The following is a 461,373-nucleotide window of genomic DNA, read 5'->3' on the forward strand; positions in this document are numbered from 1 at the left end:
GGCCAGGCGACCGGTCTCAGTTCCCGCGTCCTAGCTGTCTTGGGGCAGTGAGTTGTCTTGGGGCGGTGAGGCCGTCTCTCATCGCGTGCGTGGTGGGCGGGGTTCGGGACGTCCAGAAGTCGGCGGGGCCCAGGGCGCAGGCCCGGTAGTCGGTGAAGTGCAGGCGTAGCCAGGAGCGGCGCCGGGTCTCGCCCCAGGAGGCGAACTGGCGGGCGGCGCGCGCGTCGGGGACGGCGGGCGGGTCGTCGCCGAGGAGCCACGCGTCGACCAGCGCGCGGTAGCGGTTCGGCGGGGTCGTGCAGGTGGCGTCCTTGAGGCTCTCGCTGATCTGGCGCATGGCGCGTGCCGCGTACCCGGGGGAGAGTTGTTCGTCGAGGTGGACGGCGGCGACGCCGTCCATGACCGTGAGTGGGGCCCAGGCCGGGCGTTGCTCGACCGTGGTGAACGCGGCGGGCGTCCCGTCGAGGCGGGCGGCGAGCGGGGTGGCGGCCGCGATCAGCCGGGGCAGCGCGTCCCGCAGCGCGGGGTGGACGCACACGGTCAGCGGCCAGTCGCGGCACACGGGCTCGGCCGACACCGGGGTCACCGCGCCGCCGCCGGAGCGGTGCAGGCCGAGCGTGGCGGTGACGGTCGCGGCGAGGGCCACGACGATCGGCAGGACGAACAGGAACCGGCGCGTCACCCACATCACATAGCCGAGGATCAGCGCGGTGGTCAGCCCGGCCGCCCAGGTGAGCTGGTCGGCGAGCACCTCGGGACGCAGCGTGGTGAACAGCGCGACGCGGTCGAACGCCGCCGGGGGGAGCAGGCTCCACCACGACACGCCCGGGACGCGCGCCGCCGCCCACAGCGACGTCGCGGCGAACACCAGGGCCGCGGTGGCGCGGTGTGGCGCGGCGCGGCCCGTCAGGTAGCCCGCGACGACGTGCAGGACGAGCGCGCCCGCGCCCGAGAGCACCCCCAGCGGGTGCAGGTGCCCGGCCTCCGCCTCGACGAGGGTGATCGCGACGACCAGGACCGTCACCGCGACGTAGGAGACCAGCGCGGCGGCCGACAGCAGCAGCAGGTCGAACAGGACACCGGTCGCGGGCGAGCGGGCCGTGAGGTCGCGCAGGTAGTCGAGCGGACGTTCCCGGACCGCCGTCCAAGCGGCCAGCGCCGCGGCGACGGGCCCGAGGAAGCGGACCGCGTTGAGCAGCGCGACGACGGCGTTGTCCCAGTACGCGACCGGGCACAGCGACAGCGCGGCGGCGGCCGTCCCGACCACCGTGAGGACCGGCACCGCGACCAGCAGTGCCGTGCGGCGGGCGTCCAGCCGGAGCACCCGCCCCAGGTCAGACACCGGGGGCGCTCCGCGCGGGCGGCCGCCCGGACCGCGGGCGCGGCAGCTGCGGCAGGGGCAGCCGTGGCAGCGTGATCTGGGGCAGCGTCAGCCGCGCCGGACGGCGGTGACCCGCCCGCCCGGCCCGCGCCGTCAGCGCCCCCTGCGGAGCCAGGGCGGTCTCGCCGCGGCGGTCGGCGGCGGAGCGCCCGCGCCGGGCCGCCGCGGAAAGCGTGGGCTGTTCGGTCATCCTGCCGCGGGCCAGCGTGAAGAGGCGGTCGCACCAGCCGCTGAGCGTCTCGGTGGCGTCGGCGGTGACGACCACCGTCGGGGCGAGAGAGCGCAGGACCGGGATCAGCTCGGCCATGGCCGCGGTGAGCGCGTGCCGCCCGGGGCCGTCGACGCCCGTCGGCCAGGGCTCGGCGGCGGCGCACAGGTCGCCGAACGGGTCGTCGAGCAGGAGCACCCGGGGCTCGTGGACGCAGGCGGCGGCGAGCCCGGCGCGCAGCCGGACGTCGGGCGGCAGCAATGCCAGTTCGGTCCCGGCGGCCTCGCCGAGTTCGAGCCGCCGCACCATGGAATGCGCGGCGGACACGCTCGTTCGCTTGTAGTAGGCCGCGTACTCGACGAACTCGCGGGCCGTCATGTGCTCCGCCCGCGAGAAGCGCGCGGGCAGGTATCCGATGACGGCGCGCGCGGTGCGCAGGCCCGTGGCGGTCGTTATGTCATGTCCGAGAACGTGCAGCGCACCGGCATTAGGCCTGCGCAAGGTCGCGAACGTGGCCAGCAGAGTGGATTTACCGACACCAGGTGGACCGGCCAAGCCGACCACGCCTTCGGGAATGCCGAAGGTCACCGGGCGCAGGAGCCACCGCCCCCCGCGGCGGACACCCATTCCTCGGGCCACGATCACGGAATGATCCGCGATCACAAGTCTTCCCCCCGTTGCTCGTCATGCGGTCGCGGCGGCCGGTCGGCGCGTCCACGCTGACCGGGTGCGCCGGTGGCCTCGTCCCCCAACATTGCCACGCGGCGCCCTTCGGACCGGGCTTCCGCCATTCGGCGTGCCCGGCGCGCCGGACGCTTTTGCCGTGCCGCGATGCATCGACACTGTGACTATAACCGGGCTTGGTGATGGGTGTCAGCAATCTTTTCGCCTTTACAGCGGCGCGCCTCGATTTTTTGCCTGCCCGCCCGAAAAGCCGGAGTTCCGGCGAATTCGGGCAGATAGTGAAATGTCCTTTGAGGCGGCGTATGCCAGGCCTGATGTCGGACGTCCGGTCCGCTGGGAGCGTACGGGCGCACGGCCACCGCCGGTCATGGGGCAGGATGGACCCATGCCTTCTCGGGACTTTTCGTTGCACGGGGCCATAGACCTGGGGGCGCGCCAGGCGGCCGCCAGGAAGCAGCAGGAGCGCCGGGCCCAGGGCGGCGCCGCGCCCGCGAGCGCGGGCGGCGGCCAGAGCGCGGGCGGCGGCCAGTACGTCGTGGACGTGACCGACGAGACCTTCAACACCGAGGTCGTGGAACGGTCGCAGGCCGTGCCCGTCCTCGTCGACTTCTGGGCCGAGTGGTGCGGGCCGTGCAAGCAGCTCTCCCCGATCCTGGAGAAGCTCGCCACCGAGGCGGCCGGCGCGTGGATCCTCGCCAAGGTCGACATCGACGCGAACCCGCAGCTCGGCGCGTACATGCAGCAGATGGGCGTGCGCGGCATCCCGTTCGTGGCGGCCGTCGTCGCCGGGCAACTGCTGCCGTTCCTGAACGGCGCCGCGCCCGAGGCGCAGGTGCGCCAGGCCATCGACCAGCTCTTCGAGGCGCTGCGCAAGGAGGGCATCCTGCCGGAGGCCCCCGAGGGCGAGCAGCCCGCGGTGGACGCCGCCGACGAGCCCGTCCTCGACCCCGCCCGCCAGCGCGTCGAGGACGCCCTCCAGGCCGGTGATTTGGAGGTCGCCAAGACCGCACTCGACGAGGTTCTCGCGACCGACCCGCGCGACCCGATCGCCACGCAGCAGCGCGCGACGGTCGTGCTGGCCCTGCGGGTCCGTTCGCTCGACCCCGAGCGCGTCCTGCGCGAGGCCGCGGAGAAGCCGGGCGACGTCCAGGCGCAGATCGTCGCGGCCGACGTGGAGGTCATGTCCGGGCAGGCCGAGCAGGCGTTCGAGCGGCTGGTGGCGGCGGTGCGGGTCGGCGCGGGCGACGACCGCGACGCGGCGCGCAAGCACCTGTTGTCGCTGTTCGACGTGCTGGCGCCGGACGACCCGCTCATCGCCAAGGCCCGCCGCGCCCTCCAGTCGGCCCTGTTCTGACGGGTCGCCCGCGGGCCGGACGAGCCGGGGCGATCGGGACACCCGACGGTGATGGTGAGCGTATGCTCGAAAGGCAATGACCGCGCCCGTACGGCTTCTGTGAAGCACTTCTACGGGGCCGATCCCGCCGGCGCGGCACGGGCGTTCTGAGTCGCCGGCAGGTGCCGCGCGGCCGCCCCATCGGGAGCAGAGGGAGCAGTTGTCGTGGCGAGCGTGCCAAGCGTTTCGTACTCCATCACCGTCCGGCTGGAGGTCCCGGCTGGCGGCCGTGCCGTCAGCCAGATCACCCACGTCGTGGAGAACGCGGGCGGCATCGTCACGGCCCTCGACGTGAACACGGCCGGGCACGAGACGCTGCGCATCGACGTGACGATCGCGACCCGCGACACCCAGCACGCCGAGTCGATCGCGGCGGCGCTGGAGGGCATCGACGCCGTCAAGATCCACAAGGTCAGCGACCGGACGTTCCTGATGCACCTCGGCGGCAAGATCGAGATGCAGTCCAAGGTGCCGCTGCGCAACCGCGACGAGCTGTCCATGGCCTACACGCCCGGCGTCGCCCGCGTGTCCCTGGCCATCGCCCGCAACCCCGAGGACGTCCGCCGCCTGACGATCAAGCGCAACAGCGTCGCGGTCGTGACGGACGGGTCGGCGGTGCTCGGCCTCGGCAACATCGGCCCGGAGGCGGCGCTGCCCGTCATGGAGGGCAAGGCGGCGCTGTTCAAGCGGTTCGCCGGGATCGACGCCTGGCCGATCTGCCTCGACACGCAGGACACCGACGAGATCGTCCGGACGGTCCAGATCATCGCGCCCGCGTTCGGCGGCATCAATCTGGAGGACATCTCCGCGCCGCGCTGCTTCGAGGTCGAGGCGCGGCTGCGCGAGCTGCTCGACATCCCCGTCTTCCATGACGACCAGCACGGCACCGCGATCTGCGTGCTGGCCGCGCTGACGAACGCGCTGCGCGTCGTCGGCAAGGACATCGGCGCCGTGCGCATCGCGATGGCGGGCGCGGGCGCGGCGGGCAGCGCGATCCTGAAGCTGCTGATCCACGCGGGCGCCCGCGACCTGGTCGTCTGCGACTACCGGGGCGCCGTCCACTCCGGGCGCGACGACCTGGACGACTCGCTGCGCTGGATCGCCGAGCACACCAACCGCGACGGTTATGCGGGCGACCTGCGCGGCGCCGTGAAGGACGCCGACGTGTTCGTCGGCGTGTCCGCCCCCGGCATCCTGACCGGCGACGACATCGCCACGATGAACGACGACGCGATCGTGTTCGCGCTCGCCAACCCCGAGCCCGAGGTGGCGCCGGACGAGGCCCGCGAGCACGCCGCCGTCGTCGCCACCGGCCGCAGCGACTACCCCAACCAGATCAACAACGTGCTGGCGTTCCCGGGCGTGTTCCGCGGCCTGCTGGACGCGCAGGCCGACGGCGTCACGCTGGAGATGCTCGCCGCGGCCGCCAAGGCCCTGTCCGAGGTCGTCACGCCGGACGAGCTGGGCCCGAACTACATCGTCCCGAGCGTCTTCCACCCGGAGGTCAGCACCCGCGTGGCCGGTGCCGTCCGCGAGGCCGCGGGCGGCCGCCCCCGCACCGAGGCGTAACCCCGGCACGCGGGCTGGCGGCTCAGGAGTTCTTCTTCGGGAAGACCTGGTCGCGGCGGCGGGGCCAGACCCCGCCGTACCAGAAGATGATCGCGCCGGTGAGGATGACGCCGACGCCGGTCGCGGCCCGCGCCCACACGGTCGCGTCGGGCCCGGTGTGCGGGAGTTTGTCCGGCTTCTTCGTCGGGGTCGGCGCTGCGGCGGCCTTGTCGCAGTTCGCCTTGACGGTCCTGGTCCCAATGCGCTTGTTCGCCCAGTTGACCGTGATGCGGGTGCGGCGGTCCTCGCGGACGCGGACGGCGACCGTGCGCGTCGAGTCCGGCCGGATCTGGCCGGGAATCGCGGCGGTGTCGTCGTTCTTCTCTATCCCGAAGTCCTCGGTCTTGTTGCCGGTGTTGCGCACCGTGACCTTCACCGTCGACGCCGGGCACGACACCGACCCGATGGTGGCCGTCACCGGCCCCGACCCGCGGGGGGACGCCGTCCCCGAGCCGCTCGCGGACGGGCTCGGCGAGGTGGTGGCCGAGGCCCTGGGCTCGGAGTCCGATGACACCGCCCTCATCAGGGCCGGAATCGCGATCAGTGCCCCGATCACGAAGAACACGGCGGCGATGACGACCCTGGGCAACTGCATCGCTGTCCTCCCCGGCCCGCCGGCGGACGCCGACGGGTGGCCGATGATCCTAGATCATTCTTAACCCTGATCTTCGTGCTGCCGATATCCCCATCGATAGGAATGCGTAACAGGCTAACGAGATGGGAGACGTGCCGCCGGAGGTCTGGGCAACGCATGATGGTACGCATGGAAGACGGCATCAGGGTGGGGCTCCTGCTCGTGGCGACGCCACAGCTGGAGGATCCGAACTTCAGGCGGAGCGTCGTCCTGCTGGTCGAGCACGAGATGGACGGCGGCACGCTGGGCGTCGTCCTCAACCGGCCGACCGAGGTTCCGGTCGACCGCGTGCTGCCGCCGTGGGCGGAGCTCGTCACCGGTCCGGCCGTGGTGTTCCAGGGCGGTCCGGTCGCGCTGGAGAACGCGCTCGCCCTGGCCCGCCTGCCCGGCGAGGAGGAGCCCCTCGGGTGGCGCGCGCTGGACGGCGGCACCGAGGTCGCCCGGGTGGGTCTCGTCGATCTGGAGGCGCCGCCCGGGCTGCTGGCGGCCGAGCTGTTGCAGTTGCGGGTGTTCGCCGGGTACGCGGGCTGGTCGCCGGGGCAGCTGCGCTCGGAGATCGAGGACGGCTCGTGGTACCTGGTGCCCGCCGAGGCGGGCGACGTGTTCGCCGCCGACCCCGATGGACTCTGGCGGCAGGTGCTGCGCCGACAGGGCGGTGACCTGGCCTTCGTCTCCACGTTCCCGGACGACCCGACGCTGAACTAAGGTGAACGACGTGAGTACCAAGATCCTGCCCGACGGCGACACTCAGACAGATGTCCGGCCGGACCTCTCGCATGGTGACGGCGATCATGAGCGGTTCGCGCACTACGTCAAGAAGGCGAAGATCACCGAGAGCGCGGTGAGCGGCACGCCCGTGATCGCGCTGTGCGGCAAGGTCTGGGTGCCGAACCGGGACCCGAAGAAGTTCCCGGTGTGCCCGGAGTGCAAGGAGATCTACGAGTCGATGAAGTCGGGCGGCCAGGGAGACGAGTGATCGGCCGCCATAATGGCGGCCGATGACGCGCGTTCGTACGCGCGTGCGTGAACGTGGGTGAAGGGTCCCGCGATCAGGGGGCTGACCGCGGGGCCTTGGTGTTGACACTTTTACGGGGGACGAATGCGGCGGATCGCCGGGGTTTCGCTATGCGCACTGTTGGTCACGGTCGGTGCCGTCTCGGGTGCGGCGGGTGATCGGCCACGGGTCAGGACCGCCTCGGCGGCGGCCCGCGACGACGACTGCCCGCCGGACCGTCAGGGGGGCCACAAGGGCGGCGGGCTGGCCGGGGAGAGGGGCGGGCTGGCCCGGGAGACACGCCCGCGCGACCGGGCCGACCTGGGTCACGACCAGGCCGTCGCCCTGCTCACCGACCTGAGCCGGACGCTCCGCGACCGGTTCGGCACGTCGGACGAGGGGCGGCTCGACGCGACGCTCCGCCGGGCGAAACGCGTCACCGTGCCGGTGCGGTTCCACGTCGTCCACAGCGGACGCAAGGGCAAGCTGTCCAAGGCGGCCGTCCGGCGGCAGATCTCCACGCTGAACGCCGCGTACAGCGGGAAGCGGGGCGGCGCCGACACTCGCATCAGGTTCCGCCTGGCGTCCTACGACCACACGAACAAGGCGTCGTGGTTCCGTAACCCGCACAAGTACGAGAGCCCGATGAAGAAGCGGCTGCGCAAGGGCGGGCGGGGCACGCTCAACATCTTCACCGCCGAGGTCGGCACCGACGTGCTGGGGTTCTCCACGTTCCCGCAGCGCTACCGGAGCAACCCGCGGATGGACGGCGTCGTCGTCGACTACCGGAGCCTGCCGGGCGGGCCGCTGACGTCGTTCGACCGCGGGTACACGGCCGTCCACGAGACCGGGCACTGGCTCGGCCTGCTGCACACCTTCGAGGGCGGCTGCGTGCCGCCCGGCGACGGGGTGTCCGACACGCCGTACGAGTCGGACCCGGCGCAGGGGTGCCCCGAGTACCGCGACACGTGCCTCCAGTCGGGCGACGATCCGGTGCACAACTTCATGGACTACGCCCACGACGCCTGCATGACGGAGTTCACCGCAGGTCAGGGCCGTAGGATCCGCGCCGCCTGGGCCGCCTACCGGTCCCGCTGACACTGTGGATCTCGGCACATGACGGCGAGGAGGGCACGATCTGTCGGTGGGGCTCGGTAACCTTCGAGAACCGTGAGCACCTTCGCCGCATCGAGCATGCCTCCCGCCTTCCCCGAGCGGGCCGCCTGGGGGACGGCGTCGTCCCTGCGCGCCTGGCAGCAGCAGGCGTTGGAGGCCTACTTCGGGGTGGATGGGACGGCGCCGGGCCCCCGCGACTTCCTCACCGTCGCGACGCCCGGCGCCGGGAAGACGACGTTCGCGCTCCGGCTCGCCCGCGAGCTGCTGGAGCGCCGCGCCGTCTCCGCGCTCACGATCGTGTGCCCCACCGAGCACCTCAAGCGGCAGTGGGCCGAGTCCGCCGCCCGGGTCGGCATCAGGATCAACCCGGAGTACCAGAACGGCGACGGCCCCGTCGGCAAGGACTTCCACGGCATCGCGGTCACCTACGCGACGGTCGCGGCGCGGCCCGCGCTGCACCGCAACCGCACCGAGTCCCGCAAGTCCCTGGTGATCTTCGACGAGGTGCACCACACGGGCGACGGCCTGTCGTGGGGCGACGCCGTCCGGGAGGCGTTCGAGCCCGCGACACGCCGTCTCGGGCTGTCCGGCACGCCGTTCCGCACCGACATCAACCCGATCCCGTTCGTCCAGTACGACGAGGGCCCGGACGGCGTGCGCCGCAGCCGCGCCGACTACACCTACGGCTACGGCCCGGCCCTCGCCGACGGGGTCGTCCGTCCGGTGATCTTCCTCGCGTACGCGGGGGAGATGCGCTGGCGGACCAGGGCGGGCGACGAGATCACCGCGACGCTGGGCGAGCCGCTCACCCAGGACCAGACCGCCCAGGCGTGGCGCGCCGCGCTCGACCCGAAGGGCGACTGGATCAAGCAGGTCCTCGCGGCCGCCGACCGCCGCCTCACCGAGCTGCGCCGCGCCATCCCGGACGCGGGCGGCCTGGTGATCGCCACCGACCACGAGACGGCCCGCGCCTACGCGGGGATGCTGCGCGAGGTCACCGGGCAGAGCGCCACGATCGTGCTGTCGGACGACCCGTCCGCGTCCAAGAAGATCAAGCAGTTCACCGACTCGGGCGACCGCTGGATGGTCGCGGTCCGGATGGTGTCCGAGGGCGTCGACATCCCGCGGCTCTGCGTCGGGGTGTACGCGACGTCCACCAGCACGCCGCTGTTCTTCGCGCAGGCCATCGGTCGTTTCGTCCGTGCCCGCCGCCGTGGCGAGACGGCCTCGGTCTTCCTCCCGTCGGTCCCGACGCTGATGGGCCACGCGGCCGACATGGAAGAGGAGCGCGACCACGTTCTCGACCGTCCCGTCCGCGAAGACGGCCTCGACGACGACCTCCTGGCCGAGGCCAACCGTCAGAAGGACACTCCCGACGCGGTCGGCGAAGAACTGCCCTTCGAAACGGTCGAGGCGTCCGCGACGTTCGATCGCGTCTTGTACGACGGTGGCGAGTTCGGCATGCACGCCGAGCCCGGTTCGGCCGAAGAAGAGGAATATCTTGGCATTCCTGGCCTACTCGAACCAGACCAGGTGTCGGCGCTGCTCCGCAAGCGGCAGGCCGCCCAACTGGCCACCGAACGCAAGAAGAAGACCGGCGATCCGCGCGACGACCGCACCACCGCCGAAGACCTGGCCACCCTGCGCCGGGAGCTGAACGGCCTGGTCGGCGCGTGGAACCACCGCACCGGCCAACCGCACGGCGTCATCCACAGCGAGCTGCGCCGCTCCTGCGGCGGCCCGCCCATCGCGCAGGCGAGCGCCGACGACATTCGCAAGCGCATCGACAAGATTCGTGACTGGGCCGCCAAACGTCGGCACTGAAGTTCGGCACTTGACGTTGGTGGCGTCGTACGCGCCGTGTATTACCGTGCCTGGGAGCGGTGACCGGAAAGGGTCACCGATCGTTCTGGAACTTGTGTCTGGGCGCGGTTCAGGACGATCAACAACCCCGCGCGCCTGTTCTGGAGGTACGGGTGTACCTGGCAGGGTTCGAGGAGATCCTTGACGCGGTGCTCGGACGGCTCGGCCGGTTCGTCGACACGCGCGACCGGGGGGACCTGCTCGCGCCGGCGGGGGCCCGGGACGCGGCGGCGCTCGTCGTCGCCGCGCGGCAGCTGGCGCCGGAGCGGGCGGCGGACCCGCCGCGCGAACCGTGGCTGCGGGCGGTGGCCGCGGCGGGGCTCCTGTATCACGCACGCCATCTGGCCGGCGGCGGCGCGGAGGACGAGAGCGAGGCCGCGGGCCTGCTGGAGTCGGTCGAGCAACGCGGCGGCGATCCGGCCGAGAAGCTGACCGAGAGGCTGGCCGCGCTGCACGGCGCCGCGGCCGGTTCCCCCGTGCCCGTCCGGGCCGACGATCTCGACGAGCTGAACAAGCGGGCCGTCACGACCCCGGCGGGCACGCCGCTGGCGCAGGTCGACCACAGCGCGGCGCGGCTGCGGCGGGCGATGGCGGCGGCGGGCCCGGACGTCGACCTGCGCGGGTACGAGGGCAGCCTGGTCCGGTTGATGGAGCACCGCTACGGCCGCACCGCGCACGAGGCCGACCTGCGCGAGGCGACGGAGCTGTCGGAGTCGCTCGTGGCGCGCACTCCGGACGACCAGCCCGCCTACGCCGACCGGATCCTCCAGCTCGCCCATCTGCGGCAGCTGGCGTTCGCCGAAACCGGTGACGCCGCCGCGCTCGACGCGGCCGTGGACCGGCTGCGCGACGCGGTGCGGCACACCCCGGGCGGCCACGACGACCACGGCGTCCGGCTGGCCGACCTCGGGCGCGCGCTCAAGCTGCGCTACCAGACCACGCGACCCGAGCCGGAGGAGATCGCCGAGGCGGTGGCGACGCTGGAACGGGCGGTCGGCGCCGCGCTCGACGGCGATCCGCTGCCCACCCGGGCCGCCCGCCTCGGTGAACTCTCCGACGCCCTGGCGCTGCACTACCGCGAGACCGGCGACCTGGACCATCTCGAGGCCGCGATCCGGCGGGCGCACGAGGCGTGGCGGCTGGTCCCCGGCGACCACAACATCCCCGAGCGCCTCCAGGACCTGGGCGTCGTGCACATGCTGCGGTACCGGGCCAAGGGGCACCGTTCGGACCGGCGGGCGGCGATCAAGGCGGCGCGCGCCCTCCGCCGCGCCGTCCCCCGCGACCACCCGCTCTACGAGACGGCCGAGATGCTGCTCAAGGAGCTGTCACCCGGGAGCACCCGTCCCTGACGGGTCGCCAGCTTGGAGGTCGAAGGCGGCGAGGATGCGGGTGACCGTCTCCTCCGGCGTGTTCGTGGTGGACAAGGTCAGCACGTCGTCGTCGGGCGTGGGGCGTTCGAGGTCGGCGAACTGGCTGTCGAGGAGCTCGACGCTGAAGAAGTGGCCGAGCCGGTCGCGCATCCGGGCGGCGATGAGGTCGCGGTCGCCGTCCAGCATGACCATCCGCACGCCGGGCCGGCAGCCTCCCAGCACCTCGCGGTAGACGCGCTTGAGCGCGGAGCACGACACGACGCCGGGACGGCCGGTCGCGACCCGGTCGTCGATCCACGCGGTGATCGCGGTGAGCCAGGGGAGGCGGTCGGCGTCGTCCAGCGGACGTCCCGCGCGCATCTTCGCGATGTTGGCCTCGGAGTGGAACCGGTCGGCCTCGGCGTAGTCCCAGCCGAGCCGTTCGGCGAGCAGGGCTCCGATGGTGGTCTTGCCGCTGCCGGCCACACCGGCGACGACGATGACCGTGGGGGGAGTCGTCATGGTCAGGCGCTCACCACCGGCGCGCCGGACAGGACGACCTCCGCCCGCGCGAGTTCCTCCAGGGCCCGGTCGACGGTCGGCTTGCCGACCCCGGCGGTGAGGTCGAGCAGCACGGTGGTGCGCAGCCCGGCGGCGGCCGCGTCGACGGCGGTGGCGCGGACGCAGTGGTCGGTGGCGATGCCCACGATGTCGACGGCGTCCACTCCCCGGGCGGCGAGCCAGTCGCCGAGGGGCACCTCGTCGTCGGAGACGCCCTCGAACCCGCTGTAGGCGGCCGCCTCGCGGCCCTTGCCGAACACTGCCTCGATCGGCGCGAGCGCCAGGTTGGGGTGGAAGTCGGCGCCCGGTGTCCCGATCACGCAGTGCGGCGGCCAGGTGTCGACGAAGTCGGGCTCGGCGGAGAAGTGCTCGCCCGGGTCGAGATGGAAGTCGCGGGTCGCCACGATGTGCGCGTACTCGGCCCGGTGCTCGGCGACGTGCGCGGAGATGGCGGTGGCGACGTCCGCCCCGCCCCCGACCGCGAGCGCGCCGCCCTCGCAGAAGTCGTTCTGCACATCAACGATGATCAGAGCCTTCTTGCCCATGAACGCTCCCTGTACCCGGTTGCTCCGACCGTACCCCAGGGGGCGGGCGGTCAGCCGTCGACGAACTCGGTGGGCAGCGCGGGCTGCCCCTTGGACAGCTGGAGCGCGGTCGGCGGCAGCTCCGCGACGCAGCGCGCGTGCCGTTCCCTGGTGGCGGCGAGCGGCTCGCGTCCGACGATCTCACCGTCCCGCACCAGCGGCACGAGCAGCACACGGTCGCGGCGCCCCGGGGCCGCCTCCCCGACGGAGATGGACTCGGCGTAGGCGGTGCCGTGGCCGTCGACGCGGCGGACGGCGGTCTTGCGTCCGCCCCGGCTCGGCTTGCCGGTGGAGCGTTTCGCGACCGGGCGCATGGGCGCGTCGGCGGTGGGGCCGTCCGACCGCGCGACGAGCTTGTAGACCAGGGACGCGGTCGGCGCGCCTGACCCGGTGACGAGGGCGGTACCGACGCCGTATCCGTCCACGGGCGCGGCGGTCAGGGCGGCGATGCCGAACTCGTCCAGATCGCCGGTCACCACGATGCGGGTGTCGTGCGCGCCGAGAGAGTCGAGCTGGCCCCGGACGCGGCGCGCCATGACACCGAGGTCGCCGCTGTCGATCCGGACGGCTCCGAGCGACGGCCCGGCCAGCTCGACCGCCGTGCGGACCGCCCGCTCCACGTCGTAGGTGTCGACCAGAAGCGTGGTGCTCTCACCGAGCGCGGCGAGCTGGGACGCGAAGGCGTGCCGTTCGCTGTCGTGCAGAAGCGTGAACGAATGCGCACTCGTCCCAGCGGTGGGCACCCCGTAGACACGACCCGCCTCAAGATTGGACGTGGTCGCGAACCCCGAGATGTAGGCGGCCCGCGCGGACGCGACGGCGGCCCGTTCATGCGCCCGCCGCGACCCCATCTCGATGAGCGGACGGTCCTGCGCCGCCTGCACCATCCGGGACGCCGCCGAGGCGATCGCGCAGTCGTGGTTCAGGATCGACAACGCGAGCGTCTCCAACAGGACGGCCTCCGCGAACGTCCCCTCCACCACCAGGATCGGCGATTCCGGGAAATAGCAGTCGCCCTCGGAATAACCCCAGACATCTCCGGTGAAGCGATACTTCTCCAGCCATTGCGCGGTGGGCTCGTCCACGATGCCGTTCGACGTCAGGAACTCCAGCTGGTCCGGCTCGAACCGGAACCGTTCGATGGCGTCGAGGAGCCGTCCCGTCCCGGCGACGACGCCGTAACGGCGGCCCGCGGGCAGGCTCCGCGCGAACACCTCGAACACCGCGCGGCGGTCGGCCGTACCGCTGCGCAGGGCCGCCTGGAGCATGGTCAGCTCGTACCGGTCGGTCAGCAGCGCAGTACCGTCACCAAGGTCCACAGGTGGAACCCTACGGCCCGGGTGGGCACCATGGTCGTGCAGGCCATCGCGTCCGGGGGAGCGGCGCATACCATCGGGGGCGGTGGGCCACCGGAGAGAGGAGGCGACGCGGAATGAGCGCCATGCCCGCGCCCGTCGAGCTGGAGCGGCCGGACGCCGAGGAGGACGTGAGCGCCGACCGGCCGTGGCTGGCCATCGTCTGGAACGACCCGATCAACCTGATGTCCTACGTCACCTACGTGTTCCAGGCCGTGTTCGGCTACGGCAAGCCGAAGGCCGAGAAGCTGATGCTGGACGTGCACCACAAGGGACGGGCCGTGGTGGCCAACGGCACCCGCGAGGAGATGGAACGTGACGTGGAGATCCTTCATTCCTACGGCCTGTGGGCCACGGTGAAGAGGGACGACTGAGTGAGCCGTGTGACGAAGAACCAGCAGGGCGTCCGGATCAGGCTGGAGGCCGAGGAGATCGCGCTCCTGCGCGTCCTGATGGAGCAGCTGCTCGGCCTGCTCGGCGACGCCCCCGGCAAGGACGACGAGCTGGCGTCCCTGGGCATCGCCGAGAACGCGACGATGCCGGACGACCCCGTCCTCGCCCGCCTGTTCCCCGACGCCTACCGCGACGACGGCGAGGCCGCCGAGGAGTTCCGCCGCTACACCGAGATGGGCCTGCGCGGCGGCAAGCGCGAGGCCGCCGAGACCGTCCTGGCCTCGCTGGGTTCGGACGTCGTCCTGGACGACAAGCAGGCGCAGGCGTGGCTGCGGGCGCTCAACGACGTCCGGCTGGCGCTCGGCACCCGCCTGGACATCACCGAGGAGTGGTACGAGGAGGCGGAGAAGATGAGCGCGGCCGACCCCCGCGCCCCCATGTTCGCCGCCTACGACTGGCTCACGGCCCTCCAGGAGAGCCTGGTCCGCGTCCTCTGGTGATCGGGACCGCCGGGTAGCCTTCGGGACATGCTGACGATCGAACGCGCCCTTGTCGAGAAGATCATCGCGCACGCGCGCGCCGACCACCCGGACGAGGCGTGCGGGATCGTTGCCGGACCCGTCGGATCGGACCGCCCCACCCGCTTCATCGCGATGACCAACGCCGAACGGTCCCCGACGTACCACAACTTCGACTCTCAGGAGCTGCTGCGGGTCGACCGGGAGATGGACGACAACGACGAGGAACAGATCGTCCACTACCACTCCCACACCGCCACCGAGGCGTACCCGTCCCGCACCGACCTCGACTACCTGCGCAACCCCCTGGCAGACCCGCGCATCCACCGCGTCCTGGTCTCCACCCGAGACCCAGAGGAAACAGAATTCCGCTCCTACCTCCTGGTCAACGGCGAAATAGTCGAGGAAGAAGTCAAGATCGTCGATTCGTACTAGCCCAGGGGAGCGACCCCCTGGAACCCCCGTCAGCGACGCAGGCGATCCTCACGACGTGTTGCGGTTTTTGGGCCTGTCGCGGTTCGTTTGTGTCGCTGCGGTCGCCTGCGTCGGCGGGTCGTGCGTCCTCCGGCGCTGGGGCGCCTCCGGACGCCCGACCCGTGGCGGTGGGCCGGACGCACAATCCCTGGCGGTGGGCCAGCACAGTAGACTGCCTTGCATGGGGACGAGCGGGTACAAGGCGGGCGTGTGGCGTCGTGTGTGCGCCTGTGCCGTGCCGCCCGTGCAGAGCTTCCTGTTCGGCCACTCGCGCGCCGAAGTCGTCTACGACTGTCGCTGACGCGCCGACCCAGCCTGGAATTCCCCAGCCCGGAATTCCCCCGCGCCCCGCCCGGTTGTGACGCTGGGGGCGGGAAGCCCCGTTCGAACTAAGGAGATCATCGCGATGGCGATCGAGGTCCGGATCCCCACGATCCTGCGCAACCTCACCGACGGCGCCAAGGCCGTCGAGGGCAAGGGTGGCACGCTCGACGAGCTGTTCGCCGACCTGGACACCCGGCACGCGGGCCTGCGGGACCGGCTGGTGGACGACAAGGGCCTACGCAAGTTCGTCAACGTGTACCTCAACGACGAGGACGTTCGCTTCCTCGGCGGCCTGGAGACGGAGGTCGCCGACGGCGACAACGTCACGATCCTGCCCGCCGTGGCCGGCGGCTGACGCGGGACCGCGAGCACGGACATGCGCTTCGACTCGCTGCTTGACTCCCTCGGCCGCACGCCGCTGGTGGGTCTGCCCCGGCTGTCCCCGTCCGCCGACGTGCGGTTGTGGGCGAAGCTTGAGGACCGTAACCCGACGGGGTCCGTGAAGGACCGCCCCGCCTTCCACATGATCGAGAAGGCCGAGAAGGAGGGGCTGCTGACGCCGGGCCGCACCATCCTGGAACCGACGTCCGGCAACACCGGAATCTCCCTCGCCATGGTCGCGAAGCTGCGCGGCTACTCGATGATCTGCGTGATGCCCGAGAACACGTCCGCCGAGCGTCGCCAACTGCTGGAGATGTGGGGCGCGCGGATCATCTCCTCGCCCGCGGCGGGCGGCTCGAACGAGGCCGTCCGGGTGGCGAAGGGCCTGGCGGCCGAGAACCCCGACTGGGTGATGCTGTACCAGTACGGCAACGAGGCCAACGCGCTCGCGCACTACGAGACGACCGGCCCGGAGATCCTGGAGGATCTGCCCACGGTCACGCATTTCGTCGCGGGTCTCGGCACCACGGGCACGCTGATGGGCGTCGGCCGGTTCCTGCGCGAGCGGGTGCCGGACGTGAAGATCGTCGCGGCGGAGCCCCGGTACGGCGACCTCGTGTACGGGCTGCGCAACATCGACGAGGGCTTCATCCCCGAGCTGTACGACGACTCGGTGCTGACCACCCGGTTCTCCGTCACGTCGGGGGACGCGCTGCGCCGCACCCGCGAACTGCTGGAGCAGGAGGGGATCTTCGCGGGCATCTCCACCGGCGGCGCGCTGCACGCGGCGATCGGCATGGCGACCAAGGCCGTCAAGGCAGGTGAGCGCGCCGACATCGCGTTCGTGGTCGCGGACGGCGGCTGGAAGTACCTGTCCACCGGCGCGTACGGCGGCACCCTGGAGGAGGCCGAGGCCCGACTCGAAGGGCAGCTCTGGGCCTGATCACCGGTGCGGGCGGCCCGGCCGGGCGTCGACCGTCGAGTCGACCTGGCACATGCGCGCCGCCCCCGCGCCCGGCCCGCTCGCGTCCGGCCCGGTCGCGCGTGTGCCCGAGCGGCCATGTGATGTCCAACGCATGAAGGCCCCGGGCGGGGTCCCGTCGCCTAGCCTTGAACACCATGCCGCACCATCCCGGAGGGCCGGCCTCCCACACGCCCCCGCCGGGACATTACCCCCGGCTGACCAGTGTCATCTCGTATGTCCGCCGAGACCGGGTCACACTGGTGTCAGGTGCCGACGAGACCGTCCGGGGCGCGCGGGCCGGGCCCGGCGCGGACCGCTTGGGCAAGGCTCTGACCTGATTCCTCGGGGGACACGAAGGAGGAGTGAGCGTGCGGGTCACGGTGATCGGCTGCTCCGGAAGTTTCCCGGGGCCGGACAGCCCCGCGTCCAGCTACCTGATCGAGGCGGACGGCTACGCGCTGGTCCTCGACCTCGGCAGCGGCGCGCTCGGCCCGTTGCAGCGGTTCCGTTCGCTGTACGAGATCGACGCCGTCTGCATCTCGCACCTGCACGCCGACCACTGCCTTGACCTGTGCGGATACTGGGTGGCCCGCACATACCGTCCGGGCGGCCCGGCGCCGCGCATCCCGGTGCACGGCCCCACCGGCATCGCCGCGCACATGGCCAGGGCGTACGATCTCGACCCCGAACCCGGCATGTCCGAGGCGTTCGACTTCACGCCTCTGCGCCAGGGTCCGTACGAGATCGGCCCGTTCCGCGTGACGACCGCGCTGATGTCGCATCCGGTGGAGGCGTACGCCTTCCGCGTCGAACACAACGGCAGGACGGTCGTCTACTCCGGCGACACCGGGCCGTCCGAGACGCTGGTCGACCTGGCCAGGGACGCGGACCTGTTCCTCTGCGAGGCGTCCTTCCTCGATCGCCCGGGGCTCCCCGCCGAGCTGCACCTCACCGCCCGCGAGGCGGGCGAACACGCCGCCCGCGCCGGGGCCGGACGGCTCGTCCTCACCCATCTGGTGCCATGGAACGACACCGACGTCTCGCTCAAGGAAGCGAAGGCCAGCGACTACGACGGCCCCATCGACCTCGCCCGGGTCGGCGCCCAGTACACCTTGTGAACCCGTAGGGTATTGCGCATGGCTCGCCCCGACGATCGTGCACATGACCAGCTTCGCCCCGTCCGCATCCAGCGCGGATGGCTCGACCACGCGGAAGGGTCGGTGCTGGTCGAGTTCGGCGCGACCCGGGTGCTGTGCGCCGCGTCCGTGCAGGAGTCGGTGCCCCGCTGGCGGCGCGACTCCGGCCTCGGCTGGGTCACCGCCGAGTACGCGATGCTGCCCCGCGCCACCAACACCCGCAACGACCGCGAGTCCGTGCGGGGCCGGATCGGCGGCCGCACGCACGAGATCTCCCGGCTGATCGGACGGTCCGTCCGCGCCTGCGTCGACTTCAAGGCGCTCGGCGAGAACACCGTCCAGCTCGACTGCGACGTCCTCCAGGCCGACGGCGGCACCCGCACCGCCGCGATCACCGGCGCGTACGTGGCCCTCGCCGACGCCGTCACCTGGATGCGCGGACGCAAACTGCTGCGCGGCGACCCGCTCATCACGTCCGTGTCGGCGGTCAGCGTCGGCGTCGTCGACGGCGAACCGCGTCTCGACCTCTGCTACGAGGAGGACGGCGCCGCCAACACCGACATGAACGTCGTGTGCACCGGCGACGGCCGCTTCGCCGAGGTGCAGGGCACCGCCGAGCGCGCCCCGTTCGACCGCGCCGAGCTGGACGCCCTTCTCGACCTCGCCGCCGCGGGCTGCGCCGAACTGACCCGGCTCCAGAACGAGGCCCTCGCCCGATGACCCGGATCGTGCTGGCGACCCACAACCAGGGCAAGGTCAGGGAGCTGCGGAGCATCCTCGGCGACCTCGACGTCGCGGGCCTGGACGAGTTCCCCGGCGCGCCCGACGTGCCGGAGACGGAGCTGACCTTCGAGGGCAATGCGCTGCTGAAGGCCCGCGCGATCTCCGCGTTCACCGGGCTGCCCGCCGTCGCCGACGACTCCGGCCTGTGCGTGGACGCCCTGAACGGCATGCCGGGCGTCCTGTCCGCCCGCTGGTCGGGCACCCTCGGCACCGGCGACCGCGACGCCGCGAACCTCCGCCTCGTCCTCGACCAGGTCGCCGACGTCCCCGCCGACCATCGCGGCGCCGCCTTCGTCTGCGCGGCCGTGCTGGTCGTCCCGGGCGGCGTCGAACACTGCGTCGAGGGCCGCCTGCGCGGCTCCCTCATCCACGCCCCCCGGGGCACCGGCGGCTTCGGCTACGACCCGGTCTTCGTCCCAGACGGCGAAACCCGCACCACAGCCGAACTGACCCCCGACGAGAAGAACGCCATCAGCCACCGAGGCAAGGCCTTCCGCGCCCTCTCAGCCCTCATCCCCGCCGCCCTCTCCTAACCGGCCCGCAGCGGTCGAGGTACGCGGGAACAGCAACCACCTCCGCGACCACGCAGGGCCTCAACCGCCGCGATCGCGTCCGAAGGCTGGTTCGAGCCTGCGAGAACCAGATCGCGAAGCGAGCCGCTAGGCGAGTCGAGAGCGATGCAGCGATCGCACCGCAGTTCACGACGATGGGAGGGCGCCCAGCGCCCGAAGGAGGAGTGCACTGCAAAACTACAGGTGCACGGCTAGGCGGACTCTCGTACCGTCCCAGGTGGCTCTCAGGTCCATGAGGTCGACCAGGAGGCGGACGGTCCAGAGGCCGAAGCCGCGTTGGAGGGCCGAGTCGGGGGGGATGAACCCCGTCAGCGGGCTTGGGCCGGGGCGCCAGCAGCCGCTGTCGCCGATCTCGCAGACGAGGCTGTCGCCGTCCGGCCAGAGCCAGAGGCCGACGGGCGGGGTGCCGTGTTGGAGCGCGTTCGCCGCGACCTCGTTGGCCGCGGTGACGAGGTTCTGGGTCTTTTGCCTGGTGATGCCGTGCTTGGCGGCGCGTTGGTCGATGAACGTCCGCATGGTGTGCAGGTCGTCGCCGTCGATGGGCAGGTATTCGGCGGTGCCGGGACGGTCGGCGCGCAGGCCGCGGTCGCAGCCCGTCCCGAAGGTGACCGGGTCGATGTACTCGCCGCTCGGGTCGGTGTGTCCGGACGCGAGCAAAAGAGGATGGGTGCGGCGTGCCTCGTCGACGATGCGGTCAGGCAGGGTCGCGGTGTCGTAGGGACACAGGGCGCGGGCGCCGGAGCTTTCGAACACCACGTTGATGAGGGACTCGTAGCGGATCCATTCGAGGGTCTGCCGGTCGTCCCATCCGTCCCAGACGGGTTCGGCGAGGGCGCAGAGGCGGCGCGGCTGGCTCTGTTTCACGACGGCCTGGTAGTCGCGCAGGGTGTGGACGGGGTGCTGGTAGAACTCCGCCGAGTCGTAGAAGACGATCGGCGGGCTGGTGCCGAGCACGTCCCGCAGGGCGGTCAGGTTCGGTTGGCGGACCACGGCGATCACGGCCTGGTCCCGGTCGAGCCCCGAGGTGAGGAACGGGACGGTGACCGACAGGAATTCGTCGACGTCGCGGTACAGGAACGCCCGGTGCTCCAGCCCCATCAGCCGATGCCCTCCGTGCCGGGGAGCCGTCCGGCGGTGCCGCGGGCGAGACCGGGCAGCCGGTGCCAGCCGACCATCTCGATGACGTGCTCGACGTGCGGGGTCAGGTGGTCCAGCACCAGCGGCTCGCCGCCGGGCAGCCCGGTGGCGTGCTCGGCGAGCAGGTGCAGCCCGCCGAGGTCGATGAACGCGAGCCGCGAGTAGTCGAGGTGGATGCGGCCGCGGCCCTTGTTCACCTGGTAGAGCTGTTCGGCGAACACGGCGTGGCGGGCGGCGTCCAGCTCTCCCTCGACGCGCAGGCCGTCGGGTTCGAATGTGCGCACGATCTTCAGGATCCCGTCGTCGAATTCAGGGTTCGCTTCCACGAGTACCTCGTGTGTGTTGCGAAGGGCGATGAGCTCGTCGCGCGAGCACGCGCGACGGTCGATCTGGCAGATGGCCATCGCCATCGTGCTCGGCGAGACCGTGTCACCCACCCGGTGTTCGCATCCCAGCATCTGGCCGAGGTCGGACAGCCTCGGCTCGTTCACCAGCCAGCTGTAGTCGGTGGTGATGCGGACCGCGCGAAACCCCTGCCCGAACGCCTCGCCGACCTCGCGGCCGAGGACGTCCAGCATCATGGCCGGTTCGAAGCGGCCGCGCCGGTCTAGGCAGGCGTCCTGCCGGGAGATCACCCGCAGCCTCCTGGCCCTGAGATGGGCGTCCGCGTCGATGGTGCTGACGATTCCGGGCAGCCGGTCGGGCGGGGCGTCGGTGACGTACACGACCTTCTCGTTGGTCTGGAGCCCTTCCCGGACGAAGGTTCCGATGACCCGGTCGCGTTCCCTCGGGCCGGTGTAGGCCAGCCAGGCATGGTCGCCGGGTCGGACGGCGCTCACGGGGCGCCTGGCGAACCAGGATGTCTCCATGACCTGCCCCTCGGGGTCGGTGACTCGTTCAGGGTACGCCGCATCCGGAACTTTGGAAGCCCAACGCATGCGCTTCCTCACCCTCCGTTCGCATCGCTGGTAGGCGGGCGTGGCAGCGCGAGCCGCAGCCGGACGACGCTGCCCGTGTCGCCCCTCCTGATCTGCACGGTCGTACACAGCAGCCGCACGGCCCACAGGCCGAACCGTCCATCGGACGCGGCGCCCGCGGGACGCGGCGGGATCAGCCCGTAGCCGGTGCCCGGAGCCCACCGGCCCGCGTCGGTGACCTCGCAGACGAAGGCGGGTTCGCCGTCGAGGTCGTCGGTCCACATGCGCAGGACGATCGGCGGCTCGCCGTGCCGCAGCGCGTTGGTGACGATCTCGGTGACGGCGACGAGCAGCCGCTTGACGTCCTCCGCGGGCAGCGGCGTCCGCCGGGCGTAGTCACCGACGTAGGCGCGCAGCCAGTACAGGTCCGGCTGGTCGATCGTGAACGTGTCGGCGTCGCGCGGCGGGTCGGCCAGCGGTTCGCGGTCGCACCGTTCGCAGAAGGCCCACGGGTCGACGAACCCGGGGTTGGGCACGGAGCGGGCGCCGCGCACCGTCTCCGGGTGCGTCCGGCGGGCGGCGGCGACGACACCGGCGGGCAGCGCGGCCGCGTACGGGCACATGATCGCGGCACCGGTATTGCGGAACGCGACGTTCACCACGGCCTCCGCCCGCTGCCAGTCGGCGACCTCCAGCGGCGACCGCGACGCCCACACCGGGTCGCCGAGGAGCCGGAGCCTGCGCCCCCGGCAGGCGGCGTCGTCGGCGTCGCTGAGGCAGTCGGCCAGGGTCCGCGACGGATGCGCGTACCAGGCCGCCGCGTCGGCGAACTCGACGTGCGCGGCGGCGGGGCCGAGCGCGTCCCGCAGCAGGGCCTCGCGCTCCGCCTCGCACACGGCGAGGACGCGTTCGCCCGCGTCGACGCCGTCGAGAAGGAACGGGAGGGCACCGTCCAGGAACTGCCGCAGGCCGTCGTAGGGCAGCACACGGTGCGTGAAGGATCCGCTCGCGGCGGTCCCCGCCGGGCTCGTGATCATCATGTCACCGACTGTGCTGGCGGACGGACCCATCAAGACTAGGCTTCCCGCGCCGCCCTGCCGAGGCCGTTCGACACTATTATTCTGAGATTCCCAGCCGATGCGTCCACAATTCCAGCGCCGGCACGTCCCTAATCCGGGAAATCCGTTGCGGGGCCCGATGAGCCAGCCGCTAAGCTGAGCGCGTCGGCGGCACTGGCGGGCGTGGCGAAATCAGGTATACGCGGCAGGTTTAGGTCCTGTTGGTGGCGACACCGTGGGGGTTCGAATCCCCCCGCCCGCACCACGTGACGGTTAGACGCCGAGGTCGCGGCGGAGGCGCTCCACGTGGCCGGTGGCCTTCACGTTGTAGTACGCCTTCTCGACCTTGCCGTCCGCGTCGATGATGAAGGTGGAGCGGATGACGCCGACGACGACCTTCCCGTACAGCTTCTTCTCCCCGTAGGCGCCGTAGGCCTTCAGCACCTCGGCGTCCGGGTCGGACAGGAGCGGGAACGTCAGCCCCTCCTTCTCCCGGAACTTGGCGAGCTTGGCCGGTTTGTCGGGGGAGATGCCGACGACGGCGATCCCGGCGGCCTCCAACTCGCCGAGGCCGCCCTGGAAGTCGACGGCCTCCTTCGTGCAGCCGGGGGTCAGGGCCGCCGGGTAGAAGTAGAGGATCGCGCGCTTCCCGCGCAGCGAGCCCAACGACACCGGGTTGGCGTCGGCGTCGGGGAGCTCGAAATCGGGGGCGACGTCGCCCGGCTGTAGCCGCTCGGACACCCTGACCCGCCTTTCGCTTGGATGATGCGTCCAACGGTACCGGCTGGGGTATGGCGGGCGTTCGCCGGGAGAACCTGCCAGACTGTTCGGATCAGGTTCGCCTGCCTGGCGCGACACCGCCCGACACGATAAGGACACGGCATGGCTGACAGGTCCCGCAGCCCGGACGAGTTGGAGCGGGAGATCGAACTCCGTCGCGAGCGGCTCGCACGCACCGTCGACGAGTTCGCCACGCGGGTCAGTCCGAAACACGTCGCGCAGCGGGGTGCCGAGCGGCTGCGGGAAGAAGCCGGTCAGGTCGCGCGGGTCGTCGGCGCCGCGGTGCGTCCGGCCCATGACGATGACGACGAGGACGGCGGCGGGATCGACAAGCGCCTGGTGCTGGTGGGCGTCGGGGCCGCCGTCACCGTGACCGCCCTGATCCTCTGGGGCCGCAGGCGCAGACGTCGCTGAGCCTCGACCTTGCAGGCGCCGGTCCGCGTTTCGCGACCGGCGCCTTCGCGTGTCCGGCGCAGAACCTCGGCGACGCCCCGCTGTCCCTCACGTGTTGGAGTACGGGACGGCGTGCCCGTTCAGCCGAGCGGTGCGTCCAGGTCGGGCGACGTCGCGGTGAAACGGGCCTCGACGGTGGCGCGGACGACCTGTGTCTCGGGCTCAAGATCAATCGGTTCGGGTTCCTCGGCTCCGCCCGGGGCGCCCCCGTAGGCGGCGGCCAGCGTGACGGGACCGCGGATGTTCTGGTCACGTCCGAGACCCTCGTCCGACAATTCGACCAGCCCGGTCAGCTGGGCCCCAAGCGCCTCGGCGTAACTGCGGGCCCGCCCGACGGCTTCGTGCGCGGCCTGTCGCGCGGCCCGCCGGTACACGTCGCTGTCACGCCGCAGTTCCCAGTCGGGCCCGTTGACGTAGGTTCGCTCCAGGTCGCCGAGTCGGGCGACCAGCTCACCGAGCACACCGAAGTCGACGACCGTGACCTTGATCCACACGGTGCCCCGGTAGGCGCGGACGTCCCCCTCGCGCCGCTTGTACTTCAGCAACGGGGTGATCGACAGCCCGCCCGTCTCCACCTTCTCCACGGCCTCGCCGTACGACCTGACCAGCTCAAGGCACCGCTGGTTCCGCTCGGTGAGCCGATCGAGCGCCTTCCGCCGATCGCCCTCCTGCGACTGCACATGAACTGACAACCGCGCGATTTCCGGCTCGGCCTCCACAACGGCCTCACCACGGACACAGATGAACGGCCCATCAGTCATATTGACAACCTAACCCCAGCCGGAACCCCCACCCAACAGCTGTCGCAACCGGGGGGCGTCCCTCTTCACAGGAAGCACTGGGCTTCGCCTCGGTAGGTGGGGACGGTCTGGGTTATGTGGGTGTTTTCGATCAGGTGGAGTTCGTCGAAGCGTTCGCAGAGTTCTCCGGCCTTGGTGTGGCGGAACCAGACTCGGTCGCCGATGGCCAGGTGGTCGGCGGTGTGGCCCAGGAGGGGGGTCTGGACTTCGCCCGCGCCCTCGTTCGGGTCGTAGGTCAGGCCGGTCGGGAGGTAGGGGCGGGGGAGGCGGTCGGCGCCCGGGGGGCCGGAGGCGTGGTACCCGCCGCCCAGGCAGGTCGCGACGCCGGGACGGGGGCGCCTCACGACGGGAAGCGCGAACAGGGCGGCGGGACGGCCGGAGAAGTTGGAGTACTGGTCGAACGAGTGCGGCTGGTAGAGGCCCGAACCCGCGGCTATCTCGGTGATCGCGCGTTCGGCGGCGGTGCTCTCGACGCTGCCGGTGCCGCCGCCGTTGACGAACTCCAGGTCGGTCAGGTCGCGGACGGCCCGGACGATCGCCGCCCGGCGGCGGGCCAGTTCGGAGCGGGAACGGCGTTGCATGGTGCGGATGGCGCGGCTGCGGGCGGGACGTCCGGGCGGCACGTCTCCCACACCGGCGATCTGGGATTCGTAGGCCATGAGCCCCACGAGGCTGAGGGATCGGTGGGTGAGGACCCGCGCGGCGAACGCGGCGACCTCGGCGGGCGTGTGGAGGGGGGAGCGGAGCGCGCCGATCCGGAGGCGGCCGCCGATGGCGCGGTACGAGGCGTCCACGTCGACGCAGACGCGGATCGGCTGGACGGGCGCGCTCTCCTCGATCAGGGCGACGTGGTCGGGCGCGTCGATCATGAGGGTGATGGCGCGGGCGGCGGCGGGGTCGTGGGCCAGGGCGGCGAGGGCCGACTGGTCGGTGGTGGGATAGGCGACGAGGATGTCGTCGCTGACGTTCCGGTGTGCGAGCCAGAGCGCCTCGGGGAGCGTGAACGCCATGATTCCGGCGAAGCCGTCCATGGCGACGACCTCTTCCAGGAGGGCGCGGCAGCGTACCGACTTGCTCGCGACCCGGATCGGTTTCCCGTTGGCGCGGCGGACGAGGTTGGCGGCGTTGGCGCGGAAGGCCGCCAGGTCCACGACGGCGAACGGCGGTTCGATCCCGGCCGTCGCGATGTCGTAGCGCTCCCGGAGGTTCATCCCCGCATGCTACAGCTGAATATGAAATGTTCTCATATATAGCCGTTGGTCGATGCGCGTAAGCTCGTTCTGAGCTGGTGGTTCCCGTCACGAGAGTGAGACCGTGAACGAGTATGTGCTGACCCTGTCGTGTCCCGACCGGCCGGGCATCGTCGCCGCCGTCTCGGGGCTGCTGGCCGAGCGCGGATGCAACATCGTGGAAAGCCAGCAGTTCGGCGACGGTGACTCCGGCACGTTCTTCATGCGGGTGCAGTTCGCGGGCGACGGCGACCCGGACGAGCTGCGCGGCGCCTTCGCATCACTCGCGCCGGAGCTCGGGCTAGAGTGGCGGCTGCACGCGCTGGCCGAGCGGCCGCGCGTTCTGATCATGGTCTCGAAGAGCGGGCACTGCCTGAACGACCTGCTCTACCGGACGCGGTCCGGGCTGCTCGACCTCGACATCGTCGCGGTCGCGTCCAACCATCCGGACCTGCGGCCGCTCACCCAGTCCTACGGGATCGACTACCACCATCTGCCGGTCGGGTCGGGGGGCAAGGCCGCGCAGGAGGCCGAGATCCTGACGCTGGTCCAGCACTACCGGGCCGAGCTGGTCGTCCTCGCGCGGTACATGCAGATCCTGTCGGACGACTTCTGCGCCAAGCTGCCCGGCGCGATCATCAACATCCACCACTCGTTCCTGCCGAGCTTCAAGGGCGCTCGCCCCTACCACCAGGCGCACGCGCGCGGCGTGAAGCTGATCGGCGCCACCGCGCACTACGTCACCGCCGACCTGGACGAGGGGCCGATCATCGAGCAGGAGGTCGCGCGCGTCGACCACACCCACAGCCCGGAGGAACTGGTGGCCGTGGGACGCGACGTCGAATGCCTCGCCCTGGCCCGCGCCGTCCGATGGCACACCGAGCACCGCGTCCTGCTCAACGGAGACCGCACCGTCGTCTTCCGCTGACCAGCACCGTCGTTTCCCGCTGACCAGCGGAGACTTCATTCCGCCGACCGGCGCGGTCGTCTCTCGCTGACCGGCATGGCGTGTTTCACTCCGCGTGATGATCACTCACTATGAGTGATGACATTGGATCTCACGGGGGTCGAACATGGCCGAAGCGCTGGTCAAGGACCTGATCGAGGATGTGGACACCGAGCGGCGGGTGCGGCGGCTCGCCGTTCGGGAGCTGCGGCCACGCCGCGTGGTCGCCGGGTTCGTCGCCGCGCTGCTGGTGACCGTGACGGGCGCGGTCGCCGCGATCGAACTGCTGGGCGCGGCGCTCGGGTCCGGCGTCCACCCGGTGCCGGGCGTCGACGCGGCGGCGGACGCCCTGCGCCCCTACGCCTGGCACGATCCGGCCATCCTGGTCGGTGCGGTCGCGGTCGCGCTTCTCGGGGTTCTGTTCCTCTTGGCGGCGCTGCCGGGGCGCCCTCGTGGAGTCGCGCTGGCCGGGTCCGATCCGCGGCTGGCGGGTGCCATTGGACGGGCCCCGCTCCGGCGCGCGCTCGTGGACGCGGCGCTCGACGTCCCCGGCATCGAGCGCGCGCGGGTTCGGCGGCTGTTCCGCCGGGGTCTCGTCGTCCAGGCGACAACGCACTACCGCAATCCGGCGAATCTGGCCGAGCTGATCCAGCGCGCGGTCGACGAGCGTCTCGACCGCATCGGGCCGATGCGCCGACCGGACGTCGACGTCCGGCTCGGCTGGCGGGAGGACTGACATGAGGATCGCGATCGCGGTCACCGGGGCGGTCCTGCTGCTGTGCGGGTGCGCGGCGCTGGCGGCCGGGTTCGGTGCGGCCGAGACGTTCGGCGTCCTGTCGTCCGGGCCGGTGCTCGTCCCGGCGCTCGGACGGTTCGCGGACGAGAACGGGTGGTTCCTCCCCACCGCCGCGGCCGTCGCGGAGACCGTGGCGCTTTCCGGACAACTGTGGCTGGTATTGCAGTGCCGTTCGCTCGTCCACCGGCGGTGGCCGGACCTGGACGCGCGGACCCGCGATCTCGCCCGCTCCGCCGCCGACGACCTGAACCGCGACGCCCGGGAACTCACCGGCGTCCAGGACCTGCGCGCACGCCTCACCGGGACGGCCGCCAGGCCCCGGCTGCGGCTGCGGATCACCTGCGCGGACGACGTTCCCCTCGGTGACCTGTACAAAGAGCTGGGCGAAGGCCCCGTCGAACGGTACCGGCGGACCATCGGCATGGTGGATCTGCCGGTCGTGATCCGATTTCGGCCCGCGTCCACCCGTCCGGGGAAACGAGGCTGCCCACAACCGGACACCGCCTGACCGGGCAGGGAGGCCTACAAAAGGGGCCGGACCGGCCCTTGCCGGAGGCGCGGGGGATACCTCCGGCAAGGGGGCCGGTCCGGTCCGAGGGGCCGTACGGCGTCAGGAGCGGGGTGGACGCTGACGCCGCACGGCGGGCTCCGCGATCAGGGCGGCGAGCCCGTTCCGACCGCCTTGAGCTGCTGCGCGACCATGCTGATCTCCCTTTTCGGATCGGCGCCCGGCCGCGCACCGCGCGGGGCGACGCGGTGCGAAGCGGCCGGGACGGCAAGGTGCGGCGCCCGTCCGGGTGCCCGCGCTTGGCGGGCCCAGATCCCGGACGGGCGCCCGCGCCTTGGCAGACACCCATGCGCCGGGTGGAGCGGGCGCATGCACACGGCGGGCGTCTGCACTGGGGGATAAAGTCGCGCGGGTCGGATACAGGGGCGGATGGATCTGGTCTGTGCACCGTGACTATGCGCGGTCCTGCGGTGAACGGTCACGCTTGTGTACATTTCGTTCACGGCGTGGAGCAGACGATAAGGTGCGATTGTGCGGCTTCCCGCATGGATGAAGCCGGGCCGCTGGAGCCTGGCGCGGCAGCTGCTGGTGTTGCAGACCGCGATCGTCGGCCTGCTCGTCGCGGCCGGCGCGACGCTGGCGTACCTGGACGCCGAGCGGGCGGCCGACGACGCCGCGACCCAGACGGTCACGGCCGTCGCGGCGACGATCGCGCACTCCCAGAACGTCCGGGCCGCGCTCGCGACCCCCGACCCGAGCATCCTGTTGCAGCCGTACGCCGAGCGCGTCCGCCGCGACGCCGCCGTCGACTTCATCACGATCATGAGCCCGGCGGGGATCCGCTACACGCACCCGAACCCGGAGCGGATCGGCGGCCATTTCGTCGGCAACACCGCGCCCGCCGTCGCCGGGCGGTCGTTCACCGAGACCTACACCGGCACGCTCGGGCCGTCCGTGCGCACCGTCACTCCCGTCCTGGACGACGACGGCCGCGTCGTGGCGCTCGTCGCGGTCGGCATCACCGTCCGCGTGATCTCCGGGGAGCTGCGGGAACGGCTGCTGTATCTGCTCGCCGTCGCCGCGTCCGTCCTGGTGGCCGGGGTCGGCGGCAGCTACCTGGTGTCCGCGCGGCTCCGCCGTCAGACGCGCGGCGTGGCGCCCGGCGAGCTGCGCGAGATGTTCGAGTACTACCAGGCGATCCTGCACTCCGTCCGCGAGGGGCTCCTCCTCATCGACAAGTCGGGACGGGTCGTCCTGTGCAACGACGCCGCCCGCGACCTGCTCGGCGTGCCCGAGGGGTCGCGCGGACGGAAGATCACCGACCTCGGGCTCCCCGGCGAACTGGCCGCCACCCTCGTCTCCCGGGAACCGAGATCGGACGAGATCCACGTCGGCGACACCCGCGTGCTCGTCGTCAACACCTCGCCCGTCCGGTCGCGGGACCGGGCGATGGGCAACGTCGTCACCCTGCGCGACCACACCGAGCTGCTGGCGCTGACCGGCGAACTCGACACCGTCCGCGGTTTCGCCGAGTCGCTGCGCGCCCAGGCCCACGAGGCCGCGAACCGGCTGCACACGGTCGTGTCGCTGGTGGAGCTGGGCCGGCCCGACCAGGCCGTCGAGTTCGCCACCGCCGAGCTGGAGACGGCGCAGCGGCTCACCGACCATGTCGTCGGGTCGGCGACGGAACCGGTCCTGGCCGCCCTGCTGCTCGGCAAGTCGGCGGAGGCGGGGGAGCGCGGGGTCGACCTCGTCGTCACCGAGGACACCGCGATCGAGGGCATCGTGGAGCCCCGCGACCTCGTCACCATTCTCGGCAACCTCATCGACAACGCCGTCGACGCCGCACTCTCCGGCGCCGCCGCCCGTCCGCCCCGCGTGGTCGTCAGCGCCCGCACCGACGGGGGCGAGTTCGTCCTCCAGGTCGCCGACAGCGGGCCCGGCGTCGACCCGGCCTCCGTGCCCGACATGTTCCGCCGCGGCTGGACGACCAAGACGTCGGGCGGCCCCGTCGGCCACGGACTCGGCCTCGCGCTCGTCGGGCAGGCCGTCCGGCGGCACCGCGGGGACGTCCACGTCGGCCATGACGGCGGCGCCATCTTCACCGTCCGACTCCCCCTGGATGCCCGATGATCAAAGTGCTCGTGGTCGAGGACGACCTGGTCGCCGCCGAGGCGCACCGCTCCTATGTCGAACGTGTCGCGGGGTTCACCGTCGCGGGCGTCGTCCACTCCGGCGCGGACGCCCTGCGCTTCTGTGAGCGGACGCCCGTCGACGTCGTCCTGCTCGACTTCTTCCTGCCCGACACCCACGGCCTCAAGGTGTGCCGGGCGCTGCGCGCCGCGGGCAGCGATGTGGACGTCATCGCCGTGACCTCCGCCCGCGACCTCGCTGTGATCCGCTCGGCGGTGTCGGTCGGGGTCGTCCAGTACCTGCTGAAGCCGTTCACGTTCGCGTCCCTGCGGGACAAGCTCATCGGGTACGCCCGCTTCCGGGAACAGGCCGTCGGCACCGGCGAGGTCAGCGGCCAGGCCGACGTGGACGGCATGCTCGCGACCCTCCGCACCCCCGACCACCGCTCGCTGCCGAAGGGCATGAGCCAGGAGACCCTCCAGGCCGTCACCGAGGTGCTGGCGGGCGCCCTGGACGGCCTGTCCGCCGCCGCGGCCGCCGACCTCACCGGCGTGTCCCGCGTCACCGCCCGCCGCTACCTCGAATACCTCGCGGAGAACGGCCTGGCGCGCCGTCGACCCCACTATGGCCAGGTCGGACGTCCTGAGGTGCGCTTCTACCCCGGCTAGACGGGGTACGCAAGGTACGACGGTGTAACGATATCGGGGGGAGTCGTGGTGAACGAGAAGCCGGAGAAGAAGGCCGACACGACCGGGAAGGAACGCGAGAAGCGTCCACCCGCCGAACCGGCCAAGCCCCAGAAGAAGAAGCCCGGCGACGCCGCCCGCAAGATGCGCGAGATGTTCAAGGGCTAGCGACGGGCCGTCGCTCCCAACCCTTACGAGCACTTTGGGGTCTATTGGCGGTCTTCGCCGACTATGGGGGCTATCGTCCGAAGTGAACCTGACGTCGAGGGCCATGAGGAGGCACGCTTGTCCGACCCTGCATTTTCGGGCGGCTCCGCCGAGGGGCGCTCCGACGTACGGAGGGAACAGACGGACCAGAGCATGGGCCCCTCCCGCTGAGCGGCCCGACGACCCGGGGCCACGGCACCAAGCCGCGGCCCCGGGTTCTGCTCACGCCTTGCCCAGCAACATGATCACTGGCAGCCCGAGCACCAGGACATAGGCGATGATCCAGCCGTAGATCATGATCAACGGATCGAGCAGGTTCCAGCGGTGACGCCGCGTGGCATGCAGACGGGGTGGCTTGGCGTCGGTTTTGACGCCGTTCCCAAACCCCGTACTGCCCGGCCTGTACGTCAGTTCCGTCGTTTCCGGTGACATGACGGTCCCGGACTGCCCGGCGGGGACGGGCCGGACGATCTCCCGCCCTTGAACCGCACGCATGGTGTAAGCCGGTTCGCGGAGGACGTACAGGGTCGTCCCCCATTCCGCCGCGACAGATTCCCCGTTCAGCGTGACGCTGGGCAGATACTCCTCGCGCTCCCGTCGACCGTTCTTGGCCCCGAACGGCCACACGTAGTGCACGACCAACTGGTGGGCGCCAGCTTCGCTTCGCAGGGGCCGCAGTGTGGGCCCGAACCATCCGGACTTGGAATCCATCGACGGCCCCCTATCCGACCAGAGCATTCATGGTGAAAAGAATGACGGCGGCCGCCAGCAGGACAAGACCGAGCCGGACGTTCCAGTTCCTCCGGCTGGCCTTCGGCGGAGGCACCGGACAAGAAATGACCAACGGCACGGCTGCGCCTGGTCGCACCCAAACCTGGACGATCCGCGTCCGCCCCCGCACGGCCTCGACGGAGAACGCCGCCGTTGCGCCACATCCCACCTGGATCGCCCTGACCCCGGGCTTGACCGGGACGTACCAACGCCCCCATCCGACGTCCAAGGGGCGGCCGTCCACCTGACACGACGGGGTCGGGGCCTCCTCCTCGGGAGGGCAGGTTTCCAGCATGAACCGAACGTCCAATGCCGACTCCCCGGGAACAGGAGCTGCTTCGTCCGACCCCTCGAGCCGTACCGGCATCAACATCGGCATCGCCAACCGGGTTGAGCGGTCTCGGGAACCCGCCGGGGCCCAGCTTGTTCCGGATGTCCTCCGGATCGCCTCCGCCGCCCGTGACACCCTGCCACGCCGGACCTGCCAGCTTGAGTGGGACGCTGGCGCCCAGACCGTAACCGAACTCTTTCAGCGCGGTGAGCGCGCGCTTGTTCTCCGCGGCGTGCCTGGCCAGGCGGCGCAGCAACGTGGAGAGGCGGATCAGCACGTTTCGAACCTTCTGGATCATCGCGGAGGCACGCTGAAAGGTGGCCGTGGCCCGGATGCCGGTCGCTCTCGCCGCACCGGCGGTGCTCGCACCGCCGGTGACCGGGGCGGCCGCCATGGCCGGGACCCAGATGGCGATCAGCGCCGCGGTATCTCCAGCACCTTCTTTGACAGCTCTTCGAGCTTCTGGCCGACGACCTCCCACTGGTTGCTCGCGTCGTCGATCTTCTCTGGATGGCCGGTGACATACGCCAGCGCATCCTCCAACGGCTGGATGACATCGATCAGGAACGTGAGGCCCCAACTCGCCAAGAAGGTCATCGGGGAGGCGTCCATCCTCAACGGCGCGAAGCCCGCCAGCCCCAGCGCCGAACCGAGAGCGTCGCCGGTGAACGAGGCCAGGTCGGCGAAATCCTTCTCCTCGAAGGCCTTCTGCACTCCCTTGCCAAGGGAGCTGATGACCGGCATGTCCTCAAGGGCGTCGAACCTGATCGGACCAGCCTCACTCAGAGACGGTGGACGTTCCGGCGTTATGGCCTTTCCCTTCGGGGCGTCGGCGAGGAGCTTCTCGACACTCTTGATTTTGTTGAGGATCTCGCGCGGATGCTCTTCCGGGTCTTCGAGTTCGATGTCGGGTAGGTGTGCGTTGACCATGTCCATCACGTCCACGCCCGACGGCGCGAGCGGTTGAACCAGATCGGCCATTTGCTGGTTGACCTGGACGGTGGCTGTCCGGATCATGGTGATGAGCGTGCTCGCGAGCCGTTCTGGCCCAAGCCGTAGTGCCTGCTGCTGGAACTCGATGTCCTGCACCGCTCCGCCGGGGCCCACTGTCACGGTTATGCTCCGGTCCTGCGACGTGGCCGAAACGCTCAGGTGCTCGATCTCCTCGCGGACACCTTTGTATTTCGCCATTCGATCGGTCAGTTCCTGGGCTACCGTTCGAAACGGTTCCCGATCGGCAGATTTTTGGACGTCGTCGCTCAAGATACTCCCTGTTTGTGCTGGAAGCGACAGATCTTCGGGTTCGCCTTGGCGTCTTCCGAATCGAGGGCCACCGGTTGGTGCGGTGTGTTCGCACCGGACGGGCGATGGCGGGGAACCGTGACTCGGGGGTCGGACTGAAGTCCGAGTGGGAGTCATTTCATCACGAAATGCATTTTCGCGCAAGCGTCCGTAAATACTCAGAGTCATGGATGCATTTGTCCAGATAGATGTCAGATCGGACGCCTCTGTTCGTCGAATCGGGTGCCACAAAAGGGGTCTGCGCCCTTGTCCTGAAGCTGCTCGATTCACTGTCGGTCGGTGGGTGGCGTGACGGGCGACACAGGGGTGGTGAGTTGTGTTTTCCAACTTACTGCTCGGATACTGAGGTGGTGAGTTGGAAAATCCAACGGAGATTGTCGTGCGGGATGCGGTGATCGTGGAGGCGGTGCGGACGCCGCTGGGGAAGGGGAAGGCGAGCGGGGTCGAGTCGATGTCCCGGGTGCCGATGGGGTCGAACGTGCTTCCCGGCAGCGACCCTTTCGGGACGATGTTCGCCGAGAGATACCCCGAAGGGATGGTCGGCCAGGGCATCAGTGCTGAGCTCATCGTCGCACGCGTGGGAACTGGCGCGTGAGGAGCTCGACGCCTACGCCTGTGAGTCGCATCGCCGCGCTGTCGAGGCCTGGCAGAACGGCGACTTCGCCCGTGAGGTCGCTTGGCCGGGGCAATGGGACGAAACCGTCCGGCCTGTCGTCCCTCAGGGTGGATCGTCGCCGGAGGGCCGTGCTGCCTCCCGGAGTGAAGCGTCTGCGGTGGGGCGGGAGTCGGCCGCGGTGGTGGGGGACGATCCGCTGCTGATGCTCACCGCGATCATTCCTGCGACCCGGAAGGTTCTGGAGCGGGGCGGGCTCGTTTTGGGTGATATTGACCTGTTCGAGGTGAACGAGGCGTTCGCTCCGGTCGTGTTGGCCTGGCGGCGTGAGATCGGCGCCGACCTGGCGCGGTCAATGTTCGCGGTGGCGCGATCGCGATCGGCCATCCGCTCGGGGCCAGCGGTGCGCGGCTCATGACGACGCTGCTGCACGCTCTCGAAGATCGGGGTGGACGCTTCGGCCTCCAGACCATGTGCGAGGCGGGAGGCCTGGCCAACGCGACCGTGATCGAGAGGCTGTGACGGGGGCTAGGCTGCCCGGTATGCCGAAGGACCCCGTCCCGCGCGAGTGTTCCATCGCCGACACCCTGGACCTCGTCGGCGAGCGCTGGAGCCTGCTCGTGGTCCGCGAGCTCAGCTACGGCGTGCGGCGCTTCGACCAGATCGTCCGGAACACGGGCGCGCCCCGCGACATCCTCACGTCCCGGCTCCGCAAGCTGGAGGCGCACGGCATCATCCGCCGGGAGCGCTACAACGACCATCCGGCCCGCTACGAGTACCACCTGACACCGGCGGGCGTGGAACTGTGCGACGTCCTTCTCGTGCTGATGCGGTGGGGCGACCGCCACCTGCATCCGGACGACCCGCCCGTCTACTGGCAGCACTCCTGCGGCCACACGATCAGCCCGATGGTCATCTGCCGCCACTGCGGCAACGAGGCCCGCCTCGGCGCCCACTCGCCCACCGGCCGCGGCGCCCAACCCTCCTGAACCACCCGCCGACTAACGTCCGGCGGCCAGCTGACCGCCAATTCGTGTGATTGGCTCATCCATGACCGCATGGCGAAGTCCTGATCGCGTGAACCGCGACCGGCGGTCCGGCCGATTCCTAATCTCTCGACCGAGGGACGACCTGGAGCGCGGCCGCGATCTCTTTGATCTCGATTTTCGAACAAGATGTGGCAATACGGATCACGAGGTTGAACGCTTCATCATCCGTGAGCCCCGGCTGCTTTCCGCGAAGGGCCAGCATGACTCTTGTGGCCGTCCACCCGGTGCGTTTGTTGCCATCGACGAAAGCGTGATTACAGATTATCGAATGGAGCAGAGCCGAGGCCTTTTCCTCCAACGTGCCGTACGCCTCGACACCGAAGGCGACAGTCCCAGGACGCATCGCCGACGAGTTGACAAGCCCGGCGTCCCGAACGGCGGCGGTGCCGCCCAAAACGGCGGCGTTGATCTCGATGAGGTCGTCCGCCGAGAGGTAGTGGATCACGCGTCGGCCAGCCGGCTGAGTAGACCGGCGTCCTCCGCCATGACCTGGGTCGTGATGGCCCGGACTTGTGCGCGGTGCCGCTGTGCCCGAGCCCAGTTGTCGACCGCCTGGACGATGGCGGCGTTGATGGACAGGTGTTCGGCCTCTGCCGCGTCGACCAGCAGGCTGTCGACCTCGTCTGGGATGCGGACGCTACGGGTAGTCATACCAAAATGGTAGCAGGTGCGGAGCGTCAGCATTCGATGACGTTGACGGCCAGGCCGCCTCGGCTTGTCTCCTTGTATTTGTCGAGCATGTCGCGGCCGGTGTCGCGCATGGTTCTGATGGCCTTGTCGAGGGAGACGAAGTGGCGGCCGTCGCCGCGTAGGGAGATGCGGGCGGCGCTGATGGCCTTGATGGCGCCGACGGCGTTGCGTTCGATGCAGGGGACCTGGACGAGGCCGCCGACCGGGTCGCAGGTGAGGCCGAGGTTGTGCTCGATGCCGATCTCGGCGGCGTTCTCGACCTGTTCGGGGGTGCCGCCGAGGACCTCGGCGAGTCCGGCGGCGGCCATCGAGCAGGCGGAGCCGACCTCGCCCTGGCAGCCGACCTCGGCGCCGGAGATGGAGGCGTTCTGCTTGAACAGGACGCCGATCGCGGCGGCGGTCAGCAGGAACCGGACGACGCCCTCGTCGTCGCAGCCGGGGACGAACCGGTCGTAGTAGTGCAGGACGGCGGGCACGATCCCCGCGGCGCCGTTGGTGGGGGCGGTGACGATGCGGCCCCCGGCGGCGTTCTCCTCGTTGACGGCGAGGGCGAAGAGGGTGACCCAGTCCATGGCGTGGAGCGGGTCGGACGCCTTCTCAGTAGAGAGTTGGCGGTGGAGTTGCGGGGCGCGGCGGCGGACCTTGAGGCCGCCGGGCAGGAGGCCCTCGCGGGTGCAGCCTCGGGTGACGCAGGCGCGCATCACGTCCCAGAGGGTGAGGAGCCCTTCGCGGATTTCCTCGGCGGAGCGGCCGAACGCCTTTTCGTTCTCCAGCATGAGGGCGGGGATGGAAAGGCCCGTTTCGCGGCAGTGGTCGAGGAGTTCGGCGGCCGTTTCGAACGGGTGAGGCAGGACGGTGTCGTCGGGTTTGATGCGGTCGGCGCCGGTGGCGTTCTCGTCCAGGACGAAACCGCCGCCGACGGAGTAGTAGACCTTGCTGCGCAGTTCGCCGCCGGAGGCGGTGAAGGCGGTGAAGCGCATTCCGTTGGGGTGGCCGGGAAGCGATTTCTTGCGTTCGAAGATGAGGTGTTCGTTGACCACGAAAGGGATGTCGTGGTCGTTGAACAGGTGGAGCGTTCCGCGGTCGCGGATCGTTTCCAGGCGTTCGTCGACGTGGTCGACGTCGACGAGTTCGGGTTTGTCGCCTTCGAGGCCGAGGATGACGGCCTTGTCGCTGCCGTGGCCCTTCCCGGTGAGGCCGAGGGAGCCGTAGAGGACGACCTGGACGTTCGCCGTCTTCTCCAGCAGCCCGTCGCGGTGCAGGCCGCGCGCGAAGCGGTGCGCGGCGGCCATCGGGCCACCGGTGTGGGACGACGAGGGCCCGATGCCGATTTTGAAAAGGTCGAAAACACTGATGGCCATGCGCGACCTCGCTGTAGCGATGCGCCCCCTCCGGCGTGGAGGGGGCGCGGTGACATCACAGGTCCGGATAGAGGGGATGCTTGTCCGCCAGGGCCTTCGCGCGGGCCGCCAGGGCGTCCCGGTCGTAGGACGGCTGGAGGGCCAGCGCGATGATGTCGGCGACCTCGGTGAAGTCGGCCGCGGTGAAGCCGCGGGTCGCGAGGGCGGGGGTGCCGATCCGCAGCCCGGACGTCACCATCGGCGGACGCGGGTCGTTGGGCACCGCGTTGCGGTTGACGGTGATGCCGATGTCGTGCAGGCGGTCCTCGGCGTCCCGTCCGGTGAGCTCGGAGTCGACGAGGTCGACGAGGACGAGGTGCACGTCCGTCCCGCCGGTCAGGACCTTCACCCCGGCCTTGGCGGAGTCGTCGGCGAGGAGGCGGGCGGCCAGGATCCGGGCGCCCTCCACGGTGCGGGCCTGCCGGTCGCGGAACTCGTCCGACCCGGCGATCTTGAGCGCGACCGCCTTGGCGGCGATGACGTGTTCCAGCGGTCCGCCCTGCATGCCGGGGAACACCGCGGAGTTGATCTTCTTGCCGTACTCCTCGCGGGCGAGGATCAGGCCGCCGCGCGGGCCGCCGAGCGTCTTGTGCGTGGTGGTCGTGACGATGTCGGCGTGCGGGACGGGCGACGGGTGCAGCCCCGCCGCGACCAGGCCCGCGAAGTGCGCCATGTCGACCATGAGCAGTGCCCCGACGGAGTCGGCGATCGTCCGGAACGCCGGGAAGTCGAGCTGGCGCGGGTACGCCGACCAGCCCGCCACGATCATCTTAGGCCGGTGCTCGGCGGCGAGCGCGGCGACCTCCGCCATGTCGACGAGGCCGTCCTCGGCGCGGACGTGGTAGGGCACCACGTTCAGCGTCTTGCCCGAGTAGTTCAGCCGCATCCCGTGGGTGAGGTGCCCGCCGTGCGCGAGGTCGAGGCCGAGGATCGTGTCGCCGTGCTGGAGCAGCGCGAAGTACACCGCCGTGTTGGCCTGCGCGCCACTGTGCGGCTGGACGTTCGCGTGTTCCGCGCCGAACAGCGCCTTGGCCCGGTCGATCGCGAGCTGCTCGGTGACGTCGACGTACTCGCAGCCGCCGTAGTAGCGCCTGCCGGGGTAGCCCTCGGCGTACTTGTTGGTCAGGACGGAGCCCTGCGCCTCAAGGACCGACGTCGGCGCGAAGTTCTCCGACGCGATCATTTCGAGGGTGGACTGCTGGCGCCGCAGTTCGGCGGCGACGGCCTCGGCGACCTCCGGGTCGGTCGCGGCGAGCGGGTCGTGCAGGCTCACCGGTCAGGCCTCCTCGATCAGCTTCTCGTAGGCGGCGGAGTCGAGCAGGTCGCCCGGCTCGTCCGAGATGCGGATCTTGAAGATCCAGCCCTCGCCGTACGGGTCGTCGTTGATGACCTTGGGCTCGTCCACCACCGCGCCGTTGATCGCGGTGACCTCGCCGCTGACGGGGGAGAAGATGTCGCTGACCGACTTGGTCGACTCGATCTCGCCGCAGGGGTCGCCCGCCTCGACGGTGTCGCCCTCCGACGGTTGCAGTTCGAGGTAGACGATCTCCCCGAGCGCGTCGGCGGCGTGCGCGGTGATGCCGATGGTGACGATGCCGTCCTCCGGTAGGGAGCCGGTGGGGCCGAGCCCGGACACCCACTCGTGTTCTTCGCTGTAGCGCAGTTGCTCCGGAACGCTCACGATCACTTCTCTCTCTTCATTGCGGGGAATGGTCGCTACACCCCCGGACACTTCTTCAGGGACGCTTGTAGAACGGCAGGGCGACCACGTCCACCGGCTCGGTCCGGCCGCGGACGTCCACGGCGAGGTTCGTCTCGTCGGTGCCGCTGTCCAGGTACGCCATGGCGATCGGCCTGCCCAGTGTGGGGGACGGGGCGCCGCTCGTCACGATCCCGCACGGCGTGCCGCCGGACGTGACGACCCGGTATCCCTTGCGCGGCGCGCGACGCCCCCGGGCCACCAGTCCCACGAGCTTACGGCCCGGTGGGGTCCGTTCCACCGCCGCCAGCGCCGACTTTCCAATGAAATCGCCGGGCTTGTCCAGCTTCACGACGCGGCCGAGGCCCGCCTCGAACGGCGTGGTGTCGGCGGTCAGCTCGTTGCCGTACAGGGGCATGCCCGCTTCGAGGCGGAGCGTGTCGCGTGCGGAGAGACCGGCGGGCACGACGCCGTCCACGCCTTCGAGTGCCTTCCACAGCGTGACGGCGTCGGACGCGTCCACGAACAGCTCGAAACCGTCCTCGCCGGTGTAGCCGGTGCGGGCGATGAGGGCGTCGACGTCCGCGACACGCCCGGAGAGGCTCGCGTAGTACTTGAGGTCGGCCAGCGGCGCGTCGGTGAACTCTTCGAGGATTCCCTGTGAACGCGGGCCCTGGAGGGCGATCAGCGCGTACGAGTCGGAGCGGTCGTCCAGGACGGCGTCGAAGCCCACGACCCGCTGCTCCAGCGCGTTCCGGACGACGGCGACGTTCGCCGCGTTCGCGACGATCATCCAGGTGGTGTCGGCCAGCCGGTAGACGATCAGGTCGTCGAGGACGCCGCCGTCCGGCCCGCAGACCATCGTGTAGCGGGCCTTGCCGACGGCCATCGGCGACAGCTTCCCGACCAGCGCGAAGTCGAGCGCGTCGCCCGCGCCGGGCCCCGTCAGGAAGATCTCTCCCATGTGCGACAGGTCGAACAGCCCGGCCCCGGTCCGGACGGCGTCGTGCTCGGCGGTCTCGCTCGCGTACCGCAGCGGCATCAGGTACCCGGCGAAGTCCACCAGGTTCGCGCCGAGGTCGATGTGGACGTCGTGCAGCGGCGTCTTCTTCGCGTTCTTCGCCATCGGATCGGCGGACATGGGTTCGGCTCCTTCGTCACGGGCGCACGTGGCCTATCGTTCCACGCGCGCGCCGGGCGTCTCGGTGCCTCCCCCTCTGTCATCGGCGCCTGAGAGCTTCACCCACCTGGTGGGCTTTCACCTTCGGCGGGGGATGGTCGGATCCCCGCTTTCCAGAGGTCGCCTCGCCCGCGCGGTCCGTTGGCCTGAGAGGTTCCGGGGAGGATTTGCTCCTTCGGCGTCCCACACCGGCTGCGAGGGACTCTCCCGCACGGGTTGTATCGGCGCCGTCAGCCTAGTGCAAAGTCATCAAGATCGGTTGAACCGGCACCCTCGCGCAACCACCCCAGCTCCCTCCGCAACCACGCGAGGCCCCAACCACTGCGATCGCGTCCGAAGGCTGGTTCGAGCCTGCGAGAACCAGATCGCGAAGCGAGCCGCTAGGCGAGTCGAGAGCGATGCAGCGATCGCATCGCGTTTCTCGACGATGGAGGCCCGCCAGGGCCGAAGGAGGAGAGAAATGCAATAAACACAGTACTCTGAGGTGATTGTTGGAGATCACCCCTCGGCCGCGCGGGGTGCACGACCGGAGGGGCAAGCCGGATGGCCTACCTGGCTGGAGCGTTCATCCTGTTCTTCGGCCTGCTGGTGTCCATCGCGCTGCACGAGCTCGGGCACTTCTCGTTCGCCAAGCTGTTCAAGGTGCGGACGACCCAGTTCATGGTCGGGTTCGGCCCGACGATGAAGTCGTGGCGGCGGGGCGAGACCGAGTACGGCGTCAAGTGGGTGCCGCTCGGCGGGTACATCCGCATGATCGGGATGCTGCCGCCGCGCAAGGGCGACGCCCCGAACCAGGTCCGGCAGGTCAGCACCGGGCCGTGGCAGGGCCTCATCGAGTCCGCGCGCGGCGCGGCGCTGGAGGAGGTCAGGCCCGGCGACGAGGATCGCGTCTTCTACGCCAAGAAGTGGTGGCAGAAGATGCTGATCATGATCGGCGGGCCCGCGATGAACCTGCTCCTCGCGGTGCTGTTCTTCGGCATCCTGCTGATGGGGCTCGGGACCGCCCAGGCGCAGCCGGTGATCGACCGGGTCGCCGAGTGCATCGTCCCGGCGAGCCAGTCGTCCGGGCTCACGGACTGCCCGGCCAAGGCGCCGCCGACTCCCGCCCAGCAGGTCGGGCTCAAGGCGGGCGACCGCATCACGACGTTCGACGGCCACAGGATCGACGACTATGACGACCTGCGGGTGCTGATCCGGGACGCGGGCGGCAAGACCGTCCCGATGACCGTCCGGCGCGGCGACCAGGACGTGAGGCTGAACGTCCCGATCACCCGCAACAAGATGCGCGACCTGGACGACGAGGACAAGATCGTCAACGTCGGCTTCCTCGGCATCACGCCCACCAGCGAGCTGGAGCGGCAGGGGCCGGGCGCCGTCGCGAGCACGATGGGCGACCTGACGACCCGCACGGCGGGCGCGCTGGTGCGGATGCCGCAGAAGATGGTCGGCGTGTGGAACGCCGCCTTCGGCGGCGACGAGCGTGACCCGAACGGCCCGATCGGCGTCGTCGGCGTCAGCCGCATCGGCGGCGAGGTCGCCGCCGACAAGGACTACAGCGGGACGGAGAAGGTCTCCTACTTCGTCATGCTGCTCGGGTCGCTGAACCTCGCGGTCGGGCTGTTCAACCTCGTCCCGCTGCTGCCCCTGGACGGCGGTCACATCGCCGGGGCCCTGCTGGAGGCGATCAAGAAGGCGTTCGCCCGGATCTTCCGCCGACCCGACCCCGGCTACGTGGACGTCGCCAAGGCCCTGCCGGTGACGTACGTGATGGCGGCCGTCCTCATCGTCATGGGCGGCCTGCTGATCTACGCCGACCTGTTCAACCCGGTGCGCGTCACCGGTTAGCCGGGCCCCGGGTCAGCCGGGGCCAGGGGTTGCCGGGGCCGGGGTCAGTCGAGCGCGGGGGTTAGTCGAGCGCGGGCAGTTCGCCGGTTTTCAGGAAGCCGGTCAGCGCGGCCAGGTAGGGCCCGATGTCGAGGCCCTGCGCGGCCAGCCAGGCGTCCGACCCGTAGGTGCCGGTGTAGCGTTCGCCGCCGTCGCAGATCAGCGTGACGACGCTGCCGCGCTCACCGTGCGCCCGCATCTGCGCGATCAGCTCCGCCGCGCCCCACATGTTCGTGCCGGTCGAGCCGCCGACGCTGCGGCCGCTGACCTCGCTCGTCCAGCGCATCGCCGCGATGGACGCCGCGTCCGGCACCTGGATCATCCGGTCGATGACCGTGGGCAGGAACGACGGCTCGACGCGCGGACGGCCGATGCCCTCGATCCGCGAACCGGCCGCCGTCCGCTCCGGGTCGCCGTCGGCGAACGAGCCGTGGAACGCCGAGCCCTCCGGGTCGACGACCGCGAGCCGCGTCTGGAACCGCCGGTACCGGGCGTAGCGGCCGATCGTCGCGGACGTCCCGCCGGTGCCCGCGCCGACCACGATCCAGGACGGCTCGGGGAACCGCTCCAGCCGCAACTGTTCGAAGATCGCCTCGGCGATGTTGTTGTTGCCGCGCCAGTCGGTGGCCCGTTCGGCGAACGTGAACTGGTCCATGAAGTGCCCGCCGCAGTCGGCCGCGAGCCGCCGCGACTCGGCGTAGATCGAGGACGGGTCGTCCACCAGATGGCAGCGGCCGCCGTAGAACTCGATGAGCTGGATCTTCTCCGGGCTAGTGGACGCGGGCATCACCGCGACGAACGGCAGCCCGAGCAGCCGCGCGAAGTACGCCTCCGACACCGCCGTCGACCCGCTGGACGCCTCGATGATCGTCGTGTCCTGCCGGATCCAGCCGTTCGCCAGCCCGTACAGGAACAGCGACCGCGCCAGCCGGTGCTTCAACGACCCCGTCGGGTGGACGGACTCGTCCTTCAGATACAGGTCGATGCCCCATTCCGGCGGCAGCGGGAAGACGTGCAGGTGCGTGTCGGCGCTGCGGTTGGCGTCGGCGTCGACCCGCCGGATGGCCTCGGCGATCCAGGCGCGGTAGCCGGGATCGCAGCGGTCCACGGTACGGCTCACGGCGGCCCTCCCCCCGATCGGTACTGATCACCCGCATCCCACGATATCCGTGCATGTCACCAGGCATGATGGAGGCAGCGGGGGGCAGATGATCGAGATGTTCGACGAACGCATCGTGGAGGCCGGGCGGTTGCCGCTGTTCGGCTTCTTCGTCGCGTTCATCGTCACGTTCGTGTTGACGCGGGTGAGCGTGCGGCTGATCCGCGCCGACGTGCGCTGGTTCCGGAACGTGACGTCCGGTGACGTGCACATTCACCATGTGGTGTTCGGCGTTGTGCTGATGCTGTCGGGCGGGGTCGCGAGCCTCGCCGTGCCGGACGGGCATGTCCGTCTCGACCTGCTCGCGGCCATGGTGTTCGGGATGGGGTCCGCGCTCGTGCTGGACGAGTTCGCGCTGATCCTGCACCTCAGCGACGTGTACTGGACGGAGAAGGGCCGCGCGTCCGTCGACGCCGTGTTCGTCGCCATCGCCGTGACGGGGCTGCTGCTGCTCGGCGTCCGCCCGTTCGGCTACGAGGGCACCGGGCTCGACCCCGGCGACGGCGGTCTCAGCGGCGTCTACGCCGGGTTCCTCATCGTCAACCTGCTCTTCGCCGTGCTCACGCTGCTCAAGGGCAAGATCTGGACCGGGCTGATCGGCCTGTTCGTCCCCGCGCTGCTGATCGTCGGCGTCATCCGGGTGGCGCGGCCCGCCTCGCCGTGGTCGCGCTGGCGCTATGACGAGGGGTCGCGCCGGTACCACCGGGCCGTCCGCCGCGAGAAGCAGCTCCGGCGTCCGCTCATCCGGGGCAAGATCTGGGTGCAGGAGTTCATCGCGGGCCGCCACGACCTCATCCCGCCGGAACTGTTGCAGCGCCGCGCGGAGGCCGCCGAACGCGCCCGCCGTCGCCTGCGCGGGAACCGGGCAACAGCCCGCGCGGAACGCCGCGCGACGGCCCGCGCGGAACGAAAGGCGGCCGCCCGCGCGGCCCGCGCCGCGCGCACCGACCGCGTCGGACGCGCCTCCCGGGGCGGCCGGAAGACCAGCGCTTGGGCGGACCGCCGAGCCGAGGCCCGCGAACGCCGCGGCGCCCTCTCCCGCGGCGGCGACGGAGGCGCCTCCCGCGTTCGCACACGCGCCGCGTCAAGACGACGAGCCCGCGACGCCCCGCCCAAAGAGGAACCACCCCCCGGCCCCTCACCCACAAGACCCGGCGACCGCGTCCGCTGACCAACGCCAACCCAGGACGTACACGACGGCGCCGCCGGGCGCGACGGCCCGCACGGTGCCGCCAAGCGTTCCGCCGGGGGCCGCTGATTAGGGTTCGTCTAGGACGGGGGCTGCGGCGCGGACGGTTTCGATGGTGTCGGCTTCGGAGGCCGCCTTGTCGGGGCGGTAGCGCAGGACGCGGGCGAATCGTAGGGCGATGCCGCCCGGGTAGCGGGGGCTGTGCTGGACGCCGTCGAACGCGATCTCGACGACCAGTTCGGGGCGGACGTGGACCGTCCAGTCGTCCTCGCGTACGGCCAGCTCGCGCAGGCGTCGCGTCTGCCAGGCCAGCAGTTCGTCGGTGAGGCCCTTGAACGTCTTGCCGAGCATCACGAAGCCGCCGGTGGCCGGGTCGCGGGCGCCGAGGTGCAGGTTGGACAGCAGGCCCTTTCGCCGCCCGTGGCCCCATTCGACGGCGAGGACGACCAGGTCGAGCGTGTGCCGGGGCTTGACCTTGATCCAGCCCGCGCCGCGCCGTCCGGCCGTGTAGGGCGTGTCCAGGGACTTGACCACCACGCCCTCGTGGCCGCGTGCGACGGCCTCGTCGAAGACCTCCTTGGCCCGCGCCGGGTCGCCGGTGACGACGCGCGGCATTCGTAGCCCTTCTGGCACGACGCGTCCAAGCGCGGCGTTCCGTTCAGCCCCTGGCGCGTCGAGCAGATCTGTCCCGTCGAGATGGAGTACGTCGAAGAGGAAGACGGCCAACGGCACGGTGTTCTTGGCGGTGCGGGTCGCGGTGCGCGCCGCCGTGACCTGGAAGGGGTGGGGGCGCCCGTCCGGGCGTAGTGCGATCAGCTCGCCGTCGAACACGGCGTCGCGGACGGGCAGTTCCCGCACCGCCGCCACGACCTCCGGCAGCCGGGAGGTGATCTCGTCCAGCGTGCGGGTGAACACCCGCACCTCGCCGCCGGTCACATGGATCTGCGCGCGGATGCCGTCGAGCTTCCACTCCACGGCCGCGTCGGCTTTGAGCTTGGCGAACGCCTCGTCGATGGACGGCGCGCTCGCCGCGAGCATCGGCTTGATCGGGCGTCCGACCTCCAGCGTGAACCGGCGCAGCCCCTCGACGCCCTCGCCCAGCGCCGCCGTGGCGACGGGGCCGAGCGCGCCGCGCAGCATCACGGCCCGCCGCACCTGCGCGGACGGCACCTCGGCCGCCGCCGCGACCGCCTCGGCCATCACCCCGTCCAGCGCGCCCTGTCGCAGCTCGCCCGCCAGCAGCCTGATCAGGAAGTCCTGCTCGGGACGGGTGGCGCGGCCGAGCAGCCCCGTGACCAGTTCGCGCCGCCGCGCGACCGACCCCGCCCCGGACACGCCGCCGATCTCGGTGAACGCCGCGTCGACCTCCGCGACGGTCAGCGACGGCTCGGCGGCGGGCGGCGGGACGTCGCGCAGCGCGGCGTACCCCACGCCGATCTGACGCTGCGGCAACTCGCCGGACAGGTAGGCGACCACGATCGCCGCCTCGCCGGGCCCGGCCGCGCGCAGGCACTCGGCGAGCGCCGCGACCTTGGCCTTCCGGCCCGAGGTGGCGGCCACCGCGGCCGACGTTCGGGTGATGTCCGCTATCAGCACTCCTTCATTCTGACCACGGGGACCGACAATCAACACCGGTCGGGGGCCTGGTCAGGTGCCGTCGGCCTCGTTACCGTGACGGGGGCGGACGGCTCGGCGACGGGGGAGTGAGGAGCGGGGCGTGGGACGTGGACGTCCGGTCGAACCGTTCCACCGGCCGTACTCGCCACCGGAGCCGCCCGCTCCGGCACGGCGTCCCAAGCGGTTCGTGCCGCTCGCGGTCGTCGCCGTCCTCGCCGTCGCCGGGGCCGCGCTCTACCTGCTGGTGCCCGGACGGGACGACCAGGACGCCGCCGTAAGGTCCGTTCCGGGGGGTGCGGGGGGTCGTCCCCCCACAAGTGATCGCTCAGCCCCGGCCAGGGCACGGATCGTCGAAACGCTTCCACCACCATGCGGGATGGTGTCGCAGGCCACCGTCGACCGCGTCGTGCCCAAGGCGACGCGACGCGAGAACGCGAACTCGACGCTCTCCACATGTACGTACGCCTCGGCAGGGTCGTATCCGTGGCTGCGCGTGGAAGCGCACCTGTACGCGCCCGCCGACACCCCGACACCGGTAGAGGACGCCGAGAGCTACTACAACGCGCAATGGGCGCAGGCCGGTGACGCCCCGTTCGTCCGGACGGTCACCCTGGAGCGGCAGCGGGGCATCGGCGACGAGGCGTACGGCTGGTCCCGCGCCGACAAGGGGAGCCCGACCGTGGTCGGGCAGCTCACCGCCCGGGTCAGGAACGCGGTCTTCACGGTCAGCTACAGCGAGCGGGCGCCCGGCGACAGGGGCGCGCAGGACGGCCGGGCGCGGGCGTGTCTCGGCACCGTCACGGCCGTCGCCCGGGAAGTGCTGACCGCGCTAACTCATTTCTGACCTGAATCGGCCGATCATGGCATATTCCCTGTCAACAGCTTCTAAGGTGTTCGGGTAAAGGGGAGGGAGTGCGCCGATCATGCTCCCGGGACCATGCCAGGTGATCGGCGCGCTGGTGAAACCCGGGGAGGAGGAGGTCGACGACGTGACCGTGCAATCGGTAGGAGTGTCCTGGGTGCGATAGTCCCAGGTCAGCAACCTGTACTCGTCGACGGGCCGCGGAGTGGACCACGCTCCGCGGCCCTTTTGTCTTACCACTCATGTGCCAATGCACCGGAAATCGCAGTTGCATTTTCTGGCTCAGTATTTGGGGTCAAACAAGAAGTCAGGTTCAGCGGATGGAGATTTTGGCCAGCATCCGCATGGACGCGGGCGACACCCTGGACATCGCGTGCAGGAGATGGCCCTCGAAGTTGACGGGCACCACCGGCTTGTTCTTCACGATGGCGTGCACGATCCGCTCGGCGACCTTCTCCGGCGGGTAGTTGCGCGCCCGCAGCGCCCTGTGGCCGCGCTCGCGGAGCCGCTCCCTAGCCTGCTCGTCGCCGTCGACGTACGTCCCGTTCCTGACAATGTCGGTGCTGACGAAACCGGGGCAGACGGCCGTGACCCCGATCCGCGAACTGGCCAGCTCGGCGCGCAGGCACTCGCTCAGCATCAGGACGGCCGCCTTCGTCGTGCAGTACGCGGGCAGCGAGCGGGTCGGCGCGTACGCGGCGGCCGACGCGATGTTGACGATGTGCCCGCCGAAGTTCGGCTTGTCGGGCTTGTTCGGCAGGGCGTGGACGCGGTCGTGCATCTGCTTGCCGAACAGGCGGCAGCCGTGCACGACCCCCCACAGGTTGACGCCGACGATGTTGTCCCAGTCGTCGGGGCCGGTGTCGAGGAACGAGCCGGTGACCGCGATCCCGGCGTTGTTGACGACGATGTCGGGGGCCCGGCGGTCCCGTTTCACGTCGGCGGCGAAGGTCTCCATGGCGGCGGGGTCCGACACGTCCACCTGGTAGGCGACGCCCCCGGCGCCGACCGTCTTGGCGCGGGCGGCGGTGCGCTCGGCGGCGGGCAGGTCGATGTCAGCGGCGATGACGGTCGCGCCGTGCCCGGCGAGCGCGAGCGCGGTGGCCCGCCCGATCCCGGAACCCGCTCCGGTGACGACGGCGAGTGCTCCGTCGAAGTGCGCGAGGGGCATGCGGAACCTCCGAGGCGTCCGGACGGGCGACGAAGCAGAACAACCGGTTCCAACCGTACTCAGGGCGTCCCGGCACCGCCGCTCGGGCCGCTCGTCCGAACGCCGCTCCGGCCGCCGTCCTCCCGCCGCAGGTAGGGGCTCAGCCCGCTCCAGCAGAAGTCGGTCATGTACCGGGCCGCGTCCTCGGCCGAGACCTCGGGACGCTGGGTCTTCCAGTGCGCCAGACGCTCGCTGCCGCCCACGATGATCTGCGTGAAGGCGTCGATGACCTCGGCGGGCGCGCCGGGCGCGAACGCCGCCAGCGCGCCGGAGATCAAGGCGCCCTGCTGCGCGCGCGTCGCCTCCACGGCCTCGGCGGCGGCCGGGGACGCGGCCGCGGGCTCGCGCAGCAGCATCGCGAACGGCCTGCTGTGCGCGGCGACGAACGTGAAGTAGGCGACCATCCCGCGCCACAGGACGTCCTCGGGGTCGGAGGCCCCGGCCATGGCCGTCCGCGTGGCGTCGAGCAACTCGGCCTTGGACCGGCGCACGCACGCGACGAGCAGCCCGTCCTTCGACCCGAAGTACTCGTAGAGCATCGGCTTTGACACGCCGCAGCGCTCGGCGATCTCGTCCATGGAGGCGTCCCGGTAGCCGCGCTCGCCGAACACCTCCTCGGCCACGTCCAGCATCTGCCGTTCGCGGTCGGCGCGGGACATCCGCCTCCGCCGGGACGAGGGCCGGGGTGTGGTGGCACTCACAGCGGCTCCCCCCTATTGGACCTACCGTCAGTAACCTACTTCAGGTAACTTACCCGGAGTAGGTTACGCGAGAGGGGCAGGACATGAGCGAGCGCGGCCCGGCGATCGTCATCATCGGCTCCGGCTTCGCCGGCCTGGGCATGGCGATCCGGCTCAGGCAGGCGGGCTTCCACGACTTCGTGATCCTGGAGAAGAGCGGCTCCCTCGGCGGGACGTGGTACGACAACACCTATCCCGGTTGCGCCTGCGACGTGCCCTCCCACATGTACTCCTTCTCCTTCGAGCTCAACCCCGGCTGGACGCGGATGTTCGCGCCGCAGCCCGAGATCCGCGCCTACATGGAGCGCACCGCCGACAAGTACCGCGTCCGGGAGCACATCCGTTTCGGCGCGGCCGTCGACTCCATGGACTACGACGACGCGGCCGAGCGCTGGAACGTCACCCTCGCGGACGGGACGGTCCTCACGCCGAAGGCGATCGTGTCGGGCATCGGCGCGCTGCACGTCCCGTCCTTCCCGGACCTGCCGGGGCTTCAGAAATTCCGTGGCACCGCGTTCCACTCCGCCGAGTGGGACCACTCCTACGACCTCACCGGGAAGCGCGTCGCCGTCATCGGGACGGGCGCGTCCGCGATCCAGTTCGTCCCGAAGGTCGCGAAGCAGGCGGCCGAGCTGGTGGTGTTCCAGCGGACGCCGCCGTGGGTCCAGCCGAAACCCGACGCGCCCATCTCCGCACGGCTCCGCAGGACGTTCGCGATGGTGCCGGGCGCCGCGCGCGCGTTCCGCGCCGGGCTCTACTGGGCGCTGGAGGCCCGCGCGGTCGGCTTCACCATCGACCCGCGCCTGTCCGGCCCGCAGGAACGGGTGGCCCTTCGCCACATCGAACGGCAGATCGACGACCCCGAACTGCGCGCCAAGGTCACGCCCGACTACACCATCGGCTGCAAGCGGATCCTGCTGTCGAGCGACTACTATCCGGCGCTCGCGCGTCCGAACGTGGAGTTGGAGACGTCCGGCATCGCCGAGGTCCGGGAGCACTCCATCGTCACCGAGGACGGCCGCGAACACGAGGTCGACTGCGTGATCTTCGGCACCGGCTTCAAGGTCACGGGCGCCCTCACCGACCTGCGCGTCACCGGCCGGAACGGCGTGAAACTCCAGGAGGTCTGGGCGAACGGCATCGAGGCCCACCGGGGCACGACCATTCCCGGAATGCCGAACTTCTTCATGCTGCTCGGCCCGAACACCGGCCTCGGCCACACCTCCGTCGTCTTCATGATCGAGGTGCAGATCCGGCACGTGCTGAGCTGCCTGCGGCTGATGAGCGAACGCGGCGCGGGCATGATCGAGCCGAAGCCGGAGGCGTCCCGCCGCTACAACGACCGGCTGCAACGGCGCCTGCGCCGCTCCGTGTGGAACGAGGGCTGCGACAGCTGGTACCTGGACGACCAGGGCGTCAACCGCACGATCTGGCCGGGCCACACGTTCGAGTTCTGGGCGGCGTCCCGCAGGGCCAAGCCGAAGGAGTTCACCTTCACCCCGTGACGGGGCCGGGCCAGGCCGAAGGAGTTCACCTTCACCCGGTGACGCGCCTGCTGGGACGGCGCCGCGACGGCTATTTGTCGGGCGGCGCGAAGATGGGCCGGAACCCGGCGATGAGCTGGCGGATCACCGGACGCTGCTCGGCCGGGGTGCGCCCGCGCAGCCCGTGCACGGGATCGAGGCCGTCGTAGTACGGGGCGAGCGCGAGGAACGGCAGCAGGGTCATCAACCAGGTCACCAGGACCTCGATGTCGGCGTCCGCGCGGATCTCCCCCCGCTCCTGCCAGCCCTCCAGCAACGGATTGATGACCTGGATGTAGTGCTGGTTCGCGGTGTCGCGGACGACCGACCGGACGCTGTTGTCGAGCTCGAAGTTCGTCGCGGCGGTGACGCCGCGCTCCAGCGGATGCTCGGCCATGTACTCGGTCCAGTCGCAGACGGCGTCGACCAGCCACTCGTCGAAGGGCTGGTCGAAGTCGATCCGCTCCATGCGGCGCTGCATTTCCTCGCGGATGCGGCGGGACGTCTCGTCGCAGACGTAGGCGAAGAACTCCAGCTTGTCGCCGAAGTACTGGAAGAGGGAGCCCTTGGCGATGCCCGCCTCGCGGGCGATGGTGTTCAGGCTGCCCGTCGAATAGCCGTTCTCCCCGAACTCGCGCATCGCGACCTCAAGGACCCGCTCGCGCTTGGCGACGTTGAGCCGGAACCAGGTCGAAGTCGGCATGGATCCCTTCGACTTTCCGTCAGGAATGAGTAACCCGTACGTCAGGATAACGGTCTGTGTCATCCACTGTGACCAAAAACATCGTGCGTGACATCGTGCGTGTTCACCACGACCCCGCCGACCTCGGACGGGCCGCCCACCGTCTCGGTTGAATAACGGGCGACCAGGTTTCGGTCATTCCGCTGATCGCTCCGATGCCATGTCGGTCGGGGGTCGGCCGATCGGGGGCCGGGTCGACCGGGTCGTGTCGGTCAGTCTCGCATCCGGACACAGGTCATGATCAAGCGGAACGGCGAAAATGGAGCAAAGAAGGCAGAAAGGGCACAGTGCTCATGCGGGCGGGCGCCGTTCAGCCAGCGAGCCGGATCAGGATCCGGCACACCTCTTCGATGATCTCCGTCGCCTCCGGCTCGCTCTCGGCCGTGGCGATCTCCCGTCCGGCCTCACCGATCATGGACGTGAGGACGAGGCTCAGCACCTGCTCGGGACGCCCGGCGGGCTCGTCGGCGGACGGCCCGCGCAGCAGCCTGGTGTTCTGCGCGATCCAGTGCCGTCCCCGGCTGCGACGCATCAGCGCCGACCCCGACGGACCCTCCCCGCCGAGGAACAGCCGGGCGGCGACCCGGCGCTCCCAGCACACCCGCAGGTAGGCGCGGGCACCGGCGATGAACAGCGCGATCGGGTCGCTCTCGCCGCCCTTGCGCGCGTCGGACACGGCCCGCGCGGCGGTCGCCTCCTGCTCGGCGCTGAGGTCCTCCCACAGCGCCACGTACAGCCCGGCCTTGCCGCCGTAGTGGTGGTACAGGCTGCCGACGCTGATCCCGGACCGCTCCACGATCTCGGCGATGCCCGCGTCGGCGTAGCCGCGGTCGGCGAAGACGTCCAGCGCCGCCGCCAGCAGCGTCCGCCGTGTGGCGTCGGCCCGCGCCCACTGGCGACCGCCGCCGTTCCCGTCCGGCGTGCCGCCCGGCTGCTGCGCCCTGCTCGTCCGCATGCCCCAATGGTGCCAGGCAGCGGCCTGCCTTTCGGACGGGTCAAACCAGCTGGCTCAGTACAGGTCGGGCTCAGTACAGGTCGGGTCAGTACCAGTGGTGCGACGACCACCAGGACCACGCGCCGCACGGGTCGTGGTAGCGGGCCTTGATGTAACCGAGGCCCCAGGCGATCTGGGTGGGAGAGCTGGTGCGCCAGTCAGACCCGGAACTCGCCATCTTCGAACCGGGCAGTGCCTGCGGAATGCCGTACGCGCCGCTGCCGGGGTTCTCGGCGCGCTCGTTCCAGCCGCTCTCGTGGTTCCACAGCGTGAGCAGGGAATCCCAGCAGTTGCCCCAGCCCTTCATGGCGTTCATCTTCTTGCCGTACGCCTTGTTCTGCTTGGAGCTGGGGTTCATCTTGGCGAGGCGTTCCTTCTCCTGCCGCCGCTTCAGCTCCGCCCGTGCCGCCGCCTCCTTCTTGGCCTTCCGCTTCAGCTCCTCCATCTCGCGCTTGTGCTTCTCGTAGGCCCGCTTCTTGGCGGTGGCGATCGCGTCCGCGACGACGGGGTCCATGTCGGACGCGGCCGTCAACCGCGTGAGCATGTCGTTGGTCGACAGGTCGCCCTCGGCGGCCTTCGGCGGCTTGGTGTCGTCCCCGCCCGCGAACCGGCCGATGTCCACCAGCGTGACCGCCGCGACGATCCCCACGATCGCGACGATCGTGATCGTCACGTTGCTGGTCAGCACCCGCCGCAGCCGCCGCTTCTTCGGCGGCGGGACGTCCAGCGCGTCCGTCTCGTACGGGTCGTGCGGCGCGTGGACGCGGGCGTCGGGCGCCTGCCGGGGCGGGGGCACCTGCGCGCCGCCGTCCGAACGCCGCCGTCCCCGTTGTTTCGGCTCGGAACGGCCGCGTCGCGGGGTGGGGTTGGGACGTCTGCGCGTGCCGTGACTCTGTGGCATAGGAGAAGATTGCCTTATCGCCCGGGGTCCTGTCGTCCATGAGTCGTCCAGAAGTCGATACGCGGAACGACCGGCGACCGGTTCACGTGTCGCGGAACGGCTCGTCCGGACGATCCGGAAGCCGCGTGGGCTCCCGCGCGTTGTAACGGAAACGGGGTCGCTGGACGAAGGCGGGGCATCATGTCGACCGTGACGGAGCAGGACGAACGCCGGACCGGCCAGGTCGCACCGGACGAGCTGGTCCACGAGTTCGGCGCGCTGCTGACCGCCGCGACGGTGTTGGAGCGCATCGTGGGCCGGGAGCTGGAACGCCGCTGCGGCATCCGGCACGCGGTTTTCGAGGTGCTGCTGAAACTGGCGAGCGCGGGCGACCGGCCGCTCGCGATGGGCGATCTGGCCGGGGAGCTGATCCTGACCAGCGGCGGCATGACCCGGATCGTGGACCGGATGGAGGACGCCGCCCTCGTCCGCCGCGAACCGGCCCCCGGCGACCGCCGCCGCCAACTGGTGGAGCTGACCCCGAAGGGGCGCGCGAAGCTCGACGAGGCGCTGCGCGTCCACGCCGAGACCCTCCGCGAGCACTTCGCGGCGCCGTTGACCGGCGACCAGCGCCGCGTTCTGGTGGACGCCCTCCACACCCTCGGCGCGCAGGCTCGCAAGGAGCTTGGCGACCTGCACTGACGGGAACCAGGGTTGTCCCTCCGCACTCTTGATGGTTAGGTAAGCCTTAGTTAGGCAACCCTAACCTGATACGTCTCGGGAGGCATGGTGCGGCGAGCGGAGACCACGACGGCGGTGGAGGGCCCCACGGCGGGGGAGCGGGCGCGGACCCTCGCCTACGGCATCGCGGACGGCGTCCTCGTCGCGCCCGGCGTCCCCTACGCGCCCGTCCCGGCGCACGCGACCGACCGGGACGGCAGGCCGCTGCTGCTCGTCCAGACCGAGTCGCCCGTCGCCGCCGCGCTCCGCAACACCCGGGCCGGGGAGGAACGGGCCGACATGCCCGCCACGCTGCGGGTCTCCGACGTCGCGCCCGTCGCGCTCGCCGACCGGGTGCGCGGCCGGGCCTGGCTGCACGGCCGCCTCACCGAGATCCCGGACGGTGAACTGCGCGCCGCCGCGCTGCGCCTCTCCTACGCGCATCCCCGTCCCGAACTGCTCGACCTCGGCGCCGAACGGGACGGCCGCCGCGACTGGACGATCCTCGCCCTCACGGTCGCGCAGGTCGAGATCGACGACGCCTGGGGGAGCGCCGTCCTCGAACCCGCCGAGTACGCGGCCGGGGTGCCCGACCCGTTCGTCGCCGTCGAGTCCGGCATCCTCACGCACCTGGACTCCTGCCACCGCGACGAACTGCCCCGGCTGCTGCCCGACTCCGCACTGCTCGACTCAGCACCGCCCGACTCCGCGCTGCCCGACTCCGCGCTGCCCGACTCGGCACCGCCCGGCGGCCCCGTCCGGCCGCTGGCGCTCGACCGGTACGGGCTGTGGGTGCGCTGCGCACCGCGACCGGGGACGCACGCACCGTTCGACGTGCGCCTGCCGTTCGCCCGGCCTGTCAGTGATCTCCACGGTCTACGGTGCGTCTACCGGCGCCTGTTCGCCCGGGCCACCCCGTAGCGCACCCGTAGTACGTGTTTCCACGGACCCCTTCGCGCGCACGGATTTGCCGGTGGTCTCCCGGATAGTGCGGGGCCCTCCCGCCGCGACATGATCGGATCTCCGGCCGAGGGACGCGAAACCGTCACTCGTCCGGGACGACCCGATCGCCGGCTCGCCCTCGCGGGGTGGGTGAGCCGGCGGTGGGGACCGTGCCGGGCCTCAGGGCGCCACGCGCCTCCGGCCGGGCCGGTGGTCCGGCGCCGCGGACGACGGGGGCGTGGTCCGGGCCACTGGTGCCAATTGGCCGTTTCCGCCACACCGGCTTCCGCAGCAGGCTGGGAGCATGCGCGATCCACAGAGCCACGATCCACAGAGCCACGATCCACAGAGCCACGACCCACAGACCCGTGATCCCCAGAGCGGTGAGCCACAGACCCGGGATCCTCGGACCCGCGATCCCCAGACGGCGGCCGTCCACCCGCCCGTGATCACGCCGGTCGGCAGCCGACCACTGGGCATGCCGCTCTACCAGGGCCATCTGTTCTCCTTCGAGAGCGCCGACGATCTCGCCGCCGCCTTCCACGGCCCGGACGAGGCGTTCTTCTACGCCCGCATGGGCAACCCGACCGTCCGGTCGCTCGAACGGGCGGTCACCGACGTCGAGGGCGGCGCGGGGGCGCTCGCCACCGCGTCCGGGATGGGGGCCGTCAACGCCGTCCTGATGGGCCTGCTGCGCTCCGGCGACCACGTCATCGCGCAGACGGCCCTCTACGGCGGCACGTACGCGCTGTTCCAGGACCTCGCCGACCGGTGGGGCGTCGACGTCACCTACATCGCGGCCGACGACCCCGCCGAGGTGCGGGACGCGCTGCGTCCCACCACCCGTCTCCTCTACCTGGAGACGATCGCCAACCCCACCACGCACGTCACGGATCTGCCCGCGTTCACCGAGGCCGTTCGTGGGACGGGCGTGCTAACCGTTGTGGACAACACGTTCGCCCCGCTCTTGTGCCGACCGATCGAGCACGGTGCCGACATCGTCGTCCACTCGACGACGAAGTACCTGAGCGGACACGGAGATGTCATCGGGGGCATCGCCGTCTTCGCCGACCGGGACGTGCACCACCGCGTGTGGAGCCACGCCGTCGAACTGGGCTCGGTCGCCGACCCGTTCGCGGCGTGGATGACCCTGCGCGGCCTCGCCACGATGCCGCTGCGCGTCGAGCGGCAGAGCGCGTCCGCCCTGGACGTCGCCCGCCGCCTCGCCGCGCATCCGGCCGCCGACCGCGTCCACTATCCGGGGCTGGACGACCATCCCCAGTGCGCGGTGGCACGCCGCCTGCTCCCGGACGGGAGCGGCGGCGTCCTGGCGTTCGAGCCGACCGGCGGACGGGACGCGGGCCGCGTCTTCTCCGAGGCCGTCCGGCTCATCTCGCTCGGCCCGTCGCTCGGCGACATCGCCTCGCTGGTGATGCACCCGGCCAGCACGTCCCACCGGCAGATGGACGCCGCGTCCCTCGCCGCCGCCGGGATCGGCGAGGGAACCGTGCGACTGTCGATCGGCCTGGAACATCCGGACGACCTGTGGGCCGACATCGAGCAGGCCCTCGCCAAATCGGCCTGATCGACCAATCGACCGATCGGCCTAGAGGTAGAAACCGGTCGCCGCGGCGGGCGCGTCCACCCCGCCCGGGCGCGTCTCGCCCCTGCGGAGCGCGGCCAGCTCGGCGAGGGTCGCGCCGTCCGCGCCGATCTCGCCGGGCGTCGTGTCCGCGTCGTCCAGCCAGGACACGGCCTCCGCGCGGGTCAGCCGCCCCACCTCGATCTGCGCGAGGCACCGGCCGGGACGGACCACCGCCGGGTGCAGCATGGCGAGATCCTCGTTGGTGGTGATGGCCACCAGGACGTCCCGTCCCTGCCCGAGCATTCCGTCGGTGAGGTTCAGCAGCCGCGACAGGCCCTGGCCCGTCGACTGCTTGGCCTCGCCGCGGATCAGCTCGTCGCAGTCCTCCAGGATGAGCAGCCGCCAGCGGCCGGTCTCGTCGTCGTCGTCACCGACCGCGACCTCCATCAGATAGCTCGGCGTGCCGAACAACGCCTCCGGGTCGAGGACGCAGTCGGACTGGCACCAGCCCTTCCACGCCCGCGCGAGCGCGCGCAGCGCCGTGGTCTTGCCGGTGCCGGGCGGACCGTGCAGGAGCAGCAGCCGTCCCGACACCTCCTCGCGGGTGAGGCCCATGACCGCGTCGAGCGCCTCGGCGACCGGCGCGGTGTAGTTGCCCCGGATCTCCTCCCACGTGTCGGCGGCGATGGCCCGCTCGTTGCGGGAGGGGCCGTGCGTCGCCAGATGCCAGAACCCCATCGCGACGCTCGTGTCGTCGGTCTGCGGGGGATCGGTCGCGTCCAGCACGGCCGCTTCGAGGACGGACTCCGCCAGCTCCTCGCTCACCGCCGACACCGCGACATGCGCGATGCCCGTCTTCCATCGATTCGCGAGCAACGTCCAGCCGTCGCCCTCGGCCAGTACCGAATCCCTGTGCTTCTCGGCCGCCACCCGCACGACCCGCGCGTCGCCGGGACGCAGCGGCGCGTCCGGCTTGACGTGCTCGAGCCGGGTCGAACGCGACCAGGGCTGCTCACCGGACGCGAACGGGCGGAGCGACAGCACGTCCATCACATCGGCGTGCGAGTTCCTGTCACTGAGATTGAAGAGCACGGGCAGCGTCGACTCGGGCCCAGGATCCGTGGCGTTCTTCGTGGACTCAACGAGACGCAGTACCTCCTCTGACGTGGTCATACCAAAATGATCACGCCGGGTGGCACATGGCGTCCAGTGAATTAGCCGTCAGGATTCGTCCTCGCGCGCCGCCTTACGCGCCTCGGCCTCCGCCAGGTCGAGCTTCTCGGCCTCCTCCGGCGTCGGCGCCGTCCCACCGAGGTACGCGGGCTGCCACCAGGCCTCGCCCGCCTTCGGCGTGACCGGGTACTCGCGCTGCGCCTTCTCCAGCATCGCCTGCATCTGGGCGTGCAGATCCCGGGTGATCTGGTCGTAGTCGTCGCCGCGCTTCGGATGCAGCGGCTCGCCGATGAGGATCGTGACCGGTACGTTGCGCTGGAGCAACCGCCGTTTGCGGCCCTTCGTCCACATCCGCTGCGGCCCCCACAACGCCACCGGGACCAGCGGCACCTTCCCGCCCACCGCCATCCGCACCGCGCCGTTCTTGAACTCCTTCACCGTGAACGACCGGCTGATCGTCGCCTCCGCGAACACCCCGACGATCTCACCCGCCTTCAACGCCCGCAGCGACGCCGCGTAGGACGAGGCGCCCGCGTCCCGGTCCACCGGGATGTGGTGCATCCCACGCATCAGCGGCCCGCCGATCCGGCTGTCGAAGATCTCCTTCTTCGCCATGAACCGCACCAGCCGCTTCGCCGGGTGCGCCGCGACCCCCGCGAAGATGAAGTCGAGATAGCTGACGTGGTTGCTGACCAGCACCGCCCCACCCGTGCGCGGGATCCGGTCGGCCCCCTCCAGACGGACCTTGATGTTCAGGGCCTTGAACACACATTGAGCCGTCTTGATCACCGGCGGGTACACGTATTCGGGCATGTGAGCACGGTACTTGAGCCGTCCTTGATCAGCGAGTGCGGGCGGGGGACGGCGATGGCTCCCACAACGGACCGGAACTCTGAGAGGGTGGGGTTGTGGCGTGAGCCGCTGAGGGTTCAAGATCCCCCTGAAGGGTGAAAGGGGATGAGCAACTTATGGAACCGTTGGACGCGGCGGCGGACGTGCACGCGCTCATCCGCGACGTGCTGCCCGCCCTGGCGCCCAGCGCCTGGTTCGACTCCGGCACCTCCGAGGTCGTGCTGCCCGTCGGCCGGTCGGAGGCCCGCGCCTCCAGTTGGACGGTGTTGGAGCGCTGCGCCCGCGAGCCGCGCTCGGCTTGGCCGCGGGTCGTGGACGAATGGGTCCGCGAGGTCGGCGACCGCGCGTTCCTCGCCGTCGGCGAGATGGAGCTGTTCGGCGACGTGCGCGAACTGCTGCGTCTGCGCATCGTCCCGAAACTCGCGCCCCGCGACCGGGAGGGCCTGGTCGTCGTCCCCGCCGGAGACCACTTCGACGCGATGGTGATGATCGAGCACCCCCGCTACGGCGGCCCCCTCACCAAGGCCCGCGCGGGCCTGCTCGGCCTCCACAAGCTCGGCTACGTGATGACGAACACCCACGACCGCGAGCTGGCGGACGTCGCCGTCCGCGACCAGCCGCTGCTCCCCGGTCGCAACGTCCGCGTGGTCACCAAACCGGGCAGCCGCTACGTGTCCGCGCTGCTCAGCGAGGTCGACCAGTTCCTGCCGTGGCCGAACAAGCACGGCGCGCTGGTCGGCGTCCCCTGCCACAGCACGCTGCTGCTCTACCCGATCACGTCGTCGGCCGTCCGCGAGGTGCTCCCCGTCTTCGCCGACGTCGTCCGCGAGATGCACGCCGACGCCGACGACCCCTGCGCCCCCGGCGTTTACTGGAGCCACGGCGAACGCCGCCTGACCCCTCTCCCCGCCACCTCGAACGTCACAGGCGAGTTCGCGACGCTCCTGCACGTGCTCGATGGCAGCGATTTGCGTTGAGGCCCTGGGGCCCTCAGCTCACACTTTGACTGGGCCGAGCTTCGGCGGTGCTTTTAGGGGAGCTTCCAGTCGACGGGCTGGGCGCCCTGTTGTTCCAGGAACTGGTTGGCGCGGGAGAACGGGCGGGAGCCGAAGAAGCCGCGGTCGGCGGACATCGGGCTCGGGTGCGCCGACTCGATGGCCGGGACGTCGCCCAGCAGCGGCTTGAGGTTGCGGGCGTCGCGGCCCCACAGGATCGCGACGAGCGGGCGGCCACGGGTGGCGAGGGCGCGGATGGCCTGCTCGGTGACCTCTTCCCAGCCCTTGTCGCGGTGCGAGCCCGGCTTGCCCGGCATGACGGTCAGTGACCTGTTGAGCAGGCAGACGCCCTGTTCCGTCCACGGGGTGAGGTCGCCGTTGGACGGTTCGGGGTGGCCGAGGTCGCTGGAGTACTCGCGGAAGATGTTGATCAGGCTGCCGGGCAGCGGCCGGACGTTCGGGGCGACGGAGAAGCTGAGGCCGACCGGGTGGCCGGGCGTCGGGTACGGGTCCTGCCCCATGATGAGGACCCGGACGTCGTCGAACGGCTGCGTGAAGGCCCGCAGGATGTTGTTTCCGGCGGGGAGGTAGCGGCGTCCGGCGGCGACCTCGGCGCGCAGCCAGTCTCCGGCGGCGGCGATCGTCCCGGCGACCGGTTCCAGCGCGGTCGCCCACCCGGCGTCGACGATCTCCGTGAGTGGTCGTCCCGTCATGGGGCACAACCCTACTTGGGTGATCATGGGACCGTCCGGAGAACGCGGTCTTGTGAAGCTTTCTGACCACATGGGGTCTGGAAGAAGGCAAAACTTTCTTCAGGCCGCACGGATATGGCAGATGAAATGCGTGAAACGTCCTGTTAAGTCCGGGTTACTTCCTGGCGGATCGCGTTGACCAGCGCTCTCGGGGCGGCATATCACCTAAAGACAGGGCACGCAGGACGAGCAAACGGACGAGGGCATGAGTCAGCTGACCACCGTGGACGCCACCTTCCTCAACGCCGAGACCGACACGACCCACGCCCACATCGCCGGGCTGGGCATCGTCGACGCGACCTCCAGTCCCGGCGGCCGCCTCTCCGTACCGGCCGTCGCGGGACTCGTCCGCGCCCGCGCGCACCTGGCGGCCCGGCCGCTGCGGCGTCGCCTCGTCCAGGTCCCGCTCAACCTGGACCACCCCTACTGGGAGGACGACCCGGACTTCGACCCCGAGCGGCACATCTTCGAGATCGGCCTGCCCGCCCCCGGCACGGACCGCCAGCTCGCCGACGTCGTCGCGATGCTCCACGAACAGCCCTTGGACCGTTCCCGTCCGCTCTGGGAGATGTTCATCATCCAGGGCCTGGCGGGCGGGCTGACCGCCGTCTACGCGAAGGTCCACCACGCCGCCGTGGACGGCGTCCTGGCGGCCGAGGCCCTCGCCGCCCTCCTGGACCTCTCACCGGAACCCCGTGACCTCCCCGCCGACGAGACCGAACCGTCGCGCGCCCCCGGCACGGCCGAGATGCTCCGCACCGGCCTGCTGAAGACGGCACTGCACCCCGTGCGCACCGCGATGTCCATCGCACGCACCGCCCCATACCTGGACGAGATCCCCGGTGTGTCGTCGATCCCCGGCGCCCGACTGATGTCGTCGATCACGCAGAACGCCCTGCGCCGCCGCGAACTGCCGAAGGCGCCCCGCATGAACGCCCCGCCGACCCCGTTCAACGAGCCCATCGGCCGCCGCCGCGCCGTCGCCTGCGGCGAACTGCCGCTGAGCGAGATCAAGCAGATCAGACGGGCACTCGGCGGCAGCATCAACGACATCGTCATGGCCCTGTGCGCGACGGCCCTGCGCAAGTGGCTGGAGAAGCGCGGCGACCTTCCCGAAGGCCCGCTGGTCACGGCCGTCCCGGTGTCCCTCCGTCGTGGCGCCGCCCGCTCGGACACGGGCAACCAGGTCACGATCATGGCGACGCCGTTGGCCACGCACATCCCCGACCCGGCCGACCGCTACGTCGCCGTCCGGCGCGACATGGACACCGCCAAGCGACGGTTCACCGGCTCCTCGGGAAGCTGGGTGCGAGACATCAGCGCCCTGCTCCCGGCCCCCCTCGCGGGCGCCGCCACCCGCCTGGCCCTCCAGGCCGCGCCCACGATGTCGCTGCGTCCCATCAACCTGATCATCTCGAACGTCCCGGGCCCGCAGTTCCCGCTCTACCTGTGCGGCGCCCGCGTCCTCGACTACTACCCGCTGTCCGTGATCACCGACGTGACGGGCGGCCTCAACATCACCGTCTTCTCCTACGACGGCAGGCTGAACATCGGCCTGGTGGCCTGCCGCGACCTGATCCCGGACCCGTCCGAACTCATCGACCACCTGGTCGACGCCCTGGACGAGATGAAGGACCTCACCCGGGACTGATCCCCAGCCTTCGCCGGTGGCGCCACGCCAGCCTCAAAGCAGCGGCCCCCGCGGGCTGCATGGGCTCGGGCACCGTCCCGTCGAACCGCCTCACGGACACGACCCCTTCCTCGTTCACCGCGACGAGCCCGCCGAAGACCTCCCGAAACGCCTCGTCCTCGATCACGGCAACGGTGAGAAGATCGACCGCGAGCGAAAGCGGATCCACCCCGACCCCCAGAAAACGCACCCTCATGAGGCCCCGGTCGCGAAGGCTCGTCAACGTCCGGTGAAAGCCCCACTCCTCCTGGACGAACCCGGGCCCATAACTCTCCTCTGCCCCGAGCAACTCCTCCGCGTACTCACGCACCATGCACTGCCACACATCAGGGGCCTCATCGCCCAACGGCTGAAAGCAACCCACCGGCATCACCTGGTGAAGCCCGCCAGCGTGCGCGACCTTCGCCGGATCCCGCCAGTGCAGCACGTAACGGCCGGACGTAGTCACGGTCAACGTCGTGACCGCCGGAATGACCGTCCGCCGCCCCAGGTCGCAGGGGTCACCGATCCGCCTCCGCAACGGCAGCCCGTCCACCCCGGCCGCCAACTCATGCGCCACCGCCTCCACCACGTCCACACCCTCGAAGAACGACGCCGCCCCGAACCGAAGCACCGGCGGCCCGACATCGAGCAGGCGATAACAAGGCCGATCCTCAAACACTTTCGGCGGCGAAAGCGCGGCCATGGCCTCGGAGTATGAGCGATACTCACCCGGCAACCCCCCCACCGGCGCCCTGACCGCCGCCGCCACGGCCCGCTCATCCCACTCAAGCCGAACGTCCTCCAACGGAACCGGCGCGTCAGGAATCCACCCCTCCCGACACAACAACGCCGTCCCCGCGACCCGCGCGACCCCTGGATAGAGCCGACTCGCCCGTTCGCCCAACACCCCGCGCGCCGCGTTCAACGCGGCCCGCTCGCCCCGCCACCGCTCCTCGTCCACCAACCCGGACACCTCCAAAGGTCTTCGGTCGTATCGCCTGCTGAGGGACGACCCGCGCCCGAAGTGTTCGGGATGGCCCGAAGGGAATGAGCATAATGTCCAGTCCAGGGGGATGAGGATGACCGGGCAGGTGGACGACCGAGTCGGCGCGACCCATGGCCGTCTCGTGGAGGCGATGAACTCCGGGGTTCTCGCCACCGACGAGGCCGGCCGGATCACGGCGTGGAATCCACGCGCGCAACAACTGCTCGGCTACGCCCGCGACGAGGTGCTCGGGAGACCGATGCACCCGCTTCTGCACCGGGCCGCCGACGGGCACGTCCCACCGGAACGGGACTGCCGCCTCCTGCGAGTGCTGAGCACCGGCGTCCCCGATCACGGGGAGGACCAGCGGTTCGCCCATCGCGACGGGCGGATGGTGACGTGCTCCTGGTCGTGCGCGCCGATCTACACGGGTGACCGGCCCGGGGTCGAACCGGAGACGGGTGTGGCGGACGGGCTGGTGGTCGTCTTCCAGGACGCCGCCGACCAGATCGCGGTCGAGCGCGAGCGGCGCGACCGGATGGCCCAGGTGCAGCGGGCCAACTCCCGGCTGACACTGGTCGCGGAGATCACGACGGTGCTGTCGTCCACGCTGAACGAGGAGGAACTGCTCCGCAGGCTGGTCCGGCTCGTGGTGCCCGCGCTGGGGGACTGGGCCGAGGTCGACCTGCTGATTCCCGACGGCCGCGTCGAGCGGGTGGCCGCGACGCACCACGAACTCTCCCCCGCCGACATCGCCATGCTCGAGGGGCCGCTTCCACCCCTCCCGCGAACACCGCGCGGGCCGCTGGCCCAGGTCCTGCGCGGCGGCGGCACGGTCGTCGTCAGCGGCGAGGCCGACGTGCGCTCCGACGAACCGCTGGGCGCCGCCCAGCACGAACTCTTCCAGGCCATGGACGCCCAGAACGCGATCATCGCCCCGCTGGCGGCCCGGGGTGAGACCTACGGCGCGTTGACGCTGGGCTACTCCCGTCCCGGACAGGTCTACGGGCCGGGCGACAGGCTCGTCGTGGAGGACGTCGCGCGCCGCACCGGTCTGGTCCTGGCCAACGCCCGCCTGTACGCCGAGCAGCGCAACACGGCCGAAGCGATGCAGCGTCACCTGCTCACGCCGCTGCCGCAGCCGGGCGATCTGCGGTTGGAGGCCCGGTATGTGCCCGCGACCCAGGTCAGCTGGGTCGGCGGCGACTGGTACGACGCCTTCACGCTGTCCGACGGCGCCACCGGACTGGTCATCGGCGACATCGTGGGCCACGACCTGCGCGCGGCCGCCCGCATGGCCCAGGTCCGGAACATGCTCAGAGCCCTGGCCTGGGACATGACCGAGCCGCCGAGCGGTGTGCTGGCGCGCCTGGACGGCGTCATGGCCGCCGTCAGCGACGCCGAACTCGCCACCGCCGTGTTCGGCCGCGTCGAAGAAGACCCGGGCGGGCGATGGCGTCTGCGCTGGTGCAACGCCGGTCATCCCCCGCCCCTGCTGATCACCCGCGACGGCGGCACGCGTTTCCTGGACGAGCACGGGATGTTGCTCGGCGACCCCGACCTCACCGGAACCCGTCCCGACGGCACCCATGTCCTCCCGCCGTCCTCGACCCTCCTGCTCTACACCGACGGCCTCGTCGAGACCCGCGACTCCGACCTGTCCGACCGTCTCACCAGCCTCCGCCGCCACGGCTCCCACCTGGCCCAACTCCCGTTGCCCGACCTGTGCGACAAGCTCCTGGAGCGGGTGGAGCCGAGCGGTGAGGACGACGTCGCGCTGCTGGCCGTCCGCATCCCCGGCTGCCCTACTCCACGGTGTGCGCCGGGGGACGCTGAGCCGAGGCCACCTCGGCCGGAAGCGGAGCCGGGGTGAGCGGCTCGCGCACTGGGGTGTGCACGGTGAGGCGCGGTCATGCCCGGTGGTGCGCGGCGGGGACGGCGGCACCGTCGAGCCCGGGGGTGGCGACCCGCGCGTACACTGCGGGCACCCGGCAACGGCGGCACCTCGCCCGCGGTCGACCCACCACGCCCGGCAACGGCGACGCTGACCCCGTCCGGTGGGACGGCCTGGACTTCCACCGGTCAACGATCGGAGACCGCATGCCCGCCCGAAGCCATGCCGGAGGGGACGCTTCATTTCCCCGCCGTCCCCATGCCCTGACAGTCATCAGTTGAACGGCGGCGGAACGCCGACCGGCCCGACGCTCGGAGTCACGGCGCGATCGGGCAAGGAGAACGAGCGCAGGCAACCGATTCACCCGCTGCACCTCGACCGGCTCGGCCCCGCGCTTCGCTCGCGCGTCTATCTCGAACGCGGATACGGCGAACGGTTCGGTGTCCCGGACGAGCACCTGGCGCCGCGCGTCGCCGGGCTCCTGTCCCGCGACGAGCTCATCGCCCGCTGCGACGTCATCCTGATCCTCAAACCACAACCCGATGACCTCAAGCAGATGCGGGCCGGTCAGACCCTGTGGGGGTGGCCGCACTGCGTCCAGGATTCGGAGATCACCCAGCTCGCCATTGACAGGCGGCTGACGCTCATCGCGTTCGAGGCGATGAACCACTGGACGTCCGACGGCGGGTTCGCCCTGCACGTCTTCCACAAGAACAACGAACTCGCCGGGTACTGCTCGGTCCTGCACGCCTTCGCGCTGACCGGGGCCACCGGGGCCTATGGACGGCGGCGGCGTGCCGCCGTCATCAGCTTCGGCGCGACCGGGCGCGGCGCGGTCACGGCTCTGAACGCGCACGGCGTCCATGATGTCCACGTCCTGACGCAGCGGGGGGTGAGCGCGGTCGGCTCGCCGATCCACTCGGCCCGGATCGTCCACTTCGATCGCGACCCGGACGACCCGGCCCTCACCCGAGTCCTCACCGCCGACGGCCTGGTCCCGGCCGCCGCGTTCCTCGCAGGGCACGACATCATCGTCAACTGCGTCCTCCAGGACCCCGGCGCCCCCCTGATGTTCGCCACCAACGGCGACCTGCCGCTGTTCCCCTCGGGCGCCCTTGTCATCGACGTGTCCTGCGACGCGGGGATGGGTTTCGAGTGGGCCCGTCCGACCTCGTTCGACGACCCCATGTACACGGTCGGCGGCAATGTCCGCCACTACGGCGTGGACCACAGCCCGTCCTATTTCTGGGACTCCGCGACCTGGGAGATCAGCGAGGCGCTGTTGCCCCATCTGGATGTGGTCCTCGCCGACCCCGCCGCCCCGCGGACCGACACGATCATTGAACGTGCCGTGGAGATCCGCGACGGCGTCGTCCAGAACCCCGACATCCTGTCCTTCCAGCACCGCTCACCCACCTACCCGCACTCCCGGCTCTGACGGCCGCGACCCTCGGATCACGAGTCCACCCCCCCCGCATGCGCGGAAATGGTCGCGTGCTGGGGCGGTGGGCTGCTCTTGACAAACCGCTTTGCTGTTTCTGCAATTGGTGCATGGAGACCACTGAGGACGTTCTGGCGGGGGTCGGACCCAGGCTCAGAAGGTTGCGGCAGGAGCGGAACGTAACGTTGGCCGCGCTGGGGGAGATCACCGGGATCTCGGTCAGTACCTTGTCGCGGCTTGAGGCGGGGAAGCGGCGGCCGAGTCTGGAGCTGCTCTTGCCGATCGCGCAGGCGCATCGGGTTCCGTTGGACGAGCTTGTGGGGGCGCCGGACGTCGGTGATCCGCGGATCAGGCCCCGGCCGCAGCGTATGGGGGACATGACCGTGTTGCCGTTGACTCGGCGGCCCGGTGGGGTTCAGGCGTTCAAGATGATCGTGCCGGAGCGCAGGTGGACGCCCGACCCCCAGACACACGAGGGGTACGACTGGCTGTACGTCCTGAATGGGCGACTACGTCTCTATCTGGCCGGACGTGAGCTGATCCTGGAGGCGGGGGAGGCCGCTGAGTTCGACACACGGTTGCCGCACTGGTTCGCGGGCATGGGCGGCTCGGTGGAGCTGCTCAGCCTGTTCGGGCCGCAGGGGGAGCGGATGCACCTGCGGGCCAGGCCCAAGCGGAAGGACTAGGCGTCTGGACGTCCGCCGAACTGCCACATCGTACGGCCGAGAATGTTCTGCGTATTGGTCCATGAAGGACCAGTGGTCTTCGGTCAATTCCAGGCGCAAGTCCCACGTGCCCGGCAGATCGCGGCAGTAGAAGAAGTACTCCATGTCGCCCCCTCCGGTCCGTCTTAGCGGAGCTCCAACGTACAGCACTTGGGGCCGCCGCCCGCCTTGCGCAATTCGGATAGGTCCACGGGGACGGGGTTGTATCCGTGGTGTTGGAACGCAGATATCAGGTCGGACGCTTCGGCATTGACAATGACGTTGCGGCCATCGCAGACGGCGTTGAGACCGAGGACTGCGGCGTCCCGTTCGGCCGCCAGGATCGCGTTCGGGAACAGCTGCGCTAGCACCGCGCGGCTCCCGGGCGAGAACGCGGCTGGGTAGTACGCCACGTTCTCGCCGTCGAGAGTGCACAACGCTGTGTCCAGGTGGTAGAAGCGCGGGTCGACGAGGCGGAGTGTCACGACGGGACGTCCGAGGAACTCCTGGGCCTCTTGGTGGGCGGCGATCTCCGTCCGGAACCCTGTCCCGGCCAGAATCATGTTGTCGAGTGCGAGGAAGTCGCCCTCGCCCTCGTTGGTGTGTTCCGCGTCCAGTACCTCCGCGTAGCCGTTCCTTCGCAGCCATTCGGTGTATGTCGGACCCTCGGCTTGACGTTCCGGATAGGTGAACCGTGCGCCATACGCTCGTCCGCCAACGGTGAGAGCGCCATTTGCGGCGAAAACCATGTCCGGCAGCCCTTCGACGGGGTCGATGAGACTCACCTCGTGCCCGAGCGTCAGATACGTCGCGCGCAGTTCCTCCCACTGCGCCACGGCCTTCCCGGCATCTGCTCCGGCCGCCGGGTCCATCCATGGGTTGATCGCGTAGGTGACGGCGAAGTATTCGGGACGGCACATCAAATACCGGCGTTGTTGCGCCGTCCGTTCGCCAAGGCCCTGCTCTGATACCGGCAGAACGCTCATCGCATCTCCAGGAGGCTGGTTCGACAGATCGAAAGCCTATGGAGTCGGCGCCCGTGATCCAATGCGCCAATCTTGCGTTGAGCTGGCTCTTCGTTGCGTCTCCAGGCTCTGCTCGCCTACTTCGTTGCGCAGGGCGCGACCCGGTGGTCAGTGACGGCGGCGGATGCGCCTGAACCGTGGCGTCAACGGCAGTGGTTCGGGTGCCTCCAGGATCTGCGTCCACCAGACGGTCTTGCCGCCGTTCGGGCCGGGCCGCCAGCCCCAACGATCTGAGCATCCAGCGACCACAGCCATGCCACGGTGATTCTCGTCGGTGTCAGACGCGGCGATATGTACGGGGAAGCCGGGTTCTGGGTCTGTCACGTCCACTCGGAGGCGTCCGTCCATCAGGCAGACTCGGAGCCACATGGTGCCGCCGCGCCGGAGTTTTGGGCGGACATGCTGGATCGCGTTCGTGACGACCTCGGACGCCAGCAGGACGGCGAAGTAGATGTCGCCCTCTTGGACACCCCATGTGGTGAGGGTCTTTCGTACGGCTTCGCGGGCAGCCCGAGCCGTCTGTACTTCCAGTGGCCACTCGAACGTCCGTGCCTTCTGACTCCTGCTGGTGCGCCTCGGCAGGATGATCGTGCGCATGGGGCTGACCTCTGATCTTCTGGGATGTGAGACGTGAAAATCTCCGCTCCTAACTCAGTGAAATCGCACACACACGCACCGCGAAAGTCGACAATGGGGGGTCCGCCAAGGGACCACCGGTCCACCCCCGGTCGAAGGGCACCCGTCCCATGACTGACCAGCACCGCCCTCAATGGGCCATCCGTATCGAGGCCGAACGGCACGCTCGTGGATGGGGCACGTTCAAGGCCGCGCGTCGGCTCTATGCCGCAGTTGGCATAGATGATCCCGATTTGAGCCAGATCAAGAACCTCTCTCGGCAGATCAACCGCCACGAGAAGGGCCTGGTCTACCCGGCCGACTGGGGCTCCGCCTACGCCACTGCTTTCGGAATGGAGGAAAACGCCCTCTTCGGGGAGGAATCGACCGATCTATCGGCGGGTACCGTACATCACGGCTCTGATCCCGATGATGGGGGTGAGGACGTGAAGCGCCGTGCCGCACTCCAACTCCTTGCCGCCCTCGGCGCCGGGACGGTGATCCCTCCGGGAGCCTTGGAAGAGATCCTCTCCGGCATCGAGCACGCTACGGGAGAGAACGTCGATGTGGATGAGTGGGAGCGCGCTGTCCACGAATATGGTCAGCAAGTCGTCGTCCAACCAACAGGGGCCCTCGTCGGGGATCTGACTGCTGACATCATCGCGGTTGGGCGGCAGCTCGACCGAAAGTGCGCGCCTTACGAGCAGGCCAGGCTCCTGCGGGTCAGCGCGGGACTCTCCGGCCTGCTGGCGATCGAGCTGGGTGACGCTGGCGAGGATCGAGCCGCACGGGTCGCCTGGAGCACCGCTCGTCGCGCCGCCGATGCGTCGGGTGACCGTGGCCTTCGGGTGTGGACGCGGGGGAGAGCGGCACAGGACGCGTTCTGGTCTGGACGTCCTCCGGAAATCGTGGCCGAGCTGGCGGACCAGGCCATCGCCATTGCCAATGGCGCGTCGTCCCCTGGGCTGGCCCGGGCTCACGCGGCGCATGCGTATATGGCGGCGGATCAGCGGGACAACGTTAGGGCTCTCGCTTCCGTGACTCAGGTCAAAGAAGCGGTCGAGCGGCTGCCAGAGCCCACCAGCTCGCAGACCGTCCTCGATTTTCAGGAAAGCCAGATGCGTTGGGCGGAGTCCTACGTGCTGACGCGCATCGGAGACCCCCAGGCCGTTGCCACGGTTGACCGGGCGATCGCTGCTTACCCGTCGAGTTCGGTTGTGCCGATCAAGGGGTTGTCCCTGATGAGGGCCGAAGCTCTGGTACGGACCCGTGAGATCGACTCCGGGCTACAGCAAGCAATTGCGACTATTCAAGACCGGCCTGACTTCGTGGCCAAGGGAAGCGACACGCTGGCGAGGCGTGTGCTCGCGGCGTTGCCGGAGAAGGCGCGGGGGCTGCCGGGGGCGCGGGAGTTGCGGGTGTTGACGTCCGCTATCTGAGACGGCTCGGAGGAGCGGGGCTGTCGGCGGCGGTCGTCGAGTGCGTGTGCTGGGGTGGTGTGTCGCTGGTCTTGCCGGGGTGCCTGGGGGCGGCGCGGTTCGGGGGGTGTGTCCGGGTGGGTGGCGAGAAGTCGCCACCTGGTCGTGCTGGTCGTGGGGGAGTTGATTTCTTAATTCGCCATTGCGTGTTCTCTCTTGAGCCTTGTACGGTGCTCATGGATCCCTTCGGGTGAACTGCCCAGGCCGCACAATCAAGTCGTGCGGCCTGGGCAGTTTTCTATGCTGATAGAAATTCACATTGAACATCTAAACGTTCCACTCCGTAGATAGGGATGGTTCGCTGAACTATCCTTCCCTTGGTTGTGGCGCCTGATGATGAGGTCAATCAAGTTCCACATACAACATAATCATATAGGGCCTGCATTTGGTAGGCCGCGCGGACGGAATTCACGTTCGCACCGCCGGGAAATTGTCCCGGTGCCCCCCGCCAAAATCCCTTATAAATGCCCTGTCCGGCCATACGTGTGGTCGGCGGGCGCACCTAGGCCTGGGCCAGCCCTGGGGCCCAGAGAATGGAGGATCGTCATGCGCAAAATGCTCAAGGCGGCGCTGGTCGCGAGCGCCGTTGCCCTCGCGATGGGAGGTGTGACCGCCGCGAACGCCGCCGGGCCCGCCCCGTCGGGTGGCGGTACGCAGCCGATTATCGGTGGTCACAACGCCACGGAGACGTACTCGTGGATGGTGGCGCTGAGCAACGGCTGCGGTGGCAGCCTGGTCTCGCCGCAGTGGATCATCACGGCCAACCACTGCGGGGCGGCGTCGTCCGGACGGGCCGGCTCGAACAACAAGAGTTCGGGCGGCGAGACCGTCCAGATCGACCGGCGGATCACCCGGTCGGGCACCGACCTCACGATGATGCACCTGTCGCGTCCCGCACAGGGCGCGCCGGTGAAGATGGCGCAGTCCAACCCGGCGGCGAACACGCCGGTGCGGCTGCTCGGCTTCGGCTGCATGAGCTGGCCCAGCTGTCAGACCGCCAGCTACCTGCAGGAGATCGACCTGACCATCCTGCCCAGCAGCAGCTGCGCGGCCGGTGGCGGCACCTCGAACGACGTCTGCGTGTCGGGTGACCGCGGGCACTCCGCCTGCCACGGCGACTCCGGTGGCCCGGCGGTCGTCGGCTCCCGCGGCGACTGGACGCTCGTCGGCGAGACCCACGGTCCCGGCGACAACGGCGGCGAATGCGCCACCAGCACGCTCTACACGGGGATCGCTCCGTATCTGACCTGGATCAACCAGCAGATCGGCAGCTGACCCCGTCCCCCACCCCCCACAGGAGTGTGTACATGTTCAGAAAGATCACGGCGGCGCTGGCCGTCGCTCTCGGGCTCGCCTTCCTGGTGCCCGTCAGTTCGGCTTCGGCCGCGGCTCCCCCCATCGCGGTCCGCACGATCTACTACGACCCGAGTGGTGCGCAGGAGTTCGTGGACGCCGTCAACGAGGGCGCCGAGGCGTGGAACAAGGCCGTCCCGGAGATCTCCCTCAAGGTCGCGAGCGGTGGCCAGGCCACCATCAAGATCTACGCCGACGACGGCTGGCCGCGCACCATCTCCTACGGCTTCGGCCAGGGCACGATCTACATGGGTCGCGAGGCCGTCCAGGACGGTTTCTACCCGCCGAGGATCGCGGCGCACGAGCTCGGGCACGCCCTCGGACTGCCCGACAACCGCAACGGGCGTTGTGACTACCTGATGTCCGGTCACAGCTCGCCGACGTCCTGCCAGGTGACCGCCCCGCACGCGACGGAGGCGGCGCAGGTCAGGCGGAACGCGGGCGGCTTCGTCAACCTGGCGGTCGCCAGGAAGACCGAGTACGCGAAGTGCTTCACGTTCTGATCGCATGACCGCGCCCCATCGCGGACGCACCGGTGTCACGGTGCCCGCGGTGGGGCGCGGCCCTTTTCCGGCTAGGCCGCCTGCGGTTCGGTGGAGCGGGCGGCGCGGCGGTCGGCCAGTTCGTCGGGGGACGCCGGGGCGTTCGGGAGGAGCGGCCCGGCGAGTGCCGTCGTGACGAGGGCCATCACCACCATCATGGTGAACATCTGGCCGTCCAGGACGCCGAGGCTGACGCCGACATTGAGGATGATCAGCTCTGTCAGGCCGCGCGTGTTCATCAGCAGGCCGAGGGTGCCGACCTCGCGCCATGGCAGTCCGGTCAGCTTTCCGGGGATCGCCGCGCCTATCAGCTTGCCCGCGCAGGCGACGAGGAGAATCGCGAGCAGTTCGACGATGCCGCGTCCGGAGATGGAGCTGATGTCGACGTTCAGGCCCGTCACGATGAAGAAGACCGGAAGCAGCACCATGCTGATTCCGTCGAACGGACGTTTGATTCCCTCGGCGAGGGCGTCGAACGGTTCGCGCGGCATGACGAAGCCGAACGCGAAGGCGCCGAAAATGGAGTGGATGCCGATCCAGGTGGTGCCGTAGGACGACAGGAAGAGCCCCGCGACGATGATGATGACGTACAGGGGCGGCACCCGGTCGGTGACCATTCGGCGGGTCAGGTGGGCGAGGAGCGGACGGACGATCAGTGCCATCAACGCCACGTAGATCGCCGACAGGATGCCGATCTGCGCCATGTCTCCGGACGCGCCGCCGGCGGTGACGATCGCGGCGGTGAGCGCCAGCAGGCACCATGCCATGACGTCGTCGATCGCCGCGCTGGCGAGGGCGAGGGCACCGACGCGCGTGCCCATCATGCGGTGCTCGGTGAGCATTCGGGCCAGCACCGGGAACGCCGTGATGGACATCGCCGCGCCAATGAAGAGCGCGAACGCGGTGAACGAGGTGTGCTCGCCCTTCACCGTGTCGTGGTGGGAATAGAGCATGGTGGCGAGGGCGATGCCCAGGCCGAAGGCGAGGGCGATGGAGCCGAGCGAGACGGCGCCCGCGGCGCCGCGACGGCCCTTCAGCAGCCGCTTGTCGAATTCCCAGCCGATGCCGAACATGAAGACGAGCAGACCGACCTGCGCGATCGCCGTCAGGTAGGGGCGTGCCTCGGTGGGGAAGACGCGGCCGGTGAGGTCGCCGGGCAGGAGCCCGAGAAGGCTCGGGCCGAGCGCGATACCGGCGATGATCTCGCCGATGACCGGTGGTTGTCGGAGACGGCGGATCAGTCGGCTGAGGACGGCGCCGACAAGCAGGACGATGGCGATGTCGGCCATCACTATCGCGATCAGCAGATCAGAATGCTGGGCGAGACTCTTCATCGGGGCTCCACAATGAACCTGCCGGGGATAGAGTCGATATTCGATCAGATGGAAAAGATCGAATATCGGGCTTATCTTTACACGGCTGGGCGGCGGTGAGCCACGGCCTCGGAAGTATGACCGGTGAACTGTTGGCTTTTCGGGCGTCCGTGCGATCCAATTTCATGCGTCCCTGGAGTGGGCGCGTCCCTCACCAGCGGTAGAGTCTTTGTCCGGGGTTCATGTGCCCGGGAGTCGGGTGGGCCGGTTTCGGCCAGTACATGTTTCTGCTCTGGGACGAATGCGGGTCGGCGTGCTATTGCTCTGATCGTTCCGGTGATTAGTGGTGTGCTTTGGGGTGTGTGGGAGTTTTCGCTCCGGAATTGACGATTGTCGCCGAGAATTCCGTCCAGCCGGTTACCGGACGAGGGCGGCCAGCTGAAGCCGGAGGGCCAGGCGGGTTCGGGGGGACGTCAGATCAACCGTGGTCACCTCGGCCATCCTGCGAAGGCGGTGGCGGAGGGTGTTGGGGTGGACGTCCAGTGCCTGCGCGGTTCCCTTGGTGTCGCCGTAGTGGTCGAGCCACGCGGCGAGGGTTGGAAGGAACGCCGTGCCGTGTTCCATGTCGTGGGATTGGAGGGCAGGGATGGGCCCGCCGGGGAGGTTGGTGCCGATGGCCTTTCGGGCGCGTTCGACGATGACGGCGTCCCATGCGTCGTCCAGGAGGATGAACCCGGGGGCAAGGCGGCCGGACGCCATGAGCCCGGCCAGTTCGGCGGCCTCGGAGCGGGAGCGCGGCAGGTCGGCGGAGGTGCGCGCGACGCCGCCCGCCACCGCGTGCAGGGCCGGATTGTGGATGCGGACGCGGGTCAGGACGTCGTCCAGCCAGGGCATCGAACCGGCGTCGCCGTGCGAGCCGTGCGAGCCTTGCGGGCCGTGTGTGCCTTGCGGGCCGTGTGTGCCGTGCGAGCCGCGCGGGCGGGACGGCGGGTCGGTGACGACGGCGAACAGCGTGTCGTCCAGGTCGGTGATGAGCGGGCGGTGCCAGCCGAAGCGGTGGGTGATCGCCTCCCACAGGTCGAGGCGGCGGCGGACGTCGCCGGTCTCGCCGCCCAACGCCACGACGCGCCACGGCGGCTGGGCCGGGACGGGCGGCGTCCCGTCCCGGAGCGCGGCGCGGAGCTGGTCGGCCGACGCGCGCCGGGCCACGCCCGTCTCAGCGCGCAGGCGCAGGAGGTGCAGGGCGACGACGGTCGCGAGGTCGGTGAGGCGTTCGACGCGGTCCGGGGGGATGGGCGTCCGGGCGACCACCCAGATCGAGCCGAGCCATTCGCCGCCCGCGCGGACGGGGATGACCAGGCGGGGCAACATGCCGTCCGGGCCCCCGGGCACGAGGACGGGATCGCTCGACCGCGCCAGCCTCCGGAACACGCCACAGGCCCGCAGATGGGCGATGACCTGCGGCGGGACGCGTCGGCCGACGATGGTGGAGACGCGGGCCGGGTCGGTGCTGTCCTGGAGTCCTGAGTAGGCGAGGACGCGGGAGCGCGCGTCCTCCAGCGTGACCGGCGCGTCGGCGATCTCGGCGGCGGCGTCGGCGAGGGCGAACAGGTCGTCGCCGGACTCGCCGGGCGGCGCGTGGGCGCGGTCGATGGCGGCGCGCACCAGCCAGATCACGTGCGTCCATGACGTCTCGCGCTGGAGTTCGACGAGCGCGGGGGCGAGCCGGTCGGCGGCCTCGGCGACCTCGGGGGCGATCGGCGCCTTCAGGACGACCCCCGTCGCGCCCGCCGCGTCGGCCCGTTCGAGGAGCGCCACCGCCTCGGCCGGGTCGGTCACCCCGGCGCCCAGCACGATCTCGCCCGGCCGTCCCGCCGCCTCGCCGGGTTCGGCCAGGACGACGTCGTACACCTGCGTGTCGCGTCCCGCCGCGACCAGCCGGAACAGCCCGGGGCCAAGGGACTCGACGAAGTCCGTCACCGCGATCATTGTGCGTTTCACACTATGTGATCCGGTCGGATTGGCCGAAATGAACATCGGCGGTTGATCGAACAGGGCTCACCATCGTAGTGACATCGTTGACGAGGAGGAGTGTCATGGCTTCCAGCACCGGTCCGCGTCGCGTCGCCGTGGTTGGCGCGGGCATGGTGGGGCTGTCCACCGCGTGGTTCCTACAGGAGCGGGGCGCCGACGTCACCGTGATCGACAAGAAGGACGTCGCGGCGGGCGCGTCCTGGGGCAACGCCGGGTGGCTCACGCCCGGGCTCGCGACGCCGCTGCCGGAACCCGCCGTCCTGTCCTACGGCGTGCGGGCGGTGCTGAGCCCGTCGTCGCCCGTGTACGTCCCGCCGACCGCCAGCCTGCGGCTCCTCCGGTTCCTCACCGGGTTCGCGCGCAACAGCACGGCGGCGCGGTGGCGGCGGTCGATGGAGTCGCTGGTGCCCATCAACGGGCGGGCACTGCCGAGCTTCGACGCGCTGGTCGACGGCGGCGTGAAGGCGGTGACCAGGGACGCCGGGTCGTTCCTCGCCGCGTACCGGACGGCCGAGGAGCGCCGCTTCCTGCTGGACGAGGTCGAGCACATCCGCGCCGCCGGGCAGGACCTGGAGTTCGAGGTCCTCGATGGGGACGAGGCGCGGCGGCTGGAGCCCGCGCTGTCCGACGAGATCGGCGCGGCGATCCTGCTGCGCGGGCAGCGGTTCATCAACCCGGGACGGTTCGTGCACGCGCTGGCCGACTCCGTCCTGGACCGCGGCGGCAAGATCCGCACGGGCGCGGCCGTCACCGACCTGCGCGACGGGCCGGGCGGCGTCACCGTGCGCGTCGCCGGGAGCGGGGCCGAGACCTTCGACACGGTCGTGATCGCGAGCGGCGTGTGGCTCGGCGGACTGGCCCGCCGGTTCGGCGTCCGCGCCCTCGTCCAGGCGGGACGCGGGTACAGCTTCAGCGTGCCGATGGAGCGCGTCCCGGACGCGCCGGTGTACTTCCCCGCGCAGAAGGTGGCCTGCACGCCGCTCGGGGACCGGCTCCGCGTCGCCGGGATGATGGAGTTCCGCGACCCGGAGGCGCCGCTCGACCCGCGCCGGATCAACGCGATCGTGGAGGCCGCCCGCCCGCTGCTGCGCGGCGCCGACCTCGACGCCCGCCAGGACGAGTGGGTCGGCTCGCGTCCCTGCACCCGCGACGGCCTGCCGCTGATCGGCGCGACACGCTCCCCGAACGTGTTCGTCGGCGGTGGTCACGGCATGTGGGGCATCACCCTCGGTCCCGCCACCGGCGACCTCCTCGCCGAAATGATCACGACCGGTCGCCGTCCCGCGGAGCTTGTTCCGTTCAACCCGCTACGCCGGTGACCTGGGGGTTCTGAGGGGTTCTGGTTGTTTTGTCCGGGCGGGGGTCTGGGCGCGCTACGGTCACGTGGTGATCTCGTAGACATCCCTGTGCGGGAGGCTCCCCATGACCAGCGAGACGCGGACGGCCGTCGTGCCGCTGACCCGTGCGCAGAAGGTGCTGGCCGGGGTCGGCGGGCTGTTCTTCGCCGGGCTCGCCGGACTCGGCGGGTACGGGTCGTTCGCCTCCGTCCGGGACGTGGCCGAGCCGTGGTTCGGGGGCCAGGCGTGGATCGTCCCCGCCGGGGTGGACCTCGGCATCCTGGCGCTGGTGTCCGTGGCGTTGCTGCTGGAGTGGCTCGCCATGCCGATGCCCGCGTTGCGCTGGATGGCGATGGCATTCACGGGCGCGACGGTGTGGCTGAACGTGTCGGCCGCGCATGGCGACTCGACCGGCATGGTGATGCACGCGGCGATGCCGGTGTTGTTCGTGACGTTCATCGAGGCCGTCCGGCACGCGATCAGGCGACGGGCCGGGATCGCGGCCGGGACCGTCCGGGAGGGTATTCCGGTCACGCGGTGGTTGCTCGCGCCGTTCTCCACGTTCCGGTTGTGGCGGCGCATGGTGTTGTGGCAGATCACGTCCTACCCGGACGCGCTCGTCGCGGAGCAGCGGCGCCGCCATGCGTTGGCGTTGTTGGACCACCACTACGGTCGCAAATGGAAGTCGCGGGCCCCGGCGGACGTGGTGTGGATGCTGCGCGACGGCGTCATGCTCGACCAGGCCCTTGCCCGCGTCACCGAACTCACGGCGCCGCCGCCTGAGCCCCCTGCCCCAGCCCCGACTCCGGAGCCTGAGCCTGAGCCGTCGAAGAAGGCTTCGCCCAAGAAGGCGCCGCGTCGGCAGCCTGTGCCGCGCAGTGTCGCCACCGACAACGAGGCGCGCGCGCTGACCATCCTGGACGCCGAACCCGATATCACTGGTGCCGAGTTGGGTCGGCGCTTGGACATCAGTGCCCGCCAGGGTCAGCGGTTGTTGAGCCGCTTGGCCCGTCCAGCACCGGCTTCGACGACACAGGCGTCCTGACCGGTCACCTTTCTTTCGTCCGTCCCGTCAATGCGGTGACGGAAGGAATGCAACGTGACCAAGCACGACATGACCCTGATGTACGCGATGCACGACGCGCTCAGAAGGGAACTGGAACACCTCGCGAAACTCGCCGCCCGCAAGGACGGCGACCCGCGTCAGATCCTGGCGGACGCACCGGGCTGGGAGCTGTTCAAGAAGGCGCTGCACGCCCACCACACCGCCGAGGACGACGCGCTGTGGCCGGTCATGCGCGAGACCCTCGCCGGACGTCCCGACGACCTGGCCCTCCTGGACGCGATGGAGGCCGAGCACGCCCGGATCGACCCGGTCATCGAAGCGATGGACACGGGCGTCGAGCCGCTCGGTGACCTGGTCGGCACGCTGACGTCCGGCCTCACCGTCCATCTGAAGCACGAGGAGGACGACGCGATCCCCCTCATGCACGAGGTCGTGACGCCCGAGCAGATGGCGGCGTTCGGACAGGCCCACGCCGCGCAGGTCGGCCCCGACGGGCCGCGCATCATCCCGTGGCTGCTGGAGGGCGCCGACGCCGCGACCACGGCGACGACGCTGGCCGTCCTGCCCGAGCCCGTGCGCGCCCTGTACGAGGCCGAATGGCGTCCCGCCTACGCGGCGCTCAACCGGTGGAACACCGCGTGACACGCTGACGGCCGTTGCCGACGGCCCCGGGGCGCCGGATCCGGCGCCCCGGGCCTGGCCGGTCAGAGATTGATCATGTGACCGGCGAGGCCGTGCACGGCCTCCTTCATCGCCTCGCCCAGCGACGGGTGCGCGTGGACGTTGCGGGCGACCTCGTGGGCGGTCAGGTCCCACTGCTGGGCCAGCGTCAGCTCCGGCAGCAGCTCGGTGACCTCCGGGCCGATCATGTGGGCGCCGAGGATCTCGCCGTACTTCGCGTCGCTGATCATCTTGACGAAGCCCTCGCCCTCGCCGAGCCCGAGCGCCTTGCCGTTCGCGCTGAACGGGAACTTGGCGACCTTGACGTCGAAGCCCTTCTCCTTGGCCTGCGCCTCCGTCCAGCCGAACGAGGCGATCTGCGGCTGGCAGTAGGTGGCGCGGGGGATCATCACGTAGTCGAGTTCCATCGTCTCGGCGTCCGCGATGGTCTCGGCGGCGACGATGCCCATCGCCTCGGCGGCGTGCGCGAGCATCAGCTTGGCGGTCACGTCGCCGATCGCGTAGATGTGCGGGACGGACGTGCGGCAGCGGCCGTCCACGTCGATCGCGCCGCGCTCGGTGAGGGCGACACCGGTCTTGTCCAGCCCGTAGCCCTCCACGTTCGGCTGGAACCCGATCGCCTGGAGTACCTTGTCGGCCTCCAGCACCTGCTGCGCGCCGTCCTTGCCCGTGACCGTGACCTTCACCTGGTCGCCGGAGTCGTCGATGGCGTCCACGCGGGTGGACGTCAGCACGTCGATGCCGAGCTTGCGGTACCGCTTGGCCAGCTCCTTCGACACGTCGGCGTCCTCGTTCGGGACCATCCGGTCGAGGAACTCGACGATCGTCACCTTCACGCCGTAGTTGTGCAGCACGTACGCGAACTCGACGCCGATGGCGCCCGCGCCCGCGATGACGATGCTGCCGGGCAGCTCCGAGCTGAGGATCTGCTCCTCGTAGGTGACGACCCGCTCCGACAGCGACGTGCCGGGCAGCAGCTTGGTGTGCGCCCCGGCCGCGATGATGCAGTTGGCGAACGTCACGGTCTCGGTGGACCCGTCCGCCTTCGCGACCTGGAGGGTGTTCGGGTCGGTGAACGTGCCGCGCCCGTCATAGGACGTGATCTTGTTCTTCTTCATCAGGAACTGGACGCCCTTGACGAGCTTGTCCGACACCTGGCGGCTGCGTTGGAAGGCGACGTCGTAGTCGAAGGTGACCGTGCCCTCGACCTTGATCCCGAACTTCTCCTGCTCCTGGGTGAAGATGTGCGCCAGCTCGGCGTTGCGCAACAGGGCCTTCGACGGGATGCAACCGACGTTGAGACAGACCCCGCCCCAGTATCGCTCCTCGATGATCGCCGTCTTCAGGCCGAGCTGCGCCGCCCGGATCGCGGCGACATATCCACCCGGGCCCGAGCCCAGGACCACGACGTCAAAGTTTTCGCTCATATCCATGGACGATATTCGCCGGGACACCGTGCTCGCATCCCGGCACCGACGCGACCCCCGTCACTCGCCCGACCGCGCGTCTGGTGGTTCGTCCGGTCGCTTGTGCGGTCGCCCGTCCGGTCGTCCGTCTGGTCGCGCGTCGGGTGGGGTGTGCGGTCGTGCGTCCGGCGCCGGTAAAGGGGACGGTGTCCGTCGCGAGGCGGGGTCCGGGGGCTGTTAGGGTTTCGATCGGCCACCCGCCGGTCAGGGATCGCGGGGGCCCGCACGATCATGTTGGGGCGGCGCCGTGAGCGGCGCGAGCCCGTACCGTCCCGGCCGCCGGAGCCCCGCCATACCGGTGGCACCCGGGGGCGTCCCGAACGAACGGCGATGGAACGTCGTGCCACCGCCCGGTCGTTGTCCTCGTTCCCAGCCGAGTGGAGGAGAAGACGAGTGCGAATTCCCAAGCGCGTCAACGCCGTCCTGGACTGGATGGAGCTGCACCATCTCGCGCTTGGAGTGGTCGTCGCGCTGGCCGTGGTCGCGCTGACCGCGACGCTGGCGCCACGGTCGGTCGGCATCCCGGTCGCCGCCTTCATCCTGGGGCTGGCCGCCGGTGGTTTCACCGTGCATGTCCGAATGAGCCGCCGTGTCGCCCGCGCCCGGGCCGACGTCGACAACCTGCTGCGTGAGAACGGCGCGCTGCGGCACCGCAACACCGTCCTCACCAGCGGCGTCATCACCCGGGAGGCGCAGGAGACGCAGGCGCTGATGTCCATTCCCGAGGACGACCTGCCCCAGGACGACGTGGACATCGCGGGGCGCGGAGACACGCGGGCCAACGCCACCATCGACGACCTGCTGGACGGCGGCGACCCGCAGAGCACCGACGAACTCCCCGACGACCTCACCGGCGAACCGGACACCGCCGAGAACGACGTAGAGAAGGCCGCCGAGCAGGACGCCGCGAAGGACGTCGAGGCGGACGATCCGCAGCGCACCACCGTCCTCCCCACTCTGCCGGACGACACCGACATCGCGGCGAAGAAGGAAGCCAGGCGCAGGGGGCCCCGCCCGCGCCGCCGTTAACTTCGCTGATCTTCGGGCAGATGTTGCCCGTGGAAACGCCAGTGAACGCGGGAGCGCAGGACGACCGGGGCGACGAGAACGACCAGGGCGGAAGCGATCTGTCGGCCGTCCACAAGGCGGTCGTCGCCTCCGCGATCGGCAACTGCGTCGAATGGTTCGACTTCGGCGTGTTCAGCGCCGGGATCATGACGTCGATCATCGGCACGGTGTTCTTCCCCGACGAGGCGTCCGGCAGCGCGTCGCTCCGCTCGTTCGCGCTGATCGCGGCGGCGTTCCTGGCCCGCCCGTTCGGCGGCATGTTCTTCGGCCCGATGGGCGACAAGCTGGGCCGCAAACGGGTGCTGGCCACCACGATCATCCTGATGTCCAGCTCGACGTTCGTGATCGGCATCCTGCCCGGCTACGGCGCGATCGGGGTGGCCGCGCCGCTGCTGCTGCTCCTCGTCCGGCTGGTGCAGGGCTTCTCGACGGGCGGCGAGTACGGCGGCGCCGCCACGATGATCGCCGAGTACGCGCCGACGCACCGGCGCGGGTTCTTCGGCAGCTTCCTGGAACTCGGCACGCTCACCGGCTACATCCTCGGCGCGGGACTCGTCCTGCTGATGGACCTGGCGCTGAGCGAGGGCGCGATGCACGGCTGGGGCTGGCGCATCCCGTTCCTGCTCGCGCTGCCGCTCGGCCTCGTCGGCCTGTACGTCCGGACGCGCATCGAGGACACCCCGACGTTCCAGGCGATGGAGGAGGCGGGCAAGAAGGCCCAGTCTCCGCTGAAGGAAACCCTGGAGCACTACTGGCGCGTGATCCTGATGCTGATCGGCATCGTGTTCCTGCTGAACGTCGCGGACTACACGCTGCTGACGTTCATGCCGTCCTACCTCGTCGACTTCCTCGACATGAACGACACGACGGCGCAGCTCATCACCATCGGCGTGGAGGCGGTGATGATCACGGTGATCGTGCCGCTCGGCGCGCTGTCGGACCGGATCGGCCGCAAACCGCTGCTGATGACCGCCGCGATCGGGTACATCGTGCTGTCCTGGCCCGCGTTCGCGCTCATGCAGACCGACAATCCGGTCGGCGTCGCGCTCGGGTACGCGATCGTCGGCGGGCTGCTGGTGCTGATCCTGGCGGTGATCGCGGCGACGTTCCCGGCGATGTTCCCGACGAAGGTCCGGTACGGGGCGTTCGCGATCGGCTACAACATCTCCACGTCGCTGTTCGGCGGGACGGCGGCGGTGCTCGTCGGCTCGCTGATCGACGTGACCGGCTCCAACTACATCCCCGCCTACTATCTGATGCTCGCCGGGCTGGTCGCGCTGCTGCCGATCATCAAGACCCCGGAGACGGCCGGGGTGCCCATCGAGCAGGCCGGGCACGAGTACGTCCCAGAACCGGCCGGCTCCGCCGCGAGACCCTAGTCCGCCGGTCCACCCTCGTGGGCGAAGCGCCGCCGGGCCCAACCCACCAGCGCGCCCGCGACAACGAGTGCGGTACCGGTCTCGATCGCCAGCGCGGTCCAAACCATGGCCACTGGAAGCCTCCCCTCAGATTCCGCCGGGCCGTCCTTCTCGAACCGACCCGATGCCTTCCTTAGTGCCAACGCAAGGGGAAGGTCGATTTTTCCTTACCCGTCCCGATAAGCCGGGTGATTCGCCCCACGTTGTCCTTCGGGGGGCGACCCCCCGAGCCCCCCGGCTGCGCGGCACGGGTCTCCTCACTCCGCCAGCGCTCCGTTGCGGGGACGCGGCGCGCCGGGTATCCCCGCTCCGCTCGCAGAGCTCGCTCCACGTGAAAGCCCGCACCCCTGTGGCCCGGGTTCAGGCCCGGGGTGCCGCCGGGGCTCTTACGGGCTGGTGCGACTTGTGTGGCTGTGTGGCAAAGAAGAGATGGAGGCGGCGCCGATGTGATCGATCAATTACCGTCTGTAGCCTCACGCTTGGCCGGGCCCGGTCGTAAACCTGACAGACCCGCGACGAATCGGTGGTGTGGACGTGACGGAACAGCAGGACCAGCAGCAGCATGAGCAGCCGCAGTTGAGCCTCGGTACCTCGGCGGCACGGAACCTGGCGACCACGACCAAGTCCGTGCCGCAGATGCAGGGCATCACGTCGCGGTGGCTGCTGAAGTTGCTGCCCTGGGTACAGGCGTCCGGAGGCGCGTACCGGGTCAACCGGCGTCTCACCTACACCCTCGGCGACGGGCGCGTCACGTTCGTGACCACCGGCGCCGACATCCGCGTCATCCCGCGCGAGCTGGGCGAACTGCCGCCGCTGCGCGGTTACGAGGACGACCTCACGCTCGACGCCATCGCGGGCCGCTTCACCCAGCAGGAGTACGAACCCGGGGACGTCATCGTCGAACGGGGGCGTCCCGTCGACCGGGTCATCCTCGTCGCGCACGGCAAGCTCAGCCGGATCGGCGCGGGCGAGTACGGCGCCGACTCCGTCCACGGCACCCTCGCCAACGGCGACTTCACCGGCGAGCAGGCACTGCTCGGCACGGCGGAGGGCGACGAGCCCGTCCAGTGGGAGTTCACGCTCAGGGCCCTGACGGCCTGCACGATCCTCAGCATGAGCGAGACCGACTTCCAGGAGACGCTCGGTCAGTCGTCGTCGCTCCAGGCGCATCTCGACGAGTACCGGGCCGGTCCGACCCTCTCGCACAACGAGCACGGCGAGGCGGCGATCGACCTGGCGTCCGGGCACCACGGCGAGCCCCTGCTGCCCGGCACGTTCGTCGACTACGAACTCGCGCCGCGCGAGTACGAGCTGAGCGTCGCGCAGACCGTCCTGCGCGTCCACACCCGCGTCGCCGATCTCTACAACGAGCCGATGGACCAGATCGAGCAGCAGCTCCGGCTGACCGTCGAGGCGCTGCGCGAGCGCCAGGAGCACGAGATCGTCAACAACCGCGACTTCGGGCTCCTGCACAACACCGACCTGTCGCAGCGCATCCACACCCGGTCCGGGCCGCCCACCCCCGACGACATGGACGAACTGCTCACCGTCGTCTGGAAGGACCCGGCGTTCTTCATCGCCCACCCGAAGGCGATCGCCGCGTTCGGACGCGAGTGCAGCGCGCGCGGCGTCTACCCCGACAGCGTCGACGTCGGCGGGCACAAGATCCCCGGCTGGCGCGGCGTGCCGATCTTCCCGTGCAACAAGATCCCCGTCAGCCGCACCAAGACCAGCTCGATCCTGCTGATGCGGACCGGCGAGGAGGCGCAGGGCGTCGTCGGCCTGCACCAGATCGGGCTGCCGGACGAGTACCAGCCCGGCCTGTCCGTCCGGTACATGGGCGTCGACGACAAGGCGCTCATCTCGTACCTGGTCAGCGCCTACTACTCGGCCGCCGTGCTCGTGCCCGACGCGCTCGGCATGCTGGAGTCCGTCGAGATCGCCCACGGCGGTGCCACCTCGTGACCGAGACGCAGCCCGCCCCGGCCGGATCCGCCGACGAGCCACGGTTCTCGCTCGGCACCCGCGCCGCCCGAAATCTCGCCACGACGACCAAGTCCGTCCCGCAGATGGCGGGCATCACCCCACGGTGGCTGCTGCGGCGGCTGCCCTGGGAGCGCGCCGACGCCGGTACGTACCGCGTGAACCGCAGGCTCACCTACCAGCTGGGCGACGGGTTCGTCTCGTTCCTCAACGACGGCGCCGCCATCCGGGTGGTCCCGCCGGAGCTGGCCGAGTTGCCCGCGCTGCGCGGGTTCACCGACGCCACGCTGCTGGACGTGGTCGCCGGACGGTTCGTCCAACACGAGTACGAACCCGGCGACACGATCGCCGAGTCGGGCGGCCCCGCCAACGCCGTCCATCTGATCGCGCACGGCAAGGTCGAGGTGACCGCGCCGGGGGAGTACGGCGCCGCCGCCCGGGTCGACATCCTCGCCGACGGCCGGTTCTTCGGCGACCGCGCCCTCCTCGGCGACGGTGCGGCGTGGGAGCAGACGTTCCGCGCGCTGACGCCCACGACCGTCCTGACCCTGTCGCCGGAGGCGATCGAGGAGCTGACCGACGCACACGACGGGCTGCGCGCCCACCTCGCGCAGTACCGGGACGCGCCCGTCCCGCCGCAGACGCGGCACGGCGAGGCGGCGATCGACCTGTACGCCGGGCATGACGGCGAACCGATACTGCCCGGCACGTTCGTCGACTATGAGGCGTCGCCGCGCGAGTACGAGCTGAGCGTCACCCAGACGCTGTTGCGCGTCCACAGCCGCGTCGCCGACCTCTACAACGACCCGATGAACCAGATCGAGCAGCAGCTCAGGCTCACCATCGAGGAGATCAGGGAACGCCAGGAGCACGAGCTGATCAACAACCGTGACTTCGGCCTGCTGCACAACGCCGACCTGCGGCAACGCATCCAGACGCGCGGTGGCCCGCCCACCCCCGCCGACATGGACGAGCTGCTGGCCCGCCGCCGCAAGACACGGTTCTTCCTGGCCCACCCGAAGACGATCGCCGCGTTCGGCCGCGAATGCACCCGCGTCGGCATCTACCCGGGGACCGTCGAGGTGGACGGCCACCACGCGCAGGCGTGGCGCGGCGTCCCGATCCACCCCTGCGACAAGATCCCGATCACCCCGACCGGGACCAGCTCGATCCTCGCGCTGCGCACCGGGCTCGACGACCAGGGTGTCATCGGTCTGCGCCGCACCGGGATACCGAACGAGGCCCAGCCGGGCCTGTCGGTCCGGTTCACCGGCATCGACGACAGGGCGATCATGTCGTACCTGGTGAGCGCCTACTACTCGGCGGCCGTGCTGGTCCCCGACGCGCTCGGCGTGCTGGAGAACGTGGAGATCGCCCGCTAACGGAGCCGGAGGAGAGGGGGGCGCCATGCCCGTGTGGGGAGACGACCTGGGGGTCCTGCGCTGCGACCATCACCCGCCGCCGGACGATCCCGAGCCGGGCGCCTCCCCACCGGGCGGGCGTGAACCGGGCGGCGCCCGGTCGGCCGCCGAGATCCTCGCCTGGAGCCGCGGCCTCCTCGACCCCGCCCTGCGGGACGCGGTCGAGACCCTGCCCGGCACCATGCGCGGCATCGCCGCGTTCCACTTCGGCTGGCTCGACGAGCATGGGCGGCCCGCTTCCGGCGCGTCCGGCAAGGCGATCCGTCCCGCGCTCGCGCTGCTGGCGGCACGGGCGGTGGGCGGCACGGCCGAGTCCGCGCTGCCCGCCGCCGTCGCCGCCGAACTCGCGCACAACTTCTCGCTGCTGCACGACGACGTCATGGACGGCGACCTCACCCGCAGGCACCGCCCGACCGCCTGGACCGTCTACGGGACCAGCGCCGCGGTGCTGGCCGGGGACGCGCTGCTCGCCGCCGCGTTCGAGGTGCTCGCGGGGGAGGCGCCCGGCGGCGCGTCCCCGGCCCTTCCGGGTGCCGTCCGGGCCCTGGCCCGCGCCGTCATCGAACTGGTGGAGGGCCAGAGCGCCGACCTGGCCTTCGAGGAACGGGGCGACGTAACGCTCGACGAATGCGTCGCCATGGCGAACCGCAAGACCGGCGCCCTCCTCGGCGCGTCCTGCGCCCTCGGCGCCGCCTACGGCGGCGGCACCCCCGACCAGACCGCCCACCTACGCGCCTTCGGCGAGCGCCTGGGCTTGGCCTTCCAACTGGTGGACGACCTCCTGGGCATCTGGGGCGACCCGGCCGCCACCGGCAAGGCCGTCCACGCAGACCTCCATACCCGAAAGAAGTCCCTACCGGTCGTGGCCGCCTTAACCTCCGACACCCCCGCCGGAGCCGAACTAGCACACCTCTACCTCCGCGACGAGCCCCTGACCCCCGCCGACGCCGCCCACGCCGCCACCCTCATCGACGCCGCGGGCGCCCGCACCTGGGCCGCCGCCCACGCCAACACCCTCCTCACCACCGCCCTCGAAGACCTGACCGCCGCCGCGCCAACACCCGTCCCCGCCACCGAACTCAAAACCCTCGCCCACCTAGTAGCAACCCGCAACCACTAACCCCACCCCGGCCCGTCGTTCGTCTTCTTGGGCGGGGTGCGGGGGTGGCAGTTGGTCGATTGTTTGTTCGAGTAGAGTGCTCTGACATGCGGGTTTGTGGTCGTGATCACGTGCCGTTTCTTTGTCCGGAAGGGCATCGGACCTACCAATGCCTTGAGTGTTGGGACGAGCGCGTCACGACGAAGTGCTACCTGCCGCATCATGTCCGCGACGGCGACGGGTCAGAAGGGTCGAGACGGCCACCGCGATGATCAGGGCGGCGCCGTTGAAGACGGCGGGCACCCATTCCGCCGCGCCCGCGAGGGTCAGGCCGCTGACCGAGACGGCGACGAAGAGGGTGCCGACGACCGCGCCGAGCACGTTGTAGCGTCCCGGGTCGATCGCCGTGGCGCCGAGGAAGACGGCGGCGAGCGCCGGGAACAGGAGGTCGACGCCGCTGTTGACGAGCCCGCCGCCGTTGCGGGCGGTGAGGATCACACCCGCGACCCCTGCGAGGCCGCCCGAGATCGTGAGCGCGGCGAAGGTCAGCGCCGTGACCGGGATGCCGACGAGCCGTGCGGCGGACGCGTTGCTCCCGACCGCGTGGAGCCGCCGTCCGAAGGTGGTGTGGGCCAGCGCGAACCAGCAGACGGCGGTCAGCACGGCCACCAGCCAGATCACGCGGGGGAGTCCAAGCCAGGTGAGGGACCCGAAGTCGCGCAGTGGGCGCGGGATGCCGCGAACGAGGTCGACCCCGTGCGTGTACCACTGCACCAGGCCCGGCAGCAGCGTGGCCATCCCGATCGTGACGATGAAGGCGTTGAGCCGCAGCACCGCGACGAGCACGGCGTTGACGAGGCCGACGAGTATCCCCGCGCCGACGCCGCAGACCACGGCGAGCGCCAGGGGAAGGTCGTGGTTCGACATCATCGCGGCGCAGACGATGGACGACACGAGTGACGTCGCCGCGACGGAGAAGTCGAACTGGCCGCACGCGAGCGGGAAGACGGCGGCGACGGCGAGCACCGAGACCACGGCGATGCTCCCGAGCACCGACTGGACGTTCGCGCCGGTGGTGAACGCCGCCGAACTCGCGGGCAGGACGCTGAAGAACGCGACCACCCCGCCGAGCAGCAGGACGAGCCCGTACCGCTCCGCGAGGGCCCCCATCCGCACGCCCGGCGCGGCGGCGACCCTCGACGTCGCCGGTTCACGCACGCTGGTCTCGCTCATGATGCCCCGCCTTTCCGGGAGACCCCGCCGAGCCCCCTGGAGGGGACACTCCAAGTTCCTTGCTCCGCTGCGGTCATGACGCCTTGCCTTTCTGGGGCGCGTCCCACAGTCCCCTGGAGAGGAGACGCCAAGGTCCTCGCTTTGCTGCGGTCATGACGCCCTGCCCTTCTGGGAGGCGTCCCCCAAGCCGTCGGAGGGGAGGGCCACGGTCCTTGCTTTGTTGCGGTCATGACGGCTCCTGGTCCGCGTAGGAGCGGGTGACGATGTCCGTGGCGGAGATCTCGGGGCCGGTGAGTTCCGCGGTGATTTGTCCGGCCCGCAGGACCAGGACCCGGTCGCACAGGTGGGCCAGTTCTTCGACGTCGGACGAGGCGACGAGTACGGATGTGCCGCCCGCTGCGACCGTGCGGACGCGTTCGTAGAGGTCGGCGCGGGTCATGACGTCTACGCCCTGGGTTGGTTCGTCCAGGAGGAGGAGTCGGGGGGCGCGCTGGAGCCAGCGGGCGACGACGGCCTTCTGCTGGTTGCCTCCGGACAGGCGGGTCACCGGTTGGTCGGGGCCCGTGGTTTTGATCCGCAGGTCGTCGATGACGTCGGTGGCGACGGCCCGTTCGCGGGCGCGGGAGAGCCGTGCCCAGCGCACGTGGCGCGGGAGGGTGGCGATGGTGATGTTCCGCGTCACGGACTCGTCGGGGAACAGGGCGTCGGCGAGGCGGTTCTCGGGGACGAGGGCGACCCCCTGGCGCATGGCCGTCCTGATCGACGTCACGGATGTGCCGTCGATTGTCAGCGTCCCGGATCTTGGGCGGACGGCACCGAAGATCGTCCGCAGGAGCGTGGAACGGCCGGATCCGAGCAGGCCCGCCAAGCCGACGATCTCCCCGGCGCGGATCGTCAGGTCGATGCCGTCGACGCGGCCTGCCGACAGCTTCCGGGTTTCGAGCACCGGCGGAGAATCTTCTGCCGCGCGGGTGCGGCTCCGTTCGCCGTAGAGGGTGCCGAGGGATCGACCGGCCATGAGTTCGGCTAGGCCCAGTCCGTCCAGTTCCCGGGTGTCGCGGGTGGCGGCGACGACGCCGTCGCGCAGGACGGTGACCGAGTGGGCCAGCGACAGTACCTCGTCGAGTCGGTGGCTGACGTAGAGGATCGTCTGGCCCTGCTGGGCGCGTCTGGAGAGGCCGTCGAGCAGGACGTCCACCTCGTGGTGGGGGAGGCTCGCGGTCGGTTCGTCGAGGACGAGCACCTGGTCGGGGTCGTCGTCGGCCAGGGCGCGGGCGATCGCGACCATCGTGCGGTCGGCGGGACGCAGCGCCCGGACGGTCGCACGCGGGTCGACGTCCACCTCGAAGCGGGACAGGAGCGCCGCGGTTGTGGCGTGCAACTCTCGCCACGCGATACGGCCGCCGATCTTCGGGAAGCCTCGGGTGAACGCCATGTTCTCGGCGACGGTCATGTCGGGAAGCAGGCCCAAGTCCTGGTGCACGAATCGCAACCCGGCGTCCCGGGCGTGGGCCGGGGTGAACCCGAGCAGTGCGGTCTCGGCGCGGTCGGGACGGCTCAGCGTGCCGCCGTCGGCGCGTTCGATCCCGGCCAGGACCTTGATCAGCGTCGACTTGCCTGAGCCGTTGCCTCCGGCGAGCGCGTGCACGCGGCCCCGGACGAGGTCGAAGGACACGCCGCGCAGGACGGGCGCCGTCCCGTACGACTTGGTCACGTCCGACAAAGTGAGCGACGAGGCGTGGTCGGTCACCGCCCCCACGCCCGCAGGTAGGCGGTGCGGAAGTCGACCGGCGCCCGGTAGGGGCCCGCCTTCGGCAGGTTCACGCCGGTGTCGACGATCTGGAAGCCCATGCCGGACGGCGCGGCCCGTTCCCCGGCGAACGCCCGGATGAGGGTGTCGATCGCCGCCCAGCCGTACCAGTCGATCGGCTGTCCGATCGCCGCGCTCTGGCCCTGTTCCTGCCGGATGAGGCCGAGGTTCGGCGGCAGCCCCTCGCCGCCGATCAGCTTCACGTCGGCGCGGCGGGGCGAACCGGCGACGGCCTGGCCCGCGCCCGCGAGGACGAGCGAGTCCAGCGGGACGGCGACCCAGTTCGCGTCCGGGTTCTTGAGCAGCGCCGATTCGATGATCTGCCGGGTGTCGCCGAACGTCCGGTGCGTCACCTCAACGGTCTTGACCTTGCAACCCGCGCAGGTCTTCATGCCGCGCTGGAAGCCCTCGTGCAGGGCGGCGCCGATGTTGGTGCCGGTGAAGTTCAGCTCGATCACGGTCGCCCTGCCGCCGGAGCGCGCCTTGACCCATTCGGCGCGGGCCTCGCCGATCGCCTGCTGGTAGGCCTCGTTGGTGCGGTACTTCTCGGACGGGACGACCGACTCGGTGAACAGCTTCTCGCCCGTGGCGCTCTCGCCGGTGTCGCAGTCGAAGCCCCAGAAGTCGACCGTCGTGATCTTCGCGGCGCGGGCCTCGCGCAGCGGTTCCTTGACGGCCGCGCAGTCGATCGCCTCGGTGACGATCGCGTCCACCCGGGCCGCGACGCCCTGACGCACGCAGCCGGAGAAGGCGCCACCCGCGTTGAGCTTGCCGTCGCAGACCTGCGCGGTCCAGCCGACCGCCTCGGCGGCCTTCTTCGCGGCGTCCGCCCCGGTCTGGCAGCCGATGGCGCTCTGCCCGCAGGACACGATCCAGACCTTCTTGCCGCCCGCGACCGCCGGGGCCTTCGCCGGAGGACGCCCGTAGGTGTCGGTGCCGGTCAGCGCCCCCAACGCCGCCGTCGTGGTGCTGCTCGTGGCGTCGCCGGACGACGATTCCCCGGACGATCCGCAGGCGGCGAGCGCGAGGGCGAGCGCGCCGATCGCGGCGGCCCCTCGGATGCGGTGTATGCCTGCCACTGTCGTACCTCCTGGATCTTGCCCGCGCCGTGCGCGGGCTCGTCGGCCCAGGCAGTCCGGGAGCGGCCCGGTCGGGTTCAAGGACCGGGCGGTCGGCCGTGGGGTGTCCGCTGTTCGTACAGCGGCGAGTTGTTCGCAGTGCGGTTGAAGGTAAGTGGCGCCCAGCGCGAGTGTCAAGGGTGACCAGGGATAACCCCCTGCTGTTCCGCAGTGCGATGGTGTCGTACAGTTGTGCGGCAGACGGTTGTGATCGGCGCGTGCCGCGTCCGGGAGAGGTGTGTATGTCGCGCGACAAGACCGGCCCCGACTTCGTGGAGGCGCTGGCCCGCGGGCTCGACGTGATCAAGGCGTTCGGGCCGCTCCAGCGTCCGCTGTCGCTGACGGAGGTCGCGGGCGAGACGGGGCTGGCCCGCGCGACGGCGCGCAGGATCCTGCTGACGCTTGAGCAGCTCGGGTACGTCCGGTCCACCCCGGCGGGTTTCCTGCTCGCGCCGCGCGTCCTGGAGCTGGGCGTGGCCTACACGCTCTCGGCCGGTCTGTGGGAGATCGCCCAGCCGCACCTGCGGGAGCTGGTCACCGCCACCGACCAGGCCGCGTCGGTCGCGCAGCTCGACGGGGCGGACGTCCTCTACGTGGCGCGCGTCGCGGTCCCGAAGGTCGTCGCGACGGTCATCAACGTCGGGACGCGGTTCCCCGCCCGCAGCACCGCGCTCGGGAAGACGCTGCTGTCGGCGCTCGGGCCGGACGACCTCGCCGCCGCCCTCGCGACGCCGTCCGGGTCGTCGACCTCGGCGTTCCGGGAGCGGCCGATCGGGAACCTCGACGACGAGCTGCGCGAGATCCGGTCCCGGGGGTGGGCCGCGACCAACGAGGAGATGTCGCCGGGCGTGCGGTCGATCGCCGCGCCGATCCGGGACGGCGACGGCGAGGTGATCGCCGCCGTGAACGTGAGCGCACTCGTCGCCGAGGTCCCCCGCGACCGCATGATCGAGGAGTTCCTGCCGCTGCTGCTGGTCGCGGCGAGCGAGATCGGACGCGACTACGCCCTCGTCCGGAACGCGCCCCAGGAGGTCGTCCGGGCGCGCTCGGCGGCACGGTAGCGGCGGTTCGTCCTCGCGCTAGTACGGCACTGTCGCGCTAGTACGGCAGGACGCGGCCGGACGGTGTACGGAGGTCCAGGTCCGCGTGCCTGGCGCGGCGGTTGGACAGTCGTCTCCGGGTTCTGATGCGGCTTCGGGCCTTCATGGGTGCCTCCGGATGGCGGTGGCCGGGTGACACCAGAGAGTTCCCCAAAATTTCGTAAAATCACCTTTTGTAACAGGGTGCTTCTGCCGGAAACGCGGAGTGTTCGTCGCATGGGGAACACGTTCGGTCACGATGGGCTGTGATCAGGGCCTTGTGGAACGTTTACACATACGAAACGTGATGATTCGGAAACTCTCGACACACGACGGCGTGCGGTTCTAGGCTCTCCTGGGTTTCCCGCGCCGCCCGCCGCGACCGTCGTCCGTCCGAGCGAAAGTTCAGCCGAAGTGCCAAATCGAGGCCGCCCCATGGACTCAACCGCCGGCCGTCGGCGGACGTCCAAGGCCGCGCGACTGCGCTCCATCCGCTTCAAGGTCGTCCTCATGGTCACCGTGTCGGTGGTCTCGCTCGGTGGGCTGTGGGCGTTCGCCGCGAGCATCGCGCTCGGGGAGGGACTCACCCTCCGGCACGTCGAGACCCTGCGCGACCACTACGGCGACCCGTCGGGCGAACTCGGCGGCGCCCTGCAAGCGGAAAGGCGGCTGACACTGGTCTATCTCGGCGGCCACGCCGCCGCCGACCGGACGGCCTTGGAATCGGGCCGGGCGGCCACCGACCGGCAGGCCGACCTGTTCCGCCGCCTCGCCGCCGACAAGGGAGCCCGCGACGCGGCGCCCGCCGACACCCTCCGCCTCGCCGACCAGATCCTCGGCGAGCTGGACGGCCTGGCCGCCGAACGCCGCGCCGTCGACACCGGCAAGACCGACCGCGACCGCGCGTTCGCCGCCTACACCGCCCTGCTCACGGACGTGGGATCGCTCCAAAGCTCGCTCGCCACCCTGGACAACTCCGAGGTCGCCAAGGACGCCCGCAACGCGGCCGCCCTCACCCGCGCCAGGGAGGCGCTCGCGCAGGAGGACGCCCTGATCGCCGGGATCATCGCCGCCCGCCGGATCACGCCCGCCGAACACGCCAGGTACATCCAGCTCGTCGGGACGCAGCGGGCCCTCTACGGGTTCGCGGCGGCCGAGCTGCGCGCCGCCGACCGGGCCCGCTACCAGCGGGTCGTCTCGACGCCCGACCACGACCGGCTGCGCGTGCTGGAGGACCGGTTCGTCGCGTCCCCCCGGCTGATCGTCCCGCCCGGTCGTCGCGGCCCCGCCACCAGCGTGCTGTGGAAGAACATCTCCGACGCGAACCTGACCGCCCTGCACGGCCTGGAACGGACCATCGCGGACGGCGCGAAGAAGCGCGCCGAGCCCATCTCCGACCGCATTATCACCCGGATCGTGCTGGCGGGCGCGATCGGGCTCGCAGCCGTCGCCCTGTCGCTCGTGCTGGCCGTCTGGGTCGCTCGCAGCGTGATCCGGGAACTGGCCCGGCTGCGGCGGGAGGCGCTCGACCTGGCCGAGGTCAGGCTGCCCGGCGTGATCCGGCGGCTGCGGCGCGGCGACGAGGTCGACGTCGCCGCCGAGGCACCGCCGCTCGCGTTCGGCAGCCGCGAGATCGACGAGGTAGGCGAGGCGTTCAACGCGGCCCGGCGGACGGCGATCCAGAGCGCCGTCGAGGAGGCCGCGCTGCGCCGCAACGTCAGCGACGTCTTCGTCAACCTCGCCCGCCGCAGCCAGACGCTCCTGCACCGCCAGTTGAAGTTGCTGGACGCGATGGAGCGCCGCATCGAGGCCCCGGGCGACCTGGAGGACCTGTTCCGCGTCGACCACCTCGCGACCCGGATGCGCCGCCACGCCGAGGGCCTGATCATCCTGTCCGGGCAGGCGCCGGGCCGCGGCTGGCGCAGCCCCGTCGCGATCGTGGACGTCGCCCGCGCCGCCGCGTCCGAGGTCGAGGACTACACGCGCGTCGACGTCGCGCCGATGAGCCGCGCCGCGATCGTCGGGCCCGCCGTCGCCGACGTCATCCACCTGCTCGCCGAGCTGATCGAGAACGCCACCGCGTTCTCGCCGCCGCACACCGCCGTCCAGGTGCAGGGCCAGTCCGTCTCGCACGGCTTCACGCTGGAGGTCGAGGACCGCGGGCTCAGCATGGACGAGCAGAGCCTCGCCACCGCCAACGAGCGGCTCGCTACCGCCGCCGGGTTCGACCTGTCCGACAGCGGCAGGCTCGGCCTGTTCGTCGTCGGACGGCTCGCGCGCCGCCACGGCATCAGGGTCACGCTGCGGACGTCGCCGTACGGGGGGATGACCGCGATCGTCCTGCTGCCCGACAGCCTCGTCGTCCCGGACGACTCCCCGGCCCCGCCGGTCCCGGTCGGCGCGGTCGTGGACGAGCCCGCCACGCGACCCGGGCTCGACCAGCACGGGTCCGTCCTGCAACTCCCGCCGGTGCGGCAGGCGCCGCCGGACGACGACCCGGCCGCCAGAACCGGCCCCCTCCCGGTGTTCGAGGAACCAGCACAGGGCCCCGTGCCGATGCAGCGACAACCGCTGCCGTCGGCGTGGGGCCAACCGCCGTCCGCCGAACCCGAACCCGCCGAACCCGCCCCTGAGTCAGCGCCCGAGGTGCCCGCCAAGCCGGGCATTCCGAGGTCGCCGCGCGACGTCCGGCCGCGTCCAGCCAGCGCGGGCACCACCGGACGGCCGCCGCTGCCGAAGCGCGTCCGGCAGGAGAACATGGCCGCCCAGTTGCGCGAGGTACCCCTCTCGGCACCCGTGCCCGAACCCGATCCGGAAACCGAACCCGAGCCGCATCCCCGTCGGACGCCCGAGGAGCAGCGGGACATGATGTCGTCCATCCAGCAGGGCACCCGCCGCGGCCGCGCCGAAATCCTGGGCGACGAGGATATGTGACGGACCATGACCGGTCCCGGTGCCGAATGGCTCGATGAGGAGGCAGGGCCGCTCGTCCGGTCCTATGCGATCACGCGGGGACGGGCGCGGCCCGCGACCGGTGAACCGTTCGACATGATCACGATCATCTCGACGGCGGCGCGGCCCCGGTCGGGGTCGCCCGGTCTCGGTCCCGAGCATCTGGACATTCTGGAGATGTGCCTGCGGCCGCAGCCCGTCGCCGAGGTCGCCGCGCGGCTGGGGTTGCCGCTGGTGGTCGTCCGGGTTCTGCTGGGTGATCTGTTGCACCATCGGCTGATCACGGCCGTCCGGCCGCGGCCGGAGAGCGCGCTGTCCAAGGAGCACCTGTTGAGGGAGGTGCTCAATGGCCTCCAGGCGCTCTGACCGGACGGCTCCCGTGGCGATGAAGATCCTCGTCGCCGGGGGGTTCGGGGTCGGGAAGACGACGCTGGTCGGGGCCGTCAGCGAGATCCGGCCGCTCCAGACCGAGGAGCTGCTCACCGCCCGGAGCGTCGGCGTCGACGACACCACGGGCGTCGAGCAGAAGACCACCACGACGGTCGCCATGGATTTCGGCCGCATCACCATTCGCGACGGGCTCGTCCTGTACCTGTTCGGAACGCCTGGGCAGGACCGGTTCTGGTTCATGTGGGACGAGCTGTCGCACGGCGCGCTCGGCGCCGTCGTGCTGGTCGACACGCGACGGATCGCCGACTGTTTTCCCGCCATCGACTACTTCGAGAACCGCCGCCTGCCGTTCGTGATCGGGGTGAACCGTTTCGACGGCGGCGACGCCTACACAGCCCAGGAGATCCGGGACGCGCTCACCCTCGGCGACCATGTGCCGGTCGAGTTCTGCGATGTGCGCGACCGCGCGTCCGGCAGGCAGGTCCTGACCACGTTGGTGCGGCACCGGCTGGCCGTGCACCGGGCGGAACGGAACTCGTCCGGCCCGTAGGCGCCCGGTAGGCTCGCGGGGGAGATGCACCGGACACGTGCGCGACTGTCGGACGGCCGTGAGATCGTCTACTACGACGAGACGCCGGGCCGGGCTCCCGTCGCCGATCCGCGTGGGCTCCCGCCGGTCGAGCCGCGCTGCGAGATCCGCCGCGACCCGCTGACCGGCGACCCTGTCACGATCACCGCGCACCGCAACGCCCGGACGTTCCTGCCGCCCGCCGACCGGTGTCCGTTGTGTCCTGGCGGGCCTGATTCGGAGATTCCTGACGCGTCGTATGACGTCGCGGTGTTCGAGAACCGGTTTCCGTCGTTTCATGGGGTGGGGCGCTGCGAGGTCGTGTGTTTCACCGACGACCATTCCGCGTCCATGGCGGTGCTTTCCGTTTCCCGCGTCCGGACGGTCATCGACGCCTGGGCCGACCGGACCGCGGAGCTGACCGCGATTCCGGGTGTCGAGCAGGTCTTCGTGTTCGAGAATCGGGGCGTTGAGATCGGTGTGACCCTGCATCATCCGCATGGGCAGATTTATGGGTATCCGTTCGTCACGCCCCGCACGGAACGGATGCTTGCGCGGGCCGGGGCCCATCCTGGGTTGTTCGGGGAGGTGTTGGCGGCCGAACGTGCCGGAAGCCGCGTCGTCCTGTCCGGTGCGCATTGGACGGCGTATGTGCCCGCCGCCGCGCGCTGGCCTGTTGAGGTGCATCTGATGCCGCACCGGCATGTCCCCGACCTTGCCGCGCTCGATCCTGATGAACGCGATGAGCTGGCCGTCTTCTACGGCGACCTGCTGCGCCGCTGCGACGCGCTCTACGACACGCCGCTCCCTTACGTGGCCGGATGGCATCAGGCGCCCGCCGGTGCGGGACGCGATCTGCTGCGCCTCCATCTGGAGCTGTTCTCCGTCCGGCGCGCCCCCGGCAAGATCAAGTATCTGGCCGGGTCGGAGTCGGGGATGGCCGCGTGGCTCAACGACGTCCCGCCGGAGGAGACGGCCGCGCGTCTCCGTGACGCCTTGATCTGATTACCGCTGGGTAGCGGTTTCGCCACTCCGTGGGAACGATCTCAGTCCGGTGCCCTAGCCTCCGAGCCATGCCGGAAAGCGTGCAGGCGTCCCCGCTGGCGGACGGGTCGTTCGACGGCGTCGCCGCCACCGCCGAGGGCCCGCCGCTGGCCTTCGCGTCCCGGACGTCCCATGGCGTGAACACAGGTCAGGCGTGGGACCTGACGACCCGTACCGTCCTCGGCCCGCCGATCCCCGACTTTCCCGCCGAACGCGCCGAGTGGACGTTCGGCGTCCCCGCCGGTTCGCCGATCGTGGCGTGGACGCACCGCGACCGCGTCCATGTGCACGACCTCGGCACCGGTCATGAGCTGGTCTTGGACGGTCAGCCCGATCTGCTCGGCCTCGCCGTCCACTCCGGCCGCGCCGCCGTCGTCGCTGTTTTCGGCCCGGCGCGCGATGCCGAGTTCGTCGTGTGGGACGCCGCGACCGGTGACCGGCTGGCCGAGTTCGTCCTCTGGCTCGGACACCGCACGGCCATCGACCGGTCGCTGTTGCATGCCGTCCCGGCTAGCGGCCCCTTCGTCGCTCTGACCGGCGGCGCGGACGCCGTCGTCCTGGACGTGGAGCGCGGCGGAGACATCCCCATCACGACGCCGGACGGCCTCATCATCCTCCAACCGGACGGGAATGACCTGCACGTCCTCGGCACGGATGCCGTCCTCACCGCCCCCGGCCCCTGCGGACCGGCGACGGCCGCGCGCACCGGCCGCCTCCTGGTCGCCGCCGTGCTCCGCGACGACCCGTCCACCGTGCTGGCCTGGGCGTCCACGGCGCGGGCCCCGTCCCACCTCCTCAAGGTCACCGCGCCGGTCAACGACCTCGCCCTCGCCCCGGACGGGACGCTCCTGACCGCCACCGACGAGGGGCTGTTCACGTCTCGGCTGCCTTGACGAAACAGCTGGAAAGCGCTTTCCGTAGTAGTGTGGTAGCGCGGTGCGGTCATCGGTTCCGCGGGGGGAGCCGCCGTGCCGGTGACGGAGGGCGCATGGCTGAACCGGCGCACCCGGCTGTTCCGGGGGGTGTGGGGGGTCGTCCCCCCACAAGGAACCGGTCCGGCGGCCGGGCGTACGTCACCTTGCAGGACGTGGCGCGGGAGGCAGGCGTCTCGCTCGCCACCGCGTCCCGCGTCCTCAACGGGACGTCGCAGGTCAGAGCCGATCTCCGCGAACGGGTGCACGCCGCCGCCGCCCACCTCAGCTACACGCCGAACGCGCACGCGCAGGCGCTCGCCAGCTCGTCCAGCACCTCCGTCGGGGTGGTCTGCCACGACGTCAGCGACCCGTACTTCGCCGCCATCGCCCGCGGCGTGATGCGCACCGCCGCCGAACACGGCGTGCTCGTGATGCTGGCCAGCACGTTTCACGACCCGTCCCGCGAGGTCGAGTACGTCGCGATGCTGCGCGCCCAGCGGGCCCGCGCCATCCTGCTCATCGGCTCCGGCTTCGAGGACCGTGGCTGGGAGCGGTCGATGTCCGCCGAGTTGGACCCCTACCAGCGCACCGGCGGGCGCGTCGCCGTCCTCAGCAGGCATCGCGGTCTGCGGGTCGACGCCGTCCTGCCGCGCAACCGGGAGGGCGCCGCCGCCCTCGCCCGCGCCCTGGTCGACCTCGGACACCGCGATTTCGGGGTACTGGTCGGCCCGCGCGCCCTCACCACCGTCTCCGACCGGCTCGGCGGCTTCACGGAGGCGCTCGCCGAAACGGGCGTCCGGATCCCGCCGCGCCACATCGTCGAGGCGCCCTTCACCCGCGACGGCGGCTACGCGGCCGCGACCGAACTACTCCGCCGCGACCGCCGCCCGACCTGCGTGTTCGCGGTCACCGACATGATGGCGATCGGCGCGCTGGCCGCGTTCCGCGACCACGCGGTATCGGTGCCGGGCGACATCTCCATCGCCGGTTTCGACGACGTTCCGGTCGTGCGCGACCTGACCCCGTCCCTCACCACCGTCGCGCTCCCGCTGGACGCGATGGGCGAACGCCTGATGGGCCTGGCCCTCCGTGAACCGTCCACCCGCCGCAGCCGCGTCGAACGGATCTCCGGCGAGGTCGTCATGCGGGCCAGCACCGCCCCGCCCTCGGCATAGAAAACCCGCCCGGAGTTCCGGACGGGTCCCGATCTATCGGCCGAGGCCGTCAACGCGCGGCACCCTCACGCGCCTCAGCGTCCGCGGACCGCTCCGAGTCCGTGTCCGCCGGTCGCCGCTCGGGCCACACGACGATCTTGGTGCGACGAGGGTTCGCCAAGGGGTTGCTCATTGTTACCGATGTCCTCCTGTTCGGACCGGAAAGGGAAATGTTCTCGATGCCCGCCCGGTTCCGCAAAATGGTCTAGACCGCGTGCCCTCCCCGGCCCGCGACACAACTCCCAACATCATGACCGACGCCCCCATTCCCGATCAAACCGCTCGCCGTCCGTCCCCCTTCCTGGCACAGTCGTCCTCATGGACGTCGCCGAACTGCTCAGCCTCCAGAACTCGGGCACCCGCCTGAAGTTCCTGTTCTTCTGGGGCCACCAGAACCCGGGCCTCGGCTACCTGAGCCAGTGGTGGCCGTCCCCCTTCACCGTGGACGGCACCGTCTACGCCACCGCCGAGCACTACATGATGGCCGAGAAAGCCCGTCTCTTCGCCGACGAGAAAACGGCCGCCGCCGTGATCGAGGCCACACATCCCCGCCGCGCGAAAGACCTCGGACGCCGCGTCCGAGACTTCGACGAGCAGACCTGGCGGGACAACCGCGTGGCCATTGTCACCAAAGGCAACGAGAACAAATTCGGTCAGAACAAGGAACTCCTCGACTACCTCCTGGGCACCCGCGACCGAATCCTCGTCGAGGCGAGCCCCCTGGACCGCATCTGGGGCATCGGCCTGACCGCCGACGACCCGAGCGCCGAACAGGTGGCGTCCTGGAAGGGTGAGAACCTCCTCGGCTTCGCCCTGATGGCAGCCCGCACCACCCTCACCCCCTGACTCTGCTCGGCGCGAAACTGTCCGAGTGGCAGCGTGGACGGTGATGGCGGGTGTATCCCGCCCTCCGGCTCAACGGCAGGACCCCACCGAGCCCGACACCGAAGGCAGGGTTGTCCCGCCCTTGCCTGGACCTATCTCACCCCTGCCTGGGCTTTCGCCGGTGCCTTGATTCGCGGTAGGCGTCCACGGCTTTGCGGGAACTGCGCCATGTCCCATCGGGGCCCTGGAACGCCTCCAGTCGTCCGCGTTGTGCCGCCTGCCGGAGAGCGGGAAGCGAGAACTCCTCACCGACGAGCGCCGCAAGGGGAACCATGCGGGCCAGCCCTGCCACGTTGGGCACGATGAACCGGTTCAGATTGTCGTACATCGCTCGGGCGATCAGCTCACCCAACGCCCCAGGGTCACCGGCGTCGGCTCGCTGCATCGCTGTCAGGTAAGCGTCCCGCTGCCTCTTGAGGATGATCACGGGCGGGTACCCCAGCCGCACCAAGATCAGGTTCAGGACCAGTCGGCCGACTCGGCCGTTCCCGTCAATGAACGGATGCACTTGCTCGAAGGAGTTGTGCAACCGTGCCAGGCGCTCCGGAAGAGGCGGGCTGTCTTCACTCGTCCCGGCACCTTCGCCGAGCAGGCAGACTTGCCCGATCCAGTCATCCAGGCGAGCCGGGACAAGCGTCCAGACCGGCGGCGCCATCCCGGCGGAGAACGGTTGTATGTCGTGCTCGCGGAAGTTTCCCGGTGACTCACGCTCGTTGGCATCTGGATGCGGCGCAACGTCCCAGACGGGCGTCATGGCCATGTGATGGATCTGGCGCACTTCTCCGACCGTCAGGAGCCGTCCGTCGTGCCAGTCTCCGGGTTCGAGCGCCTGCTGGTACACCCACCGTGCGGCATCGGCATATCCACGGACCTCGTTGTACTCTTTCAGCGACTTCGCGCCAACTGCTCGACCTTGATCCAGGAGTAGCTCCACCTCCCGCAACACCAGCGTGTTCCCTTCCAGCGCGGTCGAGTTGTGAGCCTCCAGATGCCAGATGTCATCCCAGATCGCCATGGCCTCGCGTGGATCCGGCAAACCGCCGAACCGTTGGCGCAACTCCGCCAAAGCCTTGTCAAGCCGCTGGTACACGACCGCCCTGCTCGGCCTTCCCCTGCCCATGTCGAACCCCCGCACCTCCAGGGCCGACCATGCGACAGGGCGGTCCCAACAAGTTGATAACCCATCCGCGAAGCTAATTGAACTTATCAAGTATCGGCCTCGACGTGAGCGGAAAAGGCGATCACGACACCCCCGGCGAACGCCCGAGGCGTCGGTCCCGCCTGGGCCAGAGCCAGACGACATCCAGGCTCGCCTGGTGCGATGCCGCGCGGCCCGGCGCCGCCCAACAGACCATCAGCGTTGACCGTGGACCGAGCACCTCGACTACCTCCTCAACACCGGCGACCGAATCCTTGTCGAGACGAGCCCTTGGACCGCATCTGGGGCATCGGCCTGACCGCCGACGACCCGAGCGCCGAACAGGTGGCGTCCTGGAAGGGCGAGAACCTCCTCGGCTTCGCCCTGATGGCAGCCCGCACCAATCTCACTTCCTGACGGGGATGGCATCCAGTTGGCGGACGATGTGTTCGGCGGTCTCCTGGAGGTCGATGAGGGGACGGCGCAGGTAGCGGTCGGGGCCGTCCTGCCAGCAGAAGTGTTGCGGATGGACCCACACGTTGAGGCCCGGCAACACCAGCACGGACACTCCGTGCACGTCGCTGGTCCGCATACCGGGGAAGCCACGCCGCGTGATGCAGAGCAGAAGGCATTGCGCGGCCGTGGCGGGGTGCACTCTGAGTTCACGGCCCGGCCGAACGCGGGGGATCGGGAGCGCGAACCAGACCGCCTTGCCCGAGACGGCGGGTTCGGCGACCCGTGAGCGGGTCAGGTCACAGCCCCATCCGGCGGTGAACTCGCCGACAAGCCCGAGACCCTTGCCGTGATCGTCGAGCAGATCGCCGTTGGACGGCTGCGGCAGCGCCTTCCGCGCGCCGTCGAAGACGGAGACGACGAGTTGCGGCGCCGGGACGGTCCGCGCCCAGACCCACAGTTCCGGCGGCGGCCCGCCGTGCTGGAGCGCGTTCGTCGCGATCTCGGACACGGCCAGTTTCCCGTCCTCGATCACGTCCCGGCCCAGCCCGAGCCCGTCCATCGTCTGGTGCAGAAGCCGCCGCGCCAACGCCGGTCCACGCTCGTCCTCCGGCAACCGCCACGCACACGCCCCACCGGGCGTCAGCCTCTGCGGGCAGGGACCCCCCAACGAAACCACCTCCATCGCCAGGGCCACACCGAAAGCGACATTTCAGTCACTCTCCGTACGTGGCCGGGATCATATGGTGCTTCCTTGAGATGTGACCCGCAACCGTTTCAAAGAAAATATTAAAGATCATCATTGGGAGATCCTTCAAACGGCTTGAGAGATGACTACGGAGCGGGCATGCTCGATCACATGACAGCAAGGCCGCCTACGATCCGTGAACGCCGTCTCGCTGGCGAGTTGCGGAGACTTCGAGAGAGCACGACACCGTTAAACCTGGAGGAGGCCGCTGAGCGGCTTGGTTGGAGCAAGACCAAGCTGTCCAGGATCGAAAATGCGCTTCGAAGGGTCACCGCTGCTGAGGTTCAGCAGATTCTCACCCTCTATGGGGTGTCCGGACCGCGTTTCGATGCCCTCGTTGACTTCTCCCGGACGACGAGGCAGCGCGGTTGGTGGGACATCTACGAGAACAGTCTGCCGACGGACTACGCCACCTACATGGGCCTGGAAGCTGAAGCCGAGTGGCTGAACTCCTACACGATGGGCCTCGTGCACGGTCTGATGCAGACCGATGACTACACACATCACGTGGCTAAGTCGATCTTGATGCGGTTCTCGCCGACATCGGAGGTGGAACGCCGCGTCACGGCTCGCATGGCGCGACAGAAGGCCTGGGCAGAGCGCGAAGACCCAACCCGACTCTGGACCATTCTGGACGAGACGGCGCTCCATCGCGTCATCGGCGGTCCGGGGGTGATGCGTGACCAGTACCGACGCATCATCGAGTTGACCGAGCAGCCGAACGTGATGTTCCAGATCATGCCCGTCGCGGCCGGGGGCCATCCCGGTGTCGTGGGCAGCTTCGCCGTCTTGGGCTTTCGTGAGCGCTTCACGCCGAACGTCGTGTACGTGGAGAACATGACGAGCGCCCTCTACATCGAGGATGAGAAGGAGGTGCACACGTACTCGCTGGCCTTCGAACAGATGGCGGCCATGGCACTGAGCCCCGAGGAATCAGTGGCTATGCTCGAACGGCTGGTACGACAATGAGCACATGGAGGGACAAATTGTCCAGCCACCCAGTCGATCGGGCCGTCTTCCGCAAGAGCAGCTACAGCGAGGGGGCCAATGGTTGCGTTGAGACCTGCGTCCGAGACTCGCATCACCTGATCCGGGACTCCAAGAACCCCGGAAGGGGTTCCCTGACCCTAGAGCGGGACGTGTGGGCCGCTGTGGTGTCGCAGATCAAGCAAGGCGCGTACGACCTCTGATCCAGACTCGCGTCCACGGGTTCAGCGCACACGCCGCACCTCGGGTTGAGGTGCGGCGTGTGTTGTTGTGTTAGCGGGACGGGTTGGGGCCGACGAACAGGAGGACCTGGTTCTTGGCCCAGGGGACGGCGTCGTGGACGTACCAGGCGGACGGGACCTGGTCGGGGCGCAGGGCCTTGGACTCGTCGCCCGCCTCGTAGCGGTACTCGGGGACGGTGACGTTCCGCTTCCTCAAGCCTGCCAGCACTTCACCCACGCGGTGGTTCAGAAAGGTCATGCCGTGCATGGCCTCGCCCCGCGCGGTGACCGGCGCGGTGCTGATGTACAGCTCGTTCGGACGCGCCGCGCGTCCGAAGACGATGTCGGCGGTGCCCTTGTAGCCGATGCGGATGCGCACGCCGACGGGGCACACGTCGCCCCCGCCGCCGGTCTCGCATTCGCCCTTGGCGGTGATGGTGGTGATGTCGTGGTCGCCGGTGTTCTCGCTGGTGCTCTCCATCACCACGGTGCCGACGATGGACGGGGAGACCGGCACCAGCGACAGGTTGACCTTCAGGCCGTGGGCGGCGAACTCGGCGCGGTATCGCTTCGGGTCGGCCAGGGGGTCGCGGACGCGGACGTCGATGTGGTCGCCCTTGGACGTGAACGTCAGCGCCGCCGCCAGCGCGACGTGGGGTTTCGCCGGTTCGTCCCGCGCGACCATGACCGCGACGGCCGTGGTCGCCGTGGCGGCGGTCGCCAGCGGAAGGCCGATGGTGATGAGGGCCCGGCGCCGCCTGCGCGGCGCGGTGGGCTCGACGGCGGTGATGCGGTCGGCCAGTTCCCTGGCCGTTTCGTCCGGCAGCAGGAGGGCGGCCCGTTCGTCGGTGACGGGAGCGAGCCTGTTCACCAGGGTGTCGATGTCGTGGTTCACGCGCGTTCTCCGTTCGGGACGGTGGCGGGCAGGGGAGCGGCGTCCGTGCGTTCCAGGGCACGGGCGAAGCGGCGGCGGGCGCGGTGCAGGCGGATGCGCACCGCGTTGCGGGAGCAGCCGAGGACGGTGGCGATCTCGCCGTGGTCCAGCCCCTCCCAGCCGACCAGGGAAAGCAGCTCCCGGTCGGTTTCCGGCAGGCTCCGGAACGCGGCCGCGACGTGGGAGAACTCCCTCTCGGGAGAGGACACGTCGACGAAGTCGGTGTGCAGCTTGGAGCCGAGGTCGGCGGCCAGCGCGGACCGGCGGCGTTCGCCGCGATGGTGGTTCGCCAGGACGCGCCGGGCCACCCCGTACAACCACAGCCGGGCCTGCTCGCCGGGCGGGACGTCGTCCAGCCGCCGCCAGGCCGTCAGGAACGTCTCCGCCAGAACGTCGGCGGCATCGTGCGTGTCGGTCGTGCGGCGCAGCGCGTACCCGAGAATGCGGGCACGGTTGGCCGCGTACATCTCCTCGAAGCGGCGCCGCCTGTCATCGAGGGGGTCCTCTGAAGGTGATGGCAACCTCACTCCTCACATCGCGTGGACCGGACGCACGACACATGTCCGCACACCGGCCAGCATTTCGACGAGGAGTGGACGAGGTGTGTTCAGCGGTGGGTGAGGCGGAAGGCGGAGGTGCCTGGGCCGGTGGGGGTGGGGATTCGGGGTGGGCGTTCGTTGTAGCGGTCGGTTTCGCGGTGCCACTTGAGGATTCCGGACATCCAGTCGCGGAGTTCGGCGATGTAGGCGGACAGGGCGGTGCGGGCGGCGGCGTCCAAGGAGAGTTGGTCGGCGAGGGTGGGGAGTTCGTGGGCGGCGAGGTGCTCGAACTGGTGGCGGCGGGACGTGATGAGGTCGTTGACGATGGGCAGTGCCTCGTCGCGGTCGCAGTTGAAGAAGTGCTGGACAGCGAGGACGCCGTTGTTGAGTTCGCCCTCGTACTCGATTTCTTTCTGGTAGGAGAAGCAGTCGTTGATGAGGCAGCCGACGTCCATCACGGAGGCGTCGATCTCGCGGAGGGTGCGGGTCTCGAAGACGTGGGCGGGGATCTCGTGTGCGTGCCGGATGCGGGCGAGGCTCATCGTCATCTCGGAGCCGAAGGTGTGGCGGCGCATCTCGATGTAGTCGACGGGGTCGGGGACGCGCGACTGGAGGTGGTTCTGCAATTCCCAGACCCAGCTTGCGACCATGTGCTCGACGGTGGCGCGGAATTCGCGGCGGCCCCGGTCGTCCATGGGGGCGGCGGTGCGCGGCCACAGGTCGGCCAGGGCGGTTTCGAAGGGGTTCTCCGGCGGGACGGGTGGGGCGCCGCAGTCGAGTGGCATGAACGCGGGGGCGCGGGTGTTGAAGCGTTTCGCTCCGGCCAGGTCGCGGTCGCGGTTGAAGATGGCGGGGAAGTAGTCGTCGCCGTAGGTTCCGCAGGCCAGCCATTGGGTGGCGAGGTCGAGCGCCTCCGGGGTGGCGTCCGGAGCTAAGGACGCGGCGCAGATCTCCAGTGCCATGCCGGTGACCCTCTCCGGCGTCCAGACCGGGACGGGGAGACGCGGTTGCGGGTCGAACATGCCCATGTCGCGGCACCATTCGAGGGTGGCGCGTCCTGACTGGGCGCGGTGCGGGTTGACGCGGGGCGGGTACGGGATGTCGAAGTCCGGGAGCGGGGTCGGGCCGACTCTCTGGAACGGGAAGTGCGGGACGCTGAGCCGGGCCGAGCGGAGTAGGGCGGGGATGCGGGCGGCCGACATTCCCAGCGACTTCTTGTTCATGTAGCGGCTGGATTGCGTGTGCCATTCGTGGCCGCCGGACTGCCAGTCCTGGAGGGCTTTTACGTAGAGAGACACGTTCGCTCGTTCGACCGGATCGAGGGCGTGGTCCTCGAAGAGTTGCGGGAGTTCGGTGAGGGCGGTGTTCTCGAACTGGCGGAGCCGGGAGGTGAGGAGGTCGTTGACGATGTCGGCGGCCGCTTGGGGGGCGACGTTGAGGAAACGCTCCATCACCAGGACGGAGTTGTTGATCTCTCCTTCGGACTCGGTCTCGCGCTGGTAGGAGAAGATGTCGTTTCGCAGGTGGACGGCGTCCGAGAAGGTGTCCTTGAGGACGCGCAGCGGACGGGTTCCCACGACGCGGCTGGGGAGTTCGGCGCCCGCCGCGTGTTCGGCGAGGTCGGCCGACCATGGGGCGCCGCCGACCTTGCGGCGCATCTCGATGTACTCGACCGGGTTCGGGACGCGGCCCGTGCTGATGTTGGCCAGTTCCCACAACGATTCGCGGAGCAGGTTCAGCGTGCTCTCGGAGAAACGGCGCCGCCAGGCGTGGGAGCGCGCGGGGATGGTCCGCGCCCACAGGTCGGCTAGGCCGCGTTCGACGGCGTTGGTTGGTTCTGGTGGGTCGAGCGTCATGAACTGGGGGAGCCGGTCCAGGTAGGTTTGCGCGCCTGGCTGATCCTGAGGCTTCTTGAAGACCTCCAGAAAGTGGTCGTCGAAGTAGAAGACCCAGACGTACCAGTCGGTGATGAGGTCGAGTTCCTGGCCGTCGCAGTCGGGATGGGTGTAGGCGCACAGAAGTGCGTAGTCCATGGCCGCGAGGGCGGCTTCGTCCCAGATGTCGGGAGTGCCCGGGTCGCGGTGGTCGTCCAGCATCCGCATCTCGCGGGCCCACGCCATCGTGTGCGCCCGTGCCCGCTCCAGGCGGGGGTTCAGCCGTGCCGGGTACGGGACGTAGAAGTCGGGCAGCTCGAACGGTTGCATTGACCGGCCTCTCTGTCGCTGGGGAGTCCGGTCGGGAACCTACAGCATTTGTCTTGTAACAGATGGTGACATATTGGTCGCCTGATTTCTTCGTAGTCTTACGGGTAATGCATGGTCATGACGGAGTCGATTGAGCCCGCGGAGGACGACGACTCGCTGGAGCAGAATCTCCTGCTCGCCCGGCGGGTGGTCGACGCCGCTCAAGAGGAGATGGCGGACAAGGCGAGGCGTCGTATACCGGCGCTGCGCCTCGGAGCACTGGCCGGGACGTTCGGCGTGATGGCGGCGGCCGCCACGTATCGGATGAACGTACTCCTGCTGGAACGGAAGCTGCCGCCCGAGTTGGCGTCGCTGGTCGTGGCGGCCGTGTACGGGAGCGGCGCGGGTGCGGCGGCGATCGCCGCGTCCCACAAGTGGAAGGGCCTGCCGAGCCCGTTGCCCAGCGAGACGGTGCGCCAGGTCGTGGAGACGCTCTCCGACCGGGACCACGCCGACGCCGCCTAGTGCATGGCGGACGTCAGCGGGAACGGTGGCGTCCGCATCGGCGACCTGACTGATGTGCGGGCCGCGCGGCCGGAGCTGGTCGCCGGGGTGGCGGCCGCCAGGAGGCGCCGGGACGGTGCGCCCGGGGCGTCCGGGCCCCTGGTGATCATCGTGGCGGACCAGCCCGCGCGGGGCGCGGTCGGGGTCGGCGACGACCTGACCGCGATGGCCGATCGGCGCGAGTTCCTTGAGCGGCTGTGCGTCGCGCTTGACCGACCTGGCGTGAGCGGTGTGATCGGTGCGCCCGATGTCATCGAGGATCTGACGTTGCTCGGCGTCCTGGACGGGCGGCTCGCGATCGGGTCGATGAACCGGGGCGGGCTCGCCGGGACGGCGTTCGAGACCGACGACCGGTTCACCGCCTATGACGCGGATGCGATCGCCGCGTCCCGGTTGGACGGCGGGAAGGTGCTGCTGCGGGTCGATGATGCTGATCCGGCGTCTGCACGGGCCCTGGAGGCGTGCGCGGGTGCTGTTTCGGCGCTGGCGCGGCACCGGCTGATGGCGGTGGTGGAGCCGTTCGTGGCGCAGCGTGTGGACGGACGTCTCCGGAACATGCTGACAGTGGAGGCGATGATCCGGGCGGTGTCGATCGCGAGCGGGCTGGGCGTCACGTCGGCGTACACATGGCTGGTGGTGCCGGTCGTGCCGGGGATGGAACGGGTGGTGACGGCCACGACGCTGCCCCTTCTGCTTTTCGGCGGCGACTCGGGCGACGACCCGCGCGAGGCCCTGGACGGGTGGCGGCGCGCCATTCGGATGCCGGGGGTGAAGGGGATCGTCGCCGGGCGGACGTTTCTGTACCCGCCGGACGGTGACGTGCGGGCCGCCGTGGACGCGGCCGTCGAAGTACTGTGATCTCCTGCTGTTCCGGGGCAGGATCGAATTCATGGACAGTGAGATCACCCCGGTACATGCCGATATCACCCTCGTGGTGAATGGGCGTGAGCACCGGCTTAGCGTTGATACCCGTTCCTCCATCCTGGACGTGCTGCGCGAGACCCTCGGGTTGACCGGTTCGAAGAAGGGCTGCGACCACGGGCAATGCGGCGCGTGCACCATCCTGATCGGCGGGCGTCGTGCGAACGCGTGCCTCGCCTTGGCCGTCGCCCATGACGGAGCCGACATCGTCACCGTTGAAGGGCTCGCGGACGGTGGGCGGCTCAGCCCGATCCAGGAGGCGTTCATCGAGCAGGACGCCTTCCAGTGCGGGTACTGCACGCCCGGTCAGCTGTGTTCCGCGACGGCGATGCTGGACGAGGTCGACCAGGGCTGGCCCAGCGCGGTGACCGACGACCTTGGTTCCGAACCCGTTCTGAACGACGACGAAATACGCGAACGGATGAGCGGCAACCTGTGCCGATGCGGCGCGTACGTCGGGATCGTCGCCGCCGTCCGGCAGGCCGCGCAGGCGGAGCGCAGGGAGGCGGCTGAGGCATGAGGCCGTTCACCTATGAGCGCGCCACCAGTGTTGAGGACGCCCTGGCGCGCCACGACGGCGAAACGTACTACCTGGGCGGCGGAACCAACCTGGTGGATCTGATGCGGCTTGGAGTGGAAACGCCGTCCAGGCTGGTGGACGTCGCGCACCTTCCGCACGACCGGATCCAACTGACCCCTGACGGAAGCCTCGTCATCGGCGCGGCGGTGAGCAACAGTGCGCTCGCCGCAGACCGGACCGTCCGCGAAAGCCACCCCGTCTTGGCACAGGCCGTCCTGACCGGGGCGTCCGGGCAGATACGCAACCTGGCGACTGTCGGCGGCAACCTGCTGCAACGGACGCGCTGTTCGTACTTCCAGGACGCCGACAAGCCGTGCAACAAGAGAAACCCTGGCAGCGGGTGTCCGGCCAGGGAAGGTGAGCATCACAACCTGGCGATCCTGGGCCATTCGGAGGCGTGTGTGGCGACGCACCCGTCCGACATGGCGGTGGCCCTGGTGGCGTTGAACGCCTCGGTGCGCGTGCAAGGCCGTGCCGGGGAGAAGGCCATTCCGATGGAGGAATTCCACCGGCTGCCTGGGGACGAGCCTGAACGCGACACCGTCCTCGAACCGGGCGACCTGGTCACGGCGATCGAGGTTCCGCCGCTCGGTATGCCGTCCAAGTACCGCAAGGTCAGGGAACGCGCGTCGTTCGCTTTCGCGCTGGTGTCGATCGCGGCGGCGCTGGAGGTGGACGGCGGCGTCGTCCGGGACGTCCGGCTGGCGCTCGGCGGTGTGGCGCACAAGCCGTGGCGGGCGCGGCGGGCCGAGGAGGCGCTGCTCGGGTCGGCCGCGACGCGGGAGTCGTTCGCGATCGCCGCGGAGGCCGAGCTGGCGGGCGCCGAGCCGCTGCGCGACAACGCCTACAAGGTGCCGCTCGCGCGCAACCTGATCATTCAGACGCTGGCGGAGCTGGGGGAGGCGACGGCATGACCGAACGGCTGGAAGCGCGCGAGAAGGTCACCGGGACGGCGCGGTACGCGTTCGAGTACCCCGTCGAGAACGTCGCGTACGCGGCCGCCGTCCAGGCGAGCGTTGGACGCGGTGAGATCGTCGCCGTGGACACCGAAGCGGCGATGGCGCTGCCCGGGGTGCTCGCCGTCCTGTCCCATGAGAACGCGCCGGAGCTGAACGACCACGCGGACGGCGAACTGGCCCTGTTCCAGTCGCCGAAGGTGTCCTACCGTGGCCAGTTCGTCGCGGCCGTGGTCGGGGAGACGCTCGAAACAGCCAGGGAGGCGGCGCGGCGGGTTCGGGTCGAGTACGCGGCAGAACCGCCGGACGTGCGGTTGCGCACCGACCATCCCGGCCTCTACAAGCCGGACGTGGTGAACCCCGTCTACCCCAGCGACACCGAGCAGGGCGAGCCCGAAGAAGGGTTCGACGGGTCAGCCGTGCGCGTGGACGTCACCTACAGGACGCCCGCCGAACACAACAACGCGATGGAGCCGCACACCACGCTCGCCCAATGGAACGACGACGGCGGCCTCACGCTCTACGACTCGACGCAGGGCGCGTCGGGCGTCCGGCGGATCGTCGCCGAGCTGTTCGGGCTGGACGGGGCGCAGGTCCGGGTCGTGGCGCCGCACGTCGGCGGCGGGTTCGGGTCCAAGGGCACCGCCAGGCCGAGCGTCGTGCTGGCGGCGATGGCCGCGCGCGTCGTGGGACGTCCCGTCAAGTTCGCGGTGCCGCGCCAGCAGATGTTCGCGACGACCGGCTACCGGACGCCGACGATCCAGCGGATGCGGCTCGGCGCGGACGACGACGGGCACCTGACCGCGATCCTGCACGACGTTTTCGAGCAGACGTCCACCGTCAAGGAGTTCGCCGAGCAGACCGCGACGCCGACCCGCGTCATGTACCGGGCGCCGAACCGGCGCACGTCGCATCGGCTGGTCCGCCTGGACGTCCCCACGCCGTCGTGGATGCGAGCCCCGGGTGAGACGCCCGGAATGTACGCGCTCGAATCGGTGATGGACGAGGTCGCCGTCGCGTCCGGTATCGACCCGGTCGAGCTGCGAATCCGCAACGACACCGACCGGGAGCCCGAGAGCGGTCTGCCGTTCAGCTCCCGCAACCTGGTGGCGTGCCTCCAGGAGGGCGCGGCGCGTTTCGGCTGGGCCGACCGCGACCCGGCGCCCGGGGCCCGCAGGGAGGGACGCAAGCTGATCGGCATGGGCGTCGCCGCGTCCACCTATCCCGCGTACATGCAGCCGAACCGGGCGTCGGCCCGCGCCGAGCCGGACGGGACGTTCACCGTCCGGATCGCCGCCGCCGACATCGGCACCGGCGCCCGCACCGCCCTCGCCCTGATCGCCGCCGAGACGCTGAAGGCCGACCTGCACGCCGTGACGGTCGAGCTGGGCGACAGCTCGCTGCCCAGGGCGTCCACGGCGGGCGGCTCGTCGGGGACGGCGAGCTGGGGGACGGCTGTCGTACGTGCGTGCGAGGCTTTGCGTGCCAAGCTCAACAGCGGTTCCGGGGGGCGTGGGGGGTCGTCCCCCCACATGGAGGATGGCGGTTCCGGGGGGCGTGGGGGGTCGTCCCCCCACATGGAGGATGGCGGTTCCCCGGGGCATGGGGGGTCGTCCGCCCACACGGAGAACGGCGCCGTCCCGCCGGAGGGGATCGAGGCGTCGGCCGACACCACCGAGGAGGTCAAGGGGCGCGACAAGTACGCCCGGCACGCGTTCGGGGCGCAGTTCGCCGAGGTGGAGGTGGACGTCGACACCGGCGAGGTCCGCGTCCGCCGGTTGCTCGGCGTGTTCGCCGCCGGACGGATCATCAACCCGAGGACGGCGCGGTCCCAGTTCATCGGCGGCATGACGATGGGCCTCGGCATGGCGCTGATGGAGGAGAGCGTGATGGACGAGGAGTTCGGCGACTTCCTCAACCGCGACCTCGCGCAGTACCACGTCCCGGCGTGCGCCGACGTCCGCGACATCGACGCGATCTGGGTGGAGGAGTCCGACCCGCACCTGAACCCGATGGGGTCCAAGGGCATCGGCGAGATCGGCATCGTGGGCACCGCCGCGGCCATCGGCAACGCCGTGCACCACGCGACGGGCGTCCGGGTCCGGACCCTGCCGATCACCCCGGGGAGGTTGCTCCCCCACCTGTGACGCCCCACCGGTGGCGGACCTGAAAAGTCGGGGTCGTGTTTTCGGCTCGGCGGGGGTCAGAAGGCGCCGACAGATGAGAACCTTGCATGGACGGGACCGCGCACGGCAGCGGCGCCCCGGTCCAGGGCGAGGAGCGGATGACGGTCTGGCGTACCACCGGCGACGGGGACGGACTCGGTTCGGGCGAGCGGGTCCCGGTCCGCTACGACGTCGTCGAGCACGACACGGCGTTGCTGCGCATCGCCGCCGTCGCGGCGGCGCCGCGGCTGTCGATGAGCGGCGAGATCGACGTGTCGAACGCGCGGGACGTGGCGCGGGTGCTCGGCGTCGTCCGCGACCGCGCGCCCGGCGACGTCCATGTCGACATGGCCGCCGTCGAGTTCATCGACGTCGCGGGGCTCCGCGCGTTCAGCCGGGCCGCGTCCGACCTGCACGAGGGCGGGCGGCTGCTCGTCCTGCACGCGGTGTCCGCGCACATCGAGAAGCTGTTCGAGCTGATCGGATGGAGCACGGTCCCCGGCCTGGGGATCCACTGCCGTCCACGCGGCTGAGCCCCGAGCGCGTCACGTGTGCTGAGCCCCGGGCGGGTCCGGTGAGCTGAGTCCCGAGTGCGTTTCGAGTGCTGAGACCCGGGCGGGTCAGGTGAGCTGAGAACCGGGTGCGCCAGGTGAGCTGAGAATCGGTCGCGTCAGGTGATGAGCTTGAAGGCCAGGACGACGGCCAGCGCGGCGAGGGGGAGCGTGGCGGCGAGCACGATCCGGCGCGCGGGCTCCCGTACCGGCGCCTGGACGACCACGGTGCCCGCGGCCTTGTCGTGCAGGCAGCAGCGGGTCCGCTGGTCCTTCCAGTAGGCGTGGACGTCGCTCCACGGGCCGAGGCCGGAGCTGCGGTTCCGTCCGCCCCAGGTGGGCGACCAGCGGTTGAACGCCTGTTTCCAGCCGGGGAACCGCAGGCCGTCGTAGCCGACGACGCGGATGCCCGCGATGCGCTGCCCGACCGTGCAACCCCACAGGACCAGGCGGACGATGCGCAGCAGCGCCCAGGCCCAGACCATCGCGATCATGCACGTCACGATCATGGTGGACAGCAGGGCGTCCGGCATCCGGGCCGAGTCCACGTTGAGGACCATGGCCATGACCAGGAGATACGGCGCCGTCATCGCCAGCCAGACGGTCACCCAGTCGAGCAGCCGCGCGGCGACCCGCTGCCGTCCGCTGGCGAGGATCACGACGGGGCGGCCGTCGCCCGGTGGCGGCTCGGGCGCGGCGCCCGGATGAACGAACACGGGCGGGGAACTCACGGACGTTAATGAAAGCACCACGCTCGTCCCCGCGCACGGCAAACGACGCGACTGGCGCCCGAAATGTCGAACTGTATCCGTTCTGATCCTGTTTGACCCCTCTGCCCCCGGTTAGGAGGCGATTGAAGCTCTCCGATTCCAGAGGGGGGATCTCATGGCAAGGCGTAGAGAGCGCGCGGAGCCGCCGGTGTACGGCGAGCGGACCGCGGCGACGCCGGCCGAGGGCGCGGTGCACGCGGCCCCGACCAGAGGCGCCGACGTCCCTGGTGAGCACGCGCTTTGGGAAGACCGGACGCGCATTCACCTGCAACCCGTCGCGGCACCGTCCATTCTCGGGCTGTTCGGGTTCGCGGGCGCGACCATGATGGTCGGTGCCTGGCAGGCGGGCTGGTACGGCAACGCGCTGACACCGTTGGCGCTGTGGCCGTTCGCCCTGACGTTCGGCGGTCTCGCCCAGTTCCTGGCGGGCATGTGGGCCTACCGGGCGCGCGATGGCCTCGCCACCGCGGTCCACGGCATGTGGGGCGCGTTCTGGCTCGCATGGGGCCTGCTGTTCCTGTTGATCAGCACGGGCGCCTACCCGGCGGCACTGGCCCCGATCCGCGGCAACGTCAACGAGGGTTTCGCGTTCTGGTGGGTCGCCCTGGCGGTGATCACCGGGCTGTGCGCGCTCGCCGCGCTCGGGTCGAACCTCGTCGTGGCGCTGCTGCTGATGTGCCTCGCCGCGGGCGCGGGCTTCACCTCCGCCGGCTTCTGGGCCCCGTCCACCTGGGCACTGGACGTCGGTGGCTGGCTCCTCGTCGCCTCCGCGGTACTGGCGCTGTACGCGGCCGCCGCGATGATGATGGAGAACACCATGGGGCGGACGATCCTGCCGCTCTTCAGGACCCGCGCCAAGGGCAACATGCCGGGACGCCGCGGGGTGCGGCCGCTGGAGTACCGGTTCGGCGAACCGGGCGTGAAGATAGGTCAGTGATCTCCGGCGTTTCGCCTTGACATTCCCGTTGCCTTATCCTGGACCGATCCAGAACGTACCGGTCTCGGAGGGGGACGGGAATGTCATCGGCGGTCCGGCGGACATGGCGACGCCTCGTCCAGTCCTACAACCAGCAGTGCGCGCGTGACGACGCCGCCGCGCACGGCTACAGCGTCCCCACCGGAGTCTGGGCCTGCGTGCGCTGCAACGAGCCCCACCTCGAACTCGCCACGCTCCAGCACCACCTCCGCACCGAGCACTTCTGAGCCCGTCCCGGCCGAGCCCGTCTCGGCGAGCACACCCCGGCCGAGCCCGTCTCGACGGAGAGTCTTTCGCGCGCTGGCTAGCCCCAGCCCCAGCGGTCGCCGATGCCCCACGGGTCGGGGGCGATGGGCGCGTCGGGTTCGCCGACGCCGAAGCGGCTGCGGAAGAAGACCATGGGATGCCGCCACACGCCATCTCGCGTGTCGTGCCGTTCGACGCCCACGACCCGTCCGATCACCACATCGTGATCTCCCGCGTGGTGCACGTCGTGGACGACGGCGTGGACGGCGAGCAGGACGTCCGGCAGCGTGGGCGTCCCCCACGGTGACGTCTTCCATTCCAGGCCGTCGAACTTCTCGCCCCTGGTCGACCCGAACCGTTCGCACAGGTCCCGCTGCTCCTCGGCCAGGACGTTCACGGCGAACCGTCCCGCCGCCCTGATCCGGGGCCAGGATCGGCCACGGCGGTCGGCGCAGAACAGGATCAGCGGCGGTTCCAGGGACACCGACGCGAACGACTGGCACGCGAAGCCCACGGGCTCCCCGCCGTCCAGTGCCGTGACCACGGTGACGCCGGTGGCGAACTCCGCCATGGCCTTGCGGAACTCGACCGGATCCGGGGCCTCGCGGGGGCTCGCGCCGGACTCGTCGGTGAGCGCTGGCTCGGTTGGCATCTGTTCACCTCGGGGGCTGATGGCGGGACGCACTCCCTTTCTAACAAGTGAACCCGGAGCGTCCTTCCGCCAGGGGTGCTTGGAGCCTTCCGGTGAGCGGAAACCGCAGGGCCCGCCCTGGGCGCCGGACGGCGGGCGCTGGGGCGCGGCGACCCGTCCCCGCACCGGGCTGACTGGGGCCGCCAGCACGAGGGCGACGGCGCGTTGAGGGCCGCGTCGCCCTTCACGCACGTGAGTCGCGGGTCAGGCGCCGATGACCGGTTCTAGGTAGCCGCGCAGTGCCCGCTTGAGCTCGGCGCGGAACGTCTCGCGTTCGTCCCCCTTGGCGGCGAGCACGAGTGGCAGCAGCGCCTTGAACATGCGGACGCTGACCTCGGCGGTGCGGGCGCACCGGTCGGCCGGAAGACCGGGCGCCCGCGCGGCGATGATGGCCTCCACCCGGCCGAGCACCGCCGCGTGCAGCGGACGTGTCGCGGCCGTCATCGCCTCCGGCATGTCGGCGCGGGCGAACAGGGCCTTGAAGCCCGGGTTGGCGAGGTTGAAGACGATCAGCGGGTCGATGATCCGGTCGAGCAGCTCGTCCAGGGAAAGCCCCGTCACCTCGGGATCGAGGGCCAGCTCATGGGCGGTGCCGAGGCCCTCGACATAGCGGGCCGCCAGCGCCGCCGCTCATGCGACGTCTCGGGCTGTTCGCTGTCCGGCGACGACGGTGGGTGCTCGGCACGGGTCTGCTCGTCCTGGTCGTCGTGGGCCTGCTCGGCTCGGGCGCCATGAGCGCCCTCACGCTGGCCCGCTTCGAATCGCCCGGCTCGGAGTCGGTGAGCGCGGACAGCGCGTTGGAGCACCGGCTCAAGGCGGGCAACCTGAACATGCTCCTGCTGGTGACGGCCGCCAAGGGCACCGTCGACGAGCCCGCGACCACCGCCGCCGGACAGGCGCTCACCCGCGAACTGGCCGCGCAGCCCGGGGTCGGCCAGGTCTCGTCCTACTGGACGCGCGGGAAGTCGCCGACCCTGCGCAGCGAGGACTCCCGCTCCGCGCTGGTGGTCGCGCACGTCGCCGGTGACGCCACGCAGGCCCGCGAACGTCTCGGCGACCTGTCTCCTCGCTTCACGCGCGACGCCAACGGGTTGAAGGTGCGGGTCGGCGGCCAGGAAGAGGTGTTCCGGCAGGTCGGCGAGCAGGCGCGCAAGGACTTCGGGCGCGCCGAAATCCTCATGCTTCCGATCGTGTTCGTGCTGCTGGTGTTCGCGTTCCGCGGGTTCCTGGCGGCCTTACTTCCCCTGGGCGTCGGCATCTTCGCGATGCTCGGCACCTTGGCCGCGCTGCGCGGCGTCACCGCGTTGACCGATGTCTCCACGTTCGCGGCCAACCTGACGTTGGTCATGGGGCTCGGCCTTGGGATCGACTACAGCTTGTTCATCGTCTCCCGTTTCCGGGAGGAGTTGGGGCGGGGGGCTAATCCGGACGATGCGGCGGTCAAGGCTGCTGAACACGCTGGGCGGACTGTTCTGTTCAGCGGGCTTACGGTCGCGGTTTCCTTGCTTGGGTTGTTGGCGTTCCCGTTCCCGTTTTTGCGGTCGTTCGCTTATGCGGGCTTCTTCGTCGTTCTGTTCGGCGTGATCGGCGCTGTGCTGCTCCTGCCTGCCGCGCTCGCCGGACTGGGCCCCCGCCTCGCCCGAGGCCGCCTTGCCACCCGGCGCCGCGACCCCGACCAGGGCGTATGGCACGGCGTCGCGCTTCGGGTGATGCGTCGTCCCGTCGTGATCGGGGGAGCGGTGGTCGTGCTGCTCCTGGTGCTCGGCTCGCCGCTGCTCGGGCTGAAGGCCGGTTTCCCGGACGACCGGGTTCTGCCCGACTCGGCGTCCAGCCGCCAGGTGCAGGAGCGCATCCGGAGTGGCTTCGCCGCTGAGGAGACCGACGCGCTTCGGATCGTCGTGCCGGACGGCACCGTCCCCGCCGAGGTCGAGCGCTATGCGGGCGCGCTGGCGCGGGTGCCGGGAGTGGCCCAGGTTGACGCGCCGTCCGGTTCCTTCGTGGACGGCCGCCGCGCTGCGGCCCCTGACGCCGCGCGCTTCTCGGCTGGGGCTTGGCTGTCGGTCGTGCCCGACCAGGACGTTCTGGAGAGCGACCCGTTCGGCCTGGTCGGTGACGTGCGCGGCGTCCCCGCCCCCGACGGGACGATGGTCGGCGGCTACCCGGCCGACCTCGCCGACTTCCGCACCGCGCTGATCGACCGGCTGCCCCTGGTCGTCGCGCTGATCCTCGTGGTGAGCTGCCTGCTGATCTTCCTGATGACGGGGAGTGTGCTGGTACCGCTGAAGGCGGCGGTTCTGAACGTTCTGAGTCTGTCGATGATGTTCGGGGCGCTCGTCTGGATCTTCCAGGACGGGCACCTCTCCGGCCCGCTCGGGTTCACCGCGACTGGAAGTCTTGAGCCCAGCATCCCGATCCTGATGTTCTGCGTCGCGTTCGGGCTGTCCATGGACTACGAGATCTTCATGGTGTCCCGGATCAAGGAGGAGTACGACCGGACCGGCGACAACGCCCTTTCCGTCGCCACCGGCCTCCAGCGCAGCGCCCCCTTGATCACCACGGCGGCCGCCATTCTCGCGGTGTCGTTCGCCTCGTACGCGCTGTCCGGGGTGGTGTTCCTCAAGATGCTCGGCATCGGCATGGCGCTGGCCGTTCTGGTGGACGCGACCCTGATCCGGGCGTTGCTCGTCCCGGCGTCCATGCGGCTCGCCGGGCGCGCGAACTGGTGGGCGCCCCGTCCTCTGCGTCGCTTCCAGGAACGACTGGCGCTCACCGAGTCCGCGCCCCCGGCGGAGCGAGAACGCGCGCAGGTCTAGGACTCGGACCCCACCGCGAGGACGACCTTGCCCCGCCCATGGCCGGTCGCCACCTCGCGGTGGGCGTCCGCGGCCCGCTCCAACGGGAACACCCCGCGCACGTGGATCTTCAGCCGCCCTTCGTCGAACAGCCGCGCCGCCTCGACGAGCCGGTCCGGCGACCGCTTGTGGGGCGTGATCCGCACTCCCAGCTCCGCCGCCCGCGCGTGCTCCACCATCGTGATGATTCGCGTCTTGTCCTTGACCAGCTTGATGGACACTTCCAAGGCCTCGCCGCCCGCACCGTCCAGGGCGGCGTCGACACCGTTCGGGGCGGCGTTCAAAATGCGTTCTTCGAGCCCGTCTCCGTAGACGACGGGGATGGCGCCGATCGACCGCAGATAGTCCTGGTTGGCCTCACTCGCCGTCCCGACGACGGTGGCCCCGGCGGCGCGGGCGAGCTGCACGGCGACCGTCCCGACCGCACCCGCCGCCGCGTGGACGAGGAAGGTGTCGCCCTTTCCGACCCTCATTTCCTCCAGCGCGATATGCGGAGTCTGGACGGCGGCCGGAAAACCACCCGCGACCTCCCACGGCATGCTCGCGGGCTTGGACGCGAGCATCGTCGCCGGAACGACAACGAACTCGGCATAGGCATTGAGGACGCAGTTGCCAATCACCTCGTCGCCCACCCCCACGCTGGTGACACCGCCACCGACCCGCTCCACCACGCCCGCGAACTCGTTACCCGGCACGCGGGGAAAGCTCTTCTGCACACCTGGGGGCATCCACCCGTCCCGAACGGCCAGATCGAACGGCTGCACTCCCGCCGTCCGAACCCGGACGAGCACGTCCCCGTCCCCAACCTCCGGCACAGGAACGTCCAGAACCCGGAGAACCTCAGGCCCCCCAACCTCAGTGAACCCCGCAACCCGCATGATCACCCCTCCAACTCCTAGTGGACAAAAAGGACGCTAAGACCTCAACCAAACCTGAGGTCAAATTCTCACTGGGGGGCGCCACCCAAACCCCCGGCCGCGCGGCACGGGTCTCCTCGTTTGTGGTGCGGGCCGGGGCGGGAGTGGGCTCGTCGATAAAGTCATTCCTCATGAGCAACGAGGTTCTGGCGGCTGTGCGCGGGTTGTTGCCGGGGATTGCTGAGCGGGCCCGGGGGGTGGACGAGAGCGGACGCATCCCCGTCGAGACGATCCGGGAGCTGACCGCTGCGGGCGTGTTTCGGATGCTTCAGCCCGCGCGGTACGGGGGTGCCGAGGGCGATCCCGTTACGTTCTACGAGACGATCCGGGCGATCTCCGGGGTCTGCGGTTCGACCGGGTGGGTCGCGGCTGTTTTTGGTGTTCATTCGTGGCATCTGGGGCTGTTCGCGGACGAAGTACATGGCGAGGTGTGGGGGACGGGGCCCGACACGTTGGTGGCGTCGTCCTATGCGCCGATCGGGCGGCTGACCCCCGTTGATGGGGGCTACGAGGTTTCAGGACGGTGGTCGTTCTCGTCTGGTTGTGCGTTCGCGTCTTGGGCGTTGCTGGGTGCGTTGGTCGTCGGGGCGGAGGGACGTCCCGTCGACTTCATGACGGTGTTGGTGCCTCGGGACGACTACGAGATCCGCCAGGTATGGGACTCGATGGGCCTGCGCGGTACCGCCAGCGACGACATCGTGGTCGAGCGGGCGTTCGTCCCGGCCCACCGCGCCCTGCGCAACTCCGAGCAGACGCAGCTGCGCACCCCCGGCCGCGAAGTCAACACAGGGCCGCTCTACCGGATTCCGTTCGGGACCGTGTTCACCAGCACGGTCGGCGCCAGCGTCATCGGTATGGCGGCGGGCTGCTACGACCTGTACCTCGCACGGATGCGCGACCGAACCCGGGTGAGCCTCGGCGGCGGACGCTTCGTGGACGACCCGTTCGCACAAGTCGCCGTCGCACGCGCGTCGTCCGAAATAGACGCGGCAATCCTGCAAACCGACCGAAACGTTCGAGAGGTCTACGAATACGCCGCCCGCGACGAGGAAATCCCGATGGAACTCCGGCTGCGCGTCCGCCGCGACCAGGTGCGTGGCACCGAACGGGCGATGCAGGCGATCGACCTGCTCTTCAAGACCGCTGGCGGCAACTCCCTACACCGTGGCAACGTCATCGAGCGGGCATGGCGGGACGCGCACGCGGGCAGCGTCCACGTCGCCAACGATGTCGAGTACGCCCTGTCCATGTACGGCCGTGGCGTCTTCGGCCTCAAGGTCGAGGACAACCTCGTCTAGGACGTTCGCGTTAGCAGGTCGGGTCAGGGATATGGCCGTTGCGAAGAGCCTGAGCAAAGGCCAACGACGTCTCGAACGAGGCGCCGACGCTGCCCCGATGATCTGCGCCGTCGTAGGTCCGATAGGTGACGTTCGGGTAGCGCTTGCACAAGTCACTAACGATGTTCTTGGTCGCCGCAGGGGTGACTGAGGTGTCGGCGGTGCCCTGCGCAACAAGCGTCGGGACCTTAAGCGTCAGTCCAAGCGCTTCCTGCGCATCGTAATAGCGCTCGAACTGAGCGAGGTCAGCACCCGCCCGGAACACGTTGTTCAGGGGAAGTTTCGCACTCAGCTCCTGAAGCTGGGCAAGGCAGGCGTTCGTCCGCCCGGCCTTCGCAATGGCTGCGGCCTCATCGGTCAAGATGTCCTCGGGGACGATGGACGGGTCGGCGGCGTAGGCCCCGTTGACCAGGACGAACAGGAACGGCAACGCCACCTCAGCGCCCGGGTACTGATTCTTGATGTAGAGAACGGTCTGACTCATGTTCGAGCCAGGCGCGATGGCCACAGCACCCCTCAACCGGACGTCCCGTGGCCACTGCCCAGCCGCCGCATACAGCGCGGCCTGCCCACCCTGACTGTGCCCCGCGACGAACCAGTCGCGCCCAATACGGCGATCGACCCCGCGAGCGGCTCGCACGATATCAAGCACGGTGTTCGCCTCGCTGGCGCCATTCATATACGGGTGCCCGCCGCGAGTGCCAAGACCCTCGTAATCCGTCTGCACGACGGCGTAGCCGTTGGCCACCCACTTGTTCAGATACGACTCAGTGATCGACAGATAGTCGTGCGCGGGCCCGTTCGCGGTGTCGGCGGACGGCGCGCACGCGTCGGCGGTCCCGGTCGTGCCGTGCGCCCAGCTCAGCACCGGCCACCCGCCACGCGGTGGCCTGCGGTCCCGGCACGTCCGCCATCGCAGGAGAAAGCGCTCCATCAGACCGCCACCTTCGCCCAGACCCATTTGCCGAACGGCTCGGTCCTGGTAACTCCGCACTCGACAGACAGGGCTTGGACGATCGGAAGTCCGAGCCCACCCGTCCCGCCATCGTCCAGGGCCCGCGCGTCGGGGACGACGTCGTCCAAGGTCATCTCCACGAGCGGCCGGATCACCGGCATAACGTCCGACGGGTCCCAGACGCCCACCACGACGGCCCCGCACTCCCGAACGAGCCGCACTCGGATCTCCCGGTCCGGCACGCTGCGCACCGCATTCGTGATCAATTCGCTGGCGACCAGATAAACGTCGTCCGCGTTCCGCGCCATCCCCCATTCCCTGAGCCGGAACTCCATGAGAGAGCGCATCATCCCCGGCGCAGTGGGCGCCGCCAGAAGCGACATATCCAGTTCGCCCGAATTAAGCGCATTGATCCCCACGATTCTCTCCTTTCTTGTCGCGTTTCCAGGGCCAGAGTGGCTTCGTCGTGTCACGCTGTGGGGTATTCGTTGACACGGTGTACACAGGAGATCGCGCAATGGCTCCCCTGCCAGGCCTCGACCCGAACACCTCGCTGTGGGCATGGCTGGCCTATGACCTGCGCTTCTACCGTGAAGCGCGAGGGCTGACGCAAACCGAGGTCGGAAAGATCGTCGGGGTTACGAAACAACAGGTCCACAACTGCGAAAGTGGCATCCGAAAGCCAAGCAAGAGCCAGGCCGAAATTCTGGACGCGGTCTGGGCCACCGGCGGCCACTTCTCGCGGCTGCGCAAGTACGCCGAGGAAGGACACGATCCGAACTGGTTCAGGGCGTTTGTCCTCTATGAGGCGCGAGCGCGCGTGATCAAGACCTACACCTCATGCGTCATCCACGGCCTGCTGCAAACCCCCGAGTACGCCAGAGCCCTGCTCGCCGCTGGCTACGTGGACGACGTTGACGCAGCTCTGACGGCGCGCATGTCGCGTCAGGAGATCCTTGCAAGGGAGCAACCCCCGCAGGTCTGGGCCCTCATCAACGAGAGCGCACTGGACCAGCCGGTCGGAGGTTCCAAGGTGATGCACCACCAACTGGCTCACCTGCTGGATATGAGCCACCAGCCCAATGTCGTGATGCGTGCAGTCCCGCGCCGGATTGGAGCCCATATGGGACTGGACGGCTCCTTCACGGTCATTTCCACCAAGAACGAGAGCGTCGCCTACCTGGAGGCGTTCGGCGGCGGCAGGCTGGCACAGGAGCCCACAGAGGTCGCCGAGTTTGCGGTACGGTTCGACCGAATCGGGGCAGATGCACTGTCTCGGAGCGACAGCAGGGCGCTCATTAAGCGGATCATGGAGGAAATGACATGAGCCTGGTATGGCGCAAGTCGAGCCGGAGCAACACTCAGGGCAACGAGTGCGTCGAGGTCGCCGATATGGGCGAAAGCGTCGGCCTGCGAGACAGCAAGAGTCCTGAGTCCGGCCACCTTGCCCTCACTCCAGAAGCCTTCGCTACTCTCCTCGCGCACGTGAAGCGTGACGAACTGCGCCCCTGACCCGCCGTCCTCCCGCATCGAGCCCCGGCTGTGGCCGGGGCTCTTTCGCGTTCAGGAGTCGATCGGGGATTCGGGTGTGTCGAGCCAGATCTGCTGTCCTTCGGCGGTGATGGTGATCCCGTAGCGAGTGCAGGTGGGCTTACCTGCGGCGATCCATTGTCGTTCGGTGTCGTGGATTACCGATTGCGGCAGCCGTTGGCTGCGGAGCGGCATGAATGATGATGGGCCGATGAACTCGCCGGTCGCGGTGCCATCGTGGTGGACGGTCAGTCGGCACAGCGGCCAGTCGGGGTGGAAGGTGGGTGCCCAGGGCACCACGATCAGGCCGCCCGGCCTGGTCTGGCGAATCCACTCATAGGGGATCTGGCGGGCTGCGGCGGTCACGATCACGCGGTCGTAGGGGGCGTTGGGCGAATGCCCGGAGGTTCCATCGGCGACCACGAGTTGTACCTGGTAGCCGCCCTTGGCGAGGGCGGCGCGGGCATGCGCGGCGATCGTGGGGTCGACTTCCACTGACGTGACGTTCCCGGGTCCGGCAAGGGTGGACAGCACGGCGGCGTTGTATCCGGTGCCGGTGCCGATCTCCAGAACGCGCATACCGGGATGGACGTCGAGCGCGTTGATCATGTCGGCCATGATCTCGGGGGAGCTGCCGGACGAGGTGGGCCACGTCCCCTTGTCGGTGGCACCGTCGTCCACCTGGGTGATCACGGCCTCGTCGTACGCGTCGACGATGCGTTGCCACTCATGCGGGTGATCCTGGCGGGTAATCGGGACCGCCCAGCCGTCCTCCCGCCGAATCCATATCGTGTCCGGGACGAATGCCTCCCGGGGGACGGCGCGGCAAACATCGTCCGGGGTCACCCCTGTTCCCCAGTGCCGTTGCACCCCGTGCAGTTGACCTTCTGTTACTTGTCCCTACCGTTCGTCCCGCTGACGAACTGTAACGCGAACGTCGTTGTCTGTGATCGGCCGTCGAACATGGAGCGCTCGATGAGTGCGGGTCACTCACCAAGGTTGGCGGCGTGTCCTGCCGCGCGGCTTGCGATCCCGGCCACGCCATCCGCCGTGCTCCCCAGGCTGACAGGTCGGGTGCGGGTTGCTGCCTTGTCTACGAGCTATGTAGAGTACGACCATCGTACGGCGGCAGCTGGAACACGGGCCGAGGGAGAACGGGCCGTGGTGGTGCACGTGAGCAGCCGGGGCAGGGGGTGCGTGATGTGCGCTGGTGACGGCCAGGGGCAGCGGCGGGGGGTGTTCATTCCCGCCGAGGCGCTGGTGTTGGTGGTGATCGTGGTGGTCGGGGTGATGACGGCCACCCTGGCGGCGCTGTTCCCGGCGGTCGGGCTGCCGGTGGGGGTGGGCGCTGCGGTGATCGGGCTGCTGTACGGGATCTACCACAACACCTGGCATCGCAACGTCTCGCCGCTGGACCAAGGCCCGTCACCCGTCGTCTCGCCGGGTGACGCGCCCCGACCGGGGTTGATCAACGAGGGAGGTGAGAACCGTGGCTAAGGGCCCGCGCATGACGCTGCAAACGCAGATGGTGCTACGCCAAGCGCTGCTGGAACCGGGGCGCGAGTGGTACGGGCTGGAGATGGTGCAGGCCACCGGGCTGCCGTCGGGGACGATTTATCCGATCATCACCCGCTTGGAGCAGTGCGGCTGGATCGCCTCCCGCTGGGAGGACCCGTCCGAGCACGAGGCCGCAGGACGACCGCGCCGCCGCTACTACCAGCTCACCCAGGACGGCACCGAGGCCGCCCGCCTCGCACTGGCCAAGGCACACCAGAGCCGCACCGCCGCGCCCATCCCATGGGGCAGCCTGCACCCCCGAACCCCAGGAGCCACCTCATGACTCCCGCAGAAGAACGAAGCGTGCGGCAGGCATTGACCGCTTTCGCCAACGCTGTTATTCCAGCGGCAATGGCAGCCCACGCGGCGGCGAGCGTGTGCGGCGGGGCGAATGCGGCGAATGCGGCGCGCGCGGCGGTGAGCCTGGCAGTGCGCGTGAAGGGTGTGGCGAGCCCAGCAGTGGACGTAGCGAACGCAGTGGCGGACGCAGTACAGGCGGCGGACGCGGCGGCAGAAGCGGCGGACGCGGCGGCGAACGTGACGGAAGCGACGGCGAACGTGGCAGAGGCGACGTATGCGGCGACGCGCGCGGCGCGCGCGATGGTGGCCGCAGCGCGCGCGGCGGCAGGTGCGGCGGCTGCGATGGCCAGGGCAGTGCGCGCACTATACGAGGTAGTGCGCGCATCCTGCGAGGCGAGCCATGTGCACAGAGTGAGGCTGGTGGAGAGGCTGTTTGGGGCCCGGCGGACGGTGGTGGCGGCGTTGGGGTTCTGCGAGCGGATCTTCGCCCAAATGCAGCCGGCACCGGCTGCTGCCGATGGGGTTGGAGGCCGCGAGCTTCGGAGGCTGGGGCGGGTGCCTCGGCGGTTGGTGGCGGTGGCGGCGGCGACGCTTCCGGCTGGCGATCGGGTGCGGTTCGGGGAGGAGTGGACGGGGATGTTGGCCGAGTTGCCCACCCGTCGGGAGCGGGCGCGGCAGCTGTGCTCCCTGCTGCGGGGAGCCCCGAGGCAGTGTTGGGTGCTACGTCGTCCCGAGCCCGGCCAACGCCGCATCTGACCGCGTCGTTCGGGCTACGTGGGGCGGGGTTGGCCGTAGACGTGGACTGTGTGGCCTCTGTATTCGGTGTCGTGTAGGTGGTGGTGGCCTATGCGTTCCGCTACGGCTATGGAGCGGGTGTTGCGGGGGAGGATTAGGGAGATGACCTCGTCTGCCGCCAGGTCGGTGAAGCAGTAGTTGAGGGCGGCGCGGGCTGCTTCGGAGGCGTAGCCCTTTCCCCAGTGGTGGCGGGAGAGGCACCAGCCGAGGCCCAGGCCGGGGAAGCCGTGTGGTCGCCAGGGGCCCGCGCGTCCTACGAAGCTGCCTGTTGTTTTCTCGATCAGTGCCCAGTGGGAGTAGCCGCGGATCTCTCGGTGGCCTATGAAGGTGGCGAGGCTGCGCCAGGCGTCTATCTCGTTGGTGATCGCGCCGTCTGCCAGGCCGGAGGTCACGTCCGGGTCGGACATCATTGCGGCGTAGTCGTCGAAGTCATCGCCGGTCAGGGGGCGCAGGACGAGTCGTTCTGTTTCCATCACCGTCATGGTTACGAGTGTGCCGCCGGGTGGGGTTGTGGTGTTGGGTCGTGGGGCGCTCTCGCCGGTGGGGAGGTGAGGGGAGGTGAATGGGACAATGGGGGTGTGACTGAGCGAAAGCCTGCCGGGCTCAGCTTTGAGTCTTGGATTGACGGGCAGATCCACGAGGCGGAGGCGCGGGGCGAGTTCGATGACTTGCCGGGCTCGGGTAAGCCGCTGCCTGATGCTTACAAGCCGTTGGACGAGAACTGGTGGATCAAGCAGAAGCTGGCCAGTGAGGGTCTGACCGCGATGGTCCATCCGACGCTGGCGCTGAGGAAAGAGATCGAGGACGCTCTGGACGCGGTGGCCGGGCTTCCGTCCGCGCGGAGTGTGCGTCAGCTGTTGGAGCCGATCAACGAGAAGATCGTCGCCAATCTGCGGGTGCCGCCGCCGGGCCCTCCGCTTGGGTACCGGCCGATTGACGTGGATGATGCCGTGGCGGCTTGGCGGAGGGCCCATGAGAGGCACGACGAGCGGCCGTCGGTGGTGCCTGGTGGGCGGAGGCGTTGGTGGCGGCGTCGCGGATGACCTAGCTACTGATGGGGACGGGTGTCCAGGTTGCGCCTGCGTCGTGGGTGGTTAGCAGGGTGCCTTCTCCCGTCCATCCGGCGGCTGGGGCGTGGATGAGGAAGCCGTCTTGGTTTGTGGTGAACAGCAGGTTGTTCCAGCCGCTTCCGCCGTCTGCTTCGTCTAGGACGGTGTTCCAGGTTGCGTTGGCGGTGTTTCGGTAGAGCCAGCTTCCGGATGAGACGGAGGCGACGGCGAGGGTGCTGCCTGACGGGGTGGCGGCGAGGGTTGATTGGATGCCCAGGCGGGGTGTGATCCCGGCGTCCGTGGTTGTTTTGGCTGTGTCAGTGGAGCGGAAGACGTGTTTGGTGGCCTTTGAGAAACCGGCGTCGCCTACGCAGAGGAGGGCTACCCGTTTGTGTGGCATCGGGGCGATGTCCACCAGGGCCTCTGCGCCTTGTTTGTCGCAGGGGGACGGGCGGGTCGACCAGCGGCGTCCGTTCGTGCTCGCGAAGAGCGTGTCGGGGTCTCCCGCTGTTCCAGGGACGAGGATGTAGCCGGTGCGGTTGTGTAGGGCGATGACTACGCCTTCGGCGGGTTTGGTGGGGAGGTTCACCGGGACGCGGTGCCATTTGCCGTGGTTCACGTTGGCGCGCCATACGGAGTTGGGCTTCTCGCACTCGTAGGGTGGGACGCCCACCGCGCATGGGGAGACTGCGGCGTAGACGACTCCCGCGTCGGTGGCCAGGGAGATCACGCGCTGGCCGTCGCCGGGTAGGGACGCCTTTCGCCAGCTGTGGCCGCCGTTGGACGTGGAGTAGAAGTCCGGGCCGAAAGCCCAGCCGTGGTGGGCGTCGGCGAAGCGGATTTCCGTGATTCCCGCTTCTCCGGGTGGGGCTAGGGGCGCGGGCGGCGCGGCGACGGCTGACCAGGTGCCGCCGCCGTCGTGGCTGGTTACGACCGTGGTGCACTCGCCTGTTGAGCAGGGGGCGGTGCCGAGTACCCAACCGTGGGTGGGTGAGGTCCAGGTGGTGGACTGCGCGCGGAAGCCGGAGGGCACCGGGTCTGCTCGTCCTGATCCCTGTATGCCGGTTGCGGCGGACGCGGCCGTGCTGGTCAGGCCGAAAAGAGCCAGTGCTGTGGCGCCGGTGACAGCGCGGCGTGTCCAATTGTGTGAAGCGCGCATGGTTACCCTCCCGTATTTGAGTGTCCAAAATGTGGGGTTGCCCGCGCCGGAAGGACGAAACGCGCGAGCCGTGGCACATTCCGGACACGTGCGTATCTATTCGGTCCAGGGTTGTCGGAGGACTGGTGAAACAGCTCCGGCTCTAGCACGATGTTTCCATGGCGTTCCCCGAGGGGCAGAAACCGGACGAATCGGTCGGTCAAGGCGGTAACGGTGAGTTCGAGTTCGTCGAGGTGGCGGACGTTGATGACGACGTGTTCGACCGTCTCTACCGTGACGTGCTCCAGCAGGCGTTTCCGCCGAGCGAGTTGGGCAATCTGGAAACACTCAAGGCCGAGTACCGTCCGCCACCGCCCGGGAACGCCGGAACCGTCGCGCTGGACGGAGGCGAACCCGTCGGAGCGGCGCTGGGAGAGTATTCGACCGTCAGCGGCGTGATGCTTCTGAGCTATCTGGCCGTCCGTGGGGACATGCGCGGCCGGGGCCTCGGCACCAAACTGCTCGGGCGGGCGCTGCCACTGTGGCGAAAGACGTTCGGGCCCGTCGCGACCCTGGCCGAAGTCGAGGATCCGCGTTGTCACCGGGCGGGCCCTCATGGCGATCCGGTCGCCCGGCTGCGGCTGTACGACCGGATTGGCGCCAGAATGCTGCCGCTGGCCTATCTTCAGCCTGCCCTGAACGTCGGGCTTCCCCGGGTGCGCGGCATGCTGCTGATCTGTCTCGACCCCGAACTCGACGCGGTGCCGCGAGGTGCGCTGCTGGCTTTCCTGGACGAGTACGTGATCTTCTGCGAGGGCGAGAAGGCCCTGCGAAACGAGCCGGAGTTTCGGGCCCAGCGCGACCGGATCCTGGCGCTGCCGGAGGACGTTCCGTTGTGGTCGCTGTCGCGTGTGGCGGAGGTTCCGCGCACCGAATTCGAGACCGTGCTGCCCCATTCCGAGGGCTGACGAACACGGTGGCCCATATCGGCCTTTGCTCCATTTTACGGAGAGTCGACTGCGTCTGATCTTGTTTTGTGGTCGATGATGAATGGCATGACACGTCGTGCGTTGACAGGGGTCGGGGCCGTCGTCGCGGTGATGGCGCTCGTGGGATTGGGCGCCTACTTCGCGGCGGTCGGCCTTGATGACGCGGACAAGCTCGCCAGCGTGCTCGGGGTGTTCGTCGCCTTGGCCGGTCTGGCGGTCGCCGTGTACGGGCTGGTCACCTCCTCCTCCGGCTCCACCGGCGGGAACACGACCAACGTCCGGATGACGGGCACGGCGAAAGGTCACGGGCGGGTGTTCATGGCGGGCGGGGATCAGACCAACAACGAATAGGCGTCTGCCCGCCGACTCTGTAGCTCCCACGGGGGTCGACCCATGCCCGAAAGGTGTCGAGGAGAGGCGGTGCTAACAGCGTGCGGTGGTCCATTACCCATATTCTCAGGCGCCGGGGGCGAGGCGGAAAGCGTCGGCCGGTGGGCGCCGCCGAAACCAACGAGAGCAGGGTCCGGCTGACAGCCCGGACGTCGGGGCACAGCCAGGCGTTCCTGGCCGGTCGTGACCAGACGATCTATTACTACGAGGCCGGAGCGACCCGGTGGAGCTTCGCGCTCAGGGAACTCTCCGCCGACGACCGGGTTCCGGATTTCGTCGGCCGTCGTGAGGAAACCGACCAGTTACTGCGCCTGCTCGATCCTGGTGGCCTGCGGGCGGGTGCTGGGCCTATAGAACTGTCGGCCGGGCCGTTCGGGATCGGCCGGAGCGCGTTGGCTCTCCATGTGGCGGGGGAGGCGGTCAGGCGCGGGTGGTATCGGGCGCTGTATGTCGGGTTACCGGCGCCGGATGGTGCGTCTAACCGGATCCAGGTGGAGGACATTCTCCCGCTGCTGCTGGAGACCGTTCACTCGACTGAACGCCCGGCTAACGACGTCCGGGCCGGTTATCACCGGGCGATGGGCGAGTTGGCCGCTCGGGGGGAGCGGGTCCTGCTCCTCGTGGACGACGCCACCGATGCCGACCTTGATTTGCTGGAGGCGTTGGTGACGGGCGGGCCTCATCGACTGCTCGTCACGTCTCGCAGCCGGTTGGGACGGCTCCGGGATGTTTCCACTGTTTCCATAGGGGCGCTGACCGACGATGACGCGGTCGAGTTCCTGCACCGTCTGCTGGCCCGGGATGGCAGGGGCGGCGCTTCCCGTGACGAGTTGCTGCGGCTGGCGTGGCTGTGTGAAGGACGGCCCGAGGCGTTGCGCCGGGCCGCCGCCTATCTGGGCGACAAGCCGGAATCGTCCGTCGACGGGCTGGTTCAGGTGATGGCGGAGGAGTACGACGCCCTCCGGGACGGCTCGTCGGGTGCCGACCCGTCGGTGCGGGCGATCGTCGAGCTCGTCGGGTCCGGTTGGGGGCTGCCGCCGGAGGACGAGAGCGTGGCGGAGGGATGGCGGCTGGCGGGACGGCGCGCGATGCTCGGCTGGGTCAGGGCCGACCAGCGGGCCGGACGCGCCGCCGGGTGGGACATCGTCGCCCGACCCGGCAGCGGCAGGAGCACGTTGTTGCAGGTCATGGGCGAGATGCTCGCCGGTGCCGGGGTGAGTCTGGTGTTCATCTCCGCGAACTGGGGTGCCGAGGCCTACGATCGTCGCCGCTCCTCCTCGGACGATCCCCTGGTCGTCGAACTGGCGCGCGTCGAGTTCTGTTGCGAGACCGTCCAGCGGATCGCCGACGACCTGGACGACGACCAGCCCCAGAAGGCCGTGCTGATCGACCAGGTCCGGGGCACCAGGCGCGAGGTCGAGAAACTCTTGGGGGAGCGTCCCTCGTCCCAACCGGATCTCGACATCAAGGACGCCCTGCTCCCCATGGGCGAGACCCCGCTGCTCCTGGACCCGCGGCTGAGCCTCTGGTACGCGGAGCGGGTTCGGCGGACGTTGCGCGACACCGCCGTCCGAGTCGCCGACGCCCTCGGGGAGTTGACAGCCGCCGCCCATGGCGACCGGCGCCTCACCGTCCTCGTCGACAACGTCCACCAGATCACCGATCCCGTCTGCCGCGAGTGGCTGGTGGAGATCCTGTCTCGGCGGACGCACAGCCTCGTCATCACGACCCGGCGGCCGGGGCCGGAGCCGGGCTGGCCCGGAGCGACGACCCACCAGCTGCGGAACCTCACGGCGGCGGAGGTCGCCGAGTGTTTCCGAGCGCATCTCGGCGACGACGTGATCAGCGCCGAACTGTGCGCGCGGGTCGCGGCCCGCACGGAGGGCAGCCCCCAGGCCGTCGCGCTGATCTGCACCGCCCTCGCCGGACGGGGCGACCAGTCGCTGGACGGCGTCCTCGCCGAGCTGAACGCGGCGGCGATCGGCGCACCGATCATCCAGCGGGTCTGCCTGGTCGCCCGGAAACTCACGGCGGACAAATGCCAGGACCTGGTGGGAAAGACAGAGGCGGCGCTCCCGTTCTTCGACTATCTGACCGTGATGAACAATATCGACGGTCCGCTGCTCACCGCCGTCCTCGCGAAATACGACGTGGACGAGGAGAAGGCCGCCGAGTTGATGAGCTGGTTGGAGGACGAGCGGCAGCGCAGCTTCATCGGCGGATATGACGACGACGAGCAGGAGGGTCTCCGGATCCACGAGGCGATCCGCGACCAGCGGCGCCGCGAGATCCCCGCCGAGCGCCTCCGCGCCATCCATCTGCATCTGCAAGCCGTGTACCGGGCGAAAGTCGAGGAGTTCGACCCGGATATCAGCGAGGAAGACCTGCACACCGCGTACGGAGCCTGGCCACGATACGAACTCCCCGGATATCGGCGGCTGTTGCGCGAATGGGTCTACCACGCCGTTCGCGGCCAGGGGCAGGCGCTGGACCGGGAGACGACCCTCGGCATCACAAGAGTCTTTCTCGAAGCGTTCTGGTGGTGGGGATGTTATGTCCGCTTCCCACTCTGTGACGAACTGCTGCGCGTTCTCGACGAGGTCGTCGGCGACCGCACGGACGCCGACAAGGAACGGCTCACCGTCCTCGTCCGCTTCTACCTGAACTACACGCGAGGCTGGCGGCAGGACGAGGCCGATCCGGAGCGCTGGGACGAGGTCGCCGGGGCCATCCGCGACATCCGGCGCCGCGCTGGCCTGGACAAACGAGCCCCCCGACCCCAGGACGAGGGCGCCACGGTGCTCGACGTCCTCACCCTCGTCTTCAGGGCGCACGCGCACCGGTTCCGGCGACCGGGCGGCGATCCCGTCGCGGCGGACGGCTGCTACGCGCGGGCCCAGGAATCGGTGCGGCGGCACGTCGCCGTGGTCGAAGACTCTCCTCACGCCTGGTACGAGGCATGGGTGGTGTACGAGCGCGCCGACCTGAGGAGCGAGTTCGGCGACATCGAACGCGCCACCGAATTCCTTACCGAGCTGGACGGAATCGCGGAGAATGACCCGGACATGGACCTGATCGACCGGGACCTCATGTGCCGGGTCGCCCGTCTGCACGGCGACGTCCTGTACGCCAGGGGCGACTACGGCGAGGCCATCGACCTTTATGCGCGGGCCGTCATGCTCGCCTACACCTACCACATCTGGCAGGAAACAGACCAACAGTCAGCGAACCACTACAGCCGCGAACTGCACAGGGAGAACGCGACCCGAGCCTCCGCCGCGCTCACCCGCATCCGTGACCTGGACCCACGGCAATGGGAAAAGGGAATGCGGCGAGCGTGGGAGTTCTTCGCACCCTACCGGCGAGCGGCCGGAATCAACGAGGACGAGCCGTCCATCGACACGCTCTTCCCGCCGCCGCCATCCGACACCGACCTCGAACAGCTCCACAACCCGTACATCGAACGAGTCAGCAAGGTCACCGAAGAGCTACGCGACGCGCTGACAGATTGGCGAAGTTTCCAGGGACACCAAGCGTGACCGCGCACCCGCGTTCAGTGTTCCCCGTGAGGGTCGATGAGTTCGGCCGTGGACGCCTGTGCGTTCGCGGTGATCAGGTTGCTTTGCCTCGGGCGATGTAGAGGTGCATGTCGGTGAAGTCGAGAGTGATGTTGTAGGGCTTGTGGAAGCAGTGGAAGAAGGCGGTCGGAATGTCGAATCCGAAGGGGGCGAGCGTGGCGTTGGGGTTCGTCTCGCAGTAGACCTCCCTGGCGACGGCGTCGCCTAGCCGGATCTCCTTCGGATAGCAGGGGTAGGTGACGGCTGGATGGCTTTGCGCGAATGTGCCGATCGGGCGGTCATAGTCAGTGCGGATCCGCAACCGCTCGGCCGTTTCCCCGACCATGACCGCGGCGCTTTCGCCGCCCTTTCCGCCGAGGTTCACACCCACCACCCGTGAGCCGGAACCGGCGATGCTGCCCCTGCTGTGCACATATTGCTCACGGGCCAGCCACAACGGCAGGGGCTTGGCACCCATCCGCGCGGCGGCGGCGCGTGCCGACCTGGAAGTCTCGGGGGAGCGGCGGCGCAGGATCAGCGAGCGGCCCGCATAGTCGAAGGTGGTCAGCAGGTGGTAGAAGACCCACGTGCCGATCATGCCGTCGCTGTCGGTGTCGACATCCTCGCCCGACTCCGTCGACGACCAGCCCACGGGGACGTTGCGCAGTTCGATGTCGCCCAGTTTGAACGAGTCCAACACCCCGTAGTACGCCCAGATCGCGCCGCCCTCGTACTCGATCTTCTGGCTGGCGACGGGACTCAGCCCGGCCTCCTTGGCGACCGATGCGCGCATGCCCAGATTCGGTGCGCCGGTGTAGAACGTGAAGCGCTTCGGCGGCCCGCCGTTGACCGAGGCCTCCACCAGCGGCATCGGATCCATCTGCTGGAACGGCAGCCGCGCGATGTCGCCACGGACCTGATACCCCTCACCCTGGACCGCCGCGAACCATTTGGCGTAGGCCTCCTCGCCGATCGCCCGCCAGTGCGGCGCGGACAGAGAGAACTTGTCCTGCCGGAGGTAGCAGTCAGCCAGGAAGTAGTTGGTGTCCTTGTCGTCGGGAGCCAGGTGGAGGGCCATCCTGAGGTACTTTTCGGCGTCGGGAAACTTGTTGGCCAGTAGCGCGACATAGCCACGCCGCTGGGCGGCATGCAGGTTCGTGGGGTCCTTCCGCAGGATCTCCTCGTAAGCGCGGCCGGCCTGCTCGAACCTCCCCGCCTTGAACAGCGCGTCCGCGTCACCGCCCTCGGCTCGCGCCCTGGGCGCCCTGCCCAGCAACGGCGTGCTCACGACGGCCCCCGCCATCACCGTGGCACCCCGCAACAGCGAACGCCGATCCCATCCTCCGGCGTCGACCATGATCTTCTCCCCCTCGCGCTAACGCTCCACCCGCGACTGTCCAGCCAGGCGTCAGGCTCCCGGCCCGGACCGGCGCGGCCCACGCCCCCACCGAAGACCGACGAGCGTTGCGGTGGCGTATGCGATTTCCCATACGCCCGCGATACATCCACCCCCGGCAGGCGCGGGATGTCACGTTTCGGACGTGCCGTGAGTCCTATAGATAGGAGGACGAAACAGACCTGTCGGAGGGGATCATGGCTACGTCGATGCTGGTCACCGGGGGTACCGGGACGATCGGGAGTCAGGTCGTTCCGCTGCTGCGGGACGCGGGTCGTGAGGTTCGGGTGCTCAGCCGTCGTCAGCACGAGCCGGGCGGCGGTGTCGAGTACGCGGTCGGTGACGTGCTCAAGGACGAGGGACTTGACGCCGCGCTGGACGGGATCGAGACCCTCGTGCACCTGGCGGGAGGCGTCCGGGGTGACGATGTGGCGACCCGGAACCTGGTGCGGGCCGCGTCGCGCGGGGGTGTGCGGCATCTGGTGCTGATCTCGGTGACCGGGGCGGACAGGATGCCGCAGCGTTTCCTTCGGACCCAGCTCAAGGCGGAACAGGCCGTCGCGGCCTCGGGAGTGCCGTGGACGACGCTGCGCGCCGCCCAGTTCCACGACTTCGCCCTGAAGCTGATCCGGATGATGGCGAAGCCGCCGATCGTCCCGGTCGGGAAGGATCTTCGTCTTCAGCCGGTCGACCCCCGGGACGTCGCGGAGCGACTGGTGGAGCTGGCGCTCGGTGAACCCGCCGGGCTGGTCCCCGACATGGCCGGGCCCAAGGTGTACGTGTTGCCGGAGCTTGTGCGGGGGTACCTGGAGGCGTCCGGTAAGCGCCGTGTCCTTCTGCCTTTCCGGGTGCCGGGGAAGGCTGGTCGTGCCTACCGCGACGGCGACAACCTGCCGCGTGAGGGTGCCGTCCTGGGTACGCGGACCTGGGAGGAGTTCCTGGCCGAGAAGTTCCCCCGCAAGGAGACCGCCGCCCACACCGCATAACGTTTATGCCCAAACGATTGCGGCCACGGGCTGCCCCTTTCTTGTGGGCCGCATTAATTGACGCCGGTTCGGTGGCCCCCACTCCGACCAGGCGTTTACAGGGGCGGCGGGCGGGATGGAACGGTGCGTGTGAATCTCGTGGCCGATTTTCGAGGCTCGATGATCTACGTACTGACGCGTCGTCCGAGGAGCGTTGAAATTTCGTTGATTGACTCCCTCTAAAGGTCCAGTTAGCATCCGTGGCGATGATCGGCTGATGCCAATTAATGATGCCTTGAGAATCAGTTTTCACGAAGAGGGATTCTTATGTTCAAGGGGATCGCAGTTTCCGGTGCGGCGCTCGCTCTGGCCGCGGGATCCGTCACTCCCGCCGCCGCGGCAGCTCTCGACGGGCCCTCGGGGGTCAAGATCGAGGTCGCGTCGTCCAATGGCTCCGGATGCCCGAAGGGCACGGCCAAGGCGAACCTGTCGTCGGACGCCGAGGCGTTCTCGGTCTCGTACAGCGACTACACGGCCCAGGTGGGCGGCTCGGCGAAGCCGGCGGACGCCCGCAAGAACTGCCGGATCAGCCTTCAGGTGCTCGTTCCCGCCGACTACACCTACGCGATCTCGTCGGTGGACTATCGGACCCACGTCAGTCTCCAGGCCGGTGCGAAGGGCTCCGAGAGGGCCGAGTACTACTTCCAGGGCGACACGGAGACCGGCCACGGGACGCACGACATGACCGGCCCCGTCGAGGACAACTGGCAGTTCAGCGACGTGGTGCCGAAGGACCAGCTCAAGTGGAAGCCGTGCGGTCAGGAACGGAACTTCAACATCAACTCGGAACTGCGGGTCGACAAGGGAACGTCGGACGCGGCCAAGGTCAGCCTCATCTCCATGAGCCCCGGGATCGGCTCCCCGATCGTCTACCACCTCGCCTGGCAGAAGTGCTGACCGGCTACGGGACGAGCCAGTGACCGTCACGCATCAGGTCGCGGCCGGGGAGCTCGTCGGCCTCGCGCCACGCCTGGATCCGGTCCGGGCGGACGCGGTAGTAGCTGTACGGGGTCGCGAGGTCGCGCGGCTCGAACTCGGCGCGGGCCGCGAAGGTGTCGCCCAGGTCGGACGGGATGTCGGACGCCGCGATGATCTCCACGACCGTGCCCTCCACCAGCACGACGTCGCGGGTGGGGCCGATGCCGACACGGACCCTGCCGCTGTCTCGCAGGTTCCGGCCGGTGGGGCTGCCGGTCGGGGTCGCGACCAGGATGTCGCGGCCGTCCCAGTAGAACGACAGCGGCACCATGTGGGGTGCTCCGCCGCCCGTGCCCGCCGTGGCGAACCAGGCGTCGACGTCGCGGTCCAGCCGGTCGAGCGTGTCCTGCTTGCGTTCGTGCGGTGGACGGGGCGGCGCGGTCATGGAACGTTCTCCTTCGCGGAAACGATAGTGGACCATGGTGTCACGACGGCCGGAACACCCGCATTATGGCGATCCCGAGCGAGCCCGCGCGATCCGTTCTTTCTAACAATTGTTAGGTAGGCGCGCCGCCCCTTCCGAGTGACCGGATCCTGACCGTTCGTGGGGGCCGTCCGGCGGTGGCGCGGTACCGCTTGTCGAGTGGTCGGCACCGCTCATCGTGGACGTCGCGAATCCTTCTGTCATGTCGGCTTATGCCCGACTTATCGTCCAGCCGCCGGGGGGACGGGACGGCGGACGTCGCATCGCGTTCGCCGCGTGCCCGTCGAACTGTTGTCGACGGCGAAGGACGCCGACCATGAGAATGCCGAGATTGACAGGCGCGAAAGATCCGGACGGAACTGAGTCCGGAATGCGCACGCCGCGAATGAGAAGCAGGAGATGGATTGTCCCGGCGGTCGCCGCGACGGCGATCGCGTTCACTCCGGCGATCACCGCCGCCCAGGCCGACGGAGCGCTCGGCAAGGAGGCGTGCGCGTCGGGAACGACCGTCCAGACGGACAAGGGCTCGGTGTGCGGGCTCGTCGCCGACGGTGTGCGGTCGTGGCTGGGCATCCCGTACGCGGCCCCGCCCTTGAAGGAGTTGCGCTGGGCGCCGCCGCAGGCCGCCAAGCCTTGGACGACCACGTTGGAGGCCACCACGGCACCGACGTCCTGTCCGCAGCCGCAGGGCCTTGGACCGGGTTCCACCAACGAGGACTGCCTGCACGTCAGCGTCACGGCCCCGGAGAAGACCGACGGGAAGCCGCTGCCGGTGATGGTCGAGCTGCACGGCGGCGGGTTCCGCTTCGGCGCGCCGTCCGACGGCAAGCACCTCGTCAAGGAGGGCGGGGTCATCAACGTCGGTGTCTACTACCGGCTCAACATCTTCGGGTACATGGCGCACAAGTCGCTCGGGACGACCTCGGGCAACTACGCGCTCCGCGACCAGCAGGCCGCGCTGAGCTGGGTGCAGGCCAACATCGCGAAGTTCGGCGGCGACCCGAAGAACGTGACGATCTACGGCGCGTCCGCCGGTGGGTCGAGCGTGTGCGCGAACACCGCCTCGCCGACGGCGAAGGGGCTGTTCCAGAAGGGCATCCCGCAGAGCGGCGAGTACAACTCGATCCGCGGCGTCGACGTGCAGTGGCAGGCGCAGGACTGCGCGGCCAAGCTGCCGACGCTGGCGGAGGCGCAGGAGCAGGGTGAGCGGTTCGCCAAGGCCGTGGGCTGCGGCGGCGTCGCCGACCAGGCCGCCTGCCTGCGCGCGGTGCCGGTCGACAAGCTGCTCCAGCAGACCGGCCGGGGCACCGGTCAGGACGTCGGCACGCAGGCCCCGATCGTGGACGGCGTCGTGCTGCCCCTGTCGCCCGCCCAGGCGTTCCAGGAGGGCAAGGTCAACGACGTCACGCTCATGCACGGCGTCGACCGCGACGAGACGCAGCTCCCGTCCGCGAACACCCCGGAACAGTACCGGGCCAATATTCAACAGCAATATGGGGACATCGCCGACGAGGTCATGAAGCTGTATCCGCTGGAGCGCTTCCCGGACCCCGCGGCCTTCATCGCCTATCGGACGATCGTCGCCGACTCCAACTCCGTCTGCCGCGCACTCATCACCGATCAGCGGCTGGCCAAGCACATCAAGCTGTTCGCCTACCAGACGGACAACTTCGACGCGCCGCCGATGTTCTTCCTCGACAAAACGAAGCCCAACGGCGCGTACCACATCAGTGAGAGCGTCTTCCTCAGTCCGTTCGGCGACACCGGGGACCTGACGCCCAACCAGGTGTCGTTCGGCAAGCAGCTCACCTCGCAGTGGACGGGATTCGCCCGCACCGGCGACCCGACCGTGCCCGGCACCCCGCTCTGGACGCCGTTCACCGACGCCGACCAGGGTGTCATGTCGCTGGTCCCGGCCGGAGACAGCGAGATGACCAGGGAGATCGGAAGGCAGCACCACTGCGACTTCTGGAAGAAGTACATGCCCTTCACCAAGTGATCGGCTTAACCCCGTAATCGGCTGAACGAACACTTCATTGACCAGGTGGATTGACGTGGAATGCCGCGAATTGTGCCAGACGTGCCAGATTTCGGCTCGGCCTCTTGAAAGCAACCGGCCGCGCCGATTCCATGGCCGCATGCGTGCCACAGCGGTTCATTCCCGTCCGGCCCCATTCCAGGGCCGAACGCCCCCGCCTGTTCGGACACAGCCGCAAGGAAAACCGTCCCGCCCGACCGAGGATGAGGAACGCGTGGTGGTCGTGGTCGTCGTCAAGACGGCCGACGCCGACGAACTCATCCCGGTCGGGCTCGGACGCGCCGTGCATTTCGTCCGGCGCTCGGACATCCGGTACGCCGAGGCCCACGGCGACTACGCGCGCCTGTACACGCCGGGCGGCAGCCACCTCGTCCGGGTCTCGCTGGCGGCGCTGGAGGAGGCGTGGCGCGACGCCGGGTTCGTCCGCATCCACCGGTCCCACCTGGTCTCGCTCGCGCACATCGACGAGATGGTCGTCGAGTCGGGGCGGTGCACGCTCCGGGTCGGCGGCACGCGCCTGACGGTCAGCCGGCGCAACACGGGCGCGCTCCGTGACCGGCTGCTCAGGGGAGCCCTGCCGGGGGGCTCCCGAGGCGTGGCCCGGCGCCCACGCGGCTCCCGCAACCCCCGCGGCTCCAGGAGCTCCCGCGGCTCCTGAGCCACCGCGGCCCCAGGAGCTCCCCACGGTCCTGAGGCCCTAGCACGAAGGGAACACCCGAAACAATGCGTCCCATGAGACGGGCGGCCGCCCTGGCCGCCGCCGCTTGCCTGCTGGTGAGCGCAGCCGTCGCCTCCGGACCGGCAGCGTCCGGCCAGGCACCGGCCGACGACTGGCCGACCTGGACGAAGGACCTGGTCGGCAGCCGCTACGCCGCCGGGGAGACCCAGATCACGCCGGAGAACGTCAACGGCCTCAAGCTCAAGTGGGCCTGGCGCTACCCGAGCCAGACGGGCGCCCCGCACAGCCAGCCCGCCGTCATCGGCGACACCGTCTACTTCGGCGGGTCGGACGGGAAGTACCGCGCCGCCGACGCCAAGACCGGCAAGCTCAAGTGGGAGTTCGACCTGTCCTCGGTCGGCTCCGGCTTCACCCAGGTCCGGGACGGCGCCTCCGTCTCCGACGGCAAGGTCTTCTTCGGCGACACCCGCGGCTACCTGTACGCCGTCGACCAGGCCAGCGGGAAGCTCGCCTGGGCCGAGCAGATCGAGCCCTTCCCCAGCGCGACGCTGACCAGCTCGCCGATCGTGTACGAGGGCCGCGTCTACGTCGGCGTGTCCAGCGGCGAGAACATGCAGGGCCAGAATTACCCCTGCTGCAAGTTCCGGGGTCACGTCGACGCCCGCGACATCAAGACCGGCAAGCTTGACTGGCGCTACTACACCGTCCCCGAGCCGCAGCAGGACGGCACCTGGCCGAACGGCGTGCCGCGCTATGGCCCGTCCGGGGCCGGAGTGTGGAGCTCGCCCGTCATCGACCCGACCACGAAGACGCTCTACGTGGGCACCGGGCAGAACTACAGCGGGAGCGGCGGGCACTACGACTCCGTCCTCGCGCTGAACGCCGCCACCGGCGAGGAGCGCTGGACGCGCAAGATGACCGACGTCGACACCTGGCGGCGGCTCTGCACCAGCAAGTCCCCCGAGGACCAGAAGTTCTGCCCCAACCTCGGTGACGGCACCGCGCTCGACTACGACCTCGGCGCCACCCCGAACGTGTTCACCGCGGGCGGACGCCGCCTCGTCGGCGTCGGGCAGAAGCTCGGCGTGTACCACGTCCTCGACGCCGCCACCGGCGAGATCGTCTGGCAGCGGCAGTTCTCCAAGCCCATGCCGGGTGGCGGCCTCAGCGGCATCCAGTGGGGCACGAGCTACGACGGCAAGAACCTCTACATCGCCACCTACATGGGCAACCCGGGCACGCTGTACGCGGTCGACCCCGCCACCGGACACGTCAACTGGGAGACCGCGAACCCGGCGGACGGCTGCACGACCGGCGGCGCGGCCAAGTACCCGAACGTCTGCCGGCTCGGCCACCCGCCGGCGGTGACGACCTCGCCCGGCATCGTCTGGGAGGGCAGCCTGGACGGCAAGTTCCGGGCGTACTCGTCCGAGACGGGCAAGGTGCTCTGGGCGTTCGACACCATCACCGACATCCCGGCCGTCAACGGCGGGACCGGACAGGGCAGCGCCCTCGCCGGTGGCGGCGGCGCCGTCGTCGCCAACGGGATGGTCTACGTCCTGACCGGCGACACGTTCGTCAACTACCCGAACACCAAGGGGCAGGTCATGCTGGCCTTCGGCCACTAGCCCCCGGACGTTCCCTCGCTTCGGCCGCGAGTCTCGGGCGGTCGAACACGCGGGCGGGGACGATGTCGTCGGCATCGTCCCCGCCCGCGCCCCTGTGTCCGGGGCCCTTCGGTCAGGAGGCGTCTTCGTCGTTGGCGAAGACGCCGATGCCGTTGGCGACGGCGCGTTCGCGGCCGTCGGAGGGGGAGTTGCGCACGACCATCTTCCCGCCGCTGCGCGTGACGAACGCGGACGAGCCGCCGCCGTCCAGGTTGACGGCGCCGTCCGCGCCCGCCTTGTCCATGAGCGACGCCAGTTCGGCGACGGTCAGGCCCGCGCTTCGCTCCGACCGGCCGTCCGCCACGGCCAGAAGCAGTTGGCGGCCGTTGCCGCTCACCCCGGCCGCCGTTCGGGGGGCCGGGCCTCGCGGGTCCAGGCCGTCGAGCGGCTCGCCGTCGCGCAGGATCGGGAAGCCGCCGATGGCGAAGCGGAAGTCTCGCGGGCTTGTGAAGCCGTAGGCGATGCGCACGCGGTCGCCGGGGCGTAGGGCGCTGAGCGCGTCCGCGCCTTTCTCTCGTCCGACCAGCACTGTCGTGTCGTTGGGGATGGTGCCCTCGCCCACCTCGCGGGTCACTTTCGCGACGACGCCTTTCTTGACCGTCACCTCGGTGGTGTCGGTGGTGCACGGGTCGCTGCGGGTCTCGTCGGTGCCGCACACGGCTCGGTGGCGTGACACGCCGCCCCATTCGCCGGTGAACGCGCCGACGCCGCCGACCGGGAGCGCGTACTGGTTGAGGCCGCGCAAGGTGATGCGGGTGCCGTCGGACTGGACGGTCCCCGTCAGGCGTAGTCGCCCGAGGTGTCCTCGGTTGTCGGTGCCGACTCCTATGACGTCCTCGGCGGATCTGCCGGGCGGTAGTGCCGGGCCGAAGCGTTGGCCGTTCGGCACCGCGCCTTTCAGCGGGTGGCCGTCGTCTATCTCGGGGCCGGACGACGATCCAGTCGGCGTGACGCCGGGATGCGTCTCGGTGACGTTGAAGAAGTCGCCGTTGATCCCGGCGAGCGCCTTCTGCGCCTTCGCCATGGCCGAGACGGTCCGGCGGGCCGCGACGTCCGGCGGGTGCAGCAGGCCCACGGTGACACCCGGGCTCGCCAGGTCCACGGTGAGCAGGTCGCCGCGCACCGTGCCGCCGGTGCCGGTCGTGCTGAACGTTCTGAACACGACGCCGGGCGCGAGACGGCTCGTCGACGTGAACCGCAGCTTCCCGATCGTGCCGGACGGCGCCAGCGCGGTCGCCCGCGCGTCCGGCCGTTCGCCCGATCCGGCGCCGTCGACGTCCGGGGGGCGCGGCACGCCCGCCCGCGCCCCGACGGTCGACGACCCCGTCACCATCTCGGCCGCCACCATTCCGGCCGCGACCACCACGACCGTGAGCCTCCGCGCCATCGGCACCACCCTCTTCCGGCCGGACCCAGCACGATGATCATGACGCTCGGGAGGTGACGGCGCGGCGAGGCGATCGTCAACTCTCGCGAAAGATCAGGTGTTCTGGGGTACGCACGGAAGGGGGCCGACGGCTCAGTCGGTCTCGGCGGCCTCGGTGTAGCCGTGATGTTCCTCGTCGCAGGGGCGGGGGGCCTCGGGGCCGTCGCGGCCGAGCCGCATCATCCGGGACACGCGGACGGTGCGGAAGTCGCGTCCCCGCACGACGATCCGATGCCCGGTGGACGCCTTGATCTCGTTGGCGAGGGCCGTCCACTCGGCGAGTTCAGCCGCCGTGGCGGGGTCGCCCTGGAACTCGCGCAGCCTCGGCATCAGACCGGTGAAATGCCTGGCCAGCCGCTCGCGGGCCGCGCCGGGATCGTCGCCGCCGGTGATCGGCGTCCAGGCGTCGCCGTCGACCTCCAGCACGACGAACGTCGGGGGCAGCAGCACGATCCCGGGGTGGGTGCGGATCGCGTGCCGCGCCTCCGCGCGCACCTGGTCGGGGACGCTGCCGGGCGCGGGCATGTGCCCGACGAGGTTCAACCGCAGCTGCGCCTCCCACTGCCCGCACGGCGCGGGCGGGTCGATCAGATGGCCGCGGAGCAGGTCGTCCTTGGCGAGGTCGGCGTCGGTGGACCGGGGCGGCTCCATCACGCGGTCGCCGATCAGGATGAACTTCTCGACGCGGATCACCCGGAACCGGCGGTCGCCGATCTCCCACTCGTCCTTGGCGAGCTGTTCGCCCTCCTCGGGGTCGAGCCGGTCGGCGGCGGCGAGCATGGCGCGCTCGGTTTCGGGGTCGGCCACGTTGGGCGCGTCCATCCGCAGGTCGATCGCCAGGCCGTACCGGGCGGAGGACGGGTCGTCACAGCCGAGCGAACCGATCCGCCACTCTTTTCCCATTTGTACGGCATGCCCGAAATCCGGGGAGCCGCCGGGCAGAAGTTTGCGGTATTTCCGCATTCGCTCGCCGAGTTCCCGATCACGCACCGCCGCGACCGGGTCCAGCTGGGCGACCACATTGATGTGGTCGTACCCGTGCATCAGGGGGAAGGTCATGCCCGCATCCTGGCTGGACGCCGCCCGCCTCCGCATGATTTTCCGCACAACCACAAGCCCGCATTGCCGGTATTAATCGGAAATGCGAATTACGAATCTTCCAGCCCTGCGGACAGTTCCGCTGTGGGGACGATCTCGCACCCTGGTGAATTAGTCGTCGAGTGTTATCGCTACCTTGACGTCGTCCGGATGCGGGGTGAAAGCGTCCTCGTAGCGCTCCAGCGGGACGCGGCGGGTGATCAGGCGTTCGAGCCAGGAGAGGTCGGCGGTCGCGAGGGCCTTCGCGGCGGCCGCGTAGTGGCCGAGGTTCGCGTTGACCGAGCCGATGATCGCGTCGTTCTCCAGGACGATGTCGCGGTTGAGCGCGCCCGCGTCCACCTGCACGTGACGGCCCGACGACGACACTCCGGTCAGGCACACCACGCCGTACGCGGCGTTGTTCGCCATCGCGCCGAGGACGAGCTGCGACACGCCGGTCGCCTCGATCACGATGTCGGGCACGCCGTCGGCGACGGCGGCGTCCAGGCCGTCGTGATGGTAGGTGGCGCCGAGGTCGGCTACGAGGCGCGGCTTCGGGCCGTCGGAGACCCGGTCCAGGACGTGCACGTCCAGGCCCCGCTGCACGCCGAGCATCGCGGCGAGCAGCCCGATCGGACCGGCGCCCGTCACCAGCACCCGGCGCGGCTCGAACCAGGCCCGCCCGCCGACCTTCTCGATCTGGTCCCACGCCTTGGCGACGACCGTGGTCGGTTCCATGAGGACGCCGACCTCCGCCAGGCGCGGGTCAAGGGTGACGGCGTAGGCGGCCTCGACCGTCCAGGACCGGGCGGCGTACCCGTCGAGCTCCTTGATGCCGCGTTCGGTGTAGCGGCCGTTGCGGCACATGTCGAACTCGCCGTGCGCGCAGGCCCCGCACGGCACCGGGTCGGGACGGCGCACGACCCCGACGACGAGGTCACCGGGGGAGAAGCCGCTGCCGGACGGCGCCTCCCGCACTCGTCCCAGCGACTCGTGCCCGATGACGAGCCGGTCGCGGCCGGGCGGCGCCCAGCCGTAGTCCCCGGCCGCGATCTCCTTGTCGGTGCCGCACACGCCGACGGCGATCCCGTCGACGAGCAGGTCGCCCGCGCCGGGCTCCGGCTCCGGGACGTCGGTGACGGAGAGCGAGCCGCGCTTCAGCGGCAGGACGGTCAGGGCGCGCATCACGTTTCTCCTTCGGGACTCGGAACGGACGGGGAGGCGGGCTGCCAGCTCGGTCGCGTGCCGCTCAGCCGGCGGGCCGTGTTGACCAGGCCGACATGGGAGTACGCCTGCGGCGTGTTCCCGATCTGCCGCCCGGCGGCGGTGTCGTACTCCTCGCTCAGCAGGCCGAGGTCGTTGCGCAGGCCGAGCAGCCGCTCGAACAGGTCGGTGGCCTGCTTGGTCCTGCCGATGGCGTGCAGCGCGTCCGCGAGCCAGAACGTGCAGGCCAGGAACGCGCCCTCGCCGCCGGACAGGCCGTCGACGCCGCCGTCCGTCTCCGTGTCGTAGCGGAGCATGAAGCCGTCGCGGTACAGGTCCCGCTGGACCTCGTCGACGGTGCCGACGACGCGCGGGTCGTTCCACGGGAGGAATCCGGTCTCCGGGATGAGCAACAGCGACGCGTCGAGGCCGCGGGAGCCGTAGTACTGGGTGAACGTGCCACGGTCGGCGTCGTATCCGTGCTCGCACACGTCGGCGTGGATGCGTTCGCGCAGTTCCTTCCACTTGTCAACGGGACCGTCCAGGCCGTAGTGCTCGACCGCCTGGACGGCCCGGTGCACGCCCGTCCACGCGAGCACCTTGGAGTGCACGAAGTGGCGGGGGTCGCCCCGGATCTCCCACAGGCCGTTGTCGGGGTCGCTCCAGTGCCCTTCGAGAAAGTCGAGCAGGGCGCGCTGGACGTCCCAGGCGTCGTCGTCCGCCTCGATCCCGGCGCGGCGGCCCAGGTGCAGGCCGTCCAGGACCTCGCCCCACGTGTCCAGCTGGAACTGGTCGGACGCGGCGTTCCCGACCCGGACCGGCGCCGACCCCTCGTAGCCGGACAGCCAGTCCACGGTGAACTCGGTGAGGCGGCGGGTCCCGTCGATCGCGTACATGATCTGAAGGTCGGCGGGGTCGCCCGCGACGGCCCGCAACAGCCATTCCCGCCACTGTTTCGCCTCGGCGACGAAACCGGTGCCGAGCAGTGCCTGGAGCGTGAACGTCGCGTCCCGCAGCCAGCAGAACCGGTAGTCCCAGTTGCGCGAGCCGCCGAGCAGTTCGGGCAGCGAGGTGGTCGCGGCGGCGACGATGCCGCCGGTCGGGGCGTAGGTGAGCGCCTTCAGCGTGATCAGCGACCGGCGGACGGCCGCGTCCCACCGGCCGTCGTAGTCGTAGGAACGCATCCACTCCGACCAGAACGTCTCGGCGTCGGTGAGCGCCTGTTCCGCTTCGACCGCCTTCGGACGCGGCAGATGCGACGGCTGGTACGTCAGGACGAACGGCACCCGGTCACCGGCCGACACCGTGAAGTCGGCGTACGTCGTCAGGTTGTGGCCCTCAAGCTCGACGGGCGTTCGCAGCCAGGCCGCGTCGGGCCCGGCGATGGCGTTGTGCTCGCCCTCGCGCCTGCGCATCCACGGCACGATCCGCCCGTAGTCGAACCGCAGCCGCATCTCCATGTGCATCGGCACCCGGCCGCTGACGCCCTCCACGATCCGGACGGCGTCCGCGGCCTCCCCGCGCGGCGGCATGAAGTCGATCAGCCGGACGGCGCCGTCCGGCGTCTCCCACTCGGTCTCCAGGATCAGCGTGTCGCCCCGATACCGACGCCGCGTGCACAGCCCGTCGCCGGAGGCCGCCGACGCGCCGCCGGACGCCGATGCGGGGGCGAGCCGCCAGAAACCGGCGTGTTCGTCGCCCAGCAGGGACGCGAAACAGGCAGGGGAGTCGAAGCGCGGCAGGCACAGCCAGTCGATCGAGCCGTCCCGGCCGACCAGCGCCGCCGTCTGCGTGTCTCCCAGCAGGCCGTAGTCCTCGATCCTCAGCGCCACGACGTACCCCCGTCCTCACGATCGGGCTTCCTCCGACCTTTCCCGTGATAGTGGATCCATGTCCAGTACGCGGCATGTTCCGGTGAACTCCGCGCGTCCCCGGAATCTGGCACGGAGTTCATGGTCCCTGGCACGAATGGCCCTGGAAGCGCTTCCCGGGGGGACGTACGGTCGAAGAGAACGGGCCTGGAAAGCGCTTTCCTTAGCCGATGGCGGTCTCCGGGGCCAACCGACAGGAAGGAGCACCGAGATGGCCGTCCACAAGCCAAACGCGGACCGGACCGACGACCGAGCGGACCGATGGGTCACGCCCGACTACCAGATCGTGGAGACCTCCTTGGAGGTCACGGCCTACTTCACATCTGAGGGCTGACCCGTCCGCGATGCGGTTGCTGATACTCGGCACCGCGGCGGGCGGCGGCGTGCCTCAATGGAACTGTGCCTGCGCAGGGTGCGCCGCCGCCCGCAACGCCCCCTCCCTTCGGAGGCGGCACGCCTCCATCGCGGTGGAGGCCGGGCGGGGTCGCTGGTACGTGGTCAACGCGACGCCCGACATCGGTGAGCAGATCGAGGAGTGCACCGCCCTGCACCCGGGGTCCCCGCGGGGTTCCGGGGGGCGTGGGGGGTCGTCCCCCCACAGTGAAACGCGCGCCACTCCGCTCGCCGGGGTGATTCTCACCGACGCCGAACTGGATCACACGCTCGGCATCCCGCGGCTCCGGGAGGCGTCCGGTCTGGAGATCGTCGCGACCGGCACGGTCCGCGCGGCGCTGTCGGAAGGGCTGCGTCTCGACCGGGTGCTCGCCCCCTACTCCGGTCTTTCCTGGACGGTTCTGCCACAGGACCAACCCACGGCGCTCGACGGCGGGGCGCTGGAAGTCCAGGGAATCCGGGTGTCGGGCAAACGGCCCCGCTACGCGGTCGATCTCGACCTTCCCGGTGACGACGCCTGGGTGGTCGCCTTGCGCATCCGGGACAGGCGGGACGGCAAGGTCGTCGTGTACGCCCCGGCGCTCGCGGACTGGCCGGACGACCTGGACCGCGCCCTCCACGACGCCGACTGCGTCTTCCTCGACGGCACGTTCTGGGACGATGAGGAACCGCGCCGTTCCGGGTTCACCGAGCGCACGTCCACGCTGATGGGCCATCTGCCGATCACGGGACCGAACGGCACCGCCGACCGGCTGGCCGCGCTGCCCGCCGCGCGGCGCCTCTACACGCACCTGAACAACACCAACCCCCTCGTCGACCCGGACCACCCCGGGCACCGGACGCTGGCCGCGGCGGGGATCGAGGTCGCGAAGGACGGAGCGCTGATCGAACTGTGAGCACGGTGACGAGCACGGACGGAGCGGCGGGCGCGGCGGCGGGCGCGGCCGGGCTGGAGCGCCGCCTCCGGGCCCTGGGCGAGGAGCGGTACCACCATCGCCACCCGTTCAACCTGCGCATGCACGAGGGCGAGCTGAGCAAGGAGGAGTTGCGCCGCTGGGTGCTCAACCGGTTCCACTACCAGCGGCACATCCCGGTCAAGGACGCGCTGATCCTGGCCAGGCTCGGTACTTCGGAGCTGCGGCGCTCGTGGGTCCGCCGCGTCCACGACCACGACGGCTCCCCGGACGGCGACGGCACCGACGGCGGCATCGAGCGGTGGCTGCGGCTCGGCGAGGCGGTCGGTCTCGACCGCTCGCTGCTGCTGTCCGGCACCGGCGTGCTGCCGGGTGTGCGGCTCGCGGTGGACGGCTACGTGAACTTCTGCCGCAACGCCACCGTCCTGGAGGCGGTCGCGTCGTCGCTGACCGAGCTGTTCGCGCCCGACCTGATGGCGACGCGGATCGCGGCGTGGGAGCGGCACTACCCGTGGGTGGACCGTGACGGCCTGCGCTACTTCCAGGTGCGCGTGGGCCAGGGGCGCCGCGACTCGCAGGAGGCGCTGCGGCTCGTCCACGAGTGGGCGCGGACGCCCGAGGAGCGCGACCTGGTGCTGGCCGCGTTCACCTTCAAGTGCGACGTGCTGTGGTCGCTGCTGGACGCGGTCGACCACGCGACCGGGCGGGAGGCGTCCGATGTCGGGTGAACATTCGATCTCGACCGACACGGCGTGGCGTCCCGCGCTCGACAGGTCCGTCGTGCTGCGGTACGACAGCGTCCGCGAAACCGATCTGCTGTTGATGCCCGAGCGGGCGGTGCAGCTCAGCGGCTCGGGCGGACGGATTCTCCGCCTGTGCGACGGCAGCCGCACCGTCGCCGAGATCGTCGCGGAGCTGACGCAGGCGTTCCCGGACGCGCCGCTCGCCGACGAGGTGCCCGCGTTCCTGGAGCGGATCCGCGCGGAGGGCTGGTTGCGATGATTCCCGCGCCGTGGGCGCTGCTCGCCGAGGTCACCCACGCCTGCCCGTTGCACTGCCCGTACTGCTCGAACCCGCTGGAACTCGTCCGCAAGAGCGCGGAGCTGAGCGCCGCCGACTGGGCGCGGGTGTTCGGTGAGGCCGCCGAGCTGGGCGTCGTCCAGGCGCACGTGTCCGGCGGCGAGCCGCTGCTGCGTCCCGACCTCGCGGAGATCGTGGCCGCCGCGCACCGCGCCGGGGTCTACACGCAGCTCGTGACCAGCGGTGTCGGGCTCTCCGCCGAGCGGCTCGGTGAGCTGCTGGACGCCGGGCTGAACAGCGTCCAGCTCTCCCTCCAGGACGCGCGCCGCCCCGGCTCCGACCTCATCGCCGGACGCGTGTCCTACGACGACAAGGAACGCGCGGCCAAGGTGATCCGGGACGCGGGCGTGCCGTTCGGGTTGAACGTCGTCCTGCACCGCCGCAACCTCGACAACCTCCAGGAGATCATCGAGGTCGGGGCGAACTGGGGCGCCGACCGGATCGAGCTGGCCAACACCCAGTTCTACGGCTGGGCGCTCCGCAACCGCGCCGCGCTGCTCCCCACCAGGGACCAGCTCGACCGCGCCAAGGCCACGGTCGCCGCCTGGCGCGACGGCCACGGCGACCGGCCCGAACTCGTCTGGGTCATGCCGGACTACTACGAGGGCGTCCCGAAACCGTGCATGGGCGGGTGGGGCGCGCGGTCCGTCACGGTCGGTCCCGACGGGACCGCGCTGCCGTGCCCGGCGGCCTACGCCGTGCCGGACCTCGCGCCGCCGAACGTCCGGGAACGGTCGCTCGCCTGGATCTGGGCGGAGTCCCCGGCGTTCAACGCCTACCGGGGCACGGACTGGATGACCGGGCCATGCCGGGAGTGCCCGCGCCGAGAGATCGACTTCGGCGGCTGCCGCTGCCAGGCGCACGCGCTGACCGGCGACGCCGCCCGCACCGACCCGGCCTGCTCGCTGTCGCCCGACCACCACCTGATCCGTACCGCCGCCGAGTCCGCCGATGAGGGGACCGTGGCGGTGCCGCTCGTCTACCGGCGTCCGGGCGCGGTGGATTCGACCGATGGATCGTCGAGGGTCTCGGGATCTGTATGAGTGGACGGCCGCTCTCCGCGGCCCGAAACCATCGGAGGATCCATGTCATCCGAGCAGAGCACCGTGACGGCGAACGCCGTCGAGCTGGTGGAGCGCGCGTTCGACACCACCAACGCGCTGCTGGCCGCCGTCCCCGACGACCGGTGGGACGCGAGCTCCCCCTGCGGCGGCTGGACGGTCCGGCAGGTCGGCAACCACCTGGTCGGCAGCCTGGCGATCATCGAGGCGTACACGCGCGAGGACGCGGAGGCCATCGCCGTGGCCGAGACGGACCGCGAAACCGAGCGGGACCTGGACGGCGCCCATCCGGCCAAGGCGTTCGGCGCGGCGGCCGACAGCTGTCTGGACGCCGTGTCGGCGTTCGGCGCCCTGGACCGTGAGGTCCCGTTCGTGATCGGGGAGGTGCCCGGGGTCTTCCTGACCCGGGTCTGCCTCCTGGAGTCGCTCGTGCACGGTTGGGACGTCGCGCGCGGCGCCAGCACCCCCTACGACGCCGACGGCGACGTGGTGGACGCCGTCGCGGTGTTCGCCAAGGAGGGGCCCATCGAGAAGCGCCGCACCGCCGGATTCTTCGGGCCCGGCCTGCCCGTGGGCCCGGACGCCCCGGCGTTCACGCGCCTGCTGGCCCTCCTCGGACGGCAGGCCTGACGCGCGGGCGCCGTGGTGGGGCGTCGACCCCACCATGGCGCTCGGCTCACGAACCGGACGCGGGTAGCCCGAAGTGGGCGAAGAGGGCGGGGACGCCGAAACCGGTGGCCGTTTCCAGGTGATCCCCGGAGATGGTGCAGACGAGCAGCCCGTAGGCGTGGAGCGCGCCCGTCCGCCCGTCGGCCGTGTACGCGGCCAGCGCGGGATGCCCGTTGGCGCGCGTCGCCATGAGCGTGAACTCTCCGGGGCTCTCGCGGTGAAGGCCCGCCAGGAACTCGGCGACCCGTTCGCGGCCGTGGAGCACGAGGTCCTCCGGCGGCATCCGCAGGACGGCGTCCTCGTGCAGGACGGCGGCGAGTGCGGTGAAGTCGTGGCGCCGCCAGGCCTCGGTGAACCGGCCGAGCACCTCGTCGTCGCGTCCGTCGAGCGGGCGGCGCGGACCGGTGGCGGCGCCGAGCGTGCCGCGCGCCCGTTGCAACATGCTGTTGACCGCCGGGACGCTGCTGTCGAGCAGGTCGGCGACCTCGGCGCCGGTCCAGCCGAGCGCGTCCTTGAGGATCAGGGCGGCGCGCTGGGTGGCGGGCAGGCGTTGCAGGGCGACGATGAACGCCAGCGCGACGCTCTCCCGGCCCTCCACGACCGTCGCGGGATCGTCGTCGAGATCGTCGAGCAGGCGGTCCGGGTAGGGCTGGAGGTACTCGATCTCGCCCGTCGTGACGGGCAGCCGCCCCTTGCGCTCGATCATCTTCAGGCACGTGTTGGTGGCGATCCGGACCAGCCAGTGCCGCAGCGGCGCGCGTCCCTGGAAGGTGCCGAGGGACTTCCAGGAGCGGAGCAGGACGTCTTGGAGCGCCTCGTCGGCGTCGTCGAAGGAGCCGAGCATCCGGTAACAGTGCACGTGGAGCGCCCGCAGATGCGGTTCCACCAGCAGGCCGAACGCCCGTCCGTCGCCGTCTAACGCGGCGGCGAGCACCTCGTCCTCGACCGGGTCGGCAGGTGCGGCGCGGCCCGTCACGCGGACCGCTCCACCGACAGCCGCTCCAGCAGGTCGCGGCTGGCGCCCGCGACGAGCGGCGGGACGCCCAGTTCGGTCAGCATCGTCGCGGCGGCCGACATCTCGGCGGCGCGGCGGACGGCGTGCCGGTGCGTCCCGGTGACGAGGCGTTCCACGGTGTCGGCGCTCGCCCGGGTCAGCTCGGCGGTGATGTCGTCGCGCAGCCAGCCCTCGCAGCCCGCCGAGCGCGCGGCCTCCAGCGACTCGACGACCGCCGCCGCGAGGCCCTTGAAGAACACGCTGCGCAGCAGCTTCCGGCCCGCCGCCGCGCCGGGGCCGTCCGGCAGGATCTCGACCGTGGCGCCGAGAGGAGTCAGGATGTCCGCGGCCTCGGCGGCGCCGTCCCCGCTGGCCAGCATCGGCGTGCGCAGCCCCCGGCCCGGGACCGGCGCCATGATCGCCACATCGGCGAACCGGACGCCGTGCTCGCGGGCGATGCCGTCCAGCCGCCGCTTCAACTCCGGGGCCGCGGTGTTCAGGTCGGCCCACACCACGCCCGGACGGGCTCCGGCGACCCCGGCTCGCAGGGCGTCGGTCGCGTCGTGCGCGCTGTTGACGCTGAGGACCAGGTCGGCGCCGTCCGCCGCGTCGGCCTCGCTCCCGGCCTGGACGATGCCGTCCGGCGCCGGGACGGCGGGATCGTAGCCGCGCACCACGGCCCCGGCGGCGGCGAGGTCACCGGCGATCTCGCCGCCCGCCTCGCCGAGGCCCAGCACAGCGATGGTCGTTGGGCGGACGGGGTCGGGCATCGAGCCTCCTCGAAACGGCGGCGTCCACCGGGCGGGGCGCTACACTCGAACTGTAACAAAATTGTTGACAATTTCGCTTGCCGATCAGCGGGAGTGCGCCGTGCCGAAGGGCAAACCGGTGGATCCGGTCGTCACCGGGATCAGGGACGCGATCCTCGGCGGGGAGTTCGTCCCGAACCAGCGGCTGGTGGAGGCCGACCTGTCCGAGCAGTTCTCGGCCAGCAGGGCCAGCGTCCGGGCCGCGCTGTTCGCGCTCGCCAACGAGGGCCTGATCGAGCGCGTGCAGAACCGCGGCGCGCGGGTGCGGGCCGTGTCGCTGGCCGAGGCGATCGAGATCTGCGAGCTGCGCATGGTGATCGAGGGGCTGTGCGCCGCCAAGGCCGCGCAGCGGATCGACGGCGACGGCGACGCCGAGCTGGCCGCGATCGGCGCCGCCATGCGCGCGGCCGTCGAGACCGGTGACGTGTTCGGCTACTCGGAGCTGAACCAGCGGCTGCACCGCCGCGTCCAGGAGATCAGCGGCCAGCGCACCGCCGCGCAGGCGCTGGAGCGGCTGCGGGCGCAGAACGTCCGGCACCAGTTCCGGCTCGCCATGCATCCGGGCCGCCCGCGCCAGTCGCTGTCCGAGCATCTGGCGATCATCGAGGCGATCCGCGCCCGCAACGCCGACGCCGCCGAGCAGGCCGCCCGCGCCCACTTGCGCAGCGTCCTGCGGACACTCCCCGAGATCGAACGGGCCAGGCCGAAACCGCACCGCGCCCAGACCTGACCCGTTACCGCCGCCTAGCGGTTCGCGTAGACGAGGGACATCTCCCGGGAGAAGTAGCCGGGGAGCCCGCACCACGGGTTCACGCCCGCCCGGTCCGTCACGTAGACGGAGCCCGCGTTGCGCCGTCCGGCTCGAGCCAGCGCCCGCGCCAGGACGGCCTGCGGCGCCGCGTAGACCAGATGGCAGAACCGTTCGGCGGGCATCTGCATCGCCCACGCGGGCGCGCGGACGTGCTGGTACGCCGACCACGGCCCCTCGAACGTGACGAGCAGGTCGGCGAGCCGCGCGTACGCGGCGTCGGGATACGTGCCGTGGTTGAACACGACGTACTCCGCGCCCCGCCGCCGCACGCCCGCGACGACGCGCTGGTACCGCAGCACGTGCCTCGGGACGGACGACACCTCGTCGAGGAACACCGTCCTGATCCCGTACCACTTGCGGTAGCGGGTCACCTCGTCCTCGACCTCGCGGGCCGGGCGGGTGCCGAAGGCGCTGTCGATGTACCCGGCGATCCGCACGCCCGCGTCGGCCGTGCGGTGCGCGACGGCGGCGAACTCGCGGTCCCGGACGGTGCCCGCGCCGCTGTCGGCGTTCAGCACGACGACGCCGAGGCGGGGGTCGGCGATGCTCGACCAGTCCACGGCCGCCGGATCGAAGTACGCGGGGACGGCCACCGACGCGACCCGGCCCGTCACCTCGCCGGTAGTCCTGAGCATGTTCATCTCCCCGTGCCTAGATCGTGTAGGTGGACGGCCGGTAGCGCGCCAGGTTCGCCGGATCGAGGAACCACTCGATCGTGTCCTTGAGCCCCTCTTCGAGGGTGTGCTGGTGCCGCCAGCCGGTGTCGCGGCGGAGCAGGCCGCTGTCGCAGACGAACCGGACGGACTCCGCCGCCCGCGGCCGCCCCCGGGCCGTCTCGCAGCGGACCTCGGGATCGGCGCCCATCAGCTCGGCGATCACCCGGGCCAGCTTCCCCCGCGAGACCACCTGCCCGGTGCCGCAGTTGTAGACCTGGCCGACGACGTCGCCGGGCGGCGCGGACCCGACGATCGCGAACGCCTCCGCGACGTCCCGGACGAAGGCCAGGTCCAGGGCCGGTTCCGGCGCGCCGATCTCCACGGCGCCGGTGTCGGCCGCGATCTGGCTGATCACGGTCGGGATGAACGCGCGGGCGGACTGCCGGGGGCCGAACACGCCGAACGGTCGCAGCGTCACCGCCGGGACCCCGAACGAGGCGTGGTAGCTCTCCACCAGCTTGTCCGCCGCGATCTTCGTCGCGGCGAACGGGGAGCGCGCCTGCAACGGATGCGCCTCGTCGATCGGCACCCGCCGCGCCGCGCCGTACACCTCGCCGCTGGAGGCGTGCACCAGCCGGGGCGTCCGCAGGTCGCGGACGGCCTCCAGCACGTTCAAGGTGCCGAGGAGATTCGTCTCGGCGTACGAGCGCGGGGCCAGCCGGGAGTAGGACGGCGCCGTCAGCGCCGCCAGGTGGTAGGCCGACTCGGCGTCCCTGAGCGCGTCCCGCACCGACGCGGGGTCGCGCACATCTCCCGGCACCACCTCCACCCGCTCCAGCACGTCGGACGCGAGCGCGTCCAGCCAGCCCCACGATTCGCACGGGTCGTACCGGACCATGGCGCGCACGCGATGGCCACGGTCCACGAGCGTCTCGACGAGGTGGGAGCCGATGAAGCCGTCGGCTCCCGTCACGGCGACCAAGCTGTTCATCGTGTACCACGCCTTTCAGCAAGGGGAGCGCCGCGTGAGTTCCCGGTGACAGCTGTCAACGGCGACCGAATTTCCACATCGTTCACAACGGTGACAGAAAAGAATTAATGGCCCTTGAAACGTGGGCCCACCAGATCATGCGCCAGCGCCGCGAGCGGGTAAAGGTCGCGGTGGGCCCATCTTGGGATGGGCACGGTCCTGGGACTCCCGGGCCGCGTCCGAAAAACCATTGACCGGTGCGGCGGACCGGTCCTACGACGGGTCGGCGGCGGCGTCGGCAGACGAATTCAATTCGATCCAGCGCTCGGCGGCGTGTTCCCGGCCGGTGGCGCCCAGCCGTTTGTAGATCTGGTGGGCGTGGTTCTTCACCGTCTTCTCCGTGATGACCAGCCGCCGGGCGATCTCCCGGTTGGTGAGCCCGGCGGCGATCAGCTCCAGGATCTCGGCCTCCCGCGCGGTCAGCCCCGGGTCGGGCCGTGGGGCGCCGCCGTCGTGCACCCACCGCACGAGCGCGGTCACGGCGGGACGCGACAGCGACGACTCCCCGCGTCCGGCCGCGACCAGCACGTCGGCGAGGGCCCTGGGCTCGAAGTGCCCGTACACCAGGCATCCGTGGGCGCCCGCCGCCACGATCTTGACGAGGACGAGCGGGTCGAGCTCGGCCGTCACGACGACCACCCGGGCGCCGGACCGCGCCAGCCGGGCGATCGCGCTGTCGGCGGGGGGCGAGCCCTCCAGCAGCACCACGTCGGGCTCGTGGACGCGCAGACCCGCCACGGCGCGCTCGACCGTCCCGCTGCCCACCACATCGACCGACGCGGCCGTGCCGAGCAGCGACCGAAACCCGATGCGGGACACCGGATTGTCGCTGACGACCAACACCCGGACCGCTTTCGGGACGGACCTCGGCGCGGTTTCAGAACTCATTGAAAAATCACTCTTCATGCCACTGGCGCGCAATACCGACGTCGCAGTGGATCCAACGGGCACGGGACGAGCGACGTCTCCGATGCAAACCGACACCAGAACATACGTCAAGAATAAAGGACGATCTTGACCGCAGGAGGCCAGTGGATGCCGGACCGCGTTATCGGGCGCCGAGAAAGCCCTTCAACATTCAACGAGTTGACCACCGAAACGGTGTCCAAAATGGCGGGACCGCGTGAGGCCGCGCGGGGCGACTCAGCCGCGCCGTCGAAGACAGGGGTGCGGAGGACGTATCCGCCGCGGGGTCGACTCGTTCTTCTCAGTGACGGGGCCTCGGGGGCGGTGTGCGGGGGGAGCACTGGGCCGCGCCGGGCCGGGCGGTCGCCTGTCCGCCGTCACTCGGCGACCTGACCCGAATGAATTTCACCTTAGACCGTTCCAACGAGGGTGATATGATCATTCGTCGCCGAAGAATATCCGCCACCGCGGAGCGCGCCGCGCATTTCTGTGCCTCCGGTCGGATTTGAACCGACACTTCTACTCTTTTAAGGAGTATGCCTCTGCCGTTGGGCTACGGAGGCTGAGCGCGGGGTGATCCGGCCGAACGGTGGCTAGCCGGGGGGAGTCGGAGCGAGGGGCGGTAATCGGCCCGGGACAGGCCATGGGGCCGGTGCGCGGCGGTTCGGCCGCGCCGACGGCAGGCTCGAACAGCTATGGCTTCCGGCCGGATCCGGCCGCGTGCGGACGGTCGTCTCCCGTCGCCCGTTCAAGCCCCCGCCCCCGTTCCCCGTGGTGGCCCGTCTCGCCGAGGCCCTGGCAACGACATGTCGTCGTCATGATGTGACCAATGCGAGCCCCGGTTGATCATCTGTGTCATCTAGGTTGCCCTGAAACACGCATAGGTGCCGTATATTTGGCGCATAGGGCCGATGTCTTCCTCGACGGTGGGACCGGAACCCGAGGGCGGGTGCGCATGTGATCGCTCTGACAGGGCCGGTTAGGGGATCAGATGGAATTCCGCATCCTTGGACCGCTGCAGATCGTCGCCGGCGGTCGTCCCGTCGGCGTCGGCGGGCCGCAGCAGCAGACGGTGCTCGCCGCGCTCCTGCTGGCGTCCAACCAGGTCGTCCCCATTGATCGCCTGGTGGAGGCGGTGTGGTGGACCTCGCCGCCCTCGGCCAGGGCCAACATCCGCGGCTATATCGCGGCGCTGCGCCGGGCCCTGCGCAACGCGGGCGAACCCGACGACCGGCTGATCACCCGGTCGCCCGGCTACCTGCTCCGCGTCGAACCCGGTGAGCTGGACCTTTCACGGTTCGAGGAGCTGTTCGCCCGGGGCGAGCGCGCGTTCCTCGACGGGCGCGCCGAGCAGGCCGCGCAGGACTTCGCCGACGCGCTGCGCTGCTGCCGGGGACGGCCACTTGAGGCCATGTCGCTGGGCGCGCCGCTGCTCGCCGACGTGGAGCGGCTGGAGGAGCGCCGCCTCCTGCTGATGGAGCAGTACACCGACGCGTGCCTGTCGCTCGGACGCTCCGACGCGCTCGTCCCCGACCTGCGGCGCCTCGTGGCACGGCACCCGCTGCGCGAGCGGCTGTGGGAGCGGCTCATGCTCGTCCTGTACCGGATGGGCAGGTCCGCCGACGCGCTCGACGCCTTCGCGCAGGTCCGCCGCCATCTCGCGGAGGATCTGGGCATCGACCCCGGGCCCCGGCTGCGGGCCCTGGAACGGCAGATCATCAGCGGTGACCCGGCGCTGGACGCCGCGACCGAGCGGAGCGCCCCGGTCCCGGCGCAGGTCCCGGCGGCGGTGCGGCAACTCCCGATGGACATCGTGGAGTTCACCGGACGCGAGGACGAGCTGCGCACCCTGAACCGGATCGCCGACGACGCGGGCGGGCACGGCGACACGGCGCTGACGGTGATCGCCATCGAGGGCATGGCCGGGGTCGGCAAGACGCGCCTCGCCGTCCGCGCCGGGCACCAGATCAGCGCGCGGGGCCGGTTCGGCGCCGTCCAGCTGTGGGCCGACCTGCACGCCATGGACCCCGATTTGCCGCCCGCCGATCCCGCCGAGGTGCTCGGCACGTTCCTGCGCCAGCTCAACGTCCCGCCCGCGCTGATCCCGCCGGGAGTGGACGCCAGGGCCGCCCTGTACCGCGACCGGCTGCACGGCGAGCGGGCCCTGGTGATCCTCGACAACGCCACCGACGAGATCCAGGTGGAGCCGCTGCTGCCGGGCGACCCGACGAGCCTGGTCGTCATCACCAGCAGGCGCAGCCTGGCGGGGCTGGACGGCGTCCACCGGCTCCGGCTGAACGGCTTCGCGCCCCGCGAGTCACGCGACCTGCTGGGCCGCATCGCGGGCCACGAACGGGTCACCGCCGACCGTGCCGCCGCCGCGCGGATCGCGGACCGGTGCGGGCACCTGCCGATGGCCGTGACGATGGCGGCCCGGCGGTTGCAGACCCGTCCGGCGTGGACGCCCGGCGAGTTCGACGCCCGGCTCCAGGACGACGACCGGCTGCCCGGCGAGCTGGAGTTCCGCAACCGGTCGATCAGCGCGTCGTTCGAGCTGTCCTACCGGGCGCTGGCCGACGACCAGAAGCGCATGTTCCGGCTGCTCGGCCTGCATCCGGGGGCCGACTTCACGCCGTCGTCCGCCGCCGCGCTGACCGATCTGCCCGGCCAGCGGGCCGAGTCGCTGCTCGAGGACCTGTTGGACGAGAACCTGCTCCAGCAGGCGTCCCCCGGCCGCTACCGGATCCACCAGCTGCTGCGCATGTACGCCAGGAAGAAGGCCCACAAGGAGGAGACGGCCGACCGGCGCGACGCGGCGGCCGGGCGCCTGTTCACCTGGTACCTGCGCGCCGCCCACTCCGTCGACGATGTGCTGAACCCGCACGGCGGCCGGGTCCCGATCGAACCGCCCGAAGGCCCGGGGACCGGGCCCGTCTTCGGCTCGCGCGGGCAGGCGCTGGCGTGGCTGGAGGCCGAGGCCGACAACCTGCCCGCGGTGATCAAGGCCGCTTCCGGTCAGGGCCATCACCCGGTGGTCTGGCGGCTCCCCGCACTGTTGTTGCCCTTCTTCCGCTTCGGTCGGAGCCTGGACGACTGGATCGGCGTGTTCCAGACCGGGCTGACGGCGGCGCGCCGGATGGGGGAGTGGCTCGGCGTCGCCCTCATGCTGAGCGGCCTCGGCCTGGCCTGCACCGACGCGCGGCGCTACAAGGAGGCCGTCGGCCATCACCGCGAGGCCCTGCTGGTGCAGCGCGGGCTCGGCGATCCGCGCGGCCAGGCCCGCAGCCTGACCGGGCTCGCCGCCGCCTACCTGGGCGACCGGCAGCCCCGGCGCGCGGTCGAGTGCCTGGAGGAGTCGGCGTGGATTTTGCGGAATCTGCGCGACCCGCGCGACGGCGCCGTCCCGGAACCCTCCGCCGAGGAGCCGGACGGCCCGGCGCCCGTGGAGGCGGAGGTAGCGGAGACCGGCGCGGATGTCGCCGACGGCGGGCACGTCCGGGTGCGCGAGGCCGTCACGATTCCGGGCGCGGGCATGGCGGCAGTGGGCGCCCGCACCGCGCACACGGCGACGGTCGGCTGTCCGGGCCCGCAGTGCGAGACGTGCGGCACCTGATCGGCAGCACCCGACCGGCGGACGGCGCCCGCCGAGGTCAGCGCGGGGTCAGTCGTCGATCCAGCCGTGCTTGTGGGCGACCTCGACGATGCTACGGCGCACCTTGACGATCTGGCCGCCGGTGAGGTCGGGCACCTCGGCCAGCAGCACGTCGACGATCTCCCGGCTGAACTGGGCGCGCGACAGGACGTCGCACAGCATGTCGTCGGGGGAGTCGCCCGCCGGGGCGCGGTCGGTCACGGCCGACGACCCGTTGGACGGCGCGCTCACCGCGCGCACGGCGAACGCCTTGAGACCGCGGTCGCCCTCGGTCACCTCGAACTCGACGGCCGTTCCCGGTGAGAACGCCGCCTTGTCGTCGAGAAGCTCGTTGGCGTGGACGAAGACGTCCTCGCCACCACCGTCGGGAACGATGAATCCGTAACCACGGACTTCGTCGAACCGGAGGATTCTTCCTGAACGCACCGCCAGCCTCCACGCCAACAAAAAAGACACCCATTGCTTCAACGCTTCGCGGTGGCCAGGCTAGCACAGGAACGCCCCCGGTCACGTTGCGTGATCAGCATGGGCGCGGCGTCCTGGACCGTTCGATGTGGGCTGTGCAATGCCTGCCAGAAACGCGGTCGGCGGCGGTCGCGGGCTTGACGGGGCGGGCGCCCAGGGTTCACCTTTACTGAAAGGAAAGTTTCCTTTGAGTTGGTTGCCGGGGCCGGCTCACCCCCTCTCCAGGTACGTCGTACCTCCCGCCAAGGAGAAGCAGGATGCCAAGGAAGACCAGCATCGCCCTGGCCGCGGCCGTCACCGCAGGACTGCCGCTGGCCCTCGTCGTGCCCGCGTGGGCGCACGGGTACACCACCTCGCCCCCGAGCCGCAGCTACCTGTGCGGCACCCACAAGGTCACCAACTGCGGCGAGGTCCAGTGGGACCCGGACGGCGTCGAAGGACCGAAGGGCTTCCCGAACAGCGGGCCGCGCGACGGCACGATCTGCGCCGGGGCCGACGGACGGTGGTCCCCGCTGGACGACCAGCGCGGCGGCACCGGCTGGCCCGCGACCAAGGTGACGTCCGGTTCGGAGTTCAGCGTCAAGTGGCACTTCACCGCCGCGCACTCCACCACGTCGTTCCGCTACTTCATCACCAAGGAAGGCTGGGACAGCAAGAGCCCGATCAGCCGGGCCAGCCTGGACCTGACGCCGTTCATCAACAAGAGCTACGGCGGGCGCCAGCCGTCCGACGGCGACGTCCACAGCGGCACGCTCCCGCAGCGGACCGGCCGGCAGGTCGTGCTCGGCGTCTGGGACATCGCGGACACGGGCAACGCCTTCTACCAGTGCATCGACGTCGACTTCGGCTGACGTCCGACTGAGCCCCGGCTCACCGGCTGAGCGCAACGCCGCGAGCGCCCAGTCGGTGAGCCGGTTTCGTTCGTCCCCGACCTCACCTTCCACCCGGCGGGAGTGCCGAGCCCTCGGCCACCGTTGACAGCCGCCGATGGGCCGTAGGAGATGACAACTGGCCCGGTCGGCTGCGAGGCTTGCTGCCACTCCGGAAGCCCTGCGGGCGGCCGGGTGTCGGAGGCGGCGCGCTTCGCGGAGCGGAGCGGCGCGGCGAAGGGGAACGCGAGGAGGCGACGGTTGTGACCGTCTCGATGGTGAAGGGCCAGCGGATCTCGCTGGAGAAGCCCGGCGGTGCGCTGAGCATGGTCCGGATGGGCCTCGGCTGGGACGCGGTGAAGAAGAAGGGCTTCTTCGGTTCCCGCGAACGGGACATCGACCTGGACGCCTCCTGCGTGCTGTTCGCCGACGGGAACCTCGCCGACGTGGTGTTCTTCGGCAAGCTCGTCAGCGACGACGGCTCCGTCCGGCACACCGGCGACAACCTGACCGGGGCGGGCGACGGCGACGACGAGTCCGTGATGGTCGACCTGAGCCGCCTGCCGGTGCACGTCACCTCGCTGGTGTTCACGGTCAGCTCCTTCAACGGGCAGTCGTTCAACGAGGTGGAGAACGCGTTCTGCCGCCTGGTCAACGAGACGGACGGCGGTGAGCTGGCCCGGTACACGCTGACCGGCGGCGGCGCCCACACCGCGATGGTGATGTCCCGGATCTACCGGCACGGCGACGGCTGGAAGATGAACGCGATCGGCGAGCCGTGCCACGGCCGCACGTTCGAGGACATGCTGCCGGTGATCGCCAACCACGCCTGACCGCCGATGGCCGAACTGTCCCGTGGCGCCAACGCGCCGCTGCCCGCCCGCCGGGTGACCGCCACCGTGTCCTGCGGCGTCCCCGTGGACGTCAGCGCCCTGCTCGTCGGTCCCGACCTGCGGGTGCGCTCCGACGCCGACCTGGTGTTCTTCAACGCGCCACAGGTGCCGGGCGTCCGCTGGGCGGACGGTGCGGGCGGCCAGCGCGTCGAGCTCGACCTCGACGCGGTCCCCGCCGACGCGCACGCCGTGCTGATCGCGGTCAGCCTGACCGGGGCGGCGACGTTCGGGACGGCGCCGCCGCCGCGACTGCGGCTCACCGTGGACGGCGGCGACCCGGCGGCGGTCTTCACCGTCGACGGGCTCGGCCCGGAGAAGGCGATCGTCGGGCTGGAGATCTACCGCCGGGACGACCGGTGGAAGGTGCGCGCCGTGGGGCAGGGCTACACCGGCGGGCTGGCCGAACTCGTCGAGGCGCACGGCGTCCAGGTGGACGACCCGGGCGACGCGGCCGAGCCGGAGACGCCTCCGGTGGCGGCGCCCGCCCAGCCCGTCCAGCCCGTCCAGCAGGGCCAGCCCACGCAGCCCGTCCAGGCAGCGCGGCCCGCGACGCCTCCGCCGCCGCAGGGGCCGTCCGGCGGCGAGGTCGAGTACCTCGAACGGTGCTGGCTGGTCTGGGAGGACGCGAGCCGTTCGCTGGCCTCGTTCCGCGCGTCCACCGAGCACGCGCTGACCCTGCGCAACGAGGAGATCGCCGGACGGGCGCCGCGCGGCCGGTTCGAGCAGCTGATGGCGGCGGCCGACCAGCGGTTGCGGTCCGACGCCGCCCAGCTGCGCGACGAGCTGGCCCGAGTGGAGCCGCAGGTCACGGCGGAGGTCGCGCCGTTCGACGCGCCGTCCTGGCTGACCTGGCAGCCGGGCATCGACCCGGCTGAAGGGGTGCTGGCGGGCGTGCTGTCCACCGTCGAGCTGCCCGACCTGCGGGTCCCGCTCGTGCTCCGGCTGCCGTGGCGACGCGGCGTGTGGATCTCGCAGGGCGCGATGCCCGGCGACGCGGCCGCCTACGCCTGGTCGCTGGTGACCCGGTTCCTCGCCTCCGTCCCACCCGGGCTGGTGGGCCTTGAGGTGATCGACGCGGCGGGGCTGTCCGGCGCGGGCTGGCTCCAGGAGTTCGACCCGGTCACGAGCGCCCTGCTGCTCGGCGGTGGGATCGCGACCGGTCCGGCGGCGGCCGAGCGGCTGCGTAGCCTGCTCGACATCGTCGACCTGCGCCGTGTCGGCGGGCCCGACGGCGAGCTGCCGCCCGGCGCCGCGGACGGCCCCCCGGTCCGGCTGGTGGTGCTGCTGGACGCCGGGTCCGCGCTCGAAGGCGAGGACGCGCACGAGATCCTGCGGCTGGTGGAGGACGGGCCGCTCGTCGGCGTCCCGGTGCTGCTGGTGGAGACCGACACCCCGGCGGCCGAGTCGGTGCGGGCCGAGCGGGTCCGGCAGTCCTGCAACAACCTGCCGTCCAGTGAGGGCACCATCGCCGACTCGTGGGTCGGCACGGACTGGACGCTCACCCCCGAGACCCTCCCCGACGCGGCGGGCGGCACGCGGGCCCCGGCGCTGCTCGCGCACGTGCTGAGCACCCACGCCCGAGTCCTGGCGTCCTACGACTAGGCGCGGCGGCTAGGGTGCCGGGGTGGCTGATGTTGATCTCTTCTCGCGTTCCTGGACGGATCTGCTGGCGGCCGTCGCCGACCTCGCCGACGCCGACATGGAGCGACCGTCCGGCTGTACGGGGTGGCTCGTCCGCGACCTGGTGTGCCACCTGGTCATCGACGCCCAGGACGTCCTGATCACCCTGGTCACGCCCGCCGACGCCGAACCGACCGCGGACGCGACCACCTACTGGGAGCTCGTCGACCCCCCGACCGGTGACGACCCGCTCGACGCCTTGATCCCCCGGCTGGCCGCCGCCTACGGCGCGCCGGAGTTGCTGAAGTTCCATCTCGACGACGTCGGGTCCGCCGCCGGCCGGGCCGCCGAACTCGCCGATCCGGGCGCCCGCGTCAGCACCCAGGACAAGGTGCTGACCGCCGGGGACTACCTGACCGCGTACGTCATGGAGTGGACGCTGCACCATCTCGACCTGGTCGCGCACCTGCCGTCGGCCGCCGGGCCGTTCTCTTGTGGGGGAGCGACCCCCCACACCCCCCGGAACGGGCCGGAGGCCGAGATCCTCGCGGCGGCCCGCGCGGGGCTGGAGCGGATCGCGGACGCGTCGTTCCCCGTGTCGTTCTCCGACCGGGACGCCCTGCTGGTCGGGACGGGGCGCCGCCCTCCGACCGAAGCCGAGAGGGCGGCGCTGGGCGACGTGGCCGCGCGGATCCCGTTCGTGCTGGGCTGACGCGGACGTGGTCAGCTACCGAACGGCTGGAGCCGGTTCCAGAACGCGCAGTGGAACGGGCCGGAGACCTCGCGGGTCATGCGGCTGGTCCCGGCGGGCAGCACCGACAGCTGGGCCTGCTTCTTCGTCGTGAACCGGGTCCAGCGCGGGGTGCCGTTCACGTTGGGGTCGCCGGTGCGGGCGAACGCGCTCCACTGGTCGGTGAGCTGGGCCTGCAACGGTTTCTGGTTGGGGTCGAGGTCGGGCTGCCCCGGGAAGGTACCGGCGTACAGATAGCTCCACTCACCGACATGGAAGGCCCCGACGGGCTTCGTCGCGTCGATGAAGGGCAGCGGCGGCGGGTTGGTGTCGTCGAACCGGTAGGCGTACACGGGGACGTGCTCGGACAGCCGCCGGTCGTTGAGCAGCGCCGGGCAGACGGACGCGGAGTCGGCGATGACGGTGCGGGACGCGATGTACGCGGCGGGCTCCGGGTACTCCGACAGCGGGTAACGCTTAAGCACCTTGGGCGCGAGGTCGCCGTACTGGCTCTGGAGTAGCGCGTCATACTGCGCGGGTGTGTCGGCGGGACGGATCTGCGTCTCGTCCCTGGCCACGCCGTGGATGACGGGCACCTTGTTGAAGTTTCCGGTGGCGAACGCCTTGCCCGGAGACATGGTCAGGGTCTTGCCGTCCACGATGGGCGCCATGGTGCCGCTGTTCGGGCCGAGACCGTCGCCCGCCGTCTCCAGCAGTGTCTTCACCGGCACGGCGCGCAGGCAGGCGGCGGCGTCGGCGGCGTCACCGCAGCCCACGGCCGCCGCGAAGCGCGCCCCGGCCTGCTGCGCCTGTTCCTGCGTGGGCAGCTTGGTCGCGCAGTCCTGCGCCTGCCAGGCGGCGTGGACGCCGCGCGGCGAGTTGTACTCGCCGCTCTCGATGATGCCCTTCTGGAACAGGCCACGCGCGGTGGGCGACGCCATGTTGGCGCATACGCTCGACCCTCCGGCGGACGGCCCGAAGATGGTGACGTTGCCGGGGTCGCCACCGAACTTGGCGATGTTGCGCTTCACCCATCGCAGGGCGGCCTGCTGGTCCTCGATCCCGTAGTCACCGGCGTTCACGCCGAGCGACCTGTGGGACAGGAAGCCCATGATGCCGAGTCGGTAGCGCACCTCGACCTGGATGACCTTGCCCGCCTTGGCGAGGCGGGTGCCGTCGTCCGGGACGCCGAACCGGAACCCGCCGCCGTGCAGTTGCACCATGACGGGCAGCGGACCGTTCCCGGCGTTCTCCGGCACCCGGACGTCCAGCTTCAGGCAGTCCTCGTCGGTCGAGCCGGGCCGGAAGTCGGACGGCTGCGGGCAGGCGCTGCCCTGCTCGGTGGCCTGGAGCGGCGCCGTCCAGGCCGCGTGCTCGGCGGGAGCCTCCCAGCGCAGGTTCCCGACCGGCGCGGCGGCGTAGGGGACGCCGAGCCAGTTCCTGATCCCGTCGCCGTCGAGACCGCAGACCGGGCCCCGGTCGGTCTGGACGAGCGTGCCGTCCGCGCACGGCGGCGCCGCCCCGGACGGCGCCGCCCCGGACGGCGCCGCCACCGCCGTGCTCGCCGTGTTCGCCGCCGTCAGTCCGGCGGCGGCGACGGCGAGGCACGCCGCGATCTTCAAGGACGTCTTCAGGGCTGCTGGGCTGGGTCTCATCGAAAGGTCCTCCGGTCGAGGCCGCATGGAACCTGGCTGCCCAGATCATCGCACCGTCGTTCGATTCGGAGCCCTATCTGACTTGCCCGTGTCGCATAGCGGACGTCCCGCGTCAGGACCGGTGGTCAGGCGGTGTCGCGGTGTTGATCAAGCGGTGTGGACGACCCGTCCGCCCGCGATGGTGAGCGTCGGCGTAAGCCGTTGCAGCGCCCCGTCGTCGGCCTTGAGGAGGTCGCCGTCGAGGACGACGAGGTCGGCGAGGCTGCCCGGGGTGAGGGTGCCCTTCCGGTCCTCGGCGTTCTCCAGGTAGGCGCCCGCCGTGGTCCACAGCCGGATCGCCTGCTCGCGGGTCAGGCGCAGGTCGCGCGGCACGTCGGAGAACGGGCCCGGCTCGGCGCCCGCGAACGTGGCGATGCCGCGCAGCCAGTCCGGGAACGTGATCGGCGCGTCGGAGCTGTCGGCGACGTGCACGCCCGCCTTGAGCAGCGCGCCCGCCGGGAACGCCCGCGACCACCGGTCAGCGCCGATCGCGCGGGTCATTGACGCGCCGCTGTGCGACTTCATCAGCGAGCTGGTGATCACGCTGATGTCGTGCTCGGCGAGCCTCGCGTAGGACTCCTCGGACAGCAGCGTGCCGTGGATCAGCGCGTGCCGCGCGTCCGGCCACGGGTCGGCCTTGAGCGCGCCGATCAGCCCGTCGGTGGCCGCGTCCGCCGCCCGGTCGCCGGTGACGTGCACCTGCACCTGGAGCCGGTTGCGGTGCGCCAGCTCGATCATGCGGAGCAGTTCCTCGTAGCGGGCGTCGTCGTCGCCGCCCGCCGTGATGAGGTGACCGTGCCCGCCGGACGGGTACTCGCCGTGCAGCCACGCCGTGCACTGGGTGGGGACGCCGTCCGCGAACAGCTTGGCGCCGCCGATCCGCAGCCAGTCGTCGCCGAGCCCGGTGGACAGCCCGGCGAAGCCGAGCGCCGTCTCCAGCCGCTCCGACGTGCTGGCGGGGGACGGCCAGTCCCAGTGCAGCAGCGCGTTGACCCGGACGGACATCCGGCCGTCACGGCGCAGCGAGGTGTAGTCGCGCAGCAGCTCGGGCCAGACGATCGGGTCGGTGACGCTGGTGATGCCCAGCGCGTTGAGCTTGCGCATCGCCGACTCGATCGCGTCCAGCCGCTCCTTCTCGGAGTGGTCGGGGACGTACTGGGTGATCAGCCCCTTCGCCCCTTCGAGGAGCAGGCCGGTGGGCTCGCCGTCGGTGCCGCGGACGATCCGTCCGCCCTCCGGGTCCGGGGTGTCGCGGGTGATGCCCGCGATCCGCAGCGCCGCCGTGTTGACCAGCACCGAGTGCCGGGACGCGTGGTGCAGGACGGTCGGCCGGTCGGCGGTGACGGTGTCGATGAGGGAGCGGTGCGGGCCGGGCACGGCGGCGTCGAACTCGGGGATGTTCGCCTCGCGCCAGCCCTCGCCGATCAGCCACTGGCTGCCGCCGGGGCCGATCGGCCCGTCGGTGAGCGCGTCGTTCAGCGCGTCGAGCGAGTCGACGCCGTTGAGGTCGACGCAGTAGGGCGGCCCGGCCAGGCCGAACATGGCCAGGTGCAGGTGGGCGTCGTTGATTCCGGGCAGCGCCGTCCGTCCGGCGAGGTCGACGACCTCGGTGGCCGGGCCCGCGAGCGCGCGGACCCGGTCGTCGTCGCCGACGGCCGTGATCCGGTCCCCGGAGATCGCGACGGCGCTGGCGACCGTGAATCCCGCGTCGACGGTCAGCACCCGGCCGCCCGTGAGGATCATGTCCGCGTGGTCAGCCATGTCACCAGCCCGTCTCGAGTACGTCGTCCAATGTGTCGGTGAAGTCGTCGGCGTCCGCCCGCGTGAACGTGAGCGGCGGCTTGAGCTTGAGGATGTTCCAGGCCGGGCCCGTCGGATACACCAGGACGCCCCGGTCCTTGAGCCGCTCGCAGATGAGCAGCGTCTCCTTCGACGCGGGCTCCTTCGTGTCCCGGTCGAGGACGAACTCGACGCCGCTGTAGAAGCCCTGGCCGCGCACGTCCCCGATCAGCGGGTGCCGGTCGGCGAGCGCGGTGAGCCGGTCCCGCAGGTACTGGCCGACGACGAGCGCGTTGTGCTGGAGCCCCTCGTCGTCGACGACCTTCAGGAGTTCGAGGCCGACCGCGCAGGCGACCGGGTTGCCGCCGTAGGTGGAGAAGAAGCGGCCGGTCGGGTCGAACGCGCGGGAGATCTCCCGGGTGGTGACCATCGCCGCCACCGGGAACCCGTTGCCCATCGCCTTGCCCATGGTCACGAAGTCGGGGACGACGTCCGGGCCCTGCGTCTGGAAGCCCCAGAACGCCTCGCCGAGCCGTCCGAAGCCGACCTGGACCTCGTCGGCGATCGTCAGCGCGCCGCGCTCGCGGGCGGCGGCGAAGATCGGCGCCAGGTAGCCGGGCGGCAGGACGACCTGCCCGCCGCCCGCCAGCAGCGCCTCGAACAGGTACGCGGCGGGCGCGCGGCCCTCGGCGGCCAGCCGGTCGAACTCGTCGATGACGTGCTGTGCGTACTTGGCGCCCGCGTCCGGGTCGTCGTAGCCGTACGCGCCCCGGTACCGGTCGGGGACGGGGGTCGGGTGCGTGGTGTCCGGCTTGCCGTAGTGCTTGTACCGGGACGGGCTCACGTCGGACACCACCGAGGTGTAGCCGTGGTAGGCGTCGTCGATGATGACGATGTCGTCCCGTTTGGTCAGGTAGCGGGACATCCGCAGCGCCAGGTCGTTGGCCTCGCTGCCGGAGTTGACGAAGTAGACGACGTCCAGGCCGTCCGGCAGCGTCGCGGTGAGCCGTTCGGCGTACTCGGTCAGCTCGTCGTACACGAACCGGGTGTTGGTGTTGAGCCTGCTGAGCTGGCGGGCCGCGACGTTCACGAGCCGCGGATGGCCGTGGCCGACGAGGGTCACGTTGTTGAGGGCGTCCAGGTAGGAGCGGCCCTCCTCGTCGTAGAACCGGGTGTCTCTGGCCCTGGCCATCGCGATCGGACGCTGGAAGTACATCGGGTGGCTGTCGGGCAGGTGCGTGCGGCGGCCCTGGAGCGACCTGCCGATCACCGGCGTCCACGCGGCGACCGCGTCCTGGGTGCCGAGCAGCGGCGTCGGGTCGGGGAACAGTCCCTGCCACAGCGCCGACTCGGAGTAGGGGACGCCCTCGGGCACGGCCGCCCAGCCGTCGAGCGGGGCGGCCGCCACCTGGACGCGGACGTGCGGTGGCAGTTCGGTGCTCGGCGCGATCCGGCCGATCGTCGCGCCCGCCTCGATGTTCTCGCCCGGTGCGGCGGCGCCGGTCAGGCCCGTGTAGAGCGTCCGGAAGCGGACGCCGTCGGCGGGCTCGTGCAGCAGCACGAGATCGACTCCGGCGGTGGGCTCCTCCACCACGCCGGGCAGCGGCGCCCGGACGGACGTGCCGGCCCCCGCGAACAGGTCGATGCCGAGGTGCACGTTGGCGGGCTCGTCCGGTCCGCCGTCGTGGCGCCGTCCCGGCTCCAGGAAACGCGGTTCGCCGTGGCGTCCCACCGCCACGGCCGGACGGCGGGCGAGGATCTCGGTGGTCGCGGCCGTGCGCAGCGCGCCGTGCTCGCGAGGGTCGACGCCGTCGAAGACGTCGGACGAGGCGCCGAGGTCGACCGCCGTGAGCGTGCCCTCCACCGGCGGCACCGCCGACGCGGCGTTGCCCGCCAGCCAGGTCGCGACCGCCGGGGACGCCGGATGCGCGGGCAGCCCGCAGGCGTGCCGGACCGTCGCGCGCCCCAGCTCCGGCGGCACCGCCGCCAGCGAACGCACCAGGTCGGCGGCCGCCGCCGACCGGTGCCGGGGGTCGCCGTGCCGCCGCTCGGCGTCGAGCCGGGCGGCGGTGACCGCGACCGTCGCCGACCGCACGGCGATCAGCGGGAACAGCAGGTCCAGCTCTTCTTCCGAGAGCGGGCACGCCGCGTGGTACGCGGCGGCGAGCGTCGCGGCGACCGTGAGCGGCTGGTCGGCGCCTCGCATCACGCTCGACGCCAGCACGGCCAGGTCGGCGATCCGCGCGGTCGGCAGCGCGTCCCCGAAGTCGATCACGCCGGAGACGCGGCGCCGCCCGCCCTCGCGGCGGACCAGCACGTTGAAGGCGTTCAGATCGTGGTGCACGACCGCCGTGGGCAGTTCACGGAGCCGCGCGGCGAGCAGCGGCCCGAACCGGTCGCCGAGCGCGGTGGCCGCGTCGCGCAGTTCCGGCTCGGTGACGTGCCCGAGTGACGCCTCCAGCACCGCGTCCGCGTGCGGGAACTCCCAGTAGTGCGGCGCCGGGGGATCGGGGTGGACGAACGCCGCCGTCGCCGCCGCGAGCCGCCCGGCCGCGCCGCCGACGTCGGCGAGCAGCTCCGGCGACCGGCGGCCCACCTCGGCCAGCGGCACGCCCGGAACCCAGGTCAGCAGCCGGACCGGCAGGTCGCGGCCCCCGTCCCGCACGGACGTGACGGGCGCGCCCGACACGTCAGGCACGGTCCTGGGGACCACCAGGCCCGGGTCGTGTTCGGCCAGGTGCGCCAGCAGCGCCGCCTGGAACTCGATCGCCCGGCGGTCGGCCGGACCGCTGACCTTCAGGACGTACTCGGCGCCGTCGCCGTCCACGACATGGGTGTTGCGGTCCGTCTCGCCCGCCAGCGGCCGCAGCGAGGCGGCCGCCAATCCGTAGCGGTCGCGCAGCACGTCCCCGAGCCGCTCGTCGGCGAGGTCGGGGACGCCCGCGGTGATCCGCTCGAAACGCTCGTCGAGGCCGGACTGGACTGCCATGGGTCGGTGACTCCTCTGATCGGCGGTACGGGTGGACGGGGGTACGGGTCAGGTGGCGGCGGGCGCGCCCACCGGCTTGCCGGAGGCGGCCCGGGACGGCTCGTCGTCGGGGTCGGCCACGATCGACTGGTGCTCGGGGTCCCAGCTCACGGTGATCTCCTCGCCGGGTACGGCGGGCAGGTCGCGTCCGGCAAGGCGCATGGCCGAGCCGCTGGTTCCGTCGGTGAACCGCAGCCCCACCTGGTGGTGGTTGCCGACGTAGACGATCTCGGTGACGGTGGCGCGGACCTGGTTGTGTCCGTCCGGCACCGCCGCCGCGTCGGTGTGCAGCTCCAGCCGCTCGGGCCGGATGACGGCGACGCCGTCGCTGCCGTCGAGCCCGGCGTCCAGGCGCGGCGCCCGGGGCGTGAAGCCGCCGCAGCGCAGCACGCCCGCCGAGACGTCCACGGTGCCGCGAAAGCACGTGGACTCGCCGAGGAACTGCGCCACGAACAGCGTCTCCGGCCGCTCGTACAGGTCGGACGGTGTGCCGACCTGCTCGATGCGGCCCTCGTTGAACACCGCGATCCGGTCGGACAGCGTGAGCGCCTCGTGCTGGTCGTGCGTGACGAAGATGAACGTCATGCCCAGCTCGCGGTGCATCCGGGCGATCTCGCGCTGGAGCTCGTCGCGGAGCTTGCGGTCGAGGGCGCCGAGCGGCTCGTCCATCAGCAGGGCGCGCGGCCGGTACACCACCGCGCGGGCGAGCGCCACGCGCTGCTGCTGACCGCCGGACAGCTGGTTCGGCAGCCGGTTCGCGTACTCCTCCAGGTGGACGAGCTTGAGCGCCTCGTCGACCTTGGCCGCGATCTCCGCCTTCGGCATCCGCCGCTGCTGGAGCGGGAACGCCACGTTCTTCGCGACGTTCATGTGCGGGAACAGCGCGTACTGCTGGAACACGACGCCGAGGTTCCGCTTGTGGGGCTTCTGCCGGGACACGTCGTGACCGTCGATCTCGATCTTCCCGGCGGACACCGAGACGAACCCGGCGAGCATCGACAGCATCGTCGTCTTGCCCGAGCCCGACGGGCCGAGCAGGGTGATGAACTCGCCGGGCGCGATGTCCAGGGAGACGTCGTCGACGGCGGCCCGGGACGTGCCCGAGTAGACCTTCGAAACGCCCGCGATCCGGATCCCGTGGCTGGTGCTCTGGTCGTTTTTGCTCATGATGTGCTCCGCTTGCGGCGAACGAACTGCGGCATCAGCAGGACGAAGCTGGTCACCACCACCATCAGGCTGGACGCCGCCGCGATCGTCGGGTCCACCTCCAGGGTGATGGAGTTGTACATCTGGACCGGCAGCGTCTGGATGTCGGGCGTCTGGAGGAACAGCGCGACGACGACCTCGTCGAGCGACATGACGAACGCGAAGACGAACCCCGACATCACGCCCGGCGCCACCAGCGGCACCGTGATCCGGAAGAACGTCTTCAGCGGCGTGGCGCCGAGCGTCGCGGCGGCCGTGTCGAGCGTCCGGTCGTACCCGGCGAGGCTGGTCGCCATGACCGTGATCACGAACGGCAGCGCCATGATGGTGTGCGCGGTGACGAACCCGATCGGCGTGCCGTTCAGGTGCCACTTCAGGAACACGCCGTAGATCGCGACCGCGACCACGATGCTCGGCACGATCAGCGGCGCCAGCATCAGCGACCTGATCGCGCCCCGGCCGCGGAACCTCGTCCGGTTCAGGCCGAACGCCGCCGCGACGCCGAGGATGGTCGTGGTCACCGCCACGAGCAGCCCGATCTGCACGGACGTCAGCAGCGAGCGCATCCACCGCTCGGACGTGAAGAACGACTCGTACCAGCGCAGCGACCAGTTCTCCGGCGGGAACTGGAAGGTGGCGCCGCCGGAGAAGCTCATCGGGATGACGACCGCCGTCGGCGCGACCAGGATCAGCCCGACCAGGCCGACCATGGCCTTCAGGCCCCAGCCGAGGCCGCCGTCCCGCCTGACCCGCATGCCGGGCCCGGCCGTGTTCGCGGTCTTGAGGGCGGGTGTGCTCTCACTCATTGGTCACCGCCTTCTCGGTGGTGGACGAGAGGTTGGCGAACCTCGACACGACGAACAGCGCCAGCAGCGTCACCACCAGCAGCACCGAGCCGAGCGCGCCCGCGCCGCCGAAGTCGAGCAGGTCGCTGACGCGCGTGGCGATCAGTTGCGGGACGAGGGACTGCTGCGGCGAGCCCAGCAGCGCCGGGGTCACGTAGAACCCGAGCGTCAGGATGAACACCAGCGTGAAGCCCGACAGCACGGCCGGGATCGACAGCGGCAGGTACACCCGGGCGAACGCCCGCCAGCGCGGCGCGCCGAGGCTGGTCGCCGCGTCCAGCAGCCGCTTGTCGATGCCGTCCATCCCGCTGTACAGCGGCAGCACCATGAACGGCAGCATGACCTGCACCATCGCGACCGCCACGCCGGACACCGTGCCCAGCAGGACGACGCCGTGGATGCCGACGGCCGAGAACGCGTCGTCGATCAGGCCGCCGCGCTGCTCCAGCATGTACCAGGCGAAGTTGCGGGCCATCATCGACGTCCAGAACGGCAGCAGCACCACCACCGTCATCAGGTTCCGCGCGCGCGGGCTGACCCGCGTCATCGCGTAGGCGTACGGGTAGGCGATGACGAGCGTGCATGCCGCGACGATCAGCCCGGTGATGAGCGTCCGGGTCAGGACCGTCACCGAGACGCCGTCGTGCAGCAGCTTGGTGTAGTTCCCGAACCCGGTGGACGGGTCGGTGAAGCTGCGCCAGATGATGTTGCCCAGCGGGTAGCAGAAGAACACCAGGAGCAGCGCGGTGGCGGGCAGGATGAACCAGCCCGCCATCGCGCGCCTGGGCCGCCCGGCGGGGCCGGCACCGGCGGTGCTGGCCGCCGGTGCCGGAGCCGATGTGGTCGGAGCGGTCATCGCCGCGTCACCCCGAGAGCCACGCGGTGTAGCGTTCGGTGACCCGGTCGAAGTTCTTGCCCCACCAGTCCGCGTCGGCCCGGACGATGCTCTGCTTGTGTCCGGGCGCGTAGGCGTTGAGCTGCTGCTGGTACTGGTCGAACTTCGGCTGGACGCTCTCGTTGATCGGCAGCACCGAGGCCAGCTCCGCCAGCTTCGCCGACTGCTCGTCCCCGGACGCGGAGGCGATGAACTTCATCGCGTTCTCCTTGTGCGGCGACCCCTTCGGGACCACGAGAACGTTCCAGTTCACGATCGTGCTGTCCCAGACGGCGCCGAACGGCGCGCCGGCCTTGAGGCCCTGGTAGGCGCGGGCGTTGAGCATCAGACCCATGTCGAACTGCTTGTCGACCATCATCTGCTGCATCTGGCCGTAGGTCTTCGCGAAGGTGGTCACCTTCTTGATCGTGTCCAGCTTCTTGAAGGCCCGGTCGAGGTCCAGCGGGTACAGCTTGTCCTTCGGGACGCCGTCGGCCAGCAGCGCGAACTCCAGCAGGCCGACCGAGATCTCCGGCGGGACGATCCGCTTGCCCGGGTACTTCTTCAGGTCGAAGAAGTCGGCGGCCTTCGTCGGTGCGTTCGCGCCGTACTTCTGCTTGTTGAACATGAAGATCGTGCTGTAGAAGAAGTTCGGCACGCCGCAGTCACCGACGGTCCCCGCCGGGAACTTGCTCTTGTCGATGACCGAGAAGTCGAGCTTCTCGACGTACTTGCCGCAGTACTGCACGGCCGCGGCGGGCGTGGTGTCGACGACGTCCCAGGTCACCTTGCCGGCCTCGACCATCGTCTTGATCTTCGCCTCCTCCACGGGCCCGTCGTTGCGGAACTTGACGCCCGTCTCGGCGGTGAACGGCTTCTGCCACGCCTCGGCCTGGTAGTCCTGGAACGGGGCTCCCGTCGAGACGTAGGTCAGCGAGTCGTCGTCGCCACCGCCGCTCGAACCGCCGATGCTGCATGCCGAGGCCGCCAGGGTCACGGCCAGGCCGGCGGCCGCGAACCGGACCACCGTGCCTTTCTTACTTATGTTTCGCCCCACGATCTCCTCCAGGAGTGTTGCAACGGGGTTACGCGCGCCCTGCCCCGTCAGGCCGCCGCGACGTGGTCGGTCAGGACACCTGCGAGCGTGTCCAACTGTTGTTCGTCGATCACCAGCGGTGGTGAAAGGACGATGGTGGTGCCGGACGCGCGGACGATCACGCCGTCCGCGCGGGCGGCCGCCTGAACCCCGGCTGTCGCGGCGGCGGTGTCCGCGCCGCGGTCCAGCTCGACGCCGAGCATCATCCCGACGCCGCGAACCTCGAGGACGTGGTCGAGCCCTTCGAGCGGCTTCAGCGCGTCGAGCAGGCGGCCACCGAGACGATCGGCCTCGGCGAGCAGCCCCTCGCGCTCCAGGATGTCGATGTTGGCCAGTGCCACCGCCGCGCCGACGGGATGGCCGTTGTAGGTGAACCCGTGCAGGAACGTCGCTCCGTCCGCCAGGTCCAGGACGCGGTCCCCGGCAAGGACCGCTCCCATCGGAATGTACCCGCTGGACAGGCCCTTCGCCGTGACGATGATGTCCGGCTCGACGTCGTAGCGCTCGCAGCCGAACCAGTGGCCGATCCGGCCGAAGGCGGTGACGATCTCGTCCAGGATCAGCAGGATGCCGTGCCGCCGCAGCACTTCCTGGACGCGCGGCCAGTAGCCCGGCGGGGGCGGCACCATGCCGCCGACGCCGAGCACGGGCTCGCCGACGAACGCCGCGATCCTGTCCGCGCCGATCCGCTCGATGCGCTCCTCGAGCTCGGCGATCAGCGTGTCGGTGACGTCCTCGCCGCGCACCCCGTGGGGCTTGGAGAGGAACTCGATCCCGGGCATCAGCGGGCCGTAACCCTCGCGCAGCCGGTCGATCCCGGTGGCGGCGAGGGAACCCCCGCCCATCCCGTGGTAACCGCCGGTGCGCGCGAGGATCACGGAGCGTTCCGGCCTGCCCGCGTGGTGGTGGGCGAGCCGGGCCAGCTTGATGGCCGTCTCGTTGCCCTCCGACCCGCCGTTGGTGAAGAAGACCCGCCGCATGTTCGGCGGCGCGAGGTTCAGCAGGCGTTCGGCCAGCCTGATCGAGGGCTCGTTGGAGTAGTCGCCGAACGAGGAGTAGAACTCCAGCTTGGCGATCTGCTCGGCGGCGGCGTCCGCCAGCTCGCGGCGGCCGTGCCCCACCGGGCACTGCCACAGGCCGCAGGTGCCGTCGATGTAGGACTTGCCGTTGACGTCCCAGACCACGGCCCCCTGCCCGCGTTCCAGGATCATCGGCTCCGCGGGGGAGCCGATGACGCTGTGCGGGTGGATGACCGTCCGGGCGTCCAGCTCGGCGAGCCGCCGCGCGCGGTCACCGTTCTCCCGCCCGGTCTCGGTCGTGGTCTGCTGTTCGATCGCCATGGTTTAGCCCTCAGAGTCCTTTCGTTACGAGCCCTGTCTTGTGGGGGGACGACCCCCCACGCCCCCCGGAACGGCCCTTGTCAGAGCCGGATCGCCACGGACTTGGTCTCCAGGTAGGCGTCGATGCCCTCGCTGCCTCCCTCGCGCTCCAGCCCGCTGTTCTTCATCCCGCCGAACGGCAGCTCGGGCCGGACGGGGAACGGTTCGTTGACCGCGACCACGCCGAAGCTGAGCTGGTCGACGGCCCGCCACACCCGCGTCAGGCCGGAGCCGAACACGTAGGCGGCCAGGCCGTAGTCGGTGGCGTTGGCGCGCTCGATCGCCTCCGCGTCGTCGTCGACGACGTAGATCGGCAGCACCGGGCCGAACGTCTCCTCCGAGCTGATCAGCATGGTGTCGTCCGCGCCGGTCAGCACGGTCGGCTCGTAGAAGGCGCCGGTCAGCTCCGGGTCGTCGGGCGTCCAGCGCCTGCCGCCGGTCGCGACGGTCGCGCCGCGCTTGACGGCGTCGGCGACGTGCCGTTCGACCTTGTCGAGCCCGCCGAAGTCGATGAGGGGGCCGGTGGTGGTGCCCTCGGTGGCGCCGTGCCCGAGGCGCAGCGCCGCCACCTTCTCCAGCAGGAGCGAGACGAACTCGTCGTGGACCGACCGGTGCACGAACAGCCGGTTGATCGCGATGCAGCTCTGTCCGGCGTTGGCGAACTTCGCGGCGGCGACGGCGGTGGCGGCGGCGGGCAGGTCGGCGTCGTCCAGGACGATGGCGGGGGAGTGCCCGCCCATCTCCAGCGACGTCCGGCGCAGGTGGTCGCGGGTCGAGGCGAGCAGGCTCAGCCCGACCTCGGTGGAGCCGGTGAAGCTGACCTTGCGGAGGCGGCGGTCGTTCAGCAGCGCGCCCGCGACGTCGCCGGGACGGGACGTCGTCAGCGACTGGAGCACCCCGGCGGGCAGGTTCCCGGCCTCGTTGATGAGGCGCACCAGCTCGGTGCCGACCAGCGGGGTCTGCTCCGCGGGCTTGACGATCACCGGACAGCCCGCGGCGAGGGCCAGCCCGACCTTGCGGACCAGCATGCTCGCGGGGAAGTTCCACGGGGAGATCGCCAGCGTCGGCCCGATCGGGACGCGCAGCACCATCGCGGGCCCGCCCGCGGCGTCCGGGGTGGTGCGTCCGTTGGCGCGGCGGCACTCCTCGGCGGCCCATTCGAGCATCCGGGCCGAGCCCAGCACCTCGCCCTTGGACTCGCCGAGCGGCTTGCCGTTCTCGCTGGTCATCAGGGCGGCGAGGGCGTCGGCCTGGGCGCGGATCCTGGCGACGGCCGCGCGCAGCGCGGCGGCGCGCTCCTCGGCGGTCACCCTGCGCCAGGGCTCGGCGGCCCGGTCGGCGGCGGCGAGGGCCGTGAGGGCCTCGTCCGGCCCCGCGTCGGCGACTTTCGCGATGACCTTCAGCGTGGCGGGATCCGTCACGTCGAAGGTCGAGGCAGCCGTTTGCCACGTTCCGTCGATGAGCAGAGTGGCTGACGGGTCTGCTGGCATGTTGCGGACCTCCCTGTGCCTGCTGTTACGCCGACCGTAATCCATTTCGCAGCAGTCTCATCGCTGGGTGTTGTATTTGTCAACACCTTGCGAGAAGGGAACGCACCAGCTCCGCGCCGCCTTACAGTGGGGGCATGAACGCCCTACCGTCCCGCTCAGCGGATCCGGCCGCCGATGAGACCGAACTCCTTCCGATCAGGGAGTTGCTGTCGTACCGGCTGCACCGGGTGGCCAACGCGCTGTCCCGCAGCGCCGCCCTTCGCTACCGGCGGGAATTCGACGTCAGCCTCCAGGAGTGGCGCACGATCGCGCTGCTCGGCGCCGACGAACCGCTGACCGTGAACCGGCTGGCCCGGCTGGCCGGGCTGGACAAGGCCCAGATGAGCAGGGTCGCCGCCAAGCTGGCCGAGGCCGGCGTGGTCGAGCGGGAGCCGGGCCCCGGCCGTACCACGCAGCTCACGCTGACCCGTGGTGGACGGTCGATCTACCACGGGCTCATCGGGGCCGCGAACGAGCGCAACAACGCCTTCCTCGTCTGCCTCACCCCGCTTGAGCAGGAAGTTCTCGACTCCGCCCTGCGCAAGCTGGCCACGTTGGCCAAGGCGCTGGAGCGCTCGGAGCGCTGATTCGGCCCCACCGGTGAGGGTCCGTCGCCGGGGGCGGGTGTTGATGTTGTCAACAGTAGGTTATATTCCTGCTGTGATGACCTCGACGCTCCCCTAGGCAAGGAGGCGGACTCGCATGGCCGACCGCGTCACGATCTGCGAGTGCTTCGCCCGCGACGGGCTCCAGCACGAACAGACGTACGTCCCGACCGACGCGAAGATCGACCTGATCGGCGCCTTCGCCGCGGCGGGTTTCGCACGGATCGAAGCGACCAGCTACAGCCATCCCGAGCGCGTACCCGCGTTTCGCGACGCGAGCACGGTACTCGCCGGGCTGCCCAGGCCCGCGGGCGTCGCCTACAAGGCGACGTGTCCCAACCCGCGCGCCGTGGAACGCGCCATAACCGACCTCGACGCCGGTCACGGCGCCACCGAACTGAGCCTGCTGGTGTCGGCGACCGAGTCGCACACCGAGCGCAACATGCGCAGCACGCGGGCCGGTCAGTGGGAACGGGTGACCGAGATGGTGCGGCTCGCCGCCGGCCGGTTCCGGCTCGTCGGCGTGATCTCCGTGGCGTTCGGCTGCCCCTTCGAGGGCGCCGTCGACCCCGGTGTCGTCGCCGCCGACGCGGCCAGGTTCGCCGAACTCGGCGTCGACCTGGTCACCCTCGGCGACACGACCGGCCTGGCGACGCCGACGACGGTCAGGTCGATGTTCACCCGGATCTCGTCCGAGATCCCCGACACCCCGCTCGTCGCGCACTTCCACAACACCCGCGGCAGCGGGCTCGCGAACTGCGTCGCGGCGCTGGAGGCGGGCTGCCGCGACTTCGACAGCTCCCTCGGCGGCGTCGGCGGGCACCCCGCGCAGATCCACTATGGCGGCGGCATGACCGGGAACGTCTGCACCGAGGACCTGGTCAACCTGCTGGAGTCCGAGGGAATCGACACCGGGCTCGACCTGGACGGGGTCATGGCGGCCTCGCGACGGTGCGAGCAGGCACTCGACCGGCCCCTGCACAGCATGGTCGCCCGAGCCGGGTTCGGCCTGATCGGCGGGAGGTTCGGCGGGAAGGTGGAGGAGAATGTCTGAGCACGGAGTACTGATCACCGAGGATCGCGGCGCGGTCCGGGTCCTGCGGATGAACCGGCCGGCCAAGCTCAACGCGCTCGACACGGAACTCACGCGCGCCCTGCACGACGCGCTCAAAGCGGCCGGTGAGGACGACGCGGTGCGCGCGGTCGTCCTCACCGGCAAGGGCCGGGGCTTCTGCGCGGGCGCCGACCTGTCGGAGTTCGCCGACCTCACGCCCGCCGACCAGCACGCCGTGATCGCGCGGGCCGAGCTGACCACCCGCACCCAGATGTTGCTCCAGCAGCTCCCGAAGCCCATCGTGTCGGTGGTGCGGGGCCCGGCCATGGGCGGCGGCGCGGGCCTGGCGATCGGCTGCGACATGATGGTCGCCGCGACCGACGTCAAGTTCGGGTATCCGGAGCTGAAGCACTCGATCGTCCCGGCGATCGTGATGACCGGGTTGCAACGCAACCTCGGCCGCAAGCTCGCCTTCGAGGTGATCAGCACCGGCCGCATCCTGGGCGGCGCGGAGCTGGCCGAGTTGGGTCTGGCCAACCGGGTCACCGAGCCGGACGACGCCGAGGCCGCCGGACTGGAGATCGCGGCGGGCTGGGCCGAGGTGAGCCCGCTCGCGATGGCGTCGGCCAAGGACCTGTTCTACCGGGTGGCCGACCTGCCCTTTCCGGAGGCCATGCGGACCGGCGGCGACGTCAACACGATCATGCGCGGGTTCCGGGGGGCGGCAGGATGAGGCCGCTGGACGGGATCACCGTCGTCGACTTCTCTCGGGTGCTGGCCGGGCCGTTCGCCACCCAGATCCTCGCCGATCTCGGCGCCGACGTGATCAAGGTGGAGCGGCCGGGCGGCGGCGACGAGTCCCGCAGCTTCGAGCCCCGGCTGCCCGCCGGTGAGAGCGCCTACTACTTCGCCTTCAACCGGGGCAAGAAGTCGGTGACGCTCAACCTGCGCACCACGCGCGGGCAGGAGATCGCCCGCGCCCTCGCCTGCCGCGCCGACGTCGTGGTCGAGAACTTCATGCCCGGCACGATGGACAAGTACGGGCTCGGCTACGAGGCGCTCGCCGCGCTGAACCCGGGCCTGGTCTACGTGTCCAGCACCGGTTTCGGGCAGTCAGGGCCGTACTCCGACCGCAAGGGCTACGACACCGTCTTCCAGGCGCTGTCCGGGATCATGTCGCTGACCGGACACCCCGACACCCCGCCCGCCAAGGTCGGGATCCCGGTCTCCGACCTGACCTCGGGGCTGTGGATCGTCATCTCCGCGCTGACCGGGCTCATGGAGCGGCGGCGGGGCGGGCGCGGCGGGCACGTCGATCTGGCGATGATGGACGTCCAGGCGAGCCTGCTGGCCCTCGCCGCCGCCCGGATCTTCGCCCTCGACGAGGACCCGGGACGCACCGGCACCGCGCATCCCGGGCGGGTGCCGTCCTCCGCCTTCCAGTGCGCGGACGGCGGCTGGCTGCACATCAGCGGCAGCGACCAGCACTGGGGCCCGCTGTGCGAGGTGCTCGGCCTGGGCGAGCTGGCCGCCGACCCCGAACTCACCGCCAACGAGGGCCGGGTCGCGCAGCGCGAACGGGTCACCGCCGCGCTCGCCGAGGCCATCGGCCGCCGTCCCCGGAACGAGCTGGCGGAGGCGCTGCGGGCCGTGGACGTCCCGGTGGGCGAGGTCAAGTCCGCCCGCGAGGCGCTCAGCGACCCGCACCTCGGCGCGCGCGGCATGGTCGGCCACTTCGACCACCCCACCGAGGGCCGGTTCTCCGCCCTGCGGACCCCGCTGCGCCTGGACGGGGCCGACTACCCCGAACCCGGCGTCCCGCCGCTCCTCGGCGCCGACACCGAGGACGTGCTCGCCGACCTGCTGGGCCTCGACCGGGACGAGATCGCCCGGCTCCACGACGAAGGGACGATCTAGCGGTGACCGAAGACGAACCGGTGCTGGTGCGCGAGGCCGACGGCGTCGCGCACGTGGTGCTGAACAGGCCGGAGGCGCGCAACGCGCTGAACCTCCCCATGTGCCACGGCCTGAGCGAGGCGTTCACGCGCCTCGACGCCGACGACTCCGTCGGCACCGTCCTGCTGCGCGCGAACGGCCCCGCGTTCTGCGCGGGGGCCGACCTGAAGGAGCGCGACGGCCGGGACGAGAACTGGGTGCGCGCCCGCCGCATCGCGTCCTTCGCCGCCTACGAGGCCATCGAGCGGTGCTCGAAGCCCGTGGTGGCGCTGGTGCACGGCGCGGTCGTCGGCTCCGGTGGGGAGATGGCGATGTCGTGCGACTTCATCGTGGCCGCCGACGACGCGACGTTCCGGTTCCCCGAGGCGCACTGGGGAACGGTGGGAGCGACGCAACGGCTCCAGCGGGTCATCGGCAAGCGCCGCGCGAAGGAGCTGCTGTTCACGTCCCGGGTCATGCCGGTGGACGAGGCCGCCGACGTGGGCCTGGTGGCGCGCACGGTGCCGGCCGCCGAGCTGCTCGCCGCCGGGGAGAAGATCGCGGCGACGATCGCGGGCGCGCCCCGGCTGGCGATGGCGCTGACCAAGCAGGCGATCGACCTCGGCTCGGAGACCGACCTCGCCAAGGGCATCCGGATCGAGATGTCGGCGATCGAACGCTGCCTCGCCGACGGCGGGTGGCGCGGCGGCGTGGAGGACTTCGCGGCCGCCATGCGGGAGAGCAGGGCGCGCTCGACGGCGCAGGAGGGGAACTGAGCGATGGGAAGAACCCCCACTTCGGGACACATGCTCGACGGCGTCTGCCCGTTGACCGTGCATGACGCGCTGCGCCGGGCCGTGACCATCGGACCGGACGTCGAGGCGGTCGTCGCCTCCCACGGCCGGATCACCTACGCCGCGCTGGACGCCGAGGTCGCGACCGTCCGGTCCGCGCTGTCGGCCGCCGGGGTCCGCCGCGGCGACCATGTGGCGGTCTGCCTCGGCAACAGCCCGGAGTGGGTCGCGCTCTTCCTCGCCATCGGTTCGCTCGGCGCGACGACCGTGCCCGTCAACACCCGGTGGCAGCCGCCGGAGATCGCGTACGCGCTGCGGCAGTCGCGGTCGTCGATCCTGTTCCTGGCCGACCGCTTCCTCACCATCGACTTCCTCGCCGTGCTCCGCGAGATCTGCCCCGCCGTCGACTCCGAGCTGCCGGACGCCGACCTGCCCGACCTGCGCTCGGTGGTCGTGCTCGGCGCGGACGGGCCCGCCGACGTCCCCCCGGCCGGTCGGTCCTGGGAGGATTTCAAGGCCGCTGGAACGGTCCCGGTCGAGCCGTGCGGGACGCCCGACGACGTGCTGCTGATCCAGTACACGTCCGGCACGACGTCCCGTCCGAAGGGCGCCCTGCTGACCCAGCTCAACATGTGCGCCGACGGGTTCTTCTCCGGCGGGCGGATGGGGCTGCGCGCGGGCGACCGCTTCCACAGCGTGCGCCCGTTCTTCCACGCGGCGGGCAGCACCCTGACCGTGCTGGCCAGCATCCAGCACGCCGCCACGGTGGTGACGATGGACCGGTTCGAGGCCGGTGAGGCGCTGCGCCTGATCGAGGAGGAGCGCTGCACCCACTTCTCCGGCAACGACACCATCGCGCTGATGCTGCTGAACCACCCGGACCGGCCCCGGCGTCACCTCCGGCTGCGGGGCGCGTGGGCGGCGGCGTCGCCCGCCGTCGTCCGGCGGATCATCGACGAGCTGGGCGCGACCGAGTGCGTCGTCGGCTACGGGCTGTCCGAGGCGTCGCCGAACGTGGCGCAGTCCGCGTGGTGGGAGCCGGAGGACGTTCGCGCCAGTGGCCGGATGCTGCCCGAACCGGGCATCGAGGTCCGGATCCACGACCCCGAGGCCGGGCGCGACCTGCCCACCGGGGACGTCGGTGAGATCCTCGTCCGGGGCTGGAACGTGATGCGCGGCTACTTCGCCATGCCGGACGAGACCGCCGAGACCCTGTCGCCGGACGGCTGGCTGCGCACCGGCGACCTCGGCCGGGTCGGCGACGACGGCCGCCTCGAATTCGTCGGACGCGCCAAGGAGCTGATCCGCGTCGGCGGCGAGAACGTGTCGCCGACGGAGGTCGAGGACGTCCTGCACAGCCATCCCAAGATCAAGCAGGCGGCGGTGGTCGGCGTCCCCGACGAGCGCCTGATGGAGGTCCCGTTCGCGTTCGTCGTGCTGGCCGAGGGCTGCGAGGCGGAGCCGGAGGAGATCGCCGACTGGGTCCGCGAACGCCTCGCCCGCTTCAAGGTGCCGCGCCACATCCGGGTCATCGACGGGTTCGAGCAGTTCGGCATGACGGCCAGCTCGAAGGTGCAGAAGCGGCATCTCGCCGTCCACGCGAAGCGGCTGCTCGACTCGGTGGAGGCGTGAGCGCGATGGACGCGGGCGCGGCCCGGATCGACACGAGCGTCACCCGCCTGCTGGGCTGCGACCTGCCGATCGTCCAGGCGGGCATGTCGTGGGCGTCGTCGAACTCGCGGCTGCCGCTCGCGGTGTCCAACGCGGGCGGGCTCGGCGTGATCGCGTCAGGCCCGATGCGGATCCCCGACCTGGACCGGACGATCAACGAGGTCGCGGCGGGCACCGACCGGCCCTACGCGGTGAACCTGCCGCTGTACCGCAAGGGCGCCGACGAGGTCATGGACCTGCTGGCGGCCAGGCGCGTCCCGATCCTGATCGGCTCGCAGGGCGGCCCGCGCCGCTACCTCCAGCGCTTCAAGGACCTCGGCACGCTGTGCCTGCACGTCGTCGCCAACGAGGAGCACGCGGCCAAGGCGGTCGACGCCGGGGTGGACGCCCTCGTCGTCGTCGGCGCCGAGGCGGGCGGCCACCCGCCGGGCGGGCTCGTGACCACGCTGGTCACCGTCCGGGCCGTGGCGCGGCGGTTCCCCGACGTGCCGATCATCGCCTCGGGCGGGTTCGCCGACGGCGCCGGGCTCGCCGCCGCGCTCTCGCTCGGCGCCGGGGCCGCGCAGTTCGGCACCCGGTTCCTCGCGAGCGCCGAGTCGAACCTGCACCCGTCCTACAAGGACGCCGTCATCGCGGCAGGGACCGGCGACACCCGGACCGTGGGCCGCGGCCTCGGGATGATCCGGGTGCTGTCCAACGACTTCGCCGACCGGATGCGGGAGCTGGAGGACGCGGGCGCCGACCTGGAGCTGCGGCGCGCCGAGTTCACCGCGTCCAGCCTGCGCACCGCCGCCGTCGACGGCGACGTCACCGGCGGCAAGGTCGAGATGGGCCAGTCGGCCGGGCTGGTCGACGCGGTGCTGCCCGCCGCCCGCATCGTCGAGCTGATCGTCCGGGAGTACGCCGCCACCCGCGACCGCCTGCCCGAAGTGCTCCCACTCATGAACTCCGGGGGGAGAAGTCACCCGATATCAAGATCTGGGAGGTCTTGAGTGACGACCAACGACGACAGACCCGAGCACAGACCCGAGCGGACCCTGACGGTTCCGCGCATGGGCCGCAGGAGCCTGCTGGGAGGCGCCACGGCGCTCGCGGCGGGCGGCGCGGCCTTCGCCGTCTCCGGTGGGACCGCCTCCGCGGGCGGCGCCCCCCGGACCGACTCCCCACTCCGGATCATTCCGATTCCGGCGCAGGTCCCGGCGACCGAGGGGTACGCGCCCGTGCCCGGCGGACGCCTGTGGTACTGGGACACCGGAGGCCGGGGGACGCCGGTCATCTTCATGCACCCCGGCAGCGGGAGCGGGGAGATCTGGCCCTACCAGCAGCCCTACTTCGCCAAGGCCGGGTACCGCGTCATCGGCTACTCCCGGCGCGGCTACTACAAGTCGAGCGCGCCTTCCGCGGACGACCCCGGCACGGGTTCGGAGGACCTGCACGCCCTCGTGCGGCACCTTCGCATCCGCCGGTTCCACCTCGTCGGGGTGGCCGCGGGCGGGGGAGTGGCGCTCGACTACGCCCTGTCCTACGAGGACCGCCTTCTCAGCCTCTCGCTCAGTGGGAGCCTGACCGGAATCAAGAACCAGGAGTACGTGGACATGCTCGAGCGGCTGCGGCCACCGAGTTTCCACGACAACCCGACCGACTTCATCGAACTCGGACCCACCTACCGGGCGCTCAACCCCGGAGGGGTCGCGGCCTGGAACGCGATCCACGACCGGGCCGATACCAGCGACGTCGGTCAGGGCAACGTGCACAGCCCCACCTGGGACGACGTCGAGCGGCTGAGGGTGCCCACCCTGCTGCTCTGGTCGGACGGCGACCTGTACAGCCCGCCGTCGGTGCAGCGCGTCATGGCGAAGCACTTCCGCAACGTCGAGACGGCCGTCGCCAACGAATGCGGTCACGCGCCGCACTGGGAACGTTCCGACTACTACAACCCCACCCTGCGCAAGTTCCTCCGCAGGCACTCACGCTAGGAGCCACCTGAACGCCGGGGAGCCCGATACCTCCGCGGGCTCCCCGGCTCGGGTCTTAAGAGAGCCGCGGCATGACCTCGGCCGCGATGCGCTCCATCTGCTCCGCGTCGTCGAACAGCGGGGTGAACAGCACCATTTCGGCGCCCGCGTCGATCACCTCGCGCACTTCCTCCGCGCACTTGTCGGCCGAGCCGAACACCGCCACGGAGAGCAGGTCGTCCCGCGCGTAGAACCGCTGAAGGGTCGCCGCCGACCGCTTCTGGGCGCGGGCCGCGTCGTCGTCCACACCGATGTAGACGCGCTTGGCGATAGAGAATCCGGCAGGATCGCGCTCCTGCTCCGCGAGTGCCTCCCGGACGACCCCCATCTGCTCGACGAACTGGGCGGTCGTCGCCGACCCGGCGCCGAAGAAGCCGTCGCCGTGCCGTACAGCGCGGCGCAGCGCGTTCGGGTGCCGGGCGCCGAACCACACCGGAGGATGCGGCTTCTGGAACGGCTTGGGCTCCATGGCACCGCCGTCGACCTGCCAGAAACGCCCGTCGAAGGTGATGCGAGGCTGCGTCCAGCACGCCTTCATCAACTCCAGCCCTTCGGTGAACCGCGCGACACGGGTCGCCGGATCGACCGCGAACGCCGCCAGCGAGGGGCCGCCCCCGCCGACTCCCACGCCCACGTCGACGCGGCCGCGGCTGAGCTGGTCCAGCGTGCTGAGGCTCTTGGCGAGCTGGAGAGGGCTGTGCAGCGTGGTCACGAACACCGCGCAGCCCAGCCGGATCCGTTCGGTGCACGCGGCCGCGTACACCATGGTCTCCAGCGGGCTCGACCGCGCCGCCGAGCCGAGCACCTGCTCCTGCGTCCAGGCGCCGTCGAAGCCGAGTTCCTCGGCCCGTCTCAGATAGGCGCGGAAACCGGCCGGGTCGAACTCGCCGTCGTCCAGGTCCTGGGGGATGGAGATCGAGAATCTCATCTTTCACATCCTAGAACCCCCTGATCAGAGCGTCCCCACGGCCACGTCCAGCAGGAGCGGCTCGGTGCGCTCGCCCAGCGTCGGGACGATCGCGTCGAGCTGCTCGCGCAGCCCGTCCAGATCGGTCACCCGGATCGCGGGGCAGCCCAGCGACGTCGCCAGACCGGACATGCTGACCTCGGTGAACTGCGGCCACGGCGCCTTGCCGTGGCCCTTCTCCGAGGCTAGCCAATCCATGATGGCGTACGCGCCGTTGGACATGACGACGAACAGCGCGCCGACACCGTAATGGGCGGCGCTCCACAGCGCCTGGATGCCGTAGATGGACGATCCGTCGCCCATCACCGCGACCACGGGACGGTGCGGCAGCGCCATCTTCAGCCCGGTCGCGGCGGGCAGTCCGAACCCGAGGCCGCCCATCGCGGCGCTGACGAAGCCGAGCGGCTCGCGGGCCGGGACCAGCTCGTGGAGCAGCGGACGGCTCGACGGGCTCTCCTCGACGAGGATCGTGTCGGGCGCGAGCCGTTCGGCCAGCTCGGTGAACACGTGCTCCGGGAGGAGCAGCCCCTCGTACGGGGGAATGGGCACCGGCTTGCGGCGGATCGGCTCCGCCGGTTCGGGATGCTCGGTGACCGCGTCGACCAGCGCCGCGCAGACGAGCCCCGGGTCGGCGTGGACCGCCAGCTCGGCCGGGCTGCGGTGGATCTCCTCGGCGAACTGGCTGATCACGACGGCGCGGGTGCCGGGCGGCAGCAGCGGTCCCGGCTCGAAGTGGTACTGCCGGAAGATCGGCGCGCCCACCGTCAGGACGAGGTCGTGGCCGGACAGGGCCTGGCGCAGCGCCGCCCGCCCGGCGGGCAGGTGCCCGGCGAACCGCGGGTGGTCCTGCGGGAAGCCCGCGCGGGCGCCGAACGCCTCCTGCCAGACGGGGCAGCTCAGCCGGTCGGCGAGGGCGGTCAGCGCCGTCCAGGCGGCGGGGCTGTCGGCGCCCGAGCCCACGACGATCGCGGGGTTGCTCGCCCCGTTCACGAGGTCGGCGAGCTCGGCGACGACGTCCGGGTCGGGCCGCGCGGTGGACCGGACGACGTCGGGGGCGGCCAGCGTGGCGCCCTCCTCGACGGGAACGGTCCAATCGTCCATGGGCACGATGACCAGCGCGGGACCGTGCCCGGTGCGCGCCTCGTGCACGGCGCGGCCGACGGCCCCCGGCACGTCGGCGGCGTGCGTCGGCTGCCCCACCCACACGGGGTAGTCGCCCGCGAGGCCGTCGAGGCGGCCGGTGAGGAACGGCTCGAACGCCAGATGCCTGCGGTCCTGCTGCCCGATGATCACGACCAGCGGCGCCCGGTTGACGCGGGCGGTGGCGAGCGCGCCGACCGCGTTGCCGAGCCCGGCGGTGGTGTGCAGGATCACCGCGGCGGGCCGCTCGTGCGCGATGGCCCAGCCGGTGGCCATGCCGACCACGGACCCCTCGTGCAGGCCGAGGATGAAGGTCAGGTCGTTCGGCAGGTCGGTGAGCAGGGAGATCTCGGTCGATCCCGGGTTGCCGAACAGCGTCGTCAGGCCGTGGGCGCGCAGGACGTCGAACGTGAGGCCGCGGACATCGAGGGCCACGGATTCTCCTTCCGGTGGTCAGGTGCGGGACGAGTCGAGCGTCCCACCGCGACACCCGTCCCGGGACCCACTCCTCTCACTCAGCGGAAAACCTCGTCGGGCCGGAGCGCCCGGGAGATGCCGAGCGCGGCGGCCCGCACCGCCGGGACGAGCGGCGCCAGGCTGCCGGTGCGGCTCGGCACCACCACGGAGATCGCCGCCGCGATCTCCCCGGGCCGGGAGAAGACGGGGGCGGCGACGGACGAGGCGCCCACGGTCATCTCGTCCCGGCTCAGGCAGAAGCCCGTCGCGCGGATGTCGGCGAGCACCGTCCGCAGCCGCGCCGCGTCGGTGATCGTGGCCTGCGTGACATGCGCGAGCGGCGCGTTCAGCAGCCGTTCGCGCACCTCGGCGGGCGCGTAGGCGAGCAGCACCTTGCCGGGGCCCGTCGCGTGCAGCGGCAGCCGCCCGCCGACCTGCGACACGACGCCGACCTGGGGACGGGCCGACAGCTTCTCCACGTACAGAGCCTGGTCCTCGTCGCGCACCACCAGGTGCACGACCTGGTGCGTGGCCTCGTACAGGTCCTCAAGGAAGGGCAGCGCCACGTCGCGCAGCCGCCGCCCGCGCGGCGCGAGCGCGCCGAGCTGCCAGAGCCGCAGCCCGATCCGGTAGCGGCCCCGCCCGTGCCGCTCCAGCGCGCCCCACTCCACCAGCTCGGCCAGCAGCCGGTGGACGGTGGCCGGGGCGAGCCCCGTGTCCCGGACGATCATCGCCAGCGTCTGCTCGGGCCGCCGCTCGCTGAAGGAGTCCAGGATCGCCAGGGCGCGGCTCAGTACCGTCCGACCCGGTTCGACCGTGTTGCCCGCCATGGTCACCTCCGGTCGGGATTTTTCGCTGAGTGAGAGCACGGGGAGACGCCGCCCGCGAGCCGGTGTCACCTTGCGCCGACATGCACCCGTCCAGAGGAGACACTATGCATGTCGTCAACCCCGCGGACCAGCGACTATTCACCGACGACCACCCCACCGGAGCGCTCGGGCAGCGCTACCTCCTCCAGGGCACGGACGGCGACCGCGAGAACTTCATGCTCGCCATCGCCGAGAACCTGGGCCACTTCGCCATGGTCAGGCATCGGCACAATTTCGACCAGTTCCGGTTCGCCCTGTCCGGCGACATGACCATGGGCCGCAACGGCACCCTGCGCGAGGGCCACCTCGGTTACTTCCCCGAGGGCACGTCCTACGGACCGCAGGACGACGGGCCGGGCCCGATCGCGCTCGTCCTCCAGCTCGGCGGCGCGAGCGGCTCCGGGTACATGAGCCCCGGCCAGTACCGGGACGGACGTGCCGCGCTCAACGAGATCGGCCACTTCGACGGGCCCGTCTTCGTCCGCGACCTGCCGGACGGCACCACCAAGAAGACCTTCAGCATCAACGCGATCTGGGAACAGTCCATCGGCGAGCGGCTCGTCCTGCCCGCGCCGCGCTACGACACCCCCGTCTTCATGAACCCGAAGGCGTACCGGTGGATCCCGGTCGCCGGACGGCCGGGCGTGTTCCGCAAGCACCTCGGGACGTTCAGCGAACGCGAGGTCATGGCCGAGACGCTGCTGCTGAAGCCCGGCGCGACGCTCGACCTCGGCCCCGACGAGGCCGCCTACCGGCTCTACTTCGTGCTGGACGGCGCGGGCCAGGCGGGTGGCGCGGGCGGCGCCGACCTCGGCCGACACTTCGCCGCGCAGGCCGACCCCGGCCAGGGCGTCTCACTCCGCGCGACGGAACAACTCACCCTGCTCGGCTTCCGCCTCCCGCTCGTCGCGGCGGACTGGGCGGACCCCGAGCTGCCCGGCTTCGAGCCGCTGCCCAATGAAGCGGTACCCGACGAGGCGGTCCCGGGTGCCGCCGAGCCAGCCGAGTCGCTGCGGTGACGTCCCGGCCGGGTTCCGGCGGCGTGTCCCGGCCGCCGTCCGTGCTGCGTTCGGTGCTCGCCTGCAACTACGGCGTGTGCTTCGAGGGCTTCGACTTCATCGTCTACAGCGCCTTCTCCCGCTACATCTCGCACCATTTCTTCCCCGCCGAGAACGAGGCGGTCTCGACGCTTCTCACCCTCGGCACGTTCGGGGTGTCGTACGTGGTGCGGCCACTCGGCGGGCTGGTGTGGGGACGGCTCGCCGACCGGTACGGGCGGCGCCCGGTGCTGGTGTGGATCGCGCTGATGATGTCGATCGGCGTCGCGCTGATCGCCCTCACCCCGTCGTATGCGACGATCGGGTGGTCGGCGTCGGTCCTGGTCATGGTGGCCAGGGTGATCCAGGGGTTCGCGGCGGGCGGCGAGTTCGGGGGCGCCACCGCGATGCTCGTCGAGCTGGCGCCCGAGCGGCGGCGCGGGCTGTTCGCGAGCACCCAGATGGCGACGCAGGCCGTCACCGCGGGCCTCGCCTCGGCCGCGGTGCTGCTGCTGGACGCGCTGCTGTCGCCGGAGGCGCTGGCCGACTGGGGCTGGCGGCTGGTGTTCGGCTTCGGCGTCCTGCTAGCGCCGATCGGCCTGTACATGCGGCGGCGGATGGCGGAGTCGCCCGAGTACCTGCGCTACTCCGCGGAGGGCGACGTGGCCGCGCGGACCAGCCTTGTCCGGGTGTTCCGCGACCATCCGCGGGAGGTCGCGATGGTCGCTGGCCTGACCGTCGTCGGGTCGGCCTCGTTCTACCTGCTGTTCGTGTTCCTGCCGTCGCACGCGGGACGCAAGCTGCACATCGACATGATGGACGTCCAGAAGTCCGTGATCGTCGCCGCCGCGTTGCAGGTGGCGGCGTGTCTGGCGGGCGGGGCGCTGTCGGATCGCTACGGGCGGCGCCCCGTCCTGCTGGCCGGGGCCATCGGATACGGTGTCCTCTGCTATCCGGCCTTCGCGCTGCTGAACGACGCGCCGACCTTCGGCAGGCTGGTCGCGGCGCAGGCCATGCTGAGCGTCGCGATCGGGTTGCTGTCGGGGGCCTTCCCCGCGGCGATCTCCGAGCTGTTCAGCCCGGAGACCCGCTCCAGCGGGGTCGGTCTCGTCTACAACCTCGTGGGCGGCGTCTTCGGCGGGCTCGGGCCTTTCCTCATCACGTCCTACATGAATCTCACCGGTGACACGCAGAGTCCGGCGTACTGGGCGCTGCTCACCGGTCTCGTCGGTGTCGCCGCGGCCCTGACCATCCGGCCGAGGCGCGCCACAACGGTCAAGGAGGCGGGCCGTGTCACGGCTTGACGGCAAGGTGTGCCTGATCACGGGCGGTGCGGGCAGTATCGGAATGGCCACGGCGCGGCGGTTCCTGGCGGAGGGCGCGCGTGTCCTGCTGGCCGACCGCGACGCGGACGCGCTGGAGGCGGCGGTCGCGTCCCTCGACACCGACCGCGCCGCCGGGCACCCGGGCGACGTCACGGTGGAGGACGACGTCGCCGCCTGCGCGGACGCGGCGGTGGAGCGCTGGGGACGGCTCGACGTCGCCATCGCCAACGCGGGCGTCACCGGCCCGATCGAGCCGATCACCGACTACCCGGTGGCCGAGTTCGACAAGGTCATCGCCGTCCATGTGCGCGGCGCGTTCCTCGTGTGCAAGCACGCGATGAGCCGGATGGAGGCGGGCGGGAGCATCATCATCGTGTCCAGCGTGGCGGGGCTGCGCGGCGACCCGGGCGTGGTCGGGTACATCACGGCCAAGCACGCGCAGATCGGGATCATGCGGTCGGTGTCGAAGGAGGGCGCGCCGCGCGGCATCCGGGTCAACAGCATCCATCCGGGGCCCGTCGACAACGGGTTCCAGACGGGGCTGGAGAACCGCCTCACCCAGGTCATCGGGACCGACGGGACGGCCTTCTTCAACGAGCAGATCCCGCTCGGACGGCACGCCGCCGCCGACGAGATCGCCTCGTCCATGCTGTACCTCGCGTCCGACGAGAGCAGCTTCACCACCGGCGCGACCCTCGTCGTCGACGGCGGCATGAGCGTCTGACCCCCGTCTCACCCCCGTTCGCCCCCCGGTGCGAGCACCTAGAACCGAAGGTGCCTGAGCGGGGACTCGCGGCCCGGCCCGCGAGTCCCCGCCCAGAGTGTGATCAGCGGTTGTAGGGCGTGATCCGGTCCCAGAAACCGCAGTTGTGCTGGCGGCCGATCTCGCTGGTCAGCTGGCTGTCACCGGCCGGGGCGAGGGCCATGACGTCCGGGTTGTGCCGGGTGAAGCGCGGCCACAGCGGCGCGCCCTTCACGGTCGGGTTCCCGGTGTGCGCGAAGCCGGTCCACTGCGCGGTGACCTGCGCGCCGAGCGCCTGCTGGTTGGGCGACAGCTGCTGTCCCGGACGCGGTGACAGGAACTGGTTCAGCAGGACGTGGTACGCCCCGTTCGGCTTCGTCTGGTCGAGCCAGCCCGCCGGTGGCGCGTCGTGGTCGTCGGACTGGTAGGCGTACACCGTCAGGTGGCGCGACAGCCGCCGGGCGTTGAGCACGGACGGGCAGACGGAGTTGGAGTCGGCGATGATCGTCCGGTAGGCGATGAACGCCGACGGTTCGGGGAAACGGTCCAGCGGATAGAGCTTGAACACCTTGTCCGCGTAGCGTCCGTACTGTTCCTGAACCATTCTGCGGTAGTCGGCGGGGGTGTTGGCTCCGTCGAGTTGGGTCTCGTCGCGGTCGACGCCGTGAATGAGCGTGACATTGTTGACGCGGCCCTTGGTGATCGCCTCGCCCATGGACATCGTCAGGGTCCTGCCGTCGACGATCGGGCCCATCGTGCCCTGGTCGGGGCCCATTCCGTCGCCGGACTTGTCGAGCAGCGTCTGCACCGGGACGCGGCGCAGGCAGGCGGCGGTGTCGCGGACGTGGCCGCAGCCCACGGCGGCGGCGAACCGTTCGCCGGTGCGGTGCGCCTCAGCGGCGGTGGGCAGGACCGACTTGCAGTCCTGCGGCTGCCACGACGTGTTGGTGGTGCCCAGCAGCGAATTGTATTCGCCGCTCTGCACGATGCCCTTCTGGAACAGTCCTCGCGCGGTGGGGGAAACGGTGTTGGCGCACACGCTCGACCCTCCGGCGGAGGCGCCGAAAATGGTCACGTTGTGCGGGTCGCCGCCGAACCTGGTGATGTTCCGCTGCACCCAGCGCAGCGCGGCCTGCTGATCCTGGAAGGCGTAGTTTCCGGAGTTTCGGCCGAGGTCGTCGTGCGCCATGAAGCCGAAGATCCCGAGCCGGTAGTGCACCTCGACGGAGATGACGTCGCCGGACCGGACGAGGTGGCTTCCGTCGGCGGGCGTCCCGAACCGGAACCCGCCGCCGTGGATCTGGACCATGACGGGCAGCCGTTTCGAGCCCGCGTTCGCGGGGGCCCGGACGTTCAGGTTCAGGCAGTCCTCGATGGTCGACCCGGAGCCGAGACCGTCGGCCTGCGGGCAGTTGTTACCCTTCTCGGTGGCCGCGAACGTCGTGTTCCAGGCGGGTGCGGGCGCGGGCGGCGCCCAGCGCAGGTCATCGACCGGCGGCGCGGCGTACCGGATGCCGAGCCACGACTTGACGCCGTCGGCGACCGTCCCGCACACCGTTCCCTTGTCGGTGGTGACGGTGGTTCCGGACGCGCACTCGGGCGCCTTGGCAAGCGCGCTGCCAAGGGCCGGGGCTTCAGGGGACGCGGACGCGGGCGCGGCGAACAGCAGCGCCGCCGCGACCGCGGCGAATATCGCGGGCCATCGGAGTTTCTTCGGCTCCATACCGACCTTCTCTCTCGCGGGGGATGGGACTCGCGGGCAGGAGACGCCGTCGGGAGCTCGGAAAAGGGCGCCATGGTCGAAGGGACGGCGGGAACGGCGACGCTGCCGTCGGTCCGCCGGATGCTGTGCGCGCACAGCATGATCACGGGTGAATCGAAGATTAAGATGGCGTTATGACGCCGGATAGGCCCGCCCGTCGGCGCGGTCGTCCAGTGGCCGCGATCGGGCGATGACCGGCGACGGGGGTCGGTGAGCGGTCGGATCTCTGCGATCGACGGTCGCTACGTCCCGCTTCCTCCACTTGTGTCCCACCAGACACGACAGTTCATGACATTCCTCGCAAACGCCGCTATTCATCGCAGGTTTCTGACCGCTCGCCGCAGCCGCCGGGGGCGCTCGACGCGCCGCGCCTACGGTTCGGCGCAGTGACCGGCCGGGCCCCCTGACCACGCGCCGTGATCATGTGATGCTCCGCCCGACGACGCCCAGTGCGCGACCGGAAAGGGAGCGGCGATGAGTGGAAGACGGCGAACGAAGGTCCGGCGGCTGTCCCTGGGAACCGCGGCGGTGGTGCTGGCCGGTGCGGCGGCGGCCCCCGGCGCGAGTGCCGTCGCCGACGGCGCGGGGTCGGCGGACGGCAAGTGCGAGTTCACCGTCCAGAAGGACGTGCCCACCACCATGCGGGACGGCACCGTCCTGCGTTCCAACGTGTTCACCCCGAAGGGAGACGAGGACTTCCCCGTCATCCTGATCCGCCTGCCCTACAACAAGGAGGGCGCGGAGAACATCTTCTATGCCAACCCCGACTTCTACGCCAAGTCGTGCTACATCGTCGTGGCGCAGGACGTCCGCGGCCAGTACAAGTCCGACGGCAAGTTCTACGCCTACCGGGACGAGGCCACCGACGGCTACGACACCATCGAGTGGTCGGCGCGGCTACCGCACTCGAACGGCAAGGTCGGCATGTACGGCTTCTCCTATCCCGGGTTGACGCAGTGGCTGCCCGCGACGCTCACGCCACCGCACCTGGTGACGATCGTCCCGGCCTTCACCTCGTCCGACATCTATGACGGCTGGACCTACGAGGGCGGCGCGCTGTACCAGTCGTTCACCCAGTCCTGGCCGCTGTTCTCCCTGGCCAACAGCTCGGTCGACCGCCTGCCCGACGGCGCGAAGCTGAGCGCGGAGATGAACCAGGCGTCGGCGGACCTGTTCAGCAAGTGGTACCGGTCGATGCCGTTGACGAAGTGGCCGCCGCTGTACCCGAAGGACGAACGGGTCGCGCCGTACTTCTACGACTGGATCAAGCACCCGAGCTATGACGACTACTGGAAGCGCTGGGCCATCCGCGACCACTACCCGCAGGTCAAGGTCCCGGCGCTGAACTACGGCGGGTGGCACGACATCTTCCTCGGCGGCACGCTGGAGAACTTCGCCGGGATGCGCGCCGAGGCCGGGACGCCGCAGGCCCGGGAGGGCTCGAAGGTGCTCATCGGACCCTGGACGCACGGTGGCTCCGGCCGCCGGGCGGGCGCGGTCGACTACGGTCCGGACGCGGTCGTGTCCATCGACGAGATCCAGATGAAGTGGTTCGACCACTGGCTGAAGGGCGTCGACAACGGGACCGACAAGGACCCGGCCGTGAAGGTCTTCGTGATGGGCGCGAACAAGTGGCGGACGGCCGACAGTTGGCCGCTCCCCGGCACCCAGTACACGCGGTACTACCTGCACAGCAAGGGCGACGCGAACACGCTGACCGGCGGCGGGACGCTCAGCACCACCCCGCCCGACGCCACCGAGGAGACCGACCGGTACAGGTACGACCCGGAGAACCCGGTCCCGAGCTTCGGCGGGCGCTTCCAGGCGTCGGTGCCCGGCGGCTCGTACGACCAGCGCATCGTCGAGATGCGGCCGGACGTGCTCGTCTACAGCACGCCCCGGTTGCAGGCCGACACCGAGGTCACCGGGCCCATCTCGGTGACGCTGTACGCGGCGTCATCGGCCCGCGACACCGACTGGACGGCCAAGCTCACCGACGTCCTGCCGGACGGCAACTCGATGCTGATCAGGGACGGGATCCAGCGGGCCAGGTACCGCCTCACGGTGGAACGCGAGTCGCTGATCCGCCCCGGGAAGGTCTACAAGTACACGATCAAGCTGTGGCCCACCAGCAACGTCTTCAAGGCGGGTCACCGCATCCGGCTGGAGATCTCCAGCAGCAACTTCCCGATGTACGACCGCAACCCCAACACCGGGCACAGGTTCGGTACGGACTCGCGGACGCGGGTCGCGTCGCAGCGGATCCTGCATGACGCGGAGCACCCGTCCTCGATCACCCTGCCGATCCAGCCGAAGCCCGTCGGCTGATCGCCCGCTGACGGCGCCCCGGGCCCGCTCTGCCGGGGGTCCGGGGCGCTTCTCTGTCCAAGGAATATTCCGTTCGACAGCACTTGGCGGCGTCCGGGTGACCGGCGGCGGGCTGGTGACCGGACGCCGCCGCTCGGCTCCGAAGCGTGCATCTTGGCCGGTTCGCGGAGGTCATGCCGAATCGTCGTCGGGCCGGGGTTGGTCACACTCGGATCGGGAAGACCAGCATCTACTCATTGACGGATGCTTCCTGAAGAAATACTTTCTTCAGAAAGTAAGCCACAAATGGGCAGCTGGGAGGCCCGGCATGGTGACCTATCAGTACCGCTGCGCGAGCTGCGGACCCTTCGATCTCGCGCTGCCGATGGGCGGCGCACGGCCGGAGGAGAGCTGCGCGCAGTGCGACGGCACCGCCCGCCGCGTCTACACCGCACCGTCGATCACCCGTCCCGGCTCCCCGCTGACCAGGGCGCTGGACGCCCAGGAGGCCAGCGGGCACGAGCCCCAGGTGGTGAAGTCCGCACCACCGGCGCCGCGTCCGGCGGCGCCGACCGACCCGCGCCACGCCCTGCTTCCTCGGCCATAGGGGGATCGCATGGGAAGCGTGGGTCTGCTCTACGTCGGCGCGGTCCTGTTCGTCAACGCGCTGATGCTGCTCGGACGGGTCGAGGCGAAGTCCGCGGCCGTCCTGAACCTGTTCGTCGGCGCGATGCAGGTCGTGCTGCCGACGCTGCTGCTCGCCCAGGCCGGGACCGACGTCAAGTCGATCAGCGCGGCCGCCGGCGTCTACCTCTTCGGATTCACCTACCTGTACGTCGGCATCGGGACGCTCGCCAACCTCGACACCACGGGAGTCGGCTGGTTCTCGCTGTTCGTGTCGATCTCGGCGATCGTCTTCGCCGGAGTCAACTTCTTCGACGTCAAGGACTACCCGTTCGGGGTCATCTGGCTCTCGTGGTCGTTCCTCTGGTTCCTGTTCTTCCTCCTCCTCGGCCTCAAGCGCGCGGAACTGACCGTCTACACCGGGTGGGTGACGCTCGCCAACGCCTGGGGTTCGGTGACGCTGCCCGCGTTCCTGCTGCTCACCGACAACTACACGACGTCCGGCACGTTCGCCGTGATCCTCGCCGTCTGCGCCGTCGTCATCTGCGCCGGGCTGTGGCCGCTGACCCGTCCCGGACGCCCGGGAAGCGCGGCGCCGGGCCCGTCCACCGAACCGGTCACCGGGGCCTGACCGTCCGCCCGCACACCTCAACAGATCACCGCACCAACTCTGGGAGGCACACTCATGCCCGAAGTCGTCTTCAGCGTCGACCAGGCCCGATCCATGGGGGCACAGACCGTCCCCGGGCACAACCGGTGGCACCCCGACATCCCGGCCGCGGCGACCGTCCGTCCGGGGGCGGAGTTCCGCGTGGAGTGTCGCGAGTGGACCGACGGCCAGATCGGCAACAACGACTCCGCGAACGACGTGCGCGACGTCAACCTCGCGCCCTGCCACATGCTGAGCGGGCCCATCGCCGTCGAGGGCGCCGAACCCGGCGACCTCCTCATCGTCGACATCCTCGACATCGGCCCCGTCCCGCAGGAGACCGGCTCGATCCCCGGACAGGGCTGGGGCTACACCGGGATCTTCGCCAAGCAGAACGGCGGCGGCTTCCTCACCGACTACTACCCCGACGCCTACAAGGCCATCTGGGACTTCCACGGCCAGCAGGCCACGTCCCGGCACATCCCGGGCGTCCGCTTCACCGGCATCACCCACCCCGGGCTCTTCGGGACGGCCCCGTCCGCGGAGATGCTCGCCCGGTGGAACGCCCGTGAACAGGCGCTCATCGACACCGACCCGACCCGCGTGCCACCGCTCGCGCTGCCGCCGCTGCCGGACGGCACCCTCGCGGGCACCCTCACCGGGGACGCGCTGGCCAAGGTCGGCGCCGAGGGGGCCCGCACCGTCCCGCCGCGCGAGAACGGCGGCAACCACGACATCAAGAACTTCACGCGCGGCGCCCGCGTCTTCTACCCGGTCCAGGTGCCGGGCGGCATGCTGTCCGGCGGCGACCTGCACTTCAGCCAGGGCGACGGGGAGATCACCTTCTGCGGCGCCATCGAGATGGGCGGTTTCATCGACTTCCACGTCGACCTCATCAAGGGCGGCATGGCGAAGTACGGCGTGACCACCAACCCCATCTTCATGCCCGGCAACGTGGAGCCGCGCTACTCCGAGTTCGTGTCGTTCATCGGCATCTCGGTGGACCACGACTCCAACACCAACTACTACAACGACGCCACCGTCGCGTACCGCAACGCGTGCCTGAACGCCGTCGAGTACCTCAAGACGTTCGGCTACACCGGTGAGCAGGCGTACCTGCTCCTCGGCGCCGCGCCGATCGAGGGCCGGGTCAGCGGCGTCGTCGACATCCCGAACGCCTGCTGCTCGCTCTACCTGCCCACCGAGATCTTCGACTTCGACATCCGGCCGACGGCCGACGGCCCGCGTCGCGCCGACCGCGGCCAGTGCGCCGTGTCGTCCTGACACGACGCCCAAAGGCGGCTCGGTCCCTCCGGGGACCGGGCCGCCTTTCGTGTTCGCGGAGGTGGGAAGCGTGGTGATGGGCACCCGAAGGAAGGTGCGCTAATCTGGCGAATTATATCGAATATTTTCTGCACTCAATGTGAAAGGTGGGACGATGGGGACTGGACGGCGACTCACCCAGTACGCGCACGGTGGTGGCTGTGCCTGCAAGATCCCGCCGGGAGAGCTCGAAGAGGTGGTGGCCGGGCTCGGCCCGATCGACGGCGCGCGGGACGAGAACGAACTGCTCGTCGGGCTGGACTCCGGGGACGACGCGGCCGTCGTGCGGATCGACGGGGACACGGCGGTGGTCGCGACCGCCGACTTCTTCACGCCCGTAGTCGACGACCCCTACGACTGGGGCCGGATCGCCGCCGCCAACGCGCTGTCGGACGTCTACGCGATGGGCGGTCGCCCGCTCGTCGCGGTGAACCTGCTCGCCTGGCCGCGCGAGGTGCTGCCGTTCGAGCTGGCGCGCGAGGTGCTGCGCGGCGGACGCGACGTCGCCGCCCTCGCCGGATGCCATCTCGGCGGCGGGCACAGCGTCGACGACCTCGAACCCAAGTACGGCATGGCGGTGACCGGCATCGCGGACGCCGCGCGCCTGCTCCGCAACGACCGTGGCGTCGCCGGGACGCCCCTGTCGCTCACCAAGCCGCTCGGGCTCGGGGTGCTGAACAACCGGCACAAGGCCACCGGCGAGGTGTTCGACCAGGCCGTGGCCGTCATGACGGAGCTGAACCGCGACGCGGCGGCGGCGGCGCTGAAGGCGCAGGCCGTCTGCGCCACCGACGTCACCGGGTTCGGGCTGCTCGGGCATCTGTACAAGCTGGCCCGCGCCTCCGGGGTCTCGGCGGTGATCGATGCCGGGGCCGTCCCGTACATCGACGGCGCGCGGGAGGCGGTCCGCGAGGGCTACGTCAGCGGCGGCACCCGGCGCAATCTCGACTGGGTGGCGCCGCACACCGACTTCGGCACGGCCGACGAGGAGACCCGGCTGCTGCTGGCCGACGCCCAGACGTCCGGCGGGCTGCTCGTCGCCGGGGAGGTGCCGGGCGCGCCGATCGTCGGTGAGCTGGTCGCCGCCGGAGACCACAGTCTCCTCGTCCGCTGACTCCGGTCGTTCGAGGGTGTGCGCCACGAACGATTCCCCCTGTGGAGGTAACAGTTGGCCGGTCAGGAAGTGGTGCGGGTCCCGCGACGGTGGAACCCCTGGGCGGCGCTCGCGATCTTCGGCGCGGTCGCCGCCGTGGGCCTGTCGTGGGCGAAGTGGCTGCCGTACACCGACAAGATCGGCGGCCTGGTGGACACCCGGGAATGGTCGGGCGGCTCCATCCTGGACAAGGCCGGGGACGCCGGGACCGGGCCCTCGCTGTCGGGCGGCTGGGACTTCACCCAGTCCTACTTCGACTCGGTGTGGAAGGCGCTCGTCGTCGGCCTGGTGGTCGCGGCGGCGGTGGAGGCGCTGGTCACGCGCCGCTGGCTGCTGCGGGTCCTCGGCGGGGGACGCGGCCGCTACCGTGACTCGCTCGTCGGCGGGCTGCTGTCGCTGCCGAGCATGATGTGCACGTGCTGCACCGCGCCGGTCGTCACCGCGTTGCGGCGGCGCGGCGCGTCCACCCCGGCGGCGCTGGCCTACTGGGTGGGCAACCCGACGCTCAACCCGGCGGTGCTGGTGTTCCTGGCGTTCGTGGCGCCGTGGCAGTGGACGTTCACCCGCCTGGCCGTCGGCGCCCTGCTGGTGTTCGTGGTGACCGCGCTGGTGAGCAGGCTCGCACCGCCGGACGTCGAGGTCCCGCTGCCGGACGCGACGGACGACGAAGGCGACGTCGCGCTACGTGACGCGCCCTACCGGTTCGGACGCGCGCTGCTGCGGATGTCGCTGACGCTCGTGCCCGAATATCTGATCGTGGTGTTCGCGCTCGGCGCGTTCCGGGGATGGCTGTTCCCGCTGGACGGGTCGGCCGCGAGCTGGGGCGTTCTCGCCGTCGTCCTCGCGGCGGTGGTCGGGACCCTCGTGGTGATCCCGACCGCCGGCGAGATTCCGATCGTGCAGGGCCTCACCCTCCTCGGCGTCAGCGCGGGCGTCGGCGGCGCCCTGCTGATCGCGCTGCCCGCGCTGAGCCTGGTCTCGATCGTCATGGTGGGACGCGCCCTGTCGTGGCGGGTCACGATCGCCATGGGCGCCTCGGTGGCCGGTTGTGGCCTGCTCGCCGGTGCGCTGCTCTGGGCGATCAGCTAGCCCTTCTGTTCGTGCTCGGCCGCCCGCTGGCGCTGGAGGCAGCGCATCCGGCGGCGGCCGGGCAGGAACAGCGCGGGCACGACGGCCGCGGCCAGCGCGCAGGCCGTGGCGAGGAAGATGTGGTTGTAGGCGTCCTGCGCGTGGGTGATCTCGGCGGGGGAGTGCGGGCCGTCGGGGGAGACCGAGCCCAGCGCGGCGACCAGCAGGGCGGCGAGGAACGCCGTCCCGAGGGCGCCGGAGATCTGCCGGTTGAGGGCGGTCACCGACGACGCCTGCGCGACGAACCGGCCCGGCAGGACGTTCATCGCCGCCACCGTCGTCGGCATCATCGCGATCCCCATGCCGAGGCCCTGGACGACCAGCACGGCCAGGATCCACGCGATCGGGGTACCGGGTTCGAGACGGGCCAGCGCGAGCGTGGGGACGGCCATCCCGACCATGCCGATCACCACCGGGACCCGGGAGCCGATCCGGTCGGCCAGCCAGCCGCCGAGCGGCATCGTCACCGCCACCGCGACCGCCGCCGGGGACAGCAGCAGGCCCACGTCCCGCGCGCTCATGTCCCTGACGACCTGGAACTCGACCGGCAGATAGGTCAGCCTGGCGTACTGCGCGAGCGCGTTGATGAAGATCACCACCATCGCCGCGGTGAAGATCGGGAACGTGAACATCCGGAACTCGATCAACGGCTCGGCGCGCCGCAGCGACCGGCGCACCAGGACCGCGAGGGCCGCCGCCGCGGCCGCCGCCATCCCCAGCCCGGTCGCGGTCAGGCCGTGCGCGGGGACGTGCCGCGACACCAGCACCAGCGTGATCACCCCGGCGGCGGCCAGCGCCCAGCCGCCCCAGTCGAGCGAGCGCCGGACGCGGCGTCCGGTGTCGTGCAGCAGCGCGAGGCCGAGCAGCAGCCCGGCGATCGAGACGGCGGTCAGCAGCAGGAAGATCCAGCGCCAGCTGGCCGCGGTGACGACCCAGCCGCCGACCGGCGGGCCGAGGGCGGGCGCCGCCATCATCGCGATGCCCCAGACGCCGAGCGCGAGGCCCCGGCGGTGCGGCGGGAACATCTCGTACACCATCGCGGTGGCGATCGGCATCAGGGCGCCGCCGCCGAGGCCCTGCACGACCCGGCCGCCGATCAGCAGCGTCATGGTCGGCGCGACGGTGCACAGCACCGACCCGGCGGCGAACGTGGCGATCGACAGGTTGTAGACGCGCCGCCGTCCCCACCGGTCGCCGAGGGCGCCCACCGCGGGCTGGACGACGACGATCGCGACGAAGTAGGCGCCGATCACCCAGTCGGGGCTGACCCGCGCGCCGGAGCCGAGGTCGTCCGCGATCGGAGGCAGCGCGATGCCGAGGACGGTCAGATTCATGGCCACCGCGTAGGTCCCGAACAGCAGGACCCCGGTGACGATCCACGGACGGCGGCGACCGTCCAGTCCCGCCCTCCTCTGGTTCGCCATGCGAACGACGACTGTGCTCAGCAAGAACATAGAACCACCCGTGTCTCCAAGTCCATCACCGGCATACTCTATTTTCTATTGACATAGGCGATTTCGTATATGATCCTGGATCCACGAAAAACCGCGGGTCGCGACGAAGCGCCTGGGAGGCGAATCCGGTCTGGTGACCGGCTCGGTCTTCAAAACCGCAGAGGCTCGGACCACCGGGCCTGGCGGGTTCGATTCCCGTCCGCCTCCGCCAGCAGCACCGCCAGCTCAGAACCGTCAAGAGCAGCCACCGACAGCACACTCCGGACGGAGGGCTCAGATGAGCCGCAAGATCACAGTTCTCAACCCCGAGGGAAGCGCGCCGAAGGTGGACGGGAAGTCCCTCGCACCCCGGCCGTCCGGCCTGGACGGGGAGACCGTCTTCCTCGTCGACGTCGGGTTCGAGAACTCCAACGACTTCGTGGCGCAGCTCCAGGTGGCGCTGCGCGAGTCCCGGCCGAAGGTGAAGACGGAGATCGTGCATCTGCGGACGCCGTTCGATCCCGTCCCCGACGTGTACGAGCGGATCCAGCGGGAGGGGGCCGCCGCCATACTCGGCGTCGGTCTTTGAAGCACCTGCGCGCCGGCGGTCGCCGGCCACGCCACTCGCCTTGAGTCCCAGTACCGCGTTCCGACCGTCTGCGTGCACGCCGAGTCGTTCTCGCGGCTGGTCACCTCCACCAGCAGGCTGGCGGGCGTCCCCGGGCTGCGGCACACGTTCGTGCCCGCGCCGGTGCCCGGCCGCACCCCGGCCGAGCTGCGCGCCTACATCGAGGGCCCCGACCCGCTGTCGGGGGAGCAGGTCCTCGGCGCGCTGGTCGACGGCCTGACCCGGCCGCTCAGCGAGCAGGACATGGACGGCGTCGCCTTCGAACGGGCCCGCGACCGGCTGGTCGAACCCGACACCGAGGACAACCTCCAGCGGCTCTTCGAGGCGAACGGCTGGACCGACTCGCTGCCGGTGGTGCTGCCGACCGAGGAGCGGGTGGCGGCGATGCTCGCCGGGACGAGCCACGCCCCCGACGAGGTCGTCGGCACGATCCGGGCGGCGACGTCGCGGGACTTCTGGTCCTTCACCGTCGAACAGGCCGCGGTGAACGCGGTCATGGCCGGTGCGCGCCCGGAGTACTTCCCGGTCATCCTCGCGCTGCTGGCCAGCGGGTACACCGCGCGGCACAGCAGCATCTCGTCCATCGGCCAGATGGTCATGGTGAACGGCCCGATCCGGCACGAGCTGGGGATGAACTCCGGGATCGGCGCGATCGGCCCCTACAACCACGCCAACTCGACGATCGGCAGGTCGTTCGGGCTCGGGTCGCAGAACCTCCAGGGCGGCTCGGTGCCGGGCGTCAGCTACGTCGGGACGATCGGCAGCCCGTTCTCGCTGACCAGCATCGCGTTCGCCGAGGACGAGGAGCACTCCCCGTGGGAGCCGTACCACGTCCAGTACGGGTTCGAGCCCGGCCAGAGCGCGGCGACGATCTTCGCGCCCGTCCGGTCACTGATCACCGCGCCGAGCGGGGTCAGGGAGGACTGGCGGGAACGCGCGTCGGTGCTGTTCGGCTCTATCCGGGCGGGCGGCGGCGCGGTCCTGCTGGCCGACCCGCTGGCGGCGCAGGCCCTCGTCGAGCGCGAGGGCTTCACCGAGAAGCGGGCGCTGATCGAGTGGATCGCCGCCAACGCGCGGATGCCCGCGCGGCGCTGGTGGGGGCAGGCGTTGCAGGACATCTTCTACGGCAACCGCGCCCGCGACGGCGTCGAGCCCTGGGCGACCTACCTCAAGGCCGACCCCGACGAGCTGATCCCGGTGAACGAGCCCGACGACGTCCACGTCGTCGTGGCCGGAGGCCGGACCGTCGCGGTGTGGAGCGTGTTCGAGGGGTGGGCGAACCGCCGCTTCGGCAGCGCCCTCTCCGGCCGCACCGTGGCGGTGGATCCATGGCGGTGACCCCCTGAACCAGCCCTTCGAACCAGACCGCGACGACGTGGAACGACCGGCGCCGACCCCCCACGGAAGGTGAGAGCGAAAATGAGAGACCACCGAAGAAGACGGCTCGGCCGCAGAACCCTCGCCGGTACCGGAGCGCTGGTCACGAGCGTGCTCCTGGCGGCGGCCGCCTGCGGGGGAGACGGCGGCTCGTCCGACGGGACGGTGACGCTCAGGATGTACTCGACGACCACGACCGAGCCCGCGTTCTCGGTGCTGATCGACGGCTTCCACAAGAGCCAGTCGAAGATCAGGGTGAAGGCGGAGTTCATCCCGTCCGCCAAGGTCGGCCAGGTCACCACGACGATGATGCAGGCGGGCAACCCGCCGGACATCATCATGGCGAGCCCCGGCTCGGGCGGCGGCTCCAACGGCATGTCGGTGTACCGGCTGGCCGAGGCGAACCGGCTCGCGGACCTGAGCGCCCGGCCGTGGGCCAACGACCTGCCGGCGATGCTGAAGCCTCCGGCGCAGTACGAGGGGAAGACCTACAGCCTGATCCTCGGGGTGTCCACGCAGTTCCTGAACTACACGACCACCGACTTCGACAAGTGGAAGGTCCAGCCGCCGAAGACGTTCAAGGAACTGCTGGACATGTGCGGCATGATCAAGTCGAAGGGCATGTACGCGATGGCGTCCGGCGCCGCCGACATGGCGGGCAACCGGATGCGGATGCAGGTGTTCGCCGCCGCGAACGTCTACGCCAACGACCCCGACTGGGACAAGAAGCGGATCGCCGGTCAGGTGAAGTTCCAGACGTCGCCCGGCTGGAAGAAGACGTTCCAGCAGGTCCAGGACCTGGTGACGCACGACTGCTACTACCCGGGGTCGGCGGGACGCACCACCGAGGAGGCCCGCAAGCTCGGCGCCACCGGCAAGACGACGATGGGCATCGGCCCGTCGATCGCGGCGGCGTACCTGTCCAAGGCCAACCCGGGTCGCAAGTGGGCGGCGGCCGCGGTGCCCGCGGGCGACACCGCCACCCCGAACCTGCCGCTGGAGGTCGCCGGGATCTCGGTGGCCAAGCGCGGCAAGCACGTGGACGCGGCGATCAAGTTCCTCGACTACCTGGCCGCGCACCGCGACGTCTATTCCAAGAACAGCGGGGCGTTCTCCCCGGGGATGATGGCGAAGGGCGAACTGCCCGACTTCCTCAAGCCGCTTGAACCGCTGGCGAAACAGAACAGGTTCAGCCTCGCCGCCAGCACGATGTGGCCGTCCGAGGCCCCCGCGCAGGTCGCGTACAAGTACATGACGGGACTCCACAACAACACCCGCACCGTGGACGACATTCTGAAGGCCATGGACCAAGCGTGGGACAACGCCAAATGACGGAAAGGACCACAAAGAAGCACGCGGACACGTCGGCCCTGCCACCCCTGGCAGTGGCCGACGGCCCCGGCGACAAGGACAAGGGAACGGAGCCGGGCGGCTCGTGGTGGCGGCGCCGCCGGGGGGACAACCGCCCGGCGGGCGGCGCCCGCAAACCGCCCTGGGCGCTGGCCATGGTGGGCATCGCGCTGCTGTTCGGGATGCATTACATCGCCCCGCTCTCGGGCGGCATCTACGCCTTCACCGACTGGGACGGGTTCAACACGGCCAAGTTCATCGGGCTGGAGAACTTCCGCGAGATCTGGAACTCCAACGTCCAGCGCGGCGCGGTCCTCCACACGTTCGTGTTGGCCGGGTCGTATCTCGTGCTCGTCAACCTGGTGGGCCTGGCATTGGCGCTGGCGCTGAACCGGACGCTGAAGTCGCGCAATTTCCTAAGGACGTTGTTCTTCGCGCCCGCCGTGCTCAGCCCGCTCGCCGTGTCCTACATCTGGCAGTACATGTTCACCTACGACGGCGCGATCAACCGGATGCTCGGCGGGATCGGGCTGGACTCGCTCCGGCACGAATGGCTGGGCGATCCGGACACCGCCATCTGGTGCGTGCTGGTGGTCATGGTCTGGCAGCACGCGGGCCAGGCGATGATCATCTATCTGGCCGGGTTGCAGGGCGTCCCCGACGAGCTGGAGGAGGCGTCGGTGATCGACGGGGCGCGGCTGTGGATGCGGCTGCGCCGCATCACGCTGCCGCTGCTCGCGCCCGCGTTCACCATCGTCTCGACGCTGATGCTGATCTCCGGCCTGCGGGTGTTCGACCAGGTGTTCGCGCTGACGCAGGGCGGCCCCGTCTACTCCACCGAGACGTTGGCGACCCAGGTCTACCAGCAGACGTTCGTCGAGGGCAGGTTCGGCTTCGGCGCGTCCATCGCGATGGTGATGACCCTGCTGATCTCGGTCCTCGGAATCGCCAACATGATGTATCAGCGACGCCGGGAGAGGCGGTTGTAAATGGGTGCCTTCCGGTACACCTCGCGGTCCTTCATCCGCGAGATCGTCATGATCGTGGCGGCGATGCTGTTCGCGTTGCCGTTCTATTTCCTGGTCGCCATCTCGCTCAAGAACGACCAGGAACTCACGGCGGAGCCGTTGAAGCCGCCATTCGCCGACCCGAAATGGGGAAACTACTCCGATGCCTGGTCCAGCGGCGGCACCACCGGCGGGATGGGACGCGCGTTCCTCAACACCGTGATCATCACGGTGGGCAGCGTGGCGTGCCTCGTGCTGGTGTCGTCACTGACGGCATATGTGATCGCCCGGCGCACGTCGAAGATGAGCAACGGGCTCTACGTGATGTTCGTCATCGGCTTCATCATGCCCGCGACGCTCGGGCTGGTGCCCGTCTACGTCGTCATGCGAAGCATGGGGCTGCTGGCGACCTACCACGGCATCATCATCCTGCACACCGCGGGCATCCTTCCGTTCGCGGTGTTCCTCTATGTGGGATTCATCCGCGCGCTTCCACTGGAATACGAGGAGGCGGCGCAGGTGGACGGCGCCGGAATGTTCCGCACGTTCTTCAAGGTCGTCATCCCATTGTTGCGGCCCATCACCGCGACCGTGGCGATGCTGTCCGGACTGGTCGTATGGAACGACTTCTTCCTGGCGCTCATCTTCATGAGCGGAAGCTCGATCGGAACATTGCCGGTCGCGCTGAACTCGTTTGTCAACGAGAACTACACCCAGTGGAACCTCGTGTTCGCGGGGGCGACCATCGCCATCCTGCCGATGCTCGCCGTCTTCATCGTCGCCCAACGGCAGTTCGTCCGGGGCCTGGCCGGAGGGATCCGAGGCTGAGACATGGGAACAATCGACATTCGCGGGCTGGGAAAGGTGTACCCGGGCGGGACACGGGCGCTCCGCGACCTCAATCTGGAGATCGCCGACGGAGAGTTCATGATCTTCGTCGGCCCGTCCGGCTGCGGCAAGACGACCGCGCTGCGCATGATCGCCGGACTGGAGACGATCGAGGAGGGCGAGATCAGCATCGGCGGCACCGTGGTGAACCGGGTGGAACCCCGTAAGCGCGACATCGCCATGGTGTTCCAGAACTACGCCCTCTACCCGCACATGACCGTCTTCGACAACATCGCGTTCCCGCTCCAGTGCGAGGGCAGGCGCAAGCCGGAGATCAAGGAGCGGGTGGAGGAGGCGGCGCGGCTGCTCGGCCTCGGCGAGCTGCTGCGCCGCAAGCCGCGAGCCCTGTCCGGCGGGCAGCGGCAGCGCGTCGCGATGGGCCGGGCGATCGTCCGCAAGCCGCAGGCGTTCCTGCTGGACGAGCCCCTGTCCAACCTGGACGCCAAGCTGCGCATGCAGATGCGGGCCGAGCTGTCCACCGTCCAGCGGACGCTGGGCGTCACGACCGTCTACGTCACCCACGACCAGGTCGAGGCCATGACGATGGGCACCCGCATCGCCGTCATGCGCGGCGGCCTGCTCCAGCAGGAGGGCACGCCCGAGCTGGTGTACGACCGTCCGGCCAACATGTTCGTCGCGACGTTCATCGGCTCGCCCGGCATGAACCTGCTGAGCTGCCCGCTGGTCGCGGACGCGCCCGAGGACCTGCGGTGCGTGGTCGGCGAGCAGCGGATACCGGTGCCCAAGGAGTTGCACGGGGCACTGGAACGCCATGTCGGTTCCAAGATCGTCCTTGGGGTGCGTCCCGAGAAGCTCACCGACATGCCGGTGCACGCCGCCAACGGCAGCGGCGCCCCCGTCGGGCGGCTGCGCGGCGAGGTGTCCGTCGTGGAGATGCTCGGGCACGAGCGCCTGATCCAGGTGGAGGTCCCCGGCGAGCCGGTGGCCGCCGACCCGGAGCTGGAGAACCTGCGGCGGCCCGAGGGCGACGACGGGAAGAACGGGCAGGCGGCGCCGGGCACGGCGATCGTCTACGCGCGGTTCTCGCCCACCTCGGCCGTGAAGCCCCTGGAGACCGTCGACATCCCGGTGAACCCCGGCGACCTGCACTTCTTCGACCCCGAGACAGGTGAGGCGATCAGATGACGAGTGACGACTTCGAGGTGCTGGTGGCGGGCGGCGGGATCGGCGGGCTGACCGCCGGGCTGTTCGCCGTCCGCTCCGGCCGCCGGACCGGGCTGCTGCTCGGCGACGACATCGGCGGCGGCCATCTGCTCAGCGTCGGCAGGATCGAGGACTTTCCCGGCTTCCCCGAGGGGGTGCCGGGCTTCGATCTGTGTCCGATGCTCCAGGAGCAGGCGCAGGACGCCGGGGTCGAGTTCGTGACGAGCACGTTGAAGGGCCTGGAGTCGGCGGAGAAGGCGTCCGAGGGCGCGTCCGGCGGGGGCTGGACGGCCACCACCGGCGACGGCGAGGTCCGCGCGGGCGCCGTCATCGTCGCCACCGGGTCGGCGCTGCGGGAGCTTGGCGTGCCCGGCGAGTCCCGGCTGCGCGGCCACGGCGTCTCCGACTGCGCGACGTGCGACGGGCCGCTGCACCGGGGCAAGACCGTCGCGGTCGTCGGCGGCGGCGACTCCGCGTTGCTGGAGGCGCTGGAACTGACCAACCATGTCGGCAAGGTGCTGCTGCTGAACCGCGGCGAGTCGCTCGACGGGCAGCAGACATATGTGAGCCGGGTGCTGGAGCACGCCTCGATCGAGGTGCGCCACTCCACCGTCGTGGAGGAGGTCCTCGGCGACACCGTCGTGTCGGGCGTCCGCGTCAAGGACACCGGTAGTGGCGAGACCACGGACGAAGAGGTCACCGGGATTTTCGTGTACGTGGGTCTGCGGCCCCGCACCGAGGTCCTGCGCGACTGGCTCACGCTGGACGGCGACGACCGCGTCCCCACGGACGGCTCGATGCGCACCGCCCTGCCCGGCGTGTTCGCGGCGGGCGACATCCGGACCGACTCGGCGAGCCAGGCCATCACCGCCGCGGGCGACGGCGCCACCGCCGCGCTCGCCGCGCACCGCTACCTCGCCGACCCGGGACGGGCCTGGCCCGTCCCGCCGACCCTGAGGGGAGCATCAGCATGACGATCAGCGTGTACGACCCGCGCGGGTACCCGCCCAAGGTGGAGGGACGGTCGCTCGCCCCACGCCTGGAGACCCTCGACGGCAAGGTCGTCTACCTGGTGATCGCGCCGTTCGACAACACCGACGTGTTCATGGACCGGCTCGCCGCCTGGTTCAAGGAGAACCGGCCCGGCGTCGAGACGCGGATCGTGGCCACCGAGGCGTTCGGGCAGGACTCCCCGGCGATGCGGGCGGAGATCGAGGCGGCCGGTGACGCGGCCGTCGTCGGTCTCGGCCTTTGAAGCACCTGCGCCCCGACGGTCGTCGGGATCGCGGCGGAGCTGGAACGCTCCGGGGTGCCCACCGTCGGCGTGCACTCCAAACAGTTCCGCAGGATCGCCAGCAACGTCGCCCGGACGAAGGGCATGCCGACCATGCGGCAGGCCTACCTTCCGGGCGCGATCTCGGGGAGGTCGGGAGCCGAGCTCACCGAGTACATCGAGGGGACGGACGCCGTCAGCGGCCGCCCGTTCATGACCGGGCTGCTCGACGCGCTGGCCGGGCGGCTGGACGAGGAGGACGTCAGGGGCAGTGACTACGACCGTCCGTCGCGGCAGCTCGTCGAGGCCGCCGACGAACGGGCCGCGCACGCCCTGTTCCTGGAGAACCGGTGGACGGACGGCCTGCCGATCGTCCTGCCGACTCCGGAACGCGTCCAGGAGATGCTGACGGGCACGTCCCGCCGCCCCGACGAGGTCGTCGGACGGCTCGCGCCCGCCAAGTTCCGGGAGCGGTGGGAGTACACGGTCGAGAAGGTCGCCGTCAACGCGGTGATGGCCGGGGCCGCCCCGGTGCACTTCCCGATCATCCTGGCGCTGGCCGCCAGCGAGGTCACCGCCCGGATGAGCAGCCTGACGTCCATGGCGACCATCGCGATCGTCAACGGGCCGATCAGGCTGGAGGCGGGGATGAACGCCGGGGTCGGCGCGATGGGCCCCTACAACCAGGCCAACGCCGTCATCGGCCGCGCCTACGGGTTGCTGTCACAGAACCTTCAGGGCGGGTCGGTGCCGGGTGAGACCTACATGGGCACGCTCGGCAACAACTACGCCTACACCGCCACGTTCCCCGAGAACGAGGAGGACAGCCCGTGGGAGCCGCTGCACGTCCAGCACGGTTTCCGGGCGGACGAGAGCGCGGTCAGCCTGTTCCTCGGCGGCTGGTACACGATCTCGGGCGCGGTGCCGCGCCGCAGGCACTGGAAGGAGATCCTGCGCGGCGCGCTGCGGGCCTGCGACCCGGCGTTCGCGCCGCTGGTGGTGATGGACCCGACGGCGGCGAAGGAGTTCGTCGAGGCCGGGTTCGCCGGTAAGGACGACCTGCGCGCGTGGCTGGCGCGCAACGGCCGGATGACGGCGGACGAGTACTGGTCCAACGGCGTGGTGCGGGCCATCCTGCGCCCGCTCGCGATCGCCGGTCAGGAACCGCACGCCACCAAGTACCGGGCGACGGGCGAGGAGCCCGTCGAGATCTACGACGCCGCCGACATCAACATCGCGGTGATCGGTGGCGGGACGGCCAGCGCGTCCAAGCTGATCGCCGCGCGCCACGAGGTCACCGTCCCGGTGGACCCCTGGCGCTGACACGAGGAACCGCACACAGAAAGGAATCGCCGTGGCCGTCGAACCTCCCCGCGGAGGGCTCGACGGTCACGGCGGTTCCGGTTCATTGGGCGGTGGCGTCCCAGGCCTCGTCCATGGCCTTCAGGATGTCGTCCACCGTCCGGGTCTTGTTGTAGAGCCCGGCCATCATCTTGTAGGCGGCCTGCGCCGGGGCGTCCGACGGCCACATGGTGCTGGCGCCCAGGCTGTACTTGCCCTGCTTGGCCAGCGGCTCCAGCGGCTTCAGGAAGTCGGGCAGCTCACCGCGCGCCATCTGCGCCGGAGAGAACGACCCGGTCGCCGTGGCGTACGAGTCGAGCCGCTGGTACACGAAGTCGAGGAACTTGAGCGTCTCCTTGACGTGCTTGCCGCGGCTTGCCGCCGCCATCGCGCCCACTTCGAGCGGGAGCGTGCTGCTGCGCCGTCCCGGCACCGGGATCGCGGCCCACTTGCGCTTCGGGTTGCGCGCGGTGACGTAGGTCGACGCCGTCGACGGCCCGATCCCCATCGTGGCCTTGTCGCCCTTGATCTGGAGGTTCTTGCCCTCCTCGGTGGTGCGGCCCGCGCCGCCGGGGTAGTAGCAGTCCGCGTTGATCATGTCGACGACCTGCTGGAAGGTCTGCCGCCAGCCCGGTGTGGTCTGGAACTTGACCTGCCCGGCCGCGCGCTTCTTGTCCCACTGCGGGTCGTCGGTGTAGACGTTCGCGGCGGAGAAGGACTGGAGCAGCATCCGGTTGCCCGCCGGGTCGGCGGCGCCCGGCACCAGCGCGTACTTGTCGTGCTTGCGGATCTCGCCGCACAGCTTCAGCAGATCGTCGAACGTCGACGGCGGCTTCAGCCTCCACCCCGCCAGCTCGTTGACGGTGTAGTCCATGAACTGCGTGGACGCCCCCGTGACCAGGGCGTAGACCTTGCCCTCGTAGGTGACTGTGGGTTTGAGCAGCTCCGGCACGTTCTGCATCCACGGCTTGGACGTCACGTCCTCCAGCCGGTGGGCCTTGGCCAGCTTGTAGAGCGGCAGCCCGGACGCGCCGCCCCCGGATCCGGGGGAGACGCCGATGATGTCGGGCGGGTTGCCCGCCTGCATCTCGGTGGTCGTGGTCGGGCCGATCTTCGGCGCCGGGACGTACTGCACATTCATCTTGATACGCGGCGCGTTGGCGTCGTTGAACTCCTTGACGAGCGCGTCGAGACCGGTCTTGACGGCCGGGGACGCGTACATCCGCAACGTCACGTCGCCGGAGCCGCCGCCGGAGCCGCCGCAGCCGGCGGCCATGACCGTCAGCGCGGAGGCCCCGGCGACCCAGGCGAGCCGCCTTCCGCGACCCCGCCCGTACTGCCGTTTCCCTACCATGGGCCCTGGTCCTCCTCAGTACCGGTTGCCTGTCACGTGCGTGCACACCCCCCGGCAGTTCCTGTTCGCTCAGCGCCACTCGTCGATGGACACCGTCCGGCCGGACAGCGACCGGTCGAGCTTGGTGCCGTTGGCCATGCCCTCCAGGACGCTCCACGCGGCGGCGCTCCGCCCGCCGACGACGACCACGTGGACGTCCTCGGGAACGTTGATGCGCACCTCCTCGTCGGGGTCGGCCGCCAGGTAGGTCGCCCAGGGCTCCTCGCCCGCGCGCGCCCGGTAGCCGAAGAACAGCTCCTGGAGCCCCTGCCCCCACCACCGGCGCGCGGTCACCCGTCCGGTGTCGGAGATGAACTCGATGAGGTCGGCCTTGCGGTCGAAACCGTGGTGCTCGACGAGGTTCTGCGCGGCGAGCGGGTCGAGCAGCAGCACGACGCCGCCGGTCGCGCGGGTCGCGTTGAAGATCCGCCGGGCGGCGTGCTCGCGCCAGTGCTCCGCGATGCCACCCGAGGTGATCATGGTCCGGACGCCGCGGAACACGGTGGCGGTGCTGTCGTCCGGCCCGAAGCCGTGCTGGACGTGGTACGGCTCCCAGGGGGAGCGTTCCTCGTTCTCGGCGAACGTGAGGTTGGTGAACGAGAACGGGTTGCCGAGCGACCCCATGTAGCTGATCCCCGGCTGGGACCCGCCCTGGAGGTTCTGCGAGCCGACGCCGTAGGCGCGGCCGATCGTGGCGTTGGCCCGGCTGTAGGGACCGAGCGCGCCGATCCCGGAGTTCATCCCGATCTGGTCGCGGATCGGGCCGTTCACGAGGACGGCCTCCGACATGGACGAGATGCTGCTGTGCCGCGCCGAGTAGCCGCTGCCCAGCAGGGCCAGGATCACCGGGAAGTACTCGGGCGCCGCCCCGGCCATCACCGCGTTCACGGCGGCCTGCTCGACGGTGAACTCCCAGTAGTCGCGGGTGGACGCGGCGCGGAGCTTGCCGACGATCTCGTCCGGGCCGTGGCTCGTCCCGGCGAGCATCGCCGCGACGCGCTCCTCGGTGGGCAGGACGATCGGCAGCTTGTCGGTCCAGCCGTTGTCCAGGAAGAGGGCGTGCAGGTCGTCCTCGGTGGCCGGTTCCAGCGTCCGGGACCGGACCTGCTCGAACGTCGCCCCGGCCATGTCGGCCTCGTCGAGCGGCTTGGTCAGGCCGTCGAGGATGTCGACCGAGAACGGGTTGCCGGAGACGGGGTTGTCGCCCTCGACGTAGCCGCGCAGCTCACCGGCGGTGCGGCCGGGGACGGGCGAGGGCACGAAGGCGTGCCGCAGCGTGGGGATGCCGCCGAGCCTGCTGGTGGAGGCCACCAGCCGCGCGAAGGCGTCGGCGTGGACGGAGACGGTGGGAACGCGGTACTCGGACTCGAGCCGCGTGGCGTGGCCGGCGACCGCCGGCGCGCAGCCGCTTCAAAGACCGACGCCGAGGATCGCGGCATCGCCCTCCGCCGCGATCCGCGCGTACAGCTCGGGCGCCGGGTCGAACGGGGTGGACAAGTGCTCGGTGACCGTCCGGACGTCGGGCCGGTGCTCCGCGAACGAGGCGCGGAGCTGGTCGATGAACTCGCTGGAGTTCTCGAAGCCCGCGTCCACGAGGAACACGGTCTTGCCGTCGAGGGAGTCGGGCCGTGGGGCGAGCGACTTGCCGCCGACGACGGGCGCGTTTCCCTCGGGATTGAAAACCGTGATCTTGCCGGCCATGACGTCCCCTCTTCCTGACCGCTGCTTCTTCGCCCTGATGTGCGTGATGAGCACAGATGTTCGTATGGTGATTCTCCTCAGCAGTGTTGAGGTTGTCAACACTTAGATTGACCCCGGCATCGGTGCCCGACTATCGTGCGGATCAAGAACAGATGTTTGGCATCCGTACAGAACTGGCGACCTGGCGATGAGTCGATGACGGAACCGATGACGGCGGACGACCCCGTCCGGGAGCGGGCCCGGGCGGCGCACTTCGTCCAGTCCCTGGAGCGCGGGCTGAACGTGATCAGGGCGTTCGACGCGACCACGCCCCAGATGACGCTCAGCGAGGTCGCGCACGCCACCGGCCTGACCAGGGCCGCCGCGCGCCGGTTCCTGCTCACGCTCGTCGACCTCGGCTACGTGCGCAGCGACGGGCGGCGGTTCTCGCTGACGCCCGGCGTGCTGCGGCTCGGCTACTCCTACCTGTCGGCCCTCTCGCTGCCCGAGGTCGCCGAGCCGCACCTGGAGCGGCTCGTCGCGTCGGTGCACGAGTCGTCGTCGGTGTCGGTGCTGGACGGTGACGACATCGTCTACGTGGCGCGCATCCCGACGTCCCGCATCATGACGGTCGCGATCAGCGTCGGGACCCGGTTCCCCGCCTACGCCACGTCCATGGGCCGGGTCCTGCTCGCCGACCTGCCGGGCCCTGAGCTGGACGAACGCCTCGACCGGGCGGCCAACGGCCCGATCACCACCCGCACCACCACCGACCCCGAGGCGCTGCGCCGCGAGATCGACCGGGCCCGCAGGCAGGGCTGGTCGCTGGTCGACCAGGAGCTGGAGGACGGCCTGCGCTCCATCGCCGCGCCCATCCGCGACGCCGCGGGCACGGTGGTGGCCGCCGCGAACATCTCCGCCGCGTCCAGCCGCACGCCCGCCGCGCGGATGCGCCGCGAGCTGCTGCCGCTGCTGCTGGACGCGACCGCCGGTATCGAGGCCGACCTGCGCGCCGCCCGCCGCTGATCGTGCCCGCCGCCGGTGGAACCGGCCGCCGGGGGAAGGACGGGAACATGCATGTGATCGCCACCGCGGGCCACGTCGACCATGGCAAGTCCACCCTCGTCGCCGCGCTCACCGGGATGGATCCCGACCGGCTCGCCGAGGAGCGCCGCCGGGGCCTCACGATCGACCTGGGCTTCGCGTGGACGACGCTGCCCGGCGCGGGCGAGGTCGCGTTCGTCGACGTCCCCGGGCACGAGAAGTTCGTGGCGAACATGCTGGCCGGGGTGGGTCCGGTGCCCGCCGTGCTGTTCGTCGTCGCGGCGGACGAGGGCTGGATGCCGCAGAGCGCGGAGCATCTGGAGGCGCTCGACGCGCTCGGCGTGTCCCGGGGCGTGCTCGTCGTCACCCGCGCCGACCTGGGCGACGCCGCCGCCGCGATCGAGGAGGCGCACGAGTGGATGGCCGAGAGCTCCCTGCGCGACCTGCCCGCCGTCGCCGTCAGCCCGGTCACGGGGGAGGGGCTCGACGACGTCCGCGCGGCGATAACCGACCTGGTCAGCGGGCTCCCCACGCCCGATCCCGCCGCGCCCGTGCGGTTGTGGGCCGACCGGTCGTTCTCCATCCGCGGCGCGGGCACCGTCGTCACCGCCACACTCGGCGCGGGCACCGTCGAAACGGGTGATGAGCTTCTCAACACCGAGGGCCGCGTGGTCAAGGTGCGCGGGATCGAGGCGCTGGGGGAGCACCGCGACCGGGTGACCGCCACCGCGCGGGTCGCGCTCAACCTGCGCGGCGTCGACCGCGACGACGTGCCGCGCGGGCTGCCGCTGCTCACGCCCGGCGCCTGGCGGATGGCCGAGTCGGTGGACGTGGAGCTGCGGCACACCTCGTCGGAGGCCCCGCCGGAACGGCTCGTCCTGCACATCGGCACCGCCGCCGTGCCGTGCCGCCTGCGCCCGCTCGGGCCCGCGCACGGGCGGCTGCGGCTCGACCGTCCGCTGCCGCTGCGGCACGGCGACCGCGCCGTGCTGCGCGACCCCGGACGCCGCAGGATCACCGCCGGTCTCCTGGTCCTGGACGTCGATCCGCCCCCGCTCACCAGGCGCGGCGCGGCCCGGACGCGCGCCGCCGAGCTGGCGGGCCTGCGCACCGCCGACGATGTCACGGCCGCGCACCTGTGCCGTGGCCTGCGGCGCGGCGCCGACCTCGCCGCGATGGGCCTGCCGACGCCCGGCGCGGCCCGGCACGGCGACTGGTGGACGGGCGACGAACGCTGGGCGGAGTACGCGGCGGAGCTGGCCGAGGCCGAACGGCGGCACCGCGCCGCCCATCCGCTGGAGCCGGGCCTGCCGGTCGCGGCGGCGGCCCGGCGGCTCGGCCTTCCCGATCCCGCGCTGGTGCCCGAGCTGGCCGCCGCCGCCGGGCTCGACTGCGCGGGCGGCCTGCTCACCCCGCCCGGCCATGTCCCCGGCCTGCCGGACGCGCTCGACGAAGCCATCCGCAAGCTCGAAGGCGACCTGGCCGCCGATCCGTTCGTGGCGCCGTCCGCCGACCGGCTGGCCGAGCTGGGCCTCGGCACCGCCGAGCTGGCCGCCGCCGAACGCTTCGGCAGGCTGCTGCGCGTCGCGCCCGGCATCGTGCTGCCGCCGGACGCCGACCGCCGCGCCCTCGACGTGCTGGCCGCGCTGCCCCAGCCGTTCACGTTGAGCGACGCCCGGCAGGCGATGGGCACCACCCGCCGCGTGGCCGTCCCGCTGCTGGAGCTGCTGGCCGCCCGGGGCCTGACCCGCCGCACCGAGGACGACCGGCACCGGCTTCGCGACCCGAAGTAAATTTTCTATAGTCTATGGAAAAGGAGGTTCGGTGAAGCCCTTCGAGTACGCGCGGCCCGCCGACGCGGGCACGGCCGTGGCGGCGGTGGCGGCCCGTCCGGACGCGGCCTTCCTCGGCGGCGGGACGAACCTCGTCGACCTCATGCGGCTCGGCGTGGCCGGGCCCGGCCTCCTGGTCGACGTCACCGGCCTCCCGCTCGACCGGATCGAGCCGGTGCCCGGTGGGCTGCGGATCGGCGCGACCGTCCGCAACACCGACGCCGCCGCCGACCCGGAGGTCCGGCGCCGGTATCCGATGCTCGCGCGGGCGCTGCTCACGGGCGCGTCCGGGCAGGTCCGCAACATGGCGACGATCGGCGGCAACCTGCTGCAACGCACCCGCTGCGCCTACTTCCAGGACGTCACCCTCCCCTGCAACAAGCGAGAACCCGGCTCGGGCTGCGCCGCGCTGCACGGGCACAGCCGGTACCACGCGGTGCTCGGGGCGTCCGACCGGTGCGTGGCGGTGCACCCGTCCGACATGGCGGTGGCGCTGGCCGCGCTGGACGCCACCGTCCGGATCCAGGGCCCCGGCGGGGAGCGCACCGTGCCGGTCGCCGAGTTGCACAGCGCCGACGAGCCCGACCGTGACACCGTCCTCGCCCATGGCGAGCTGATCACCGGCGTGGACCTGCCGGACCCGCCCGCCGGACGGTCCGCGTACCGCAAGGTCCGCGACCGGGCGTCGTTCGCGTTCGCGCTGGTCTCGGTCGCGGCGACGCTCGACGTCGCGGACGACGGCACCGTCCGGAGCGCGCGCGTCGCGTTCGGCGGCCTCGCGCACCGCCCGTGGCGAGCCCGACAAACCGAGGCGACATTGCGCGGCGCTCCCGCCACCGACGAATCGTTCCGCGCGGCGGCGGACGCCGAACTGGCCGCCGCCCGCCCCCTCCGCGACAACGCCTTCAAGGTCCCGATGGCACGCGGAGCGCTGGTCGCGACGCTCCGAGAGTTGGCCGCCCGATGACCGCGCCCGTCACGAGCAGTTCCGGGGGGCGTGGGGGGTCGTCCCCCCACATGAGAACGACCCGCGCCGCCGTGGGAACACCGGTCGCCCGCCTGGAGGGACGCGCCAAGGTCACCGGCACCGCGCGCTACGCCTTCGAGCACCCCGCCCCCGACCCGCTCTACCTGGCTCTCGTGACCTCGACGATCGCCCGGGGCCGGATCACGGCCATCGACACGACCGCGGCGGAGCGCCTGGACGGCGTCGTCACCGTCCTCACCCACGAGAACGCCCCGCGTCTCGCGTCCGACGAGAACCGCGAGCTGTGGGTGCTGCAGTCCCCCGAGGTCGCGTATCGCGGGCAGCTCATCGGCGGGGTCGTGGCGTCCACCCAGGAGATCGCCGCCCACGCCGCGAGCCTGGTCACGGTCGAGTACGACGTGCGTCCCCACGACGTCGAGCTGCGCGCCGACCACCCCGACCTGTACGCGCCCCCCAAGATCAACGCCGGACTGGAGACCGACACCGCCCTGGGCGACGTGGACGCCGCGCTCGCCGAAGCGCCGATAACGCTCGACCTCACCTACACGACGCCGCGCCAGCACCACGTCCCGATCGAGCCGCACACCGCCGTCGCCCGCTGGCACCGCGACGACGGAGCCGACCACCTCACCATCCACGACACCACCCAGGGCGTGTTCCGGACACGGCTGTTCCTGGCCGCCGCGCTCGGCCTCCCCCCGGAGCGCGTCGAGGTCGTCTCGCCGCACGTCGGCGGCGCGTTCGGCAGCAAGGTCCGGCCGAAGTCGCACCATGTGCTGGTGGCGTTCGCCGCCCGGACGGTCATGGGCCGCACGGTGAAGCTGGCCCTGACCCGCCGCCAGACGTTCGCGGGCACCGGCTACCGCACACCGACCATCCAGCGGGTCCAACTCGGCGCGGACGCCGACGGCAGGTTGACCGCCATCGCGCACGACGCGGTCGCGGAGACGTCCCGGTTCGTGGAGTTCGCCGAGCAGACGGCGGCCGGTACCCGCACCATGTACGCCGCGCCCAACCGCCGCACCACCCACCGGCTGGCCGCGCTGGACGTCTCCGTCCCGACCGTGATGCGCGCGCCCGGCGAGGCCCCCGGCATGTTCGCGCTGGAGTCGGCGATGGACGAGCTGGCCGTCGCCTGCGGCCTCGATCCGATCGAGCTGCGCGTCCGCAACGAACCGGGCCGCGACCCCGAGACCGGACTGCCGTACTCCACCCGCGACCTCGTCGCCTGCCTGCGGGAAGGGGCCCGCCGGTTCGGCTGGACGGCCCGCGACCGGGAGCCGGGCGTCCGCCGGGACGGCGGCTGGCTCGTCGGCACCGGCGTCGCCGCGTCGACCTATCCCGCCTTCCCGTACATGAGCCAGTCGACAGCCAAGATCCGGGCGCTCGGCGACGGCCGCTACGGCGTCGATATTGGCGCCGCCGACATCGGCACAGGCTCGCGAACCGCACTGACGCAGATCGCCGCCGACGCCTTGGACGTCCCCTTGGACGCCGTCGACCTGCGCCTCGGCGACAGCGCGCTGCCCCTGGCCGCGCCCGCCGCCGGGTCGATGGGCCTGGGCGGCTGGGGCTCGGCGATCACCGCCGCCGCCCGCGCGTTCCGTGACCGCCACGGCGTCGCACCCGCGGAGGGCGCCGAGGTCACGGCGAAGGGCGACGCCGTCCCCGGCGCCGGGGAGTTCGAACTGCACGCGTTCGGCGCCCAGTTCGCCGAGGTCAGAGTGCACGCCGACACGGGGGAGATCCGGGTGCCCCGGCTGCTCGGCGTCTTCGCGATCGGACGGGTCGTGAACCCCCGCACGGCCCGCTCCCAGCTCGTCGGCGGGATGGTCATGGGCCTGTCGGCGGCGCTGCACGAGCACGGCGTGATGGATCCGATCCCAGGTCAGGTCGTCTCCAACGACCTCGCGGGCTACCACATCGCCGCTCACGCCGACGTCCAGGACGTCGACGCCGTCTGCGTCGACGAGTTCGACCCCCGCTACAACGCACTCGGCGCGAAGGGGGCCGGTGAGATCGGCGTCGTGGGCGTCGCCGCCGCCGTCGCCAACGCCGCGTACCACGCGACCGGCGTCCGCGTCCGGGACCTTCCGCTCACGCCCGACGCGCTCCTGCGCTGACCGGACGGCCCGGGCGAACGCTGGAAAGACCCTTGTTCCACAAACTCTATATACTGTAGCCTATCGGCGAAATGGACGGCGGAACGTGGGAGGGAGCCGTCAGTGCTGAGTCACGAGAACAACGAACTGGTGACGCGCGTGGGCCCGGGAACCCCGATGGGCACGCTGATGCGGGAGTATTGGGTGCCCGCCATGCTGGCCCGGGAACTGCCCGAACCGGACGGCGATCCCGTGCGCGTGCTGCTGCTCGGCGAGAAACTCATCGCCTTCCGCGACACTTCGGGACGCATCGGGCTGCTGGCCAACAACTGCCCGCACCGCGGCGCGTCGCTGTTCTTCGGACGCAACGAGGGAAACGGCCTGCGCTGCGTCTACCACGGGTGGAAATTCGACGTCACCGGCCGGTGCGTCGACATGCCGAGCGAGCCCCCGGAAAGCGACTTCAAACGCAAGATCAAGCCCGCCGGATATCCGTGCGTCGAACGCGGCGGCATCGTCTGGACGTACATGGGAACGCGCGAAGTACCGCCGCCGCTCCCCGACTTCGAGCAGCTCGACGACGACGTCGAGAACCGCGAGTCCTTCGCCAGCTTCCGCGACTGCAACTGGCTCCAGGTGCTGGAAGGCGACCTGGACACCTCGCACGTCGGCTTCCTGCACACCGGGCACGGCTCACCCGACGAGGTCGGCGAGGGAACGTTCCTGCAATTCGCGCTCCAGGACCAGGCGCCGCGCTACAAAGTGCTCGACACCGATTTCGGCACCACGTACGGCGCGTACCGTCCGGCCGGTAACGACGACGACTACTACTGGCGGATCGGCCATTTCCTGTTCCCCTTCTACACGATGACGCCGACCGGAGTGCTCGGCCTGCGCGTCGGCGTCCGGGCATGGGTCCCCATGGACGACCACCACACGCTCCAGTTCAGCGTCGGCATCAAGCGCACCTACCTGGCGCCCAAGGGCCAGCGTGTCGGCATCACGGGAAAGCTGCCCCCGCAGAAGCCCAACACCACCGACTGGTTCGGCCGCTTCCGCCTGGAACAGGACGTCGACAACGACTACCTCATCGACCGCGACGCCCAGCGTCGCGGCGACAGCTACACCGGCATCGAGTACATCTCCACGCAGGACGTCGCCGTCACCGAGAGCATGGGCCCGATCTACGACCGGTCCCAGGAACGGCTCGGCAGCTCCGACATGATGATCATCCGGGTCCGGCGGCGGCTGATGGCGGCCGCGAAGGCCCTGGTGGAACAGGGCGTCACCCCGCCCGGCGTGGACGATCCCGAGGTCTACCAGCAGCGCTCGGGCGGCATCGTCCTGCCGAAGGACGTCGACTGGGTCGAGCGCACCCAGAACCTGCGCCGTGCCCGCGTCGAGCATCCCGAGCTCGACCCGTCCGTCGCGGGCGGCATCTGAGCCGCGCCGCGCGAGAGAAGGCGGTCACGGCATGAACGTGGACGACTATCTGGCCATCCCCTACATCCTGGACGTCGTGGCCGTCGAAGGCCCGGACGGCGAATGGGTCTGCCGCCTGGAGTACGAGGAGCTGCCCGGCTGCGTGGCCGAGGCGCGCTCGCCGTTCGACGCCCTGGACGAGCTGGAACGCCTCCGCGAGGAGCACATCCGCAAGCTGGTCGCGGAGGGCCGTCCGGTCCCCACGCCGCGTGCGGCCCTCCGCCCCGCGCGGGCAGGCCGCTCGGCGGCGTCCTCCGGGGAAGCGGGCGGCCCATGACCGCCCGGACCCTGCCCCGGAGTGGCGCCCGAAGCAACCGGATCGTCCGGCTGCGGCGCCGGTTCCTGCCCGCGGACACGCTCGTCGTGCTGCTCCTGGTCCTGCTGGTGGGGTTCCTGTTCATCTACCCGTTCCTGATGCTCGTCTTCGGGGCGTTCCGCACCGCGGCCCCCGGCCTGCCGGGCGACTTCACGGCCGACGGCGTCACCGGCGCCTACAAGGACGCGAAGGTCTGGACGACGCTGAAGAACTCGGCCCTGTACTCCGGCGCCGTCCAGGTGCTGTGCCTGACGATGGGCGCGTTCTTCGCCTGGGTGGTGACGCGCACGACGACGCCGCTGCGACGGCTGGTCACGCCCATCATGGTCCTGGTCTTCGCCACCCCGACGATCTTCTTCACGATCGGCTGGGGCATGCTCGGCCGCGACCCCGCCGGGCTGATCAACGTCGGCTACCGGGCGCTGCCGCTGCCCGGCGACGCGATCATCAACGTGGAGTCCTGGTACGGGATCATCGGCGTGACCGCGCTGAAGCTGACCGCGATCGTGTACTTCCTGTTCCTCGGCTCGTTCATGGGCCTGAACCGGAGCCTGGAGGAGGCGTCCCGGGTGTCGGGCGCGGGGCGGCTCCAGACCGTCCTGCGGGTCGAGCTGCCCGTGCTGGCCCCGGCGATCACCGGCATCGCGATCCTCGGGTTCACCGCCGGGCTCAGCCTGCTCGACATCCCGCTGCTGCTCGGCCTGCCCGCCGACATCCACGTCTTCCCGACGGAGATCCTGTCGCACGTCACGGCGGAGACGCCGTCCGACTACGCGGGGGCGAGCGCGCTGTCGATGCTGCTCGTCGCGATCGTCGTGGTGCTCGTGCTCGTCCAGCGCAGGCTGCTCGGCCAGCGGTCGTTCGTCACGGTCACCGGCAAGTCCGACGACCGGGCCCGCTGGGACATCGGACGCTGGAAGTACGTGTGCACGGCGGTGATCGTCCTGTACGGCGTGCTCGCGGTGCTGTTGCCGGTCGGGCAGCTCGTGATCGGCTCGCTCCAGCCGTTCTTCGGCGTCTACAGCAACTTCACCACGGCCAACTACACGGCCGTGCTGGACGACCCGGAGACGACGTCCGCGCTGGTCACCACGCTGACGGTCAGCGGTATCGCGGGCCTCGCCGGAACCGCCATCGCGGTCGTGGTCACCTACGTCGGCAAGAACAACCGGTCGCGGCTGCGGGGCGTCCCGGCGATGGGCGTGTGGATCCTGATGGCGCTGCCCGGCATCACCGTCGGACTCGCCATCCTGTGGGCCTACCTCGCCGTCCCCGGCCTGCGGGATCTGTACTCCACGGTCTGGATCCTGGTGATCGCGCTCGCGGTGCACTCCGTCCCGATCACCAGCCGCGCCACCGAGGGCTCCATCGCGCAGATCGGCACGGAGTTGGAGGAGGCCGCGCGGATCTGCGGGACGACCGCCACCCGCACCCTCATCGTCATCACCGGACGGCTGATCCTGCCGAGCTTCCTGGTCGGCTGGTTCGTCGCGGCGGTGCTGTCGGCGGGGAACCTGGACGTCCCGATCCTGCTCGCGTCACCCGACAACCAGACCCTGCCGGTGAAGGCGTACTCGCTCTACCAGAGCGGAGACGCCGGCCAGGCCGGGGCGTCCTTCTGCGTGCTGATGGCGAGCTTCATCGTCGTCCTGGCCGTCGGCTGGACGGCGGGCACGCTGCTGCGCCGCTGGGGCGCGGGCCCCGGGCGCCCCACGACACGACACCGCACGACACGACACCGGACGACGAGACGGCACCGCACGACGACACGACCGCACGACGAGTTGGTGTGAGACATGGCGAGCATTGGAATCAGCGGGCTCGGCAAGCGCTACGGCGCGCTCGCGGCCCTGGACGGCGTCGACCTGTCGGTGCGGGAGGGCGAGTTCCTCACCCTGCTCGGCCCGAGCGGCTGCGGCAAGACGACCACCCTGCGCTGCCTCGGCGGGCTGGAGAAACCGGACGCGGGTGAGATCACCATCGGCGGGGACGTGGTGACGTCCGTGCCCGAGCAGATCTTCGTGCCGCCCGAGCGACGCGACATCGGCATGGTGTTCCAGAGCTACGCGCTCTGGCCGCAGATGAACGTGTTCCAGAACGTGGCGTACCCGCTGCGGCGGCGCCGGGTCGGTCGCCGGGACGTCCAGAAACGGGTCGAGCAGGCGCTGGAGATGGTGGGGCTCGCCGCGCTAGCGGAACGTCCGGTCACCCGGCTGTCGGGCGGCCAGCAGCAGCGGGTCGCGCTGGCCAGGGCCCTGGTCAGCAGGCCGCGGGTGGTGCTGTACGACGAGCCGCTGTCCAACCTGGACGCCAAGCTGCGCACCAGCATGCGCATGGGCATCCGCGACTTCCAGCGGGAACTCGGCACCACGGCCGTGTACGTGACGCACGACCAGGTCGAGGCGATGTCGCTGTCGGACCGGATCGTCCTGATGAAGGACGGGCACGTCCAGCAGGTCGGCACGCCGCGCGAGATCTACGAGCGTCCCCGCACCTGGTTCGTCGCTGACTTCGTCGGCTACGAGAACTTCTTCGACGCTGACATCGTGGAACGCTCCGGCGACCGCGCCGTCGCCCGTCTCGACGGCGCGGACGTCGCCCTGCACTGCGTCGGCGGCCCGGGGAAGAAAGGACGGGCCCGGCTGTGCGTGCGCAGCACGGCTCTCAGCGTCGTCCGCGCCGACGAGGTGGCGGGGGAGCGCACGAACACGATCGACGGGCGGGTCAAGGACTCGATCTACCTCGGCGGGCAGGTGGAGCACTACATCGAGGCCGCCGGGACGGTGCTGCGGGTCCGCGACGACGACCCGGTCCCGTCCGGGGGGCAGGTGAGCCCGGGGGACGCGGTCAGCGTGCGGATCCCCCCGGAGAACATCGTCGTGCTGGACGCCGACGAGGCGTCCGAGCCGACCACCAGGGGGCAATGGAACGATCTCGACAGGGTAGGTTCTCCATGACAAGCAAACGGCTGCTCAGCGCCCTGGTCGCGGCGGCACTGCTCGCCGCCTCGTGCGGCGGGAGCGACGACTCCGCCGCGCTGACCCCGGAGGGGGTCGGCGGGAAGGCCAACCAGCAGAAGCTCGACGCGCTCTACGAGGCGGCGAAGAAGGCGGGTGACGACAAGCTCGTCATCTACAGCGAGACGCTCGGCGCCGGCAGCGCGCGGCCCGTGCTCAACCTGTTCGAGAAGCGCTATCCGAAGATCAAGGTGCAGGCGCAGGCCGGGTTCGGTGCCCAGCTCGCCAGCAGGCTCGACCACGAGTTCGCCGCGAACAAGCACGTCGGCGACCTGCTGGAGGTGGCCATCACCGACCTGGAGCGGCACTCCGCGCAGGGCCGGCTCCAGCCGTACTCGCCGCCGACGGCGACGGGCGTGCCGAAGGAGCTCACCTGCGAGGACGGCCAGGCGCTCGGCAGCGAGCTGTCGGTGCTCGGCATCGGCTACAACACGCAGAAGGTGAAGAAGGACGAGGCCCCCAAGAGCTGGAACGAGCTCCTCGACCCGAAGTGGAAGGGGAAGATCGCGCTGAACTCGCCCCTCCAGCCGGGGCACGGCGCGCAGATCGTCCAGTATCTGCTGGCGAACGGCTTCACCATGGACTTCGTGAAGCGGCTCGCCGCCCAGGACCCGACGCTCGTGCCCGGCACCCGCGCGCTGGTGGACCGGGTCGCGCAGGGACAGGCGTGGATCGCCGTGCCGTCCGCCACCGACCAGTTCCTGGCGGCGGAGGCGAAGGGCGCGCCGATCGGGATGGTGCTGCCGACCGGCGGCGGCAACCTGAAGCACCTGAACTGCATGGGCATCATCAAGGGCGCGGCGCATGAGGACGCGGCGAAGCTCTTCTACTCCTGGTGGTACACGCCAGAGGTGCAGAAGGCCATCGCCAAGTACATGTTCAAGGCGTCCGTGGTGCCCGGGGCGGCACCTCCCAAGGGGATGCCGCCGATGGACCAGTTCAAATTCTGGCCGGAGATCCCCCCGGCCCAGTACACCAAGGCCCAGCCCGGGTTGATCAAGCAGCTCAACCCGATCTTCCGGTAGCCGGACTCCGGCTGGTCCCGGCCGGTCCGGCCGGGCCGGGATCAGCCGGCGGCGGAGTCGTCGACGTTCTGCCGCAGCCGGGCCGCGTGCAGGATGTGCTCGGCCATGAAGCGGCGGGCGTCGTAGGGGTCGCCCCGGTCCAGCGCGTCGATGATGCGGTCGTGGTCGTCCGACAGCGACTGCGCGTTCTTGGCGTCCTTCCAGATGGTCATCCGCGGCGGAATGAACGCCCACAGAGAGGCGGCCTGTAGTGCGACGAGCGACGAACCCGCTTCGTAGATGGCGAAGTGCAGCGTCCGGTTCAGCACGGACAGCCGCGACTCGTCACCGGCCTCGATGGCCGCCTGGAGCTCGTCGTGGGCGGCGCGGATGCGGGCCATCGCCGGGTCGTCCATCCGCTCGACGGCGAGGGCGGTGGCGAGGCCCTCGACCTCGGAGCGCAGGAGGTAGAGGTCCTCCACCTCCTGGGGCGACATGTCCTTGACGGTGGCGCCGCGGTGGGACTCGTACTCCAGCGCGCCCTCGGCCTCCAGCAGGCGGAACGCCTCGCGCACCGGCGTGGGGCTGACCCCGTACCGCTTGGCGACGTCGGTCTGCCGTAGGTTCGTTCCGGGCTTGATGATCCCGTCGGCGATCTCCCGGCGGAGCCGCTCCAGGACGTACGCGGTCTTGCTCAGCGGCGGGCCGCTCTCCGCGGCGGTCGCGGGTTCGGGTGTTCTTGACATTTTGTTTCCTCCGGCAGTCAACCCTGCTATCTAGATAATACTCTATTGAGTCTCTGGACCTGTTCTTACGCGGTCTATCCGAGCCCCTTCTTCCGAATCCTTTGTGACGAACGCTGCGCGCACCGGCTCGTTGACCCGGCGCCCGCTCGATCACATAGAATATAGTGTAGAGAAGACAGCACCCTGACGAGAGGTCCGCGCATGGTCGACTTCTCCGAGCCGGAGATATTCACGCTGCTGGCTCGTGCCGGGATACCGATGGCGGTGTCCCGACTCGCCGCCGACGCCGAGGAGGCGGCCCTGGCCGCCTCCGGGCTCGGCGCGCCGCTCGTCGTCAAGGCGGGCGGCCTGGAGCACAAGACCGACGACGGCGGGGTCGTCCTCGGCCTGGACGGCCCGGACGCGGTGCGGTCCGCCGCGTCCGACCTGCTGTCCCGGCTGGGCGACCGGGCCCGGCCGCTGATCGTCCAGCGGCAGCACACGGGCCACGAGATGCTGGCCGGGCTGCGCCGCGAGCCCGGCGTCGGCGCCGTCGTCGTCGTGGGGACGGGCGGCATCCACACCGAGATCATCGCCGACGCGGTGGACGCCTTGGTCCCGCTCGACCGCGCCGCCGCGCAGGACCTGGTCCGGCGCCACCCCCACCACCGCCTGCTGGCGGGCCACCGAGGCTCACCCCCGTTGGACGTCCCCGCCCTGGTGGACCTCCTCCTGGCGCTGTCGGCCCTGGCCGAGCAACGCCCCGACATCGGCGAACTGGACCTCAACCCGGTGCTGATGGGCCCGCTCGGCGAGGGCGTGATCGCCGTGGACGCCCGCATGGCCGAGATCGACACGCCACCACCCCGGACCGCACGGGCCGGACCCGCCCGCGAGGGCGCCCGGAGCCTGGAACCGATCCTGTGCCCGCGCCACATCGCGGTGGTCGGCGTCTCCGACGACCCCGTGAAGGCGGGCGCGCGCATCTACCGCTACCTGATGGGGAACGGGTTCGCCGGACGGGTCGACGCCGTCCACCCGGCGGGCGGCGAGATCAACGGCCGCCCCCGCTACCGGACCCTTTCCGACGTCCCGGGCGTCCCGGACCTGGTCAGCATCGCGGTCCCGGCCGCCGCCGTCCGGGCCGTCGCGCGGGAGGCCGCCGCGCTCGGCGTGGGCGGCGCGATCATCCACAGTTCGGGCTTCGCCGAAACAGGCGAGGACGGCGCCCGCCTCCAGCGCGAGGTCGCCGCCATCTTCCAGGACGCGGGCATCCCCCTGGCGGGCCCGAACTCCATGGGCGTGGTCGTCCCGGACACCGGAATGACCGCGTCACTGTCCGGCGCCCTGGAGGCCGAGGGCCTGAAGGCCGGGGGAGTGGCGCTGGTCAGCAGCTCGGGCGCGCTGGGCAGCTGCGTGGGATCGAGGCTGATGGAGCAGGGCGTCGGCCTGTCGCGCTGGGTGCACCTGGGCAACGAGGCCGACCTGGACGGCGCCGCCTACCTGGAATGGCTCGCCGACGACCCGCAGACCACAGCGGTCGGCATCCTCCTGGAGAGCATCAACGACGGCGACCGCCTGATCCGCGCCGGGCGGGCGCTCGCCGCGAGCGGCAAGCCGCTGTTCGCCTTCAACATGGTGCGCACCCAGGGGGCACGGGCCGCGACCCGCAGCCACACCGGCGCCCTGGTCGGGTCGCACCGGCTGCGCGGCGCCGTCCTGGACGCGGCGCTCGCCACCCGCGTCCCGACGTTGCGGGTCCTCCAGGACGCGCTGATCCTCGCGTCGTCCGGCGGGCTGCCGCGCGGCGACCGGCTGCTGGCCGTCGCGGCGTCCGGCGGCGCCTGCACGATCATCGCGGACGGCGCCGAGGCCGCCGGGATCGCGCTGCCCCCGTTCCCCGCCCCGGTGAAGGAGCGCGTGGCCGGGGTGCTGCCCGACTTCGTCGCGCCCGTCAACCCGCTCGACATGAGCGCGCAGATCATCGCCAGGCCAGAGGTGCTCGGCGAGGTCCTGGACCTCGCGCTGGACGAGTCCCGGTACGACGTCGCCCTGGTGCAGCTCACCACCAACGCCGACCCCGGCGCCGAGCTCACCGCGAAGGTGGTGGCGGCGGCGCGGCAGCGAAGCTCGATCCCGCTGTACGTGGCCCGCTTCGGCGCCGATTCCCTCGCCCCCGCCGGGATGGCGGCCTACGCCGCCGCCGGAATCCCGGTGCTGGACGCCCCGGACCGCATGATGGACGCCCTCGCCGCGGTGGTGTGCGCGGCGGGCAAACTCAGGGAGGGCCCATGGAGTTCGATCTGACGCCGGAGCAACGGGCCCTGCGCGACGCCGCCCGGCGTCTCGCCGAGGACCGTTTCGCCGACCGGGCCTTCCAACGCAGCGGCTTCGCGTGGGACAGCGCCCGCGAGCTGGCCGCCGCCGGGTTCACCGGCATCATGATCGACGAGAAGGACGGCGGGCAGGGCGGCACGTTGCTGGACGCCGTGCTCGTCATGGAGGCCGTCAGCAAGGTGTGCCCGCACAGCGGCGACGCGGTGCAGGCCACCAACTTCGGCGCGATCCGCCAGGTCGCCGAGCTGGGCTCGCCGGAGCTGAAGGCCGAACTGCTGCCCCGGCTGCTGGCCGGGGAGGCGCTCATCGCGGCCGGGATGAGCGAGCCCGGCGCGGGCTCCGCGCTGACCGAGATGCGCACCACCGCCCGCTACGACGGCGACGAGGTCGTGCTCGACGGGCAGAAGTGCTGGACGTCGCACGGACCCGAGACCACCCATCTGGTGCTGTGGTGCCGGTTCGGGCCGTCCAGCCGGGACATCGGCGCGGTCGTCGTCCCGGCCGACGCGCCCGGCTTCACCCGGGGCCAGACCGAGCACTACATGTCCGGCGAGGCGCACTGCGTGTCCTACCTGGACGGCTGCCGGGTGCCCCGGCACAACGTCCTCGCCGACAAGGACGCGCTGCGCCGTCTCATGACCGTTTTCGGGGTCGAACGGGTCGGGAACGCCGTGCGGGCACTGGCCTTGGCGCAGTCCGCGTTCGACCGGGCGGTGGAGCACGCGAAGACCCGTGAGCAGTTCGGTCGCTTTTTGTGCGAGTTCCAGGGCTTGCAGTGGAAGTTCGCCGACATGTACGTACAACTGGAGGCGGCGCGACTGCTGATCTACCGCGCCGCCGCCGGGGCCTCGTCCGGGGCGCCCGACCCGATGGAGGCGACGATGGCGAAGCTCTACGCCAACGAGGCGGCGTTCCGCGTGGCGAACGACGCGTTGCAGATGCTCGGCGCGGCCGGGTACTCGACGGAACTGCCGCTGGAGTACATGGTCCGCAGGATCCGTGGCTGGATGATCGCGGGCGGGACGGTGGAGATGCTGCGCAACCGCATAGCCGAGGGCATCTTCGACCGGCGCTTCAGCCAGCGCGTCCCCTCATGACGACTTCGACCGAGGGCGCCGCCGACGGCGCGGGCGGCGGGGCGGGCAAGGACGCCACCTGGGAGATCGCCCGCTGGACGGCGTCGGTGGCCGACGACCCGCTGCCCGCCGAGGTCGCGCACGCGGCCCGGCGCCTGGTGGTGGACTACCTCGCGGCGACCATCGCGGGCACCACCCAGCCCGTCGCGCGGATGGTGTGGCGGCACGTCCACGACAGCTATCCGGGCGCGCAGGCGACGATCGTCGGCGGCGGCCCGGCCACCGCTCCGGGCGCGGCGCTCGCCAACGGCACCGCCGCGCACGCCCTGGAGTTGGACGACGGTTACACGCCGGGAGCCTCGCATCCGAGCGCTTCCACGCTGCCCGCCGTGCTGGCGCTCGCCGAACGGGAACGTTCCGATCCGGCCCGGACGCTGGCGGCGGTGGCCGTCGCCGTCGAGGTCGCGTGCCGGGTCGCGGCGGCCGCGCACCCGGCGACATGGCGGCGCGGCTTCCACAACACGCCGCTGGCCGGGGTGTTCGGCGCGGCGGCGGGCTGCGCGGTGCTGCTGCGGCTGCCCGCCGAGGACGCGGCGAGCGCGTTCGGTCTCGCCGGTTCGCACGCGGGCGGCCTGTCGGAGTTCCTGCCGCACGGCTCACCGGTCAAGCGGCTGCACGCGGGGATGGCGGCGCGCGACGGCCTGCTGTCCGCGCTGCTCGCGGCCGAGGGGATCAGCGGCCCGCCGACCGTCCTCGAAGGCTCGCAGGGGTACTTCGCGGCGTTCGCCGGAAACGAGTGGGACCCGGGCGTGCTGCTGGACGGTCTAGGCGAGCGGTGGATGATGCGTCGCACGTCCGTCAAGCCGTACCCGTGCTGCCGCCACGTGCACGGCGCGGTCGACGCCGTCCTGAAGCTGCGCGCCGACCACGATCTAGACCCAGCCACTGTTACCGGCATCGAGGTCGACACGTATACGGTCGCCGCCTACTACGACGGCACCGACGCCGGGACGTTGCTGGGCGCTCAGATGTCCATGCCGTACACGGTCGCGGCGGCCCTGTGCGACGGGAAGCTGGGTTTGGCGCAGTTCTCGCCGGAGCGGCGCCGAGCCGCGGACGTCAACCGGCTGATGGCCGCCGTCCAGGTGCGCGTGGACGACGAACTCGACGGGCTGTACCCCGAGCGGAGACCCGCCGTGGTGCGGATTCGCCGGAGTGACGGCCCCGAGCTGTCGCTTCGTGTCGACCAGCCGTACGGCGAACCCTCCAACCCCGTGGACGACGAGGCCCTCTCCGCGAAGTTCCACACGCTGTGCGCCCCCGTGCTGGGCTCGGTCGTGGCGGACGAGTTGCTGCGGGCAGCCTGGGCGTTCACCGAACTCGACCTGCTGACCCACGGCCTCGGATTCTTCGGAGGACCCGGATGACCGACACCACCCGCATCGGGACGGACATCGGCGGCACCTTCACCGACTTCGTCGTCCTGGACCCCGACACCGGCCGGATCACCCTGGAGAAGCGCCTCACCACGCCCGACGACCCGTCCCGCGCCGTGGTGGAGGGCATCGACCTGCTCCGCGCCGCGCGTCCCGGCCTGCTGGAGCGGGCCGAGGTCCTCACGCACGGCACCACGCTCGTGATCAACGCCCTGATCGAGCGCACCGGCGGCACGACGGCCCTGCTCACCACCGAGGGCTTCGAGGACGTGCTGGAGATCCGCCGGGAGGTTCGTTACGACGCCTACGACCTGGAGCTGGAGTTTCCACGTCCGCTGGTGCCGCGCCGGTTGCGGTACGGCGTCAGGGAACGGCTGCACGCGAGCGGCCGGGAACTCGTCCCGGTGGACGCCGACCAGGTCCGCGCGCTCGTGGACGGCCTCGCGGCCGACGGCGTCGAGTCGGTGGCGATCTGCCTGCTGCACTCCTACGCGGGCGGCGACCACGAGCGGGAGGTGGCGCGGATCGTCCGGGAACGGCGGCCTGATCTGTGGGTGTCGTTGTCGTCCGAGGTGCTGCCCGAGGTGCGCGAGTACGAGCGGACGAGCACGACGGTCGCCAACGCCTACGTCCAACCGCTGCTCGCGGGCTACCTGGAGCGGCTGAGGTCGGCGCTGGACGCGCGTGGCTTCGCCGGAAACTTCTACGTCATGCAGTCGACCGGCGGTGTCATCCCGCTGGAGGTCGCCAGGACGTTCCCGGTCCGCGTCGTCGAGTCGGGCCCGGCCGGGGGAGTGATGGCCGCCGCCCGGATCGGCGGGCATGCCGGGATCGACGACCTGCTCGCGTTCGACATGGGCGGCACCACGGCGAAGGTCGCGGCGGTCGTCGGCGGACAGGCGGCCCTCACCCACGACTACGAGGTGGCGCGGACCGCGCACTTCCGTCCGGGGTCGGGCATTCCGGTGTGCACGCCCGTCCTGGACCTGCTGGAGATCGGCACCGGCGGCGGCAGCATCGCGCACGTCGACACCCTCGGCCTCATCAAGGTCGGCCCCCGCTCGGCGGGCTCCGTCCCAGGCCCGGCCGCGTACGGCCGGGGCGGCGACCGCCCGACCGTCACGGACGCAGACCTGGTCCTCGGCTACCTGGACCCCGATCATTTCCTGGGCGGCGAGATGCCGCTGCGCGCCGACCTGGCCACGGCGGCGATCGCCGCGCTGGGCGAGCCGCTCGGCCTGGACGCCGTCGCGACCGCGCACGCGATCCGGGAGGCGGCGGAGGAGTCGATGGTCGCCGCCGCCCGCGTCCACCTGGCGGAGATGGGGCTTGAGCCGTCCCGGCTGCCGGTCGTCGCCTACGGCGGAGCCGGGCCGGTGCACGCGGTCGGCCTCGCCCGCAGGCTCGGGTCACCGCGCGTGCTGGTCCCGCCCGCGGCCGGTGTGATGTCCGCGCTCGGCCTCATCCTCGCGCCCGCCACGTTCGAGACCTCGCAGACCTACAAGGTGAAGACGGACAGGCTCGACCTTGAGCTGATGGACGAGCTGTTCCGCCAGATGGAGAAGTCGGCCGCGCAACTCCTCCCCGATCAGGAGGGCGGACACGTCACGTACACGCGGTGGGCCGACATGCGCTACGTGGGCCAGGGTTTCGAGGTCAGCGTCGGTCTGCCGAGCGGCGAGGAGTGGCCTGCTCTGTCGGCGGACGAGGTGACCGCGCAGTTCAGGTCCGCGTACGAGAGCCGCTATCGCCGTTCGTATGACGACGTGGCCGTGGAGACGATGAACCTGCGCCTGCGCGCCACCCTCAGTGGCGACGAAGCGCTCCAGCTGAGGGCCCCGGACGTCACCGGACGACCGCTGGCCGACGCCCTGAAACGGCATCGCGACGTCCACCATCCCGAGGGCACGAGCCGCTGCCCGGTCTATGACCGCGCGCTGCTGGAGCCCGGAATGGTGATCCAGGGCCCGGCCCTCATCCAGGAACGCGAGACGACGACCGTTCTGGACACGGGTGCAATGGCCACCATCGCCGACCTGGGTGTCATCAGCATTGATGTGAGGGGTGAGTGATGGTGGACGCGCCCGATCCCGTCCGGGTGGAGACGTCGTGGCGGCGGCTCCAGAGCATCACGGACGAGGCCGCGACCGCGCTGGTGCGCGCCTCGTTCTCCAGCGTCATCCGCGACTTCCTCGACTACGCGTGCGTCGTGTTCGACAGCGAGGGGACGATGCTCGTCCAGTCGTCGCGCTCGACGCCCGGCCTGCTGGGCGTGCTGCCGTTCGCGGTGCCGAACGCGATGGCCGAGTATCCGATGGAGACGCTGCGTCCCGGCGACGTCCTGATCCTGAACGACCCGTGGACGGGCAGCGGCCACCTCATCGACATCACCGTCCTGGCGCCGATCTTCCACCGGGACCGCATCGCGGGGTACGTCGCGTGCTCCGCGCACCACCTCAACGTCGGCGGACGGCACGCGACGATCGAGAGCCGCGACATGTACGAGGAGGGGCTGAAGATCCCGCTCACCCTCCTGTACGAGCGGGGCGAGCCGACCGTGGTGTTCGACTTCATCCGCGTCAACGTGCGCGAACCGGACAAGGTCATCGGCGACCTGCGCGCCCAGGTCTCCGCGAACGCGCTGATGGTCGAGCGGGTCGCCGCGTTCATGGCCGAGAGCGACCTGGCGGCGCTGGAACCGCTCGGCGCCGAGATCACCGGGCGCTCGGAGACGAGTATGCGCGCCGCCATCAGGGCCCTGCCGGACGGGGAGGCCAGGGCGGGGACATCCCTGAACATCCCCGGCCTGGCCGACCCGGTGCGGGTCGAGCTGCGGCTCTCGATCGAGGGCGACGAGATCGTCCTGGACTACACGGGCACGTCGGGCCAGGTCGCGAGGGCCGTGAACGTGACCCTCAACATGACGCGCTCCTACTCCTTCTACATCCTGAAATGCCTCCTGGACCCGGTGGTGCCGAACAACGGGGGGTCGCTGCGTCCGGTCAGGATCGTGGCGCCGGAGGGCAGCGTGCTGAACCCGTACCGTCCGGCGGCGACCTGGGGTCGGACGATGATCGCGCACATGCTGTCCGAACTGATCATGGAGGCACTGAGCGGGATCGTCCCCGACCGGATCCTGGCCCCGTCCGGCGCCACGCCGCTCGCCTACTGCAACCTCGTGGGGGAGCGGGCGGACGGCGGCACGTTCTTCACCATCGTCACCATGCACGGCGGCATGGGCGCCCTCGCCACGCAGGACGGCCTGAGCTGCATCTCCTTCCCCGCCAACTGCGCCAACATCCCGATCGAGATCATCGAGAGCGACGCCCCACTGCTGGTGCGCCGCAAGTCGCTGCTGCCAGGCTCCGGGGGACGCGGCAAGTACCGGGGCGGCCTGGGCCAGCGCGTGGAGATCGAGGTCCTGGACGGCGACCTCGGCCCGCGCGGCACGGTGCTCGCCGGGCTGCGCGGCGGGCGCCTGGGCGTGCCGGTGAGCGGTGCGTTGGGCGGTGAGGGAAGCTTCTCGGCGCGGGCCGAGCTGAACGGGAGCCGCATCGAGTTCGGCAACCAGGTCACCCTGAAACCGGGCGACATCCTGGCGTTCTCCCTGCCCGGAGGCGGCGGCTACGGCGACCCGGCGGACCGCGATCCACGGCTGATCGCGGAGGACGTCGCCGACGGCCTCGTCCCGGCGGAGTGACGATGGGGACCACTGACGCACTGACCGCCTGGGCGCGCGACCCGGCGACGACGCCCCCGCCGCACGTCCTGGAACGGATGCGGCTGGCGCTGCTCGACACCCTCGCCGCGCAGGTGGCCGGGTTGTCTGCGGACGGGGCGCGGCAGGTCGCCGACCTGGTGACCCACTGGGGCGGACGCCGGGAGGCGACCGTCCACGCGACCGGCGAGCGCGTCCCGCTGCACCACGCCGCGCTGGCCAACGCCACCTGCGCCCGTGCGTGGGACCTCGATGACGTGCTCGAACACGCCTTCAGCCATGTCAGCGGAAGCGTCGTCCCGGCCGCGCTGGCCGTCACGGAGGCGGTGGAGGCGTCCGGCCGGACGGTGAGCGGCCGAACGTTCCTGACCGCCGTCGCCGTGGGGGAGGAGGCGCTGTGCCGTCTGGCGCTGGCGCCCCGGGAGTCGTTCAGCGTCACGGGCGCGTCGAGGTCGTACGAGTGCGGGACGTTCGGCGCCGCCCTGACCGCCGCCCGGCTGATGGGGCTGTCGGAGGATCGGGCGCGGCACGCGATGGGGCTCGCGCTGTCGATGCTGTGCGGGAAACAACAGGGCTTCCTGGCCGGTGCGCACACGGTGAGCCTGGGCCAGGGTCTGTCCGCGCAGGCTGGCGTGCTCGCGGCGGTGATGGCCGAACGCGGCATCACCGGCGCAACGCCCGACATAGACGTCCTAGAGGGCAGGTTCGGCTACTACTTCACGAACCACCGAGGCCAGTACGACCCGGACGGGATCTTGACGGGCCTGGGCACCGACTGGCGGGTCCTGGATTCGAGCATCAAGCCGCTGTACCCGTGCTGCAAGTTCACCCACACGTCCATCTCGGCGACGCTTGACGCGGTGCGCGACCTGGACGGGGACACCGGCCGGATAGCGGCGATCGAGGTGGCGGTCACCGACCGGGAGGCCTACGACCTGGCCTGCGCGCCGGAGTCCGCCAAGCGCCGTCCGGCCACGCAGGCGGCGGCCCAGTTCAGCATGCCGTACGCGGTGGCGGTGGCCGCCGTGCACGGGACGGTAGGCCCTGAGCACTTCGTCCCGGCGGTGCTCGACGACCCGCGCGTCCTGGCCATGGTCGACCGCGTCGTCATCCGCGCCGACCTGGACGACGCCTCACGCGCCGCTGACCGAGGCGCCTTGCCGATGCCCGCCCACGTGACGGTCAAGCTGCGCGGCGGCGAGGCGATCACGGGCCGGGCGACGGTGGTGAAGGGCCATCCGCAAGCCCCCATGGACTTCGCGGACGTGTCCGAGAAGTTCCGCCGGTGCGCGGCGTTCGCCCTGCCCAACTGGGACGGGGCGGACAAGGTCGTGGAGACGGTGGCCGGGGTCCTGGACCTCGCGTCGATGGACGAGCTCATGGGCGTCCTGCCGCACAGACCTGTCTAGATCGACACATTTTATATACGATATTCTCTGTTGAACGGAGGTGCGTCGGGTGCGGATGCAACTGGCCACGGCCATCGCGAAGGCACTGGAGTCGGCGGGCACGGAGTTCTGCTTCGGCTACAACGGCCACGGCAACTGGAAACTCCTCGACTCGCTCGTCCACGAGACAACGATCCGCACCATCGCCGCCCGCAGCGAGGACCACGCCGTCCACATGGCGGACTGCTACTGGCGCAGCCGCCGGGAACCACCCATGGCGGTGGTCACCACGTCGGTCGGTCCTGGCAGCGCCAACATCACGCCCGCTGTGGCGTCGGCGTTCTTCGACTCGTCGGCCCTGCTGGTGCTGGCGGGCGGCGGCGCGACCCAGTGGTACGGACGCGGCGGCATCGAAGAGGTCTACCGGTACGGGCCGGAGGAGTGGCCGCTCACGCTGAAGCCGCTGACGAAGGCGTCGTTCAGCGTGACCCGTCCGGACAACGCGCTGGAGATGGTCCTGCGCGCGTACAAGACGGCGATCAGCGGCCGTCCGGGCCCGGTGGTGGTGCAGCTTCCGTTCGACATCCAGCACACCGAGATCGAGGTGCGCGGCGTCCCCGACCTGTCCCGCTGGACGCGGATCGCCCGCCCCGGCCCCGACCCGCAGGCCCTGGAGGAGGCCGCCGAGCTGATCGCCTCCGCCGAACGCCCCCTGCTGTCGGTCAGCAGCGGCATCCACAACTCGCGCGCCTGGAAGGAGCTGGCTGACCTGGCCGAACGCTTCTCCATCCCGGTCGAGACGGCCACGCCGGGCAAGGGCGCCATCCCGGAGGACCACCCGCTGTCCCTCGGCTGCGTCGGCCGCGCCGGAACCCTCCAGGCGAACCGGGCGGCCAGCGAATGCGACGTCCTCATCGGCGTTGGCACTCGCTTCGGCGACATCGACACCGGCGGCTGGACGCTGCACGACATCCCCGGCGGGACGAAGCTCGTCCACATAGACATCGACGACGGCGAACTGGCCCGCGTCTACCCAACGGACGTCGCGATCGTCTCCGACGCCCGCCTGGCGCTCGTGGGTTTGGCGGCCGCGCTGGAGGGGCGTCCGCAAGCCGACCGCACGGCCTGGCTGGAACACCTCGGCCAACTCCGCGACGAATGGGAGGCGGAGGTCGCACCACGCCGCACGTCCGACGCCGCCCCCATGGGATACGCCCGTGTTTTCTCCGACCTCTCAGACGTGGTCGCCGAGCAGGCCCCGGACGCGACGGTCCTGTTCGACACCGGCCATTCCCTGTCGTTCGGCCCGCCGTTCCTACGCGCACTGAGCCGCCACTACATCCACTCGGGCTTCTTCCACCGCATGGGTTGGACGTTGCCGGGCGCTGTGGGCGCGGCACTGGCCCGTCCGGACGAGCCCACCATCGTGGTCATCGGCGACGGCTCGTTCGTCATGACCGGCTCGGCATTGCTCACGGCCGTCGAACAGGGCGTCCCGATCGTGGTGGTCGTGCTCAGCAATGGCACGCTCCAGATCGAACGCGAACAGATGGTGAAGTTCTACGGGCGCCACTCGCTCACCGACTACGTCGACGAGGGCAGCGGCAAACGGCACGAGATCGACTTCGCCGACTGGGCCCGCGTGATGGGTGCGCAGGGCGTCCGCGTCCGGGCCCCGGAAGAGATCAAGGACGCCGTCCGCAAGGCCCTCGACAGCGGCGAGCCCACCGTCATCGACGTGGACATCGACCCGGAGAGCGAGGGATACCGGTCCGTCCACTACAGGTATCCGTCGAACTTCGCCGACCGCGGCCTGGCGCACCCTCCCGTCTGATGGCCGCGCGACGGGACACGACCCTGACCGAGCGCATGCTCGACTTCGCGCTGAGCGCGCACGACGTCCCCGACGACGTCCTCGCCTGGACGGCCCTGCGCTTCACCGACACGGTAGGCGTGGCCCTGGCCTGCGCCGGGCGGAACTTGGGGTCAGCCGCCGCACGCCTAGTGCTGGACGAACCGGCCCCGGGCCCCGCGTCGGTCTGGGCGTCAGGCGGACACCGCGTCCGCGCGGACGACGCCTGCTTCGCCAACGGCATGCTCGCCCACGGGATGGACTACGACGACACCCACACGGCCACGATGATCCACCCGAGCGTGGTCCTCGTCCCGGCGGCACTGGCAGTCGGCGAGCAAACGGGCGCGTCCGGCCGCGACGTCTTGGCGGCAGCCGCGATCGGCTACGAACTAGCGGCCCGCCTCGGCGCTCTCGCACCGGGCAAACCCCTCCAACAACGCGGCTTCCACCCGACATCCGTACTGGGCATCATCCCGGCGACCGCCGTAGTGGCCCGGCTGCTCGACCTCCCGCTGACGCAGGCGGTCAGTGCGGCCGGACTCGCCGGGAGCATGGCGTCGGGCCTGATGGAGTTCTTCTCGGACGGCACCGACGCCAAGCAGATGCACCCCGGCTGGGCGGGCAAGGGCGCGATCACAGCCGCGAAACTGGCCCGTCACGGTGCGACGGGCCCGGCCACCGTCTTGGAAGGCCCATCTGGCCTGCTGAGATCGTTCGCAGGCGTGGAGTCAAAGGAAGACGCCTTCACCGGCTTGGGCGAAGAATGGACAGGCACTGGAGTCTCCACAAAGCCCTATCCGGCCGGTCACTGCGTCCACGCCTCCGTTGATGCTTGGCGAGCCCTCCGCGACCGCCTGGCCCTAACCCCCGAAGACGCCGCGAGCATCCGCCGCTTCACCGCACTAGTACCGTCCGCGTACCTGCACCTCGTCTGCGAGCCCTTGGCAGACAAACACACACCCCGAACCGTCTACGACGCCCGCTTCAGCCTCCCCTTCACCCTCGCCCTAACAGTGGTGGACGGTTCACTGGGCCCGGACGGTTTCCGTACCGAACGCCTCTCTGACCCGACCGTCCTGGATGTGGCGCGCCGAGTCGACTACGAGGTAGTGGAGTACGACGAATACCCGGCCGCGTTCCCTGGCGGCGTCCGAGTCGAACTGTCGGACGGAACCGTCCACGAGGAGCATCTCCGGCACAACGTCGGCAGCCCAGGCAACCCGATGACGGCGGACGACATCGCCGCCAAGTTCCGCGCCTGCGCCCACGGCCTCAACGGAGCCGAACAACTCCTGGACGCCCTCCGCGGACTGGCGACAGCCCCGTCCCTGACCGACTTCACCGCAGCCATGGCCGAGGTCAACGTGGACTTCGCCCAAGGGAGCCCCTCATGACCGCACCGAGCACATCCCCGCCGACCGTCGACCGCCACGCCATGATCATCGCAGGCCGAGCCGTCCCCGCCACGTCCGGCGAATGGCTGACCACCTACGACCCGTCCACTGGCGAGCCCCTGGCCGAAGTCCCACGCGGTACGGCCCCCGACGTGGACCGAGCGGCAATCTCGGCACACGAGGCATACCGATCCCCAGAATGGTCCCGCCGAGCCCCCCACGAACGCGGCCGCGCACTGGCCCGCCTAAGCCGCCTCCTCCTAAATGACATCGACCAGCTCGCGGTCATGGAGACGCTCGACTCAGGCAAGCCCCTCAGCCAGGGCAAACGAGACGTCCAACTGGCGGCCCGCTACTTCGAGTACTACGCGGGAATCTGCGACAAGCTAGAAGGAAGCCACCTCCCGCTGGACGCCGAACACATGGCCGTAACAGCCAAGGAGCCATACGGGGTGGTAGGCGTCATCGTCCCGTGGAACGCCCCGCTCAACCAGGCGGCCCGAGCAGCCGCCCCCGCACTGACGGTAGGCAATTCAGTTGTCCTGAAACCCGCCGAAGAAACCCCGCTCACAGCCATCCGCCTAGGCAAACTAGCGCTGGAAGCAGGCCTCCCCCCAGGCATCCTCAACGTAGTAACCGGCCTGGGCGAAGAGGCCGGGCAAGCCTTGGTCGAACACCCCCTGGTCCGCCGCATCTCATTCACCGGCTCAGTAGAGACCGGACGCCTGGTAGCCAAAACCGCGGCCGACCGCATCATCCCCGTAGGCCTGGAACTGGGCGGCAAATCCGCGAACATAATCTTCCCGGACGCAGACCTAGATACCGTAGCCGCCAGCGTCCTACGCACAATGACGCACAGCGCGGGCCAGATCTGCTCCGCCGCCACCCGCCTACTCGTCCACACGGACGCATTGAACGAGGTCATCGCCCGCATCGTGGCCACCCTCGCCAAGGTGACCGTAGGCCCCGGAATGCGCGACCCGATGCTGGGCCCCCTCATCTCCAGAACCCAACTAGACCGCGTCCTCGGCTACATAAAGCTGGGCGGCCAGGAGGGCGCCATCTCAGTGACAGGCGGTGCCCGCTACTCAGACGGCGACCTGGCCCGAGGCTACTTCGTCCAGCCCACAGTGTTCACTCGCGTAGACCACGAAATGCGGATAGCCAACGAGGAGATCTTCGGCCCAGTAGTCTGCGTCCTCCCTTTCACCACCGAGGACGAGGCCCTGGAAATAGCCAACAACACCCCCTACGGCCTAGCCGCAGGCATCTACACCCGCGACATAAGCCGAGCCCTAACCCTGGCCCGCGACCTCGAAGCAGGCCAGGTCTTCATCAACGAATACCAGGCGGGCGGAGTAGAAACCCCCTTCGGCGGCTACAAACAAAGCGGCTGGGGCCGCGAAAAAGGCCTAGCAGCCCTAGATCACTACTCCCAACTAAAAACAACAATCATCCGCCTGTGACTTCACCCGACTGCCGTTCGTATTCGTCCCACAGCCCAAGCGACTCGATCAGTACCTCCTCAACCTGAGCGGCCGCTGCCCGATACGCCTGCGCACGTCCAGCGCACATGCCCGCGTCCCACACTCGCCCCTGCCGGGACCACACCCGAGCCCGTGCCGCCTCCATGTTCGCCATGGCGCGCCACGCCCGTACTTCGTCCGGAAACATCTCGAACGCCTTGCGTGCCTCAGGCCCTAAGCCGACGAACAGGAAGACGGTTTCCGGGTACGGCTGAGCCATCAGTTCTCGGACGGCCCGCGCCTCGTCCCGCCGAGTGAGCCCTTGCCAGTCCGCCTCGGTCCCAACAGCCCGCCGCAGCGCCGCCAACACACCGCGCACGTTCACCGCACGACCTCGAACGACACAGTGTGGCGCCCGTCCCCATCCACTAATGTCTCCCACCGATCGGCCAGCCCGTCCACCACCAGGAGCCCCCGCCCAGACTCACCCCACCCAGCCCCCTGAGCCGGAATTGTCGGACACCCCACTGCCCTGCCGTCGTCCCCGATCTCCACCCGCAACCGCTGCGCTGACACCAGCACCCGCACCCAGACCCCACCATCGGGCATCCCACTGGCACTGTGCCGGACGGCATTGGTAGCGATCTCGCTGACCATGAGTTCGACATCGTCCAAGTCGAACCCGTCCCCACACCCCATGAGCGCGTTCCGAACCCGCGCCCGCACTTCTCGCACGTCCGCACACATCCTGCCGACGTGCACCGCGTCCCAGACGATCATCACCGCACCCCGGCGATCCGCCGCGCAGCCTCCCGCACATGCCCGACCGGCGCCTTCTGAACGGCGTCCCACAGATAAGCCCACCCACCCCGCTCCTGAACAACGAGCACCGCCAGCGCCCGCCGCCGCGACAAAACCGGCACAGACAAAACCGGCTCCGCCGCCCCATCCAAATAAAGCACCGACCCCCGCCCCAGCTCCCGCAGGTCCCACATCAGCGTGACCAGCAGGTTGAACCGTTCCTCGGTCACTGGCGCCCTTCGACCCGGCCCGCCGCTCTCCACCAAGGTCACCCCATCTCCCCTCGTGATCGCCGGGCGTTGTCGCGAATCTCGATCACCCAGCGTGGGCGTTCAGCTGCGCACGCTCCGCTACGGGTGGCATGCTTTGCGTTGCAGCCGGACTCTGCATCCGCAACTTACAGATGCAGATTACTGATCACAAGGGGTATTGGAATGATTGCAAAGAGTGCGCCCACGGTGAAGCGTCGCCGCCTCGCTGGCGAGCTGCGCCGACTCCGTGACGCGGCCGGACTGACCCTCGACGACGTGGCCGAACAACTGGAGTGGTCGAACGCCAAGGTCAGCCGCATCGAGAACGCTCGCGTCAGCGTGCTCCCACGTGACGTCAAGTACCTGCTGAACGTGTACGGAATCGAGGGCGAAGCCCGAGAGGTACTGCTCGCGCTGGCCCGCGAAGCCAAGCAGAAGGGCTGGTGGCACAGCTACGGCGAAGCGATCCCGGCCTGGTTCGAGGTCTACGTCGGCCTTGAGTCCGACGCAGTGACCATGGACGCTTACGAGTCCGAGCACGTCCCCGGTCTGTTCCAGACGGCGGACTACGCTCGCGCAGTCTTCCAATCGTTCCCCATAGACGAGGAAGCCGAGATCGACAAGCGCGTCGAACTTCGCATGGCCCGCACCGAACGCCTGACCGTACCGGGCGCCCCAAAGTTCTGGGCCGTCCTCAACGAGGCCGTGATCCATCGCCTCGTAGGCGGCGACCACACCATGCGGGCGCAACTCGCGCATCTTCGCGACCTGGCCAAACTCTCGAACGTGACTCTTCAGGTGCTGCCGTTCGATGCGGGCGCCCACCCCGCGATGAGTGGCGCCTTCACCATCTTGGGCTTCCCCGAGCCATCCGACCCCAAGGTGGTCTACATGGAGGAGCAGACAGGCGGGCTTTACTTGGAGAAGCCGCCCGAGATTGAGCGCTATACCATGGCATTTGACCACTTGCGTGCGGCAGCTCTCCGGCCGAGCGACTCACTGGCGCTCATCGCCCGCGTAGCCGACAAGATGACGCAGAAGACGTGACGATCGAAGCAAGGAAGGGCGGAATCATGCGCGCCCCCGACGTAACCCGCGCCCTATGGCGCAAGAGCACGCGAAGCAACGGAGCCGGCGGCAACTGCGTCGAAGTCGCCAACCTCGACGCGACCGTCGGCGTGCGAGACAGCAAGGCCCCGAACGCCGGCCACCTCGCCTTCACCCCTCAAGAATGGAGCGCCTTCCTCACCGAGGTGAAGTCCGGGCGCTTCGCCGAGGGCACGAACTGACACCACTTGACCTAGCGCACGCGACGTGGCGAAAGAGCACCCGAAGCAGCGCAAGCAGCCACCGCGTTGAGGCCGCCGACCTCAGCGATGCGATCGGTGCAGCACGCAGGAGGCAGGATCACATTGACCGACCGGGACGCTGACGCCCGAGTCATCGGAATGCCCCCACGGCAACGCTGTGACCTGCACGTCTGCACTACCGCCGAGTCACTGTAAAACCACCCCTCCGCGACTCGCTCACCGCGGCTCTGACCTGGGACTTTACCCTCGCGCGTGTCGCTCATCACCCCCGGAGGGTTCGCAACGCAGGGTGATGGCCAATCTCTTGCGTGCTAGGTGGAGATTGTGGGGCGGGGCAGTGCGTTCCCGGGCGGATGGCCGTCTTGGTCGGGCGGCTTTTCCTCGTGCTCGACGAGCAGGGCGGGCCTGTCCAAATGCGCGACGCCGGGACGGCTGTCACCTGGCGGCAGTGGGACGATGTTTGCCCCGCCGCCACCACTAGGGCGGCGCAATTGTGTGTTAGCGTCTGCGGCGACTGCTCACCGTAGGGTTCAGCCCTCGCCATCAAGCCTCCTCGTGTCTGATGACACCAGGAAGGTGAGAGTCACACCAGATCCTGACAAGGGGTGTGACGATGGGTGCTGCCCACGTGGTAGGTGCGGCTGTGGAGGCCGTCGACCTGGTCAAGAGTTATCCGGTCGGCAGGAACAAGCCGCCTGTCACGGCACTGCGGGGACTGAGCTTCGCCGTGGCGAAGGGGACCGTTTTCGGGCTGCTCGGGCCGAACGGGGCAGGCAAGTCGAGCACGGTGAAGATCCTCTCGACGCTCTCGGCAGCCGACTCCGGATCGGCTCGCGTCGCCGGGATCGAGGTGGCGACGCGGCCCGAGCAGGTGCGCCGGGCGATCGGGTTCGTGTCGCAGAAGTCCGGAACGGACCCGACGGGCACCGCTGTGGAGAACCTCCTGCTCGCCGGACGCCTGCACGGGATGTCGCGGCGGGACGCCACGGCGCGCGCCCGCGAGCTCCTCGACAGGTTCGGGCTGGCCGACGCCGCGAACCGGCTGGTGCGGACCTACTCCGGCGGAATGGCGCGCAAGCTCGACGTCGCGCTCGGCTTGATGCACCGCCCTCAGGTGCTCTTCCTCGACGAGCCGACGACCGGCCTCGACCCTCACGCCCGCAGCGAAATGTGGGCCGAGATCGCACGGATGACCGCGGACGAGCACGTGACCGTGCTGTTGACGACGCACTACCTGGAGGAGGCCGACCACCTCGCCGATCGGCTCGCGATCGTCGACCATGGCACGGTGGTCGCCGCCGGAACCCCGGACGAACTCAAGAGCGGCCTGCGCGGCGACGCGGTGCACATCGAGTTGGCCCAAGCCGACAACAGGGCGCTCGCGGCACTTCGGAGGGTGCCCGGATTGCGGGACGTCACCATGGACGGGAGCACCGTCCGTGGCCGAACCGACGACGGTGCCGGGACGTTGCCACCCGCACTGGCCGCACTTGAGGAAGCGGGCCTGACCGTGACCTCCGCGGCTCTCGCCCGCCCCTCGCTCGATGACGTCTACCTGCGGCACACCGGCCACAGCCTCGGCACTGACGGGACCCCGAAGGCCATGGAGGCGACGAAGTGACCACCGCACACCAGCGCCCACTGACCACGCTGACGCACGCCGCGCTCCTGACCGGTCGGCTGCTGCGCGCCCTCCGGCGGATGCCGACCTTCCTCGTCATCGGCTTGGTGCAACCCGTGATCTGGCTGCTGCTGTTCGGACAGCTGTTCCGCTCGGTGGTGGACCTCCCCGGGTTCAGGCACGGCGACGGCGGCTTCCTCCAGTTCCTCACGCCGGGCGTGGTGATGATGACCGCGCTGTTCGCGAGCGCGTGGGCAGGAACGACGTTCTTGCAGGACATCGACCGTGGCGTGATGGACCGGATGCTCACCTCCCCCGCCAGCCGGGGCGCCATCGTGATCGCGACCCTGGGCTACCAGGCGATCCAAACGCTCGTCCAAAGCCTGATCATCGTCGCCATCGCCCTGGCCGCCGGGGCCCGCTTCCCTGGAAGCGTCTCTGGCGTGGGCGTCACACTGCTTGCCGCGGTGCTGCTGACCCTGATCTTCTCCGCACTGTCCGACACGGTGGCGCTGCTGACCCGCCAGCAGGCGACCCTCATCGCGATCTCCCAGTTCACCACGCTGCCGCTGATGTTCCTCAGCTCGGCCGTGATGGATCTCGGCCTCGCCCCCGGCTGGGTCGGTGGCGTCGCCGACTACAACCCCATGGAATGGGCGGTCGTCGCGGCCCGGGAGGCGATGGGCGCCCACACCGACTGGAGCACGGTCTGGACGCACCTGGGGCTGCTCGCGGCCGCAGCCCTCGTCACGGGCCTGCTGTCCACGCGTGCTTTCCACTCCTATCGGAAACAGGCGTGAAGTGACCACCCCGCCCCATGGGGGCGCCAGCCGAAAAGGGAAACCTAGATGTCCGCTACTCAACCATCGGGGTTCCCCACGTAGCTCGTTGAGCGCTGGGGGCGGAGCGCGGCGAGGAAGGAGCGGAGAGAGGCGGGCACACAGGTTCGGGGGCTTCCTCGGCCATGTGGTGGCCGGAGTCGATGCGGTGGCCGCGGACGTCGTCGGCCCAGTTCCGCCAGATCCGCAACGATCTCCGTACAGGTCTTCCAGGTCGTCCTTGGACGCGTTCGAGATGCTCGATCACTGGCAGCCCGTCCATGGGGATCAGCGCGCTGACCGCCTCCGGATGGTCCATGGCGGTTCGGAACGCCACGAGCGCCCCGCGGTCATGTCCCGCGACGGCGAATTCGTCGTGACCGAGTTCCCGCATCAGGTTCACCATGTCGCTGGCCATCGCGCGCTTGGAGTACGGCGTGTGATCGGCGTCGGTCCGCGGCTTGGACGACTTCCCGCAGGTCCGGGCATGCCATGGTGAACTGGTCCGCAAGCAGTGGCGCGACCTTGTGCTAGGTGGCGTGCGTCCGGGGATGACCGTGCAGTAACAACACTGGCGTCCCTTCCCCACCGTGCCCAACTCGCAGTTCGACCTCACCGACGTTGACATAGTCCAGGGTGAGGCCGTCAAAGATCACCGGTCTCCTAATTCTCTGCGAGCACATCAGGCAAGAGGGCTCAAGCCCATGCTGAAACGGCGGCGCACTGGTGGAGAAGTGGCCTTCGGCCCAGGGTCATCATTCGGCGGTACGCCGGGCTTCCCGGGCCGCGTCCTTGGCCTTCTCACCGACCTGCTTGGCGCCGCCCGCGATGCGGTCCTTGCGCCCCTCTGCTTCCAAGTACGGATCGCCCGACTCGCGCCCCGCGTTCTCCTTGGCGCGCCCCTTGCCACGCTGCGTCCTGTTCTTCAGCTTGTCGATCAGACCCATGGGATCCTCCCTGATCTGGTGTCGCCGTCCGCGGATCTCCCGTGGACGACTACGGCGTGCCCGCCCGCTCAGATCGCTTTGGCGGGGGACATCAACCGATGAAGCGGGCACCGCGGCGGTACCGCTTCGCCTCTTGATGGATTTGCGCCTCGGTCTCCAGGAGCGCGGCTTCGGCGCGTTCGGTCCGCATCCTCGCGTGCATCTCCCGGAAGGTCGGCACACAGTGTCGCCCTCGCGGCGACAGCGCCGTCCCCCGCTGCCTTGCCGCCCGCCGCCGGAAACGTCCCAGCAGCCCCATCGTGTGCCCCTCTCCGTCGCGTACGGGCCACCATGTGCCCCATATGAGGCAGTTCATGCGCAAGTGTGCTGACGAGGGGTTCCGGAGGATCGCCGTTCCTTGAAGTCGCTCATCGCCCCTGGAGGGTTCGCAACAACACCGGACCAGGCAACCACTTCGCTGCCTGGCAGGAACCGACGCTGTTTACCACCGAGGTCCGCGCCGCGTTCCGGTCATTGCGCTAGCGGGGCGCTCTGGTCATTCACGGCACGGTTGACGGCCCGATCTGGTTGCCGCCACTCTCCCCGCATGGGCTTCGGGGAACGCTTTCGCTACCAGATCTCCTTTACGGACTCGGCCCGCTGGGATGGGTTCGTGTTCCGTCCCGGCGACATCGTGATCAGCACCCCGGCGAAGTGCGGCACGACCTGGCTGCAGATGATCTGCGCCCTGGAGATCTTCAAGAGCGCGACATTCGACCGGCCGCTCGACCAGATCTCGCCGTGGCTGGACGTCCTGCTGCGCCCGCTCACCGGAGTGCTGGCCGACCTCGAGGCACAGGCGCACCGGCGGTTCATCAAGACCCATGCGCCCCTCGACGGATTGCCCTTCGACGACCGGGTCACCTACCTCTGCGTAAGCCGGGACCCCCGGGATGTGGCCGTGTCCTTGGACAGTCATGCCAGCAACACCGACCGGGCCGTGTCCCTCGCATTGCGGGAGGATGCCGTGGGCGCCGCGGTCCTTGACGAGTTGCTGGCCGCCGCTCCGTCCCTGCCGAGCGGGACCGCGCGCGAGCGCTTCTGGTCCTGGGTCAATCCGGCCGCGCCCGGGAAGGCCGTGTCCGACCTGGAGATCATGCTTCACCATCTGGACACGTTCTGGCAGGTCCGCGACCAGCCGAACATCGTGCTGCTGCGCTACGAGGACCTCCTTGATGACCTCGAAGGGCAGATGCGCTACATAGCGGCCCGGCTCGGGATCGCCATCACCGAGACAGCCTGGCCGGACCTGGTCCAGGCCGCCACGTTCGCGGTCATGAAGGGCCGGGCGGGCGAGCTCGCGCCCGAAGCCAGCCACGACGGCTTCTATCACGACCACAGCCAGTTCTTCCACAGCGGATCAACAGGCCAGTGGCGGCAGATCCTCAGCGAGGATGAGCTTCCCCGGTACGCCGCCCGAGTCGCCGAATGCGCGCCCGCGGACCTTGCGGCCTGGATCCATCGGCCCGCGCTGCCGACGGCAGGCAACCCGGTGCAAGAGTGAAGACGCGCCGGAGCTGACCGCGGAACTGGTGGCCGACGGCGTCGTGCCGTCGCATCCGGTGATCTCGCCCGACGGGTGCCGGGTTGCCCACACCGTCGCTCCAGCCGACTGCAAGACAGAGCGTGGAATGTGCGCGATATGGTTGGCCGCCGTTGACGGTAGCTCACCATCGGCGAAGCTGACCGCCATCAGCCTGACCGCCAGGCCTGGTCGATGAGGGCCCTGGCCACAAGCCCCGACGAGGCCCGCCTGCGATTCGACCCCGACTCCCCGGTCGCCGACGGCCGCTGACCCGTCGACACCTGAAACCGCAAAGGCGGGGAAACCTCAAGCCGTCACAACAGCGCGGAACGCGCACCCGGTGGGGCCACGTCAAGCCGTCCGGGCGGGGCCAAACAGGACCGTTCCAACCAGTCAGGGCACCAGTGACCTCGCCTCGCTCAGCGCCGAGAGAGCGACTCGGATGCAGCGATTGCATTGATCAACCTGTGAGCGTGTGTCTCTCCTGGTTGCGAGCCTGGTGAAGGCGATGCTGTTCGCGGTCGACCAGCAGGCCCAGTGCACAGCGGGATGCGCGCCTCGGGTCTTGGGCGTCACGCAGACGGCGGGCGGCTCGCCAGCGATAGTCGAACATGTGGATCAGATCGCAGACGAGGTGGATCGGCACGCTGCGGCGGGCGGCCTCAGCTTGGAGCAGGTGGACCTGGTGCGGGTCGCCGTCGACCAGCAGGTCCCGCGATCAAACAGCCCAGGTCACAACAGCCCAGCTCACAGACTCACCACGGTCGGACCCATGCCCGCGTGAGTCCCCCTCAGCGCTCGGCTGCAAGCCTGATACCCAGGCCGATGAACACGCTCCCGGTCACGGCGTCGATCCGGCGGCGTACCGCCTGGCGTGCGCGCAGCCAGACGCCGATCCGTCCGGCCAGGACGCCGACCGTTCCATCCGCCAAGAATTCAAGGACGATCAAAATGCCGCCGAGGATGGCGAACTGCGGCCAGACCGGCCCCGCCCCAGGTTCGATGAACTGAGGAAGGAAAGCCACCATGAAGGCGAACGTCTGCGGGTTGGCCATGGAGGAGACCACGCCGTTGAGGAAGGCGCGTCGACCCGACATTCCGCTGGCGGCCCGATCATCGGTTTGGCCGTTCTTGCGGTTACGGATCATCTGGACACCCAGGTAGATCAGGTATGCCGCGCCGATGACCCGAATTGCCGTGAACACGACGGGAAACGCCGTCAGCAGCACGGCGAGCCCGGCCGCGGCTGCGGCGACGTACAACGCGTCACCCGTGATCACACCAACGGTGGCCAGCAGTCCAGCACGGGCGCCGCCCCGCATGCCACACCCGAGCACGAACAGCATGTCGGGACCGGGAGTGACCAGGGCGACAATGGTCGTCGCCGTGAACACGGCGAGCAGATGCGGATCGACCAGCACCCGATGATCTTCTCAGCTCCGCCAGCGCTCAGTCAGCCGGGATTCACTAAGGCAGATGGGAGATGCCAGCTGAGCCGGATGAACAGGCCCATGCAGAATAGCCACACCCACCGCCGATCGCTCATCGCCCCTGGAGGGTTCGCAACAAGTTTGCGATCACGAACGGTCCGGTAAATCCGGCGTCGCTCGTCGTCCCTGGGAGATCACAACCTCGCCAGGTCGCTCGTGCGTGAGCAAGATCCGCGCCCGTCCTCATCACGTCTGGGAACTCAGCTGGTGGTGGGTCGAGCCAGGCGGCCACAAGGTTCTCGCATTGGACCTTCTGACGAGCTTGATAAACGGTAGGAGGTTAAGGGTCCGTTGGTTGAAGGCTCTCGTCGGGCTATTCCAGGCTGGCGAGGGCTCGGGCGATGAGGTCACGCGTGGGTCGGCCATAGACGGCTGAACGCTGGAGTGCGGTAAATGCCTTGCCGTAGAGGGCGATCTCGTGAGGTTGGGTGATGGTCAGCTCGGCCGAGTAGGTCTCAACCATGACGACGCGCTCATCGAACATGATGAACGAATTCCCTGGCCAGAGCTGGTAGGCAGCCTTGGTGGGGATGACGCCGAGACTCAGGCGGGGCAGAGTCAGTATGGCCAGGAGCCGGTCGAGCTGGCCACGCAGGACGTCGTGCCCACCGACATTGGTGTAAAGGGCCTGCTCACCTAGGAGGACGTTGTAGCGTCGGTCGCCGTCGTAGAGAAACTGTTGGCGTTCCATACGGGCGGCGACACCTCGGTCGATATCGTCAGGGACTCCGTAGAAATCCACGACTTGGCCGAGGACGCAGTGGCATACGCGGCCGTCTGGAGTGTGCCCCAGACAACCGTTGGCTGGTAGACCCGGAAGACCTTGGTCCGCTCGTAAAGACCGAGAGAATGTTGTTGCCGGATCTTGGTCCCGGTCCTGAGAGTGCGCCGCCATTCCAGCCACATGATGTTGATGTTGCGGACGGTGGCGATCAGCTCGGGTATCTCGTCTTCGGCGTCGCAGTGGAGGCACCAGATCCGAATGTCGGCCTCCTTTGCGGTGCGCCTGCCGTGCTCGATCCGACTGATCTTGGCCAGATCCCATCCCGCCAGGGCGGCGAGGGCGCGCCCCGTGAGTCCCGCATCCTTGCGGAGATCACGCAGACGGGCCCCCAACGCCTCTCGGGCCTGCTGTGCCTGGCCAGACACGACTCAGGCGGGCCTGTACTTGTCGTGTGGGATGGCAATGGTCCACAACTGATCCCGAACCCGACCACAGTCGGCCACCAAGCCGGGGTCGGTGATCAGTTCGGAGCCCTTGACGCGTCCCTCGTCGTCGAAATGGCCGACGGTGACCAACTCGTCATCGAAGAGCCACCAGTCGTTTCCGCCGAACGGAAGCACAATGTCCTCGGGGAGAAGCCAGCGCGAGAGCCAGCGGATGTCTTCCCCTGCCTCCTGATTGAGGGGGGTGACAGAGTGCTCCCAGCGGATGTACTCGGTGAGTGGCTCGCTGACGACCCGGACTCGGCGCACGGTTCTCCCGAACCGCGTGGCGTGGCGAACCCGCTCCAGCCATGGCTGAAGCCAGGTGAAGTCGTTGGGTTCACCCCGGAGCCAGCGCGACAAAGGGGCGTCCTCGTACGCGGCGCCGTAGGAGTCCTTGAGCTCCAAGTGGAAGGCGTCGCGTTTGAAGGTGCCGAGCAACTCGTCGCGTTCTTCAGGCGTCATCAGCTTCATGATCGGCCTCCTCCAGCAATGCTCTCAGGGCCTCCATCGGAACCTCAACGCAATCTTCGTTGTCCGGCATGGCCATCTGCGCGCGGACCTTGGGGTCGGTGACTCGTTCTCCTTGAACGACGAAGTCACCGTTCTCGAGCACGTGCACGATCGGGGGCGCCCAGGTCGTGACCACACCCGTAACCCCGTTGTCCGACAGATGCGCCAGGAGTCTCGCGTAGATCTCCACACAAGTCTCGTCCTCCGGGATATCGAGCTTGGAAAGGATCACCGGATCGGTGATCTTGTAGCCCTGGATGAGGTAGGTCTGACGGTCGGTGGTGTACAGGGTCGGGCTGTCGCCGCCGGTCGTCTCCTTGCCCAGGAACCGTATCTGCGTGATCGTCCTCCTGCTGGGGGTTTGCCAGATCCTTTCCTTTTTGGATCGTCAAACACGCTCCTCGTCTGGTCAACGAGCAGGCTGGCAAACAATGGCAATTGCCTTGGGTGCGGGCTGGCAGAGCGGTTAGCGTGCGAGGGAGCTCGAACCGTGGCTCAAAACGACTCGACACCTTGCCGGGTTTCGACAGGTTCTGGGAGGAGCCAAGATGACCACCATCAAGCACGAGGCCATCCCCATCGTCGTGAAGCTACCGAAGCCGTTTCGCAACGGGTGGAATCGGATTAAGGGCGTTACAGTCGAGGGTGCGATAATCTCCATCGACCCGGTGGCCTATTTCTTTCGCTATGAGAATCCAACATGGCTGCTCTGCGACTGGGATGGTGTTAGGTCGAACCTGCTGGATGCGCAAGAAACGACGGAGACTGTGGTCGAGCAGATGACGCTGGACTACATCAAAGAACACGGCTGCCGCACTAGTGACCCGGCCAAGGTTCTCACGACCGCATACGCGGTCTACTGCCACACGTTCCGCGAGGAGTACCTGGAGGACCCGTCGCTCGCCGAGATGGGAGTCACCTCCCGGGATCTGCGGGCGCTGACCGAGATGGGCACCATGATGGCCCTCAACCGCGTCGAGTTGGATGGCAGCATCGGCAACGTCGGCCCAGCGTGGATGTTCGGCGAAGCCGCCAAGGTGGTGTTCGACCTTGACTCGCACGAAGCTGAGAAACTCGATCATTTGTACCACGGATCATGGTTCAACGAGCCGCGCCGGACCGAGCAGATCAAGGCGCACGCCGCCCTGGGCGGGAGATTGGTCCACGGCTGCCAGTCAGGACAGGAGCAGCACATGGCTGGCGGCTGCGTAGCCCCCTACGGGGCGGATATCCAGAGGTTCCGCCGAGAGCTGCGGGCGTTTCGCCGCGAATGGATTGAGAGGGTTCGTTCCTGTGGCAGATGAGCCGCTGGACGGTCAAAAAGCCGCCCGTGCGGGGGTGGCCATTCGACCGGAAACAGTCAACGCGCTCACCAAGCAGATCGGTGCCGTGGTCACCGCACGCGAGCAGGTTCGCGTGTGGTCGATGTCGGGAGTGGAGCGTCTGCTTCTGGACGATGACAGGACGGTCATTCTGAAATACGCGGTCGAGCGATTCGGTTCCGAGCCGATCATTCTGCGGCACGCACACGCGGATCGCCATCCCCAACGGCGGTCTCGTTGGGATCGACGCACCGATGGTCCCGCTCATGCGCATCATGTGGAAGCTGAGTTTAACGACCCTTGGTTGCTGCCAGGATATCGGTGAGTCGATCGACCACAACGGACACGGATCGTCCATGCCAGCGAGTGACCGACAGCGGTGGGTCGATTTCTACAAGGGTTACGCCTGGGTGAAGCTGCCCAGCGTAGATGCCAACCGGCTGATCGGCATCGTTGGTGCCAACGTGGTGTTCGGCCAGCGCGTACGCCGATGGACGCACCCAGAGGCGTGGCAGGCGGTGGTATGGCTGTTCCCGACTAACGAGGGGAACGCACGACCCGAGCCGAACGCTCAGATCACCTTCCCCGCGAATCAGATCGAAGACCTAACAAGCCTGCTCTTGGATGCGAGCAGCTTGAAATACAGGCAGCCGCTAAAAGGACCTCCGCAAGCACGCTACGGCCAGGTCCAAGGAGACTAACCTGTCCCATCTAGCCTTGCGTATCAGGCACAGCCATTAGAACGGCACGTGTGTGGAGGTCGCTCCTGCCGACGGCGTGGTAGTGGTTAGGGACAGCAGGGGACCCGCAAGGTCGGGCAAAGGAACACGTGGCCCATGGCTAGTGCCGGTCGACCCCGCCTCCCACGCCTGGCCTATGCCGCCCTGGTTGAGCGGAGCGGTCAGCTCGTAGCGGGCCCCGAGTGGCCGCGTCACGAACGTCTATTCCGTGTAGATCGGGATCAGTGTGGCGTACTTGGCGGCTTGCCGCCGTTCTCGGCGTTCTGGATCAGGGACGCGTAGACGATGACATTGTCGTCGTAGTGGCCCCGCTTGCGGTCGAAGTTGCCGCCGCAGGTGACGAGACGCAGTTCCGGTGTGCCTTCGTCTCCGTAGACGCTGTCGCTCGGGAACCTGTCCTTGGAGACGCGCCTCACGCCGTCGACGCGGAAGGCCGCTGTCGTGCCGTCCTCGCGGGCGATCTCGATCCGGCGCCCTGGGCGCAGCGCGCCCAGGCTGTAGAAGACACCCGGCTCCTTCTTCGAGTCGACATGGCCGACGAGGACGCTGCGACCATTCTCGCCCGGGGTCGGCCCGCCTCTGTACCAGCCGGCCTCGTCGACGCGGCTCAGTGGTGGTACCTCGAGTGTTCCGTCCGGCTGGACGTTGACCGGGGCGATCGGTGCGTCGACCTTGATGGACGGAATCCTGATCTGTTTCGGGACGGACGCGGGAAGCGCCTGCTGCGGGTTCGGGGCCGGGTCCGCGGGGATGTCCGCGACCGACGCGGGCGGCCGCGGTGGCGCCTCGGGGCCGGTCAGCCGGAACCCGACGACGCACAGGGCGACGCCCGTCGAGATGATCACGGCGGCCAGCAGGTACCGCAGCTGGACCGATCTGCCACTTCGCTTCGCTTCACGTGTTCTTTTTGTCTTCATTCTCCCCCTCGACTGGTGGTCTCCCTGCCCGGCGGCACCATGGAATTCTCTCGTTCGACGTGAATGTGGCCCGACAATTCAGCCGTGCCGAATTCGGTGGAATATCACCCGATCCGGGAGGTGGACGGGGACGGCGGCCGGTCGACCCTGGGTGGTCGGCCGACCGCCGAACGGTCAGGCGAGGTTCCTCGTCTGGCGGCGTCGAGCGGAGATCGCGACACCCGCGCCAAGGACGAGCGCGCCGATTCCGGCACCGGCCAGCATCGGGTTCGTCGCGGCGGAGGTGCCGCCGCCACCGGCGGAGACACCGCCCGCGGGCTTGATCCGCTTCAGATACTTCGCGAAGACCACGCCGTGGCGCTGCGACACCGGCACGCCCCCGTGCAGTTCGACCCAGCCATGGCTCGGCGTGCAGTCCGCCAGGACACGCGAGCCGAACTTCAGCGCCGGTGGGATCACCTTGCCTCGCGGCGTCTCGTGGACCCTGAGCCCGTGCCGCGCGATGACCTCGTAATGGCAGAGGTTGCCAGCGGTGGGCTTCTCCAGCGATGCGCCGGTGGTCGTCGCCAGGGCGGTGGCACCGCCGCTCAGCATGGTCAGGCCGCTTACCGCCCCGGCCACCGCGACCACCATGCCAGTGCGCGCACTACTTCTCATTCTTTCTCCCTTGAACCTGTGATCTCGGCGTTTGCCGGAGGTGTCCGGCATCACCTTTCGTGATCACGCTGCCCAAAGGGATGCGGCACATGTCACGCTATTCGTAAACACTGGGGAAACGCATATTAGAGATCATCATGGTCGTCTGAAGTGCTTCACTCTCGAAACTTAGTCGATCTCGGAGGCACTCTTGAACTCAACCGTCCAACCGCGTCACGTCGCCTTGGGCAGCGGCTGGGCTTGAGAGATCGCAACTGGGACATGTCGTGTTTTCGCCGGTAGTGGTGGACGTCGCCCACCGCGCCCGGACGGATGGCGAATGGTGGTGATTTGAGGCAAGGGGGCAACAAAGTTCCGCGTCGCTCATTGCCCCGGCAACGCGCGGGGTAGCGCCAGCGGGCCGGTGGTGGACCGGCGTACTTCCCCAGCGGACGAAGTTCTTATGAATCGGCGGAAGCGTTGAGGAGGTAGGTGCTTCTTGCGATGCCTTGTAGGACGAGGTCGGTGGTTGCCGTAGCGGTCAGGTTGGTGGAGTCCAGGACGTGAGGCTCGTAGGTGCCCAGGTCGGTGAACTGGGCGTACATTGAGCCAATCGGGTCAGGGTCGGTCAGAGCGTCGCCAGTCCGGGCCGTGGCTCGTTCCAACGTGGTGCGTTGGTCCGGGCGGAGGACGACGTAGTTCAGTGGCACGTCCCGCTCCTGGGCCGCCACGCGGAACAAATCAAGAAACCAGGGGCCGACGATCCCGTCACAGATCACCTGGTAACCGCCCTCGGCATAGCCGAAGACCGCCGAGACGAGCACCCGCAGGACCACCTGGTTCTGTTGATGCGCTTCGGGCAGGTAGGGCGCGAGATAACCCTGCTTGACGTAGCCCCAGAAGTCGTCGCTGTGCAGGTGCACGCTGGGACTCAGGCGATCGGCCAGCAGCTGTGCCACGGTGCTCTTGCCGGAACCGGGCGGCCCGGTCAGGATGATGACCTGGCCCTGGTGGCGGGACGGCCCAGGGACGGACGACGAGTTCATGCCACAACGGTCGCACGCTCGCCGAGCACACCGCTCTCGAACCCCGCCACCAACCACGCCAACGAGGGCCTCGGTGGTGCGGCGACATCACTTGCCGAGGACGTCGAATACCTGCTCTGCGTGGTCCCGGGTGCGGTACATGGTCCAGGCGGCGTCGGCCAGTTGGTCCGGGTTGAGGGTGTGTCCGTCGGCGACGCCGTATTTCTCGGGATCGGTGGTCACCATCGCGTGGATGTCGCCGCGTTCCACCAGTCCGCCGATCGTCAGCGTCCCGGCATAGACGCCGCGGTCGGTCAGCGCGGCGTTCAGGGTCAGTGCGTAGTTTCGCAGGGCGGCGGCGGCCAAGGCGAGCTGACCGAGCATCGGCATGGGGCGGACACTCGACAGGCCACCGGCGAAGATCAGCCCTCCGGTTCCCCGCTTCAGCATGTCCGGCAGGACGGCGCCAGCGACGTGCACGGCCGGCCATACCCAATCGAACGCCGACTGCGCGGTCGGGACGTCGATGTCGGTGATCGGCACGATCCGCTGTGTCGTCGGGCCGGGACCGTAGTAGACGAACTCGACGTCACCAGTGCCCTTGATCTCGTCCAACACGGCGGTCGATCGCTCGGTGTCAGTGACGTCGGCGGCGTGGGCGGTGGCATCGACGCCGTGCGCGGCGAGGTCTGCCAGATATGCGCCATGCCTAGCGTCGCTGCGCGAGACCAGGGCGACCCGGAAACCTTCCCGGCCGAAGCGGCGGGCCATGGACATGCCCAGACCCGGTCCGACGCCGATGATCGTAGCGATACGTGCGGTGGCCATGACTCTTCTCCGATCATGAGGGACCCCTCAACATTTCGGGACACTAGCATTACGTGAGGGTCCCCTCAAGTTCGTACACTGGGGGCCATGGCCAGACCGATGCGCCGCGACGCGGCTCGCAACCGTGACAGGCTGCTGCAAGAGGCGGCCGGTGTCTTCACCGAGCAGGGACTCGCCGGGTCGTTGGAGGAGATCGCGCGACGTGCCGGGGTCAGTATCGGCACCCTCTACAACCACTTCCCGACCCGCGACGCCCTCATCGACGCCCTGCTGCCGCCGCGACTGGCGGCGGTGGACGAGTTCACCGCGCAGGCCGAGGCTGAGCCGGACGCATGGATCGCGTTCACCGGTTTCGTCGAGAACCTCTTGGCCCATCTCACCGCCGACCGCGGACTTCTCGAAGCATTCACCGGTGACCATCCGGCAAGTGCGCGATTGGCGGAGGCCTGCACGCGCGGAATGGTGAACATGGCTGCGGTCCTCGAACGCGCTCGTGGCGCCGGAGTCATCCGTCCCAACGTCACTGACGAGGACATCGTTAATCTGGTCTGGGCGCTGTCCCTGCTCGGAGAGAACGCGGGTCCATCGGCATGGCAGCGTCTCCTGGGCTTCGTATTTGACGGCCTACGGACAAACCGAGACACGAACGCTTCCGCCTGAACACCGCTCCTATTGAGCTCTGGCCCAGAGAAGCCCGCGGTCGCTCGTCCTGCGGCCGGTTTCGACGAACCTTTGCTGAATGGGGTTGTCGCCGGTAGCGGAGGTGTGGTTGACGGTCGATCTGTGTCGCGGGCACGAAATCAGGTTGACGGCTTCCCGCCACGACCGGCACGCTGGGTGATCGTGACGAGTAGTGAGCTGTGGGGCCGTGCGACCGCCGACCGGTATGACGCCGAGGAGACGGAGATGTCCTCGGCTGCCGTTCTTGGGCCGACTCTGGACTTTCTAGCCGAACTCGCCGGGGATGGGCGAGCGCTGGAGTTCGCCATTGGGACCGGGCGTGTGGGCGTCCCGCTTCGGGAACGTGGTGTGCCCGTTGTGGGTATCGAGTTTTCCGAGCATATGGCGGCGGTGCTGCGGCGTAAGGTTGACGAGGACGTGCTCCCGGTCGTCATCGGGGACATGGCCACGACCGTCGTTTCCGGCGAGTTCGCTCTGGTTTGTCTGGTTTACAACACGATCTCGAACTTGCTTACGCAGGATGAGCAGGTTGAGTGTTTTTGTAATGCCGCACGACACCTGCGGCCCGGCGGGCGGTTCGTCATCGAGCTTGGTGTGCCGCCGTTGCGGTTCTTGCCGCCGGGGCAGGTCGCGGTGCCGTTTGACGTTTCTGAGCAGCACCTTGGCTTTGACACCTTCGACCTGGTTGAGCAGGTGCTCGTCTCGCACCATGTCACCCGCGATGGTGAGGACGACCGCTACCGGCGTGACAGCTCTCGGCATCGGTTCGCCTGGCCTGCGGAGCTTGACCTGATGGCGCGGATCGCGGGGCTTGAGCTGGAACGGCGCGTCGCGGATTGGGACGGTGCTCCGTTCACCCAGGATTCTGCCAAACACATCTCCGTATGGCGCAAGCCAGCCTGAGGGAGCGGGCTGCACTCTAGTCGCTCGTCACGGGGCGTTGTCGGGATGGCTTGGATGAAGCGACATGAGAAGGGGATGGGGACGCCAAGTCCTCCATCCCCTTGGTTGTCGGGTGGCCCTACTCGGCGGCGGCCTGGAAGATGCTGAACTCGACTCCCTGGTCGTCGACGCAGTTGGCGAACCTTCCGGCGGGGATGGTCACCGGCTCGCCTGCTGTGCCGCCGAGTTCACGGACGCGCTCGATGGCGCCGTTCAGGTCGTCGACGCCGAAGTAGACGCGCGGGAACTTCGACGTGTCGCCGTGCGCACTGCCGCCCATCGGAGTCGGGCCATGAATCATCGAGTAGCCCGGAAAGTTCCCCTCCTTGAACTTCCAACCGAACAGCGACTCCCAGAACTTCGCCGTCGCCGCGGAGTCCTTCCCGGGCAGGTCGAAGAAGACGATGTCTCCACTCATGGTGCTCCCCTCATGTGGTGATGCGAACTCGTCAACCTCACTCGACATCATACGATATCGTCAGGATAGCTGACAGTCTCTAGCTTCTACGATCTAGCATGGAACTGATTATTCACTGTGTCAACCAGGGCCCAAGATGGTCGGCGACGACACCGGGTGGCGGGGCTTCCGGGTGGAGAGGTGTTCGACGGCTCGCGCCGTCACGCAGGGTTTCCTGCTGGCCGCCGCGTGATCAATTTGGGTTGTCCTGTGTGTTCGTCCGGCGAGCAGGTCCGGAAGGGCTGAGAGGTCAGTCCGAGCAGGTGGGCATTACACTCGGGCCAGTGACTGACTGTTTTGGATGACCATGATCAACATTGCTGAGCGTAGGTAGAACTGAAGATGGCCGACATGAACCGAGCGGACGTGAACCCCGACGGGTCGCCGACCCTGCCTCCCAATTTCGCGGGATCCATCGGTTTCCTGCTGAACAAGGCCGGTCAGCTGCTGACCGCGCAGTTCGAGGCGGAACTGTCTCCGTATGGCCTCAGCGCGCGGAGCTGGGGAGTCCTCCGGTTCATCGACGTCAACGGCAGCCAGTCGCAGCAGCACATCAGTGAGCAGCTGCGTATCGACCGATCGACGATGGTGACCCTGGTCGACGACCTGGAGCAGAGGGGTTACGTCGTCAGGCTGCGAGACCGGCAGGACCGGCGGCGCTACGCGGTGACGCTGACCGAGTACGGGAACCGCCAGCTGCGCGGTGGCCTTGACGCCGTTGAGGACGTGGTGACGGACCGGTTCCTCAAGGATGTCGGCGAGCAGGACTGCGAGCGCTTGGTCTCGATCCTGCGCTCGCTGGTCTTCCCCACCGGCGGCGCGCCGTCCGTCCCTGGATGATCCAGTCTGGGGTTCGTGTCGCCTTTTGTCTTTAGGTATGGCTGGCGAGTTTTTCGATTTCTTGGAGGATTAGGGCTGGGCGGTCCTTGGGGATTTCGTGGGAGCTGCCCTTGGCGGTGATGAGTGTTCGGTTGGGGCCTGCGGCGGCGAAGGCCGTGGCGGCGTCGCGCCAGCGTTGGGCGTCTGTGGGGGAGCCGTCGAAGGGGGTCTTTTCTGAGACTATGACGGTTGCGGGGACTGAAGTGGGCCAGGTGACCTTGTGGTAGGCCCTGTGCATGGGGACGTAGCTTTCGGCCAGGGCGATCAGTTGGCGGTTTGCCTTGGATGATTTGTTTTGTTTGGCGGCGTCGAGTTGGGGCTTGGTCGCGGCTACCAGGCGGGAGATCTCCTGGTTCGTGTACAGGGGCGGGAGGCTCGCGTCGACGAGGACGGCGCCGGAAAGTTGTTGCGGGTTCGCTCGGGCGAAGTAGGTTGCGATCTCGCCTGCTTGTGAGTGGGACACCAAGATTATGTTGGAGGTGGCGCCCAGGGTTTTCAGGCCCGTCTCCAGGTCGTCGACGGCGTGCTGGACGTTCCATGGGCCGGGGACCTCGTCGCTGGCTCCCATTCCGGCTCGGTCGTAGGTGATGATCTCGGAGCCGGTGGCAGCGTGCAGCTTGGGAACGATGTCCTTCCACTCCGAGGAGTCCTCGCCGCCGCCTGCGTCCAAGACGATGGTGGGACGGCGACCTGGGGTGACGTGGAAGGCCAGCCGGTGGCCGTTGTTGTTGATCATGCGGAGGGTTGTGGGCGTGGTTGGCGCTTGGGAGGCGGGGGGCGGGGCGGACGAAGTCCCGCTGCCGCATGCTGTGAGGCTGGCCATCGCCAGGAGGGCGATGATCGGCAGGATTCGGTGGGTTTGGGCTCTGGGCTTCATGGGGGCCTCTTTGTTGTTTGGTTGAGCTCGAATAGTCACCATCCTTTGGGGTTGGGGATTCGCGGTACATGTGCTTGGCATGTGTATTGGTGGTGTTGCGAAGTGCAGGGGGGTGGTGGAGGTAGCTCCCTCAGAAGGGTGGAAGCCGGGCCGGAAGGGGTCTTCACTTCCGGCCCGGCTGCTTGGTTGGGTTAGAGGCCGCGGACGGTGGCGATGGAGAAGGGGAGTTGGGGGGTGCCCGGTCCCGTGGGGCCGCCCTTGTCGAACTGGGAGCGGACCACGTAGAGCTTGCCGTGCCTGTACAGCAGGTTCGTCGGGGTCTGGAATGCCAGGTCGATGACGCGGCGGGTCATCCGGGCCGAGTGGCCGTTCGAGCCGATGTGCCAGCGGCTGATCGCGTAGGCGTCCGTGATGGGGTGGACCACCCACAGTGTGTTGTTGTGGAGTTCCATGCCGTCGCCCGTGAGGACGTTGCCTCCGTGCAGGTCCACCTTGTCGACCTTGCCGGACGGCAGGGCGACGCGGTAGAGGTCGCCGCCCGTCATGTCGACCGTCAGCAGGTAGCGTCCCGACGGGGCGGCGACGATTCCGTTGAGGGTGATCGTGCTGGGGTCGTGCGGCTCCACGATCTTGCTCAGGTCGTAGGTGGGGAGTAGCGGCACGTCGCCGCCCTGCTTGTGGGCCCGCTTGAGGTCTTCGGGGGTGATGCGGTAGATCACCGAACGGCGGCTGCCGGTGATGTAGGCGGTGCCGTCAGGGGTTATGGCCAGGTCGTTGACGAGGCGCGGTGCCTGGTCGGGAATGGTGAAGCGGGCCAGCAGACGGCGGCTGGGAATGTCGTAGACGGCGATTCCGGTGAGGCGGTCCGTCACCCACAGGCGCCTGGACCGGTCGACTTCCAGGCCGAGGGCCTGGGTGCGTCCGTCGATGAACGGGGGCAGGAATTCCTGGGCGACCCGTTGGCCGGGCCTGGCCCTGTAGATCGTGCCGCCCTCGTACGAGCCGACATAGAAGTCGCCGGTGTACGGATCCCTGGCGATTCCTTCGGGGTAGACCTTGTCACCGGGGATGGTGAAGGTCGTGGAGACGTGGACCCGTCCGTGGGTGGACGGCTCCGCCGCCTGTGCGGTGGAGCCGAGGAGTAGGGGCGCGGCGAGGGCCGCGATAGCGATGAGGGGTCGCCGAACTGCGCGGAACATGATCACCTTCTCAATGAGATTTCTTGTCGCTGGATTTGTCCAGCGGGTGATTCGGTCGGCGGGGATTCGCAGGGCGGGTGCCTCGGCGGCGGCGCCGTGGGGTGGGTCGGGCGGCAGCGCGGCAATCGTGGTGCGTGCGCGGCGGCGACCTGGGGGACTGCCGATCTCGGGCAGTTCTCAGTGATGAAGGAGTGGCGCGTCGGCGGCCGTTGTGCGGGCGTCGGCGCACGGGTCGTCGCCTGGACGTAACGGCGGACTCATCGAGCGCATTACCGCTCCCTCCGCCCCTCCGGGCGCACTGTCAAGACTGCTGCGGAGGAACCACCGGTTCCTCACGAGTGAGGCTAGGTAGGTGGGTGTCAGTTGTCCAATGTCGTACAAACTTTGGCCGATGTCGGACATAGTACGGGTGAGGTGTGACAAAGCGGGGTTGTGTGTGGGGGCGCTAGCGGGCTTGGTCCCACCAGGTGAGGACGTCGACCTCGAACCAGACCCGGCCGGGTTGCCGACCGTGTTGGAGCCAGGTGCCGTCTGGTTGGCGGCGGGGCGGATCAGTTCGATCGCCTCGGCCATGCGCGGGTCGGGGTGGACGCCGTCGAACAGCGCCGCCTGGCGGAAGTACTCGGCCGCGTTCAGTGCGTTGTAGCGGCAGCGGAATGAATAGGCGAAGTGGGCGACCCAGGGGCCGAAATGCCGGTGATATCGGCGCCGAGCTACAGGCCGTTAGTGACCGTTTAAAGGTTGATACAGCAGTCGACTTCGCCATTCCGGGCTGTGGAAGTCGAAGTCCGCTGGGAAGTACGCACCGCCCGCCCATTGACCGTCCGGGTCCTGGGCGGCGAGGAGGCGTGTGCTGAAGCCTTCGGTGGCCATCCTGTCCCGTGTCGCTTGCCAGACCTCGGACGGTTCGCGCGCGAGATCACGCTCCACCTGCCAGCGCAATGCCGGGTCGGAGTCGAGAAGCCATGCGATCACGGCATCGGTGGCCATCGTGTGAGTCTGGCCAGACCACGTTCCCGTTACCGGCCGATCAACCGGGCTTGGAAAACGCCGGACGAAAGGGATGGTGATAATTCGCCGGGTTCGGCCTTGCTATTGTGAAGTATGGCCAGCCAAGACAGCGTCGACCGATGGTTGGAACAGTGGTCATGGGCGGGCGATGATCTCCCCCTGGACTCGATCGCGGTGGCGAAGCGCGTCACGCGCGTCGCCCGCGGGCTGGAGAAGCTGACCACCGCGACGCTACGTCCGCTCGGCCTCGACCCGGGCGAGTTCGACGTGCTGGCGAGCCTGCTGCGCGCGGGGCCGCCGCATGAACTCACGCCGACCGCGCTTAACCAGTCGTTGATGATGTCCGCGGGGGGTCTGACCAAACGGCTCGGCAAGCTGGAGGAACGCGCGCTGGTCACCCGCCGGTTGTCGGCGGACGACCGCAGGTCGCTCCTGGTCACGCTCACTGACACCGGGCTTGCGTTGGCCGGGCGCGCGGTGCGGGTGCATGCCACGGCGACCGCCGAGGTGATCGACCGCATGGGGGCGGAGTCCCGCGAGGAACTGTCCGGTCTGCTTCGTGGCCTGCTCGTGGAGCTGGAAGAGCCTGAACGTCAGCGCGAATCCGGGCAGCGGAGTGGAGAACCGGCCCTTGGCAGCGGGGGTCTGCTGTAGTCTCCGGATTGTTTTGCCAGCAAAATATTTGCTGGCAAAGCATATGTTAGTGTGCCTCTGCGGGCGTTGGTCCCTGACGCGCGTCGTTCGGACGACGTCCCGGAGGAGCGTTCTCATGAGTGTCGAGACGGTGACCTTCGAGCGGGCGGGAGAGGTCCGGGAACGCTGGGTCTTACCGACGGCGTTCGTCACGTTGCTGACGATCGGCACCGACCTGTTCGTGGTGTCGCCGCTGCTTCCGTCGATCGCCGGGCAGTACGGGGTCTCGGTCGGCGCGGCCGGTAACGCGGTCACCTTCTTCTCGGTCGCCTATCTGGTCGCCGCGCCGTGCGTCGGCATGGTCGCCGACCGCGTGGGCAGACGGTTCGTGCTCGTCGCCGGGCTCGCGCTGTTCGCCGCCGCGAACGTGCTGACCGGGGCGGCGCCGTCGTTCGGGGTGCTGCTCGGTGCCCGCGTGTTGGCCGGTGTCGGCGCGGCGGCCGTGACTCCGTCCACACAGGCGTTGGTGGGGCAGGTCGCGCCCGCCGATCGGCGCGGCACCTGGATGTCGGTCGCGGTGGCCGGGTTCCTCATCTCGTTGACCACGGGTGCCCCCACCGGCACCGCGCTGGCCTCCGCGTTCAGCTGGCGGGTCACCTTCGTCGCGCTCGGCGGGCTGGCCCTGGTTCTGGTCGTGGTCAACGCGGTGAGCTGGCCTCGGCGGGCCGGGGCCGTGACCGGCGAGGGGCCGGTGGCCGACCGGGTGCGTGTTCTCACCAAGATCCGGGCCGTGTCGGTGACCGGTCTCTGGGCGTTCGCGGTCTACGCGCTCTACACCTATCTCGGGACGGCCCTGCGCACGGTCGCGGGGCTGTCCACGGGGCTGGTCGCCGTCGCGCTGGTCCTGTTCGGGCTGGGCGCGGTGGTCGGCAGCCTCTTCGGTGGACGGCTGGCCGACCGGTTCGGCGCGCGCCGGATGTCCACGATCAGCCTGGTGCTGCTGGCCGTGTTTCAGCTGGTGGTCGACCTAATGTTCCACGCTCCAAAGGGGGTGCTGGTCGTGGTTTTGGGTGCGTTCGCGTTGAGCGCGTATCCGTGTCTGCCCGCGTTCCAGGCACGGCTCGTCGAAGCGTTCCCCGGTCAGGTCGGTTCGGTGTTCGCCTGGAACAGTTGCTTCATGTACCTCGGAACCTCGCTCGGCGCGGCGGCGGGCGGCGCGTTGATGTCGTCCGCCGGGTTCGGCTGGATTCCCGTCGTGGGCGCGGCCGCCGGTGCCCTCGGCGCCCTGGTTTCGTGGCGTTTCGCCATCACCCGGCGTTGAGCGGCGTGGGGTGGGGGCGCAGCCAGGTGGGGTCCAGGGCTTGGACGGACGGGGCCCCGAGAAGGGCGAGCGTGCGCTCGATCTCCTCCGCGAAGATGTCGAGCACGCGTGCCACACCGTCCTCGGCGCCGACCGCGAGACCGTAGGCGTAGGGGCGGCCGATCAGGACGGCCCGGGCGCCCAGGGCGAGTGCTTTGATGACGTCGCTGCCGCGCCGGACGCCGCCGTCCAGCAGGACCTCGGTGTTCGGCACGGCGGCGACAATCTCGGGAAGGACGTCCAGCGCGGCGGGCGCGAAGTCGAGCTGGCGGCCCCCATGGTTCGACACGACGACGCCGTCCATGCCGCAGGAGACGGCCTTCTCGGCGTCCTGCGCGGTCAGGATGCCCTTCACGTAGAGGCGGCCCTGCCAGCCGTCGCGGAGCCAGGTGAGGTCGTCCCAGTTCAGGGTGGCCTGGCTCAGGTGGCGTTCCTGGATCTCCACCGACTCCACCGCCGCCGCGACGCCGCCGCCTTCGACCAGGTTGCGGGCGGAGATGCGACGGTGGCGAAGTGTCTGGTACGTCCAGGTCGGGTGGCGGCACATCCGCAGGGCCTGGACGGGCGTGAGCGTGGGCGGCGGCCCCATGCCGGTGCGCCGTTCGCCCTCCCGGTTGCCCCGGACGGGATAGTCCACCGTGACCATCATCGTCCGATATCCGGCGTTCCAGGCGCGGGCCATCAGCGCCGTCGCCGTGTCGCCCGAGTGGGGGTAGAGCTGGAAGAAGTGGGCCCGGGTGGTCGACTCGGCGACCTCCTCGATCGTCCAGGACGACGCCGTGCTCAACACATGGCGGGTGCCGCGCCGTTCGGCCGCGCGGGCGGCGGCGACGTCACCCTGCCAGTGGGCCAGGCCAGTCAAACCGACCGGGGCGAGCAGGACGGGCAGGTCGAGGTCGACGCCCGCGACCGTCGTCGCCAGGTCGGGGGACTGGTGGCCCGTCAGGACACGCGGCCGAAACCCCCAGCGGGCGAACGCCGCCCGGTTCGCGGTGAGGGTGGCGAGGTCGTCGGCGCCGCCGTCGATGTACTCCCGGACCATCGCGGGCAGTCGGCGGCGGGCCGCGCGGCGGTAGTCGTCGACGGTCAGCAGGGGGCGCGGGGCCCGGGGGCGGAGGTCGAAGCCGAATGCGTGCATCGTTCAATCATGCGCATCGGACGTCGATGACCGCGTGCCGCCCCTGCTCACGCACCGCGTGCAGCCCTCGGCGCAGGGCCGGGACCAGTTCAGAACGTTCGGTAACGCGCTCGCCATGGCCGCCGGACGCCTCCGCGTACTTCTCGAACGCCGGGATCGGGGCGAGTTCCGAGAAGGTCGTGTCCTTGGACGCGGCGGCGTGCCCGTCGGGATACATGGTCAGCGCGGAGTTCTCGACCGCGGCCCAGCGGCCGTTGGCGGCGATGATCGTCAGCACCGGCAGGTTGTGGCCGCGCATGGCGTGGTGGCAGGCGGCCGGGTTGGCGAACATGTAGGCGCCGTCGCCGACCGTCGCGATGACCGTCCGGTCCGGGCGCGCCAGGCGGACGCCGAGCGCGGCGGGCAGGCCCCAGCCGAGGCCGCCGTCCGGGGTGGTGCCGAAGAAGCCTTCCGGTTCGAGGTCGCCGAGGAGGTCGGGCCGCGCCCAGTACTCGTTGACGATCACCGCGTCCGGCGGCCTGACCTGCGCGAGCGCCCAGTTCATGAACGTTTTGTCGATCGTCCCTCCGGCGCGGGACGCCGCGTCCAGAACCTCCCGGCGGCGGTCGCGGGCCCGGTCCGCGATGGCGGCGAGCCGGTCGTGGCGGCCGGGGTCGGTCGGGCGTCCGGCGAGCGCGGCGGACAGGGCGGTGAGCAGGTTCCGGGTGTCGGCGGTGATCGACAGGTCGGAGCGGTGGCCTCGGATCGGGTACGCGCCGAAGTGCGGATCCGGGCCGGACTGGACGACGATCGCGTCGTGCCGGGGCTCCCCGCTGCCGGGCGTCCAGGGGACGTCCATGTCCAGGAAGCACAGGACGTCCGCGTCGGCGAGCGCCGGGGCGATGTCGAACCCGAGGTGCAGCGGATGGGACGACGGCACGTTCGCATACCGCGGTTTGTGCTCCAGCACCCCGATCGAGAATCGCAGGCACAGGTCGGACAGCAGCTTCACCGTCCGCGGGTCCGCGCCCGTCGACCGGGTGACGATGACCGGCAGCCGCGCGCCCGCGAGGCGCTCGGCCAGCAGGTCGACCGCGCCCGGGTCGGGGGACGCGGGGACGGGCACGGCGGCGGGCCCGTCCCGCACCTCGATGTCGTTCACCGGCCGGGCCAGCACTTCGCGCGGCAGAGTGAGATAGACCGGCCCGGACACAAGGGGTTTCCCCAAAAAGTCTGACGGAGTCTGCGAAGTAGACACTGACCTGGGAATACTCGGACGCTGCGTCTGACGGAGTCGGGAGCCATCGGGCGGAATCTGGGGGGGTTGGCTCCCCTGTGTGGCTCCCGGGGTCCGCTCGGTTGTGACTGGTGACGCGCGTTAGGTGCTTCGCTTCGAGCGGTCGGCGACCACGCGTGCCACTTCGACGTAGGAGCGCCAGGGTATTCCGTTGGCCTCCATGAAGCGGGTTAGCGTTGGGGAAAGATGTTCAGCGTCCGCGCTATCGCGGGGACGGACTCGCATCCGAGTAACGGCGTCGCGAGTCTTCAGGAATGACCGCGACTGCTTCACGCGGTTCCCTTTGTGGACCAATCCGGCATCAGTGATTAGGTATTGGTCGGGAACGTGGCAGGCTTGAGCCCGCCAATCGGTCACCACACGATGGAGCTTTTCGTCCTATCGTGGGAGTTGCCACATTAGCGAGTGCTGGCCGGGCATGAAAACGACCTGTTCGTTCGGGGTGACCTTGATCCGGAATTCTTCGATCTCTGGTGATCCGATATCCCGCCAGTCCGCTATTGCCTTTTCGATGCTGCTCCACAGTGCAACGGGCCCAATTTCCCGGACGAGGGTAATTCCGTTGCCCTGTGGTGTAAGGGATGCGATGGAGCCCGTGTCGTCCACGTAGTAATCAACCATCGGGCCGCCATCGACGCTCTTGCCGACGCATTGTGCCTGGGGTGCGGCGAGTTGGGCGATGAATTGCGCAGTCCAAGTGTGCAGGGTCTCAGGACTAATGACGGCCGGACGGGATTCGCTGGCGTCTATCCCTTTAGTGTCCCCGATATTGACAGTTGGGGGCATGTGGGGACGGGCGAGCATAAATGAGTAGGTGTTTGGAAGGAATCGGCCGGAAGCGGTTCCGTCTGAGGAAACGGTAAGCTTGGCATATCCGGAGCCGTATTGCCATCCTGAAAGTGTTGTCAGGATCGTGGTACCCGGTTTGCTTTGACTGATCCACGCAGCGGGGATATGTCGTACCGAGCACGTAGCGATGATCCGGTCATAGGGTTCCCGTTGCGGGAATCCATCGAGACCGTTCCCTGTAATAAGTAGTGGATTGTGCCCGGTCTGGTGAATCGCACGGGCCGCGCGTGCGGCAAGGCCAGCGTCGGTTTCGATGCTGACGACATTTTCAGCGCCGACTCGCTCACACAACAGCGCAGTTGAGTATCCAGTGCCGGTTCCGATTTCCAAGACCCTGCTGTCATCGGTTACGTCCAGATCTTCGAGCATCGCGACCACGAGGCCGGGAAGTGTTGACGACGATGTGGGATTTCCGGCGGGAATCGGTCTTTCCGTGTCGCCCGGGTGAAGGTGTACGTCGATCTGTGTGACCCAGGTTTGGTTCTCGTAGGTGAGTGCTATCCATTCATCGGTTCCGATACTTTTCGGTGTGACAGGCTCCCACTCCATGCCTTGGGGGGTGGTGATGGGGCGGAAGAATTCGGGGAGGAACAGATGGCGGGGGATTGTTTCGACGGCCGCGCGCCATTGCCGCGTTCTGAGGTCACCGGTTTCTTGTAGTTCGCGCGCCAGTCGCTGACGTAGTTCCTTTTCGTTCACGATCGCCCCTTCTCCAGAAGATCAGCGAATGCGCTTGCCATGGGCAATTCGGTAGGTGCTTGCATCCAGGCCCATTGCCCATTCGGGTTGCATTCAAGGAATACAGGCCGATCGTCGGCATCAATCGCGAAATCGAAGCATCCCGACATGAGGCGAAAATGGCCCAGGAAGCGGTGAATCTTGTCGGCGAGCTTATCGGGCACTTGTACCACCCGATATTCTATCTGCTCGTAATCGCGCCGCCAGTCCAGTACCGGCGAATCAATCCGCACAGCGAACAACGCGTCCCCAGCAACGGTAATCCTCAGATCCCATTTCTTGGGCACCATCCGTTGAAAGAGGTGCATGGTCCCCGCGATCCGGTTGTCTATTTCCTCCGCAGAAACTTCCTGCGTCCATATCGTGACGGCCGTCCCGTTGGTTTCGTACTCGACCGAACGGAGAGGCTTATAGATAACTCTCCGGTGGTCGTTAATGAATCTACGGACCTTGTCGGGGTCGTTCGTGATGAGAGTCGGGGGGACATCGAATCCCAATGCGACCGCCGTTGAGAGTTGCGCAGGTTTGAATTCCGCGTCCGCAATCGCGTGCGGATGATTCACATAAAGGCAATCCGGCAAGGAAACCAGCACGCCCCCCAAGCCGTATCTTGCCTGGAGGATGGCGAATCGGGCGTCCTGCCCATCCAGACCGGGAAAGGCAAATCCAGAGGGACGGCGGTAATACAATGACCGGACCGCTGAAAGATCTGCTTCCCGCGTCGTGGTGGACAACTGTCCCGATAGTCCGTACCCATCGCCGATTTCTGCTGACATGGTGAGATCATTCGGGAAGTCTGCGGAATCAAAACGCACAACTGGCACATTGCGGGAATGCAGTTCAGCGATCACCATATCAGCGGTCATGTCGTCCGCTTGGGTGACCACTATTACCGGCCCCTTTTCGTCAGTCCTGGTCACTGTCCTGCGTCGTGTCTTGGTCGAAGGTCTTGGGCGAACTCCCGTCACCCTTTGACGCCCGCGTCTTTTGCTCGGTGCCGGTATTGGACTTCTTGTGTTTCATTTCTACGACGACGCCGTTTGCATCGACGTATCGGCCGGTCTGTGTCACAGGGTCAATGGTGACCGCGTATTCGGGGAACTCGATGACGTCCGGATAGGGACCCATGCGGGACACCCCCCACGGCTGTGAGACCGTAGGTCCATCCTGCCTTTGGGCGGGCCTGGAAACGGGGATTCGCTCTGCGTGGCTAAACACTGTCGGAGATCTCCTTTCAAAGAGTGTCCGCAATGCCTGATCACAGACAACTCTAGTCGGTGCGGCCTCTCCCTGCCACCGCCTCTACTCGGATGCTGGCGTCTGACGGAGTCGGGAGCCATCGGGCGGAATCTGGGGGGTGGCTCCCCTGTGTGGGCTCCCGGGGGTCGCTTGGTTGTGACTGGTGAAGTGCGTTAGGTGCTTCGCGTCGTGCGGTCGGCGACCACGCGTGCCGCTTCGACATACGAGCGCCGAGGTATTCCGTTCGCCTCCATAAAACGTCTTAGTGTCGTCGCACCGATGTTCAGCGACCGGGCAATCTCGGAAATGGACTCACCAGCGGCGTAGCGCTGTCGCAAGTCCTCGGGAGTGATCCCGATTTCTTTGCGTGGTTTCCCACCTTTGCGGACCGGGCGCGGACGCGTGTTGACGCCGTCTCTTTTCCGCCTCCGGATGACAGTGGCTATAGGACGATCAGGGCCGCCTTTCCGACGCCGGTCAAGCATCCACGGGCGAGAGGGCTTCTCACCCTCATGCCAGAGCACTTTGAAGTTGCGTCGCGCGTCACCGAGTTGAGAGGTGAATAGCTGACGCCTCTTTCCGAGCGAGTTAGCCGCAATGCCGTTGTCAGCAAAATTGGCCATAGCCGCGAGGACAGACCTGTCCAGGTCCGAGAGCCGTTCAACGATCTGTAGGGCCGCGACCCTCTCAATCACGTACTCTTCCGGTCCCGGTGTGGAATGGAAACCAAACCAGTAGCGTTCAAAGCTCGGCCGGTTCTGGCGCTTTGAGGCATCGTTCAAGTCATACCCGTGACTACGGAGCCGGGCGGTTAGTTCCCGGTCGAGAACGTCGCCACTGGAGTACATCAATTCGCTTGCGGTCGGCGGCTCCTCACACGAATAGAGGAATTCCGCCATAGCGGACCATGTGATCTCGACGCGTTCATCGAAATCCCACCCATGATGCCGGAAAGATGTGTGAACGGTAATCGCCGCTAGCCGGTTCAAGTCCCGTAGCGTGTACCCGTGCCGTAATTCCTGATCGGCAATTGATCCATCGCGCATGGTCGGGGAGAGCTTTCCTTATCTGCCGAGTAGGGGGCCCTGCGGGCTTGCGTTGCTCTTGAGTCGGTCTACATGCGGGAACACGGCGAGCATTGGCAAACTTCTTTGGGGTTCAACGCCCGCCGCGTTCCCCGTCCTGTTTCCCGGTGATTCGCGCGTATGCCGGTTCGACGCGCGCCAATAGCGCCAACTGTCGCCACACCGAAAGCGATATGCGAAGCGTCGGGCCGTCCGGGTCTTTCGAGTCACGCACGATGACATACCCCTGCGCGCTTGCGACCTCCACGCAGCCGTCTTGGTTCAACGCTTCGCACCGCGACGACTTCCGGAATGTCAACGACTCCAAAGTTGTGCACTCTCCTCGTTACGCGTGATTTGGTGAACGGGCAGGGGGACAGGGGGGCACGCGCACGCAACCACCACGTAGAAGAATCCGCGAATGATGTACGAGTCGCACCCCCGGTCAAGCGCTCCGAGTGCTTCGGCGAACAAAGGGTCACCGGTCCTATTCACGATGCCAACCAGCAGGCCACGCACCGTCGCAATGGCCGTGACCCGGTCCAGCCGTTCCGAGGACACTTGCAGCCTCCCTTGCCGCGAGGTGCCCACGTGCCAATGGTCAGCCGGTACCGGAAATGCTCTCATGAGTCACCGTTTCGCCGGTCGCAGATACCCCTGCACTCGCAGCGCAGTGTCAACGACATGATTTGCCGGTCCGATGGGCTCATTCCAGGACGTGAAGAACCACAACCGTCCGCCGTCATCCTGCCGGGAACGGCACGTGATCGAATCGCAAAGGCGGCGGCGGTCGCAGCAGCCGGATTCACACGGATTGGCCACTTTGAGCGCCGAACCGGAAAGTTCTGCCTGAAAGCCACGTCCCGACAAATACGAACCCAGAGCGGCAAGCCTGCTTTCGGGCGTAGTCGAGTCGGTCACGACGCACACCCCCGTTCCCGCCTGCCTCCCGACAGGACCGAGAGCACACGGGCGGCCGCCCCCGCCACGTCGTCGATGGGACCGAGATCGTTACCGTGGTCGCTTCCCCATCGGAACCGGTTCCCGTCGGTAGCGATGACCCGCTGAACGCCCCCAGACGCCCCCAGAGCGACGATCAGGGCCCCGCTCTGCACCTGGGCACGGCACTCACGCGCCACCAGCTCTACGGCCAACTCATCCAACGGCCTACCCGTAGGATCAGCCATAGGTCCGAGCTCCCTTCGGGCCGAGGCCCCGGGACACCCCCGATGTTCACAGCATCGGGACCGGGGCCGCTTTTTTTCTTGCGCCCTACATGAAGCCAGCTTGCGGGGTTACCGTGTAGGGGATGAGTGATGGCAGCGAATGACAGTTGGTTGTCATCACCCGCATCAGCGAACTGGATCACCCCCGGGAAGATATGAGACATGGCGACATTCGGCGAGAAAATGCACGCATTAATCCAGGAACGCGGCATATCCCAACGATCGCTCGCTAAACGGCTCTACTGCAACCAAAGCCATATCTCCAAAATCAAGACCGGGGAGCGGACTCCGTCACCTGAACTCGCGAAACAAATTGACGCCGTACTCCAAGCGAACGGGGAACTGATCGCCCTCGTACCGGAACGCAGAGAGAAGACTCTTCACAGTAGGGAAGGAGACAGCGACGTGGAACGCCGACAACTTCTAGAAAGCCTCGCAGTGTTTGGCGTAGCAATTTCGCCTGCCACTCGCGCCCTGGAGAACATTCATGCCAGTCTGGAACGCACCTTCGGCGACAGCGACCGTAGGCGTATTGACCACTGGGAAGAAGTCACCACCGAATACGGGTACAGCTACATCACTCGCCCACCGGAGCAGTTCGCCCAAGACCTAGCGGTTGATTTGGTGGGTATCCGCCTGATAATGCGGGATATCGACACAGACTCTTTCGTCTACAAAGAATGGTGCCGTATCGGTGCCACGCTTTCGGCCCTGATGGCAAAGACACTCAGCAACCTGGGCCACACAAGAGAAGCTCGCCATTGGTGGATAACCGCGCAGACAGCGAGCGACGATTCCGACGACGTGGCCGCACGCCTTTGGGTACGCGGGGAGCGTCTTGTTCGTGGCCTTTATGAACAACGGTCACCCCATCTCCTTATCAAGCAGGCTAACGAGGCATCGGACCTTGAAAATGGGAATCCATGCGTTGGGCTGGCGACCATTATCGGAGGAAAAGCCCAAGCTCTGGCACTGGTCGGGGCTACTGATGCGGCTGAGACAGAACTGACGCACCTTGAGCGTACCTTTGATGGCCTCCCGCCAAAGGCTACTGAAGATTCTCATACCGTTTTTGGGTTTGGCGAGGACTGTTTGCGGTACACGGAAACGTGGGTATATGCAAATTGCGCGAACAGCGGAAAGGCAGACATCTCCGCCGCCCAGGCCGCGCAACTATATCCGCCGGATGACCGGCGGACTCCGACGCAAATAAAGCTGCTCCAGGCATTCGGCCGTACTAAAGCCGGTGACCTTACCGAAGGCATCCAGGAGGCTTCCCAGGCTTACGGAAATCTCCCTGTCGCACAGCGAACAATTCTGATCTCATCCCTGGCCGAGCGGATTGTCGATACAGTTCCATCGGCCCAACAGAATCGGCCGGAAGTGAAAGCCTACCGCGAAGTCGTGCACGGAAGGTAATTCATGAGAAGTCGAGAATATGTCCGGCTCAACGGCGGGCAAGCGCTGGAAATTCTGGAACCACTGACCGATGTCTACAGGGAGATTTACGACGGAGAATCATACGGCGATGACGCGCTATTCAGCCGAGCACAGTTCAAGGCCCGTACATCGGCACAATGCCGGGGACAGAAATTCGAGCTAGTCAAGTTGCTTATTGATGGCCGATGGGCAGGGTTCAGTTTCGGGCTCCAGTTTCCCGCTGGAGCCTGGTGGGCAAATGCAAGCGAACCGCCGCGCTCCATTCTCGCCCTGTCCAAGTTTGCCGTCATAGAATTAGGGATACGCCCCGCGTATCGCGGCCAAGGGCTCAGTAAACGACTCCTAGCCAACATTCTAGGCGGCCGGGATGAGGCATTCGCAACACTGACCTCAATTCCCGGCACCCCAGCCCATGACATGTATGAACGGTGGGGATGGTCGAAGGTCACGACTGTGGGCGGAGAAGGTCCAAAAATGGACGCGCTGATACTGCCTTTGCCATTTGCCGAGTGACCACAAGAAACTGCGATTCTTCCTCGCAGCCGGCAATATTTGATCTTCAATTCTGTTGCTACTTCGTCCATCCGAATGGCCATTATCTATTGGCGACCCTGCCGAGGCCCTTTCGGGACACGCCGTCCAGCCGCGTATGTCCTTGTCAGAAAAGCGCCTGCAAGGGACCTCGTCAGGCTCTCGCTGTTTTTGGCCTCGTCTTCCAGCTTAGCGCCATTTTTTGCAAGGCCAACGCTGGATATTTGGCCGGGTTGAATAGTTGCAAGCGGCACTGTTCTTTAGCCTTTCACATCCCCCTGCGCGTCCCCTTTCGTGTCCGCCTTCGATCGCGCGAAACCCATCCCGGTCTATCCGCCCAGGTCAGGGCTTACGCAGTCGCCCAAACGGCTGGCTAAATTTCCTACGGAAATCCGCCGGTCGTCGCTCCGCTCCTCCCGGAAGCCTCCCCAACCCCCTACTCCCCCATTCCGCTCGCCCCCCTCGTCTCCCTTCCCCACTTCACAAAGGAACGCAAATCGACTTGTCGAGCGCTCGCCGCATTTTGAATTCCAAAGAAACCCGTCACTATTTGTCACCTCATTCTTTCACCGTATTTGTGGATGTTTAGCGGGTCCATTGAAACGGAACGACGGTCGTTGCACAGGGCATTCGGCAACTGTGGCGACCGGTTCCGGGCGGAACATCCCATGGGACAGCCCCTAGACGGCTCTCAGAGTCCCGCAGACCCCCCGCGCGTCTCCCCCCCATAGTCAGGATGCCGTCAAGGGCTGTGAGAGCCGCACAGACGTTTCCGCGATGTGTCCCAGTAGACCGGACGCGCGACAACGCAGAACGGCCCCTGATGGATGTCAGGGACCGTTCTGTGCGGGTGCGGGTTATGCGGCCTTGCCGAACACCCGGTCAATCACGTCCGCGCTCTGACGGTGCACGGGTGCCAGCACCTTACGGTAATGCCTCTCAAGCGTCTTGAGAGTATGACCCGCCATATCGGCAATCACTTCTCTAGCCACACCATTGTGGCTCATCACGGACACGAACGTCGTGCGTGTTTCCCGCAGCGTCCAGGCGTCCGGATCACTGATATCCGCGACCTTGAGAAGCGCGCGAAACTCCGTCCGCGCGGTGTTCGTGTCGTACGCGCTGCCATTGGGGAGCGTGAAAACCGGCGTGTCTTTCGTGACCTCCGCGCCGATCGCTTCAAACTCTCGCTTCTGAATCACTCGCCAGATTTTTAGGCCGCTTACCGCCATGCCCCCCAGCGTCAGGCCACGCTTGCTCTTTTTCGTCTTGAGTTTGCCATCGGTCCGCGCCGCCTTTTCGATGTAGACGGTCGGTTCGGCGCTGTCGATGTCCAGCCATTTCCACGTGAGACCGTGCAACTCGTCCACGCGAAGTCCCGTCGTGATTGCGAGCGCGACATACCCGCACATCCGATGTGCCGGGAACGGGGACACGCACGCGGCCAGAATCGCGTTCGTTTCTTCGACGCTGAACGACTTGCTTTCCCGCAGGGTGTCTTCTGTGCCTTTGGGGCGCGTGACCGGAAGACTGACGTTCCGACCAACGTAGTCGAACACAATGGCGCGATTGATGCTGTTCGTCAGAAGCGCGTGAACCTTGCGGAGCGATTCACTGGAAAGCGTGACCGCCCGAGTCACCAGCCATTCGGACACGTGCGCCGCTTCCAGTTCCCTGATTTGGATCGCACCGATTGCCGAGATGTGGTTTTTGATCCATCCCCGATAGGTCACGATGGTTGATGGAGCCTTACCGCTACGCTCCAATTCGTTCACATACTCGATGACCACTTCCAGGACCGTACGCCGCGTGGTGGCCTTGACGTTGCTTTTCAGGTCCTTTGAAAGCGCGTCTAGCTTCTCTTCGACGATCGCTTTCGTGCGGCCCTTACGCTTGGGACGGTTCCGCGAACCATCGGGCTTGCTCCCCAAGTCCAGAACGCCCGTGTACCCCTTGCCCTCCCGGTAGATGCTGCCCTTGTAGCCGTTGATGAGTACGCTTGCCATCAGACGCTCCCTGTCCCTGTGTGACGGTGGGGTGTCAGGAGGGGTCGGGTGCTGAGAACACCCGGCCTCTCCGCCTGTCAGAGCCTAGAAAGTTTGATCAACTTCTCGCGTTCTGGAGACCTTGATCACGGCTCCCGCTACGGCTCCCTGACGATCTTGTGCTGTTGTTTTGCCTGGTCTTGCTAGGTGTCTGAGACTAGATCAGAAACCGGCCCGGCCGGCTGCGTTCGCGCGACGTCGAGCGCACGGTCCACGACCGTCTCGACCTGCACCGCGTCGCGCAGCTCGTAGTCCCACTTCACGAGTTCTCGGAGCATCCCCGCCTGGTCGTACAGTTCCTGCGCCCAGTGGATTCCCGCGTCGCGGGCCCCGGACGGGCCGTCCTCGAACAGCGGCGTCCGCCCGGCGGTGACCAGGAGCGGGACGCGGCTGCGCGCGGCGGTGAGCACGCCGCACACCGCGTTCGCCGTCCCGACGCTGGTGTGCAGCATGACGGCCTGCGGCTTCCCGTCGCCGAGGTACGCGCCGTGCGCCATCGAGACGGCGAGGTTCTCGTGCGCGCACAGCACGATCTCCGGCAGGTCGAGGCCGGAGATCGGCCGCCGTCCGTACGCCTCGACGACAGGGGCGAAGTCCGTCCCGGCGTTGACGAACAGGCGGCCGATCCCACGGTTCTTGAGCAGCGCGAGGTACGCTTCCGCGACCGTCGCCGCCGCGATTCGGGTGGTGCGTGCCATCAGTCGGCGTCCGGTCCCTCGGGGAGGTTGAACAGGCGCGCGGCGTTGAGGCCGAGGATGTTGCGTTTGGCCTTGGCGTCCAGGAAGCGGATGCCGAGGATCGAGCCGGGCAGGTCGAAGTCCCAGTGCGGCCAGTCCGAGGCGTACAGCAGCTGCGTCTCGGCGTTGATCGCCTTCATCGTCGCTTCGAGGAGGTCGTGGTCGTCGCACTCCATCGGCTGGGACGTGTAGAACATCTCCCGCATGTACTCGCTCGGCAGCCGGGTCAGCAGCGGCGCCTCCGACGTCCGTTTCAGGTACTCGTGGTCGAGGCGCTGCATCAGGAACGGCACCCACGCCAGGCCGCTCTCCACCCAGATGACCTTCAGTCTCGGGAAGCGTTCGGGCAGGCCGTTGATGATCCAGTTGGTCAGGTGCACCATGTTGCAGTGCACGAACGACAGCGCGTGCACCGAGATGAACCTGTTCATGGTCTTCATCCAGTCGTCGTCCCACGTCGGACCGGCGTGGAACGCGAGCGGCAGGCCCGTCTCCTCGATCGCGGCGTACAGGCGCATGAACTGGTTGTCGTGCACCGGGGAGTACCGGATGCTCGTGACCAGGAACCCGACCACGCCGGGCTTTCCCGCGAACTCGCGGACGATCCGCAGCGCCATCTCGGGCGAGCGCAACGGCAGGTACGGCATGAACTTGATGCGCGGTTCCTCGGCGCAGAACGCCTCGATCATCCACCGGTTGTAGGCGTACGCGGCCTGCGCCTCGCCCTCCGCCAGCGGGGACATGCCGAGGCCGAGCAGGCTCGTCGGGAACACGACCTGGACGTTGATGCCGATGGCGTCCATCGCCCGCCGTGACAGCTCGATGTCGCGGTGCCGGGTGACGCCCTCGACGGCCTCGGCCTGCGGGTCCTGGTGCGGCACCCGCCCGTGCATCGACTGCGAGCTGGCCCCCGAACCGCCCGGAGCCGGGTACGGGACGTACATCATGGTGCCCCGCGCGTCCAAGGTGGCGAGCGAGTTCGACCTCATCACGGGGTTCTCCATGAACTCCAGCACCTCGCGCCAATGCGCGTTGGGTTCACGGTGCGAGTCCACGTCGACGATGAAGTAGTCGTCCAGCCCGTACTCCACCGACTGCTGGCGCGCGTGGTCGAGCATGTCCCGGGTGTCGGTGAAGCGGTCGAACTGCGGCGGCAGCGTCTTCACCCGCGGGTCGGTCGTCATCGTTGCTCCTGTCCGTCGCGGCCCACGGCGTCGACGCGGCTGTTGGAGAACCACACCGCGAACTCGAACGGGGTGAGCGACTGGGCGTGCAGCAGCGCCGCGGCCGCCGTGCACGCCTCCGTCGGCGTCAGCTTCAGTTCGGCGAGGGCGGCCGGGCCGTACGGGTTCTCCGACCCGTCGGTGTAGAGGCGGACCGCGAGTGTCAGCAGCGCGCCGAGCGCCACCGGGTCGTCGGGCCGGTGCCCCGCCGCTGCGAGATCGCCCAGCTCCGCGACGAGCCGTGCCATGTCCTCAGAGTTCGACAACGATCTCGCCGCCCTTCTCGAAGACGCGGTACCCGCGCAGCCGGACGCGCGGGTCGCCGGGATGCCTGCCGGTGCGCAGGTCGTACTCGTAGCCGTGCCAGGGGCACACGATGTGGACATCGTCGGAGAACGCGTCCCCGAGGCTCCGCTTCTCGTCGTCGAGCCGCTCCACCACCCGGTTGATGATCATTCCCTGGCACACCGGCCCGCCCGCGTGCACGCAGTAGTTGCCGTAGGCGTAGAGCGCGCCGTCGATCCGGAAGACGCCGATCTCGGTGCCGTCCACATCGACGACCAGCCGTCCCCCGTCGGCGAGCTCCACCGAACTCCCCACCACCACCTGCCCCTGCATACCTCACCACCTCGGTGATCAATATTGTATACAATAACCCCGACTGTCAACGAAAGCGCGGCACAATCCTATTTAAGACAGCCTATCGACCATCCGGGAATCACCAGGGAGTCACCACGCGGTCGCCCTTCGCGGCGCTACGGTCGTGAGATGGAGTCTTTACGGGGCGCCACCGGGACGGCGTACGTGTGCGGACGAGGCGTCGGCGACGCGCCCGGCCCGGAGAGCCGGGAAGAAGCGGAAAGGTGACCGGGCACGACGAGAACGTCGCGGCGGTCCGCGCCTGGTTACCTCCTCATGACGACTGAGGCGGACGCGGGACGCGACCCCACGCTCCTGCTGCGGACCGCCGACCTCTGGCGCCGGATCATCGACCTGACGCCGGCCGATCACCCCCGGTTCCCCGAGCGCCTGTCCAACCTGAGCGGCCTGCTGCGGCAACGGTTCGAGAACGGCGCCCCGGAGGAGGTCCTGGACCAGGCGGTCGACATCGCGGGTCAGGCCGTCCGCGCCGCGCCCGCCGGGCACGCGGAGCGGGGCGTGTTCCTGTCCGCGCTGTCGGCGGCGCTCCCGGTCCGGTACGAGCAGCGGGGCGAGCGGGACGACTTCGACAGAGGCGTCCACGCCGCGCGGGAGGCCGTGGACGCAACCCCCGAAGGCCACCCTCACCGCGGCATGTACCTGTCCAATCTCGGCATCTGCCTCCAGACCGGTTTCCAGCGGTACGGCCCGCGGGAGTCGATCGACGAAGCCGTCGAGCTCGCGCGGAACGCGGTGCGCGCCACCCCGGACGGCCACCGCAACCGGGGCCGCCTTCTGGGGAACCTCGGGATCGTCGTGGGCCTGCGGTCCCGCCACAGCGGCGCCGCGAGCGACCTCGAAGAGGAGATCGGCATCACCCGCGCCGCGCTCGCGGCGATCCCGTCCGATCACCCCGACGCACCGGGGGGGCTCGCCGGGCTCGGCGTCGCGCTGCTGGAGCTCTACCCGCACACCCGCGACGGCGCGATCCTGGACGAGGCGGTCCACCTCACGTCGGCGTTCCAGCTCGCGGGCTACCCGCACGTGGTCGGGACGCTCTGGGGAATCGACGACCGGGTGGCCGTGGAGACCGCGGAGGTCTTCTACGCGAACCTGAGCCACGGACCGAACGCCGTCGACACGAACCGGGCGGCCCACGCGCTCCACCACGCCGTCCGAGCCATGCGGGACCAGCTTCCCCGCTCGTCTTCCCTCTGGGCCGCCCACGTCCACGCCGGTGCCTGAGCGGTGTCGCATACGCGAGCGGGATGGCGCGCGAGAGCTTTTCGCGCGCCATCCCTTTGCGTCGCGCTCATGCACGCGGGTGCGTGAGTGTTGGGGTGGGTGTTAGCCGAGGGCGGCGGCGTTCAGGTACCAGCTGGTGTGGGGGAGCCATTGTTCGCCCCAGCGCCAGTCGTCGTCCTTGCCGGTTTTGACGAATCCCTGGTCCCACAGGATGCCGCTGCCGTCCTCGTTCTCGCCGGTGATGCCGTTGACGATGCCGCCCGCGTTCTGGAGGAACTGCCAGGATTCGAGCCACAGGTACTGCGGGTTGTTGCGGCCCGAGCCGTCCAGCATGCAGACGTCGTACGGGTTGGCGCCGAGGATCCAGTTGAGCTGGTCCGCCGCGTACGAACGTAGTTTCGCGGCGAAACTGTGGTCGTCGGAGAATTGTCGGGCGGCCAGGCGTGCGGCTGTCGCTAGGGAAGCGATGCGTGCGTTCTCACCCTGCCACCACTGGTCTTTCGTGCGCGGGGTCACGTTGTGGGGGAAGAAGAACTGGCTGGCGCGTTTGCCGTTCGCGTCCTGGACGAGTTGCCGGGCATAGCCGAACGGGTTGGTGACCTCTTCGGTGACCGCTAGTTCGAAGGTGAGGGAGCGGCGTACGGCGTCGAGGGCTCGCTTCTTGGCGTCGCCGTCGGCGATACCGGCGTAGGTGAGCAGCGCGACGACGGGGAGCCCGGCGTCGGACGGGTGGAAGTACGGGCGGTCCTTGTCGTCCGCGCGCCAGTAGTCACGGTAGCCGTGCCAGGACACCAGGCGGGACGACAAATTCGCCGCACGCTTGTCGGCGCTCTTCTTGTAGGTGTCGTCTGACGTGGCGCGGTAGAGCTCTACTGCGGCGAGTAGCGCGTTGTAGTCGTCTTGGATGTTCTCTTTGCCGTCGTTGGTCATGCGGACGTTGTTGGCTTCGAGGTAGGCGAAGGCGTCCTTGGCGGCCGACAGGTATTCGGCGCTTTCGTAGTCGCCCGATACGTCATGCGTGCTCGCGATGGCCAGCGCGGCGATCGCCATGCCGCCGCCCTCGCGGAAGTTGACCTGGGCGGTGCCCAGGGTGCGCTTCACCGGGTCCTTCGGGGGGCCAGGCTGGCCCACGCTGCTGTAGAAGGACTCTCCCTGGACGTGGACGCGCCGGATGTAGTCCGCCCCGAAGAGGCCCTCGTCCTGGAGCCAGGTGCGCAATTGTGTGAAGTTGTCGTCCTTCCGGGCGGTCAGTTCCCGGTAGGAGACGAGCAGTGACCACGCGGTGAGCGGGATCTGGAGCGTGTTGAAGTAGGAGAGGGCCGACAGTTGTGTGAAGTGTTTGCCGAAGTCGCCGGTCGCGTCGTACCACCCGCCGTGCGCGTCGACCTTCTTCCCGGTGGTCCCGAGCGGCAGATGGTGGTCGAACTTGTCGTACTGGCCGGAGCAGCGCCAGCCTTTGAAATGGTGGACGACGTGCGAGAGCGTGTAGCGCTCAAGAACGGTCGCCTCGATTTTGAACTGTGCCGACCTGGCGGAGCCGATCGCGAGGTAGTAGTCGCCGGGACGTTTCACCGTGGAGAAGTCGGCCGTCCAGTATTGGTTGCCGTCCCAGTCGGCGACGCGGCCCGCGTGGCGGAGCCGTCCGCTGTGGACGGTCTGGCCCGTGCTCGCGTCGACGAGCTGGAACCGGCCCGGCGAGCGGTGGGCCGTGACGATGGCGCGCTTGGGCGCGTCCGGGTCGAAACCGACGTTGTTGAGGAGGATCCGCGTCGTGGCGTCGCCGTGCTCCGGGGGAGCCGCGGCGGCCTCCGCCGGAGCGGCCACCACGGAGGCGGCCGTGTATCCGGCTCCCACCGTGGCGGCTCCGATCAGGAAGCGCCGCCGATCACGTGCTGTTCTCATACCGCACCACCCTCGTGTCGCGTGGACCCCCCGATACCTGTGCTTTCCGATAGTTTCGTTAACAACATTGCAATATTCTGTGATCTTGCCGCGTAGGTCAACGGGGGACGGGCGAATGTTCGATGGCGGCGGGCGTCCGGCGCTGCTCCGCCGGATCAACGAGAGCACCGTGCTGGCCCGGCTGCGCGAGGCCGGACCGCTCCGGCTGGCCGATCTCAGCGACCGGACGGAGCTGTCGCGCCAGACGGTCGCGCAGGTCGTGGCCTCGCTCGTCGACGACGGTCTGGTCGAGTACGTCGAGGCGGGGCGGGCGGGGCCGCGTCCGCCCGGTCGTCCGGCCCGGCTGGTGCGGTTGCGTCCGGACGCCGCGCACGTCGTCGGCATCGACATCGGTCCGCATCGCACGCTCGTCGTCGTCGCCGACCTGACCGGCCGCATCGTCGCCGAGGACCGGGGGGACAGCAGCCGCATCCGCACCCGCGACGGGATGCTCGCTCATGTGCGCGACCATGTCCGGGACGCGCTGGCCGCCGGTGGCGTGCGGCCCGAGACGGTCCGCGCGGTCGGTGCTGGGACGCCCGGGATCGTCGAGGCCGAACACGGCGTCGTGGTCGAGGCGGCCACGATGCCCGACTGGAGGTCGATCGACCTCGCCGACCGGCTCCGGGCCGCGTTCGGCTGCCCGGTGTTCGTGGAGAACGACGTCAACCTCGCCGTCCTCGCCGAACGTTGGCACGGTCCCGGCCGGGACGCCGGGATCCTGGTCGCCGTCCAGTGGGGCGGCCGGGTCGGCGCCGGGATCCTCGTCGGCGACCGGCTGCTGCGCGGCGCGCACGGCGCGGCGGGCGAGGTCGGGTTCCTGCCCGCCGACCCGTCGGCGTGCGAGCCGGGACCGACCGGGCGGACGACTCTCGGCCCGTTCGAACGCCGGGTCGGGACGGCCGCCATCGCGGAGCTGACCGGCGAGCACTCCGTAGACGACCCGGCGGGCGCGACGCTGAGCGCCGCCCGGGACGGCGACCCGGCCGCGCTGACCGTCGTCGACACGATCGCCGAGCGGTTCGTGCGGGGACTGGCGCCGCTGATCATCATCCTGGACCCCGACCTGGTCGTCATCGGCGGCGGTGTCACGCGCGCCGGGCCGCCGCTGCTGGAGGCCGTCGAGCGGCATCTGCGGGGGCGGACGCTCGTCCGTCCGACGTTGGCGCTGTCGGCGCTCGGCGACCGGGCGGTGGCACTCGGCGCCGCCCGCCTCGCCCTGGACGACGTCGAACGGCGGCTGTTCACCGTCCGCTGACCGAGGCCGCGCGGGTTCAGACGGCGGTGGCTTCGAGGGCGCTCTCGGCGCGCGGGTCGGGCACCGGCGCCGGGTGCGCCGCCACCAGCTCGAACCCGGAGCGGGTGAGCAGGTCGCGGTACTCGGCGAGGGTGCGTTCGCGGCCGGTCACCATGACGAGCATCAGCAGGTCGACCAGCTTCGCCGGGCTGAACCCCGGGCCCTCGGGGATCAGCTTCTCCAGGAGGACGAGCCTGCCGCCCGGCTCCATCGCCGCCCGGACCGTCCGCAGGATCTGGACGGCCTTGTCGTCCGGCCAGTTGTGCAGGCAGCGGGACACCACGTACAGGTCGCCGCCGGACGGCACGCGGTCGAAGAAGTCGCCCTCGGTCAGCCGGACGCGCTCCAGCACGCCCGCGGCGGCGAGCCGTCCGCGCGCCTCCGGAACGACCTCCGGCAGCTCCAGCAGGACGCCCCACAGGTCGGGGCGCGCGGTGAGGGCGTCGGCCAGCAGGGTGCCGGTGCCGCCGCCGACGTCGACGAGCGTCCGGACGCCGTCAAGGTCGCAGCTCGCGGTGAACGCGGCGGGCGTCTCGCCCGTCCCGCCCATGGCCTCGTTGTATCGGCGTTCGGCCTCGGCGTCGGCGTGCAGGTACTCGAAGAAGCCCATGCCGTGCGCCCGGTCGAAGGCGGGCTTCCCGGTGCGCGCGGTGTGCATGATCTCCGCGAAGGAGCGGAACACCTCCTCCCCGTACATGATCGCGCTGCGCCGGGCGGAGCGCGCGGCGCCGGAGCACAGCAGCCGGGACGCGTCGTTGAGCCCGTACGTGCGCGGGCCCGGCTCCTCGAAGAGGCCGACCGCCGCGAGCGCGCGCAGCATGCGGTGCAGCGCCTCGGGGTGGGCGCCGCACCCGGCGGCCAGCTCGTCGGCGGTGCGCGGGCCGTCGTCCAGCAGGTCGGCGACGCCCAGCTTGGCCATGGCGTATCCGGCCTGGGCGAGCCAGCTTCCCGACAGGACGCTCAGCAGCACCATGCGCTCGACGGTGTTCGCGTCGGGGACGCCCGCGCCTGTCGATGGACTCATCTGGTACTCCCCGGTGGAAATCGCGTCGGTGCCGACGGAACGAGCTGGGAGCGACCGACACCTGGCCGGGAGAAAGTGTGTAATGCGATCCGGGCGCGGCGCTAGCCCAGAATGGGAAGAATTGCCTAGCAATCCATGATGGGCCAGGTGGCGCGCGTGTCAGCCGCCGCGCGAAACACCGATAATTCCGACAAGACAGACCAATCGGATTTCCGATCGGGGCGTTGCCGACGCGCGTGGGAACGACGTTTTATGACGGCGGAGAAACTGTCAGGACGGCGCCGCCGGACGGTCGTTCCGGCGCTCCGGCAACCCGAGGACGCGGCGGCAGATCTCGACCGCCTGCTCGGTCGACCGCTCGGGCCCGGCACCGGACGGCCCGCCCAGCCTGGTCAGCACCGAACGCAGACCAGCCAGCAGGAACGACGCGACGAACCCGGGGTCGGCGGCGGGCCGGGTGCCCTCCAGCGACTCGACGAACCGCACGATCACCCCCTCCAGACGGCCGATGACCTCCGTCTCGTCGAGCGGAGACTCCCGCATCAGCGCGACCACCAGTGGCCGCTGCCGGTGGTGCAGGACGGCCGTCTCGCGCAGGAACGACTCCAGGGCGTCCAGCGGGTGGCGCGGCGCGTCCTCGGCGGTCAGCGGCGCGGCCGCCGCGAACAGGTCGCGCACGTACCGCTGCTGGAGGTCGTGGAACAGCGCGGCACGGGAACCCCAGTAGTGGTACATGGTCCCCTTGGCGACGTGGGCTTCCGCGGCCACCTGGTCCATGGTCACGCGCGTCGCGCCGTCTTCGCGGGACAGGACCCGCGCGGCGGCGTCCAGGATCCGGTTCTTGCGCACATCGGGTGGCAGCCGCACCCGAGGTTTTGCAGGCATGGGACACCTCATGGCGACGAGGCCTTCCGGTGACCAATGCCGGTCACCGGCCCCCCTGCCTCAGGGTAGTCGATCGTGTTCCGGCGGCGGATTCCGCGAGGCGCGCGGCCTACGTCCCATTAGCATGGGGTTCATTCCGCGAGGGGGCGGACGGTCCGGCCGATTGAGGTGGCGATGTACCCGGTTCCAGCTGGCGGTGTCGAGCCCGTCCTGCTCCAGATAGGCGACATGTCCCTGACGAGCACGCACGTGATTCTCCCCTACGGGCGGTACCCGCTGCACGGCGCCACCTGGACCGTCCAGGACTCCACGCAGACGACCGAGGGCATCCCGGTCGTGGCCATCGTGCTGACCATCATCTTCGTCTGGTTCTGCCTGCTGGGCCTGCTCTTCCTGCTGATGAAGGAACGCCGTTACGTCGGTTTCGTGTCCATCTCCGTGACCGGTCCCGGGTTCCACCACGCCGCCCAGTTCCCTCCCGGCCCCCAGTCGAGCGCCTGGGCGGCCGGTGTGGTGGGTCAGGCCAGGGCCATCACGGCCTCGGCGCCCCCCTCGATCTGAGGGTCGGTCAGCCCACCCCGGTCACCGAGGCGCTGCCGGTCACCGATGCGCTGCCAGTTACTGAGGCGCGGCGGCGGGCGAGCATGGTGAGCAGGTCGGCGGTGCTGACGACGACGGAGCAGCGGTCGGCGGCGTAGGTGAGCGCCATGGCGTGGTGGTCGGCGGAGAAGTCGGCGGTCGCGTCGGAGGCGAAGAACGTCTCGATGTCGCGCATGAACGCCTCGGACGCGGTCATCAAGCAGCCGATGTGGGCGTAGATGCCGGTGACGATGAGCTGGTCGCGGCCGAGGTCGGCGAGGGTCCCGGCGAGGGACGTCCGCTGGAACGCGCTGTAGCGCCACTTGGTGAGGTGGATGTCGGCGTCCCCGGGCCGCAGCGGGGCGATGATCTCGGCGGCGCGGGGCTCGGCGGGGATGCCGTCGCCCCAGAAGTCCTGGAGGAGCCCGCGCTGCGCGAGGGTCTGCGCGCCGGGCTGCGCCGTGTAGACGACGGGAATCCCGAGCGAGGCGCACCGCGAGCGCAGCGCGAGGATGTTGGCCACCAGTTCGGGGATGGGGGAGACGTCGCGGGTGAAGGCGTCCACGAAGTAGTTCTGCATGTCGTGGATGAGCAGCGCGGCGCGGCCGGGGTCGGCCGTCCAGGCGACCCGGTTGGCGGGCACGGTGTCGGGCATCGGATAAGGGGTGATTCCGGGCAGTCCCATGACGCGCTCCTAACGGGTGGGAGCGAGCCGCGCGGCGAGGGCGCGGCGCAGCTCGCGCTTGCTGATCTTGCCGACTCCGGTGACCGGGAACTCGTCGACGATCTCGACCCGGTCGGGGATCTTGTAGGGGGCCAGGCCCCGGTCGCGCAGGTGGGCCCGCAGGTCGGCGGGGGTCGGCGGGTCCCCGCGCGGGACGACGACCGCGCAGGTGCGTTCGCCGAGGAACCGGTCGGGGACGGCGACGACGGCCGCGTCCCGCACGCCGGGATGGGTGAGCAGATGGTTCTCGACCTCTTCGGCGGCGACCTTCTCGCCGCCCCGGTTGATCTGGTCCTTGACCCGGCCCTCGACGACGAGGTGCCCGGACGGCAGGCGGCGGACGACGTCGCCCGTCCGGTAGAAGCCGTCGGGGGTGAACGCGACGGCGTTGTGCTCGTCGGCCCGGTAGTAGCCGCGGATCGTGTACGGCCCCCGCGTGAGCAGTTCGCCGGGTTCGCCCGGAGGCAGCTCGGAGCCGTCCGGGTCGACGACGCGGATCTCGTCGTCCGGGGAGATGGGGCGGCCCTGCGTGGTGAGGTGGAACACCTCGGGTTCGCCCGCGCGGGTGTAGCAGACGAGCCCCTCCGCCATGCCGTACACCTGCTGGAGGTCGCAGCCGAGGGCGTCGCGGACGCGGGCGGCGGCCGCGTCGGCGAACCGCGCGCCGCCGACCTGGAGGACGCGCAGGCTGGACAGGTCGTGCCGGGTCGTCCGCGCCGTCTCCATCCACAGCAGCGCGAGCGGCGGGACGAGCCCGGTGAGCGTGACGCCCTCCGCCTCGATCAGCGGGAACGCGGCGGACGGCGCGGGCCGGGGCGCCATCACGACGCGTCCGCCTGCGTGCAGCACGCCGAACACACCGGGCGAGCTCATGGGGAAGTTGTGCGCGGCCGGGAGCGCCGCCAGGTACACGGTGTCGGGCGTGAGGCCGCAGATCTCGGCGCTGGCGCGGATGCTGTACAGGTAGTCGTCGTGGGTGCGCGGGATCATCTTCGGCGTGCCGGTGGTGCCCCCGGACAGCTGGAAGAGCGCGACGTCGGACGGGTCGGAGTCCGCGAAGTCGGCGCCGTCCGCGTGGACGTCGGCCAGGGCGGTGAACTCCTGCGCGTCCCCGGCGACGAGGACGTGCCGGACGCTGGGCGCCTCGTCCCGGACCTGCCGGGCGAGCGTCCGGTAGTCGAACCCGTCGTGCTGGTCCGCGACGACGTAGGCGACGGCCTCCGAATGGCGGGCCAGGTGGACGATCTCGCTCGACCGGTGCGCGGGAAGCGTGAAAACCGGGATCGCGCCGAGCCGGAACAGCGCGAACGTCGTCTCCAGGAACGCGGCGATGTTCGGCAGTTGGACGACGACGCGGTCACGCGGCCGGACACCGAGGGCGGCGAGCCCGGCGGCGAGGCCGGACGCGCGTTCGTCCAGTTCCCGATAGGTGCGCCGGACGCTTCCCGATACGACGGCGACGCGGTCGGCTTGTTCGGCGGCGAGGCGGGTGAGCAGAGCGCCGAACGTCTCGCCGCGCCAGTGTCCGGCGGCGCGGTGGCGTGCGGCGACGTCGGCGGGCCACGGGGTGCAGTGGGGGAGCATCACAGGTCCCGGTCGATTCCGAGCGCACTCAGGAACGTGCGGAACTTGGCGGTGGTCTCGTCCAGTTCGGCGGCCGGGTCGGAGCCGGGGACGATCCCGGCGCCCGCGTAGCCGCGGATCTCGTGCGGCGCGACCTCGGCGCAGCGGAGCGCGATCGCCCATTCGCCGTCGCCGGACGAGTCCGTCCAGCCGACGGTCCCGCTGTAGAAGCCGCGGTTGAAGGGTTCGAGTTCACGGATGGCCTTGCGGGCGAGCTCGCGCGGGGTGCCGCAGACGGCGGGCGTGGGGTGCAGCGCCGCTGCGAGGTGGATCGAGTCGACCTCCGGGTCGATGATCCGGCCCTCGATCCGCGTCGACAGATGCCACATGGTGGGCGTCCGGGACAGCGACGGCTTGTCCGGGACCCGCAGGTCGCGGCAGTAGGGGCGCAGGCCGTCGGCGACGGCCTCCACGACCACGGCGTGTTCGTGCAGGTCCTTCGCCGAGGCGAGCAGCGCCTCGCCCGCGCGGGTGTCCTCGTCGGGGTCGGTGTGCCGGGGCGCGGACCCGGCGAGCGGGTTGGCGGTGACGACGCCGCCGGTGCGCTGGACGAGCAGTTCCGGGCTGGCCCCGAGCAGCGTGTGCCCATGCAGCAGGTCGACCGCGAACACGTACCCGGCGGGGTTGCCGTGCGCGAGCCGGTGCAGCATCGCGGGCACGTCCGCGCGGACGACGTCGTCGAGATGGAACGCGCGGGCCAGCACGACCTTGCGGAGCTTGCCCTCGGCCAGCCGGTCCAGGGCGGCGGCGACGCTCCGCTTGTACCCCTCGGCGGTCGGCGAGTGCCGGAGCGAGCCGAACGCGACGGGCGGTTCCGGCGGCGGCGGACCCGCCCACGACGGACCCTTCTCCTGTGGGGGGTCGACCCCCCACGCCCCCCGGAAGGACCCTGACCACCGCACAGTGGCGGGCACGGTCAGCCGCGCGGGCGTCGTCGACTCGAACGGCAACGCGCCCACGACGATCGGACGGGGCCGTCCGGCGGCCCGCGCGTCGGCGAGCGTCTCGCGCACCCGGCGGGTCAGCGTCTCGACGGGGTTGCTGGCGACGTTGCAGGTCGGGACGGTGGCGGCGGTGCCCCGCGCCAGGATCGTGTGCCCGGGGGACCGGAAGAAGAAGGAGTCGCCGGGCCGATAGTCGCTGAGGAGGTCGGCGTGCAGCTCGGTGAGGATCGTCAAGGGGTCGGCTCCGGGGTTCAGGCGCGCAGGGTGGCGCCGCCGTCGACGTACAACTCGTGCATGGTGATGTGCCGCGCCCGCTCGGACAGCAGGAAGAGCACGGCGTCGGCGATGTCGGCGGGGGCGGCGACGCGGCCGAGCGGGATGCCGGTGCGGAACGCGGCGGCGTCCCCGGCGATGACGTCGCCCGCGCCGAGGGCGCGCAGCATGGGGGTGTCGGTCGAGCCCGGCGAGACGATGTTGCAGCGCACCCCGTGGGGCGCCATCTCCAGGCCGAGGCAGCGGGTGAGGTGGGCGGCGGCGGCCTTGGACGCGGCGTAGGCGGCCATCCCGCCGCGCGGGACGCCGCCCGCGTTGGACCCGACCGTGACGATGGCGCCGCGGCGGCGCGCCCGCATCCGGCGGGCCGCCGCGCGGGAGACCGCGAACACGCCGGTCAGGTTGACCGCGAGGGTCGCGGCCCAGTCGGTGTCGGTGGTGTCCAGGACGGTCGCCGGACGCAGCAGCCCGGCGACGTTGACCGCCTCGGTCACGTCCCCGAGCTCCGCTTCGATCTTGTCGAAGACGGCCTCGACGGCGTGCGCGTCGGTGACGTCGACGGCGTGCGCCGTGACGTCGAACCCTTGGTCGTCGGCCCGGTCGGCGAGGGCGCGCAGGCCGCCCGCGTCGAGGTCCAGGGCCGCCACGCGATGGCCGGATCCGGCCAACGCCTCGACGGTCGCGGCGCCTATGCCGCCCGCGGCGCCGGTCACCACCGCAACACCTTCGCGTCTCATCGCCGTCCTCGAATTTAGGTCTACCTAAGTTAGGAGAGCCTTGCCTATCGTTCAGAGATCGCACCACCCCGTCAAGGGACTGCGAAGCGCGACCCGGTCGGACTTGACAGATCATGGAACACATCGAGATCTTAGGCAAGGCTAACCTAACTTGATCTCCAGAGGAGCGGGACATGGACCGGACTCAGCTCACCGCGGACCGCATCCGCGCCGACGTGGCCGACGTGCTGAGCCTGGATCCGCGGGCGGTCGCCGAGGACGTCCAGCTCACCGACCAGGGCATGGACTCGATCCGGCTGATGACCCTCGTGGAGCGCTGGCGCGACGAGGGCGCCGACATCGACCTCATCGACCTCGCCGAGCGGCCCACGGTCGCCCAGTGGGTCGCCCTGCTCGTCCCGTGACGGCCGCGCCTTGACGCCCGTCCCTGACAGGCGAGCCCCTGGCAAGACCCCGTCTCTGACCGCCCGTCTCTGACCTCGTCCGTCTCTGACCCGCCCGTATCTGACACGCCCGCCGTGATCGCGTCCACACCGAGGAGCCCCGAACGTGCAGACCGAGCAGTTCGATGTCGTCGTCGTCGGCGGCGGACCCGGCGGGTCGACCGCCGCCACGCTCATGGCCCGCCGTGGCCATCGCGTGCTGCTGCTGGAGAAGGAGACCTTCCCCCGCTACCAGATCGGCGAGTCCCTGCTGCCCGCGACCGTGCACGGCGTCTGCCGACTGCTCGGCGTCGAGGACGAGATGCAGCGCGCCGGGTTCACGGTCAAACGCGGCGGCAGCTTCCGCTGGGGCGTCAACCCCGTGCCGTGGAACTTCCTGTTCGCCCTGTCACCGGAGATCTCCGGCCCGACGTCGTACGCCTACCAGGTCGAACGCATGAAGTTCGACGAGATCCTGCTCCGCCACGCGGCGGCCAGCGGCGTCGACGTGCGTGAACAGGCGTCCGTGGGCGAGGTCGTCGCCGACGAGGAACGGGTGCGCGGCGTCCGGTACATCGACGCCTCCGGCGAGGCCCACGAGGTCTCCGCGCGGCACGTGATCGACGCCTCCGGCAACCGCACCCGCATCAGCGGAAACGTCGGCGGCGAGCGCGTCTACTCCGAACACTTCAAGAACCTCGCCCTCTTCGGCTACTTCGAGGGCGGGGGACGGCTGCCAGGCCCCGACTCCGGCAACATCCTGTGCGCCGCGTTCGACGAGGGCTGGATCTGGTACATCCCGCTCAGCGACACCCTGACCAGCGTCGGCGCCGTCATCGGCCGCGACCGCGTGCACGAGATCCAGGGCGACCAGGCCGCGCGGGACAGGGCGCTGCGCGGGTTCGTCGACCGCTGCGACATCGTCCGCGACCTGCTCGACGGGGCCACCCGCGTCACCACCGGCACCTACGGTGAGCTGCGCGTCCGCAAGGACTACTCGTACGCCAACACGCGGTTCTGGCGGCCCGGCATGGCCCTGGTCGGCGACGCCGCCTGCTTCATCGACCCGGTGTTCTCCACCGGCGTGCACCTGGCCACCTACGCCGGGCTGCTCGCCGCCCGGTCGGTCAACAGCGTCCTCGCCGACGAACTGCCGGAGGACCGCGCGTTCACCGAGTTCGAGGCCCGCTACCGCCGCGAGTACGGCGTCTTCTACGAGTTCCTCAGCGCCTTCTACGACATGCAGAGCGACGAGGACGGCTACTTCTGGAAGGCCAAGAAGGTCACCGCGTTCGACACCTCGGCGATGGAGGCGTTCGTCACGCTCGTCGGCGGGGTGGCGTCGGGCGAGAGCGCGCTGTCCGGTGCGGCGAAGACGGCCGAACGCTTCGCCGGTTCGTCCCGGTCGCTCTCGGACGCGGTCGACGCGACGGGCGACATGACCACCGCGTCGGGGGAGCGGATGAACCACCTGTTCGGCGTCCCGGTCGTCGGCGACGTCATGCGGGAGATGAACCAGATCCAGCACCGCGGGGTGGTCGGCGACGCGACCCGGGAGGCGCCGCTGCTCCCCGGCGGCCTCGTGCCCACCGCCGACGGGCTGGCCTGGACGGAGCACCGATGAACCACGGCACGGGAGAGTCATGATCCACGTCCTTCGGAGATCCCGGTCGCTGGTCGCGGTGGCCGCGGCCGTCGCCGCCGCGCTCACCCTCGCCGGATGCGGCGGCTCCGGCTCCGCCCACACCGGCTCGGCGTCCTCCGGGAAGCGGACCGTCCAGGCCACCAACGGCTCGGTCACCGTCCCGGCGCACCCGAAGCGGATCGTCGCGATCAGCTACGTGGCGGGCGCGCTGCTGGACGTCGGCGTCGTGCCCGTCGGCACCACCAAGGTCGAGGAGCCGCTGGAGCTGACCCCCGAGCAGACCGCGCGGATCGCGGCCAGCACCCAGATCGGCGCCGGTGACCAGGTGAACCTGGAGAAGGTCGCCGAGCTGCGACCCGACCTGATCATCGTGGAGGGCGCCGACTTCGGCTGGCCCATCGACAAGCTCGGCAGGATCGCGCCGACGTTGTACTACGAGGTCGCCAAGCCCAGCGAGCTGGTCGAGTCCGCCGAGAAGATCGCGCTGGCGGTGGGCCGGGACGCCGAGCTCAAACGGCTCAAGGACGCCTACGCGGCCAGGCTCGCCCAGGTGAAGAGCGCCTACTCCGCCCAGCTGACGAACACCAAGTTCTCCCTGGTCTCCACCTATGGGGACGGCAAGTTCTACATCGACACCCGCACGTCCTGGATGGGGCAGGTGCTCAACGCGCTCGGCGCCGGGTTCGCCAAGGAGTCCGACCGGACCGACACCCATGAGAACGAGTACTCGCAGGAGAAGATCTCCGTCCTCGCCGACGCCGACGTCGTGCTGATCGGCAACTCGGGCGGCAAGCTCAGCCCGCCGACCGAGGAGATGCTCGCCACCGCGCAGTGGAAGCTGCTGAAGGCCGCCAAGGACAGGCAGGTCCACGGCGTGAACTTCAGCTACGCCGACCGTTACACGTCGCTGACCGCCGTCCTCGGCCAGATCGAGACGATCCTCAAGGAACTCGGGTAACCATGTCCGAACCGGCCACTCCAGGAGCGACCACCCTCGGTCTGACGGGGGCCCAGAAGGGGGTCTGGTACGCGCAACGTATCGACCCCGCCCATCCGGGCTTCAATGTCAGCCAGTACGTCGAGGTGAGCGGCCCGTTGGACACCGCCGCGTTCCGCGCGGCGGTCGCCCGCGCGCTCGGCGAGGTGGACGCGCTCGGCGTCCGCTTCACCGACGGGACGGGCGTGCCGTCGCAGATCCTGGGGGCGGGTCGGCCGTGGCGCGTCGAAATCGTCGACGTGCGCGGGGAGGCGGACCCGGCGGCGGCCGCGCACGCGTGGATGCGGGCGGACCTCGCCCGTCCCGCCGACCTCACCGGGGACGTCCTCGGAACGCAGGTGCTGTTCGAGGTCGGCCCGGACGAGCACCTGTGGTATCAGCGCTACCACCACCTGCTGACCGACGGCTACTCCGTCACGCTGATCACGCGTCGGGCGGCGGAGCTGTACAGCGCGGCGGTCGGTGGTGCGGAGGCGCCGCCGTGCCCTTTCCAGCCGTTGGGCGTGCTGCTGGACGAGGAGGCGGCCTACGCGGGGTCGGCGGAGCAGGCGGCCGACCGGGAGTTCTGGGCCGCGTACCGGGGGGCGGCGCCCGACCCGGTGTCGCTCAGCGGCGTTCCGCGTCCGGCCGCGCACACGTTCCTGCGGGAACGGGTCGCGGCGCCCGACGCGACGAACGCCGCCGTGATGGCCGCCGCGAAGGCGGGCGGCTCGACGTGGGCGGACCTCGTGACCGCCGCGTTCGCCGCGTACACGCACCGGGTCACGGGTGTGGACGACGTCGTCCTCGGCCTGCCCTTGATGGGACGGGTCGGCACCAGGTCCGCGCGTGTTCCCGCGATGATGGTCAACATCCTGCCGCTGGTCGTGCCCGTCCGGTCCGGTGGGACGCCAGGGGCGCTGGTCGCGGAGGCGGCGTCGGGGATCGCGCGGGTGCGGTCTCATCAGCGGTATCGCAGCGAGGAGCTTCAGCGCGATCTCGGACTCGTCGGCTCCGACCGGCGGCTGACCGGGCCGGGGCTGAACCTGAAGCCCTTCACGTATGAGCTGCGGTTCGGTCCCGCGACCGGACATGCCTTCAACCTCGCCGCCGGTCCCGTCGACGACCTGGAGGTCAGCGTCTACCAGCGGTCCGGGGCGCTGACGTTCGAGTTCGACGCCAACCCCGACGCGCACACGCCGGAGGCGCTGCGCGGTCACCGCGACCGCTTCCTGGGGTTCCTGCACGATTTCGCCGCCGCCCAGGACGCTCCGCTCGGCCGGTTGGACGTCGCGTTGCCGCACGAGCGCGCCCCGCTGACCGGGCCGGTGATCGACCCGCCCCGCGAGCCATTGACCCGGGTCTTCGAGCGGCAGGCGGCCCGTACCCCGGACGCCGTCGCACTCGTTGCCGCGTCGGGGAGCCTGACCTTCGGTGAGCTGGACGTGCGCGCGAACCGGCTGGCCCGGCTGTTGCGGAGCCGGGGCGCGGGGCCGGAGCGGATCGTCGCTGTCGCGTTGCCCCGTGATGCTGATCTCGTCGTCGCGTTGCTCGGTGTGTTGAAGTCGGGCGCCGCTTATCTCGTTGTCGACGCCGACCGTCCGGCCGCGCACATGGCCCGGGTGCTGGCGGAGGCCGACCCGATGTGTGTCATCGCGGACGGCTCGTTCTCGGCTCCGGCGGGCATTCCGGTCGTCCGGGCGGACGAGGGCGTCGCGTCTGAGGCTGGTCCGCTGCCGGACGCGCCCGGGCCCGAGCAGCTCGCGTATGTGCTCTACACCTCCGGGTCGACCGGGGAGCCCAAGGGCGTGGAGGTCACCCATCGTGGCCTGGTCAACCTGTTCGACGACCATCTGGGCACGGTCATGGCCGACGCCGCGCCGGACGGCGCGCGGCTGAGGGTCGCGCACACCTTCTCGTTCGCGTTCGACTCCTCCTGGGACTCGTTCCTCTATCTGTTCGCGGGCCACGAGCTGCACCTGGTCGGGGATGGGGAGGTCCGCGAACCGCTGACGTTGGCGTCCCGGGGCTACGACGTCCTGGACGTCACCCCGGCGATGGCGCTGGAACTGCTGGACGCGGGCCTGATCGACGACCCGGAGCGGCGGCCCCGGCTGCTGGTGTTCGGCGGCGACGCGGCCACGGCCGAGCTGTGGGCGCGGCTGCGCGACGTTCCCGGACTGCTCGCCCACAACTTCTACGGGCCGACCGAATACACCGTGGACGCGCTCGGCGCCCGCGTCGGCGACCATGAGCGTCCGTCCATCGGGACGCCGATCGCCGGGACCCGGGCCCAGGTGCTCGACGCCGCGCTGCGGCCCGTACCGCCGGGCGGCCTCGGCGAGCTGTACGTGTCCGGCCCCGGGCTCGCCCGTGGGTACCGGGGCCGCTTCGCCCTGACGGCGGAACGGTTCGTCGCGGACCCGTCCGGAGCGCCAGGCGACCGCATGTACCGGACGGGCGACCTGGTGCGCCGCACCGCCGACGGGACGCTGGAGTTCGCGGGCCGCGCCGACCGGCAGGTGAAGATCCGGGGGCATCGGGTCGAACCCGGCGAGGTGGAGGCCGCGCTCATCGGGGAGCCGGGCGTCGCCCGCGCGCTCGCCGTCGCGCGGGACGGACGTCTCGTCGCCTATGTGACCGGCGCCGGGCCCCTCGATCCGGACGGGTTGCGTGCGCGCGCCGCCGAACTGCTGCCCGCCGCGCTCGTCCCCGCCGCCGTCGTGGTGCTGGACGCGCTCCCGCTGACCGCCGGAGGCAAGATCGACCTCGGCGCGCTGCCCGACCCGGACTTCGCCGCGTCCGGACGCGCCCCCCGCACCGAGCGGGAGGAGGCGCTGTGCGGCGTGTTCGCGGACGTCCTCGGGCTCGGGTCGGTCGGCGCGGACGACGACTTCTTCGCGCTCGGCGGCGACAGCATCACCGCCATCCAGGTGGCCACGCGGGTCCGGCGGCACGGTCTGACGATCGCGGTCCGCGACATCTTCGACCACAAGACGGCCGCCGCCGTCGCGCTCGTCGCGTCCACGATCACGGAAGCGGAGCCTGTTGACCGGTCGGTGTCGTCAGCCTCGGACGCTCCGCTCGTCGACCTGGACGGCGCCGAGTTGGACGCGCTGCTCGCCCGCCACCCCGGCACGGTCGACGTGCTGCCGCTGTCCCCGCTCCAGGAGGGGCTGCTCTTTCACGCCGCGTACGCGCCGGACGAGGCCGACGTCTACACCTCGCTCGTCCACGTCGATCTGGACGGCGACCTGGACGCCGCCGCCCTCCGCGCAGCCATGACGGCGCTGCTGGCCAGGCATGACGGGCTCCGCGCCGGGTTCGTCCACGAGGGGCTCGACCGTCCGCTCCAACTCGTCGCGGCGGAGGCCACGCCGGACTGGCGGGAGGCCGACCTGTCCGCGCTCGGCGGGTTGGAGCGCGCGGCCCGGCTCGCCGCACTGGCTGAGGAGGAGCTGGCGTTCCGGTTCGATCCGGCCCGGCCGCCGCTGCTGCGCTGCCTGCTCGTCCGGACGGGTCCGCGCTCGCACCGCCTCATCGTGACGAGCCACCACCTGATCATGGACGGCTGGTCCACGCCGACGTTCCTGCGCGAGCTGATGGCCCTCTACCGGGGTGAGACCCTGCCCGAGGCCGTCCCGTACCGGTCGTATCTGGGGTGGCTCGCGGGCCGTGACACCACAGCGATGGCCACCGCTTGGCGGGACGCCCTCGCCGGACTGAACGAGCCGACCCTCCTCACCGCCGACACCGGCCGGGCCGCACCGGGACGGGCCGCCGAGCTGACGTGTCCGCTGCCGGGCGCCGAACTGGCCGCGTACGCGCGCCGCCACGGGCTCACCCTGAACACCGTCTTGCAGGGCGTGTGGTCGCTGGTCCTCGGTGGCCTCACCGGACGGACCGACGTGGTCTTCGGCACGACCGTGTCCGGGCGGCCGTCCGACCTCGACGGCGTCGAGCGGATGGTCGGGCTGTTCACCAACACCGTGCCGGTGCGGGTGCGGCTCGACCCGGAGCTGCCGCTTCCCTCTGCGCTCGCCTGTCTCCAGTCCGAGCAGGCCGCGCTCGTCGACCACGCCTACCTGGGGCTCGCGGAGATCCAGGCGGCGGCCGGGCCGGGCGGCACGCTGTTCGACACCCTCCTCGTTTTCGAGAACGATCCTGCGGGCGAGGATCTCAACGGGCAGTCCCGGGGGGTGTGGGGGGTCGTCCCCCCACAGGGAAAGGGGCCGGATGAACCGCAGGTCACCGGTGTTGGCTACAGCGGTTTCACCCACTACCCGCTCGCCCTGGTGGTGTTGCCGGGCGCTGATCTGAAGGCCGTCCTGGAGCATCGGCCGGAGTTGTTGCCCGCCGGGATGGTGGAGGCGGTCGCCGAACGCCTCCGCTCCGTCGTCGCGCAGCTCCTCGTCGATGACGGGCTCACCGCCGGACGCGCCGACCTCCTCACGCCGGGGGAGCGCGGCGACTTCGCGCAGGTGAACGCGACCGAACTGCCGGGAGACGTCCCGGACGTGCTGACCGCCTTCCACCGGCAGGTCGACGCCACCCCGGACGCGGTCGCCGTTGTCGCCGGAGCCGAGCGGCTGACGTTCGCCGAGCTGGACGACCGCGCGGCCCGGCTCGCCACCGTGCTCGCCGGACGCGGCACCGGGCCCGAACGCATCGTGGCGCTCGCGCTGCCGCGCACCGCCGATCTCGTCGTCGCGCTGTTCGCCGTCCTCAAGACGGGCGCCGCGTACCTGCCGCTCGACCTGGACCATCCCGCCGAACGGCTCCAGCTGACGATCGAGGACGCCGCGCCCGTCTGCGTCCTGACGGAGGCCGACCTGGTCCCGGCTGAGATCGCCGGGGCCGCGCCGCATCCGCGCGTCACGCCCGAGCCTGATCAGCTCGCCTATGTCATCTACACCTCCGGGTCGACCGGCCGCCCCAAGGGCGTGCTCGTCGGGCATAGGGGGCTGGGTGTGATGCTCGCCCACCACGGCTCCACGGTGTTCGCGCGGGCTGTTGAGGCCGCCGACGGGCGGAGGTTGCGGGCCGCGCACACCGCGTCGTTCGCGTTCGACTCGTCGTGGGAACAGCTGCTCTGGCTGATCTGCGGGCATGAACTGCACCTGTTCGACGACGTGACGCGCCGCGACCCGCAGGCGGTGGTGGCGGCCTGCGCAGACCAGGCCATCGACACTCTCGACGTCACCCCGTCGTTCGCGGTGGAACTGTTCGCGTGGGGGCTGCTGGAGAAGGCGCCCCCGCGCCTGCTGCTCCTCGGCGGCGAGGCGGTCGGCGAGCCGGTGTGGACGCGGCTGCGCGACGCGGACGGCGTCCTCGGCCACAACTTCTACGGCCCCACCGAATACACCGTGGACGCGCTCGGCGCCGACCTCGCCGCGTCCCCGGGGCCGGTCGTCGGCCGTCCCATCGCCCGGACCCGGATCCATGTGCTGGACGGTCTGCTCAGGCCCGTCCCGGAGGGTGTCGCGGGCGAGCTGTATCTCGCTGGCGACGGCATCGCGCGCGGCTATCTGAACCGGCCGGGACTTACGGCGGAACGGTTCGTCGCCGTCCCGTCCGGGCGGCCGGGCGAGCGGATGTACCGGACCGGTGATCTGGTCCGGCGGCTGTCCGGCGGGACGCTGGAGTTCCTCGGCCGCACCGACGACCAGGTCAAGATCCGCGGGTTCCGAGTGGAACCGGGCGAGACGGGGGCCGCGCTCGCCGCGCTGCCGGGCGTCGTCCGCGCCGCCGTCGTGGTCCGCGACGGGCGGCTCGTCGGCTACGTGGCCCCCGAGTGGCTCGACGGCGCCGCGCTGCGGGACGCGCTGACGAAAACCCTGCCGGGGCACCTCGTCCCGGCCGCCGTGGTCGTACTGCCCGAACTGCCGCTGAACGTGAACGGCAAGCTCGACCGCGCCGCGTTGCCCGAGCCGTCCGCCGTCGCGACGGCGGGGGAGCGGGTGGCGCGGGACGCGCGTGAGGAACTGGTCGCCGCGGCCTTCACCGACGTGCTCGGCGTCCCGGCAGGTCCGGACGACGACTTCTTCGCGCTCGGCGGCCACTCGCTGCTCGCCACCCGCCTCGTCGGCCGGATCCGCGCGCTGCTCGGTACCGACGTGGCCATCCGTGACCTCTTCGACGCCCCCACCCCGGCGGGTCTGATCCGGCGGGCGGCGGGGCCGTCCACCCGGCCCGCCCTCGTGCCCGCAGCGCGGCCGCTCCCGGAGCGGGTGCCGCTGTCGGCGGCGCAGGCGCGGCTCTGGTTCCTGCACCGCCTGGACGAGACGGACACCGCCTACACCATCCCGTTCGCCATCCGCATCGACGGCGACCTGGACGTGGCCGCCCTAGGTGCCGCCTGGGACGATCTGGTCGAGCGGCACGAGATCCTGCGGACCGTCTACCCCGACGTGGACGGCGTCCCCTACCAGGAGGTGCTGCCAGCCGGGCCGATGCTCCGGATCGCCGATGCTGATCTGGAGGACGTGCCCGCACTCGTCGACGCGGCCCAGGCGACCCGGTTCACTCTGACGACCGACCCCCCGGTGCGGAGCGTGCTGTACCGGCTGGGCGACGGGACGTCCTCCTGGCTACTCTCGGTGGCGCTCCACCACATCGCGGGCGACCAGTGGTCCGAGGACGTGCTGATCCGCGACCTCGACACCGCCTACCGCGCCCGCACCACGGGCCGGGCACCGGACTTCGCGCCGCTGCCCGTCACCTACCGCGACTACACGATGTGGCAGTCCGGCCTACTGGCAGGGCCGGAGGGTGAACGGCAGGCCGCGTTCTGGCGGGCGAGGCTTGCCGGGCTGCCCGAGGAGATCGCGTTGCCCGCCGACCGTCCCCGTCCCGCGCGGCCGGACGGGGCGGGCGACGCGGTCCAGGTCACGCTGCCCGACGGCCTGCACCGCGACGTCGCACGGCTTGCGCGCGCCACCGGGGCGACGCCGTTCATGGTCTGGCAGGCGGTCGCGGCCGTCCTGCTGGGACGGCTCGGCGGCGGCTCCGACATCCCCCTCGGAGTGCCGGTCACGGGCCGGTCCGACGCCGTGCTGGACGACGTCGCGGGCCTGTTCGTCAACACGGTGGTCCTGCGGGTCGGCCTGACCGAGGACGCCTCGTTCGCCGACCTGGTGGGACGGGTGCGCGCCGAGCAGCTCGCCCTGCTCGACCACCGCGACCTGCCGTTCGAGCGGCTCGTCGAGATCGCCGACCACGAGCGCGTCACCGGCCGCAACCCGCTGTTCCAGGTGATGGTGCTGCACCACCGCGACACCGGCGACGACGGTGCGGTGTTCGGGCTTCACACGGCCTTGGAGGACGGCGCGTACTCCACAGCCCGCTTCGACCTGGCGTTCTCCGTCCGGGAGCGGGACGACGGCACCGACCTGACCCTCATCTACGCCACGTCGCGGTTCGAGGCGTCGACCGTCCAGGCCGTCGCCGAACGGTTCGAGACGCTGGCCGGACGGCTCGTCGCCGACCCGGACGCGCCGCTGTCCGCCGCCGACGCGCTGACCCCCGCCGAACGGGCCCTGATCGACGGCGCGTGGAACGACACGCGCCATGACGTCCCGGACGGCACCCTCACCGACCGGCTGGAGGCGCAGGCCGCCCGTACCCCCGACGCGCCCGCCGTCCTGTTCGAGGACGAGACCCTCACCTACGCCGACCTCCACGCCCGCGCCGACGCCCTCGCCGCCGAGCTGCGCGCACGCGGCGTCGGGCCGGACCGGGTCGTCGCGGTCGCCCTGCCCCGCTCCACCCGTCTCATGACGGCGTTGCTGGCCGTGCTCAAGTCAGGTGCCGCGTATCTGCCGCTCGACCTCGACGACCCGCCCGCCCGCCGCGCCGGTCTCGTCGGTGACGCGGACGCCGTCGCGCTCCTCGCCGACGACCCCGGCGGCCTGGACGGCTTCGCGCCGGGCGGCGTGCCCGGGTTGTTCGTGCGGGACGCTTCGCCCGCCGCGCCGGGGCGGGCGCGGCCCGATGACGCCGCCTACGTGATCTTCACGTCGGGTTCGACGGGGCGGCCCAAGGGTGTGGTCGTGTCGCACCGGGCGATCGTCAACCGGCTCGCCTGGATGCAGGCCGAGTACGGGCTGCTCGCCGACGACCGCGTGCTTCAGAAGACGCCCGCGACGTTCGACGTGTCGGTGTGGGAGTTCTTCTGGGCCCTGTGCGAGGGCGCGTCGGTCGTTCTCGCCGAACCCGGCGGGCACCGCGACCCCGGATACCTCGCCGGGCTGATCCGCGGCCGCGACGTGACGACCGTGCATTTCGTCCCGTCGATGCTGAAGGCGTTCCTCACCGACCCGGACGTGCCGCGCTGCCGGAGCCTGCGCCGTGTCTTCACCAGCGGCGAGGCGCTGCCCGCCGACACGGCCGCCGCGACGCGCGCCGTCCTGCCGGTGCCGCTGCACAACCTGTACGGGCCGACCGAGGCGGCCGTGGACGTCACCCACTGGGAGTACCGGCCGGGGGCGGCGACGATCCCGATCGGCGCGCCCGTGTGGAACACCCGGGTGCGCGTGCTCGACGCGCGGCTGCGTCCCGTGCCCGTGGGCGTGCCCGGCGAGCTGTATCTGGCGGGCGTCCAGCTCGCGCGCGGCTACCTGAACCGGGCCGGGCTCACCGCGGAGAGGTTCGTCGCCGACACGTCCGGGGCGCCGGGCGACCGGATGTACCGGACGGGCGACCTGGTGCGGTGGAACTCTGACGGTCACTTGGAGTACCTCGGCCGCACCGACCACCAGGTCAAGCTGCGCGGACTGCGCATCGAGCCCGGCGAGATCGAGGCGGCGCTGCGCGCGCTGCCCGAGGTGGGAGACGTCGCGGTCGTCGTCCGGCATGACGGCCCCGGCAGCGGCAGGCTGGTCGCCTACCTCACACCGGACGGGCTCGACGTCGCCGGACTACGCGCCGCGCTGGCCGAACGGCTGCCCGCGCACCTGGTGCCGGACGACTTCGTGCCCCTCGCCGAGTTCCCGCTGACGTCCAGCGGGAAGCTCGACCGCAAGGCCCTCCCCGCCCCCGTGCGCCGTACCCGTTCGCGTGCCCGCCCGGAGCGCCCCGCCCGTCCAGAGCCGGTCGCCGATGACCGGACGGCGCTGCTCGCGGGCGTGTTCGCCGAGGTGCTCGGCCTGGACGAGGTCGCCGCCGACCAGGACTTCTTCGGGCTGGGCGGCGACAGCATCCTGTCCATCCAGGTCGTCGCCAGGGCTCGCAAGGCCGGGCTGCGCATCAAACCCCAGGATGTCTTCGAGCACCGCACGCCCGCCGCGCTCGCCACGGTCGCGCGTCGCGAGGAGTCTCAGCGCGAAGAAGGCGCGGCCCTCGCCCCGGTCGGGTCGCTGCCGCCGCTGCCCGTGATGCATTGGTTCGCCGACTTCGGCGGGCCGATCGGCCGGTTCCACCAAGCGGTGCTGCTGCGCACGCCGATGCGGGCGGACGCCGCGTCGCTGACCAGCGCCGTGCGGAGCCTCGTGGACCGTCACGACGCACTGCGCCTCCGGCTCGACACGTCCAGCGGAGTCTGGGCTCTCACCGTGACCGCGCCCGGCACCGTGCCAGTGCACGTTCGGCGGGTGGACGCCGCCGGGGCCGACCTCGACGCGCTCGTCGCGGCGGAATCGGAGGCCGCTGCCGACCGGCTCGACCCGGAAGCCGGGGAGGTCGTGCAGGCCGCCTTCTTCGACACCGGACCCGGGACCGCCGGGCGGCTGTTGCTCTGCGTCCACCACCTGGCCGTTGACGCCGTGTCGTGGCGGACGCTCCTGCCCGACCTGCGTGCCGCGTGGGAGGCCGCGATCTCCGACGAGCCTGTCCCGCCGCCGCCCACCGGCGGGACGTCCCTGCGGGCGTGGGCGCACCGGCTGTTGGCCGAGGCCCACGATGGGGCCCGGGTGGCGGAACTCCCGTACTGGAAGAGCCTCGCCGCACCGGACGCCCCGCTCACCTCGCGGCTCCCGGACCCGTCCACCGACACGGCGGCCACCCAGGAGAGCCTTGTTGTCACCGTGCCCGAAGAGGAGGCGCAGGCGCTTCTCGGTGAGCTGCCGCGTCTCTACCACTGCGGCGCCGAGGACGTCCTGCTCGCCGGGTTGGCCATGGCCGTCGTGCGATGGCGGCCGGGCGACCCGTGGCTGCTCGTCGATCTCGAAGGGCACGGACGGCATCTGCTCGACGGCACCGACCCGTCCCGCACGGTCGGCTGGTTCACGACCGTCCACCCGGTGAGGCTCGACCTCGGCGGCCTCGCCCCGGACGCCACCGGCGACCTGCTCAAGACGGTCAAGGAACAGGTGCGCGCCGCCTCCGACCACGGCTTCGGCCACGGCCTGCTCCGCCACCTCAACGCGCGGACGGCCCGCGAACTGGCGGACGCGGCCCGTCCGCAGATCCTCTTCAACTACCGGGGCCGCGTCGACGGCGCAGGCACCGGCACCGGTGGGGACGAGCACTGGCCGCACGCCGCCGAGTCCGAGTCGTTGTCCCGGGCACCGCACCCCGACCTGCCCGCCCCCTATCCGCTGGAGATCGGCGCCGAGGCACCGTCCGGCGCCGGGCTGCGTCTGGAGCTGACCTGGCCGTCCCGCCTGCTCGACCGCGACGCCGCCGCCCGGCTCGGCGCGGGCTGGCAGGCGGCCCTCGCCGCCCTCGCCCGCCATGCCGCCGATCCCGCCGCGGGCGGCCGCACCCCGTCCGACCTGCCGATGGTGTCGCTGCCGCAGCGGCAGATCGACCGGCTGGAATCCCTGCTGAGGAGCCGACGCACGTGACCGAGGAATCGCCCGGACCCCTGCTGGAGGACGTCCTCCCGCTGTCGCCGCTCCAGCGCGGCCTGCTGTTCCACGCCCTGTACGACGACGCCGAACACGACGTCTACACCGTCCAGGCCCATCTGGACTTCGCCGGGACGGTCGACACGGCGCGCCTCGAAGACGCCGTCGCCGCGCTGCTGCGCCGCCACCCGAACCTGCGGGCCGGGTTCTGGTTCGAGGACCTCGACGAGCCCGTGCAGTTCGTCCCCGCCGACATCGGCACCCCGTTCACCGCGACCACCGAACCCGACCTGGACGCCGTGCTGGAACGCGAGTGGGCCACCCCGTTCGACGTGACCGGCCCGCCGCTGATCCGGTTCGCGCTCGCCTCCGCCGACCCGTCGCGGCACCGGCTCGTCGTGACCGCGCACCACCTGCTCATCGACGGCTGGTCGATCCCGGTGCTGCTGCGCGAGCTGTTCGCCTGCTACGACGGGACGCCGCCGCCCCCGGCCCGCCCGTTCCGCGACCACCTGCTGTGGCTGGGCGAACAGGACCCGGGCAAGGCGGCGCAGGCATGGCGGGAGGCGCTTCGCGGGCTGCCCGGGCCGGTCCTCATCGACTCCGCCAACGCCGGTGGGGAGCTGTGCGAACTGCCCGCCGATCTTCCGGACGGGACGGCCGCCGCGCTCACCGCCGCAGCCGCGCGTGCCGGAGTGACCGTGAACACCGTCGTCCAGGTCGCGTGGGGGCTCACCGTCGGCGCGCTCGCCGGGACGTCCGACGTCGTGTTCGGCGCGACGGTCGCCGGGCGGCCCGCCGACCTGGACGGCGTCGAGGACATGATCGGCCTGTTCATCAACACCGTGCCCGTCCGGGTGCGGCCCGCCCGGCCGGGCGACACGTTCGGCGACCTGGCGCGCGCCGTCCAGGACGAACAGGTCCGGCTGCTCGACCACCACTACCTCGGCCTCGCCGACATCCGCCGCGCCGCCGACGTCCCCGGCACCGGCCCGCTGTTCGACACGCTGCTGGCGTTCGAGAACTACCTGGGCGACGCCTCCACGCTCACCGCCGCCGGGCTCACGCGCACCGGGCTCGGCGCCCGCGACGCCACGCATTTCCCGCTCGCGCTCACCGTCCAGCCGGGGGACGGCACGCTGGGCCTGATCCTCGCGCACCGCACCGGTGCCGTCGACGAGCCGCTCGCCGCGCTCCTCGCCGACCGCCTCACGCTCCTGCTGCGCCACTTCGCCGCCGACCCGGACGGGGCCGTCCCCGCGCTGCCCGCGCTCGGCGAACCCGTCGCGCCGATCACCCTCCCGGACGTCGTGGCGGCGCCGTACCGGACGCCCGCGCAAGGACGCGAGGCGGTGCTCGCGGAGCTGTTCGCGGACGTCCTCGACGAGCCCGACATCGGCGCCGGCGACGACTTCTTCGCGCTCGGCGGCGACAGCATCGTGTCCATCACGCTCGTCGGGCGGGCCCGCGCCGCCGGGCTGAACCTGACCACGCGGCAGGTGTTCGAGCTGCGCACCGTCGCAGCCCTCGCCGAGGCCGTCACCGCCATGGACGACGACCCGGACACGGCCGCGCCCGCCGACCGTCCCCTGGTCGAGCTGACCGCCGCCGAACGGGCTCTCCTCCGCCCGGACGCCGAAGACGTGCTGCCGCTGTCGCCGCTCCAGGCCGGGCTGCTGTTCGAGTCCACCTACGACACGTCGGGCCGCGACCTCTACGTCACCCAGCTCGTCGTGGACGTGCGCCGCCCCCTCGACGCCGCCGCGCTGCGCGCCGCCGGGGACGCCTTCCTCGCCCGGCACGCCAACCTGCGTGCGGGTTTCGTGCAGGACGGGCTCAGCCGTCCCGTCCAGGTCGTGGCGCCCGCCATGCCGATGCCGTTCCGCGAGGTCGACCTGCGCGGTCAGGGCCCCGAGGCGCTCGACGCGCTCATGGACGCCGACCAGGCCGAACGCTTCGACCTCACCGAACCGCCGCTGATCCGCCTGACGGCCGTGCGGCTCGCCGACGACCGGCAGCGGATCATCGTCACGCACCACACGCTGCTGTGGGACGGCTGGTCGTCCGGCCTCGTCGTGCGGGAACTGCTCGACCTCGCCCGCGAACCTGACGCCGTCCCGCCGACCGTCCCGTTCCGCCAGTACCTGGAATGGCTCGACGGCCGCGACACCGCCGACAGCGCCCGCGCCTGGGCCGCCACCCTCGACGGCGTCACCGAACCGACCCTCGTCGCGCCCGGCCACACGCTGCGCGGCGCCGCCCTGCCCGGCATGGTCCTCACCCGGGTCGACGACGACCTCGCCGCGCGGCTCGGCGACTTCGGCCGCCGCCACGGCCTCACCCTCAACACCCTCGTCGGCGGCGTGTGGAGCCTGCTGCTGGCGTCCCTCACCGGCCGCGACGACGTCGTGTACGGCGCGACGGTCTCCGGCCGTCCCGCCGAGATCCCCGGCATCGAGAACACCATCGGCCTGTTCCTCAACACCGTGCCGGTCCGGGTGCGGCCGCGTCCCGACGAGACGCTGCTCGACTTCCTGACCCGGTCACAGGCCGAGCAGGCGACGCTGCTGCCGCATCACCATGTCAGCCTCGCCGAGATCCAGCGCGCGGCCGGGACGCCGCAACTGTTCGACACGTTGCAGGTCGTCCGGAACACCCCCGTCGACGACACCGCCCGGGACCGGCTCACCGAGCACTTCGGCATCGACGAGGTCGACATCCTCGACGCCACCCACTTCCCGCTGTCGTTCACCACCAACGTCGCGGGCGAACTGTCGTTCGAATGGAAGTACCGGCAGGACGTCTACGAACGCGCCGACGTTGAAGCGATGTCGGCGCGCGTGATCGGCCTGCTCGAACGGCTCGTCGACGCACCCGGCACACGGCTCGCCGCACTGGACGTCCTCACCTCGGACGAACGGGCGACCGTCCTGGAGCGCTGGAACACGACCGAGCGTCCGCTGCCGGACGTGACGATCGCGGATCTGTTGGAGGAGCAGGCGGTGCGGACGCCGGGTGTGACGGCGTTGGTGTTTGGTGCTGAGCGTGTGTCGTATGGGGAGTTGTCGTCTCGGGTGAATCGTTTGGCGCGGTTGTTGATCGCGCGTGGTGCGGGTCCGGAGTCGGTGGTGGCGTTGGGGTTGCCGCGTTCGGCTGACATGGTGGCGGCGTTGTTCGCGGTGTTGCGGACGGGCGCGGCCTATCTGCCGTTGGAGCTTGATTACCCGGCCGAGCGGCTCGCGTTCATGGTGGACGACGCCGGGCCGGTGTGTCTGGTGACGACCGCTGCGGTGGCGCCGACGCTCCCGGGGGCTCCGCAGGTGGTCGTCCTGGACGATCCGGAGACGGTGGCTGAGTTGGCGGGGTTGTCGGATGGTCCGGTCATGGTGGAGGTGGGTTTGGATTGTCCGGCGTATGTGATTTATACGTCGGGTTCGACGGGGCGTCCGAAGGGTGTGGTGACGCCGTATCGGGGTTTGACGAATATGCAGTTCAATCATCGGGAGGCGATTTTCGCTCCGGTGGTGGAGGTTGAGGGTGGGCGTCGGCTGCGGATCGCGCATACGGTGTCGTTCTCGTTCGACATGTCGTGGGAAGAGCTGTTGTGGCTGGTCGAAGGCCATGAGGTGCATGTCCTGGACGAGGAAGTGCGTCGTGATGCGGATGCGCTGACCGGGTACTGCGCCGAGCATCGCATCGACGTCATCAACATCACGCCGTCCTACGCGCAGGAACTCATCGACTTCGGGTTGCTGGACGCCGCCCGGCATCGGCCGCCGCTCGTCCTGCTCGGCGGCGAGGCCGTCCCCGAGGCGTTGTGGACGACCCTGCGCGACACGGACGGCGTGCTCGGCTACAACCTGTACGGGCCGACCGAATACACGATCAACACGCTCGGCGGTGGCACCACCGACAGCGCCACGTCCACGGTCGGACGTCCGATCTGGAACACCAAGGCGCTCGTTCTCGACCCCTGGCTGCGTCCCGCCCCGGTCGGAACGCCCGGTGAGCTTTACATCGCCGGGATCGGGATGGCGCGCGGCTACCTCAACCGCCCCGGCCTGACCGCTGAACGGTTCGTCGCCGACCCGTTCGGGAGGCCGGGCGAGCGGATGTACCGCACCGGCGACCTCGTCCGCTGGCGCTCCGACGGGCTCATCGACTACCTCGGCCGCACCGACGACCAGATCAAGATCCGTGGGTACCGCGTCGAGCTGGGCGAGATCGAGGACGCGCTGACCCGCAACCCCGAGGTCGCGCAGGCCGCCGTCGTCGTCCGCGAGACCGGCGAGACCAAACGCCTGGTCGGCTACGTCGTCCCCGCGCCCACCGGCGACGACGGCGCGGGCGACCTCGACCAGGTCGGCGAGTGGCGCGAGGTGTACGACGCCCAGTACGGGCAGGGCCCGGCCGACGCGTTCGGCGCGGACTTCGTCGGCTGGACGTCCAGCTACGACGGCGCGCCGATCCCCGTGGACGAGATGCGCGAATGGCGCGACACCACCGTCGCCGCGATCCGCGCGCTGCGCCCGCGCCGCGTCCTCGAACTGGGCGTCGGGACCGGGCTGCTGATGTCCCGGCTCGCGCCGGACGCCGAGGACTACTGGGCGACCGACCTGTCCGCCCCGCTCATCGAGACGCTGCGCGGCCAGGTCGCGGCGGAGCCGTCCCTCGCCGGACGGGTCACGCTCCGCGCCGCGCCCGCCCACGACCTCACCGGCCTGCCGCGCGGCCACTTCGACACGATCGTGCTGAACTCCGTCGCGCAGTACTTCCCCAGCGCCGCCTACCTCACCGACGTCCTGCGCGGCGCGCTCGACCTGCTCGCACCCGGCGGCGCGATCTTCGTGGGCGACCTGCGGAACCTGCGCGGCGCCCGCTGCTTCCACACCGCGATCCAGCTCGCCCGGGTCGGGGCGGGCGCGGAGGCCCCCGCCCTGCGCGCCGCCGCCGACCGCGCGCTGCTGCTGGAGAAGGAACTCCTTGTCGACCCGGCCTTCGCCGCGACGCTGGACCTGCCGGGAGTCACCGGCGTGGACGTGCGGGTACGGCGCGGACGGGCCCGCAACGAGCTGACCCGGCACCGGTTCGACGCCGTCCTGCACACTGGACCCGTCACCGACGTGTCCGCGCTGCCCGCGCTCGCCTGGGCGGCGGACGTCCGCGACATCGACGACTTGGCCGGACGGCTCGCCACCGGCGCGGCGCCGGTCCGCGTCACGAACGTGCCGAACGCCCGAATGGTCGGGGAGAGCGCCGCACGCCGAGCCCTCGCCGACGACGCGACGGCCGCCGCCGCGCTCCGCGCCCTCAGCGCGCCCGGCGGCGTCGACCCCGAGGACCTGCACGACCTCGGCGACCGCCACGGCCTGCGGACCGTCGTGACCTGGGGCGACGCCGACGACACCCTGGACGCCCTGTTCCTGCCCGCCGTCCCGCCCGTCGGCGCCGGGCCGCTCGGCGGCGTCCGGACCGCCGCCGCGCCGCCCGTCCCCACCAACGAGCCCAGCCGGTCCCGGGCCGCCGGGACGCTGCCCGCGCTGCTGCGCGACCGGCTGCGCGCCGCCCTGCCCGAGCACATGATCCCCGCGACGATCATGGCGCTGGACCGGCTGCCGCTCACCACCAACGGCAAGCTGGACCGCCGCGCCCTGCCCGCCCCCGACACCGGCGCCGCGTCCGGCGGACGTCCACCCGCCACGCCCGAGGAGGAGGCGCTGTGCCGCCTGGCCGCCGAGGTGCTCGGCGTGCCGTCCGTCGGCGCCGACGACGACTTCTTCGCGCTAGGCGGGCACTCGCTGCTCGCCACCCGGCTCATCACCAAGGCGCGGGCCGCGCTCGGCGTGCAGCTCGCCATCCGCGACCTGTTCGAGGAACGCACCGTCGCCGGGCTCGCCTCCCGCGCCGCGCCCGCCGTCCGCGACGACGCCCGTCCGGACCTGGTCCCGCGCCCCCGGCCCGGCCGCATCCCGCTGTCGTACGCGCAGCGCAGGCTGTGGTTCCTGCACCAACTCGGCGACGGGACGGCCGCCTACAACATCCCGGTCGTGCTCCGGCTCGACGGAGACCTCGACCTGGACGTGCTGCGCGCCGCGGTCGGCGACGTGATGACCCGGCACGAGACCCTCCGCACGGTGTACGCGGAGCACGACGGCGTCCCCTACCAGCGGATCCTGGACGACGCCGAAACCGTGCTGGAAATCGCCGACGTCACCGAGGAGCAGGTCCGCGCCGAGGTTGACGCCGCCGTCCAGTACCGGTTCGCGCTCGACCGCGAGGCCCCGCTGCGGACCCGCGTGCTGCGGCTCGGACCCGGCCACCAGGTCGTGGTGTTCCTGTTCCACCACATCGCCGGGGACGAATGGTCGGTTCGCGGCTTCCTTGACGACCTGACCGCCGCGTACGAGGCCCGCCGCGACGGCCGCGCCCCAGACTGGGCGCCGCTGCCCGTCCAGTACGCCGACTACACGCTCTGGCAGGCCGACCTGCTCGGCGACCCCGCCGACCCGGAGAGCCTTCTCGGGCGGCAGGCCGCGTTCTGGAAGGACGTCCTCGACGGCGTCCCCGAGGAGCTGGCGCTGCCCGCCGACAGGCCCCGGCCCGCCGTCGCCCGCTACCGGGGCGGGACCGTCGAGCGGGTGCTGCCCGCCCCTGTCGCCGCGCGGGTCCTGGAGCTCGCCGCGAGCACCGGCGCCACCACGTTCATGGTGATGCAGGCCGCCGTCGGCGCGCTGCTGCACCGGCTCGGCGCGGGCGACGACGTCCCGCTCGGCAGCCCCTCCGCCGGACGCGACGACGACGCCCTCCAGAACCTCGTCGGGTTCTTCGTCAACACGCTGGTGCTGCGCGTCGACGTGTCCGGTGACCCGACGTTCGCCGAACTCGTCGACCGGGTGAAGAAGTTCGACCTGGCCGCGTTCGCGAACCGGGACATGCCGTTCGAACGGCTCGTGGAGGCCCTCAACCCGCCGCGCTCACCCGCTCGGCACCCGCTGTTCCAGGTCATGCTCGGCTACCGCAACATCCCGGCCGACGGCGGTGAGGGCCTCTTCGACCTGCCGACCACGGCCGAGCCGTACGGCACCGCCGCCGCCAAGTTCGACCTGGACTTCAACGTCATCGAGTACACGGGCGGCGAAGGCATCGAGTTCGAGCTGGAGTACGCCGCCGACCTCTTCGACGAGTCCACGGCCCACCTGCTCCTCGCCCGCCTCGAAGCGCTCCTCGACCAGGTCACCGCCGACCCGGCCCGCCCGGTGGGCGACGTCGACCTGGCGACCACCGCCGAAACCAACCTCATCGCCGGATGGAACGCCACGGCGCGCCCGGTGCCGGACGTGACGATCGCGGATCTGTTGGAGGAGCAGGCGGTGCGGACGCCGGGTGTGACGGCGTTGGTGTTTGGTGCTGAGCGTGTGTCGTATGGGGAGTTGTCGTCTCGGGTGAATCGTTTGGCGCGGTTGTTGATCGCGCGTGGTGCGGGTCCGGAGTCGGTGGTGGCGTTGGGGTTGCCGCGTTCGGCTGACATGGTGGCGGCGTTGTTCGCGGTGTTGCGGACGGGCGCGGCCTATCTGCCGTTGGAGCTTGATTACCCGGCCGAGCGGCTCGCCTTCATGATGGAGGACGCCCGGCCGCTGTGCCTGGTCACCACCCGAGCCTTGGAAGACGTGCTGCCGAAGGCGGCGCAGACCGTTGTGCTGGACGATCCGGAGACGGTGGCTGAGTTGGCGGGGTTGTCGGATGGTCCGGTCATGGTGGAGGTGGGTTTGGATTGTCCGGCGTATGTGATTTATACGTCGGGTTCGACGGGGCGTCCGAAGGGTGTGGTGACGCCGTATCGGGGTTTGACGAATATGCAGTTCAATCATCGGGAGGCGATTTTCGCTCCGGTGGTGGAGGCTGAGGGTGGGCGTCGGCTGCGGATCGCGCATACGGTGTCGTTCTCGTTCGACATGTCGTGGGAAGAGCTGTTGTGGCTGGTCGAAGGCCATGAGGTGCATGTCCTGGACGAGGAGGTACGGCGCGACGCCGACGCTCTGACCGGGTACTGCGCCGAGCATCGCATCGACGTCATCAACATCACCCCGTCCTACGCTCGGGAACTGCTGGATCGCGGGCTGCTCGACGACCCCAGGCCCCCGCTCGTCCTCCTCGGCGGAGAAGCCGTTCCGGAGACCCTCTGGACGGAGCTGCGGGAAGCCGACCGCGTCCTCGGCTACAACCTGTACGGGCCTACCGAATACACGATCAACACCCTTGGCGGCGGCACCACCGACAGCGCCACGTCCACGGTTGGACGTCCGATCTGGAACACCCGCGCCCATGTCCTGGACGAGCGGATGCGCCGGGTCCCGGTCGGTGTCCCCGGCGAGCTGTACATCGCCGGGATCGGCATGGCGCGCGGCTACCTCAACCGTCCCGATCTGACCGCTGAACGGTTCGTCGCCGACCCGTTCGGGAGTCCGGGGGAGCGGATGTACCGCACCGGCGACCTCGTCCGCTGGCGCTCTGACGGGCTCATCGACTACCTCGGGCGCACCGATGACCAGATCAAGATCAACGGCTATCGGGTGGAACTCGGCGAGATCGACACCGCGCTCACCGAACGCGCGGACATCGCGCAGGCGGCCGTCGTCGCGGGCGAGCATCGCGGGCTCAAACGCCTGGTCGCCTACCTGGTGGCGGTCGCGGGCGCCGAACTCGACACGGCGGCGGTCAGGGCCGCGCTCGCCGTCCACCTGCCGAGGCACATGGTCCCCGGCGCGTACGCCGTGCTGCCCAAGCTGCCGCTGACCGTCAACGGCAAGCTCGACCGGCGCGCGCTGCCCGACCCGGAACCCGTCGCCGCGTCCCGGCCGCCGCGCACCCCCCTGGAAACGTCCCTCTGCGCGATCTTCGCCGACGTGCTGGGCGTCGAGGACGTGGGGGCCGACGACGACTTCTTCGCCCTCGGCGGCCACTCGCTGCTGGCGATGCGCCTGGTCGGCAGGGTGCGGACGGTGCTCGGCGTCCGGCTGCCGGTCGGCGCCGTCCTCACCGCGCCGACCGTCGCCGCGCTCGCCGTCGCCGTCGCCGACGCGCCACCCGACGCGGGCGCCAGCACCGGGCCGTTCGACCCGGTGCTCACACTGAGCCCCGGCACGGGCACACCTGTGTTCTGCCTGCCCGCGACGACCGGGCTGACCTGGAACTACGCGGGGCTCGCCGAGTACCTCCCGGCCGACGTGCCACTGTACGGGCTCCAGGCGCCCCGGCTCGGCGGCGCCTGTGTGCCCGCCGCGTCGATCGCCGATCTCGGACGCCACTACGCGGCGCGCATCCAGGCCGTCCAGCCAGAGGGGCCGTGCCGCCTGCTCGGTTGGTCGTACGGCGGCCAGCTCGCGCACGCGACCGCGACCGCGCTCCAGGCCGCGGGCCGGGACGTCGCCCTGCTCGCCCTGCTGGACGCCTACCCCCGCGACGAGACCGACCCCGCCGACGTCACCGAGAGCGACTCCGCCCGGTTCCTGCTGCGCCTCGCCGGGCACCCCGGAACACCCGCCGCGACCCTCGCCGAGGCGGCCGCTCTCATCGCGGCGGGTGGCGGGCCCATGTCCGCGTTCGACGCCGCGACGCTGGCCCGGGTCGCCGACACCGTCCACGAGTCGCTGACGCTGCCGCTCGGCTTCGCCGTGTTCGACGGCGACGCCGTCTGCTTCACCGCGACCGCCGACGCCACCCTCAGCCCGGCGCTGTGGGCGCCGAACCTCACCGGCCGCGTCCGTGAACACCGGATCGACTGCGATCACCACGGCATGCTCGATCCCGTCCCGATCGCCGCGATCGGGACCCTCCTCGCCGCCGAACTCGGAGAGCGCCGATGACCGCGCCGAAAAGGAGGATGTCCGCGCTGCTGCGCTCCTGCGTCCGCGACCAGTGGCGGAACCTGTCGGCCGCCACCGGCGGCGGCGTCGTCCGGCAGGCGACGCTGCTCGCGATCCCGTGGTGCGTGCAGCACGCCCTCGACGACGGCGTCGTCGCCGAGGACCCCGGCGCCACGACGCGGTGGGCGCTCGCCGCCGCCGGGCTCGCGACCGTGCACTTCGTGGCGGTGGCGCTGTGGCAGTGGCAGGCGCGGATGGCGGAGGCGCGGACCGGCGCCGCCCTGCGGGACCGGCTCACCGCGCACCTCGCCCGGCTCGACCGGGCGGCCCTCGCCGGATACGGGCACGGTGACCTCGCGACGCGCGCCACCCGTGACATCGACCAGATCCGGATGTGGGTCTACGGGCTGCCGGGGTGGGCGGTCATCACCACCACGTTCGTGATCGTCCTGCCGAGCGTCGCCGCGCTCGACACGGCGCTGCTCGTCGTCACCCTGCTCATCGTGCCGCTGCTCGCCGCCGTCAACATGACGTTCCCCGGCCCGTACGAGCGGGCGGGGGACCGGCTCTCCCGCGCGCACGCCGACCGCGCCGACGCCGTCGAGGATCTGCTGTCGTCCGGTGCCGCCGTGCGCGGCATCGGCGGCGGGCCCGTCCTGCTGGACCGCCACCACGCGCACAGCGCCGAGGTGGAACGGCTCACCGGGGACGTCGCCCGCATCCAGTCGGCGTGGGCGGCGCTCGGACCCGCCGTCCCCCGGCTGGCCATCGCGGCCGGGGTGGGGCTCGGCGGGTTCGCCGCGCTGGACGGACGCATCACCGTCGGCGGCCTCGTCGCGTTCACCGTCTGGATGGGCACGTTCACCATCGCCGTGACCGTGCTCGTCGACAGGCTCGTCGACCGGGGCAACGCCGCCGTCGCGGCACGCCGCGTGGAGGAGATCCTCGCGCTGCGGCCGTCCGTCACCGAACCCGCCGACCCCGTCCCGGCCGCCCCGCGTGGGACGCTCACGGCCTCGGCGGTGACCGCCCGGCACCACGACCGCGAGGCGCTCGGCCCGTTCGACGTGAGCGCCGAGCCCGGCGAGTTCGTCGTGGTGACCGGGCCGACCGGGTCCGGCAAGTCGACGCTGCTGCGGCTGCTGGCCCGCCTCGACGACCCCGCCTCCGGGACCGTCGCCTGGGACGGCACCGACCTGCGCCGCCTCGGGCTGGACGGCCTGCGCGCCGCGCTCGTCGTCGTCCCGCAGCGGCCCGTCCTGCTGTCGGGGACGGTGGCCGACAATCTGCGCCTCGGCGGAAACGCCGACCAGGCGGCGCTGGAGCGGGCGTGCCGGGACGCCTGCGTCCACGACGACGTCATGGCCCTCCCCGGCGGCTACGACACCGAACTCGGCGAGGGCGGATCGAGCCTGTCGGGCGGCCAGGTGCAGCGGCTGGCGCTGGCCCGCGCGTTCCTGCGCGCCGGTGAACGCCCCGGCGGCGTGCTGCTCCTCGACGACGTCACCTCCGCGCTCGACACCGGCACCGAGCAGCGGATCCTGGACCGGCTCGCCCGTCGCGACCCGGGCACGTCCGTCGTGTTCGTCACCCACCGGACGGCGGTCCTGAAGGCCGCCGACCGCGTCATCGACCTGCCGGGGACGGAAGGGGAGCGCAGTGGCTGAGGTCGTCCGGCTCGCCGAACGGGCCCCGGAGCGGCACATCTTCCGCCGCGTCCTGCCCTATCTTCGGCCGCACCGCGCCATCCTCACCGGGACGCTGCTGGTCGTGCTGGGCTGCGCCATGTGCGCCGCCGCGCTGCCGCCGCTCGTCGGCCGCGCCGCCGACGCCATCGTCGCCCACGACCGGGGCGCGGTCACGGTGACGGTGCTCGTCCTCGCCGCCGTGGTCGCCGCGCAGATCGCGCTGGCCCGCTGGAGCGAGCTGCTGCTGATGCGCGCCGGTGAGCGCGTCATCCGGGACCTGCGCGACCAGGCCGTGCACCGGCTCGCGCACGCGCCGCTGCGGTTCCTGGAGGCCCACCGGACCGGTGACCTGCTGCGCCGCACCACCGGCGAGGTGACGGCGCTGGCCCAGTTCGTCCGGCGCGACCTGCCGAACCTTGTGGTGGTGTCCGCGACGCTGCTGCTCACCTCCGTGACCCTCGTCGTGTACTCGTGGCTGCTCACGCTCGTGCTCGCCGTCGTGTTCGTGCCGCCGTCGCTGCTCGCGATCCGCGTCTTCCAGCGCGGTGCCGAGGAGGCGTTCGGCGGGCAGGCCGCGGCGGAGACGACCGTCGCCGCCACCCTCACCGAGACCCTGACCGCGCGGGAACTGCTCCAGACCAGCGGGGCGCTGCCGACCTGGCTCGGCCGCGTCCGGCGGGAGAACCGCGCCGTCGTCGCCGCCGCGCGCCGCACCGCCCGCGTCGAGGCGAACCTCGAACTGGTCAGCCTCATCGAGGGCGCCGCGCTCGCCACGCTGCTCGGCCTCGGCTCCTGGCTGGCCGCCGACGGGCGGCTCTCCATCGGCGCCGTCGTGGTGTTCATCCTGGCCAGCCGCACTCTCTTCGAGGGCCTGGACGACGGCTCCCAGCTCATCGGGGAACTCCAGCTCGCCCGCACCGGCCTGGCCCGGCTCCTGGATCTGCTGGAGTCGCCCGGCGCCCGGGCCGTCACCGGCCGGTCCACGGCCTCCGACCTGCCCCCGCACGGCGAGCTGCGGGTGGAGGGCGCGTCCTTCTCCTACCTGGACGGGACGTCCGTCCTGCGCGGCGTCGACCTGTCCTTCCCGGCCGGTGCCCGCGCCGCCGTCGTCGGCGTGACCGGGTCGGGGAAGACGACCCTCGGCAAGATGCTGGCCGGGCTCTACCAGCCGGACTCGGGCCGCGTCACCTACTGCGGCACCGACCTGCGCGACCTGTCCGGGGCCGCGCTGAGCCGCGTCGTGGCGCTCGTCCCGCAGGAGGTCCACATCGTCACCGGCACGGTCGCCGACAACCTCGCGCTCGTGCCCGGCGCGCCCGGCCGCGCGGAGATCGCCGCCGCCGTCGACCGGCTCGGCCTGCGCGCCTGGGCCGACGGCCTGCCGGACGGGCTCGACACCGGCGTCGGCGTCCGCGGCGAACGGCTGTCGGCCGGGGAACGCCAGCTCGTCGGCCTCGCCCGCGCCGCGCTCGTCGACCCGGCGGTGCTCGTCCTGGACGAGGCGACCGCCGACATCGACCCCGTCACCGCCGGATGGGCGGAACGGGCACTCGGCGAGCTGTGCGCCGAACGCACCCTGATCGTCATCGCGCACCGGCCCGCGACCGTCGAGTCGCTCCCGCGCACCATCCGCGTCGCGGACGGAACCATCACCGAAGGGAACACCTCGCCATGCCCGTATCCGACCGCCTCGTCCGGATCGTCGAGTATCCGATCACCCCGCGTCTGACCGAGGTGAAGCGCGTCCGGCGGCTCACCCCGGCGATGGTCCGCGTCACGCTCGGCGGCCCGTCCCTGGACGGCTTCTGCGAGCAGGCGCCCGCCGACCACGTCAAGCTGTACTTCGCGCAGGGCGACGACCCCACGCCGGTGCAGCCGTTCCTGCGCGCCGGGTACGGCCTGGACGACCCGCCGGAGGGCACCCCGCAGGCCGTCATGCGCGACTACACCGTCCGCCACTATCGGGCCGACCAGCGGGAACTCGACATCGACATGGTGCTGCACGGCGACGGCCCCGGCTCGTCGTTCGCCGCCGCCGCCCGTCCCGGCGACCTGGTCGGCGTGCTCGGGCCGCGCGGCTCGGAGGTCGTCCCGTACGTGTTCGACTGGTACCTGCTCGGCTGCGACGAGACCGGCCTGCCCGCCCTCGCCCGCTGGCTGGAGGCGCTGCCCGCCGGGTCGCGCGCGCACGCCTACTGCGAGGTCGCGGGCCCCGAGGAGGAGCAGGAGCTGAGGTCGGACGCCGACGTGACCGTGACCTGGACGCACCGCGACGGGACGCCCCCCGGCCGCGGCGACGTCCTGGAGAAGGCCGTCCGGGAGTTCGTCCCGCCCGCCGGGGACGGGTACGCGTGGTTCGGCGCCGAGGCCACCACCCTCAAACCGATCCGCCGGTACCTGCGCAACGAGATCGGCATGCCCAAGGAGCGCGTCGACGTGGACGGCTACTGGAAGGTCGGCGCCGCCGACCACGACCACCACGACGCCGTGGAATGATCCCCCCGACCAAGCGGAACGCGCCCGTGGCCCTGGCCGGGCTGGTCGTGCTGCTCGCGATCGTCACGCTGCTCAGCCTGGCCGTCGGCGCCAAGGCCATCGGGCCAGGCGAGGTGTGGCACGTGCTGCTGCACCGCGACGGGTCCGACGACGCGCTCGTCATCTGGGACCGGCGCGTGCCCCGCACCCTCCTCGGCATCGCGGCGGGCGCCGCCCTCGGCCTCGCGGGCGCCCTCATGCAGGCGCTCAGCCGCAACCCGCTCGCCGACCCCGGCCTGCTCGGCGTCAACGCGGGGGCCGCGGCCGCCGTCGTCACGGTCGGGGCCGTGCTCCCGGCGGCGGGCAGCGCCACCGTGATCTGGTTCGCGTTCGCCGGGGCCGGGCTCGCCACCGCGATCGTGTACGGGCTCGGACGGGGCGGCGGGGCGCGGCGGGCGACGCCCGTCCGGCTCATTCTCGCCGGGATGGCGACCTCCGCCGTCCTCGCCTCGTTCACCGCCGCGCTCACCCTGCTCGACGACGACTCCGCCAACAGCCTGCGGTTCTGGATGGTCGGGTCGCTCGCCGCCGCCAAGGGGGACGAGGTCGCGCTCGTCACCCCGTTCATCGTCGTCGCGGCCGTCGCCGGGGTCGCGCTCAGCGCCCGGCTCAACGCGCTCGCCCTCGGCGACGAGGCGGGCCGCGCCCTCGGCGTCAACCCGGGCCGGGTCAGGATCGTCACGCTCGTCGTCGTCACCGTCCTGTGCGGGGCGGCGACCGCCGCGATCGGGCCCATCACGTTCGTCGGGCTGATGGTCCCGCACGCCGTGCGCCTGTTCACCGGCCCCGACCAGCGGTGGGTGCTGCCGTTCTCGATGGTGCTGGCCCCGGCCGTGCTGCTGTCGTCCGACATCCTCGGCCGGGTCGTGGCGCGGCCCGGCGAGCTGGAGGCGGGCGTGGTGACCGCGTTCGTCGGCGCGCCCCTGTTCATCCTGCTCGTGCGCGGGAAGAAGGTGGCCGACCTGTGATCGCACCGCCGCTCGACGCGCCGCCCGCGATGCCGCGCCGTGTTCGCGTGCGCGTCCGTCCGGTGGTGGTCGCCGTGGTGTTGGCGGCCCTGCTCGGCACGGTCGTCGTGGTGTCGCTCGGCATCGGCGACTTTAGGCTGCCGCCGGACGACGTCGTCGCGACGCTGCTCGGGCACGGGCCGCCCGGCGCCGAGTTCGTCGTCATCGACCTGCGGCTGCCGCGCGTCCTGGTCGGCTGCGCGGTCGGCGTCGCGCTCGCGCTCGGCGGCGCCGTCTTCCAGAGCCTGACCCGCAACCCGCTCGGCAGCCCCGACATCATCGGCTTCACCGTCGGCTCCGCGTCCGGCGGCATCGCCGTCATCCTGCTGTTCGGCGGCGGCGCCGCGCAGATCTCCGCGGGCGCCGTCGGCGGCGGGCTGCTCACCGCCCTGGCGATCTACCTGCTGGCGTTCCGGGACGGCGTGCACGGCATCCGGCTGGTGCTGGTCGGCATCGGCGTCAGCGCCATGCTCGAAGCGCTCAACGCCTACCTGCTCAGCCGCGCGTCGGTGAACGAGGCGCAGAGCGCGTCCGCGTGGCTCGTCGGCAGCCTCAACGCGCGCGGCTGGGAGGACCTCGGCCCGCTCGCCGCCGCCCTCGCCCTGCTGCTGCCCTGCGTCGTGCTGCTCGGCCGCGACCTGCGGATGCTGGAACTCGGGGACGCCACCGCCGGGGCCCTCGGCGTCCGGGTGGAGCGGGCCAGGCTCGCCCTGATGGTCGTCGCCGTCGGGTTCACCGCCGTCGCCACCGCCACCGCCGGGCCCGTCGCGTTCATCGCGCTCACCGCCCCGCAGCTGGCGAAGCGGCTCACCCGCGCGCCCGGCCCCAACCTGCTCTGCGCCGCCCTGATGGGTGCCGTGCTGCTGTCGGTCAGCGACATCGCCGCGCAGCGGATCGTCGCCCCCACCCAGCTTCCGGTCGGCGTCATGACCGGCGTGGTCGGCGGCCTCTACCTTGGCTGGCTCATGCTCACCGAATGGAGGGCCGGACGTGCCTGAACCCCGAAGTCGGCTCGCCGCCCGCGACCTCGCCGCCGGATACGACCGCCGCGTCGTGCTCGAACACCTCGACCTGGACGTGCCCGACGGCTCGTTCACCGTCATCGTCGGGCCGAACGCCTGCGGCAAGTCGACGTTGCTGCACACGCTCGCCCGCGTCCTGCGGCGCGCGTCCGGGGCGGTGCTGCTGGACGGCGCCGACATCGCGCGGCTGCCGTCCAAGGAGGTCGCCCGGCGACTCGGGCTGCTCGCCCAGCAGCCCGTCACCCCCGACTCGATCACCGTCGCGGACCTGGTGTCGCGCGGCCGCCACCCGCACCGGCGGCTGCTGCGCGGGTGGTCGGGCGAGGACGACGACGCCGTCGCCCGCGCCCTGGCCGCCACCGACACCGTCGAGCTGGCCGAACGGGCCGTCGACGAGCTGTCCGGCGGGCAGCGGCAACGGGTGTGGCTCGCGATGGTCCTCGCCCAGGACACCCCGCTCATGCTGCTGGACGAGCCGACCACGTTCCTCGACATCGCCCACCAGATCGACATGCTCGACCTGTGCGCGTCCCTGCACGAGGACCACGCACGTACCCTCGTCGTCGTCCTGCACGACCTCAACCACGCCTGCCGCTACGCCACCCACCTGATCGCCATGCGGGACGGCGCGATCGTCGCGCAGGGGCCGCCCGCCGAGATCGCCACGCCCGCCCTGATCGAGAAGGTGTTCGGCCTGCCCTGCGAGGTCATCCCCGACCCCGTCACCGGCACCCCGCTGATCGTGCCGCTGTCGCGCAGGCACGCCGCCCGCGTCGACCGCTGAGCGGGGAGCGGGGGAGCCGCTCAGCGTTTGCGGCCGATGCCGCCGTGGATGGTGACCATGGAGTCGTCGAGCTTGGCCGACTCCTCGTCGGGGTGCCAGCGGTGGACGGCGACGACGCCCGGGTCGAGGAGTTCGAGCCCGTCGAAGAAGCGCTCCACCTCCACCCTGGTGCGCGCCTTCGTCGGGATGCCGTGGGCGGTGTAGGCGGCCACACCGGCGGCGACCGCCTCGGGATTGTTGTCGAGCGTGGTCGTGGACAGCGCCAGGACGCTGCCCGGGGCCAGCGGCTCCATCAACCGGTCGATGATCCTCCGCACCTCGTCGTCGTCGAGCATGAAGTGCAGGATGGCGATCAGGCTGACCGCGACGGGTCGTTCCAGGTCCAGGGAGTCGCGCAGCTGGACCGACCCGATGATCGCGTCCGGGTCCAGGAAGTCGGCGTCCAGGTAGGCCGTCCTGCCCTCCCGGGTGCTGGTGAGCAGGGCCCGCGCGTGGACGAGGACGATCGGGTCGTTGTCGACGTACACGACCCGCGAGTCGGGCGCGACGGCCTGCACCACCTCGTGCAGGTTCGGCGAGGTGGGCAGGCCGGTCCCGATGTCGAGGAACTGCCTGATGCCGTGCTCGGCGGCGAGGTGATGCGCCATCCGGGCCATGAACTTCCGGTTGGCCCGCATGCCCGTGGGAAGGGCGGTCCAGCTCGCGACGATGTTCGCGGCGGCCTCCCGGTCGGCCGGGAAGTTGTCCTTGCCGCCGAGAAGATAGTCGTAAATACGGGCCGAATGGGGGATTTCTGTCTTCAAGTCCACATTGCCATCGGGCATGTCCACATCCTGATCATCGTCGCGCCTCGATGATCTACCTTATGTGCCGGGTTGGAGCTCGACGGCCGGTTTGTGGGTGGTGCCGACCGCGAGTCGCGCCTGACCTGCGGGATTTCCGAGCCATCGGGCCCCGCCCGGAACCTTCTCTCCCTTCATCAGGAAGGAGTCGGCGCCGAGCGTGGATCCGTCCCCCATGATCACGTTGTAGTGGACGAACGACTCCACTCCCAGGGTGCAGCGCGCGCCGATCGTGGTCGGGCCGGATTTGAAGACGCCCTCCTCCAGCGAATGGCACTGGATCACGGTTCCCGCGTTGATGGTGCACTCGTCACCGATGCTGACCAGCGTCTTCTCCGGAATGGCGGCGCCGTCGTCGAAGACCCGGCGGCCGAGGCGCACGCCCATCAGGCGCCAGAACACGTTCCGGAACGGGGTGCCGACGAACAGTGCGTGGCCGCCGAGTTTCCAGAGCCGCTCGTGCCACCAGAAGTAGGGGTCGTAGATCGAGCAGATCCGGGGCTGGAGGGAGCGGAAGCGCAGCAGCAGTCGCTCGACGAGGATGCCGTACGCGGCGGTGAACAGGAGCGAGACCATCACGCCGACCGCGATTCCCGACACCGGATGCATGTGCAGTTGGTCCTCGGTCATGAGCAGCAGCAGCATCACCGCGAACGTCCTGAACCAGCCCACCAGGAGGAAAACGCCCATGGTGGCGACGTTGTAGCGATTCTTGGCCGACAGTCGGCGGTCGAATTCCTCGCCTTCCTCCAATTCGCCGAAACCGTGGTCGCGGTCCACGGATCGGGGGATCTCGAAGCACGGCGAGCCCAGCAGTCCGACGTTCTCCCGCACCGGACCGTCGACGGGGACGGCGACCTTCGTCCCGAGCAGAACATTGTCGCCGACCGCCGCGTCCGCAGGAAATGCGATGTTGTTTCCAAGGAAGTTGTTCGTCCCGATCTTCACCTCGGAGACCGTGAATGAGGAACTGGAGAAATCGGCGTTCAGAATCCACAGCGCGTCGGAGATCATCGTGCCGCTGCCCACCGTCGTGAGATAGGGCGTGTGGTGCGACATCTCGGTACCGAAATTGCTTCCGGTCTGCACGATCGGGCGCGCGAAACTGTATCCCAGGGCGCGCAGGTAGCCGACGATGTACGAGCTGTCGCCGAAAAGGTTGTGGAAGAACGCCCGATTGGTCAGCCGCCTGGTCGCCCGGAGCACCCAGTAGTGCCGTCCGAACAGGCGGTAGACCTTGCCGGGAGTGATGACGAGGCTCAGCAGCCGGGGGACGGTCAGCACGAACAGCAGCGACACGACGAGCCCGCCGACGAACAGCAGGCTGGAGATCCACAGGGCCTCGCGGTAGAGGTCCACGCGGCCGAGGCCCTCCGGCGTCCGCTCCATGATCTCGGCGAACTTCGGGACCTCGGTGAGCAGGGTGACCAGCACGAGGATGCCCAGCGGCCCGCTGATCATCAGCGTGGTGAACAGCTGCCCGACGCCGTAGGCGACCCTCCGCGCGGTGCCGCAGTCACGCGGCGGGACGCGCAGGTACGTGCTGCCGGTCGGACGCGCCGGGCAACCGTGCCACCGCTCGCCGGACGGCACGACCTGCCCGGTGTGCAGGGACGAGGCGTGCCCGAGCTGGGTGTCGTCGCCCATCACGGTGCCGATGTCCAGGACCGTCTTCTCGCCCACGAACACGCGGTCGCCGAGCGTGATCGAGCCCGTGGTGATCACGCCGTCGTCGGCCCGGTACCCGGGCATCGCGCAGTTCTCCCTGATGACCGTCCCGGCGCCGACGGTGAGCAGGTCAGTGCACACGGGCGTCGTCGCGAAGATCACGGCGCCGCGGCCGATCCGGGCGCCGAGCATCCTGAGGTAGAGGGAGTAGAGCGGCGTTCCCGCCACCAGCCTCATCGGGCTCGCCCGGATGAGGGTCTTGACCGTCCAGAACCGGACGTAGTTCAGGCTCCACACGCGGATCCGCTGAGGTTTCCAGCGGCCGACGAGCGTCCACTTCGCCACGACGGGCGCCAGGCAGGTGAACGCGAAGACCCCGCAGGCCGCCGCCGTCCCGCGTGCGTAGAGGTCGAGAGTGCTCGTCGCGCCGGACACCCACCGGTAGCCGACGAGGAGGACACCGGCACTGAGATACGTCATCGCGACGAACGCCAGTAGTTGCAGCGCGCCGCAGACCACGTACTCGCGGGCGGCCCGCCGCGCCTCCTTCCGCGTCCTCGGCTCCGGCGCGGCCGGGACGGCGTCGGCGGCGTCCACGCGGGCGAGCGCCTTCTCGTCCAACACCGTGGCGAGGCCCCGGACGTCCGGATGCTGGTACACGTCCGGCATCGACACCGGCAGGTCGGTGCGTTCCCGGAGCGCCGCGCAGAAGCGCGCCATCAGCAGCGAGTCGGCGCCCAGGTCGTCGAAGAAGTGGCTGTCGGCCGACACGCGGTCCAGCCGCATGACGTCGACGAGAGCGGCGGCGATCGCCCGTTCCGTGCCGGTCTCGGGGGCCAGGTGCCCGTTGCTCGCGGCGGGCCCGCGCCGGGACGTCGGCCGGGGGAGCCGCCCACGGTCGGCCTTGTCGCTCGGAAGCATCGGGATGGTGTCGAGTTCCTCGAAGTACGCGGGCACCATGTATCCGGGCAGCTGCTCGCGCGCCTGTTTGCGCAGCCGGTCGCGGTCCAGGGCCGTGGTGCCGTTCCGCCGCGTGTAGTAGGCGACCAGCTCGACCGTCCCCGGCTCCGGCTCGTGGGTGCCGACGACCACCTGCGCGATCCCCGGCGCCTGCGACAGCACCGACTCGATCTCCGTCAGCTCGATCCGGTAGCCGCGGATCTTGACCTGCGTGTCGATGCGGCCGTTGTACTCGATCTCGGCGTCGGCGTTGATCCGGCCGAGGTCGCCGGTGCGGTAGATCCGGCCGGACGGGTTGTCCTCGATGCCGATGAAGTCGCGGACGAACCGGCTCGCGGTGAGGTCGTCGCGGTTGACGTACCCGCGCGCCAGCCCGATGCCCGCGATGCCGATCTCGCCCCTTTCGCCCGGCGGCAGGGCCCGGTCCTCGTCCGGGTCGAGGATCACGATCGAGTAGGTGGGGAGCGGGACGCCGATCGTCACCGCCCGGTCGGGGTGCAGGGACGTCCACGTCGCGGTGACGGTCGCCTCGGTCGGCCCGTACACGTTGAGGAACCTGCGGTCCCGGCGGTGCCAGCGGGCCACCAGGTCCTGCGGGCACGCCTCGCCCGACACCAGCAGGAAGCGCAGATCCGGAAGGTCGCGGTCGAGCGTCGCCAGCAGGGTCGGGACGCAGCACAGCGCCGTGACGCCCTGGTCCTGAAGAAAGCGCCGCAGATCCTCGCCCACGAGGACCGTTCCGGCCGGTTTGGGAACGAGCGTGGCGCCCGCCACCAGGGACACCCAGATCTCCTCGACCGAGAAGTCGAACGCGATCGTCATGCCCTGGTACATGCGGTCCGTCCCGCTGATCCCGTAGACGTCGACGGCGACCCGGACGAAGTTGCAGATGGCGGCGTGGTCGATCGCCACGCCCTTGGGACGGCCCGTCGAGCCCGAGGTGTACACGATGTAGGCGAGGTCGTGGCCGGGGACGCCCTTCTCGGCGCCGGTGAGACGGTGGCCGGGCTCGGCGTCGACGAGCGCCCGCGCCTCGTCGACGCACAGCACCTCCGCGTCCGCCTGGCGCAGATGTTCGCGCAGGTGGGACAGGGTCAGCACGGTCCGGACGCCTGCGTCGCCCACGATGTAGGCGATCCGGTCCGGGGGGTACCCGGCGTCCAGCGGCACGTACACCGCGTTCGCCTTCAGGACGGCCAGCATGGCGACGTAGGAGGGCACGGCCGCGTCGAGGAGCAGCCCGACCCGGTCGCCGGGCCGCGTGCCCCGCGCCCGCAGGTGCCGGGCGAGCCGGTTCGCGCGCTCGTCCAGCTCGGCGTAGGTGAGGACGCCTTCGCCCGCGCCTTCGCTCGCGCCGACGCCCGCGCCTTCGCTCGCGCCGACGCCCGCGCCGACGCTCGTCCCGTCGCCATCGCTTTCGCCCGTGTCGACGGCCGCGGCGTCCGGCAGCAGGTCGCAGCGTTCCTCGAAGAGGCGCTCCAGCCGTTCCCCGGCCCGGCGGGGTATCGCCCGCCCGTCCCCCACCGCGACCAGCACATGCTCCGCGGTGATATGTCGGCCCATCTCCCCGATGGTGGTGAGCGCCTGGCCGCCGGCGTTCGTTGTCATCTTCACTCCGCCCAAGAGAAAAACCGGGAATTGCATCCCCGGCGCGGTCATGTCCCGCAAGATGAGTTGTAAGGACCGAAAGATGATCTAACTCGAATCATTGCGGGTCCAATGACCGTGACCAGAGGCGGTCAGTGGGGGGACCGGCAGGCCTTTCTATTGACAAACGCGCTGACCCGTATTTAAACGTTTCATTTCCTAGGCTTTCCCTGCCATTGCGGAGTTATGGCCGGAAAAACGGTCGGGTAGAAAAAGAGACCCTTAAGGGGCGGGATCGCGGTCTGGTGACTCACCGGTTTGGTTGCGCTCACACCCCGGTGATGGACTCGGACCCGGTCTCCGGTTGGGCGGCACCGGCCGACGGCTCCTTTTCAACCGTTCCATTTCGCGTTGACCACTCGCAATGAACGGCGAGCCCACGGCGGCGGCGAAAATCCGTCACTCTTTGCCATTTACGGGGCTAATCGCCACGGATACGATCCACGTTCATCCCTCTGGCGCGCACGCGCCAGGCTCCCCCCAGGAGGGATGGCTCCCGCAGGTGCGGGGCGGCGCGCGTCGCCGCCCTCGCCGGACAGCCCCTTCCAATCCCCCGCATCGATCCGATTGGTCAGGTCCCCCCGCATGAGGAAACGTAGAACCCTGCTCGGCTCCACCGCGCTCGGCGCCGGTCTGCTCGCCGCGCTGCTGACCGTCCCCGGCGGCGGCGCGATGGCGCAGTCGCCCGCCCAGCCCAGCGCCCGGACCAGCGCGCAGCGGCCCGCCTCGGTCGCCGTCCAGTCCCCGGACATTCCGTCGGCGAACGTGATGGCGCACGCCCGGCAGTTCCAGACCATCGCCAGCGCCAACGGCGGCAACCGGGCGCACGGCAGGCCCGGGTTCCGCGCGTCGGCCGACTACGTCAAGGCGAAGCTGGACGCCGCCGGGTTCCAGACCACGTTGCAGCCCTTCACCTACCAGGGCGCCACCGGCTACAACGTGATCGCCGACTGGCCGCAGGGCGACCCCGACCACGTCGTGTTCCTCGGCGCGCACCTTGACAGCGTGGCCGCCGGACCCGGCATCGACGACAACGCGTCGGGCACCAGCGCCGTGCTGGAGACCGCGCTCGCCGTCGCCCGCGCCGACGCCAAGCCCACCAAGCGGCTGCGGTTCGGCTGGTGGGGCGCCGAGGAGGCCGGCATGGTCGGCTCCCGCAACTACGTCTCCACCCTGTCCGCCGCGGACCGGTCGAAGATCGACGCCTATCTCAACTTCGACATGGTGGGCGCGAAGAACAGCACGACCTGGGGCATCTACACCGACTCGACGACCCTGGGCGCCACGTTCTCGGAGTTCTTCCAGTCCAAGGGGATCCCGACCAAGCGGATCAATCCCGCGGGACGCTCCGACCACGCCTCGTTCAAGAACGCGGGCATCCAGGTGAGCGGCATCGCCGCCGACGACGACCCCTGCTACCACACGCGCTGCGACGACATCAACAACATCGCGGAGTCGGTCCTCGGGACCAGCACCAACGCCATCGCCTACGCCGCCTGGAAGCTGGCGGGCATCCCCGGACTCGCCGTGCCCGCGCGGCCCTACCGGCACGCCGCCTGAGGAGCCCGCGATGAACCCACGAACCCTCAAGGCCACGCTGGTGGCGGCCTGCCTGTGCGCGGCGCTGCTGCCCGCCGTCCCGGCCGCCGCGACGGCCGCGACCGCCCCCCAGCCCGCGCCCAGCACCGCGCGCCGCTACCTGGTGACCGGCTCCGACACCTCCGGGGAGCGGACGAAGGTCGCCCGCACCGGCGCGGCGATCGACCGGGTGCGTCCGGACGGCGCGATCGAGGTCAGCGCCATCCCGTCCGAGCTCGCGGCGATCAAGCGGCTCGGCTTCACCGCCGCCCCGATGGGCGGCTTCCCCCGGTTCGCCGCGTCCGCGCAGTCGTACCACACCCACGCGGAGACGATGGCCGAGCTCGACCGGGTCGTCGCCGCCTACCCGAAGATCGCGAAGAAGTTCAGCATCGGCAAGACCTACGAGGGCCGCGACATCGTCGGCGTCAAGATCAGCGACAACGTCGCGACGGACGAGGACGAGCCCGAGGTCTTCTACCAGGCCAACATCCACGCCCGCGAGCGCATCACCAACGAGCAGGCGCTGGTCTTCATCGACACCCTCACCAAGGAGTACGGCACCACCGAGCGGATCACGAAGCTCGTGGACAGCCGGGAGTTCTGGATCATCCCGATCCTGAACGTCGACGGCCAGATCTACGACATGACCAGCGACACGCAGGCCGGTCGGATGTGGCGCAAGAACCGGCAGCCGCAGGCGACCGACCTCAACCGCAACTACGACTACAAGTGGGGTTGCTGCGGCGGGTCGTCCGGCAGCCCGTCCAGCGAGACCTACCGGGGTTCCTCGCCGGAGTCGGCGCCGGAGACCAAGGCCGTGGCCAACTTCATCCGGAGCCGGGTCGTCGGCGGGAAACAGCAGATCAAGATCTTCCTGGACATCCACTCGGTGGCGGAGCTGGTGCTGTGGCCGTTCGGCTACACCACGGCCGACACCGTGCCCGGTGAGCTGTCGGCCGACCAGGAGGCGGCGCACCGCACCATCGGCCGCGAGGTCGCCCGGTTCAACCGCTACACGCCCGAGCAGTCGAGCGACCTCTACATCACCGACGGCAGCTCCGACGACTGGACGTGGGGAACCCAGGGCATCTTCTCGTACACGTTCGAGATGGGCGGCGGGAGCTTCTACCCGGCGCCGTCGCAGATCGAGGCGCTCACCCAGGTCAACCGCGATCCGCTGTTGATCCTGGCCGAGTACGCGGACTGCCCGTACCGCGCCATCAACAAGCAGGACCAGTACTGCAAGTCCGCCTGAACCACGGGCAACTGAATCGGGCCTCCCGGACGTCGCGTCCGGGAGGCCCGACCCGTCCGAGCGGGGCTCAGGCGGTGAGGACGGACCGCGTGATGGCGCCGAACTCCTCGTCGGTGAGCAGCCCGCTGCCGCGTGTGGCGAGTTCCGCGCGGCACCGCTCCACGATGACGGGCACCAGCGACGGGTCGACGTCGACGCCGAGACGGCGCAGCGCGGCGGCCACCACCAGCGGACCGCTCTGCGCCGTCAGCGGGACCCGGCGCTCGTTGCCGAACAGGCCGGGTTCGACGCTGTTGTGCATCAGCGGGTCCACGGCGCGCTCCACCATGACCCAGTCGCCGCCGCCCCAGCAGAAGGCGTCCGGGCCGGTGATCGGCTGGTTGACCGCCGGGACGCGGCCGGTCACCTCCGCCCCGGCCCGCGCGAGACCGGTCAGCTCGGCGAGCCGCAGGCCCGTGTGCACGCCGTACAGGGCCTCGAACGCGGCGGCGGTCGCGGCGAGGTCGGCGTTGCCGGGGCCGCCGCAGTACCCGTTCACCGACGACTCGACCACGCTCGCGCCGGCCCGCGCCGCCGCGACGGCGCACGCGACCCCGAGGCCGAACGTGTTGTGCGGGTGGATGCCCACCTCGACGCCCGGCGCGGCGGCCAGGGTCGTCTGGACGAGCCGTCCGTACGCCTCGGGCCCGACCCCGCCCGGTCCGTCGAACAGGGTGATCTCGTCCGCGCCCGCCTCGGAGATGGCCTTCGCGGTCTCGGTCAGCATCTCGTCCGACACGAACGACACCATCGTGAAGGGGACCGCGACCCGCAGCCCCCTGTCCTTCCCGCGCCGGACCAGCGCGGCGGCCTCCGCGACGATCTGCGCCCGGGACGCCGGAATGGACGCGCGGTAGATCCCCGACGCCGGGCCGAAGGCGGGCATCGCCACCTGCACGGCGTCGAACCCGAGGTCGGCGGCGAGGTCGATTCCTTCGAGGGTGGACGTGAACGGGCAGTGCACCAGGGCGTCCGGCCCCTCCTGCCTGACCACCGCCAGCTCGGCGCGGACGGCGTCCGGGTCGCGCCCGCCCGGATGCGGGTCGCGGGCGCTCGGCCCCGGCGCGCCCAGCACGATCTCCGGCACTCCCGAGCGGGCCAGCGCCCGCAGGAACGCGAGCTTCGCCTCGTGGGGCGCCGTCACCCCGGGCAGCGACTCGATGGCGCGCATGGAGGTGTCGCGCAACCGGATGTGGCCGGGCATCTCGCCGGTCACCTCCGGATCACGGTTCGCGGGGGCCACCGACCACCGGCCGGACTCGTAGGCTCCCGGGACCCGTGACCTGTTGACGTCCTCCCGGAGCAGGTCGACCTCCGCGTCGGTCAGCTTGTCCACCGCTACCGCCCTTTCCCACCGGTCAGTTCGTTGATCGCGTCGGCGAACAGCGCGCCGTGCCGCTCCACGTCGGCCTCGGCGGTCAGCGGCGACATCAGCGCCGCGCCGCTCATGGCGTTGAGCACGATGCCCCGGTTCGCCATGTAGAGCCACAGCGCGTCCCGCATCGAGCCGCCGACGCGCGGGTACAGCTCCCCGGCGTCGCGCGGCGGGTCCGGGGTGAACGCGAACGACACTCGGCCGCCGAGCCGTCCGACGTGCCACGGCAGGTCGTGCCGGGCGATGACCGCCGAGACGTCGCGTTCGTAGCGGTCGGCGAGCCGGTCCATGTGGGCGTAGGTCTCCTCGGTCATCACCTCGCCGAGGACGGCCCGCATCGCGCGCACGGCCAGCGGCCCGCTCGCCATCGTGCTGCCGAGACCGCCGTCCCCCGACTTGGTGTAGGCGGACGCCGCGGCCGCGACCTCGGCGGACATCCCGTACACCCCGGCCGGGACGCCGCCCGCGATGCACTTGCCCATCGTGATCAGGTCGGGATTCAGACCGAACTCGCGGGTGCAGCCGCCGGGGCCCGCCGGGATCGTCTGGGTCTCGTCGATGATCAGCAGCGTGCCGGTGCGCCGGGTGACGTCGCGCAGCGCCGCGTGGAACCCCGGCTCCGGCCTGATCACCGCGCCGCCGTTCGTCATCACCGGCTCGGCGAGCACCGCCGCGACATCGCCGGGGGCGAGGGCCTTCTCCAGGGCGTCCAGGTCGTTGAACTCGACGATCTTCGTCGTTTCGCGGACGTCCACGCCGTTCAACTCGACGCCGGGTTGCGGGACGACGCCATCCGGGGTGAGTACGGCCGCGGTCTGTTCCAGCGAGCCGTGGTAGGCGCGGTTGAACATCAGGATCTTCTGCCGCCCGGTGGCCATCTTGGCCAGCAGCAGCGCGAACCGGTTGGCGTCGGATGCCGACACGGTGAAGCCCCAGAACGGCGGGCCGAACCGGCGGTGGAGTTCCTCGGTCACCCACACGTGGTCCTCGTGCGACCACAGGGTGACGCTGCCCTTGCCGACCTGGTCGCGGATCGCCGCGACGATCGCCGGATGGTCGTGGCCCCACAGCGCGGCCGTCCCCGCCAGCCCGAAGTCGACGTACTCGTGCCCGTCGGTGTCGTACAGGCGGGCGCCCGCCGCGCGCTCCACCGTCAGCGGCACCGGCGGCGGGAACTGGTTGATCCAGTGCTGCGGGGTGCCGTGCAGCTGGGACCGGCGGGCCCGCTCGCGCAGCGCGGCGGCCTTCGGGTGGGCCTCGATCCACGTGAGCCGTTCCCTGTCCAGCAGCCTGGCGAGCCGGTCCGGGTCGATTCCCGGCGGTACCGCGTTCGGCTGGTCGCTCGTCATGCCTCTCCCCGGTGCTCGTCGGATGGCTGGTGGTCCGGACGGTGGTCCAACGGCGAGGGGTCGAGGAAGCGGCGCAGTACGTTGCCGGTCACCCGCGCCACCGGGTTGGCGTAGCCGTCCACGCCAAGCGCCGTGCACCAGGCGATGGAGCCGGTGCTGAACACGGCGCCGCCGCGCGGGTACTCGAAGTACGCCAGGTCCGCGCGGACGCGGGGCTCGACGGTGCCGCCCTGCCGTGAGTTCGAGGTGAGGACCTCCTCGACCGCGAGCTGGTAGGAGTCGCCGAACCCCTCGGCCGTCGCCAGCACGACGGCGTGCGGGGGAGTGCCGAGGGCGGCGTCGGCGCGGTCGATCTCCATGCCCGCCGCACCGTGGCTGACCAGGGCGTCGGCCTCGATGAGACCGTCCACCCCGGACAGTGCGAACGCGCCGCGCTTGTCGTCGCCGAGCGGCCTCGGCCGGTAGGGGCGGCCGTGGCCGCGTCCGCCCTGCGCGGTGAACCCGATGCCGACGTGCCGCTGCGGCGCGCGGCCCCGGTGCCGCCAGAGGCCGCCCATCTCGCCGGTCGTGCTCAGATGCGTCTCGCCCGCGGGCACCTCCCAGCCTCTGGTGCCGGTGTGGCCGCGGCGGATCTCGATGATGTGCGGCTGCTCGGGCGCCACCCCGGTCACCCAGTAGAAGCCGTTGCCGCCCAGGTACATCAGCCGTCCGCCGCCCGCCAGGTACGCCTCGTGCGCGTCCAGCATCGGCGCCGTGTAGTACTCGGGGTGGGAACCGGTGAGGACGACGTCGTATGCGGCGAGCGCGGCGACGCCCTCGGCGTGCAGGTCGTCGTCGCAGAGCACGTCGTAGCCGATGCCCTCGTGTTCGAGCCAGTCGAGCAGGCACAGGTCGGCGCTGAGGTTCCACAACCCGAACGCGCCGGTGTAGTCCGCCGTCACCGTCGTGAGCGGGCGCCGCCGCGACGCGTAGTAGCAGCCGCTGCCGTCGCGGTGCGTGTCGTAGAGGCCGCACAGCTTCTGCCTCGCGGCCCACTGGTGCTGGGGCGTCGTGGCGTAGTCGAGGCTCTCCGGCCCGTCCTCCTCAAAACTCCAGTGGGAGTTGGCGTACGCGAGGTAGGTGAATGTCGGGAGCAGGACGGCCGTCCGCGACGTGGTCGTGCCCCGGGGCGGGCGGACGAAGAAGGGGATGGTCAGGTGTTCGTCGCCCGCGGTCAGGCGGAAGGCGTAGACGCCGCTGCGCAGCGTGTCCGGAAGGCGCAGGACGACCTCCGGTTCCCAGCCCGCGTCGGTGAGGTCGTCGTGGACGTGGACGTGGACGGCGTCGAACTCGTCCGGGGTGAGCCGGAAGTCGATCTCGCGGCCCGTCCAGTTCGCGCCCGGCACGCCCCGCGACGGCGTGTTCACGGCCTCGGCGTCCAGCCCGTACGGACCGGAGTCGGGCACCGTCATACCCCCGGTGTCGCGGCCGGGATGCCAGCGCGCCAGGACCGCCTGTTCGAGTCGCCCGGGGTCGGCGGCGGCCAGGACCGGCTCGTCCGCCGCGCCCGCGAGGATCGCCGGACGGTCGATGAGGCCGTTGAAGCAGGCGTCCGCCGTCCTGTCGGCCCACCACGCCCCGACCTGGGGCGCGATGTCCACCGCCGCCGTGTCGACCGGGCCGGTGTGCGCGGCGGTCGCCCGCCATGACCCGACCGGCCACTCCGGCACCGGGACCTGCGCCAGCGTCACGCCGCCCGGCCCGAAGGCGGCGGCGACGAACGTCCAGCGGTCCACCGTGATCGGGACGCCGGTGGCCACCACCGGGTCGTCGCCGTCACCGGCCCAGGCGGCGAGCCGGTCGTCGCCGGTGAGGCCGAGCGCCCAGCCGCGCCGTCCGGCCGCGTCCCGCCGGGCGACGACGGCGCGGGGCCGCCCGCCCGCTGGCAGGGTCGGCCTGATCCACGCCGTCACGGTGAAGGCGTCGACGTCGAGCGACGGATGCGCGGGCGCACGCAGATACGAGCCGGACGGCAGCGTCTGCACACGCCCCGCCCGAGCCGCGAACGGGATGTCGACCAGCTCCTCACGCACCCCCGGCCCGCGCGGATCATCGCCACCGTGCACAAGACGCAGCAACTCGACCCGATAGCCCGACGTGGCGCTCACCATGAGCCGGACTTCGTCCCCCGCCGCGACACCGAGCGGATCGACATACCCCACCAACGTCGGCTGGCCCGCGTCTTTGTGGGGGGACGACCCCCCACACCCGCCCGTCATGTGCGTAGGCAGCCCGTGAGCGAAGCGACCAGTTCGCCGAATGCCTCAAGCTGGCCCGCGCGGTCGTACATCGGGTAGAGGATCAGTTCGTCCGTCCCGGCGTCGAACAGCTCGCCCAGCTGCTCGGCGCAGCGCTCCGGCGGACCGAAGACGGCGACGCGGTCGGCCATGCCGGAGGCGTCGTAGACGGGGTTGCCCCCGAAGGACCGGTCGAACGCGGGGACCAGGTGCCGCCGCGCCTCCTCCACGGTGTCCTCGACCGCGACGTAGACGCTCCTGGAGATCGTGAAGCTCGCGGGGTCGCGTCCCTGCGCGTCCAGCTCCTGTTTGACGATCGCGATCTGGTCGAGGTAGTCGGCGGTCGCGGCGGGCGCGGCGCCCGTCCAGCCGTCCGCGATCCGCACCGCGCGCCGCAGCGCGGGCTCCGCGCGGGCGCCGATCCAGATGGGCGGCCCAGGCCGCTGCACCGGCTCCGGCTGCGACCGGATCCCGGTGAAGGAGTACAGCTCGCCCTTGTAGTCGACCTCGCCGCCGCGCCACAGGGCCCGCATCACGTCGATGCCCTCGACCAGCCGCCGGACCGGCCGGTCGGCCGGGATGCCGAGCGCGGCGAGGGTCGCGCGGTGGTACTCGTTGCCGATGCCGAGCCCGACCGTCAGCCGTCCGCGCGACAGCTGGTCGATGGTGGCGAGCTCGCGGGCCTGGACGGCCGGGTTGCGCCGCCCGGAGTACAGCACGCCGATGCCCAGCCGGAGCCGTTCGGTGACGGCGGCCAGGTAGGACAGCATGTGCAGGCCGTCGAGGGAGAAGTTGCCCGTGCTCAACGTGTCCTGCGTCCAGATCCCGGCGAACCCGAGCTGTTCGGCGCGACGCGCGAACGGCACCAGGAGGTCCGGGTCGCTCGGTGCCCCGATCGACAGTCTGGGCGTCTTCGATACTGCCTCGTCAGTCACGGACCCCACGCGCCACCGCCCCGGTTCGACTTTTCGTTTGTGCCCGTCGGACCCCATCGCCGGGGCCGACCTGGAGCGGCTCCGAGTATGTGAGTGAAGTGTTGTGATTGTCAACAGTAAGGGTTTGTCCAACTTGGACGGTTTCGTTCTGGATCGCTGGATCGAGGACGGTCGCGGGACTCCAGGAAGCACTGGTCGACGGGGCGCTGCGGCGGGTCGTGGTCTCGCGTCGGTCGTGAGTCGGCGTTGTTGATCTGCGTGTTCGCTCGCGTGGGTCGTCGCCGGGATTGCTTGAGAATCGGCCTCTTCGCTCGGCTCAGATAGGTGTGATGCCCGCGTGAAATGTGTCTGTTTTTAGACCTCAAGAGCGATATGCCCGCTGTCTCGTCAGCTGGACTCTTCCACTCTTCGGACTGTTGACATCGACAACACCGCAGAGCATTGTTCCGGACCACGAGGTGATGACGTGAAGTTGCGCGAACGTTCTCCCGGCGGTAAACGGCGGCTCTGGGTGGCCCGGCGGCTGCTGCTCGGCGTCGTCGTGGTGCTGCTGGTGTCGGTGCTGGTGTTCCTGGCGACGCAGGTGTTGCCGGGGGACGCCGCCCGCGCGGCGCTCGGCCGTGAGGCGACGCCGGACCGGGTCGCCGCGCTGCGCGCCGACCTCGGCCTGGACCGGCCGCTCCTTGAGCAGTACTTCTCGTGGCTGGGCGGCATTCTCACCGGGGACCTCGGCCACTCCCTGGTCACCCAGGAACAGGTCAGCACGCTCATCGGCGACCGGGTCGTCAACTCCGCGGTGCTGGTGCTGCTGTCCGCGGTGATCGTGGTGCCGCTGTCGGTCGCGGCGGGCGCGCTGAGCGGACGGTGGCGCGACCGTCCGGCCGACCGCACGATGCTCGTGGTCACTCTCGGCCTCACCGCGCTGCCGGAGTTCATCATCGCCTTGCTGCTGGTGATCCTGTTCGCGACCTCGGTGTTCCATCTGTTGCCCGGGACCGTCCTGCTGGCACCCGGGCAGAACCCGTTCAGCAACGTCGAACAGCTGGTGCTCCCGGTGGTCGCGCTGGTGCTGGGCGTCCTGCCGTATCTGACCCGGCTGGTCCGCGGCTCGGTGATCGACGTGTACGAGTCGGAGTACGTCCGCACCGCGCGGCTGAAGGGCGTACCGGAGCGCGTCGTGCTGCGCCGCCACGTCCTGCCGAACGCGCTCGTGCCCGCCATCCAGGGGACGGCGCTCGCGCTCGCCTACCTGACCGGCGGGGTCGTGGTCATCGAGCAGGTGTTCAACTATCCCGGCCTCGGCAGCGCCCTGGTGGACGCGGTGAACAACCGGGACGTCCCGGTGATCCAGCTGATCTGCCTGATCTTCGCCGTCTGCTACGTGGTGTTCAACCTCATCGGAGACGTCCTGACGGTGTACGTAACCCCCCGACTGCGAACGGCCGGACCATGAACACTGCACTGTTGCGTCGTTGCCTGCGCGAACCGCGTGTCCGTGTGGGGGTCGTGCTGACCGGGCTCGTCCTGCTGATCACCTTCGTCGGCCCCTTCTTCTCACCGCACGCGCACAACGACATCGTCGGCGCGCCCTACACGACCCCCAACGGCACGGCCCTGCTCGGCACCGACTACCTGGGGGAGGACGTGCTGTCCCGGGTGCTCGCCGGTGGGCGCAGCATCGTGTGGATCGCCTTCGTCGGCACCCTGCTGGGCGTCGCGGTCGGCGCCGCCATCGGCATGACCGCGGCCTACAGCGGCGGTGTCGTCGACGAGCTGCTCATGCGGACCATGGACGTCCTGCGCGCGTTCCCGCCCCTCGTACTGATCCTGCTGCTGCTCGCGATGGCCAAGGCCAGCGAGGGGCTGATGCCGCTGATCGTGGCGGTCGCGTGGGTGCCGCAGGTCGCGCGGGTGGCCTACGGCGCGGCGCGGGAGGTGGTGTCGCGGGAGTACGTCGAGTCGGCGGAGACGCTCGGCGCCCCGCGGCTGCGGATCGTCCGCAAGGAGATCCTGCCCAACGTGATGACGCCGCTGATGGTCGAGTTCGGGCTGCGGCTCACCTGGTCGATCGGCATCGTCACCGCGATGAGCTTCCTCGGCGTCGGGCTCCAGCCGCCCGCCGCCGACTGGGGACTGATGATCAAGGAGAACTACCAGGGCCTGGCCCTCCAGCCGTGGGGCGTGGTCCTCCCGGTGCTGTGCATCGCGGTGTTCACGTTCGGCACCAACCTGATCACCGAGGGATTCTCCTGGACGGTGGCGCGGGTCTCCTCCCAGGAAGGCGAGTCATGACGGCGGTGACGGTCACGGGCCTGCGCATCGACCTGGAGGGACGCGGCGTCGACGTCGTCGACTGCGTGGACTTCCAGATCGAGGCTGGCGAGGTGCTCGGCCTCGTCGGCGAGTCCGGCTCCGGCAAGACGACGGTCGGGCTGGCGCTGCTCGGCGACGCCCGGCGCGGCGCGCGGATCGTCGGCGGCACCGTGCTGATCGACGGCAGGGACGTCGCCAGCCTCAGCCAGGACAAGCTGACCGCGCTGCGCGGCAGCACCGTCGCGTACGTGCCGCAGGACCCGTCGATGGCGCTGAACCCGGCGCTGCGGCTCGGCAAGCAGCTCAACGAGCTGTTCGAGTTCCACGAGTCCGACGTGCCCGCCGACAAGCGGGACGAGCGGATCAGGACCACGCTCCGCGAGGTCGGGCTCGACTCCGACGAAGCCTTCCTCGCCCGTTTCCCGCACCAACTGTCGGGCGGTCAGCAGCAGCGCGTCGCGTTGGCGCTCGCGTTCTTGTTGCGCCCCCGCGTGATCGTGCTGGACGAGCCCACCACCGGCCTCGACGTCACGACGCAGGCGCGCGTGTTGCAGACCGTCCGGGAACTGTGCGCCGAACACCGGGTCGCGGCGCTGTACGTCACGCACGACATGGCGGTCGTCGCCGACCTGGCGCACCGGATCATGGTGATGTACGCCGGACGGGTCGTCGAGACCGGGTCCGGCGCCGAGATCTTCGGCCGGGCGGTGCACCCGTACACCCGGGCCCTGCTCGCCGCGGTGCCCGTGGTGTCGGAGCGCAGGCGGCTCGCCGCGATCCCCGGCGACACCCCGGCGCCCGGACGCCGCCCCGGCGGCTGCATGTTCCACCCCCGCTGTTCGGAGGCCGTCGCGGAGTGCGCGACGACCGTCCCCGAACCGATCGAGGTGGACGACGAGCACAGGGTCCTGTGCATCCGCGCCGACGACCTCGCGTCCGGGAAGGCCCCCGCCCCGACGCGGCTGTCGGACACCCGCACCGTGAACCAGGCCGACGTCCTGCTGAAGGTGTCGAACCTGGACGCCTTCCACGGCGGGCGCCAGATCCTGCACGACGTCTCCCTGGACCTGGCCCGCGGCGAATGCCTCGCGCTGGTCGGCGAGTCCGGCTGCGGGAAGACGACGCTGGCGCGCAGCATCATCGGCCTGCACCGCCAGCACAACGGCGGCATCACCTTCCGGGACGCCGCGATGGCGACCCGCGCCAGGGACCGGCCGCTCGACCAGCGGCGGGCCGTCCAGTACATCTTCCAGAGCCCCTACAACTCCCTGAACCCGCGCCGGTCGATCGGCGAGACCCTGCGCGAGCCGTTGTCGGTGCTGTTCTCCATGCCGTCCGCCAAGGCCAGGGCCACCGTCGCCGAGACACTGGAGCGTGTCTCACTCTCGGCGAGCATGGCGTCCGCCTACCCCAACGAGCTCTCCGGCGGGGAACGTCAGCGGGTCGCGATCGCGCGCGCCCTGGTGTGCCGTCCCGAGGTGCTGATCTGCGACGAGATCACCTCCGCGCTGGACGTGTCCGTCCAGGCGTCGATCGTCCGGCTGCTGCGCGAACTCCAGGACGAGGAGGGCCTCGCACTGCTGTTCGTGACGCACAACCTCGCGCTGGTCCGCACCATCGCCGACCGCGTCATCGCCATGCGGGAGGGCCGGCTCGTCGAGACCGGACAGGTCGACGACGTGCTCGACCGCCCCACAGACCCGTTCACCCGGAAGCTCATCGCGGCGACCCCCGAATTCGGTGCGGTTCCGGACAGTGTTCTAGCCGAACAACGGTCGCAGGAGGACCGCACATGACCACGCAACCACGACCGGGCCTGAGCCGGCGAGGGTTCCTCGGCACGGCCGCCGTGCTCGGCGTCACCGCCGCTGGTGGCAGCCTCGTCGCCTGCGGTGACGACAATGCCGCCAAGCCCGTCGGCAAGCCCCGCAAGGGCGGGCGGCTCACCATCGCGACCGGCGGTGCCAAGGGGTCGGACACCCTTGACCCGATGCTGCTCAACAGCGTCCCGGTCAGCTTCATGGCCCGCGTCCTCTACGACCAGCTCGCCGACTACGACAACCAGATGCAGTACCACCTGCAAATGGCCGAGCTGATCGAACCCAACTCCAACAACGACGAGTGGACGATTCGGATCAGGCAGGGCATCGAGTTCCACAACGGCAAGACCCTGGACGCCGATGACGTGATCTTCACGTTCAAGCGGGCGCTGACCCTGCCCGGGTCGGTGATCGTGGGCAAGTTCAAGCCGCTCGTCGACCCGAACAACATCACGAAGCTCGACGCCCGGACGATCCGGTTGAAGCTGAAGCGGCCCGCCGCGACGTTCCAGACCGCGCTGGCCAGCCCGTTCAAGATCGTCCCGGTGGGCTACGACCCCGGCAACCCGGTCGGCACCGGCCCGTTCAAGTACAAGAGCTTCACCCCGAACCGGCAGTGGGTCGTCGAACGGTTCGCCAACTACTGGAACGCGAACGGCAAGTCCGAGCTGAGCGACCATCCGGCCCCGGCGAGCCTCGGCGGCAAGCCGTACCTCGACGAGCTGGTCGTCAACGTCATCAACGACGACTCGGCCCGGATCGACGCGCTCGTCAGCGGGCAGGTCGACGCCATCAACATGCTCCAGTACTCGCAGATCCCGATCATCGAGAAGAACCCGCGCCTGGAGCTGATGGAGTCCAGGACCGGCGCGTGGACCGGGATCTACATGAACGCGGAGCAGGAGCCGTTCAACGACGTCCGGGTGCGGCAGGCGCTGCGGCTCGCCATCGACCGGGAGCAGGCGCTCACCGCGTGCCTGTCCGGGCACGGCGTCGTCGCGCACGACCTGCCCGAGCCGTTCGCCCCCGGCTACCCGAAGACGCTCCAGCGCAAGCGGGACGTCGCCAAGGCCAAGCAGCTCCTCAAGGAGGCCGGTAAGGAGGGCGTCTCCGTCGAGCTGGTCGCCGGTCCGGTGTCGATCGAGGCCGTGCCGATGGCGACCGTGCTCGCCCGCAACGCCGCCGAGATCGGCATGAACATCAAGGTCCGGCAGGTGGACACCGCGACGCTGTTCGGCCCGAACTTCCACAGCTGGAAGTTCTCTGTCGACAAGTGGCCGCCGCAGGGCAACTACCTGACGCTGATGTCACTGACCGACCTCGCCGAGTCGACGTCGCTGACCCACCTCGGCGGGGAGGACCTCAGCAAGCTGAAGTCGCTCTACGAGCAGGCCCAGGCCACCAGCGACAAGGCCAAGCAGGACCAGCTGACCCAGCAGATGTACCAGATCCAGTTCGACCGCGGCGGCTGGATCATCCCGTTCTTCGCCAACGTCGAGAACGCCCGCAACACCAGGAACGCCGGGTGGCCGAAGAACGACTTCTCGGGCCGCACCTTCGGCAACGCCCATTTCGAACAGGTCTATCTGACCTCCTGACGGCCGCGGGCCCCGATGGATTCCCCCCCCCGGACGGTCGGGGCCCGCGGTTCACTCCGTCATGGTGACTGGAGCCAGAAGTCGAGCAGGTCGTAGAAGACGGCCTCCTGGTCGAAGTGCGTCATCTGCTCGTCGCGCCAGGCGTGGTAGTCGGGCGGCATCCGCGTGCGCTCTCCCTCGCGGGCGGCCGTCAGCGAGGTGAAGTAGGCGACGCCGAACAGGTCGGCGTCGGGGCTGACGCAGAACATGCCGCCGATCATGTCGGGCCGCAGCCGGTCGAGGATCTCCTGGGCCTCGGGCGGGACGAACGGGCGGGCCGCGTCCTGGTCGCCGAGGTGCGTCTGGAGGATCTGGACGAAACGGGCGCGGCCGATGTCGTCGCGTCCGAACTCCTCCACGTCGGTGCACTCGGTGACGGTGACCTCGCCCTCGAACAGGTCGCGGACCTCGTCCCACCAGCGGACCTGCGCGCGTCGCCGGTCATTGCGGTGCGCGGCCCGCTCCGACGCGAAGCGCAGCAGGTTGACGTAGGCGCCGTCGTCGGTCACGCCGCCGGTGCTGCCCAGCCATCCGCGTGCGCCGGGAGCGACGTCCCGGTACCAGCGGTCCGCGGCCTCCCGCAGAGCCGCCGCGTCGCGCGTCCGGCCCCTGACGACCTGGACGCACAGTCTGCGCTGGCCGAACACGGCTCACCCCCCGGCCCAACGTTACCGGGCGCGCACCCACCGTCACGCGCCGCCGGGCCGGGGAGCGGGCCGGGACGTCAGTCCAGGTGGGCCTCGATGGCCTCGATGATCCGCGGCCGCAGCTCGGCGGCGCCGATGACGGCGTCCACGGAACCGACCTCGACCGCGCGCCGGATGTCGTGGACGCGGTCGAACTCCGCGGCCACCTCGCCCAGCTTCACCGCGTGCACCGACGCGCGGAGCTCGTCGAGCTCGGCGGTCAGCGCGGCGCGGTCGGCGCCGGTGGCCGCCGCGACCCTGGCCTCCAGGTCGCGGACGCGCCGGTCGGCGGCGGTGCGGGTGTCGACGTCACGGGCGAAGACCACGGCGGCTGCGGGCGCGCCGCCGAGGACGGAGGCGAAGGAGCCGTCGATGGCCAGGACGGTCATGTGCGGGTTGAGGGCCTTGGAGAACACCACGAAGGCGCCACCGTGGTAGCGGGAGATGACACAGAAGACGATCGGCCCTTGGAAGTTGACGATGGCCCGGCCGATCTCGGCGCCATATTCGAGCTGGAGTTTGCGCATGGATTCGGGCGAGCCGTCGAACCCGGACAGGTTGGCCAGCACGACCAGCGGCCGGTTGCCGGAGGCGGCGTTGATCGCCCGCGCCGCCTTCTTCGACGACTGCGGGAACAACGTCCCGGCGGTGTAGGTCGCGGGCCCGTCGGTGGGCGGGAACCCGCGCCGCGGCACGGCCAACGACTCGATGCCGAGCAGGCAGATCGGGATGCCGCCCAGGTGGGCGTCGTGGACGACGGCGGTGTCGGCGTCGGCCATCGCGGCCCAGCGTTCCAGGACGGGGTGGTCCTGGTCGGTGAGGGCGCGCATCACGGTGCGGATGTCGAACGGCTTCTTGCGGTCGGGGTTGGTGCGGGCGGAGAAGATGTCCCCGACGGTGGTGAAGTCGCTGCCCTCCACCGTGTGCGGGAACTCCCGCACATCCCGGTCGACCGGGTCGGAGGTGCGGGCGCGACGCGGGGCGGTCTCCCCAGGCGCGATGTAGGTGTGGTCGTAGTGGGCCATCAACACGTCACGCGCGGCGGCCAGGTTCGGCGCCCAGTACTGGGCTTGGCCGTTGGGGCCCATGACCCGGTCGTAGCCGCCGATGCCGAAGTTGTCCTCGGCCGAGACGCCGCCGGAGAAGTCCAGGGCCTGCTTCCCGGTCAGCACCATCGCCGAGTCGGGGGTCATGACCAGGATGCCCTTGGTGTGCATGAGCATGGTCGCTTCGGCGTTCCAGTACGGCTGGGCGCCGACGTTGATGCCGGTGACCACGATGTTGATCTCGCCGCCGTCCTGGGTGAACTCGACGATCCGCTTGAGCGCGGCGGCGATCCAGTCCATGTTCTCGGTGCCCGACTCCATGGAGATCCGGGCGCCCGAGGACAGCGCGTACCACTCGACCGGCACCCGCATCCGCTCGGCCAGGTCGAGAGCGGCGATCACGCGGCGGCACTCCGGCTCCGACAACGCGCCCAGGGACTTGGTCGGGTCGCCGAGGAGCACGACCCGCTTGACGCCTTCGCGGTGTCGCCGGGTCCGCGTGGAGACCACGCCCGCGACCATCGCGGCGGTGTTGCGTCCCTTCGGCCGGTCGACCGGCACCAGCGCGTGGGGCTGTTCGGCGACTTCGTCGAGGTCGTGTTCGACGAAGTCGCCGAGCAGGCCCGTCAGCTCGTACGGGTACACCGTGTTGCGGCTGCTCGCGCGCAGCACCTTCTGCCTGTAGTCGTCGATGGGCTCGACAGGCTCGTCCGACGGCTCGCCGACGGTCAGCGCGGTGCCCCCGGTCGCGTCGAACGAGACCCGCACGGCGATCTTGTGCAGCTCGCCGGTCCGCGAGTGGCGCTGCCGCGCGATGAACAGGATCTCCTCGAGCCCGGCGCCGTCGGTCGTCGGCAGCACGCGCTCGGCGATCATCTCCAGCTCGGCGCGGGTGATGCCGCTCGGCGGCCACACGTACACGACGATCCGGTTGGTGTTGAAGCGCTTCTTGGACGGCCGCCGCTCCCGCGCCCGCCGGATCGAGTCGAGGCACGCGGCGATGGTGTACTCGGCGGTCGGCAGCGCGAGCAGCCTGCCGTCGTGGTCGCGCAGCTCGGTCAGGTTGCGGACCTGCGCGAACGCGGCGAGACGCTCGTCGGACGGGTTCTCCCGCGCCGCGCACTGGAAGAGGTAGACCTCCTCGTCGGCGGACGGCAGCCGGGTCAGGTCGAACTTGCCCAGCCGCTCCATCTGCATCCGCTGCGCGATGTACGGGTGCAGGCCCCGGATCAGCCGCTCCTCCGCCATCCCGGTCGTCGCCGGGCGGAAAGTGAAGTGGTGGTGCATCACCGCGCCGCCGCTGCCCGCGACCGTGGTGGTGATCCTGCGGATCCGCTCCGGCAGCGGCCTCGCGTTGAGGGCCTCCTGCAACGCGGCCGCCATCGCGTCGAAGTCGTCCGGCTGGTTCTCCCAGGAGAGGTAGATGTCGGCGTCGGTCCCCGCCTCGTCGTTGGTGACCAACTCGTCGAGGCCGCGCAGCGCGCCGTCCAGCGCGTCGAAGCCGACGGCGGTGGAGACGACCGTCGAGCCCGCGCGCTCGGCGATCACGAACTCGCAGCCCCCGACCTCGCGGGTGCGGACGCCGGTCAGGCCCTTGTTGCCGTAGTAGCGCCGGGTCAGCACCTCCAGCAGGACCGCGTTGTCGCGGTCGTGCCGGTCGAGCCGCCTGCTGAGCAGCCGCACCAGCGGCTCGGTGCTGCGCACCATCTCCGCGACGCGCTCGGCGCGGTCGGGCGCGTCCGGGTTCGCGTCCAGATGGCGCAGGTGCTTGCGGACGTCGGCGTACACGCGGGCGCGGTTGCGGCGCAGCAGCGGCTGGGCGAACCAGGAGAACACCACGCCGCGCGCCAGGTCGGCGACCATCGGGAAACGGACCTGCGTCGCCGCGACGAGCCGTTCCAGCGCGAACCCGATGGGCTCGTGCAGCGGCTGGTCCGGCGGCGGCTCGCGCAGCCAGGCCCGCAGCAGTGTCGCGACGGCCCTGGCGTCGGCGGCCGACCGCTGCTGCGCGAGGAAGATCCGGAACACGGCGGCCTCCAGCTCCGGCGAGCGGTCGAGGCCGGTGACGCCGTAGTGCCCGAGCGCCTTGGCGAGCCGGTCCTGGAACGCCTCGGGGACCCCCGCCCGGTCGACGTCGAGGCTCTGGAGATAGGTGTGGAAGTACTCGCGGGCGCTGTGCACGTGGCTGCCGTCGCCGCCGTCCTTGCCGGCGTCGCTCCTGGCGGGCCGGTTGCGGCCCAGCTCGGCGAGGTCGGTGAACACGTCGAGGAGTTCCAGTTCGCCGGTCAGCTGCCGGTCGCCGTCGGCGGCGGCCTCGCGGCGGGCGGCGAGGTAGCCGTCCAGGACCCGGCGCTCGTCGTGCGGGTCGACGTCGAAGCCGAGCAGCAGGCCGCGCAGGTCCTGCTGGCCGAGGGCGGCGCGTTCGCGCGCCGAGAGCACCTCGGACGCGGCGGGCAGGTCGAGCTCGACGGCCCCGACCTCGGCGTCGTCGGCGTCCTCGGTGTCGTCGGCGAGCGGTTCGAGGCGCAGCAGCGGCGCGCCGGTCTCGACCTGGCTGCCGACGGACACGACGCATTCCTTCAGCCGCGCCCTGAACGGCGCCCGCAGCACCGTCTCCATCTTCATGCTCTCCAGCACCAGGACGGGCGCGCCCGCCTCGACCTCGGCGCCGGGCTTCAGCGGCGTGGCGACGACCAGCGCGGGCGCGGGGGAGCGGACGACGCCGCCCTCGTCCCGGCTGACCCGGTGCGTGACGCCGTCGACCTCGACCAGGTGGACGGGCCCGTGCGTGCCGGTGAGGAGCCGGTACCGGGCGCCGTTCACGACGATCTGCCCGGTGTGCCGGTCGAAGCGGTCGAGTTCGACGACGGCGGTGCGGACCTCGCCGCCCGCCTCCACGCCGACGCGGAACCGGTGCGCGCCGACCCGCGCGACGCGCAGCCGGTAGGTGGCGCCGCGCAGCTTGAGGTCGAGCGGGCGGCCGCTCTCGTGCTGGACCTGGGGACGCCCGCCGAACGCCGTGGACAGCAGCCGCTGCCGCTCGGCGCGCTCCTCCTCCTCGTACGCCTCGATGGCGGCGGCGGCCAGCGCGACCGCCGAGTGCCGGTGCGAGACCAGCTCGCCCTCGCCGCGGACGCGGTCGATCCAGCCGGTGTCGGCGCTGCCGTCGATCACCTCGGGCCGGTCGAGCAGGTCGAGCACGAAGCTCTTGTTCGTCGCGCCGCCCTCGATGATCACGGTGGTCTGCGCCATCGCCCGGCGCAGCCTGCCGAGCGCCTCGTCCCGGTCGCGGCCGTACGCGATGATCTTGGCGATCATCGAGTCGAAGTCGGCGGGGATGACGTCGCCCTCGCGGACGCCGGTGTCGACCCGGACGCCGGGCCCGGCGGGCAGGTCGAGGCGCGCGATGCGGCCCGGGGACGGCGCGAAGTCGCGGTCCGGGTCCTCGGCGTTGAGCCGGGCCTCGATGGCGTGCCCGCGCTCGGGCGGCGGCGAGCCGTCCAGCCGTCCGCCGGACGCGACGAACAGCTGCGCCTTGACCAGGTCGAACCCGGTGGTGGCCTCGGTGATCGGGTGCTCGACCTGGAGCCGGGTGTTGACCTCGAGGAACGCGAACAGCCGGTCGCCGGGGTGGTACAGGAACTCGACGGTCGCCGCGCCCCGGTAGCCGACCGCGACGGCGAGCCGCTCGGCGGACTCCTTCAGCTCGGCGGCCTGCTCGGCGGACAGCACCGGCGAGGACGACTCCTCGATGACCTTCTGGTTGCGGCGCTGCACCGAGCAGTCGCGGACGCCGAGCGCCCACGCGGTGCCCTGACCGTCCGCGATCACCTGGACCTCGACGTGCCGGGCGCCGGTGACGAGCCGTTCCAGGAACACGACGCCGCTGCCGAACGCGCGGGCGGCCTCCTGGCTGGTGCGCTCGTAGGCGTCGGCCAGCTCGGCGCCGTCGGTGATCACGCGGATGCCGCGTCCGCCGCCGCCCGCCGTGGCCTTCAGCATCAGCGGGTAGCCGATCCGCTCGGCGGCGCTCAGCGCGGCGTCCAGGCTCTCGACCGGGCCGCGGCTCCACGGCGCGACCGGCACCCCGACCTCCTCGGCGATCAGCTTGGCGCCGATCTTGTCGCCGAGCTTGCGCATGGCGTCCGCGCTCGGCCCGACGAAGGTCACGCCGATGCGGTCGCACAGCTCAGCGAACGCCGGGTCCTCGGCGACGAAGCCCCAGCCCACCCAGGCGGCGTCGGCGCCCGACTCGACGAGCGCGCGCTCCAGCACCTCCAGGTCGAGGTAGGGGCGGGCGGACGCGGGACCCAGGTCATAGGACAGGTCGGCCTCGCGGACGAAGGTGGCGGCGCGGTCGACGTCGGTGTGCAGAGCCACCGTCTCGATCCGCGTCCCGGTCTCCGCGGCGATGTCCCGTACGGCGTGGATGAGGCGCATGGCGGCCTCACCGCGGTTGACGATGGCGACACGACTGAACACCGGATCGAGCCCTCCAGTAGACGACGATGCGCGCACCGGGACACGGGGCGACCCCCGGCGATGATGTTCACCTTTCCGCGTACGACCGTCCGGCGCCATATCGGAGACATCGCACACTGAGCGGCTCGAGTTGTGGGAAACGTGCAAAGCCGCGTCCGGCCCGTCCCGGTGTCGGACGGCGGCGGTAGGGTCGGGACATGTCGCGGCGCCGGTTCGAACACGCCATGGAGCGCATGCGGGCGGACGAGCCGAAGGCCCGCGAGGACGGCTTCGACTTCCTCCGCGAACACGCCGACGCCTATGTCGACGACCTGGTCACGGAGTTCACCGCCGGGCGCCGTGATCATGTCGACGATCATGGTCTGCGCTGCCGCCTGCTCGAACTCATCGCCGAGGCGCGGTCCGCGACGGCGCTCGACCTGTTCCGCGACCAGGCGCGGAGCGACGACGAGTCGCTGCGGTTCTGGGCCGTCCGCGGCTTGGAGATGCTCGACAGCCGCGAGGCCGAACAGGCGCTCGACGAGGCCCGCGCCGACGGCTGGATTCCCTGACGCCCGATCCCGTGACTCTGGATCCCACGACAGGCCCGTGGCAGCGCCGTGGCAGCGCCGTGACAGCGCCGTGGCAGTGCCGTGACAGCGCCCTGACAAGAACAAGGGGGCGCGCCGCGGGCACGCCCCCTTGTGTGATGGTCCGTCAGCCCGCCAGGCCCCCGAGGATGGGGGAGGTGACGTGCCCGATGACGTCGGTGACGGGGTCGAGCGGGCCCTCCGTGCGCGACCCGTCTTCGGGCGGCTGCTCGGTCGGCGGCTGCTCGGTCGGGTTCGGAGAGGGCGTCCCCGGGTCCTCCCGCGTGTCGGTCGGGGGAGTGGTGGGGGGCGGGGTGGACGGGTCGCTCGGCGGTGGCGGCGTCGTCCGGCCGGTCGTGCCGCCGCCGGGGCTGCCGGGCCGCTCGTTGACCGGGGTGGTGGCGCCCGACGTCGGCGCCGGGTCCGGTGCCGGGACGCCGGCCCGTGGCACGTCCACCGGACGGTCCGGGACGCCCGCCTTGCTGGTCATGCCGCCCGCGGGGGCGGGGCCCGGCAGGTTGTTGCCGCCGTGCGGCCCGAGGGCGTTCGCCGTGCCCTCGCCCGGGGAGGGCCAGGTCATCAGCAGGCCGACCGTGACGGAGGCCGCGACTCCGGCCACGCCGCCGACGCCCTTGATGAGGGCCCTGCGGCGACGGCTGCGGTCCCGCGCCGGGTCGGCGCCGGGGCCGGTGTCCGGGCCGATCACGACGAGCGGGCCGGTCGCGGTCTCGGGTTCGGTGAGCACGCCGTCGAGCCGGTCGAGCGGGTCGTCCGCCACGGCGACCACGTGGTCGCGCAGCGGGGCGGGCGCCCAGGCGGGCGCGCGGCGGGCGAGCAGGTGCGGGAGCCGCCCCTGCTCGAACGCCGCGATGACGTCCATGTGGTCGGCGGCGTCGGCGGTGCCGCGCATCAGGGCGTCCAGGACGCTGCTTTCCAGCGTGGTGCGCGCCTTGTGCAGGAGCCTGCGCACGTCGTCCGGGGAGACGGCGAGGACGCGGGCGAGGTCGTTGACGTCCAGCCATTCGCCCGCGTAGAGCAGCAGCGCCTCGCGGTATTCGGCGGGCAGGTCGCTCGCCGCGTTCAACAACGGGTCGGTGACGTTCTGGGCGAGGCGGTGACGCGCGTCGAACGCGCCTCGCTGAGTGCAGACCGTGCGGACGAGTTGGTGCAGGAAGAGCACCGTTTCGCCGCGCGGGGGACGCCGCATCGCTTCGGTGAACACGTCCTTGAACGCGTCGGGCGCGCCGTGGTCGCCGAGCAGCGACCAGCAGTGCGCGTAGAGGCGGTGGGCGTGGGCGTCGTAAAGGGTTTCCAAGTCCCCAGGCATGTGACCTCCTGGTGAGGTGGCCGTGGGAGCAGCCGTTCGGAGAGCGGACAGGAGCGGGGGCGGCCGCGGCACGCCTGGGCACGGGACTCTAGTGCAAATGTATGGCGGATGAAAAGTGAATGACCTCTGAGACGTAGATAATTCGACCCAGCGTAAGGCACTGATTGTGACCTGTCATGTTCGGCGGCATTAGCCGAACCGTGATGGGAGACTCCGTCCGATCGGTGCGTTTGTGCAGGTCATCACCGGAATTGACGCTGCCCTGACGGCGGCCTGCGCCTGGTCGCGGACGCCCCGTCCGGCACCCCCGCCGCGCTCTCCAAGATCATTTGAAGGATGGCAGGTCAGAAGGCCCGTGGCGTCCGGATGTGGGCACCGTGACGGCCCGGCGCGCCGCGTTCCTGAACGTTCCATTTTTCTTCGCGGTAGACGCGATTCGCGATCCGGCGCCCCATCACGCGACGATCACGGGACCGAACGGAATTCGCCTGACGGTCGGCCGCGCCGCCGCCGGGTGATCAGGGAGGGTGCCGTGGCCAGGGACCAACGGCCCTTGTCGGTGGTTAGGAGCCTCCGTCAGGGTGAGAACCGCGGAAGCCGACGAAGGGAATCCTGAGTGAGTTCGACCAAGGGCCGACCGGGGCTGGACGGGCCGCTGGAGGACGCGCTGGTGAGCACGCGCCGGTACTTCACCAAGGCCCGGGTGTCGCCCGACCTGCGGACGATGACCAGGACCGGCGGGCGGCAGGCGGACGCCTTCTACCGCGACCGCTGGTCGCACGACAAGGTGGTGCGGTCGACCCACGGGGTGAACTGCACCGGGTCCTGTTCGTGGAAGGTGTACGTCAAGGACGGCATCATCACCTGGGAGGCGCAGCAGACCGACTACCCGTCGGTCGGCGCCGACCGGCCCGAGTACGAGCCGCGCGGCTGTCCGCGTGGCGCGTCCTTCTCCTGGTACACCTACTCGCCGACGCGCGTCCGGTATCCGTACGTGCGCGGCGTGCTGCTGGAGATGTACCGGGAGGCGCGGGCGCGGACGGGCGACCCGGTGGCGGCGTGGCGGGAGATCGTGTCCGATCCGGAGCGCGCGCGGAAGTACAGGTCGGCGCGGGGACGCGGCGGGCTGGTGCGCGCCTCCTGGGACGAGGCCACGGAGATCATCGCGGCCGCGCACGTCCATACGATCGCCGAGTACGGCCCCGACCGGATCGCGGGGTTCTCCCCGATCCCGGCGATGTCGATGGTGTCGCACGCGTCGGGCGCCCGGTTCGTGTCGCTGATCGGCGGGACGATGCTGTCGTTCTACGACTGGTACGCCGACCTTCCGGTGGCGTCCCCGCAGGTGTTCGGCGACCAGACCGACGTGCCCGAGTCGGGCGACTGGTGGGACGCCGGGTACCTGATCATGTGGGGTTCCAACCTGCCGGTGACGCGGACGCCGGACGCGCACTGGATGACCGAGGCCCGCTATCGGGGCCAGAAGGTCGTGGCGGTCTCCCCGGACTACGCCGACAACGTCAAGTTCGCCGACGAGTGGTTGGCCGCGCAGCCGGGCACGGACGGCGCGCTCGCGATGGCGATGGGCCACGTCATCCTCAAGGAGTTCTTCGTCGACCGGCAGGTGCCGTACTTCACCGACTACGTGAAGCGGTACAGCGACCTGCCGTTCCTGGTGCGGTTGGAGGAGCGCGACGGCGTCCACGTCCCCGGGAAGTTCCTCACCGCCGCCGACCTGCCGGGCGCCGAGGCGGGGTCGGAGAACGCCGCGTTCAAAACCGTCGTTCTGGACGCGGAGACCGGGCATCCGCTCGTTCCGAACGGGTCGCTGGGGTTCCGGTACGGCGAGTCCGGCGAGGGCCGCTGGAACCTGGACCTGGGCGATGCCGACCCGCTGCTGACCGTCGCGGGCGGGGAGGGCGGCAGGGCCGTCGAGGTCGAGTTGGCCCGGTTCGACGCCGTCGACGGGACGCCGGGAACGCTCCGGCGCGGCGTCCCGGTCCGCGACGTCGGCGGCCACCTGGTCACGACCGTCTACGACCTGCTCCTCGCCCAGTACGGCGTCGGACGGGACGGGCTGCCCGGCGCGTGGCCGTCCGGGTACGACGACGCCGCCGAGCCCGGCACGCCCGCCTGGCAGGAGACCTTCACGGGCGTCCCGGCGCGGGCCGCCGAGCGGATCGGCCGCGAGTTCGCCGCCAACGCCGAGGAGTCGCGCGGCCGCTCCATGATCATCATGGGCGCGGGCACGAACCACTGGTTCCACTCCGACACGATCTACCGGGCGTTCCTGGCGCTGACGACGCTGACCGGCTGCCAGGGCGTGAACGGCGGCGGCTGGGCGCACTACGTCGGGCAGGAGAAGTGCCGCCCGCTGACCGGGTGGGCGCAGCTCGCGGGCGCGCTGGACTGGTCCCGTCCGCCCCGGCAGATGATCGGCACCGCGTTCTTCTACCTGCACACCGACCAGTTCCGCTACGACCAGTTCGACGCGGCCACCTTGTCGGCCGCAGGGTCGGCGGCGAACGGCGGCGGCCGGTTCGCCGGACGCTCCACCGCCGACGTGATCGCGCAGGCGGCACGGCTCGGCTGGATGCCGTCCTACCCCACGTTCGACCGCAACCCCCTGGACCTCGCCGACGAAGCGGAGGCAGTGGGGACGCCGATCGGCGAGCACATCGTGGGCGAGTTGAAGGCGGGCCGCCTCAAGTTCGCCTGCCAGGATCCCGACGCCCCGGAGAACGTGCCGCGCGTGCTGACGGTGTGGCGGTCGAACCTGCTCGGCTCGTCCGCGAAAGGTAACGAGTACTTCCTGCGGCACCTGCTCGGCGCGGCCGACGCCGTCCGCGCCGACGAGACCCCGCCGGAGCTGCGGCCGAAGGAGGTCGTCTGGCGGGACGAGGCCCCGACCGGCAAGCTCGACCTGCTGCTCTCGCTCGACTTCCGGATGACCAGCACCACGATCTACTCCGACGTCGTGCTCCCGGCAGCGACCTGGTACGAGAAGCACGACCTGAGCACCACCGACATGCACCCGTTCGTGCACTCGTTCAACCCGGCGATCGGTCCGCCGTGGCAGACCCGCAGCGACTGGCGCGCGTTCCAGGACATCGCGGTCCAGTTCAGCCGTCTCGCAGAGGGGAGACTCGGCGTCCGCAAGGACGTCGTCGCGGTGCCGCTCCTGCACGACACGCCGGACGAGATGGCCGTCCCGCACGGCCGCGTCGCCGACTGGGCCGACGGTGAGGTCGAACCCGTCCCGGGCGTGACGATGCCGAAGCTGGTGACGGTGGAGCGCGACTACCCGGCGGTCGCGGCGAAGATGGCCGCGCTCGGCCCGCTCGCCGAACGGCTCGGCGCGACCACCAAGGGCGTCACGTTCGACCTGGCCGACCAGGTCGACTACCTGCGCGACAAGAACGGCGCCGTGCGCGGCGGACCGGCGGACGGCCGCCCGTCGCTGCGCCGCGACGTCCACGCCTGCGAGATGATCCTCGCCTTCTCCGGCACGACCAACGGGCGGCTCGCCACCCAGGGGTTCCGTGCCGTGGAGCGCCGCACCGGCACGCGGCTCGCGGACCTCGCCGCCGAGCACGAGGGCAAACGGATCACGTTCGCCGACACGCAGGCGAGCCCCGTCCCGGTCATCACGTCGCCGGAGTGGTCGGGGTCGGAGAGCGGCGGACGTCGCTACTCGCCCTTCACGATCAACGTCGAGCGGCTCAAACCGTGGCACACCCTCACCGGACGGCAGCACTTCTATCTCGACCACGACTGGATGGCCGAGCTGGGCGAGCAGCTCCCCACATTCCGGCCACCCCTGAACATGCACGCGCTGTTCGGCGAACCCGAACTCGGGGAGACGGGCGAACTGGGACTGACCGTCCGGTACCTCACTCCGCACAACAAGTGGTCGATCCACTCGGAGTACCAGGACAACCTGTTCATGCTGTCGCTGTCGCGCGGCGGCCCGGTGATCTGGATGAGCGGGACGGACGCCGCCAAGATCGGCGTGCGCGACAACGACTGGATCGAGGCGGTCAACCGCAACGGCGTCGTGGTCGCCCGCGCGATCGTCACGCACCGGATGCCCGCCGGGACGGTGTACATGTACCACGCGCAGGACAAGCTGATCGACGTGCCGCGTTCGGAGACGTCCGGACGGCGCGGCGGCATCCACAACTCGCTGACCCGGCTGCTGATCAAGCCGTCCCATCTGATCGGCGGGTACGCGCAACTGTCGTTCGCGTTCAACTATCTCGGCCCGACCGGCAACCAGCGTGACGAGATCACCGTGATCCGCCGCCGCTCGCAGGACGTGGAGTACTGACATGCGCGTCATGGCCCAGATGGCGATGGTGATGAACCTCGACAAGTGCATCGGGTGCCACACGTGCTCCGTCACTTGCAAGCAGGCGTGGACGAACCGTTCGGGCGTGGAGTACGTGTGGTTCAACAACGTTGAGACTCGTCCCGGGCAGGGCTATCCGCGCCGGTACGAGGACCAGGAGCGCTGGCGCGGCGGCTGGACGCTCAACCGATGCGGCCGCTTGGCCCTCAAGGGCGGCGGACGCATCCGCAAGCTGCTCACCATCTTCGCCAACCCGAAGCTCCCGGGCATGGCCGACTACTACGAGCCCTGGACCTACGACTACGAGACCCTCACCGACGCGCCACTCCAGGAGCACACGCCGGTCGCGCGGCCGAAGTCGCTACTGTCCGGCAAGGACATGAAGGTGTCGTGGTCGGCGAACTGGGACGACGACCTCGGCGGGTCCATCGAGCACGGCGACCGGGACGTCCTGCTCAAGCAGATCTCCGACAAGGTGAAGCTGGAGTTCGACCAGACCTTCATGTTCTATCTGCCCCGGATCTGTGAACACTGCCTGAACCCGTCGTGCGCGGCGTCGTGCCCATCTGGCGCCATCTACAAGCGCACCGAGGACGGCATCGTCCTCGTCGACCAGGACCGATGCCGGGGCTGGCGGATGTGCGTGTCGGGCTGCCCGTACAAGAAGATGTACTTCAACCACCGCACCGGCAAGGCGGAGAAGTGCACGTTCTGCTTCCCGCGCATCGAGGTCGGCATCCCCACCGTCTGCTCGGAGACCTGCGTCGGACGGCTGCGCTACATCGGCCTGATGCTCTACGACGCCGACAAGGTCCTCGAAGCCGCGTCCACCCCTGATGACACCGGCCTGTACGAGGCGCAACGCGAGGTGTTCCTCAACCCGAACGACCCGGCGGTCGTCGCGGCAGCCGAACGCGAGGGCATCCCCGACGACTGGATCGAGGCGGCGCAGCGGTCTCCGGTCTACGCGCTCATCAACACCTACAAGGTGGCGCTGCCCCTGCACCCGGAGTACCGGACGATGCCGATGGTCTGGTACATCCCGCCGCTGTCACCGGTCGTGGACGTCGTCCGCGACACCGGACATGACGCCGAGGACGCCGGGAACCTGTTCGCCGCGATCGACGCGCTGCGCATCCCCGTCGAGTACCTCGCCGAGCTGTTCACCGCTGGGGACATCGCGCCGGTCGACGCCGTCCTGCGCCGCCTCGCCGCGATGCGGTCCTACATGCGCGACCTCAACCTGGGCCGTGACGCCGACGAGGCGATCCCGTCCGGCGTCGGCATGACCGGCGAGGCGATGTACGAGATGTACCGGTTGCTGGCGCTCGCCAAGTACGACGAGCGGTACGTCATCCCCACCGCGCACGCCGAACAGGCCCACGACCTCGAAGAACTCGCCACCGACTGCGCGCTGGACTACGAGGGCGGGCCCGGCATGGGCGGCTCCGGCGCCGCCGGGGGCTCGGGACCGTTCGGAGAAGGGTCCGGCGGCGCGAACCCCATCGCCGTGGAGAACTTCCACATGCTGCGGCAACGGCAGACGTCCGACCGCCCGACCGACCCCACCGACAAGCGGCACCGCGTCAACCTCCTCAACTGGGACGGCAAGGGAACCCCCGCCGGGCTGTTCCCGCAACGGACCGAGGACCAGGAGCCAGGGCCGGACGGCACGAACCCGCCCGCCGACTCCGGCCACGCCGAAACGGAGCCCAAGCCGTGAGAATGAAACGCGCGACCAAGCCCGGCTTCAGCGACACCGAGCTGGCCACGGCCTGGCAGGCGGCGTCGCTGCTGCTCGGCTATCCCGACGCGGAGCTGCTGGAACGCCGTCCGCTGCTGCGCCGCGCCGCCGACAGCGTGCCGGACGCGGTCGGAACGCACCTCCGGGCCTTTCTCGACCACCTGGACGCCACGCCCCTGAACGACCTGGCAGCCGACTACGTGGCCACCTTCGACCACCGCAAACGCTGCTGCCTCTACCTCACCTACTACGCCTACGGCGACACCCGGAAACGCGGCATGGCGCTGCTGCGTTTCAAGCAGGCGTACCAGGCGGCCGGGCTCGACCTCGATGACGCCGAACTGCCCGACCACCTGGCCGTCGTCCTCGAATTCGGCGCCACCGGCGACCTCGCCACCGGACGCCGCCTGCTCTTGGAGAACCGCGCGGGCCTCGAACTGCTGCGGCTCGCCCTCGCCGAGTCGGCCTCGCCGTGGCGGAACGTCCTGGACGCGGTCGCCGCGACGCTGCCGCCACTGACCGGCCGCACCGAGGACGCCGTGGCCCGCCTCGTTGCCGAAGGGCCACCCGAAGAACAGGTCGGCCTCGCCCCGTACGAACCCGTCCTGCTGCCCGACCCGGTGATCGGAGTCCGCTCATGAACGGCGACGACCCGGGCGTGCTCGGCATCCTGTTGTGGGGCGCCCTGCCGTACGTCGCCATCGCGGTGTTCGTCCTCGGACACATCTGGCGCTACCGGTACGACAAGTTCGGTTGGACGACCCGTTCGTCCCAGCTCTACGAGAGCCGCCTGCTGCGCGTCGGCAGCCCGCTGTTCCACTTCGGCATCCTCGTCGTTCTGCTCGGGCACGTGGGCGGGCTCGTCATCCCGGCCAGTTGGACGGAGGCCGTCGGGATCAGCGAGCACACCTACCACGTGATCGCGGTCGTCCTCGGCAGCGTCGCGGGCTTCAGCACGCTCGCGGGCCTCACGATCCTCATCTACCGCCGCCGGACGGTCGGCCCGGTGTTCTCCGCGACGACCCGCAACGACAAGCTCATGTACGCGGTGCTGGCCCTCACCATCGTGCTCGGACTCTCCGCCACCGTCGTCGCCAACATCGTCAACGGCGGCTACAACTACCGGGAGTCGGTCTCGCCCTGGTTCCGGTCGATCTTCTACCTGCGACCGGACCCGGACCTCATGAGCGGCGATGTCCCGATCCTGTTCAAGCTGCACGCCCTCAGCGCGTTGGCGCTGTTCTGCATCTGGCCGTTCACCCGCCTGGTCCACATGCTCACCGCGCCGATCGGCTACCTGACCCGCCCCTACATCGTCTACCGCAGCCGTGACGAACAGCTCGGCCTGCACGGCCCACCGCGCGGCTGGGACCGCGTCACCTGAGACCCGGTTGATATAGAGAATATTCTGTACAATTCTGCTCGCTCGCATCAGAATGCCCCCATGACGGACGCGCATCTGATCGCCCGACTGTGACGCTGGCCCGCAGGCCAGTCCCGGAGGGCCCACCGGTCGAGCCCGTCCCGGGCCGCGGTGGTCGGCGGTTCGGTCCGGTCGCCTACGCGGGCCCGGCCGCCCTGGTCGCGGTCGGGTACATCGACCCCGGCAACTGGGGGACCGACATCACCGCCGGGGCGATGTTCGGCCACCGGTTGCTGTGGGTGCTGGTCGTCGCGAACGTCGTCGCGCTGTTCCTGCAATACCTGGCGGCCAGGCTCGGGCTGGTCACCGGCGCTGACCTGGCCGAGTTGCTGGGACGTCGTCTGTCCGGCGTTCCCCGTGCGCTGGTCGTCGCGGTCGTGGCGGTGGTGCTGGTCGCCACCGAGGTCGCCGAGTTCCTCGGCGTGGTCCTGGCGCTGCGGCTGCTGCTGGGAATCCCGATGGCCTTGGCGATCGCGTTGGGCGCGGTGCTGGTCATCGGGACGTTGACGGTCGCGGCGGGCAACCGGGCGGTGCAGCGGTGCATCATCTGGCTGCTCGCTGTCGTGGCCGGGGTGTACGTGTTCGAGCTGTGGCTGTCGCGTCCGGGTGGGCAGGTCGCGTCCGGGCTGGTGCCCACGCTCCCGCCGGACGCGGCGCCGGTCGCGATCGCGATGCTCGGCGCCACCGTGATGCCGCACAACCTGTTCCTGCATTCCAGGGTGGTGCGCTGGCCCCTCGAACAAGACCCCGGTGGCGCCGCCGCCAAATCCGTGCTGCGACGGACCGTGATCGCCAGCGCCGTCGCGTTGAACGTCGCGCTGCTGATCAACGCGGCGATCCTGGTGGTGGCGGCCGACACCCATGAACAGCGGCAGGGCGGCGGGCCCGTCCCGGCGACGCTGGCGGAGGCCGCCGAGTCGCTGACGCCCGCGCTGGGGCCGCTGGCGACCGGGGCGTTCGGGCTGGGGCTGCTGGCCGCCGGACTGGCCTCCACGACCACCAGCGGCGTCACCGGCCAGTTCGTGATCGAGGGTCTCACCGGGCTGCGTCCGCCGCTGCTGGCCCGCCGCGCCGCCGCGCTCGTCCCGGCCGCCCTGCTGCTGTTCCTGGGGGTGGGCGAGGTCCGGGCGTTGATGCTCAGCCAGCTCGTGCTCAGCCTGGCGCTGCCGGTGGTGATCTACGTCCTGATCCGCCTCACCACCGACCGGACGCTGATGGGCCCGCACACCGGACGGCCCGTCACCCGGTACGCCGCCTACGGCGTCCTGGCCCTGGTCGTCGTCGCCGACCTGGTCGCCCTCGCGGACCTCGTCCGGTCACCAATCTGAGCCCGGACGATTTGTCGCGCGCCGTCCTTGCGGCCCGGTCGGACGTCCCCCGATCATGGCGCCCATGACGCCGACTGCGCTTGACGATCTGCTCGACTCCCTGGTCTCCGCCGCCCTCGCCGGTGAGCGTCCGACCCGGGAGCAGCTGCTTGAGGTGCTCCGCGCGCCCGACGAGGACGTGCTGGACGTGGTGGCCGCCGCGTCCCGGGTGCGGCGCCGCTTCTTCGGGCGGCGCGTCAAGTTGAACTACCTGGTCAACATGAAGAGCGGCCTGTGCCCGGAGGACTGCGGCTACTGCTCGCAGCGCCTCGGCTCGACCTCGGAGATCATGAAGTACTCCTGGATCTCCTCGGACGAGGCCGTCCAGGACGCGACCCGCGCCGTCGCGGCCGGGGCGCGGCGGGTGTGCCTGGTGGCGAGCGGGCGCGGCCCGTCCGACCGCGACATCGACCGCGTCTCCGCGACCGTCTCCGCGATCAAGGAGGCCACCTCGGACGTCGAGGTGTGCGTGTGCCTCGGGCTGCTCAAGCCGGGGCAGGCCGAGCGGCTGAGCGAGGTCGGCGCCGACGCCTACAACCACAACCTCAACACCAGCGAGCAGAACTACGGCGACATCTGCACGACGCACGGCTTCGACGACCGGGTGCAAACCGTGGAGCACGCCAAGCAAGGCGGCCTGTCACCGTGTTCAGGCGCCATCTTCGGGATGGGGGAGAGCGACGACGACATCGTGGACGTCGCCTTCGCCCTACGCGAACTCGACCCGGACTCCGTGCCCGTCAACTTCCTGATCCCCTTCGACGGCACGCCGCTCGCCGGACGATGGGAGCTGACGCCGCTCCGCTGCCTGCGCATCCTCGCCGTGTTCCGGTTCATGTTCCCCGACAGCGAGGTCCGGGCGTCCGGTGGACGGGAGATCCACCTGCGCACCCTGCAACCGCTCGCCCTGCACATCGCGAACGCCATCTTCCTGGGCGACTACCTGACCAGCGAGGGCCAGGCGGGTGAGGGCGACCTCGCGATGATCGCCGACGCGGGCTTCGTCGTGGAGGGCGCCGAGGACGACGCGGACGCCGCTCCCGCCGCCCGGCACGACCTCGTCGCGGTGCGCAGGCGCGGCCTCGGCTCGTCCCTCCCCGCCAACACCTAGCCCGCCGACGAAGACCGCGAACACACCCCGGACATGGGCGTGCCCCCACCGACCCCCTGGCGGCCGGTGAGGGCACTGTCCCGGTGGATCCCGCGCGCGGAACCCGCCGGGAGCCTAGGCCCGGACCTTCCCCCGGCGTCTGCGCTGGTCGAGCAGCAGCCGGGCCCGGGGATCGACGAACGCGCGCAGGCTCCCGCCCGCCAGGTTCAGCAGGAACACGAAGATCGCGATCGACAGACCGGGGAACAGCACCATGGTCGGGTGCTCCTGAAGGTAGGTGCGCCCGTCCGCGACCATGTTCCCCCAGGTCGCGGTGGGTGGTGAGATGCCGAGTCCGAGGAAGCTCAGCGTCCCGTCGATGAGCATGGCGCCCGCCGACAGCAGGATGCACTGCACCACCGCGAGCGGCAGGGTGTTCGGCAGGACGTGCACCGCCAGGGTCTTCCACGGCCCCATCCCGGACACCCGCGCGGCCTTCACGTACGTGCGGGCGGCCAGGGTCAGGGTGCGGCTGCGGATGATGCGCGCGGTGTACGGCGTGAAGATGATCGTCACCGCGAGCAGTTCGCTCAGCATGCCGGGGCCGATGACGACCGCGAACACGATCGCCAGGATGATGGACGGGAACGCCATCCAGGCGTCCACGATCCGCATGATCACCGACCCGACGCGGACGAAGTAGCCCGCGACCAGGCCGATGAACGTGCCGAGCGACACCGCGCAGATCGTGATCAGCGCGGTCATCCCGATCGAGACCCGGCCCGCCGACGCCCACCGGCTGAACAGGTCCCGGCCGAACTTGTCGGTGCCCATCGGATGGTCCATGGACGGTCCGAGCAGCCGCCGCGACGGCTCCGTCGCGTTCGGGTCGGTGAGCAGCAGCGGCAGCACCATGACCAGCACGATGATCGCCAGGATCAGCGCGCCGGTCACCACGAGCGTCCGGTTGCGCCGCGCGAACGACGACCACCGCCGCGGCGGCGATGCCGCCGCCTTTGTCACGACCGCCGCCGTCACGCGACACGCACCTTCGGGTTGACCAGCGAGTACGCCAGGTCCACCAGCAGGTTGACCGCGACGAACAGGAACGCGATGAACATGACCACCCCCTGGATGAGCGGGAAGTCGCGGGCGTACACGGCGTCGAGCAGTGTCGTGCCGAGCCCGGGGATGACGAAGATGCTCTCGATGACGACCACCCCGCCGATCAGCGAGGCGAAGTTGAGCCCGACCGTGGTCATCACCGGCAGCATCGCGTTGGGCAGCACGTGCAGGATGGCGATGCGCCGCTCGGTGAGACCCTTGGCCCGCGCGGTGCGCAGGTAGGGCTGGCTCAGCTCACCGAGCACACCCTCCTCCATCGTGATGGTGAAGAACGCCGTCTGTCCGACGACGAGCACCGCGACCGGCAGCACCAGCTGCGGGACGGCCGTGACCGGGTCGGAGTAGAGCGGCGTGTATCCGCTGGTCGGGAACCAGCCGAGGTAGAGCGCGAACACGTACACGGCCAGCAATGCCAACCAGAACTCCGGCAGGGCGAGGCCGAACTGGGTCACCCGGTTCACCAACCGGGCGACCCAGTTGTGCGGTGCCACCGCGGCCCAGCTCACGATCAGCACGGTCAGCAGGAAGCTGATCGCCGTACTGGCGATGGCGAGCGTGAGCGTGGGCGCGATGTGGTCGCCGATCACCCGCAGCACCGGCTCCTGGTAGTGGATCGACGTGCCGAAGTCGCCGGTGACGACGTTGCCCAACCAGTGGAAGTACTGCTCGTACTTCGGTCCGGTGAGCCCCAGATCGGCCCGCAGGCGGGCGAGCTGCTCCGGCGAGGCCTTGGTGCCGAGCAGCACCTGGGCCGGGTCGCCGGGAATCGACCGCAGCAGGAAGAACAGGGTCGTACCGACGACGAACAGCACCAGCACCAGGTCGCGCAGGCGGCGCAGGATCACGAGGAGCATGTCACCTACTTCTTCATCCACACGTCGGCGAACTCCATGCCCCACCCGTCGTAGCCCGCGACCTTCGGCCGGTAGGCCACGTAGGACTTGGCCATGTAGAGCGTGATGGTCGGCAGGTTCTGGCTGGTGAACGACTGGACCGCGTCGAGCGTCGTCTTCTGCTCCTGCGGCGTCTTCGCCCGGTTGTAGGCCTCCAGCAGCGGCGCGAGCTTGTCCCGCGGGTAGCCGGAGTTGTCGAGCCCGTTGACGTTGTCGGTGTACGAGGGCACCGGCGGGTTCGCGTCGTCCATCAGGGCGAGGACGTCCCAGCTGTTCGGCTGGTTGTTCTTCTTGCCGATCAGCGTGGCGAAGTCGTAGCTCTCGATGCTCGACTTGATCCCGATCTTCTTCAGCTGGTTCTGGATGATGAGCAGCGCGTCCTTGAACTGCGGGAACTCATCGGTCGTGATCATGCGGATGGTCTGGCCCGGCTTGAGGCCCGCCGCCGCGAACAGCTGCTTGGCCTGCTCGGGATTGTGCTGCTCCCACTTGGCCTTGCCCGCGTCGGAGTACATGCCCTTGTTGGTCGTCGTCGCGAAGGCTCCGTTGCTCGGCGCGACCAGATCGGGGACGCCCTGCGCGTCCATGACGGCCTTCTTGTCGATGAGCAGGTTCATCGCGTCCCGGGCCTGCGCCTTGGAGAAGATCGACCCGGAGTTGTGGTTGAGCGAGACGTACTGGACGTTCGCCGCCGCCTCGACGCCGATCTCCAGCTGCGAGTCGCCCTTGATCTGGTCGTACTGGTCGTGGGACGGCTCGGCGACGTCCCACAGCCCGGTCTTCAGACCGTTCAGCACGGCGTCCTCGTCCGCGACGATCTTGTAGGTGATCGTGTCGAGGAAGGCGCGCTTGGCGCCCGAGTATCCGCTGGACGGGCCCTGCGGCGGCTGGTACTTCGTGTTGCGCTCAAGAACGAGCTGCTGTCCCTTCGTCCACGACTTGACCTTGTAGGGCCCGGTGCCGACGTTGCGGTCGGCGGGGATCCCGGTGGGCCCGGAGGCGGCGATGTCCGCGGCCCGGTGGATCTCGGCGCCCGCGCTCGCGGCCATCAACGCGATGAGGTTGAACGGCTGCTTGAGCGCGACCTCGACCGTCGCGTCGTCCTTCGCGGTGATCTTCCCCAGCACCGGCTTGAGCGACTGGGCGTAGCTGCCGTTCTCCACCCAGTACTTCAGGGACGCGACCACGTCGGCCGCCTTGAGCGGCGAGCCGTCGGAGAACGTGATCCCCTTGCGGAGGGTGAAGGTGTAGGCGAGACCGTCGTCGCTCTTGGTGTACGACTCGGCCAGCACCGGCTTGGGCTGGTAGTCCTTGTCGATCGTGATGAGCTGCTCGAAGATCTCGTGGCTGATGTAGGTGACGCCCGCGTTGGTGTTCTTGACCGCGTCCAGCGAACCTGGGTCCTGGGCGATGCGAACCGTCAGGTTCCCGCCCTTGACGGGCTTGCCGTCGTCTCCGCCCTTCGTTCCGGTCGCCTCAGACGTGCAGGCGGTCGTGAGCCCCGCGGCGACCAGGACGGCCGCGACCGCGGCCATGGCGCGGCGGGAGCGTCCGCGCTTCTGGTGTCGTGAGCGGGGCGGGTAGTTGGATGGGGTGTTCATCATGGGTGGCTCCTCACCCCCGAGTCCGGCCTCGTGGCGGTTCAAGGTAATCGCGGCCGTGTCGCTCCAGTAGGCGTCAAGCTCCGCAGTTCTGTCACTGGCGAGAACTTTTACCTTTCTAGCTGATTATCGGGTGATTGGTCCCTTGTCCACCCACCCGGGGTTACCCCAAACTGCCCATACCTGGAGTTTTTCGCCGCTCCCGGCGGGCGCCCGCCGGGTGGGACGCCGTGCTGGCCGGGCGGGAGGGATGGCACACATGTCGTTGCTTGAGATCGAGGACTTCTGTGTCGGAGTGGGCACAGGGGACGACACCGTCGAGTTGGTGCGCGAGCTGTCGTTGAGCCTCGACCGCGGGGAGACCCTGTGCATCGTCGGCGAGTCCGGCAGTGGCAAGACGGTGACCGCGCTGTCGGTGATCCGGCTGCTGGAGTTCGTCGCGCCGACGCGCACGACCGGTGAGATCCGGCTGGAGGACGTCGATCTCACCACCCTGACCGCCGAGCAGATGCGCGCCTTCCGCGGCCGCCGCATCGGCATGGTGTTCCAGGAGGCGCTGGACTCGCTGAACCCCGCGCAGCGGATCGGCGCGCAGCTCGTCGAGGCCTACCGTCCGGCGGGCGTCGCGGCGGGCGCCGACGTGCGCGACCCCCGGCGCCGGGACCTGCGCGACCAGGCCAACGCCCAGGCCAAGGAGCTGCTGGGCGAGGTCGGGTTCCCCGACCCGCAGCAGATCATGAACCGCTACCCGCACCAGCTGTCCGGCGGCCAGCAGCAGCGCGTGATGATCGCGATGGCGCTGATGTCCGGGCCCGACCTGCTGCTGGCCGACGAGCCCACCACGGCCCTGGACGCGACCACGCAGAAGGAGATCCTGCGGCTGTTCCGCGACGTGCAGCGCAAGCACCAGATGGCCTGCGTGTTCATCACCCACGACATGGGCGTCGCGGCCGAGATCGCCGACCGGATCGCCGTGCTGTACGCGGGCCGCCTGGTCGAGATCGGCCCGGTCGCGCAGGTGCTCGGCTCGCCCCGGCACCGCTACACCCGCGCGCTGGTGGAGTGCGTCCCGCAGGCGCGGGTGCGCCGCACCGAGAACCTGCCGTCGATCACGGGCTCGGTGCCGGGCCCCGCCGAGGTGCTGCCCGGCTGCCGGTTCGCGCCGCGCTGCGCGCACGCGGTGGACCAGTGCGAGACCGCCGAGCCCGGAATGCGCGCGGTCGGCGAGGACGGCGGCCAGGTCGCCTGCTGGAACCCCGGCGAGGGCGCGGTGTCGCTGCCGATCGCCGCCGTCACCTCGTCCGCCGCGACCGCGGCCGACGACGCGCCGGTGCTGGTGATCGAGAAGGTGCGCAAGATCTACACGTCCCGCGGCCAGCGCGGCGGCCTGCTCGGGCTGCGCCGCCGCGAGGAGGTCGCCGCGGTCGACGGGGTGAGCCTGGAGATCCGGCCGGGCGAGTTCTTCGGCCTGGTCGGCGAGTCCGGCAGCGGCAAGACGACGCTGGGTCAGCTCGTCGCCGCCCTGGACGACCCGACCGAGGGCATGATCGGCCTCGCCGGACGCGAGCACACCCACAAGGGCCTGGACGGCGGCGCCCGCGACTTCCGCCGCACCGTCCAGCTGATCTTCCAGGACCCGCAGAACTCGCTCGACCCCCGGCACACCGTGGAGCGGATCGTCGCCGAGCCGCTGCGTGAGCTGACCGACCTGCGCGGCGAGGCGCTGCGCACACGGGTCGCCGAACTGCTCGCCGAGGTGGGGCTGCCACCGTCGATCAAGGACCGGATCCCCGCGCAGATCTCCGGCGGCCAGTGCCAGCGGGTCGCGATCGCGCGGGCCATCGCGCCCGAGCCGCGGCTGATCGTGGCGGACGAGCCGACCTCCGCGCTCGACGTGTCCGTCCAGGGCCAGGTGATCAACCTGCTGCTCGAACTGCGCCGCGAACGCAACCTCGCCTACCTGTTCATCTCCCACAACCTGGGTCTCGTCCTGTCGGTCGCGGACCGGGTCGGGGTGATGAAGGACGGCCGCCTCGTCGAGGTGGGCACCGCCGAGGAGATCGCCGCCGACCCGAAACACGAGTACACCAGGCGGCTGCTGGCCGCGAGCCCCGACCTGACCGCCGGTCAGGACCGGGCCGCGCCGGACGCCGCCCGGTCCTGACGCGGGAGGGACGGACGTGCGAGAGCGAAGGCCGCTTCCGACGCATCGCTTCGACGACCCGCTGATCGCGTCCGGGCCGCCCGGCTTCGCGATCAACTCGTTCAGCGACCTGGCGCCCTGGTCGTACGCGTCATTTCCGCACCGGCACGAGTTCTACGAGCTCGTGTGTGTGACACGCGGGTCCGGCACTCATGTCATCGACTTCGTCCCGTACGAGGTCGCACCAGTGACGTTGTACTTCGTCGCCCCCGGCCAGGTGCAGTTCTGGGAACGGTGCTCTCCGCTGGAGGGCTTCATCGTCGTTTTCCTGGAGGAGTTCCTGGCCACGCAGTACGGCGACCGGGTGTCGCCGCGCCGGTTCCTCGCCCTGGACCCGCTGGAGGTCGGGCACGCCCTCCAGTTGGAGGAGGACCAGGTCGAGCGGATCATGTCGCTGTTCTCGGCGATGGACCGCGAGTACCGGCGGCCCATGGGCGCGGACGTCTCAGTGCTCCAGGCGTACCTGCACGTCCTGCTGGTCGAGATGCGGCGGGCGCACAGCGACCTGGGCGTCCGCACCCTGGAGGACCGCCGGACCGCGCTGGCCCGCCGGTTCCTGCGCCTGGTCAGCGACGAGATCACCGAGGAGCAGACGGTGAGCGGGTACGCCGCGCGCATCGGTATCACCCCGAAGTACCTCGCGGACGTGGTCAAACGGTCGACCGGCAGGACGCCCGCGGAGATCATCCGGGCGGCGCTGACCGTCGAGGCCAAGCGGCTGCTCGCGCACACCGATCTGAGCATCGCGCAGATCTCCAAGCGGCTGTGCTTCGACAACCCGTCCTACTTCGGACGGTTCTTCAAGCGTGAGGCGGGCACGAGCCCGGGTCAGTTCCGGCGGCAGGCGGCGGCGACGGCGGGCAAGTCGGTTCCGCGGGTCAACGGGGTGGGCGTCACCTCGGTTCCGTGACACCTCGGTTCCGTGACACTGACGCCGACTCCAGTAGCTGTCTCCCAGGTGAGAGCCCGCTTAGCGTGACCGCATGGAATCGTCAGTCCCGGCCGTCGAGGCCCGATTCACCGAAAACCGCGCGGCCGGGCTCCGGTCGCTGATCACCGACGACCTGGTCACCGCCTGGGTGCGTGACCCCGACACCGGAAACCGCGAGCCGATGTCGTGGATCCTGCGGTTCCTCGACCGCAGGTCCCCACGCGAGCGGGTCGCCCTCTACGAGGCGGTCCCGGGCGCCGAGTACCGGCTGATCCACTGGCCCGCCCATCGCGGCGCGCCGTTCCGGATCGCCGACAGCCGCACGTTCACCGACCTCGCGCAGGCGCGCGAGGTGCGGCTGCGCCGCGAGCTGTACGAGGTGTTCGGCTGGGGCGACGCGCCGACCCACGGCGTGGACGGCCCCGAGCTGGTCACCACCGAGCCGGTCCTGCTCGGCTACACCGACCGGATCAGCGTCGCCCCCGGCGAGGACATCGCGTTCATGGTCAGCGCGGCGGGCGTCGCGGAGTACACCACCGAGCTGGTGCGGCTCCGGAACGTCGACGACGACCCGGACGGCCCCGGCGTCCGCGTCGACCCCGTCCCCGGGGTGTGGACCGGGCGGCACCAGGGGCGCGCGCAGGCCATCAGGCCCGGCGCCCACATCGTCGTTTCCGACCCCGGCGGCGTCACCGGGGGCGCCGCCGGTTTCACCGTCGCGGCCGCCGTGTACCCGACCGCCGTCACCGGCGTCCGGCAGGGGATCGTGGCGCGCTGGGACGAGGGCCCGCGCGGGTACGCCCTCGGTCTGGACGAGGAGGGCAGGCTCGCCCTCTGGCTCGGCGACGGGACCGGGGAGACGGTGGTCCGCGCCGAGGACCGGCTCGACCCGCACCTGTGGCACGGCGTCGGCGCCAGCTACGACCCGGCGACCGGGCAGGCGGTGCTCGTCTCCCGCCCGCTGGTGACCAGCGTCAACAGCAGGGTTAGCCCGATCGTGGTGGACGACCGTCCCCGCGTCACGCGGCAGCGGGTCAACGCGGAGCTGGCCCCCGCGTCCGGCCCCGAGCTGCTGTTCGGCACCTTCACCCCGGACGACGGCCACTACAACGGCAAGATCGAGAGCCCCGGCCTGTGGCCGTTCGCGCTCACCCCGGAGGCGCTGATCGCCGCCGTGGACGAGCACGAGGCCCCGCTGCGCTGGTGGTTCGGCCCCTCGGAGGACACCCGGAGCACCGCGTCGCTGGTGGTGCCCTGCGTCGGACACCCGGGCCTGGACGGACGGCTCGTCAACCTCCCCGTGCGGGGCGTCACCGGACGGCACTTCACCGGCCGGGCCGAGCACTACGCCGTCGACCCGCGCGGCTACGGCGCCATCCACTTCCACGACGACGCGGTGACGGACGCGGGCTGGGAACCGTCCCACGAGCTGACCGTCCCGGCCGATCTGCACAGCGGCGTGTACGCGCTGAAGGTCGTCGCCGCAGACGGCTCGGCCGAGCGGAGCATCCCGTTCTTCGTCCGGCCGCCCCGGGGAAAGGCCACCGGCGACGTCGCGCTGCTGCTGCCGACCGCCACGTACCTCGCGTACTCGAACGAGCGGGGCCTCGGGTACGTCCCGGTCGTCCCGCCGGGCACGGCGTTCCTCGAACACCGCTACGACCTCGGCCTGTCCAACTACGCCAGCCACACCGACGGCAGCGGCGTCTGCTACACGTCGTGGCACCGGCCGATCCTGACGCTGGCGCCGGGCTTCGACATCCACCTGTCGCCGTTCACGCTGGCCAACGACCTGTACGTGCTCGACTGGCTGACCGAGCAGGGCTACTCGTTCGACGTCATCACCGACCACGACCTGCACACCGACGGCGTCGACCTGCTGCGCCCCTACAAGGGCGTGGTGACCGGCGCGCACCCCGAGTACGCCTCCGAGCAGATGCTGGACGCGCTGGAGCAGTACGCGGACGGCGGCGGCAACATCGGCTACCTCGGTGGCAACGGCTACTACTGGATCGTGTCGTTCCACCCGGAGCTGCCGCACGTGATGGAGCTGCGGCGCGGCGAGAACGGCACCCGGAGCTGGCAGGCCAGGCCGGGCGAGTACCACCACGCCAGCACCGGTGAGCGTGGTGGGCTGTGGGCGTACCGCAGCCGGGCGCCGCAGAAGCTGTTCGGCGTCGGGTTCAGCGCGCAGGGCGGCGTGCCGTCCGGGCACTACCGCGTCGGCCCCGACCTCGGCGACGAGACCGCCAAGCGGCTGCTCGAAGGCGTCTCCGAGGTGTTCGGCGACCGCGGCCTGGACGGCGGCGGCGCGGCGGGCGGCGAGATCGACCGGTACGAGCCGTCCCTCGGCAGCCCCCCGGACGCGCTGATCATCGCCACCTCCGAGGGCATCGGCGACGGCTACCAGTTCGCCGTCGAGGAGCTGGGCGGCACCCACCCGGGGCTGGGCGCCGTCGAGCACCCCGGCGTCCGCTCGGACATCGTCTACTTCCGCACCCGCGGCGGCGGTTCCGTCTTCTCCACCGGCTCGATCGCCTACGCGGGAGGCCTGTCCGCGAACGGCTACGACAACGGGCTGTCCCGACTCACCCGCAACGTCATCGACCTTTGGCTGGACGCGCATGAATGAGCACACCATCACCGTCGACCGGATGGTCGCCATCCCGATGCGGGACGGCACCGTCCTGCGCGCGGACGTGTACCGTCCCGTCGCGCGGCGCGGCCCGGCGCTGGTGTTCCGCACCCCCTACGACCGCACCGGCCTCGGCATGTACGGCACGTTCGCGATGCGCGCGGCCTCGGCCGGGTACGCCGTCGTCCTCCAGGACACGCGCGGACGCGGCGCCTCCGGGGGCACGTTCACCCCGTTCGTCCACGAGCGCGAGGACGGCTACGACTCGATCGACTGGATCGCGTCCCAGCCGTGGTGCGACGGCGGGGTCGGCATGTTCGGCGGCTCGTACGACGGCGTCACTCAGTGGCAGGCCGCCATGTCGGGTCATCCCGCGCTGAAGGCCATGGCGCCGAACGTCACGGCGTCCAGCTACCACCACGGCTGGGTGTACCGGGGTGGCGCGTTCCAACTCGGCTTCAGCCTGGGCTGGACGCTGTCGCTGGCCGCGCACAACGCCGCCCGCGACCCGAACGTGTCCGCCGCGATCCGCGGCGGCATCACCGACGCGCTCGACGACCTGCCCGGCTCCGCGCTGCGGCTGCCGCTCGACGACCACCCCTACCTGGACGACATCGCGCCGTACTACCGGGAATGGCTCGACCACCCCGGCTACGACGAGTTCTGGGAGCGGCTCGACGTCTCCCGCGCCTACCCCGACATGGACGTCGCCGCGTTCAACATGGGCGGCTGGTACGACACGTTCCTCCTCGGCACCCTCGGCAACTTCACCGGCATGCGCGAGCACGGCCGGGGACCGGCGCGGACGCGGCAGCGGCTGCTGGTCGGGCCGTGGCCGCACGAGGGCCTGTTCTCCGGCAACCCGGTCGGCGAGTGGAACTTCGGGGGCCGCTCGACCGGCGGCGCCATCGACACCGACGGCCTGCAACTGCGCTGGTTCGACACGTGGCTGCGGGACGCCGACACCGGCATGGCCGACGAGCCGCCCGTGCTGCTGTACACGATGGGCGCGGGCGAATGGCGCGTAGCCGAGTCGTGGCCGCTGCCCGGCACCGAGTTCCAGGACTGGTACCTGCACAGCGACGGCCGCGCCAACACCATGGACGGCGACGGCACGCTGCGCCGCGACAAGCCGGACGGCCAGGCGCCCGACACGTTCCTCTACAACCCGCTCAACCCGGTGCCGACCGTCGGCGGGGCGCTGTGCTGCAACTCCGTGCACAGCCGCGCCGGGATCTTCGACCAGCGGACGGTCGAGGCCCGCGAGGACGTGCTCGTCTACACCTCCGAGCCGCTGACCGAGCCGCTGGAGGTCACCGGGCCGGTCAGCGTCGTCCTGCACGCGAGCACGTCCGCGCCCGACACCGACTGGACGGCCAAGCTCGTCGACGTCGAACCGTGCGGATACGCCCGCAACATCACCGACGGCATCATCCGCGCCCGCTACCGGAACTCCACGAGCGAGCCGAGCCCGATCACGCCCGGCGACGTGGTGGAGTACCGGATCGACCTCGGCGCGACCAGCAACGTCTTCCTCCCGGGGCACCGTCTCCGGGTGGAGGTGTCGAGCAGCAACTTCCCGCACTTCGACCGCAACCCGAACACCGGTGAGCTGCCGGGCCGGTCGGACGAGGTGCGCAGCGCGTTGCAGACCGTCCACCACGACGGGCCGTACCTGTCCCGGATCGAACTGCCGGTCGTCCCCGAGGGCGCGTCGGCCCCCTACCGGAGGAACTCCTGAGCATGCGCACCAGGCCGCTGGGCAACACCGGCATGGACATCACCGTCATCGGGTTCGGCAGCTGGGCCGTCGGGGGACCGGGGCTCATGGGCTGGGGCTCGCAGTCCGACGACGAGTCCGTCGCCGCGATCCGCCGCGCCGTCGAGAACGGCGTCAACTGGGTCGACACCGCCGCCGTCTACGGCTTCGGCCACTCCGAGGAGGTCGTGGGCCGCGCCGTGGCCGCGCTGCCGCCCGCCGACCGCCCGCTCGTCTTCACCAAGTGCGGGCTCGTCTGGGACGACAACGGCGACGAGAGCAACGACCTCGACCCGGACTCCATCAAACGGCAGTGCGACGCGTCGTTGCGCCGCCTCGGCGTCGACCACATCGACCTGTTCCAGATCCACGACCCGCACCCCGGCGGCCCGCCGATCGAGGACTCGTGGGGGGCGATGCTGGAACTGGTCGCCGAGGGCAAGGTCCGCGCGGTGGGCGTCTCCAACTTCGACGTCGAGCTGATGGACCGCTGCGCGGCGGTCGGCCCCGTGGGAACGCTGCAACCCCCACTGTCCCTGATCCGCCGGGAGGCCACCGCGGACCTTCTGCCGTGGTGCGCGGACCACGACACCGGGGTCATCGTGTACAGCCCCCTGGGCTCCGGTCTGCTGTCCGGCACGTTCACCCGCAAGCGTGTGGAGGGCCTTTCGGACGGCGACTGGCGGTCCCGGGCGTCCGCGTTCAAGCCCCCGGCGCTGGACCGCAACCTCGCGCTCCAGGACGCGCTGCGTCCCGTGGCGGCCCGCCACGGCGTGTCCGTGGGCGCCGTCGCGATCGCCTGGACGGTCACGGTCCCGGTTGTCACAGGTGCCATCGTCGGGGCCCGCACACCCGCCCAAACTGAGGGTTGGCCGGAGACCGCGGAACTGGTCCTGACCCCCGATGACCTGGCCGAACTCGCGTCCGCCGTGGCGAAGACCGGCGCCGGGAGCGGCCCCGACATCACCACTGACCGGAGCCAGTGACAGGGGTGATGGCGCCAGTGCCTTACCGCTGGCGCTCACTCCCAGAAGACTTGTCCGTATCGGTCGAGGTGGCCCCGCGCCGCCCGTCCCAGTACATCGAGGAGAGGCATGGCCAAGTACGACCACCTGTTCATCACGCAGATGCTGGAATGCAGCGCGGACCTCGTCAACGAGGGCGCCGCCGCGGGCGGTGAACGCCCCGCGAACATCGGGTCCCCCTTCGGCCTGATGCGCGGCATCGACGTCGAGGGTGCCCCGGTGCACATGGCCTACAGCTGGATCGGCCCGACGTCGAAGAAGACGCACTGGGTGAACGACCACCAGCACACGTACGACGAGGTGCTGATGTGGATGGGCAACGACCCTGACGACATCCACGACCTCGGCGCCGAGCTGTACCTGGACATCGAGGGCGAACGGCACACCGTCACCACCACGGGCGCCGTGTACATCCCCGCCGGGATCCGGCACTGCCCGCTCGGGTTCAACTACGTCAACCGTCCCTTCAGCTTCATCTCCCTGTCTCTCAACCCGGAGTACGCGTCGGACGAGAACATGCCGCCCGCGCACACCTGATCGCTTCCCGGCCGCCGCCCTGACATAGCGGGGAGGGTGCGGCGGCCGGGACCCGCGGCGCGGGCATGCGAGAATTCAGCCGTTCTTTGACCGGCTCGACGCGAGGGATTCTCGTTGACGTTCATCCGCCGCATGTCGATCGTCGTCGTTCTCGCAGTTGTCTCGACGTTCGTCGCACTGCTTCCCGCCTACGCCTGGACGCCCACAGTCGCGTCGTCCGGGGTCCCGTTGCCCAATGGCGTGTACCCCGGCGGATCGACATATCCGAGCGCTGGTTTCTACCAGTACGCGCCGTCGATCGTGCAGACGTCCAGCACACAGCGGATCATTTATTACTGCGCGAACACGGTCGAGTACCGGCGCAGCAGCGGGAACGCGCTCGCCGCCACTCACGACCATGTGCTGTTCAATGTGGGCACCCGGCAGTCGGACGGGTCGTACACCTGGGGAAAGAACCGGACGGCGCTCCAGCCGCGCCTCGAACCGGGCGACCCGGAATACCATCCGGCGACTCCGAGCTGGGCGGCGTACCACATCTGTGACCCGGACGTCGTGCGGGGACGATTCACCTACACCACGTCCAAGACCGGCACGAAGACCTACACCTGGGCGATGTTCTTCACCGGCGCGGACGACGACGACCGCGGTGCCGACGGCCGGTTGAGCCTAAGTATGACCCCAGCCGGAGTTCGTTCGTCATCTCACGCGACACCGGCGAACTCGCCGACAACGAAGTTGAGGAGAACATCGAGGTCGCCCGGATCGCGGGATCGAGCGTCTGGGAAGGCGGCGGCACCTGGACCGTCGTCGGTCAGATCACCCACGCGCAAAGCGGATACACCTGGAACCACAATTCGGGGCTGGTCCGCGGCCCCTATGGCGGGCTGGCCTACCAGCGTCCGGGTGACTATTCCGGTGTCGATGTCTATTTCGCCACCGAGCCCGGCTCAGAAGCCACTCCACCGCCCTGGGACGGTTACTTCAAATACCGCATCCAACACTGCGTTTCTCCGCTGTGACGGGTTGAGCCGTCATAAACGCACGGGCAGTTCGGCCAGTTTCCGCATTCCCGAGGCGGCGTGCCACCGCAGATCCCGCTCCGGCACGGCCAACGCCAGGCCGGGATACCGCTCAAGCAGCCTGCCCAACGCCGCCTCGACCTCCAGGCGGGCCAGCGCCGCGCCGAGGCAGTAGTGCGGACCCGCGCCGAACGAGACGTGCACCTCGCCCCGGTTCTGGTACTTGCGGGCGATGTCCAGCTCCTTGGGGTCGGCGAACTCGCGCGGGTCGTGGTTGGCGCCGCTCAGCGCCGCCGCGACCGCGTCGCCGGACCGGAAGCTGGCCCAGCCGAGGTCAACGTCCCGCATCGCGTAGCGCGTGCGGGCCACCAGCACCGGCCCGCACCAGCGGAGCAGTTCCTGGACGGCCCGGGGCATCAGCCCCGGGTCGGCCCGCAGCGCGGCCAACTGGTCCGGATGGGTCAGCAGCGCCCAGACGCTGTTGGCGATGAAGGCGGCGGTGGTGTCGTGGCCCGCGATGACCAGGCTGAGCACCATCGTGACCAGCTCTCGGTCGTCCAGCCGGTCGCCGTCGTCGTCCTGGACCCGCAGCAGCTCGCTGATCACGTCGTCGCCGGGCTCGGCGCGCCGCCGCCGGACCAGGTCGTGGGTGTAGTCGACGAGCGGGCGCAGCGTCCCGGTCAGGGACTGCCGGTCGAAGGACAGGTCATGCGTCCAGCGCAGCCAGGACGGCAGGTCGGCGGCGGGCACGCCGACCAGGTCACCGATCACCTGGATCGGGAGCGGATGGGCGAAGTGGTCCAGGAGGTCGGCGACGCCGCCGGTGGCGTGGTTGGGCAGGGCGTCGAGCAGGTCGTCGGCGAGCCGCTCGATCCGGGGGCGCAGCGTCATGATCCGCTGGACCGAGAACGCGGGCGTCACCAGGCGGCGCAGCCGGGCGTGGTCCCTGCCGTCACTGTCCAGGATCGTGTCGGACAGGTAGGGGACGAGGTCGTCGTCGAGGCCCAGCTTGCGCAGCGGCTCGCCCGGTAACAGCGCCGCCGCGCCGTTCGGCACCGTCGCCGGATTGTTCGCGAAACGCGGGTCGGAAAGCATTGATCGGACGCCCTCGTACCGTCCGGCGACCCACATCGGTGTGCCTTCCACCGATGGGATGGCACAGGCCGCCGCCTGCTCGCGCAGATGATCGTACGCGTTCTGGGGATCGGTGGATATCAGCGGAGGTATCGGCCGGCCCCGGCGCGGCTCGGCGTCCCTTTTCGGCATTGTCGCAATTCCATTCACTGTCGGTCACGACCGGAGGGACAACGTGTGCGGAGAGTGATGATCACTTGCGGCATCGCGGGTGCTGACAGATACTGAACACGGCCGAGGGTGCATGCGGTCAAGTAACGGTCACGATTTCGAAACCATGGCTAATCAGAGGATGCGTGCGTTTACTGTACCGCTCCACCTCCGTTTTGGGCAATGAGACGACCCTTGACCGTCCTTTGTTCCGCACTCACGCCCGGACCGTTGTCCCGGGGGCTTGGGCGCGGTTAATGCCTCAATTGTTGAATTGCCGCGCTCAGTTGGCGCCTTTCTCGCCGATGCCCCGGTATCTGTCGTCATTCATTGTCGAGGAGAAGCCATGAGCGACCTGTCCACGGTGATGCGCACCGCCTGCGCCGCGACGCTGGAACGGACGGCGCGAACCCTGGGCCTGGACGGGGGCGGCGCGCGGCTCGTCGCGGCGTTCCACGCCATGACCGACCACTGGGGCGACGCCCGCCCGAACGAGTTCCCTTTGTCGGACGTGTCGCCGGACGGCTCTCCCGTGGAGTTCGCCGTGGACCTCGACGGGCCGACGCCCGCCCTCCAGTTCGCCATGGAGCCGTTGCTGCCGGGCGTCCCCGCGTGCGACCCCGCCGCCGCCCGGACGCTCATGACGACGCTGGCCGGACGGTTCGGCGCCGGTGCCGCGCGGTGGTCGGCCGTCGCCGACCGGCTGCTGCCCGACAAGGCGCACGGCCCGCACGTGTCCATGTACGGCGCGGAGGTGCGGCGCGGCGGCCCGGTCCGCTTCAAGGCCTGGTTCTACCTTGACGTCGAAGGGCCGGACGGTGCCCCTGACCTGCTGCGTTCTGCCCTGGACGCGATGGGGGAGGGCGACTCGTGGCCGATGGTGCGGGAGCACGTCCACCGTCCCGAGCAGGACGCGCCGTTCCTGCTCTCGCTGGACCTGTCGGACCGTGCCACCGCCCGGGTGAAGGTCTACTTCCGGCATTACGCCGCCGACGTGGACGAGGTCGCGGCGGCCCTCAAGCCCTACCCGGGGTACGAGCCGGGGGAGGTGCGGGCCTTCTGCGCGACCATGCTCGACGGCCATCAACACTTCGCGGACCAGCCGCCGGTCACCTGCCTGTCGTTGCTCGACGCGCGCACGGCGAAACGCACCGCGAAACACGTGGACGCCACGCTCTACGTCCCGTTGTGGACGTACGCTGACCACGACGGGCAGGTACGGCAGCGGGTCCACCGCGCCCTCGCGGGACGTCCGCGCGCCATGCGCCGTTACGAGGACGTGCTCGCGGAGATCTCGCATCGCGGGCTCGACGCGGGCACCGGAATCCACAACTACATCTCCTGGCGTCCGGGTCGACCCGGCCCCCGGGTGAAGCTCTACTTCTCGCCGGAAATGCACGCCGTGAACCCGCCGCCGTTCGGCGCGGGCCAAGAGGAACGCATCGGTGGGCAGGGATGACGGAACGGTCGGCGACGTCGAGCGAGGCGCTCCCCGCGGAAGTTCCGCTCCGCCGGAACCGCGACTTCATGTTGCTGTGGAGTGGGCAGATCGCCTCCGATCTCGGCACCCGGGTGACGACCATCGCGTTTCCGTTGCTGGTCATCGCGATGACACATTCCCCGGCCAAGGCGGGCATCGCCGGATTCTGCGCGACATTGCCCTACGCCCTGTTCTATCTGCCCGCCGGGGCGATGCTCGACCGGTACGACCGCAAACGCACGATGCTGATCTGCGAGGTCGGCCGATTTCTCGCCCTCGGTAGCATCGTGGCCGCCGCCTGGATGGGACGGCTCACGTTCTCGCACATCCTCGTCGTGAGCTTTGTCGGCGGGACCTTCTTCGTCTTCTTCAGCGTCGCGGAGAAGAGCGTCGTCCCGACGATCGTCCCGGCCTCCCAGCTCACCACCGCGCTCGCCCGGCAGGAGGCGAGGTCGCGGGCGGCGGTGCTGGCCGGGCCCCCGCTCGGCGGCGCGCTGTACGGGATCGCGTCGTCCGTGCCGTTCCTGTTCGACGCGCTGTCCTACGCGGTCTCGTTCGTGCTGACGTTCCTCATGAAGGGTGAACTGAGGGCCCGGCGGGAGGGGCCTACGGGAAGCCTCGTCCAGGAGGTCGGGCAGGGCGTGCGCTGGCTGTTGCGCGAACCCTTCGTCCGCGTGTCGGTGGTGCTGGTGGGCCTCATCAACATCGACTTCCAGGCGCTGATGCTCACGCTGATCGTGCTGGTCGGCGACCTGGGCGCGTCCACCACGATGACCGGGGTCGTGCTCGGCTCCTACGGGTTCGGCGGGCTGCTCGGCGCCCTCGCCGCGCCCCGGCTCGGACGGCACCTGTCGCCGCGCTCGGTCGCCGTCGGCGCCACCTGGATCTGGGCGCTGCTGCTCCTGACGCTCGCCATGGTCACCTGGGCGCCCGCCCTCTGCCCCCTGGCCGCGCTGATCGCCTTCTTCGGACCGCTGTGGAACGTGGTCCTGGTCGGCTACCAGTACCGCGTGATCCCCGACCATCTGCTGTCGCGCATCAAGAGCATCGTCCTGCTCGTCAGCTGGGGGACGATCCCGCTGGGCTCCCTGATCGCCGGTTACCTGCTCGACCAGACCACCCCCCGGACCACCGTCCTCGGCCTGGTCGCGCTCATGACCGTGATCGCCGCCACCGCCACACTGAGCCCCGCCCTCCGCCGCGTCGCGACCTAGGGGCGACGGCCATGACCCGCCGGGTCGGCGGTGGGGCGGATCACCGACCCTGGAATCCCCCCTAAGGCAACGCCCCGGCTGAGACGTTCTCCGCGGCCCGGGCCCGCGCCGTGCTCCCGGGCCGCGGAGTCTCACGGCCGCTCGTCTGCGGCGCGACTCTCTCCGCTCCGTTCAGTTGAGCCGCGGGCATTCATGGCCTCGCAGATTTCGGCGGCCAGTTCCGGCGTGTCCACCATGCCGACCAGTTGGCCGCTCTCGGAGCCGCTGCGGTGGATGTACAGGGTGCGGCCGACCTTGCGGCCCTGCCGCCAGTGCACCTCAGGCACGAGTCCTCCAGGGATGGCGCTCTCGGGTGGGCAGGCCCAGCACGTGCTGCCAGGCAGGATCTCAGCCCCGCACTCGCAGCGCCGCCGTCCGAGTTTCGCCAACTCATCGAAGAGGAGTTGGCGAAACTCGGCGCGGTGACTGCGGGCCAGCTCGCCGCGGGCACGATTCGTGTTGCCCTTGTGCTTCTTGAGGAGGGCGGCGTATTCGTTAGCCCGTTCGGGGCGTTTGGCCAAGCGGCTGGTAGCCCGGTTCCACGCATTGCCGTGGTCGCGGCTGGCCGCGCGGCAGGCTTCGTCGACCGGCTCTTTGCGGTCGCGGTGCCGCACGTAGGCGGTTCGGGTGCCGCATGGGGCAAGTGACCGGTTCAGCGCCCGTTCACCCCCGAGTGGTAGCGCCGAGGTCGGCGGCGATCGCATCAGCGGCGTCCTCTGCGGCGGCGGGCAGCAGCGACCAGGGGCCGTCGCCCTGCCGCATCCGGTACGCGGCGCCGTCCCACTCTGCCGTCTTGGGTCCGGCGTCCCGGTAGGTGACGCTCACGTGTGGCAGATCGGTGTCCTCGTCGCGGACGACGGACACGGCGATCTGCGGGGCTCGGCGGCGGAGCGCCGCGTACAACCGGTCGGCCGGACCGAAGTCGGGTATCAGCATGGGAGCCTCTTCCAGCGATGTGTGGGGGTGGACTCGACAGGCGGCCGGAGGGGTTTCACATGGCCTCCAGGATCGGGAGCAGGTCGCGCACATGCTCAATGAGCAGCGCGCCATTGGGAAGCGTCTCCCCGGGGTCAAGCCCCAGCGGGCGGACGAGAGCGGCGCGCATGCCGTGGGTGAGCGGCTCGACGACATCGTGGTGAAGGTGGTCGCCGACGAACAGCACCCGTTCGGGTGGCACCTCGGCCGCGGCGAGTACGAGTCGATAGAAGAGGGGTTCCGGCTTGCGTACGGCTAGCGGGTAGGAGAGCAACGCGACGGCGAACAGGTCGTCGATTCCGGCCTTTTGGAGAGCGGGCCAGCGGGTCTCGCCGGGGAGCGTGTTGGATGCGAGAACGAGGCGCATTCCGTGGCGGTCGTGCATGGTGCGCAGAGCGGTGGCGGCCGCCGGGTCGACCGGTTTCTGTCCGAGTTCGTGGTCGACGTGGTCGGCCGAGATCGTCGACCCGAAGTCGGTGACGAGACAATCCGGGGTATTCATAGCATTGCCCCTTTGCTGGGTCAGGCCGCATCCGGCGGGTCCGGAACGGCGATGAGTGGGACGATTCGCGTGCGGGGCTGGGAGGCTTGCGTTCCGCGTTCGACGCGGGCAAGGAGCGGCGCCGCAGTGGGCGAGGGACCCAGCAGCGCCGCTCCGGTCTAGGTGGGCTCGCGGGCCGGACGCCCCAGCAGCCGATGCACGATCTCCCGCCACGGCTCGGGCGTCCCTGGCCGCACCCACATCCCGCGCACGACCGACGCCGACGTGACCCGCCACCATCCGTCCGGCTCGGCGGTCATCTCGGCGAAGGCGTCGTCTCGGGACTCCCGTTCCCAGATCGCGATGTACGCCTCTGGTTCCCCGTCGCCGTCCGTGCGGTAGACGGCGATGCGTTCGTCACTCGCCGCCGTGTCGGCGGGCGTCCGGTCGCCGGGCATCGTGGTCCTCTCTGGGTGGTAGCACGGCGGGGCGGGTGATGACCTTGGGGGCACCCGCCCCGCCGCGCCAGTACGGCGGCCGCTGCCACGCGCTGCGGCTGGCCGTACGATTGGGTGGGCGTGGCGGATCCTGCCAGAGGCGCCGTGCCACGCCCTCGTCTTGGATCACCGGGCACATGCCCCGGCGATGTCCTCGGCCAACTGGCGGAAGTCGTCGGCCTCCAGCAACTCCTGGAGGCCGGGCACGTACGCCCAGCACTTCCCGGTCCGCTTCCCGTACCAGGCCAGGACGCCAGGCCACCGATCGGAGATCGCCGCCGCCGCATTCTTGGCGAGCTGCTCGCGGCTCATCTCCGGTTGCGCGGTGAGTTGGCCGGTGACGTGGCATGCGCCCATCGGGGTCACCGCACGCACAGCTCTGCGTGGTCTGGTCGCCGCGTCTGCTCGGCCTGGGCGCCGCGGGCGGTCCAGGTGTGGACCTTGGCACCGGTCTCCACGGCCTGCGCGATCAGGCGCCGCAACTGCCCGGGGTCGATGGCCTCGGCGACGGGGTGACCGCCCAGCCAGCCAGGGCGCCGCTTGCGGATCGCGATCCACGGGACCGGCTCGTCCTCGGTGTAGGAGATCCCCCAGCCGGGGAAGGCGGCGCGGAGTTGGTCGAAACGCGTGTCGGTGGAGGCCTGCTCACCCTCGGTGCCCTCGTGGGCGTCGACGCCGCGCAGGCCCCTGCGAAATTCAGGGTCCTTGTGTGTCACAGACCACAGACTCACCGTGCCGGCGACGCCGGAGGGGCAGGATCCTGTCCCCTCCTAAACGAGCATTCCCAGCCGATCCGCCAGGTTTCGGGCATCCTGCCGCAGATTCTCGGGCCCTTCGGCGACCTCAAGGACGATCCGCTTCGCGAACCCGTTGTAGCGGATCGTCTCCGGCGCGGCGACGTACGCGCGGGTCAGCGCGCCGAGCGCGGCGTCAAGGTTCCCGGCGAGCTGCCATGCCCGTGCCACCTCGATCAGATGACGGCCTCGGCGGGGCTGGGAGGGGATCGCCGTGTTCGCCGACCGGACGGCCTGCTTGCGGGCCTCGCCTCCCTGCCGTGCCTCCACTGCGATGGTGACGGCATGCGCGCCCATGATGACCCGACTGAAGCTGGTCATCGGCTCGTAGAACCCACTGGGCAGGCGCCTCGCGATCGCGTCGGCCTGCTCCCACCATCGCCACGCCGTCCCGCGTTGCCCGGCCCGCGCCGCCGTGTACGCCGCCTCGTGGTGCAGGGCACCCCACAGGGCGCGCAGGTCCGTGGTGGCGGTCAGCATGTGTGGGCGGAGCAGCTCGAGACCCTCGCGGTTGATGGCCTCGGCGGCGTCGAAATCACCGGCGTCACGGTGCGCTTGGGCGGCCAGCCAGACGGCACCGGCGAATGCGCGCGGGTCGTCGGACTCTTCGGCCGCCATGATGCTGCGTTCGACTACGCGCCACAGAAGATCCGGAGACGGCTGATATGCCACGTAGAACTGGGTGAGGTTGTAGACCCCGGCCAGCAGCGCGAGGGCGCGGCGGCGGTCGTCTCCCTCGTAGGCGCGGGCGGCGTGCTTGGCGTCCCGGATCAACTCGGGCAGCAGTGCGCCGAGCACGGTTCGGTGATCGGGGGCAGCGTGGCGGGCCTGCCACGCTGCGGCCAGCCGCGCTTCGAGATGGGGGAGTGGTGGTGGCGGGTCAGTCATGGACACGGCGACCGCGTTGATCGCGTCACGCACGTCGGGGAGAGCGGCGTGTCCCGGCCCACGGAACATGCCCGCGGGGAGGGGTGGCCCGCCGGTGAGTTTGGAGACGTCGCGGACTTTCAGCGCGTCGGCCAGGGCGAGCAGCGCGGGAAGCTTTGTGTTCTGGATCTCGCCGCGCTCGACGGCCTTGACCCAGCGGGCGCTTTTCCCGACCAGCCCGGCGAGGACTTCGCGGCTCATGCCGCGCTTGCGCCGGTAGTACTGGACGCGCTGCCCGACGGTCAGCTCGGGAGCGGGGTCCGGGGTATCCCCGTGCATAGGCCCTGTACCTTCCTGAGATCTCGACAATCCCAGGCTACGGTGCAGGGCCTCGGTGCGTCAGAGGCGTCTGCTATAGCAGGTCGACCTTGTCACGGCCAGTCACATAGGACAGGGTCATACTGGAGACGACCGCGAACTATCAAAAGCTGTGGAACCCGGAGGGGGCCATGGCCGAGACGATCGGCGCGCGCATCGCTGGCCTACGGAAACTACGCGGCATCAGCCAACGCGACCTCGCGACGCGCGCCCACGTCTCCTACTCCCTGCTGACCAAGGTCGAGCAAGGGCGGCGCCGGAGCGTACCGGCAGGGGCTGACGTTGATGGAGCGGACGCGCCGTGATCTCGGGGACGACCCCGCCGAGATGGAGCCGGAAAGGCTGACGGTGTACGGGTCTCTGCATCTGCGGTCGTCGGTGCTGGCGGCGCGGGCCAGTGACGCGGACCTGGCTGACGCGCATCTGGCGGAGGCGACGCGGGCGGCCGACCTGTTGCCGGACCCATCGGCGAATCACTACGGGATGGAGTTCGGGCCGGGCAACGTGGCGCTGCACGCGGTGTCGGCGGCGGTGGAGATGGAGGACGGCGCGAAGGCGATCGAGCGGGCGCTGCCGCTTTACGAGGAGTTCCCGCCCAGCTTGCCGCCGGTGCGGGCGGGGCATTTCTGGGTTGAGGTCGCGCGGGCCTGGTACTACCAGGGGGATCGGCGCCGCGCGCTCGCCGCCCTGCGCAGGGCACGCGGGGCGGCACCGCAGCAGGTCCGGATCCACCCGATGGTGCGGGATCTGGTCCAGACGATCGCGAGCGCGGAAACCCGACCGTCTGAGGACCTCCGCGCATTCGCCGCGTGGCTTGGTCTGGACTGACGGCGCTAGAAGATCACGTCGTCGGGGCGATCCAGCCAGAGCCGCTCCCCAGCGTCCGTGACCGTGAGGCCGAACCGGTCCAGGGTCGGGCGGCCGAGCGCCTGCCACCGGAAGTACGCGGCCACCGTCTCGTCCCACAGGTCCCGGCGCCCATGCTGCCGGACCTCGAACAGGTCCTCGTGCTCGGCGAGCACGACGATCGCCCAGCAGTCCGGGTCGCGACCGTCGAGCAGCCACAGCGCGTCGTCCGCGCGGCGCGCGGCGACTCCAGGCGCCAGGTGCGTGATGACCAGGTCCGCGGCGGCGGGAGCGTAGGCGACCGTCCGCGGGTTGACGCCGGTCCGGGAAATCCGAGCGCCGGGTGCGTCCCAGTCGGCGGGGTGGCCGTCGACGGGGCGCTGGGACCGCAACGGCATGTACCCGCTGGTGCCGGGAAACCGGCCTATGCCAGTTCCGTCCGGGAGGACGTCCACCTGGGCGACCGAGCCGTACCCGAACCACCGGCCATACGGGGTGACGATCCGGCCTCCAGGCCTGGTCTGCGCGAGCCACGCGGGTGGGATCGTCTGGACCGAGCAGGTAGCGTGCACTCGGTCGTAGGGGGCGTCCGCCGCGTAGCCGTCGGCGCCGTCTCCGACGATCAGCGCGGGGGTGCGGCTGTCTGCGGGCAGGGCGGCCGTCAGGTTCTTCTCGGCGGCGGAGGCGAGCTCGGCGTCCACCTCGACCGACACGACCGAGCCCGCCTTCCCGACGATCCGCGCGGTGAGCGCGGCGGTGTATCCGGTACCGGTGCCGATCTCGAGCACGCGGTGCCCGTCGTCCAGGTCGAGGAACCCCATGTTGAACAGGACGCCCGACAGGGCGGACAGGGATGAGGTGGCGACGCCTTGCCCGGTGATGGGGTCGGTGGTGCCGTCGTCGGTCTGGGTGGTGATCGGCGCGTCGGCGTACACCGCGTCCCACCACCGGTCTGGGTGGGCGTCCCGGTCGATGGGGCCGCTGGGCGTCCATGCGCGGGCGGGGACGAAGGTGTGGCGGGGCACGGCGTGCAGGGCGCGCGTCCAGTCGTCCGCCGGGCCGGGGAGGTAGCCCTTGGTGGCGAGTTCGCTGATGAGCGCGGTGAGGCGCTCATCGGCGGGGCCGGCGGGGGTCATTACTTCTCGCGCTTTCCGCCGCCGGGTGGGGGTCCGGTGTCGGGGTTTGGTGGCGTGGGTGGTTTGGGGCTCTGCGGTTTGGGGGCTTCGTGTTTGCCCACGGGACCTCCTCGGCAGCGACAGTGGAGTCACACACGGTAGACGCGCGTTGACCCAACGTCTATGTGTTCGGGGGTGAGCGTCTGGTGAGTGGTGCGAGCCGGGCCGCAACGTCCGGGGGATCCCGAGCCACGCGGCCATCAGCGCCCGGTCGTGGTCGCTCAAGGGCGGCGGTGAGGCGGATCACCGACCCTGGAATACCGGTTGAGGCGACGCTAAGCTAAGTTAGGCTCGCCTAACTTTCCTGGCGGTGGATATTGCGCCACGCCACAGACCGCTGGAGCCCAGCATGAGAGCCGTCCGCCCCCGGGGCGCAGCGACCGCCGCCGCCGTCGTGGCACTTCTCGCCCTTTCCGGTTGCGCCGAGAAAGCCGACGGCAGCGGATCGGACGCCATTCAGATCACGGCGAACGACAGCGAGTGCAAGGTGTCGCGCACCAGTTTCCCGGCGGGGCACGTCCGGCTCAAGGTGGAGAACAAGGGCTCCAAGGTCACCGAGGTCTACGTCTACGCGCCCGGCGACCGGATCGTCACCGAGCGGGAGAACATCGGCCCCGGCACCAAGGCCGACATCGTCGCCGAGGTCAAGGCCGGGGCGTACGAGATCGCCTGCAAGCCCGGCATGAAGGGCGACGGCATCCGGCAGAAGGTGACCGCCACCGGCCAGAACTCGGCGAAGCCCGGCGACCCGCGCCTGGACAAGGCCGTCGCCGAGTACCGCAAGTACGCGCAGGAGCAGGCCGACGAGACCCTGCCCAAGGCCGAGAAGTTCGCCGCCGCCGTCAAGGCGGGAGACGTCGAGGGCGCCAAGAAGGCCTACGCCGTCTCCCGCGTCGGGTGGGAGCGCACCGAGCCGGTCGCGGAGTCGTTCGGTGACATCGACCCGAAGGTGGACGTCCGCGAGGACGGCCTCGAACAGGGCCAGACCTGGACCGGCTGGCACCGGCTGGAGAAGGCGCTGTGGAAGGACGGGAAGATCGGTCCCGAGGAGAAGAAGCTGGCCGACCAGCTGATCACCGATCTGCGCGACTGGCAGAAGCGCGTCGGCACCGCCGAGATCACCGCGACGAGCATGGCCAACGGCGCCAAGGAACTGCTGGACGAGGTCGCCACCGGCAAGGTCACCGGTGAGGAGGAGCGCTACAGCCACACCGACCTCGCCGACTTCCAGGCCAATGTGGAAGGCGCCCACAAGTCCTACGAACTGCTCAAGCCCGTCGCCGCCCAGAAGGACCCGGCGCTGAGCACCGAGCTGGACAAGCAGTTCAAGGCATTGTTCGCCCTACTCGACAAGCACCGCGACAAGGGTTCCCCGGACGGATTCGCCGCCTACGACAAGGTCGGCAAGGACGACCGCAAGAAGCTGTCGGACGCGGTCAACGCCCTCGCCGAGCCCCTGTCGAAACTGGCCGCCGCCGTCGCCACCTGATGGGGGGCGCCACCTGATGAGGGAGGGTCCGTGAGCTCCGATTCCGAACGCGCCCGGGAGCCGAGGCCGTTCTCCCGCCGCGCGCTCCTCGGCTGGGGCGGCGCCGGGCTCGCGCTCGGGGTGACCGCCTCCGGCGGCGTGGCGGCCGCCGCGATCGGGATCGGCGACGACCCCGAGTCGGCGACCGGGCAGGCCGTCCCGTTCCACGGCGCGCACCAGGCCGGGATCGCCACCCCCGTCCAGGACCGGCTGCACTTCGCCGCGTTCGACGTCACGACCGACGACCGGGCGGCGCTGGTCGCCCTGCTCAAGGACTGGACGCGGGCGGCCGAGCGGATGACGGCCGGGCGGCCGGTCGGGGACGGCGCGGTCGGCGGCCCGGCCGAGGCCCCGCCGGACGACACCGGCGAGGCGCTCGGCCTCAAGCCGTCCCGGCTCACACTGACCATCGGGTTCGGCCCGTCCCTGTTCTCCGCGAAGGGCAGGGACCGGTTCGGCATCGCCGCGCGCCGCCCGCCCGCGCTGATCGACCTGCCGACGTTCCCCGGCGACGACCTCGACCCGGCCCGTGGCGGCGGCGACCTGTGCGTCCAGGCGTGCGCGGACGACCCGCAGGTGGCGGTGCACGCGATCCGCAACCTCGCCCGCATCGGCTTCGGCAAGGTGTCGGTGCGCTGGTCGCAGCTCGGGTTCGGCAAGACGTCCTCGACCACCCCGGACGCCGACACCCCCCGCAACCTGATGGGGTTCAAGGACGGCACCCGCAACATCACCGGCACCGACACCGCCGAGTTGGACGGGCACGTCTGGGTGTCGTCCGAGGACGGCCCGTCCTGGATGACCGGCGGCTCGTACCTGGTCGCGCGCAGGATCGCGATGCGCATCGAGACCTGGGACCGCACCTCCCTCCAGGAGCAGGAGGACATCTTCGGCCGCGACAAGGACGCGGGCGCGCCGGTCGGCCGCCAGGCCGAACACGACGAGCCGGACCTCGCGGCGATGAAGCCCGACGCGCACGTCCGGCTGGCGCACCCCGACAGCAACGGCGGCGCGCGGATCCTGCGGCGCGGCTACTCCTACACCGACGGCACCGACGGGTTGGGCCGCCTCGACGCGGGCCTGTTCTTCCTGGCCTACCAGCGCGACATCCGCCGAGGTTTCCTTCCCGTGCAGACCCGGCTCGCGCGCAACGACGCCCTCAACGAGTACATCCAGCACGTCGGCTCGGCCGTGTTCGCGATCCCGTCCGGGGTGCGGGACGCCGCCGACTGGTGGGGCAAGGAGCTGTTCGCCTGATGTTCGCCAACTACCTGATCGGGCTGCGGGAAGGTCTGGAGGCAGGCCTCATCGTCGGAATCCTGGTCGCCTACCTTGTCAAGACCGACCGGCGGGACGCGCTGCGCCCCATCTGGGCGGGCGTGGCCATCGCGATCGCCGTCAGCCTGGCCTTCGGCGCGATCCTCCAGTACGGCACCACCACGCTGACGTTCGAGGCGCAGGAGTTCCTCGGCGGCAGCCTGTCGATCATCGCGGTGGGCCTGGTCACCTGGATGGTGTTCTGGATGCGCCGCACCGCCCGCCACCTGAAGTCCGAACTGCACGGCAAGATGGAGAAGGCGCTGGTCATGGGCACCGGCGCCCTGGTCGTGACGGCGTTCCTGGCGGTCGGCCGGGAGGGGCTGGAGACCGCGCTGTTCATCTGGTCGGCGGTGCAGGCCACCGGCGACGGGGCGCGTCCTCTCGGCGGCGCGCTCCTCGGGCTCGCCACGGCGGCCGTGCTGGCCTGGCTGTTCTACCGTGGCGCCGTGAAGATCAACCTCGCCAAGTTCTTCACGTGGACGGGCGCGATGCTGGTGGTCGTGGCCGCCGGTGTGCTGGCCTACGGGTTCCACGACCTCCAGGAGGCGCGCTTCCTGCCGGGCCTCGGCACCAAGGCGTTCGACATCAGCGAGGCGATCCCGCCCAGTAGTTGGTACGGGACGCTCCTCAAGGGCACGGTCAACTTCCAGCCCGACCCGACAGTGCTTCAGGTCGTGGTGTGGCTGCTGTACATCATCCCGGTGCTGGCGCTGTTCCTGCGCACCGGTAAACCCCGCAAGCGGGTGACCTCGGAGGCCCCGTCGTCCCAGCCCGCGTGAGGGCGACGGCTCGTCCGCCCGCGTCGCGGTCATCGGCGCACCGATCCCGGAGGCCGAACCCCTGGAGGGGCGCGGCGCCGATCCTTGACTTTTCCGAGAGTGCACCAGAATATGGGAGTATACCGTCATTTGAAGGTGACTATCGGATCTTGACGGCTGGAGCGTCCGGGCGATCAGCGCCCTCGGCGGACACAGCAAAGGAGCGGCCACCGGTGCCCGTGCCACGCAAGTACCCGCAGGAGCTCCGGGACCGTGCGGTGAGGACGGCCCTCGAATCGGACCGCCCCATCGCACAGATCGCCCGTGAGATCGGGGTGCACAGGGAGGCGCTGCGAACCTGGGTGCGCCAGGCGAAGACCGTCGACGAGCCCGGCAAGACCACCAAGACCAGTAAGTCAGTCAAGTCCACCGAGTCCACCGACACGCTTTCGGCCGACGCCATGGAACTCAGCCGCCTACGGAGAGAGAACACCAAGCTGAAGAAGGACAACGAGATGCTGAAGGCGGCGTCGGTCTTCTACGCCGTGGAGCTCTCTCTCCTGTGGGGCGGCGGGGGCGCTAGTCGTTCCTGACGAGCACGCTGGTCCGGAACCGCGCCTCCAGTTCGGACCGTCTCTTCACCGACAGCTTCCGATAGACCCGGGTCAGATGCTGCTCGACCGTGCTGACGGTGATGAAGAGCTCGTCGGCGATCTCCCGGTTGGCGAAGCCCTGCGCGGCCAGGAGGGCGACCCTGCGCTCGGCGTTGCTCAAGGCCGCCAGCTTCTCGGAGTCGCAGGCGGTGAACGCGGACGGGAGCATCGGCGCGGACTGGGTGATCGTCGCGAGTAGCGCCGTCTTCAACGGGACGGCCCCGCACTGGTCGGCGAGCTGGAGGGCCTGGCGGGCGGCCGTGTCCGCCTGGTCGTGCAGGCCGAGGGCGGTGTGGGCGTGGCTGAGGTCGGCGAGCGTGTACGCCAGTTCGAGCGCGTCGCCGGATCGCTCGAAGTAGGACGCGGCCTTGCGCAGCAGGTTCGCCTTCTTCTCGCCCTCGTGGCTCGCGGCGTGCAGCCGCAGCGTGGCGGCGTGCGCCCGGGTCTGGTCCGGGCGCACCAGGTCGAGCTGGTCGCGGACGAGGACTCCGGCCCGGTCCGCGTCGCCGACGCACAGGTACGCCTGCGCGGCCTGGCTCCGCCAGGGCAGGATCTCCGGGTTGTCGAAGCCCCACCGGGTGAGCGCCTCCCCGCAGGCGAGGAAGTCGCTGAGGGCGGCGCCGTAGCGTCCGACGGACAGATGGAACTGGCCGCGGGCGCTCAGGTAGTACGGGCCGCACAGGGTCTGGAACATCGCGTCCGGCACATGGGTGTGCAGGTAGATGCGGGCCAGCTCGTACTTGCCCATCGCGGTCGCGGCCAGCACCAGGAAGGCCAGCGGCATGCCGACGGCGACGCCCCAGCACTCCGGGGAGACCAGGGTCAGCGCGCCCCGGGTGCACCGCTCGGCGTCGGCCAGTTCCCCGCGCAGGTAGTGCACCGTGCCGCGCACGCAGGTGAAGATCGCCTGCCACATCGGCATGCGGGTGATGGCCGGGTCCCTGAGCACCATGTCGCACCAGGACGCGACGGTGTCGAGACGTCCGCCCCAGAGCATCGTGACCAGGGCGGCGGTGGTCGGGAGCAGGGTGATGTCGCTCAGCCGGGTGCCCAGCAGGAGCTGCTCGGCCTTGGCCAGGGACTCCTCCGAACCCATCCCACGCAGCATCTCGCCCATCGCCGTGGCGGCCTGCCGTTGCGGCGCCCACACCGGGACGGTGGAGCCCGCCAGGGACGCGGACGGCCGCTCGGCGCGGTCACCGCGCACCCCCTCGAACAGCCCGGGGTAGACGTAGGGCAGCCACAGGTCGGTGTCGTCGAGGTTGGGCATCCTCCCGTTTTCGGCGCCCATGGTCGTGGCGACCTCGGCGGTCCGCCCGTGCCAGAGGAGATGGTTGAACGTCTGGACGGAGTGTTCCTGCTTGAGCAGCCCGTCCTGGAGCGCCGAGAAGAGTTCCGGCAGGTAGACGTGGACGGCCGCCGCCGGGTTCTTCGGCCACTGGGCGCTGATCAGCAGGGCCGCCAGCGCCGCCCGCTGCCCGGCGTCCGAGCACGCGTCGTAGGCGCGCCGCAGGTAGTCGATGGCGCTGTCGGTGTCCCCCTCGGTCATGGCCTGCCTGGCGGCCAGGTGCAGGACGGGGATGCTCCACTGGGGGATGTCGTCGGAGGCGAGGACGTGCGCGGCGACCGCCGACGGCGCCGCGCCGTCCTCGTGCAGGAGACGTGCCGCGCGCGCGTGGAGCCCGCGGCGGGCGTCGGGGGCCATGCCGTCGAGGATCGCCCTGCGCATGGCGCCGTGGCGGAAACGTCCGCTGTCGGTGAGCAGCCCCGCCGCGCCCATGACCTCGACCGCACGAGCCGCCGCCGCCTCGTCGGTGTCGGTCGACCGGCTCAGCAGCGAGATCGACGCCGGATCGCCGAGCACCGCCAGGGCGTCGGCGACCCGCGACAGCGTCACCCCGCCGCGATAGAGCAGGTCGAGCATCGCGCGCATGTAGGCGTGCCCCGCGCCGGGACGTCCGCGCGACGACCGCTGGTCGTCGATCACCGCGGACAGCAGCAGCGGGTTGCCGCCGGTCAGCTCCTGCGCCGCCGCCGTGAAGGCGTGCTCGACGGGCGTGCCGAGCGTGCTTTCGAGCCAGGCGGCGACCCCGGTGGGGGACAGCGCCCCGAGCGTGATCTGGCGGTAGTTCAGCAACCGCAGGAGTTCGGCCTGGAACCGCCTCGGGAGCATCGGCCCGTTGTCACGTTCTACAAGCACCAGCATCAGCGCCGATGACCTGAGCCGCCGGACGAGGTGGAGCAGGCATTGCAGGGACGGGACGTCGGCGAGCGACGCGTCGTCGACCACGATGATCACCGGTTGGCGCCCGGCGAGATCGAGAAGGGCCTCCGACAGCGTGCGCAGGAGGGAGACCGTGACCTGTCCGACCCGTCCCGGCGCGTCGTCGTGCGCGCCCGTCGGCGGCGCCGGTCCGACATAGGACTCGATGGTCCTGGCGATGTCGTCGTCGCACTTCTCGCATTCCTGGAAGAGCTGTTCGACGACGCCCAGTGGAAATGCCAACTCGGTGGACGCGGTGGCACTGAGAACCGCCGCTCCCGATTCCGCCGCGTGTTCGGCGAAAGCCTGTACCAATGCGGTCTTTCCATTTGCCAGGGCACCGTTGACGATGCCCACCGAACATCGACCCCGCCGGGCGGCGTCAAATAGTTCGACCAGCTCCATGAATTGTTCTTCGCGTTCGGCGAGTGCTGGCGCCGATCCGACAGATATCATGATCTTTTGTTCACCCCGTCTTCCGGACTTTCGTCGCGGCTTCCCCGTAGCGGCTGGATCGCGCTGCTTCCGTCGCACCCAGTGCGGAGCCTGGCGGCCGCTTTGAAGGACGTTAGCATTGATCGCATGGCCAGTTAAGACCCCAAAATATGGCTACGCAGCGTCGCCAATTACAGGCTACGGAGCGTCGCCAAATGTCTTCGTGGGGTGAGTGGAGGCGGTGTCGGGGCACACTTCTTTTAGGGGTGGTTCAACTTTCAATTCGTGCCGCGATGGCAAGTTCTTGTCAGCGGCCGCATGGTGATCGAATCTTGTCAACATAATGGTCGTAAAGGATTTGAAGATGATTATGAAATCGTCTCACGACGCGCTCTGGACCCGGTGCTACGAGCGAGCCGTCCCGGACGCGCCGCGGCTCGTGTGCTTTCCCCACGCTGGCGGGGCGGCCAGCTACTACCGCCCGCTCGCCCTGACGCTCGCCCCCCGGATCGAGGTACTGGCCGTGCAGTATCCGGGCAGGCAGGACCGGCATCGGGAGGCGTGCGTCGAGGACGTGCACCGGATCGCCGACCAGATCGTCGAGGCGTTGCCCCCGGAGGACGGGCGCGACCTGGCCTTCTTCGGGCACAGCATGGGCGCGGTCATCGCCTTCGAGGTGGCGCGGCGGCTCCACGACAGGGGCGGCCCGGTGCCAGCGCGGCTGTTCGCGTCCGGCCGTCGCGCGCCCTCACGGCACCGGGAGGAGGGCGCCCACCTGCTGGACGACGCCGGGCTGCTCGACGAGATCGGCGCCCTCGGCGGAACTGACTCCCGCCTCCTGGAGGACAGCGAACTGCTGTCCGTGATCCTTCCGGTGGTGCGCAGCGACTATCGGGCGATCGAGACCTACTCGCACGCCCCCGGCCCGCCATTGCCCTGTCCGGTGACGGCCGTGGTCGGCGACGGCGACCCGAGGGCCACGGTGGACGAGGCTCGGGCATGGGCCGATCACTGCACCGGCGATTTCCAGTTGCACGTCCTGCCAGGCGGACACTTCTACCTGGACGCCCAGCGGGACGCGGTCGTAAAGATCATCACCGAATCCCTGTGTCACTGAAAGGCGACCCCTAACTTTCTCCGCCGCGATCAGGGTGACCCCTGACGTGGCCGCGCGGCCGTCTTAGGGGCTGACTCCGCGGACGACCCTTCCTAATGTTGGGATGGCCGGCGCCGAGGCGCGCCGGCACGCCCGACCCCCGCCGATTCCTGACCTGAAGAAGGGACGCGTCATGCATAGCGAGGAGGTCTCGGCTCGGATCGGGGCCTTTATCCGTGAGAAGTACGTGGGTGCGGACGACGGTGAAGTGACCGACACCACGGCGCTCATCGCCCTGGGAATTCTGGATTCACTGAACACCGTGCTCCTGCTCGGTTTCATCCGGGAGGAACTCGGCGTCGTGGTGCCCGCCCAGGAGATCAACGCAGCGAACTTCAAGAACATTCAGGCCATTACCGCCCTGGTGTGCGGGCTGGCGAACGCCACGGCGTCCTAGCGGACTTCGGGGAAGGGGAGCAGGCTCTGATGAATCCCGATTTCGACGTGCTCATCATCGGCGGCGGCCCCGGGGGTTCGACCGCGGCCGCCTACCTCGCCAAGGCGAACCTGTCCGTGGCGGTCTTCGAGGGCGAGAAGTTCCCGCGGCCCCACGTCGGGGAGTCGCTCGTCCCGGCCACGACGCGGGTCCTGCTGGAGACCGGCGTCATGGACAAGGTGGAGAAGGCGGGGTTCCTCCGCAAGTACGGCGCCGCGTGGAGCACCGCCGAGGAGCGCGAGGTCCCGCGCAACGGCTTCACCGGCATGTCCTACGACTGGACGGCGCAGGTCAGGTTCGGCGAGCGCGCGCAGCCCGGAGTCGACCGCGAGTACACCTTCCACGTCGACCGCGGCAAGTTCGACGTCATCCTCCTCGAACACGCCGAGAGCCTCGGCGCCACGGTGTTCCGGGAGACGCGGGTGATCGGGGCCGACCTCGACGACCCCGGCGGCGTCCAGATCACCTGCCGGTCGGGCGGCGAGGAGACCACCTACACCGGGCGCATGCTGATCGACGCGTCCGGCCGCCAGACGATGCTGGGCAGGCAGCTCAAGCTCAAGGTGCCCGACCCGGTCTTCGACCAGTACGCGATCCACAGCTGGTTCGAGGGGCTGGACCGCAAGGCGCTCGCCAGCGACCCGAAGGACATCGACTACATCTTCGTCCACTTCCTGCCGATCAACGATTCCTGGGTCTGGCAGATTCCGATCACCGACACCGTCACCAGCATCGGGGTCGTCACCCAGAAGCACCGTTTCCGTGAGGCCAACACCGATCGGGAGAAATTCTTCTGGGACTTCATCAAGACCCGTCCCGACCTTTACGAGGAACTGCGGAAGACCGAGAGGGTCCGGCCGTTCAAGCCGGAGGGCGACTACAGCTATTCGATGGAGCGGATCGCCGGTGACCGGTTCGTCATGATCGGTGACGCCGCCCGGTTCGTGGACCCCATCTTCTCCAGCGGCGTCAGCATCGCGCTGAACACCGCGCGGCTCGCCTGCGCGGACATCGTCGCGGCGAGCGAGGCGAACGACTTCTCCCACGCCAGGTTCGCCCAGTACGAGGAGATGCAACGGATCGGGACCCGGAACTGGCACGAGTTCATCTCCATCTACTACCGGCTGAACATCCTGTTCGCCGCGTTCGTCCAGGACCCTCGGTACCGGATCGACGTCCTCAAGCTGCTCCAGGGCGACATGTACGAGGAGGACCCGCCGATCCTGGGCGAGATGCGGGAGTTCGTGACCACGGTGGAGAACGACCCCGACCACCTCTGGCACCCGTACGTGGGGTCCCTGCGCGCCTCGCGGCCCGAGTTCTGACCGCCGATCGTCGCGTGGCCCGAGTCGCCCGAATCGCCCGAGTCGCCAGCGGCGGCGGCCGGTGGAGGGGAGCGGGATGCCGGTAGCCGATCCAGTAGCGCCCATCGTCCCCCACCACCTGCTCGTCCTCCTGCTCCAGCTCGGCGTGCTGCTCATGCTCGCGGCCCTGCTGGGCAGGCTGGCCAGGAAGTGCGGGATGCCCGCGATCGTCGGGGAGCTGTGCGCCGGGGCGCTCGCCGGGCCCTCGGTCCTGGGCGCGCTGTCCCCGGACCTGTCCGGCTGGCTGTTCCCTGCGGACGGCGCCCAGACGCACCTCCTCGACGCGGTCGGGCAGGTCGGGCTGCTGCTCCTGGTCGGCCTCACCGGGATGGAGCTTGACTTCGGGCTCGTCCGGCGCCGGGGGCGGGTGGCCGCGCAGATCAGCGCGGCCGGGTTCGTCCTCCCGCTCGTCCTCGGCGTCGGCCTCGGCCTGCTGCTCCCCGCGTCCCTCCTCCAGGAGGGCGCCGACCGGACGGCGTTCGTCCTCTTCCTCGGCGTCGCGATGAGCGTCAGCGCCATCCCGGTCATCGCCAAGACGCTGTTCGACCTGAAGCTGGTGCACCGCAACGTCGGGCAGCTCATCCTGGCGGCGGGAGTCGTGGACGACGTCGCCGGATGGCTGATGCTGTCGGTGGTGTCCGCCCTCGCCACCTCGGGGCTCCAGACCGGCGACCTCGGGCGGTCGCTGATCTGTCTCGGCGCCGTCGTCGTCTTCGCCCTCGTCCTGGGCCGCCCCACGATCCGGCTGGTCATGCGGTCCTGCGGCGGGCGACCTGGTGAACATCCCGCGGGTCAGCTCGCGGTCGCGGTCGCCCTCATCGTCCTCGCGGCGGCGGGGACGCACGCCATGGGGCTGGAGGCGGTGTTCGGCGCCTTCGTGTGCGGCATCGTCATGCGCGCGAGCGGCGCGGTCGATCCGGCGGTGCTGGCTCCGCTGCGCGGCGTCGTCCTCGCCGTCCTCGCCCCGATCTACTTCGCGACGGCCGGGCTGCGCATGGACCTCACGGCGCTCGTCCGGCCGTCGGTGCTGCTGGCGGCGGTGGCCGTCCTGGTGGTCGCCATCGTCGGAAAGTTCGCGGGCGCGTTCCTCGGCTCGCTCGCCGCGCGGTACGGGCCCTGGGAGGCCCTCGCGATCGGCGCGGGAATGAACGCCCGCGGGGTCATCGAGGTCATCGTGGCGATGGCCGGGCTGCGTCTCGGCGTGCTGAGCACCGAGGCCTACACCATCATCGTGCTCGTCGCGCTCGTGACCTCCGTGATGGCGCCGCCGCTGCTGCGCGTGGCGATGGGACGCGTCGAGCAGACCGCCGAGGAGGCGCTGCGCCGACGGGACGACGACCCCTTCCGACATGTCGAGGAGGCCACGTAAGGGCCGCCGGAGCTCCGGACGGCCGAGGTGAACGCCGAGGTGAAACAAGCACAGGAGGTATCCAGTGAACAGCTCGTCCGACCTCGTGAGCGTCACTCTCGAAGGAGGGCCGCGCGACATCCCGCGGACCCTGCGCGTGCTCCGCGCGAGGGTCGCCGAAGGAAAGATCAAGATCGAACGGCACGGCGGATACGAGCACTTCGAGCGGGACCCGGCGGCCGAGGGCTTGGCGGTCGACGCGGGTGCCGAGTCCCCCGTGTTCCGCTGGACGGTCCGGACCAGGATCGCCGAGTAGGCCGGGTCCGCCGGGGACGACCCACCGGAGCCCGGCGGATCACCGCAGCGCGCGGGACACCCGTCCGCCGAGGTCGGCGATGGCCTCGGCGGACCGCCGCGAGAGCGCCCCCCACGCCAGGTAGCCGTGGTCGACGCCGGGGCTGTCGATCAGCGTGGTCTCGACCCCGGCGGCGCCCAGCACGCGCGCGAACTCCAGCGCCTGCCCCCGCAGGAAGTCGAACTCTCCCGTGGTGACCACGGTCGCGGGCAGGCTCGACAGGTGCGGGGCGAGTAGCGGCGACGCCTCGGGGTCGGCGCGGTCGGCCGCGCCGAGGTACAGCTCGATCATGTGGTGCAGGTTCTCGGGGAGCGGCCCCGACGGAGGCCGTTTCCGCAGGTCCACGGCGGGATGTACGAGCAGTTGCAGCGCCAGCGGCGGGCCGCCCGCGGCCGCGAGGCGCAGCGCGGCGGCCACCGCGATCTGCCCGCCGCCGCTCTCCCCGGCCACGCCCAGCCCGGCCGGGTCGACTCCCAGGTCGTCGGCGTGCGCGGCCACCCACTCGACGGCGGCGGCCGCGTCGTCGACCGCCGCCGGAAAGGGATCCTCGGGGGGACGCCGGTAGCCCACCGACACGAAGGCGACGTCGCAGGCTTGGGTCAGCGCGCGGACGACCGGGTCGTAGGACTCGACGTCCCCCAGCGCCCAGCCGCCGCCGTGGAAGAAGACCAGGGCGGGCAGCGGCCGGGCATCGCCGTGCCGGGGTGGGCCGGGCCGGTAGAGGCGTGCGGGGACGCCCGCCGCTCGGAGGTCCCGGACCTCGCCGACGGGCGGGCGCGGGAGCTTGGCCAACTGGGCGTCGTGCATTTCTCGCAGCCGCGCGATGGTGTGGGGGAGTTCGGCGCTTGTCGTCATGCTCACGCGTCCGACCGGGCCGCCACGGTGGCCGCCAGCCCGGCGACGGTGGGCCCGTCCAGCAGCGCCGCCATGATCTCCTGGGCGCTGCCGCGCAGGCCGAAATCCTCGCGCAGCGGGCCCAGCATGGACACCACGTGCAGGGAGTCGCCGCCGAGTTCGAAGAAGTCGTCGTCCACCCCGAAGTCCGTCCGTCCGAGGACCTCGGACCACAGGTCGAACAGCCGTTGCTCCATGGGGTCGCGCGGGCCGACATGCTTCTGGACGGGCCCGTCCTCCCAGCGGGACGGCAGGGCGCTCCGGTCCACCTTGCCGTTGGAGCTGAGCGGGAGCCGGTCCAGGAGCACGAGGTGCCGGGGCACCATGTACTCGGGAAGGGCCTTCTCCAGCGCCTGCCGCAGCCGCTCCAGGTCCGGGCCGCCCGCCGCGCTCGCGCCGGACGGCGCCTCGGCGACCAGGACGTGCATGTAGAGGTCGTGCGGGGAGCCGTCGCCGGGCAGGGTGTGGAGGCCCGTGAAGCCCGCGGCTTCGATCCGGTCCCGCCACTCCGGCACTGACAGGAGCGGCGGACGCCACTCGTCCCGTGGCCGGTCCTGCGCGAGACCCTCGACGAACCCGACGGTGACGAGGGTGGAGAGCATGGTGGTCGTGCTCTCCAGCAGCACCAGGAGGCCGCCGGGCGCCAGGGCGCACCGCAGCGCCGCCAGCGTCCGGTCCAGGTCCCGGGCGTCGTGGAGCACGTTCGCGCCGAGCAGGACGTCCACCGAGCCGGGGCCGATCCCCTGGTCGGCGAGGTCGGCGTCGATGTCGACGGCGCCGTACTCGACGAATGGGTACGCGTCGCCGAACCGCTGCCTGGCCCGTCCGGTGAAGTAGCCGGAGATGTCGGTGAACTGGTACCGGACGCGGTCGGGCGGCAGCTCGGCCAGCACCGGCGCGGAGGTCGAGCCGGTCCCGCCGCCGACCTCCAGCACGCGGACGGGCCGGTCGGCGGGCGCCGCGTCGACGAAGGACCGGACCACGCGCGCGACCGTGCGGTTCTGCACCCTGGAGACGGGATTGTCGGCGTACAGCGCGTTGACCACGCTCCAGTCGCCGCCGGGCAGCAGGAACTCCAGCGCGTCCGCCTCACCGCGCAGCAGGGCGACCTGGGCGTCGGCGCAGGCGGCGAAGTACTCGCGCAGCACCCCTTGGGGGCCGTCGACCGCCATGTCCGCCAGCCCGCGCTCGATCCGCTCGCCCAAGGCCGCCGGGTCGAAGGGGTTCGCGCAGCGGTACTCGTCGGGACGGTCGCCGAGCTGGAGCATTCCCTGGTCGACCAGGGCGGACAGCCTCCGCTCGACCAGCTCGGCGTACTGGGGCGCGACCCCGGCCGCGACGATCTCCTCGGGCCGGACGGTGTCGCCCTCGGCGAGGAAGAAGCCGAGGTCGGCGAAGGCCCGCGCGATGACCAGGGGGGTCAGGGTGTTCGCCGCGTCCAGCGTGTCCCGCTCGGTGCTCAGATCCGCGGCGTGCTCGGCCCTGTCCCGATCGAGGGCGGTCGCGGTCGCTTCGAGGATGCCGTGCAGTCGCGTACCTGGATCGGGCTCGTTCGCGTGGCCCGCGCCGTCCGGGGTCGTGGCTTCGGGGACGACGTAGCCGACGAGCTGGCGGCGTCCGGTCCGGGGGCTCGCGTCGACGCCGACGACCGCCTCGGCGATCCCGGGCTGCCGCGCGAGCTCCGCCTCGATCTCGCCCAGCTCGATCCGGTAGCCGTTCAGCTTGACCTGGAAGTCCTCCCGGCCGAGGAAGTCGATGTCGCCGCCGGGAAGGTAACGGCCGAGGTCGCCGGTGCGGTACAGCCGTTCCCCGGTCCTCGGGTGGACGATGAAGCGTTCGGCGGTGCGCTCCTCGTCGCCCCAGTAGCCCTTGGCCACGCCCTTGCCGCCGATGTAGATCTCACCGGTCGCCCACACCGGGCATGGTTCGAGACGCTCGTCGTACACGTGCAGGGTCTGGTTCGCCAGTGGCTTGCCGTACGGGATGCGCGTCCAGTCCGGGGGAACCTCGCGGATGTGGTGGAACACCGACCAGATGGACGCCTCCGTCGCGCCGCCCAGGCTGATCACGTCGGCGCCGGGGCACTGGGCGCGGATGGAGTCCGGCAGCGACACCGGAATCCAGTCGCCGCTGAGCATCACGAGCCGCGGCCCGGGGGCGGACGACGGTAGCCCCGGGGCGGACGGCGCGAGCCCGGGGTTGGACGGCGCGAGCCCGGATTCCAGCGAGTCGACCCACGCCTGCATGAGCGCGGGCACCGAGTTCCAGACCGTCACCCCGTGCCGCCGGACGAGGTCCGTCCAGTGCGCGGGATCGTGCGCCTCCGACGCCGACGGAATGACCATCGCGGCCCCGGTGGACAGCGTGCCGAACACGTCGTACACCGACAGGTCGAAGCTGAGAGACGAGAGCGCCAGCACCCGGTCGTCCGGGCCGACGCCGAAGCGCGCGTTGATGTCCTGGACGGTGTTGGCCGCCGCGCGATGCTCGATCACCACGCCCTTGGGACGTCCGGTCGAACCGGACGTGAAGATGACGTACGCGAGGTCTTCCGGTGAGGGCGCGACCTGGGGCGCTTCGGTCGGGGCGTCGCGTGTGTCGGCGTCCGCGAAGGTGATCACGTGTAGGCCATCGGGCCAGGTGTCCTCGTCGCGCAACTGGGGCGTGGTGACGACGATCCTTACCGCGCACCGCTCCAGCAGTTGTTCGCGCCGGGCCTGCGGCCAGTCCGGGTCGATGGGGAGGTAGGCGGCCCCGGCGCGGGTGATACCGAGGACCGAGGCGATCTGGTCGCGGCCCTTGCCCATCACCACGGCGACCAGTTCGTCGCGGCTCGCGTCCAGGGCCACGAGCCGGTGGGCGAGACGATGCGCCGCGTTCGCCAGCTCCGCGTAGGTGTACTGCCCGTCGTCGGCGATGACCGCGACGGCGTTGGGGCTGCGCTCCACCTGCGTCTCGACCAGCTCGCACAGCGTTCGTTCGGGGATCGGCGCCGCCGTGTCGTTGGCGGCGCGGCGTTCGGTCTCCTGCCAGGCGGGCAGCGCGATGGCGGCGGCGTCCGCGTCGTCCCAGAAGCCCTCGTCCTCGGCCAGCCGGGCGACCAGCGCCCGGTACGCGCCGAACATGTCGTCCAGCATCCCGGGCGGGAAGAGCTCCTCCGCGGAGTCCCAGCTCAGGTGCAGGTCGCCGCCCTCCTCGGCGACCTGGTGGTCCAGCCACACCTGCGGCGTCTGGCTGACGCCGTGCACGACGTCGCCGAGGAAGCGCAGGCCGCCGACCAGACCCTCGTCCGAGGCGGCCCCGAGCATGCTGGTGAACACCACCGGCATGGCGGCGCCGGGCGCCCCGCCGAGCCGCCGGGCGCGTTCCCGCAGAACCCGGACGCCGCTGTAGGCCAGATGGTCGAGGTTCCGCGCGAGCCGCCGGTGCAGGTTCCCGCACCGGGTCGCGAAGCTCTCGTCCGGCCGGGCGTCGGCCGTCAGCATCGTGACGGACGTGAAGTCGCCGATGACCCGGTCGATCTGCGGATGCACCGGCGGCCGGTCGAACAGCGTCAGGTTCAGGGTGAAGGACGGCGCCTTCGACCAGGCGCGCAGCACATCGGTGAAGGCCGTCATCAGCACCGCCGAGGGGGTCAGGCCCCGCCGCCGCGCGATCGCCTTGATGGCCGTCCAGCCGGGTTCGGGCACCGTGTCGTGGCGGCGGTGGAACATCGCGCGTCCCGGCCGGGGGCGGACGGGCAGCTCGGGGGGCGGGCTGAGTTCGTCCAGCCCGTTCAGCCAGTACTGCTCGGCGAGGCTGTACTCCTCGCCGTCCTGCCGTGCGAGCTGGGCCAGGACTGCGTCGCGGTAGGTGACGCCCAGCGGCTCCGGCGACCAGGCAGGGTCCTCGTAGAAACGGCGCCACTCCTGGAAGAGCAGGTCCATGCTGAACCCGTCCATGATGAGCATGTCGAGGCTCAGATGCAGGCGCGCGTGCCGGTCGCCCGTCCGGGTGGCGCGGATGTCGAACAGCGGCCAGCGGTCGGCGGGCAGGATCTGGTGGCTCATCTCGTCGCGGACCCGCTCGATCTCCGCGTCCCGCTCGTCGTCCGCCAGCCCGCGAAGGTCGAGTATCCGTAGGTCGTACGCGGGGACCTCGGGCAAGACCCGCTGCTGGCCGGACGGCTCGACCACGGCGCGCAGCATGTCGTGCCGGTCGATCACCTTGCGCAGCGCCCCGGCCAGCCGGTCGAGGTCCAGGCCCTCGCTGGCCAGTTCCAGGTAGGCGTGGGTGGACGTGCCGCCCATCTCCAGCGCGGGGTTGCGGCCCACCCAGTAGGCGTGCTGGATGTCGGTCAGCGGGAACGGCTCGTACCGGTCCGCTGGCCGGGGGACGATCCGCTCCGCCGTGTCGTCGCGCTGCGCCCGGCGGAGCAGGTCGATCAGCCCGTCCCGCTCCTGGCGGAGCCGGTCGCGCAGTTCGTCGGTCAGGCTGCCGGCGGGGGCCAGCACGTCGAGGCCGTCCTCGCCCAAGCGAAGCCGGACGCCGAGCCGGTGCAGCTCGGTGAGCAGGTCATGCGCCATCGTGGTCTCCTGCGTGTGGACGTGGTCTCCTGCTGAGCGTCACAAGCTCAGCACTTCGATCTCGCCGTTCCGCGCCGCCTCGTCCGCCGCGCCGTCCGGCGGGGCGACCAGGGTCCTGGCGGCGAGCTGGGCGCGGATGTCGTCGACGATGTCGGGCAGGGCGCTGTCGCCGAGGAGCAGCCCCAGGGTGAGGTCGACGGACAGGTCGGTGCGCAGCCGGTGGCGGAGCCGGACGGCCAGCAGCGAGTCGAATCCCAGCTCGTTGAGCCGGGCCCGCTCCCGGCCGGTGAGCCGCGCCGCGTCCCAGCCCAGCAGGAACGCGATCCGTTCGAACAGCGCGGACAGGACGGCCGCACTGCCCGCGTCAGGATCCTGGACGACGAGTTCGGCCAGTTCGGACTGCTGCTCGGGCGTGAGGGGACGTGGCTCGCGAGGGAGCACGTCGGGTGCGCTCCAGCGTTGCCGTCCGCCGCCTTCGTCGGCCTTGGGGGCCGGGGGAGTGAGCCAGTACGCGCGCCGCTGGAACGGGTAGGTCGGCAGGTCTATGCGTCGCGCTCCGGTGCCCGCGAACGCGTCGCGCCAGTCGGCGTCCAGGTCGGGGGCGTCGGGGTCGGGGGCGAGCGGGTCCTCGCGGGTCGCGAGCTTCGCCAGCCGGTCGAGGAACCGCGCGCGGTCCTCGGCCACGATCACTGCGCGGTGCTCGAAGGTCGAGCGCGCGGTCGCCAGCGTGTAGCCGACGTCCAGCGGGTCGACGTCGGGATGTTTCTCCAGGAACGCGGCGAGCCGCTCCGCCTGCGCGCGCAGCGCGTCCGGGCTCCGCGCCGACAGCACCCACGGCACCGTCCGCGCGGGCTCCGGCGGCGCCTCCGCTGTGGCGCCGTCCGGGGCGGTCGGGATCGGCGGCGGGGCCTCGCCCAGGATGATGTGCGCGTTCGTGCCGCTCATGCCGAATGACGACACGGCCCCGCATCTCGCTCTGCCGGTGTCGGGCCACGCGCGCGGTTCGGCCAGCGGCTCCACCGCGCCCCGCGTCCAGTCCACGCTCGTGCTGGGACTGTCGAGGTGGACGATCCGCGGCACCCGCCCATGCCGCAGCGACATGACCATCTTGATCACCCCGGCGACCCCGCTCGCCGCGTGCGGATGCCCGATGTTGGACTTGACCGAGCTGACCAGCAGCGGCCGGTCCGCCGGGCGGCCGCGGCCGTAGACCTCCAGCAGGGCGGACGCCTCGATCGGGTCGCCGAGCGGGCTGCCGACCCCGTGCGCCTCGACCGCGTCGACCCGGTCGGGGGTCAGCCGCGCGTCCGCGAGCGCCTGGCGGATGAGGCGCTGCTGGGCGGGTCCGCTGGGCGCGGTGAGACCGTTGGTGGCGCCGTCCTGGTTGGTCGCCGACCCGAGGACGACCGCGAGCACCGGGTGCCCGTTGCGCCGCGCGTCCGACAGCCGTTCGAGGACGAGCATGCCCACGCCCTCGGAGAAGCCGATGCCGTCCGCGGTCGCCGAGAACGACTTGCAGCGGCCGTCGGCCGCGAGCCCGTGCCGTCGGCTGAACTCGTCGAACGCGTCGGGGGTCGCCATGACGGCGACCCCGCCCGCCAACGCCAGCGTGCAGTCGCCGTGGCGCAGCGCCTGACAGGCCAGATGCGTCGCGACCATGGAGGAGGAGCAGGCGGTGTCGACCGTGACGGCCGGTCCCTCCAGCCCCAGCGTGTAGGCGATCCGGCCGCTGGCGGCGCTGGTGGCGTTGCCTATCCCGAGGTACGGCTCCAGCCCGGGAGGCGGGGTCTCCCTGGACTGCGGCCCGTAGTGTCCGTACACGACGCCCGCGTAGACCCCGGTCCGGCTGCCGCGCACGTCGTCGGGGACGATTCCCGCGCGCTCCAACGCTTCCCAGGACGCCTCCAGCAGCAGTCTGTGCTGGGGGTCCATCGCCAGTGCCTCGTGCGGTGCGATGTCGAAGAACTCCGCGTCGAAGTCGGCCACGCCGTCCAGGAAGCCGCCCTCGTGGGTACCGGTCTTCTCCAGGCCGTCGGAGTCGGGCGAATAGAGGCCCGCCAGGTCCCAGCCGCGGTCGTCGGGAAAGCGGGAAATGGCGTCGCCGCCGTCGTCGACCAGCCGCCACAGGTCCTCGGGTGAGCGCACTCCGCCGGGAAATCCGCAGGCCATGCCGACGATCGCGATCGGTTCGCGTGCCGCGGATTCCAGCTCTTCGACGCGCTGGCGAGAACGCTGGAGCTCCGCCGTGGCCTTCTTCAGATATTCACGCAACGTCGCTTCGTCCGCCATTCCCATCAGCTCCCTGCACGTCGCGCGGACAGAAATTCTCCAGTGTGACCGTAGGCGTGCCGGGCCTGGTGCGGCCACCCCTACCTCGGACCTAGGGGATTCGCCGCGTCCGAACCGGAGTGGCATTAGGGGTGACGGGGCGCGGGTTAGGGGATGACGTCCAAACGCGGCGTCCATAGTCTCGGAGCGAAAACGCCCTGACCATCATCGCATTGTGCCCGATTTCTGAACGAAAAATGCCGTGCGGCGATTTCGAGATGCCACAAAGGCCGCCCGCCGCCGAAATGAATTCGATCTTTCCCGGTTCACCATGGACGAGGAGATGCGACGCGCGTGACACGCGGAACTGGTGCGATCCCGTCTCGGATGGGCGGTGGGCCGCCCGAACCCGTCGCCGTCGTGGGCGTGGGATGCCGTTTCCCCGGTGGGATCCGGAGCGTCGACGCGCTCGGCGCGCTGCTGGACTCGGGCGCCGACGCGTTGACCGAGGTGCCGCCCGACCGGTGGGACGGCGACGCCCACGACCCGCGTCACGGCCGTCCCGACGCCGTGCGCAGCCGCGTCGGGGGATTCCTCGACGACATCGACCGGTTCGACGCGGTGTACTTCGGGATCTCCCCGCGCGAGGCGGGCCGCGTCGACCCCCAGCAGCGGTTGCTCCTGGAGGTCGCGGCGGAGGCGATGGCCGACGCGGGCCGCCCCTACGCGGAATGGCGCGGCAGCCGCACGGCGGTGTTCGTCGGGATGCTCGCCAACGACTACACGCTCCTGCACGCCAGGACGCTGGGCACCGAGGGGATCGGGCCGCACTACGCGAGCGGGGTCGAGGCGAGCTTCGCCGCCGGAAGGCTGGCCTACACCTTCGACCTGCACGGCCCGGTCGCGTCGTTGAGCGCGGCGTGCTCCTCGTCCCTGCTGGCGGTGCACCAGGCGTGCCAGAGCCTGCGGTCGGGCGAGTGCGACGCGGCGCTCGCGGGGGGCGTGAACCTACAGATCGTCCCCGACATCAGCGTCTTCATGAGCCGGGTGGGGGCGATCTCGCCGACCGGGCGCTGCCGTCCCTTCGACGCGTCCGCGGACGGCCTGGTCCGCGGCGACGGCTGTGGCGTCGTCGTGCTGAAGCGACTCGCCGACGCGCTGGCGGACCACGACCGGATCTACGCGGTGCTGCGCGGGTCGGCGGTCAACAGCGACGGCGCCAGCATGGGCCTGACCGCCCCGAACGCTGTGGCGCAGGCGTCTCTGCTGCGGACGGCGACCGGCACGGCGGACGTCGACCCCGCCGACGTCGACTACGTCGAGGCGCACGGCACCGGGACGCCGCTCGGCGACCTGGTCGAGCTGAGCGCGCTTCAGGAGGTGTACGGGGCCGGACGGCAGGACCGCCCCCTGGTGGTCGGGTCCCTCAAGGCCGTCTTCGGCCACATGGACGCGGCCGCAGGCGTCGGCGGCCTGTGCAAGGCCCTGTGGGTGCTGCGGTCCGGGCGGGCGCCAGCGCAACCGCACATCGACCAGTTGAACCCCGCGATCGACTGGGCCGACGCCGGAATCGCGGTCGCCCGGCAAGCGGTGGATTTCGACCCCGCCGACCGGCCGGTGCGCGTCGGGGTGAGCGCCTTCGGGCTCAGCGGCACCAACGTCCACGTGATCGCGGAGGCGGCCCCCGCACTGACCGAGCCCGCGCTGACCGAACCCGCGCCGGGCGAACACGCGCCGGGCGGAAACGGCGTCCCTTACGTGCTGCTCGCCTCCGCCCCGGCCTCCGCGACGGGCGGGCTGCCGGAACAGGTGCGGGCCCTGCGCGAGCGGGTGGCCGGAGAACGCGACCTCGCGGGGCTCGCCGCGTCCGCCGCGACCCGCCGCACGCACGAGTCGCACCGCTTCGCCGCCGTGGCGACCGACCGGGACGCGCTGCTCACCGCCCTGGAGGACCTGGACGATCCCCCCGACGGCGTCTTCACCGGCGTGGTCGCGGACCCGGACGACCCGCCCCCGGTGGCGTTCGTCTACTCCGGGCAGAGCAGCCACTGGGCGGGCATGGCGACGGACCTCTACGGGAGCGACCCGACGGTCCGCGACGCCTTGGACGAATGCCACGAGCTGATCCGGGCGCAGGCGTCGTGGTCACTGCTCGACGAGCTGCGCGCGTCCGAACCCGAACGGCTGGACCGCACCGACCGGGCCCATCCGGCGATCTTCGCCGTCCAGGTCGCGCTGACCCGCTGGCTGGGCGAGCGCGGGATCACGCCGTCCGCCGTCCTCGGCCAGAGCCTCGGCGAGATCTCCGCCGCGTACGCCGCGGGCTGCCTGGCCCTGCCGGACGCGGTGCGGCTGGTGGTGCGCCGCGCGGAGATCCTGACGTCCCGCGCCGCCGGGACGGGCCTGATGTACGCCGTGGCCGCCTCGGCCGACACGGTGCGCGGGTTCCTGGCGGACGCGGGATCGCCCGTCGCGGTCGCCCTGGTCAACGGCCCCGAGTCGGCGGTGGTGTCCGGTCTCACGGCCGACATCGAGCAGGCCGTGCGCGTCCTGGAGGGTCACGGCCTGCGATGTCGGAGGCTGCGCAGCGAATACCCGGCGCACAGCCCGGCGCTGGAGCCGTGCGCGCGCGAGCTGGGCTCGGAGATGTCCGGAATGCGTTCGACCGCGCCCCGGATCCGGCTGCTGTCCACCGTCCACCCGGAAGAGGACCTGGACGGCGTCGACGCCCGGTACTGGGAACGCAATCTCGTCGAGCCGGTGCTGCTGTGGCCCGCCGTCGACCGGCTGCTCGCCGAACGGGACCACGCCCTGGTCGAGATCGGCCCGCATCCGATGCTGCTCAAGGGGCTCGCGGCGGCCATGCGGCAGCGCGGCCGGAGCGCACCGGTGACGGGGACACTGCGCCGCGACGTCCCCGGACCGCTGGCGGTGCACCGCGCCCTCGCCCGCCTGCACGTCTCCGGGGTGCCGGTCGACTGGACGGCCGTCACCGGCAGACCGGATCGGTACCGCACGCTGCCGGTGCCGTCCTGGGGCGGAGAACGGCATTGGCTCCCCGGTGTCGAACGCGGCTACCACACCGCCCCCCTGAGGGAACGGCCGCCACAGCCCGAGACACGTGAGCCCGAGACACGGGCGCCCGTGGCCGAGGCGCCCCCACGTCCCGATCAGGACGCGGTCGACCGCGTCGCGCGGGTGGTCCGTGACGTGCTCGGCCTCCCGGACGGGGAACGGCTGGGACGCCGTCGCGGCCTTTTCGAGCAGGGCCTGGACTCGCTGACGGCCGCGGAACTGCGCTCCCGGCTGGAGGCGGAGTTCGCGGTGGATCTCCCCGTGCCGGTGGTGTTCGAGAACCCGACCGTCGAGGCGCTGGCGGCCTACCTGCGCACCGCCGCGCCCCGGCGGGAGGCGGCACCGACCGCGGAACCGGCTGCCGAGCCATCGGCGCGGGGCGTGACGTCCGCCGACCGTCCGGACCATCAGGACGGGGCGGTGGCGGTGATCGGGGTGGCCTGCCGCCTGCCGGGCGCCTCCTCGCCCGAGGAGTACTGGTCCCTGCTGACCGAGGCCGGAAGCGCGATCAGGGAGCTGCCCGCGCGGCGCCGCGAGGACCCGATCTGGGACGAGGCCGGACGCGACCTGCCGACGCGCGGCGGCTACCTGCCCGACATCGCCGGGTTCGACGCCGCCTTCTTCCGGATCTCCCCGCGCGAGGCCAGGTCGCTCGACCCGCAGCAGCGGCTGTTCCTTGAGGTGGCGTGGGAGGCCCTGGAGGACGCCGGTTGCCGCCCCCGGACGCTGGAGGGCCGTGGGATCGGGGCCTACGTCGGCATGGAGATGGCCGACTACCAGCATCTCCTCACCCGCGACATGTCCAACGTCGACCTCTACTACGGCACCGGCACCTCGTTCGCCGCCGCCCCCGGACGGCTGTCGTACTTCCTCGGCCTGCGCGGTCCGAGCCTGGCCGTCGACACCGCGTGCTCGGCGTCGCTGACCGCGGTCCACCTGGCCTGTCAGGGGCTCCGCGACGGGGACTGCGAGGTGGCCGTGGTCGCGGGCACCAACGTGATCGCCGCGCCGACCGTGCTCGTCGCGATGAACGCCGACGGCGGCGCCCTCGCGCCCGACGGGCGTTGCAAGGCCTTCGACGACGACGCCGACGGGCTGGGCTGGGGAGAGGGCGCCGCCGCCCTCATCCTGAAACCGCTGGCGGCGGCGGAACGCGACGGCGACCGGGTCTACGCCGTGATCCGGGGGAGCGCGATCAACCAGGACGGGGCCAGCGGCGGGCTGACCGTGCCGAGCGGCCCGGCCCAGGTCGGGGTCGTCCGCGACGCGCTGCGCCGCGCCGGGTGGGCGCCGCGCGACGTCGACTACGTGGAGGCGCACGGCACCGGCACCCGGCTCGGGGACCCGATCGAGGTGCGCGCTCTCGCCGAGGCCTACGGGCCGGGACGGGACGCCGCCGACCCGCTGCTCATCGGGTCGGCGAAGGCGAACATCGGTCACCTCGCCCCGGCCGCGGGCATCGCCGGACTGCTCAAGGTGGTGCTCGCCCTGCACCACGGAGAGATCCCACCGCACCCCGTGTCCCGTCCGTCGACCAGGATCGACTGGGACGAGGTGCCGGTAGCCCTGCCGACCGCGCGGCGCGGCTGGCCCGCCCGCGAGCGGCCCCCGCGCGCGGGCGTGAGCTCGTTCGGTCTGGCGGGGAGCAACGCGCACCTGCTCGTCGAGGCGGCGCCGCGCCCCGTCCGGGAGAAGGAGCCCGCCGAGGCGTCGCCGCCGTTCGTCCTGCCGGTCACCGCGGCCACCCCGGCGGCCCTGCGCGCGGCTGCCGCCAAGCTGGCCGCGCGGCTCAGAAAGGACCCGGGGGACATCGCCGACGTCGTAGCCACGGCGGTGTACCGGCGTTCATGGCTGGACTACCGGCTCGCCGCCGTCGGCGACGTGGACGACATCGTCACCGCGCTGGAACGTGCGGCGGCCGGTGCGGACGCGCCGAACCTCAGGATCGGACACGTCTCCGCCGATGACACCCTGCCCGTCGCCTTCCGGCTCGGCGCCGAACCGCCGTCCGGACCGGTGCTCGCCGCCTTGCTCCGGCACCCCGAGTACCACCGCGCCCACGTCCGGGCGGGCGAACTCGACGGGGCCGGGGACCTCCTACGGCACCATGCCGCGATCACCCACCTCTGGGCAGTCCTCGGAATCGTCCCCTCACCCTCCACCGGGGAGCGGGACGACGAGCCGACCGCTGAGACGCTTGTCGACGTCCTTCCCGAGGGGGACGATCCGGTCTCGCAGATCGCCTACGCCGTGGCGGACCTGTTCGTCGCCGGGTACGAGCCCCCCGAGAACGTGCCGTCGCCGCGACGGCCGGTGAGCCTGCCCGCCTACCCGTGGGAACGGCGGCACTACTGGTACCGCGAGACCTCCGCCGTGGAGCCGTGCGTGCTCGCGGCGACCAGCGCCGGGGAGTTGCGGGCCGGTGCGCGGCACCTGGAGGAGTTCGTCGCGTCCGATCCGACCCTGACCCCGGCCGAGGTGGGGTCGGCCGTGGCGGCGACGGCGCCGGACGGGCGGCATCGCGCCGTCGCGCTGGCGGCCGACAGGGAGGACCTTCTGCGGCAGCTGTCCGCGGTGGCGGGCGGACGCCGAAACGGCCGGGCGGTGAGCGGCGTCGCCAGGGCGTCCGCCGCTCCGGTGTTCGTGTTCCCCGGCCAGGGCTCGGAGTGGGCCGAGATGGCCGTGGGCCTGCTGGACACGTCACCGGCCTTCGCCTCGGCGATGCGGGCATGCGACGACGCCCTGCGCCCGTTGTGCGGATGGTCGGTGCTGGACGTCCTGCGCCAGGACCCGGCGGCTCCCGGGCTGGACCGCGTGGACGTCGTCCAGCCGGTGCTGTTCGCGACGATGGTGTCGCTGGCCCGGACGTGGGAGTCCTACGGCGTGCGTCCCGCAGCCGTGGTGGGCCACTCCCAGGGCGAGATCGCGGCGGCGCACATCGCGGGGGCGCTGTCCCTGGAGGACGCGGCGACCGTGGTGGCACTGCGCAGCCGGGTGCTCGGCGAGACGCTGGGCGGGGAGGGGGCCGTGGTCGCGGTCGGCCTGCCCGCCGGTCAGGTCCGCCCACGGGTCGCCGGACGGAAGGGCGTCGCCGTCGCGGGCGTGAACGGCCCGAGATCCACCCTGATCTCCGGGGACGCCGCCGAGGTCGAGGCGCTGGCCCAGGAGTTCCGGGACGAGGGCGCGCGGGTCCGCAAGGCCGCCGCGTTCGCCTCGCATTCGGCGCATGTCGAGCGGATCCGCGAGCGGTTGCTCGACGTCCTGGCGAAGGTGCGGCCACGGGCAGGGCGGGTGCCGTTCTGCTCGACCGTCACCGGGGAGATGACCGACACCACCGTCCTGGACGCCGACTACTGGTACCGCAACCTTCGCCAGCCCGTGGAGTTCGAGGCAGCCGTCCACACCTTGCTGGAGGCGGGCCACGAGGTCTTCATCGAGATGAGCCCGCATCCGGTGCTGGTCGCGGGGATCGAGCAGATCCTCGACCTCGCGGGCCGCGACGGCGTGGCGCTCGGCACTCTGCGGCGCGGCGACGGCGGCCTGCGACGGTTCTTCACGGGACTCGCGCACGCCTGGGTCAACGGCGTCGCGGTGAACTGGCGGGCCGCCCACACCGGGACCGGACGTCCCGTGGAACTGCGCGCACGGGTGGACGAGCCCCCGGCGCCCGCGAGCGGCTCCGTCGACGCCGAGTTCTGGGAGGTGGTGGACCGCGCCGACGCCCGGGAGCTCGCGACGCTGCTCGACCTCGGACGGGACACCACCGAGAAGGTGCTGCCCGCGCTGGCGTCCTGGCGCCGGGGCCGCCTGGAGCGGTCGGTGCTCGACTCCTGGCGCTACACCGTCGAATGGCGGCCGGTGACGGACGTGCCGACCCCGGCGCTGAACGGGGTCTGGCTGCTGGTGGTCCCGTCGAGGGGCGCCGCGCACGCCTGGGTGGCGGGCTGCGAGGAGGCCCTCGCGTCCCACGGAGCCGAGGTGCGGCGGGTGGTGCTCGACGTCGAGGCCGACCGGCGCGAATGTCTGGCACGCCTGCGCCGCGCACACGCGGACGCCGAGCCCGCCGGGCTGATCTCCCTGCTGGCCCTGGACGAGGAGCCGCATCCCGCGCATCCGGTGCTCACCGGGGGTGTCGCGGGTTCGCTGGCGCTGGTCCAGGCGCTCGGCGACGCCGGGTTCGCCGCGCCCGTCTGGTGGGCGACCGCGGGCGCCGTCTCGGTGGGCGCCACCGATCCGGTGACCCGTCCCCGGCAGAGCCACGTCCTCGGCATCGCGCGCGTCGACGTCCTGGAGAACCCACGGCGGCGCGGCGGTCAGCTCGACCTGCCGGGCGCCCCCGACCCGGACTCGCGGAGGCTGCTCTGCGCCGTGCTCAGCGGGATCGGCGACGAGGACCAGCTCGCGGTGCGCGCGGGCGGCCTGCTGAAGCGTCGGCTGGTCCGCGCGCCCCTCGCGGGCCGCTCGTCCGCTCGGCGGCGCCCGCGCGGCACCGTCCTGATCACGGGCGGGACCGGCGGCCTGGGCGCGGCGGTCGCCCGACACCTCGCCCGCGAGGGCGCCGAGCATCTCCTCCTGGTCAGCAGGCGGGGATCGGACGCGCTCGGAGCGGCCGAGCTGGAGGCCGAACTGACCGCACGCGGGACCCGGGTCACCATGGCCGCCTGCGACGTGGCCGACCGCGACGCCCTGGCCGCCGTCCTGCGCGCCGTGCCCGCCCGCTTCCCGCTGACGACCGTCCTGCACACTGCGGGCTTGAAGGGGCCGCGCGACACCCTGGCGGAGGCGGACCTGACCGACTTCGCCGACGTCTTCGCCCCGAAGGTGGCGGGCGCCCAGAACCTGTGCGAGCTGGTCGCGGGGACGGACCTGGACGCCTTCGTCCTGTTCTCGTCCACCGTCGGCGTCTGGGGAGGCGGCCAGCAGGGAGCGTACGTCGCCGCGAACACCTACCTGAACGCGTTGGCCGAGCACCGCCGATCCCGGGGCCTCCCGGCCACCGCCATCGCCTGGAGCGCGTGGGACGGCCCCGGCATGTCCGCCGACGCGGGCGACCATCTGGCCGAACGCGGCGTGCGGCTGATGGACCCGGCGACGGCGCTCGCGGCGCTACGGCAGGTGCTCGACCACGACGAGACGTTCGTGACGATCGCCGACAACGACTGGGAACGGTTCGCGGAGGTGTTCGGCGCGGCTCGTCGCCGTCCGCTCATCGGCGACCTGCCCGAGGTCCGCCGCGTCTGGGCGCCGCCCGGATCGGACGGGACCTCGGACACCGCCGGGCACCCGGCGCTGACGGGAGAACTGCTCAAGCTCTCCGCCGCGCAGCGGGAGGCCGCCCTGGTGGACCTGGTGCGCACCGAGGCCGCGAGCGTGCTGGAACACCCCACCACGGAGGCCGTCGACCCGGACCGCCCGTTCAACGACCTCGGCTTCGACTCGCTCACCGGGATCGAGCTGCGCAACCGGCTGAACGCGGCGACCGGGCTGCGCCTCCCCGCCACGCTGATCTTCGACCATCCCACCCCGACAGCGCTCGGCGAGCGTCTGGACGAGGAACTGCGCTCCCTCGCCCCGGTCAACGGCGGCCCGGGCCCGGCGACCGGCGCGGCGACCGGCACCTCCGCCTCCGCCTCGGTGCTCGACGCCGAGGCGATCGCCGCGATGGACGTGGACGACCTGATCGAGCTGACGCGCCGCTCGGACGAACGGAGCTGACCATGCCCGCAACGGCTGACGAGATCGTCGAGGCGCTGCGCACCACGCTGGCGGAGAACCAGCTGTTGCGGCGGCGGAACCGGGAACTGGACGCCGCCCGCCAGCCGGTCGCGGTGTCGGGAATGGCGTGCCGGTTCCCCGGCGCGTCCACTCCCGGCGACCTCTGGAACGTGGTCGCCTCCGGCCGCGACGAGATCACCGGTCTTCCGGCGGGCCGGGGATGGGACGTCGAGGGCCTGTTCGACCCGGACGGCGAGCGTCCCGGAACGACGTACGCGCGCGAGGGCGGCTTCCTCGCGGACGTGGCGGGTTTCGACGCGGAGTTCTTCGGGATCTCGCCGCGTGAGGCGTTGGCGATGGATCCGCAACAGCGGTTGTTGCTGGAGGTGGCGTGGGAGGCGCTGGAACGAGCGGGAATGGATCCCGGGTCGTTGCGCGGGACCCCGACGGGTGCCTTCGTCGGCGCGTCCAATTCCGGTTACATACCTGACCTGACCGACGTCCCGGCCGACGCCGAAGGCTACGCCCTGACCGGGAACGCGCTGAGCGTCGCGTCGGGGCGGTTGTCGTACGTGCTGGGCTTGGAGGGTCCGGCGGTGACGGTGGACACGGCGTGTTCGTCGTCGTTGGTGGCGTTGCATCTGGCGTGTCAGGCGCTGCGGCGTGGCGAGTGCACGATGGCGCTGGTGGGCGGCGCCACCGTGATGGCCCAACCCGCCCAGTTCATCGAGTTCTCCCGGCAGCGCGCCCTGGCCGCCGACGGGCGCTGCAAGGCGTTCGCCGCGTCGGCGGACGGATTCGGCCCGGCCGAAGGCGTGGGCGTGATCGTCCTGGAACGCCTGTCGGAGGCGCGGGCGCGCGGGCATCGGGTGCTGGCGGTGGTGCGCGGTTCGGCGGTGAACCAGGACGGCGCGAGCAACGGCCTCACGGCTCCGAACGGCCCGTCGCAACAACGGGTGATCCGCGCGGCCCTGGCCGACGCCGGACTGGAACCAGGCGACGTCGACGTCGTGGAAGCCCACGGCACGGGAACCCGACTAGGTGACCCGATCGAGGCCCAGGCGCTCCTGGCGACCTACGGCCGCAACCGAACCCCCGAACATCCCTTGTGGCTCGGCTCCATCAAATCCAACATCGGCCACACCCAGGCCGCCGCAGGCGTGGCGGGCGTCATGAAGTTGGTGCTGGCGATGCGGTCCGGAGTGCTGCCCGCGACGCTGCACGCGGACGAGCCGACACCGGAAGTGGACTGGTCGTCAGGCGCAGTGGAACTCCTACGAGAAGCACGGGATTGGCCCGAGACGGAAGGCCGGGTGCGACGCGCCGGGGTGTCGTCGTTCGGCATGAGCGGCACCAACGCGCACGTGATCATCGAGGAGCCACCCGCCGCCGACACCGTTGACGCCGTCCCCGAGGCGGTCGGCCCGGTGCCGTGCGTGGTCTCCGGCGTGGGCGCGGAGGGGCTGCGGGGCCAGGCAGGACGGCTTGCCGAATTCGTGGGAACGGAAGAACCCCGACTCGACGAGGTGGGCGCGGCGCTGGCGCGACGTTCCGCGTTCTCGCATCGCGCCGTCGTCCTGGCCGACGACCACGCCGACCTGCTGAAGGGCCTCCAGACGGTGGTCGACGGGACGACCGCCCCCGGCGTCGTCGAAGGCGCGACCACCCGTCCCAGGGGAAAGGTGGCCTTCGTCTTTCCCGGTCAGGGCTCGCAGTGGGCCGGGATGGGCGTCGCGCTGATGGACGCGTCACCGGTGTTCGCCGAGGCGCTCCACGCCTGTGATCAGGCGCTCCGCCCCTGGACCCGATGGTCGGCGGTCGACGTGCTGCTGGGACGGCCGCACGCGCCCGGCTTGGACCGGGCGGAGGTGGTGCAGCCGGTCCTGTTCGCGGTGCAGGTCTCCCTGGCGAGGCTCTGGCAGTCGTACGGGGTGCGTCCGGCGGCCGTGGTCGGCCACTCCCAGGGTGAGGTCGCGGCGGCCCACGTGGCCGGGGCCCTGTCGCTGGACGACGCGGCCCGGCTCATCGCGGTGCGCAGCGCGCTGGTCGGCCGGGTGCTCGCGGGCAAGGGCGTCGTCGCCTCGGTCGCCCTCCCGGCGGCCAGGGTGGAGGAGGAACTGGCCCGGCTGGGCGCGGACGCGGTGATCGCGGGACGCAACGGGCCAGGCTCGACCATGGTGTCCGGTGACCGGGCGGTGATCGAGGAGCTGGTGGCCGCGTGGAAGGACGCGGGCGAGCGGGCCAGGGTCGTCCCCGAGACCTTCGCGTCGCACTCACCGCACGTGGACCAGGTCCGCGACGAACTGCTGGAGGCCGTGGCGGACATCGCGACGCTCCCGGCGGAGGTGCCCTTCTACTCCACGGTGACCGGTGACCTGCTCGACACGGGCGACCTCACCCCCCGCTACTGGTTCCGCAACCTTCGGGAGCCCGTCGAGTTCGAGACCGCCGTCCGGAGCCTGCTGCGCGACGGCCACCGCGCGTTCGTCGAGACCAGCCCGCACGGGGCGCTGACGGTCGGGACCGAGGAGACCATCGACGACGCGGGCGCCGACGCCGTCGTGGTCGGCACGCTCCGCCGCGACGACGGCGATCTCAGGCGTTTCCTGACCTCGCTCGCGCAGGCATGGACCCACGGCGTGGACGTGAACTGGGAATCGGTGTTCCCCGGTGTGGAACCCGTGGAGGCACCGACCTACGCCTTCCGGCACGACGCCTACTGGCTGGGTAACGGAGACCGGCGGCCCGACATGTCGGCGGCGGGCCTCACGTCGACCGGCCACCCGCTGCTGGGAGCCGCCGTGGAGCTGGCGGACGGCGCCGGGGTGGTGCTGACGGGCCGCGTCTCGCGCTGGACGCATCCCTGGCTCGTCGACCACGCGCCCGCCGGGATGCCGCTGGTCCCCGGCGCGGGTTTCGTCGAGCTGGCGCTGCGCGCGGGCGGCGAGGTGGGGTGCGAACGCGTCGAGGAGCTGACGCTCGCGGCCCCGCTGCCGCTGCCGGAGCGGGACGAGCTCCAGCTCCAGGTGCGCGTGGAGGCCGCAGACGAAGCGGGACGCAGGCCCTTCTCGGTGCACTCCCGGACGGCCGAGGACGGCTGGGTACGGCACGCCTCCGGTTTCCTGACCCCGAGCGGATCGCCACCGGAGGCGCACGATCTGGCCGCGTGGCCGCCCCCCGGCGCGCAGCCGATACCGGTAGACGATCTGTACGAGGACTTGGCGGCGCGCGGCTACGGATACGGACCGGCGTTCCGTGGTCTGACGGCCGCCTGGCGGCGTGATGAGGAGATCTTCGCCGAGGTGAGTCTGCCGGACGGCCCGCGCGGCGACGCCGCCCGGTTCGGGCTGCATCCCGCGCTGCTGGACGCCGCCATGCACGCGGCGCTGCTCGGAGACGCCGTCGCGGACGGGCTGTGGCTGCCGTTCGCCTGGAACGGGATCACCCTGCACGCGGCGGGGGCCGCCGGGCTGCGCGTGCGGGTCCGTCCGCTCGGGCCCGGTTCGGTGACCGTGACCGCCGCCGACCAGACCGGACGTCCGGTGCTGGCGATCGAGTCCAGCGTCGCGCGCCCGGTTTCGTCCCAACAGTTGCGGGTCGTCCACAGCCGCGCCGCGCAGGCCCTGTTCGAACTGGAATGGATCCGCCGCGCCGAGGCCCCCGCGCCTTCGGCACCACCGGGAGACTGGGCCGTCCTCGGACCGGACCCGCTCCACGCGGTCGACGAACTCGAAGCCCTGACGGCCAGGACGCGCGCCTACGCGGACGTCGCCGCCCTGTCCGCCGCCGTCGACGCGGGCGCCCCGATTCCCCGCGCCGCAGTACTGACCTGCGCCGGATCCGGAGACGGAGACGGAGACACCGCCGGGCGTGCGCGGCGCCTCCTGCACGACCTGCTGGGAACCCTGCGGGCGTGGCAGGCCGACCCGTCCCTGGCCGACGTCCGCCTCATCGTGGTGACGCGCGGGGCGATCCGGGCGCACGGCGACGCGGACGTCGTGGACCTGGCGGCCGCCCCCGCGTGGGGGATGGCGCGGTCGGCGCAGGCCGAACACCCCGGACGCATCGCGCTCATCGACGTCGACGTCGACGACCGCTGGGGCGCCGCGCTTCTCGACGCGTGCGACGACTCCGAGCCGCAGCGCGCGGTCCGCGAAGGCGACACGTTCGTCCCCCGCCTGGCCCGCGCCGGGAACGACGGCGCGCTGGCCGTCCCGCCCGGCCTGGACGCGTGGCGCCTGGAGAGCACCGGCCGGGGAACGCTGGACGACCTCGTCGTGACGCCCCGCCCCGAACTGCTGGCCCCCCTGGACCCCGGCCAGGTGCGCCTGCGCGTCCGCGCCGCCGGGGTGAACTTCCGCGACGTGGTCGTCGGGCTCGGCATGGTCACCGACGCCGAGGGCATCGGCGGGGAGGCCGCGGGCGTGGTCCAGGAGGTCGGCCCCGGCGTGGACGGGCTTGTCGTCGGCGACCGCGTGATGGGCGTGTTCCCCGGCGCCTTCGCGCCACTGGCGGTGGCGGACCACCGCACGCTGGTCCGCATCCCGTCCGGCTGGTCGTTCGAGCAGGCGGCCGCGATCCCCGCCGCGTTCGTCACCGCCTACTACGCGCTGTCAGACCTCGCCGGATTGCGGTCGGGTGAGTCGCTGCTGGTGCACGCAGCGACGGGTGGTGTGGGGATGGCGGCCGTGCAGTTGGCCCGGTACTGGGGCGCGGAGGTGTTCGGCACGGCCAGCCCCGGTAAGTGGGATGCCTTGCGCGGCTTGGGTTTCGATGAGGAGCGAATCGCGTCGAGTCGCTCGGCGGAGTTCGAGTCGCGGTTCTCGGAGGCGACTGGTGGCGCAGGCGTCGACGTGGTGCTGGACTCCTTGGCGGGGGAACTGGTCGATGCGTCACTGCGGTTGTTGCCGCGCGGCGGCCGGTTCATCGAGATGGGCAAAACCGACGTCCGTGACCCGGACCAGGTCGCCCGGAACCACCCCGGGGTGACCTACAGATCGTTCGACGGCAGGGACGCGGGCCCCGAACGCATCGGGCAGATCCTCACAGAGGTCATGGGCCTGTTCGAGGACGGCGTGCTGCGCCCGTTGCCGACGCGCGTCTGGGACGTGCGGCGAGCAGGCGAAGCGCTGCGATTCATGAGCCAGGCCCGGCACGTCGGAAAGATCGTGCTGCGTATCCCGGACGGCTGGGGCTCAGGGTCCGTGCTGGTGACCGGCGGAACCGGAGTGTTGGGCGGCCTGGTCGCAAGGCACCTGGTCGCCACCCATGGCGTGCGATCCCTCGTGCTGGTGGGCCGTCGGGGTTGGGACGCGCCCGGGATGCCGGACCTGGTGGACGAGTTGCAGAGCCAGGGCGCCGTCGTCCGGGTGGTCGCCGGTGACGTGGCCGACCGCGCGGACGTGGCGCGCGCCTTGGCGGTCGTTCCCGGGGATCGTCCGCTGACCGGCGTCGTGCACGCCGCCGGAGTCCTCGACGACGCGCTGATCGCGTCCCTCACCCCGGAGCGGGTGGACGCGGTGCTCCGCCCCAAACTCGACGCCGCCGTCCACCTGGACGAACTCACCCGGGACATGGACCTGTCGGCGTTCGTCCTGTTCTCTGCGGGCGCCGGAGTGATGGGCATGCCCGGCCAGGCGAACTACGCGGCCGCGAACGTGTTCCTGGACGCGCTGGCCGCCCACCGGCGGGCCCGCGGCCTCCCCGCCGTGTCCCTGGCCTGGGGGCTCTGGGAGGAGAGCGGCATGACCGGCCACCTCGGTGACGACGACCGCTCCCGGCTCGCCCGCGAGGGTCTGCGCCCGATGCCGACCGACCTGGCCCTGGACGTGCTCGACGCCGGTTCCGGAATGGACCGGGCACTGCTGCTCGCGTCCTCGGTGGACGTCGAACGGCTGCGGACGCGCGCCGACGAGGGCACCCTGCACCCGCTGTGGCGCGGGCTCGTCCGCGCCCACGCCGACCGGTCCGCACCGGACGACGACGCCCCGGACACGCTGGCGCACCGGCTCCGGCCCCTGCCCGAGGAGCGGCGCCGGTGGACGCTGGTGAACCTGGTCCGCGACCACGCGGCGGCCGTGCTCGGCCGCGCGTCGGCCGCCGAGTTCGACGCCGGGCAGCCGTTCAAGTCGGTCGGCTTCGATTCGCTGACCTCGGTGGAACTGCGCAACCGGCTGAACGCCGCCACCGGCCTGCGGCTGCCCGCCACGTCCATCTTCGATCACCCCACCCCGGCCGCCCTCGCCGATCACCTGCTGGACCTGCTCGGAGTGGACGGCCCCGCCGAGCAGTCCCGGCCGGAGACCGCGCCGGTATACGAGGACCTGCGGCGGCTGGAGGCGGCGATCGAGGCCCTTACCCAGGACGACGTCCGCGTCGACGTCGCGCGCCGGTTGCACGTCCTGCACACCCGGCTGACGGACGCGGACGCCGGAAACGGATCCGACGCGGTGGTGCGGGACCGGCTGGAGTCGGCGTCGGCCACCGAGATCCTCGACTTCATCGACAACGAGTTCGGCCCCAACCTTGGACGGATGACGTGACTGACGAACGCGACCTGGTCGAGTACCTGAAGCGGGTCACCACCGACCTCCACCAGACCCGGCGGAAGCTGAGCCGACTCCAGGCCGGGCAGAGCGAGCCGGTCGCGGTGGTGGGAATGGGATGTCGTTTTCCAGGTGGCGTGTCGTCACCGGACGACCTATGGGGATTGTTGACACGGGGCCAGGACGCGATGGGGGCGTTTCCAGGAGACCGGGGCTGGGACGCGGAGGGGCTGTTCGACCCGAACCCGGATCGGTTGGGGACGTCATATGTGCGCGAGGGCGGCTTCCTCGCGGACGCGGCCGGTTTCGACGCGGGCCTCTTCGGAATTTCGCCACGCGAGGCGCTCGCGATGGACCCGCAGCAACGGTTGTTGTTGGAAGTGACCTGGGAGGCCTTGGAACGGGCCGGGTTGGACCCGCTCGGGATGCGCGGCAGCGACACCGGCGTGTTCATGGGCGTGCCCCACTCGGAGTACGTGTCGGGTTCCGCCGACCTGCCCGGCAACGTCGAGGGCTACGCGCTGACGGGGAACGTCGCCAGCGTCGCGTCCGGACGACTGGCGTACACCTTCGGCTTCGAAGGCCCGGCCATCAGCCTCGACACCGCCTGCTCGTCGTCGCTCGTGGCGCTCCACCTGGCGGCCCGGTCGCTGCGCCAGAGCGAGTGCGCTCTGGCGCTGGCAGGTGGGGTCAACGTCATGGCCACCCCGACCCTGTTCGTCGAGTTCTCCCGGCAGCGAGGACTGGCCAGGGACGGGCGGGTGAAGGCGTTCGCGGCGGCGGCCGACGGGACGAACTGGGGCGAGGGCGCCGGTGTCCTGGTGCTGGAACGGCTCTCGGACGCGCGGCGCAACGGTCACGACGTCCTCGCCGTCATCACCGGATCCGCGGTCAACCAGGACGGCCGCAGCAACGGCCTCACCGCCCCGAACGGCCCGTCGCAACAGCGAGTAATCCGGGCGGCGCTGGCGGCCGGAGGTCTGGAACCGGGCGACGTGGACGCGGTGGAGGGCCACGGCACGGGCACGCGCCTGGGCGACCCGATCGAGGCGCAGGGATTGCTAGCGACCTATGGACGCGACCGATCTCCCGACCAGCCGTTGTGGTTGGGATCGGTGAAGTCGAACCTGGGTCATACGGCCGCGGCATCGGGTGTGGCGGGCGTGATGAAGATGGTGCTGGCGTTGCGGCACGGCGTGCTGCCCGCGACCCTGCACGTCGACGAGCCGACACCAGAGGTCGACTGGTCCTCGGGCGGAGTGGAACTGCTGCGGGAACCACAACCCTGGCCAGCGGTGGACGGCAGGCTACGGCGAGCCGGGGTGTCGTCGTTCGGGATCAGCGGCACCAACGCCCACGTGATCATCGAAGACGCCCCGGCCGAAGAGCCCCCCACCGAAGAACACGGCGAGCCCGACGTAGCCCCGCCGGCGAAAACCCTCCCCGCCTCGCTCGCCGCGTTCCCGGTGTCGGGCGCGGGGGCCAACGGGCTGAGAGCCCAAGGCGCCCGGTACCTCGAATTCGTGGACGCGCGACCGGACCACGCCGTCGAGGACGTCGCGGCGTCCCTCGCCGGACGTCCCGCCCTGTCACACCGCGCGGTCGTCCTGGCCGAGGATCGCGCGGAGCTCCGCTCCGGCCTCGCGGCCATCGCCGAGGGCGGGGCGGTGGGCCATCTGGTCGAAGGCGTTGTTCGGGGCGACGGGCGGACGGCGTTCCTGTTCTCCGGGCAGGGCGCGCAACGCCACGGGATGGGCCGGGAGCTGTACGAGGCGATCCCCGTCTTCGCGCGGGCGCTCGACGAGGCCGACGCCCATCTCGACGGAACGGTGCGGGAAGCCCTGTTCGGCGACGCCGCCCTCCTCGACCAGACCAGGTACACCCAGGCCGCGCTGTTCGCGATCGAGGTGGCGCTGTTCAGGCTGGTCGAGACCTGGGGCCTGCACCCGGACCAACTGCTGGGGCACTCCATCGGCGAGCTGGCCGCCGCCCACGTCGCGGGCGTCCTGTCCCTGGAGGACGCGTGCACGCTGGTCGCGGCGCGGGGACGCCTCATGCAGGAACTGCCGCCGGGTGGCGCGATGGTCGCCGTCCAGATGTCGGCGGACGAGGCCCTCGCCACGCTGGCCGACCACCGCGAGCGGGTGAGCGTGGCGGCGGTGAACGGCCCCTCGTCGGTGGTGCTGTCGGGTGACGAGGACGCGGTGACCGAGCTGGCCGCCCGGTGGGCGGAACGCGGGCGGCGAACCAGGCGACTCGCGGTCTCGCACGCCTTCCATTCCCCGCACATGGAGCCCATGCTGGCGGAGTTCCGCGAGGTCGCCGAGGGACTGTCGTTCGCGCCACCGCAGCTGACGATCATCTCCGGCCTGACCGGCGAGCCGGTCGCGGGCGCGGAGATGCAGTCGGCGGACTACTGGGTCCGGCAGGTCCGGCGGCCCGTCAGGTTCATGGACGGCATCCGCGCGCTCGCCGCCGACGGCGTGTCGATCTTCATGGAGCTCGGCCCCGGCGGGTCGCTCTGCGGAATGGGCCAGGAGTCCGTCGCCGACCGCGACGACGTGGTCTTCGTGCCCCTGCTGCGCACCGATCGGCCGGAACTGACCGCGCTCCGCCACGCCATGGCCGACGCCTGGGCGAACGGCGCCCAGGTGACCTGGGACACCGGCGCCGCGTCCCGCGTCGACCTGCCCACCTACGCCTTCCAGCGGGAACGGTATTGGCTGGACGCACATCCCACGCGACGCGCCACCGGGCACTCACCGGAGTTCGCCGACTCCGCCTTCCACGTCGAATGGACGCCATTCACCCCAGACAAGGCGCTCGCCGCAGGCGGCCCGATCCCATCAGCAGTGGTGCTGCGCTGCGAGAGTCCACGAGACATCGCGACGGCCGCCCAGGACGCGCACACACTGACCACCACGCTCGCGGACGAGCTGCGGACCTGGCTGGCCGACGACCGCGTGGAGTCGTCCCGCCTCGTCGTAGTGACGCGGGGGGCGGTCGCGGCGCGCCCGGGCGACGACATTCCCGATCTGGCGGCGGCAACGGTGCCGGGCCTGCTGCGCAGCGTCCAGGCCGAACACCCAGGCCGGTTCGTCCTGCTGGACGTCGACGACGCCTCCGACTGGTCCGAGGCGATCCCCACCGTGGCGGCGGCGGGGGAGCCGGAACTGGCCCTGCGTGACGGCGAACTTCTCGTGCCGAGGCTCGCACGATGGACGCCCCCGGACGGGGAGCCGACCCCGTTCCTCGCGGACCCGGACGGCACCGTCCTGATCACCGGCGGCACTGGCGCGCTGGGCCGGGAGATGGCCCGGCACCTGGTTGTCGAATACGGCGTCCGGCGGCTCGTGCTAGCGGGACGGCGCGGCGACCAGGCACCCGGCGTGGACGCGCTGCGCACCGAACTCACCGACCTGGGCGCGCACGTGACGGTCGTCGCGTGCGACGTCGCCGACGCCGACGCGCTCGCGCGGCTGCTGGACGAGCATCCCCCCGCCGCCGTGGTCCACGCCGCCGGGATCCTGGACGACGCGCTGGTCGGCGCGCTGACACCGGACGCGCTGGCCGGGGTGCTGCGCCCCAAGGTCGACGGCACACTCACCCTGCACGCGCTCACCGAGCATCTCGACCTGTCGGCCTTCGTGTTGTTCTCCGCCGCCGCAGGCGCCCTCGCCGGTCCCGGACAGGGCGCGTTCGCCGCCGCCAACGCGTTCCTGGACGCCTTCGCCGCGCATCGCCGCGCCCGCGGCCTGCCCGCGACCTCGCTGGCCTGGGGCCAGTGGGAGCACCCGGACGGGATCGGCGGACGGCTCGACGCAGCGGGCCGAGCGCGGCTGGAACGTGCGGGCCTGCGCCCCATGAGCACCGCGCACGGGCTGGCCCTGTTCGACGCCACCCGCGACGCCGATCGCCCTGCGGTCGTGGCGGCCCAGGTCGATCTAGCCCGGCTACGCGACCAGGCGGACCAGGGGGCTCTCCCGCCCTTGTGGAGCGGGCTGCTGCGAGACGCCGCGCGTCCCCAAGCCAGTGGCCTGGCGTCCAGCCTCGCCGCGCTGCCCAAGGACGAACGGCGGCGGGTGCTGCTGGACACGATCCGAACCCAGGCGGGCCTGGTCCTCGGCCACCCGGCGCCGGGCGCGGTCGACACCAGGCAGGCGTTCAAGGAGCTGGGATTCGACTCGCTGACGTCGGTGGAACTGCGGAACCGGCTCAACACCGTGACCGGGCTGCGACTCCCGACGACGCTGGTCTTCGACCACCCCAACCTGGAGTCGCTCGCCGCGCACGTGGAGACGCAGCTGCTCGGCGACGACGCGTCCGAGACCGCCGCCACGGCACCGAACGCGGCGGCGCCGGACGCCCCCATCGCCATCGTGGGCATGGCCTGCCGGTTCCCCGGCGGGTCGGACACCCCGGAGACCTACTGGGACCGGCTGGTCGAAGGCGCCGACCTCGTCACGGACCTGCCGCTGGACCGGGGATGGGACGTCGAGGCTCTCTTCGACCCGGACGCCGGACGTCCCGGGACGACCTACGTCCGAGAAGCCGGGTTCCTCGCGGACGTGGCGGGTTTCGACGCGGAGTTCTTCGGGATCTCGCCGCGCGAGGCGTTGGCGATGGATCCGCAGCAGCGGTTGTTGCTGGAGGTGGCGTGGGAGGCGTTGGAGCGGTCGGGCGTGGATCCCGACTCGCTGCGCGGAACCCCTACTGGCGTCTTCGTCGGCGTTGGTGGATCGGAGTATCTGTCGCGGTTGAGCAAGGTCCCCGACGACCTGGAGGGCTACACGATCCTCGGGAACGCGTCGAGCGTCGCGTCGGGGCGGTTGTCGTACGTGCTGGGTTTGGAGGGTCCGGCGGTGACGGTGGACACGGCGTGTTCGTCGTCGTTGGTGGCGTTGCATCTGGCGTGTCAGGCGTTGCGGCGTGGCGAGTGCTCGATGGCGCTGGTGGGCGGCGCGACCGTCCTGTCCGGCCCGGGACCGTTCATTGAGTTCTCCCGGCAGCGAGCCCTGTCCATAGACGGACGCGCCAAGTCGTTCGCCGCGTCGGCCGACGGCACGAGCTGGGCGGAGGGCGCGGGAGTCCTGCTGCTCGAACCGCTGTCGGAGGCGCGGGCACGCGGACATCGTGTGCTGGCGGTGGTCCGGGGCTCGGCGGTGAACCAGGACGGGGCGAGCAACGGCCTGACGGCCCCGAACGGCCCGTCGCAACAGCGGGTGATCCGCGCGGCCCTGACCGACGCCGGACTGCAACCAGACGACGTGGACGCGGTAGAAGCCCACGGCACGGGAACCCGCCTGGGCGACCCGATCGAGGCCCAGGCATTGCTGGCGACCTACGGCCGCAACCGGGACTCTGAACGTCCGCTGTGGCTCGGCTCCGTCAAATCCAACATGGGCCATGCCGCTGCCGCCGCCGGTGTCGCAGGCGTCATGAAGATGGTGCTGGCGATGCGGTCCGGAGTGCTGCCCGCGACGCTGCATGTCGACGAGCCGACACCGGAGGTGGACTGGTCTTCGGGCGGCGTGGAGCTCCTACGGGAAGCACGGGATTGGCCCGTAGCGGAGGACCGGGTAAGGCGAGCGGGAGTGTCGTCGTTCGGCATGAGCGGCACCAACGCCCACGTGATCATCGAGGAGCCACCCGCCACCGACACCGTTGACGTCGTCGTTGAGGCTATTGCCGATGCGGTCGGGCCGGTGCCGTGCGTGGTCTCCGGCGTAGGAGTAGAAGGGCTGCGAGGGCAGGCGGCACGGCTGGCCGAGTTCGTCGGGGCCAAGGGCGCGAGTGTCGCCGAGGTGGGTGCGGCACTGGCGCGGCGTACCGCGTTCTCGCATCGCGCCGTCGTCCTGGCCGAGGACCACGCGGAACTGGTCGCCGGGCTTGAAACTCTCGCGGCCGGTGCGAGCCCGGACGGCGTCGTCGAGGGCGTGACCCAGGGCGACACGGACCCGATCTTCGTCTTCCCCGGCCAGGGCTCGCACTGGGCGGGCATGGCGACCGAGCTACTGGACTCCGCGCCGGTGTTCGCCGAGGCTCTGCGGGCCTGCGATGACGCCGTGCGACCCCTGACCGGCTGGTCGGTGCTCGACGTGCTGCGCGCGGCGGACGCCGACCGGCTGGAAGCCGTCGACGTGCTCCAGCCGGTGATGTTCGCCGTCCAGGTGTCCCTGGCGAGGCTGTGGGAGTCGTACGGGGTGCGGCCGTCGGCGGTCATCGGGCACTCGCAGGGCGAGGTCGCGGCGGCGTGCGTCGCGGGAGCGCTGTCGATCGAGGACGCCGCCCGCGTGATCGTGGTGCGCAGCCGCCTGGTCGCCGGGGTCGGGCGCGGGGCGATGGCGTCCCTCGCCCTGCCCGCCGACGAGGTGACCGAGCGGATCGCCGGGTTCGGCGGCGACGTGGTCGTCGCCGGGCGTAACGGGCCGAGTTCCACCATCGTGTCCGGAGACCGGGACGCGGTCGAGACGCTGGTGGCCGACTGCGACAGCGAGGGCGTCCGGGCGCGCGTCGTGCCGGTGACCTACGCGTCCCACTCGCCGCAGATGGAGGCCGTCCGCGACGACCTGCTGGCGGAACTGGCGGACGTCCACGGTGTGGCGGCCCGGGTGCCGTTCTACTCCACGGTGACCGGCGCCGCCCTCGACACCGCCACGCTGGACGCCGGGTACTGGTATCGCAACCTGCGCGAGCCCGTGGACTTCGAGACCGGCGTGCGAGCCCTGCTGGACGCGGGACACCGGGTGTTCATCGAGGTCAGCCCGCATCCGGTGGTCTCGCCGGGGATCGAGCAGACCGTGGACGCGACGGGCGTCCAGGCCACGGTCCTCGGGACCCTGCGCCGCGACGAGGGCGGCCCACGGCGGTTCCATGCCTCGCTGGGCGAGGCATGGGTCAACGGCGTGCCGGTCGACTGGAGCCGTTCCCACCCCGCCACCGCCGCGCCGCCCGTCGATCTTCCGCCGTACGCCTTCCAGCGTGAGCGCTACTGGCTGGACGACGCCGCGGGCACCGGCGACCTGTCCGCGGCCGGACTGGCGTCGACCGATCACCCGTTGGTCGGCGCGGTCGTCGAGCGCGCGGGCGAGGACGGCGTGTCCCTGACCGGCAGGCTGTCGACCCGGGCCCAGCCTTGGCTCGCCGACCACGCCGCCGCAGGCGCAGTGCTGCTGCCCGGGACCGCCTACGTGGAGCTGGCCGTACGCGCGGGCGACGAGGTGGGGTGCGGGCACGTCGAAGAGCTGACCTTGGAGTCCCCGTTGGTCCTCCCTGAGCGCGGCGGAGTCCATGTCCAGGTCGCCGTGGGCCCGGCCGACGACACGGGCCGCCGGGACCTGGCGGTGCTGTCCCGCCCCGAGGACGGCGGCACCTGGACGCGGCACGCGAGCGGGATCGTTCGCCCCGCCGTCGCCGCACCGAAGACTCCGGCGTTCGACGAGCTGGCGGTCTGGCCGGTGCCGGGCGCCGAACCCGTCGTGGTCGACGGCATGTACGCGGACCTGGCGGAGCGCGGTCACGGCTACGGCCCGGCGTTCCAGGGCCTGACGGCCGCGTGGCGGCGCGGGAACGAGATCTTCGCGGAGGTGCGGCTGCCCGAGGGCGTCCGCGACGGGGCGGACCGGTTCGGGTTGCATCCGGCGCTGCTGGACGCGGCGCTCCACGCGACGGGACTGGGCGACGACCGGGAGGGCACCTGGTTGCCCTTCGCGTGGAACGGCGTGTCACTGCACGCCGCAGGCGCCGCCGACCTGCGCGTGCGGATCGCCGAAGGCCCCGGCGGCGCCGTCGCGATCCACGCGGCCGACACCGCCGGGGAGCCGGTGCTGTCAGTGGAGGCCATGGTCGCCCGCCCCGTCACGGCCGGACAGCTGCGCGGCGCCGAGGACACCGCCATCGACTCCCTTTTCGAAATGGAGTGGGCCGAGACCGCGCTCGCCGACAACAAGGCACCCGGCGAATGGGCCGTCCTCGGAGCCGACCCCCTGGACGCCGGATCCGCGCTGGAAACGACCGGGACCGCGATCCGCCGATACGAGGACGTGGCGGCACTGATCGCGGCACTGGACACCGGCGCCGCGATCCCGGACACCGCCGTCGTCGGCGTCCGGGGAACCGCCGGTGACGGGACGGACATCGCCCGCGAGGTGCGCGCGGTGCTGGACGACCTGCTGACGACGGTACGGGCCTGGATCGCCGACGACCGTCTGGAAGCCTGTCCGCTGGTCGTCCTGACGCGCGGCGCCGTCCAGGTCCCGGCCGACGACGTCGACGCGGAGGTTCCCGACCTCGCCGCCGCCCCGGTCTGGGGGCTGCTGCGGTCCGTCCAGTCCGAGCACCCGAACCGGTTCGTCCTGGTCGACGTCGACGAGGACACCGCCGGGTGGGCGGCGGCGCTGCCGGGCGCCGTGGCCGCCGACGAACCGCAGCTCGCGCTGCGCGCGGGACGCGTGCGGGCACCACGGCTCGCCCGGGTCGGGGCCGACAGCGCTCTGCCGCCGCCGCCGGTGCCGGAGTGGAGGCTGGAGACGGCGGGCTCGGGCACGCTCGACGACCTCGCGCTGGTCCCCGCCCCGGACCTGCGGGAAACGCTGCGTCCCGGCACCGTGCGCGTCGCCGTCCGCGCCGCCGGGGTGAACTTCCGCGACGTCGTCGTGTCGCTGGGCATGGTCCCCGAGGAGCGCGGACTCGGCTCGGAGGGCGCGGGCGTCGTCGTGGAGGTCGGCCCCGAGGTGGACGGCCTGTCCGTCGGCGACCGCGTGATGGGAATCATCCCCGGCGCCTTCGCCCCGCTGGCCGTCGTGGACAGGCGCTTCCTGGTCCAGATGCCCGAAGGCTGGTCGTTCGAGCAGGCCGCGTCCGTCCCCACGGTCTTCCTGACCGCCTACTACGGGTTGTCGGATCTTGCCGGGTTGCGGGCGGGGGAGTCGTTGCTGGTGCACGCGGCGACGGGTGGCGTGGGGATGGCTGCCGTGCAGTTGGCCCGGTACTGGGGCGTGGACGTCTTCGGGACGGCCAGTCCCGGCAAGTGGGACGTGTTGCGCGGGCTGGGTTTCGGCGAGGAGCGGATCGCGTCGAGTCGCTCGGCGGAGTTCGAGTCCCGGTTCTTGGAGACGACCGATGGCGCGGGCGTGGACGTGGTGCTGGATTCCCTGGCGGGGGAGCTGGTCGATGCGTCCTTGCGGTTGTTGCCGCGCGGTGGCCGCTTCATCGAGATGGGCAAAACCGACGTCCGCGACCCGGACCAGGTCGCCCAGAACCACCCAGGCGTCGCCTACCAAGCCTGCGACCTGATCAAGGCGGGCCCCGAACGCATCGGGCAGATGCTGTCGGAGATCGTCCGACTGTTCGAGGACGGCGTGTTGAAGCCGTTGCCGGTGCGTGTCTGGGACGTGCGGCGAGCGGGCGAGGCGTTTCGGTTCATGAGCCGGGCGCGCCATGTCGGCAAGGTGGTCTTGCGTATCCCGAACGGCTGGGGCTCGGGATCCGTGCTGGTGACCGGCGGAACCGGAGTGTTGGGCGGCCTGGTCGCACGACACCTGGTCGCGAACCATGGCGTGCGATCCGTCGTGTTGATGGGTCGTCGAGGCCCCGACGCGCCAGGCATACCCGACCTGGTGGACGAGCTGGAAGGCCAGGGCGCCGAGGTCCGGGTGGTGGCCGGTGACGTGGCCGACCGCGCGGACGTGACGCGGGCGTTGGCGGCGGTCCCCGAGGGTCGTCCGCTGACCGGCGTCGTGCACGCCGCCGGAGTCCTCGACGACGCCCTGATCGGCGCGCTGACCCCGGAACAGTTCGAACGGGTACTGCGGCCCAAGGTCGACGCGGCGCTGCTCCTGGACGAACTCACCCGGGACCTGGACCTGTCGGCGTTCGTCCTGTTCTCGTCCGCCGCCGGTCTGATGGGCTCGCCGGGCCAGGCGAACTACGCGGCCGCGAACGTGTTCCTGGACGCGCTGGCCGCCCACCGGCGGGCCCGCGGCCTCCCCGCCGTGTCCCTGGCCTGGGGCATCTGGGCGCAGAGCACCGGGATGAGCGGTCATCTCGACGACACGGACCTGGCACGGATCGCCCGCAGCGGCGCGCTGCCGATCGCCGCCGAACGGGGCCTGACCATCCTCGATGCCGCGGGCCGGGTCGACCAGGCCGCGCTGCTCGCCTCGCCCGTGGACCTGGGCAGGCTCCGCGCGCTGGCCGACTCGGGCATGCTGCAACCGCTCTGGCGGGGCATGGTGCGTGCCCCGGCCCGGCGCGCCGCGGGCACCGGCACGGGTGGTGCCGACTCGCTCGCCCGCAGGCTGACGGCCGCGCCGGAGTCGGAGCGGCACCGGCTGCTGCTGGAGGTGGTGCGGACGCACCTGGGCACCGTCCTGGCGCATCCGTCCCCGCAGTCCATCGACGCCGAACGCGGATTCATGGACCTGGGCATGGACTCGCTCACGGCGGTCGAACTGCGCAACCGCCTCAACGCCGCGACCGGTCTGCGGCTGCCCTCCACCCTCGTCTTCGACCATCCCACCCCGGACGCCGTCGCCCGCCACCTGTACACGGAGCTGGTCGGCGAGGACATGCCGGACGCCGACCCGGCCCGGCCGGGCGAGGAGGAGATCCGCAGGGCGCTGGCGACCGTCCCGCTGGACCGCCTCCGCAGCGCGGGGATCATGGACGCCCTGCTCGCCCTGGCCGGGCTCGACTCCGGCGGCGCGAACGGCGTCGTGGAGGACGGCCTGGACGTCATCGACGAGATCGACGTCGAGGACCTCATCAAGATGGCTCCGCTGGACACGAAGGAGAACCCCTGATGGCGGCTTCCACCGAAGAGATCGTCGGGGCGCTGCGGGCGTCCCTCAAGGACAATGAGCGCCTGCGCAGGCAGAACCGGCGACTCGTCGAAGCCGCCCGCGAGCCGGTCGCCATCGTGGGGATGGGGTGTCGCTTTTCGGGCGGGGTGTGGTCTCCGGACGATCTCTGGGGGTTGTTGACGCGGGGCCAGGACGCGATGGGCGCGTTCCCAGGCGACCGGGGTTGGGATGTCGAGGGATTGTTCGATCCGGACCCGGACCGGGTGGGGACGTCGTATGTGCGTGAGGGCGGTTTCCTCGCGGACGTGGCGGGTTTCGACGCGGGTTTGTTCGGGGTGTCGCCGCGTGAGGCGTTGGCGATGGATCCGCAGCAGCGGTTGTTGCTGGAGGTGGCGTGGGAGGCGTTGGAGCGGGCCGGGCTGGATCCGCTCGGGCTGCGCGGCAGTGACACAGGCGTGTTCATCGGCGCGTCGACGTCCGACTATCTCTCCGGCCTGACGATGGTTCCCGAGGAGATCGAGGGCTACGCGCTGACCGGCAATCTCCCCAGCGTCATGTCCGGGCGGATCGCCTACACGTTCGGGCTCCAGGGCCCCGCCGTCAGCCTCGACACCGCCTGCTCGTCGTCGCTGGTGGCACTGCACCTCGCCTGCCAGGCCCTGCGGCAGGGCGACTGCTCGATGGCCCTCGTCGGGGGAGTCTCGGTGATAGCCCGGCCCGGGCCGTTCGTGGAGTTCTCCCGCCAGCGCGCCCTGGCCCCGGACGGACGGGTGAAGGCGTTCGCGGCGGCGGCCGACGGGACGAACTGGGGCGAGGGCGCCGGTGTCCTGGTGCTGGAACGGCTCTCGGACGCGCGGCGCGAGGAACGCCGGGTGCTGGCCGTGGTCCGCGCCTCCGCGATGAACCAGGACGGGGCGACCAGCGCCCTGGCGGCCCCGAACGGCCCGTCCCAGCAGCGGGTGATCCGCGCGGCTTTGGCGGCCGGGGGCTTGGAACCGGGTGATGTGGACGCGGTGGAGGGCCACGGCACGGGCACACGCCTGGGCGACCCGATCGAGGCGCAGGGCTTGCTCGCGACCTATGGACGTGACCGGCCTTCAGAACGGCCGTTGTGGCTGGGATCGGTGAAGTCGAACCTGGGTCATACGGCCGCGGCGTCGGGTGTGGCGGGCGTGATGAAGATGGTGCTGGCGTTGCGGCACGGGGAGTTGCCCGCGACCCTGCACGTCGACGAGCCGACACCAGAGGTCGACTGGTCGTCGGGCGGAGTGGAACTACTGCGGGAAGCACGCGATTGGCCCGAAACGGAGGGCAGGGTGCGGCGGGCCGGGGTGTCGTCGTTCGGGATCAGCGGCACCAACGCCCACGTGATCCTCGAAGAGCCCCCAGCCGTGGAAACGCCGTCCGAGGAGCCCGTCGTCCTGTCGGCGCCCGCAAAGGACGAGGCAGGCGGCGTCCCGATTGCCGTCCCGCTGTCGGGGGCGAGCGAGGGCGCGCTGCGCGGCCTCGCCGACCGGATGCGCGCGGCCGTGGTCGAGCGGGACCTGCGCGTTCCCGGGGTGGCGGCGGCGTTGGCGCGGCGCGCCACACTGCCGTACCGGGCGGTCGTGGTCGCCGCTGACGACGAGGAGTTGCGCGCCGGGCTCACCTCGACCGCCGACGGCGCCCTGGCCGAGAACGTGATCGAGGGCATCGCGCGCGGCGACGGACGGACCGTCTTCATGTTCCCGGGCCAGGGCCCGCAGCACGCCGGGATGGGCCGCGGGCTCCACGCGGCGTTCCCGGCCTTCGCCGAGGCGCTCGACGAGGCGATCACGGAACTGGACGCCTGCCTGGACGCCGACGGACCGGCGCTGCGCGACGTCATGCTCGGCGACCGCCCGGACCTGCTGGACCGCACCCTGTACATCCAGCCCGCCGTGTTCGCGATCGAGGTGGCGCTGTTCAGGCTGGCCGAGTCCTGGGGCCTGCGCCCCGACTACGTGCTCGGGCACTCGCTCGGAGAGCTGGCCGCCGCGCACGTCGCCGACGTGTTCTCGCTGGCCGACGCCGCCCGGCTGGTCGTGGCGCGCGGGCGGCTGATGCAGCGGCAGCCGCCCGGCGGAGCCATGATCGCGGTGCAGGCGTCGGAGAGTGAGGCCCAGGCGTCGCTCGCCGACGTGCGGGACCGCGTGAGCGTCGCCGCGGTGAACGCGCCCGGCTCGGTCGTCCTGTCCGGTGAGGTCGACGCGGCGGTCGCGGTGGCCGAGGAATGGGCGCGGCGGGGCCGCAGGACCCGCCGCCTGGACATCACCCTGTCGTCCCACTCCCCGCTCGTGGAGCCGATCATGGCGGAGTTCGAGCAGGCGGCGGCGGAGCTGTCGCCGCGTCCGCCGCGAATCCCCCTGGTGAGCAATCTGACCGGACGGCCCGCCACCGTCGAGGAGATCACCTCCCCGGAGTACTGGTCGCGGCAGCTCCGCAATCCGGTGCGGTTCATGGAGGGGATGCGGTGGCTGCTGGACGACGGCGCGTCGATCTTCCTCGAACTCGCCCCCGCCGCCACGCTCGCCGCGCCCGCAGGCGAGTGCGCGTCCGACCATGCCGCCGGTGACGAGACGGTCGTCGTCCCGCTGCTGCGCGCCGGGACGCCCGAGGACCGTTCGTTCCTGACCGGCATGGCCCGCGCCTGGACCCACGGCGCGCGGCTGCGCTGGCCCGCCGACTCCCGCCCCGCCGACGCCCAGCCCGCAGACCTGCCCACCTACGCCTTCCAGCACGAGCGGTACTGGTTGGAGACCCCGGCCCGGGGCGCGGCCGAGAGTGCGGACGGCGCCTTCTGGACGGCGGTGGAAGATCAGGACGCCACAGCCCTCGCCGCCAACCTCGAACTCGACGCCGACACGGTAAGCACGGTCCTGCCCGCCCTGTCGTCCTGGTGGCGAGGACGGCGCGAACGGAAGGCCGTCGACTCGCTGCGCTACACCGTGCGGTGGACGCCCCTCCCCACCCCGACGTCCCCCGCCCTAGACGGAGTCTGGCTGGTCGTGGCGCCCACCGGAGCGCTCGACCATCCCTGGGTGGCGGAGTGTCGCCGGTCGATCGCCGCGCACGGTGGCCAAGCGCGCCTGGTGGAGACGGACCCGGCCGAACACGACCGGGCCGCGCACGCGAAGCTGCTCCGGGACGCGATCGAGGACGGCGCCCCGGTGTCGGTGGTCTCGCTGCTCGGGCTCGACGAACGTCCACACCCGCGCCACCCGGCGCTGACGGCTGGCCTGGCGGGCACGTTCGCCCTGGCCCAGGCCATGCAGGACTGCGATCTCGACGCCCGCCTTTGGCTGCTGACCTGCGGCGCGATGGCGACCGGCGGGCAGGACGCGCCGCCGCGTCCCGTCCAGGCACAGGTGTTCGGGCTCGGCCAGTCGGTCGCCGTGGAGGAGCCGACCCGATGGGGCGGGGCAGTCGACCTGCCTCCCGAGGCGACCGGGGACACCGGCGCGATGCTGTGCGCCGTCCTCGCCGGACTCGACGGTGAGGACCAGGTGGCGATCCGTCCCGAGGGCGTCATGGCGCGGCGACTGATCAGGTCCCCGCGTCCGGAACGGCCCGCCGGACGCGCCTGGCGTCCCTCCGGCACCGTCCTCGTCACCGGCGGGACCGGAGCGATCGGCGCGCACGTGGCGCGGTGGCTGGCGCGCGGCGGCGCCGAACACCTCCTGCTCGTCAGCAGGCGCGGCGACGAGGCCCCCGAGGCGGCCGAGCTGACCGCCGAACTCACCGGACTCGGCGCGGCCGTCACCGTGGCCGCCTGCGACACCGCCGACCGCGCCGCCGTCGCCCGCCTGCTGGCCGACGTCCCCGGGGACCGTCCGCTCACGGCGGTCTTCCACATGGCCGGGGTGGTCGACGACGCCATGCTCGAATCCCTCACCCTCGACCAGATCGACGCCGTCGTGCGTCCCAAGACGGCCTCCGCGCAGGTCCTGGACGAGCTCACCGAGAATCTGGACCTGTCGGCCTTCGTGCTGTTCTCGTCCTGCGCCAACCTGCTCCCCAACTTCGGCATGGGCAACTATGTCGCCGCCAACGCCTACCTGGACGCGTTCGCACGGACGCGCCGGGCGCGGGGCCAGGCGGCGACCTCTGTGGCATGGGGCGCCTGGGCGGGCGGCGGCATGGCCAAGGGACGGCTCGTCGAATGGCTGGCGGGCGGCGGATTCGGGCTGCTTCCCCCGGACACGGCCCTCGCGGGACTCCAGCGCGCACTGGACCACGACGAGACGTTCACCATGGTCGCCGACATCGACTGGGAGCGGTTCACTGACGCCGTGGACGTCGGGCGCCGCCGTCCTCTGCTCGCCGACCTGCCCGAGGTTCGCGCGGTGCTGGACGCCAAGCGCGCGGCCACCCTCACCACCGGCACGGACGACGCATCACTGGCGGGGAGGCTGGCGGGCATGCCCGAGGACGGGCGCGTCGCGACCCTGCTGGACATCGTGCGGGCCGAGGCGGCCACGGTGCTGCGGTACGCGGACGCGTCCGCCATCGACCCCCGGCGACCGTTCCGGGAGTTCGGCTTCGACTCGCTGGCCGGGGTGCAGTTGCGCAACCGCCTGGCCGCGGTCACCGGGCTCCGCCTGCCCACCACCCTCGTCTTCGACCACCCGACCGTGCGGGCGCTCGCCGAGCATCTGCTGGCCGAACTCGGCGGGCTCGACACCGCCCCCAGCGTGCTCGACCGCATCGGGGAACTGGAGCGGATGCTCGCCACGCCGGGGGAGGACGAGGACCGACGGCTGATCGGCGGGCGCCTGGAGGCACTGTGGCGGGCCTACCGCGACGGCGCGACCGAAGCCCGCACCCCGGCCACGGCCGCGCCGGACGCCGACGAGACCGTCACCGACGAGGACCTGTTCGCCCTCATCGACGGCGGACCCGGCGACGCGTGACCCGGCGGTCAGTCCAGGGGAGTGCGGTGGCAGTCCTGGGTGTCGAGGAGCTTCCACTCGCCGTCCTGCAAGATCGACTCCCGGATGACGAAATGGTCCTCGTCGACCCTGCTGAAGACCGTTCGCATTTCGACGTGGCCGTCCCCGAGCGTGTACCGGCCGTGGAAGATGAGTTCGCCGTCGCGCCACCCCTCCGAGGCGGTGCTGCCCTGCATCCCCGTGTCGTCGTAGTAGTAGCTGCTGAACATCTTGTCGGCGGAGTTCCAGCCCAGCAGCCACCGCCCGTTGACCTGCTGGCCGTTGGTCCGGTTCGCGGTCAGCTCGAATTCGTAGTAGTGGCCGCCGAGGATCGACCGGAACACCCCGGTGATCTTCGTTCCGGTGTTGAAGACGCAGGACATCGAGCCGAGGAGAAAGTCCAGATCGCGCATCTGCTCGGGCGGTGGCTGCGTCCCCGTGAAGGAGGCTTTGACGTCCGACATGAAAAGGCTCCAGGGAAGGGAATATGACCGTTTCATTATCTGCGGGCGGGGCCGCGCCGGGTACCCGTGCGGCCGCCTCCACCCGACCCGTGGCAGAGATTAAGGGCATGCGTTTAGGGGTGAGTCCCGCATTAAGGGGTCAGTGCGAACAATAGGGGGTGACGCGACCGAAAGGCGTGGATAGGCTCGCTATTGAAAGCGGTCGATCCGAACCACCGGACTGGCTTATCCGCGACCTGCCGCGTCACCCTGGGGGTGCGATGAAGTACGGCATCTCATTACTGCCCGACTGCCGGCCGGAGATGCGCACGGCCAAACAATACTTCGACGACGTGCTGCGTCTGGCGGAGCTGGGCGACGAGCTCGGCTTCTCCCACGTCAAGATGACCGAACATTACCTGCACGCCGCCGGTGGCTACTGCCCGAGCCCGCTCGCCTACCTTTCGGCGGTCGCGGCCAGGACCAGCCGGATCCGGCTGCTGACCGGCGGCATCCAGGCGTCCTTCCACCACCCGATCCAGACCGCCGCCGAGACGGCGCAGGTCGATGTCATGAGCGGTGGCCGCCTGGACGTCGGTTTCGCCCGGGCCTTCCTGCCGAACGAGTTCGAGGCGTTCGGGGTGAGCATGGACGGCAGCACCGAGCGTTTCCGGTCCACGGTGCGTTCGATCGTGCGGCTGTGGACCGAGGAGGACATCTCCGAGGACACGCCCTACTACCGCTACGAGAACGTCACCTCGTTCCCCCAGCCGATCCAGCGTCCGCACCCGCCCGTGTGGATCTGCGCGGTGATGTCGGAGAGCAGCTTCCGGTGGGCGGGCGAGCAGGGCTTCAACCTGCTGGTGACGGCGTCGCCGAGGCCCGAGGCCATGCAGGGCGTCAACAAGCTGGTGAGCGTCTACCGGGACGCCTTCATGGCGAACCACGGGGCGTCGGGCCGGAGCCCGGAGACGGCCATGGTCGTCCCGCTGGTGCTGGCCGACACCGACGAGGAGGCGCTCGAGGAGGCCAAGCCGCACCTTCAGGAGTACATCGAGGTGTGGAAGGAGGCCGCCGCGTCGGTGCTGAAGGTCAACTCCGCCGACTACCGGGGTTACAGCCAGGCCCTCGCCAAGTCGGTGGAGGCGGGCAGCGACGGCGCGGGCGGCAACGGCGTCATCGGCTCCCCGGAGACGGCGGCCCGCCGTGTCAAGGAGATGCAGGAAGTCCTGGACATGGACACGATCCTCTGGCAGGTCGACTTCGGCGGCCAGCCCTACGAGAAGATGGAACGGACCCTGCGGCTGTTCACCGACAGGACCTTGCCGATGCTCGGCTGACCGGCCCATTCGACGGTCCCCCCGGCGCCTTGGTCGCCACATCCTCGATGTGGCGACCAAGGCGTTTCGCACGTCCTGCCCTGGGCGGAGTCATCGTGCACGGGGTGGTGTCCAGGCGCCGTGAGTGTTCGGGCGCCAGGGGTGTCCAGGGTGAGCCGTGCGGGAGGGTCGGGGGCGTCAGGCGCCCAGGGGGCAACCGGCGGCGAGGAACTTCAGGTTGCGGTCGACCAGCTCGGGCAGTTCGAGTTCGCCGTCGCTCTCCAGCCAGGAGAACATGGCGGCGTAGAGGGAGCCGGTCACCGCCCAGGCGAAGCACTCCACCTCCGGGTCCTTCGGGTCGCGGCCGACGCGCTCGGCGATCACCTGGTCGATGACGGCGAGCGTGTTGCCCCGCATGGCGTTGAAGAACCGGGACTTGATCGACGGGACGGTGGCCATCAGCTGGATCCGCGCCGTGAGCTGGGCGCGATCCCGCTCGTACAGGTGCGGCAGGGCCTCCCCGAACATGGATCGCAGCGCCTCGATCGGGGACAGCTCGGGCGGCTGCGCACGGAACAGCTCCAGCATGAACGGGTCGTACTCGTCCTGGATGACGAGATCTTCCTTGGTGGGGAAGTAGCGGAAGGCGGTGCTGGCCGACACCTCCGCCGCCGCGGCGATCTGCTCCATCGTCGTGGCTTCGTAGCCCTGTTCGGAGAACAGCCTCAGCGCCTGGTTCTGGAGGGCCATCCGCGTCCTGCGCTTCTTACGCTCCCGCAGCGGCAGCCGCTCCAGATGGTCAGAGAAGGTGGCGGCCTGCTTCAGATCCTCCGCGCTCATGATGCAATTCTGCTCCATTGGGCGGCTAGCTTACACCCTTCCGGTGCTCATTTTACCGCGAAATAGTTGCCGCGGGTCGACGATACCGTTGGTGTTCGGTTCATCACGGCCCTCAGTAATGGCAGGCGATTGCGGGTGCGGCAAAGGCCGAATTCCGCTTCGGCGTCCGTTTTCCGGTTCGGGACGCTACCCGTGCTCCGGGCCGGTACGGCCGGACGCGGCGGTCTGCTCCTCCCGTGCCCCGGCCGGTCCCGTGGCGTCGTGGGCCCGGAGCTTCTCGCCCTCGACGTCCACGTGCGGCAGCAGCCGTTCGAGCCAGCCGGGCAGCCACCAGCTCGCCTGGCCGAGCAGCGACATCAGCGCCGGGACGAGGATCATCCGCACGATGAAGGCGTCGAAGAAGACGGCCGCCGCCAGGGCGTATCCGAGCGCCTGGACCATGCTGGAGTCGGCCAGCACGAAGCCGCCGAACACGCTGATCATGATGATCCCGGCCGCCGTCACGACCCGGGCGTTGTGCGCGAAGCCCGCGACGACGGCGTCCCGCGGCCGGGCGCCCCGGACGTACTCCTCGCGCATCCGGCTGACCAGGAACACCTGGTAGTCCATGGCCAGCCCGAACACCACGCCGATCATGAAGATGGGCAGCAGGTTGAGGATGATGCCGAGCGGCACCACCCCGAGCGCGCCGGTGAACCAGCCCCACTGGAACACGGCCACCACCATGCCGAGGGTCGCGCCGACGCTCAGCAGGAATCCCAGCGCCGCGCTCAGCGGGACCAGGACGGACCGGAACACGATCATCAGCAGCACGAACGCCATCCCCACCACGATGATCAGGTAGGGCGGCAGGGCGTTGGCGAGCTTGGTCGACATGTCGATGTTGAGGGCGGTCTGGCCGGTGACCGCGATCCGCGCCCCGGTGGCGTCCCGGACCTGCCCGCCGTGGTCGCGGATCTCGTTCACCAGGTCCTCGGTCGCCTTGCTGGCCGGGCCGCCGGTCGGCACCACCGACAGCAGCGCGGTGTCACCGGCCTCGTTGACGATCGGGGCCTCGACCGCGGCCACGTGGTCGAGGCCCTGCACGACCTGCCGGGTCCTTTCGCCCGCCGCCTGCGGATTGCGGCGGTCGGCGGCGTCGACGACCACCACCAGCGGACCGTTGAACCCGGGGCCGAAGCCTTCGCTCAGCAGGTCGTACGCCTTGCGCTGGGTGGCGTGGGCGGGCTCGGTGCCCTCGTCCGGCAGGCCGAGCCGCATGTCCAGCACCGGGATCGCGACGACCACCAGGAAGGCGAGGGTCCCGACGATGGCCGGGATCGGATGCCCCGTGACGAAGCGCGCGAGGCGCTGACCCAGCGGAGGGTCGAGCTTCAGCACGCTGCCGGTCGGGGGCCCCGCGTCGTGGACCGCCCCGGCCCCCGAGCCTTCCGGACGTTCGTTGCGTGCGCGCCTGCCGAGGATGCGTCGTCCGGTGAAGCCGAGCACCGCGGGCAAGAGGGTGAGCGCGACGGCGACGGTGACGGCCACCGCCAGCGCGGCGGCGAGGGCGATCTGGGTGAGCGGCGGCAGCTGGACGACCGACAGCCCGCACAGCGCGATGATCACGGTCAGGCCCGCGAAGACCACGGCGGAGCCCGCGGTCCCGATCGCGTGCCCCGCGGCCTCCTCCGGTTCGCGGCCGGACCGGATCTCGTGCCGGTAGCGGAACACGATGAACAGCGCGTAGTCGATCGCGAGCGCCATGCCGATCATCAACGCCATCACCATGGTGTCCTCGGTGAGGTTGATGAACCCGGTGGCGGCGTAGACGGCGGAGATGCTGATGCCGAGCCCCACGAAGGCGAGCAGCAGGGGCAGTCCGGCGGCGACCAGGGAGCCGAGCGCGATGAGGAGGGTCACGGCGGCGACCAGGACACCGATCATCTCCATCAGGCCGCTGCCCGTTGGTTTGATCGCGTCGCCGCCCATCTCGACCGTGAGGCCCTGCGCGCGGGCGGGGTCGGCGGAGTCGCGCAGCCCGGCCCGGTCGGCCTCGGTCAGGTCCCCGGCCGGGACGCGGTAGCTGACCTCGGCGTACCCGATCCGGCCGTCCTTGGAGAGCGCCCCCGGGTCATAGCCGACGTTGGCCACCTTGGGCCGCGCCTTGAGCGTGCCGACCACCTTCTCGACGGCGGACTTCGCGGCCGGTTCCTTGAGCGTCCTGCCCTGCGGTGCGGCGAACACGACGCGGGCCGTCGCGCCGTCCGCGCTGAACCCAGGGAACCGCTCGGCCAGCAGGTCGTTGGCCACCTGCGACTCGGTGCCCGAGACGCGGAACTCCTCGGAGGTCGGGCCGGAGAGCCCCGCCGCGCCCGCGATGGCGGCGACCAGGAGCCCCAGCCAGACGAGCGCGACCAGCTTCCGGCGGCGGAAGGACAGCCGGCCCAGCCGGTAGAGGAGCATGGACATGCGACTCACCATCTTTAGCTAGTAGACCACTGAATGAGAGCCTACTATCATTTTTTACGCCACGAAACCCCGTCCGCCCGGCGGGGGGTCGGACCCGCGGGGCGCACGCGCCTGGCGGTTCGTCGGCGCGGACGGAGCCGTGCGTCCCGTCGGTGGCGCGGTGCGTGAATGGCCTCCAGAGCGATCCGCCCTGGTTTGTGCTTACGTACGGTATTGGCGGACGAAGCGCGGCGGACCCCTATCTCGGATACCTCTGCTAGGGGTGGAAAGCTAGGGGATGACACCACCTGGACACGTGCCTAGCCTGATGCCGACGGCAGGACGAAAAAGTCGCGAAACAACTGTCCAGACTTTCGGAGTAATGATGAAGCTGGAGTCGGCCGCCGATGTCGACCCGTCGTCAATGCGGGCGGTGATGGGCAATTTCGCGACCGGGGTCACCGTGGTGTCCACCAGTACCCCCGACGGGCCGGCCGGAGTGACGATCAACTCGTTCACGTCCGTGTCCCTGGAACCCCCGCTCGTGCTGTTCTGCATCGGCCGGGCGTCGCGCACCTGGCCCGCGATCGAACGGACCGGCCGGTTCGCCGCCAGCTTCCTGACTGGAGAGCAGGAGAGCGTGGCACGCCGGTTCTGCGCTTCCGGCGTCGACCGCTTCGCCGGTCAGGATCTGGTCACCGCCAGTACGGGAGCGCCGATCCTGGCGCGGGCCGCCGGGTTCGTCGACTGCCGGATCGACCGGGTCCTGGACGGCGGCGACCACCGCGTGGTCCTGGGCCGCGTGGTCGCCGCCGGGGTGCTCAACGGCGGGCGCCTGCTCGTCTTCGCCCACGGCGCGTACGTCGCCAGCGGTCCCGCGTAGGGCGCCACCGGGGCGTCGGCCGGGAGGCGTCCGCGATGCCGATCCCGGCAGGCCGGGCCGTCTCCGACAACGAGTTTTCCGACGGACGTTCGTGAAGTGGCGCCCAGCTGGTGGCGGTATCCGATGACACGACGGCCGTGCGCGAATGCAATCCCCTAAGAGAATAGGGGACTCGACCCTTAGAGGCGGATGGTGGACGGATAGGGGCGACCCTTGATTTCGGTCGCCAAAATTTGGGGTGTTCGCTTTCTGGTTCCCATGCCAGCCTGGTCCGTATGCGGGAATTCAGATACTCCTTGGTGGCGGACCACCACCTGGGAACGGCATTGCCTTTCTTCGCGCCCGTGGCCGTGGCGTCCGCCGCCAGGCGACCGCGAAGGGCCGAGTGAGGCGCCCGTGCCCTCTGACTCGTTCATCGCGATGTTCGACGGTCATGTCCGCCGGACGCCCGGTGCCACCGCGCTCGTCTGGGACGGTCACGGCGTCACCTACGCCCAGCTCGCGGAATCGGCCGCCGCGCTGTCGTCCGACCTGTCGCGCCATGGCCTGCCGTCCGGCGCGGACCCGGCTGGCTCGGAGCCGTCTGGTGCGGGCTCGTCCGGCGCGGTCGCCGTGCGGGCTGACAAGTCGCCGCGCACCATCGCCCTGGTCATCGCGTGTCTCGGCGGCGGGCGGCCGGTGCTGCTGCTCTCGCCCGAGCTGGGCGCGGCGACCGTGCGAGAGCTGGTCGCCCGGTCCGGCATCCGGCATCTACTGAACGTCGAGCGCGACGACGGGCTCACCGTGGTGGAGATCGACCCGGTTCCGGACGCCCCCGCCATCCCGGCGGGGACGGGACTGCTGCTGACGACGTCCGGGTCCACCGGCCTGCCGAAGGTCGTCCCGCTCCCGATGGCGGGCGTGGCCGCCTTCATGGCTTGGGCGGTCGACCGCTTCGGCATCGGGCCTGGAACCCGCGTCCTGAACTACGCGCCGCTCAACTTCGACCTGTGCCTGCTCGACGTCTGGGCGACCCTCGCCGCCGGTGGCTGCGCGGTCCTCGTCGACCCCGAACGAGCCACCGATGGTGAGCACGTGGCCCGCCTGATAGCCGACAACGGTGTGCACGTGGTGCAGGGCGTCCCACTGATGTACCGGCAGCTGCGCGCGGTCGCCGACGACGACCTCGTCGGGCCGCTCAAGGACCCCCGCCACGTCGTGTTCACCGGCGAGGCCATGCCACCGGCGTTGCTCGCGACGCTCCCGGACCTCTTCCCGCGAGCCGCGTTCCACAACGTCTACGGGTGTACGGAGACCAACGACAGCTTCGTCCACGAGGCGGATCTGGTGGGCTGGGACGAGCGACGTCCGCTGCCGATCGGGCGGCCGATCCCCGGTGTGCGGGCCCTGGTGACGGCGGAGGACGGACGTACCGTCCACGGTCCGGGCACCGGCGAGCTGGTCGTGCACACCCCCTTCCAGACGACCGGGTACCTCGACGCACGGCTCGGCCGGGACGCGTTCGTCCCGCGCGACGATCCCGACGGGACGCGGGTCTACTACCGCACGGGCGACCTGGTCCGCCGCGACGCCGACGGAACGCTGGTCCTGGTGGGGCGCCGCGACTTCCAGGTCAAGGTCCGTGGGACGCGCGTCAATCCGCAGGAGATCGAGCGGGTCCTGCTCGCGCATCCGCAGGTGGCGGAGGCGGCGGTCGTCGCCTGCCCCGACGACCTGGCGGGCAACCGTCTGCACGCGTTCGTGCGGCGCGTCCCCGGCGGCGCCGTCAACGGCCTCGGGCTGCGGGGGCACTGCGCCGACCGGCTGCCCAGGGTGGCCATTCCCAGCGAGATCCGCTTCGTCGACGGCCCCCTTCCCCGAGGGGCCACCGGAAAGGTGGACCGCGCCGCGTGCGCCCGGATGGTCGCGCGGCCACGGTGACCCGGCGAGACACCGGTGACCGTGCCCGCTCCGCGAACGAAATGGAGCAACAATGCTGATTCGAGAAAAGACGAACATCCAGCCCGTCGACTGGGGAAACGGGCTCAGTTATCGGTTCCTCGTGCAGGCCGACGGCATGGGTTTCACCGTTACGGAGACCCTGGTGCGGGCGGGCACCAAGTCCCGGATCCAGTATCGGCGGCACCTGGAGGCGTGCTACTGCATTCGCGGGCGCGGCGAGGTCGTCAGCGCGAACGGCGGGACGTCCCACCGGATCGAGCCCGGCGTCCTGTACGCCCTCGACCGGCATGACGCCCACTTTCTCATCGCCGACGAGGAGGAGGACCTCTTCCTGATCAGTGTCTTCAACCCCGCCTTGAACGGCGACGAGGCGCATTTCCTTGACGAGGACGGATTCTCGCAGTACTGATCCAGGCGGAGCCGATGATGGAATGGGACCGGGAACAAACGGAACTTCGCGACGCGGCGATAGTGCTGGGTCAGGAGCTGACGCACGACCATCTCAAACGCGATCACGCCGGTGAGTTCCCGGCCGACAAATGGAAGCTCGTCCAGGACTCCGGGCTCCTCGGTCTGCCGTTCGAGGGACGCCGGGGCGGTCTCGACCGCGATCTGCTTACCACGATGTACGTCTTGGAGGGCCTCGGTTTCGGCTGCCGTGACAGCGGCCTCACCTTCTCCGTCTCCACGCACATCGTCAGTACCGGAATCCCGATCCACCAGTTCGGCTCCGACGCCCTGAAGGAGCGTTACCTGCCCGCCGTCTGCGCGGGCGAGCTGATCGGCGCCCACGCCGTCTCGGAACCGGACGCGGGCTCGGACATGCTCGCCATGCGAACCCGCGCCCGTCCGGACGGCGACGTGTTCGTCCTGAACGGAACCAAGGCCTTCGTCACCAACGGCCCGATCGCCGACCTGATCGTGGTGTACGCGGTGACGGAACCCGACGCGGGCCCGTTCGGCCTCAGCGCGATCGTGGTCGAACGCGACACCCCGGGCCTCATCGTGGGCGAACCTCTCAGCAAGATGGGGTTGCGCACCTCCCCGCTGAGCGAGATCGCGTTCGACGACTGCCGTGTCCCCGCCGCCAACGTGATCGGGGGAGTCGGCGCGGGCTACTCCATCTTCGACCACGTCATCCAGTGGGAGATCCTCTGCTCGTTCGCGGTGACGGTCGGGGAGATGCGACACCGGCTGGATCGCACCGTCGAATACGCGAAAAGCCGTCGGCAGTTCGGGCGGCACATCGGCGCGTTCCAGTCCGTCGCCAACCGCGTCGTCGACATGCGCATCGCGGTGGACACGTCCCGCCGCGCCCTCTACCACGCGGCCGCCAAGCTGTCGGCGGGCCAGGACGCCGCGGCGGAGGTGGCCATCGCCAAACTCCTGACCAGCGAGGGCAACCTGGCCACGGCGGTCGCGGCGGTGCAGACCTTCGGCGGCTACGGATACATGGCCGAATACGGTCTGGAACACGATGTGCGCGCCGCACTCGCGGGCACGATCTATTCCGGGACGACAGATGTTCAGCGCGGCCGGATCGCGAAGTTGATGGGCCTCTGAATTCACCCCCGAGGGAATTCTTTCTCGGCGGCACACCGTCCGGTCGACTCCCGGGATTCCGGTCATACATGGGGCGCCGAGGATCAATAAGCGATTGTCATTGAGTGGTCGCTGTCAGTTGCGTTACCATGGCGAAAGATCGTGTGCTCCCGCAGGTTTGGCGGTGTGATCAATGGCGGCGCCACGCAAGTATTCACGCGAAGTCCGAGAGCGAGCCGTGCACCTGGTGCTGGACGGAGATCGTCCCATCGCCCAGGTCGCCCGCGCTGTCGGCGTCCATCGGGAAACATTACGTCTCTGGGTGCGAGAGGCACGCGAGACCATCGGCGAAGACGGGCCGCCCGCCTGCGATCCCGACGAACTCGTGCGGCTGCGCAAGGAGAACGCCGAACTCAAACGCATTAATGATCTTCTTAGGGCGGCCCTGGTTTTCTTCGCCTCCGAATTGGCCCGGCTCCGCCTGCTCGATTCCCCCGCCGTCCCCGCCCGGGTCCGGCTGGGCGCCGACCATTAGCGGGCGACCATTGGCGGGCGCCGACGTCAGCCGGAGCCGATCTCAGCCGGAGCCGAGCCTGCCGAGCGCGGTGACGTCCAGCAGGAGGTTCGGGGAGCCGGGGCCCGGGTCGGAGATGACGCCCGGCTGGGCCGCGCGGACCACGGCGTCCCGCGCCTCCTGCGGCGTCGCGTTCGGGTGGCCCTCCAGGTAGAGCGCGAGCGCCCCGGCCGCGTGCGGCGTCGCCATCGACGTGCCGCCCAGGATCGTCGAGCCGGTGTCGGACTCGTAGTCCGCCGAGACGATGTCGCCGCCCGGCGCGAACAGGTCGAGGCACCGTCCGTAGTTGGAGAAGTACGACACCCAGTCGCCCTCGTCGGTCGACCCGAGCGTGACGGCCTCGGACACGTCGCTGGGCGCGTCGCAGCCGTTCCTGGAGTCGTTGCCCGCGGCGATGGCGAACTGGATACCGGCCCGAATGGCCCCCCTGGTCCGCGAGGGACGTCGCGCCCTTCAACGCGACGATGTACTGGCCGTCGACCGTGCCGGGCGCGTCCGCGTTGATCACGACGCCCTCGGCGGCGTTCGCCGTCGCCGGGGCGGCGAGGCCACCGGCAGCGAGCAGCGCGGCCGTCGCGGCGAGGGCCGGGCGCCAGGCGGCCCCGGGTCGTCTTCGGTTCGTCCTGACCGTTCCCATCCTGGGTCGCCTCCGGGTTCGTGGCGCGGGCGGCCGGGGAGCGCGGCCGCCGGGCCATAACGATAGAGTTCCGGCTGATGGCGAACAATCCGACAAATCTGATCAAAACGGGAGCTTTCTGCGTCAGTTTCTCCTCCCCCTCGTCCCCGCACCCGGCCCTTTGCCGCCCCTGTGTCATCCCTACGCCGTCCCTGCGTCCGCCCCAGGTGGAGCGGCCTTCGGTGCCCGACGCGTTGCCCCGTCTGGTCGCGGCCGTCGCCAAGAGCGATCGGCTGCTTTCGAAAAGTATGCTGATGGACTGTTTTGGGACGGTATGGTGATCATTCGTCAGGTCCGCTCAGCCGAAGTGAGGATTCGCAACGCCGGACGGCGCCGCGCGGAAGGGGGACCCCGACATGCTCATCACCTGGGCGCCGTGACCAGTGGCCCGCCGAACGTGTCAGTCAGGATCCGGACCGGGCCACAGTGCTCGGGACCGGACGGCGTCACTCGTCGCTTCGCCGACGTCCGGTGGCGCGATCACGGCTGCCCGCGTCCACCCGCTCCGCCCGCCGAGGGGCCGTGTATCGCGGACGTATCAAAAACCGCATACGCCGCGGCAACAGCCGTCCGCCTTCAGTAGCAGCATGGATAACAGCACTTCACAGTCAACTCCGGCCCGTCATGCGCGCAGGGTCGTGCTCATCACGAACACCACGCTGGACGAGAGCGACGGCGTGATCCCCGACGGAGTGGTGGTCTCGGTGTTCGACGAGAAGAGGCCCGCGGTGACCGGGCTCTCCCCGGACCTCCTCGCCGCCCTGCGCCGGGCCGCGACCGCCGCGGACGCCGACGGCGTCCGGCTTCGCGTCAACAGCGGCTGGCGTTCGCCCGAGTACCAGGAGCGGCTGTTGCGGAACGCCGTCCTCAAGTACGGGTCGCCGGAAGAGGCAGCGCGGTGGGTGGCGACCCCGGAGACGTCCGCCCATGTGTGGGGCAATGCGGTCGACATCGGCCCGCCCGACGGCGCGAAATGGCTGTCCGAGCACGGCGCCGCGTACGGGCTGTGCCAGATCTACCGAAACGAGCCCTGGCACTACGAACTGCGCCCGGACGCCGTCGAGAACGGTCGCCCGCCCATGTACGCCGACCCGACCGAGGACCCGAGGATGCGTTTGTGAATCAGATCCCGGTCACGCTCGAAAGCCGGACGGGCACCTTCCGGCCGCCGACCCTACAGACGCTGCCGGTCGGGGTGGCCGCGAACATGGCCATGATCCGCGCGCGGACGCGCAGCACGATCATGGCCGTGGTCAAGGCCGACGGGTACGGCCACGGCGCCGTCACGGTCGCCGAGGCCGCCCTCGCCGCCGGTGCCGGATGGCTCGGGACGACGAGCCTGGAGGAGGCCACGGCGTTGCGCGCGGCCGGGTTGGCGGCGCCGATCCTCACCTGGTTGAACCCCGCCGGGATCGACGCCGAGCAGGCGGCGGCCAACCGCGTCGACGTCGCGGTCGGGTCGGTCGACGAACTCGGCTCCCTGCTCGCGCAGTCCGCGCCGACGGTCCGGATCCACCTCTACGCGGACACTGGGATGTCCCGTGGCGGCTGCCCCCGGAGCCAGTGGGACGAGCTGATCGCCCTCGCCCGGCGCGGCCAGCGGGCTCGGACCGTCCGCGTCGCGGGCGTGATGGGGCACCTTTCGCTGGCCGACCATGCGGACCCGGTGGCGAACGCGGCCGGGGTCGCCGACATGCGCGAGGCGGTGCGCGCCGTCCGGGCGGCGGGGCTCGGTTCGCCGCTCGCCCATCTCGCGGCCACGTCGGGGACGCTGACCGACCCGGCGACGCACTTCGGCATGGTCCGCATCGGGGCGGGGCTGGTCGGCATCGACCCGTCCGAGACCGTGGAGATGCACGGCGCGTCCCGGCTGACCGCACCGGTCGTGCACACGGCGGCGGTCAAGGCCGGGACGCCGGTCGGGTACGGCGGCACGTACGTCACCGAGCGCGCCACCCATCTGAGCGTCCTCCCCGTCGGATACGCGGACGGGATCCCGCGTGAGCGTTCGCCCCAGGCGGGCGTCGAGATCGGCGGGCGCCGTTTCCCGGTGGTCGGACGGGTCTCGATGGACCAGATCGTGGTCGACACGGGCGACGAGGCCGTCCCGGTCGGCACGTCCGCGACCGTGTTCGGCCCGGACGGCGGCGCGACCCCGACCATCCAGGACTGGGCGCGGTGGGCCGGGACCATCCCGCACACCATCGTCACCGGCATCGGTTCGCGCGTGAAGCGGAGCACCGCGTGACGAGGAGCACCGGCGAGACGAGGGGCACCGCGTGAAGCGGAGCACCACATGAAGAAGGCACACCCCTATGAGAAGGAGCACGGGATGACACGGCGCATCGTGGTGATCGGCGGCGGCGAGAACGCCGAGCACGACGTCTCTCTGGCCACCGCCACGGGGGTCGCGAAGGCGTTGCATTCCGGCGGGTTCGACGTCGACGAGCTGACCATCGAACGCGACGGGACCTGGCGGCGAGGGGCGGACGCGCTCGGATCGCGGCCCGCCGACTCCCTGGCGGGCGCGCTGGGCGTCATCGCACTCGCCGACGCCGTGTTCCCGGCCCTGCACGGGCCGCTCGGCGAGGACGGGACGCTCGCCGCCCTGTGCGCCCTCACCCACACGCCGCTGGTCGGCTCCGACCTGCGCGCCGGGGCGATCGGCATGGACAAGTGGGCGACCAAGCTGGTGGCGGAGGCCGTCGGGATCCGCACCGCCCCCGGCCGCCTGGTCACGGCGGGCGCCGAGGTCGAGTTCGAGTCGGACGTGGTGGTGAAACCGGTCGCGGCCGGGTCGAGCTACGGGGTCGCCCTGGCACGCGACGCCTCCGAGCTGCGCGAGGCGCTGCGCGTCGCGGCGCGGTTCGACGACCGGATCCTGGTCGAGGACGTCGTCCGGGGCCGGGAGATCGACGTGGCCGTCCTGCGCGAGGCCGACGGCCGCTGCTGGGCGGCGCCGCCCCTGGAGATCCACACCGACGGCCCGTTCGACACCGAGACGAAGTACGACGGCTCGGCCCGGTTCAGCGTGCCCGCCGACCTCGACGACGCGGAACGGGACGCCCTGACCGGCGCGGCGGTGCGGATGTTCGACGCGCTCGGCTGCGCCGGTGTCGCCCGCGTCGACTTCTTCCTCACCGCGGACGGGCCCGTCCTCAACGAGGTCAACACCATGCCGGGGATGACGGCCGAATCCCAGGTGCCGAGGATGTTCGCCGCGGCCGGGGTGACCTACGAGCAACTGGTCGCGCGCCTGGTCGACGCCGCCGTCGTGCCCGGCCCGCCGAGCCCGGACAGGGCCGCGTGAGGCCCTGACCCCACCGGCGCCGGGCCCGTTCGGACACACCGACGATACGGATACACGGACGATACGCAGGGCCGCATAACCTCCAGGTATGCGCGTGCTGATCGTGGAAGACGAGCCCTACCTGGCCGAAGCCGTCCGTGACGGGCTCCGGCTGGAGGCGATCGCCGCGGACATCGCGGGCGACGGCGACTCCGCCCTGGAGCTGCTCGACGTCAACTCCTACGACCTCGCGGTGCTGGACCGGGACATCCCGGGCCCCTCCGGCGACGAGGTCGCCCGCCGGATCGTCGCGTCCGGCAGCGGCATCCCGATCCTGATGCTGACCGCCGCCGACCGGATCGACGACAAGGCCGAGGGGTTCGGGCTCGGCGCCGACGACTACCTCACGAAACCGTTCGATCTTCGCGAGCTGGTCATGCGGCTGCGGGCGCTCGACCGCAGGCGCGCGCATGCCCGGCCGCCGGTCAGCGAGATCGCGGGCCTCCGGCTGGACCCCTTCCGGCGGGAGGTCTTCCGCGACGAACGCTACGTCGCGCTCACCCGCAAGCAGTTCGCCGTGCTGGAGGTCCTCGTCGCGGCCGAGGGCGGCGTGGTCAGCGCCGAGGAACTGCTGGAGCGGGCCTGGGACGCCAACGCCGACCCGTTCACCAACGCCGTCCGGATCACCGTCTCCGCCCTGCGGAAACGGCTCGGCGAACCATGGCTCATCGTCACGGTGCCCGGCGTCGGTTACCGGATCGACACGGGCGGTGACCCTTCCGGCGGCACCGATGTATAGGCGCCCGGGGCTCAGCGCGCGGCTGAAGCTCACCCTCAGCTACGCCGGATTCATCATGGTCGCGGGCGCTCTCCTGCTGGCCGTGGTGCAGCTCTTCCTGCTGCGCTACGTCCCCGACGGCGTCCTCAACGCCCGGCCGGAGTTCGGTCGGCGCGGGCAGCCGAGCCCGCCGTTCATCCCGAACCAGACCGACCTTCGGGAGGCCTTCGTCCCCCGCGCGTTCACCGCGATGGGATTCCTCCTGGTGCTCGGCCTCCTCGGCGGATGGATCCTCGCCGGTCGGATGCTCGCCCCGCTCACCCGGATCACGGACGCGGCACGGATGGCCGCGAACGGCTCGTTGTCCCACCGGATCCACATGCCGGGCCCCGGCGACGAGTTCCGCGAACTCGCCGACGTGTTCGACACCATGCTCCAACAGCTCGAATCCCACGTCGCCGAACAGCAACGGTTCGCCGCGAACGCCTCCCACGAGCTGCGCACCCCGCTGGCGATCTCGCGGACGCTCCTGGACGTCGCCCGCAGCGACCCCACCCGCGACCACGGTGAGATCTTCGAACGCCTCCACACCGTCAACACCCGGGCGATCGACCTCACCGAGGCGCTGCTGCTGCTCAGCCGCGCCGACCGGCAGAGCTTCGCCCGCGAGCCCGTCGACCTGTCCCTCGCCGCCGAGGAGGCCGCCGAGACGCTGCTTCCCCTCGCCGAACAACGCCGGATCACCCTCGAAGTGACCGGCGAGAGGGCCCAGACGGTCGGTTCAGCGGAACTCATCCTGCGGGTGGTGACGAACCTCGTGCAGAACGCGATCGTCCACAACCTCCCCACCGGCGGCACCGTCAGGGTCCACACCGAATCGCACCATCACATGAGCGTCCTGCGCGTCGAGAACACGGGCCCTCCGCTCCCGGCGGAACTGATACCGATCCTCACCGAGCCCTTCCAACGCGGCACCGAACGCATCCGCACCGACGAGCACGCGGGCGTCGGCCTCGGGCTGGCCATCGTGCACAGCATCGTCCGGGCGCACAACGGGATCCTCGACCTCGCGCCCCGTCCCACCGGCGGCCTGGTCGCGACGATCCGCTTTCCCCACGCCCCGAAACACCCGGGCCCTACCACGGCACGCGCCCCTGGTCGTTGAAGAACGCCCCGGTGGCACCGGCCTCGGTCAGCGTGGCCAACTCCACGATGATCCGAGCGCCCTCCCCGACCGTGCGGGCGCCGCGATGCCCGGTCATGTCGGTCGCGGTGTATCCGGGCGTCGCTGAATTGATCTTGATGTGGCGCAGGGCGGGGTCCTTGGCGAAGGCGTGCGCGTACTGGACGGTGAGCATGTTCAGCGCGGTCTTCGACGACGTGTACGCCATCCGGCGGTCGGCGTCCCCACCGAAGTCGGCGCCGCCGCTCGTCAACTCCAGCGAGGCGGTGGTGCTGGACACGTTGACGACGCGCGGCGCCGCCGAGGCGCGCAGCAGCGGCAGCATCGCGTGCACGACCGTGACGACGCCGAAGACGTTCACCTCATAGGTCTGGCGCATCTCGACGCCCGTGGTGTCGGCGGCCAGCCGGTCGACGACGGTCCCGGCGTTGTTGACCAGCACGTCGAGCCGCCCGTGGTCGCGGCGCAGCCGTCCCGCCACCGCCTGGACGCTCGCGGGGTCGGTCACGTCCAGCCGCACCGGTACGGCGGCCCCGTCGGCGTGAAGCTCACGGGCGGCAGCGGCCCCGCGCTCCAGGTCGCGGCTGCCCATCACCACGGTCATTCCGTGTTCCAGGAGCTGCCGGGCGATCTCCTTGCCCAGCCCCTTGTTCGCCCCGGTCACCAGCGCCACAGGGCGATCGGCCATGGCTCACCCCTCCTCAAATAATGTTACAAGCTGTATCTCAGGATACTAGCTGTATCATTACCGGGTGGCGACGTCGGAATCGAAGAAGGCAGGGTTGCGCGCCGAGGGCGTGCGGCGAACCCGGAGCGGCATCCTGGCCGCCGCGCGGCGGCATCTCATCGAGACCGGCTACCACCGGCTCAGCCTGGAGGACGTCGCCGCCGACGCCGGAGTCACCCGGGTCACCATCTACCGGCACTTCGACTCCAAGCTCGGCCTGCTCGACGCCGTCGCCGAGGATCTCGCCCAGCGATCCGGCCTGGTCGCCGGTGTGCGGGACGCCGCCGAGGTCGCCGACCCGGTCGCCGCCTTCACCGCCATGGTCGAGTGGCTGTGCCGTTTCTGGGACACCGACCTGGAGGTGTTCCGGCGGCTGATCAGCCTCGCGGCCGTGGACCCCGAGGCCCAGCAGGTGACCGCCGCCCGCGAGCACTGGCGATACGAGCAGATCGGCATGTTCGTGCGACGGCTGGCCCAGGCCGACCGGCTCCGGCCGCCCTTCGACGCGCGGCACGCCACCGCCGTCGTCGGGACGGTGACGAGCTTCCCGTCCTGCGACGAGATCGCCACACGCCTTCAGACGGATTTGACCGGACTGCACCAGACGCTCCTGCCCTTGCTGAGCAGCGTCGTCCGCCTCGACTGATCCCCCTTACCGTCAGCGGACGTCGGACCGGGTGGGTGCCGTGCGGGTACTGACGTGCGGGACGTCCTGATCACGATGGTGCCCCGGCTGAGGAGCGTGCGGCACTCGTCCCTGGTCAGGACCTCCAGGCCACTCTGGTCGAGCTTCATGGCTCAAGGGTGGGGCATCGGGGACACGCGCCGTCAGGGACGAACGTCCCGACAATCCGCGTCCGGCGTCCGGCGGACGTCTCCCAATCGTCAGACGCCCAGCGCCCGCTCCAGTTGCGCCTTGGACATCTTGGAGCGTCCCTCGATCCTCTTCTTCTTGGCCTCGGCGTAGAGCTGCTCCTTCGTCCGGCCGCGCGGGCCGGGCCTGCCGGAACGCTTGCCGCCGCGCCGCTGCGGAGAGATGTCCTGGACCGACGTCCTGCTCTTCTGCTTCGCCTCACCGGACCGGGCGCGGTTCTTGTTGACGGTCCGCGCGGCGATCTCCTCGGCGCGCTGAGTCCCGGTTCCGCGCTCCTTCTGCGACTCCTTGATGTCCTCGTACTGCCGTTCGCGCTTCTTGCTCCACGCTCGCTGCGGCATCCCATCCTCCTTCGCCAAGTGACTTATCCGTCCACTTCCCCGTATGTCCGGGTGAAACGGCTCGGGGCAGGTGGGCTCGCGCACGTACTCGCGCACGTTATGGGGCTGATGCGACGGGAATGGCCGGGTGAACGGACGATCGAGCGAGGTGACGAGCGTGGCCAGCCCTTCAGCCCAGAGTCAGCCCTACCTGGAGGAGGACCGCGACGCCCGGCACACCGCCGGTCTCGTCGAGGCCGAGGGCCGCCGCTGCGCGACCTTCGGCGGCGACCTGGCCGACGAACGCCACACCCGGGATGTCGTCGCCCAGGCGGTCGAACGGCTCGGCGGCCTGGACGTCCTCGTCCTGCACCACGGCACGCAGCAGCCCGTGGACGACGTCCGCGAGATCGACACCGAGCAGCTCGACCGCACCTTCCGGGTGAACGTGCACAGCCTGTTCTGGACGGTGCAGGAGGCGCTGCCGCACCTGCCGGACGGCGGGTCGATCGTCATCACCGGGTCGATCAACGGGCTGCGCGGCAACACCAGCCTGATCGACTACTCGGCCAGCAAGGCGGCCGCGATGACCTGCGCGCAGTGCATGGCCCAGGCCCTGATGGACCGCGGAATCCGCGTCAACACCGTCTCGCCGGGCCCGGTGTGGACGCCGCTCATCCCGGCGACGTTCGACGAGGATCGCGTCGAGGGCTTCGGTGAACAGGCCCCCGATGGGACGCCCGGCCGACCCCGACGAGATCGCGCCCTCGTACGTCTTCTTCGCCAGCGGGCGGCTCTCCTCGTACTACACGGGGCAGAACCTCGTCCCCGCCGGAGGAGAAATCCACCCCGGCTGAGCGTCCGGCGTCAGCGGCGCGGGCGCCACGTCTGCGCGGCGAGCAGCAGGCTGCGCCGTTTCGCACCGTCGTCGAAACCGCCGTGCGCGCCATGGTCCTCTTCGGCGTCGCGCGGCTCCCAGAGGTTGCCGGGCCGCGCCTCGGCCCGCGGCTCGCCGGTCTGCTGCGAGCCGTACCCGGTCCGGCCGAGGTAGCGGTCGAGCAGCCCCGGCACGACCTTCTCGGCGATCAGCGTGGCGATCGTGGACCCGCCGACCCAGCGTTCCCGGCGCCGCGGATGCTCGGCGGCGTGGACGATGGCGCGTGCGGCGACCTCGGGCTGGTAGATCGGCGGCACCGGCCGCGGATGGCGCGGCAGCCGCGACCGCACCCAGTCGAACTGCGGTGTGTTCAGCGCGGGCAACTGGACCATCGTCACCTTGACGGCGCTCCGGTCGTGCAGGAGTTCCGCGCGCAGCGACTCGGTGAACCCCTCGATGGCGTGCTTGGCGCCGCAGTACGCCGACTGCAACGGGATGCCACGGTAGGCGAGCGCCGAGCCGACCTGGACGATCACGCCGTCGTCCCGCCGCTTCATCCGGGTGAGCGCGGCCCGCGTTCCGTTCACCGTGCCGAGATAGGTGACGTCGGTGACCCGCCGGTAGTCCTCGGGCGCGACCTCGTCGAACGGCGCGAAGACGCCGCTGAACGCGTTGTTCACCCACACCCGGATCGGCCCGAACGCGCGCTCCACCTCGCCTGCGGCCCATTCCACCTGGTCCGGATCGGCCACGTCCACGGTCAGGGGCAGCGCGGACCCGCCGAGATCCTCTGCCTCGGCGGCCGCGGCCTCCAGCCCGGCGCGACCACGCGCGAGCAGCCTCGCGCACGCCTTCCCCTGCACCTTCGCCGACGCCATCGACAGCGCGTCCGGCACCTTCACCGACGCCCCGCGCCGCTCCGCCCGCGCCTTCCCCCACATCTCGCACCGCCCCACCCGCGCCCTGGCCGACGTCCTGCACTGCTCCGCCCGCGCCGCGACCGACGTCCTGTGCCGCGCTACCCGCGCCCTGACCCACGTCCTGCACTGCTCCGCCCGCGCCCTGGCCGACGCCCCGCGCCGCTCCGCCCGCGCCTTCCCCCACATCTCGTACCGCGCCGCCCGCGCCCTGGCCCACGTCCTGTACCGCGCCGCCCGCGCCCTGGCCCACGGTCTCCACCGCTCCGCCCGCGCCGCGACCGACGTCCTGGACGGCGCCCCTGGCGCCCCGGCCGACCTCGCCCACGGCGGTTCCGGCCCCGGCGCCGATGTCGCGGGCCGCCGACTCGACGCCGCGTCCGATGTGCTGGAGGATCTCCGGGTTGCGGTCCAGCGTCGTCAGGACGCGGTCGACGATGACGGTCACGTTGTCCAGCCGGACGTCCAGCCGCGCCTGTGCCTCCACGCCCTTGATCTCCAGCTTGACCTTGCCGAGGGCCACGTCCGCGCCGACGCTCAGCCTGAGCATGTCGAGGACCTGGGCGACGAGCGAGACGTGCGCTTCCAGGTTCTCGACCTCAAGGGAGATCTCGTCGACCTTGAGCAGTGGCACGTCAAGGTGGACGTCCGTCTCTTCGCCAGACGCGTTGTCGCTCATCGCCGCCCCCGCTCCTTGCTCCGCGTCGTCACTCGATCTGCTGTACATGCCGTCGTTCGTGACTCCCACCTCGGCTGGTCGGTGAACCGCGCCCGTCGGCGCCCCTCTCCCGAAGGCCATAACCGATGAGACCGCAGCGAAACGGCCGCAACACTCCTGAGCAGCGAAAACGAAAGATCTACCAACCGAGCGGCGGCGCGTGCCGTGCCGGAACACCCATGAAGCCGTCTTCTGCGGGTAAAGGGGCGCCATGCGAATCGGTGTGCTGGACGTCGGGTCGAACTCCGCCCATCTCAAGGTGACGGACCTCAGCGTGGGCGCGCCTCCGGATCCGGTGACGACGGTCAAGCGCCCGACCCAGCTCGCCGAGGCGATCAATGCCGACGGCGCCGTGGAGCGGGAGGCGATAGACCGGCTGGTCGCGTCGGTCGGGGAGGCCGTGCGCGCCGCCGCCGCACATGACGTCGAGGAACTGGTGACGTTCGCGACGTCGGCGGTGCGGGACGCGACCAACCAGCAGGAGATCGTCGCCCGGGTCGCGGCGGCGACCGGTGTGCGGCTCGGCTTCCTGTCCGGTAGGGACGAGGCACGCTTGACGTTCCTGGCCGCCCGCGCCTGGTACGGCTGGTCGGCCGGACGGCTGCTGCTGGCCGACATCGGCGGTGGATCGCTGGAGATCGCTCACGGCGAGGGCCAGGAACCGGTGCTGGCGTTGTCGCTGCCGCTGGGCGCGGGACGGCTCACCCGCGCCCACCTGCCGGGGGACCCGCCGTCCCGCAAACACCTGAAACGGCTGCGCCGCCGTGTCTACCGGCGGCTGAACGAGGCGTCCGCCCAGGTGATGCCGGGCCTGGAGGGGGAGCGTCCGGTACGGCCGGTGGCGACGTCCAAGACCTTCACCCAGCTGGCGCGGCTGACCGGGGCGCCCAAACGCAAGGTCGGCCCGTACGCGCGGCGGGTGCTGGAGTTGGAGCGGCTCCGTGAGCAGATCCCCGTTCTGGCGGGCAAGCGCGCCTCGTCCCGGGCGAAGCTGCGGGGGCTCTCCCACCCCCGGGCGCCGCAGATCCTGGCCGGGGCGATCGTGGCCGAGGCGCTCATGACGACCTTGGAGATCGACCGGGTCGACATCTGCCCGTGGGCGATCCGCGAGGGCCTGATCATGCGACGCCTCCAGGCGATGTCCGATCCCGCGGCGGCCGACGACGAGACCGCGCGCCTGACCCAGGCCGTCCCGGCGGCGCGGATCCGGCCGCCGCTGAGCCCCGTCCCCACGCTCAGCGCCTGACAGTCCCCGGAGACATCTCCGCTCGATTGCAGTCGGTAGTCAAGCACATCTCGGTCGGCTACCTGCACCGGTTGTTCCGCCGCGCCTATGGAATGTCCCCCGCGACTACCGAGAAGCCACACGACCCTGATCTGTCCAGGGGTTGCATCCGGTACCGGGGTACAGGCTTACCGTCGAGACATGGAACATCAGCAAGCATCTGCTGACCAGGACGGTTGGGCGCCGCAGGCGTGCTCGTTGCCGACCACGGAACGTCCGTTGCGAGTGGCCGAGTTCGACGCGCTGTTCGCCGAGTCGGTGACCGCCGTCCAACCCGACGGCCCCGGTCGGGTGCGGCTGGCGCTGCGCCCCGACCCCGAGATAGCCGGACGGGCCGCCGAACTGGCCGCCCGGGAGACCGGCTGCTGCTCGTTCTTCACCTTCGCCCTGACCGCCACCGGCGGCGAGCTGAGCATGCGAATCAGCGTCGACGAACAGCACACCGAGGTGCTGGAAGCGCTGACCGCCCGCGCCATCACGACCCTGGTGACCGAGCTGGCCATAGACTCCGACCACCGCTGAAGCCCGCTCCCACCCCGGCATCGGCGGACGCCCGCGAGCAGCCGGGCCCGGCGCATGAACGCCGCGCGGTCGACGCCGACCCCCCCACACAGCAAAAACGCCGTTCAGTGAGAGGACTGAACGGCGACTGTCGAAAGCTGAGTCGGGGTGGTCTGGTGGCGGGTGGGGAGTTGGGGGAGCGGCACACGCGGCGGACGGCGTTGGTGCGTGCGTCCGCCGCGTCGGCCGGGGCGATCAGGCAGGGACGATGTTCTCCGCCTGGAGGCCCTTCTGACCCTGGGTGACGTCGAAGGTCACCTTCTGGCCCTCCTGGAGCTCACGGAAGCCCTGCGCCGCGATGTTGCTGTAGTGGGCGAAGACGTCGGCGCCGCCGCCGTCCTGCTCGATGAAGCCGAAGCCCTTTTCCGAGTTGAACCACTTCACGGTACCGGTGGCCATGGTCGTCTCCTTCTTGGTCAGTCCCGCCGCACACCGTGTGCGGCCGAGGACGCCGCGATGGCCCATCCGGAAGATCCAGAACAACAAAAATGCGCCTGATGGACAGATCCAACAGGCGCACGAGCATGTCTATGGGAACCGCAACTACCCACACATTACCACAGGGGTCGGCGGACGGCGCAGGATCCGGGCGTCGCCGGGTCGAGTGCGCTTGTGATTTTACTATCAAGTATCGGCGAGGCTATCCATAACGCGCGCCAACGGCGCATACTGCGATGATGAAATCCCCCAGATCAGCCAGGCGCCGACACCTGGCCACCAGCCCTTTTCCGCCGCCGTCCGCCGCCCCGCCGGTGGAGGAGTTCGCGCTTGAGGACCTGGTCACTCACGACAAGTACGGGCTGGGCCGCGTGGTGGAAGTGGAGCCGGGAGGGGCCGTCCTGGTCGATTTCGGGTCGAGCAAGGTCAGGATTCTCGCTCCGTATGTAAGGCTCTTCAAGCTCTGATACCCGTACAGAACCCCGCCACGGCCGTGCGAGCCGAGGGTCGTCGCTCACGCTCCCGCGCTGTGCTCCCGTCCCGTCATGTCACGGTCGCCCGGGCCGTGGCGGGTGGAGCGCGACGATCCGCGCCTCCGCCGAATCCGGGGGGACGGCCGCGCGCTGGTCCTCGCCGAGCTGGACCAGGCGGGCGGCGAGATCGGCGAACAGCAGCAGCTGACGGGCGGCGGACGGGCTGAACGGCTCCGCCCCCGGCTGTCCGAGGACGGCGAGCACGCCGCGGGTGGCGTCCCCGGTGTCCAACGGCAGGATCAGGATCGGACCGGCCGGTAGCGCGGTCAGCGTCTGATCCGCGACGACCCGCGCGGACAACGCCCGGCGGGAGCTGAACGCCCGTCCGAGCAGCGACCGGCCGCGCCGCACCGTCAGTCCGCGTATCTGGTCGCTGCCGGTGCCGACCGCGACCTCGATGCGCAGGGTGTTGGCGTCTTCGGCGGGCAGGGCGACGAACGCCAGCGAAACACCCACCATGACGCGGGCCCGCTCGGCCACGAGCGTCAGCAGGCCGGGCAGGGCGACCCCGTCCAGGACCGCAGACATCAGGTCGAACGAGGCGGCCAGGCGCCGCCGGTCGACCGCGTGTCGGGGCGGGTTCGGCGGCCCCCAGCCGATCGTCGGCAGATCGGTGCCGGTCATGTCGTCATCCCGCTCTCCTCCTTGGGCCGTGCCGAGGCCCGGCCTTGACCCGACACCGGCCGGGGCTCCGTCCGGTGCACGCGAGCGTCCGCGTTCCCACGCGGTCAGGCCGCGACCGATCGGACGGCCGAGCCCGCGGCCCGGGCGACGGTCACGGAGGAACAAACGACGAACACGCGAAACAGCCGGGTGATCTCGCTCGGCCCGGCGCGCCGAGGGCGCGGGAGCGAGGCGGAGGAGAGTTCGCCGCTGAGAAGGGCGGCGCGGCGGTCGGCGAGCCGTTCACGTGTCAGGTCCGCGGCCCCGATAGCGCGACCGGCAGTCTGGACGGGGCGGTGTTGCGGCGTCATAGCGCCGGACCTGTCTGGCCCGAAGGGGGCCGAAATTCGAGAGACCAGGGGGACGCGGGCCTGGTCGCCTGCATCGAGAAACCCTCGTCACCACGAGTCTACGCTCCCGTTCTGCCATCACGGTGGGCACGAGGCACCTCTTGTCCCCCAATTTCCGCCGCGATTCGGTCGCCCCCAACCGGCGCGCTGCCCGGGTCCTGCCCGCACGGGTCACCGTCCGTGAAGGGAAATCGCCCGGGAGCGAACCACGAGAAGCGGGACGACCGTTTCCGGACGCACGTCCTGCCTGCTCACCGCCCCGCACAATGCCGCACCGGCGTTTGGAACGGTGCTTTGTCAAAGAGTCGGTATTGACGCTCGATAATCGATGGCCAAAGCGATCGAGACGCCTCTTGTCTGTAAATTGATGTGGATCGAAAGTTGAAAACCCTTGATTGACACTACTTAACCGACGAGGTTACCATTTGTCCAAATCTTGGTTTCATCGCCATTGACGGCGTCCGTTCAATCCATACATCCGGTGCTGCCGCGTCGGCCGCCGAAGGAACAGCAGCGCCCAGTTCCGAGCTGAGGAATCGCATGCGTTACGGGATCACTATTTCTGCCGCTGCCGCCGCGCTCGCCATGACCGCGGTGTCCGTCGCGCCCGCCGCCGTCGCGTCCGAGCAATTGGTCGAAGAGGGCCCCGACGGGGTCAGCATGGAAATCGCGAGCGTGAACGGCAGCGGCTGCCCGATCGGCTCCGCCGCGGCGGCGCTGTCGCCCTCCAACGACTCCTTCACGGTCACGTACAGCAGGTACCTCGCCCAGGCGGGCGGAGGTTCCACACCCACCGACGACCGTAAGAACTGCCAGATCAGCTTCAAGGTGCACGTCCCGTCCGGCTACCGCTACGCCGTCTCCTCCGTGGACTACCGCGGCTACGCCTCATTGCAGAGCGGCGCGAACGCGAGCCAACTCGCCTCTTACTACTTCCAGGGCGACTCGCGCACCAGGGAGTACTCGCATCCCATATCGGGCCCTTACGACGATGACTGGCAGCACGTTGACGCCACGGACGCGTCCCAGCTCGTGTGGTCGCCCTGTTACGAGCAGCGGAACCTCAACATCAACACGGAATTGCGAGTCGACCAAGGGTCCTCGGACCCTTCGGAGGTCAACTTCATCGGCATGGACTCGACCGACGGCAACCTCGTCACGACGTACCACTACTCCTGGAGGCGCTGCTCGTAATCGAGCTCCCTAACGGTTCGCGGCGTACGGGCCGTGCCCTGCCCGCGAATCTCCCACCGGCGAAGTGGTACCGATGACGCGCCGGGACGCCTCGGCCACGACGGAGGAGCGGCCCGGCCGCCGGAGACTCCGGGCGATCGACCACGATGATGGTGTTGCGGCAGGTCAGGACGATGATGATCCTGGCGTGGGCGAGCCACGTCCGCTACTATCTGTGCCTGTTTGATCACAGCTTCTACCTTGTGGTCCCCTAGAAGCAGACTTATCCGCTCAAGTGAGTGACCGGACGGCTGACAGTAGGTCTCGGGCGCTGCCCAGGTGGGTTGGCCCCGTGCCCTCTGGCGGGGCGCCCTTGCCGGACTGGACGTGGATCGACCAGCAGCCAGCGGCTTGGGCGGCGGCCATGTCCGACTGCTGGTCGCCGATCAGCAGGGTGCGATCGGGGCGGGCCCGCGCGCGTTTCAGTGCGGCGTGGAGCAGACCGGGGCGGGGTTTGCGGCACGGGCATCCGTCATCCGGGGTGTGGGGGCACGCGAAGATGTCGTCGAGCGAGAAGCACGCGGGGCGAAGCCCGTCGATCATGCAGCAGTGGATGGCGTTCAGCTCGGCGTGGGTCAGCACGCCCCGTCCGACGTTCGACTGGTTGGTCACCACCATCGTGCGGGTGCCCGACTCCGCCAGCATGCGGACGGCCCTTCGTGCCCCGGGAAGCCATTCCCAGTCGGACCAGTGGCGCACACCCTGGTCCAGGTTGCGGTTGAGGACGCCGTCCCGGTCCAGCAGGACGAGGTCAAGGTCGAGGCCCGCCAGTTTCTCGTTGCGTGCTGTGTCCATTGGCCGCCGCTGGTCGGTGCGACTGCGGAAAGATATCCCTTGCTTCTCTTAATATCAGAGTTCGGAGAGGGTGTGATGTCGCCACGGCGGGAACGACGCAACTGTGAACAGACTTGTGCCTGATCCGGTTTTTCTGTTGTCGTCGGTGCGGTCGGGATCGACGCTGCTCCGTTGTGTCCTGGACAGTCACTCAATGGTCCATTCGCCCCACGAACTGCATCTCGCCAAGCTTCGGGTGGTGTTGGCGAACGAGTTCGGCGAGGGCGCGATGAAGATTCTCGGGGTGACGCGGCGGGACTTGGAGCACCTGCTGTCGGACCGGCTGCTGCATCGGGAACTGGTTCGCAGCGGCAAGCACGTCATCGTGGAGAAGACGCCGGACAGTCTGTGCCATTGGGAGCGGTTGAGGGAGTGCTGGCCGGACGCCCGGTACATTTTTCTGCTGCGCCACCCCGCCCATATCGTCGACTCGCTGTACACCGCCCATCCGGAGTTGGGGCGGGAGCGGCTCTATGCGGAGCATCTGGAAAGGTTCGTCGAGCCAATGCGGCGGGCGCGGGAAAGTCTCGACGGGATCGCCGTACGCTATGAGGATTTCACTGCCGATCCAGAGACCGAGGCCAAGCGGATCTGCGCGTACCTGGACGTCCCGTGGGAGCCGACCATGCTGGAGTACGGACGGGTTTCACGCCGATTCCGCTATGGGATCGGCGATTGGGGAGACAGGATCAGGTCCGGCCGGATTCAGTCGATGCGGCCCCTGCCGCTCCCGGACGAGGTCCCTGACCAGCTGCGCGACTGGTGCCGGGCGTGGGGTTACATGCCCGCCTGAGCCTGGCCCGGCCTGGCCCGCCAGGGGTCAATCGAGATATCCCCATTCCCGGCACCATGGGCGCAGCTCGTCGGGTATCTCCTCTGGGCGCGGGGCCGGGCGCGCCCGGTGTATGCGACCAGAACTGATCTTCTCTCCCCAGTCTCCCACTCCCGGAGCGAACACCCGTTCACTTTTGGTGTAATCCAGCATGTCCGGGTCCCAGTCGACGTCGAGGTGGTGGCAGACGTCCTCGATGACTTGTCGCGGGTTGGCGGTGAGCTCCTCGTACCGCACGGTGATCCCGGTGAGGTTCGCCCGCGCGTCTCGCATTGGTGCGACATCATGAACCATCCGTAGGAGCAGCATGTCAGGGCTGAATTCGGGGTGATTGTTGACCAGTGACTCGAAGATGTGCATGGGGTGTCGGAGCAGGAAGATGTACCGGGCGTCCGGCCAGCACTCTCGTAGCCGTTTCCAATGGCTCAGGTTCTCCGGCGTCTTCTCCACGATGATCCGCTTGCCGCTGCGGGTCAGCTCCCAGTGCAGCAGGCGGTCCCACAGCAGGTGTTCCAGATCGTCGTTGGTGAGTCCGAGTGCTTCGATGGAGTTGCGTGCGAA

At 70.5% G+C, this 461,373-nt stretch carries 377 protein-coding genes, 3 tRNA genes, 3 pseudogenes and 2 riboswitches (2 of these 385 running past the window's edge); of the genes and pseudogenes, 225 read left to right on the top strand and 158 right to left on the bottom strand.

The features are described 5' to 3' along the window. Positions 1 to 34 carry the final stretch of a DUF3817 domain-containing protein gene (locus ABD808_RS14045; RefSeq protein WP_344895760.1) on the top strand. 254 nt of this gene lie to the left of the window's left edge, so 34 of the gene's 288 nt are visible here — the last part of the coding sequence; its start codon lies beyond the left edge, outside the window; its stop codon occupies positions 32 to 34. On the opposite strand, the gene ABD808_RS14050 is transcribed toward ABD808_RS14045, so the two are convergent. Continuing rightward, positions 17 to 1,342 carry a hypothetical protein gene (locus ABD808_RS14050; protein WP_344895763.1) on the bottom strand — a complete coding sequence of 442 codons (1,326 nt, stop codon included), beginning with the start codon at positions 1,340 to 1,342 and terminating at the stop codon, positions 17 to 19. The genes ABD808_RS14045 and ABD808_RS14050 overlap by 18 nt on opposite strands. Next, positions 1,335 to 2,177, bottom strand: a complete 843-nt coding sequence (locus ABD808_RS14055) for an ATP-binding cassette domain-containing protein (RefSeq protein ID WP_344895766.1) — start codon at positions 2,175 to 2,177, stop codon at positions 1,335 to 1,337. Before ABD808_RS14055 ends, ABD808_RS14050 begins: the two co-directional genes overlap by 8 nt. Before the next feature lie 481 nt (positions 2,178 to 2,658). Here ABD808_RS14055 and ABD808_RS14060 point away from each other — a divergent pair, with 481 nt between their 5' ends. Continuing rightward, complete coding sequence (locus ABD808_RS14060) at positions 2,659 to 3,627, top strand: tetratricopeptide repeat protein (protein ID WP_344895769.1); 969 nt, start codon at positions 2,659 to 2,661, stop codon at positions 3,625 to 3,627. A 204-nt stretch (positions 3,628 to 3,831) separates the two neighbouring features. Beyond that, positions 3,832 to 5,235, top strand: coding sequence for an NAD-dependent malic enzyme (locus ABD808_RS14065; protein WP_344895772.1), 1,404 nt, complete (start codon positions 3,832 to 3,834; stop codon positions 5,233 to 5,235). 22 nt (positions 5,236 to 5,257) lie between these two features. Here ABD808_RS14065 and ABD808_RS14070 read toward each other — a convergent pair whose 3' ends face one another. Next, a complete protein-coding gene (locus ABD808_RS14070) occupies positions 5,258 to 5,650 on the bottom strand; it encodes a hypothetical protein (protein ID WP_344895775.1) in 393 nt (130 codons plus the stop codon). On the opposite strand from ABD808_RS14070, the gene ABD808_RS14075 reads away from it, so the two are divergent. From ABD808_RS14075 to ABD808_RS14100, 6 genes are all read left to right on the top strand, one after another. Continuing rightward, positions 5,640 to 5,933, top strand: coding sequence for a hypothetical protein (locus tag ABD808_RS14075; RefSeq protein ID WP_344895778.1), 294 nt, complete (start codon positions 5,640 to 5,642; stop codon positions 5,931 to 5,933). The two genes, ABD808_RS14070 and ABD808_RS14075, sit on opposite strands and share 11 nt — an antisense overlap. A 104-nt stretch (positions 5,934 to 6,037) precedes the next feature. Further along, complete coding sequence (locus ABD808_RS14080; RefSeq protein ID WP_344895781.1) at positions 6,038 to 6,613, top strand: YqgE/AlgH family protein; 576 nt, start codon at positions 6,038 to 6,040, stop codon at positions 6,611 to 6,613. A gap of 10 nt (positions 6,614 to 6,623) precedes the next feature. Next, positions 6,624 to 6,884 carry a DUF3039 domain-containing protein gene (locus ABD808_RS14085; protein ID WP_344895784.1) on the top strand — a complete coding sequence of 87 codons (261 nt, stop codon included), beginning with the start codon at positions 6,624 to 6,626 and terminating at the stop codon, positions 6,882 to 6,884. Between the two features lie 159 nt (positions 6,885 to 7,043). Beyond that, positions 7,044 to 8,000 (top strand): zinc metalloprotease, encoded by a 957-nt coding sequence (locus ABD808_RS14090; protein WP_344895787.1) that lies wholly within the window; start codon positions 7,044 to 7,046, stop codon positions 7,998 to 8,000. A gap of 96 nt (positions 8,001 to 8,096) precedes the next feature. Further along, on the top strand, positions 8,097 to 9,842 hold the full coding sequence (locus ABD808_RS14095) for a DEAD/DEAH box helicase (protein ID WP_344897929.1): 1,746 nt from the start codon (positions 8,097 to 8,099) through the stop codon (positions 9,840 to 9,842). 152 nt (positions 9,843 to 9,994) lie between these two features. Continuing rightward, the gene (locus ABD808_RS14100) at positions 9,995 to 11,233 is read left to right on the top strand and encodes a hypothetical protein (RefSeq protein ID WP_344895790.1); all 1,239 of its coding nucleotides are present in this window, start codon (positions 9,995 to 9,997) and stop codon (positions 11,231 to 11,233) included. Here ABD808_RS14100 and ABD808_RS14105 read toward each other — a convergent pair. Genes ABD808_RS14105 through ABD808_RS14115 form a run of 3 tightly spaced genes read right to left on the bottom strand, consistent with a single transcriptional unit; the run spans position 11,210 to position 13,697 of the window. Further along, positions 11,210 to 11,755: a gluconokinase gene (locus tag ABD808_RS14105; protein ID WP_344895793.1), complete on the bottom strand. Its 546-nt coding sequence runs from the start codon at positions 11,753 to 11,755 to the stop codon at positions 11,210 to 11,212. The two genes, ABD808_RS14100 and ABD808_RS14105, sit on opposite strands and share 24 nt — an antisense overlap. 2 nt (positions 11,756 to 11,757) lie before the next feature. Further along, the gene (locus ABD808_RS14110; RefSeq protein ID WP_344895796.1) at positions 11,758 to 12,339 is read right to left on the bottom strand and encodes an isochorismatase family protein; all 582 of its coding nucleotides are present in this window, start codon (positions 12,337 to 12,339) and stop codon (positions 11,758 to 11,760) included. Between the two features lie 50 nt (positions 12,340 to 12,389). Next, entirely contained in the window at positions 12,390 to 13,697 is a 1,308-nt protein-coding gene (locus tag ABD808_RS14115; protein WP_344895799.1) for a nicotinate phosphoribosyltransferase, read from the bottom strand. A gap of 113 nt (positions 13,698 to 13,810) precedes the next feature. On the opposite strand from ABD808_RS14115, the gene clpS reads away from it, so the two are divergent. The 8 genes from clpS to rdgB all read left to right on the top strand — a co-directional run bounded on the left by clpS (position 13,811) and on the right by rdgB (position 19,239). Beyond that, complete coding sequence (gene clpS / locus ABD808_RS14120) at positions 13,811 to 14,107, top strand: ATP-dependent Clp protease adapter ClpS (RefSeq protein ID WP_344895802.1); 297 nt, start codon at positions 13,811 to 13,813, stop codon at positions 14,105 to 14,107. After that, the gene (locus ABD808_RS14125; protein ID WP_344895805.1) at positions 14,108 to 14,626 is read left to right on the top strand and encodes a DUF2017 domain-containing protein; all 519 of its coding nucleotides are present in this window, start codon (positions 14,108 to 14,110) and stop codon (positions 14,624 to 14,626) included. 27 nt (positions 14,627 to 14,653) lie between these two features. Continuing rightward, the gene (locus tag ABD808_RS14130) at positions 14,654 to 15,079 is read left to right on the top strand and encodes a M67 family metallopeptidase (protein ID WP_344895808.1); all 426 of its coding nucleotides are present in this window, start codon (positions 14,654 to 14,656) and stop codon (positions 15,077 to 15,079) included. A 445-nt stretch (positions 15,080 to 15,524) separates the two neighbouring features. Beyond that, on the top strand, positions 15,525 to 15,797 hold the full coding sequence (locus ABD808_RS14135; protein ID WP_344895811.1) for a MoaD/ThiS family protein: 273 nt from the start codon (positions 15,525 to 15,527) through the stop codon (positions 15,795 to 15,797). A gap of 21 nt (positions 15,798 to 15,818) precedes the next feature. Continuing rightward, positions 15,819 to 16,766, top strand: coding sequence for a PLP-dependent cysteine synthase family protein (locus ABD808_RS14140; protein WP_344895814.1), 948 nt, complete (start codon positions 15,819 to 15,821; stop codon positions 16,764 to 16,766). A 389-nt stretch (positions 16,767 to 17,155) separates the two neighbouring features. Further along, positions 17,156 to 17,905 carry an MBL fold metallo-hydrolase gene (locus tag ABD808_RS14145; protein WP_344897932.1) on the top strand — a complete coding sequence of 250 codons (750 nt, stop codon included), beginning with the start codon at positions 17,156 to 17,158 and terminating at the stop codon, positions 17,903 to 17,905. 18 nt (positions 17,906 to 17,923) lie between these two features. After that, positions 17,924 to 18,643 carry a ribonuclease PH gene (rph, locus tag ABD808_RS14150; RefSeq protein WP_344895817.1) on the top strand — a complete coding sequence of 240 codons (720 nt, stop codon included), beginning with the start codon at positions 17,924 to 17,926 and terminating at the stop codon, positions 18,641 to 18,643. Beyond that, positions 18,640 to 19,239, top strand: coding sequence for an RdgB/HAM1 family non-canonical purine NTP pyrophosphatase (rdgB, locus tag ABD808_RS14155; RefSeq protein ID WP_344895820.1), 600 nt, complete (start codon positions 18,640 to 18,642; stop codon positions 19,237 to 19,239). Before rph ends, rdgB begins: the two co-directional genes overlap by 4 nt. 216 nt (positions 19,240 to 19,455) lie before the next feature. On the opposite strand, the gene ABD808_RS14160 is transcribed toward rdgB, so the two are convergent. The 3 genes from ABD808_RS14160 to ABD808_RS14170 form a co-directional block, all read right to left on the bottom strand. Beyond that, on the bottom strand, positions 19,456 to 20,376 hold the full coding sequence (locus ABD808_RS14160; RefSeq protein WP_344895823.1) for an anti-sigma factor RsbA family regulatory protein: 921 nt from the start codon (positions 20,374 to 20,376) through the stop codon (positions 19,456 to 19,458). After that, entirely contained in the window at positions 20,376 to 21,284 is a 909-nt protein-coding gene (locus tag ABD808_RS14165) for an MEDS domain-containing protein (RefSeq protein ID WP_344895826.1), read from the bottom strand. The genes ABD808_RS14160 and ABD808_RS14165 overlap by 1 nt, the downstream gene beginning before the upstream one ends. A gap of 77 nt (positions 21,285 to 21,361) precedes the next feature. After that, a complete protein-coding gene (locus ABD808_RS14170; protein WP_344895829.1) occupies positions 21,362 to 22,372 on the bottom strand; it encodes an anti-sigma factor RsbA family regulatory protein in 1,011 nt (336 codons plus the stop codon). Between the two features lie 195 nt (positions 22,373 to 22,567). Between ABD808_RS14170 and ABD808_RS14175 the strand changes: the two genes are divergently transcribed. After that, a tRNA-Leu gene (locus tag ABD808_RS14175) sits at positions 22,568 to 22,655 on the top strand. A gap of 8 nt (positions 22,656 to 22,663) precedes the next feature. Here the strand turns inward: ABD808_RS14175 and bcp are convergent. Next, positions 22,664 to 23,131: a thioredoxin-dependent thiol peroxidase gene (bcp, locus tag ABD808_RS14180; RefSeq protein ID WP_344895832.1), complete on the bottom strand. Its 468-nt coding sequence runs from the start codon at positions 23,129 to 23,131 to the stop codon at positions 22,664 to 22,666. A gap of 141 nt (positions 23,132 to 23,272) precedes the next feature. On the opposite strand from bcp, the gene ABD808_RS14185 reads away from it, so the two are divergent. After that, the gene (locus tag ABD808_RS14185; RefSeq protein WP_344895835.1) at positions 23,273 to 23,584 is read left to right on the top strand and encodes a DUF3618 domain-containing protein; all 312 of its coding nucleotides are present in this window, start codon (positions 23,273 to 23,275) and stop codon (positions 23,582 to 23,584) included. A 119-nt stretch (positions 23,585 to 23,703) separates the two neighbouring features. Here the strand turns inward: ABD808_RS14185 and ABD808_RS14190 are convergent, their stop codons facing one another. Both ABD808_RS14190 and ABD808_RS14195 read right to left on the bottom strand, forming a co-directional pair. Beyond that, a complete protein-coding gene (locus ABD808_RS14190; protein ID WP_344895838.1) occupies positions 23,704 to 24,384 on the bottom strand; it encodes an SIMPL domain-containing protein in 681 nt (226 codons plus the stop codon). Positions 24,385 to 24,449: 65 nt separating this feature from the next. Continuing rightward, positions 24,450 to 25,634: an amino acid deaminase/aldolase gene (locus tag ABD808_RS14195; protein ID WP_344895841.1), complete on the bottom strand. Its 1,185-nt coding sequence runs from the start codon at positions 25,632 to 25,634 to the stop codon at positions 24,450 to 24,452. Between the two features lie 103 nt (positions 25,635 to 25,737). On the opposite strand from ABD808_RS14195, the gene purU reads away from it, so the two are divergent. From purU to ABD808_RS14225, 6 genes are all read left to right on the top strand, one after another. Further along, positions 25,738 to 26,580 carry a formyltetrahydrofolate deformylase gene (gene purU, locus ABD808_RS14200; protein WP_344895844.1) on the top strand — a complete coding sequence of 281 codons (843 nt, stop codon included), beginning with the start codon at positions 25,738 to 25,740 and terminating at the stop codon, positions 26,578 to 26,580. 145 nt (positions 26,581 to 26,725) lie between these two features. Further along, positions 26,726 to 27,334 carry a DUF6286 domain-containing protein gene (locus ABD808_RS14205; protein ID WP_344895847.1) on the top strand — a complete coding sequence of 203 codons (609 nt, stop codon included), beginning with the start codon at positions 26,726 to 26,728 and terminating at the stop codon, positions 27,332 to 27,334. A gap of 1 nt (position 27,335) precedes the next feature. Beyond that, a complete protein-coding gene (locus ABD808_RS14210; protein ID WP_344895850.1) occupies positions 27,336 to 27,902 on the top strand; it encodes a hypothetical protein in 567 nt (188 codons plus the stop codon). A gap of 531 nt (positions 27,903 to 28,433) precedes the next feature. Beyond that, a complete protein-coding gene (locus tag ABD808_RS14215; protein ID WP_344895853.1) occupies positions 28,434 to 30,035 on the top strand; it encodes a sensor histidine kinase in 1,602 nt (533 codons plus the stop codon). After that, positions 30,032 to 30,703, top strand: a complete 672-nt coding sequence (locus ABD808_RS14220; RefSeq protein WP_344895856.1) for a response regulator — start codon at positions 30,032 to 30,034, stop codon at positions 30,701 to 30,703. The genes ABD808_RS14215 and ABD808_RS14220 overlap by 4 nt, the downstream gene beginning before the upstream one ends. A gap of 48 nt (positions 30,704 to 30,751) precedes the next feature. Further along, entirely contained in the window at positions 30,752 to 30,889 is a 138-nt protein-coding gene (locus ABD808_RS14225; RefSeq protein ID WP_344895859.1) for a hypothetical protein, read from the top strand. A gap of 261 nt (positions 30,890 to 31,150) precedes the next feature. On the opposite strand, the gene ABD808_RS14230 is transcribed toward ABD808_RS14225, so the two are convergent. Both ABD808_RS14230 and ABD808_RS14235 read right to left on the bottom strand, forming a co-directional pair. Next, complete coding sequence (locus ABD808_RS14230) at positions 31,151 to 31,639, bottom strand: hypothetical protein (RefSeq protein WP_344895862.1); 489 nt, start codon at positions 31,637 to 31,639, stop codon at positions 31,151 to 31,153. An 805-nt stretch (positions 31,640 to 32,444) separates the two neighbouring features. Continuing rightward, positions 32,445 to 33,293: a YbaB/EbfC family nucleoid-associated protein gene (locus ABD808_RS14235; protein WP_344895865.1), complete on the bottom strand. Its 849-nt coding sequence runs from the start codon at positions 33,291 to 33,293 to the stop codon at positions 32,445 to 32,447. A 472-nt stretch (positions 33,294 to 33,765) separates the two neighbouring features. Here ABD808_RS14235 and ABD808_RS14240 point away from each other — a divergent pair. Together ABD808_RS14240 and ABD808_RS14245 are read left to right on the top strand one after the other, a co-directional pair. Next, positions 33,766 to 34,467 (top strand): annotated as a pseudogene (locus ABD808_RS14240) (thiolase family protein); the annotation flags it as partial. Between the two features lie 20 nt (positions 34,468 to 34,487). After that, positions 34,488 to 34,934: a winged helix-turn-helix transcriptional regulator gene (locus tag ABD808_RS14245; RefSeq protein WP_344895868.1), complete on the top strand. Its 447-nt coding sequence runs from the start codon at positions 34,488 to 34,490 to the stop codon at positions 34,932 to 34,934. A 118-nt stretch (positions 34,935 to 35,052) separates the two neighbouring features. Here the strand turns inward: ABD808_RS14245 and ABD808_RS14250 are convergent, their stop codons facing one another. Genes ABD808_RS14250 through gcvT form a run of 6 tightly spaced genes read right to left on the bottom strand, consistent with a single transcriptional unit; the run spans position 35,053 to position 39,924 of the window. Further along, a complete protein-coding gene (locus tag ABD808_RS14250; RefSeq protein WP_344895871.1) occupies positions 35,053 to 35,439 on the bottom strand; it encodes a type II toxin-antitoxin system death-on-curing family toxin in 387 nt (128 codons plus the stop codon). Then, positions 35,436 to 35,645 (bottom strand): hypothetical protein, encoded by a 210-nt coding sequence (locus tag ABD808_RS14255; protein ID WP_344895874.1) that lies wholly within the window; start codon positions 35,643 to 35,645, stop codon positions 35,436 to 35,438. The genes ABD808_RS14250 and ABD808_RS14255 overlap by 4 nt, the downstream gene beginning before the upstream one ends. A gap of 26 nt (positions 35,646 to 35,671) precedes the next feature. Then, complete coding sequence (locus ABD808_RS14260) at positions 35,672 to 37,045, bottom strand: L-serine ammonia-lyase (RefSeq protein ID WP_344895877.1); 1,374 nt, start codon at positions 37,043 to 37,045, stop codon at positions 35,672 to 35,674. Between the two features lie 55 nt (positions 37,046 to 37,100). Beyond that, positions 37,101 to 38,357 (bottom strand): serine hydroxymethyltransferase, encoded by a 1,257-nt coding sequence (locus ABD808_RS14265; RefSeq protein WP_344895880.1) that lies wholly within the window; start codon positions 38,355 to 38,357, stop codon positions 37,101 to 37,103. A 3-nt stretch (positions 38,358 to 38,360) separates the two neighbouring features. After that, a complete protein-coding gene (gene gcvH / locus ABD808_RS14270) occupies positions 38,361 to 38,765 on the bottom strand; it encodes a glycine cleavage system protein GcvH (RefSeq protein ID WP_344895883.1) in 405 nt (134 codons plus the stop codon). A 55-nt stretch (positions 38,766 to 38,820) separates the two neighbouring features. Beyond that, the gene (gcvT, locus tag ABD808_RS14275) at positions 38,821 to 39,924 is read right to left on the bottom strand and encodes a glycine cleavage system aminomethyltransferase GcvT (RefSeq protein ID WP_344895886.1); all 1,104 of its coding nucleotides are present in this window, start codon (positions 39,922 to 39,924) and stop codon (positions 38,821 to 38,823) included. Between the two features lie 66 nt (positions 39,925 to 39,990). Next, positions 39,991 to 40,086: riboswitch (glycine riboswitch) on the bottom strand. 1 nt (position 40,087) lies between these two features. After that, a riboswitch (glycine riboswitch) is annotated at positions 40,088 to 40,183 on the bottom strand. Positions 40,184 to 40,506: 323 nt separating this feature from the next. On the opposite strand from gcvT, the gene ABD808_RS14280 reads away from it, so the two are divergent. After that, the gene (locus ABD808_RS14280) at positions 40,507 to 41,808 is read left to right on the top strand and encodes a M50 family metallopeptidase (protein WP_344895889.1); all 1,302 of its coding nucleotides are present in this window, start codon (positions 40,507 to 40,509) and stop codon (positions 41,806 to 41,808) included. Between the two features lie 61 nt (positions 41,809 to 41,869). Here the strand turns inward: ABD808_RS14280 and cds1 are convergent, their stop codons facing one another. Continuing rightward, positions 41,870 to 42,967 carry an L-cysteine desulfhydrase Cds1 gene (gene cds1 / locus ABD808_RS14285; RefSeq protein ID WP_344895892.1) on the bottom strand — a complete coding sequence of 366 codons (1,098 nt, stop codon included), beginning with the start codon at positions 42,965 to 42,967 and terminating at the stop codon, positions 41,870 to 41,872. Between the two features lie 88 nt (positions 42,968 to 43,055). Between cds1 and ABD808_RS14290 the strand changes: the two genes are divergently transcribed. Next, on the top strand, positions 43,056 to 44,177 hold the full coding sequence (locus tag ABD808_RS14290; RefSeq protein WP_344895895.1) for a hypothetical protein: 1,122 nt from the start codon (positions 43,056 to 43,058) through the stop codon (positions 44,175 to 44,177). Between the two features lie 87 nt (positions 44,178 to 44,264). Here ABD808_RS14290 and ABD808_RS14295 read toward each other — a convergent pair whose 3' ends face one another. After that, entirely contained in the window at positions 44,265 to 45,791 is a 1,527-nt protein-coding gene (locus tag ABD808_RS14295; RefSeq protein ID WP_344895898.1) for an ATP-dependent DNA ligase, read from the bottom strand. A gap of 121 nt (positions 45,792 to 45,912) precedes the next feature. Between ABD808_RS14295 and ABD808_RS14300 the strand changes: the two genes are divergently transcribed. Then, positions 45,913 to 46,656, top strand: a complete 744-nt coding sequence (locus tag ABD808_RS14300; RefSeq protein ID WP_344895901.1) for a hypothetical protein — start codon at positions 45,913 to 45,915, stop codon at positions 46,654 to 46,656. Positions 46,657 to 46,987: 331 nt separating this feature from the next. Here the strand turns inward: ABD808_RS14300 and ABD808_RS14305 are convergent, their stop codons facing one another. Then, positions 46,988 to 47,845: an SDR family NAD(P)-dependent oxidoreductase gene (locus ABD808_RS14305; RefSeq protein ID WP_344895904.1), complete on the bottom strand. Its 858-nt coding sequence runs from the start codon at positions 47,843 to 47,845 to the stop codon at positions 46,988 to 46,990. Positions 47,846 to 47,904: 59 nt separating this feature from the next. Then, on the bottom strand, positions 47,905 to 48,543 hold the full coding sequence (locus ABD808_RS14310) for a TetR/AcrR family transcriptional regulator (RefSeq protein WP_344895907.1): 639 nt from the start codon (positions 48,541 to 48,543) through the stop codon (positions 47,905 to 47,907). Between the two features lie 125 nt (positions 48,544 to 48,668). On the opposite strand from ABD808_RS14310, the gene ABD808_RS14315 reads away from it, so the two are divergent. Next, a complete protein-coding gene (locus tag ABD808_RS14315) occupies positions 48,669 to 50,129 on the top strand; it encodes a flavin-containing monooxygenase (protein WP_344895910.1) in 1,461 nt (486 codons plus the stop codon). A 70-nt stretch (positions 50,130 to 50,199) separates the two neighbouring features. Here ABD808_RS14315 and ABD808_RS14320 read toward each other — a convergent pair whose 3' ends face one another. The 3 genes from ABD808_RS14320 to ABD808_RS14330 form a co-directional block, all read right to left on the bottom strand. After that, a complete protein-coding gene (locus ABD808_RS14320; RefSeq protein WP_344895913.1) occupies positions 50,200 to 50,850 on the bottom strand; it encodes a TetR/AcrR family transcriptional regulator in 651 nt (216 codons plus the stop codon). A gap of 349 nt (positions 50,851 to 51,199) precedes the next feature. Beyond that, positions 51,200 to 51,844, bottom strand: a complete 645-nt coding sequence (locus ABD808_RS14325; RefSeq protein ID WP_344895916.1) for a TetR/AcrR family transcriptional regulator — start codon at positions 51,842 to 51,844, stop codon at positions 51,200 to 51,202. Between the two features lie 85 nt (positions 51,845 to 51,929). Continuing rightward, entirely contained in the window at positions 51,930 to 52,784 is an 855-nt protein-coding gene (locus ABD808_RS14330; protein WP_344895919.1) for an aggregation-promoting factor C-terminal-like domain-containing protein, read from the bottom strand. A gap of 189 nt (positions 52,785 to 52,973) precedes the next feature. Between ABD808_RS14330 and ABD808_RS14335 the strand changes: the two genes are divergently transcribed. The 3 genes from ABD808_RS14335 to ABD808_RS14345 all read left to right on the top strand — a co-directional run bounded on the left by ABD808_RS14335 (position 52,974) and on the right by ABD808_RS14345 (position 56,010). Next, positions 52,974 to 53,465, top strand: a complete 492-nt coding sequence (locus tag ABD808_RS14335; protein ID WP_344895922.1) for a MarR family winged helix-turn-helix transcriptional regulator — start codon at positions 52,974 to 52,976, stop codon at positions 53,463 to 53,465. An 84-nt stretch (positions 53,466 to 53,549) separates the two neighbouring features. Next, positions 53,550 to 54,404, top strand: a complete 855-nt coding sequence (locus ABD808_RS14340; RefSeq protein ID WP_344895925.1) for a DUF2470 domain-containing protein — start codon at positions 53,550 to 53,552, stop codon at positions 54,402 to 54,404. Between the two features lie 466 nt (positions 54,405 to 54,870). After that, entirely contained in the window at positions 54,871 to 56,010 is a 1,140-nt protein-coding gene (locus tag ABD808_RS14345) for a trans-sulfuration enzyme family protein (RefSeq protein ID WP_344895928.1), read from the top strand. A gap of 21 nt (positions 56,011 to 56,031) precedes the next feature. Here ABD808_RS14345 and ABD808_RS14350 read toward each other — a convergent pair whose 3' ends face one another. Together ABD808_RS14350 and ABD808_RS14355 are read right to left on the bottom strand one after the other, a co-directional pair. After that, the gene (locus ABD808_RS14350; RefSeq protein ID WP_344895931.1) at positions 56,032 to 57,183 is read right to left on the bottom strand and encodes a DUF5925 domain-containing protein; all 1,152 of its coding nucleotides are present in this window, start codon (positions 57,181 to 57,183) and stop codon (positions 56,032 to 56,034) included. Positions 57,184 to 57,231: 48 nt separating this feature from the next. Further along, positions 57,232 to 57,996 (bottom strand): lysophospholipid acyltransferase family protein, encoded by a 765-nt coding sequence (locus tag ABD808_RS14355; RefSeq protein ID WP_344895934.1) that lies wholly within the window; start codon positions 57,994 to 57,996, stop codon positions 57,232 to 57,234. Positions 57,997 to 58,151: 155 nt separating this feature from the next. Between ABD808_RS14355 and ABD808_RS14360 the strand changes: the two genes are divergently transcribed. Further along, positions 58,152 to 59,012: a hypothetical protein gene (locus ABD808_RS14360; protein ID WP_344895937.1), complete on the top strand. Its 861-nt coding sequence runs from the start codon at positions 58,152 to 58,154 to the stop codon at positions 59,010 to 59,012. 53 nt (positions 59,013 to 59,065) lie between these two features. On the opposite strand, the gene ABD808_RS14365 is transcribed toward ABD808_RS14360, so the two are convergent. Continuing rightward, positions 59,066 to 59,743 carry a uracil-DNA glycosylase gene (locus ABD808_RS14365; protein WP_344895940.1) on the bottom strand — a complete coding sequence of 226 codons (678 nt, stop codon included), beginning with the start codon at positions 59,741 to 59,743 and terminating at the stop codon, positions 59,066 to 59,068. Between the two features lie 244 nt (positions 59,744 to 59,987). Here ABD808_RS14365 and ABD808_RS14370 point away from each other — a divergent pair, with 244 nt between their 5' ends. Then, positions 59,988 to 61,433, top strand: a complete 1,446-nt coding sequence (locus ABD808_RS14370) for a WS/DGAT/MGAT family O-acyltransferase (protein ID WP_344895942.1) — start codon at positions 59,988 to 59,990, stop codon at positions 61,431 to 61,433. On the opposite strand, the gene ABD808_RS14375 is transcribed toward ABD808_RS14370, so the two are convergent. Next, entirely contained in the window at positions 61,420 to 62,415 is a 996-nt protein-coding gene (locus ABD808_RS14375; RefSeq protein WP_344895945.1) for a hypothetical protein, read from the bottom strand. The two genes, ABD808_RS14370 and ABD808_RS14375, sit on opposite strands and share 14 nt — an antisense overlap. A 118-nt stretch (positions 62,416 to 62,533) precedes the next feature. Between ABD808_RS14375 and ABD808_RS14380 the strand changes: the two genes are divergently transcribed. The 3 genes from ABD808_RS14380 (at position 62,534) to ABD808_RS14390 (ending at position 66,460) form a co-directional block, all read left to right on the top strand. Further along, complete coding sequence (locus ABD808_RS14380; RefSeq protein WP_344895948.1) at positions 62,534 to 64,312, top strand: SpoIIE family protein phosphatase; 1,779 nt, start codon at positions 62,534 to 62,536, stop codon at positions 64,310 to 64,312. A 298-nt stretch (positions 64,313 to 64,610) separates the two neighbouring features. Next, positions 64,611 to 65,771: a N(5)-(carboxyethyl)ornithine synthase gene (locus ABD808_RS14385; RefSeq protein WP_344895951.1), complete on the top strand. Its 1,161-nt coding sequence runs from the start codon at positions 64,611 to 64,613 to the stop codon at positions 65,769 to 65,771. 113 nt (positions 65,772 to 65,884) lie between these two features. Continuing rightward, entirely contained in the window at positions 65,885 to 66,460 is a 576-nt protein-coding gene (locus ABD808_RS14390) for a helix-turn-helix domain-containing protein (RefSeq protein ID WP_344895954.1), read from the top strand. Positions 66,461 to 66,624: 164 nt separating this feature from the next. On the opposite strand, the gene ddaH is transcribed toward ABD808_RS14390, so the two are convergent. Together ddaH and ABD808_RS14400 are read right to left on the bottom strand one after the other, a co-directional pair. Then, entirely contained in the window at positions 66,625 to 67,464 is an 840-nt protein-coding gene (gene ddaH / locus ABD808_RS14395; RefSeq protein WP_344895956.1) for a dimethylargininase, read from the bottom strand. A gap of 147 nt (positions 67,465 to 67,611) precedes the next feature. Next, positions 67,612 to 68,100, bottom strand: coding sequence for an ATP-binding protein (locus ABD808_RS14400; RefSeq protein ID WP_344895959.1), 489 nt, complete (start codon positions 68,098 to 68,100; stop codon positions 67,612 to 67,614). Positions 68,101 to 68,249: 149 nt separating this feature from the next. On the opposite strand from ABD808_RS14400, the gene ABD808_RS14405 reads away from it, so the two are divergent. From ABD808_RS14405 to ABD808_RS14415, 3 genes are all read left to right on the top strand, one after another. Beyond that, positions 68,250 to 69,557, top strand: coding sequence for an XRE family transcriptional regulator (locus tag ABD808_RS14405; RefSeq protein ID WP_344895962.1), 1,308 nt, complete (start codon positions 68,250 to 68,252; stop codon positions 69,555 to 69,557). Positions 69,558 to 70,142: 585 nt separating this feature from the next. Further along, complete coding sequence (locus ABD808_RS14410) at positions 70,143 to 70,871, top strand: S1 family peptidase (RefSeq protein ID WP_344895965.1); 729 nt, start codon at positions 70,143 to 70,145, stop codon at positions 70,869 to 70,871. A 32-nt stretch (positions 70,872 to 70,903) separates the two neighbouring features. Beyond that, positions 70,904 to 71,452 (top strand): snapalysin family zinc-dependent metalloprotease, encoded by a 549-nt coding sequence (locus ABD808_RS14415; protein ID WP_344895968.1) that lies wholly within the window; start codon positions 70,904 to 70,906, stop codon positions 71,450 to 71,452. Positions 71,453 to 71,523: 71 nt separating this feature from the next. On the opposite strand, the gene ABD808_RS14420 is transcribed toward ABD808_RS14415, so the two are convergent. Together ABD808_RS14420 and ABD808_RS14425 are read right to left on the bottom strand one after the other, a co-directional pair. After that, a complete protein-coding gene (locus ABD808_RS14420; protein WP_344895970.1) occupies positions 71,524 to 72,825 on the bottom strand; it encodes a cation:proton antiporter domain-containing protein in 1,302 nt (433 codons plus the stop codon). 396 nt (positions 72,826 to 73,221) lie between these two features. Next, positions 73,222 to 74,784, bottom strand: coding sequence for a helix-turn-helix domain-containing protein (locus ABD808_RS14425; protein WP_344895973.1), 1,563 nt, complete (start codon positions 74,782 to 74,784; stop codon positions 73,222 to 73,224). Positions 74,785 to 74,873: 89 nt separating this feature from the next. Between ABD808_RS14425 and ABD808_RS14430 the strand changes: the two genes are divergently transcribed. The 3 genes from ABD808_RS14430 (at position 74,874) to ABD808_RS14440 (ending at position 77,883) form a co-directional block, all read left to right on the top strand. Next, complete coding sequence (locus ABD808_RS14430) at positions 74,874 to 76,157, top strand: NAD(P)/FAD-dependent oxidoreductase (protein ID WP_344895976.1); 1,284 nt, start codon at positions 74,874 to 74,876, stop codon at positions 76,155 to 76,157. Positions 76,158 to 76,260: 103 nt separating this feature from the next. Next, complete coding sequence (locus ABD808_RS14435; protein ID WP_344895979.1) at positions 76,261 to 77,220, top strand: DUF2637 domain-containing protein; 960 nt, start codon at positions 76,261 to 76,263, stop codon at positions 77,218 to 77,220. A 54-nt stretch (positions 77,221 to 77,274) separates the two neighbouring features. Beyond that, positions 77,275 to 77,883 (top strand): hemerythrin domain-containing protein, encoded by a 609-nt coding sequence (locus ABD808_RS14440; protein WP_344895982.1) that lies wholly within the window; start codon positions 77,275 to 77,277, stop codon positions 77,881 to 77,883. Between the two features lie 62 nt (positions 77,884 to 77,945). Here ABD808_RS14440 and lpdA read toward each other — a convergent pair whose 3' ends face one another. Then, the gene (gene lpdA, locus ABD808_RS14445; RefSeq protein ID WP_344895985.1) at positions 77,946 to 79,349 is read right to left on the bottom strand and encodes a dihydrolipoyl dehydrogenase; all 1,404 of its coding nucleotides are present in this window, start codon (positions 79,347 to 79,349) and stop codon (positions 77,946 to 77,948) included. A gap of 432 nt (positions 79,350 to 79,781) precedes the next feature. Here lpdA and ABD808_RS14450 point away from each other — a divergent pair, with 432 nt between their 5' ends. The 5 genes from ABD808_RS14450 to ABD808_RS14470 all read left to right on the top strand — a co-directional run bounded on the left by ABD808_RS14450 (position 79,782) and on the right by ABD808_RS14470 (position 86,398). Continuing rightward, the gene (locus ABD808_RS14450) at positions 79,782 to 80,417 is read left to right on the top strand and encodes a hypothetical protein (RefSeq protein ID WP_344895987.1); all 636 of its coding nucleotides are present in this window, start codon (positions 79,782 to 79,784) and stop codon (positions 80,415 to 80,417) included. A 41-nt stretch (positions 80,418 to 80,458) separates the two neighbouring features. Then, positions 80,459 to 81,835, top strand: a complete 1,377-nt coding sequence (locus ABD808_RS14455) for an MFS transporter (protein ID WP_344895990.1) — start codon at positions 80,459 to 80,461, stop codon at positions 81,833 to 81,835. A 573-nt stretch (positions 81,836 to 82,408) separates the two neighbouring features. Beyond that, complete coding sequence (locus ABD808_RS14460; protein ID WP_344895993.1) at positions 82,409 to 83,839, top strand: family 2B encapsulin nanocompartment shell protein; 1,431 nt, start codon at positions 82,409 to 82,411, stop codon at positions 83,837 to 83,839. Further along, complete coding sequence (locus tag ABD808_RS14465) at positions 83,836 to 85,239, top strand: family 2B encapsulin nanocompartment shell protein (RefSeq protein ID WP_344895996.1); 1,404 nt, start codon at positions 83,836 to 83,838, stop codon at positions 85,237 to 85,239. Before ABD808_RS14460 ends, ABD808_RS14465 begins: the two co-directional genes overlap by 4 nt. A gap of 25 nt (positions 85,240 to 85,264) precedes the next feature. Further along, a complete protein-coding gene (locus tag ABD808_RS14470; RefSeq protein WP_344895999.1) occupies positions 85,265 to 86,398 on the top strand; it encodes a family 2 encapsulin nanocompartment cargo protein polyprenyl transferase in 1,134 nt (377 codons plus the stop codon). Between the two features lie 174 nt (positions 86,399 to 86,572). On the opposite strand, the gene ABD808_RS14475 is transcribed toward ABD808_RS14470, so the two are convergent. The 3 genes from ABD808_RS14475 to ABD808_RS14485 form a co-directional block, all read right to left on the bottom strand. After that, positions 86,573 to 87,610 (bottom strand): ABC transporter permease, encoded by a 1,038-nt coding sequence (locus tag ABD808_RS14475; protein ID WP_344896002.1) that lies wholly within the window; start codon positions 87,608 to 87,610, stop codon positions 86,573 to 86,575. A gap of 226 nt (positions 87,611 to 87,836) precedes the next feature. Further along, positions 87,837 to 89,360: a sugar ABC transporter ATP-binding protein gene (locus ABD808_RS14480; RefSeq protein WP_344896005.1), complete on the bottom strand. Its 1,524-nt coding sequence runs from the start codon at positions 89,358 to 89,360 to the stop codon at positions 87,837 to 87,839. After that, a complete protein-coding gene (locus tag ABD808_RS14485; RefSeq protein WP_344896008.1) occupies positions 89,357 to 90,499 on the bottom strand; it encodes a sugar ABC transporter substrate-binding protein in 1,143 nt (380 codons plus the stop codon). Before ABD808_RS14485 ends, ABD808_RS14480 begins: the two co-directional genes overlap by 4 nt. Before the next feature lie 281 nt (positions 90,500 to 90,780). Here ABD808_RS14485 and ABD808_RS14490 point away from each other — a divergent pair, with 281 nt between their 5' ends. From ABD808_RS14490 to ybiA, 8 genes are all read left to right on the top strand, one after another. Then, a complete protein-coding gene (locus tag ABD808_RS14490) occupies positions 90,781 to 91,599 on the top strand; it encodes an IclR family transcriptional regulator domain-containing protein (protein ID WP_344896011.1) in 819 nt (272 codons plus the stop codon). Between the two features lie 453 nt (positions 91,600 to 92,052). Beyond that, complete coding sequence (locus tag ABD808_RS14495) at positions 92,053 to 94,551, top strand: sensor histidine kinase (RefSeq protein ID WP_344896013.1); 2,499 nt, start codon at positions 92,053 to 92,055, stop codon at positions 94,549 to 94,551. A gap of 6 nt (positions 94,552 to 94,557) precedes the next feature. After that, positions 94,558 to 94,935 carry a DUF742 domain-containing protein gene (locus tag ABD808_RS14500; RefSeq protein WP_344896015.1) on the top strand — a complete coding sequence of 126 codons (378 nt, stop codon included), beginning with the start codon at positions 94,558 to 94,560 and terminating at the stop codon, positions 94,933 to 94,935. Further along, positions 94,916 to 95,509, top strand: coding sequence for a GTP-binding protein (locus ABD808_RS14505; protein ID WP_344896017.1), 594 nt, complete (start codon positions 94,916 to 94,918; stop codon positions 95,507 to 95,509). The genes ABD808_RS14500 and ABD808_RS14505 overlap by 20 nt, the downstream gene beginning before the upstream one ends. Before the next feature lie 24 nt (positions 95,510 to 95,533). Continuing rightward, positions 95,534 to 96,532 (top strand): galactose-1-phosphate uridylyltransferase, encoded by a 999-nt coding sequence (gene galT / locus ABD808_RS14510; RefSeq protein ID WP_344896019.1) that lies wholly within the window; start codon positions 95,534 to 95,536, stop codon positions 96,530 to 96,532. A gap of 68 nt (positions 96,533 to 96,600) precedes the next feature. Then, positions 96,601 to 97,464, top strand: a complete 864-nt coding sequence (locus ABD808_RS14515) for a hypothetical protein (protein ID WP_344896021.1) — start codon at positions 96,601 to 96,603, stop codon at positions 97,462 to 97,464. Between the two features lie 95 nt (positions 97,465 to 97,559). Then, on the top strand, positions 97,560 to 98,660 hold the full coding sequence (locus ABD808_RS14520; protein WP_344896023.1) for a LacI family DNA-binding transcriptional regulator: 1,101 nt from the start codon (positions 97,560 to 97,562) through the stop codon (positions 98,658 to 98,660). A 357-nt stretch (positions 98,661 to 99,017) separates the two neighbouring features. Further along, positions 99,018 to 99,545, top strand: a complete 528-nt coding sequence (gene ybiA / locus ABD808_RS14525; protein WP_344896025.1) for a riboflavin biosynthesis intermediates N-glycosidase — start codon at positions 99,018 to 99,020, stop codon at positions 99,543 to 99,545. Between the two features lie 136 nt (positions 99,546 to 99,681). Here the strand turns inward: ybiA and ABD808_RS14530 are convergent, their stop codons facing one another. Then, positions 99,682 to 100,674 (bottom strand): Fic family protein, encoded by a 993-nt coding sequence (locus ABD808_RS14530; RefSeq protein WP_344896027.1) that lies wholly within the window; start codon positions 100,672 to 100,674, stop codon positions 99,682 to 99,684. Positions 100,675 to 101,013: 339 nt separating this feature from the next. On the opposite strand from ABD808_RS14530, the gene ABD808_RS14535 reads away from it, so the two are divergent. After that, complete coding sequence (locus ABD808_RS14535; RefSeq protein ID WP_344896029.1) at positions 101,014 to 101,139, top strand: NADAR domain-containing protein; 126 nt, start codon at positions 101,014 to 101,016, stop codon at positions 101,137 to 101,139. On the opposite strand, the gene ABD808_RS14540 is transcribed toward ABD808_RS14535, so the two are convergent. After that, positions 101,129 to 101,791, bottom strand: a complete 663-nt coding sequence (locus ABD808_RS14540; protein WP_344896033.1) for an ATP-binding protein — start codon at positions 101,789 to 101,791, stop codon at positions 101,129 to 101,131. The genes ABD808_RS14535 and ABD808_RS14540 overlap by 11 nt on opposite strands. Positions 101,792 to 102,022: 231 nt before the next feature. Here ABD808_RS14540 and ABD808_RS14545 point away from each other — a divergent pair, with 231 nt between their 5' ends. Then, on the top strand, positions 102,023 to 102,892 hold the full coding sequence (locus tag ABD808_RS14545) for a helix-turn-helix domain-containing protein (protein ID WP_344896036.1): 870 nt from the start codon (positions 102,023 to 102,025) through the stop codon (positions 102,890 to 102,892). After that, positions 102,889 to 103,113 carry a DUF397 domain-containing protein gene (locus ABD808_RS14550; protein ID WP_344896038.1) on the top strand — a complete coding sequence of 75 codons (225 nt, stop codon included), beginning with the start codon at positions 102,889 to 102,891 and terminating at the stop codon, positions 103,111 to 103,113. Before ABD808_RS14545 ends, ABD808_RS14550 begins: the two co-directional genes overlap by 4 nt. A 70-nt stretch (positions 103,114 to 103,183) precedes the next feature. On the opposite strand, the gene ABD808_RS14555 is transcribed toward ABD808_RS14550, so the two are convergent. From ABD808_RS14555 to ABD808_RS14565, 3 genes are all read right to left on the bottom strand, one after another. After that, positions 103,184 to 104,026, bottom strand: a complete 843-nt coding sequence (locus tag ABD808_RS14555) for a hypothetical protein (protein ID WP_344896041.1) — start codon at positions 104,024 to 104,026, stop codon at positions 103,184 to 103,186. Further along, positions 104,023 to 104,532 carry an RNA polymerase sigma factor gene (locus tag ABD808_RS14560; protein ID WP_425548937.1) on the bottom strand — a complete coding sequence of 170 codons (510 nt, stop codon included), beginning with the start codon at positions 104,530 to 104,532 and terminating at the stop codon, positions 104,023 to 104,025. Before ABD808_RS14560 ends, ABD808_RS14555 begins: the two co-directional genes overlap by 4 nt. Before the next feature lie 140 nt (positions 104,533 to 104,672). Continuing rightward, positions 104,673 to 106,808 (bottom strand): terpene synthase family protein, encoded by a 2,136-nt coding sequence (locus ABD808_RS14565; RefSeq protein ID WP_344896047.1) that lies wholly within the window; start codon positions 106,806 to 106,808, stop codon positions 104,673 to 104,675. Between the two features lie 117 nt (positions 106,809 to 106,925). Between ABD808_RS14565 and ABD808_RS14570 the strand changes: the two genes are divergently transcribed. The 6 genes from ABD808_RS14570 (at position 106,926) to ABD808_RS14595 (ending at position 112,506) form a co-directional block, all read left to right on the top strand. Beyond that, positions 106,926 to 107,312, top strand: coding sequence for a phage holin family protein (locus ABD808_RS14570; RefSeq protein ID WP_344896050.1), 387 nt, complete (start codon positions 106,926 to 106,928; stop codon positions 107,310 to 107,312). Positions 107,313 to 107,315: 3 nt separating this feature from the next. Next, positions 107,316 to 108,209, top strand: coding sequence for a Cgl0159 family (beta/alpha)8-fold protein (locus ABD808_RS14575; RefSeq protein ID WP_344896053.1), 894 nt, complete (start codon positions 107,316 to 107,318; stop codon positions 108,207 to 108,209). 31 nt (positions 108,210 to 108,240) lie between these two features. Beyond that, positions 108,241 to 108,792 (top strand): 2Fe-2S iron-sulfur cluster-binding protein, encoded by a 552-nt coding sequence (locus ABD808_RS14580; RefSeq protein ID WP_344896055.1) that lies wholly within the window; start codon positions 108,241 to 108,243, stop codon positions 108,790 to 108,792. Next, complete coding sequence (locus tag ABD808_RS14585) at positions 108,789 to 109,766, top strand: FAD binding domain-containing protein (protein WP_344896058.1); 978 nt, start codon at positions 108,789 to 108,791, stop codon at positions 109,764 to 109,766. Before ABD808_RS14580 ends, ABD808_RS14585 begins: the two co-directional genes overlap by 4 nt. Further along, positions 109,763 to 111,955, top strand: coding sequence for a xanthine dehydrogenase family protein molybdopterin-binding subunit (locus tag ABD808_RS14590; RefSeq protein ID WP_344896061.1), 2,193 nt, complete (start codon positions 109,763 to 109,765; stop codon positions 111,953 to 111,955). The genes ABD808_RS14585 and ABD808_RS14590 overlap by 4 nt, the downstream gene beginning before the upstream one ends. Positions 111,956 to 112,041: 86 nt before the next feature. Beyond that, positions 112,042 to 112,506, top strand: coding sequence for an STAS domain-containing protein (locus ABD808_RS14595; protein WP_344896064.1), 465 nt, complete (start codon positions 112,042 to 112,044; stop codon positions 112,504 to 112,506). 137 nt (positions 112,507 to 112,643) lie between these two features. Here the strand turns inward: ABD808_RS14595 and ABD808_RS14600 are convergent, their stop codons facing one another. Continuing rightward, positions 112,644 to 113,255 (bottom strand): RDD family protein, encoded by a 612-nt coding sequence (locus tag ABD808_RS14600; RefSeq protein WP_344896067.1) that lies wholly within the window; start codon positions 113,253 to 113,255, stop codon positions 112,644 to 112,646. 154 nt (positions 113,256 to 113,409) lie between these two features. Between ABD808_RS14600 and ABD808_RS14605 the strand changes: the two genes are divergently transcribed. Beyond that, complete coding sequence (locus tag ABD808_RS14605) at positions 113,410 to 114,231, top strand: acetate uptake transporter family protein (RefSeq protein WP_344896069.1); 822 nt, start codon at positions 113,410 to 113,412, stop codon at positions 114,229 to 114,231. Between the two features lie 80 nt (positions 114,232 to 114,311). Next, entirely contained in the window at positions 114,312 to 114,497 is a 186-nt protein-coding gene (locus tag ABD808_RS14610; RefSeq protein WP_344896071.1) for a hypothetical protein, read from the top strand. Positions 114,498 to 114,574: 77 nt separating this feature from the next. Here the strand turns inward: ABD808_RS14610 and ABD808_RS14615 are convergent, their stop codons facing one another. Then, positions 114,575 to 115,168, bottom strand: a complete 594-nt coding sequence (locus ABD808_RS14615; protein ID WP_344896074.1) for a flavin reductase family protein — start codon at positions 115,166 to 115,168, stop codon at positions 114,575 to 114,577. A gap of 243 nt (positions 115,169 to 115,411) precedes the next feature. After that, on the bottom strand, positions 115,412 to 115,768 hold the full coding sequence (locus ABD808_RS14620; protein ID WP_344896077.1) for a hypothetical protein: 357 nt from the start codon (positions 115,766 to 115,768) through the stop codon (positions 115,412 to 115,414). 71 nt (positions 115,769 to 115,839) lie between these two features. Between ABD808_RS14620 and ABD808_RS14625 the strand changes: the two genes are divergently transcribed. Beyond that, positions 115,840 to 118,020, top strand: coding sequence for an MMPL family transporter (locus ABD808_RS14625; protein ID WP_344896080.1), 2,181 nt, complete (start codon positions 115,840 to 115,842; stop codon positions 118,018 to 118,020). On the opposite strand, the gene ABD808_RS14630 is transcribed toward ABD808_RS14625, so the two are convergent. Next, positions 118,017 to 118,874, bottom strand: a complete 858-nt coding sequence (locus ABD808_RS14630; RefSeq protein ID WP_344896083.1) for an NADP-dependent oxidoreductase — start codon at positions 118,872 to 118,874, stop codon at positions 118,017 to 118,019. The two genes, ABD808_RS14625 and ABD808_RS14630, sit on opposite strands and share 4 nt — an antisense overlap. Before the next feature lie 233 nt (positions 118,875 to 119,107). Here ABD808_RS14630 and hsaA point away from each other — a divergent pair, with 233 nt between their 5' ends. Continuing rightward, positions 119,108 to 120,274, top strand: coding sequence for a 3-hydroxy-9,10-secoandrosta-1,3,5(10)-triene-9,17-dione monooxygenase oxygenase subunit (hsaA, locus tag ABD808_RS14635; protein ID WP_344896087.1), 1,167 nt, complete (start codon positions 119,108 to 119,110; stop codon positions 120,272 to 120,274). A 10-nt stretch (positions 120,275 to 120,284) separates the two neighbouring features. Here the strand turns inward: hsaA and ABD808_RS14640 are convergent, their stop codons facing one another. Together ABD808_RS14640 and ABD808_RS14645 are read right to left on the bottom strand one after the other, a co-directional pair. Then, positions 120,285 to 121,181, bottom strand: coding sequence for an alpha/beta hydrolase family protein (locus ABD808_RS14640; RefSeq protein ID WP_344896090.1), 897 nt, complete (start codon positions 121,179 to 121,181; stop codon positions 120,285 to 120,287). 65 nt (positions 121,182 to 121,246) lie between these two features. Further along, positions 121,247 to 121,687, bottom strand: a complete 441-nt coding sequence (locus ABD808_RS14645) for an ATP-binding protein (RefSeq protein WP_344896093.1) — start codon at positions 121,685 to 121,687, stop codon at positions 121,247 to 121,249. Between the two features lie 98 nt (positions 121,688 to 121,785). Here ABD808_RS14645 and ABD808_RS14650 point away from each other — a divergent pair, with 98 nt between their 5' ends. Both ABD808_RS14650 and ABD808_RS14655 read left to right on the top strand, forming a co-directional pair. Next, complete coding sequence (locus ABD808_RS14650; protein ID WP_344896096.1) at positions 121,786 to 122,595, top strand: helix-turn-helix domain-containing protein; 810 nt, start codon at positions 121,786 to 121,788, stop codon at positions 122,593 to 122,595. Further along, positions 122,592 to 122,780, top strand: a complete 189-nt coding sequence (locus ABD808_RS14655) for a DUF397 domain-containing protein (RefSeq protein WP_344896099.1) — start codon at positions 122,592 to 122,594, stop codon at positions 122,778 to 122,780. Before ABD808_RS14650 ends, ABD808_RS14655 begins: the two co-directional genes overlap by 4 nt. 51 nt (positions 122,781 to 122,831) lie before the next feature. On the opposite strand, the gene ABD808_RS14660 is transcribed toward ABD808_RS14655, so the two are convergent. Continuing rightward, positions 122,832 to 123,644 (bottom strand): methyltransferase domain-containing protein, encoded by an 813-nt coding sequence (locus ABD808_RS14660; protein ID WP_344896102.1) that lies wholly within the window; start codon positions 123,642 to 123,644, stop codon positions 122,832 to 122,834. 315 nt (positions 123,645 to 123,959) lie between these two features. Here ABD808_RS14660 and ABD808_RS14665 point away from each other — a divergent pair, with 315 nt between their 5' ends. From ABD808_RS14665 to ABD808_RS14675, 3 genes are read left to right on the top strand one after another with little or no spacing between them, the layout of a single operon-like run. Then, the gene (locus ABD808_RS14665) at positions 123,960 to 124,295 is read left to right on the top strand and encodes a hypothetical protein (RefSeq protein WP_344896105.1); all 336 of its coding nucleotides are present in this window, start codon (positions 123,960 to 123,962) and stop codon (positions 124,293 to 124,295) included. Beyond that, positions 124,288 to 124,638 (top strand): PadR family transcriptional regulator, encoded by a 351-nt coding sequence (locus ABD808_RS14670; RefSeq protein WP_344896108.1) that lies wholly within the window; start codon positions 124,288 to 124,290, stop codon positions 124,636 to 124,638. Before ABD808_RS14665 ends, ABD808_RS14670 begins: the two co-directional genes overlap by 8 nt. Beyond that, positions 124,635 to 125,411: a hypothetical protein gene (locus ABD808_RS14675; protein WP_344896111.1), complete on the top strand. Its 777-nt coding sequence runs from the start codon at positions 124,635 to 124,637 to the stop codon at positions 125,409 to 125,411. Before ABD808_RS14670 ends, ABD808_RS14675 begins: the two co-directional genes overlap by 4 nt. A gap of 14 nt (positions 125,412 to 125,425) precedes the next feature. Here ABD808_RS14675 and ABD808_RS14680 read toward each other — a convergent pair whose 3' ends face one another. Beyond that, positions 125,426 to 125,932 (bottom strand): GNAT family N-acetyltransferase, encoded by a 507-nt coding sequence (locus ABD808_RS14680; protein WP_344896114.1) that lies wholly within the window; start codon positions 125,930 to 125,932, stop codon positions 125,426 to 125,428. A 96-nt stretch (positions 125,933 to 126,028) separates the two neighbouring features. On the opposite strand from ABD808_RS14680, the gene ABD808_RS14685 reads away from it, so the two are divergent. After that, entirely contained in the window at positions 126,029 to 126,493 is a 465-nt protein-coding gene (locus ABD808_RS14685) for a DnaJ family domain-containing protein (protein WP_344896117.1), read from the top strand. Position 126,494: 1 nt separating this feature from the next. On the opposite strand, the gene ABD808_RS14690 is transcribed toward ABD808_RS14685, so the two are convergent. Continuing rightward, the gene (locus ABD808_RS14690) at positions 126,495 to 127,532 is read right to left on the bottom strand and encodes a WD40/YVTN/BNR-like repeat-containing protein (RefSeq protein ID WP_344896120.1); all 1,038 of its coding nucleotides are present in this window, start codon (positions 127,530 to 127,532) and stop codon (positions 126,495 to 126,497) included. Positions 127,533 to 127,816: 284 nt separating this feature from the next. Here ABD808_RS14690 and ABD808_RS14695 point away from each other — a divergent pair, with 284 nt between their 5' ends. From ABD808_RS14695 to ABD808_RS14705, 3 genes are all read left to right on the top strand, one after another. Next, complete coding sequence (locus ABD808_RS14695) at positions 127,817 to 128,605, top strand: GNAT family N-acetyltransferase (RefSeq protein WP_344896123.1); 789 nt, start codon at positions 127,817 to 127,819, stop codon at positions 128,603 to 128,605. 87 nt (positions 128,606 to 128,692) lie between these two features. Beyond that, positions 128,693 to 128,977, top strand: coding sequence for a hypothetical protein (locus ABD808_RS14700; protein WP_344896126.1), 285 nt, complete (start codon positions 128,693 to 128,695; stop codon positions 128,975 to 128,977). 140 nt (positions 128,978 to 129,117) lie between these two features. Then, complete coding sequence (locus ABD808_RS14705; protein ID WP_344896129.1) at positions 129,118 to 132,555, top strand: ATP-binding protein; 3,438 nt, start codon at positions 129,118 to 129,120, stop codon at positions 132,553 to 132,555. Positions 132,556 to 132,628: 73 nt separating this feature from the next. Here ABD808_RS14705 and ABD808_RS14710 read toward each other — a convergent pair whose 3' ends face one another. Continuing rightward, positions 132,629 to 133,930 carry an aspartyl protease family protein gene (locus tag ABD808_RS14710; protein WP_344896132.1) on the bottom strand — a complete coding sequence of 434 codons (1,302 nt, stop codon included), beginning with the start codon at positions 133,928 to 133,930 and terminating at the stop codon, positions 132,629 to 132,631. A gap of 236 nt (positions 133,931 to 134,166) precedes the next feature. Between ABD808_RS14710 and ABD808_RS14715 the strand changes: the two genes are divergently transcribed. Both ABD808_RS14715 and ABD808_RS14720 read left to right on the top strand, forming a co-directional pair. Continuing rightward, on the top strand, positions 134,167 to 134,955 hold the full coding sequence (locus ABD808_RS14715; RefSeq protein ID WP_344896135.1) for an SDR family oxidoreductase: 789 nt from the start codon (positions 134,167 to 134,169) through the stop codon (positions 134,953 to 134,955). 306 nt (positions 134,956 to 135,261) lie between these two features. Beyond that, on the top strand, positions 135,262 to 135,891 hold the full coding sequence (locus ABD808_RS14720; protein WP_344896138.1) for a DUF4360 domain-containing protein: 630 nt from the start codon (positions 135,262 to 135,264) through the stop codon (positions 135,889 to 135,891). Between the two features lie 4 nt (positions 135,892 to 135,895). Here ABD808_RS14720 and ABD808_RS14725 read toward each other — a convergent pair whose 3' ends face one another. After that, positions 135,896 to 136,357 carry a pyridoxamine 5'-phosphate oxidase family protein gene (locus ABD808_RS14725; protein ID WP_344896141.1) on the bottom strand — a complete coding sequence of 154 codons (462 nt, stop codon included), beginning with the start codon at positions 136,355 to 136,357 and terminating at the stop codon, positions 135,896 to 135,898. A gap of 424 nt (positions 136,358 to 136,781) precedes the next feature. On the opposite strand from ABD808_RS14725, the gene ABD808_RS14730 reads away from it, so the two are divergent. From ABD808_RS14730 to ABD808_RS14740, 3 genes are all read left to right on the top strand, one after another. Then, positions 136,782 to 138,395 carry a carboxylesterase/lipase family protein gene (locus ABD808_RS14730; RefSeq protein ID WP_344896144.1) on the top strand — a complete coding sequence of 538 codons (1,614 nt, stop codon included), beginning with the start codon at positions 136,782 to 136,784 and terminating at the stop codon, positions 138,393 to 138,395. A 253-nt stretch (positions 138,396 to 138,648) separates the two neighbouring features. Next, a complete protein-coding gene (locus ABD808_RS14735; protein WP_344896147.1) occupies positions 138,649 to 139,092 on the top strand; it encodes a LytR/AlgR family response regulator transcription factor in 444 nt (147 codons plus the stop codon). Between the two features lie 74 nt (positions 139,093 to 139,166). Continuing rightward, a complete protein-coding gene (locus ABD808_RS14740) occupies positions 139,167 to 140,741 on the top strand; it encodes an outer membrane protein assembly factor BamB family protein (protein ID WP_344896150.1) in 1,575 nt (524 codons plus the stop codon). A 112-nt stretch (positions 140,742 to 140,853) separates the two neighbouring features. Here ABD808_RS14740 and ABD808_RS14745 read toward each other — a convergent pair whose 3' ends face one another. The 4 genes from ABD808_RS14745 to ABD808_RS14760 all read right to left on the bottom strand — a co-directional run bounded on the left by ABD808_RS14745 (position 140,854) and on the right by ABD808_RS14760 (position 146,318). Further along, positions 140,854 to 142,167, bottom strand: coding sequence for a phosphodiester glycosidase family protein (locus tag ABD808_RS14745; protein ID WP_344896153.1), 1,314 nt, complete (start codon positions 142,165 to 142,167; stop codon positions 140,854 to 140,856). A 132-nt stretch (positions 142,168 to 142,299) separates the two neighbouring features. Further along, positions 142,300 to 143,265 carry a DUF5954 family protein gene (locus ABD808_RS14750; RefSeq protein ID WP_344896156.1) on the bottom strand — a complete coding sequence of 322 codons (966 nt, stop codon included), beginning with the start codon at positions 143,263 to 143,265 and terminating at the stop codon, positions 142,300 to 142,302. Positions 143,266 to 143,415: 150 nt separating this feature from the next. Continuing rightward, a complete protein-coding gene (locus ABD808_RS14755) occupies positions 143,416 to 144,468 on the bottom strand; it encodes a glucose 1-dehydrogenase (protein WP_344896159.1) in 1,053 nt (350 codons plus the stop codon). Further along, positions 144,468 to 146,318: a glycoside hydrolase family 15 protein gene (locus tag ABD808_RS14760; RefSeq protein ID WP_344896163.1), complete on the bottom strand. Its 1,851-nt coding sequence runs from the start codon at positions 146,316 to 146,318 to the stop codon at positions 144,468 to 144,470. The genes ABD808_RS14755 and ABD808_RS14760 overlap by 1 nt, the downstream gene beginning before the upstream one ends. A 250-nt stretch (positions 146,319 to 146,568) precedes the next feature. Between ABD808_RS14760 and pqqA the strand changes: the two genes are divergently transcribed. From pqqA to ABD808_RS14790, 6 genes are read left to right on the top strand one after another with little or no spacing between them, the layout of a single operon-like run. Further along, the gene (gene pqqA / locus ABD808_RS14765) at positions 146,569 to 146,691 is read left to right on the top strand and encodes a pyrroloquinoline quinone precursor peptide PqqA (protein ID WP_344896166.1); all 123 of its coding nucleotides are present in this window, start codon (positions 146,569 to 146,571) and stop codon (positions 146,689 to 146,691) included. A 10-nt stretch (positions 146,692 to 146,701) separates the two neighbouring features. After that, on the top strand, positions 146,702 to 147,646 hold the full coding sequence (gene pqqB, locus ABD808_RS14770; RefSeq protein ID WP_344896169.1) for a pyrroloquinoline quinone biosynthesis protein PqqB: 945 nt from the start codon (positions 146,702 to 146,704) through the stop codon (positions 147,644 to 147,646). Between the two features lie 5 nt (positions 147,647 to 147,651). Then, positions 147,652 to 148,392: a pyrroloquinoline-quinone synthase PqqC gene (pqqC, locus tag ABD808_RS14775; protein WP_344896172.1), complete on the top strand. Its 741-nt coding sequence runs from the start codon at positions 147,652 to 147,654 to the stop codon at positions 148,390 to 148,392. Continuing rightward, positions 148,382 to 148,666: a pyrroloquinoline quinone biosynthesis peptide chaperone PqqD gene (pqqD, locus tag ABD808_RS14780; protein ID WP_344896175.1), complete on the top strand. Its 285-nt coding sequence runs from the start codon at positions 148,382 to 148,384 to the stop codon at positions 148,664 to 148,666. Before pqqC ends, pqqD begins: the two co-directional genes overlap by 11 nt. Then, positions 148,663 to 149,787: a pyrroloquinoline quinone biosynthesis protein PqqE gene (gene pqqE, locus ABD808_RS14785; protein ID WP_344896178.1), complete on the top strand. Its 1,125-nt coding sequence runs from the start codon at positions 148,663 to 148,665 to the stop codon at positions 149,785 to 149,787. The genes pqqD and pqqE overlap by 4 nt, the downstream gene beginning before the upstream one ends. Positions 149,788 to 149,829: 42 nt before the next feature. Beyond that, positions 149,830 to 150,435, top strand: coding sequence for a TIGR03086 family metal-binding protein (locus ABD808_RS14790; protein ID WP_344896181.1), 606 nt, complete (start codon positions 149,830 to 149,832; stop codon positions 150,433 to 150,435). A 46-nt stretch (positions 150,436 to 150,481) separates the two neighbouring features. Here ABD808_RS14790 and ABD808_RS14795 read toward each other — a convergent pair whose 3' ends face one another. Continuing rightward, the gene (locus tag ABD808_RS14795; protein ID WP_344896184.1) at positions 150,482 to 151,450 is read right to left on the bottom strand and encodes an RNA polymerase subunit sigma-70; all 969 of its coding nucleotides are present in this window, start codon (positions 151,448 to 151,450) and stop codon (positions 150,482 to 150,484) included. Next, a complete protein-coding gene (locus ABD808_RS14800) occupies positions 151,447 to 152,238 on the bottom strand; it encodes an NAD(P)-dependent oxidoreductase (protein ID WP_344896187.1) in 792 nt (263 codons plus the stop codon). Before ABD808_RS14800 ends, ABD808_RS14795 begins: the two co-directional genes overlap by 4 nt. 100 nt (positions 152,239 to 152,338) lie before the next feature. Here ABD808_RS14800 and ABD808_RS14805 point away from each other — a divergent pair, with 100 nt between their 5' ends. Next, positions 152,339 to 153,007 (top strand): GntR family transcriptional regulator, encoded by a 669-nt coding sequence (locus ABD808_RS14805; protein WP_344896190.1) that lies wholly within the window; start codon positions 152,339 to 152,341, stop codon positions 153,005 to 153,007. A gap of 14 nt (positions 153,008 to 153,021) precedes the next feature. Here the strand turns inward: ABD808_RS14805 and ABD808_RS14810 are convergent, their stop codons facing one another. The 4 genes from ABD808_RS14810 to ABD808_RS14825 all read right to left on the bottom strand — a co-directional run bounded on the left by ABD808_RS14810 (position 153,022) and on the right by ABD808_RS14825 (position 156,243). Beyond that, a complete protein-coding gene (locus ABD808_RS14810; RefSeq protein WP_344896193.1) occupies positions 153,022 to 153,723 on the bottom strand; it encodes a spherulation-specific family 4 protein in 702 nt (233 codons plus the stop codon). A gap of 16 nt (positions 153,724 to 153,739) precedes the next feature. After that, positions 153,740 to 154,735, bottom strand: coding sequence for a GDP-mannose 4,6-dehydratase (locus ABD808_RS14815; protein ID WP_344896196.1), 996 nt, complete (start codon positions 154,733 to 154,735; stop codon positions 153,740 to 153,742). Positions 154,736 to 154,987: 252 nt separating this feature from the next. Beyond that, positions 154,988 to 155,662, bottom strand: a complete 675-nt coding sequence (locus ABD808_RS14820) for a LuxR C-terminal-related transcriptional regulator (RefSeq protein ID WP_344896199.1) — start codon at positions 155,660 to 155,662, stop codon at positions 154,988 to 154,990. Between the two features lie 508 nt (positions 155,663 to 156,170). Next, positions 156,171 to 156,243 (bottom strand) — tRNA-Leu (locus ABD808_RS14825). Between the two features lie 428 nt (positions 156,244 to 156,671). Between ABD808_RS14825 and ABD808_RS14830 the strand changes: the two genes are divergently transcribed. Next, positions 156,672 to 159,293: an AfsR/SARP family transcriptional regulator gene (locus ABD808_RS14830; RefSeq protein ID WP_344896202.1), complete on the top strand. Its 2,622-nt coding sequence runs from the start codon at positions 156,672 to 156,674 to the stop codon at positions 159,291 to 159,293. Between the two features lie 48 nt (positions 159,294 to 159,341). On the opposite strand, the gene ABD808_RS14835 is transcribed toward ABD808_RS14830, so the two are convergent. Continuing rightward, positions 159,342 to 159,758, bottom strand: a complete 417-nt coding sequence (locus ABD808_RS14835) for a cold-shock protein (protein ID WP_344896205.1) — start codon at positions 159,756 to 159,758, stop codon at positions 159,342 to 159,344. A 296-nt stretch (positions 159,759 to 160,054) separates the two neighbouring features. Between ABD808_RS14835 and ABD808_RS14840 the strand changes: the two genes are divergently transcribed. The 4 genes from ABD808_RS14840 (at position 160,055) to ABD808_RS14855 (ending at position 163,891) form a co-directional block, all read left to right on the top strand. After that, positions 160,055 to 160,648: a lytic polysaccharide monooxygenase auxiliary activity family 9 protein gene (locus ABD808_RS14840; protein ID WP_344896208.1), complete on the top strand. Its 594-nt coding sequence runs from the start codon at positions 160,055 to 160,057 to the stop codon at positions 160,646 to 160,648. 281 nt (positions 160,649 to 160,929) lie between these two features. Continuing rightward, the gene (locus ABD808_RS14845) at positions 160,930 to 161,499 is read left to right on the top strand and encodes a TerD family protein (protein WP_344896211.1); all 570 of its coding nucleotides are present in this window, start codon (positions 160,930 to 160,932) and stop codon (positions 161,497 to 161,499) included. Positions 161,500 to 161,505: 6 nt separating this feature from the next. Then, a complete protein-coding gene (locus ABD808_RS14850; protein ID WP_344896214.1) occupies positions 161,506 to 163,161 on the top strand; it encodes a TerD family protein in 1,656 nt (551 codons plus the stop codon). Positions 163,162 to 163,183: 22 nt separating this feature from the next. Beyond that, on the top strand, positions 163,184 to 163,891 hold the full coding sequence (locus ABD808_RS14855; protein WP_344896217.1) for a maleylpyruvate isomerase N-terminal domain-containing protein: 708 nt from the start codon (positions 163,184 to 163,186) through the stop codon (positions 163,889 to 163,891). Positions 163,892 to 163,902: 11 nt separating this feature from the next. Here ABD808_RS14855 and ABD808_RS14860 read toward each other — a convergent pair whose 3' ends face one another. The 9 genes from ABD808_RS14860 to ABD808_RS14900 all read right to left on the bottom strand — a co-directional run bounded on the left by ABD808_RS14860 (position 163,903) and on the right by ABD808_RS14900 (position 177,300). Then, on the bottom strand, positions 163,903 to 165,564 hold the full coding sequence (locus ABD808_RS14860) for a carboxylesterase/lipase family protein (RefSeq protein WP_344896220.1): 1,662 nt from the start codon (positions 165,562 to 165,564) through the stop codon (positions 163,903 to 163,905). Positions 165,565 to 165,711: 147 nt separating this feature from the next. Further along, positions 165,712 to 167,364, bottom strand: a complete 1,653-nt coding sequence (locus ABD808_RS14865) for an amidohydrolase (RefSeq protein ID WP_344896223.1) — start codon at positions 167,362 to 167,364, stop codon at positions 165,712 to 165,714. A 1-nt stretch (position 167,365) separates the two neighbouring features. Next, complete coding sequence (locus ABD808_RS14870) at positions 167,366 to 170,371, bottom strand: aminotransferase class III-fold pyridoxal phosphate-dependent enzyme (protein WP_344896226.1); 3,006 nt, start codon at positions 170,369 to 170,371, stop codon at positions 167,366 to 167,368. Positions 170,372 to 170,419: 48 nt separating this feature from the next. Continuing rightward, the gene (locus tag ABD808_RS14875; RefSeq protein ID WP_344896229.1) at positions 170,420 to 171,577 is read right to left on the bottom strand and encodes an ABC transporter ATP-binding protein; all 1,158 of its coding nucleotides are present in this window, start codon (positions 171,575 to 171,577) and stop codon (positions 170,420 to 170,422) included. After that, positions 171,574 to 172,422 (bottom strand): ABC transporter permease, encoded by an 849-nt coding sequence (locus tag ABD808_RS14880; protein WP_344896232.1) that lies wholly within the window; start codon positions 172,420 to 172,422, stop codon positions 171,574 to 171,576. Before ABD808_RS14880 ends, ABD808_RS14875 begins: the two co-directional genes overlap by 4 nt. Next, positions 172,415 to 173,317, bottom strand: coding sequence for an ABC transporter permease (locus ABD808_RS14885; protein ID WP_344896235.1), 903 nt, complete (start codon positions 173,315 to 173,317; stop codon positions 172,415 to 172,417). Before ABD808_RS14885 ends, ABD808_RS14880 begins: the two co-directional genes overlap by 8 nt. Positions 173,318 to 173,324: 7 nt before the next feature. Then, a complete protein-coding gene (locus tag ABD808_RS14890) occupies positions 173,325 to 174,362 on the bottom strand; it encodes an ABC transporter substrate-binding protein (RefSeq protein WP_344896238.1) in 1,038 nt (345 codons plus the stop codon). 77 nt (positions 174,363 to 174,439) lie between these two features. Further along, on the bottom strand, positions 174,440 to 175,771 hold the full coding sequence (locus ABD808_RS14895) for an aminotransferase family protein (protein WP_344896241.1): 1,332 nt from the start codon (positions 175,769 to 175,771) through the stop codon (positions 174,440 to 174,442). An 80-nt stretch (positions 175,772 to 175,851) separates the two neighbouring features. Next, positions 175,852 to 177,300: an NAD-dependent succinate-semialdehyde dehydrogenase gene (locus ABD808_RS14900; RefSeq protein WP_344896244.1), complete on the bottom strand. Its 1,449-nt coding sequence runs from the start codon at positions 177,298 to 177,300 to the stop codon at positions 175,852 to 175,854. Between the two features lie 134 nt (positions 177,301 to 177,434). On the opposite strand from ABD808_RS14900, the gene ABD808_RS14905 reads away from it, so the two are divergent. The 8 genes from ABD808_RS14905 (at position 177,435) to ABD808_RS14940 (ending at position 185,374) form a co-directional block, all read left to right on the top strand. Further along, on the top strand, positions 177,435 to 177,926 hold the full coding sequence (locus ABD808_RS14905; RefSeq protein WP_344896247.1) for a MarR family winged helix-turn-helix transcriptional regulator: 492 nt from the start codon (positions 177,435 to 177,437) through the stop codon (positions 177,924 to 177,926). Between the two features lie 115 nt (positions 177,927 to 178,041). Further along, positions 178,042 to 178,998 (top strand): hydroxymethylglutaryl-CoA lyase, encoded by a 957-nt coding sequence (locus ABD808_RS14910; protein WP_344896251.1) that lies wholly within the window; start codon positions 178,042 to 178,044, stop codon positions 178,996 to 178,998. Further along, positions 178,991 to 179,731, top strand: a complete 741-nt coding sequence (locus tag ABD808_RS14915) for an enoyl-CoA hydratase/isomerase family protein (protein ID WP_344896253.1) — start codon at positions 178,991 to 178,993, stop codon at positions 179,729 to 179,731. The genes ABD808_RS14910 and ABD808_RS14915 overlap by 8 nt, the downstream gene beginning before the upstream one ends. Next, on the top strand, positions 179,728 to 180,915 hold the full coding sequence (locus ABD808_RS14920) for a CaiB/BaiF CoA transferase family protein (protein WP_344896256.1): 1,188 nt from the start codon (positions 179,728 to 179,730) through the stop codon (positions 180,913 to 180,915). The genes ABD808_RS14915 and ABD808_RS14920 overlap by 4 nt, the downstream gene beginning before the upstream one ends. Positions 180,916 to 180,917: 2 nt before the next feature. Then, positions 180,918 to 181,709 carry an enoyl-CoA hydratase/isomerase family protein gene (locus ABD808_RS14925; RefSeq protein ID WP_344896258.1) on the top strand — a complete coding sequence of 264 codons (792 nt, stop codon included), beginning with the start codon at positions 180,918 to 180,920 and terminating at the stop codon, positions 181,707 to 181,709. A 3-nt stretch (positions 181,710 to 181,712) separates the two neighbouring features. Continuing rightward, positions 181,713 to 183,359: an AMP-binding protein gene (locus tag ABD808_RS14930; RefSeq protein WP_344896260.1), complete on the top strand. Its 1,647-nt coding sequence runs from the start codon at positions 181,713 to 181,715 to the stop codon at positions 183,357 to 183,359. A gap of 5 nt (positions 183,360 to 183,364) precedes the next feature. Next, on the top strand, positions 183,365 to 184,390 hold the full coding sequence (locus ABD808_RS14935) for an NAD(P)H-dependent flavin oxidoreductase (RefSeq protein ID WP_344897935.1): 1,026 nt from the start codon (positions 183,365 to 183,367) through the stop codon (positions 184,388 to 184,390). Continuing rightward, the gene (locus ABD808_RS14940; RefSeq protein ID WP_344896263.1) at positions 184,391 to 185,374 is read left to right on the top strand and encodes an alpha/beta fold hydrolase; all 984 of its coding nucleotides are present in this window, start codon (positions 184,391 to 184,393) and stop codon (positions 185,372 to 185,374) included. Between the two features lie 55 nt (positions 185,375 to 185,429). On the opposite strand, the gene ABD808_RS14945 is transcribed toward ABD808_RS14940, so the two are convergent. From ABD808_RS14945 to ABD808_RS14955, 3 genes are all read right to left on the bottom strand, one after another. Continuing rightward, a complete protein-coding gene (locus ABD808_RS14945; RefSeq protein WP_344896266.1) occupies positions 185,430 to 186,341 on the bottom strand; it encodes an LLM class flavin-dependent oxidoreductase in 912 nt (303 codons plus the stop codon). A gap of 24 nt (positions 186,342 to 186,365) precedes the next feature. Beyond that, positions 186,366 to 187,955: a thiamine pyrophosphate-dependent enzyme gene (locus tag ABD808_RS14950; protein WP_344896269.1), complete on the bottom strand. Its 1,590-nt coding sequence runs from the start codon at positions 187,953 to 187,955 to the stop codon at positions 186,366 to 186,368. 80 nt (positions 187,956 to 188,035) lie between these two features. Next, a complete protein-coding gene (locus ABD808_RS14955; protein WP_344896272.1) occupies positions 188,036 to 188,806 on the bottom strand; it encodes an IclR family transcriptional regulator in 771 nt (256 codons plus the stop codon). A 104-nt stretch (positions 188,807 to 188,910) separates the two neighbouring features. Between ABD808_RS14955 and ABD808_RS14960 the strand changes: the two genes are divergently transcribed. Genes ABD808_RS14960 through ABD808_RS14970 form a run of 3 tightly spaced genes read left to right on the top strand, consistent with a single transcriptional unit; the run spans position 188,911 to position 191,931 of the window. Further along, on the top strand, positions 188,911 to 189,864 hold the full coding sequence (locus ABD808_RS14960; protein ID WP_344896275.1) for a hypothetical protein: 954 nt from the start codon (positions 188,911 to 188,913) through the stop codon (positions 189,862 to 189,864). Beyond that, positions 189,861 to 191,186: an MFS transporter gene (locus ABD808_RS14965; protein ID WP_344896278.1), complete on the top strand. Its 1,326-nt coding sequence runs from the start codon at positions 189,861 to 189,863 to the stop codon at positions 191,184 to 191,186. The genes ABD808_RS14960 and ABD808_RS14965 overlap by 4 nt, the downstream gene beginning before the upstream one ends. Next, positions 191,173 to 191,931, top strand: a complete 759-nt coding sequence (locus ABD808_RS14970) for an SDR family NAD(P)-dependent oxidoreductase (protein WP_344896280.1) — start codon at positions 191,173 to 191,175, stop codon at positions 191,929 to 191,931. Before ABD808_RS14965 ends, ABD808_RS14970 begins: the two co-directional genes overlap by 14 nt. Positions 191,932 to 192,034: 103 nt before the next feature. On the opposite strand, the gene ABD808_RS14975 is transcribed toward ABD808_RS14970, so the two are convergent. Beyond that, the gene (locus ABD808_RS14975) at positions 192,035 to 193,672 is read right to left on the bottom strand and encodes a carboxylesterase/lipase family protein (RefSeq protein ID WP_344896283.1); all 1,638 of its coding nucleotides are present in this window, start codon (positions 193,670 to 193,672) and stop codon (positions 192,035 to 192,037) included. 513 nt (positions 193,673 to 194,185) lie between these two features. On the opposite strand from ABD808_RS14975, the gene ABD808_RS14980 reads away from it, so the two are divergent. The 6 genes from ABD808_RS14980 to ABD808_RS15005 all read left to right on the top strand — a co-directional run bounded on the left by ABD808_RS14980 (position 194,186) and on the right by ABD808_RS15005 (position 200,856). Further along, positions 194,186 to 196,039 carry a CocE/NonD family hydrolase gene (locus ABD808_RS14980; RefSeq protein WP_344896286.1) on the top strand — a complete coding sequence of 618 codons (1,854 nt, stop codon included), beginning with the start codon at positions 194,186 to 194,188 and terminating at the stop codon, positions 196,037 to 196,039. A gap of 307 nt (positions 196,040 to 196,346) precedes the next feature. Further along, positions 196,347 to 196,625 carry an FmdB family zinc ribbon protein gene (locus ABD808_RS14985; protein WP_344896288.1) on the top strand — a complete coding sequence of 93 codons (279 nt, stop codon included), beginning with the start codon at positions 196,347 to 196,349 and terminating at the stop codon, positions 196,623 to 196,625. A gap of 9 nt (positions 196,626 to 196,634) precedes the next feature. After that, positions 196,635 to 197,273: an AmiS/UreI family transporter gene (locus tag ABD808_RS14990; RefSeq protein WP_344896291.1), complete on the top strand. Its 639-nt coding sequence runs from the start codon at positions 196,635 to 196,637 to the stop codon at positions 197,271 to 197,273. A gap of 54 nt (positions 197,274 to 197,327) precedes the next feature. Continuing rightward, positions 197,328 to 198,575 (top strand): formamidase, encoded by a 1,248-nt coding sequence (fmdA, locus tag ABD808_RS14995; protein ID WP_344896293.1) that lies wholly within the window; start codon positions 197,328 to 197,330, stop codon positions 198,573 to 198,575. A gap of 154 nt (positions 198,576 to 198,729) precedes the next feature. Continuing rightward, complete coding sequence (selD, locus tag ABD808_RS15000; RefSeq protein ID WP_344896296.1) at positions 198,730 to 199,728, top strand: selenide, water dikinase SelD; 999 nt, start codon at positions 198,730 to 198,732, stop codon at positions 199,726 to 199,728. 54 nt (positions 199,729 to 199,782) lie between these two features. After that, on the top strand, positions 199,783 to 200,856 hold the full coding sequence (locus tag ABD808_RS15005; RefSeq protein ID WP_344896299.1) for a permease: 1,074 nt from the start codon (positions 199,783 to 199,785) through the stop codon (positions 200,854 to 200,856). Here ABD808_RS15005 and ABD808_RS15010 read toward each other — a convergent pair. Beyond that, a complete protein-coding gene (locus tag ABD808_RS15010; protein WP_344896302.1) occupies positions 200,853 to 202,319 on the bottom strand; it encodes a DHA2 family efflux MFS transporter permease subunit in 1,467 nt (488 codons plus the stop codon). The two genes, ABD808_RS15005 and ABD808_RS15010, sit on opposite strands and share 4 nt — an antisense overlap. Before the next feature lie 145 nt (positions 202,320 to 202,464). Here ABD808_RS15010 and ABD808_RS15015 point away from each other — a divergent pair. The 8 genes from ABD808_RS15015 to ABD808_RS15060 all read left to right on the top strand — a co-directional run bounded on the left by ABD808_RS15015 (position 202,465) and on the right by ABD808_RS15060 (position 211,338). After that, positions 202,465 to 202,560, top strand: a tRNA-Sec gene (locus tag ABD808_RS15015). Positions 202,561 to 202,626: 66 nt separating this feature from the next. Beyond that, positions 202,627 to 204,294, top strand: a complete 1,668-nt coding sequence (locus tag ABD808_RS15025) for a UGSC family (seleno)protein (RefSeq protein ID WP_425548927.1) — start codon at positions 202,627 to 202,629, stop codon at positions 204,292 to 204,294. Positions 204,295 to 204,375: 81 nt separating this feature from the next. Further along, entirely contained in the window at positions 204,376 to 205,665 is a 1,290-nt protein-coding gene (locus ABD808_RS15030; protein ID WP_344896311.1) for an ABC transporter substrate-binding protein, read from the top strand. Continuing rightward, entirely contained in the window at positions 205,662 to 206,672 is a 1,011-nt protein-coding gene (locus ABD808_RS15035; RefSeq protein WP_344896314.1) for a carbohydrate ABC transporter permease, read from the top strand. The genes ABD808_RS15030 and ABD808_RS15035 overlap by 4 nt, the downstream gene beginning before the upstream one ends. After that, positions 206,673 to 207,518: a carbohydrate ABC transporter permease gene (locus ABD808_RS15040; protein WP_344896317.1), complete on the top strand. Its 846-nt coding sequence runs from the start codon at positions 206,673 to 206,675 to the stop codon at positions 207,516 to 207,518. Between the two features lie 3 nt (positions 207,519 to 207,521). Next, the gene (locus ABD808_RS15045) at positions 207,522 to 208,724 is read left to right on the top strand and encodes an ABC transporter ATP-binding protein (RefSeq protein WP_344896320.1); all 1,203 of its coding nucleotides are present in this window, start codon (positions 207,522 to 207,524) and stop codon (positions 208,722 to 208,724) included. Further along, positions 208,721 to 209,716: an NAD(P)/FAD-dependent oxidoreductase gene (locus ABD808_RS15050; protein WP_344896323.1), complete on the top strand. Its 996-nt coding sequence runs from the start codon at positions 208,721 to 208,723 to the stop codon at positions 209,714 to 209,716. Before ABD808_RS15045 ends, ABD808_RS15050 begins: the two co-directional genes overlap by 4 nt. Beyond that, positions 209,713 to 211,338 carry a UGSC family (seleno)protein gene (locus ABD808_RS15060; RefSeq protein ID WP_425548928.1) on the top strand — a complete coding sequence of 542 codons (1,626 nt, stop codon included), beginning with the start codon at positions 209,713 to 209,715 and terminating at the stop codon, positions 211,336 to 211,338. The genes ABD808_RS15050 and ABD808_RS15060 overlap by 4 nt, the downstream gene beginning before the upstream one ends. Positions 211,339 to 211,420: 82 nt before the next feature. Here the strand turns inward: ABD808_RS15060 and ABD808_RS15065 are convergent, their stop codons facing one another. From ABD808_RS15065 to ABD808_RS15075, 3 genes are all read right to left on the bottom strand, one after another. Continuing rightward, positions 211,421 to 212,710, bottom strand: coding sequence for an ABC transporter substrate-binding protein (locus tag ABD808_RS15065; protein ID WP_344896330.1), 1,290 nt, complete (start codon positions 212,708 to 212,710; stop codon positions 211,421 to 211,423). A 69-nt stretch (positions 212,711 to 212,779) separates the two neighbouring features. Beyond that, entirely contained in the window at positions 212,780 to 214,060 is a 1,281-nt protein-coding gene (locus ABD808_RS15070) for a UGSC family (seleno)protein (protein ID WP_344896334.1), read from the bottom strand. 99 nt (positions 214,061 to 214,159) lie between these two features. After that, complete coding sequence (locus ABD808_RS15075; protein WP_344896339.1) at positions 214,160 to 214,450, bottom strand: UGSC family (seleno)protein; 291 nt, start codon at positions 214,448 to 214,450, stop codon at positions 214,160 to 214,162. Positions 214,451 to 214,645: 195 nt separating this feature from the next. Between ABD808_RS15075 and ABD808_RS15080 the strand changes: the two genes are divergently transcribed. The 9 genes from ABD808_RS15080 (at position 214,646) to ABD808_RS15120 (ending at position 226,235) form a co-directional block, all read left to right on the top strand. Further along, positions 214,646 to 215,455 (top strand): IclR family transcriptional regulator domain-containing protein, encoded by an 810-nt coding sequence (locus tag ABD808_RS15080; RefSeq protein WP_344896342.1) that lies wholly within the window; start codon positions 214,646 to 214,648, stop codon positions 215,453 to 215,455. Positions 215,456 to 215,502: 47 nt separating this feature from the next. Then, positions 215,503 to 217,266, top strand: coding sequence for a selenocysteine-specific translation elongation factor (selB, locus tag ABD808_RS15085; protein ID WP_344896347.1), 1,764 nt, complete (start codon positions 215,503 to 215,505; stop codon positions 217,264 to 217,266). Positions 217,267 to 217,297: 31 nt separating this feature from the next. Next, positions 217,298 to 218,272: an FAD binding domain-containing protein gene (locus tag ABD808_RS15090; RefSeq protein WP_344896351.1), complete on the top strand. Its 975-nt coding sequence runs from the start codon at positions 217,298 to 217,300 to the stop codon at positions 218,270 to 218,272. A 50-nt stretch (positions 218,273 to 218,322) separates the two neighbouring features. Next, on the top strand, positions 218,323 to 220,416 hold the full coding sequence (locus ABD808_RS15095) for a xanthine dehydrogenase family protein molybdopterin-binding subunit (RefSeq protein ID WP_344896357.1): 2,094 nt from the start codon (positions 218,323 to 218,325) through the stop codon (positions 220,414 to 220,416). Positions 220,417 to 220,518: 102 nt separating this feature from the next. Next, positions 220,519 to 221,838: a Rieske 2Fe-2S domain-containing protein gene (locus ABD808_RS15100; protein ID WP_344896362.1), complete on the top strand. Its 1,320-nt coding sequence runs from the start codon at positions 220,519 to 220,521 to the stop codon at positions 221,836 to 221,838. A 31-nt stretch (positions 221,839 to 221,869) separates the two neighbouring features. Next, positions 221,870 to 222,154: a type II toxin-antitoxin system HicB family antitoxin gene (locus tag ABD808_RS15105; RefSeq protein ID WP_344896365.1), complete on the top strand. Its 285-nt coding sequence runs from the start codon at positions 221,870 to 221,872 to the stop codon at positions 222,152 to 222,154. Next, on the top strand, positions 222,151 to 223,986 hold the full coding sequence (locus tag ABD808_RS15110; protein WP_344896370.1) for an ABC transporter permease: 1,836 nt from the start codon (positions 222,151 to 222,153) through the stop codon (positions 223,984 to 223,986). Before ABD808_RS15105 ends, ABD808_RS15110 begins: the two co-directional genes overlap by 4 nt. A gap of 3 nt (positions 223,987 to 223,989) precedes the next feature. Beyond that, on the top strand, positions 223,990 to 225,150 hold the full coding sequence (locus ABD808_RS15115) for an ABC transporter ATP-binding protein (RefSeq protein WP_344896374.1): 1,161 nt from the start codon (positions 223,990 to 223,992) through the stop codon (positions 225,148 to 225,150). After that, complete coding sequence (locus ABD808_RS15120; RefSeq protein WP_344896377.1) at positions 225,147 to 226,235, top strand: ABC transporter substrate-binding protein; 1,089 nt, start codon at positions 225,147 to 225,149, stop codon at positions 226,233 to 226,235. Before ABD808_RS15115 ends, ABD808_RS15120 begins: the two co-directional genes overlap by 4 nt. A gap of 41 nt (positions 226,236 to 226,276) precedes the next feature. Here the strand turns inward: ABD808_RS15120 and ABD808_RS15125 are convergent, their stop codons facing one another. Beyond that, the gene (locus tag ABD808_RS15125) at positions 226,277 to 226,960 is read right to left on the bottom strand and encodes a GntR family transcriptional regulator (RefSeq protein ID WP_344896380.1); all 684 of its coding nucleotides are present in this window, start codon (positions 226,958 to 226,960) and stop codon (positions 226,277 to 226,279) included. 201 nt (positions 226,961 to 227,161) lie between these two features. On the opposite strand from ABD808_RS15125, the gene ABD808_RS15130 reads away from it, so the two are divergent. From ABD808_RS15130 to ABD808_RS15170, 9 genes are read left to right on the top strand one after another with little or no spacing between them, the layout of a single operon-like run. Then, a complete protein-coding gene (locus ABD808_RS15130) occupies positions 227,162 to 229,246 on the top strand; it encodes an acetate--CoA ligase family protein (protein WP_344896383.1) in 2,085 nt (694 codons plus the stop codon). Next, a complete protein-coding gene (locus ABD808_RS15135; RefSeq protein WP_344896386.1) occupies positions 229,231 to 230,373 on the top strand; it encodes an acyl-CoA dehydrogenase family protein in 1,143 nt (380 codons plus the stop codon). The genes ABD808_RS15130 and ABD808_RS15135 overlap by 16 nt, the downstream gene beginning before the upstream one ends. Then, positions 230,370 to 231,779 carry an MmgE/PrpD family protein gene (locus ABD808_RS15140; protein WP_344896389.1) on the top strand — a complete coding sequence of 470 codons (1,410 nt, stop codon included), beginning with the start codon at positions 230,370 to 230,372 and terminating at the stop codon, positions 231,777 to 231,779. Before ABD808_RS15135 ends, ABD808_RS15140 begins: the two co-directional genes overlap by 4 nt. Then, positions 231,776 to 233,860, top strand: a complete 2,085-nt coding sequence (locus tag ABD808_RS15145) for a hydantoinase/oxoprolinase family protein (RefSeq protein ID WP_344896392.1) — start codon at positions 231,776 to 231,778, stop codon at positions 233,858 to 233,860. The genes ABD808_RS15140 and ABD808_RS15145 overlap by 4 nt, the downstream gene beginning before the upstream one ends. Next, the gene (locus ABD808_RS15150) at positions 233,860 to 235,488 is read left to right on the top strand and encodes a hydantoinase B/oxoprolinase family protein (protein WP_344896395.1); all 1,629 of its coding nucleotides are present in this window, start codon (positions 233,860 to 233,862) and stop codon (positions 235,486 to 235,488) included. Before ABD808_RS15145 ends, ABD808_RS15150 begins: the two co-directional genes overlap by 1 nt. A gap of 2 nt (positions 235,489 to 235,490) precedes the next feature. Continuing rightward, positions 235,491 to 236,915: an MmgE/PrpD family protein gene (locus ABD808_RS15155; RefSeq protein WP_344896398.1), complete on the top strand. Its 1,425-nt coding sequence runs from the start codon at positions 235,491 to 235,493 to the stop codon at positions 236,913 to 236,915. Between the two features lie 55 nt (positions 236,916 to 236,970). Then, on the top strand, positions 236,971 to 238,728 hold the full coding sequence (locus ABD808_RS15160) for a thiamine pyrophosphate-binding protein (protein ID WP_344897938.1): 1,758 nt from the start codon (positions 236,971 to 236,973) through the stop codon (positions 238,726 to 238,728). After that, the gene (locus ABD808_RS15165) at positions 238,728 to 240,143 is read left to right on the top strand and encodes an MmgE/PrpD family protein (RefSeq protein WP_344896400.1); all 1,416 of its coding nucleotides are present in this window, start codon (positions 238,728 to 238,730) and stop codon (positions 240,141 to 240,143) included. Before ABD808_RS15160 ends, ABD808_RS15165 begins: the two co-directional genes overlap by 1 nt. Beyond that, complete coding sequence (locus ABD808_RS15170) at positions 240,140 to 241,609, top strand: aldehyde dehydrogenase family protein (protein ID WP_344896403.1); 1,470 nt, start codon at positions 240,140 to 240,142, stop codon at positions 241,607 to 241,609. The genes ABD808_RS15165 and ABD808_RS15170 overlap by 4 nt, the downstream gene beginning before the upstream one ends. Here ABD808_RS15170 and ABD808_RS15175 read toward each other — a convergent pair. Genes ABD808_RS15175 through ABD808_RS15185 form a run of 3 tightly spaced genes read right to left on the bottom strand, consistent with a single transcriptional unit; the run spans position 241,596 to position 242,640 of the window. Continuing rightward, positions 241,596 to 241,994, bottom strand: a complete 399-nt coding sequence (locus tag ABD808_RS15175) for a hypothetical protein (protein ID WP_344896406.1) — start codon at positions 241,992 to 241,994, stop codon at positions 241,596 to 241,598. The genes ABD808_RS15170 and ABD808_RS15175 overlap by 14 nt on opposite strands. Next, entirely contained in the window at positions 241,991 to 242,389 is a 399-nt protein-coding gene (locus tag ABD808_RS15180) for an ATP-binding protein (RefSeq protein ID WP_344896408.1), read from the bottom strand. Before ABD808_RS15180 ends, ABD808_RS15175 begins: the two co-directional genes overlap by 4 nt. Then, positions 242,389 to 242,640: a hypothetical protein gene (locus tag ABD808_RS15185; RefSeq protein WP_344896411.1), complete on the bottom strand. Its 252-nt coding sequence runs from the start codon at positions 242,638 to 242,640 to the stop codon at positions 242,389 to 242,391. Before ABD808_RS15185 ends, ABD808_RS15180 begins: the two co-directional genes overlap by 1 nt. Positions 242,641 to 242,844: 204 nt before the next feature. Here ABD808_RS15185 and ABD808_RS15190 point away from each other — a divergent pair, with 204 nt between their 5' ends. The 4 genes from ABD808_RS15190 (at position 242,845) to ABD808_RS15205 (ending at position 246,392) form a co-directional block, all read left to right on the top strand. Continuing rightward, positions 242,845 to 243,708 carry a helix-turn-helix domain-containing protein gene (locus ABD808_RS15190; protein ID WP_344896414.1) on the top strand — a complete coding sequence of 288 codons (864 nt, stop codon included), beginning with the start codon at positions 242,845 to 242,847 and terminating at the stop codon, positions 243,706 to 243,708. Next, on the top strand, positions 243,705 to 243,950 hold the full coding sequence (locus ABD808_RS15195; RefSeq protein ID WP_344896417.1) for a DUF397 domain-containing protein: 246 nt from the start codon (positions 243,705 to 243,707) through the stop codon (positions 243,948 to 243,950). Before ABD808_RS15190 ends, ABD808_RS15195 begins: the two co-directional genes overlap by 4 nt. Positions 243,951 to 244,614: 664 nt before the next feature. Next, positions 244,615 to 245,592, top strand: a complete 978-nt coding sequence (locus ABD808_RS15200; RefSeq protein WP_344896420.1) for an ATP-binding cassette domain-containing protein — start codon at positions 244,615 to 244,617, stop codon at positions 245,590 to 245,592. Further along, on the top strand, positions 245,589 to 246,392 hold the full coding sequence (locus ABD808_RS15205) for an ABC transporter permease (RefSeq protein ID WP_344896423.1): 804 nt from the start codon (positions 245,589 to 245,591) through the stop codon (positions 246,390 to 246,392). Before ABD808_RS15200 ends, ABD808_RS15205 begins: the two co-directional genes overlap by 4 nt. 55 nt (positions 246,393 to 246,447) lie before the next feature. Here the strand turns inward: ABD808_RS15205 and ABD808_RS15210 are convergent, their stop codons facing one another. Both ABD808_RS15210 and ABD808_RS15215 read right to left on the bottom strand, forming a co-directional pair. After that, entirely contained in the window at positions 246,448 to 247,038 is a 591-nt protein-coding gene (locus tag ABD808_RS15210; protein ID WP_344896426.1) for an alpha/beta fold hydrolase, read from the bottom strand. A gap of 127 nt (positions 247,039 to 247,165) precedes the next feature. Beyond that, a complete protein-coding gene (locus ABD808_RS15215; RefSeq protein ID WP_344896429.1) occupies positions 247,166 to 247,357 on the bottom strand; it encodes a CsbD family protein in 192 nt (63 codons plus the stop codon). Between the two features lie 586 nt (positions 247,358 to 247,943). On the opposite strand from ABD808_RS15215, the gene ABD808_RS15220 reads away from it, so the two are divergent. Both ABD808_RS15220 and ABD808_RS15225 read left to right on the top strand, forming a co-directional pair. Continuing rightward, on the top strand, positions 247,944 to 248,900 hold the full coding sequence (locus ABD808_RS15220) for a sulfotransferase domain-containing protein (protein ID WP_344896432.1): 957 nt from the start codon (positions 247,944 to 247,946) through the stop codon (positions 248,898 to 248,900). A 634-nt stretch (positions 248,901 to 249,534) separates the two neighbouring features. Beyond that, entirely contained in the window at positions 249,535 to 249,705 is a 171-nt protein-coding gene (locus ABD808_RS15225) for a hypothetical protein (RefSeq protein WP_344896435.1), read from the top strand. A gap of 7 nt (positions 249,706 to 249,712) precedes the next feature. Here the strand turns inward: ABD808_RS15225 and ABD808_RS15230 are convergent, their stop codons facing one another. From ABD808_RS15230 to ABD808_RS15250, 5 genes are all read right to left on the bottom strand, one after another. Beyond that, entirely contained in the window at positions 249,713 to 250,342 is a 630-nt protein-coding gene (locus tag ABD808_RS15230; RefSeq protein WP_344896438.1) for a LysE family translocator, read from the bottom strand. 382 nt (positions 250,343 to 250,724) lie between these two features. Next, positions 250,725 to 251,102, bottom strand: a complete 378-nt coding sequence (locus ABD808_RS15235; RefSeq protein WP_344896442.1) for a Scr1 family TA system antitoxin-like transcriptional regulator — start codon at positions 251,100 to 251,102, stop codon at positions 250,725 to 250,727. Then, entirely contained in the window at positions 251,048 to 251,560 is a 513-nt protein-coding gene (locus ABD808_RS15240) for a helix-turn-helix domain-containing protein (RefSeq protein ID WP_344896445.1), read from the bottom strand. The genes ABD808_RS15235 and ABD808_RS15240 overlap by 55 nt, the downstream gene beginning before the upstream one ends. A 3-nt stretch (positions 251,561 to 251,563) precedes the next feature. Further along, positions 251,564 to 252,091, bottom strand: coding sequence for a DUF6879 family protein (locus tag ABD808_RS15245; RefSeq protein WP_344896447.1), 528 nt, complete (start codon positions 252,089 to 252,091; stop codon positions 251,564 to 251,566). After that, positions 252,072 to 252,362 carry a hypothetical protein gene (locus tag ABD808_RS15250; protein WP_344896450.1) on the bottom strand — a complete coding sequence of 97 codons (291 nt, stop codon included), beginning with the start codon at positions 252,360 to 252,362 and terminating at the stop codon, positions 252,072 to 252,074. The genes ABD808_RS15245 and ABD808_RS15250 overlap by 20 nt, the downstream gene beginning before the upstream one ends. A 316-nt stretch (positions 252,363 to 252,678) precedes the next feature. Between ABD808_RS15250 and ABD808_RS15255 the strand changes: the two genes are divergently transcribed. The 3 genes from ABD808_RS15255 to ABD808_RS15265 are packed head-to-tail and all read left to right on the top strand — an operon-like array spanning position 252,679 to position 254,153. After that, a complete protein-coding gene (locus ABD808_RS15255; RefSeq protein ID WP_344896452.1) occupies positions 252,679 to 253,434 on the top strand; it encodes a hypothetical protein in 756 nt (251 codons plus the stop codon). Further along, the gene (locus ABD808_RS15260; protein WP_344896455.1) at positions 253,424 to 253,777 is read left to right on the top strand and encodes a hypothetical protein; all 354 of its coding nucleotides are present in this window, start codon (positions 253,424 to 253,426) and stop codon (positions 253,775 to 253,777) included. The genes ABD808_RS15255 and ABD808_RS15260 overlap by 11 nt, the downstream gene beginning before the upstream one ends. Next, a complete protein-coding gene (locus tag ABD808_RS15265) occupies positions 253,719 to 254,153 on the top strand; it encodes a hypothetical protein (protein ID WP_344896457.1) in 435 nt (144 codons plus the stop codon). The genes ABD808_RS15260 and ABD808_RS15265 overlap by 59 nt, the downstream gene beginning before the upstream one ends. A 260-nt stretch (positions 254,154 to 254,413) precedes the next feature. On the opposite strand, the gene ABD808_RS15270 is transcribed toward ABD808_RS15265, so the two are convergent. From ABD808_RS15270 to ABD808_RS15285, 4 genes are all read right to left on the bottom strand, one after another. Beyond that, positions 254,414 to 255,037, bottom strand: coding sequence for a class F sortase (locus ABD808_RS15270; RefSeq protein WP_344896460.1), 624 nt, complete (start codon positions 255,035 to 255,037; stop codon positions 254,414 to 254,416). Between the two features lie 246 nt (positions 255,038 to 255,283). Then, on the bottom strand, positions 255,284 to 255,766 hold the full coding sequence (locus ABD808_RS15275; RefSeq protein WP_344896463.1) for a hypothetical protein: 483 nt from the start codon (positions 255,764 to 255,766) through the stop codon (positions 255,284 to 255,286). 440 nt (positions 255,767 to 256,206) lie between these two features. Beyond that, complete coding sequence (locus tag ABD808_RS15280; protein WP_344896466.1) at positions 256,207 to 256,791, bottom strand: AAA family ATPase; 585 nt, start codon at positions 256,789 to 256,791, stop codon at positions 256,207 to 256,209. A gap of 87 nt (positions 256,792 to 256,878) precedes the next feature. After that, positions 256,879 to 257,598 carry an SDR family NAD(P)-dependent oxidoreductase gene (locus ABD808_RS15285; RefSeq protein ID WP_344896469.1) on the bottom strand — a complete coding sequence of 240 codons (720 nt, stop codon included), beginning with the start codon at positions 257,596 to 257,598 and terminating at the stop codon, positions 256,879 to 256,881. Between the two features lie 99 nt (positions 257,599 to 257,697). Between ABD808_RS15285 and ABD808_RS15290 the strand changes: the two genes are divergently transcribed. Both ABD808_RS15290 and ABD808_RS15295 read left to right on the top strand, forming a co-directional pair. Further along, positions 257,698 to 258,258 carry a TetR/AcrR family transcriptional regulator gene (locus tag ABD808_RS15290; protein ID WP_344896472.1) on the top strand — a complete coding sequence of 187 codons (561 nt, stop codon included), beginning with the start codon at positions 257,698 to 257,700 and terminating at the stop codon, positions 258,256 to 258,258. A gap of 246 nt (positions 258,259 to 258,504) precedes the next feature. After that, a complete protein-coding gene (locus ABD808_RS15295; RefSeq protein ID WP_425548938.1) occupies positions 258,505 to 259,182 on the top strand; it encodes a methyltransferase domain-containing protein in 678 nt (225 codons plus the stop codon). Positions 259,183 to 259,300: 118 nt separating this feature from the next. Here the strand turns inward: ABD808_RS15295 and ABD808_RS15300 are convergent, their stop codons facing one another. Continuing rightward, positions 259,301 to 259,639 carry a VOC family protein gene (locus tag ABD808_RS15300; RefSeq protein WP_344896477.1) on the bottom strand — a complete coding sequence of 113 codons (339 nt, stop codon included), beginning with the start codon at positions 259,637 to 259,639 and terminating at the stop codon, positions 259,301 to 259,303. A 390-nt stretch (positions 259,640 to 260,029) separates the two neighbouring features. Here ABD808_RS15300 and ABD808_RS15305 point away from each other — a divergent pair, with 390 nt between their 5' ends. Beyond that, on the top strand, positions 260,030 to 260,518 hold the full coding sequence (locus tag ABD808_RS15305; protein ID WP_344896480.1) for a MarR family winged helix-turn-helix transcriptional regulator: 489 nt from the start codon (positions 260,030 to 260,032) through the stop codon (positions 260,516 to 260,518). Between the two features lie 31 nt (positions 260,519 to 260,549). On the opposite strand, the gene ABD808_RS15310 is transcribed toward ABD808_RS15305, so the two are convergent. The 3 genes from ABD808_RS15310 to ABD808_RS15320 form a co-directional block, all read right to left on the bottom strand. Further along, entirely contained in the window at positions 260,550 to 261,293 is a 744-nt protein-coding gene (locus tag ABD808_RS15310; protein ID WP_344896483.1) for an alpha/beta fold hydrolase, read from the bottom strand. Between the two features lie 332 nt (positions 261,294 to 261,625). Continuing rightward, the gene (locus tag ABD808_RS15315; protein ID WP_344896485.1) at positions 261,626 to 262,633 is read right to left on the bottom strand and encodes an SMP-30/gluconolactonase/LRE family protein; all 1,008 of its coding nucleotides are present in this window, start codon (positions 262,631 to 262,633) and stop codon (positions 261,626 to 261,628) included. A 723-nt stretch (positions 262,634 to 263,356) separates the two neighbouring features. Beyond that, entirely contained in the window at positions 263,357 to 263,623 is a 267-nt protein-coding gene (locus ABD808_RS15320; RefSeq protein WP_344896488.1) for a hypothetical protein, read from the bottom strand. 114 nt (positions 263,624 to 263,737) lie between these two features. On the opposite strand from ABD808_RS15320, the gene ABD808_RS15325 reads away from it, so the two are divergent. Both ABD808_RS15325 and ABD808_RS15330 read left to right on the top strand, forming a co-directional pair. Continuing rightward, on the top strand, positions 263,738 to 264,298 hold the full coding sequence (locus ABD808_RS15325) for a MarR family winged helix-turn-helix transcriptional regulator (RefSeq protein ID WP_344896491.1): 561 nt from the start codon (positions 263,738 to 263,740) through the stop codon (positions 264,296 to 264,298). A gap of 115 nt (positions 264,299 to 264,413) precedes the next feature. Further along, positions 264,414 to 265,598 (top strand): MFS transporter, encoded by a 1,185-nt coding sequence (locus ABD808_RS15330; RefSeq protein ID WP_344896494.1) that lies wholly within the window; start codon positions 264,414 to 264,416, stop codon positions 265,596 to 265,598. Here the strand turns inward: ABD808_RS15330 and ABD808_RS15335 are convergent. The 7 genes from ABD808_RS15335 to ABD808_RS15365 form a co-directional block, all read right to left on the bottom strand. Further along, a complete protein-coding gene (locus ABD808_RS15335; RefSeq protein WP_344896497.1) occupies positions 265,585 to 266,775 on the bottom strand; it encodes an alpha-hydroxy acid oxidase in 1,191 nt (396 codons plus the stop codon). The two genes, ABD808_RS15330 and ABD808_RS15335, sit on opposite strands and share 14 nt — an antisense overlap. A gap of 7 nt (positions 266,776 to 266,782) precedes the next feature. Further along, on the bottom strand, positions 266,783 to 267,967 hold the full coding sequence (locus ABD808_RS15340; RefSeq protein WP_344896500.1) for a thiamine pyrophosphate-dependent enzyme: 1,185 nt from the start codon (positions 267,965 to 267,967) through the stop codon (positions 266,783 to 266,785). Positions 267,968 to 268,429: 462 nt separating this feature from the next. After that, positions 268,430 to 269,599: an ATP-grasp peptide maturase system methyltransferase gene (tgmC, locus tag ABD808_RS15345; protein WP_344896503.1), complete on the bottom strand. Its 1,170-nt coding sequence runs from the start codon at positions 269,597 to 269,599 to the stop codon at positions 268,430 to 268,432. Further along, positions 269,596 to 270,558 carry an ATP-grasp ribosomal peptide maturase gene (tgmB, locus tag ABD808_RS15350; RefSeq protein ID WP_344896506.1) on the bottom strand — a complete coding sequence of 321 codons (963 nt, stop codon included), beginning with the start codon at positions 270,556 to 270,558 and terminating at the stop codon, positions 269,596 to 269,598. The genes tgmC and tgmB overlap by 4 nt, the downstream gene beginning before the upstream one ends. Continuing rightward, on the bottom strand, positions 270,545 to 270,766 hold the full coding sequence (tgmA, locus tag ABD808_RS15355) for a putative ATP-grasp-modified RiPP (RefSeq protein ID WP_344896509.1): 222 nt from the start codon (positions 270,764 to 270,766) through the stop codon (positions 270,545 to 270,547). The genes tgmB and tgmA overlap by 14 nt, the downstream gene beginning before the upstream one ends. Before the next feature lie 284 nt (positions 270,767 to 271,050). Then, entirely contained in the window at positions 271,051 to 271,776 is a 726-nt protein-coding gene (locus ABD808_RS15360; protein WP_344896512.1) for a hypothetical protein, read from the bottom strand. 259 nt (positions 271,777 to 272,035) lie between these two features. Continuing rightward, positions 272,036 to 272,269: a DUF397 domain-containing protein gene (locus tag ABD808_RS15365; protein ID WP_344896515.1), complete on the bottom strand. Its 234-nt coding sequence runs from the start codon at positions 272,267 to 272,269 to the stop codon at positions 272,036 to 272,038. Positions 272,270 to 273,329: 1,060 nt separating this feature from the next. On the opposite strand from ABD808_RS15365, the gene ABD808_RS15370 reads away from it, so the two are divergent. Together ABD808_RS15370 and ABD808_RS15375 are read left to right on the top strand one after the other, a co-directional pair. Next, entirely contained in the window at positions 273,330 to 274,586 is a 1,257-nt protein-coding gene (locus tag ABD808_RS15370; RefSeq protein ID WP_344896518.1) for a helix-turn-helix domain-containing protein, read from the top strand. A 3-nt stretch (positions 274,587 to 274,589) separates the two neighbouring features. Continuing rightward, complete coding sequence (locus ABD808_RS15375; RefSeq protein ID WP_344896521.1) at positions 274,590 to 275,120, top strand: GNAT family N-acetyltransferase; 531 nt, start codon at positions 274,590 to 274,592, stop codon at positions 275,118 to 275,120. Positions 275,121 to 275,995: 875 nt separating this feature from the next. On the opposite strand, the gene ABD808_RS15380 is transcribed toward ABD808_RS15375, so the two are convergent. The 5 genes from ABD808_RS15380 to ABD808_RS15400 form a co-directional block, all read right to left on the bottom strand. Next, the gene (locus ABD808_RS15380) at positions 275,996 to 277,144 is read right to left on the bottom strand and encodes a site-specific integrase (RefSeq protein WP_344896524.1); all 1,149 of its coding nucleotides are present in this window, start codon (positions 277,142 to 277,144) and stop codon (positions 275,996 to 275,998) included. A 182-nt stretch (positions 277,145 to 277,326) separates the two neighbouring features. Then, positions 277,327 to 277,881 carry a thiamine pyrophosphate-binding protein gene (locus ABD808_RS15385; RefSeq protein WP_344896527.1) on the bottom strand — a complete coding sequence of 185 codons (555 nt, stop codon included), beginning with the start codon at positions 277,879 to 277,881 and terminating at the stop codon, positions 277,327 to 277,329. Further along, positions 277,881 to 279,104 (bottom strand): amidohydrolase family protein, encoded by a 1,224-nt coding sequence (locus ABD808_RS15390; RefSeq protein WP_344896530.1) that lies wholly within the window; start codon positions 279,102 to 279,104, stop codon positions 277,881 to 277,883. The genes ABD808_RS15385 and ABD808_RS15390 overlap by 1 nt, the downstream gene beginning before the upstream one ends. Next, positions 279,101 to 279,391 carry a hypothetical protein gene (locus tag ABD808_RS15395; protein WP_344896533.1) on the bottom strand — a complete coding sequence of 97 codons (291 nt, stop codon included), beginning with the start codon at positions 279,389 to 279,391 and terminating at the stop codon, positions 279,101 to 279,103. The genes ABD808_RS15390 and ABD808_RS15395 overlap by 4 nt, the downstream gene beginning before the upstream one ends. Positions 279,392 to 279,395: 4 nt before the next feature. Further along, positions 279,396 to 279,761, bottom strand: a complete 366-nt coding sequence (locus tag ABD808_RS15400; protein WP_344896536.1) for a Rieske (2Fe-2S) protein — start codon at positions 279,759 to 279,761, stop codon at positions 279,396 to 279,398. 297 nt (positions 279,762 to 280,058) lie between these two features. Here ABD808_RS15400 and ABD808_RS15405 point away from each other — a divergent pair, with 297 nt between their 5' ends. Continuing rightward, positions 280,059 to 281,027, top strand: coding sequence for a CHAT domain-containing protein (locus tag ABD808_RS15405; protein WP_344896539.1), 969 nt, complete (start codon positions 280,059 to 280,061; stop codon positions 281,025 to 281,027). 102 nt (positions 281,028 to 281,129) lie between these two features. Here ABD808_RS15405 and ABD808_RS15410 read toward each other — a convergent pair whose 3' ends face one another. Beyond that, positions 281,130 to 282,929 (bottom strand): glycoside hydrolase family 9 protein, encoded by a 1,800-nt coding sequence (locus ABD808_RS15410; protein WP_344896542.1) that lies wholly within the window; start codon positions 282,927 to 282,929, stop codon positions 281,130 to 281,132. A 115-nt stretch (positions 282,930 to 283,044) separates the two neighbouring features. Between ABD808_RS15410 and ABD808_RS15415 the strand changes: the two genes are divergently transcribed. Then, complete coding sequence (locus ABD808_RS15415; RefSeq protein ID WP_344896545.1) at positions 283,045 to 284,226, top strand: ROK family transcriptional regulator; 1,182 nt, start codon at positions 283,045 to 283,047, stop codon at positions 284,224 to 284,226. 16 nt (positions 284,227 to 284,242) lie between these two features. Here the strand turns inward: ABD808_RS15415 and ABD808_RS15420 are convergent, their stop codons facing one another. Then, positions 284,243 to 285,289: a methyltransferase gene (locus tag ABD808_RS15420; RefSeq protein WP_344896548.1), complete on the bottom strand. Its 1,047-nt coding sequence runs from the start codon at positions 285,287 to 285,289 to the stop codon at positions 284,243 to 284,245. A gap of 270 nt (positions 285,290 to 285,559) precedes the next feature. After that, positions 285,560 to 286,174: a TetR/AcrR family transcriptional regulator gene (locus tag ABD808_RS15425; protein WP_344896551.1), complete on the bottom strand. Its 615-nt coding sequence runs from the start codon at positions 286,172 to 286,174 to the stop codon at positions 285,560 to 285,562. A gap of 174 nt (positions 286,175 to 286,348) precedes the next feature. On the opposite strand from ABD808_RS15425, the gene ABD808_RS15430 reads away from it, so the two are divergent. Then, positions 286,349 to 286,735 (top strand): hypothetical protein, encoded by a 387-nt coding sequence (locus ABD808_RS15430; protein WP_344896554.1) that lies wholly within the window; start codon positions 286,349 to 286,351, stop codon positions 286,733 to 286,735. 7 nt (positions 286,736 to 286,742) lie between these two features. On the opposite strand, the gene ABD808_RS15435 is transcribed toward ABD808_RS15430, so the two are convergent. The 4 genes from ABD808_RS15435 to ABD808_RS15450 are packed head-to-tail and all read right to left on the bottom strand — an operon-like array spanning position 286,743 to position 291,054. Continuing rightward, the gene (locus ABD808_RS15435) at positions 286,743 to 287,438 is read right to left on the bottom strand and encodes an isochorismatase family protein (RefSeq protein WP_344896557.1); all 696 of its coding nucleotides are present in this window, start codon (positions 287,436 to 287,438) and stop codon (positions 286,743 to 286,745) included. Between the two features lie 9 nt (positions 287,439 to 287,447). After that, complete coding sequence (locus tag ABD808_RS15440; RefSeq protein ID WP_344896561.1) at positions 287,448 to 289,061, bottom strand: (2,3-dihydroxybenzoyl)adenylate synthase; 1,614 nt, start codon at positions 289,059 to 289,061, stop codon at positions 287,448 to 287,450. Continuing rightward, positions 289,061 to 290,278: an isochorismate synthase gene (locus ABD808_RS15445; RefSeq protein ID WP_344896564.1), complete on the bottom strand. Its 1,218-nt coding sequence runs from the start codon at positions 290,276 to 290,278 to the stop codon at positions 289,061 to 289,063. The genes ABD808_RS15440 and ABD808_RS15445 overlap by 1 nt, the downstream gene beginning before the upstream one ends. A 17-nt stretch (positions 290,279 to 290,295) precedes the next feature. Beyond that, entirely contained in the window at positions 290,296 to 291,054 is a 759-nt protein-coding gene (locus tag ABD808_RS15450) for a 2,3-dihydro-2,3-dihydroxybenzoate dehydrogenase (RefSeq protein WP_344896567.1), read from the bottom strand. A 173-nt stretch (positions 291,055 to 291,227) separates the two neighbouring features. Between ABD808_RS15450 and ABD808_RS15455 the strand changes: the two genes are divergently transcribed. The 11 genes from ABD808_RS15455 to ABD808_RS15505 all read left to right on the top strand — a co-directional run bounded on the left by ABD808_RS15455 (position 291,228) and on the right by ABD808_RS15505 (position 321,783). Next, positions 291,228 to 291,458 carry a phosphopantetheine-binding protein gene (locus ABD808_RS15455; RefSeq protein WP_344896570.1) on the top strand — a complete coding sequence of 77 codons (231 nt, stop codon included), beginning with the start codon at positions 291,228 to 291,230 and terminating at the stop codon, positions 291,456 to 291,458. Positions 291,459 to 291,603: 145 nt separating this feature from the next. Further along, positions 291,604 to 293,100: a tryptophan 7-halogenase gene (locus tag ABD808_RS15460; RefSeq protein WP_344896573.1), complete on the top strand. Its 1,497-nt coding sequence runs from the start codon at positions 291,604 to 291,606 to the stop codon at positions 293,098 to 293,100. Positions 293,101 to 293,119: 19 nt separating this feature from the next. Continuing rightward, positions 293,120 to 294,079: an ABC transporter substrate-binding protein gene (locus ABD808_RS15465; RefSeq protein ID WP_344896576.1), complete on the top strand. Its 960-nt coding sequence runs from the start codon at positions 293,120 to 293,122 to the stop codon at positions 294,077 to 294,079. Positions 294,080 to 294,081: 2 nt separating this feature from the next. Continuing rightward, the gene (locus tag ABD808_RS15470; protein ID WP_344896579.1) at positions 294,082 to 304,881 is read left to right on the top strand and encodes an amino acid adenylation domain-containing protein; all 10,800 of its coding nucleotides are present in this window, start codon (positions 294,082 to 294,084) and stop codon (positions 304,879 to 304,881) included. Then, the gene (locus ABD808_RS15475) at positions 304,878 to 314,747 is read left to right on the top strand and encodes an amino acid adenylation domain-containing protein (RefSeq protein WP_344896582.1); all 9,870 of its coding nucleotides are present in this window, start codon (positions 304,878 to 304,880) and stop codon (positions 314,745 to 314,747) included. The genes ABD808_RS15470 and ABD808_RS15475 overlap by 4 nt, the downstream gene beginning before the upstream one ends. Then, the gene (locus tag ABD808_RS15480; RefSeq protein WP_344896585.1) at positions 314,744 to 316,414 is read left to right on the top strand and encodes an ABC transporter ATP-binding protein; all 1,671 of its coding nucleotides are present in this window, start codon (positions 314,744 to 314,746) and stop codon (positions 316,412 to 316,414) included. Before ABD808_RS15475 ends, ABD808_RS15480 begins: the two co-directional genes overlap by 4 nt. Then, positions 316,407 to 318,164 (top strand): ABC transporter ATP-binding protein, encoded by a 1,758-nt coding sequence (locus tag ABD808_RS15485; protein ID WP_344896588.1) that lies wholly within the window; start codon positions 316,407 to 316,409, stop codon positions 318,162 to 318,164. Before ABD808_RS15480 ends, ABD808_RS15485 begins: the two co-directional genes overlap by 8 nt. Further along, entirely contained in the window at positions 318,107 to 318,931 is an 825-nt protein-coding gene (locus ABD808_RS15490) for a siderophore-interacting protein (RefSeq protein WP_344896591.1), read from the top strand. Before ABD808_RS15485 ends, ABD808_RS15490 begins: the two co-directional genes overlap by 58 nt. Next, positions 318,928 to 319,938: a FecCD family ABC transporter permease gene (locus ABD808_RS15495; RefSeq protein ID WP_344896593.1), complete on the top strand. Its 1,011-nt coding sequence runs from the start codon at positions 318,928 to 318,930 to the stop codon at positions 319,936 to 319,938. The genes ABD808_RS15490 and ABD808_RS15495 overlap by 4 nt, the downstream gene beginning before the upstream one ends. Beyond that, positions 319,935 to 320,975, top strand: a complete 1,041-nt coding sequence (locus tag ABD808_RS15500) for a FecCD family ABC transporter permease (protein WP_344896595.1) — start codon at positions 319,935 to 319,937, stop codon at positions 320,973 to 320,975. The genes ABD808_RS15495 and ABD808_RS15500 overlap by 4 nt, the downstream gene beginning before the upstream one ends. Further along, positions 320,968 to 321,783 carry an ABC transporter ATP-binding protein gene (locus ABD808_RS15505; RefSeq protein ID WP_344896598.1) on the top strand — a complete coding sequence of 272 codons (816 nt, stop codon included), beginning with the start codon at positions 320,968 to 320,970 and terminating at the stop codon, positions 321,781 to 321,783. Before ABD808_RS15500 ends, ABD808_RS15505 begins: the two co-directional genes overlap by 8 nt. Positions 321,784 to 321,803: 20 nt before the next feature. On the opposite strand, the gene ABD808_RS15510 is transcribed toward ABD808_RS15505, so the two are convergent. Together ABD808_RS15510 and ABD808_RS15515 are read right to left on the bottom strand one after the other, a co-directional pair. Continuing rightward, positions 321,804 to 322,607 carry an SAM-dependent methyltransferase gene (locus ABD808_RS15510; RefSeq protein WP_344896601.1) on the bottom strand — a complete coding sequence of 268 codons (804 nt, stop codon included), beginning with the start codon at positions 322,605 to 322,607 and terminating at the stop codon, positions 321,804 to 321,806. Between the two features lie 39 nt (positions 322,608 to 322,646). Continuing rightward, positions 322,647 to 326,861, bottom strand: coding sequence for a Pls/PosA family non-ribosomal peptide synthetase (locus ABD808_RS15515; RefSeq protein ID WP_344896604.1), 4,215 nt, complete (start codon positions 326,859 to 326,861; stop codon positions 322,647 to 322,649). Between the two features lie 624 nt (positions 326,862 to 327,485). On the opposite strand from ABD808_RS15515, the gene ABD808_RS15520 reads away from it, so the two are divergent. After that, positions 327,486 to 328,460, top strand: a complete 975-nt coding sequence (locus ABD808_RS15520) for a M20/M25/M40 family metallo-hydrolase (protein WP_344896607.1) — start codon at positions 327,486 to 327,488, stop codon at positions 328,458 to 328,460. A gap of 10 nt (positions 328,461 to 328,470) precedes the next feature. After that, positions 328,471 to 329,736, top strand: coding sequence for a M14 family metallopeptidase (locus ABD808_RS15525; RefSeq protein ID WP_344896610.1), 1,266 nt, complete (start codon positions 328,471 to 328,473; stop codon positions 329,734 to 329,736). Positions 329,737 to 329,803: 67 nt separating this feature from the next. Here ABD808_RS15525 and ABD808_RS15530 read toward each other — a convergent pair whose 3' ends face one another. The 4 genes from ABD808_RS15530 to ABD808_RS15545 are packed head-to-tail and all read right to left on the bottom strand — an operon-like array spanning position 329,804 to position 335,710. Continuing rightward, on the bottom strand, positions 329,804 to 331,111 hold the full coding sequence (locus tag ABD808_RS15530) for a hypothetical protein (RefSeq protein ID WP_344896613.1): 1,308 nt from the start codon (positions 331,109 to 331,111) through the stop codon (positions 329,804 to 329,806). A gap of 2 nt (positions 331,112 to 331,113) precedes the next feature. Beyond that, a complete protein-coding gene (locus ABD808_RS15535; protein ID WP_344896616.1) occupies positions 331,114 to 332,499 on the bottom strand; it encodes a transaminase in 1,386 nt (461 codons plus the stop codon). Beyond that, entirely contained in the window at positions 332,496 to 334,700 is a 2,205-nt protein-coding gene (locus ABD808_RS15540; RefSeq protein ID WP_344896619.1) for a N,N-dimethylformamidase beta subunit family domain-containing protein, read from the bottom strand. The genes ABD808_RS15535 and ABD808_RS15540 overlap by 4 nt, the downstream gene beginning before the upstream one ends. A gap of 53 nt (positions 334,701 to 334,753) precedes the next feature. Beyond that, positions 334,754 to 335,710 (bottom strand): LLM class flavin-dependent oxidoreductase, encoded by a 957-nt coding sequence (locus ABD808_RS15545; protein WP_344896622.1) that lies wholly within the window; start codon positions 335,708 to 335,710, stop codon positions 334,754 to 334,756. A gap of 466 nt (positions 335,711 to 336,176) precedes the next feature. On the opposite strand from ABD808_RS15545, the gene ABD808_RS15550 reads away from it, so the two are divergent. From ABD808_RS15550 to ABD808_RS15565, 4 genes are read left to right on the top strand one after another with little or no spacing between them, the layout of a single operon-like run. After that, positions 336,177 to 337,163 (top strand): ABC transporter permease, encoded by a 987-nt coding sequence (locus ABD808_RS15550; protein ID WP_344896625.1) that lies wholly within the window; start codon positions 336,177 to 336,179, stop codon positions 337,161 to 337,163. Further along, positions 337,160 to 338,002: an ABC transporter permease gene (locus tag ABD808_RS15555; RefSeq protein WP_344896628.1), complete on the top strand. Its 843-nt coding sequence runs from the start codon at positions 337,160 to 337,162 to the stop codon at positions 338,000 to 338,002. The genes ABD808_RS15550 and ABD808_RS15555 overlap by 4 nt, the downstream gene beginning before the upstream one ends. Further along, positions 337,999 to 339,819: an ABC transporter ATP-binding protein gene (locus ABD808_RS15560; RefSeq protein WP_344896631.1), complete on the top strand. Its 1,821-nt coding sequence runs from the start codon at positions 337,999 to 338,001 to the stop codon at positions 339,817 to 339,819. Before ABD808_RS15555 ends, ABD808_RS15560 begins: the two co-directional genes overlap by 4 nt. Further along, positions 339,816 to 341,441 (top strand): ABC transporter substrate-binding protein, encoded by a 1,626-nt coding sequence (locus tag ABD808_RS15565; RefSeq protein WP_344896634.1) that lies wholly within the window; start codon positions 339,816 to 339,818, stop codon positions 341,439 to 341,441. Before ABD808_RS15560 ends, ABD808_RS15565 begins: the two co-directional genes overlap by 4 nt. Before the next feature lie 59 nt (positions 341,442 to 341,500). On the opposite strand, the gene ABD808_RS15570 is transcribed toward ABD808_RS15565, so the two are convergent. Together ABD808_RS15570 and ABD808_RS15575 are read right to left on the bottom strand one after the other, a co-directional pair. Further along, the gene (locus ABD808_RS15570) at positions 341,501 to 342,127 is read right to left on the bottom strand and encodes a hypothetical protein (protein ID WP_344896637.1); all 627 of its coding nucleotides are present in this window, start codon (positions 342,125 to 342,127) and stop codon (positions 341,501 to 341,503) included. A gap of 77 nt (positions 342,128 to 342,204) precedes the next feature. Further along, positions 342,205 to 347,694, bottom strand: a complete 5,490-nt coding sequence (locus ABD808_RS15575) for an ATP-binding protein (protein WP_344896640.1) — start codon at positions 347,692 to 347,694, stop codon at positions 342,205 to 342,207. Positions 347,695 to 347,891: 197 nt separating this feature from the next. On the opposite strand from ABD808_RS15575, the gene ABD808_RS15580 reads away from it, so the two are divergent. Then, on the top strand, positions 347,892 to 348,245 hold the full coding sequence (locus ABD808_RS15580) for a hypothetical protein (RefSeq protein ID WP_344896643.1): 354 nt from the start codon (positions 347,892 to 347,894) through the stop codon (positions 348,243 to 348,245). A gap of 145 nt (positions 348,246 to 348,390) precedes the next feature. On the opposite strand, the gene ABD808_RS15585 is transcribed toward ABD808_RS15580, so the two are convergent. Beyond that, on the bottom strand, positions 348,391 to 349,590 hold the full coding sequence (locus tag ABD808_RS15585) for an RNA polymerase sigma factor (protein WP_344896646.1): 1,200 nt from the start codon (positions 349,588 to 349,590) through the stop codon (positions 348,391 to 348,393). Between the two features lie 368 nt (positions 349,591 to 349,958). On the opposite strand from ABD808_RS15585, the gene ABD808_RS15590 reads away from it, so the two are divergent. From ABD808_RS15590 to bioB, 7 genes are all read left to right on the top strand, one after another. Beyond that, on the top strand, positions 349,959 to 350,108 hold the full coding sequence (locus tag ABD808_RS15590) for a hypothetical protein (protein WP_344896649.1): 150 nt from the start codon (positions 349,959 to 349,961) through the stop codon (positions 350,106 to 350,108). A gap of 98 nt (positions 350,109 to 350,206) precedes the next feature. Then, the gene (locus tag ABD808_RS15595) at positions 350,207 to 353,920 is read left to right on the top strand and encodes a nitrate reductase subunit alpha (RefSeq protein WP_344896652.1); all 3,714 of its coding nucleotides are present in this window, start codon (positions 350,207 to 350,209) and stop codon (positions 353,918 to 353,920) included. A gap of 1 nt (position 353,921) precedes the next feature. Next, entirely contained in the window at positions 353,922 to 355,664 is a 1,743-nt protein-coding gene (gene narH, locus ABD808_RS15600; RefSeq protein WP_344896655.1) for a nitrate reductase subunit beta, read from the top strand. 2 nt (positions 355,665 to 355,666) lie between these two features. Continuing rightward, positions 355,667 to 356,326: a nitrate reductase molybdenum cofactor assembly chaperone gene (narJ, locus tag ABD808_RS15605; protein ID WP_344897941.1), complete on the top strand. Its 660-nt coding sequence runs from the start codon at positions 355,667 to 355,669 to the stop codon at positions 356,324 to 356,326. After that, positions 356,323 to 357,069: a respiratory nitrate reductase subunit gamma gene (gene narI / locus ABD808_RS15610; protein WP_344896658.1), complete on the top strand. Its 747-nt coding sequence runs from the start codon at positions 356,323 to 356,325 to the stop codon at positions 357,067 to 357,069. The genes narJ and narI overlap by 4 nt, the downstream gene beginning before the upstream one ends. An 89-nt stretch (positions 357,070 to 357,158) precedes the next feature. Next, positions 357,159 to 358,436 (top strand): Nramp family divalent metal transporter, encoded by a 1,278-nt coding sequence (locus ABD808_RS15615; RefSeq protein ID WP_344896661.1) that lies wholly within the window; start codon positions 357,159 to 357,161, stop codon positions 358,434 to 358,436. A gap of 64 nt (positions 358,437 to 358,500) precedes the next feature. Beyond that, positions 358,501 to 359,586: a biotin synthase BioB gene (gene bioB / locus ABD808_RS15620; protein WP_344896664.1), complete on the top strand. Its 1,086-nt coding sequence runs from the start codon at positions 358,501 to 358,503 to the stop codon at positions 359,584 to 359,586. Positions 359,587 to 359,700: 114 nt separating this feature from the next. On the opposite strand, the gene ABD808_RS15625 is transcribed toward bioB, so the two are convergent. From ABD808_RS15625 to ABD808_RS15635, 3 genes are read right to left on the bottom strand one after another with little or no spacing between them, the layout of a single operon-like run. Then, positions 359,701 to 360,603, bottom strand: coding sequence for an ABC transporter permease (locus ABD808_RS15625; RefSeq protein ID WP_344896667.1), 903 nt, complete (start codon positions 360,601 to 360,603; stop codon positions 359,701 to 359,703). Next, on the bottom strand, positions 360,600 to 361,544 hold the full coding sequence (locus ABD808_RS15630) for an ABC transporter permease (protein ID WP_344896670.1): 945 nt from the start codon (positions 361,542 to 361,544) through the stop codon (positions 360,600 to 360,602). Before ABD808_RS15630 ends, ABD808_RS15625 begins: the two co-directional genes overlap by 4 nt. Positions 361,545 to 361,549: 5 nt before the next feature. Further along, a complete protein-coding gene (locus ABD808_RS15635; protein WP_344896673.1) occupies positions 361,550 to 363,187 on the bottom strand; it encodes an ABC transporter substrate-binding protein in 1,638 nt (545 codons plus the stop codon). A 256-nt stretch (positions 363,188 to 363,443) separates the two neighbouring features. Between ABD808_RS15635 and ABD808_RS15640 the strand changes: the two genes are divergently transcribed. The 6 genes from ABD808_RS15640 (at position 363,444) to ABD808_RS15665 (ending at position 372,274) form a co-directional block, all read left to right on the top strand. After that, complete coding sequence (locus ABD808_RS15640) at positions 363,444 to 365,348, top strand: dipeptide ABC transporter ATP-binding protein (protein WP_344896676.1); 1,905 nt, start codon at positions 363,444 to 363,446, stop codon at positions 365,346 to 365,348. Positions 365,349 to 365,364: 16 nt separating this feature from the next. Further along, positions 365,365 to 366,297 (top strand): helix-turn-helix domain-containing protein, encoded by a 933-nt coding sequence (locus ABD808_RS15645; RefSeq protein WP_344896679.1) that lies wholly within the window; start codon positions 365,365 to 365,367, stop codon positions 366,295 to 366,297. A 73-nt stretch (positions 366,298 to 366,370) separates the two neighbouring features. After that, positions 366,371 to 368,950: a N,N-dimethylformamidase beta subunit family domain-containing protein gene (locus tag ABD808_RS15650; protein ID WP_344896682.1), complete on the top strand. Its 2,580-nt coding sequence runs from the start codon at positions 366,371 to 366,373 to the stop codon at positions 368,948 to 368,950. Continuing rightward, complete coding sequence (locus ABD808_RS15655; protein WP_344896685.1) at positions 368,943 to 370,694, top strand: CocE/NonD family hydrolase; 1,752 nt, start codon at positions 368,943 to 368,945, stop codon at positions 370,692 to 370,694. The genes ABD808_RS15650 and ABD808_RS15655 overlap by 8 nt, the downstream gene beginning before the upstream one ends. Before the next feature lie 2 nt (positions 370,695 to 370,696). Continuing rightward, a complete protein-coding gene (locus ABD808_RS15660) occupies positions 370,697 to 371,698 on the top strand; it encodes an aldo/keto reductase (RefSeq protein ID WP_344896688.1) in 1,002 nt (333 codons plus the stop codon). 108 nt (positions 371,699 to 371,806) lie between these two features. After that, positions 371,807 to 372,274: a hypothetical protein gene (locus ABD808_RS15665; protein WP_344896691.1), complete on the top strand. Its 468-nt coding sequence runs from the start codon at positions 371,807 to 371,809 to the stop codon at positions 372,272 to 372,274. 701 nt (positions 372,275 to 372,975) lie between these two features. Here ABD808_RS15665 and ABD808_RS15670 read toward each other — a convergent pair. Next, complete coding sequence (locus ABD808_RS15670) at positions 372,976 to 373,098, bottom strand: hypothetical protein (protein WP_344896694.1); 123 nt, start codon at positions 373,096 to 373,098, stop codon at positions 372,976 to 372,978. Positions 373,099 to 373,305: 207 nt separating this feature from the next. After that, positions 373,306 to 374,439, bottom strand: a complete 1,134-nt coding sequence (locus tag ABD808_RS15675) for a cytochrome P450 family protein (RefSeq protein WP_344896697.1) — start codon at positions 374,437 to 374,439, stop codon at positions 373,306 to 373,308. Between the two features lie 484 nt (positions 374,440 to 374,923). Here ABD808_RS15675 and ABD808_RS15680 point away from each other — a divergent pair, with 484 nt between their 5' ends. Then, positions 374,924 to 376,036: a tryptophan dimethylallyltransferase family protein gene (locus ABD808_RS15680; protein ID WP_344896700.1), complete on the top strand. Its 1,113-nt coding sequence runs from the start codon at positions 374,924 to 374,926 to the stop codon at positions 376,034 to 376,036. Next, positions 376,033 to 377,271: an MFS transporter gene (locus tag ABD808_RS15685; protein ID WP_344896703.1), complete on the top strand. Its 1,239-nt coding sequence runs from the start codon at positions 376,033 to 376,035 to the stop codon at positions 377,269 to 377,271. Before ABD808_RS15680 ends, ABD808_RS15685 begins: the two co-directional genes overlap by 4 nt. 131 nt (positions 377,272 to 377,402) lie before the next feature. Here ABD808_RS15685 and ABD808_RS15690 read toward each other — a convergent pair whose 3' ends face one another. From ABD808_RS15690 to ABD808_RS15720, 7 genes are all read right to left on the bottom strand, one after another. Then, complete coding sequence (locus ABD808_RS15690) at positions 377,403 to 377,924, bottom strand: hypothetical protein (protein ID WP_344896706.1); 522 nt, start codon at positions 377,922 to 377,924, stop codon at positions 377,403 to 377,405. A gap of 49 nt (positions 377,925 to 377,973) precedes the next feature. Beyond that, positions 377,974 to 378,246 carry a hypothetical protein gene (locus ABD808_RS15695; RefSeq protein ID WP_344896709.1) on the bottom strand — a complete coding sequence of 91 codons (273 nt, stop codon included), beginning with the start codon at positions 378,244 to 378,246 and terminating at the stop codon, positions 377,974 to 377,976. A 55-nt stretch (positions 378,247 to 378,301) separates the two neighbouring features. Further along, positions 378,302 to 378,787 carry an HAD family hydrolase gene (locus ABD808_RS15700; RefSeq protein WP_344896712.1) on the bottom strand — a complete coding sequence of 162 codons (486 nt, stop codon included), beginning with the start codon at positions 378,785 to 378,787 and terminating at the stop codon, positions 378,302 to 378,304. Between the two features lie 158 nt (positions 378,788 to 378,945). Further along, positions 378,946 to 379,224: a hypothetical protein gene (locus tag ABD808_RS15705; protein WP_344896715.1), complete on the bottom strand. Its 279-nt coding sequence runs from the start codon at positions 379,222 to 379,224 to the stop codon at positions 378,946 to 378,948. Between the two features lie 165 nt (positions 379,225 to 379,389). After that, positions 379,390 to 379,620, bottom strand: a complete 231-nt coding sequence (locus tag ABD808_RS15710) for a hypothetical protein (protein WP_344896718.1) — start codon at positions 379,618 to 379,620, stop codon at positions 379,390 to 379,392. 5 nt (positions 379,621 to 379,625) lie between these two features. Next, positions 379,626 to 379,979 (bottom strand): hypothetical protein, encoded by a 354-nt coding sequence (locus tag ABD808_RS15715; protein WP_344896721.1) that lies wholly within the window; start codon positions 379,977 to 379,979, stop codon positions 379,626 to 379,628. Between the two features lie 54 nt (positions 379,980 to 380,033). After that, positions 380,034 to 381,263, bottom strand: coding sequence for a helix-turn-helix domain-containing protein (locus tag ABD808_RS15720; protein ID WP_344896724.1), 1,230 nt, complete (start codon positions 381,261 to 381,263; stop codon positions 380,034 to 380,036). A 170-nt stretch (positions 381,264 to 381,433) separates the two neighbouring features. Between ABD808_RS15720 and ABD808_RS15725 the strand changes: the two genes are divergently transcribed. Continuing rightward, a complete protein-coding gene (locus ABD808_RS15725) occupies positions 381,434 to 381,607 on the top strand; it encodes a helix-turn-helix domain-containing protein (protein WP_344896727.1) in 174 nt (57 codons plus the stop codon). Then, entirely contained in the window at positions 381,588 to 382,130 is a 543-nt protein-coding gene (locus ABD808_RS15730; RefSeq protein ID WP_344896729.1) for a hypothetical protein, read from the top strand. Before ABD808_RS15725 ends, ABD808_RS15730 begins: the two co-directional genes overlap by 20 nt. Before the next feature lie 5 nt (positions 382,131 to 382,135). Here the strand turns inward: ABD808_RS15730 and ABD808_RS15735 are convergent, their stop codons facing one another. Beyond that, a complete protein-coding gene (locus ABD808_RS15735) occupies positions 382,136 to 383,284 on the bottom strand; it encodes a methyltransferase domain-containing protein (protein WP_344896732.1) in 1,149 nt (382 codons plus the stop codon). Positions 383,285 to 383,672: 388 nt separating this feature from the next. Here ABD808_RS15735 and efeO point away from each other — a divergent pair, with 388 nt between their 5' ends. The 4 genes from efeO (at position 383,673) to ABD808_RS15755 (ending at position 387,522) form a co-directional block, all read left to right on the top strand. Further along, positions 383,673 to 384,812: an iron uptake system protein EfeO gene (efeO, locus tag ABD808_RS15740; protein ID WP_344896735.1), complete on the top strand. Its 1,140-nt coding sequence runs from the start codon at positions 383,673 to 383,675 to the stop codon at positions 384,810 to 384,812. A gap of 30 nt (positions 384,813 to 384,842) precedes the next feature. Then, entirely contained in the window at positions 384,843 to 386,108 is a 1,266-nt protein-coding gene (efeB, locus tag ABD808_RS15745; RefSeq protein WP_344896738.1) for an iron uptake transporter deferrochelatase/peroxidase subunit, read from the top strand. Beyond that, complete coding sequence (gene efeU / locus ABD808_RS15750) at positions 386,108 to 386,950, top strand: iron uptake transporter permease EfeU (protein WP_344896741.1); 843 nt, start codon at positions 386,108 to 386,110, stop codon at positions 386,948 to 386,950. Before efeB ends, efeU begins: the two co-directional genes overlap by 1 nt. Before the next feature lie 218 nt (positions 386,951 to 387,168). After that, positions 387,169 to 387,522: a transposase gene (locus ABD808_RS15755; protein ID WP_344896744.1), complete on the top strand. Its 354-nt coding sequence runs from the start codon at positions 387,169 to 387,171 to the stop codon at positions 387,520 to 387,522. Here the strand turns inward: ABD808_RS15755 and ABD808_RS15760 are convergent. Continuing rightward, positions 387,509 to 390,301 carry an AAA family ATPase gene (locus tag ABD808_RS15760; protein ID WP_344896747.1) on the bottom strand — a complete coding sequence of 931 codons (2,793 nt, stop codon included), beginning with the start codon at positions 390,299 to 390,301 and terminating at the stop codon, positions 387,509 to 387,511. The two genes, ABD808_RS15755 and ABD808_RS15760, sit on opposite strands and share 14 nt — an antisense overlap. 349 nt (positions 390,302 to 390,650) lie before the next feature. Here ABD808_RS15760 and ABD808_RS15765 point away from each other — a divergent pair, with 349 nt between their 5' ends. The 5 genes from ABD808_RS15765 (at position 390,651) to ABD808_RS15785 (ending at position 394,900) form a co-directional block, all read left to right on the top strand. Beyond that, on the top strand, positions 390,651 to 391,397 hold the full coding sequence (locus ABD808_RS15765) for a thioesterase II family protein (RefSeq protein ID WP_344896750.1): 747 nt from the start codon (positions 390,651 to 390,653) through the stop codon (positions 391,395 to 391,397). 103 nt (positions 391,398 to 391,500) lie between these two features. Next, positions 391,501 to 391,833, top strand: a complete 333-nt coding sequence (locus ABD808_RS15770) for an acyl carrier protein (protein WP_344896753.1) — start codon at positions 391,501 to 391,503, stop codon at positions 391,831 to 391,833. A gap of 29 nt (positions 391,834 to 391,862) precedes the next feature. Then, on the top strand, positions 391,863 to 393,197 hold the full coding sequence (locus tag ABD808_RS15775) for an NAD(P)/FAD-dependent oxidoreductase (RefSeq protein WP_344896756.1): 1,335 nt from the start codon (positions 391,863 to 391,865) through the stop codon (positions 393,195 to 393,197). Positions 393,198 to 393,273: 76 nt separating this feature from the next. Then, a complete protein-coding gene (locus tag ABD808_RS15780) occupies positions 393,274 to 394,605 on the top strand; it encodes a cation:proton antiporter (RefSeq protein WP_344896759.1) in 1,332 nt (443 codons plus the stop codon). Positions 394,606 to 394,669: 64 nt separating this feature from the next. Continuing rightward, positions 394,670 to 394,900: a DUF5988 family protein gene (locus tag ABD808_RS15785; protein WP_344896762.1), complete on the top strand. Its 231-nt coding sequence runs from the start codon at positions 394,670 to 394,672 to the stop codon at positions 394,898 to 394,900. A 39-nt stretch (positions 394,901 to 394,939) separates the two neighbouring features. On the opposite strand, the gene ABD808_RS15790 is transcribed toward ABD808_RS15785, so the two are convergent. From ABD808_RS15790 to ABD808_RS15800, 3 genes are read right to left on the bottom strand one after another with little or no spacing between them, the layout of a single operon-like run. Continuing rightward, the gene (locus tag ABD808_RS15790; RefSeq protein ID WP_344897944.1) at positions 394,940 to 395,794 is read right to left on the bottom strand and encodes an alpha/beta hydrolase; all 855 of its coding nucleotides are present in this window, start codon (positions 395,792 to 395,794) and stop codon (positions 394,940 to 394,942) included. A 2-nt stretch (positions 395,795 to 395,796) separates the two neighbouring features. Then, positions 395,797 to 400,398: a non-ribosomal peptide synthetase gene (locus tag ABD808_RS15795; protein WP_344896765.1), complete on the bottom strand. Its 4,602-nt coding sequence runs from the start codon at positions 400,396 to 400,398 to the stop codon at positions 395,797 to 395,799. A 39-nt stretch (positions 400,399 to 400,437) separates the two neighbouring features. Next, entirely contained in the window at positions 400,438 to 402,687 is a 2,250-nt protein-coding gene (locus tag ABD808_RS15800) for a type I polyketide synthase (RefSeq protein WP_344896768.1), read from the bottom strand. 333 nt (positions 402,688 to 403,020) lie between these two features. On the opposite strand from ABD808_RS15800, the gene ABD808_RS15805 reads away from it, so the two are divergent. The 4 genes and pseudogenes from ABD808_RS15805 to ABD808_RS15820 all read left to right on the top strand — a co-directional run bounded on the left by ABD808_RS15805 (position 403,021) and on the right by ABD808_RS15820 (position 433,734). After that, positions 403,021 to 411,456 carry a type I polyketide synthase gene (locus ABD808_RS15805; RefSeq protein WP_344896771.1) on the top strand — a complete coding sequence of 2,812 codons (8,436 nt, stop codon included), beginning with the start codon at positions 403,021 to 403,023 and terminating at the stop codon, positions 411,454 to 411,456. Positions 411,457 to 411,458: 2 nt separating this feature from the next. Then, positions 411,459 to 417,998: pseudogene (locus ABD808_RS15810) on the top strand (SDR family NAD(P)-dependent oxidoreductase); the annotation flags it as partial. Further along, positions 417,995 to 428,803: an SDR family NAD(P)-dependent oxidoreductase gene (locus tag ABD808_RS15815; RefSeq protein ID WP_344896776.1), complete on the top strand. Its 10,809-nt coding sequence runs from the start codon at positions 417,995 to 417,997 to the stop codon at positions 428,801 to 428,803. The pseudogene ABD808_RS15810 and the gene ABD808_RS15815, both read left to right, overlap by 4 nt. After that, entirely contained in the window at positions 428,803 to 433,734 is a 4,932-nt protein-coding gene (locus ABD808_RS15820) for a type I polyketide synthase (protein ID WP_344896779.1), read from the top strand. Before ABD808_RS15815 ends, ABD808_RS15820 begins: the two co-directional genes overlap by 1 nt. Positions 433,735 to 433,742: 8 nt before the next feature. On the opposite strand, the gene ABD808_RS15825 is transcribed toward ABD808_RS15820, so the two are convergent. Then, the gene (locus tag ABD808_RS15825; protein WP_344896782.1) at positions 433,743 to 434,216 is read right to left on the bottom strand and encodes a DUF1579 family protein; all 474 of its coding nucleotides are present in this window, start codon (positions 434,214 to 434,216) and stop codon (positions 433,743 to 433,745) included. Between the two features lie 260 nt (positions 434,217 to 434,476). On the opposite strand from ABD808_RS15825, the gene ABD808_RS15830 reads away from it, so the two are divergent. After that, complete coding sequence (locus ABD808_RS15830) at positions 434,477 to 435,535, top strand: LLM class flavin-dependent oxidoreductase (protein ID WP_344896785.1); 1,059 nt, start codon at positions 434,477 to 434,479, stop codon at positions 435,533 to 435,535. 177 nt (positions 435,536 to 435,712) lie between these two features. Here the strand turns inward: ABD808_RS15830 and ABD808_RS15835 are convergent, their stop codons facing one another. Together ABD808_RS15835 and ABD808_RS15840 are read right to left on the bottom strand one after the other, a co-directional pair. Beyond that, a complete protein-coding gene (locus ABD808_RS15835; protein WP_344896788.1) occupies positions 435,713 to 436,354 on the bottom strand; it encodes a TetR/AcrR family transcriptional regulator in 642 nt (213 codons plus the stop codon). 186 nt (positions 436,355 to 436,540) lie between these two features. Next, complete coding sequence (locus tag ABD808_RS15840) at positions 436,541 to 438,805, bottom strand: MMPL family transporter (protein ID WP_344896791.1); 2,265 nt, start codon at positions 438,803 to 438,805, stop codon at positions 436,541 to 436,543. Positions 438,806 to 439,166: 361 nt separating this feature from the next. Between ABD808_RS15840 and ABD808_RS15845 the strand changes: the two genes are divergently transcribed. The 5 genes from ABD808_RS15845 to ABD808_RS15865 all read left to right on the top strand — a co-directional run bounded on the left by ABD808_RS15845 (position 439,167) and on the right by ABD808_RS15865 (position 443,685). Continuing rightward, positions 439,167 to 439,667, top strand: coding sequence for a flavin reductase family protein (locus ABD808_RS15845; RefSeq protein WP_344896794.1), 501 nt, complete (start codon positions 439,167 to 439,169; stop codon positions 439,665 to 439,667). Positions 439,668 to 440,063: 396 nt separating this feature from the next. Then, on the top strand, positions 440,064 to 441,587 hold the full coding sequence (locus ABD808_RS15850; protein WP_344896797.1) for an AMP-binding protein: 1,524 nt from the start codon (positions 440,064 to 440,066) through the stop codon (positions 441,585 to 441,587). Between the two features lie 52 nt (positions 441,588 to 441,639). Further along, positions 441,640 to 442,017, top strand: a complete 378-nt coding sequence (locus tag ABD808_RS15855) for an ectoine synthase (RefSeq protein WP_344896800.1) — start codon at positions 441,640 to 441,642, stop codon at positions 442,015 to 442,017. A gap of 14 nt (positions 442,018 to 442,031) precedes the next feature. Next, complete coding sequence (locus ABD808_RS15860) at positions 442,032 to 443,171, top strand: acyl-CoA dehydrogenase family protein (RefSeq protein ID WP_344896803.1); 1,140 nt, start codon at positions 442,032 to 442,034, stop codon at positions 443,169 to 443,171. 172 nt (positions 443,172 to 443,343) lie between these two features. Further along, positions 443,344 to 443,685: a transposase gene (locus tag ABD808_RS15865; RefSeq protein WP_344896805.1), complete on the top strand. Its 342-nt coding sequence runs from the start codon at positions 443,344 to 443,346 to the stop codon at positions 443,683 to 443,685. 42 nt (positions 443,686 to 443,727) lie between these two features. Here the strand turns inward: ABD808_RS15865 and ABD808_RS15870 are convergent, their stop codons facing one another. After that, a complete protein-coding gene (locus ABD808_RS15870) occupies positions 443,728 to 444,144 on the bottom strand; it encodes a S8 family serine peptidase (RefSeq protein ID WP_344897947.1) in 417 nt (138 codons plus the stop codon). A gap of 843 nt (positions 444,145 to 444,987) precedes the next feature. Between ABD808_RS15870 and ABD808_RS15875 the strand changes: the two genes are divergently transcribed. From ABD808_RS15875 to ABD808_RS15895, 5 genes are all read left to right on the top strand, one after another. Continuing rightward, positions 444,988 to 445,521 (top strand): M15 family metallopeptidase, encoded by a 534-nt coding sequence (locus tag ABD808_RS15875; RefSeq protein ID WP_344896808.1) that lies wholly within the window; start codon positions 444,988 to 444,990, stop codon positions 445,519 to 445,521. After that, positions 445,518 to 446,648, top strand: coding sequence for an alanine racemase (gene alr / locus ABD808_RS15880; RefSeq protein WP_344896811.1), 1,131 nt, complete (start codon positions 445,518 to 445,520; stop codon positions 446,646 to 446,648). Before ABD808_RS15875 ends, alr begins: the two co-directional genes overlap by 4 nt. 48 nt (positions 446,649 to 446,696) lie before the next feature. After that, the gene (locus ABD808_RS15885) at positions 446,697 to 447,710 is read left to right on the top strand and encodes a D-alanine--D-alanine ligase family protein (protein WP_344896814.1); all 1,014 of its coding nucleotides are present in this window, start codon (positions 446,697 to 446,699) and stop codon (positions 447,708 to 447,710) included. An 88-nt stretch (positions 447,711 to 447,798) separates the two neighbouring features. Beyond that, positions 447,799 to 448,488: a response regulator transcription factor gene (locus tag ABD808_RS15890; protein ID WP_344896817.1), complete on the top strand. Its 690-nt coding sequence runs from the start codon at positions 447,799 to 447,801 to the stop codon at positions 448,486 to 448,488. Next, positions 448,481 to 449,632, top strand: a complete 1,152-nt coding sequence (locus ABD808_RS15895; RefSeq protein WP_344896820.1) for a sensor histidine kinase — start codon at positions 448,481 to 448,483, stop codon at positions 449,630 to 449,632. Before ABD808_RS15890 ends, ABD808_RS15895 begins: the two co-directional genes overlap by 8 nt. Here the strand turns inward: ABD808_RS15895 and ABD808_RS15900 are convergent. Beyond that, positions 449,604 to 450,338, bottom strand: coding sequence for an SDR family NAD(P)-dependent oxidoreductase (locus tag ABD808_RS15900; protein ID WP_344896823.1), 735 nt, complete (start codon positions 450,336 to 450,338; stop codon positions 449,604 to 449,606). The genes ABD808_RS15895 and ABD808_RS15900 overlap by 29 nt on opposite strands. 64 nt (positions 450,339 to 450,402) lie before the next feature. Here ABD808_RS15900 and ABD808_RS15905 point away from each other — a divergent pair, with 64 nt between their 5' ends. Beyond that, the gene (locus ABD808_RS15905) at positions 450,403 to 451,023 is read left to right on the top strand and encodes a TetR/AcrR family transcriptional regulator (protein ID WP_344896826.1); all 621 of its coding nucleotides are present in this window, start codon (positions 450,403 to 450,405) and stop codon (positions 451,021 to 451,023) included. A gap of 239 nt (positions 451,024 to 451,262) precedes the next feature. On the opposite strand, the gene ABD808_RS15910 is transcribed toward ABD808_RS15905, so the two are convergent. Then, a complete protein-coding gene (locus ABD808_RS15910) occupies positions 451,263 to 451,592 on the bottom strand; it encodes a plasmid stabilization protein (protein ID WP_344896829.1) in 330 nt (109 codons plus the stop codon). Positions 451,593 to 451,779: 187 nt separating this feature from the next. Between ABD808_RS15910 and ABD808_RS15915 the strand changes: the two are divergent. Then, positions 451,780 to 452,428, top strand: a pseudogene (locus ABD808_RS15915) (SDR family oxidoreductase); the annotation flags it as partial. A 10-nt stretch (positions 452,429 to 452,438) separates the two neighbouring features. Here the strand turns inward: ABD808_RS15915 and ABD808_RS15920 are convergent. Then, positions 452,439 to 453,554: an SDR family oxidoreductase gene (locus ABD808_RS15920; RefSeq protein WP_344896832.1), complete on the bottom strand. Its 1,116-nt coding sequence runs from the start codon at positions 453,552 to 453,554 to the stop codon at positions 452,439 to 452,441. A gap of 740 nt (positions 453,555 to 454,294) precedes the next feature. On the opposite strand from ABD808_RS15920, the gene ABD808_RS15925 reads away from it, so the two are divergent. Both ABD808_RS15925 and ABD808_RS15930 read left to right on the top strand, forming a co-directional pair. Beyond that, positions 454,295 to 455,329 carry a Ppx/GppA phosphatase family protein gene (locus ABD808_RS15925; protein WP_344896835.1) on the top strand — a complete coding sequence of 345 codons (1,035 nt, stop codon included), beginning with the start codon at positions 454,295 to 454,297 and terminating at the stop codon, positions 455,327 to 455,329. Positions 455,330 to 455,509: 180 nt separating this feature from the next. After that, entirely contained in the window at positions 455,510 to 455,890 is a 381-nt protein-coding gene (locus ABD808_RS15930) for a hypothetical protein (protein ID WP_344896837.1), read from the top strand. A 234-nt stretch (positions 455,891 to 456,124) separates the two neighbouring features. On the opposite strand, the gene ABD808_RS15935 is transcribed toward ABD808_RS15930, so the two are convergent. Continuing rightward, positions 456,125 to 456,328, bottom strand: coding sequence for a cold-shock protein (locus ABD808_RS15935; RefSeq protein WP_344896843.1), 204 nt, complete (start codon positions 456,326 to 456,328; stop codon positions 456,125 to 456,127). Positions 456,329 to 456,606: 278 nt separating this feature from the next. Here ABD808_RS15935 and ABD808_RS15940 point away from each other — a divergent pair, with 278 nt between their 5' ends. Further along, on the top strand, positions 456,607 to 456,834 hold the full coding sequence (locus tag ABD808_RS15940; RefSeq protein WP_344896846.1) for a hypothetical protein: 228 nt from the start codon (positions 456,607 to 456,609) through the stop codon (positions 456,832 to 456,834). 81 nt (positions 456,835 to 456,915) lie between these two features. Here ABD808_RS15940 and ABD808_RS15945 read toward each other — a convergent pair whose 3' ends face one another. Next, a complete protein-coding gene (locus ABD808_RS15945; RefSeq protein WP_344896849.1) occupies positions 456,916 to 457,524 on the bottom strand; it encodes a GAF domain-containing protein in 609 nt (202 codons plus the stop codon). A 929-nt stretch (positions 457,525 to 458,453) separates the two neighbouring features. Between ABD808_RS15945 and ABD808_RS15950 the strand changes: the two genes are divergently transcribed. After that, positions 458,454 to 459,107, top strand: a complete 654-nt coding sequence (locus ABD808_RS15950; protein WP_344896852.1) for a DUF4360 domain-containing protein — start codon at positions 458,454 to 458,456, stop codon at positions 459,105 to 459,107. A 270-nt stretch (positions 459,108 to 459,377) separates the two neighbouring features. Here the strand turns inward: ABD808_RS15950 and ABD808_RS15955 are convergent, their stop codons facing one another. Further along, the gene (locus ABD808_RS15955; RefSeq protein WP_344896855.1) at positions 459,378 to 459,941 is read right to left on the bottom strand and encodes a D-glycero-alpha-D-manno-heptose-1,7-bisphosphate 7-phosphatase; all 564 of its coding nucleotides are present in this window, start codon (positions 459,939 to 459,941) and stop codon (positions 459,378 to 459,380) included. Positions 459,942 to 460,056: 115 nt separating this feature from the next. On the opposite strand from ABD808_RS15955, the gene ABD808_RS15960 reads away from it, so the two are divergent. Then, complete coding sequence (locus tag ABD808_RS15960; RefSeq protein ID WP_344897950.1) at positions 460,057 to 460,773, top strand: sulfotransferase family protein; 717 nt, start codon at positions 460,057 to 460,059, stop codon at positions 460,771 to 460,773. 27 nt (positions 460,774 to 460,800) lie between these two features. Here the strand turns inward: ABD808_RS15960 and ABD808_RS15965 are convergent, their stop codons facing one another. Beyond that, positions 460,801 to 461,373, bottom strand: partial view of a sulfotransferase family protein gene (locus ABD808_RS15965; RefSeq protein WP_344896858.1) — the 3' portion only. Its footprint extends 150 nt past the window's final position; only the last 573 of its 723 coding nucleotides appear in the window; its start codon lies beyond the right edge, outside the window — the gene reads right to left on this strand; its stop codon occupies positions 460,801 to 460,803.

This window comes from Actinomadura meridiana (assembly GCF_039537545.1).
Lineage (GTDB): Bacteria > Actinomycetota > Actinomycetes > Streptosporangiales > Streptosporangiaceae > Spirillospora > Spirillospora meridiana.

Bases quoted from the DNA above. Each gene is read 5' to 3' on its own strand.
- ABD808_RS14060 (WP_344895769.1), top strand. From the start codon at position 2,659: ATGCCTTCTCGGGACTTTTCGTTGCACGGGGCCATAGACCTGGGGGCG.
- ABD808_RS14080 (WP_344895781.1), top strand. From the start codon at position 6,038: ATGGAAGACGGCATCAGGGTGGGGCTCCTGCTCGTGGCGACGCCACAG.
- ABD808_RS14095 (WP_344897929.1), top strand. From the start codon at position 8,097: ATGCCTCCCGCCTTCCCCGAGCGGGCCGCCTGGGGGACGGCGTCGTCC.
- ABD808_RS14105 (WP_344895793.1), bottom strand. From the start codon at position 11,755: ATGACGACTCCCCCCACGGTCATCGTCGTCGCCGGTGTGGCCGGCAGC.
- ABD808_RS14110 (WP_344895796.1), bottom strand. From the start codon at position 12,339: ATGGGCAAGAAGGCTCTGATCATCGTTGATGTGCAGAACGACTTCTGC.
- clpS (WP_344895802.1), top strand. From the start codon at position 13,811: ATGAGCGCCATGCCCGCGCCCGTCGAGCTGGAGCGGCCGGACGCCGAG.
- ABD808_RS14130 (WP_344895808.1), top strand. From the start codon at position 14,654: ATGCTGACGATCGAACGCGCCCTTGTCGAGAAGATCATCGCGCACGCG.
- ABD808_RS14135 (WP_344895811.1), top strand. From the start codon at position 15,525: ATGGCGATCGAGGTCCGGATCCCCACGATCCTGCGCAACCTCACCGAC.
- ABD808_RS14140 (WP_344895814.1), top strand. From the start codon at position 15,819: ATGCGCTTCGACTCGCTGCTTGACTCCCTCGGCCGCACGCCGCTGGTG.
- rph (WP_344895817.1), top strand. From the start codon at position 17,924: ATGGCTCGCCCCGACGATCGTGCACATGACCAGCTTCGCCCCGTCCGC.
- rdgB (WP_344895820.1), top strand. From the start codon at position 18,640: ATGACCCGGATCGTGCTGGCGACCCACAACCAGGGCAAGGTCAGGGAG.
- ABD808_RS14160 (WP_344895823.1), bottom strand. From the start codon at position 20,376: ATGGGGCTGGAGCACCGGGCGTTCCTGTACCGCGACGTCGACGAATTC.
- ABD808_RS14165 (WP_344895826.1), bottom strand. From the start codon at position 21,284: ATGGAGACATCCTGGTTCGCCAGGCGCCCCGTGAGCGCCGTCCGACCC.
- ABD808_RS14170 (WP_344895829.1), bottom strand. From the start codon at position 22,372: ATGATGATCACGAGCCCGGCGGGGACCGCCGCGAGCGGATCCTTCACG.
- ABD808_RS14185 (WP_344895835.1), top strand. From the start codon at position 23,273: ATGGCTGACAGGTCCCGCAGCCCGGACGAGTTGGAGCGGGAGATCGAA.
- ABD808_RS14190 (WP_344895838.1), bottom strand. From the start codon at position 24,384: ATGACTGATGGGCCGTTCATCTGTGTCCGTGGTGAGGCCGTTGTGGAG.
- ABD808_RS14195 (WP_344895841.1), bottom strand. From the start codon at position 25,634: ATGAACCTCCGGGAGCGCTACGACATCGCGACGGCCGGGATCGAACCG.
- ABD808_RS14205 (WP_344895847.1), top strand. From the start codon at position 26,726: ATGGCCGAAGCGCTGGTCAAGGACCTGATCGAGGATGTGGACACCGAG.
- ABD808_RS14210 (WP_344895850.1), top strand. From the start codon at position 27,336: ATGAGGATCGCGATCGCGGTCACCGGGGCGGTCCTGCTGCTGTGCGGG.
- ABD808_RS14220 (WP_344895856.1), top strand. From the start codon at position 30,032: ATGATCAAAGTGCTCGTGGTCGAGGACGACCTGGTCGCCGCCGAGGCG.
- ABD808_RS14230 (WP_344895862.1), bottom strand. From the start codon at position 31,639: ATGGATTCCAAGTCCGGATGGTTCGGGCCCACACTGCGGCCCCTGCGA.
- ABD808_RS14245 (WP_344895868.1), top strand. From the start codon at position 34,488: ATGCCGAAGGACCCCGTCCCGCGCGAGTGTTCCATCGCCGACACCCTG.
- ABD808_RS14255 (WP_344895874.1), bottom strand. From the start codon at position 35,645: ATGACTACCCGTAGCGTCCGCATCCCAGACGAGGTCGACAGCCTGCTG.
- ABD808_RS14260 (WP_344895877.1), bottom strand. From the start codon at position 37,045: ATGGCCATCAGTGTTTTCGACCTTTTCAAAATCGGCATCGGGCCCTCG.
- gcvT (WP_344895886.1), bottom strand. From the start codon at position 39,924: ATGTCCGCCGATCCGATGGCGAAGAACGCGAAGAAGACGCCGCTGCAC.
- ABD808_RS14280 (WP_344895889.1), top strand. From the start codon at position 40,507: ATGGCCTACCTGGCTGGAGCGTTCATCCTGTTCTTCGGCCTGCTGGTG.
- ABD808_RS14290 (WP_344895895.1), top strand. From the start codon at position 43,056: ATGATCGAGATGTTCGACGAACGCATCGTGGAGGCCGGGCGGTTGCCG.
- ABD808_RS14305 (WP_344895904.1), bottom strand. From the start codon at position 47,845: ATGCCCCTCGCGCACTTCGACGGAGCACTCGCCGTCGTCACCGGAGCG.
- ABD808_RS14310 (WP_344895907.1), bottom strand. From the start codon at position 48,543: ATGTCCCGCGCCGACCGCGAACGGCAGATGCTGGACGTGGCCGAGGAG.
- ABD808_RS14315 (WP_344895910.1), top strand. From the start codon at position 48,669: ATGAGCGAGCGCGGCCCGGCGATCGTCATCATCGGCTCCGGCTTCGCC.
- ABD808_RS14320 (WP_344895913.1), bottom strand. From the start codon at position 50,850: ATGCCGACTTCGACCTGGTTCCGGCTCAACGTCGCCAAGCGCGAGCGG.
- ABD808_RS14325 (WP_344895916.1), bottom strand. From the start codon at position 51,844: ATGCGGACGAGCAGGGCGCAGCAGCCGGGCGGCACGCCGGACGGGAAC.
- ABD808_RS14330 (WP_344895919.1), bottom strand. From the start codon at position 52,784: ATGCCACAGAGTCACGGCACGCGCAGACGTCCCAACCCCACCCCGCGA.
- ABD808_RS14340 (WP_344895925.1), top strand. From the start codon at position 53,550: ATGGTGCGGCGAGCGGAGACCACGACGGCGGTGGAGGGCCCCACGGCG.
- ABD808_RS14350 (WP_344895931.1), bottom strand. From the start codon at position 57,183: ATGACCACGTCAGAGGAGGTACTGCGTCTCGTTGAGTCCACGAAGAAC.
- ABD808_RS14355 (WP_344895934.1), bottom strand. From the start codon at position 57,996: ATGCCCGAATACGTGTACCCGCCGGTGATCAAGACGGCTCAATGTGTG.
- ABD808_RS14360 (WP_344895937.1), top strand. From the start codon at position 58,152: ATGGAACCGTTGGACGCGGCGGCGGACGTGCACGCGCTCATCCGCGAC.
- ABD808_RS14365 (WP_344895940.1), bottom strand. From the start codon at position 59,743: ATGACGGGACGACCACTCACGGAGATCGTCGACGCCGGGTGGGCGACC.
- ABD808_RS14370 (WP_344895942.1), top strand. From the start codon at position 59,988: ATGAGTCAGCTGACCACCGTGGACGCCACCTTCCTCAACGCCGAGACC.
- ABD808_RS14380 (WP_344895948.1), top strand. From the start codon at position 62,534: ATGACCGGGCAGGTGGACGACCGAGTCGGCGCGACCCATGGCCGTCTC.
- ABD808_RS14390 (WP_344895954.1), top strand. From the start codon at position 65,885: ATGGAGACCACTGAGGACGTTCTGGCGGGGGTCGGACCCAGGCTCAGA.
- ddaH (WP_344895956.1), bottom strand. From the start codon at position 67,464: ATGAGCGTTCTGCCGGTATCAGAGCAGGGCCTTGGCGAACGGACGGCG.
- ABD808_RS14400 (WP_344895959.1), bottom strand. From the start codon at position 68,100: ATGCGCACGATCATCCTGCCGAGGCGCACCAGCAGGAGTCAGAAGGCA.
- ABD808_RS14405 (WP_344895962.1), top strand. From the start codon at position 68,250: ATGACTGACCAGCACCGCCCTCAATGGGCCATCCGTATCGAGGCCGAA.
- ABD808_RS14410 (WP_344895965.1), top strand. From the start codon at position 70,143: ATGCGCAAAATGCTCAAGGCGGCGCTGGTCGCGAGCGCCGTTGCCCTC.
- ABD808_RS14415 (WP_344895968.1), top strand. From the start codon at position 70,904: ATGTTCAGAAAGATCACGGCGGCGCTGGCCGTCGCTCTCGGGCTCGCC.
- ABD808_RS14420 (WP_344895970.1), bottom strand. From the start codon at position 72,825: ATGAAGAGTCTCGCCCAGCATTCTGATCTGCTGATCGCGATAGTGATG.
- ABD808_RS14435 (WP_344895979.1), top strand. From the start codon at position 76,261: ATGACCAGCGAGACGCGGACGGCCGTCGTGCCGCTGACCCGTGCGCAG.
- lpdA (WP_344895985.1), bottom strand. From the start codon at position 79,349: ATGAGCGAAAACTTTGACGTCGTGGTCCTGGGCTCGGGCCCGGGTGGA.
- ABD808_RS14470 (WP_344895999.1), top strand. From the start codon at position 85,265: ATGCCCGTGTGGGGAGACGACCTGGGGGTCCTGCGCTGCGACCATCAC.
- ABD808_RS14475 (WP_344896002.1), bottom strand. From the start codon at position 87,610: ATGAGCGAGACCAGCGTGCGTGAACCGGCGACGTCGAGGGTCGCCGCC.
- ABD808_RS14490 (WP_344896011.1), top strand. From the start codon at position 90,781: ATGTCGCGCGACAAGACCGGCCCCGACTTCGTGGAGGCGCTGGCCCGC.
- ABD808_RS14495 (WP_344896013.1), top strand. From the start codon at position 92,053: ATGGACTCAACCGCCGGCCGTCGGCGGACGTCCAAGGCCGCGCGACTG.
- ABD808_RS14500 (WP_344896015.1), top strand. From the start codon at position 94,558: ATGACCGGTCCCGGTGCCGAATGGCTCGATGAGGAGGCAGGGCCGCTC.
- ABD808_RS14505 (WP_344896017.1), top strand. From the start codon at position 94,916: ATGGCCTCCAGGCGCTCTGACCGGACGGCTCCCGTGGCGATGAAGATC.
- galT (WP_344896019.1), top strand. From the start codon at position 95,534: ATGCACCGGACACGTGCGCGACTGTCGGACGGCCGTGAGATCGTCTAC.
- ABD808_RS14515 (WP_344896021.1), top strand. From the start codon at position 96,601: ATGCCGGAAAGCGTGCAGGCGTCCCCGCTGGCGGACGGGTCGTTCGAC.
- ABD808_RS14520 (WP_344896023.1), top strand. From the start codon at position 97,560: ATGGCTGAACCGGCGCACCCGGCTGTTCCGGGGGGTGTGGGGGGTCGT.
- ybiA (WP_344896025.1), top strand. From the start codon at position 99,018: ATGGACGTCGCCGAACTGCTCAGCCTCCAGAACTCGGGCACCCGCCTG.
- ABD808_RS14545 (WP_344896036.1), top strand. From the start codon at position 102,023: ATGCTCGATCACATGACAGCAAGGCCGCCTACGATCCGTGAACGCCGT.
- ABD808_RS14550 (WP_344896038.1), top strand. From the start codon at position 102,889: ATGAGCACATGGAGGGACAAATTGTCCAGCCACCCAGTCGATCGGGCC.
- ABD808_RS14560 (WP_425548937.1), bottom strand. From the start codon at position 104,532: ATGTACGCGGCCAACCGTGCCCGCATTCTCGGGTACGCGCTGCGCCGC.
- ABD808_RS14565 (WP_344896047.1), bottom strand. From the start codon at position 106,808: ATGCAACCGTTCGAGCTGCCCGACTTCTACGTCCCGTACCCGGCACGG.
- ABD808_RS14570 (WP_344896050.1), top strand. From the start codon at position 106,926: ATGACGGAGTCGATTGAGCCCGCGGAGGACGACGACTCGCTGGAGCAG.
- ABD808_RS14575 (WP_344896053.1), top strand. From the start codon at position 107,316: ATGGCGGACGTCAGCGGGAACGGTGGCGTCCGCATCGGCGACCTGACT.
- ABD808_RS14580 (WP_344896055.1), top strand. From the start codon at position 108,241: ATGGACAGTGAGATCACCCCGGTACATGCCGATATCACCCTCGTGGTG.
- ABD808_RS14585 (WP_344896058.1), top strand. From the start codon at position 108,789: ATGAGGCCGTTCACCTATGAGCGCGCCACCAGTGTTGAGGACGCCCTG.
- ABD808_RS14590 (WP_344896061.1), top strand. From the start codon at position 109,763: ATGACCGAACGGCTGGAAGCGCGCGAGAAGGTCACCGGGACGGCGCGG.
- ABD808_RS14595 (WP_344896064.1), top strand. From the start codon at position 112,042: ATGGACGGGACCGCGCACGGCAGCGGCGCCCCGGTCCAGGGCGAGGAG.
- ABD808_RS14605 (WP_344896069.1), top strand. From the start codon at position 113,410: ATGGCAAGGCGTAGAGAGCGCGCGGAGCCGCCGGTGTACGGCGAGCGG.
- ABD808_RS14610 (WP_344896071.1), top strand. From the start codon at position 114,312: ATGTCATCGGCGGTCCGGCGGACATGGCGACGCCTCGTCCAGTCCTAC.
- ABD808_RS14615 (WP_344896074.1), bottom strand. From the start codon at position 115,168: ATGCCAACCGAGCCAGCGCTCACCGACGAGTCCGGCGCGAGCCCCCGC.
- ABD808_RS14625 (WP_344896080.1), top strand. From the start codon at position 115,840: ATGCGACGTCTCGGGCTGTTCGCTGTCCGGCGACGACGGTGGGTGCTC.
- hsaA (WP_344896087.1), top strand. From the start codon at position 119,108: ATGAGCAACGAGGTTCTGGCGGCTGTGCGCGGGTTGTTGCCGGGGATT.
- ABD808_RS14650 (WP_344896096.1), top strand. From the start codon at position 121,786: ATGGCTCCCCTGCCAGGCCTCGACCCGAACACCTCGCTGTGGGCATGG.
- ABD808_RS14655 (WP_344896099.1), top strand. From the start codon at position 122,592: ATGAGCCTGGTATGGCGCAAGTCGAGCCGGAGCAACACTCAGGGCAAC.
- ABD808_RS14675 (WP_344896111.1), top strand. From the start codon at position 124,635: ATGACTCCCGCAGAAGAACGAAGCGTGCGGCAGGCATTGACCGCTTTC.
- ABD808_RS14680 (WP_344896114.1), bottom strand. From the start codon at position 125,932: ATGACGGTGATGGAAACAGAACGACTCGTCCTGCGCCCCCTGACCGGC.
- ABD808_RS14695 (WP_344896123.1), top strand. From the start codon at position 127,817: ATGGCGTTCCCCGAGGGGCAGAAACCGGACGAATCGGTCGGTCAAGGC.
- ABD808_RS14700 (WP_344896126.1), top strand. From the start codon at position 128,693: ATGACACGTCGTGCGTTGACAGGGGTCGGGGCCGTCGTCGCGGTGATG.
- ABD808_RS14710 (WP_344896132.1), bottom strand. From the start codon at position 133,930: ATGGTCGACGCCGGAGGATGGGATCGGCGTTCGCTGTTGCGGGGTGCC.
- ABD808_RS14715 (WP_344896135.1), top strand. From the start codon at position 134,167: ATGGCTACGTCGATGCTGGTCACCGGGGGTACCGGGACGATCGGGAGT.
- ABD808_RS14720 (WP_344896138.1), top strand. From the start codon at position 135,262: ATGTTCAAGGGGATCGCAGTTTCCGGTGCGGCGCTCGCTCTGGCCGCG.
- ABD808_RS14725 (WP_344896141.1), bottom strand. From the start codon at position 136,357: ATGACCGCGCCGCCCCGTCCACCGCACGAACGCAAGCAGGACACGCTC.
- ABD808_RS14730 (WP_344896144.1), top strand. From the start codon at position 136,782: ATGAGAAGCAGGAGATGGATTGTCCCGGCGGTCGCCGCGACGGCGATC.
- ABD808_RS14740 (WP_344896150.1), top strand. From the start codon at position 139,167: ATGAGACGGGCGGCCGCCCTGGCCGCCGCCGCTTGCCTGCTGGTGAGC.
- ABD808_RS14745 (WP_344896153.1), bottom strand. From the start codon at position 142,167: ATGGCGCGGAGGCTCACGGTCGTGGTGGTCGCGGCCGGAATGGTGGCG.
- ABD808_RS14750 (WP_344896156.1), bottom strand. From the start codon at position 143,265: ATGACCTTCCCCCTGATGCACGGGTACGACCACATCAATGTGGTCGCC.
- ABD808_RS14755 (WP_344896159.1), bottom strand. From the start codon at position 144,468: ATGCGCGCCCTGACCGTCCTGCCGCTGAAGCGCGGCTCGCTCTCCGTC.
- pqqA (WP_344896166.1), top strand. From the start codon at position 146,569: ATGGCCGTCCACAAGCCAAACGCGGACCGGACCGACGACCGAGCGGAC.
- pqqB (WP_344896169.1), top strand. From the start codon at position 146,702: ATGCGGTTGCTGATACTCGGCACCGCGGCGGGCGGCGGCGTGCCTCAA.
- pqqD (WP_344896175.1), top strand. From the start codon at position 148,382: ATGTCGGGTGAACATTCGATCTCGACCGACACGGCGTGGCGTCCCGCG.
- pqqE (WP_344896178.1), top strand. From the start codon at position 148,663: ATGATTCCCGCGCCGTGGGCGCTGCTCGCCGAGGTCACCCACGCCTGC.
- ABD808_RS14790 (WP_344896181.1), top strand. From the start codon at position 149,830: ATGTCATCCGAGCAGAGCACCGTGACGGCGAACGCCGTCGAGCTGGTG.
- ABD808_RS14800 (WP_344896187.1), bottom strand. From the start codon at position 152,238: ATGCCCGACCCCGTCCGCCCAACGACCATCGCTGTGCTGGGCCTCGGC.
- ABD808_RS14810 (WP_344896193.1), bottom strand. From the start codon at position 153,723: ATGCTCAGGACTACCGGCGAGGTGACGGGCCGGGTCGCGTCGGTGGCC.
- ABD808_RS14815 (WP_344896196.1), bottom strand. From the start codon at position 154,735: ATGAACAGCTTGGTCGCCGTGACGGGAGCCGACGGCTTCATCGGCTCC.
- ABD808_RS14820 (WP_344896199.1), bottom strand. From the start codon at position 155,662: ATGAGTTCTGAAACCGCGCCGAGGTCCGTCCCGAAAGCGGTCCGGGTG.
- ABD808_RS14830 (WP_344896202.1), top strand. From the start codon at position 156,672: ATGGAATTCCGCATCCTTGGACCGCTGCAGATCGTCGCCGGCGGTCGT.
- ABD808_RS14840 (WP_344896208.1), top strand. From the start codon at position 160,055: ATGCCAAGGAAGACCAGCATCGCCCTGGCCGCGGCCGTCACCGCAGGA.
- ABD808_RS14850 (WP_344896214.1), top strand. From the start codon at position 161,506: ATGGCCGAACTGTCCCGTGGCGCCAACGCGCCGCTGCCCGCCCGCCGG.
- ABD808_RS14860 (WP_344896220.1), bottom strand. From the start codon at position 165,564: ATGAGACCCAGCCCAGCAGCCCTGAAGACGTCCTTGAAGATCGCGGCG.
- ABD808_RS14865 (WP_344896223.1), bottom strand. From the start codon at position 167,364: ATGGCTGACCACGCGGACATGATCCTCACGGGCGGCCGGGTGCTGACC.
- ABD808_RS14870 (WP_344896226.1), bottom strand. From the start codon at position 170,371: ATGGCAGTCCAGTCCGGCCTCGACGAGCGTTTCGAGCGGATCACCGCG.
- ABD808_RS14875 (WP_344896229.1), bottom strand. From the start codon at position 171,577: ATGAGCAAAAACGACCAGAGCACCAGCCACGGGATCCGGATCGCGGGC.
- ABD808_RS14880 (WP_344896232.1), bottom strand. From the start codon at position 172,422: ATGAGTGAGAGCACACCCGCCCTCAAGACCGCGAACACGGCCGGGCCC.
- ABD808_RS14885 (WP_344896235.1), bottom strand. From the start codon at position 173,317: ATGACCGCTCCGACCACATCGGCTCCGGCACCGGCGGCCAGCACCGCC.
- ABD808_RS14895 (WP_344896241.1), bottom strand. From the start codon at position 175,771: ATGGCGATCGAACAGCAGACCACGACCGAGACCGGGCGGGAGAACGGT.
- ABD808_RS14900 (WP_344896244.1), bottom strand. From the start codon at position 177,300: ATGCCAGCAGACCCGTCAGCCACTCTGCTCATCGACGGAACGTGGCAA.
- ABD808_RS14905 (WP_344896247.1), top strand. From the start codon at position 177,435: ATGAACGCCCTACCGTCCCGCTCAGCGGATCCGGCCGCCGATGAGACC.
- ABD808_RS14910 (WP_344896251.1), top strand. From the start codon at position 178,042: ATGGCCGACCGCGTCACGATCTGCGAGTGCTTCGCCCGCGACGGGCTC.
- ABD808_RS14915 (WP_344896253.1), top strand. From the start codon at position 178,991: ATGTCTGAGCACGGAGTACTGATCACCGAGGATCGCGGCGCGGTCCGG.
- ABD808_RS14920 (WP_344896256.1), top strand. From the start codon at position 179,728: ATGAGGCCGCTGGACGGGATCACCGTCGTCGACTTCTCTCGGGTGCTG.
- ABD808_RS14930 (WP_344896260.1), top strand. From the start codon at position 181,713: ATGGGAAGAACCCCCACTTCGGGACACATGCTCGACGGCGTCTGCCCG.
- ABD808_RS14935 (WP_344897935.1), top strand. From the start codon at position 183,365: ATGGACGCGGGCGCGGCCCGGATCGACACGAGCGTCACCCGCCTGCTG.
- ABD808_RS14945 (WP_344896266.1), bottom strand. From the start codon at position 186,341: ATGAGATTCTCGATCTCCATCCCCCAGGACCTGGACGACGGCGAGTTC.
- ABD808_RS14955 (WP_344896272.1), bottom strand. From the start codon at position 188,806: ATGGCGGGCAACACGGTCGAACCGGGTCGGACGGTACTGAGCCGCGCC.
- ABD808_RS14960 (WP_344896275.1), top strand. From the start codon at position 188,911: ATGCATGTCGTCAACCCCGCGGACCAGCGACTATTCACCGACGACCAC.
- ABD808_RS14975 (WP_344896283.1), bottom strand. From the start codon at position 193,672: ATGGAGCCGAAGAAACTCCGATGGCCCGCGATATTCGCCGCGGTCGCG.
- ABD808_RS14980 (WP_344896286.1), top strand. From the start codon at position 194,186: ATGAGTGGAAGACGGCGAACGAAGGTCCGGCGGCTGTCCCTGGGAACC.
- ABD808_RS14985 (WP_344896288.1), top strand. From the start codon at position 196,347: ATGGTGACCTATCAGTACCGCTGCGCGAGCTGCGGACCCTTCGATCTC.
- ABD808_RS14990 (WP_344896291.1), top strand. From the start codon at position 196,635: ATGGGAAGCGTGGGTCTGCTCTACGTCGGCGCGGTCCTGTTCGTCAAC.
- fmdA (WP_344896293.1), top strand. From the start codon at position 197,328: ATGCCCGAAGTCGTCTTCAGCGTCGACCAGGCCCGATCCATGGGGGCA.
- selD (WP_344896296.1), top strand. From the start codon at position 198,730: ATGGGGACTGGACGGCGACTCACCCAGTACGCGCACGGTGGTGGCTGT.
- ABD808_RS15010 (WP_344896302.1), bottom strand. From the start codon at position 202,319: ATGGCGAACCAGAGGAGGGCGGGACTGGACGGTCGCCGCCGTCCGTGG.
- ABD808_RS15030 (WP_344896311.1), top strand. From the start codon at position 204,376: ATGAGAGACCACCGAAGAAGACGGCTCGGCCGCAGAACCCTCGCCGGT.
- ABD808_RS15035 (WP_344896314.1), top strand. From the start codon at position 205,662: ATGACGGAAAGGACCACAAAGAAGCACGCGGACACGTCGGCCCTGCCA.
- ABD808_RS15040 (WP_344896317.1), top strand. From the start codon at position 206,673: ATGGGTGCCTTCCGGTACACCTCGCGGTCCTTCATCCGCGAGATCGTC.
- ABD808_RS15045 (WP_344896320.1), top strand. From the start codon at position 207,522: ATGGGAACAATCGACATTCGCGGGCTGGGAAAGGTGTACCCGGGCGGG.
- ABD808_RS15050 (WP_344896323.1), top strand. From the start codon at position 208,721: ATGACGAGTGACGACTTCGAGGTGCTGGTGGCGGGCGGCGGGATCGGC.
- ABD808_RS15065 (WP_344896330.1), bottom strand. From the start codon at position 212,710: ATGGTAGGGAAACGGCAGTACGGGCGGGGTCGCGGAAGGCGGCTCGCC.
- ABD808_RS15075 (WP_344896339.1), bottom strand. From the start codon at position 214,450: ATGGCCGGCAAGATCACGGTTTTCAATCCCGAGGGAAACGCGCCCGTC.
- ABD808_RS15080 (WP_344896342.1), top strand. From the start codon at position 214,646: ATGACGGAACCGATGACGGCGGACGACCCCGTCCGGGAGCGGGCCCGG.
- selB (WP_344896347.1), top strand. From the start codon at position 215,503: ATGCATGTGATCGCCACCGCGGGCCACGTCGACCATGGCAAGTCCACC.
- ABD808_RS15095 (WP_344896357.1), top strand. From the start codon at position 218,323: ATGAGAACGACCCGCGCCGCCGTGGGAACACCGGTCGCCCGCCTGGAG.
- ABD808_RS15105 (WP_344896365.1), top strand. From the start codon at position 221,870: ATGAACGTGGACGACTATCTGGCCATCCCCTACATCCTGGACGTCGTG.
- ABD808_RS15110 (WP_344896370.1), top strand. From the start codon at position 222,151: ATGACCGCCCGGACCCTGCCCCGGAGTGGCGCCCGAAGCAACCGGATC.
- ABD808_RS15115 (WP_344896374.1), top strand. From the start codon at position 223,990: ATGGCGAGCATTGGAATCAGCGGGCTCGGCAAGCGCTACGGCGCGCTC.
- ABD808_RS15120 (WP_344896377.1), top strand. From the start codon at position 225,147: ATGACAAGCAAACGGCTGCTCAGCGCCCTGGTCGCGGCGGCACTGCTC.
- ABD808_RS15125 (WP_344896380.1), bottom strand. From the start codon at position 226,960: ATGTCAAGAACACCCGAACCCGCGACCGCCGCGGAGAGCGGCCCGCCG.
- ABD808_RS15130 (WP_344896383.1), top strand. From the start codon at position 227,162: ATGGTCGACTTCTCCGAGCCGGAGATATTCACGCTGCTGGCTCGTGCC.
- ABD808_RS15135 (WP_344896386.1), top strand. From the start codon at position 229,231: ATGGAGTTCGATCTGACGCCGGAGCAACGGGCCCTGCGCGACGCCGCC.
- ABD808_RS15140 (WP_344896389.1), top strand. From the start codon at position 230,370: ATGACGACTTCGACCGAGGGCGCCGCCGACGGCGCGGGCGGCGGGGCG.
- ABD808_RS15145 (WP_344896392.1), top strand. From the start codon at position 231,776: ATGACCGACACCACCCGCATCGGGACGGACATCGGCGGCACCTTCACC.
- ABD808_RS15150 (WP_344896395.1), top strand. From the start codon at position 233,860: ATGGTGGACGCGCCCGATCCCGTCCGGGTGGAGACGTCGTGGCGGCGG.
- ABD808_RS15155 (WP_344896398.1), top strand. From the start codon at position 235,491: ATGGGGACCACTGACGCACTGACCGCCTGGGCGCGCGACCCGGCGACG.
- ABD808_RS15160 (WP_344897938.1), top strand. From the start codon at position 236,971: ATGCAACTGGCCACGGCCATCGCGAAGGCACTGGAGTCGGCGGGCACG.
- ABD808_RS15165 (WP_344896400.1), top strand. From the start codon at position 238,728: ATGGCCGCGCGACGGGACACGACCCTGACCGAGCGCATGCTCGACTTC.
- ABD808_RS15170 (WP_344896403.1), top strand. From the start codon at position 240,140: ATGACCGCACCGAGCACATCCCCGCCGACCGTCGACCGCCACGCCATG.
- ABD808_RS15180 (WP_344896408.1), bottom strand. From the start codon at position 242,389: ATGATCGTCTGGGACGCGGTGCACGTCGGCAGGATGTGTGCGGACGTG.
- ABD808_RS15190 (WP_344896414.1), top strand. From the start codon at position 242,845: ATGATTGCAAAGAGTGCGCCCACGGTGAAGCGTCGCCGCCTCGCTGGC.
- ABD808_RS15210 (WP_344896426.1), bottom strand. From the start codon at position 247,038: ATGTCAACGTCGGTGAGGTCGAACTGCGAGTTGGGCACGGTGGGGAAG.
- ABD808_RS15215 (WP_344896429.1), bottom strand. From the start codon at position 247,357: ATGGGTCTGATCGACAAGCTGAAGAACAGGACGCAGCGTGGCAAGGGG.
- ABD808_RS15220 (WP_344896432.1), top strand. From the start codon at position 247,944: ATGGGCTTCGGGGAACGCTTTCGCTACCAGATCTCCTTTACGGACTCG.
- ABD808_RS15235 (WP_344896442.1), bottom strand. From the start codon at position 251,102: ATGGAACGCCAACAGTTTCTCTACGACGGCGACCGACGCTACAACGTC.
- ABD808_RS15245 (WP_344896447.1), bottom strand. From the start codon at position 252,091: ATGAAGCTGATGACGCCTGAAGAACGCGACGAGTTGCTCGGCACCTTC.
- ABD808_RS15255 (WP_344896452.1), top strand. From the start codon at position 252,679: ATGACCACCATCAAGCACGAGGCCATCCCCATCGTCGTGAAGCTACCG.
- ABD808_RS15265 (WP_344896457.1), top strand. From the start codon at position 253,719: ATGCGCATCATGTGGAAGCTGAGTTTAACGACCCTTGGTTGCTGCCAG.
- ABD808_RS15275 (WP_344896463.1), bottom strand. From the start codon at position 255,766: ATGAGAAGTAGTGCGCGCACTGGCATGGTGGTCGCGGTGGCCGGGGCG.
- ABD808_RS15280 (WP_344896466.1), bottom strand. From the start codon at position 256,791: ATGAACTCGTCGTCCGTCCCTGGGCCGTCCCGCCACCAGGGCCAGGTC.
- ABD808_RS15285 (WP_344896469.1), bottom strand. From the start codon at position 257,598: ATGGCCACCGCACGTATCGCTACGATCATCGGCGTCGGACCGGGTCTG.
- ABD808_RS15290 (WP_344896472.1), top strand. From the start codon at position 257,698: ATGCGCCGCGACGCGGCTCGCAACCGTGACAGGCTGCTGCAAGAGGCG.
- ABD808_RS15295 (WP_425548938.1), top strand. From the start codon at position 258,505: ATGTCCTCGGCTGCCGTTCTTGGGCCGACTCTGGACTTTCTAGCCGAA.
- ABD808_RS15300 (WP_344896477.1), bottom strand. From the start codon at position 259,639: ATGAGTGGAGACATCGTCTTCTTCGACCTGCCCGGGAAGGACTCCGCG.
- ABD808_RS15305 (WP_344896480.1), top strand. From the start codon at position 260,030: ATGAACCGAGCGGACGTGAACCCCGACGGGTCGCCGACCCTGCCTCCC.
- ABD808_RS15310 (WP_344896483.1), bottom strand. From the start codon at position 261,293: ATGATCAACAACAACGGCCACCGGCTGGCCTTCCACGTCACCCCAGGT.
- ABD808_RS15315 (WP_344896485.1), bottom strand. From the start codon at position 262,633: ATGTTCCGCGCAGTTCGGCGACCCCTCATCGCTATCGCGGCCCTCGCC.
- ABD808_RS15320 (WP_344896488.1), bottom strand. From the start codon at position 263,623: ATGGCCACCGATGCCGTGATCGCATGGCTTCTCGACTCCGACCCGGCA.
- ABD808_RS15325 (WP_344896491.1), top strand. From the start codon at position 263,738: ATGGCCAGCCAAGACAGCGTCGACCGATGGTTGGAACAGTGGTCATGG.
- ABD808_RS15330 (WP_344896494.1), top strand. From the start codon at position 264,414: ATGAGTGTCGAGACGGTGACCTTCGAGCGGGCGGGAGAGGTCCGGGAA.
- ABD808_RS15335 (WP_344896497.1), bottom strand. From the start codon at position 266,775: ATGCACGCATTCGGCTTCGACCTCCGCCCCCGGGCCCCGCGCCCCCTG.
- tgmA (WP_344896509.1), bottom strand. From the start codon at position 270,766: ATGGGTCCCTATCCGGACGTCATCGAGTTCCCCGAATACGCGGTCACC.
- ABD808_RS15360 (WP_344896512.1), bottom strand. From the start codon at position 271,776: ATGGCGGAATTCCTCTATTCGTGTGAGGAGCCGCCGACCGCAAGCGAA.
- ABD808_RS15370 (WP_344896518.1), top strand. From the start codon at position 273,330: ATGGCGACATTCGGCGAGAAAATGCACGCATTAATCCAGGAACGCGGC.
- ABD808_RS15375 (WP_344896521.1), top strand. From the start codon at position 274,590: ATGAGAAGTCGAGAATATGTCCGGCTCAACGGCGGGCAAGCGCTGGAA.
- ABD808_RS15380 (WP_344896524.1), bottom strand. From the start codon at position 277,144: ATGGCAAGCGTACTCATCAACGGCTACAAGGGCAGCATCTACCGGGAG.
- ABD808_RS15385 (WP_344896527.1), bottom strand. From the start codon at position 277,881: ATGGCACGCACCACCCGAATCGCGGCGGCGACGGTCGCGGAAGCGTAC.
- ABD808_RS15390 (WP_344896530.1), bottom strand. From the start codon at position 279,104: ATGACGACCGACCCGCGGGTGAAGACGCTGCCGCCGCAGTTCGACCGC.
- ABD808_RS15395 (WP_344896533.1), bottom strand. From the start codon at position 279,391: ATGGCACGGCTCGTCGCGGAGCTGGGCGATCTCGCAGCGGCGGGGCAC.
- ABD808_RS15400 (WP_344896536.1), bottom strand. From the start codon at position 279,761: ATGCAGGGGCAGGTGGTGGTGGGGAGTTCGGTGGAGCTCGCCGACGGG.
- ABD808_RS15405 (WP_344896539.1), top strand. From the start codon at position 280,059: ATGACGACTGAGGCGGACGCGGGACGCGACCCCACGCTCCTGCTGCGG.
- ABD808_RS15410 (WP_344896542.1), bottom strand. From the start codon at position 282,929: ATGAGAACAGCACGTGATCGGCGGCGCTTCCTGATCGGAGCCGCCACG.
- ABD808_RS15415 (WP_344896545.1), top strand. From the start codon at position 283,045: ATGTTCGATGGCGGCGGGCGTCCGGCGCTGCTCCGCCGGATCAACGAG.
- ABD808_RS15420 (WP_344896548.1), bottom strand. From the start codon at position 285,289: ATGAGTCCATCGACAGGCGCGGGCGTCCCCGACGCGAACACCGTCGAG.
- ABD808_RS15425 (WP_344896551.1), bottom strand. From the start codon at position 286,174: ATGCCTGCAAAACCTCGGGTGCGGCTGCCACCCGATGTGCGCAAGAAC.
- ABD808_RS15430 (WP_344896554.1), top strand. From the start codon at position 286,349: ATGTACCCGGTTCCAGCTGGCGGTGTCGAGCCCGTCCTGCTCCAGATA.
- ABD808_RS15435 (WP_344896557.1), bottom strand. From the start codon at position 287,438: ATGGGACTGCCCGGAATCACCCCTTATCCGATGCCCGACACCGTGCCC.
- ABD808_RS15440 (WP_344896561.1), bottom strand. From the start codon at position 289,061: ATGCTCCCCCACTGCACCCCGTGGCCCGCCGACGTCGCCGCACGCCAC.
- ABD808_RS15450 (WP_344896567.1), bottom strand. From the start codon at position 291,054: ATGAGACGCGAAGGTGTTGCGGTGGTGACCGGCGCCGCGGGCGGCATA.
- ABD808_RS15455 (WP_344896570.1), top strand. From the start codon at position 291,228: ATGGACCGGACTCAGCTCACCGCGGACCGCATCCGCGCCGACGTGGCC.
- ABD808_RS15465 (WP_344896576.1), top strand. From the start codon at position 293,120: ATGATCCACGTCCTTCGGAGATCCCGGTCGCTGGTCGCGGTGGCCGCG.
- ABD808_RS15470 (WP_344896579.1), top strand. From the start codon at position 294,082: ATGTCCGAACCGGCCACTCCAGGAGCGACCACCCTCGGTCTGACGGGG.
- ABD808_RS15480 (WP_344896585.1), top strand. From the start codon at position 314,744: ATGACCGCGCCGAAAAGGAGGATGTCCGCGCTGCTGCGCTCCTGCGTC.
- ABD808_RS15490 (WP_344896591.1), top strand. From the start codon at position 318,107: ATGCCCGTATCCGACCGCCTCGTCCGGATCGTCGAGTATCCGATCACC.
- ABD808_RS15495 (WP_344896593.1), top strand. From the start codon at position 318,928: ATGATCCCCCCGACCAAGCGGAACGCGCCCGTGGCCCTGGCCGGGCTG.
- ABD808_RS15510 (WP_344896601.1), bottom strand. From the start codon at position 322,607: ATGCCCGATGGCAATGTGGACTTGAAGACAGAAATCCCCCATTCGGCC.
- ABD808_RS15515 (WP_344896604.1), bottom strand. From the start codon at position 326,861: ATGACAACGAACGCCGGCGGCCAGGCGCTCACCACCATCGGGGAGATG.
- ABD808_RS15520 (WP_344896607.1), top strand. From the start codon at position 327,486: ATGAGGAAACGTAGAACCCTGCTCGGCTCCACCGCGCTCGGCGCCGGT.
- ABD808_RS15525 (WP_344896610.1), top strand. From the start codon at position 328,471: ATGAACCCACGAACCCTCAAGGCCACGCTGGTGGCGGCCTGCCTGTGC.
- ABD808_RS15535 (WP_344896616.1), bottom strand. From the start codon at position 332,499: ATGACGAGCGACCAGCCGAACGCGGTACCGCCGGGAATCGACCCGGAC.
- ABD808_RS15555 (WP_344896628.1), top strand. From the start codon at position 337,160: ATGAACACTGCACTGTTGCGTCGTTGCCTGCGCGAACCGCGTGTCCGT.
- ABD808_RS15560 (WP_344896631.1), top strand. From the start codon at position 337,999: ATGACGGCGGTGACGGTCACGGGCCTGCGCATCGACCTGGAGGGACGC.
- ABD808_RS15565 (WP_344896634.1), top strand. From the start codon at position 339,816: ATGACCACGCAACCACGACCGGGCCTGAGCCGGCGAGGGTTCCTCGGC.
- ABD808_RS15580 (WP_344896643.1), top strand. From the start codon at position 347,892: ATGTCGCGGCGCCGGTTCGAACACGCCATGGAGCGCATGCGGGCGGAC.
- ABD808_RS15585 (WP_344896646.1), bottom strand. From the start codon at position 349,590: ATGCCTGGGGACTTGGAAACCCTTTACGACGCCCACGCCCACCGCCTC.
- narH (WP_344896655.1), top strand. From the start codon at position 353,922: ATGCGCGTCATGGCCCAGATGGCGATGGTGATGAACCTCGACAAGTGC.
- narJ (WP_344897941.1), top strand. From the start codon at position 355,667: ATGAAACGCGCGACCAAGCCCGGCTTCAGCGACACCGAGCTGGCCACG.
- narI (WP_344896658.1), top strand. From the start codon at position 356,323: ATGAACGGCGACGACCCGGGCGTGCTCGGCATCCTGTTGTGGGGCGCC.
- bioB (WP_344896664.1), top strand. From the start codon at position 358,501: ATGACGCCGACTGCGCTTGACGATCTGCTCGACTCCCTGGTCTCCGCC.
- ABD808_RS15630 (WP_344896670.1), bottom strand. From the start codon at position 361,544: ATGCTCCTCGTGATCCTGCGCCGCCTGCGCGACCTGGTGCTGGTGCTG.
- ABD808_RS15635 (WP_344896673.1), bottom strand. From the start codon at position 363,187: ATGATGAACACCCCATCCAACTACCCGCCCCGCTCACGACACCAGAAG.
- ABD808_RS15640 (WP_344896676.1), top strand. From the start codon at position 363,444: ATGTCGTTGCTTGAGATCGAGGACTTCTGTGTCGGAGTGGGCACAGGG.
- ABD808_RS15650 (WP_344896682.1), top strand. From the start codon at position 366,371: ATGGAATCGTCAGTCCCGGCCGTCGAGGCCCGATTCACCGAAAACCGC.
- ABD808_RS15655 (WP_344896685.1), top strand. From the start codon at position 368,943: ATGAATGAGCACACCATCACCGTCGACCGGATGGTCGCCATCCCGATG.
- ABD808_RS15660 (WP_344896688.1), top strand. From the start codon at position 370,697: ATGCGCACCAGGCCGCTGGGCAACACCGGCATGGACATCACCGTCATC.
- ABD808_RS15665 (WP_344896691.1), top strand. From the start codon at position 371,807: ATGGCCAAGTACGACCACCTGTTCATCACGCAGATGCTGGAATGCAGC.
- ABD808_RS15680 (WP_344896700.1), top strand. From the start codon at position 374,924: ATGAGCGACCTGTCCACGGTGATGCGCACCGCCTGCGCCGCGACGCTG.
- ABD808_RS15685 (WP_344896703.1), top strand. From the start codon at position 376,033: ATGACGGAACGGTCGGCGACGTCGAGCGAGGCGCTCCCCGCGGAAGTT.
- ABD808_RS15695 (WP_344896709.1), bottom strand. From the start codon at position 378,246: ATGCTGATACCCGACTTCGGTCCGGCCGACCGGTTGTACGCGGCGCTC.
- ABD808_RS15700 (WP_344896712.1), bottom strand. From the start codon at position 378,787: ATGAATACCCCGGATTGTCTCGTCACCGACTTCGGGTCGACGATCTCG.
- ABD808_RS15705 (WP_344896715.1), bottom strand. From the start codon at position 379,224: ATGCCCGGCGACCGGACGCCCGCCGACACGGCGGCGAGTGACGAACGC.
- ABD808_RS15710 (WP_344896718.1), bottom strand. From the start codon at position 379,620: ATGGGCGCATGCCACGTCACCGGCCAACTCACCGCGCAACCGGAGATG.
- ABD808_RS15720 (WP_344896724.1), bottom strand. From the start codon at position 381,263: ATGCACGGGGATACCCCGGACCCCGCTCCCGAGCTGACCGTCGGGCAG.
- ABD808_RS15725 (WP_344896727.1), top strand. From the start codon at position 381,434: ATGGCCGAGACGATCGGCGCGCGCATCGCTGGCCTACGGAAACTACGC.
- ABD808_RS15730 (WP_344896729.1), top strand. From the start codon at position 381,588: ATGGAGCGGACGCGCCGTGATCTCGGGGACGACCCCGCCGAGATGGAG.
- ABD808_RS15735 (WP_344896732.1), bottom strand. From the start codon at position 383,284: ATGACCCCCGCCGGCCCCGCCGATGAGCGCCTCACCGCGCTCATCAGC.
- efeO (WP_344896735.1), top strand. From the start codon at position 383,673: ATGAGAGCCGTCCGCCCCCGGGGCGCAGCGACCGCCGCCGCCGTCGTG.
- efeU (WP_344896741.1), top strand. From the start codon at position 386,108: ATGTTCGCCAACTACCTGATCGGGCTGCGGGAAGGTCTGGAGGCAGGC.
- ABD808_RS15760 (WP_344896747.1), bottom strand. From the start codon at position 390,301: ATGATATCTGTCGGATCGGCGCCAGCACTCGCCGAACGCGAAGAACAA.
- ABD808_RS15765 (WP_344896750.1), top strand. From the start codon at position 390,651: ATGAAATCGTCTCACGACGCGCTCTGGACCCGGTGCTACGAGCGAGCC.
- ABD808_RS15770 (WP_344896753.1), top strand. From the start codon at position 391,501: ATGGCCGGCGCCGAGGCGCGCCGGCACGCCCGACCCCCGCCGATTCCT.
- ABD808_RS15775 (WP_344896756.1), top strand. From the start codon at position 391,863: ATGAATCCCGATTTCGACGTGCTCATCATCGGCGGCGGCCCCGGGGGT.
- ABD808_RS15780 (WP_344896759.1), top strand. From the start codon at position 393,274: ATGCCGGTAGCCGATCCAGTAGCGCCCATCGTCCCCCACCACCTGCTC.
- ABD808_RS15790 (WP_344897944.1), bottom strand. From the start codon at position 395,794: ATGACGACAAGCGCCGAACTCCCCCACACCATCGCGCGGCTGCGAGAA.
- ABD808_RS15795 (WP_344896765.1), bottom strand. From the start codon at position 400,398: ATGGCGCATGACCTGCTCACCGAGCTGCACCGGCTCGGCGTCCGGCTT.
- ABD808_RS15800 (WP_344896768.1), bottom strand. From the start codon at position 402,687: ATGGCGGACGAAGCGACGTTGCGTGAATATCTGAAGAAGGCCACGGCG.
- ABD808_RS15820 (WP_344896779.1), top strand. From the start codon at position 428,803: ATGGCGGCTTCCACCGAAGAGATCGTCGGGGCGCTGCGGGCGTCCCTC.
- ABD808_RS15825 (WP_344896782.1), bottom strand. From the start codon at position 434,216: ATGTCGGACGTCAAAGCCTCCTTCACGGGGACGCAGCCACCGCCCGAG.
- ABD808_RS15830 (WP_344896785.1), top strand. From the start codon at position 434,477: ATGAAGTACGGCATCTCATTACTGCCCGACTGCCGGCCGGAGATGCGC.
- ABD808_RS15835 (WP_344896788.1), bottom strand. From the start codon at position 436,354: ATGAGCGCGGAGGATCTGAAGCAGGCCGCCACCTTCTCTGACCATCTG.
- ABD808_RS15840 (WP_344896791.1), bottom strand. From the start codon at position 438,805: ATGTCCATGCTCCTCTACCGGCTGGGCCGGCTGTCCTTCCGCCGCCGG.
- ABD808_RS15845 (WP_344896794.1), top strand. From the start codon at position 439,167: ATGATGAAGCTGGAGTCGGCCGCCGATGTCGACCCGTCGTCAATGCGG.
- ABD808_RS15855 (WP_344896800.1), top strand. From the start codon at position 441,640: ATGCTGATTCGAGAAAAGACGAACATCCAGCCCGTCGACTGGGGAAAC.
- ABD808_RS15860 (WP_344896803.1), top strand. From the start codon at position 442,032: ATGATGGAATGGGACCGGGAACAAACGGAACTTCGCGACGCGGCGATA.
- ABD808_RS15865 (WP_344896805.1), top strand. From the start codon at position 443,344: ATGGCGGCGCCACGCAAGTATTCACGCGAAGTCCGAGAGCGAGCCGTG.
- ABD808_RS15875 (WP_344896808.1), top strand. From the start codon at position 444,988: ATGGATAACAGCACTTCACAGTCAACTCCGGCCCGTCATGCGCGCAGG.
- ABD808_RS15885 (WP_344896814.1), top strand. From the start codon at position 446,697: ATGAAGAAGGCACACCCCTATGAGAAGGAGCACGGGATGACACGGCGC.
- ABD808_RS15890 (WP_344896817.1), top strand. From the start codon at position 447,799: ATGCGCGTGCTGATCGTGGAAGACGAGCCCTACCTGGCCGAAGCCGTC.
- ABD808_RS15895 (WP_344896820.1), top strand. From the start codon at position 448,481: ATGTATAGGCGCCCGGGGCTCAGCGCGCGGCTGAAGCTCACCCTCAGC.
- ABD808_RS15900 (WP_344896823.1), bottom strand. From the start codon at position 450,338: ATGGCCGATCGCCCTGTGGCGCTGGTGACCGGGGCGAACAAGGGGCTG.
- ABD808_RS15910 (WP_344896829.1), bottom strand. From the start codon at position 451,592: ATGCCGCAGCGAGCGTGGAGCAAGAAGCGCGAACGGCAGTACGAGGAC.
- ABD808_RS15920 (WP_344896832.1), bottom strand. From the start codon at position 453,554: ATGTGGGGGAAGGCGCGGGCGGAGCGGCGCGGGGCGTCGGCCAGGGCG.
- ABD808_RS15925 (WP_344896835.1), top strand. From the start codon at position 454,295: ATGCGAATCGGTGTGCTGGACGTCGGGTCGAACTCCGCCCATCTCAAG.
- ABD808_RS15930 (WP_344896837.1), top strand. From the start codon at position 455,510: ATGGAACATCAGCAAGCATCTGCTGACCAGGACGGTTGGGCGCCGCAG.
- ABD808_RS15935 (WP_344896843.1), bottom strand. From the start codon at position 456,328: ATGGCCACCGGTACCGTGAAGTGGTTCAACTCGGAAAAGGGCTTCGGC.
- ABD808_RS15940 (WP_344896846.1), top strand. From the start codon at position 456,607: ATGAAATCCCCCAGATCAGCCAGGCGCCGACACCTGGCCACCAGCCCT.
- ABD808_RS15945 (WP_344896849.1), bottom strand. From the start codon at position 457,524: ATGACCGGCACCGATCTGCCGACGATCGGCTGGGGGCCGCCGAACCCG.
- ABD808_RS15950 (WP_344896852.1), top strand. From the start codon at position 458,454: ATGCGTTACGGGATCACTATTTCTGCCGCTGCCGCCGCGCTCGCCATG.
- ABD808_RS15955 (WP_344896855.1), bottom strand. From the start codon at position 459,941: ATGGACACAGCACGCAACGAGAAACTGGCGGGCCTCGACCTTGACCTC.